Annotated in this window: 415 protein-coding genes, 6 tRNA genes, 3 rRNA genes, 1 other RNA gene and 7 pseudogenes (2 of these 432 running past the window's edge); 209 read left to right on the forward strand and 223 right to left on the reverse strand. The window is 61.0% G+C overall.

The window, feature by feature from the left end; all coding sequences use genetic code 11:
* The 7 genes from ACL0K2_RS06870 to ACL0K2_RS06900 all read left to right on the forward strand — a co-directional run.
* On the forward strand, positions 1 to 750 hold the 3' portion of the coding sequence (locus ACL0K2_RS06870; RefSeq protein ID WP_045163116.1) for a helix-turn-helix domain-containing protein. Its footprint begins 225 nt before the window's first position; only the last 750 of its 975 coding nucleotides appear in the window; its start codon lies beyond the left edge, outside the window; its stop codon occupies positions 748 to 750.
* 100 nt (positions 751 to 850) lie between these two features.
* Positions 851 to 1,759, forward strand: coding sequence for a transporter (locus ACL0K2_RS06875; protein ID WP_413044447.1), 909 nt, complete (start codon positions 851 to 853; stop codon positions 1,757 to 1,759).
* Between the two features lie 11 nt (positions 1,760 to 1,770).
* The gene (locus ACL0K2_RS06880; RefSeq protein WP_045163118.1) at positions 1,771 to 2,988 is read left to right on the forward strand and encodes an MFS transporter; all 1,218 of its coding nucleotides are present in this window, start codon (positions 1,771 to 1,773) and stop codon (positions 2,986 to 2,988) included.
* Positions 2,989 to 3,036: 48 nt separating this feature from the next.
* Positions 3,037 to 4,476, forward strand: a complete 1,440-nt coding sequence (locus tag ACL0K2_RS06885) for an amidase (protein ID WP_045163119.1) — start codon at positions 3,037 to 3,039, stop codon at positions 4,474 to 4,476.
* Positions 4,477 to 4,665: 189 nt separating this feature from the next.
* Positions 4,666 to 5,484: a molybdenum cofactor biosynthesis F family protein gene (locus ACL0K2_RS06890; protein ID WP_413044082.1), complete on the forward strand. Its 819-nt coding sequence runs from the start codon at positions 4,666 to 4,668 to the stop codon at positions 5,482 to 5,484.
* Entirely contained in the window at positions 5,481 to 6,275 is a 795-nt protein-coding gene (locus tag ACL0K2_RS06895; protein WP_413044083.1) for an SDR family NAD(P)-dependent oxidoreductase, read from the forward strand. The genes ACL0K2_RS06890 and ACL0K2_RS06895 overlap by 4 nt, the downstream gene beginning before the upstream one ends.
* A complete protein-coding gene (locus tag ACL0K2_RS06900; protein ID WP_045163122.1) occupies positions 6,272 to 7,039 on the forward strand; it encodes an SDR family oxidoreductase in 768 nt (255 codons plus the stop codon). The genes ACL0K2_RS06895 and ACL0K2_RS06900 overlap by 4 nt, the downstream gene beginning before the upstream one ends.
* Positions 7,040 to 7,265: 226 nt before the next feature.
* Here ACL0K2_RS06900 and ACL0K2_RS06905 read toward each other — a convergent pair whose 3' ends face one another.
* The 9 genes from ACL0K2_RS06905 to ACL0K2_RS06945 form a co-directional block, all read right to left on the reverse strand.
* On the reverse strand, positions 7,266 to 7,409 hold the full coding sequence (locus tag ACL0K2_RS06905; protein WP_155397659.1) for a hypothetical protein: 144 nt from the start codon (positions 7,407 to 7,409) through the stop codon (positions 7,266 to 7,268).
* 251 nt (positions 7,410 to 7,660) lie between these two features.
* The gene (locus ACL0K2_RS06910) at positions 7,661 to 9,004 is read right to left on the reverse strand and encodes a hypothetical protein (protein ID WP_413044084.1); all 1,344 of its coding nucleotides are present in this window, start codon (positions 9,002 to 9,004) and stop codon (positions 7,661 to 7,663) included.
* A gap of 250 nt (positions 9,005 to 9,254) precedes the next feature.
* Positions 9,255 to 9,710, reverse strand: a complete 456-nt coding sequence (locus tag ACL0K2_RS06915; RefSeq protein ID WP_413044085.1) for a DUF4440 domain-containing protein — start codon at positions 9,708 to 9,710, stop codon at positions 9,255 to 9,257.
* Positions 9,707 to 10,096 carry a c-type cytochrome gene (locus ACL0K2_RS06920; protein ID WP_413044086.1) on the reverse strand — a complete coding sequence of 130 codons (390 nt, stop codon included), beginning with the start codon at positions 10,094 to 10,096 and terminating at the stop codon, positions 9,707 to 9,709. The genes ACL0K2_RS06915 and ACL0K2_RS06920 overlap by 4 nt, the downstream gene beginning before the upstream one ends.
* A complete protein-coding gene (locus ACL0K2_RS06925) occupies positions 10,093 to 11,559 on the reverse strand; it encodes an FAD-dependent oxidoreductase (protein WP_413044087.1) in 1,467 nt (488 codons plus the stop codon). Before ACL0K2_RS06925 ends, ACL0K2_RS06920 begins: the two co-directional genes overlap by 4 nt.
* Positions 11,560 to 11,692: 133 nt before the next feature.
* Entirely contained in the window at positions 11,693 to 12,448 is a 756-nt protein-coding gene (locus ACL0K2_RS06930) for a helix-turn-helix domain-containing protein (protein ID WP_413044088.1), read from the reverse strand.
* 636 nt (positions 12,449 to 13,084) lie between these two features.
* A complete protein-coding gene (gene guaA / locus ACL0K2_RS06935; RefSeq protein WP_413044089.1) occupies positions 13,085 to 14,665 on the reverse strand; it encodes a glutamine-hydrolyzing GMP synthase in 1,581 nt (526 codons plus the stop codon).
* A gap of 100 nt (positions 14,666 to 14,765) precedes the next feature.
* Positions 14,766 to 16,235, reverse strand: a complete 1,470-nt coding sequence (guaB, locus tag ACL0K2_RS06940) for an IMP dehydrogenase (RefSeq protein ID WP_102847621.1) — start codon at positions 16,233 to 16,235, stop codon at positions 14,766 to 14,768.
* Between the two features lie 121 nt (positions 16,236 to 16,356).
* The gene (locus ACL0K2_RS06945) at positions 16,357 to 16,914 is read right to left on the reverse strand and encodes a sugar ABC transporter ATPase (protein ID WP_413044090.1); all 558 of its coding nucleotides are present in this window, start codon (positions 16,912 to 16,914) and stop codon (positions 16,357 to 16,359) included.
* 148 nt (positions 16,915 to 17,062) lie between these two features.
* On the opposite strand from ACL0K2_RS06945, the gene xseA reads away from it, so the two are divergent.
* The 4 genes from xseA (at position 17,063) to ACL0K2_RS06965 (ending at position 21,229) form a co-directional block, all read left to right on the forward strand.
* Positions 17,063 to 18,442, forward strand: coding sequence for an exodeoxyribonuclease VII large subunit (gene xseA / locus ACL0K2_RS06950; RefSeq protein ID WP_413044091.1), 1,380 nt, complete (start codon positions 17,063 to 17,065; stop codon positions 18,440 to 18,442).
* Positions 18,443 to 18,478: 36 nt separating this feature from the next.
* Positions 18,479 to 19,297: a peptidoglycan DD-metalloendopeptidase family protein gene (locus ACL0K2_RS06955; RefSeq protein WP_413044092.1), complete on the forward strand. Its 819-nt coding sequence runs from the start codon at positions 18,479 to 18,481 to the stop codon at positions 19,295 to 19,297.
* Between the two features lie 22 nt (positions 19,298 to 19,319).
* Positions 19,320 to 19,862 (forward strand): hydrolase, encoded by a 543-nt coding sequence (locus ACL0K2_RS06960; RefSeq protein WP_239611719.1) that lies wholly within the window; start codon positions 19,320 to 19,322, stop codon positions 19,860 to 19,862.
* 62 nt (positions 19,863 to 19,924) lie between these two features.
* On the forward strand, positions 19,925 to 21,229 hold the full coding sequence (locus tag ACL0K2_RS06965) for a mechanosensitive ion channel family protein (RefSeq protein ID WP_413044093.1): 1,305 nt from the start codon (positions 19,925 to 19,927) through the stop codon (positions 21,227 to 21,229).
* Between the two features lie 48 nt (positions 21,230 to 21,277).
* Here the strand turns inward: ACL0K2_RS06965 and ACL0K2_RS06970 are convergent, their stop codons facing one another.
* Both ACL0K2_RS06970 and ACL0K2_RS06975 read right to left on the reverse strand, forming a co-directional pair.
* Entirely contained in the window at positions 21,278 to 23,410 is a 2,133-nt protein-coding gene (locus ACL0K2_RS06970) for a TonB-dependent copper receptor (protein ID WP_413044094.1), read from the reverse strand.
* A 53-nt stretch (positions 23,411 to 23,463) separates the two neighbouring features.
* Positions 23,464 to 23,847: a DUF2946 domain-containing protein gene (locus tag ACL0K2_RS06975; RefSeq protein ID WP_413044095.1), complete on the reverse strand. Its 384-nt coding sequence runs from the start codon at positions 23,845 to 23,847 to the stop codon at positions 23,464 to 23,466.
* 303 nt (positions 23,848 to 24,150) lie between these two features.
* Between ACL0K2_RS06975 and leuA the strand changes: the two genes are divergently transcribed.
* The 6 genes from leuA (at position 24,151) to ACL0K2_RS07005 (ending at position 30,000) form a co-directional block, all read left to right on the forward strand.
* Complete coding sequence (gene leuA / locus ACL0K2_RS06980) at positions 24,151 to 25,821, forward strand: 2-isopropylmalate synthase (protein WP_413044096.1); 1,671 nt, start codon at positions 24,151 to 24,153, stop codon at positions 25,819 to 25,821.
* 221 nt (positions 25,822 to 26,042) lie between these two features.
* On the forward strand, positions 26,043 to 27,101 hold the full coding sequence (locus tag ACL0K2_RS06985; protein ID WP_413044097.1) for an NAD(P)-dependent alcohol dehydrogenase: 1,059 nt from the start codon (positions 26,043 to 26,045) through the stop codon (positions 27,099 to 27,101).
* A gap of 117 nt (positions 27,102 to 27,218) precedes the next feature.
* Entirely contained in the window at positions 27,219 to 28,076 is an 858-nt protein-coding gene (locus ACL0K2_RS06990) for a carboxylate/amino acid/amine transporter (protein ID WP_413044098.1), read from the forward strand.
* A 98-nt stretch (positions 28,077 to 28,174) separates the two neighbouring features.
* The gene (locus ACL0K2_RS06995) at positions 28,175 to 28,957 is read left to right on the forward strand and encodes an endonuclease (RefSeq protein WP_413044099.1); all 783 of its coding nucleotides are present in this window, start codon (positions 28,175 to 28,177) and stop codon (positions 28,955 to 28,957) included.
* Positions 28,958 to 28,987: 30 nt separating this feature from the next.
* A complete protein-coding gene (locus tag ACL0K2_RS07000) occupies positions 28,988 to 29,614 on the forward strand; it encodes a DUF2238 domain-containing protein (RefSeq protein ID WP_413044101.1) in 627 nt (208 codons plus the stop codon).
* 5 nt (positions 29,615 to 29,619) lie between these two features.
* Entirely contained in the window at positions 29,620 to 30,000 is a 381-nt protein-coding gene (locus tag ACL0K2_RS07005; protein WP_413044102.1) for a DUF2784 domain-containing protein, read from the forward strand.
* A gap of 16 nt (positions 30,001 to 30,016) precedes the next feature.
* Here ACL0K2_RS07005 and ACL0K2_RS07010 read toward each other — a convergent pair whose 3' ends face one another.
* From ACL0K2_RS07010 to trmJ, 21 genes are all read right to left on the reverse strand, one after another.
* Positions 30,017 to 30,811, reverse strand: a complete 795-nt coding sequence (locus ACL0K2_RS07010; protein ID WP_413044103.1) for an amidohydrolase — start codon at positions 30,809 to 30,811, stop codon at positions 30,017 to 30,019.
* Complete coding sequence (locus tag ACL0K2_RS07015; protein WP_413044104.1) at positions 30,799 to 31,947, reverse strand: pyridoxal phosphate-dependent aminotransferase; 1,149 nt, start codon at positions 31,945 to 31,947, stop codon at positions 30,799 to 30,801. Before ACL0K2_RS07015 ends, ACL0K2_RS07010 begins: the two co-directional genes overlap by 13 nt.
* 77 nt (positions 31,948 to 32,024) lie before the next feature.
* The gene (der, locus tag ACL0K2_RS07020; protein WP_413044105.1) at positions 32,025 to 33,509 is read right to left on the reverse strand and encodes a ribosome biogenesis GTPase Der; all 1,485 of its coding nucleotides are present in this window, start codon (positions 33,507 to 33,509) and stop codon (positions 32,025 to 32,027) included.
* A gap of 107 nt (positions 33,510 to 33,616) precedes the next feature.
* Entirely contained in the window at positions 33,617 to 34,765 is a 1,149-nt protein-coding gene (gene bamB / locus ACL0K2_RS07025; protein ID WP_413044106.1) for an outer membrane protein assembly factor BamB, read from the reverse strand.
* Positions 34,766 to 34,769: 4 nt separating this feature from the next.
* On the reverse strand, positions 34,770 to 35,411 hold the full coding sequence (locus tag ACL0K2_RS07030; protein ID WP_413044107.1) for a YfgM family protein: 642 nt from the start codon (positions 35,409 to 35,411) through the stop codon (positions 34,770 to 34,772).
* Positions 35,412 to 35,451: 40 nt separating this feature from the next.
* The gene (gene hisS / locus ACL0K2_RS07035) at positions 35,452 to 36,735 is read right to left on the reverse strand and encodes a histidine--tRNA ligase (protein WP_413044108.1); all 1,284 of its coding nucleotides are present in this window, start codon (positions 36,733 to 36,735) and stop codon (positions 35,452 to 35,454) included.
* Between the two features lie 13 nt (positions 36,736 to 36,748).
* Complete coding sequence (ispG, locus tag ACL0K2_RS07040) at positions 36,749 to 37,861, reverse strand: flavodoxin-dependent (E)-4-hydroxy-3-methylbut-2-enyl-diphosphate synthase (RefSeq protein WP_413044109.1); 1,113 nt, start codon at positions 37,859 to 37,861, stop codon at positions 36,749 to 36,751.
* Position 37,862: 1 nt separating this feature from the next.
* Entirely contained in the window at positions 37,863 to 38,852 is a 990-nt protein-coding gene (locus ACL0K2_RS07045; protein WP_413044110.1) for a RodZ domain-containing protein, read from the reverse strand.
* The gene (gene pilW, locus ACL0K2_RS07050; RefSeq protein ID WP_413044111.1) at positions 38,849 to 39,607 is read right to left on the reverse strand and encodes a type IV pilus biogenesis/stability protein PilW; all 759 of its coding nucleotides are present in this window, start codon (positions 39,605 to 39,607) and stop codon (positions 38,849 to 38,851) included. The genes ACL0K2_RS07045 and pilW overlap by 4 nt, the downstream gene beginning before the upstream one ends.
* An 11-nt stretch (positions 39,608 to 39,618) precedes the next feature.
* The gene (rlmN, locus tag ACL0K2_RS07055; protein ID WP_413044112.1) at positions 39,619 to 40,767 is read right to left on the reverse strand and encodes a 23S rRNA (adenine(2503)-C(2))-methyltransferase RlmN; all 1,149 of its coding nucleotides are present in this window, start codon (positions 40,765 to 40,767) and stop codon (positions 39,619 to 39,621) included.
* A 20-nt stretch (positions 40,768 to 40,787) separates the two neighbouring features.
* Positions 40,788 to 41,219, reverse strand: a complete 432-nt coding sequence (gene ndk / locus ACL0K2_RS07060; RefSeq protein ID WP_021209485.1) for a nucleoside-diphosphate kinase — start codon at positions 41,217 to 41,219, stop codon at positions 40,788 to 40,790.
* A 158-nt stretch (positions 41,220 to 41,377) separates the two neighbouring features.
* Positions 41,378 to 41,575, reverse strand: coding sequence for a Fe-S cluster assembly protein IscX (gene iscX, locus ACL0K2_RS07065; RefSeq protein WP_413044113.1), 198 nt, complete (start codon positions 41,573 to 41,575; stop codon positions 41,378 to 41,380).
* Between the two features lie 14 nt (positions 41,576 to 41,589).
* On the reverse strand, positions 41,590 to 41,928 hold the full coding sequence (gene fdx, locus ACL0K2_RS07070; protein ID WP_045163286.1) for an ISC system 2Fe-2S type ferredoxin: 339 nt from the start codon (positions 41,926 to 41,928) through the stop codon (positions 41,590 to 41,592).
* Positions 41,929 to 41,933: 5 nt separating this feature from the next.
* Complete coding sequence (gene hscA, locus ACL0K2_RS07075) at positions 41,934 to 43,796, reverse strand: Fe-S protein assembly chaperone HscA (protein ID WP_413044114.1); 1,863 nt, start codon at positions 43,794 to 43,796, stop codon at positions 41,934 to 41,936.
* A gap of 41 nt (positions 43,797 to 43,837) precedes the next feature.
* The gene (gene hscB / locus ACL0K2_RS07080) at positions 43,838 to 44,359 is read right to left on the reverse strand and encodes a co-chaperone HscB (RefSeq protein ID WP_045163148.1); all 522 of its coding nucleotides are present in this window, start codon (positions 44,357 to 44,359) and stop codon (positions 43,838 to 43,840) included.
* 7 nt (positions 44,360 to 44,366) lie between these two features.
* Positions 44,367 to 44,690 carry an iron-sulfur cluster assembly protein IscA gene (iscA, locus tag ACL0K2_RS07085; RefSeq protein WP_021209490.1) on the reverse strand — a complete coding sequence of 108 codons (324 nt, stop codon included), beginning with the start codon at positions 44,688 to 44,690 and terminating at the stop codon, positions 44,367 to 44,369.
* A 10-nt stretch (positions 44,691 to 44,700) separates the two neighbouring features.
* Positions 44,701 to 45,093: a Fe-S cluster assembly scaffold IscU gene (gene iscU, locus ACL0K2_RS07090; protein WP_045163149.1), complete on the reverse strand. Its 393-nt coding sequence runs from the start codon at positions 45,091 to 45,093 to the stop codon at positions 44,701 to 44,703.
* Positions 45,094 to 45,140: 47 nt separating this feature from the next.
* Positions 45,141 to 46,355, reverse strand: coding sequence for an IscS subfamily cysteine desulfurase (locus ACL0K2_RS07095; protein WP_045163150.1), 1,215 nt, complete (start codon positions 46,353 to 46,355; stop codon positions 45,141 to 45,143).
* A 30-nt stretch (positions 46,356 to 46,385) separates the two neighbouring features.
* Positions 46,386 to 46,877 (reverse strand): Fe-S cluster assembly transcriptional regulator IscR, encoded by a 492-nt coding sequence (iscR, locus tag ACL0K2_RS07100; protein ID WP_045163151.1) that lies wholly within the window; start codon positions 46,875 to 46,877, stop codon positions 46,386 to 46,388.
* 181 nt (positions 46,878 to 47,058) lie between these two features.
* The gene (cysE, locus tag ACL0K2_RS07105; RefSeq protein WP_239611697.1) at positions 47,059 to 47,835 is read right to left on the reverse strand and encodes a serine O-acetyltransferase; all 777 of its coding nucleotides are present in this window, start codon (positions 47,833 to 47,835) and stop codon (positions 47,059 to 47,061) included.
* Positions 47,835 to 48,611 carry a tRNA (cytosine(32)/uridine(32)-2'-O)-methyltransferase TrmJ gene (gene trmJ, locus ACL0K2_RS07110; protein ID WP_045163153.1) on the reverse strand — a complete coding sequence of 259 codons (777 nt, stop codon included), beginning with the start codon at positions 48,609 to 48,611 and terminating at the stop codon, positions 47,835 to 47,837. Before trmJ ends, cysE begins: the two co-directional genes overlap by 1 nt.
* Before the next feature lie 150 nt (positions 48,612 to 48,761).
* Between trmJ and suhB the strand changes: the two genes are divergently transcribed.
* A complete protein-coding gene (gene suhB, locus ACL0K2_RS07115; protein ID WP_025242617.1) occupies positions 48,762 to 49,577 on the forward strand; it encodes an inositol-phosphate phosphatase in 816 nt (271 codons plus the stop codon).
* A gap of 53 nt (positions 49,578 to 49,630) precedes the next feature.
* Here suhB and ACL0K2_RS07120 read toward each other — a convergent pair whose 3' ends face one another.
* The 6 genes from ACL0K2_RS07120 to queA form a co-directional block, all read right to left on the reverse strand.
* On the reverse strand, positions 49,631 to 50,164 hold the full coding sequence (locus ACL0K2_RS07120) for a glycine zipper 2TM domain-containing protein (protein ID WP_045163154.1): 534 nt from the start codon (positions 50,162 to 50,164) through the stop codon (positions 49,631 to 49,633).
* Positions 50,165 to 50,243: 79 nt separating this feature from the next.
* Positions 50,244 to 51,152 (reverse strand): protein translocase subunit SecF, encoded by a 909-nt coding sequence (gene secF / locus ACL0K2_RS07125; RefSeq protein ID WP_239611695.1) that lies wholly within the window; start codon positions 51,150 to 51,152, stop codon positions 50,244 to 50,246.
* Positions 51,153 to 51,164: 12 nt separating this feature from the next.
* Positions 51,165 to 53,033, reverse strand: a complete 1,869-nt coding sequence (secD, locus tag ACL0K2_RS07130) for a protein translocase subunit SecD (protein WP_045163156.1) — start codon at positions 53,031 to 53,033, stop codon at positions 51,165 to 51,167.
* A 67-nt stretch (positions 53,034 to 53,100) separates the two neighbouring features.
* Entirely contained in the window at positions 53,101 to 53,430 is a 330-nt protein-coding gene (yajC, locus tag ACL0K2_RS07135) for a preprotein translocase subunit YajC (protein WP_021209500.1), read from the reverse strand.
* Between the two features lie 41 nt (positions 53,431 to 53,471).
* A complete protein-coding gene (gene tgt, locus ACL0K2_RS07140) occupies positions 53,472 to 54,587 on the reverse strand; it encodes a tRNA guanosine(34) transglycosylase Tgt (RefSeq protein ID WP_196298686.1) in 1,116 nt (371 codons plus the stop codon).
* Between the two features lie 14 nt (positions 54,588 to 54,601).
* Positions 54,602 to 55,651: a tRNA preQ1(34) S-adenosylmethionine ribosyltransferase-isomerase QueA gene (gene queA, locus ACL0K2_RS07145; protein ID WP_413044115.1), complete on the reverse strand. Its 1,050-nt coding sequence runs from the start codon at positions 55,649 to 55,651 to the stop codon at positions 54,602 to 54,604.
* A 116-nt stretch (positions 55,652 to 55,767) separates the two neighbouring features.
* Between queA and ACL0K2_RS07150 the strand changes: the two genes are divergently transcribed.
* From ACL0K2_RS07150 to ACL0K2_RS07160, 3 genes are all read left to right on the forward strand, one after another.
* Positions 55,768 to 55,854, forward strand: a tRNA-Leu gene (locus tag ACL0K2_RS07150).
* Positions 55,855 to 56,294: 440 nt separating this feature from the next.
* Positions 56,295 to 56,507: a cold-shock protein gene (locus ACL0K2_RS07155; RefSeq protein WP_003284681.1), complete on the forward strand. Its 213-nt coding sequence runs from the start codon at positions 56,295 to 56,297 to the stop codon at positions 56,505 to 56,507.
* Positions 56,508 to 56,603: 96 nt separating this feature from the next.
* Positions 56,604 to 57,101 (forward strand): RDD family protein, encoded by a 498-nt coding sequence (locus ACL0K2_RS07160; RefSeq protein WP_045163158.1) that lies wholly within the window; start codon positions 56,604 to 56,606, stop codon positions 57,099 to 57,101.
* 143 nt (positions 57,102 to 57,244) lie between these two features.
* Here the strand turns inward: ACL0K2_RS07160 and lptG are convergent, their stop codons facing one another.
* Both lptG and lptF read right to left on the reverse strand, forming a co-directional pair.
* Positions 57,245 to 58,306 carry an LPS export ABC transporter permease LptG gene (gene lptG / locus ACL0K2_RS07165; RefSeq protein WP_045163159.1) on the reverse strand — a complete coding sequence of 354 codons (1,062 nt, stop codon included), beginning with the start codon at positions 58,304 to 58,306 and terminating at the stop codon, positions 57,245 to 57,247.
* Positions 58,299 to 59,420, reverse strand: a complete 1,122-nt coding sequence (gene lptF / locus ACL0K2_RS07170) for an LPS export ABC transporter permease LptF (protein WP_413044116.1) — start codon at positions 59,418 to 59,420, stop codon at positions 58,299 to 58,301. Before lptF ends, lptG begins: the two co-directional genes overlap by 8 nt.
* 186 nt (positions 59,421 to 59,606) lie before the next feature.
* On the opposite strand from lptF, the gene ACL0K2_RS07175 reads away from it, so the two are divergent.
* The 8 genes from ACL0K2_RS07175 to rlmF all read left to right on the forward strand — a co-directional run bounded on the left by ACL0K2_RS07175 (position 59,607) and on the right by rlmF (position 69,594).
* Positions 59,607 to 61,100 (forward strand): leucyl aminopeptidase, encoded by a 1,494-nt coding sequence (locus ACL0K2_RS07175; protein WP_239611536.1) that lies wholly within the window; start codon positions 59,607 to 59,609, stop codon positions 61,098 to 61,100.
* Between the two features lie 22 nt (positions 61,101 to 61,122).
* Entirely contained in the window at positions 61,123 to 61,542 is a 420-nt protein-coding gene (locus tag ACL0K2_RS07180; RefSeq protein ID WP_045163162.1) for a DNA polymerase III subunit chi, read from the forward strand.
* Positions 61,543 to 61,664: 122 nt separating this feature from the next.
* Positions 61,665 to 62,033, forward strand: coding sequence for a hypothetical protein (locus tag ACL0K2_RS07185; protein WP_045163163.1), 369 nt, complete (start codon positions 61,665 to 61,667; stop codon positions 62,031 to 62,033).
* 169 nt (positions 62,034 to 62,202) lie between these two features.
* Entirely contained in the window at positions 62,203 to 65,067 is a 2,865-nt protein-coding gene (locus ACL0K2_RS07190) for a valine--tRNA ligase (RefSeq protein WP_239611535.1), read from the forward strand.
* A 352-nt stretch (positions 65,068 to 65,419) separates the two neighbouring features.
* The gene (nhaD, locus tag ACL0K2_RS07195; protein WP_239611534.1) at positions 65,420 to 66,799 is read left to right on the forward strand and encodes a sodium:proton antiporter NhaD; all 1,380 of its coding nucleotides are present in this window, start codon (positions 65,420 to 65,422) and stop codon (positions 66,797 to 66,799) included.
* Positions 66,800 to 66,875: 76 nt separating this feature from the next.
* Complete coding sequence (locus ACL0K2_RS07200; protein WP_045163166.1) at positions 66,876 to 67,172, forward strand: winged helix-turn-helix domain-containing protein; 297 nt, start codon at positions 66,876 to 66,878, stop codon at positions 67,170 to 67,172.
* 201 nt (positions 67,173 to 67,373) lie between these two features.
* Positions 67,374 to 68,543 (forward strand): YbfB/YjiJ family MFS transporter, encoded by a 1,170-nt coding sequence (locus ACL0K2_RS07205; RefSeq protein ID WP_413044118.1) that lies wholly within the window; start codon positions 67,374 to 67,376, stop codon positions 68,541 to 68,543.
* Between the two features lie 46 nt (positions 68,544 to 68,589).
* Positions 68,590 to 69,594 carry a 23S rRNA (adenine(1618)-N(6))-methyltransferase RlmF gene (gene rlmF / locus ACL0K2_RS07210; RefSeq protein ID WP_413044119.1) on the forward strand — a complete coding sequence of 335 codons (1,005 nt, stop codon included), beginning with the start codon at positions 68,590 to 68,592 and terminating at the stop codon, positions 69,592 to 69,594.
* On the opposite strand, the gene ACL0K2_RS07215 is transcribed toward rlmF, so the two are convergent.
* From ACL0K2_RS07215 to ACL0K2_RS07230, 4 genes are all read right to left on the reverse strand, one after another.
* Positions 69,595 to 70,026, reverse strand: a complete 432-nt coding sequence (locus ACL0K2_RS07215; RefSeq protein ID WP_080890639.1) for a GNAT family N-acetyltransferase — start codon at positions 70,024 to 70,026, stop codon at positions 69,595 to 69,597.
* A 3-nt stretch (positions 70,027 to 70,029) separates the two neighbouring features.
* Positions 70,030 to 70,221: a hypothetical protein gene (locus tag ACL0K2_RS07220; RefSeq protein ID WP_045163170.1), complete on the reverse strand. Its 192-nt coding sequence runs from the start codon at positions 70,219 to 70,221 to the stop codon at positions 70,030 to 70,032.
* 146 nt (positions 70,222 to 70,367) lie between these two features.
* Positions 70,368 to 70,490: a hypothetical protein gene (locus ACL0K2_RS07225; RefSeq protein ID WP_268988828.1), complete on the reverse strand. Its 123-nt coding sequence runs from the start codon at positions 70,488 to 70,490 to the stop codon at positions 70,368 to 70,370.
* Positions 70,490 to 71,701 carry an MFS transporter gene (locus ACL0K2_RS07230; protein ID WP_413044120.1) on the reverse strand — a complete coding sequence of 404 codons (1,212 nt, stop codon included), beginning with the start codon at positions 71,699 to 71,701 and terminating at the stop codon, positions 70,490 to 70,492. Before ACL0K2_RS07230 ends, ACL0K2_RS07225 begins: the two co-directional genes overlap by 1 nt.
* 145 nt (positions 71,702 to 71,846) lie before the next feature.
* Between ACL0K2_RS07230 and yejK the strand changes: the two genes are divergently transcribed.
* Complete coding sequence (gene yejK, locus ACL0K2_RS07235) at positions 71,847 to 72,854, forward strand: nucleoid-associated protein YejK (protein ID WP_045163172.1); 1,008 nt, start codon at positions 71,847 to 71,849, stop codon at positions 72,852 to 72,854.
* Between the two features lie 184 nt (positions 72,855 to 73,038).
* Positions 73,039 to 73,836 carry an undecaprenyl-diphosphate phosphatase gene (locus ACL0K2_RS07240; RefSeq protein WP_045163173.1) on the forward strand — a complete coding sequence of 266 codons (798 nt, stop codon included), beginning with the start codon at positions 73,039 to 73,041 and terminating at the stop codon, positions 73,834 to 73,836.
* Positions 73,837 to 73,884: 48 nt separating this feature from the next.
* On the opposite strand, the gene ACL0K2_RS07245 is transcribed toward ACL0K2_RS07240, so the two are convergent.
* Complete coding sequence (locus ACL0K2_RS07245; RefSeq protein ID WP_413044121.1) at positions 73,885 to 74,823, reverse strand: glutathione S-transferase family protein; 939 nt, start codon at positions 74,821 to 74,823, stop codon at positions 73,885 to 73,887.
* 69 nt (positions 74,824 to 74,892) lie between these two features.
* A complete protein-coding gene (locus ACL0K2_RS07250; protein ID WP_045163175.1) occupies positions 74,893 to 75,192 on the reverse strand; it encodes a GIY-YIG nuclease family protein in 300 nt (99 codons plus the stop codon).
* Positions 75,193 to 75,479: 287 nt separating this feature from the next.
* Between ACL0K2_RS07250 and mltF the strand changes: the two genes are divergently transcribed.
* Positions 75,480 to 76,940 carry a membrane-bound lytic murein transglycosylase MltF gene (mltF, locus tag ACL0K2_RS07255; protein WP_045163176.1) on the forward strand — a complete coding sequence of 487 codons (1,461 nt, stop codon included), beginning with the start codon at positions 75,480 to 75,482 and terminating at the stop codon, positions 76,938 to 76,940.
* A 12-nt stretch (positions 76,941 to 76,952) separates the two neighbouring features.
* On the opposite strand, the gene ybaK is transcribed toward mltF, so the two are convergent.
* Both ybaK and metE read right to left on the reverse strand, forming a co-directional pair.
* Positions 76,953 to 77,423, reverse strand: coding sequence for a Cys-tRNA(Pro) deacylase (ybaK, locus tag ACL0K2_RS07260; protein WP_413044122.1), 471 nt, complete (start codon positions 77,421 to 77,423; stop codon positions 76,953 to 76,955).
* Between the two features lie 109 nt (positions 77,424 to 77,532).
* Complete coding sequence (metE, locus tag ACL0K2_RS07265) at positions 77,533 to 79,833, reverse strand: 5-methyltetrahydropteroyltriglutamate--homocysteine S-methyltransferase (protein WP_413044123.1); 2,301 nt, start codon at positions 79,831 to 79,833, stop codon at positions 77,533 to 77,535.
* 157 nt (positions 79,834 to 79,990) lie between these two features.
* Here metE and ACL0K2_RS07270 point away from each other — a divergent pair, with 157 nt between their 5' ends.
* Positions 79,991 to 80,581 (forward strand): exopolysaccharide biosynthesis protein, encoded by a 591-nt coding sequence (locus tag ACL0K2_RS07270; RefSeq protein WP_045163179.1) that lies wholly within the window; start codon positions 79,991 to 79,993, stop codon positions 80,579 to 80,581.
* 214 nt (positions 80,582 to 80,795) lie between these two features.
* A complete protein-coding gene (gene metR, locus ACL0K2_RS07275; protein WP_045163180.1) occupies positions 80,796 to 81,722 on the forward strand; it encodes a transcriptional regulator MetR in 927 nt (308 codons plus the stop codon).
* 8 nt (positions 81,723 to 81,730) lie between these two features.
* Here metR and ACL0K2_RS07280 read toward each other — a convergent pair whose 3' ends face one another.
* From ACL0K2_RS07280 to ACL0K2_RS07290, 3 genes are all read right to left on the reverse strand, one after another.
* Positions 81,731 to 82,858, reverse strand: a complete 1,128-nt coding sequence (locus ACL0K2_RS07280) for a GNAT family N-acetyltransferase (RefSeq protein WP_413044124.1) — start codon at positions 82,856 to 82,858, stop codon at positions 81,731 to 81,733.
* Between the two features lie 88 nt (positions 82,859 to 82,946).
* Positions 82,947 to 84,245: an OprO/OprP family phosphate-selective porin gene (locus ACL0K2_RS07285; protein ID WP_045163182.1), complete on the reverse strand. Its 1,299-nt coding sequence runs from the start codon at positions 84,243 to 84,245 to the stop codon at positions 82,947 to 82,949.
* A 259-nt stretch (positions 84,246 to 84,504) separates the two neighbouring features.
* The gene (locus ACL0K2_RS07290) at positions 84,505 to 85,626 is read right to left on the reverse strand and encodes a beta-ketoacyl-ACP synthase III (RefSeq protein ID WP_413044125.1); all 1,122 of its coding nucleotides are present in this window, start codon (positions 85,624 to 85,626) and stop codon (positions 84,505 to 84,507) included.
* A 319-nt stretch (positions 85,627 to 85,945) separates the two neighbouring features.
* Here ACL0K2_RS07290 and ACL0K2_RS07295 point away from each other — a divergent pair, with 319 nt between their 5' ends.
* Positions 85,946 to 86,476: a hypothetical protein gene (locus ACL0K2_RS07295; RefSeq protein WP_045163288.1), complete on the forward strand. Its 531-nt coding sequence runs from the start codon at positions 85,946 to 85,948 to the stop codon at positions 86,474 to 86,476.
* A gap of 43 nt (positions 86,477 to 86,519) precedes the next feature.
* Here the strand turns inward: ACL0K2_RS07295 and ACL0K2_RS07300 are convergent, their stop codons facing one another.
* Positions 86,520 to 86,732 carry a DUF3820 family protein gene (locus tag ACL0K2_RS07300; RefSeq protein WP_025242650.1) on the reverse strand — a complete coding sequence of 71 codons (213 nt, stop codon included), beginning with the start codon at positions 86,730 to 86,732 and terminating at the stop codon, positions 86,520 to 86,522.
* A 315-nt stretch (positions 86,733 to 87,047) separates the two neighbouring features.
* Between ACL0K2_RS07300 and ACL0K2_RS07305 the strand changes: the two genes are divergently transcribed.
* From ACL0K2_RS07305 to ACL0K2_RS07315, 3 genes are all read left to right on the forward strand, one after another.
* Entirely contained in the window at positions 87,048 to 88,406 is a 1,359-nt protein-coding gene (locus ACL0K2_RS07305; protein WP_413044448.1) for a cytochrome B6, read from the forward strand.
* A gap of 143 nt (positions 88,407 to 88,549) precedes the next feature.
* Positions 88,550 to 89,074, forward strand: a complete 525-nt coding sequence (locus tag ACL0K2_RS07310) for an ankyrin repeat domain-containing protein (protein WP_239611524.1) — start codon at positions 88,550 to 88,552, stop codon at positions 89,072 to 89,074.
* A 166-nt stretch (positions 89,075 to 89,240) separates the two neighbouring features.
* Positions 89,241 to 90,464, forward strand: coding sequence for an MFS transporter (locus ACL0K2_RS07315; protein WP_239611523.1), 1,224 nt, complete (start codon positions 89,241 to 89,243; stop codon positions 90,462 to 90,464).
* A gap of 63 nt (positions 90,465 to 90,527) precedes the next feature.
* Here ACL0K2_RS07315 and ACL0K2_RS07320 read toward each other — a convergent pair whose 3' ends face one another.
* Both ACL0K2_RS07320 and ACL0K2_RS07325 read right to left on the reverse strand, forming a co-directional pair.
* Positions 90,528 to 91,550, reverse strand: coding sequence for a MerR family transcriptional regulator (locus ACL0K2_RS07320; protein ID WP_239611522.1), 1,023 nt, complete (start codon positions 91,548 to 91,550; stop codon positions 90,528 to 90,530).
* 126 nt (positions 91,551 to 91,676) lie between these two features.
* The gene (locus ACL0K2_RS07325; RefSeq protein ID WP_239611521.1) at positions 91,677 to 92,402 is read right to left on the reverse strand and encodes an SIMPL domain-containing protein; all 726 of its coding nucleotides are present in this window, start codon (positions 92,400 to 92,402) and stop codon (positions 91,677 to 91,679) included.
* Between the two features lie 176 nt (positions 92,403 to 92,578).
* On the opposite strand from ACL0K2_RS07325, the gene ACL0K2_RS07330 reads away from it, so the two are divergent.
* The gene (locus ACL0K2_RS07330) at positions 92,579 to 93,526 is read left to right on the forward strand and encodes an alpha/beta hydrolase (protein WP_413044126.1); all 948 of its coding nucleotides are present in this window, start codon (positions 92,579 to 92,581) and stop codon (positions 93,524 to 93,526) included.
* Positions 93,527 to 93,590: 64 nt separating this feature from the next.
* On the opposite strand, the gene ACL0K2_RS07335 is transcribed toward ACL0K2_RS07330, so the two are convergent.
* Complete coding sequence (locus tag ACL0K2_RS07335; protein WP_045163190.1) at positions 93,591 to 94,493, reverse strand: alpha/beta fold hydrolase; 903 nt, start codon at positions 94,491 to 94,493, stop codon at positions 93,591 to 93,593.
* A gap of 280 nt (positions 94,494 to 94,773) precedes the next feature.
* Here ACL0K2_RS07335 and ACL0K2_RS07340 point away from each other — a divergent pair, with 280 nt between their 5' ends.
* Positions 94,774 to 96,633 (forward strand): SLC13 family permease, encoded by a 1,860-nt coding sequence (locus ACL0K2_RS07340; RefSeq protein ID WP_413044127.1) that lies wholly within the window; start codon positions 94,774 to 94,776, stop codon positions 96,631 to 96,633.
* Positions 96,634 to 96,651: 18 nt separating this feature from the next.
* Here ACL0K2_RS07340 and ACL0K2_RS07345 read toward each other — a convergent pair whose 3' ends face one another.
* The 3 genes from ACL0K2_RS07345 to ACL0K2_RS07355 form a co-directional block, all read right to left on the reverse strand.
* Positions 96,652 to 97,662: an alpha/beta fold hydrolase gene (locus tag ACL0K2_RS07345; RefSeq protein WP_413044128.1), complete on the reverse strand. Its 1,011-nt coding sequence runs from the start codon at positions 97,660 to 97,662 to the stop codon at positions 96,652 to 96,654.
* Between the two features lie 229 nt (positions 97,663 to 97,891).
* Positions 97,892 to 98,320: a hypothetical protein gene (locus ACL0K2_RS07350; RefSeq protein ID WP_045163193.1), complete on the reverse strand. Its 429-nt coding sequence runs from the start codon at positions 98,318 to 98,320 to the stop codon at positions 97,892 to 97,894.
* 354 nt (positions 98,321 to 98,674) lie between these two features.
* A complete protein-coding gene (locus ACL0K2_RS07355) occupies positions 98,675 to 98,824 on the reverse strand; it encodes a hypothetical protein (RefSeq protein ID WP_196298683.1) in 150 nt (49 codons plus the stop codon).
* 202 nt (positions 98,825 to 99,026) lie between these two features.
* Between ACL0K2_RS07355 and ACL0K2_RS07360 the strand changes: the two genes are divergently transcribed.
* Complete coding sequence (locus ACL0K2_RS07360) at positions 99,027 to 99,422, forward strand: hypothetical protein (RefSeq protein WP_045163195.1); 396 nt, start codon at positions 99,027 to 99,029, stop codon at positions 99,420 to 99,422.
* 143 nt (positions 99,423 to 99,565) lie between these two features.
* Positions 99,566 to 100,831, forward strand: a complete 1,266-nt coding sequence (locus ACL0K2_RS07365) for a DUF445 domain-containing protein (protein WP_045163196.1) — start codon at positions 99,566 to 99,568, stop codon at positions 100,829 to 100,831.
* A 36-nt stretch (positions 100,832 to 100,867) separates the two neighbouring features.
* Here the strand turns inward: ACL0K2_RS07365 and ACL0K2_RS07370 are convergent, their stop codons facing one another.
* From ACL0K2_RS07370 to ACL0K2_RS07385, 4 genes are all read right to left on the reverse strand, one after another.
* Positions 100,868 to 101,527: an ABC transporter ATP-binding protein gene (locus ACL0K2_RS07370; RefSeq protein WP_413044129.1), complete on the reverse strand. Its 660-nt coding sequence runs from the start codon at positions 101,525 to 101,527 to the stop codon at positions 100,868 to 100,870.
* Complete coding sequence (locus tag ACL0K2_RS07375; protein ID WP_239611514.1) at positions 101,520 to 102,281, reverse strand: ABC transporter permease; 762 nt, start codon at positions 102,279 to 102,281, stop codon at positions 101,520 to 101,522. The genes ACL0K2_RS07370 and ACL0K2_RS07375 overlap by 8 nt, the downstream gene beginning before the upstream one ends.
* Entirely contained in the window at positions 102,278 to 103,288 is a 1,011-nt protein-coding gene (locus ACL0K2_RS07380) for an ABC transporter substrate-binding protein (RefSeq protein WP_413044130.1), read from the reverse strand. The genes ACL0K2_RS07375 and ACL0K2_RS07380 overlap by 4 nt, the downstream gene beginning before the upstream one ends.
* Before the next feature lie 123 nt (positions 103,289 to 103,411).
* Complete coding sequence (locus ACL0K2_RS07385) at positions 103,412 to 103,858, reverse strand: HIT family protein (protein ID WP_239611512.1); 447 nt, start codon at positions 103,856 to 103,858, stop codon at positions 103,412 to 103,414.
* 192 nt (positions 103,859 to 104,050) lie between these two features.
* On the opposite strand from ACL0K2_RS07385, the gene ACL0K2_RS07390 reads away from it, so the two are divergent.
* Together ACL0K2_RS07390 and ACL0K2_RS07395 are read left to right on the forward strand one after the other, a co-directional pair.
* Positions 104,051 to 105,286, forward strand: coding sequence for a M20/M25/M40 family metallo-hydrolase (locus ACL0K2_RS07390; protein ID WP_413044131.1), 1,236 nt, complete (start codon positions 104,051 to 104,053; stop codon positions 105,284 to 105,286).
* A 122-nt stretch (positions 105,287 to 105,408) separates the two neighbouring features.
* Positions 105,409 to 106,113 (forward strand): glutathione S-transferase N-terminal domain-containing protein, encoded by a 705-nt coding sequence (locus ACL0K2_RS07395; protein WP_413044132.1) that lies wholly within the window; start codon positions 105,409 to 105,411, stop codon positions 106,111 to 106,113.
* A gap of 124 nt (positions 106,114 to 106,237) precedes the next feature.
* Here the strand turns inward: ACL0K2_RS07395 and ACL0K2_RS07400 are convergent.
* Positions 106,238 to 106,458, reverse strand: a pseudogene (locus tag ACL0K2_RS07400) (anti-sigma factor domain-containing protein); the annotation flags it as partial.
* Between the two features lie 150 nt (positions 106,459 to 106,608).
* Between ACL0K2_RS07400 and ACL0K2_RS07405 the strand changes: the two are divergent.
* The 3 genes from ACL0K2_RS07405 (at position 106,609) to ACL0K2_RS07415 (ending at position 108,870) form a co-directional block, all read left to right on the forward strand.
* On the forward strand, positions 106,609 to 107,028 hold the full coding sequence (locus tag ACL0K2_RS07405; protein WP_413044133.1) for a YciI family protein: 420 nt from the start codon (positions 106,609 to 106,611) through the stop codon (positions 107,026 to 107,028).
* Between the two features lie 19 nt (positions 107,029 to 107,047).
* The gene (locus ACL0K2_RS07410) at positions 107,048 to 107,470 is read left to right on the forward strand and encodes a VOC family protein (protein ID WP_045163203.1); all 423 of its coding nucleotides are present in this window, start codon (positions 107,048 to 107,050) and stop codon (positions 107,468 to 107,470) included.
* A 239-nt stretch (positions 107,471 to 107,709) separates the two neighbouring features.
* Positions 107,710 to 108,870, forward strand: coding sequence for a DUF1624 domain-containing protein (locus tag ACL0K2_RS07415; RefSeq protein WP_413044134.1), 1,161 nt, complete (start codon positions 107,710 to 107,712; stop codon positions 108,868 to 108,870).
* A 58-nt stretch (positions 108,871 to 108,928) separates the two neighbouring features.
* On the opposite strand, the gene ACL0K2_RS07420 is transcribed toward ACL0K2_RS07415, so the two are convergent.
* Positions 108,929 to 109,882, reverse strand: coding sequence for a GlxA family transcriptional regulator (locus ACL0K2_RS07420; RefSeq protein WP_413044135.1), 954 nt, complete (start codon positions 109,880 to 109,882; stop codon positions 108,929 to 108,931).
* 119 nt (positions 109,883 to 110,001) lie between these two features.
* Between ACL0K2_RS07420 and ACL0K2_RS07425 the strand changes: the two genes are divergently transcribed.
* Positions 110,002 to 110,625, forward strand: a complete 624-nt coding sequence (locus tag ACL0K2_RS07425; protein ID WP_045163206.1) for a cysteine hydrolase family protein — start codon at positions 110,002 to 110,004, stop codon at positions 110,623 to 110,625.
* Between the two features lie 35 nt (positions 110,626 to 110,660).
* Here ACL0K2_RS07425 and ACL0K2_RS07430 read toward each other — a convergent pair whose 3' ends face one another.
* Positions 110,661 to 111,401, reverse strand: coding sequence for a Mut7-C ubiquitin/RNAse domain-containing protein (locus tag ACL0K2_RS07430; protein ID WP_239611508.1), 741 nt, complete (start codon positions 111,399 to 111,401; stop codon positions 110,661 to 110,663).
* A 77-nt stretch (positions 111,402 to 111,478) separates the two neighbouring features.
* Positions 111,479 to 112,261, reverse strand: a complete 783-nt coding sequence (locus ACL0K2_RS07435) for a sulfite exporter TauE/SafE family protein (RefSeq protein ID WP_025242676.1) — start codon at positions 112,259 to 112,261, stop codon at positions 111,479 to 111,481.
* Positions 112,262 to 112,465: 204 nt separating this feature from the next.
* Between ACL0K2_RS07435 and ACL0K2_RS07440 the strand changes: the two genes are divergently transcribed.
* Entirely contained in the window at positions 112,466 to 113,494 is a 1,029-nt protein-coding gene (locus ACL0K2_RS07440; protein ID WP_413044136.1) for a ribonuclease Z, read from the forward strand.
* 26 nt (positions 113,495 to 113,520) lie between these two features.
* A pseudogene (locus tag ACL0K2_RS07445) lies at positions 113,521 to 114,080 on the forward strand (TonB-dependent receptor domain-containing protein); the annotation flags it as partial.
* 64 nt (positions 114,081 to 114,144) lie between these two features.
* Here the strand turns inward: ACL0K2_RS07445 and ACL0K2_RS07450 are convergent.
* Positions 114,145 to 115,050, reverse strand: coding sequence for a LysR family transcriptional regulator (locus ACL0K2_RS07450; RefSeq protein WP_413044137.1), 906 nt, complete (start codon positions 115,048 to 115,050; stop codon positions 114,145 to 114,147).
* A 105-nt stretch (positions 115,051 to 115,155) separates the two neighbouring features.
* Here ACL0K2_RS07450 and ACL0K2_RS07455 point away from each other — a divergent pair, with 105 nt between their 5' ends.
* Positions 115,156 to 116,079 carry an alpha/beta fold hydrolase gene (locus tag ACL0K2_RS07455; RefSeq protein ID WP_239611505.1) on the forward strand — a complete coding sequence of 308 codons (924 nt, stop codon included), beginning with the start codon at positions 115,156 to 115,158 and terminating at the stop codon, positions 116,077 to 116,079.
* A gap of 61 nt (positions 116,080 to 116,140) precedes the next feature.
* Here the strand turns inward: ACL0K2_RS07455 and ACL0K2_RS07460 are convergent, their stop codons facing one another.
* Positions 116,141 to 116,698 carry a TetR/AcrR family transcriptional regulator gene (locus ACL0K2_RS07460; protein ID WP_045163210.1) on the reverse strand — a complete coding sequence of 186 codons (558 nt, stop codon included), beginning with the start codon at positions 116,696 to 116,698 and terminating at the stop codon, positions 116,141 to 116,143.
* Between the two features lie 91 nt (positions 116,699 to 116,789).
* Between ACL0K2_RS07460 and ACL0K2_RS07465 the strand changes: the two genes are divergently transcribed.
* Together ACL0K2_RS07465 and ACL0K2_RS07470 are read left to right on the forward strand one after the other, a co-directional pair.
* Positions 116,790 to 117,521: an SDR family oxidoreductase gene (locus ACL0K2_RS07465; RefSeq protein WP_045163211.1), complete on the forward strand. Its 732-nt coding sequence runs from the start codon at positions 116,790 to 116,792 to the stop codon at positions 117,519 to 117,521.
* A gap of 26 nt (positions 117,522 to 117,547) precedes the next feature.
* A complete protein-coding gene (locus ACL0K2_RS07470) occupies positions 117,548 to 118,138 on the forward strand; it encodes a 2-hydroxychromene-2-carboxylate isomerase (RefSeq protein WP_413044138.1) in 591 nt (196 codons plus the stop codon).
* A gap of 35 nt (positions 118,139 to 118,173) precedes the next feature.
* Here ACL0K2_RS07470 and hrpA read toward each other — a convergent pair whose 3' ends face one another.
* The 6 genes and pseudogenes from hrpA to fadD2 form a co-directional block, all read right to left on the reverse strand.
* Positions 118,174 to 122,256: an ATP-dependent RNA helicase HrpA gene (hrpA, locus tag ACL0K2_RS07475; RefSeq protein ID WP_413044139.1), complete on the reverse strand. Its 4,083-nt coding sequence runs from the start codon at positions 122,254 to 122,256 to the stop codon at positions 118,174 to 118,176.
* 117 nt (positions 122,257 to 122,373) lie between these two features.
* Entirely contained in the window at positions 122,374 to 123,978 is a 1,605-nt protein-coding gene (locus ACL0K2_RS07480) for a M28 family metallopeptidase (protein ID WP_413044140.1), read from the reverse strand.
* Between the two features lie 374 nt (positions 123,979 to 124,352).
* The gene (locus ACL0K2_RS07485) at positions 124,353 to 125,108 is read right to left on the reverse strand and encodes a methyl-accepting chemotaxis protein (RefSeq protein WP_413044449.1); all 756 of its coding nucleotides are present in this window, start codon (positions 125,106 to 125,108) and stop codon (positions 124,353 to 124,355) included.
* 102 nt (positions 125,109 to 125,210) lie between these two features.
* Positions 125,211 to 126,038 (reverse strand): annotated as a pseudogene (locus ACL0K2_RS07490) (cache domain-containing protein); the annotation flags it as partial.
* Positions 126,039 to 126,299: 261 nt separating this feature from the next.
* Positions 126,300 to 127,988 carry a long-chain-fatty-acid--CoA ligase FadD1 gene (gene fadD1, locus ACL0K2_RS07495; RefSeq protein ID WP_413044141.1) on the reverse strand — a complete coding sequence of 563 codons (1,689 nt, stop codon included), beginning with the start codon at positions 127,986 to 127,988 and terminating at the stop codon, positions 126,300 to 126,302.
* Between the two features lie 218 nt (positions 127,989 to 128,206).
* Positions 128,207 to 129,895: a long-chain-fatty-acid--CoA ligase FadD2 gene (fadD2, locus tag ACL0K2_RS07500; RefSeq protein ID WP_239611501.1), complete on the reverse strand. Its 1,689-nt coding sequence runs from the start codon at positions 129,893 to 129,895 to the stop codon at positions 128,207 to 128,209.
* A gap of 276 nt (positions 129,896 to 130,171) precedes the next feature.
* On the opposite strand from fadD2, the gene ACL0K2_RS07505 reads away from it, so the two are divergent.
* Both ACL0K2_RS07505 and pulA read left to right on the forward strand, forming a co-directional pair.
* Positions 130,172 to 130,642 (forward strand): MaoC family dehydratase, encoded by a 471-nt coding sequence (locus tag ACL0K2_RS07505; protein ID WP_413044142.1) that lies wholly within the window; start codon positions 130,172 to 130,174, stop codon positions 130,640 to 130,642.
* A 382-nt stretch (positions 130,643 to 131,024) separates the two neighbouring features.
* Positions 131,025 to 134,144 (forward strand): pullulanase-type alpha-1,6-glucosidase, encoded by a 3,120-nt coding sequence (pulA, locus tag ACL0K2_RS07510; protein WP_413044143.1) that lies wholly within the window; start codon positions 131,025 to 131,027, stop codon positions 134,142 to 134,144.
* Between the two features lie 67 nt (positions 134,145 to 134,211).
* On the opposite strand, the gene ccoM is transcribed toward pulA, so the two are convergent.
* From ccoM to ACL0K2_RS07530, 4 genes are all read right to left on the reverse strand, one after another.
* Complete coding sequence (gene ccoM, locus ACL0K2_RS07515; protein ID WP_045163220.1) at positions 134,212 to 134,322, reverse strand: cytochrome c oxidase subunit CcoM; 111 nt, start codon at positions 134,320 to 134,322, stop codon at positions 134,212 to 134,214.
* Between the two features lie 224 nt (positions 134,323 to 134,546).
* Positions 134,547 to 134,708: a hypothetical protein gene (locus tag ACL0K2_RS07520; protein WP_196298684.1), complete on the reverse strand. Its 162-nt coding sequence runs from the start codon at positions 134,706 to 134,708 to the stop codon at positions 134,547 to 134,549.
* Positions 134,705 to 135,292: an alpha-ketoglutarate-dependent dioxygenase AlkB family protein gene (locus ACL0K2_RS07525; RefSeq protein ID WP_413044144.1), complete on the reverse strand. Its 588-nt coding sequence runs from the start codon at positions 135,290 to 135,292 to the stop codon at positions 134,705 to 134,707. Before ACL0K2_RS07525 ends, ACL0K2_RS07520 begins: the two co-directional genes overlap by 4 nt.
* A 31-nt stretch (positions 135,293 to 135,323) precedes the next feature.
* Positions 135,324 to 135,623 carry a hypothetical protein gene (locus tag ACL0K2_RS07530; RefSeq protein WP_045163222.1) on the reverse strand — a complete coding sequence of 100 codons (300 nt, stop codon included), beginning with the start codon at positions 135,621 to 135,623 and terminating at the stop codon, positions 135,324 to 135,326.
* Between the two features lie 186 nt (positions 135,624 to 135,809).
* Here ACL0K2_RS07530 and rapA point away from each other — a divergent pair, with 186 nt between their 5' ends.
* A complete protein-coding gene (rapA, locus tag ACL0K2_RS07535; protein WP_413044145.1) occupies positions 135,810 to 138,659 on the forward strand; it encodes an RNA polymerase-associated protein RapA in 2,850 nt (949 codons plus the stop codon).
* Between the two features lie 71 nt (positions 138,660 to 138,730).
* On the opposite strand, the gene ACL0K2_RS07540 is transcribed toward rapA, so the two are convergent.
* Positions 138,731 to 143,125: a DEAD/DEAH box helicase gene (locus ACL0K2_RS07540; protein ID WP_413044146.1), complete on the reverse strand. Its 4,395-nt coding sequence runs from the start codon at positions 143,123 to 143,125 to the stop codon at positions 138,731 to 138,733.
* Positions 143,126 to 143,246: 121 nt separating this feature from the next.
* On the opposite strand from ACL0K2_RS07540, the gene ACL0K2_RS07545 reads away from it, so the two are divergent.
* The 6 genes from ACL0K2_RS07545 (at position 143,247) to ACL0K2_RS07570 (ending at position 151,218) form a co-directional block, all read left to right on the forward strand.
* On the forward strand, positions 143,247 to 143,558 hold the full coding sequence (locus tag ACL0K2_RS07545; protein WP_045163224.1) for a hypothetical protein: 312 nt from the start codon (positions 143,247 to 143,249) through the stop codon (positions 143,556 to 143,558).
* 30 nt (positions 143,559 to 143,588) lie between these two features.
* The gene (locus ACL0K2_RS07550) at positions 143,589 to 144,284 is read left to right on the forward strand and encodes an SDR family oxidoreductase (RefSeq protein WP_413044147.1); all 696 of its coding nucleotides are present in this window, start codon (positions 143,589 to 143,591) and stop codon (positions 144,282 to 144,284) included.
* Positions 144,285 to 144,531: 247 nt separating this feature from the next.
* Positions 144,532 to 145,827, forward strand: coding sequence for an ergothioneine biosynthesis protein EgtB (egtB, locus tag ACL0K2_RS07555; RefSeq protein WP_413044149.1), 1,296 nt, complete (start codon positions 144,532 to 144,534; stop codon positions 145,825 to 145,827).
* 3 nt (positions 145,828 to 145,830) lie between these two features.
* Positions 145,831 to 146,796, forward strand: coding sequence for an L-histidine N(alpha)-methyltransferase (egtD, locus tag ACL0K2_RS07560; RefSeq protein WP_413044150.1), 966 nt, complete (start codon positions 145,831 to 145,833; stop codon positions 146,794 to 146,796).
* Positions 146,793 to 148,550, forward strand: a complete 1,758-nt coding sequence (locus ACL0K2_RS07565) for a S8/S53 family peptidase (protein ID WP_413044151.1) — start codon at positions 146,793 to 146,795, stop codon at positions 148,548 to 148,550. Before egtD ends, ACL0K2_RS07565 begins: the two co-directional genes overlap by 4 nt.
* Before the next feature lie 577 nt (positions 148,551 to 149,127).
* The gene (locus ACL0K2_RS07570; RefSeq protein WP_413044152.1) at positions 149,128 to 151,218 is read left to right on the forward strand and encodes a glycoside hydrolase family 5 protein; all 2,091 of its coding nucleotides are present in this window, start codon (positions 149,128 to 149,130) and stop codon (positions 151,216 to 151,218) included.
* 48 nt (positions 151,219 to 151,266) lie between these two features.
* Here the strand turns inward: ACL0K2_RS07570 and ACL0K2_RS07575 are convergent, their stop codons facing one another.
* Positions 151,267 to 151,638 (reverse strand): transcriptional regulator, encoded by a 372-nt coding sequence (locus ACL0K2_RS07575; RefSeq protein ID WP_413044153.1) that lies wholly within the window; start codon positions 151,636 to 151,638, stop codon positions 151,267 to 151,269.
* Between the two features lie 154 nt (positions 151,639 to 151,792).
* Here ACL0K2_RS07575 and ACL0K2_RS07580 point away from each other — a divergent pair, with 154 nt between their 5' ends.
* A complete protein-coding gene (locus ACL0K2_RS07580; RefSeq protein WP_045163230.1) occupies positions 151,793 to 152,086 on the forward strand; it encodes a hypothetical protein in 294 nt (97 codons plus the stop codon).
* Between the two features lie 46 nt (positions 152,087 to 152,132).
* Here the strand turns inward: ACL0K2_RS07580 and ACL0K2_RS07585 are convergent, their stop codons facing one another.
* The gene (locus ACL0K2_RS07585) at positions 152,133 to 153,479 is read right to left on the reverse strand and encodes a DEAD/DEAH box helicase (RefSeq protein WP_413044154.1); all 1,347 of its coding nucleotides are present in this window, start codon (positions 153,477 to 153,479) and stop codon (positions 152,133 to 152,135) included.
* 190 nt (positions 153,480 to 153,669) lie between these two features.
* Positions 153,670 to 154,008: a hypothetical protein gene (locus ACL0K2_RS07590; RefSeq protein ID WP_045163231.1), complete on the reverse strand. Its 339-nt coding sequence runs from the start codon at positions 154,006 to 154,008 to the stop codon at positions 153,670 to 153,672.
* Between the two features lie 65 nt (positions 154,009 to 154,073).
* On the opposite strand from ACL0K2_RS07590, the gene ACL0K2_RS07595 reads away from it, so the two are divergent.
* The 3 genes from ACL0K2_RS07595 to ACL0K2_RS07605 all read left to right on the forward strand — a co-directional run bounded on the left by ACL0K2_RS07595 (position 154,074) and on the right by ACL0K2_RS07605 (position 156,052).
* Positions 154,074 to 155,018: a LysR family transcriptional regulator gene (locus ACL0K2_RS07595; protein ID WP_045163232.1), complete on the forward strand. Its 945-nt coding sequence runs from the start codon at positions 154,074 to 154,076 to the stop codon at positions 155,016 to 155,018.
* Positions 155,012 to 155,566: a peptidylprolyl isomerase gene (locus ACL0K2_RS07600; RefSeq protein WP_045163233.1), complete on the forward strand. Its 555-nt coding sequence runs from the start codon at positions 155,012 to 155,014 to the stop codon at positions 155,564 to 155,566. Before ACL0K2_RS07595 ends, ACL0K2_RS07600 begins: the two co-directional genes overlap by 7 nt.
* 72 nt (positions 155,567 to 155,638) lie before the next feature.
* Entirely contained in the window at positions 155,639 to 156,052 is a 414-nt protein-coding gene (locus ACL0K2_RS07605; protein ID WP_413044155.1) for a DUF6306 domain-containing protein, read from the forward strand.
* 23 nt (positions 156,053 to 156,075) lie between these two features.
* On the opposite strand, the gene ACL0K2_RS07610 is transcribed toward ACL0K2_RS07605, so the two are convergent.
* The 8 genes from ACL0K2_RS07610 to ACL0K2_RS07645 form a co-directional block, all read right to left on the reverse strand.
* Positions 156,076 to 156,972, reverse strand: coding sequence for a CHAD domain-containing protein (locus ACL0K2_RS07610; RefSeq protein ID WP_413044156.1), 897 nt, complete (start codon positions 156,970 to 156,972; stop codon positions 156,076 to 156,078).
* A gap of 53 nt (positions 156,973 to 157,025) precedes the next feature.
* Positions 157,026 to 158,291, reverse strand: coding sequence for an Hsp70 family protein (locus tag ACL0K2_RS07615; RefSeq protein ID WP_413044157.1), 1,266 nt, complete (start codon positions 158,289 to 158,291; stop codon positions 157,026 to 157,028).
* Positions 158,292 to 158,422: 131 nt separating this feature from the next.
* Positions 158,423 to 159,769: a spinster family MFS transporter gene (locus ACL0K2_RS07620; protein ID WP_045163237.1), complete on the reverse strand. Its 1,347-nt coding sequence runs from the start codon at positions 159,767 to 159,769 to the stop codon at positions 158,423 to 158,425.
* A gap of 121 nt (positions 159,770 to 159,890) precedes the next feature.
* On the reverse strand, positions 159,891 to 160,673 hold the full coding sequence (locus ACL0K2_RS07625; RefSeq protein WP_045163238.1) for a hydroxypyruvate isomerase family protein: 783 nt from the start codon (positions 160,671 to 160,673) through the stop codon (positions 159,891 to 159,893).
* Positions 160,670 to 161,560 (reverse strand): NAD(P)-dependent oxidoreductase, encoded by an 891-nt coding sequence (locus tag ACL0K2_RS07630; protein WP_413044158.1) that lies wholly within the window; start codon positions 161,558 to 161,560, stop codon positions 160,670 to 160,672. Before ACL0K2_RS07630 ends, ACL0K2_RS07625 begins: the two co-directional genes overlap by 4 nt.
* Positions 161,561 to 161,626: 66 nt before the next feature.
* Positions 161,627 to 161,950, reverse strand: a complete 324-nt coding sequence (locus ACL0K2_RS07635; RefSeq protein ID WP_045163240.1) for a protealysin inhibitor emfourin — start codon at positions 161,948 to 161,950, stop codon at positions 161,627 to 161,629.
* A 9-nt stretch (positions 161,951 to 161,959) separates the two neighbouring features.
* The gene (locus ACL0K2_RS07640) at positions 161,960 to 163,012 is read right to left on the reverse strand and encodes a M4 family metallopeptidase (protein ID WP_239611487.1); all 1,053 of its coding nucleotides are present in this window, start codon (positions 163,010 to 163,012) and stop codon (positions 161,960 to 161,962) included.
* Positions 163,013 to 163,197: 185 nt separating this feature from the next.
* Positions 163,198 to 163,461 (reverse strand): hypothetical protein, encoded by a 264-nt coding sequence (locus ACL0K2_RS07645; RefSeq protein WP_413044159.1) that lies wholly within the window; start codon positions 163,459 to 163,461, stop codon positions 163,198 to 163,200.
* Between the two features lie 322 nt (positions 163,462 to 163,783).
* Between ACL0K2_RS07645 and ACL0K2_RS07650 the strand changes: the two genes are divergently transcribed.
* The 4 genes from ACL0K2_RS07650 (at position 163,784) to phnE (ending at position 167,222) form a co-directional block, all read left to right on the forward strand.
* Entirely contained in the window at positions 163,784 to 164,635 is an 852-nt protein-coding gene (locus ACL0K2_RS07650) for a putative selenate ABC transporter substrate-binding protein (protein WP_413044160.1), read from the forward strand.
* A 162-nt stretch (positions 164,636 to 164,797) separates the two neighbouring features.
* Positions 164,798 to 165,631: a phosphonate ABC transporter ATP-binding protein gene (locus tag ACL0K2_RS07655; RefSeq protein ID WP_413044450.1), complete on the forward strand. Its 834-nt coding sequence runs from the start codon at positions 164,798 to 164,800 to the stop codon at positions 165,629 to 165,631.
* Positions 165,625 to 166,458 carry a PhnE/PtxC family ABC transporter permease gene (locus tag ACL0K2_RS07660; RefSeq protein WP_045163245.1) on the forward strand — a complete coding sequence of 278 codons (834 nt, stop codon included), beginning with the start codon at positions 165,625 to 165,627 and terminating at the stop codon, positions 166,456 to 166,458. Before ACL0K2_RS07655 ends, ACL0K2_RS07660 begins: the two co-directional genes overlap by 7 nt.
* Positions 166,455 to 167,222 carry a phosphonate ABC transporter, permease protein PhnE gene (gene phnE / locus ACL0K2_RS07665; RefSeq protein ID WP_413044161.1) on the forward strand — a complete coding sequence of 256 codons (768 nt, stop codon included), beginning with the start codon at positions 166,455 to 166,457 and terminating at the stop codon, positions 167,220 to 167,222. Before ACL0K2_RS07660 ends, phnE begins: the two co-directional genes overlap by 4 nt.
* A gap of 6 nt (positions 167,223 to 167,228) precedes the next feature.
* On the opposite strand, the gene ACL0K2_RS07670 is transcribed toward phnE, so the two are convergent.
* On the reverse strand, positions 167,229 to 167,546 hold the full coding sequence (locus ACL0K2_RS07670; RefSeq protein ID WP_413044162.1) for a DUF2288 domain-containing protein: 318 nt from the start codon (positions 167,544 to 167,546) through the stop codon (positions 167,229 to 167,231).
* Between the two features lie 200 nt (positions 167,547 to 167,746).
* Here ACL0K2_RS07670 and ACL0K2_RS07675 point away from each other — a divergent pair, with 200 nt between their 5' ends.
* From ACL0K2_RS07675 to guaD, 10 genes are all read left to right on the forward strand, one after another.
* Complete coding sequence (locus tag ACL0K2_RS07675) at positions 167,747 to 168,865, forward strand: branched-chain amino acid ABC transporter substrate-binding protein (RefSeq protein WP_045163248.1); 1,119 nt, start codon at positions 167,747 to 167,749, stop codon at positions 168,863 to 168,865.
* Positions 168,866 to 169,271: 406 nt separating this feature from the next.
* On the forward strand, positions 169,272 to 170,195 hold the full coding sequence (gene livH / locus ACL0K2_RS07680) for a high-affinity branched-chain amino acid ABC transporter permease LivH (protein ID WP_045163249.1): 924 nt from the start codon (positions 169,272 to 169,274) through the stop codon (positions 170,193 to 170,195).
* Entirely contained in the window at positions 170,192 to 171,448 is a 1,257-nt protein-coding gene (locus tag ACL0K2_RS07685; protein ID WP_045163250.1) for a high-affinity branched-chain amino acid ABC transporter permease LivM, read from the forward strand. The genes livH and ACL0K2_RS07685 overlap by 4 nt, the downstream gene beginning before the upstream one ends.
* Positions 171,445 to 172,212 carry a high-affinity branched-chain amino acid ABC transporter ATP-binding protein LivG gene (gene livG, locus ACL0K2_RS07690; RefSeq protein WP_045163251.1) on the forward strand — a complete coding sequence of 256 codons (768 nt, stop codon included), beginning with the start codon at positions 171,445 to 171,447 and terminating at the stop codon, positions 172,210 to 172,212. The genes ACL0K2_RS07685 and livG overlap by 4 nt, the downstream gene beginning before the upstream one ends.
* A 2-nt stretch (positions 172,213 to 172,214) precedes the next feature.
* Positions 172,215 to 172,916 carry an ABC transporter ATP-binding protein gene (locus ACL0K2_RS07695; RefSeq protein ID WP_045163252.1) on the forward strand — a complete coding sequence of 234 codons (702 nt, stop codon included), beginning with the start codon at positions 172,215 to 172,217 and terminating at the stop codon, positions 172,914 to 172,916.
* A gap of 211 nt (positions 172,917 to 173,127) precedes the next feature.
* Positions 173,128 to 174,483, forward strand: coding sequence for an 8-oxoguanine deaminase (locus ACL0K2_RS07700; protein WP_413044163.1), 1,356 nt, complete (start codon positions 173,128 to 173,130; stop codon positions 174,481 to 174,483).
* A 300-nt stretch (positions 174,484 to 174,783) separates the two neighbouring features.
* The gene (gene xdhA, locus ACL0K2_RS07705; RefSeq protein ID WP_045163254.1) at positions 174,784 to 176,223 is read left to right on the forward strand and encodes a xanthine dehydrogenase small subunit; all 1,440 of its coding nucleotides are present in this window, start codon (positions 174,784 to 174,786) and stop codon (positions 176,221 to 176,223) included.
* A complete protein-coding gene (xdhB, locus tag ACL0K2_RS07710) occupies positions 176,216 to 178,606 on the forward strand; it encodes a xanthine dehydrogenase molybdopterin binding subunit (protein WP_413044164.1) in 2,391 nt (796 codons plus the stop codon). Before xdhA ends, xdhB begins: the two co-directional genes overlap by 8 nt.
* Before the next feature lie 113 nt (positions 178,607 to 178,719).
* Positions 178,720 to 179,568 carry a xanthine dehydrogenase accessory protein XdhC gene (xdhC, locus tag ACL0K2_RS07715; protein ID WP_413044165.1) on the forward strand — a complete coding sequence of 283 codons (849 nt, stop codon included), beginning with the start codon at positions 178,720 to 178,722 and terminating at the stop codon, positions 179,566 to 179,568.
* Between the two features lie 123 nt (positions 179,569 to 179,691).
* The gene (gene guaD, locus ACL0K2_RS07720; protein WP_413044166.1) at positions 179,692 to 180,999 is read left to right on the forward strand and encodes a guanine deaminase; all 1,308 of its coding nucleotides are present in this window, start codon (positions 179,692 to 179,694) and stop codon (positions 180,997 to 180,999) included.
* A 408-nt stretch (positions 181,000 to 181,407) separates the two neighbouring features.
* Here guaD and ACL0K2_RS07725 read toward each other — a convergent pair whose 3' ends face one another.
* From ACL0K2_RS07725 to ACL0K2_RS07740, 4 genes are all read right to left on the reverse strand, one after another.
* Positions 181,408 to 182,280 (reverse strand): metal ABC transporter substrate-binding protein, encoded by an 873-nt coding sequence (locus tag ACL0K2_RS07725; protein WP_413044167.1) that lies wholly within the window; start codon positions 182,278 to 182,280, stop codon positions 181,408 to 181,410.
* A gap of 10 nt (positions 182,281 to 182,290) precedes the next feature.
* Positions 182,291 to 183,109 carry a metal ABC transporter permease gene (locus ACL0K2_RS07730; RefSeq protein ID WP_413044168.1) on the reverse strand — a complete coding sequence of 273 codons (819 nt, stop codon included), beginning with the start codon at positions 183,107 to 183,109 and terminating at the stop codon, positions 182,291 to 182,293.
* 41 nt (positions 183,110 to 183,150) lie between these two features.
* Complete coding sequence (locus tag ACL0K2_RS07735) at positions 183,151 to 183,822, reverse strand: metal ABC transporter ATP-binding protein (RefSeq protein WP_045163258.1); 672 nt, start codon at positions 183,820 to 183,822, stop codon at positions 183,151 to 183,153.
* Positions 183,823 to 184,324: 502 nt separating this feature from the next.
* Positions 184,325 to 185,080: a GntR family transcriptional regulator gene (locus ACL0K2_RS07740; RefSeq protein WP_045163259.1), complete on the reverse strand. Its 756-nt coding sequence runs from the start codon at positions 185,078 to 185,080 to the stop codon at positions 184,325 to 184,327.
* Between the two features lie 371 nt (positions 185,081 to 185,451).
* Here ACL0K2_RS07740 and ACL0K2_RS07745 point away from each other — a divergent pair, with 371 nt between their 5' ends.
* Entirely contained in the window at positions 185,452 to 186,798 is a 1,347-nt protein-coding gene (locus ACL0K2_RS07745; RefSeq protein ID WP_045163260.1) for an NCS2 family permease, read from the forward strand.
* Between the two features lie 160 nt (positions 186,799 to 186,958).
* Positions 186,959 to 187,585 (forward strand): LysE family translocator, encoded by a 627-nt coding sequence (locus ACL0K2_RS07750; RefSeq protein WP_045163261.1) that lies wholly within the window; start codon positions 186,959 to 186,961, stop codon positions 187,583 to 187,585.
* A 236-nt stretch (positions 187,586 to 187,821) separates the two neighbouring features.
* On the opposite strand, the gene uraH is transcribed toward ACL0K2_RS07750, so the two are convergent.
* Complete coding sequence (gene uraH / locus ACL0K2_RS07755; RefSeq protein ID WP_045163262.1) at positions 187,822 to 188,175, reverse strand: hydroxyisourate hydrolase; 354 nt, start codon at positions 188,173 to 188,175, stop codon at positions 187,822 to 187,824.
* Between the two features lie 354 nt (positions 188,176 to 188,529).
* On the opposite strand from uraH, the gene puuE reads away from it, so the two are divergent.
* The 9 genes and pseudogenes from puuE to ACL0K2_RS07800 all read left to right on the forward strand — a co-directional run bounded on the left by puuE (position 188,530) and on the right by ACL0K2_RS07800 (position 198,976).
* On the forward strand, positions 188,530 to 189,462 hold the full coding sequence (gene puuE, locus ACL0K2_RS07760) for an allantoinase PuuE (RefSeq protein ID WP_045163263.1): 933 nt from the start codon (positions 188,530 to 188,532) through the stop codon (positions 189,460 to 189,462).
* A complete protein-coding gene (uraD, locus tag ACL0K2_RS07765) occupies positions 189,459 to 189,974 on the forward strand; it encodes a 2-oxo-4-hydroxy-4-carboxy-5-ureidoimidazoline decarboxylase (protein ID WP_045163264.1) in 516 nt (171 codons plus the stop codon). The genes puuE and uraD overlap by 4 nt, the downstream gene beginning before the upstream one ends.
* A gap of 40 nt (positions 189,975 to 190,014) precedes the next feature.
* Positions 190,015 to 191,010: an allantoicase gene (gene alc / locus ACL0K2_RS07770; protein WP_045163265.1), complete on the forward strand. Its 996-nt coding sequence runs from the start codon at positions 190,015 to 190,017 to the stop codon at positions 191,008 to 191,010.
* 140 nt (positions 191,011 to 191,150) lie between these two features.
* A complete protein-coding gene (locus ACL0K2_RS07775) occupies positions 191,151 to 191,675 on the forward strand; it encodes an ureidoglycolate lyase (RefSeq protein WP_045163298.1) in 525 nt (174 codons plus the stop codon).
* A 140-nt stretch (positions 191,676 to 191,815) separates the two neighbouring features.
* Positions 191,816 to 193,066: a urate hydroxylase PuuD gene (locus tag ACL0K2_RS07780; protein ID WP_045163266.1), complete on the forward strand. Its 1,251-nt coding sequence runs from the start codon at positions 191,816 to 191,818 to the stop codon at positions 193,064 to 193,066.
* Between the two features lie 206 nt (positions 193,067 to 193,272).
* Positions 193,273 to 194,619 (forward strand): nucleobase:cation symporter-2 family protein, encoded by a 1,347-nt coding sequence (locus ACL0K2_RS07785; protein ID WP_045163299.1) that lies wholly within the window; start codon positions 193,273 to 193,275, stop codon positions 194,617 to 194,619.
* A gap of 167 nt (positions 194,620 to 194,786) precedes the next feature.
* The gene (locus ACL0K2_RS07790; protein WP_413044169.1) at positions 194,787 to 196,337 is read left to right on the forward strand and encodes a cation:proton antiporter; all 1,551 of its coding nucleotides are present in this window, start codon (positions 194,787 to 194,789) and stop codon (positions 196,335 to 196,337) included.
* Positions 196,338 to 196,559: 222 nt separating this feature from the next.
* Positions 196,560 to 198,073: pseudogene (locus ACL0K2_RS07795) on the forward strand (uracil-xanthine permease family protein).
* A gap of 78 nt (positions 198,074 to 198,151) precedes the next feature.
* Complete coding sequence (locus ACL0K2_RS07800; protein ID WP_413044170.1) at positions 198,152 to 198,976, forward strand: DUF5020 family protein; 825 nt, start codon at positions 198,152 to 198,154, stop codon at positions 198,974 to 198,976.
* A 275-nt stretch (positions 198,977 to 199,251) separates the two neighbouring features.
* On the opposite strand, the gene ACL0K2_RS07805 is transcribed toward ACL0K2_RS07800, so the two are convergent.
* Both ACL0K2_RS07805 and ACL0K2_RS07810 read right to left on the reverse strand, forming a co-directional pair.
* On the reverse strand, positions 199,252 to 201,183 hold the full coding sequence (locus tag ACL0K2_RS07805) for a methyl-accepting chemotaxis protein (RefSeq protein WP_413044171.1): 1,932 nt from the start codon (positions 201,181 to 201,183) through the stop codon (positions 199,252 to 199,254).
* 277 nt (positions 201,184 to 201,460) lie between these two features.
* Positions 201,461 to 202,279, reverse strand: a complete 819-nt coding sequence (locus ACL0K2_RS07810; protein WP_045163304.1) for a substrate-binding periplasmic protein — start codon at positions 202,277 to 202,279, stop codon at positions 201,461 to 201,463.
* A gap of 250 nt (positions 202,280 to 202,529) precedes the next feature.
* Between ACL0K2_RS07810 and ACL0K2_RS07815 the strand changes: the two genes are divergently transcribed.
* The 4 genes from ACL0K2_RS07815 (at position 202,530) to ACL0K2_RS07830 (ending at position 207,691) form a co-directional block, all read left to right on the forward strand.
* Positions 202,530 to 203,153 carry a TetR/AcrR family transcriptional regulator gene (locus ACL0K2_RS07815; protein WP_045163305.1) on the forward strand — a complete coding sequence of 208 codons (624 nt, stop codon included), beginning with the start codon at positions 202,530 to 202,532 and terminating at the stop codon, positions 203,151 to 203,153.
* 200 nt (positions 203,154 to 203,353) lie between these two features.
* Positions 203,354 to 205,414 (forward strand): putative bifunctional diguanylate cyclase/phosphodiesterase, encoded by a 2,061-nt coding sequence (locus tag ACL0K2_RS07820; RefSeq protein ID WP_045163306.1) that lies wholly within the window; start codon positions 203,354 to 203,356, stop codon positions 205,412 to 205,414.
* Between the two features lie 65 nt (positions 205,415 to 205,479).
* Positions 205,480 to 206,163, forward strand: coding sequence for a spermidine synthase (locus ACL0K2_RS07825; protein WP_045163307.1), 684 nt, complete (start codon positions 205,480 to 205,482; stop codon positions 206,161 to 206,163).
* 124 nt (positions 206,164 to 206,287) lie between these two features.
* Positions 206,288 to 207,691 (forward strand): diguanylate cyclase domain-containing protein, encoded by a 1,404-nt coding sequence (locus ACL0K2_RS07830; RefSeq protein ID WP_413044172.1) that lies wholly within the window; start codon positions 206,288 to 206,290, stop codon positions 207,689 to 207,691.
* A gap of 45 nt (positions 207,692 to 207,736) precedes the next feature.
* Here ACL0K2_RS07830 and ACL0K2_RS07835 read toward each other — a convergent pair whose 3' ends face one another.
* Both ACL0K2_RS07835 and ACL0K2_RS07840 read right to left on the reverse strand, forming a co-directional pair.
* The gene (locus tag ACL0K2_RS07835) at positions 207,737 to 208,609 is read right to left on the reverse strand and encodes a GIDE domain-containing protein (RefSeq protein WP_413044173.1); all 873 of its coding nucleotides are present in this window, start codon (positions 208,607 to 208,609) and stop codon (positions 207,737 to 207,739) included.
* A gap of 14 nt (positions 208,610 to 208,623) precedes the next feature.
* Positions 208,624 to 209,196: a LemA family protein gene (locus ACL0K2_RS07840; protein ID WP_045163309.1), complete on the reverse strand. Its 573-nt coding sequence runs from the start codon at positions 209,194 to 209,196 to the stop codon at positions 208,624 to 208,626.
* A 184-nt stretch (positions 209,197 to 209,380) separates the two neighbouring features.
* Here ACL0K2_RS07840 and ACL0K2_RS07845 point away from each other — a divergent pair, with 184 nt between their 5' ends.
* From ACL0K2_RS07845 to ACL0K2_RS07880, 8 genes and pseudogenes are all read left to right on the forward strand, one after another.
* The gene (locus ACL0K2_RS07845) at positions 209,381 to 210,724 is read left to right on the forward strand and encodes an imelysin family protein (RefSeq protein ID WP_413044174.1); all 1,344 of its coding nucleotides are present in this window, start codon (positions 209,381 to 209,383) and stop codon (positions 210,722 to 210,724) included.
* Between the two features lie 172 nt (positions 210,725 to 210,896).
* Positions 210,897 to 212,312: a di-heme oxidoredictase family protein gene (locus ACL0K2_RS07850; RefSeq protein ID WP_413044175.1), complete on the forward strand. Its 1,416-nt coding sequence runs from the start codon at positions 210,897 to 210,899 to the stop codon at positions 212,310 to 212,312.
* 42 nt (positions 212,313 to 212,354) lie between these two features.
* Positions 212,355 to 213,428 carry an imelysin family protein gene (locus ACL0K2_RS07855; RefSeq protein WP_239611466.1) on the forward strand — a complete coding sequence of 358 codons (1,074 nt, stop codon included), beginning with the start codon at positions 212,355 to 212,357 and terminating at the stop codon, positions 213,426 to 213,428.
* Between the two features lie 2 nt (positions 213,429 to 213,430).
* Complete coding sequence (locus ACL0K2_RS07860; protein WP_413044176.1) at positions 213,431 to 214,525, forward strand: DUF1513 domain-containing protein; 1,095 nt, start codon at positions 213,431 to 213,433, stop codon at positions 214,523 to 214,525.
* 704 nt (positions 214,526 to 215,229) lie between these two features.
* A pseudogene (locus tag ACL0K2_RS07865) lies at positions 215,230 to 215,340 on the forward strand (hypothetical protein); the annotation flags it as partial.
* A gap of 228 nt (positions 215,341 to 215,568) precedes the next feature.
* Complete coding sequence (locus ACL0K2_RS07870) at positions 215,569 to 216,273, forward strand: methyl-accepting chemotaxis protein (RefSeq protein WP_413044451.1); 705 nt, start codon at positions 215,569 to 215,571, stop codon at positions 216,271 to 216,273.
* A 302-nt stretch (positions 216,274 to 216,575) separates the two neighbouring features.
* The gene (locus ACL0K2_RS07875; protein ID WP_413044177.1) at positions 216,576 to 217,730 is read left to right on the forward strand and encodes an efflux RND transporter periplasmic adaptor subunit; all 1,155 of its coding nucleotides are present in this window, start codon (positions 216,576 to 216,578) and stop codon (positions 217,728 to 217,730) included.
* A 28-nt stretch (positions 217,731 to 217,758) separates the two neighbouring features.
* Complete coding sequence (locus tag ACL0K2_RS07880; RefSeq protein WP_413044178.1) at positions 217,759 to 220,809, forward strand: multidrug efflux RND transporter permease subunit; 3,051 nt, start codon at positions 217,759 to 217,761, stop codon at positions 220,807 to 220,809.
* A gap of 56 nt (positions 220,810 to 220,865) precedes the next feature.
* On the opposite strand, the gene ACL0K2_RS07885 is transcribed toward ACL0K2_RS07880, so the two are convergent.
* The 5 genes from ACL0K2_RS07885 to ACL0K2_RS07905 form a co-directional block, all read right to left on the reverse strand.
* Complete coding sequence (locus ACL0K2_RS07885) at positions 220,866 to 221,096, reverse strand: hypothetical protein (RefSeq protein WP_025242763.1); 231 nt, start codon at positions 221,094 to 221,096, stop codon at positions 220,866 to 220,868.
* Between the two features lie 234 nt (positions 221,097 to 221,330).
* A complete protein-coding gene (gene groL, locus ACL0K2_RS07890; RefSeq protein ID WP_045163317.1) occupies positions 221,331 to 222,983 on the reverse strand; it encodes a chaperonin GroEL in 1,653 nt (550 codons plus the stop codon).
* 57 nt (positions 222,984 to 223,040) lie between these two features.
* Positions 223,041 to 223,334 (reverse strand): co-chaperone GroES, encoded by a 294-nt coding sequence (locus ACL0K2_RS07895; RefSeq protein ID WP_003294630.1) that lies wholly within the window; start codon positions 223,332 to 223,334, stop codon positions 223,041 to 223,043.
* 250 nt (positions 223,335 to 223,584) lie between these two features.
* Positions 223,585 to 224,049 (reverse strand): FxsA family protein, encoded by a 465-nt coding sequence (locus ACL0K2_RS07900; RefSeq protein ID WP_045163318.1) that lies wholly within the window; start codon positions 224,047 to 224,049, stop codon positions 223,585 to 223,587.
* A 126-nt stretch (positions 224,050 to 224,175) separates the two neighbouring features.
* Positions 224,176 to 224,880 (reverse strand): HugZ family protein, encoded by a 705-nt coding sequence (locus ACL0K2_RS07905; protein ID WP_045163319.1) that lies wholly within the window; start codon positions 224,878 to 224,880, stop codon positions 224,176 to 224,178.
* Between the two features lie 99 nt (positions 224,881 to 224,979).
* Between ACL0K2_RS07905 and ACL0K2_RS07910 the strand changes: the two genes are divergently transcribed.
* Positions 224,980 to 225,738: an SDR family oxidoreductase gene (locus tag ACL0K2_RS07910; protein ID WP_045163320.1), complete on the forward strand. Its 759-nt coding sequence runs from the start codon at positions 224,980 to 224,982 to the stop codon at positions 225,736 to 225,738.
* 65 nt (positions 225,739 to 225,803) lie between these two features.
* Here the strand turns inward: ACL0K2_RS07910 and ACL0K2_RS07915 are convergent, their stop codons facing one another.
* Positions 225,804 to 226,808, reverse strand: coding sequence for a DUF481 domain-containing protein (locus tag ACL0K2_RS07915; RefSeq protein WP_045163321.1), 1,005 nt, complete (start codon positions 226,806 to 226,808; stop codon positions 225,804 to 225,806).
* A gap of 139 nt (positions 226,809 to 226,947) precedes the next feature.
* Between ACL0K2_RS07915 and ACL0K2_RS07920 the strand changes: the two genes are divergently transcribed.
* Together ACL0K2_RS07920 and ACL0K2_RS07925 are read left to right on the forward strand one after the other, a co-directional pair.
* Positions 226,948 to 227,307 carry an MGMT family protein gene (locus ACL0K2_RS07920; protein WP_045163322.1) on the forward strand — a complete coding sequence of 120 codons (360 nt, stop codon included), beginning with the start codon at positions 226,948 to 226,950 and terminating at the stop codon, positions 227,305 to 227,307.
* A gap of 34 nt (positions 227,308 to 227,341) precedes the next feature.
* A complete protein-coding gene (locus ACL0K2_RS07925; RefSeq protein ID WP_045163323.1) occupies positions 227,342 to 229,042 on the forward strand; it encodes an AmpG family muropeptide MFS transporter in 1,701 nt (566 codons plus the stop codon).
* A gap of 42 nt (positions 229,043 to 229,084) precedes the next feature.
* Here ACL0K2_RS07925 and ACL0K2_RS07930 read toward each other — a convergent pair whose 3' ends face one another.
* Complete coding sequence (locus ACL0K2_RS07930) at positions 229,085 to 229,909, reverse strand: mechanosensitive ion channel family protein (RefSeq protein ID WP_045163324.1); 825 nt, start codon at positions 229,907 to 229,909, stop codon at positions 229,085 to 229,087.
* Between the two features lie 84 nt (positions 229,910 to 229,993).
* Positions 229,994 to 230,473 (reverse strand): YajQ family cyclic di-GMP-binding protein, encoded by a 480-nt coding sequence (locus tag ACL0K2_RS07935; protein ID WP_239611462.1) that lies wholly within the window; start codon positions 230,471 to 230,473, stop codon positions 229,994 to 229,996.
* Positions 230,474 to 230,614: 141 nt separating this feature from the next.
* Here ACL0K2_RS07935 and ACL0K2_RS07940 point away from each other — a divergent pair, with 141 nt between their 5' ends.
* The 5 genes from ACL0K2_RS07940 to ACL0K2_RS07960 are packed head-to-tail and all read left to right on the forward strand — an operon-like array spanning position 230,615 to position 236,182.
* Positions 230,615 to 231,580 carry a response regulator gene (locus ACL0K2_RS07940; protein WP_045163326.1) on the forward strand — a complete coding sequence of 322 codons (966 nt, stop codon included), beginning with the start codon at positions 230,615 to 230,617 and terminating at the stop codon, positions 231,578 to 231,580.
* Complete coding sequence (locus ACL0K2_RS07945) at positions 231,580 to 232,497, forward strand: putative 2-dehydropantoate 2-reductase (protein WP_045163327.1); 918 nt, start codon at positions 231,580 to 231,582, stop codon at positions 232,495 to 232,497. Before ACL0K2_RS07940 ends, ACL0K2_RS07945 begins: the two co-directional genes overlap by 1 nt.
* Before the next feature lie 42 nt (positions 232,498 to 232,539).
* Positions 232,540 to 234,549, forward strand: coding sequence for an ATP-binding protein (locus tag ACL0K2_RS07950; RefSeq protein WP_045163328.1), 2,010 nt, complete (start codon positions 232,540 to 232,542; stop codon positions 234,547 to 234,549).
* A 21-nt stretch (positions 234,550 to 234,570) separates the two neighbouring features.
* On the forward strand, positions 234,571 to 235,161 hold the full coding sequence (locus tag ACL0K2_RS07955) for a cob(I)yrinic acid a,c-diamide adenosyltransferase (protein WP_045163329.1): 591 nt from the start codon (positions 234,571 to 234,573) through the stop codon (positions 235,159 to 235,161).
* Entirely contained in the window at positions 235,154 to 236,182 is a 1,029-nt protein-coding gene (locus tag ACL0K2_RS07960; protein WP_045163330.1) for an ion transporter, read from the forward strand. Before ACL0K2_RS07955 ends, ACL0K2_RS07960 begins: the two co-directional genes overlap by 8 nt.
* Before the next feature lie 43 nt (positions 236,183 to 236,225).
* Here ACL0K2_RS07960 and ACL0K2_RS07965 read toward each other — a convergent pair whose 3' ends face one another.
* The 7 genes from ACL0K2_RS07965 to secA all read right to left on the reverse strand — a co-directional run bounded on the left by ACL0K2_RS07965 (position 236,226) and on the right by secA (position 245,862).
* Positions 236,226 to 236,999, reverse strand: coding sequence for an alpha/beta hydrolase family protein (locus ACL0K2_RS07965; RefSeq protein ID WP_045163331.1), 774 nt, complete (start codon positions 236,997 to 236,999; stop codon positions 236,226 to 236,228).
* A complete protein-coding gene (locus ACL0K2_RS07970) occupies positions 236,983 to 238,110 on the reverse strand; it encodes a DUF3182 family protein (protein WP_045163332.1) in 1,128 nt (375 codons plus the stop codon). The genes ACL0K2_RS07965 and ACL0K2_RS07970 overlap by 17 nt, the downstream gene beginning before the upstream one ends.
* Positions 238,111 to 238,336: 226 nt before the next feature.
* Entirely contained in the window at positions 238,337 to 239,902 is a 1,566-nt protein-coding gene (ahpF, locus tag ACL0K2_RS07975; protein WP_413044179.1) for an alkyl hydroperoxide reductase subunit F, read from the reverse strand.
* Between the two features lie 135 nt (positions 239,903 to 240,037).
* Positions 240,038 to 240,601 carry an alkyl hydroperoxide reductase subunit C gene (gene ahpC / locus ACL0K2_RS07980; protein ID WP_021208079.1) on the reverse strand — a complete coding sequence of 188 codons (564 nt, stop codon included), beginning with the start codon at positions 240,599 to 240,601 and terminating at the stop codon, positions 240,038 to 240,040.
* Positions 240,602 to 240,753: 152 nt separating this feature from the next.
* Positions 240,754 to 241,704: a Nudix family hydrolase gene (locus ACL0K2_RS07985; RefSeq protein ID WP_413044180.1), complete on the reverse strand. Its 951-nt coding sequence runs from the start codon at positions 241,702 to 241,704 to the stop codon at positions 240,754 to 240,756.
* Positions 241,705 to 241,797: 93 nt separating this feature from the next.
* A complete protein-coding gene (gene argJ / locus ACL0K2_RS07990; protein WP_045163336.1) occupies positions 241,798 to 243,015 on the reverse strand; it encodes a bifunctional glutamate N-acetyltransferase/amino-acid acetyltransferase ArgJ in 1,218 nt (405 codons plus the stop codon).
* A 111-nt stretch (positions 243,016 to 243,126) separates the two neighbouring features.
* On the reverse strand, positions 243,127 to 245,862 hold the full coding sequence (gene secA, locus ACL0K2_RS07995) for a preprotein translocase subunit SecA (RefSeq protein ID WP_413044181.1): 2,736 nt from the start codon (positions 245,860 to 245,862) through the stop codon (positions 243,127 to 243,129).
* 323 nt (positions 245,863 to 246,185) lie between these two features.
* On the opposite strand from secA, the gene ACL0K2_RS08000 reads away from it, so the two are divergent.
* From ACL0K2_RS08000 to ACL0K2_RS08015, 4 genes are all read left to right on the forward strand, one after another.
* Positions 246,186 to 246,647: a DUF721 domain-containing protein gene (locus ACL0K2_RS08000; protein WP_413044182.1), complete on the forward strand. Its 462-nt coding sequence runs from the start codon at positions 246,186 to 246,188 to the stop codon at positions 246,645 to 246,647.
* Between the two features lie 132 nt (positions 246,648 to 246,779).
* Positions 246,780 to 247,244 (forward strand): hypothetical protein, encoded by a 465-nt coding sequence (locus ACL0K2_RS08005; RefSeq protein WP_045163339.1) that lies wholly within the window; start codon positions 246,780 to 246,782, stop codon positions 247,242 to 247,244.
* A gap of 95 nt (positions 247,245 to 247,339) precedes the next feature.
* On the forward strand, positions 247,340 to 247,603 hold the full coding sequence (locus ACL0K2_RS08010) for a YebG family protein (protein WP_413044183.1): 264 nt from the start codon (positions 247,340 to 247,342) through the stop codon (positions 247,601 to 247,603).
* A gap of 133 nt (positions 247,604 to 247,736) precedes the next feature.
* Positions 247,737 to 248,006 carry a DUF3509 domain-containing protein gene (locus ACL0K2_RS08015; RefSeq protein WP_045163341.1) on the forward strand — a complete coding sequence of 90 codons (270 nt, stop codon included), beginning with the start codon at positions 247,737 to 247,739 and terminating at the stop codon, positions 248,004 to 248,006.
* Positions 248,007 to 248,159: 153 nt separating this feature from the next.
* Here ACL0K2_RS08015 and ACL0K2_RS08020 read toward each other — a convergent pair whose 3' ends face one another.
* The 4 genes from ACL0K2_RS08020 to ACL0K2_RS08035 all read right to left on the reverse strand — a co-directional run bounded on the left by ACL0K2_RS08020 (position 248,160) and on the right by ACL0K2_RS08035 (position 255,568).
* Positions 248,160 to 250,781, reverse strand: coding sequence for a LuxR C-terminal-related transcriptional regulator (locus ACL0K2_RS08020; RefSeq protein ID WP_413044184.1), 2,622 nt, complete (start codon positions 250,779 to 250,781; stop codon positions 248,160 to 248,162).
* A 278-nt stretch (positions 250,782 to 251,059) separates the two neighbouring features.
* Positions 251,060 to 252,421, reverse strand: a complete 1,362-nt coding sequence (locus ACL0K2_RS08025; RefSeq protein WP_045163343.1) for a DUF1329 domain-containing protein — start codon at positions 252,419 to 252,421, stop codon at positions 251,060 to 251,062.
* Between the two features lie 107 nt (positions 252,422 to 252,528).
* A complete protein-coding gene (locus ACL0K2_RS08030) occupies positions 252,529 to 254,400 on the reverse strand; it encodes a DUF1302 domain-containing protein (protein WP_045163344.1) in 1,872 nt (623 codons plus the stop codon).
* Positions 254,401 to 255,010: 610 nt separating this feature from the next.
* Positions 255,011 to 255,568, reverse strand: a complete 558-nt coding sequence (locus tag ACL0K2_RS08035) for a hypoxanthine-guanine phosphoribosyltransferase (RefSeq protein ID WP_045163345.1) — start codon at positions 255,566 to 255,568, stop codon at positions 255,011 to 255,013.
* A 176-nt stretch (positions 255,569 to 255,744) separates the two neighbouring features.
* Between ACL0K2_RS08035 and upp the strand changes: the two genes are divergently transcribed.
* The 3 genes from upp to ACL0K2_RS08050 all read left to right on the forward strand — a co-directional run bounded on the left by upp (position 255,745) and on the right by ACL0K2_RS08050 (position 258,062).
* Positions 255,745 to 256,383 (forward strand): uracil phosphoribosyltransferase, encoded by a 639-nt coding sequence (upp, locus tag ACL0K2_RS08040; RefSeq protein WP_045163346.1) that lies wholly within the window; start codon positions 255,745 to 255,747, stop codon positions 256,381 to 256,383.
* A 2-nt stretch (positions 256,384 to 256,385) separates the two neighbouring features.
* Complete coding sequence (locus ACL0K2_RS08045) at positions 256,386 to 257,648, forward strand: uracil-xanthine permease family protein (RefSeq protein WP_413044185.1); 1,263 nt, start codon at positions 256,386 to 256,388, stop codon at positions 257,646 to 257,648.
* A gap of 96 nt (positions 257,649 to 257,744) precedes the next feature.
* Positions 257,745 to 258,062, forward strand: coding sequence for a YkgJ family cysteine cluster protein (locus ACL0K2_RS08050; RefSeq protein WP_045163348.1), 318 nt, complete (start codon positions 257,745 to 257,747; stop codon positions 258,060 to 258,062).
* 37 nt (positions 258,063 to 258,099) lie between these two features.
* On the opposite strand, the gene ACL0K2_RS08055 is transcribed toward ACL0K2_RS08050, so the two are convergent.
* The 6 genes from ACL0K2_RS08055 to hemA form a co-directional block, all read right to left on the reverse strand.
* On the reverse strand, positions 258,100 to 258,618 hold the full coding sequence (locus tag ACL0K2_RS08055; protein WP_045163349.1) for an acyloxyacyl hydrolase: 519 nt from the start codon (positions 258,616 to 258,618) through the stop codon (positions 258,100 to 258,102).
* A gap of 87 nt (positions 258,619 to 258,705) precedes the next feature.
* The gene (gene murI, locus ACL0K2_RS08060; protein ID WP_413044186.1) at positions 258,706 to 259,497 is read right to left on the reverse strand and encodes a glutamate racemase; all 792 of its coding nucleotides are present in this window, start codon (positions 259,495 to 259,497) and stop codon (positions 258,706 to 258,708) included.
* Positions 259,490 to 260,245, reverse strand: a complete 756-nt coding sequence (locus ACL0K2_RS08065) for a molybdopterin-synthase adenylyltransferase MoeB (RefSeq protein WP_413044452.1) — start codon at positions 260,243 to 260,245, stop codon at positions 259,490 to 259,492. Before ACL0K2_RS08065 ends, murI begins: the two co-directional genes overlap by 8 nt.
* A 20-nt stretch (positions 260,246 to 260,265) precedes the next feature.
* Positions 260,266 to 261,093, reverse strand: coding sequence for a peptide chain release factor N(5)-glutamine methyltransferase (prmC, locus tag ACL0K2_RS08070; RefSeq protein ID WP_413044187.1), 828 nt, complete (start codon positions 261,091 to 261,093; stop codon positions 260,266 to 260,268).
* 74 nt (positions 261,094 to 261,167) lie between these two features.
* A complete protein-coding gene (gene prfA / locus ACL0K2_RS08075) occupies positions 261,168 to 262,250 on the reverse strand; it encodes a peptide chain release factor 1 (RefSeq protein WP_045163353.1) in 1,083 nt (360 codons plus the stop codon).
* A complete protein-coding gene (gene hemA / locus ACL0K2_RS08080) occupies positions 262,247 to 263,515 on the reverse strand; it encodes a glutamyl-tRNA reductase (protein WP_045163354.1) in 1,269 nt (422 codons plus the stop codon). Before hemA ends, prfA begins: the two co-directional genes overlap by 4 nt.
* 183 nt (positions 263,516 to 263,698) lie before the next feature.
* Here hemA and ACL0K2_RS08085 point away from each other — a divergent pair, with 183 nt between their 5' ends.
* From ACL0K2_RS08085 to ychF, 9 genes are all read left to right on the forward strand, one after another.
* The gene (locus ACL0K2_RS08085; protein WP_239611437.1) at positions 263,699 to 265,426 is read left to right on the forward strand and encodes a tetratricopeptide repeat protein; all 1,728 of its coding nucleotides are present in this window, start codon (positions 263,699 to 263,701) and stop codon (positions 265,424 to 265,426) included.
* 3 nt (positions 265,427 to 265,429) lie between these two features.
* A complete protein-coding gene (lolB, locus tag ACL0K2_RS08090; protein ID WP_045163356.1) occupies positions 265,430 to 266,050 on the forward strand; it encodes a lipoprotein insertase outer membrane protein LolB in 621 nt (206 codons plus the stop codon).
* On the forward strand, positions 266,051 to 266,911 hold the full coding sequence (gene ispE / locus ACL0K2_RS08095) for a 4-(cytidine 5'-diphospho)-2-C-methyl-D-erythritol kinase (protein ID WP_239611435.1): 861 nt from the start codon (positions 266,051 to 266,053) through the stop codon (positions 266,909 to 266,911).
* Between the two features lie 14 nt (positions 266,912 to 266,925).
* Positions 266,926 to 267,000 (forward strand) — tRNA-Gln (locus tag ACL0K2_RS08100).
* A gap of 52 nt (positions 267,001 to 267,052) precedes the next feature.
* Positions 267,053 to 267,127: transfer RNA gene (locus ACL0K2_RS08105), tRNA-Gln, on the forward strand.
* Between the two features lie 83 nt (positions 267,128 to 267,210).
* Positions 267,211 to 268,152: a ribose-phosphate pyrophosphokinase gene (locus ACL0K2_RS08110; protein WP_025242805.1), complete on the forward strand. Its 942-nt coding sequence runs from the start codon at positions 267,211 to 267,213 to the stop codon at positions 268,150 to 268,152.
* Positions 268,153 to 268,276: 124 nt separating this feature from the next.
* Positions 268,277 to 268,894: a 50S ribosomal protein L25/general stress protein Ctc gene (locus ACL0K2_RS08115; protein WP_045163358.1), complete on the forward strand. Its 618-nt coding sequence runs from the start codon at positions 268,277 to 268,279 to the stop codon at positions 268,892 to 268,894.
* Between the two features lie 34 nt (positions 268,895 to 268,928).
* Complete coding sequence (gene pth, locus ACL0K2_RS08120) at positions 268,929 to 269,513, forward strand: aminoacyl-tRNA hydrolase (protein ID WP_413044188.1); 585 nt, start codon at positions 268,929 to 268,931, stop codon at positions 269,511 to 269,513.
* Positions 269,514 to 269,652: 139 nt separating this feature from the next.
* Entirely contained in the window at positions 269,653 to 270,753 is a 1,101-nt protein-coding gene (gene ychF, locus ACL0K2_RS08125; RefSeq protein ID WP_239611433.1) for a redox-regulated ATPase YchF, read from the forward strand.
* A gap of 1 nt (position 270,754) precedes the next feature.
* Here ychF and ACL0K2_RS08130 read toward each other — a convergent pair whose 3' ends face one another.
* The gene (locus tag ACL0K2_RS08130; RefSeq protein ID WP_413044189.1) at positions 270,755 to 270,928 is read right to left on the reverse strand and encodes a hypothetical protein; all 174 of its coding nucleotides are present in this window, start codon (positions 270,926 to 270,928) and stop codon (positions 270,755 to 270,757) included.
* Between the two features lie 322 nt (positions 270,929 to 271,250).
* Between ACL0K2_RS08130 and oscA the strand changes: the two genes are divergently transcribed.
* The 7 genes from oscA to ACL0K2_RS08165 all read left to right on the forward strand — a co-directional run bounded on the left by oscA (position 271,251) and on the right by ACL0K2_RS08165 (position 277,955).
* Positions 271,251 to 271,430: a sulfur starvation response protein OscA gene (oscA, locus tag ACL0K2_RS08135; protein WP_239611432.1), complete on the forward strand. Its 180-nt coding sequence runs from the start codon at positions 271,251 to 271,253 to the stop codon at positions 271,428 to 271,430.
* 184 nt (positions 271,431 to 271,614) lie between these two features.
* Complete coding sequence (locus tag ACL0K2_RS08140; protein ID WP_413044190.1) at positions 271,615 to 272,613, forward strand: sulfate ABC transporter substrate-binding protein; 999 nt, start codon at positions 271,615 to 271,617, stop codon at positions 272,611 to 272,613.
* A 218-nt stretch (positions 272,614 to 272,831) separates the two neighbouring features.
* Positions 272,832 to 273,650, forward strand: coding sequence for a sulfate ABC transporter permease subunit CysT (gene cysT / locus ACL0K2_RS08145; protein WP_413044191.1), 819 nt, complete (start codon positions 272,832 to 272,834; stop codon positions 273,648 to 273,650).
* Between the two features lie 13 nt (positions 273,651 to 273,663).
* Positions 273,664 to 274,539: a sulfate ABC transporter permease subunit CysW gene (cysW, locus tag ACL0K2_RS08150; protein WP_413044192.1), complete on the forward strand. Its 876-nt coding sequence runs from the start codon at positions 273,664 to 273,666 to the stop codon at positions 274,537 to 274,539.
* Between the two features lie 2 nt (positions 274,540 to 274,541).
* Positions 274,542 to 275,549: a sulfate/molybdate ABC transporter ATP-binding protein gene (locus ACL0K2_RS08155; RefSeq protein WP_413044193.1), complete on the forward strand. Its 1,008-nt coding sequence runs from the start codon at positions 274,542 to 274,544 to the stop codon at positions 275,547 to 275,549.
* Between the two features lie 222 nt (positions 275,550 to 275,771).
* Positions 275,772 to 277,010 (forward strand): hypothetical protein, encoded by a 1,239-nt coding sequence (locus tag ACL0K2_RS08160; protein ID WP_413044194.1) that lies wholly within the window; start codon positions 275,772 to 275,774, stop codon positions 277,008 to 277,010.
* 246 nt (positions 277,011 to 277,256) lie between these two features.
* Positions 277,257 to 277,955, forward strand: a complete 699-nt coding sequence (locus ACL0K2_RS08165) for a DNA-3-methyladenine glycosylase (RefSeq protein WP_045163367.1) — start codon at positions 277,257 to 277,259, stop codon at positions 277,953 to 277,955.
* 170 nt (positions 277,956 to 278,125) lie between these two features.
* On the opposite strand, the gene ACL0K2_RS08170 is transcribed toward ACL0K2_RS08165, so the two are convergent.
* From ACL0K2_RS08170 to ACL0K2_RS08180, 3 genes are all read right to left on the reverse strand, one after another.
* Positions 278,126 to 279,613 carry a TolC family protein gene (locus ACL0K2_RS08170; RefSeq protein WP_045163368.1) on the reverse strand — a complete coding sequence of 496 codons (1,488 nt, stop codon included), beginning with the start codon at positions 279,611 to 279,613 and terminating at the stop codon, positions 278,126 to 278,128.
* Between the two features lie 47 nt (positions 279,614 to 279,660).
* A complete protein-coding gene (locus ACL0K2_RS08175) occupies positions 279,661 to 287,100 on the reverse strand; it encodes a DUF4347 domain-containing protein (protein ID WP_413044195.1) in 7,440 nt (2,479 codons plus the stop codon).
* Positions 287,101 to 287,255: 155 nt separating this feature from the next.
* Positions 287,256 to 288,092 carry a sulfotransferase family protein gene (locus ACL0K2_RS08180; protein ID WP_045163370.1) on the reverse strand — a complete coding sequence of 279 codons (837 nt, stop codon included), beginning with the start codon at positions 288,090 to 288,092 and terminating at the stop codon, positions 287,256 to 287,258.
* 157 nt (positions 288,093 to 288,249) lie between these two features.
* Here ACL0K2_RS08180 and cysC point away from each other — a divergent pair, with 157 nt between their 5' ends.
* The 3 genes from cysC (at position 288,250) to ACL0K2_RS08195 (ending at position 290,217) form a co-directional block, all read left to right on the forward strand.
* Entirely contained in the window at positions 288,250 to 288,903 is a 654-nt protein-coding gene (cysC, locus tag ACL0K2_RS08185) for an adenylyl-sulfate kinase (protein WP_413044196.1), read from the forward strand.
* A gap of 214 nt (positions 288,904 to 289,117) precedes the next feature.
* Positions 289,118 to 289,666 carry a phage tail protein gene (locus ACL0K2_RS08190; protein ID WP_045163371.1) on the forward strand — a complete coding sequence of 183 codons (549 nt, stop codon included), beginning with the start codon at positions 289,118 to 289,120 and terminating at the stop codon, positions 289,664 to 289,666.
* A 230-nt stretch (positions 289,667 to 289,896) separates the two neighbouring features.
* The gene (locus tag ACL0K2_RS08195) at positions 289,897 to 290,217 is read left to right on the forward strand and encodes a DUF6916 family protein (protein ID WP_045163372.1); all 321 of its coding nucleotides are present in this window, start codon (positions 289,897 to 289,899) and stop codon (positions 290,215 to 290,217) included.
* Here the strand turns inward: ACL0K2_RS08195 and ACL0K2_RS08200 are convergent.
* The 9 genes from ACL0K2_RS08200 to ACL0K2_RS08240 all read right to left on the reverse strand — a co-directional run bounded on the left by ACL0K2_RS08200 (position 290,210) and on the right by ACL0K2_RS08240 (position 299,645).
* The gene (locus tag ACL0K2_RS08200) at positions 290,210 to 290,713 is read right to left on the reverse strand and encodes a GNAT family N-acetyltransferase (protein ID WP_045163373.1); all 504 of its coding nucleotides are present in this window, start codon (positions 290,711 to 290,713) and stop codon (positions 290,210 to 290,212) included. The genes ACL0K2_RS08195 and ACL0K2_RS08200 overlap by 8 nt on opposite strands.
* A 22-nt stretch (positions 290,714 to 290,735) precedes the next feature.
* Positions 290,736 to 291,734: an aspartyl beta-hydroxylase gene (locus ACL0K2_RS08205; RefSeq protein ID WP_045163374.1), complete on the reverse strand. Its 999-nt coding sequence runs from the start codon at positions 291,732 to 291,734 to the stop codon at positions 290,736 to 290,738.
* On the reverse strand, positions 291,722 to 292,522 hold the full coding sequence (locus ACL0K2_RS08210; RefSeq protein ID WP_045163375.1) for an aspartyl/asparaginyl beta-hydroxylase domain-containing protein: 801 nt from the start codon (positions 292,520 to 292,522) through the stop codon (positions 291,722 to 291,724). The genes ACL0K2_RS08205 and ACL0K2_RS08210 overlap by 13 nt, the downstream gene beginning before the upstream one ends.
* Before the next feature lie 53 nt (positions 292,523 to 292,575).
* The gene (locus ACL0K2_RS08215) at positions 292,576 to 294,675 is read right to left on the reverse strand and encodes a biotin/lipoyl-binding protein (protein WP_413044197.1); all 2,100 of its coding nucleotides are present in this window, start codon (positions 294,673 to 294,675) and stop codon (positions 292,576 to 292,578) included.
* Complete coding sequence (locus tag ACL0K2_RS08220; protein WP_045163377.1) at positions 294,676 to 295,995, reverse strand: efflux RND transporter periplasmic adaptor subunit; 1,320 nt, start codon at positions 295,993 to 295,995, stop codon at positions 294,676 to 294,678.
* Positions 295,992 to 296,744 (reverse strand): efflux RND transporter periplasmic adaptor subunit, encoded by a 753-nt coding sequence (locus tag ACL0K2_RS08225; protein WP_413044453.1) that lies wholly within the window; start codon positions 296,742 to 296,744, stop codon positions 295,992 to 295,994. The genes ACL0K2_RS08220 and ACL0K2_RS08225 overlap by 4 nt, the downstream gene beginning before the upstream one ends.
* 260 nt (positions 296,745 to 297,004) lie before the next feature.
* Positions 297,005 to 298,120 carry a metallophosphoesterase gene (locus ACL0K2_RS08230; RefSeq protein WP_045163379.1) on the reverse strand — a complete coding sequence of 372 codons (1,116 nt, stop codon included), beginning with the start codon at positions 298,118 to 298,120 and terminating at the stop codon, positions 297,005 to 297,007.
* Positions 298,121 to 298,478: 358 nt separating this feature from the next.
* Positions 298,479 to 298,673 (reverse strand): hypothetical protein, encoded by a 195-nt coding sequence (locus ACL0K2_RS08235; RefSeq protein WP_052679340.1) that lies wholly within the window; start codon positions 298,671 to 298,673, stop codon positions 298,479 to 298,481.
* A gap of 69 nt (positions 298,674 to 298,742) precedes the next feature.
* Positions 298,743 to 299,645 (reverse strand): LysR substrate-binding domain-containing protein, encoded by a 903-nt coding sequence (locus tag ACL0K2_RS08240; protein ID WP_045163381.1) that lies wholly within the window; start codon positions 299,643 to 299,645, stop codon positions 298,743 to 298,745.
* A 101-nt stretch (positions 299,646 to 299,746) separates the two neighbouring features.
* Between ACL0K2_RS08240 and ACL0K2_RS08245 the strand changes: the two genes are divergently transcribed.
* The 4 genes from ACL0K2_RS08245 (at position 299,747) to ACL0K2_RS08260 (ending at position 302,302) form a co-directional block, all read left to right on the forward strand.
* On the forward strand, positions 299,747 to 300,970 hold the full coding sequence (locus ACL0K2_RS08245) for an MFS transporter (RefSeq protein ID WP_413044198.1): 1,224 nt from the start codon (positions 299,747 to 299,749) through the stop codon (positions 300,968 to 300,970).
* A 31-nt stretch (positions 300,971 to 301,001) separates the two neighbouring features.
* A complete protein-coding gene (gene dkgB / locus ACL0K2_RS08250; protein WP_413044199.1) occupies positions 301,002 to 301,802 on the forward strand; it encodes a 2,5-didehydrogluconate reductase DkgB in 801 nt (266 codons plus the stop codon).
* Positions 301,803 to 301,919: 117 nt separating this feature from the next.
* Positions 301,920 to 301,996 (forward strand) — tRNA-Met (locus ACL0K2_RS08255).
* Positions 301,997 to 302,071: 75 nt separating this feature from the next.
* Positions 302,072 to 302,302, forward strand: a complete 231-nt coding sequence (locus ACL0K2_RS08260) for a hypothetical protein (RefSeq protein WP_413044200.1) — start codon at positions 302,072 to 302,074, stop codon at positions 302,300 to 302,302.
* Between the two features lie 153 nt (positions 302,303 to 302,455).
* Here ACL0K2_RS08260 and ACL0K2_RS08265 read toward each other — a convergent pair whose 3' ends face one another.
* On the reverse strand, positions 302,456 to 304,387 hold the full coding sequence (locus ACL0K2_RS08265) for a sigma-54-dependent Fis family transcriptional regulator (protein WP_413044201.1): 1,932 nt from the start codon (positions 304,385 to 304,387) through the stop codon (positions 302,456 to 302,458).
* A gap of 397 nt (positions 304,388 to 304,784) precedes the next feature.
* Between ACL0K2_RS08265 and ACL0K2_RS08270 the strand changes: the two genes are divergently transcribed.
* The 10 genes from ACL0K2_RS08270 (at position 304,785) to ACL0K2_RS08315 (ending at position 315,915) form a co-directional block, all read left to right on the forward strand.
* Entirely contained in the window at positions 304,785 to 305,288 is a 504-nt protein-coding gene (locus ACL0K2_RS08270) for a gluconate 2-dehydrogenase subunit 3 family protein (RefSeq protein ID WP_413044202.1), read from the forward strand.
* Positions 305,289 to 305,334: 46 nt separating this feature from the next.
* Positions 305,335 to 306,912 (forward strand): GMC family oxidoreductase, encoded by a 1,578-nt coding sequence (locus tag ACL0K2_RS08275; RefSeq protein ID WP_413044203.1) that lies wholly within the window; start codon positions 305,335 to 305,337, stop codon positions 306,910 to 306,912.
* A 24-nt stretch (positions 306,913 to 306,936) separates the two neighbouring features.
* The gene (locus tag ACL0K2_RS08280; protein WP_413044204.1) at positions 306,937 to 307,926 is read left to right on the forward strand and encodes a thiamine pyrophosphate-dependent dehydrogenase E1 component subunit alpha; all 990 of its coding nucleotides are present in this window, start codon (positions 306,937 to 306,939) and stop codon (positions 307,924 to 307,926) included.
* 220 nt (positions 307,927 to 308,146) lie between these two features.
* Positions 308,147 to 309,217 carry a 2,3-butanediol dehydrogenase gene (locus ACL0K2_RS08285; protein WP_413044454.1) on the forward strand — a complete coding sequence of 357 codons (1,071 nt, stop codon included), beginning with the start codon at positions 308,147 to 308,149 and terminating at the stop codon, positions 309,215 to 309,217.
* Positions 309,218 to 309,230: 13 nt separating this feature from the next.
* A complete protein-coding gene (locus ACL0K2_RS08290) occupies positions 309,231 to 310,253 on the forward strand; it encodes an alpha-ketoacid dehydrogenase subunit beta (protein ID WP_413044205.1) in 1,023 nt (340 codons plus the stop codon).
* 4 nt (positions 310,254 to 310,257) lie between these two features.
* Positions 310,258 to 310,497 carry a lipoyl domain-containing protein gene (locus ACL0K2_RS08295; RefSeq protein ID WP_413044206.1) on the forward strand — a complete coding sequence of 80 codons (240 nt, stop codon included), beginning with the start codon at positions 310,258 to 310,260 and terminating at the stop codon, positions 310,495 to 310,497.
* Between the two features lie 2 nt (positions 310,498 to 310,499).
* Positions 310,500 to 311,204: a 2-oxo acid dehydrogenase subunit E2 gene (locus tag ACL0K2_RS08300; RefSeq protein ID WP_413044207.1), complete on the forward strand. Its 705-nt coding sequence runs from the start codon at positions 310,500 to 310,502 to the stop codon at positions 311,202 to 311,204.
* Positions 311,201 to 311,968: a biotin/lipoate A/B protein ligase family protein gene (locus tag ACL0K2_RS08305; RefSeq protein WP_413044208.1), complete on the forward strand. Its 768-nt coding sequence runs from the start codon at positions 311,201 to 311,203 to the stop codon at positions 311,966 to 311,968. The genes ACL0K2_RS08300 and ACL0K2_RS08305 overlap by 4 nt, the downstream gene beginning before the upstream one ends.
* Positions 311,969 to 312,345: 377 nt before the next feature.
* Positions 312,346 to 314,478, forward strand: coding sequence for a PQQ-dependent dehydrogenase, methanol/ethanol family (locus ACL0K2_RS08310; protein ID WP_045163394.1), 2,133 nt, complete (start codon positions 312,346 to 312,348; stop codon positions 314,476 to 314,478).
* Between the two features lie 168 nt (positions 314,479 to 314,646).
* Positions 314,647 to 315,915: a carbohydrate porin gene (locus tag ACL0K2_RS08315; protein WP_413044209.1), complete on the forward strand. Its 1,269-nt coding sequence runs from the start codon at positions 314,647 to 314,649 to the stop codon at positions 315,913 to 315,915.
* Between the two features lie 237 nt (positions 315,916 to 316,152).
* Here the strand turns inward: ACL0K2_RS08315 and ACL0K2_RS08320 are convergent, their stop codons facing one another.
* Positions 316,153 to 316,557: a VOC family protein gene (locus ACL0K2_RS08320; protein ID WP_045163396.1), complete on the reverse strand. Its 405-nt coding sequence runs from the start codon at positions 316,555 to 316,557 to the stop codon at positions 316,153 to 316,155.
* A gap of 57 nt (positions 316,558 to 316,614) precedes the next feature.
* Between ACL0K2_RS08320 and ACL0K2_RS08325 the strand changes: the two genes are divergently transcribed.
* From ACL0K2_RS08325 to ACL0K2_RS08335, 3 genes are all read left to right on the forward strand, one after another.
* On the forward strand, positions 316,615 to 316,917 hold the full coding sequence (locus tag ACL0K2_RS08325) for a putative quinol monooxygenase (RefSeq protein ID WP_045163397.1): 303 nt from the start codon (positions 316,615 to 316,617) through the stop codon (positions 316,915 to 316,917).
* 153 nt (positions 316,918 to 317,070) lie between these two features.
* Positions 317,071 to 318,312, forward strand: coding sequence for an OprD family porin (locus ACL0K2_RS08330; RefSeq protein ID WP_413044210.1), 1,242 nt, complete (start codon positions 317,071 to 317,073; stop codon positions 318,310 to 318,312).
* Between the two features lie 59 nt (positions 318,313 to 318,371).
* The gene (locus ACL0K2_RS08335) at positions 318,372 to 319,967 is read left to right on the forward strand and encodes an argininosuccinate lyase (RefSeq protein WP_413044211.1); all 1,596 of its coding nucleotides are present in this window, start codon (positions 318,372 to 318,374) and stop codon (positions 319,965 to 319,967) included.
* Between the two features lie 14 nt (positions 319,968 to 319,981).
* Here ACL0K2_RS08335 and ACL0K2_RS08340 read toward each other — a convergent pair whose 3' ends face one another.
* Positions 319,982 to 321,229 (reverse strand): cation:dicarboxylate symporter family transporter, encoded by a 1,248-nt coding sequence (locus tag ACL0K2_RS08340; RefSeq protein ID WP_413044212.1) that lies wholly within the window; start codon positions 321,227 to 321,229, stop codon positions 319,982 to 319,984.
* A 202-nt stretch (positions 321,230 to 321,431) separates the two neighbouring features.
* Here ACL0K2_RS08340 and ACL0K2_RS08345 point away from each other — a divergent pair, with 202 nt between their 5' ends.
* Positions 321,432 to 322,358 (forward strand): LysR family transcriptional regulator, encoded by a 927-nt coding sequence (locus ACL0K2_RS08345; RefSeq protein WP_413044213.1) that lies wholly within the window; start codon positions 321,432 to 321,434, stop codon positions 322,356 to 322,358.
* A gap of 106 nt (positions 322,359 to 322,464) precedes the next feature.
* Positions 322,465 to 322,656 (forward strand): hypothetical protein, encoded by a 192-nt coding sequence (locus tag ACL0K2_RS08350; protein WP_045163401.1) that lies wholly within the window; start codon positions 322,465 to 322,467, stop codon positions 322,654 to 322,656.
* A gap of 39 nt (positions 322,657 to 322,695) precedes the next feature.
* Here ACL0K2_RS08350 and ACL0K2_RS08355 read toward each other — a convergent pair whose 3' ends face one another.
* From ACL0K2_RS08355 to otsB, 4 genes are all read right to left on the reverse strand, one after another.
* Positions 322,696 to 323,607 (reverse strand): DMT family transporter, encoded by a 912-nt coding sequence (locus ACL0K2_RS08355; RefSeq protein ID WP_413044214.1) that lies wholly within the window; start codon positions 323,605 to 323,607, stop codon positions 322,696 to 322,698.
* Positions 323,607 to 324,254: a carbonate dehydratase gene (can, locus tag ACL0K2_RS08360; RefSeq protein ID WP_413044215.1), complete on the reverse strand. Its 648-nt coding sequence runs from the start codon at positions 324,252 to 324,254 to the stop codon at positions 323,607 to 323,609. Before can ends, ACL0K2_RS08355 begins: the two co-directional genes overlap by 1 nt.
* Positions 324,255 to 324,329: 75 nt before the next feature.
* A complete protein-coding gene (gene otsA / locus ACL0K2_RS08365; protein WP_045163405.1) occupies positions 324,330 to 325,739 on the reverse strand; it encodes an alpha,alpha-trehalose-phosphate synthase (UDP-forming) in 1,410 nt (469 codons plus the stop codon).
* A 25-nt stretch (positions 325,740 to 325,764) separates the two neighbouring features.
* Positions 325,765 to 326,529, reverse strand: coding sequence for a trehalose-phosphatase (gene otsB / locus ACL0K2_RS08370; protein WP_413044216.1), 765 nt, complete (start codon positions 326,527 to 326,529; stop codon positions 325,765 to 325,767).
* 186 nt (positions 326,530 to 326,715) lie between these two features.
* Here otsB and ACL0K2_RS08375 point away from each other — a divergent pair, with 186 nt between their 5' ends.
* Entirely contained in the window at positions 326,716 to 327,258 is a 543-nt protein-coding gene (locus ACL0K2_RS08375; protein WP_413044217.1) for a hypothetical protein, read from the forward strand.
* Between the two features lie 99 nt (positions 327,259 to 327,357).
* Here the strand turns inward: ACL0K2_RS08375 and rimI are convergent, their stop codons facing one another.
* Genes rimI through ACL0K2_RS08390 form a run of 3 tightly spaced genes read right to left on the reverse strand, consistent with a single transcriptional unit; the run spans position 327,358 to position 330,192 of the window.
* Positions 327,358 to 327,810, reverse strand: coding sequence for a ribosomal protein S18-alanine N-acetyltransferase (rimI, locus tag ACL0K2_RS08380; RefSeq protein ID WP_045163408.1), 453 nt, complete (start codon positions 327,808 to 327,810; stop codon positions 327,358 to 327,360).
* A 10-nt stretch (positions 327,811 to 327,820) separates the two neighbouring features.
* Positions 327,821 to 328,648 carry an energy transducer TonB gene (locus ACL0K2_RS08385; protein WP_413044218.1) on the reverse strand — a complete coding sequence of 276 codons (828 nt, stop codon included), beginning with the start codon at positions 328,646 to 328,648 and terminating at the stop codon, positions 327,821 to 327,823.
* On the reverse strand, positions 328,645 to 330,192 hold the full coding sequence (locus tag ACL0K2_RS08390; RefSeq protein WP_413044219.1) for a 2-isopropylmalate synthase: 1,548 nt from the start codon (positions 330,190 to 330,192) through the stop codon (positions 328,645 to 328,647). The genes ACL0K2_RS08385 and ACL0K2_RS08390 overlap by 4 nt, the downstream gene beginning before the upstream one ends.
* A gap of 189 nt (positions 330,193 to 330,381) precedes the next feature.
* Here ACL0K2_RS08390 and mksB point away from each other — a divergent pair, with 189 nt between their 5' ends.
* The 3 genes from mksB to mksF all read left to right on the forward strand — a co-directional run bounded on the left by mksB (position 330,382) and on the right by mksF (position 335,254).
* Complete coding sequence (gene mksB, locus ACL0K2_RS08395) at positions 330,382 to 331,623, forward strand: Mks condensin complex protein MksB (RefSeq protein WP_413044220.1); 1,242 nt, start codon at positions 330,382 to 330,384, stop codon at positions 331,621 to 331,623.
* Positions 331,624 to 331,721: 98 nt separating this feature from the next.
* On the forward strand, positions 331,722 to 332,408 hold the full coding sequence (gene mksE / locus ACL0K2_RS08400) for an Mks condensin complex protein MksE (protein WP_239611402.1): 687 nt from the start codon (positions 331,722 to 331,724) through the stop codon (positions 332,406 to 332,408).
* The gene (gene mksF / locus ACL0K2_RS08405; RefSeq protein ID WP_413044221.1) at positions 332,405 to 335,254 is read left to right on the forward strand and encodes an Mks condensin complex protein MksF; all 2,850 of its coding nucleotides are present in this window, start codon (positions 332,405 to 332,407) and stop codon (positions 335,252 to 335,254) included. Before mksE ends, mksF begins: the two co-directional genes overlap by 4 nt.
* Before the next feature lie 435 nt (positions 335,255 to 335,689).
* Here the strand turns inward: mksF and rrf are convergent.
* The 11 genes from rrf to ACL0K2_RS08460 form a co-directional block, all read right to left on the reverse strand.
* Positions 335,690 to 335,805: ribosomal RNA gene (gene rrf, locus ACL0K2_RS08410) — 5S ribosomal RNA — on the reverse strand.
* A 154-nt stretch (positions 335,806 to 335,959) separates the two neighbouring features.
* Positions 335,960 to 338,850, reverse strand: a 23S ribosomal RNA gene (locus ACL0K2_RS08415).
* A gap of 253 nt (positions 338,851 to 339,103) precedes the next feature.
* Positions 339,104 to 339,179 (reverse strand) — tRNA-Ala (locus tag ACL0K2_RS08420).
* 30 nt (positions 339,180 to 339,209) lie between these two features.
* Positions 339,210 to 339,286 (reverse strand) — tRNA-Ile (locus ACL0K2_RS08425).
* A 91-nt stretch (positions 339,287 to 339,377) separates the two neighbouring features.
* Positions 339,378 to 340,914 (reverse strand): 16S ribosomal RNA (locus tag ACL0K2_RS08430).
* Together the 16S, 23S and 5S rRNA genes with 2 tRNA genes alongside form the textbook arrangement of a ribosomal RNA operon.
* A 574-nt stretch (positions 340,915 to 341,488) precedes the next feature.
* Complete coding sequence (gene msrQ, locus ACL0K2_RS08435; RefSeq protein ID WP_045163420.1) at positions 341,489 to 342,106, reverse strand: protein-methionine-sulfoxide reductase heme-binding subunit MsrQ; 618 nt, start codon at positions 342,104 to 342,106, stop codon at positions 341,489 to 341,491.
* Positions 342,106 to 343,116: a protein-methionine-sulfoxide reductase catalytic subunit MsrP gene (gene msrP / locus ACL0K2_RS08440; protein WP_413044222.1), complete on the reverse strand. Its 1,011-nt coding sequence runs from the start codon at positions 343,114 to 343,116 to the stop codon at positions 342,106 to 342,108. The genes msrQ and msrP overlap by 1 nt, the downstream gene beginning before the upstream one ends.
* 58 nt (positions 343,117 to 343,174) lie before the next feature.
* On the reverse strand, positions 343,175 to 344,008 hold the full coding sequence (pssA, locus tag ACL0K2_RS08445; RefSeq protein WP_239610549.1) for a CDP-diacylglycerol--serine O-phosphatidyltransferase: 834 nt from the start codon (positions 344,006 to 344,008) through the stop codon (positions 343,175 to 343,177).
* A 153-nt stretch (positions 344,009 to 344,161) separates the two neighbouring features.
* A complete protein-coding gene (gene ilvC, locus ACL0K2_RS08450) occupies positions 344,162 to 345,178 on the reverse strand; it encodes a ketol-acid reductoisomerase (protein WP_413044223.1) in 1,017 nt (338 codons plus the stop codon).
* 45 nt (positions 345,179 to 345,223) lie between these two features.
* Positions 345,224 to 345,715 (reverse strand): acetolactate synthase small subunit, encoded by a 492-nt coding sequence (gene ilvN, locus ACL0K2_RS08455; RefSeq protein ID WP_045163424.1) that lies wholly within the window; start codon positions 345,713 to 345,715, stop codon positions 345,224 to 345,226.
* Between the two features lie 2 nt (positions 345,716 to 345,717).
* Positions 345,718 to 347,442 carry an acetolactate synthase 3 large subunit gene (locus tag ACL0K2_RS08460; RefSeq protein WP_413044224.1) on the reverse strand — a complete coding sequence of 575 codons (1,725 nt, stop codon included), beginning with the start codon at positions 347,440 to 347,442 and terminating at the stop codon, positions 345,718 to 345,720.
* 401 nt (positions 347,443 to 347,843) lie between these two features.
* Between ACL0K2_RS08460 and ACL0K2_RS08465 the strand changes: the two genes are divergently transcribed.
* Positions 347,844 to 348,284, forward strand: coding sequence for a DUF4124 domain-containing protein (locus tag ACL0K2_RS08465; RefSeq protein ID WP_045163426.1), 441 nt, complete (start codon positions 347,844 to 347,846; stop codon positions 348,282 to 348,284).
* Positions 348,285 to 348,322: 38 nt separating this feature from the next.
* Here the strand turns inward: ACL0K2_RS08465 and ACL0K2_RS08470 are convergent, their stop codons facing one another.
* From ACL0K2_RS08470 to mrcB, 3 genes are read right to left on the reverse strand one after another with little or no spacing between them, the layout of a single operon-like run.
* Complete coding sequence (locus ACL0K2_RS08470) at positions 348,323 to 348,655, reverse strand: YqcC family protein (protein WP_045163427.1); 333 nt, start codon at positions 348,653 to 348,655, stop codon at positions 348,323 to 348,325.
* A complete protein-coding gene (locus ACL0K2_RS08475) occupies positions 348,655 to 349,353 on the reverse strand; it encodes a tetratricopeptide repeat protein (RefSeq protein ID WP_045163428.1) in 699 nt (232 codons plus the stop codon). The genes ACL0K2_RS08470 and ACL0K2_RS08475 overlap by 1 nt, the downstream gene beginning before the upstream one ends.
* Before the next feature lie 53 nt (positions 349,354 to 349,406).
* Positions 349,407 to 351,719: a penicillin-binding protein 1B gene (mrcB, locus tag ACL0K2_RS08480; protein WP_045163429.1), complete on the reverse strand. Its 2,313-nt coding sequence runs from the start codon at positions 351,717 to 351,719 to the stop codon at positions 349,407 to 349,409.
* Between the two features lie 154 nt (positions 351,720 to 351,873).
* Between mrcB and ACL0K2_RS08485 the strand changes: the two genes are divergently transcribed.
* From ACL0K2_RS08485 to ACL0K2_RS08500, 4 genes are all read left to right on the forward strand, one after another.
* Positions 351,874 to 353,436 (forward strand): AAA family ATPase, encoded by a 1,563-nt coding sequence (locus ACL0K2_RS08485; protein ID WP_045163430.1) that lies wholly within the window; start codon positions 351,874 to 351,876, stop codon positions 353,434 to 353,436.
* A gap of 155 nt (positions 353,437 to 353,591) precedes the next feature.
* The gene (locus ACL0K2_RS08490) at positions 353,592 to 354,344 is read left to right on the forward strand and encodes a class I SAM-dependent methyltransferase (RefSeq protein ID WP_413044225.1); all 753 of its coding nucleotides are present in this window, start codon (positions 353,592 to 353,594) and stop codon (positions 354,342 to 354,344) included.
* A gap of 8 nt (positions 354,345 to 354,352) precedes the next feature.
* Positions 354,353 to 354,625: a TfoX/Sxy family protein gene (locus ACL0K2_RS08495; protein ID WP_045163432.1), complete on the forward strand. Its 273-nt coding sequence runs from the start codon at positions 354,353 to 354,355 to the stop codon at positions 354,623 to 354,625.
* 105 nt (positions 354,626 to 354,730) lie between these two features.
* Complete coding sequence (locus tag ACL0K2_RS08500; RefSeq protein WP_413044226.1) at positions 354,731 to 355,528, forward strand: cyclic nucleotide-binding domain-containing protein; 798 nt, start codon at positions 354,731 to 354,733, stop codon at positions 355,526 to 355,528.
* A gap of 291 nt (positions 355,529 to 355,819) precedes the next feature.
* Here the strand turns inward: ACL0K2_RS08500 and ACL0K2_RS08505 are convergent, their stop codons facing one another.
* The 3 genes from ACL0K2_RS08505 to ACL0K2_RS08515 are packed head-to-tail and all read right to left on the reverse strand — an operon-like array spanning position 355,820 to position 358,519.
* Positions 355,820 to 356,704: a ChaN family lipoprotein gene (locus ACL0K2_RS08505; RefSeq protein ID WP_413044227.1), complete on the reverse strand. Its 885-nt coding sequence runs from the start codon at positions 356,702 to 356,704 to the stop codon at positions 355,820 to 355,822.
* Positions 356,705 to 356,714: 10 nt separating this feature from the next.
* Complete coding sequence (locus ACL0K2_RS08510) at positions 356,715 to 357,482, reverse strand: heme ABC transporter ATP-binding protein (protein WP_239610542.1); 768 nt, start codon at positions 357,480 to 357,482, stop codon at positions 356,715 to 356,717.
* Entirely contained in the window at positions 357,482 to 358,519 is a 1,038-nt protein-coding gene (locus ACL0K2_RS08515) for a FecCD family ABC transporter permease (protein WP_045163436.1), read from the reverse strand. The genes ACL0K2_RS08510 and ACL0K2_RS08515 overlap by 1 nt, the downstream gene beginning before the upstream one ends.
* 129 nt (positions 358,520 to 358,648) lie before the next feature.
* On the opposite strand from ACL0K2_RS08515, the gene ACL0K2_RS08520 reads away from it, so the two are divergent.
* The 12 genes from ACL0K2_RS08520 (at position 358,649) to ACL0K2_RS08575 (ending at position 373,364) form a co-directional block, all read left to right on the forward strand.
* Positions 358,649 to 358,972 carry a Rieske (2Fe-2S) protein gene (locus ACL0K2_RS08520; protein WP_045163437.1) on the forward strand — a complete coding sequence of 108 codons (324 nt, stop codon included), beginning with the start codon at positions 358,649 to 358,651 and terminating at the stop codon, positions 358,970 to 358,972.
* A 71-nt stretch (positions 358,973 to 359,043) separates the two neighbouring features.
* The gene (locus tag ACL0K2_RS08525; protein WP_413044228.1) at positions 359,044 to 360,825 is read left to right on the forward strand and encodes a protein-disulfide reductase DsbD; all 1,782 of its coding nucleotides are present in this window, start codon (positions 359,044 to 359,046) and stop codon (positions 360,823 to 360,825) included.
* 155 nt (positions 360,826 to 360,980) lie between these two features.
* The gene (gene aroQ / locus ACL0K2_RS08530; RefSeq protein ID WP_045163438.1) at positions 360,981 to 361,424 is read left to right on the forward strand and encodes a type II 3-dehydroquinate dehydratase; all 444 of its coding nucleotides are present in this window, start codon (positions 360,981 to 360,983) and stop codon (positions 361,422 to 361,424) included.
* A 79-nt stretch (positions 361,425 to 361,503) separates the two neighbouring features.
* On the forward strand, positions 361,504 to 361,965 hold the full coding sequence (accB, locus tag ACL0K2_RS08535) for an acetyl-CoA carboxylase biotin carboxyl carrier protein (protein WP_045163439.1): 462 nt from the start codon (positions 361,504 to 361,506) through the stop codon (positions 361,963 to 361,965).
* Between the two features lie 17 nt (positions 361,966 to 361,982).
* Positions 361,983 to 363,332 (forward strand): acetyl-CoA carboxylase biotin carboxylase subunit, encoded by a 1,350-nt coding sequence (gene accC / locus ACL0K2_RS08540; RefSeq protein ID WP_045163440.1) that lies wholly within the window; start codon positions 361,983 to 361,985, stop codon positions 363,330 to 363,332.
* A gap of 147 nt (positions 363,333 to 363,479) precedes the next feature.
* Positions 363,480 to 364,361 carry a 50S ribosomal protein L11 methyltransferase gene (gene prmA, locus ACL0K2_RS08545; RefSeq protein WP_045163441.1) on the forward strand — a complete coding sequence of 294 codons (882 nt, stop codon included), beginning with the start codon at positions 363,480 to 363,482 and terminating at the stop codon, positions 364,359 to 364,361.
* A gap of 116 nt (positions 364,362 to 364,477) precedes the next feature.
* Positions 364,478 to 365,749, forward strand: a complete 1,272-nt coding sequence (locus tag ACL0K2_RS08550) for a DUF3426 domain-containing protein (protein WP_413044229.1) — start codon at positions 364,478 to 364,480, stop codon at positions 365,747 to 365,749.
* Between the two features lie 198 nt (positions 365,750 to 365,947).
* On the forward strand, positions 365,948 to 366,961 hold the full coding sequence (gene dusB / locus ACL0K2_RS08555; RefSeq protein ID WP_045163443.1) for a tRNA dihydrouridine synthase DusB: 1,014 nt from the start codon (positions 365,948 to 365,950) through the stop codon (positions 366,959 to 366,961).
* Positions 366,958 to 367,278, forward strand: a complete 321-nt coding sequence (fis, locus tag ACL0K2_RS08560) for a DNA-binding transcriptional regulator Fis (protein WP_045163444.1) — start codon at positions 366,958 to 366,960, stop codon at positions 367,276 to 367,278. The genes dusB and fis overlap by 4 nt, the downstream gene beginning before the upstream one ends.
* Before the next feature lie 84 nt (positions 367,279 to 367,362).
* Positions 367,363 to 368,967: a bifunctional phosphoribosylaminoimidazolecarboxamide formyltransferase/IMP cyclohydrolase gene (gene purH / locus ACL0K2_RS08565; RefSeq protein ID WP_413044230.1), complete on the forward strand. Its 1,605-nt coding sequence runs from the start codon at positions 367,363 to 367,365 to the stop codon at positions 368,965 to 368,967.
* Positions 368,968 to 369,166: 199 nt separating this feature from the next.
* Positions 369,167 to 370,456, forward strand: a complete 1,290-nt coding sequence (gene purD / locus ACL0K2_RS08570) for a phosphoribosylamine--glycine ligase (RefSeq protein ID WP_413044231.1) — start codon at positions 369,167 to 369,169, stop codon at positions 370,454 to 370,456.
* 73 nt (positions 370,457 to 370,529) lie between these two features.
* Entirely contained in the window at positions 370,530 to 373,364 is a 2,835-nt protein-coding gene (locus tag ACL0K2_RS08575; protein ID WP_413044232.1) for a response regulator, read from the forward strand.
* A 44-nt stretch (positions 373,365 to 373,408) separates the two neighbouring features.
* On the opposite strand, the gene ACL0K2_RS08580 is transcribed toward ACL0K2_RS08575, so the two are convergent.
* The gene (locus ACL0K2_RS08580) at positions 373,409 to 374,665 is read right to left on the reverse strand and encodes a cytochrome P450 (protein ID WP_413044233.1); all 1,257 of its coding nucleotides are present in this window, start codon (positions 374,663 to 374,665) and stop codon (positions 373,409 to 373,411) included.
* Positions 374,666 to 374,868: 203 nt separating this feature from the next.
* On the opposite strand from ACL0K2_RS08580, the gene ACL0K2_RS08585 reads away from it, so the two are divergent.
* Complete coding sequence (locus tag ACL0K2_RS08585) at positions 374,869 to 375,819, forward strand: lysylphosphatidylglycerol synthase transmembrane domain-containing protein (RefSeq protein WP_413044234.1); 951 nt, start codon at positions 374,869 to 374,871, stop codon at positions 375,817 to 375,819.
* Positions 375,820 to 375,907: 88 nt separating this feature from the next.
* A complete protein-coding gene (locus ACL0K2_RS08590) occupies positions 375,908 to 376,663 on the forward strand; it encodes a VC0807 family protein (protein WP_045163450.1) in 756 nt (251 codons plus the stop codon).
* A gap of 4 nt (positions 376,664 to 376,667) precedes the next feature.
* Here the strand turns inward: ACL0K2_RS08590 and ACL0K2_RS08595 are convergent, their stop codons facing one another.
* Entirely contained in the window at positions 376,668 to 377,567 is a 900-nt protein-coding gene (locus ACL0K2_RS08595; protein ID WP_045163451.1) for an AEC family transporter, read from the reverse strand.
* 138 nt (positions 377,568 to 377,705) lie between these two features.
* A complete protein-coding gene (gene rfbD / locus ACL0K2_RS08600) occupies positions 377,706 to 378,632 on the reverse strand; it encodes a dTDP-4-dehydrorhamnose reductase (RefSeq protein WP_045163452.1) in 927 nt (308 codons plus the stop codon).
* 327 nt (positions 378,633 to 378,959) lie between these two features.
* Between rfbD and ACL0K2_RS08605 the strand changes: the two genes are divergently transcribed.
* From ACL0K2_RS08605 to ACL0K2_RS08615, 3 genes are all read left to right on the forward strand, one after another.
* Positions 378,960 to 379,358, forward strand: coding sequence for a Rho termination factor N-terminal domain-containing protein (locus ACL0K2_RS08605; protein WP_239610560.1), 399 nt, complete (start codon positions 378,960 to 378,962; stop codon positions 379,356 to 379,358).
* Positions 379,359 to 379,368: 10 nt separating this feature from the next.
* The gene (locus ACL0K2_RS08610; RefSeq protein ID WP_268988830.1) at positions 379,369 to 379,503 is read left to right on the forward strand and encodes a hypothetical protein; all 135 of its coding nucleotides are present in this window, start codon (positions 379,369 to 379,371) and stop codon (positions 379,501 to 379,503) included.
* A 113-nt stretch (positions 379,504 to 379,616) separates the two neighbouring features.
* Positions 379,617 to 380,150: a ferritin-like domain-containing protein gene (locus tag ACL0K2_RS08615; protein ID WP_045163454.1), complete on the forward strand. Its 534-nt coding sequence runs from the start codon at positions 379,617 to 379,619 to the stop codon at positions 380,148 to 380,150.
* Positions 380,151 to 380,238: 88 nt separating this feature from the next.
* Here the strand turns inward: ACL0K2_RS08615 and lpxC are convergent, their stop codons facing one another.
* From lpxC to rsmI, 18 genes are all read right to left on the reverse strand, one after another.
* Positions 380,239 to 381,150 (reverse strand): UDP-3-O-acyl-N-acetylglucosamine deacetylase, encoded by a 912-nt coding sequence (lpxC, locus tag ACL0K2_RS08620; protein WP_045163455.1) that lies wholly within the window; start codon positions 381,148 to 381,150, stop codon positions 380,239 to 380,241.
* Positions 381,151 to 381,261: 111 nt separating this feature from the next.
* A complete protein-coding gene (gene ftsZ, locus ACL0K2_RS08625) occupies positions 381,262 to 382,449 on the reverse strand; it encodes a cell division protein FtsZ (protein ID WP_045163456.1) in 1,188 nt (395 codons plus the stop codon).
* A 47-nt stretch (positions 382,450 to 382,496) separates the two neighbouring features.
* A complete protein-coding gene (gene ftsA, locus ACL0K2_RS08630) occupies positions 382,497 to 383,744 on the reverse strand; it encodes a cell division protein FtsA (protein ID WP_045163457.1) in 1,248 nt (415 codons plus the stop codon).
* A gap of 12 nt (positions 383,745 to 383,756) precedes the next feature.
* Positions 383,757 to 384,614: a cell division protein FtsQ/DivIB gene (locus ACL0K2_RS08635; RefSeq protein ID WP_045163458.1), complete on the reverse strand. Its 858-nt coding sequence runs from the start codon at positions 384,612 to 384,614 to the stop codon at positions 383,757 to 383,759.
* A gap of 3 nt (positions 384,615 to 384,617) precedes the next feature.
* Complete coding sequence (locus ACL0K2_RS08640) at positions 384,618 to 385,562, reverse strand: D-alanine--D-alanine ligase (protein WP_045163459.1); 945 nt, start codon at positions 385,560 to 385,562, stop codon at positions 384,618 to 384,620.
* Positions 385,559 to 387,019, reverse strand: coding sequence for a UDP-N-acetylmuramate--L-alanine ligase (murC, locus tag ACL0K2_RS08645; protein ID WP_045163460.1), 1,461 nt, complete (start codon positions 387,017 to 387,019; stop codon positions 385,559 to 385,561). The genes ACL0K2_RS08640 and murC overlap by 4 nt, the downstream gene beginning before the upstream one ends.
* Entirely contained in the window at positions 387,012 to 388,082 is a 1,071-nt protein-coding gene (murG, locus tag ACL0K2_RS08650) for an undecaprenyldiphospho-muramoylpentapeptide beta-N-acetylglucosaminyltransferase (protein ID WP_045163461.1), read from the reverse strand. Before murG ends, murC begins: the two co-directional genes overlap by 8 nt.
* Positions 388,072 to 389,304, reverse strand: coding sequence for a putative lipid II flippase FtsW (gene ftsW / locus ACL0K2_RS08655; RefSeq protein ID WP_045163462.1), 1,233 nt, complete (start codon positions 389,302 to 389,304; stop codon positions 388,072 to 388,074). The genes murG and ftsW overlap by 11 nt, the downstream gene beginning before the upstream one ends.
* Positions 389,304 to 390,647 carry a UDP-N-acetylmuramoyl-L-alanine--D-glutamate ligase gene (gene murD, locus ACL0K2_RS08660; RefSeq protein WP_413044235.1) on the reverse strand — a complete coding sequence of 448 codons (1,344 nt, stop codon included), beginning with the start codon at positions 390,645 to 390,647 and terminating at the stop codon, positions 389,304 to 389,306. Before murD ends, ftsW begins: the two co-directional genes overlap by 1 nt.
* A gap of 6 nt (positions 390,648 to 390,653) precedes the next feature.
* Positions 390,654 to 391,736 (reverse strand): phospho-N-acetylmuramoyl-pentapeptide-transferase, encoded by a 1,083-nt coding sequence (gene mraY, locus ACL0K2_RS08665; RefSeq protein ID WP_045163464.1) that lies wholly within the window; start codon positions 391,734 to 391,736, stop codon positions 390,654 to 390,656.
* Positions 391,736 to 393,112, reverse strand: a complete 1,377-nt coding sequence (locus ACL0K2_RS08670; protein WP_413044236.1) for a UDP-N-acetylmuramoyl-tripeptide--D-alanyl-D-alanine ligase — start codon at positions 393,110 to 393,112, stop codon at positions 391,736 to 391,738. The genes mraY and ACL0K2_RS08670 overlap by 1 nt, the downstream gene beginning before the upstream one ends.
* Positions 393,105 to 394,568, reverse strand: a complete 1,464-nt coding sequence (locus ACL0K2_RS08675; RefSeq protein ID WP_413044237.1) for a UDP-N-acetylmuramoyl-L-alanyl-D-glutamate--2,6-diaminopimelate ligase — start codon at positions 394,566 to 394,568, stop codon at positions 393,105 to 393,107. Before ACL0K2_RS08675 ends, ACL0K2_RS08670 begins: the two co-directional genes overlap by 8 nt.
* The gene (locus ACL0K2_RS08680; protein WP_413044238.1) at positions 394,568 to 396,304 is read right to left on the reverse strand and encodes a peptidoglycan D,D-transpeptidase FtsI family protein; all 1,737 of its coding nucleotides are present in this window, start codon (positions 396,302 to 396,304) and stop codon (positions 394,568 to 394,570) included. The genes ACL0K2_RS08675 and ACL0K2_RS08680 overlap by 1 nt, the downstream gene beginning before the upstream one ends.
* Positions 396,301 to 396,570, reverse strand: coding sequence for a cell division protein FtsL (ftsL, locus tag ACL0K2_RS08685; RefSeq protein WP_275589464.1), 270 nt, complete (start codon positions 396,568 to 396,570; stop codon positions 396,301 to 396,303). The genes ACL0K2_RS08680 and ftsL overlap by 4 nt, the downstream gene beginning before the upstream one ends.
* Positions 396,571 to 396,587: 17 nt before the next feature.
* The gene (gene rsmH / locus ACL0K2_RS08690; protein WP_045163469.1) at positions 396,588 to 397,535 is read right to left on the reverse strand and encodes a 16S rRNA (cytosine(1402)-N(4))-methyltransferase RsmH; all 948 of its coding nucleotides are present in this window, start codon (positions 397,533 to 397,535) and stop codon (positions 396,588 to 396,590) included.
* Positions 397,532 to 397,987, reverse strand: coding sequence for a division/cell wall cluster transcriptional repressor MraZ (gene mraZ, locus ACL0K2_RS08695; protein ID WP_045163470.1), 456 nt, complete (start codon positions 397,985 to 397,987; stop codon positions 397,532 to 397,534). The genes rsmH and mraZ overlap by 4 nt, the downstream gene beginning before the upstream one ends.
* 290 nt (positions 397,988 to 398,277) lie before the next feature.
* Positions 398,278 to 398,636, reverse strand: an RNA gene (gene rnpB / locus ACL0K2_RS08700) — RNase P RNA component class A.
* Positions 398,637 to 398,703: 67 nt separating this feature from the next.
* Complete coding sequence (rsmI, locus tag ACL0K2_RS08705) at positions 398,704 to 399,591, reverse strand: 16S rRNA (cytidine(1402)-2'-O)-methyltransferase (RefSeq protein ID WP_045163471.1); 888 nt, start codon at positions 399,589 to 399,591, stop codon at positions 398,704 to 398,706.
* A 122-nt stretch (positions 399,592 to 399,713) separates the two neighbouring features.
* On the opposite strand from rsmI, the gene ACL0K2_RS08710 reads away from it, so the two are divergent.
* From ACL0K2_RS08710 to ACL0K2_RS08725, 4 genes are all read left to right on the forward strand, one after another.
* Entirely contained in the window at positions 399,714 to 401,477 is a 1,764-nt protein-coding gene (locus tag ACL0K2_RS08710; RefSeq protein WP_413044239.1) for a penicillin-binding protein activator, read from the forward strand.
* Positions 401,423 to 401,842 (forward strand): YraN family protein, encoded by a 420-nt coding sequence (locus ACL0K2_RS08715; protein WP_080890653.1) that lies wholly within the window; start codon positions 401,423 to 401,425, stop codon positions 401,840 to 401,842. Before ACL0K2_RS08710 ends, ACL0K2_RS08715 begins: the two co-directional genes overlap by 55 nt.
* Positions 401,843 to 401,943: 101 nt before the next feature.
* On the forward strand, positions 401,944 to 402,537 hold the full coding sequence (locus ACL0K2_RS08720; RefSeq protein WP_025242888.1) for a phosphoheptose isomerase: 594 nt from the start codon (positions 401,944 to 401,946) through the stop codon (positions 402,535 to 402,537).
* Positions 402,534 to 403,112 (forward strand): BON domain-containing protein, encoded by a 579-nt coding sequence (locus tag ACL0K2_RS08725; protein ID WP_045163473.1) that lies wholly within the window; start codon positions 402,534 to 402,536, stop codon positions 403,110 to 403,112. The genes ACL0K2_RS08720 and ACL0K2_RS08725 overlap by 4 nt, the downstream gene beginning before the upstream one ends.
* Before the next feature lie 74 nt (positions 403,113 to 403,186).
* Here the strand turns inward: ACL0K2_RS08725 and ACL0K2_RS08730 are convergent, their stop codons facing one another.
* The 7 genes from ACL0K2_RS08730 to rplM all read right to left on the reverse strand — a co-directional run bounded on the left by ACL0K2_RS08730 (position 403,187) and on the right by rplM (position 408,022).
* A complete protein-coding gene (locus tag ACL0K2_RS08730; protein ID WP_413044240.1) occupies positions 403,187 to 403,603 on the reverse strand; it encodes a ClpXP protease specificity-enhancing factor in 417 nt (138 codons plus the stop codon).
* Positions 403,604 to 403,615: 12 nt separating this feature from the next.
* Positions 403,616 to 404,233 (reverse strand): glutathione S-transferase N-terminal domain-containing protein, encoded by a 618-nt coding sequence (locus ACL0K2_RS08735; RefSeq protein WP_045163475.1) that lies wholly within the window; start codon positions 404,231 to 404,233, stop codon positions 403,616 to 403,618.
* 88 nt (positions 404,234 to 404,321) lie between these two features.
* Positions 404,322 to 405,131, reverse strand: a complete 810-nt coding sequence (locus tag ACL0K2_RS08740) for a cytochrome c1 (RefSeq protein ID WP_045163476.1) — start codon at positions 405,129 to 405,131, stop codon at positions 404,322 to 404,324.
* The gene (locus ACL0K2_RS08745) at positions 405,131 to 406,342 is read right to left on the reverse strand and encodes a cytochrome b (protein WP_045163477.1); all 1,212 of its coding nucleotides are present in this window, start codon (positions 406,340 to 406,342) and stop codon (positions 405,131 to 405,133) included. Before ACL0K2_RS08745 ends, ACL0K2_RS08740 begins: the two co-directional genes overlap by 1 nt.
* A complete protein-coding gene (gene petA, locus ACL0K2_RS08750; protein WP_045163478.1) occupies positions 406,342 to 406,935 on the reverse strand; it encodes a ubiquinol-cytochrome c reductase iron-sulfur subunit in 594 nt (197 codons plus the stop codon). The genes ACL0K2_RS08745 and petA overlap by 1 nt, the downstream gene beginning before the upstream one ends.
* A 251-nt stretch (positions 406,936 to 407,186) precedes the next feature.
* Positions 407,187 to 407,579 carry a 30S ribosomal protein S9 gene (rpsI, locus tag ACL0K2_RS08755; RefSeq protein ID WP_021209313.1) on the reverse strand — a complete coding sequence of 131 codons (393 nt, stop codon included), beginning with the start codon at positions 407,577 to 407,579 and terminating at the stop codon, positions 407,187 to 407,189.
* A 14-nt stretch (positions 407,580 to 407,593) separates the two neighbouring features.
* Positions 407,594 to 408,022, reverse strand: coding sequence for a 50S ribosomal protein L13 (gene rplM, locus ACL0K2_RS08760; RefSeq protein WP_019342644.1), 429 nt, complete (start codon positions 408,020 to 408,022; stop codon positions 407,594 to 407,596).
* A gap of 384 nt (positions 408,023 to 408,406) precedes the next feature.
* Between rplM and ACL0K2_RS08765 the strand changes: the two genes are divergently transcribed.
* Both ACL0K2_RS08765 and ACL0K2_RS08770 read left to right on the forward strand, forming a co-directional pair.
* A complete protein-coding gene (locus tag ACL0K2_RS08765) occupies positions 408,407 to 409,444 on the forward strand; it encodes an NADP(H)-dependent aldo-keto reductase (protein WP_045163479.1) in 1,038 nt (345 codons plus the stop codon).
* A 106-nt stretch (positions 409,445 to 409,550) separates the two neighbouring features.
* The gene (locus ACL0K2_RS08770) at positions 409,551 to 410,243 is read left to right on the forward strand and encodes an energy-coupling factor ABC transporter permease (protein ID WP_045163480.1); all 693 of its coding nucleotides are present in this window, start codon (positions 409,551 to 409,553) and stop codon (positions 410,241 to 410,243) included.
* A 56-nt stretch (positions 410,244 to 410,299) separates the two neighbouring features.
* Here the strand turns inward: ACL0K2_RS08770 and yacG are convergent, their stop codons facing one another.
* The 5 genes from yacG to pilB all read right to left on the reverse strand — a co-directional run bounded on the left by yacG (position 410,300) and on the right by pilB (position 415,270).
* Complete coding sequence (gene yacG, locus ACL0K2_RS08775) at positions 410,300 to 410,497, reverse strand: DNA gyrase inhibitor YacG (RefSeq protein WP_045163481.1); 198 nt, start codon at positions 410,495 to 410,497, stop codon at positions 410,300 to 410,302.
* Positions 410,494 to 411,102 carry a dephospho-CoA kinase gene (coaE, locus tag ACL0K2_RS08780; protein ID WP_045163482.1) on the reverse strand — a complete coding sequence of 203 codons (609 nt, stop codon included), beginning with the start codon at positions 411,100 to 411,102 and terminating at the stop codon, positions 410,494 to 410,496. Before coaE ends, yacG begins: the two co-directional genes overlap by 4 nt.
* A gap of 376 nt (positions 411,103 to 411,478) precedes the next feature.
* A complete protein-coding gene (locus ACL0K2_RS08785; protein ID WP_413044241.1) occupies positions 411,479 to 412,345 on the reverse strand; it encodes a prepilin peptidase in 867 nt (288 codons plus the stop codon).
* Between the two features lie 2 nt (positions 412,346 to 412,347).
* Positions 412,348 to 413,565, reverse strand: coding sequence for a type II secretion system F family protein (locus ACL0K2_RS08790; protein ID WP_413044242.1), 1,218 nt, complete (start codon positions 413,563 to 413,565; stop codon positions 412,348 to 412,350).
* A 1-nt stretch (position 413,566) separates the two neighbouring features.
* The gene (gene pilB / locus ACL0K2_RS08795; protein ID WP_413044243.1) at positions 413,567 to 415,270 is read right to left on the reverse strand and encodes a type IV-A pilus assembly ATPase PilB; all 1,704 of its coding nucleotides are present in this window, start codon (positions 415,268 to 415,270) and stop codon (positions 413,567 to 413,569) included.
* A 226-nt stretch (positions 415,271 to 415,496) separates the two neighbouring features.
* Here pilB and ACL0K2_RS08800 point away from each other — a divergent pair, with 226 nt between their 5' ends.
* The 5 genes from ACL0K2_RS08800 (at position 415,497) to ACL0K2_RS08820 (ending at position 418,990) form a co-directional block, all read left to right on the forward strand.
* The gene (locus ACL0K2_RS08800) at positions 415,497 to 415,916 is read left to right on the forward strand and encodes a pilin (RefSeq protein ID WP_255983138.1); all 420 of its coding nucleotides are present in this window, start codon (positions 415,497 to 415,499) and stop codon (positions 415,914 to 415,916) included.
* 68 nt (positions 415,917 to 415,984) lie between these two features.
* Entirely contained in the window at positions 415,985 to 416,410 is a 426-nt protein-coding gene (locus tag ACL0K2_RS08805) for a pilin (RefSeq protein WP_413044244.1), read from the forward strand.
* A 25-nt stretch (positions 416,411 to 416,435) separates the two neighbouring features.
* Positions 416,436 to 417,827 (forward strand): O-antigen ligase family protein, encoded by a 1,392-nt coding sequence (locus tag ACL0K2_RS08810; RefSeq protein WP_413044245.1) that lies wholly within the window; start codon positions 416,436 to 416,438, stop codon positions 417,825 to 417,827.
* Positions 417,828 to 417,835: 8 nt separating this feature from the next.
* On the forward strand, positions 417,836 to 418,570 hold the full coding sequence (gene tfpZ, locus ACL0K2_RS08815; RefSeq protein WP_413044246.1) for a TfpX/TfpZ family type IV pilin accessory protein: 735 nt from the start codon (positions 417,836 to 417,838) through the stop codon (positions 418,568 to 418,570).
* A 282-nt stretch (positions 418,571 to 418,852) separates the two neighbouring features.
* The gene (locus ACL0K2_RS08820; RefSeq protein WP_413044247.1) at positions 418,853 to 418,990 is read left to right on the forward strand and encodes a YtoQ family protein; all 138 of its coding nucleotides are present in this window, start codon (positions 418,853 to 418,855) and stop codon (positions 418,988 to 418,990) included.
* Here ACL0K2_RS08820 and ACL0K2_RS08825 read toward each other — a convergent pair.
* A pseudogene (locus ACL0K2_RS08825) lies at positions 418,975 to 419,244 on the reverse strand (TonB-dependent receptor plug domain-containing protein); the annotation flags it as partial. The gene ACL0K2_RS08820 and the pseudogene ACL0K2_RS08825 overlap by 16 nt on opposite strands.
* A gap of 1 nt (position 419,245) precedes the next feature.
* On the opposite strand from ACL0K2_RS08825, the pseudogene ACL0K2_RS08830 reads away from it, so the two are divergent.
* A pseudogene (locus tag ACL0K2_RS08830) lies at positions 419,246 to 419,581 on the forward strand (YtoQ family protein); the annotation flags it as partial.
* A 119-nt stretch (positions 419,582 to 419,700) separates the two neighbouring features.
* On the opposite strand, the gene cysN reads toward ACL0K2_RS08830, so the two are convergent.
* The 4 genes from cysN to ACL0K2_RS08850 all read right to left on the reverse strand — a co-directional run bounded on the left by cysN (position 419,701) and on the right by ACL0K2_RS08850 (position 423,927).
* Positions 419,701 to 421,599 carry a sulfate adenylyltransferase subunit CysN gene (gene cysN, locus ACL0K2_RS08835; RefSeq protein ID WP_239610521.1) on the reverse strand — a complete coding sequence of 633 codons (1,899 nt, stop codon included), beginning with the start codon at positions 421,597 to 421,599 and terminating at the stop codon, positions 419,701 to 419,703.
* A 75-nt stretch (positions 421,600 to 421,674) separates the two neighbouring features.
* A complete protein-coding gene (locus ACL0K2_RS08840) occupies positions 421,675 to 422,019 on the reverse strand; it encodes a four helix bundle protein (protein WP_413044248.1) in 345 nt (114 codons plus the stop codon).
* Between the two features lie 56 nt (positions 422,020 to 422,075).
* A complete protein-coding gene (gene cysD, locus ACL0K2_RS08845; protein WP_239610520.1) occupies positions 422,076 to 422,993 on the reverse strand; it encodes a sulfate adenylyltransferase subunit CysD in 918 nt (305 codons plus the stop codon).
* A gap of 175 nt (positions 422,994 to 423,168) precedes the next feature.
* Positions 423,169 to 423,927, reverse strand: a complete 759-nt coding sequence (locus ACL0K2_RS08850; RefSeq protein ID WP_239610519.1) for a Nif3-like dinuclear metal center hexameric protein — start codon at positions 423,925 to 423,927, stop codon at positions 423,169 to 423,171.
* A gap of 218 nt (positions 423,928 to 424,145) precedes the next feature.
* Here ACL0K2_RS08850 and algW point away from each other — a divergent pair, with 218 nt between their 5' ends.
* A complete protein-coding gene (gene algW / locus ACL0K2_RS08855; protein ID WP_413044249.1) occupies positions 424,146 to 425,303 on the forward strand; it encodes a Do family serine endopeptidase AlgW in 1,158 nt (385 codons plus the stop codon).
* Positions 425,304 to 425,340: 37 nt separating this feature from the next.
* Here the strand turns inward: algW and hisC are convergent, their stop codons facing one another.
* The 11 genes from hisC to ACL0K2_RS08910 all read right to left on the reverse strand — a co-directional run bounded on the left by hisC (position 425,341) and on the right by ACL0K2_RS08910 (position 433,983).
* A complete protein-coding gene (hisC, locus tag ACL0K2_RS08860) occupies positions 425,341 to 426,396 on the reverse strand; it encodes a histidinol-phosphate transaminase (RefSeq protein ID WP_413044250.1) in 1,056 nt (351 codons plus the stop codon).
* Between the two features lie 165 nt (positions 426,397 to 426,561).
* The gene (gene hisD, locus ACL0K2_RS08865; RefSeq protein WP_045163496.1) at positions 426,562 to 427,872 is read right to left on the reverse strand and encodes a histidinol dehydrogenase; all 1,311 of its coding nucleotides are present in this window, start codon (positions 427,870 to 427,872) and stop codon (positions 426,562 to 426,564) included.
* 131 nt (positions 427,873 to 428,003) lie between these two features.
* Positions 428,004 to 428,633, reverse strand: coding sequence for an ATP phosphoribosyltransferase (hisG, locus tag ACL0K2_RS08870; protein WP_045163497.1), 630 nt, complete (start codon positions 428,631 to 428,633; stop codon positions 428,004 to 428,006).
* A 118-nt stretch (positions 428,634 to 428,751) separates the two neighbouring features.
* The gene (gene murA, locus ACL0K2_RS08875; RefSeq protein WP_045163498.1) at positions 428,752 to 430,017 is read right to left on the reverse strand and encodes a UDP-N-acetylglucosamine 1-carboxyvinyltransferase; all 1,266 of its coding nucleotides are present in this window, start codon (positions 430,015 to 430,017) and stop codon (positions 428,752 to 428,754) included.
* Between the two features lie 102 nt (positions 430,018 to 430,119).
* Positions 430,120 to 430,359 carry a BolA family protein gene (locus ACL0K2_RS08880; RefSeq protein ID WP_045163499.1) on the reverse strand — a complete coding sequence of 80 codons (240 nt, stop codon included), beginning with the start codon at positions 430,357 to 430,359 and terminating at the stop codon, positions 430,120 to 430,122.
* A gap of 97 nt (positions 430,360 to 430,456) precedes the next feature.
* Positions 430,457 to 430,939: a phosphate-starvation-inducible protein PsiE gene (locus tag ACL0K2_RS08885; RefSeq protein WP_045163500.1), complete on the reverse strand. Its 483-nt coding sequence runs from the start codon at positions 430,937 to 430,939 to the stop codon at positions 430,457 to 430,459.
* Positions 430,939 to 431,265 (reverse strand): lipid asymmetry maintenance protein MlaB, encoded by a 327-nt coding sequence (locus tag ACL0K2_RS08890; RefSeq protein WP_413044251.1) that lies wholly within the window; start codon positions 431,263 to 431,265, stop codon positions 430,939 to 430,941. The genes ACL0K2_RS08885 and ACL0K2_RS08890 overlap by 1 nt, the downstream gene beginning before the upstream one ends.
* A complete protein-coding gene (locus ACL0K2_RS08895) occupies positions 431,258 to 431,908 on the reverse strand; it encodes a phospholipid-binding protein MlaC (protein WP_045163502.1) in 651 nt (216 codons plus the stop codon). The genes ACL0K2_RS08890 and ACL0K2_RS08895 overlap by 8 nt, the downstream gene beginning before the upstream one ends.
* 11 nt (positions 431,909 to 431,919) lie before the next feature.
* Positions 431,920 to 432,378: an outer membrane lipid asymmetry maintenance protein MlaD gene (mlaD, locus tag ACL0K2_RS08900; RefSeq protein WP_045163503.1), complete on the reverse strand. Its 459-nt coding sequence runs from the start codon at positions 432,376 to 432,378 to the stop codon at positions 431,920 to 431,922.
* On the reverse strand, positions 432,378 to 433,175 hold the full coding sequence (mlaE, locus tag ACL0K2_RS08905) for a lipid asymmetry maintenance ABC transporter permease subunit MlaE (RefSeq protein WP_045163504.1): 798 nt from the start codon (positions 433,173 to 433,175) through the stop codon (positions 432,378 to 432,380). The genes mlaD and mlaE overlap by 1 nt, the downstream gene beginning before the upstream one ends.
* Complete coding sequence (locus ACL0K2_RS08910) at positions 433,168 to 433,983, reverse strand: ATP-binding cassette domain-containing protein (RefSeq protein ID WP_045163505.1); 816 nt, start codon at positions 433,981 to 433,983, stop codon at positions 433,168 to 433,170. Before ACL0K2_RS08910 ends, mlaE begins: the two co-directional genes overlap by 8 nt.
* Before the next feature lie 263 nt (positions 433,984 to 434,246).
* Between ACL0K2_RS08910 and ACL0K2_RS08915 the strand changes: the two genes are divergently transcribed.
* The 10 genes from ACL0K2_RS08915 to ACL0K2_RS08960 all read left to right on the forward strand — a co-directional run bounded on the left by ACL0K2_RS08915 (position 434,247) and on the right by ACL0K2_RS08960 (position 441,362).
* Entirely contained in the window at positions 434,247 to 435,221 is a 975-nt protein-coding gene (locus ACL0K2_RS08915) for a KpsF/GutQ family sugar-phosphate isomerase (RefSeq protein WP_413044252.1), read from the forward strand.
* On the forward strand, positions 435,222 to 435,743 hold the full coding sequence (locus tag ACL0K2_RS08920; RefSeq protein WP_045163506.1) for a KdsC family phosphatase: 522 nt from the start codon (positions 435,222 to 435,224) through the stop codon (positions 435,741 to 435,743).
* An 8-nt stretch (positions 435,744 to 435,751) separates the two neighbouring features.
* Positions 435,752 to 436,324, forward strand: coding sequence for an LPS export ABC transporter periplasmic protein LptC (lptC, locus tag ACL0K2_RS08925; protein WP_045163507.1), 573 nt, complete (start codon positions 435,752 to 435,754; stop codon positions 436,322 to 436,324).
* Entirely contained in the window at positions 436,311 to 436,859 is a 549-nt protein-coding gene (gene lptA / locus ACL0K2_RS08930; RefSeq protein WP_045163508.1) for a lipopolysaccharide transport periplasmic protein LptA, read from the forward strand. The genes lptC and lptA overlap by 14 nt, the downstream gene beginning before the upstream one ends.
* A complete protein-coding gene (gene lptB, locus ACL0K2_RS08935) occupies positions 436,859 to 437,584 on the forward strand; it encodes an LPS export ABC transporter ATP-binding protein (RefSeq protein WP_045163509.1) in 726 nt (241 codons plus the stop codon). The genes lptA and lptB overlap by 1 nt, the downstream gene beginning before the upstream one ends.
* Before the next feature lie 147 nt (positions 437,585 to 437,731).
* Positions 437,732 to 439,240, forward strand: a complete 1,509-nt coding sequence (locus tag ACL0K2_RS08940) for an RNA polymerase factor sigma-54 (RefSeq protein WP_045163510.1) — start codon at positions 437,732 to 437,734, stop codon at positions 439,238 to 439,240.
* Between the two features lie 80 nt (positions 439,241 to 439,320).
* Positions 439,321 to 439,629, forward strand: a complete 309-nt coding sequence (gene hpf, locus ACL0K2_RS08945; protein ID WP_045163511.1) for a ribosome hibernation-promoting factor, HPF/YfiA family — start codon at positions 439,321 to 439,323, stop codon at positions 439,627 to 439,629.
* Between the two features lie 6 nt (positions 439,630 to 439,635).
* Entirely contained in the window at positions 439,636 to 440,100 is a 465-nt protein-coding gene (gene ptsN / locus ACL0K2_RS08950) for a PTS IIA-like nitrogen regulatory protein PtsN (protein ID WP_045163512.1), read from the forward strand.
* Positions 440,101 to 440,223: 123 nt separating this feature from the next.
* Positions 440,224 to 441,081 (forward strand): RNase adapter RapZ, encoded by an 858-nt coding sequence (gene rapZ / locus ACL0K2_RS08955; protein ID WP_045163513.1) that lies wholly within the window; start codon positions 440,224 to 440,226, stop codon positions 441,079 to 441,081.
* Positions 441,082 to 441,089: 8 nt separating this feature from the next.
* A complete protein-coding gene (locus tag ACL0K2_RS08960; RefSeq protein ID WP_045163514.1) occupies positions 441,090 to 441,362 on the forward strand; it encodes an HPr family phosphocarrier protein in 273 nt (90 codons plus the stop codon).
* Between the two features lie 31 nt (positions 441,363 to 441,393).
* On the opposite strand, the gene pmbA is transcribed toward ACL0K2_RS08960, so the two are convergent.
* The gene (gene pmbA, locus ACL0K2_RS08965; protein WP_045163515.1) at positions 441,394 to 442,740 is read right to left on the reverse strand and encodes a metalloprotease PmbA; all 1,347 of its coding nucleotides are present in this window, start codon (positions 442,738 to 442,740) and stop codon (positions 441,394 to 441,396) included.
* A gap of 105 nt (positions 442,741 to 442,845) precedes the next feature.
* On the opposite strand from pmbA, the gene yjgA reads away from it, so the two are divergent.
* Positions 442,846 to 443,367: a ribosome biogenesis factor YjgA gene (gene yjgA / locus ACL0K2_RS08970; RefSeq protein ID WP_045163516.1), complete on the forward strand. Its 522-nt coding sequence runs from the start codon at positions 442,846 to 442,848 to the stop codon at positions 443,365 to 443,367.
* A 32-nt stretch (positions 443,368 to 443,399) separates the two neighbouring features.
* Here yjgA and tldD read toward each other — a convergent pair whose 3' ends face one another.
* The 8 genes from tldD to mreB form a co-directional block, all read right to left on the reverse strand.
* A complete protein-coding gene (gene tldD, locus ACL0K2_RS08975; RefSeq protein ID WP_045163517.1) occupies positions 443,400 to 444,842 on the reverse strand; it encodes a metalloprotease TldD in 1,443 nt (480 codons plus the stop codon).
* Positions 444,843 to 444,844: 2 nt separating this feature from the next.
* The gene (locus ACL0K2_RS08980; RefSeq protein WP_413044253.1) at positions 444,845 to 445,690 is read right to left on the reverse strand and encodes a carbon-nitrogen hydrolase family protein; all 846 of its coding nucleotides are present in this window, start codon (positions 445,688 to 445,690) and stop codon (positions 444,845 to 444,847) included.
* Between the two features lie 46 nt (positions 445,691 to 445,736).
* Complete coding sequence (locus tag ACL0K2_RS08985; protein ID WP_413044254.1) at positions 445,737 to 449,540, reverse strand: YhdP family protein; 3,804 nt, start codon at positions 449,538 to 449,540, stop codon at positions 445,737 to 445,739.
* Between the two features lie 49 nt (positions 449,541 to 449,589).
* The gene (gene rng / locus ACL0K2_RS08990) at positions 449,590 to 451,047 is read right to left on the reverse strand and encodes a ribonuclease G (protein ID WP_045163520.1); all 1,458 of its coding nucleotides are present in this window, start codon (positions 451,045 to 451,047) and stop codon (positions 449,590 to 449,592) included.
* 247 nt (positions 451,048 to 451,294) lie between these two features.
* Positions 451,295 to 451,885: a Maf family protein gene (locus ACL0K2_RS08995; protein ID WP_239610509.1), complete on the reverse strand. Its 591-nt coding sequence runs from the start codon at positions 451,883 to 451,885 to the stop codon at positions 451,295 to 451,297.
* 84 nt (positions 451,886 to 451,969) lie between these two features.
* Entirely contained in the window at positions 451,970 to 452,458 is a 489-nt protein-coding gene (mreD, locus tag ACL0K2_RS09000; RefSeq protein ID WP_045163522.1) for a rod shape-determining protein MreD, read from the reverse strand.
* Positions 452,455 to 453,363 (reverse strand): rod shape-determining protein MreC, encoded by a 909-nt coding sequence (gene mreC, locus ACL0K2_RS09005; protein WP_413044455.1) that lies wholly within the window; start codon positions 453,361 to 453,363, stop codon positions 452,455 to 452,457. The genes mreD and mreC overlap by 4 nt, the downstream gene beginning before the upstream one ends.
* A 292-nt stretch (positions 453,364 to 453,655) precedes the next feature.
* A complete protein-coding gene (gene mreB / locus ACL0K2_RS09010; RefSeq protein ID WP_025242938.1) occupies positions 453,656 to 454,693 on the reverse strand; it encodes a rod shape-determining protein MreB in 1,038 nt (345 codons plus the stop codon).
* A 314-nt stretch (positions 454,694 to 455,007) separates the two neighbouring features.
* Between mreB and gatC the strand changes: the two genes are divergently transcribed.
* The 3 genes in view from gatC to gatB are tightly spaced (at most 14 nt apart) and all read left to right on the forward strand, a layout consistent with a single transcriptional unit that may run on beyond the window.
* Positions 455,008 to 455,295 (forward strand): Asp-tRNA(Asn)/Glu-tRNA(Gln) amidotransferase subunit GatC, encoded by a 288-nt coding sequence (gene gatC / locus ACL0K2_RS09015; RefSeq protein WP_045163524.1) that lies wholly within the window; start codon positions 455,008 to 455,010, stop codon positions 455,293 to 455,295.
* A 14-nt stretch (positions 455,296 to 455,309) separates the two neighbouring features.
* Positions 455,310 to 456,761, forward strand: coding sequence for an Asp-tRNA(Asn)/Glu-tRNA(Gln) amidotransferase subunit GatA (gene gatA, locus ACL0K2_RS09020; RefSeq protein ID WP_413044255.1), 1,452 nt, complete (start codon positions 455,310 to 455,312; stop codon positions 456,759 to 456,761).
* 11 nt (positions 456,762 to 456,772) lie between these two features.
* A protein-coding gene (gatB, locus tag ACL0K2_RS09025) for an Asp-tRNA(Asn)/Glu-tRNA(Gln) amidotransferase subunit GatB (protein ID WP_045163525.1) crosses the window boundary here: on the forward strand, positions 456,773 to 457,694 show its 5' portion. 524 nt of this gene lie beyond the right edge of the window; only the first 922 of its 1,446 coding nucleotides appear in the window; the start codon lies at positions 456,773 to 456,775; its stop codon lies beyond the right edge, outside the window.

Here is a 457,694-nt window from a genome sequence, read left to right on the forward strand (position 1 = left end):
AAAGGTGCCATCAGCTTCAGTTTGCCGCTGCACGTACCAAACAGCAGTTTCCATTGCCTTGGCCATTCGGTCATTGGCCGAAATCTGCTGGTCACACGAGGCGAAGACTTGCCCGAGCTGCGAACGCCAGCCGATCTAGATCTGCTCTGCATCGCCGTTGACGAGTCGCTGCTTCGCGACAGGCTGGAAAGGAACCTCCAGTTGACCAGCCTGCCATCGATGCCTCACTGGTATCGCATGGTGGACGCAGAGAGTCATACCGCGCTGGTCGAGCTGTGTAGCAGTCTGCTCGATGCGCATGCCAACAAAACCAACGACCTACTCGGATACGCCGCTATACGCGCCGGTATTCGTGATGCCGTGGTCATGCACCTGCTGGATCTGATCGACGATCAGGAGGTGAATCTGCTGGAACCCAACGCACGTAAGCGCCTGGTCGACCGTGCGCGCGAATACGCGTTGGCGAACCGCGACGCCCCACCCACGATCTTGGAACTCTGCGACAAGGTCGGCGCCTCGCGTCGCAAGCTTCAGTACTGTTTCCAGGAGACGCTGGGGATCAATCCGGTGGCGTACCTGCGGGCGTTGCGACTGAATGCTGCGCATCGCGCGCTGATCACAAGTGACGGCACGCTATCGGTGCAGACAGTGGCGGCCAGCTGGGGATTCTGGCACCTCAGCCGCTTCGCCAGCGACTATCGCCAACTGTTTGGTGAATTGCCTTCGGACACGCTTCGCCGTGCTCGATGAAACTGTGCTGATTTCGGATAACCCCCTTCGCTGACCTGTCCATAGGCTTCCCCTACCCATAACAACAAAACAGGGGAACAGCATGAAAGGACATCGCACGATGGCCGCCAAGGGATTGCTTTGCGTATCGATCCTGGCCACATCCGGCATTGCGCTGGCTACCGAAGGCGGCGCGCCCACGACTCCCAATGGCGTGTACGACTTCGGCGCCGGTTTCACACCGCCAGCGACGCCTACCGGCACCGTCGGTCTGCGCACGGCGTTCTACTCGGCCAACCGGCTGATGGACGCCAGCGGAGACAAAACCCCGGTGGACTTCTCGATCGATGTCCTGTCCATCGGACTGGCGTATATCCGCATGACCGACCAGCAGTTCCTCGGCGCGCGATACGGCTTCGGAGCGGTGCTGCCCTTCTTCAAGATGAATGCATCGCTCGATGTCGACACCCCGTTCGGTCCGATATCCCGAGACGCGGAAATGTTTCGCCAGGCAGACGCACAGATCCTCCCACTCATACTGCAGTGGTCGCCTTCACGCAATCTGGGGATCAATACCCAGTTTCAGATCCAGCTACCGACCGGTGACTACGACGAAGATCGCTTGGTTTCGCCCGGGCTCAACCACTGGACCTTCTCGCCAATTCTCAACGCCACCTACATCACCGATGGCGGTTTCGAGATGTCGTCGAGCTTCCAGGTTGACGTCAACACTCGCAACCACGCAACCGACTACAAGAACGGCGTCGAGTACCGCCACGAGTTCGCCGTCGGACAGCACGTCGGCCCCTGGACGCTAGGCCTGGGTGGCTATTACTACCGTCAACTGAGCGATGATGACAGCCCCGACCTCACCAGCGGCAACCGTGGCCGAGTCGCCGCCATCGGGCCCGCTATCAGCTATTTCAAGCCGGGTCTGCCGCCCGTCTGGCTCCACGCTTACAAGGAATTCGGCGCACGCAACAAACCCGAGGGCTACACCGTCGCCCTGCGCTTCTCGCACAGTTTCTGAGGAGACCGAACATGAGCCGGAATCTGTCACCGATACGCCAAGCCAGGACCGGACGCGAAGGCGCCGTACTGATGCTCGGCAGCAGTCTCACTATCATGGGCTCGGTCATGGTCGCGCCGATCTTGCCGAAGCTCTTCGCTGAGTTCGGCCCGGTCGAACCGAAAGCCGACCTGCTCGTTCCGCTGGCCATCACAGGCCCCGCGTTGACCATTGCACTCTTCGCACCGCTGGCTGGATGGCTGGCCGACCGCGTGGGCCGCAAGGCATTGCTGGTGGCTGCCACCATCCTGTACGCCCTCTTGGGCACGTTACCGGCGCTACTGGACAGCTTGCCCGCCATTGTCGGTTCGCGGCTGCTGTTCGGCTGTACCGAAGCGGCAATCATGACCTGCTGCGCCGCCTTGATTGCAGACTACTGGCAGGGAGAGCAACGGTTGCGGCTGGTCAACCTGCAAGTCGTGACGATCGGGCTGATCGGCGCGCTGTTCTTCGTGATTGGCGGCGCGTTGGGTGAGCAGGCATGGCGAGCGCCGTTCTATCTGTATTTGTTGCCCTTGCTGCTGGTGCCATTCATGGCTCGCGTGCTCTGGGAACCGGCAACCATCCGCCAGCAACAGTTGGAAGATGGCGAGGACCAAATTTCCGTCCTGACGCTGGTGATCGGCTATCTGCTGATCTTCGCCGGCATGCTGCTCAACTTCATCGTCCCGGTACAGGCGCCCGCGCTGCTGGTCAGCATCGGCATCACCTCCAGCACGCTGATCGGCGCCTCTGCCGGCCTTGGCCTGCTGGCCTCGCTGGCAGGCGCGCTGCTTTGGCCGGTGTTGCGCCGGACGCTGGGCATCTCCGGATGCAACGCTCTGCTGCTTGGGTTGCTGGCGCTGGGTCTGTGGCTACTGAGCCAAGCCCAGACCTATAACGAGGTGTTGGTGGCGGTATCGCTCCATGGCATCGGTGCCGGTTTGCTGGTCCCCAACGCCATGGCACCGGTGATGAACGCGCTGAGCGCCAACACCCGAGGGCGTGGTCTGGGCGCGTTCACCGCATTCCTCTACCTCGGCCAATTCGCGAGCCCCCTGCTGATCGCGATGCTCGGCGGCTTCAATTACGACCTTCGTGGCGCCATCCAACTGCTGGCCATGCTCAGCCTGACGGGCGGCATCGTCTGGGTCGTCGCGGCCATCCTCAAGCCACATCGTGCTGCAGAAGCCATCGGCCCGCACGCCTGATTCAACTGCCGACGCGCGAGCGTCGGCCTTCACACCTCCGAGGCTTATATGCAAGACATCCAATCACTCATGGACCGCGAGGACGCGACAGGACTCGCCAATTTGGTCAAAGCACGCGAGGTCAGCCACAGCGAGTTGCTGGAAGCTGCGATTGCTCGACTGGAACTCGTAGAGCCGCAGCTCAACGCGGTCGCCGAAAAGCTCTATGACACCGCACGCAAGGCGCCGACGTTCGATGGCCCGTTCGCCGGCGTACCAACGCTGATCAAAGACCTGTTTTCACCGTTGACCGAAGCACGCATGACCAGCGGCTCGATTGCGCTGGGTGAGGCCAGGCCCGGGCTCGACGATGCAGTGGTGAGCCGCCTTCGCACCGCGGGTTGTCAGTTCATCGGCACCAGCACGTCGCCTGAATTCGGCACCTCCTATACCACCGAGTCGACCCGCTTCGGTGCGACCCGCAACCCCTGGGATACAACGCGCAGCGCCGGTGGCTCCAGCGGCGGCGCCGCAGCCTTGGTAGCGGCTCGTGTCGTCCCCTTTGCGCATGGCAATGATGGCGGCGGCTCGCTACGCGTGCCGGCGTCCTGTTGTGGCGTCTTCGGGCTCAAACCCAGCCGCGGTCGCATGCCCAGTGGCCCACTCGTCGGTGAAGGCTGGGCCGGTATGGGTACGCCCCACGCCATCACCCTGTCAGTGCGCGACAGCGCCGCCCTGCTCGATGTGACCGCTGGTGCGGATCTTGGCGCGCCCTACGCCGCCCCTCACCAGAGCATCCCATTCGTTGACTGCCTGACTCGCCGGCCCACCCGGCTGCGCATTGCGGTGATCGAGCATCTGGCTCCCTGGACCAGCAGTGCGGAAGCGCTGGCCGCCGTGCGCCACACCGCGCAGCTGTGCCAGGAGCTGGGTCACCAGGTAAAGCAGACCACACTCCCGGTCAATCCGCTGCCGGTGCTCGACGCGATGTTCGACATCATCGGCGCCAGCACCCGCAGCTACGTCGATATGCTCGGCAAGCTACGGAATCAGCCGGTCGCCGATGAGGAACTGGAGCCCCGAACCCGGATCATTCTGCGCGAGCGAGGCGCCGTCAGCGGGGCACGCTACGCCGATGGCGTCGCCAGCCTCCACGCACTGGGACGCGACCTGGCACGCTTCCTCTGCGACTACGACCTGATACTGACCCCGACGCTGACCCGCGAGCCTCCACGCATCGGGACTCTGGATGCGTTCGATGACCGCCTCGACCTGGCCACGCTGATCGAACACTTCCACAGCTACTCGCCGTTCACCTCGCTGTTCAATGCCAGCGGCCAGCCCGCCATGTCGGTTCCGCTTTACTGGAGCCCGAAGGGTTTGCCGATCGGCTCCCATTTTGCCGCTCGTTTCGGTGAGGAAGGCACCCTGCTCGCCCTCGCCGCGCAGCTTGAAGAAGCCCAGCCATGGAGGGGCCGAGTGCCGGTGGTAAACGCGCTGCAACGCTGAAATGCATAGGCGGGAACGTCTGGACTCCCAACCGGCCAGTCCCGCCGTCCCGTTTCGAGGCTTATCGCAGCAATGTGCGCGCCTAGCCCCGCCTCGAGTTTTCCCGGTGCGGACCTAAACCTTCTGGTTGATATTCGCGCCCGGGCATCGCGGCCAGGATAGACGCACCCATACCGAGGAGTACTACTCATGTCCGCTACATCAGAATGGATCACTGTCGGCGCCCTGGCCGACGGCTTCATGCCCGAAGCCTTCCTGCTACCGCACGTCAACGACTTTGCTGGCAAGACCCATACGCTGCATTTCGCCAAGGGCGGCGCCATCGAGCATCGCTTCGAGGCTGATCGCCTGCATTGGCACGCGGACGATGGCCACTCGACCGGCAGTGCCCCGTACCGGGCTACAGCGCTGCGTCCCGGCATTTACCTGGTGGATTTCGTCAAACAGGAACAGGGCCGCCATTGGTCCATCAGCCTGGTGCTCGACGTCAGCGCTGGCGTTTTTACCGCAGTCATCGGTGCGCTGCCCAGCGAAGCCGACACGCAGCGTGGGCTCTATGGACGTGCGCTCGCCGGCGAGCCTCTGACAGGCGTGGAGGTGCAAATCCTGCACGGCAGCCTCAACGACGCCAGCCGTGCCAGCCAGTGCCATCACCAACCAACCGATCAACTGGTGGGCCTGCGCAACCGTTACCGCTACAGCCCCACCGAGGTCTATGACCATATCTACCTCAACGAGCAGTTCTACACCTGGATGTGCCTGAAGGGCGTTGAGAAAGGTCTGTGCGACACCGACCGCTGCCATTACATCGCGATTGCACCGGAGCTGTTCCTGTTCGTATGGCGCGAAAAGATCGTACCGACCCTGGGGCTGGTGCTGATTGACCTGAAAGCCCATCGCAGCGACGGCAAAATCTTCGGTTATGCCGGGGAAGACTTCACCCAGGTGTCCAACTTCCCTGTCGCGTCCCACTGCCAGGTGGTCAGCCGCCTGGAGGCGTCTGAATGAGCCAGCGCACCCTCCTGATTACCGGGGCCGGCACCGGCATTGGCGAAGCCTGCGCGCGGCTGTTCGCGCAGGATGGCGCTAATGTGGTGCTGGTCGGCCGTCGGCGCGAACCGCTGGAACGGCTTGCAGCGGAAATCGGCGGCCTGGTCCTGGCCGGCGATGCCGCCAGCAGCCAGGGCTGGCAAGCGTTCATAGCGCAGATCCGTGAGCGCTTCGGTGGCCTGGACGGTGTCGTCGCCTGCGCCGGCGGGCTCGGCCCGGGCAGCGCCACCCAGACCAGCGACGAGGTCTGGCAGATGGCCATGCGCAGCAACCTGGACAGCGCCTTCCAGACCGCACGGGCCTGCATACCCTTGCTGGCAGAGCGACGCGGCAGCCTGGTGCTGCTTGGCTCCATCGCTTCCTTGGCGGCCGGCCCGGAAGTGTGCGGCTACACCACGGCCAAGCACGCCCTGCTGGGGCTGAACCGTTCGCTGGCCCGCGACTTCGGTCCGCAGGGCGTGCGGGTCAACTGCGTCTGCCCGGGCTGGGTGCGCACGCCGATGGCGGACGAGGAAATGCAGCCGCTGATGGACCACTACGGTGAGGATCTCGACGCCGCCTATGCCCGCGTCACAGCGGACGTGCCGCTGCGCAGGCCAGCGACCTCGGAGGAGATCGCCCGGGTCTGCCGCTTCTTGCTCGGCGAGGACGCCTCGATCATTACCGGTGCCACGCTGGTGGCCGATGGCGGCTCCACCATCGTCGACGTGCCCACTCTCGCTTACGACCGCATGGGGATTGCGCAATGACCGGGAATCAGACCTTCGCCAACCGCATCGTCTTGGTCACCGGCGGCGCACAGGGGATCGGCCGTGGCATCGTCGAAGCCTTCGCGCGCCGCGGTGCCGAGGTGGTGATCGCCGACCGCCAGGCCGACGCCGCCGAGGCGCTGGCCGAGACGCTACGTCAGGAAGGGTTGGCGGTCCGCGCGCATGCCGTCGATCTGGCCGATCTCGCCGCCATCGATGCCCTGTTCAAGGTGCTCGACGGGCTGGATGTGCTGGTGCACAACGCTGCGTACTTCCCATTGGTCAACTTCACCGACATCACCCCAGAGGTGCTGCAACGAACCCTGGATGTGAATCTGGCCGCGCCCTTCTGGCTGACGCAACGCGCGCTGCCGCTGATGCAAGCGCGTGGCGGCGGCAGCGTACTGATGACCTCCTCGGTGACCGGACCGCGCATGGCCTATCCGGGGCTCGCGCACTACGCGGCCTCCAAGGCAGGCGTCAACGGCTTCATCCGCGCCGCGGCGCTGGAGCTGGCGCCCTACAACGTGCGGGTCAACGGCGTCGAGCCGGGCATGATCCAGACGCCAGCGATGGACAACCTCGGCGACACGGCGCTGGCCGAGCACATCGCCGCTGGCGTGCCGCTGGGCCGTCTCGGCCGCCCAGCCGATATTGCCGAGGCGATGGTATTCCTCGCATCCGAGGGCGCCGGCTACATCACCGGCCAGACCATCGTGGTCGATGGCGGCGCCACGCTGCCGGAGGTACGGCCGGCGGGCTGAGCGTCCGGCTGGAGACCTCAGACAAGCGGGAGCAGCAGGTCGCATTGCCCCGTACCTAGCTTTCGAAGTACGAGGTGATGATTTCCCGGCGCCCGCCTGGCGGTCCCAGGCCCGCAGACCGAAGATCGAGCCTGCCGCCCTTCCCATCGCAGTCCTGCGTGTACTGCCCCGCATCTCCGGGAACGGTGGCGCATCGCATCAATCGTCAGGGCGGGTTCCAGCCCCTTCAGCGCACGCCCAAAATCTGCGGGCGGACGCTGTAACCGTGGGCTCCGTAATGCGAGTAGTGGAACAGCCGCTGCATCTCGTTCGGCACCAGCCAGCCCACATCGCCCGGCGCATAGAACAACCGCCCCACTGCCGAACGCATATCTCACGGCCACCGTTGCCTTGGGCTGGAAGGCACCGTGCGTGCCGATGGACTTGAGCAATGCGACGGGTCATTGATTCAGATCGAAACGGCGGCGGATTACCACGGCAAGGCCCCTGATGTAACTTTGCGCCAGCCAAAGAAAAAGGCGCTGGCTAACCAGCCAGCGCCTTTTGGGGTCCGTCAAGCGGTGTTCAGCCGCATCGGGACGACGTGGCGATGCCTTCGCGCCACACCTGGTGACTCGCCGATCAGAACATGGTCACGACCAGCAACTGTCCATACAGGTTGGTGTCGTCATTGCCGATCTGGCTGCCGCCGTTGGCCAGGCTTTCGTTCGGCTTGTAGAAGCCCACCACAGGAATGATGAACAGATTGTCCCTGGCTGCCCACTCGGCATACAGGTCGATTTCCTTGCCGCCCAGGTCGGCGAACGCACCGGCATTCGAATCGATCGTTTCGAAGCGGTACATCAAGGCGCCAACCGTCAGGTTTTCCGCAGGGGCGGCCTTCAAGCCGATGTGGTGCACGCGCGTGTTGCTATTGAACGGGCCGGCATAGTTGGAGGCGACTTCGCCTTGGAACCAGGTGCCCAGTGCACGGCCGTTGCCGTAGAACAGCGGGTCATAGGCGTTGGAGAAGCGGCTGTAGCGGTAGTTGACGCTCGGTGACCAGGCGATGTCCGAGAAGGTCCAGCCTGCTTCGAGGTACCAGGCATTTTCGTTGCCGTCGTTCTTGTCCTGGTGGGCGTATTCGCCGGAGAGGAACAGATTCTCCACACCGGCATTGCCTTGGGCGCGCAGGCTATAGGTGCGAATGCCCTTGCGGTCGACGAAATCGAATTCCTCATCGGTATCCAGCACGTCGAGGTAGGTAAGGCCCACGGTGCCCTTATCGGTGACATTTTCCAGCGTGGCCACCGCCATTTCAGGCCGCCCTTGAGAGCGATTGTCGGACTTGAGCCACATCAGATCGCCGCGCAGGCCCTGCTCTCCTCCCAGCCGCAGCACTGCCGTCTTGTCGAAGGCTTTACGCGGGGTGATGTAATAAGCACCGCCTCGGTCGAGCATCCCGTCCGCCACTTCCCGGCCGAAATTGAGCGCATCACCGGAAACCAGAAAGCCGTCACCGATCACAATGTTCTGCCGCCCGAAGGAGACATCCACGCCGTTTTCGCCCAGGGCCGCGAATCGATTGCCCGAGCGCCAACCGAGATAGGCGTCTTCGACCTTGGTGGTGCGCTCGCTGCCGTTGGACCAGCCCGCCGCATCGCCGTCACCGAAGGTACCGGAGCTGACCCAATTGAGCGCGCCGTATGCCTGGTCCCCGGAACCGCTCAGCCCCTGCGAGAAGCTGAAGCCGTACTTGAGATAGGCCTCCTGCCAAGAGGAAGAGCCTTCTGCCAAGGTGCCGGATTGGCCATAGTTCTCGCCGCTGTGGAACAGCCCGACCATGGCTTCCAGGTCAGCGTTGATTTGCGTGTCGCCCTGATTGTACAGCTCGTAAGCCCAACCCTGGCCGCTGGCGCAAACCAGCAGCGCTGCACTGCCCGCGCGAATGGACTGGGCAAGCTTGGTACGCGATAGCCTATGCATTCGAAGAATCCTTGTTGTTGTGTTGTTCAGTTCCGAGGGCAATGGCGATGCCGCTCGATGCCACGGCTCGAACGCTCCTGTTGGCCATACAACGACCGGAGCTTGAAGCGAGTGTAGGGAGGGGGCGTAGGCAATTATTTCTTGTGGCTGCCAGATCCTTGATTGCCGATGCCACTGCGAATGCCGTCGCACAAGGCAGCACAAGAGGATTGAACGGCGCTCCGTCAGAGCGCCGCTCAATCGATCAGGTTTACTTCAGGACAGAGCCAGAGGCATACATATCCGCAACGATCCGCCAGCCCTGCGGCATGCGCTTCCAGACGAACAGGCTTTTCATCTGGAAGGGCTCGCCCGCGTTGGGCTGGACATCCCAGGTCACCCACGTATAAGCGCTGTCCGCACCCAGCGGCGTGACGCGATCCAGCCGGATAGTGGCGGTGGTGCTGTCGGCGACCAGCGACTCGACCAACGAGGTCAGTGCTTCGGTACCAGTGAACAGCGGTTCGGTCTGCTCTCCGGTGATCTCCGTTTCAGGCACATAGGCCTCGGCAACGATGCCCTTGGCATCGTTCTGCTCCCAGCGAGCCTCAACCACGTCTAGACGCTCACGCAGCGCCTGCTTGAGCGTGTCTGCATCTGCCGCCAAGGTAGGCATTGCTGCTGCCGTGAACAAAAGGCCTGCGATGGTCAATCGAGCATTTTTCATGGTTTTTTTCCTTGCAGGGATTGGAGATAAAGAATGAGCGACTTGCGGTCGTCCGCCTTCTTCAGGCCGGAGAACGGCATGGCAGTACCGGGCAGGTGGGTAGCCGGAGACACGAGAAATGCATCCAGCTCAGCGGGTGTCCACAACGCCTTGCTTTGCGCCATGGCCGCCGAGTAAAGAAACCCGTCGGCCGTGCCGATCGGACGGCCGACCACATCGTGCAGATTCGGCCCGACGGCATGCCCTGCCGCGGCATCACTGTTGTGGCAAACCGAGCACTTGGTCTGGAACAACGTCTGGCCGTGCTCGACGCTGGGTTCAGCATGCACGGTCGGAATCCAGGTAAACGTAGCGGCGGCCAGGAGGAAGAAGCGCAATCCGGTCATGACCGCTTTCCCTTGTTCAGGTATTCATGGACCGCATGCGAGGACTCCACGCCGCTCTGGATTGCACCGTCGATGAACCCACGCCAACCGGTTGCACTGTCAGCACTGGCGAAGAAAATGGAGCCTTCGGGTGCGCGCAACGCTTCAAGCGACTCGCTGAACATCTCGGGCCGATACCAGCACCAGGTCCCCTTCGAGTAGGGATCCAACGCCCATTCGTAGCCCATCACCGCCACTACGTCTGCACCCGGAATCAGCTGACGCACCGCCTGTTGCACCTGCTCCTCGTCGTTCTGATCCAGCCCACCGGGCGGTCCGAAACACACCAGCAGCGTGCCGTCGTCGCGCTCCTGCTCGGTCCAGATCTGGGTAATCGGGTTCGGATACGGCGCCATGCCGATCCATTTGCCGACCTTCTGCTTGATATGGACGTAGCACTTGACGCCGATGCCGGTGTGCCCCGCTTCGGCAGCGCGCATCTTCTGCTGCGAAAGACCCGGTGTGAATTTGATCGACGACAGCACGTTTTGCGGCACGGCGCAGATGACCGCATCGGCGGTGTAGTGATCACCGCGCGTAGTGGTCAGTACGTTTCGCCCACCTTCAGAACTTACCGACGCAACAGGGGTGGAGAGCAGCAACTGGGCGTCACCGTCGCCGATGATGGCGTGGGCCAGTGCACTGGTGCCTTCGTAGATTTTGAAGCGGGCAATCTTGTCGAACATCAACGCCATATCGGAGTCGCCGAGGACCCACCAGCGAAGCATGTCGATAAAGGCGCCTTTGCGGGGATCGTTATGACAATTGATCGTGAATTGGATGTTCAGCAGATCACGCATCTCGGGCGTCAGCTTCAACTGACCCATCCGCTCGGTCAGTGAAAGCCGATCCCACTGACGGACCTTTTCGCGCTCCAGGAACGGCTCGTAGGGCCGCGGAAAGACCAAGCGCCCGCCCCACTCGTCCACGTTGCAGTACTCGGCCATCGCCTCGCCAATCTTCGGCCACAGCTCCATGGAAGGCGCCGATTTCAGCTTGCCGCCAGTGATCCAGGCCGAGGTATCAGCCATGGCGCCCGGCGTCTCGGAAATGGACAGGCCATAGCGGGTGACCTCATTCCAGACGAAGCCCTGGCTCCAGTGAATCCAGGTGCCGCCCAGCTCCACCCGCTTCCCACCGTATTCGCTGGTGAACGTCCGTCCACCGATCCGGTTTCGCGCTTCAAGCACCAGCGTCTTCATGCCTCTGAGGGCGCAATCGCGTGCTGCGGTGAGCCCCGCCATGCCGCCGCCGATGACGATCACATCGAAGTGATCGCCAGCCTTCGGTGGCGTCGTGCCTGATTGTTCTACGCGGGTCTGGCCGGCAGCGATCGCCTTGGCCCCGACGGCGCTGGTGGCCACGAGCACACCAGCCGCCTTGAGAAAATTGCGCCGGGAAGCGGCAGCCTTGTCCTCGATCATTATTGTTCTCCTTCGACAGTCCCGGCCGTTCAAACCGGTGTTCGCAAAGCATGCGTAACGAGTCGAAGGATTTTTTGCCTGGTTAGGTCATCTTTTTGGCTGGGCCTGACAACCGCTCCGGGTCGGTCTCACTTCAGCCATGCAGGCCCCGGTAGGCCCGTGGCGACACACCGAAGCGGCGCTTGAACGTCCGTGAAAAGTGACTGATGTCGCCGAAACCCGCCAAATCAGCGATCAGCGCTATCGGCATGCCTTGCTGACGCACCAGGCTCTGGGCGGATCGCTCCAGACGCCGCTCTAGTACGTAGCTGCCGAAGGTGTGGCCAAGCCGAGCGAACGCGCGATGAAGGGTGCGCTCGGAGACGCATAGCTCGCGGGACACCTCGCCGGCCGTCAGCCGTCCTTGGTCAAGGTTCGCCTCGATGAACCGAAGCGCTTTTCGGATCAGCTCAGAAGGCTGCTCGCCGAAAGCGCCCCATTTCTGAGTCGCCACAGGCTTGAGCAGCGTGGCCAGCGACTCCAGTACCGTCTCTTCATCGAGGTCCTCCAGTGGCGGGCCAAATGCACCGTCGACAAAGTGCCGGACCAGTGCGGCGAGCCGCGATTCACCGGAGATCTTCACCCCGGTCTGAATCGGCTGACCACGAACCACATCATTCATCAGCCGGCGTGGAAGAATGATCGAAAGCTGACGCGAGACGCCGGGATGTCGAAAATCGCTTGGCTTACTCACATCGAGCAGGGTCAGATCGCCTGGCTTTAGCTGGACGATTTGATCGGCTTGCTCGATCCGCGCGTTGCCCTGCTGTTGCAGCACAAGGTAGAAAAAGTCTTGGCCGTCAACACGGATATCCTGCAGCCGGCGATACACCTGAGGACAATTGGTCACCACCTCCGCACTTGCGTGGCCTGCCTGGGGTGCAACTGGCCGTACCTCGCCCAGAAATGTCTGACGATCGAAGCTGCGCGGAAGGTTTGGGTGGAAAGTCCCACATGAACTTTCCAACTCATCTGCCCACCGCTCAAGACGCTGATGTGATGTTTGACGAGGCTGTTGTATTTGTTCGTACATGCTCGCTCCTTGTGACCAAGGCCCGGCGCGATGCCGTTCGCCTACGCTTGCTGGGCGCAAACACGTTAATACATTAACTATCATCAATTTGTCACGTACATTCCATCGTGGTTGGACGGCTTATTGGACTGAGACTTGGGCTGAGTTTGCACCGTGCGGTGCCAGCAAGTGTTGAGTGCTTCTCCTGTTCATGACGGCTTATACCGTCAAGGATCAGGAGAACGACTGATGCCGGGAAAGCCGCATGGAGCAACTTTCCGGAGAGAGATTTACCGTCAAAGACCGCTTTGGTCTCGATAGTAAACGGAGCGTATGAACATAATGTTCGGTTCCACCGCTAAGCGTTCCGCTTAGCGGCGTTACCACCGATAGATACCGTGACGTATTTCCTTAAGAGTCGATACGTTACGGCGATCTATCGATAGGTACCGATAGTCCTCGAAGGGCCTGATTTCACTCCCACTCGATCGTCGCTGGTGGCTTGCTCGATACGTCGTAGGTGACGCGGGAGATGCCTTCGATCTCGTTAATGATGCGGTTGGAGACCTTCTCCAGCAGCTCATAGGGCAGATGCGCCCAGCGTGCGGTCATGAAGTCGATGGTTTCCACCGCACGCAGTGCGACGACCCAGGCGTAGCGGCGGCCATCGCCGACGACACCCACCGACTTGACCGGCTGGAACACCACGAACGCCTGGCTGGTCTTGTGGTACCAGTCGAAGTTGCGCAGTTCCTGGATGAAGATGTGGTCAGCGCGACGCAGCAGGTCGGCGTATTCCTTCTTCACTTCGCCGAGGATGCGCACGCCCAGACCCGGGCCCGGGAATGGGTGGCGGTAGACCATGTCGTACGGCAGGCCCAGTTCCAGGCCGATCTTGCGGACCTCGTCCTTGAACAGTTCACGCAGCGGTTCGACCAGCTTGAGGTTCATTTCCTCCGGCAGGCCACCGACGTTGTGGTGCGACTTGATCACATGAGCCTTGCCGCTCTTGGCACCGGCGGACTCGATGACGTCCGGGTAGATGGTGCCCTGGGCGAGGTACTGGATGTTGTCGAGCTTGCTGGCCTGGGCATCGAACACGTCGATGAAGGTACGGCCGATGATCTTGCGCTTCTTTTCCGGATCGGCTTCGCCAGCGAGGTTCTCGAGGAACTGCGCTTCGGCGTCGGCACGGATCACCTTGACGCCCATGTTCTCGGCGAACATGGCCATCACCTGATCGCCTTCATGCAGGCGCAGCAGGCCGTTGTCGACGAACACGCAGGTCAGTTGATCGCCGATGGCCTTGTGCAGCAGCGCCGCAACCACCGAGGAATCGACACCGCCGGACAGGCCCAGCAGTACGTTGGCCGAACCGACCTGATTGCGCACCTGCTCGACCAGATCGTCGACGATATTGGACGGTGTCCACAGCGCTTCGCAGCCGCAGATTTCCAGCAGGAAGCGCGACAGGATGCGCCCGCCCTGGCGGGTGTGGGTCACTTCCGGGTGGAATTGCACGCCGTAGTAGCGACGATCGTCATCACCCATCGCGGCGATCGCGCAGCTCGGGGTACTGGCGAGGATATGGAAGCCAGCCGGCAGATCGGTGACCTTGTCGCCGTGGCTCATCCAGACGTCGAGGCCGAACACGCCGTCGTCGTCCATATGGTCTTCGATGCCGTCGAACAGCTTGGACTTGCCGACCAGGTCGACCCGCGCATAGCCGAACTCGCGCTCATCGGAACCCTGCACCTTGCCGCCGAGCTGCTCGGACATGGTCTGCATGCCATAGCAGATACCGAACAACGGTACGCCCAGATCGAACACCGCTTGTGGCGCACGCGGGCTGCCTTCGGCATGCACCGACTCCGGGCCACCGGCGAGGATGATGCCGCGCGGATTGAAGGCGCGGATATCCTCGTCGCTCATGTCGAACGGGTGCAGCTCGCAGTAGACGCCGATTTCACGGACGCGACGGGCGATCAGCTGGGTGTACTGCGAGCCGAAGTCCAGAATCAGGATGCGGTGAGCGTGAATGTCTTGATGGGCCATTTTTTTCCCCTGGGAAAACGGCTGAAGGCTGAACGCAAGCGGCTGAACGAGGCATATGCTCATCCAGCCGCTTGGCGATCAGCCTCCAGCGACAGAAATATCAACCAACCCGGTAGTTGGGCGCTTCCTTGGTGATCTGCACGTCATGCACGTGGGACTCGGCCATGCCGGCGCCGGTGATACGCACGAACTGCGGGTGGGTCCGCATATGGTCGATGGTCGCGCTGCCGGTATAGCCCATGGAGGCACGCAGGCCGCCCATCAGCTGGTGGATGATCGCGGCCAGCGAGCCCTTGTATGGCACACGCCCTTCGATGCCCTCGGGCACCAGCTTTTCGGCACCAGCGGAGGAATCCTGGAAGTAACGATCGGAAGAGCCCTGGGCCTGGGACATGGCACCCAGCGAGCCCATGCCGCGGTAGGCCTTGTAGGAACGGCCCTGGAAGAGTTCGATCTCGCCTGGGGCTTCTTCGGTGCCGGCGAACATCGAGCCCATCATCACGGCATTGGCGCCGGCGACGATGGCCTTGGACAGGTCACCGGAGAAGCGGATGCCGCCGTCGGCGATCATCGGCACGCCGGTGCCTTCCAGCGCTGCCGAGACGTTGGCGATGGCGGAAATCTGCGGCACGCCGACACCGGCGACGATACGGGTGGTGCAGATCGAGCCCGGGCCGATACCGACCTTGACCGCATCGGCGCCGGCCTTGACCAGATCCAGCGCGGCTTCGGCAGTGGCGATGTTGCCGCCGATCACCTGCACCTGCGGGAAGTTGTCCTTCACCCAGCGCACGCGATCCAGCACGCCACGGGAATGGCCGTGCGCGGTGTCGACTACGATCACGTCGACGCCGGCTGCTGCCAATGCTTCGACGCGCTCGGCCGTATCAGCGCCAGTACCCACGGCGGCGCCGACACGCAGACGACCCTGGTCATCCTTGGACGCCAGCGGATAGGTCTTGGCTTTTTCGATATCGCGGAAGGTAACCAGGCCGCGCAGGTGGAAATTGCTGTCGACGACCAGCATCTTCTCGATGCGGTGCTCGTAGAGTTTGGTCTTGATTTCTTCGAGGCCGGTGCCTTCTTGAACGGTGATCAGCTTTTCCTTGGGGGTCATGATCGCGGCGACGGAATCACCGACGTTCGGCGTGAAGCGCAGGTCGCGCCCGGTGACGATACCCACCAGTTCTTTGCCCGATACCACGGGGAAGCCAGAGAAACCCAGCTCGCGCGCCTTGCGCAGCAGTTCGCTGATCTTGGTTTCGGGCGTCACGGTGGCCGGATCGTGAACGATCGCCGTTTCGTGGCGCTTGACCTTGCGCACTTCGGCAGCCTGCTGCTCGACGTTCATGTTCTTGTGAATGATGCCGATGCCGCCTTCCTGCGCCATGGCGATGGCCAGGCGAGCTTCGGTGACGGTGTCCATTGCCGCTGAAACGAGGGGAATGTTCAGCTCGATTTCGCGGGTCAGGCGGGTCTTGAGGCTGACATCCTTCGGCAAGACCTCGGAATAACCCGGGATCAGGAGAACATCATCGAAAGTCAGGGCTTCTTGGCTGATACGCAGCATGGCGGGGGCTCCCAGGCGGGAAAAAGGAAGCGCGGCATTATACCGAGCACGGGCGCATGGCTCAATCAAACAATGCGCCGCCGCAGCACGAATGAACAGCCTCGCGACACGTCGCGCGGCGCTAGTAGCCGACTTCCACCAGCGCCAGCGGATAGCCGAGGCGCTCGGTGAACTCCTCGATGAAGGAACGGCGGAAATGCCGGCCCGGCCAGTTGTTGAAGATAAACCCTAGATCCGAGAAGCCGCAGGGCTGGCTGAAGGGGAAGCCGTTGATGTCATCCTCGTGCCCGCACTCCGGGCAGGTGAAATTCTCCGTTTCGGCCGGCATCCACTCTTCCAGATGCTCCAGCAGCGCCTCGCCGATCTCCTTGCGGCACTCCGGGCAGCGCGCTCGCCCTTCGAAGCCACGCTCGGGTGTATAGATGCAGCGGTCGGTGATGATCTCCAGGCCGTTGCGCGCCCGCTCATAGGGCAGCAAGGCGACGCCGCCAGGCTCCAGTATCTCGGCGGCCCGCGGACCGATGCCGTAGGCCAGGCGGCCCGGTGCCGAACCGCACGCGGACAGCTGTGGGGCGATGATGCCGCGCTCCACCAGCCAGCGCTGGATTACCCGCGCGCGTGACTGGGCGCCTGGGTAGCTGGAAATCTTCGGCACGATGATGAACTGCTGATCGCTCATGGGCGCTACGTCTGAAGGAAAGCGCGCAGCTTAATCGGCCATCGCCGCAGGTCAAGCCGAAGCCATGCTGGTCGCGACATTCGCGAACGATGGAACAAGGCGTCCCGTGCGGATGAAGCGACCCGCGTCTTGCCGTATCATCGCCGCCATGCTCAAAGACCCTTTTCAACGCCTGAACCTCGACCGCGAAGTGCTGACCGTCAGTCAGCTCAACGGGCGTGCGCGGCTGCTGCTCGAAGACGTGTTCGCCCAGGTCTGGGTGGAGGGCGAGATTTCCAACCTGGCCAAGCCCGCTTCCGGCCACATCTATTTCACCCTGAAGGACAAGAACGCCCAGGTCCGCTGCGCGCTGTTCCGGCAGAACGCTTTACGCGTGCGCCAGGCCTTGCGCGATGGCCTGGCGGTGAAGGTGCGCGGGCGGGTGTCGTTGTTCGAGGGTCGCGGCGACTATCAGCTGATCCTCGACAACGTCGAGCCTGCGGGCGATGGCTCGCTGCGCCTGGCTTTCGAGGCATTGAAAGACAAGCTCAGTGCCGAAGGCTTGTTCGACGCCGCCGGCAAGCGCGCCCTGCCCGCCCATCCGCAGCGCATCGGCATTGTCAGCTCGCCTACCGGCGCTGTGATCCGCGACATCATTTCGGTGTTTCGCCGGCGCGCGCCGCACGTCGCCCTGACCCTGGTGCCGACGCCGGTACAGGGTCGTGAGGCGACCGCGCAGATCGTCCGTGCGCTGGAGCTGGCCGACCGTGGAGGCTTCGACGCGCTGATCCTCGCCCGCGGCGGCGGCTCGCTGGAAGACCTCTGGTGCTTCAACGAAGAAGTGGTCGCACGGGCCGTGGCGGCTTGCGTGACGCCCATCGTCTGTGCCGTCGGGCACGAAACCGATGTTTCCATCGCCGACTTCGTGGCCGACGTCCGCGCGCCGACGCCCTCCGCCGCAGCCGAACTGCTGGCACCGAGCAGCGAAGACCTGCGGCTGCGGCTGCAGAGTCTGCGTCAACGCCTATTGCTGCGGATGCGTGATCGCCTGCATCGCAACAGCTCGCAACTGGAAGGTCTGACCCGACGCCTGCGCCATCCAGGCGAGCGCCTGCAACAACAGGCCCAGCGGATCGACGATTTAGAGCAGCGGCTTTTGCGCGGTATCGATCGACGGCTCTGCGCGGGCCAGGAACGCTTCGCGCGGCTGGAGACGCGCCTCGCTGCGCAGCATCCCGGACGAGCCCTGCATCTGTTGCGTCAGCGCCTTGAGCACCTGACCGGACGCATGCCACGTGCCATGCAGGAAGCGTTGAAAAGTCGCCGACAGCATTTACAAGGGCTGGCCCAGACCCTGAATGTGGTGAGTCCGCTGGCGACCCTGTCCCGCGGTTACAGCATTCTGCTCGACGAACGAGGGCAGGCGATTCGTCGCGCCGACCAGACTCAACCCGGCCAGCGCCTGAAGGCTCGCCTGGGAGAAGGCGAACTGGATGTTCGTGTCGAGGACAATCATCAGACGCCAGTGACGTTGTCGCTGCTGGACTAGCGCACTGGCCGCAACCCGCTCATCACAGGAATCACCATGCGTTTTGCCTTAGCCCTGCTGCTGTGTTTCGCCCTTCCCGTCCACGCCGAAGGTTTCCTGACCCGTCTGCTGAACAAGCCGGTGCCGGGCGGCGTGGCGGTGATCGGCCTGGGGGATGGCACCGAGGCGCCCAACGTGCGTTATGAAGGTAAACCGGTCCTGGTGGTACGCGAAGAAGGCCAACGCTGGATCGCCATCGTCGGGCTCCCGCTGACGGTAAAGCCCGGCCAGCAGCAGCTGGAAGTGAACGGCACCGCCCGAACCTTCTCTGTCGGCGCTCGCGAATACCGCGCGCAGCACATCACGCTGAAAAACAAGCGTCAGGTCAATCCCAACCCCGCCGATCTCGAACGCATCCAGCGCGAGCTGGACGAACAGACCCAGGCCTACCAGCAGCTCAGCGCCCGACAGCCGAGCAACCTGTTGTTCGACAAGCCGGTCGACGGCGCCCTCTCGTCGCCGTTCGGGCTGCGCCGCTTTTTCAACGGTGAGGAGCGCAACCCGCATTCCGGCCTGGATTTCGCCGTCCCGGCCGGCACCCCGATCAAGTCACCCGCCGCTGGCAAGGTGATCCTCACGGGCAGCTATTTCTTCAACGGCAACACGGTGTTCGTCGACCACGGTCAGGGACTGATCAGCATGTTCTGCCACCTGTCGAAGATCGACGTAAAGGTCGGCGACGAACTGGCCCGCGGCGCGGTGCTGGGCAAGGTTGGCTCCACCGGCCGGGCCACGGGGCCGCATCTGCACTGGAACGTCAGCCTCAACGATGCGCGGATCGACCCATCGATTTTCATCGGTGCATTCAAACTCTGAATCCACTTTCAAGGACAACGACATGCTTATCCATGCGCAGGACTCCACGCTGCTCGTCATCGATATCCAGGAACGGCTGTTTCCCATCATCGAAGACAACACGGCGCTGGCCGAGCACAGCACCTGGCTGATCCAGATCGCCCAACGCGTCGGGGTGCCGGTCCTGCTCACCGAGCAATACAGCAAGGGCCTGGGGCCGACCATCGCGGCGCTACGAGACGGCATCGACGCGGACTCGATCATCGAAAAACTGCACTTCTCCGCAGCGCGCGACGGTGAGCTGTTCAAACGCCCAGGAGGCGAACGCCGGCAGTTCATCGTGTGTGGTGCTGAGACGCACATCTGCGTCCTGCAGACGGTGCTCGACCTGCTCGCGCGCGGCCATCAGGTATTCGTAGTGGAGGAAGCTGTCGGCTCGCGCCGCGCCCGCGACAAGGCCCTGGGGCTGGCGCGGATGCAACAGACTGGCGCCAGCATCGTTTCGCGGGAGATGGTCGCCTTCGAGTGGATGGAGCAGGCCGGCACCGACCTCTTTCGCAGCATCAGCCGCGAATTCATCCGCTAAGCAACGCCCCCGCAAGGGCAACGCTGCGACAGTCACATTCGATCGGACGGAGAAATGATCCCATGCAGGAAGACCTGAACGTCTGGCTGGAATGGCTGAGCGAGCATGCCGAGTTGCAGACCCTGGTAGCCAGCAGTGCGCTGATATTTGCCGCCTGGCTCGCCAACTGGCTAGTCAAGAGGATTCTGGTGCGCGGTCTGTACAAAGTGCTGCGCCGCGCTCGCGAAACCGAACTGCAGGACTTCGGCATCATCCGCCGTTTATCGAATATCGTACCGGCGCTGGTACTGTCGATCGGCGTGAACACCGTACCGGGCCTGCCGGAAGCCGTCGTCACGGTGGTACGCAATGTCTGCGGTGGTTTCATCGTGCTGACCATCGCACTCGCCATGGGCGCGCTGCTGGACATCATCAATCTCCTCTACCAGCGGCGCGCCGATGCGCATGTGCATCCGATCAAGGGCTACCTGCAGGTGGTCAAGATCATCCTCTACGCCGTCGCCACCATCCTCATCATCGCCACGCTGATCGACCGCTCACCGCTGATCCTGCTGTCCGGACTCGGCGCGATGGCAGCGGTGTTGATGTTGATCTTTCAGGACACCATCCTCTCGCTGGTGGCCAGCGTACAGATCTCGTCGAACGACATCATTCGGGTCGGCGACTGGGTCGAGATGCCGCAACTCAACGCCGACGGCGAGGTCGTCGACATCGCCCTGCACACGGTGAAGGTGCAGAACTGGGATAAAACCATCACCAACATCCCGACCAAGCGCTTCATCAGCGATTCGTTCAAGAACTGGCGGGGCATGCAGCAAAGCGGCGGTCGAAGGATCATGCGCAGCCTTTACCTGGATCAGCAGAGCGTGCATTTTCTCGACCCCGAAGAATGCGAGCACCTGCACCGTTTCAACCTGCTGGATGACTATCTGACCGACAAGCGTCGCGAGATAGACGAGTGGAATGCCAAGCTCGAGAAACGCGGCAAGGAGCCGGTCAATACCCGGCGCATCACCAACATCGGCAGCTTCCGGGCTTACGTCGAGCACTACCTGCGCAGTCACCGCGATATCCACCAGCAGATGACGCTAATGGTGCGACAGCTCAGCCCGACGGCGGACGGTTTGCCCATGGAGGTCTACTGCTTCACCAATACGGTGCAGTGGGCGAAATACGAAAGCATCCAGTCAGACATTTTCGACCATCTGCTGGCGATTCTTCCCGAATTCGGCTTGCGTGTATTCCAACACCCGAGCGGCGCCGATATGCGTGAGGGCTACGGTTCGGTCAGCCAGTTGCTCAGCCGACCGCTGCCCGGCCAGCACCAGCCCGACAAACACGGCGAAGGCCAACGGCTGGAAGGTTGAGGGAGTCGGGAGCGCCGTGTCGCATGCCCTCCCGAGTTCCCGACGGCGTCAGAAGCTCATGTCCACCCGCGCCCAGTAGGTTCGGCCGGGTTCGTTGATGCGGGTATCCGCGGCATAGCCGAAGCCGGCGCTTCCCGCCTGGTTAAGGTGCTCGCTATACGACTTGTCGAGCAGATTGTCGATGCCGGTACTGAGCCTGTAACGCGTATTCACGCGATAGGCGCCATTGAGCGAAAACACGCCGAACCCGGCGCTGTCACCAAAGTCCTTGCTGGTGACGTTGCCCTGCCCTTCGGCGATCCGGGTCTGCCTGGCAACCAGACGCCATAAGCCCGCCGCACTCCAGTCGCCCTGCTCGTAAGTCAGCCCCAGTCGCCCTTCCAGGGGCGGAATCTGCGGCATGGGGCGATCATCCGAACGATTCTTGCCCCAGGCATAAGCTAGGCTGGCATCGGTCTTCCAGTTCGCTGACAGCCGGTAGCTGGCACCAAGCTCACCGCCCATGATGCGCGCATCGATGTTGTCGACCGAGGTGCTGGTCATCATGCCCGTCGGCACATAGTTGAACAGGATGTAATCGCGCACCTGCCCGACATACCCCGACGCCCACGCGGCCAACGGACCCTCCTCGTACTGAATGCCGACGTCCAGCTGAGTGGTCTTTTCCGGCTTGACCGTTTCGAATGCCTGGCTACTGCCAACGGGCCCGGTGCTGGCGGAAAACAGCTCCCAGTAATCGGGGAAACGTTGGGCATGACCGAGCCCGATGTAGGCGGTGGCGGGAATATCGTTCAGGTCATGTTCATAGCGCAGGAACGCACTGGGCAAGGTATCGTTGCGCTCGTGATCGGCACTCGGGTTCACCCAACTGCCACCCATGGTCGTGGTGAACCGCTGCCGATAATCCTTGGCAGAGGCTCGGTCGAGACGCGCACCCGCGATGACCCGGTCATCCGCGGCGGCATTCCAGGTCAACTCCGCGAAAGTCCCGTAGTTGTGGAAATCGGCGTCCTTGCTCCAGCTCGCCCGTTCATGACTGGTGTAGCCGGTCATCATGCTGAATGTCGAGGAGCGTTTGCGATGTTCATTGGTCTGGGCGTCAACCCCCGCGACCAATTCGTAGGCGTCCCATACCCAGGTGCCGGCCACTCGGCCGCCCAGCGTTCGACGATCGACATTGCTCGCCATGGGGTTGCCCATCATTCCGGTGCCTGACGGCCTACGCAGGCTGAAATTGTCCATTACATGGTCGGCGTAGTTGTAGTAGAGGCGCGCCTCGATCTTTTGTAGCACCTGGCCCAGATTCTCGCGCTCGAAACGCAGCCCCAGGCTCTCCCGCTCGAATTGGCTACCGTCCATTCCGCGTCCCGCATAAGCGGCTTCGCCGTCACCGACGCCGGCGGTCAGCTCCAGCAGCGTGTCGGCATCGGGCGTCCAGCCGATCACCAGGTCGCTGCTCCACTTATCCCACTGCGAATGGATCCGGTCACCATTGCCGTCGCTGTAATCATCGGAATCCGAGCGGTTCGCCAGGAGTCGGACATAGCCCTGATCATTGCCCGCCGCCGCATCGACGCTGCGATCGAAACGACCATCGGAACCGATCAGCAGGCTTGCATCGATGCGGCCGCCGAGCTCGCTGAAGCGTTCAGGCTCACGCTCGAAGAGAATGGTCGCCGCAGAACCACCCGGCCCCCACAGCACGGTTTGCGGGCCCTTGATCACGGTGAGCCGGTCATAGCTCTGCGGGGTGATGTAGGAACTGGGGGAATCCATGCGACTCGGACACGCACCGAGCATCACCCCGCCGTTGGTGAGCATGTTCAGTCTGGAACCGAACATGCCGCGAAACACCGGGTCACTGTTGGAACCGCCGCCGCGCACCGCGGAGAAGCCTGGAATCGTCTGCAGGTAATCGCCTGCATCGCTCGCCGGCACGGGCTGACGAGGGATTTTCGGATCCGTGACCACGGTCAGCGGTGATTGCTGCGCCACACCAGTGATGACCATCGGCGTGAGTTCGATCGATTGATGTTGATGTGCTTCGGTTGCCATGGCATTGCTGGCAAGACTACCCAGCAGGGCCAGGTGGGCCAGTCGCCAATGCAGACGCGACGGTTGCAGGGCAAAGGTGGCGGACAGGCGCGGACGCGCCAAGCAGACAAGCGTGTTCTTGGACATAGGGAGACTTCCACATCTGGATATTCGGACGCCGCGGGCTGGCGGCTCGGAGATCAGTTATGGAGGGTCGGCGGTGCCCGAGGATGACCGGCGCCACGGCGCGGCGCTGGCGGTAGCGGCCGTTGTGGACGCAGCCGGGCGTATGACGGCGCGTAGTAGGGCATCGCCATCTGGACGGTGAGCACCAGCGCCGGGCTCAAGGTCAGCAGCTCGCAGTAGCCGCACAGATCGAGCGCCGACAACCAGGACGGCTCAGTGGCGTCGGCCCATTGGGGTTGGTGCCCGGCTTGGGCGTGCGCGTGATGCGCAGATTGGGCGATCGGTGCGGCAATCGACGGCTTCAGTCGCAAGGCCGAGTAAAGCGGACCGACATGAATCATCAGCATGGCGAAAAGGCAAAGCCAGAGACCCAATGTGAGGTGCGCTTTACGAATCACGGAAATCCTTGCCTGTGGGCATCCGCCCTGTCCGCTCGATCGGGGCGGATGATGGCACGGCTCGCCACCCAGGTTGAGTGCGACCGGGCGCCGCAACCTCTTAGCAATCCAATGCATGCTTCTGCGGCGCGAAAAGAACCAAATATCCGTTTAGCGCACTTTTTTGAAATAAAACATCAATTTTCTGCCAGCTGTTGCACTGAACCGTCGCCAGCTACTAAATTCGAACCATCAATCCGTATCGATCCACTCTGTCTTGCTTCCCGACCCACTAGGTTCGGAGAGCCGCTCAAGGAAAACGCCATGACCATGCTCAAAGATCCTTCGAAAAAATATCGGGCTTTTCCGGTCATCAACCTGCCCGACCGCACCTGGCCATCGCAAACCATCACCCGCGCACCGATCTGGCTGAGCTCCGATCTGCGCGACGGCAACCAGTCGTTGATCGAGCCAATGGACGCCGGCAAGAAGATGCGCTTCTTCAAGACGCTGGTGCAGGTCGGCGTAAAGGAAATCGAAGTGGGCTTCCCCTCCGCCTCGCAAACCGACTTCGACTTCGTTCGTGAATTGATCGAAGGCGGCCACATCCCCGATGACGTGACCATTCAGGTGCTCACCCAGGCCCGGGAAGATCTGATCACCCGCACTTTTGAGTCGCTCAAGGGTGCCAGGCAAGCCATCGTTCACTACTACAACGCGACCGCGCCGAGCTTCCGCCGCATCGTCTTCAACCAGGACAAAGCCGGCGTGGTGGGAATCGCGGTCAACGCCGCGCAGGTCGTCAAACGTCTGGCCGACGCCGCGCCGGAGACGGATTGGCGTTTCGAGTACTCACCGGAAGTCTTCAGCTCCACCGAGACCGATTTCGCTGTCGAGGTATGCAACGCGGTTATCGAAGTCTTCCAACCGACGCCGGCGAAGAAACTGATCCTCAACCTGCCGGCCACCATCGAAGCGGCTACCCCGAACATCTACGCCGACCAGATCGAACACTTCGGTCGCCAGATCAATAAGCGCGACAGCGTGCTGATCAGCCTGCATACCCACAACGATCGCGGCACCGGCGTGGCTGCTACCGAACTGGGCCTGATGGCCGGCGCCGATCGCGTCGAGGGCTGCTTGTTCGGCAACGGTGAGCGCACCGGCAACGTCGATCTGGTGACCGTGGCGCTGAACATGTATAGCCAGGGCGTCGACCCACAGCTGGACTTCTCGGATATCGACGCGGTGCGCAAGGTCGTCGAGGAATGCAACCAACTGCCGGTGCACCCACGGCATCCCTATGTGGGCGATCTGGTCCATACCGCCTTCTCCGGTTCGCACCAGGACGCGATCCGCAAAGGTTTCAGTCAGCAGGATCCTGATGGCGTCTGGGAAGTGCCCTACCTGCCGATCGACCCGGCCGATATCGGCCGCAGCTATGAAGCGGTCATCCGCGTCAACAGCCAGTCCGGCAAGGGCGGCATCACCTATCTGCTGGAACAGGAATACGGCATCAGCCTGCCACGGCGCATGCAGATCGAATTCAGCCAGGTCGTGCAGAGAGAAACCGATCGCCTTGGCCTGGAAATGAGCGCCAAGCAGATCTACGCATTGTTGGAAAGCGAATACCTGCAGGCCACTGCCCCTTACACCTTGAAGAGCCATCGTTTGCAGGAAGAAAACGGCACCAGCGCGGTGGACGTGGAGGTCACCAGCGACGGCGAGATCATGCACTGGCGCGGCATCGGCAAGGGCCCGCTGGAAGCGTTGGTCGCCGGCCTGCCGGTCAAGCTGGAGATCATGGACTATCACGAGCACTCGATCGGTGCCGGCAGTAATGCACGCGCGGCGGCCTACATCGAAGTGCGCCTGGACGGCGAACGCCCGCTGCATGGCATCGGCATCGACGAGAACATCACCACCGCCAGCATTCGCGCGCTGTTCAGCGCCTTGAACCGGGCACTGCGCGAAGCGACCTCGAAAGCCGCCTGAGGTTGGACGGCGAGCCCCAGATGGGCTCGCCTCCAACGTCTGCGCTCGTATGCGGGCGCAGCGGCCCACAAGCTCTGTCGCCATGAGCTGGTCGTATCCATCGCCGCGCTACCCCGTTCCAGCAGGAACGCATCATTCACCAGCAGAATCGTGCAACCGCTCCGCAGTCATCGGCACTAGGATTGGTTTTTCCGTCCAGACCATCAGTCCAAGGAGCCGCCATGAGCAATGCCATCGGTTATGCCGCCCACGATTCGAGCACACCTCTCGTTCCTTATTCATTCTCACGCCGCGCCGTGGGGCCGAACGACGTGCAGATCGACATTCTCTACTGCGGCGTCTGTCATTCGGACCTGCATACCGCCCGCAACGAATGGAACAACACCCGCTACCCCGCCGTGCCCGGCCATGAAATCGTCGGTCATGTAACGGCGGTGGGTGAGTCCGTAAAACACTTCAAGGTCGGCGATATCGCTGGCGTCGGCTGCCTGGTGGACAGCTGCCAAAATTGCCCATCCTGCGGCGAAGGCCTCGAGCAGTACTGCGAGAACGGCTTTGTCGGCACCTATAACGGCCCGGCGTTCGGCGGCGGCGAGAACACCTACGGCGGTTACTCGGACAATATCGTGGTGGATCAGAAGTTCGTTCTGCGCATTTCCCATAGCGAAGACAAACTTGCCGCCGTCGCGCCGCTGCTGTGTGCCGGCATTACCACCTATTCGCCGCTGCGTCAGTGGAAGGTTGGTCCCGGCCAGAAAGTCGGCGTGGTCGGCCTCGGTGGCCTCGGCCACATGGCGGTGAAGATCGCCAATGCCATGGGTGCGCGGGTGGTCCTGTTCACCACCTCGCCGGACAAGAAGGAAGACGCCCTGCGACTCGGTGCCAGCGAGGTGGTGGTCTCGAAGAACAAGACGGAAATGGCTGCACATCTGAACAGCTTCGACTTCATTCTCAACACCGTTGCGGCCCCGCACGATCTCGACGCTTTCCTGTCGTTGCTCAAGCGTGACGCGACCATGACGCTGGTGGGCGCGCCGGCCTCTCCTCACCCATCGCCCAACGTTTTCGGGCTGATCTTCAAGCGCCGCCGCCTGGCCGGCTCGTTGATCGGCGGGATTGCCGAGACCCAGGAAATGCTCGACTTCTGTGCCGAGCACGGCATCGTTTCGGACATCGAGATGATCAATATCCAGAACATCAACGAGGCCTATGAGCGCATGCTCAAGAGCGATGTGAAGTACCGTTTCGTCATCGACATGGCCTCGCTCAAATCCGCTTGAGGTACCTCGCTGGCGCGCCTCATCGGGCGCGCCAGTCACCGCCACCCGGATTCAAGTCCGCGCTTCCCTCTTTGCCTCCGAGCCGCTAAGGTCGCCGGCTTCTGCTAAGGAGCCGGCATGCGTTACCTGATCTTCGTCACCTTACTCTGGGCATACTCCTTCAACCTGATCGGTGCTTATCTGGCCGGCCAGGTGGACAGCTATTTTGCGGTACTCACCCGCGTGATCCTCGCAGGCCTGGTGTTTCTTCCGCTGACTCGCTGGCGCGGCGTCGAGCCGCGCTTCATCGCTGGCGTGACGTTGGTTGGCGCGCTGCAGTTCGGCGTGACTTATCTGTGTCTGTATCTGAGCTTCAACGTCCTGACCGTGGCCGAAGTGTTGCTGTTTACTGTGCTCACGCCGCTGCACGTGACACTGATCGACGATGCGCTCAATCGCCGCTTCAACCCCTGGGCGCTGGTGGCGTCAGCCGTTGCCGTACTTGGCGCCGGTCTGATCCGCTATGACGGGATTTCCAGCGATTTTCTCGGTGGGTTCCTGCTGATGCAGCTGGCCAACTTCACCTTCGCCGCCGGGCAGGTGGGCTACAAGCATCTGGCGCAGCGGTACCCGTCCGATATCCCGCTTCATCGGCGCTTCGGCTATTTCTTCCTCGGTGCATTGGTGATCGTGCTGCCAGCCTGGCTGCTGTTCGGTCACGTCGACAGGTTGCCGACCACCGCGAGCCAATGGGGCGTGCTGGTGTGGATGGGCGTGCTGGCGACCGCGCTCGGTCAGTTCTGCTGGAACAAAGGCGCAACCTTGGTCGATGCCGGCACCCTGGCGGTGATGAACAACATGGCGGTGCCGGTCGGCCTGGTGCTCAATCTGCTGTTCTGGGGCACGGAAACCAACCTGCTACTGCTCGCCATCGGAGGACTGATTATTCTCGCCTCGCTGTGGATCAATCGCCTGGGCCGTAAGCAGGCCCAATGACACTATGTAACTTACTGTTATATATAGATTTTTTTGATTAGTCATTAAGCTAGCGCGCCCCGCATGGATGCGATTCTCAGTCAGTCGTCGAGATCCCCATGCGCCGTTACAGCCTGCTTCTGCTCGTCCTGTTTTTCTCATCAGCCGTGTATGCCGATGCGCCACGCACCTTTCGCGAAGCGAAGAAAGTGGCCTGGCACATCTACGCCGAACGGCCGGTGGACTTCTATTGTGGCTGCGCCTTCAAAGGCAAGCGCATCGATCTCGCCAGTTGCGGTTACGTCCCACGCAAACAGCCCAAGCGTGCCGCCCGCGTGGAGTGGGAACACATCGTGCCCGCCTGGGTGATCGGCCACCAACGCCAATGCTGGCAACAGGGCGGGCGCAAACACTGTACTTCGAGTGACCCGGTGTTCAGCAAAGCCGAGGCCGATCTGCACAATCTCGTTCCGGTGGTCGGTGAGGTCAATGGCGATCGCAGCAACTACGGCTTCGGCATGCTCAGCGAGAAGCCAAGCCAGTACGGCGCATGCCCCTTCGTGGTGAACTTCAAGCAGCGCACCGCCATGCCGCCGGCGTACAGCCGTGGCGCTATTGCCCGCACTTACTTGTATATGAGCCAGCGCTACGGGCTGCGTCTGTCGAAGCAGGACCGCCGCCTCTATGACATCTGGAATCGCCAGCATCCAGTTACCGAGTGGGAACGGTGGCGCAACCGCAGCGTCGCCTGCGTACAGGGCAATGCCAACCGCTATGTGGGCGCAGTGGATCTGAATCGCTGCGGCAAATCGATTTCGTTTGCCGGCGACTCGCGCCGGGCGGGTCTGAGCGGTCATCGCCCCTCGGATATTGCGTGTCGTCGCGCATGCACTGCATGCTGACGGCTTCTCCGGCCACCCTGGCGACGCCCGATGCAGGACAAGACGCTCTACGCAACCCTGGCTCTAGCGGTTCTGCTGGCACTGATCGCCTCAGGCATCGCTCCCTACGACCGCGCGACCTGGCTGTTGGAAGTCGCGCCGGTGCTGATCGCGATCCCTGTCCTGCTATTCAGCTACCGGCATTTCCCGCTTAGCCGTCTGCTCTACGTTGTGATCGCTATCCATGCGCTGATATTGATCCTGGGCGGCGCCTACACATATGCCCGGGTGCCACCAGGGTTCTGGGTACAGGAGTGGTTCGATCTCAGCCGAAACCCCTACGACAAGCTCGGCCATTTCATACAAGGCGTGACGCCTGCGCTGCTCGCACGGGAGATCCTGCTGCGCCTCCGCATGCTTGCGCCCGGAAAAATGCTGGGGTTTCTCGCCCTCTGCGTTGCGCTAGCATTCAGCGCCTTTTATGAACTGATCGAGTGGTGGGTAGCGCTGATCGCCGGACAAGGCGCGGAAGACTTCCTCGGCACCCAGGGCGACCCTTGGGATACCCAGTCGGACATGTTCATGGCGCTGCTCGGTGCGCTGCTGTCGGTCTCCTGGCTCGCGCATACTCAGGATCGACAGATCGCCGGACAAGCGCTAGCAAGCGCGCGGGCATAGCCGTCATGCTCCATCGCCTCGCTGCCGATGCGGTGCTTATACTGCACCTCGGCTTTATCGTTTTCGTCTTGCTGGGCGGCTTGCTGGTGGCCTGGAAGCCCCGTCTGCTGTGGCTGCATCTGCCGGCGGTAGCCTGGGGCGTTTTCGTCGAGTTGAGCGGGCGTCTGTGCCCGCTCACGCACTGGGAAAACTCGCTGCGGCAGCTGGCCGGTGGCGCCGGATACCAGACCAGCTTCGTCGAGCAATATCTGTTGCCGCTGATCTACCCAGCCTGGCTGAGCGTGCCGGTGCAATACCTGCTCGCGGCCGTGGTGGTGCTCGCCAATCTGGTGATCTATGGCTGGCTGGCCGCGCGCTGGCGACGCAAGACCGCGCCGCCAAGCTGACAACCTCGGCGCTCGGCTAGACCTTCAGTTCGAATGCATCGCCGTCGTGATACGCCGGGAACTTGTTGCGGAACGCGGCCAAATCCCGGGCACGCAACGTGGCTCGGAACACGCCGTCAGCCGCACCCGCTTCCAGCAACGGATCCCCCAGATAATCCAGGACCTGGCTATCGCCACTGTAGGGATAACCCTTGCCGTCTTCGCCGATTCGATTCACCGCTGCGACATAACAGAGGTTCTCGATCGCGCGTGCGGGCAGCAGACGGTTCCAGGCATCACGCCGAGCAGCCGGCCAGTTGGCGGTGTAGAGCAGCAGGTCGGTGTCGTGCGGATCGCGACTCCATACCGGGAAGCGCAAGTCGTAGCAGATTAAAGGCCGCACATGCCAGCCGTTGAGCTCGAACAAAGCCTGCTGCTCGCCTGCCGTGTAGTGCTTGTGCTCACCCGCCATGCGGAACAGATGACGTTTGTCGTAGTGCGAAATCTCGCCGCTGGGCCGCGCCCAAAGCAGGCGGTTGCGATGACTGCCGTCTGCGGCCTCGATGATCACACTGCCGGTGATCACCGCGTCCATACGCGCCGCCTGCTCACGCAACCAGGCATAGGTCGGCCCTTCCTCGGGCTCGGCCAGCTCCGATGAGTTCATCGAGAAGGCTGTGGTGAACATTTCCGGCAAAACGATCAGGTCGGCCCCACGCGCCTGCTCGAGCAGATCGACGAATCGCTCACGGTTGGCAGCTGCTTCCTGCCAGACGAGGTGGGTCTGGATCAGGGCCAGCTCGAGGTCAGGCAACTCGTTCAGATCGCGCATAGCCGTTCCGCTGCCCGGCGCAGCGTCTCCTCTCGTTTGGCGAAGCAGAAGCGAACCAGTCGCGACTCTGCAGGAGGCTTTTGGTAAAAGACCGAAATCGGGATGCTGGCCACGCCGTGCTCACGAGTCAGCCATTCGGACATGGCGACATCGTCGAGATCGGGGCGAATCGCCGAGTAGTCGGCCAACTGGAAATAGGTGCCCGCCGCGCGGCGGAAGCTGAAACGCGAGCCGGCCAGCAGATCGCAAAACAGGTCCCGCTTGGCCTGATAGAACCCTGGCAATTCGCTCAGATGTTCCGGATGCTCGGCCATGAAATCGGCCAATGCCCACTGCAAGGGCGTGACGCCCGCAAAGCTGACGTACTGATGGACCTTGCGCAGCTCATTGCTGATTGCGGCTGGGGCAACGACATAGCCGGTCTTCCAGCCGGTGACATGGTAGGTCTTGCCGAAGGAACTGATGACGAAGGCGCGCCGATACAGCTCCTCGTGACGCAACACGCTGGCATGCTCGCGACCATCGAACACCAGATGCTCGTAGACTTCATCGCTGAGCAGATAGATATCCCGGTCGCGAATCAGCTCGGCCAGACGGTCCAGATCCGCCGCCTCGATCAAGGTCCCACTGGGATTGTGCGGCGTGTTCAGCACGATCATGCGCGTGCGCGGTGTAAGCGCATCGGCGAGTTTCTGCCAGTCGATGCTGAAATCCGGCAGGCTCAGCGCCTGGTGGATGCAGACCCCACCGGCAAGTTCCACCGCCGGCTCGTAGCTGTCATAGCAGGGATCGAAAACGATCACCTCATCGCCTGGGCGAATGACCGCGTGGATCGCACAGAAAATGGCCTGGGTGGCACCGGGGGTAATGGTGACCTCGGTATCGGCGCTGACCTGACGGCCGTAGAGCGATGCCACCTTGATCGCAACCTGCTCGCGCAGCGCCGGCAGGCCGGTCATGGGCGCGTACTGGTTGTGCCCGGCCATGACATGACGGGCGACGGCTTCACGCAGAGCGTCAGGCCCGTCGAAGTCCGGAAAGCCCTGAGACAGGTTCAGTGCGCCGGTCTGAGCCGCCAGCTGCGACATGGTGGTGAAAATGGTGGTGCCTACGTTAGGCAGTTTGCTGGTGATCATGAATTCGCTCGGAGCTGAAAGCTGGAAACAACGAGCCGGAACCAAGACACTTTCAGCTCATGGCTTCCAACTTGAGGCTATCGTTTGTCGCGGCGCTTCTTCTCGGCCTTCTTGTGGTGCGACATGAGGCGGCGCTTCTTGTTTACCTGGCGGTCGGTGAGGGTGTTTTTCTTGCCCTCGTAGGGGTTTTCGCCGCCCTTGTACTCGATGCGGATAGGCGTACCGACCAGCTTCAGCACACGCCGGTAGGTGTTCTCCAGGTAACGGGTATAAGACTTGGGAATCGAGTCGACCTGGTTGCCGTGAATCACGATCAATGGCGGGTTGGCGCCTCCCAGGTGCGCGTAGCGCAGCTTGATCCGGCGACTGGCGACCATCGGCGGCGCATGTTCGCGCACGGCGTCCTCGAGAATCTGCGTCAGGCGGCTGGTGGGCCAGCGGGTAACGGCCGAGGTGAACGAGGCCTGCACCGACTTGTACAGGCTGCCCACACCGGTGCCGTGCTTGGCGGAAATGAAGTGGATATCGGCGAACTCGACGAAGAACAGCCGGCGCTCCAGCTCGGTCTTGACGTAGTCACGCTCGCTCGGCTCCATGCCGTCCCACTTGTTCAACGCAATCACCAGCGCCCGACCGCTCTCGAGGACGAAACCGAGCAGGTTGAGGTCGTGTTCGACCACACCTTCACGCGCATCCATGACGAAGATCACCACGTTGGAGTCCTGGATGGCCTGCAACGTCTTGACCACGGAGAACTTTTCCACCGCCTCGAAGATTTTGCCGCGACGACGGACGCCGGCGGTGTCGATCAGGGTGTATTTCTCATCGTCGCGTTCGAACGGGATGTAGATGCTGTCGCGCGTGGTGCCGGCCTGATCATAGACAATGACCCGCTCCTCACCGAGCATCCGGTTGACCAGTGTCGACTTGCCGACGTTGGGGCGGCCAATGATGGCGATCTTGATGCCATCCTTTTCGCTCGGACCGGGGATGCGCTTGAGCTCCTGCCCCTCCGCAACGACCTCGCCCTCCTCCGCCTCGCCTTCTGCTTCGGTTGTCTCGGCGTTGTCCTTGGGAAAGACACCGAGCGCCTGCTCCAGCATATGGCTGATACCGCGACCATGGGCGGCAGCGATCGGCAGGGCATCGCCAAGCCCGAGCGGGCTGAACTCCGCTCGGGCAATGTCCGGATCGATGCTGTCGACCTTGTTCGCCACCAGGAAGTGGCGCTTGTTCATCTTGCGCAGGTGTTCAGCGATCATCTGATCGCCAGGGGTCATGCCGGCACGCGCATCGACCATGAACATCACCGCATCGGCTTCCTGCATCGCTTGCAGCGACTGCTCCGCCATCTTGGCGTCGATGCCTTCTTCGTCTCCGGTCAGACCACCGGTATCAATGACGATGTAAGTGCGGCCCTGCCATTTGGCCTCGCCGTACTGGCGGTCACGGGTCAGACCGGCGTACTCCGCAACAATGGCGTCGCGACTCTTGGTCAGACGGTTAAAGAGCGTGGACTTACCCACGTTCGGGCGGCCCACCAGGGCAATTACGGGAACCATTCGGCTCTCCACTGCGATATTTCAGAAAACACGAAGGCCGCTGCAAGGCAGCGGCCGAATATTAGTGCCCCGCCCAGGCGGAACAGCAGACAGATGAAATGAAGCCGTCAGTCCGCCTGGCGAATGGTCAACGCGACAAGCTTGCCGTCGTTGCCGTAAGCATAAAGCCAGTCACCCTCGACGACCGGGCGGGCACGTACGCCGTCGCTGTCGATACGGGTCCGGGCAACGAAACGGCCGTCGACCTGACTCAGAAAGTGTAGATAGCCCTCCTTGTCACCGACCACCACGTAACTGGAAAACACCGCCGGAGCAGAAAGCTGGCGGCGCAGCAGCGAGTCGTTGTTCCACAGCACTGAAGTGGACCGCTCGTCGATGCCCATGACAGTGCCATCGGCCTGACTCACATAAACACTTCCGTAGCCCAACGCAACACCGGCCGCCGTAGAGGCATCACGCTGCCAGAGGATCCGACCGCTTTCCATATCCAGCGCCGCAGCACGACCTTGGAAGGAGGCGACATACAAGGTGCCGCCGGAGAGCAGCAGCCCGCCATCGATATCGACGACGCGCTCGAGTTCGGAACGGCCTTGCGGAACGGCAACGCGCTGCTCCCAGATAGGCAGACCACGGCTGGTGTCCAGCGCCACGACCTTACCGCTGGAAAGTCCGGCGATCGCCAGCTGATTGGTCAGCAGAGGTGCGCCAGTACCCCGCAGAGTAAGCACTGCCGGGGAGCTTTCATAGCTCCAACGCTGCTTGCCGGTGTCGATTTCCAACGCGATCACGCGGTCGTCCTGGGTTTGAACCACCACCACGTCGCCATTCACTGCGGGCGCGGCAAGGACCTCGCTGCTAACCTGGCTGCGCCAGCGCTCTTCTCCGGAGGAGACATCCAGCGCCAGCACTTCACCACGCAGGGTGCCGACCAGCACCAAACCATAGCCTGCCCCAACAGCGCCGGAGATCGGTACGTCGAGATCGTTTTTCCAGTTGACCTTGCCGGTCGTGCGATCCATCGCAACCACCAGGCCTTCAACATCAGCGGCGAATATTTCGTTGCCGTAAACGACAGGTGCCAGGAGGTTATAGGTCTCGCCCTGGCCGTCGCCAATCGAGCGACTCCACTCCTTGTTCAGCTGTATCTCGGCGTCGAACTTGACCAGTTCGGCGGGTTCGGGTTCTTTCTTGTCGTTGCTGCTGCAACCAGCAGCCAGGACGGCCAGGGTCAGCAGTGCGGCAGTTTTCCAACGCATCAATTCACGCCTCTCCACGAGCCAGATCGTCCAGTTTCAGTTGCAGGCCACCGATCGCGGCATCCTGCGAAAGCAGTTCTTTTGCCTTGGAATAGGCGCCATGAGCCTCATCAGGACGGCCCAACTTGACCAGGAGATCACCACGCAACTCTTCACGACTGGCGCCGAACGCTTCGACTGCCTCGCCTTTGAGTAGTGCGAGCCCCTCTTCGGCCTTGTCCTGCGCCGCCAGAACGCGCGCGAGGCGCTGGCGTGCTAGCTCTTCGAGCGTCTTGTCGGCAGGTTTGTCCAGCACACGCTGCAGCTCTGCCGCAGCCTCGTCGAGACGACCGGTCTCCACCGCCACCTTGGCCACGAACAGGCTGCCGTACTGGGCGTAGGGCGAGCCGGAAAATTCCTTCTGCAGCAGATTGCCCAGACGCGAAACTTCCGCCGTATCCACTCCACTCTCTACGAGCGCGGCATTGAGCAGCTGCTGATAGATGGTCGAGGCATTTTGCGCCTGATTGAGCTGGTGCTTCTGCCAGAACTGCCAACCAAACACCAACACCAGAGCGAGTGCGCCCCCGAGCAGCAAAGGCTTGCCGTTACGCTGCCACCACTCCTTGATTTGCGCCAGCTGTTCTTCTTCGGTACCCGAGGTCACACTGTTACTCCTTTCATTCGCTGAATTCAGACCCGTCCGATCACGCCAGACAGGCAGCCAGACGCTCGGGTAGAGCATCCCAGGCAATACTTTGCTGTTCGCTATCGTCGCGCAGCGGCTTGCAACCTACCACGCGCCCGGCCAGTTCGTCGTCACCCAGAATCAACGCGAAACGGGCACCACTCTTATCAGCCTTCTTGAACTGACTCTTGAAACTGCCGCCACCGGCATTGACCAGCAGGCGAAGGCCAGGCAAGGCATCGCGAAGGCGCTCGGCCAACGCTAGGGCGGCCAACTCCGCCGATTCGCCAAATGCACAGATGAATGCGTGTGCCGGCTGGTTGAGCTCTTCTGGAACGAGCTCCAGGGTTTCCAGCAGCAGCACCAGGCGCTCGATACCCATGGCGAAGCCCACACCCGGCGTCGGCTTGCCGCCGAACTGGCTGATCAGACCGTCATAGCGACCGCCCGCGCACACAGTACCTTGCGAACCCAGCTTGTCGGTGACCCACTCGAACACGGTGCGACCGTAGTAGTCCAGCCCGCGCACCAGCTTCGGATTGATTTCATAGGCGATTCCCGCCGCGTCGAGACGGGCCTTGAGGCCTTCGAAATGGGCGCGCGATTCGTCGTCCAGATAGTCATGCAGGGTTGGCGCATCGGCCAGCAGCGCCTGAGTCTGGGCATTCTTGCTGTCCAGGATGCGCAGAGGGTTGCTCGTCAGGCGTCGCTGACTGTCCTCGTCGAGCTGCTCGAAATGCTGTTGCAAATAAGCAACCAGGGCGTCCCGGTAGATAGCGCGTGCTTCGCTGGAACCCAGACTGTTCAGTTGCAGCGTAACCGCATCGGCCAGGCCGAGCTTCTTCCATAACCGGGCCGTCAGCACAATCAACTCAGCATCTACATCCGGTCCTGGCTGGTTGAACACCTCGACTCCAATCTGATGGAACTGACGGTAGCGACCTTTCTGCGGTTTCTCGTAGCGGAACATAGGGCCGGCATACCAGAGCTTTTGCACCTGACCGCCCCCGGTCATGCCGTGCTCGAGCACGGCACGGACGCAACCCGCCGTACCCTCGGGGCGTAGCGTCAGCGATTCCTCGTTACGGTCGAGGAAGGTATACATCTCCTTGTCGACCACGTCGGTGCCCTCGCCGATGCCGCGGGCGAAAAGATCAGTAAATTCAAGGATCGGCAGACGGATCTCGCTGTAGCCATAGCTGTCGAGCAACTGCGCGAAGGTCGTTTCAAGGTAGCGCCAAACCGGCGTCTGTGCCGGCAGAATATCGTTCATGCCACGAATGGCTTGCAGGGACTTGCTCAATTCGGTTCCTTAATCAGCTACGCACGATCAGCGCGGCATCGGTCTCGACCTTCTCGGCGGCCTTGCGGCGAATCAGCTGCTCCAGCTCGTCGACCAGATTCTCGTTGTTCAGCTTCTGCGCCGGCTTGCCGTCGATATAGATGAGGTTGTTGGGCGTGCCGCCAGTCAGGCCGATATGCGCTTCCTTGGCCTCTCCCGGGCCGTTGACGACGCAGCCGATGACCGCAACGTCCATCGGTACCAACAGATCGTCGAGCCGCCCTTCGAGTTCGTTCATGGTCTTGACCACGTCGAAGTTCTGCCGCGAGCAGCTGGGGCAGGCGATGAAGTTGATGCCGCGCGACCGCAGGCGCAGCGATTTGAGGATATCGAAACCGACCTTGATCTCCTCCACCGGATCGGCGGCCAGAGAGATGCGGATAGTGTCGCCGATGCCTTCGGCCAGCAACATACCCAGCCCCACCGAGGATTTCACTGTCCCCGAGCGCAAGCCGCCAGCCTCGGTAATCCCCAGGTGCAAGGGTTGCTCGATTTTGTCCGCCAATAATCGATACGCAGCCACCGCCATGAACACATCGGACGCTTTAACGCTGACCTTGAAGTCGGGGAAGTTCAGCCGGTCGAGATGCTCGACGTGGCGCAGCGCCGACTCAACCAGCGCCTCGGGTGTCGGTTCACCGTACTTTTTCTGCAGATCCTTTTCCAGCGAGCCGGCATTGACGCCGATGCGGATTGGAATACCTCGATCACGCGCTGCTTCGACTACAGCCCGCACGCGATCCTCTCGCCCAATATTGCCCGGGTTGATGCGCAGGCAATCGACACCAAGCTCGGCGACACGCAAAGCGATCTGATAGTCAAAATGAATGTCGGCTACCAGAGGGAGGTCGACGCGTTGCTTGATCTTACCGAACGCCTCGGCCGCCTCCATCGACGGCACCGACACACGAACGATATCGGCTCCGGCATTCTGCAGCCGCTGGATCTGCGCAACAGTTGCGTCGACGTCGCAGGTTTCGGTATTGGTCATGCTTTGTACGGCGATAGGCGCATCGCCACCGACCGGTACGTTTCCTACCCATATCTTTCGGGTATGACGACGTTTGATGGGGGACTCACTATGCATATTACTGTCCGAGCTTGAAGCGCGCAGTTTCGCCACGCGTTTTGCCTGAAAGACTGACGGCTTCGCCGTTGAAGCTGACTTGCACACCGGAAGCGAAGCCCAGATGAACGTCCAATGGGGTTTTGCCGACCAGGGCGCGACTGGTGCCGGCTTTCCCCAAACCGCTGTAGAGCACTTTACCCTCAGCATCGGTTACCCGGGTCCAGCAGTCCGCCGTGTAATCCAGCGTGATGCGGCCTTCTCCAGTTGCGACAGTCTCGGCATCGGTCACCGGTGTCGTTTGGGTATCGGCCTGTGGAGCAATGACCGGTGCTTCGCTCGCGGCTGGCGTTTCGCCCGGTTCCCCGGGCGCATCGGTAGGAGCTTCGGCTTCCGGCTGCTCATCCGGCGGTAAGGTTAGGTCGCCAGAATCCTGCGTTTCTTCACCCGCCGTTGGCGGCGTCGAATCGATCGGTTCGTCGGCGGCAAGCTCAGCGGGCTCGTCGGCGCGATCAAGCAGATGAATCTCGGTAGTACCGTCTGCCGCCTCGACTTCGATTCGCTCCAGCGGCGCGACCGAGCGGCTCGCCTCGTTGCGCGTAGTACGATCCTGCCACCATAGAAAAGCGCCGACGGCAATCGCCAGTGTCAGAATCAATGTAAAAAAGCGCACCATGCTTCGCGAAAGGCGCACGGGCTCGTCGATGTGTCCGAGGCTGTTAACGCTGCTGCCAGTTGCATCCGTACCAGTATGCTGGTCGAACTGCTGCACTAGACGGTTCTGATCCAACTCCAGCAGTTTGGCGTAGGCACGCACGTAACCACGGGCAAAGGTATGACCAGGTAGCTGACTGAAGTCACCGGCCTCGATCTGGCTGAGCGAGCGCTCCGACAGATTGAGCTGTTTAGCCACCGAGGAAAGCGTCCAGTTCTTGTTCTCGCGCGCGGTGCGAAGCGTTTCGCCTGGATTGGGCGAGGTCGACGCAGCGGCTTCAGAATGTGGCGCTATCATCGTTGCTCCGAAAGAAACTGTTGATATTCAGACGTACCCGGATACAGGCGTTTGAGCTGCAGACCAAGGCTTGCCGCCTGATCTCGGTCCTGATGGATTTTCGCCAGACGAATACCCAGAAGGAGACTACGGGCATTCTGCTCGGAAAGACTGCTGAAGCTATCGTAGTAACGCTTTGCCGGGACATACTGCTTGTCCTCGTACGCCATGATTGCCAGCTCAAGCAAAGCACGCGGCTGTCGGCTGTCGAGACGCAAAGCACGGGTGAAATAAGTTTCGGCCTGCTCGCGCTGCCCGAGCTTCAAGGCAGTCATGCCCATGTTCTGAAATACGTGCGAGCGTCCAGAATAGAGATTGTCCTCCGCTGCCTTTGCGAAGCGCTCCATGGCTTCCTGATAGCGCTTCTGCTCGAAGAGAAAACTACCGTAGTTGTTCAAAATGCGCGCATCGTTGCGGCTGGATAACGCCTTGCGGTAGTGCTCGTCAGCCAGCTGGTTTTCCATCTCGTTCTGAAACACCAGAGCGAGCGCCGCGTGCGCATCCGCGCTGTTCGGGTCCAACTCGAGCGCCTTGCGTAGCGGCGTCTTGGCGCGGGACGCCTCGCCTTGCTGCAAATAGCCGATACCCAGCTGAATGTAGGCGTCTCGCGCTTCGTCGCGTCCTTCCGAGGTCCGCATGGGATTGCCCGATCCGGAAGACACACAGCCAGCCATAAGGCCGGCAAGCAGAAACAGCAGCGCAACGCGCAAGGTCATCAGCATCCCCCTCAGGAACGGTTCGTAACAACAGGCGCCGTCACTGGCTCGGATTGCAGCTCGCGCACCGCAATGTAGCGCTCGCTTCGGCGGGTTCGATCCATTACCTGCCCGACCAACTGACCACAGGCGGCATCAATGTCCTCACCCCGCGTGGTACGCACCGTCACATTGTGCCCGGCTTTATGCAGGATGTCCTGAAAACGACGGATCGCATTGTTGCTCGGCCGCTCATATCCGGAATGCGGGAAGGGATTGAATGGGATCAGATTGATCTTGCAAGGAATTTTTGCCAGCAGTGCGATCATTTGCTCCGCATGCTCGGGCTGATCGTTGATGCCCTGCAAAAGCGTGTATTCGATGGTGAGGACGCGTTTTTCACCCAGATTGGAGATGTAGCGCTGACAGGCGGCCAGCAGCATTTCCAATGGATATTTCTTGTTGATTGGTACCAATTGATCACGCAATGCATCGTTCGGTGCGTGCAGCGACAGCGCCAGCGACACATCGATTACCTTGGAGAGCTCCTCGATCATCGGCACTACGCCAGATGTCGAAAGCGTCACCTTGCGTTTGGAAATACCGTAGCCCAGGTCGTCCATCATGATCTGCATGGCGGCCACGACATTGTCGAAGTTCAGAAGCGGCTCACCCATACCCATCATCACCACGTTGGTGATGGCACGATCGACCTTCGCCGGTATGGTGCCGAACGATTTATTGGCAATCCACACCTGACCGATCACCTCGGCGGCGGTGAGGTTGCTGTTGAAGCCTTGTTTGCCGGTCGAGCAGAAACTGCAATCCAAAGCACAACCAGCCTGGGAGGAAACGCAGAGAGTGCCGCGTCCACCCTGGGGAATATAGACGGTTTCCACGCAGCTCCCCGAAGCCACACGGACTACCCATTTACGGGTGCCGTCGGTAGAGATGTCTTCGCTAACGATCTCGGGGCCGCGGATCTCGGCAGAGGCCTTGAGCTTCTCGCGCAGGGCCTTGCCGATGTTGCTCATGGCGTCGAAATCATCGACGCCAAAATGGTGAATCCATTTCATGACCTGGCCGGCACGAAAACGCTTCTCCCCTATTGAATCGAAGAAGCTTTCCAGCTGAGGCTGGGTCAGCCCCAGCAGGTTTACTTTACCGGTCGTAACAGTCATCTGGATTCACCTTCGCCAGATCAGCGAATGCGGGCACACACTTCGGTGGCGGAGAAGAAATAGGCGATTTCGCGGGCAGCAGACGCCTCAGAGTCGGACCCGTGAACGGCGTTTTCATCGATGGAAACGGCGAAATCGGCACGAATGGTGCCCGGAGCGGCTTCTTTCGGATTGGTGGCGCCCATCAGCTCACGGTTCTTGGCAATGGCGTCTTCGCCTTCCAGCACCTGAACGATGACCGGGCCGGACACCATGAAAGCCACCAGATCCTTGAAGAACCCACGCTCGCTGTGCTCGGCATAGAAACCGCCCGCTTCACGCTCGGACAATTGGACCATCTTCGAAGCGACGACGCGCAGACCGGCCTTCTCGAAACGGGAAGTGATCTCGCCGATTACGTTCTTGGCGACGGCATCAGGCTTGATGATGGAGAAAGTGCGTTGCAGGGCCATTTGAAACTCCAGAAAAGGATTGGGTTAAAGCAAACGAGTAAACCCGCGAATTATACGCGGGTCCCGATTGAAATTATAAGAGCGGCTGTGAGCCGCTTAGCGCAGAGTCGCAGGGCAGGACAACCATCACGCCCATGTCGCAATGTCGAAACCGGCCTCTATTCTTCTTCTATCCAGGCGGCCTGGATGGCTTCGAGAACTTTCTCGCCGCCGCGTTGCGGGTCGTCGGCAAAATCAGGCAACTCGACGACCCAGCGATGCAGTTCGACGAAGTTCACGTAACGAGGATCCACATCCGGCTTACGCTCAGCCAGTTCAATGGCAATATCCAGCACATCACCCCATTTAAGCGCCATGCTTCACCTCGTCCTCAATGACCTTCGGAGACCTGGTTGATGGTGTATTTCGGAATCTCGACCACCAGATCTACATCCGCGACGGCTGCCTGACAGGACAACCGAGAGCTGGGCTCGAGGCCCCATGCCTTATCCAGCATGTCATCTTCCAGCTCGTCAGAAGCTTCCAGCGACGCAAAACCCTCACGGATCACCACGTGACAGGTCGTGCAAGCACAGGATTTTTCACAGGCATGCTCGATATCGATACCGTTTCGCAACGCGGCATCGAGCACCGTCTCGCCAGGCTGCGCCTCCACTACAGCCCCTTCAGGGCAGTGGTCGGCATGGGGCAGGAAAACAATCTGCGGCATCTAAGTCATTCCTCGATATCGTTAAGCCGCCGCCCGGCCAATGCAGCCTTGACGGTGGAATCCAGCCTGCGTGCGGCAAAGGCATCGGTAATCTGGCTCAGGCGCTTGACTTGGCGCTCGATCGCCACACCGTCCTGGCTATCGAGCAGCTCCCGCAGAACCTGCATCTGCGACTCGATCGACACACGTTCCTCCTCGCTGAGCAAACGCTCGCCGTCCACCGCCAGAGCGCCCTCGACCGCTTCAATCAACCGTTGCGCATCGACTAGCTGTTCGCGCAGCGCACGGGCCGTTTTGTCTTCGCTGGCCTTGTGAAAGGAGTCTTCCAGCATGCGAGCGATCTCACCGTCAGTCAGCCCGTAGGAAGGCTTCACCTGAATGCTCGACTCAATGCCGGACGCCAGCTCACGGGCAGACACGCTGAGCAATCCGTCGGCGTCAACCTGAAAGGTGACACGAATCTTAGCCGCACCCGCCACCATTGGGGGAATGCCTCGCAGCTCGAAGCGGGCCAGCGATCGACAGTCGGCGATGAGTTCTCGCTCGCCCTGCAATACGTGGATCATCATGGCCGACTGGCCATCCTTGTAGGTGGTGAAATCCTGTGCGCGAGCGACTGGGATGGTGGTGTTGCGAGGGATGATCTTTTCCATCAACCCCCCCATGGTCTCCAGCCCCAGCGACAGCGGTATTACGTCGAGTAGCAGGAGCTCTTCGCCATCCCGGTTGTTGCCCGCCAGGGTCTCGGCCTGGATCGCTGCACCGATGGCAACCACCTGATCAGGGTCAATGTCGGTCAGCGGGTCGCGAGCGAACATTTCGCCGACCCGCTCACGGACGCGTGGCACGCGGGTGGAACCGCCCACCATGACCACCGCATGAACGTCTTCGAGCTCGACAGACGAATCGCGCAATGCGCGCCGACACGACTTGAGGCTACGAGAAATCATTGGGTCGACGAGTTCGTTGAAGGTGGCACGAGTCAGAAGACCCTGCCAACCGGCATAGCGCACCTCTACGGATTCGGCATCGCTGAGCTGCTCTTTGGCGTCACAGGCAACTTTCAATACATCTCGCTGCGCCCCTGGATCGAGATCGTCGGACACACCCGCCTGGGCGAGTATCCAGCCAGCGATGGCATGATCGAAGTCGTCACCACCAAGCGCGGTATCGCCACCGGTAGCCAGCACCTCGAAAACACCCTTGGTCAGGCGCAGGATGGAAATGTCGAAGGTTCCGCCACCTAGGTCATAGATCGCTACGACACCCTCAGCCTCACGGTCCAAACCATAGGCGACTGCAGCGGCGGTAGGCTCGTTGAGCAGACGCAACACGTTGAGATTGGCCAGTCGTGCGGCATCCTTGGTCGCTTGCCGCTGCGCCTCGTCGAAGTATGCAGGCACCGTGATCACCGCGCCGACCAGCTCCCCCCCGAGAACCGCTTCTGCCCGCTCTCGCAGTTCGCGAAGGATTTCAGCCGAAACCTCCACCGGGCTCTTGGCGCCCTGTACCGTCTCGATGAAAGGCATTTGCGATTGCCCTTCGCTGAAGCGATAAGGCAGCTGTCCACCCAATTGCTTCACATCACCGACACCGCGTCCCATCAGGCGCTTGACCGAGAGGATGGTGTTCAACGGATCGCTGGCGGCAGCGCGCTTTGCAGCCCGCCCCACCTCGACGCGATCGGCGCAATAACGTACCGCGGAAGGCAGAATGGCCTCGCCGTCGGCATCGGCCAGCGGCGCCGTGACACCACTGCGCAACGCGGCCACAAGTGAGTTGGTGGTGCCCAGATCGATACCAACCGCCAGACGACGCTGGTGAGGTTGCGGGCTTTGTCCGGGTTCAGCTATCTGAAGTAAGGCCATTTCTGTCTGATATCGGGCGCAGCGTCTGGGGCTACGCGTGGTTAGTCGTCGAGGCGCTCTTCTAACTGGCGCACTTCCTGGGAGAGCTTATCGAGGAACTGCATCCGACGCACAAGCCGCTCCGCCTCGGCGCGCTGTGATTCATCCTGCCATATGCGCGCAAACGAATCGTTGAGGTCGAGCTGAGCAGCCTTGAGGCGAACCTTGAAAGACGCGACACCGGCCATATCCGCTTCGTCATGCAGCTCTTCGAGCTCTTCTCGCCACTGCATCTGCTGCATGAGGAAAGCAGGATCCTGAACGGTAGCCTCCAGCGGCATCTCCCGCCCCTGCAGCGTCAGCAGATAGCGGGCCCGTCGCGACGGGCTTTTCAAGGTCTGATAGGCCTCGTTCAGATTTGCCGAACGCTCGATGGCATGGCGCTGTTCGGTTTCACCAGCATCAGCAAACCGATCAGGATGGACTTTGCGTGCGAGCTCGCGGTAACGAGACGAGAGCATGTCCAGGTCTATATCGAAGGCAGGCTGCAACTCGAACAGCGCGTAATGACAGGGAGTTCCCACAGCGTCCTCAGATATTGAAGCTCTCGCCGCAGCCGCATTCGCCACGCACGTTGGGATTATTGAACTTGAAGCCCTCGTTCAGCCCTTCCCGGACGAAATCGAGCTCCGTTCCGTCAAGGTAAACCAGGCTTTTGGGATCGATGATGACCTTCACGCCGTGGCTGTCGAATACCGAATCTTCTGCGGCCGCTTCGTCAACGAACTCGAGCACATAGGCCAGACCTGAGCAACCGGTTGTACGAACACCCAACCGGACCCCAAGCCCCTTGCCGCGCCCTTCCAGCGAGCGGCGTACGTGATTGGCGGCGGCGGTCGTCATGCTGATAGCCATCGATACCTCCTTACGCCTGTGGTAACCCTTTCTTCTCACGATAATCGCGAACGGCCGCCTTGATGGCGTCTTCGGCCAACACCGAGCAGTGAATCTTCACTGGCGGCAATGCCAACTCTTCAGCCAGCTGGGTGTTCTTGATGGTTTCCGCCTCTTCCAGCGTCTTACCCTTCATCCACTCGGTCGCGAGGGAGCTGGAGGCGATGGCCGAGCCACAACCATAGGTCTTGAACTTGGCATCTTCGATAATGCCTTGTTCGTTGACCTTGATCTGCAAGCGCATTACATCGCCGCAAGCCGGGGCGCCGACCATGCCGGTGCCGATGGTGGGATCCTCAGCGTCGAACTTACCGACGTTGCGGGGATTTTCGTAATGGTCAATGACCTTATCGCTGTATGCCATGGTGCAATCCTCTTTGAATCAGGCTATGCGGAGCTCGACGGATCGGGTCAGTGGGCAGCCCACTCGACCTGCGAGATGTCGACGCCATCCTTGAACATGTCCCATAAGGGTGAAAGCTCACGCAACTTGGTAACCGCCTCGCTTACTTTCTGCGCGGCGTAGTCGACTTCTTCTTCGGTGGTGAAGCGGCCAAAGGTAAAACGGATCGAGCTGTGAGCGAGTTCGTCGTTGCGGCCCAGCGCGCGGAGCACATAGGAAGGCTCCAGCGACGCAGAAGTACAGGCCGAACCGGAAGACACCGCGAGGTCCTTGAGCGCCATGATCAGCGACTCGCCTTCAACATAGTTGAAGCTCAGGTTCAGATTGTGCGGCACCCGCGAGGTCATGCTGCCGTTCACATACAACTCTTCCAAGTGCTCGACTCGCTTGAAGAAACGGTCGCGCAGCTTGGTGATGCGCTCGCTCTCAGCAGCCATTTCTTCCTTGGCAATGCGAAACGCCTCCCCCATACCCACCGACTGGTGCGGCGCAAGGGTACCCGAGCGCATGCCGCGCTCATGACCACCGCCGTGCATCTGCGCTTCCAGGCGTACGCGCGGCTTGCGGCGTACATACAGCGCGCCGACGCCCTTGGGCCCGTAGGTCTTGTGAGCGGAGAAAGACATCAGGTCGACCTTCATGCTTTCCAGATCGATCTCGACCTTGCCGGTGGACTGCGCAGCATCGACATGGAACAACACGCCGCGCGAACGGGTAAGCTCACCAATGGCGGCGATATCGTTGATCGTCCCGATTTCGTTGTTCACGTGCATGATGGAAACCAGCACGGTGTCGTCGCGCAGCGCGGCCTCGACCATTGCCGGCGTGATCACGCCATCTTCACCCGGCTCGATGTAAGTCACTTCGAAACCCTCCCGCTCGAGCTGGCGGGTCGTATCCAAAACGGCCTTGTGCTCGATCTTGCTGGTCACGATGTGCTTGCCCTTAGAGGCATAGAAGTGCGCGACACCCTTGATCGCCAGGTTGTCCGACTCGGTCGCACCGGACGTCCAGACGATTTCGCGAGGGTCCGCATTGACCAGCTCGGCGACTTGCCGTCGGGCATTCTCGACAGCCTCTTCGGCTTTCCAACCAAAAGCGTGGGAGCGCGATGCCGGGTTGCCGAAATTGCCTTCGGCAGTCAGGCATTCGACCATTTTCTCGGCAACGCGAGGGTCGACCGGTGTGGTAGCGGAGTAATCCAGGTAAATCGGCAACTTCATCAGGTATCTCCTATCAGGCAGGCGCCCTGCTCACTCGACGGCGGACGCTTCGATCTTATCCAGGTGTGCATTCTGACCATTGGCTCGTCGCATATCCTGGCGCAGAGCTACTTCCTGAACCTCACGACGCATCACCAGGTCGGCCAGACTGATACCGCTTAGAAATTCATGGATCTGTTGGCTCAGATCGCACCACAAATGATGGGTCAAACAGGTGTCGCCCGAGTGGCAATCGCCCAGCCCCTGGCAACGGGTGGCATCAACCGACTCATTGACCGCATCGATGACTTGCGCGACTTGAATGCCAGCCATCTCGCGGGAAAGCTGATAACCACCACCCGGCCCACGAACGCTGGTAACCAAGCTCCCACGGCGCAACTTGGCGAATAGCTGTTCTAGGTAGGAAAGCGAGATGCCTTGCCGCTCGGAAATGTCCGCAAGGGACACCGGCCCGTGTTGCGCATGCAGCGCGAGATCGAGCATCGCAGTGACGGCGTAACGGCCTTTGGTAGTCAATCGCATCGGTTCGCACCAAGCATCATGGTTTGGGGCAAGTATGCAATACCCGACTATTTAGATCAACTATAAGACTGATTAAATCACTCGGACTTTAGCCGTACAAGTAACGCAGCTGGTCGGCGAGGCTCTGTCACCCCGCCAGCGAGAGGCGCCTATGATAGCAGCCCACCCCGTCCATCGCACTTCAAGGACGAGGCTCGTCACCCACGTCTTTGACTTCGGCGAAGTCCTCTTCACGCAACTCAGGCATTTGCTTTGCACAGTAATCGCTGCCAAGAGCAGTCAACGCTTGGCACATGCCCTCCATGCGCTCTTCGACAGCCTGAACGTGATCGAGCAACTGGCCGATGGCACGCGCCACTGGATCGGGCATGTCTTCCGTCACCCCATAGGCGTCGAAACCGATCTTCTCGGCGATCGCCTTGCGCTTGGCTTCCTGCTCGTCATTCGACTTGACGATCACGCGCCCAGGGATACCGACCGCGGTCGCACCGGCCGGAACCGCCCGCGTGACCACCGCATTGGAGCCGACCTTGGCGCCCGTCCCCACAGTGAACGGACCAAGAATCTTCGCGCCCGCCCCGACGATCACACCGTCCTCGAGCGTGGGATGCCGCTTGCCCTTGTTCCAGCTTGTACCACCGAGAGTGACCCCATGATAAAGGGTCACGTCGTCACCGATTTGGGCAGTCTCACCGATGACGATACCCATACCGTGATCGATAAAAAAACGCCGTCCAATCTGCGCGCCTGGATGAATTTCGATCCCCGTCAGCCAGCGCGCCAGGTTCGAATTCATACGCGCCAGCCACTTGCAGTCGTTCAGCCACAACCAATGGGAAACCCGATGAAACCAGACAGCATGCAATCCCGGATAGCAGGTAATGACCTCGAATGCGTTACGCGCTGCCGGATCGCGGTGAAAAACGCTCTGGATATCTTCGCGCATGCGTTCGAACATCAATCAGATCTCCGCTTATGGGGTTCGCCGCGGACGGCTTTCTGGGTTTCGGTAAGAATTCCGCGCAGGATATTCATTTCCAACTTGCTGATACCGCTGCGACCGTAGAGCCTGCGCAGGCGAGGCATGAGATGACGAGGCTTCTGAGGATCGAGAAAACCGATCTCAATCAAGGTCTGCTCGAGATGTCCGTAGTAATGCTCGAGTTCGTCTGCGGTGACTGGCTGCACATCGAGCATCGAGGTGGTTTCGAGTTTCTCCTGCTTGCTTGGCTGATTGTTCGCAGCCAGCCATGCCATACGTACCTCATAGGCAATCACCTGCACGGCAGCGGCAAGGTTCAATGAGCTGAACTCGGGATCTGACGGAATATGGACATGGTATTGGCAACGCTGCAGCTCTTCATTGGTAAGCCCTGCATATTCGCGCCCGAATACCAACGCAACCTCCCCGCCCCTCTGAACCTGCTCCACGCAGGCTGACCCGGTTTCGCGCGGATCCAGCAACGGCCAAGGTATGCGCCGATCACGAGCACTGGTACCGAACACCAGACTGCAGCCCACCAAAGCCTCTTCAAGGGTCTCGACCACCTGCGCTGAGTCCAGCACATCAGTCGCACCCGATGCCCGCGCAACGGCATTCGGGCTCGGAAAGTCCTGGGGGTCCACCAGTACCAGGCGAGACAAGCCCATATTTTTCATCGCCCTGGCCGCCCCGCCAATATTGCCGGCGTGACTGGTATTGACCAGCACTACACGAATGTTCTGAAGCGACACTGTTGTTCTCGACAGGAAAGCAAACCGAAAGCTTACAGGAACGCCCGAGGCCTCCGCTATTGCTGTCCCAATGCGCTCCAACCACGTAACACCCGACCAAGCTTTCTGATAGAATTGCCGGCTTTCTTTAAACGACCAGGTATTTGATCGATGCAGCCCATGCTGAATATCGCGCTGCGCGCCGCCCGTAGCGCCGGCGAAATGATTGTTCGTTCCACCGAGCGCCTGGACGTGATCTCGGTTAGCGAAAAGGACGCGCGCGATTACGTCTCGGAAATCGACCGCACCGCAGAGCAGCTCATCGTTGCGGCGCTGCGCAAAGCCTATCCGAACCACGGCATTCTTGGCGAGGAAGGCGGTTTGCTGGAGGGCAGCGGCGATGGCGCGGATTACCTCTGGGTAATCGATCCGCTGGATGGCACGACCAACTTTCTGCGCGGCGTCCCGCATTACGCCGTCAGCATCGCTTGCAAATACCGTGGTCGCCTCGAGCATGCCGTGGTCCTCGACCCGGTGCGCCAGGAAGAATTCACTGCCAGCCGCGGTCGAGGCGCCGCACTCAACGGTCGCCGCCTGCGAGTTAGCACACGCAAGAGCCTGGAAGGCGCACTCCTCGGAACAGGCTTCCCGTTCCGCGACGGCCAGATGGACAACATGGACAGCTACCTGAACATGTTCCGCAGCCTGGTTGGACAGACCGCAGGCCTGCGCCGCGCTGGCGCCGCCAGCCTCGATCTCGCCTATGTTGCGGCCGGCCGCTACGACGCGTTCTGGGAATTCGGTCTTTCCGAATGGGACATGGCGGCAGGCGCGCTACTGATTCAGGAAGCTGGTGGCTTGGTCAGCGACTTCAGCGGCAGCCACGATTTCCTTGAGAAAGGCCAGATCGTCGCCGGCAACACTAAGTGTTTCAAGGCCGTACTGACGGCGATCCAGCCACACCTGACACCCTCGCTGAAGCGCTAGAAAACGGCTCAAAAAAAACGCCCAGACGGGCGTTTTTTTCTTTTACAGTCAGCTCACTGCTGCGTCAGCACCAATTGGCCGTCGCGAAACGGAATTTTGCTGCCCGGATCCCGATCCATACGAATCTGACCGATCTCTCCGCCGAGATCATATTTGACGTCGTAACCAACGATCTTGTCATGGCTGTCGGTTACCGTATTGCAGCGGGTTTCAGTAGTGGTGTAGGTGTCATTCGCCTGCATACGGCCCTGTACCTGATTACCGGCATAGCCGCCCCCTACCGCACCGACAACGGTGGCAATCTTCTTCCCATTACCTCCGCCGACCTGATTGCCCAGCAAGCCACCGACGACCGCTCCCACCGCCGTCCCGGCAATTCGATTGCTATCCTGGATGGGCTTCTGCCGCGTGACGGATACCTCTCGGCAAACCTCACGCGGCGTCTTAATAGTTTCCTTGACAGGCTCAACGGCCAACACTTCGGCGAACTTCGGCCCTCGATCAACCAGTGAATAGGTGGCGAATGCCCCGCCAGCAGTGACGACTACAGCACCCAGAACACTACCTACCAGCATCGACTTGTTCATTTAACTTCCCTTCTTCTGACGGGCCAGGCCCGCTGCGCCCGTTAGTCAGCGCAGCGGGACAGAAGTTCAAAAAATCAAGTCAGGGCAGCTCGTCCACCTCTTCAACGACAGGGGGAATCAGATCGTCACGAGTAAGCTTCAGCCACACCAGCAACATCCCCGCGACATACACCGACGAGTAGGTCCCCGCCCCGACACCTATCAGCAACGCCAACGAGAAGCCCCAAAGATTTTCCCCACCGAAGAACATCAGCGCACCAACCGCCAGCAAGGTAGACACCGAGGTGGCCAGCGTACGCAGCAGGGTCTGCGTGGTTGAAATATTGATATTCTCCAAGAGCTCCGCCTTCCGAAGAACGCGGAAATTCTCACGAATCCGGTCGAAGATCACGATGGTGTCGTTAAGCGAGTAGCCGATTACCGCAAGCACCGCCGCCAAAACAGTCAGATCAAAAGTGATCTGGAACAACGAGAAGACCCCGAGCACCAGTACCACGTCGTGAAACAGCGAAAGCACCGCGCCCAGCCCGAACTTCCACTGAAACCGGAAGGCGACATAGACGAGGATGCCACCGAGGGCGAGCAGCATGCCCAACCCACCCTGGTCGCGAAGCTCCTCGCCAACCGCCGGCCCGACGAACTCGACACGCTTGACGGTGACGGCACTGGCGCCTTCACCACCACGCAATGCATCAGCAATGCGCTCGCTCATCATCGGATCGTCGCCCGGCATCCTTACCAACACGTCGGTCGTGGCACCAAAGCTCTGCACCACGGCGCCGTCGAAGCCAGACCGGGAGAGCTGCGTCCGCACCTGATCCAAGGGCACCGGCTGCTCATAGGACAGCTCGATCAACGTGCCGCCGGTAAAGTCCAGGCCGAAATTCAAACCTTTCACCGCCAAGCTACCGAGCGAGACAAGCGTGAGCAGTACGGTCAGGGCAAACGCCACATGACGCACGCCCATGAAATTGATTACGCGTTTCATCGTGCTAGCCCCTTAAATCCACAACTTCTTGAGATCGCGGCCACCGTAGATCAGGTTGACCATGGCGCGGGTCACGATGATGGCGGTGAACATGGAGGTCATGATCCCGAGCGAGAGGGTGACGGCGAAGCCCTTGATCGGCCCCGTGCCCATGGCGAACAGGATGCCGCCGACCAGCAGCGTGGTCAGGTTGCCGTCTACGATCGCGGAAAACGCCCGATCAAAGCCTTCATGGATCGCGCGCTGGATGGACATGCCATTGGCGATTTCCTCCCGGATACGCGAGAAGATCAGCACGTTGGCGTCGACCGCCATGCCCATCGTCAGCACGATACCGGCGATACCAGGCAGCGTCAGCGTGGCGCCCAGCATCGACATCAGCGCTGTCAGCACCACCATGTTGAACAACAGGGCAATCGTCGCCAGGACGCCGAAGAACTTGTAGATCAGCACCATGAAAACCGCGACGAAGAGAAAGCCCCACAGCGCAGCCTCGATGCCGAGCTTGATGTTCTCTGCACCCAAGCTCGGGCCGATGGTGCGCTCCTCGGCGAAGTACATTGGTGCCGCGAGCCCGCCAGCACGCAGCAATAGCGCCAATTCGGATGATTCACCCTGACCATCCAGTCCGGTGATACGGAACTGACTACCCAGTGGCGACTGGATTGTCGCCAGACTGATGATGCTTTTCTCTTCCTGGAAGGTCTCGACGCGCGATTCCTGCTCGACGCCGTCGACCATCTTCTTGACATAACGCGTGACCGGACGCTGCTCGATGAAGATCACCGCCATGCTGCGGCCAACGTTGTTGCGGGTGGCGCGGTTCATCAGATCGCCGCCATGCCCATCCAGACGAATGTTCACCTGCGGACGGCCATTCTCGTCATAGCTGGCCTGAGCGTCGGTGACCTGGTCACCTGTGATGATCAGGCTGCGCTCGAGCTGTACGGGAGGGCGACCTTCCTCGCGGAATCCGAAGGTCTCAGTTGTCGCGCGTGATGCGTCGGCCTCGGCGGCCAGACGAAACTCTAGATTGGCGGTCTTGCCCAGAATGCGCTTGGCCTCGGCGGTATCTTGCACACCTGGCAGCTCGACGACGATGCGATTGGCACCTTGGCGCTGAACCAACGGCTCGGAAACTCCCAGCTCATTGACCCGATTGCGCACGGTCGTAAGGTTCTGCTTGATCGAATACTCGCGAATCTCCGCCAGCTTGGCCTCAGTAATTGCCAGGCGCAATACATGCTGTCCATTGCGCTCGCTGGAGGTCAGCTCGAAATCGTTGAAGCTCTTGCGGATCAGTGATTGAGCTGCCGAGAGCGCAGCTTCGTCGGCAAACCCGAGCTGCACAGCGTTGTCCGCCTGGGGGAGACTGCGGTAACGAACACGCTCCTTACGCAGCAGGCTCTTGACCTCGCCTTCATAGACGTTCAGACGAGTCTCGATCGCCTTGTCCATATCGACTTCAAGCAGGAAGTGCACGCCCCCCGACAGGTCCAGACCCAACTTCATCGGGCTGGCACCCAAGTTGCGTAGCCACTCGGGCGTGGTGGGCGCAAGATTGAGCGCAACCACATAAGCATCACCCAGCGCGCGTCGCACGACATCCTTGGCTGGCAACTGGTCGTCCTGGTTGGCCAGCCGTAACAAGCCGCCACGACCCTGCTCGTCCAGGCTCGCCGCTTTGACCTCGATACCGGCCTCCGCAAGCGCCTTGCTGGCACGATCGAGATCGGCGTCGGTGACGTTCAGCGAGGTTGTAGCACCAGTGACCTGAACGGCCGGATCGTCCGGATACAGATTGGGAGCGGAATAGATGAAGGCAATGCCTAGCACTACTACGATCAGCAGGTATTTCCAGAGAGGGAATCTATTGAGCATGACGCAGCCCGTCTAATGACGCGGGGCGCCTTGCGCGCCCCGTCGTTGGTGTTGAGTAGTAGTCAGCTCAGATGGCTTTCAGCGTGCCTTTGGGCAGCGTTGCGGCAATCGCCACCTTCTGGAACTTCAGCTCCACCGAATCGGAAACTTCGATCACGACGAAGTCATCGGAAACCTTGGTGACCTTGCCCGCGATACCACCGGAGGTAACCACTTCGTCACCCTTCTGCAGGCCGCCGATGAGGTTCTTATGTTCTTTGGCGCGCTTGGCCTGAGGGCGCCAGATCATCAGATAAAAGATAACCAGAAAACCAACCAGGAACAGCCACTCGAAGCCACTACCAGCGGGACCAGCGGCAGCCTCTTGAGCGTAGGCGGCGGGAATCAGAAAGCTCATGTAGCACTCCTGTTGCAGAGATCAGTTTAGTTATGGGTTCGTCACGCAAGCGGCGGCGTTGGCAGGCCGCGCTTGGCATAGAAGGCGTCGACAAAGGCCGCCAATGTACCCTGTTGGATAGCATCGCGTAAACCAGCCATCAGAAGCTGGTAATGACGCAAGTTGTGGATTGTATTCAACATGCTGCCCAACATTTCGCCACATTTGTCGAGATGATGCAGATAAGCGCGGGAGAAGTGTTTGCAGGTGTAACAATCGCAACCGGCATCCAATGGCGAGTCGTCGTGTCGGTGTACGGCGTTGCGAATCTTGATCACCCCACTATCAGTGAACAGGTGGCCATTACGCGCATTGCGGGTCGGCATCACGCAATCGAACATATCCACGCCACGGCGCACGCCCTCGACCAGGTCTTCCGGCTTGCCCACCCCCATCAGATAGCGCGGTTTGTCAGCTGGCATCTGCGGTGGAAGGAAATCCAGCACGCGAATCATTTCTTCCTTGGGCTCACCAACCGAGAGCCCACCGATGGCCAAGCCATCGAAGCCAATCTCACACAAGCCCTCCAGCGAGCGCATGCGCAGCGACTCGTGCATGCCTCCCTGAACGATGCCGAACAACGCCGCAGGACTGTCGCCATGCGCGTCCTTGGAGCGGCGCGCCCAGCGCAACGATAGCTCCATCGAGCGCCGCGCCACCTCCTCATCGGCCGGATAAGGCGTGCATTCGTCGAAGATCATCACGATGTCGGAGCCCAGATCTCGCTGCACCTGCATCGACTCTTCCGGCCCCATGAACACCTTGGCGCCATCGACAGGCGAGGCAAAGTAGACACCCTCCTCCTTGATCTTGCGCATCGCCCCAAGGCTGAACACCTGAAAACCGCCGGAGTCGGTCAGAATTGGTCCGTGCCACTGCATGAAATCATGCAGATCGCCATGCGCCTTGATCACCTCGGTACCCGGCCGCAACCAGAGATGGAAGGTATTGCCGAGGATGATCTGCGCACCGATGCCCTCTACGTCACGTGGCAACATACCTTTCACCGTGCCATAGGTGCCCACCGGCATGAATGCTGGGGTTTCTACCGTGCCGCGCGGGAAGGTCAATCGCCCACGGCGTGCCCTCCCTTCGGTGGCGAGCAGTTCGAAAGACATGTGGCAGGTGCGACTCATTGTGAATCCTCGGGGCTACGGGGGGCCGGATTGCGAGTGATGAACATGGCATCACCGTAACTGAAAAAGCGGTAACCCCTGGCGATGGCCTCAGCGTAAGCAGCCATGGTTTCCGGATAGCCCGCGAACGCCGAGACCAGCATCAGCAGCGTTGACTCGGGCAGATGGAAATTGGTGACCAGCGCATCGACCACATGGAAGGGTTTGCCTGGGTAAAGAAAAATGTCGGTGTCGCCGCTGAACGCCTTGAGTATGCCGTTACGCGCAGCGCTTTCCAGCGAGCGCACGCTGGTGGTCCCGACTGCAATCACCCTGCCGCCGCGAGCACGGCACGCCGCAACCGCATCGACCACACCCTGATCGACCTCCAGCCACTCGCGGTGCATATGGTGCTCTTCTATGCGCTCGACTCGCACCGGCTGAAAGGTCCCAGCCCCCACGTGCAGCGTGACGAACGCGCTCTCGACGCCTTTTTCCTTCAGCGCCGCCAATAGTTGCGCATCGAAATGCAGACCTGCTGTTGGCGCGGCGACCGCGCCCGCCCGCTGCGCATAAACCGTCTGATAGCGTTCACGGTCAGCAGCTTCGTCCGGCCGATCTATATAAGGGGGCAACGGCATATGCCCGACGCGCTCGAGCAGGGGCAGTACAGCTTCATCGAACTCCAGCTCGAACAGAGCGTCATGGCGCGCCAGCATCAGCGCCTCCCCACCGCCGTCGATATGAACTTTCGCACCGGATTTGGGCGATTTGCTGGAACGGATATGAGCCAGCACGCGGCGATCATCGAGCACGCGCTCCACAAGCACCTCAACTTTTCCGCCGGTTTCCTTCTGCCCGAAGAGGCGCGCCGGAATGACCCGCGTATTGTTGAAAACCATCAGATCGCCGGGACGCAGATAATCGAGCAGCTCGGGGAAACCACGGTGCTCCAGCCCACCGGTCGGCCCGTCGAGCACCAGCAAACGGCTGGCACGACGCTCGGCCAGCGGGTGGCGGGCAATCAGCGAATCGGGAAGTTGAAAGGAAAAATCGGAAACTTGCATTTGAAAAAGATCAGCGCGGGGCATCGGGGGCGCAAAGCTTAGCGGAAACACCTCAATCTGACCACGCCGGACGATTGACCGACTCGCCTCGCATCCCTATACTGCGCCGCCACTGTGCCTCGATGGCGGAATCGGTAGACGCAGCGGATTCAAAATCCGCCGTTGGTAACAACGTGAGAGTTCGAGTCTCTCTCGAGGCACCATAATCAGACACCACAGGCAGCCGACAGCCTTTGGTACGGGAACCGCACAGCAGTAGCGGCATCACCCACAGCCCATGCTTCATGTATTGGGCAACGGCAACAGGCTCATCGAGCCCAGCTCAGCAAGGCGCCTGCTCCAGTCGTATTGAACGGTTGTGGCGTCGGCGAATCGCCAGAGCGCCCGCAACACCTGAAGAACGTGCCGATAACGGCGGCGCTTGCAGTGGACCACTCCATGACTCCGAGGGCTTGGCATCGCCCGGCGAGTTATCGTAGAGTGTGCCCACTGTGTTTGCATGGGTCGCCGTTGAATCGTGACCTGGTGCAGTAGATCTTCAGATCCGCTACATCCCGTTCGACTCTTTACTCCTTGCAACCAGTCTCCGCCTCCTGCCCGATGCAGGGGCGCTTCTACTATTGAGTTTCAAGGATACAAAGCTATGTCGAATCGTCAGAACGGTACCGTCAAGTGGTTTAACGACGAGAAAGGTTTTGGTTTCATCACTCCCGAGAGCGGTCCGGATCTGTTCGTGCATTTCCGCGCGATCGAAGGCAACGGCTTCAAGAGCCTGAAAGAAGGTCAGAAAGTCAGCTTTGTCGCCGTACAAGGTCAAAAAGGCATGCAGGCTGACCAGGTTCAAATCCAGGAATAAGCCGCTGCTTCGAAGAGCCCCTGATTGCAATATCAGGGGCTTTTTTATGCGCACGATTCCGTAGAATGCGCAGCTGCCTTTTCCATCGAGACGTCTATGCGCAACCATCCGCTTCGCCCGCAGGGGCAGTTTCCTCCGGCCGGCCTGATTCGCCGACTCGCCGCCCTGTTTTACGACTCGTTTCTCTCGATCGCGCTGATGATGGTCGTCACCCTGCTCTACCAGCAGGTAATTCTGCGCTTCTTCTACGGCAGCGAAGGGCTCAAAGCACTGGCGGAATCTGGAGGCCTGGATATCGATCCCGTACTTTCAACGCTCTTGCTATTCACCGTGTTCGCCTTTTTCGCCAAGTTCTGGACACACAACGGCCAGACGCTTGGCATGCAGGTCTGGGGCGTGCGGATACAGAATGTCGACGGAACCGCGATCGATCTCTGGCAGGCACTGCTTCGCTTTCTGATCGCAATTATGTCGTGGCTCGCCCTGGGACTGGGCTACTGGTGGATGCTATGGGACAAACAGCATCGCACCTGGCACGACATGTATTCGGAGAGCCAGGTCGTTCAATTGCCGAAGAACATCCATAAGAAATAAGCTAGAAGCGAAACAAGCAGCGCTGGGTTGACCACCAAGTCGCCCGGCGCCGTCTCCCGACGCCCCTTCGTCGTCCCGCCTTACCGCTCCTACGACCTATTTGGCTTCCTTGCCTCTGGTCCAGCACCCGTAGCGCCTTCCGGCTATCCCGCACGTCGCAGCAACCAGACACCTGCCAACGCACAAATACTGGCCGGCACCGCCACTGCCAACAAAGGCGAGAAACCGAACACTTGACTGGCCGGACCCAGCAGATCCTGCAGAATGCGGAACACGAAACCGACGATCACACCGGTAAAGATGCGCTGCCCGAGCGTCACCGAACGCAGCGGCCCGAAGATGAACGAGATCGCGAGCAGCACCAAGGCCACCGTTACCGCTGGCTGCAGCACCTTGGTCCAGAATGCCAGCCAGTAGCGAGCGTTGTTCAAGCCCTGGTCATCGAGGTAATGGATATAGCGCCACAGACCAGTGACGGACAAGGCCTCCGGCTCCATGATCACCGTACTGACCAGCTGCGGCGTCAGCTGTACGTCCCAATGCTCTTCGGCGGCTTTGGCAATCTCGGTATGGTCACCACGGAAATGCGTCGTGGCGACATCACTGAGCAGCCACTCGTCACCGTCGTAGCGTGCCCGACGGGCAAAGCTTGCCGATAACAGCTGCCGCTGCTCGTCGAAACGATAGCGGGTAACGCCGAGCAACAGACCGCCCGGCTGAACCGCGTTGATGTGCACGAACTCATCGCCCTGACGATGCCAGAGCCCATGCTTGCTACTTTGCGCTTCACCTGAACCCTGTGCCGAGGAGCGACTGGCCTGGGCGACATTTTCGCTCCAGGGCGCCACGTACTCACCAATCAGCACGCCGATCAGCATCAGCAGCAGCATCGGCTTCATCACCGCCAGCACGATGCGCCCGAGCGACACTCCGGCGGCCCGCATGACGGTCAGCTCGCTACTACTGGCAAGCGTGCCAAGACCGATGAGGCATCCGATCAGCGCCGCCATCGGCAGCATTTCGTAGGCCCGCTTGGGCGTCGTCAGCAGCACGTAAACAGCCGCATCCAACGTGCCGTAGCTACCTTTCACATCACCCAACTCATCGATGAAGGCGAACAGCAACGCCAGACCGACGATGACGCCGAGCACGGTCAGAATGGCCAGCAGCACATGACTACCGATGTAGCGGTCAAGCTTACGCATGAGCAGCTCCCGCCATGGCGCGACGCTTGTCGATCGCGAGTCGCAACGGTTCCCAGTAGAGCATCAGCATCCCTATAACAAAAAAGACTCCATGCACCCACCAGAGCCCCAGCGCCGGAGGGATACGCCCCTTGTCCAGCGAACCACGGGCAGCAATCAGCAAGGTCAGGTAAGCCATGTACAGGAGAATGGCAGGCAGCAACTTGAGGAAACGCCCCTGGCGCGGATTAACCTTCGACAACGGCACCGCCAGCAGCGTGACGATGAATACCAGTAACGGCAACGACAGCCGCCATTGCAGCTCGGACTGCAGCCGAATGTTGTCGCTGCCGAGCAATTCGCGGGTAGGCATCGCCTCGCGCTCGCTCACTTCAACGCTGATTTCCGGCTTGGGCAAAAGCACACCGTAAGTGTCGTACTGGATCGCCCGGTAGTCGGCCTGCCCGGGAGTGCCATCATAGCGATAGCCGTTTTCCAGAATCAGGTAACGGCTTCCATCGGGCTGAATTTCCTGGCGACCGCTCTCCGCGACCAACACAGACAGTCCACGCTGCTTGCCCGTCGCGCTGGAACGGTTGGTTTCGGAGATGAAAACGCCGGCCAACTCGGTTCGATCGGCGGTCAATTCACGGGTATAGGTCACGCGAGTGCCGTCGCGCAGGGTCTGAAAGCGCCCCGGAACCAGCGTATCGAACTCGGTCAACGAGTCCTGCTCATTGAGGATGCGATCCACCTCGGCCACACCCTGCGGTGCTAACCCGAGGCTGAGCCAGCCGACCAGGCCAGCAACCAGCGCCGCCGGTGCCAGACTGTAGGCCAGCAGGCGACGCTGACTCATGCCCGTAGCGGAAAGAACGGTCATCTCGCTATCGAGATAGAGCCGACCGTAGGCCAACAGGATGCCGAGAAACAGCCCCAACGGCAGGATCAATTGAAGAAACCCTGGCAGGCGGAACCCCATGATCATCAGCAGCACCCCCGGATCGAGGAGCCCCTGCGCCGCTTGCGCCAGGTATTTGATGAAGCGACCACTCATGATGATCACCAGCAGCACGGCGCTAACCGCGCTCAGGGTGACCAGCAGCTCACGGGACAGGTAACGAAAGACGATCAAACCGGACACTCCAGGGTTGTCAGGCTCCGGCGGCTACGCTCAAACTAGCCGCCAAGCAGCCGGTCCGCCCGCAACAGGACGTTGGACATCACGCAATACGTACCAACGCCCCGGTGAACGAACCACCGGAAAATAAGCCCGGCATTATCCTGCAAACCCGACTCTTTGTCTTGGGGACTCGACGCCATGGAATTTGTTGTAAAAAACACCAAAGCAGCTGCGGCAAAAACAGCCACCCTGGTCTTGCCAGTCGGTGAAAATCTACAGCTCGGCTCAACCGCGCAAAGCGTGGATCAGGTCAGCGGCGGCGCCATCAGCGCCTTGCTCAAGCGCGGCGACCTGCAGGGCAAGCCGGGTCAGACCCTCTTGCTGCACAGCCTGCCGAACCTGAAAGCCGATCGCGTACTACTGGTCGGCACTGGCAAAGAGGGCGAACTCGACGCTCGCCAATGGCGCAAGATCGCCGGCGCCGCGCTTGGCGTTCTCAAAGGGCTCGGCGGCAAAGATGCAACCTTTGCGCTCCAAGATGTACAGGTCAAAGAGCGCGATACCTATGCGTGCATCCGGATGCTGGTCGAAGTGTTGGCCGATGGTCAGTACGTATTCGAGCAGTTCAAGAGCAAGAAGAACGATGCCCCGGCGCTCGGCAAGATCACCATCCTGAGCGACAAGGCGAACCAGACGCAGGTTGAGCAGGCCACTCGCCACGCCGCAGCGATCACCGCCGGCATGAGTTTCGCCCGAGACCTGGGCAATCTGCCGCCGAATGTCTGCCATCCCAGCTATATGGCCGAGCAGGCCAAGCAGCTCGGCAAAACATTCAAAGGCCTGAAAGTCGACATTCTGGACGAAAAGAAACTGCGCGAACTCGGTGCCGGCTCGTTTCTTGCCGTTTCCCAGGGCAGTGAGCAGCCCGGGTGCATCATCGTCATGCAATACAACGGCGGCCAGAAAGGCGAGCAGCCCTACGCGCTGGTCGGCAAGGGCATCACCTTCGATACCGGCGGTATCAGCCTCAAGCCAGGCCAGGGCATGGATGAAATGAAGTACGACATGTGCGGTGCCGCCAGCGTACTCGGCACTTTCCGCGCCGCACTGGAATTACAACTACCGATCAACCTCGTCGGCCTGCTGGCCTGCGCGGAAAACATGCCCAGCGGCAATGCCACGCGTCCGGGCGACATCGTCACCACCATGAGCGGCCAGACCGTCGAGATTCTCAATACCGACGCCGAAGGCCGTCTGGTGTTGTGCGATACCCTGACCTATGCCGAGCGCTTCAAGCCGCGCGCCGTGATCGATATCGCCACGCTCACTGGCGCCTGCATCGTTGCGCTGGGTAGCCATACATCGGGCCTGCTGGGCAACAACGACGAACTGCTGCAACAGGTGCTGGGGGCCGGCCAGAAAGCCGATGATCGGGCCTGGCAACTGCCGCTGTTCGACGAATACCAGGAGCAGTTGGACAGCCCCTTCGCCGACATCGCCAATATCGGCGGGCCCAAGGCTGGCACCATCACCGCGGCCTGTTTCCTTTCGCGCTTCACCAAGGCCTACCCATGGGCGCACCTGGATGTCGCCGGCACCGCCTGGGTCAGTGGCGGAAAGGAAAAGGGCGCCACGGGTCGTCCGGTACCCTTGCTGACGCAATACCTGCTGGATCGAGCCGGGCAGGCATGAGCCAGGCGAGCGGAAACCGGGCATGACACGCATCGAGTTCTACGTACTGCCCGATAGCGAACCGGCAGGCCGAGCCAGAGCCGCCTGCCTGTTGGCAAGCAAAGGCTGGCAGCACGGCATGCCGGTATTCATACGCTGCCAGGACAGCCAGCAGTGCAGCGAACTGGATGAGCTGCTGTGGAGCTTTCGCGCCGAGCGCTTCATTCCGCATGAGCTCCACGACGACGATCCTCAAGCGCCCGTGGTGATCGGTACGGAGCAGCCGCCTACCGCCACCCAGGGCCTGCTGATCAATCTGTCACCCACCCTGTCGCCGCATACCGACCAGTTCAGCCGAGTGATCGAGATCGTCAACCAGCAACCGGAGCTATTGACCGTTTGCCGGGACAATTTTCGTCTCTATCGACAGCGCGGCTATGATCCAAAGAGAGTCGAATTGTAGCGAGCCTTCGGACGGCACGAACTCACCGACTCCGCAGCCGTTCGACGGCCTTGGCTATAGGGCCAATGCCCTTTCAGGAGCGCCACATCGCCTGGACGCTTAATCTCCGGAAACCACCGTACATGACGCAAACACCTCCCAATAAAGCCGCTCACCTGCTTGACGACCTGGAATCCATTCGCGCTCTGCTTGGGGATGAGGACCCTCCCATGCTCAGCGAGACACTTGACCCAGACAGCATCCCCCTGCTCTCTGAGGTCGTCGAGCGCGCGCCCACAGCGGCAGCTCAGCAAGAAATCGAGCCACGCGAGCCAGCCGTACGGACTGCTTTCCGCACCCTTGCCGAGCGCCACCTCGATCATGAGTTGCGCACCGCCGCGCAGCTGATTCTGCAAGATGTGATCGACGATTTCGTGCCGCAGATCGAAGCTGAACTGCGCAGTCGCCTGGAGGCGCGCGCCGAACAGCTGATCAAATCCCACCGTTCCTGAACGATCCGCCATGATTGCACCGGGGCGTCTCCGGTGACGTCCCCTCCCCACACATCGGACGGTTCATTCAGCAGTGCCGGATAAATGCCGCATCGCGGTTCTGCCCCTCGCGCACTTTGCCTTTATACTTGCCCGCTTTTCCGATCAGCCGTTCTAAGGGTCCCGCCGCATGGACAAGACCTACCAGCCGCACGCCATCGAAACTTCCTGGTATCAAACCTGGGAGTCGAACAACTATTTCGCCCCCCAGGGTTCAGGCGAGCCTTACACCATCATGATCCCGCCGCCGAACGTCACCGGCAGCCTGCATATGGGGCACGGGTTCAACAACGCGATCATGGATGCGCTGATCCGTTTCCGCCGCATGCAAGGTCGCAACACGCTGTGGCAGCCAGGCACCGATCACGCCGGCATCGCCACGCAGATGGTGGTCGAGCGGCAGTTGAGCGCGCAAGGCGTGAGTCGTCATGACCTGGGCCGCGAAAAGTTTCTCGACAAGGTCTGGGAATGGAAGGAGGAATCCGGCGGCAACATCACGCGTCAGATCCGCCGCTTGGGCTCTTCGGTGGATTGGTCGCGCGAACGCTTCACCATGGACGCCGGCCTGTCCAATGCCGTGAAGGAAGCCTTTGTACGCCTGCATGAAGATGGTCTGATCTACCGCGGCAAGCGCCTGGTCAACTGGGACACCAAGCTACACACCGCCATCTCCGATCTGGAGGTCGAAAACCACGACGAGAAGGGTCATCTCTGGCATCTGCGCTACCCACTGGCCGACGGCTGCAAAACGGCCGACGGCAAGGACTACCTGATCGTCGCCACGACCCGTCCGGAGACCATGCTGGGCGATGCGGCCGTCGCGGTGCACCCCGAGGACGAACGCTACAGGAACTTGATCGGCCGGCACATCATGCTGCCACTGGTGAATCGTCTGATCCCGATCATTGCCGACGATTATGTCGACCTCGAGTTCGGTACCGGCTGCGTAAAGATCACCCCGGCGCACGACTTCAATGACTATGAAGTAGGCAAGCGCCATCGCCTGCCCCTGATCAACATCTTCGACCGCAACGCCGCGATCCTGGCGCGCGCGCAGGTGTTCAACATCGACGGCACGCCGAACGACAAAGTCGACGCCAGCCTGCCCGATGGCTATGCACATATGGATCGCTTCGACGCGCGCAAGGCCATCGTCGCCGAATTCGAAGCCATGAGTCTGCTGGAAAAGATCGACGATCACGCGCTCAAGGTCCCGCGCGGCGACCGGTCCGGCACCATCATCGAGCCCTGGCTGACCGACCAGTGGTACGTCTCGACCAAGCCATTGGCCGAGAAAGCGATCAAGGCCGTCGAGAGCGGCGAAATCCAATTCGTGCCTAAACAGTACGAGAATATGTACTTTAGCTGGATGCGCGATATCCAGGACTGGTGCATCAGCCGCCAGCTCTGGTGGGGGCACCGCATCCCAGCCTGGTACGACGAAGCCGGCAACGTCTACGTCGGCCGGGACGAGGCGGAGGTTCGCAGTAAGTACAACCTTTGCAACAACGTCGAGTTGCGTCAGGACGAAGACGTGCTGGACACCTGGTTCAGCTCCGGCCTGTGGACCTTCTCCACCCTCGGCTGGCCCGAGCAGACCGAATATCTCAAGACGTTCCACCCGACCGACGTACTGGTTACCGGCTTCGACATCATCTTCTTCTGGGTCGCCCGCATGATCATGCTGTCGACTCACCTGACCGGGCAGATCCCGTTCAAGACCGTCTATGTGCACGGTCTGGTCCGCGATGGACAAGGGCAGAAGATGTCCAAATCCAAGGGTAACGTGCTCGACCCGCTGGACATCGTCGACGGGATCGAGCTGGACGCGCTGCTGCAAAAGCGCACCAGCGGCATGATGCAGCCCAAGCTTGCCGAGAAGATCGCCAAGCAGACCCGCGCTGAGTTCCCTGAAGGCATCGCCAGCTACGGCACCGACGCCCTACGCTTCACCTTCTGCTCGCTCGCTTCGACCGGCCGCGACGTGAAGTTCGACATGGGGCGCGTCGAGGGTTACCGCAACTTCTGCAACAAGATCTGGAACGCCGCCAACTTCGTCTTCGAGAACACCGAAGGCCAGGATACCGGCGTCAATGGCGAACCGGCGACCGGCGCTCCGGCGGCCGACGCTTCGGTGGAGCTGTCGTCAGTGGATCGCTGGGTCATTTCCGCACTGCAGCGCACCGAAGCCGAAGTTACTCGTCAGCTCGAGGCCTTCCGCTTCGATCTGGCCGCCCAAGCGCTCTACGAGTTCATCTGGGACGAGTACTGCGCCTGGTACCTGGAGCTGGTCAAGCCCGTGCTCTGGGACGAAAACGCCAGCCTGGAACGTCAGCGAGGCACACGCCGCACGCTGGTGCGCGTGCTGGAGACCGCCCTGCGCCTGGCCCATCCGTTCATGCCTTTCATCACGGAAGAAATCTGGCAGCGGGTCGCACCGCTGGCAGGCAAATCCGGTCCAACCCTGATGCTGCAACCCTGGCCGCAATTCAACCCGGAGCGTCTCGACGAGGCGGCTGAAGGCGATATCGAGTGGGTCAAGGCGTTCATGCTCGGCATTCGCCAGATCCGTGGCGAAATGAACATCTCCATGGCCAAGCGGATCGACGTCGTGCTTGGCAACGCTTCCGATACGGACCGGCGTCGTCTGGCGGACAACGAGCCGCTGCTGAAGAAGCTGGCCAAGCTCGAAAGCGTCCGCATCCTCGGTGTCGGCGAAGAGCCGCCGCTGAGCGCCACGGCACTGGTCGGCGACATGCAGGTGCTGGTGCCGATGGCCGGGCTGATCGACAAGGACGCTGAACTCGCCCGCCTCGACAAGGAAATCGGCAAGCTCGAGGGTGAGGTCAAGCGCGTTGGCGGCAAGCTCGGTAATGCCGGTTTCGTCGACAAGGCGCCAGCCGAGGTGATCGACAAGGAGCGCGCCAAGCTGGCCGAGGCCGAACAGGCAAAAGCCCAACTTCTGGAACAGCGCGAGCGTATCGCCAGCCTGTAACCAAACAGAAGGCCAGCGCGTGATGTGCTGGCCTTTTTTGTTTAGGCCTTTGCACTTGATTGATGACAAGTAAAAACCGATGTGGCCGATACACTATCCGCACACGGACATTAACAATTAACAATTTATAGTTGGCAGGCCTAACTCGCAGAGCGCTCCACGACATGAAATATGCACGAGTCGTCACGCCGTGACGGAGGGACCGTGCAACCGTTCACACGCTGGCGCCAGCCTTTCGTTTTGCGGTTTCGCTTCATGCTTCGCATAGCCGTTTGCCCATCTTGAGCCTGCCACTGCCGAATCGTCGGCACTGCCGACGAGCCGGTTTGGTTTCTCAATATGGAGCCCTCCGATGTACGTACTCATGGCTGTCGTGTTTTTTATCGGCTATCTCTGCATAGCCTTAGAACACCCGTTGAAGATAGACAAGGCAGCGCTGGCGATTCTCACCGCCGTGATTTGCTGGACACTTCTCGTGCTGGGTGCCGATTCGATCATCCCGCACATACAAGGCGGGCACGAAACGGCTAGTCCGGCCGAGACGGTCGTCGAGTCATTGCGGCACCATCTCGGTGAGATCTCGGAGATCCTGTTTTTTCTGCTCGGCGCCATGACCATCGTCGAACTGATCGATTCCCACGAAGGGTTCAAGGTGATCACCGATCGCATCCAGACCCGCAAGCGCGTGCATCTGTTGTGGATCATCGGCTTCCTGACCTTCTTCCTCTCCGCCGCGCTGGACAACCTGACCACCACCATCGTGATGGTCTCGCTACTGCGCAAGCTGATTCGTGGCCGACCGGAACGTTGGCTGTTCGTAGGCGTCGTGGTTATCGCAGCCAACGCCGGTGGTGCCTGGTCGCCGATTGGCGACGTCACCACCACCATGCTCTGGATTGGTAACCAGATCACCGCGTCCGGCGTCATCGTCGGGTTGTTTTTGCCGAGTCTGGTATGCCTGGTGGTGCCGCTGTTGATCCTCAGCTTTCGTTTGCGTGGTGAAGTGCCCCGTCCTGGCGCCCGCGCGCATTTGGCTGAAAGCAATCCGCCAGCCACGACGGCGTTCGAGCGCAATCTGGTACTGGCACTTGGCCTCGGAGCGCTGGTGTTCGTCCCCATTTTCAAAACGGTCACGCATCTGCCGCCGTACATGGGCATCCTGTTCGGGCTTGGAATCCTCTGGATTACCACCGAGTTCCTGCACCGTCACAAGGAGGACGATCACAAGCATCCGCTGTCGGTCGTCGGTGTGCTGCGCAAGGTGGACACGCCAAGCGTACTGTTCTTTTTGGGTATCCTGCTGGCGGTCGCAGCATTAGCCACGGCCGGTCACCTGACCCAGGTCGCTACGATATTGCGCGAGTCCCTTGGCCATATTTATCCGATCAATTACACCATTGGCCTGCTCTCGGCAGTGGTGGACAACGTGCCACTGGTAGCCGGCGCGATGAAGATGTACCCGCTGGTCAACCCCGTGACGCTGGCTGCCGCCACGCCGGAAGAGTCGACCTGGCTGTCTCAGTTCGTGGTCGACGGGAATTTCTGGGAAATGCTCGCCTACTGCGCCGGTACCGGCGGCAGCACGCTGATCATCGGTTCGGCGGCAGGCGTAGCGGCCATGGGCATGGAAAAGATCAGCTTCACCTGGTACGTCAAACGAGTCAGCCTGCTGGCCTTCCTCGGATACACGGCCGGAGCCGTCACCTATATCGGTCTGCTCGCATTGCGCTGAACGGCACACTACTATCCTGGCCCGCCGCCACGACGCGGTATTGAGCGGGCCGGACTTTCATAGCAATGGAATCGAGATGACCGTCAGCAAGACCAAAAGTAGTTTCTATCGCCGCCTCTATGTCGCATGGTTGATCGACACTGGAGCGGCCACCAACGTGCCAGCGCTGGTCGCCGCAACCGGCATGCCAAGGCGCACCGCACAAGACACCCTGGCCGCGCTATCCGACCTCGATATCGACTGCCGCTTCATCCAAGAGGACGGCGAACGCCACAACGCCGGCTGCTATCGCATCCATGACTGGGGCGCGGTCGATAGGCAGTGGATCGAGCGCAACCTGTCCCGAATCAAAACCGTACTCGACTATCCTTGAAAGCAGCGCAATCCGGGCCGATCCCGTCTGCTCGGTGGGTGTCACTCACCAACGTTCACGCTAAGGATGGAGTATGTGGGATACCGGGAGTCGTCTTCGCCAGGTGGATCTGCTGGCTGGTCGCCCCGCCATAGGTAGCGTGGTCGTTTGCCTCAGCAGCCGCTAAGCTGTGATCCCTTTTCGCTGATAGTCCACATCTCGATGTCTCGACGCCCCGCCCTGTTTCCGGTCCTGCTGGCCGGCGCCATCTTGCTGCTGGTCGTTCACGGGCTGGGCCGTTTCGTCTACACCCCGCTACTTCCGTGGCTGGTGGAGGACGGCCTGCTGACGGTACGAGAAGGCGCCAGTATCGCCACTTGGAATTATCTGGGCTATCTCATCGGCGCATTATTGGCGTTACGCTGGCACCGCGTCGCGCAAATCCGCCGCAGTCTGCCTTGGGCCCTGGTGGTGCATGTACTCAGTACGCTGGCGCAAACCCAGGCCGATTCGGCCGATGCGCTTTCGGCGCTTCGTCTACTCAATGGAATCAGCAACGGGCTGGTCTTCGTTCAGGCACCTTCGCTGATTCTCGAGTGGCTGGCGCGCCAGCAGCGTGTGTCATCCAGCGGGCTGGTGTACCTGGGTGCCTGTGTTGGGCTGATTCTCTCCAGTCTGCTGGTCAGCCTTAGCAATGGCGTGCTGACAGGTGCGGACCGCTGGTGGCCGGCGGCGCTGCTGTCCTTACCCTTGGCATGGTGGGGCTGGCGGCAGCTAGCTCGCCTGGACATGCCGGAAACGCCGCTCGCCGACGGATCGGAACACGTGCCGAGCGGGCGCCTGCTGGACCGCGCCAGTACACCGCTGTTTCTGTCCTACGCCGGGGCCGGCATGGGCTACATCCTGCCGATGACGTTTCTGCCGATGGTCGCGCGTCTGCAGGTCGAGCCCGGCGACCTGCTCATCGAGAGCAGCTGGCTGGTGGTTGCACTCGCAACGCTGCCCTCCCCCTGGTTGTGGAACCGCCTCGGTGCTCTGCTGGGCGATGTGCTGGCCTTGCGCTTGAGCTATGTCGCTCAACTACTCGGCGTGCTGGCAGCACTGTTGCTGCCGGGTGCGTCAGGCATTCTGCTTTGCGCCGTACTGGTCGGCGGTACCTTTCTCGGCACGGTCCTGCTGACCCAGCGCTTGGCACGCGCACTGCACCCGCACCAGGGCCCGCGGCTATCGGCGGCACTGATTGCGCTCTACAGCCTGACTCAGTTGGCCGGCCCTTGGCTTACGGGTATCTGGCTTTCCATGGGGGGCTCGCTGCACAGCGCATTCTGGCTCGGTGCCGGCGCGCTGCTCTGGGGCCTGGGCTGGATGCTGCAGGTTCCACGTCGCGCCTGAAAGCTGTGGGACAATGCCGGTTTTCACCGTTACCAGCAGCCGAAAAATGACCGTCCGCAAATCCGTCAACCCGCCAGCACGGGCCGCCAAATCAGCTGAAGGCAAGGCCACCCTGCATCCGCGTAACCGCCATAGCGGACGCTACGACTTTCCCGCACTGATCGCTGGCAGCCCAGAGCTGGCCGAGTTCGTGATCATCAACCCCTACGGCAAGCAGAGCATCGATTTCGCCAACCCGGATGCCGTACGCGTGTTCAACCGCGCCTTGCTCAAGCAATTCTACGGGATCGCGCATTGGGACATTCCGCCAGGCTATCTATGCCCGCCGATCCCTGGGCGGGCCGACTACCTGCATGGTCTGGCCGACCTGCTGGCGGACGAAAACGCTGGTGAAATCCCTCGCGGCACGCGCATTCATGCGCTGGACATCGGTACCGGTGCCAACTGCATTTACCCACTGATCGGTGTGCGCGAGTACGGCTGGCGCTTTACCGGCACGGACATCGACGTGATAGCCCTGGCTTCGGCGCGTACCATCGTCGCGGCGAACAAGCTGGGCAAAAGCATCGCGTTGCGCCAGCAGAGCGATCCAGGGCATATCTTCGAACACTTAATACAGCGTGACGATCGCTTCGACATCACGCTCTGCAATCCTCCCTTTCATGCATCACAAGCCGAGGCGAGCAGTGGCAGCCAACGCAAATGGCGCAACCTCGGCAAACTCGACCCCAAGCGCAAATTGCCGACCCTCAACTTCGGCGGCCAGGCGGCGGAGCTGTGGTGCGAAGGGGGCGAGGCGGCATTCATTGCCCGGCTGGCGGACGAAAGCCGCGGCGTGGCGCAACAGGTCTGCTGGTTCAGCACGCTGGTGTCCAAGGGTGGCAATGTGCAGCCGTTGCAGGCGCGCCTGAAAAAGCTCGGAGCCCAGCAGATACGCCTATCGGACATGGCGCAAGGGCAGAAGCGCAGTCGCTTCGTCGCCTGGACCTTTCTGGCCGAAGAACAACAGCGCGAGTGGCGCGCGACGCGTTGGATGCGCCAGCCGACCTGATCAGCTCAGCGGGCGACGGAAGTACCTGGGCGCATCCTCGTAGCCCAGTCGCGCATAGAAGCGATGAGCCCCTTCGCGACGAACATCGCAATGAAGCTCCATGCGATCGCAACCGCGGGCTCGGGCGCGCTGCTCGGCAGCCTGCACCAGCCGTTCACCGGTCCCCTGGCTGCGCGCCGTCGAGTCGACACACAGATAGCTGATTCGGCAGAAGTCGCCTTCGAGCGCCAACTGGACGATGAAGTGCAGGGAAATGAAGCCGAGCAGTTGCCCCTCACCTCCTTCGGCTACCAGCAGGCAGGCATCGGCATGATTCAGGTGCTGCTGAAGGCGACGCTCGATGACGTCATCGTTTGCCGGGTAGCCAAGCTCGCCGAGCAGGCGGGCTATTGCTGATGCATCAGTACGGCGCGCGTCGCGCACATGGGGCATTGCTCAGACCGCCACGTCCCAGAGCTGCTTGTTCTTCAGCGCCATGGTCTGGATGTAACGTGGCTCACCGTTGATCTCTTCCAGTTCGGTCATGCCGGCGAGTTCGCCGACCACGCGGTAGCGCTTGCCGACGCGCTTGTCCTGCAGTGGATAGAGCTGAGCGATTTGTTGGGCGAGTTCGGTAAGAGTGGACATGGTTCGGTGGCTCCAGATAACTGCATGCCGCAGCTTTTTACAGGCATTAGATGACGGTTACGCGACAGTTTCATTCGTCTCGCTTGTTGGAGCCATCTTTGGCTGATTGATTCCTTAGCCAGCGCAAAAACTGCCCAAACGATCGATCAGCAAATACCGACACCCAACTGGAGCAGCGCCAACCCGCCCTGCCGCCAACCCCAAAAGATCGCCGCCATGAGCAGCGCCAACAGCATGACGCCGCCGGTCCAGAGCCACCCGCCACGCATCAGGCCATCTCCGCAGCCAGGCGCACCCGCTCGACCGGTTGCTCGCGAATCGGCCAGTTCAGCGCGGCGGCCATCAGGCTGAGCGCGATGGAAATTTGCCAGACCAGGTCGTAGCTGCCGGTCTGGTCGTATACCCAGCCGCCCAGCCAGCCGCCAAAGAACGAGCCGATCTGATGGAACAGGAAGACGATGCCACCGAGCATCGACAGGTTGCGCACGCCGAAGAGCGTCGCCACCGTGCCGTTGGTCAGCGGGACCGTGGAGAGCCACAGTAAGCCCATCGCGATACCAAAGGCATACGCGGTCCACAGCGTCAGCGGAGCGAAGAAGAACGCGCTGATCACCACCGCTCGGAGCAGGTAGAGCGCGGTCAGCAGCTTGGGTTTCGAATAACAGCCGCCGAGCCATCCGGCGGTATAGGTCCCCACCACATTGAATAGCCCGACCAGCGCCAGCACGGTTGTGCCCGCCATGGCCGGTAGATGCTGATCCACCAAATACGCTGGCAGATGCACGCCGATGAACACCACCTGAAAACCGCAAACGAAGAACCCCAGCGCCAGCAGGCGGAACCCGGAATGACTGACCGCCTCGCTCAGCGCCTCGACCAGCGACTGTTGCGGTCCGGTCACCGGTGCCGGCGGTCCGCTACGCAACATCAGCGCCAGCGGCATGATCAATGCGACCAGCAGGCCCAACGCCAGTAGGGCCGACGACCAGCCCAGCCAGCTGATCAGGCCGAGTGTGCCGGGGAGCATGGCGAATTGACCGAACGAACCGGCGGCGCTGGCGATACCCATGGCCATGCTGCGCTTCTCGGCCGGCACGGCGCGGCCGACCGCGCCAAGGATCACGGAGAACGAGGTGCCGGACAGCCCCAGACCGATCAGCAGACCTGCGCTCAACGACAACGAGATCGGTGAATCCGCGCCAGCCATGAACAGCAGACCAACCGCGTAGAGCACGCCGCCGATCAATACCGTGCGAGCGACGCCGAAGCGATCCGCCAGTGCGCCGGTAACCGGCTGCGCCATACCCCAGATCAAGTTCTGCAAGGCGATTGCAAAGGCAAAGACCTCACGCCCCCAGCCGAACTCCGCGCTCATGGGTGGCAGAAACAGGCCGAAGCCGTGCCGCGTTCCCAGGGAAACGGCCAGGATCAGAGAACCACCCAACAGAATCCAGGTACTGTTGCGCCATATCGCATTCATAGCCGACACACTTAGCAAAAACGAAGGGGGGATCCATCTTACTCGCATACCCCTACCCGTTCGCATCCACTTTTTTTTGCCCTGCGACGGGAACGGCCGCTCGGGTAAACTGCCGCTTGTCTGCCTCACCCGACGCGAGTAACCCATGCCGATTCGCCACTGCATTGTTCATCTGATCGAGAAAAAGCCGGACGGGACGCCCGCCGTGCTTCATGCCCGTGACTCGGAGCTGGGCGATTCCCAGGCTATCGAGAATCTTCTGGCCGATCTCAACGAAAGCTACAACGCCAAGCAGGGCAAGGCTTGGGGCTTCTTTCACGAGGAGTCCGGCGCCTACCCGTTCAGCGGCTGGCTGAGCCAGTACATGGAGGGCAACCAGGATTTCACGGCATTCAGTCGGCAAGCGGTGGAGCATCTGCAAAAGCTGATGGAAGAATCCAACCTCTCCACCGGCGGCCATGTGCTGTTTGCTCATTATCAACAGGGCATGACCGATTACCTGGCGATCGCTCTGCTGCACCACAGCAACGGCGTGACCGTCACCGACTCGCTGGATGTCGCCGAAGCCCGGCACCTGGATTTAGGTCAGTTGCATCTCGCCACTCGGATCAACCTCTCCGAGTGGAAGAACAACCAGCAGTCCAAGCAGTACATCTCGTTCATCAAGGGCAAGAATGGCAAGAAAGTCTCGGAGTATTTCCGCGACTTCATCGGCTGCCAGGAAGGCGTCGATGGACCCGGCGAGACACGAACCCTGCTCAAGGCATTCAGCGATTACGTCGAGAGCGAGGACCTGCCGGATGAAAAAGCGCGGGAGAAAACCAGTGCGCTGGTCGGCTACGCCAGCAGCCAGGCCAAGATCGGCGAGCCGATGTCGTTGGAGGAACTGTCCAGCGTGATCGACGAGGAGCGCCCGCGCGCCTTCTACGAGCACATCCGCAACAAGGATTACGGCCTTTCGCCGGAGATCCCGGCAGACAAGCGCACCCTCAACCAATTCCAGCGTTTCACCGGCCGCGCCGAGGGGCTGTCGATCAGCTTCGAATCCCACCTGCTGGGCTCGAAGATCGAATACGACGAAGCTCGTAACATGCTGATCATCCGACAGTTGCCCACCCAACTGACCGATCAGCTCAAACGCCGCAAGGACTGACCCACCACTGTGCAATACAGCCGGCAACGGCAAAGAGCACTCGCGCGCGTTCAGCTCGCCCGCCTTGCTGCGGGACGAGCGGAACGAAATTCGACCGCCGTCGAATGAAATGCCGGTTTGTCAGTCACATGGCTGCTCAATTGGAGCTGCCACCCCGCACGACCCGTTCTGGTAAGGATTCACAATGGATTGGCTTCACCTGATTATTCTGTCCCTGGTGCAGGGCATCACCGAATTCCTCCCGATCTCCTCCTCCGCTCACCTGATCCTTCCGTCCCAGGTATTTGGCTGGCCCGACCAAGGCCAGGCATTCGACGTCGCGGTGCACGTCGGCACGCTGTTAGCGGTGCTGATCTGCTTCCGTCATGAAGTGATCGCCACCAGCCGCGGCTGGCTGGCTCACGTATTCAGGCAGCAGGTCAGCGCCGAGAGCCGGCTGGGTTGGGCGATCATCATCGGCACGCTGCCGGCGGCCATTCTCGGGTTGTTGCTGGAGGACTACATCGAGCAGTACACCCGCTCGATGCTGTTCATCGCTGCCACCACCATCATTTTTGGCTTGCTGCTGTGGTATGCGGACGTAAAGGGCCGTCGAGTCGCCGAGATGGATCAATTGACCTGGAAGAGCGCGTTGATCATCGGTTTCGCCCAGGCCCTGGCGCTGATCCCCGGCACGTCCCGCTCGGGCATCACCATGACTGCCGCGCTACTGCTCGGTTTTACTCGGCAGACAGCTGCGCGCTTCTCGTTTCTGCTGTCGATACCGCTGATTCTCGCAGCGGGTGGGCTGAAGGCCGTCGAGCTGGTTCAGTCCGGGGAAGACGCGCAATGGAACGACATTTTCATCGGTGCGGCCCTGTCTTTCGTCGCCGCCTTCCTCTGCATCAAACTGTTTCTCAAGGCCCTGGATGCACTGGGCATGCTGCCTTTCGTGATCTATCGGCTGCTGCTGGGCGTCACGTTGCTGTTCATCGCCCTGTAAGCCGTGCAGAGCGCCCGCGGCCCAACCGCGGTCCGCGGGTGCATCGCATCAAGAGGCCTCGATGCGATAGCCGATACGCGGAAAATGCACGTGCACGACGCCAGCGCGCTCGTCTTCACGTCGCAGGATCAGCTCTTCTACACCAGCGAACACCAGTTCACCCGTCACCGGATCGGTCCCGTAATCCACGGCGGCAATCGTCACCTGCTGGCCTGCCTGGAAGCCGTTGGGTTCGAAGAACGCCTCGTCTGGCAATGGAGCCGGCGTGGCCTCGCGCGAACACGTCAGCGCCGCTTCGGCGGACAGCTCGCTATGCGAGCCATGTCCGACGCCCAGAATCTTGCTCAGCCAGGCGGCGACCTCCGGATAGTCCTCGACCAGCGGCGCGGTGACCGGCGTGGCCTTGAGGAACCAAAGACAATGCGCAACGGCAAAATCCGCGATGCAAGGCGCGCTTCCCAACAGGAACTCACCGGTCCCGCGCGCCAGTTGCTGCTGCAGTCGAGCCATCAACACCGGCCAGTGACTCTTGGCCTGCTCCAGCGGAATGCGTGACACCGTCCCCCCACTGAACAACTGGGCGCGATCCTCGCTGAACACCTGCACGAACTCCTTGGGTACCTGAGCGAAACGCACGGCCATGGACTCCGGCTGGAACACCAGACTCACCGCGTGCAGAAACAGCACGGAGTCGGCCCATTGTGCCAAGGTCGCCGCGACGAACTCCTGGCCCTCCGGGAACAACGCGGGCGTGCTTTTTTCAGCCTCGAGGCGGCGGGCCATCAGCGCGGTATCGCAATACACGTCAGCACCGATCTGCAACACCGGAGTCCGCCGATAGCCACCGGTCAGGGCAGTGAGATCGGGCTTGGGCATGACGGGAGGAATCGCCACCGAACGCCAGGAGAGCTGCTTGAAACCCAGTATCAGGCGCGCCTTTTCAGCGAAGGGAGAGGTGGGATAGTGGTGCAGAATGATTTCGTGCATTGCAGGCTCCGCCAGTCTTGTTCAGGTAGAACGGCAGCTTACTCGCGACCAAGCAAGTGGCCTACCCGTTCAGCTGATTGCCTCGTCATTCACCGGGACACAGCCACCCTGCGCAGAAACCAGAGCCTCCTTGGCCGCTTTTTTAAGCTGCTTGATGGCACGTTCCCGGCGTAGTGCATCGCCTTTGTTGTCGCAGGCTTCGACATACACCAATGCCACCGCCGGGCTGGAATGAAAGAAACGCGCCCCTTGTCCACGCTGATGGGCGGCGAAACGGCGATGTGCATCGTCGCTTATCCCGCAGTACAGCGAACCGTTGGCGGCTCGCACCAGATAGACGAACCAGGGCTTTGCAGAAGCGACGCTCATGCGATGGGATCTCTCGATGGGTGATATGCCACGCGACGCGCCGAGTCGCCCGGCGATGGGTGCTGGATTCTCCCGATCCATCTCACCTGGAGCAAGCTAGCTGGGATCCACGATCAGTATTTGTCCGCGCATTCGACGGGTGATCATCCGATATATGGCAGCCGTCGGCGGTTGGTAAAAGGAGCCCATGCCAGCCCTGGGTTTTCGACCCATTGCCGCTTCGCTTAGCAAAGTCCGTCGATCCTGTCGAGATATGGTGGCGGTTCGCCTTTGCGTATACTGCGCCGATGTTTGCCCAAACCGCGTTCCGCAAGCGCTGCACCTCCTGGTTGCTGGCGACCGGACTCTTCCTGATGCTCAGTAGCTGCGCTGAACCGCCCAGCGCCCTCGAGCGTATTAAGGAGGAAGGTGTACTGCGCGTGATCACTCGCAACAGTCCGTCGACCTATTTCCAGGATCGCAACGGCGAAGCCGGCTTCGAATACGAGCTGGTCAAACGCTTCGCCAGCCATCTCGGCGTCAAGCTCCAAATCGAAACCGCCGACAGCATCGAGGACATTTTCACCCGCCTGAACCGCCCGGGCGGCCCAGCCCTCGCCGCTGCCGGCCTGGTGGCCAGCGAAGGACGCAAGGATCTCGCACGTTTCACCAAACCCTACCTGGACGTCACGACTCAAGTGGTTTATCGCCGGGGGCAACGCCGGCCGACCCAACCCGAAGACCTCGTAGGCAAGCGCATCCTGGTTCTCAAGGGCAGCAGTCAGGCGGAAAAACTCAAGGCGCTGCAGGCCGAACTGCCGGAGCTGCGCTACGAGGAATCCGACGCGGTAGAGGTGGTGGATCTGCTGCGCATGGTCGATGAGGGTCAAGTCGACCTGACGCTGGTCGAATCGAATGAGCTGGCTCTCAATCAGGTCTATTTCACCAACGCACGGGCGGCATTCGAGTTGGGTGAACAGAACAGCCTGTCCTGGATCATCGGCAAGGGTGAAGACGACAGCGTGCTCGAGGCGGCCAACCAGTTCCTCGACCAGGCGCGGGAGAACGGCACGCTGCAGCGTCTGCGCGAACGGTACTACGGCCACGTCGACGTACTCGGTTATGTCGGTGCCTACGCCTTCGCCAAACACTTGCAGCAACGTTTGCCGCGGTATGAAAAGGTTTTCCGCGAGACGGCCAAAGAGCATGGGGTGGACTGGCGCCTGCTTGCCGCAATTGGCTACCAGGAATCTCATTGGCAACCGGACGCCACCTCAAAAACCGGTGTGCGCGGTCTGATGATGCTGACGCTGAACACGGCCAAGGCCATGGGTGTGAACAATCGCCTCGATCCGGCACAGAGTATTCAGGGCGGCGGAAAGTACATTGCCCGAATCCACGACAACCTGCCTGAAAGCATCAAAGAGCCCGATCGCACCTGGTTCGCCCTGGCCGCCTACAACATCGGCGGTGGTCATCTGGAAGATGCGCGCATACTGGCCGAGAGCGAAGGCCTGGACCCGAACAAGTGGTTGGACGTCAAGCAGATGCTGCCCCGCCTGGCGCAGAAACAGTGGTACACCAAGACGCGCTACGGTTATGCCCGCGGCGGTGAGCCGGTGCACTTCGTCGCCAACATTCGCCGTTACTACGACATCCTGACCTGGGTGACCCAGCCACAGATGGAAGGCCAGCAACTGGTGCATAACGAGTTTCACATCCCCGGCGTCAATGCCACCGACCTCGGCGAAATCCTGCCGCCTCTGTAAGCCCTTCCAAATTCATGGCCGGCCGATCGGCGCGAAGCTGCCGGCGGTATGCTCGGCCAATATCTCGGCGCCCAGCTCGACCTCCAGCCCCCGCCGCCCTGCACTGACATAGATGCTCGGCTGCGCCTGCGCCGAGCTGTCGATAAAGGTACGCAGCCGCTTTTTCTGACCCAGCGGACTGATCCCACCCACCAGGTAACCTGTCGCCCGTTGCGCGGCCATCGGATCGGCCATCTCGACCTTCTTCACTTTGGCCGCCTGAGCCAGCGACTTCAGATCAAGCGTACCGGCGACCGGCACCACGGCGACCAGCAGCTCATTCTTCTCGCTGCAGGCCAGCAGCGTCTTGAATACCCGCGCAGGTTCGAGACCGAGCTTTTCGGCGGCCTCGAGGCCATAGGAAGCGGACTTCGGATCGTGCTCATAACTGTGAATGCGGTGCTCGGCTTTAGCCTTCTTCAGGAGATCGATGGCGGGCGTCATGGCGAAAGGATCATTAGATGGAGGTCGCTACATTAGCCAAAAACACAATGGCCCGCACGCTGTGCGGGCCGCTGATGTCACGACATGCCAGCGGCCTGCCGACTCCGGCTCAGGCCACCTTGGACCGCTGCGTCGCACGCAGCTGCCGTGCCGCCGCCACCATGTTGACCAGTGCCGCCTCGGTTTCCGGCCAGCCGCGGGTCTTCAGGCCGCAGTCGGGATTGACCCAGAGCCGCTCAGCGGGGATGCGCTCGCTGGCTTTTTCCAGCAACTGCACCATTTCCTGCGTATCCGGTATCCGCGGCGAATGGATGTCGTAGACGCCCGGGCCGATGTCGTTGGGATAATCGAAGGCACGGAAGGCCTCGAGCAGTTCCATTTGCGAACGCGAGGTTTCGATGGTGATGACATCGGCGTCCATTGCGGCGATCGATTCGATGACATCGTTGAACTCGCTGTAGCACATGTGCGTATGGATCTGCGTCTCGTCACGCACGCCACTGGCGCACAGGCGGAACGCCTCGACTGCCCAGTCGAGATAGCCCTGCCACTGCGCGCGACGCAGCGGCAATCCTTCGCGGAACGCAGCTTCGTCGATCTGCACGATTTTGATGCCGGCCGCTTCCAGATCGCACACCTCGTCACGGATCGCCAGTGCCAGCTGCCGGGCCTGCTGCTCGCGACTGAGATCCTCGCGGGTGAAGGACCACATCAGCATCGTCACCGGGCCGGTGAGCATGCCCTTCATGACTTTGCCGGTCTGCTGCTGTGCATAGCGGATCCACCCCACCGTCATGGGCGCTGGACGACTCAGATCGCCGTAGATGACCGCCGGTTTGACGCAACGAGAGCCGTAACTCTGCACCCAGCCGAAACGGGTGAAGGCGTAGCCGTCCAACTGCTCAGCGAAGTATTCGACCATGTCGTTGCGCTCAGCCTCACCGTGCACCAGCACATCCAGGCCCAGTTGTTCCTGCACGGCTATCGCATGACGGATCTCCGCCTGCATCGCCTCGGTGTACTCGGTCAACCCCAGCTTGCCCTGCTTGAAGGCCTGGCGTGCCAGACGGATCGCCGACGTCTGCGGAAAGGAGCCGATGGTCGTGGTCGGGAATGCCGGCAGTCCCAGCCGCGCACGCTGCTTGTCGATCCGCTCGGCGAAAGGCGACTGACGCTGGCTATCAAGCGGGTCGATAGCGGCCAGGCGCGCCTGCACTTCGGGCTTATGGATACGCGGCGATTGCGTCCGATTGGTCTGAACATCCCGGCTGTGCTGCAATGCGGCCTGTACCCGGGCGTCTTCGGGGGTGTCCAGCGCACGTGCCAGGACCGCGACTTCAGCGCATTTCTGCACGGCAAACGCGAGCCAGTTTCTGAGCTCAGCGTCCAGTTGATCTTCGCGAGCCAGATCCACGGGGGTATGCAGCAACGAACAGGAAGGGGCAACCCATAACCGATCGCCGAGACGCTCGCGTGCATGCCGCAGCACATCCAGCGCCTTGTCCAGATCGCAGCGCCAGACGTTGCGACCGTTGACCAGACCAAGGGAGAGAACCTTGTAGGTCGGCAGCCGATCGAGAATGACCGGGTACTGCTCCGGTGCACGCACCAGATCGATGTGCAGACCATCCACAGGCAATGCGGCCGCCAGTCCCAGATTATCTTCCAGGCCGCCAAAATAGGTCGCGACCAGCTTCTTCAGCGGCGCTCTTTGCAGCAGATGATAGGCCCGCTCGAAGGCATTCCTCCAATCCTGCGGCAGGTCCAATACCAAAATTGGTTCATCGATCTGTACCCAATCCACGCCTTGCGCAGCTAAGCGCTCGAGCACCTCGCCGTAAATCGGCAGCAAGCGTTCGAGCAGCTCCAGCTTGTCGAACGCTTCCCCCTTGGCCTTGCCCTGCCAGAGATAGGTCAGCGGGCCGATCAGTACCGGCTTCACCGCATGCCCCCGCGCCTTGGCCTCCTCGACCTCCTCGAACAATTGGGTCCAGCACAGGCTGAAGGATTGATCCGCAGTGAATTCGGGCACCAGATAGTGGTAATTGGTATCGAACCATTTGGTCATTTCCTGTGCCTGTCCGCTGCCGCAGCAGCTCTTGCTGACGCCGCGCGCCATGGCGAACAGAGTGTCCAATGTCGGTGCGCCATCGGCCGGACGAAACCGCTCGGGGATCACGCCAAACATCAGCGAGTGCGTCAGGACTTGGTCGTACCAAGCGAAATCACCAACGGGCAACAGCTCGATCCCCGCGTCGGCCTGCAATTGCCAATGCGCAGCACGCAGTTCACGGCCCACTTGGCGTAGTGCTTCCTCGGTCAGGTCGCCCTTCCAGTACGCCTCCAGCGCCTTCTTCAACTCCCGATCGGCGCCGATGCGCGGGAAACCCAGGGAATGAGCAACAGCCATAACAACCTCCAATTCATTTCGCTTCGATGGAGGAGATTGTGGGCGTAGCCAGAGAATGAAACAAACTAATGCATTTTGTTTTGAATAGTAAAAAATTTCATATTGTCGTTTTTTCGCTTTTGTTCTCTAACACTCCAAAGGCATAAGAAGAACTGAAATGATTGGCAGACAACAACCGGAGAATCTTGAAGGTCTGCTGGAGCGCCTCAGCCAGGCTGGCGAACCCAGCGAGCCGGTTACCATCCAGGGCATGCTCGAAGCGACCGGCCACCGCAGCTTCGGAGCCTTGTTGCTGGTGCCGGGTTTATTGGTGTTTTCGCCCCTGTCGGGTATCCCCGGACTGCCAAGCTTGTTTGCCGTCATGGTGGGGCTGATCGCACTCCAAATTTTGATCGGGCGCAAACACTTCTGGCTGCCCCGGTGGTTGCTTCAGCGTCGGGCATCGCGGGGTAAATACGATCGGGCCATCGCCTTTCTGCAGCGTCCCGCGCGCTGGGTCGATCGGCTGTTGCGGCATCGCCTGACCTTTCTCACCGAAGGCCTCGCAGTACGCCTCAATGCGCTGGTATGCCTGCTGATCGCCGCCACCATGCCGCCACTCGAGCTGATCCCGTTCGGCAATTCTGCGGCGGGCGCCGCGCTGAGTTTCCTCGGGCTGGGCATGATGGCGCGCGACGGCGCCCTGGTAATCGTCGCCCTCCTGTTTCTCGGCGTGCTGGTCTATCTGGTCAGCCGCATCTGGATGTGACCCGCCTCATCACCTCTGCATCCCGCGTCTCGGCGAAGACAACCTTTTGCGAGACGCGGGTGAGTTCAGTCGCCATTCTGCCTGCTCGACAATAGCCATCGCGCTGGAACACACTTCGCCAACACAATGAGTGATGCTCAAGTCATCGTAGTTTCCCCGATCGAGTATTTCCTCGGATCCTGGCCCCGATACCGTCACAGCAGGAAGCCGCAGCATGCTGGAAATCCGCCACCTGAAAACCCTTCATGCTTTGCGCGAAACCGACAGCCTCGTCGAAGCGGCCGAGCGCCTGCATCTGACCCAGTCGGCGCTGTCGCACCAATTCAAGGAACTGGAGGAACGTCTGGGCCTGCAGCTGTTCGTGCGCAAGACCCGCCCCGTGCGCTTCACCAGTGCCGGCTTGCGCCTGCTGCAACTGGCGGACAGCCTGTTACCGCAACTGCGCAGCGCCGAGCGTGACCTGGCGAGGCTGGCCGGTGGCACGGCGGGCCGCCTGCACATGGCCATCGAATGCCACAGCTGCTTCCAGTGGCTGATGCCCACGATCGACCAGTTCCGCGATGCCTGGCCGGAAGTCGAACTCGATCTCGCCTCGGGCTTCTCGTTCGCGCCGCTGCCGGCTTTGGCTCGCGGCGATCTGGATCTGGTCGTGACCTCCGATCCGATCGAGCTGCCCGGCATCACCTATGTCCCGTTGTTTACCTATGAGGCCCTGCTGGCGGTCGCCAACCAGCATCCCTTGGCCAATCGGCCCTACGTGCGCGCCGAAGACCTGGCCAGCGAAACCCTGATTACCTATCCGGTGGAGCGCGACCGGTTGGATATCTTCACCCGGTTTCTCGAGCCGGCGGATGTCGAGCCGGCGCAGGTCCGTACCTCTGAGCTGACGGTGATGATGATGCAGTTGGTGGCCTCGGGCCGCGGTGTCTGTTGCGTACCGAACTGGGCGCTGCACGAATACAGCACCCGCGGTTATGTCACCGCCAAGCGCCTGGGCGAAAAAGGACTGTTTGCTACGCTGTTCGCCGGCATTCGCGCCGACATGCTGGATTCGCCATTCATGCGCGACTTCCTGCTGACCGCCAAGGACACTTCCTTCTCGACCCTGGAAGGCGTCAGCGCGGCGCAGAAAGCGAAATAGAGCGTCCTTCAGTCCTGCCGATAGGGCAGCGCATTGCGCGCTGCCTCGGCGTAACGCCGCACTCCGACGCGTTCCTGTTCGAGAAATTCGCTCACCGCGGCGCGCAGCCCGGGGTGTCGCAGGTAATGCCAGGAACGGGTAATCACCGGCTCGAAGCCACGAATGAGCTTGTGTTCGCCCTGGGCCCCGGCATCGAAGCGAGACAGCCCGGCCGCGATGGCCTGGTCGATACCCTGATAGAAGCAGGTCTCGAAGTGCAGCCGATCGAACTCGGCAAGACAGCCCCAGTAACGTCCGTAGAGCCCATGTGCATCGACCAGACTGAAGGCCATGGCCACCATCCGGCCGCCCTGCCGGGCTAGCACGACGCGGATCGCCTCCGGCATCCGCTCGGCCAGCAGGCTGAAGAAGCTTCGCGTCAGGTAGGGTGCCTGCCCGCGTACGTAGTAGGTATTGGCATAACAGGCGTAGACGAAATCCCACTCGGCCTCGCCAAGCTGATGGCCCTCACGCCAGTCGAATTCGATCCCCTGCCCCGCCACCTGTTCGCGCTCCTTGCGCAGTTGCTTGCGTTTGCGTGAGGTGAGCGCGTCGAGAAAGTCCTGGAAATCACGGTAGCCGCGGTTGTGCCAATGAAATTGGCAACCGATGCGCTCCAGCCAGCCATCGCGCCCTTGGAAAACCGCATCGGCGGCCGCTTCGGTGAAATTCACATGCAGGCTGGAATGCCCGTTCTCGGCGAGCCCTTCGGTGAGCTGATCGAGCAGCTCGCCGGCCGCCTCGCAATCACCCAACAGGCGCGCGCCGCACACGGGTGAAAATGGCACCGCGCAAAGGAGCTTCGGGTAGTACTCGATGCCGGCCCGATGGCAGGCATCCGCCCAGGCCCAGTCGAACACGTACTCACCGCTGGAATGGGTCTTGCGATACAGCGGCAGCGCGGCGATGGCTGCACCCTGCGCATCGCTGAGCAGCTGATGCTGCGGACGCCAGCCACTTCGCCTTCCGACGCTGCCGCTGTCCTCCAGCGAGGCGAGGAACGCGTGGCGAAGAAAGGGCTGAGGATGGTCACCGAGCAGAGCATCCCAACGAGCGGGCGCGATGTCGGCAAGGCAGGAAAGAGTCTGAATAGGCATAGGCGCCAGTCTGGCGGCTAATCGGAACGAAAAAAAGCCCCATGTGTATGGGGCTTTAAAGGAGCATCACGAAGGAAACTGTGTTGCGTTAGAACACGTACTGCGCGCGGAACACCAGGCCATCGCCGTCGTCGTCGCCGTTGGCGTTCTCGGCGTTGTCGACCTTGGCTTTGACGTAGTAGCCGCTGAGCTTGACGTTCTCGTTGGCGTACCAGTTCACACCCAGGTTGTGCACCTTGCCTTCGACGTCGTTGGTCGCAACGAGGCCGACCGAGTCATCCTCAGCTTCGATATGGTCGTAGCGGTAGAAGACTTCCCAGGCACCGATCTGCTTGTTTTCCGGCTTGAGCTGGTCGAAGCGGCCGAGCTTGTAGCCACGTGCTTCGCCGGTGAGGGTGTAGGCGACCTGGGCGTAGTAACCCTTGGCCTCGACATCTTCGTAGGCAGCGGAATCGGAATCCATCTCGCGGGTGATGTATTCACCCTGAACGGACAGCGGACCCATCGCCCAGGCAGCTTCCAGACCGAACGCGGTGTCGTCGCCGTAAGAACCCGCCGGTGCGTTGTTCGCGCCACCGAGCAACAGGCGGTTGCCGTTGGTGCCGGCATCGTTACCACCGGCAGTGCTCACGCCGCGCATGCCCAGGCGGCTGCGGATGCGGCCGTCGGTGGCCGTGTCGTCCAGGTTGCGCTGGGCGAAGTTGATACCGAAGTGCAGGACGTTGCCGGCCTCGTGCATCGGCGCGAAGACCGCACGGGCGTTGACCTGCTTGACGCTTTCACCGTCGACGTCGTTCTGATCCTTGGCATGCAGGCCCAGCGAGCCGTACAGGGAGTCGCCAGCCGTGCCGTTGACCTGGATGCCCAGCCCGTTCTGGTGGCCGTTGGCCCAATCGACCAGATCGTAGGCAGCGTTACGCTCCTGGGCGGTCACCCATTTGGAGCTGGTGGCTTTTTCCAGACCGAAATCGGGATCGAAGCGACCCATCTTGATGTTCACTGGGCTGAAGCCGGAATACTGGATGGATGCTTCATCCCAGTAGCCGTCTTCGCTGCTGCCGGCGTTATGCGCGAAATCGTAGTTGAACTGGTATTTCCAGTCCTGGTAGGCCACGCCGCCGATTTCCAGGAATGCGCGACGGAAGTAGGCGGCGTCGGCGTTGTCGCCATTCTGGGTGTAGAAGCCGTCGAAGGTGCTGTAGTCGGCTTGCAGACGCCCGCCGATCTTGAAGCTGAACTGCTTGTCCGTCGTGGCGACTTCCAGGCCACCCTTGGTCTTGACTACGATGTCAGCGCCGTCAGTGGTGACGGTGCCGGCGAAAGCCTGGGCGGAAACGGCCAGAGCGAGGGCGCTGGCGGCGAAACCGGCGAAGTGCTTACGGATCATCGAAAATTCCCCTTTTGGTTTAGCGTTGGAAAACACACAGGTATGGCTCTTTGTGCTGCCGGCATCTTGGCCAGGCTATGTGTCAGCCAGGTGGCTGTTCCATAAAGCTTTTATGACAAGGGGAACTTAAAAGATCAGTGTTTATCGCAATAGCTGTTGGATGAGTGACACAACCCAAGAGGCCTTGCGCGTTTCGGCCAACGCGCAGGAAAAAAGGGCGGATCAAGATCCGCCCTGGTTGTCGCAAGCTGCGCGGCGATCAGCGCTTGCGCAAAATCACGCTGCCGATCGAGTAGCCAGCACCAAACGAGCTGAGCACGCCAAGGCTGCCAGCCGAAAGGTCGTCCTGATGCTTGTGGAAGGCGATCACCGAACCGGCCGAACTGGTGTTGGCGTAGGTGTCGAGAATGACCGGCGCCTCTTCCGGGCTGGCGTCGCGACCCAAGAGTTTGCGCACAATCAGATGGTTCATGTTCAGGTTGGCCTGGTGCAGCCAGAAGCGCTTGGCGGCGCTGACCTCGATTTCGTTCTCCTTTAGATGTTCGCCGATCAGCTCGGCCACCATCGGGCAGACTTCCTTGAACACCTTGCGACCTTCCTGGACGAACAGCTTGTCCGGGTTGGTCATGTATTCCTCGGCGGTGCGGTTCAGAAAGCCGAAGTTGTTGCGGATGTTGTTGGAGAACTCGGTCGCCAGCTTGGTGCTGACCACGTCCCATTGGTATGGCGAAGTGGCCAGGTCGGCGCGCTCGATGATCACCGCCGTGCAGGCGTCGCCGAAAATGAAATGGCTGTCGCGGTCGCGGAAGTTCATGTGCCCGGTGCAGATCTCCGGGTTGACCATCAGCACGGCACGCGCCTGACCCAATTGCACCGAGTTCGCCGCGTTCTGGATGCCAAAGGTGGCCGAGGAGCAGGCCACGTTCATGTCGAAGCCGAAACCCTTGATGCCCAGCGCCGCCTGCACTTCGATGGCGATCGCCGGGTAGGCGCGCTGCAGGTTGGAGCAGGCGACGATCACGCCGTCGATATCGGCGGCAGTCTTGCCTGCGCGCGCCAGTGCCTGCTCGGCCGCCTTGACCGACATCTCGCAGAGGATCGACCACTGTTCGTTGCTGCGCTCGGGAATACGCGGGACCATGCGGTCCGGGTCGAGAATGCCGGCCTTGTCTGTGACGAAGCGACTCTTGATGCCCGACGCCTTCTCGATAAAGGCCGAGCTGGATTCCGGTACCGGCTGCACGTCACCCGCCTCGATGGCGGCGGCGTGTTCGGCGTTGAAGCGACGGGCGTAGGTGTTGAACGACTCGACCAGTTCGTCGTTGGAAATGCTGTGGGCAGGGGTATAAAGGCCGGTACCGCTGATGACGACGTTATGCACAGTCGTTCCTCTTGAATATTGGCTGATCGTTGTCTGGCGCCGCAACGGAGCGAGGCCGGCCAGCGCCGTTCGCCATCGTTCATGCCGCGTCTGTTTATATGGCGGCTATTGTGCACGAAAACCTGGCAGATGCCGCAGCTTGGCGTTCAAATGCAGACAAAACAGATCACAAGCCTGCAACGTCACCCGCGTTGACGCGTCAGGGAAGCGGGTGTCGAGAGGGGAACGCCATCCCGACATGCCGGCTGCGTTCCAAAGGCGCCCGTCGGCAATGATCGCTTTCGGCTATTCTTGCGATCCCAACCCACAGGACCATCCGATGAAAGACCCACTCGCCGAGCTGATCCGTCTGATCAGCTCGGGCTGCATGAGCGAAGACGAGATCAACCGCCTCGCTGACGAAGCGGCTCAAGCCTATGCCGATCCCGGTGCCTTTCTGCAGGCCAACCCGGACATCATCTACGACGATGACTTCCCCATTCCGCTAGGCGAATGGATGATCGTCGGCAGCCTGCCGGACACCGTGCTGTTCCAGGCCGACGATTACCAGACGCTGTTCGAGCAGATCGTCGGCTCGTTCGGCCCGGACGTGAATTTCGTCCTCAAACCCAAGCAGTTGGCGAAAACCGAGCCGCTGAAGGCGCTCAACCGCATCCAGACGCAACTAAGCAGTCTCTACCCGGAAAAAGGCGGCTACGTGCTGGTGGACTTCAGCGAGCCATTGGATGACGAACTGCAAGCGGTGCTCGTATACACCAGCGATATCGAGCGGGTAATGACCCTGGCGGTGGAAGTGGGCATCTATGCCGCCCCGGCGCTGGCGGCGTTACAAGCTGAAAGCGAAGGCTGAGCCAGCTCCGCTGCCGTTTCGTTCGCCCCGAGCGGCAACGGGCCTAGCGTCGGCGCAGCGGCTCCAATAGCCCTGACAGACCGTTATGGTCGATTTCCTGCATCAGCGCCAGCAACTGGCCAATTTCCCCGGGCGGGAAGCCAACCCGCGCGAACCAGTTCAGGTAGTTGCCCGGAAGATCTGCGATCAACCGCCCCTTGTACTTGCCGTACGGCATCGTCTGGGTCACCAGGCGTTCGAGGTCTTCGGGTTTCATGGCAGCGCTTCGGTCGACGGAGCGCAGATACTGCCACAGCCGGTCTGAAACGGCAGCTTGGGTAAGCTGAACCCTTTCGTCATAACGCTGCGCGCCAAGCAAGCGCACAGCTATAAGGCACATCGCCATGATCCCTCCAGCCTGCGCCACCGCTGACGACAGCGAATAGCCGGGGTTCGCTAGAGGTTCTCTATCACGACCATAGGCCTTGCCTATTTAGCAAGCGAAGCCATTTGCTTCTAGGCCTTCTGTACGACCTCGTCGATACAGGAAAACAACAACATGAATGCCGTCCTAGCCCGCTCGTGCCTGGCCATGGCGCTTGGCACCATGCCTATCGTACCGATGGCCTACGCCGCCGAAGACGATAAGCCGACCAGCTACAACCCCGTGGTCATCAGCGAGAATTTCGATGCGATCATGCAGCGCATGTCAGCGGACAAGCCTGCCATCCTCGAGAGGCACATGGAGCTGCTGAGACAGCGCTACGACCTCAGCGACACGCCAGCCGAAGGCGTCACCATGGCGCGCGGCAAGCCGATACAAGCCGGCGTGCGGGTCAAGCTCGCGGGTGGCAGCTGGGAGGAATTGGCGCAACTGAGCCCCGAGCAGATCCGCCAACAGAAGCGCTTCCCCGCCGGGTTCATGCCGCTACCACACCCGAACCATCCCGAAGGCGGAATGGTGTTTCCGCAGTTTCATATCGATGAGGTCAACAAGATCGAGGGCCGCGACCTGACCCGCTTCGACCTGGATTTCCATCTACCGGACCACTTCCTTCCGGAATTCCCGGCGCCGATCTATCTCACCACGCGGCCGGATCTCGGCGATGTATCCCAGGGCAAGCTGGTGAACATCCGCAACTACTTCGAGCTGTTCAACGGCATCCTCAACCCCAAGCAGCTCGAAGGGCTGCGCCTGCTGGTGACGACTTTTCCGCAACAGCAATTCAATGCGACCGATGACCGGCGCAGCGAGCATCCACATACCGGAGTCGCCTGCCTGGATTGCCACGCCAACGGTCATACCAATGCCGCCACGCACCTGGCCGGTGACGTGCGGCCGCAGAAATTCCGCCACCGCATCGACACGCCCACCCTGCGCGGCGTGAACGTGCAACAGATCTTCGGCTCCCAGCGCGCGCTGAAGACGGTCGAAGATTTCACCGAATTCGAGCAGCGCGCCGCCTATTTCGATGGCGACATCGTGCTGGCGGCGAAAAAAGGCGTGAATGTGCTCGAGCGCGGCAGCCAGGTGCATTTCATGGGCGAGTTCCAGGCACTGCTGGACTTCCCGCCGGCCCCCAAGCTCAACGTCGAGGGCCGACTCGACCCGGCCAAGGCCAGCGAACAGGAATTGCGCGGCGAGCAGGTTTTCCACGGCAAAGGCGCCTGCGCAAGCTGCCACATACCGCCCTACTACACCGACCACCTGATGCATAACCTGCAGACCGAACGCTTCTACGAACCCCAGGAGTACAACGGCGTCATGGCCGTCGGCGACGGGCCGATCAAGACCTTCCCGCTGCGCGGCATCAAGGACTCGCCTCCGTACCTGCACGACGGTCGCCTGCTGACGCTCGAGGACACCGTCGAGTTCTTCAACCTGGTATTGCAGCGCGGCCTGAGCCAGGAGGAGAAAGCCGATCTGGTGGCGTTTTTGCGCACCCTGTGACGCCGCTGCGCCAGGGTTGAGGTCCTAATACGGACGGCCTATTGCAGGCATGGCCTTTGTCATGGCGCCTTTTGCCCTGTCGCTTGTCACAATGCTGCACGCGCCGGCAAACGTCGGCGCATCGCCTCATCGAGGAGCGCTCCATGACCGAACCAGCCCAACCCAAGCCCGAACTGGACGACGCCGCGCTGGCCTTTGCCGAGCAGATATTCGACAGCGCCCGTAAAGGCGATGCTGTGCGCCTCGCCGACCTGCTCGGCCGCGGCCTGCCGGCTAACATACGCAACCACAACGGCGACAGCCTGTTGATGCTCGCCACCTACCATGGTCATCTCGATGCGTCACGCGTGCTGCTGGAGAGCGGCGCCGATCCGCAGCTGCGCAACGACAAAGGCCAGACACCGCTGGCGGGTGCGGCGTTCAAGGGGGATCTGGCGATGATCAGGCTGCTGCTCGAACAGGGCGCCGATGTAGAGGGCGCATCGCCTGATGGCAAAACCGCGCTGATGGTGGCCGCCATGTTCAACCGCACCGAGATCGTCCAATACCTGATCGCCCAGGGTGCCAACCCGCACGCTGCCGACCGCAACGGTGCCACGCCACTCACCGCCGCCGCGATGATGGGCGCCGCCGACACCCATGCGCTGCTGAGCAAGTTCGCCGACTGACCGGCACCGCCCTACCAATCGCGGCGCTCGACGCCCGTGCCGCGTCGTTGAACCATCGCGTCCTCTTCCGATCTCTGTGTACTGAGCCGAAAGCAGCCAGCGCTCCCCTTCCGGCGCGCTGCACGGGATAATCCCGCATTTTTCTCCGCCACCTCCGAGGACGACCATGACGGCGTACACCGCCCCGCCGACGCCGCGCTTTTCTCCGCGCGCGATCCTGTTGATAGAGCTGGCGCTAGCCATGGGCGGTTTCGCTATCGGCACAGGCGAGTTCACCATCATGGGACTGATGCCCAACGTGGCGCAGGGATTGGGCATCAGCGAGCCGCAGGTCGGCCATGTGATCAGCACCTACGCTTTGGGTGTGGTGGTCGGGGCGCCGCTGCTGGCGATCCTCGGCTCGCGGTTGTTCCGCCGACATTTGCTGTTGCTGCTGATGAGTTTCTTCGCGCTGGGCAACTTCGCCAGCGCCATGGCCCCGGATTACCACTCGCTGATGCTGTTCCGCTTCATCGCCGGACTGCCCCACGGCGCCTATTTCGGCGTGGCCATGCTGGTCGCTGCCTCGATGGTGCCGGCGGATCAACGCGCCAAGGCGGTCAGCCGGGTGCTGGCCGGACTGACCATCGCCATGCTGATCGGCAACCCCATCGCGACTTGGCTGGGGCAGTGGCTGAGCTGGCGTTGGGCGTTCGGCCTGGTGGGGCTAATCGCGCTGCTGACGGTGCTGCTGGTGGCAATCTTCCTGCCACTGGACCGTAGCGAGCCACGTAATAATCCGATGCGCGAACTACGCGATTTCAATCGCAAACCGGTGTGGCTGGCGCTGGCCATCAGCTCGATCGGCTTTGCTGGCATGTTCTGCGTGTTCAGCTACCTGGCGCCGACCCTGCTGGAGGTTACCCGCGTCAGCGAAAGCTGGATTCCGGTGGGCCTGGCGGCCTTCGGTCTGGGCGGTATCGTCGGCAATATCTTCGGTGGCTGGCTATTCGATAAGCTGCGCTTCAAAGCCATCGCCTGGCTATTGCTCTGGAGCATTTTCGTCCTGCTGGTATTTCCCTTTGCCACCCATTCACTATGGACCATCCTGCCGGCGGCCTTCGCAGTGGGTACCATGGTCTCGCTGTCGCCTGCACTGCAGACGCACCTGATGGACGTAGCCGCCGATGCGCAGACGCTGGCCGCGGCGTCCAACCATTCGGCATTCAACGTCGCCAACGCGCTCGGCCCATGGCTTGGCGGACTGGCCATCAGCGCTGGCCTGGGTTGGACCTCCACCGGCTACATCGGCGCTGCAACCGGTGCGGTCGGTTTGTTGGTGTTCTGGTGGGCCTGGACATCACGCGACGACGGTCAAGCGTCCCCCGAAACGGCCATCGCCTGCGATTGAATACCCGAATTAACGTGGGAGGGGTTGAGTTCGCAGTATCCATCCCACGCACAACTCATAGCGTCAGGTGCAGAGCGCATCGACCGCCTGGCCGAGGTAGCGCAACAGGCCTTCATCAACCCAGGTGCCCTCCATCAGGCTGGGCTCGCGCTGGTTGGCCTGGCGAATCGTCTGCTGGATCCGCGGATCGTCACCGGCATAGGCGCGAAACAGTGCCAGCCAACGTCGGGCCAGCTGCTGCACCTGCTCGGAGTCGGGCGCCAGGCCATCCCGTTGCGCCTTACGCAACGCAGCGATCAGGCCAGGCCATTCACGCATGCTGTCCAGATAGTGCCGACGCATGAACGCCATGCTGTCGGGATCGAGGTAGCGCTCGTACACGGCCAGCTTGGTCTCGGCAAAGGCTCGTAGCACATAGTCACTGACCTCACGGGAGATGCCGGTCTGTTGCTGCAGTACCGGTTCTTCCAAGTGCATGGCGTCGAGTTTCGCCAGCAGGCCAGGATCGGCCGCGGTGTCCCGCTCCAGTTGCTGCATCCAGCGTCGCGCCAGCGCTTTCGCCCGTTCGTCCTGCGGGTCGACTTCTTCGTGTAGCAGCCGTGCGCCCTCCTCGGCCAGTTCGGCCCAGCGGGCATCGCTCACGGCGTTGCGGTTGTAGAACGGCAGTTGCCGCAGTTCGTCTTCGGAAAAATACTTCTCGTACATGCTCATCAACTCCAGTGCTTCCAGCCAGTCGGCAAGCGCCGGCTCGTCGCCCGAGACGCACTGCTGATGCAGCTGCGCCAGCCGTTCGCGCAGCCGTATCTGGCGTGCGATCTGCTGGTCGAGCAGGCTCAACTGCTGCTCGATCACGGCGGACACCGACCGCCCTTGCCGGTCGAGAATCGCTCCGACTTCGGCCAGCGAAACACCCAGGCTTCGTAGCGCCTGGATCTGCTGCAACCGTGCAACATCGTCACGGTTGTACAGCCGATAGCCCGCGTCGGAGCGCGCGGATGGGCGTAGCAATCCGATGTCGTCGTAGTGGTGCAAGGTCCTGACGGTCAAACCACAACGCCGGGCCAATTCACCTACTTTCAACTGCATCGCAAAGCGCTCCTCGTCCGTGCGAAAGTGATGGTCGGGCCTCACGCAACGTGAGGGTCAATGGCATCAAGGAAGTTTTTCGACAGCGACCGTCCCGGATACGAGCGGATCGTTGCGACGTGATGTTTACTGAAGGGCGTATTCGAAGGTACTGACTACCCGCAGACGCTTGCCCGGCGTGCGACCGGTATCCATGTCGCTGCCATCGTCGTCGAGCACGCGGATCACCCCCTGATTGGCGTTTTTCAGCTCGCCCAGACGCGCACCAGCATCCTCGGCGAATTTGGCCGCCTGCTCGCGCGCGTTGCGTGTAGCGTCTTCCAGCAAGGCCGGCTTGAGATCATTGAAGCCGCGCAGCTGATAACGTGGCCCGCTGAAACCGTTCTGCTCGGTATCGAGCTGGATACCGGCCTGGATCAGCGGATCGACACCGTTGGCGGCCTTGCCGACCGCCTCGACACGCGTCGACTTGACCAGCACCTGGCCGCTGCCGTTGAAGCGCAGGGCGATCTCCTGCGGCGCCCATTCACGCGCCAGCAGGTCCTGAACCTGCAACGGGCGCACCTCGATCTCGTCATCAGCGAAGCCCTGCTCGCGCAGGAACGCCACCACCCGGCTGCGATCGTCCGACAAGCCCTGCTGGACGCCGGCGAAATCGTTGCCGGCGCGACGGAAGCCGAGCGTCCAGACGGCAAAATCGCTTTGCACGTCGCGTTCTGCCAGCCCTTTGACCGTCACCGAGCGGTCGGCCATACGAAAACGTTCCACCCCCTGCCCCACCGACCAGCCGGCGAAGGCGAGCGCGGCGGCAATCAACAGGGCGGGCAGCAAACCGATGCGTGTTGTGATCACGATGAAACTCCTGAAAACGACGGGAGCCAGGATGCTAACCCGCGCTGAAGGCCAATGGTGCGAAGCGGACATCGCTACGCTGCAATCTGTAGTAAAGACTTGTCGTCGCGAGCCGCTTGCATGCGCCCGCCAGCTAATCGCTCAATGGCGCTTCACTAGGAGATGCCCCAGCCGCCATGTCGACCTTGCCGCTCTTTCGCAAAAAAGCCCGCTCCAATTTCTTGCTGTTCATTGCCGCGGCGCTCGCCGTCCTGCCGATCGGCTGCTCGCTGCTGGAGCACAAAGAGCGTGAGCTGGTGTTCCGAATCGAGCCTGGTACAGCCAGTTGGTATCGCGGGCTGCCCAGCGGCGTGGAAGAACGCGAATTAAGCGCGCCAGCGTTCGGCGACAGCCAGAACATTCACGCTTGGTGGTGGCCAGCCGAACAGGTAAACGCGCCGGCAATCCTTTATTTGCATGGGTCGCGTTGGAATCTCACAGGGCACTTGTTCCGGCTGGAGCAAATCCGTTCGCTGGGCTTTTCAGTGCTGGCGATCGATTACCGCGGCTTCGGTCAGAGCTTGGGCGAGCTGCCGTCCGAATCCAGCGTTTACGAGGACGCGCGGATTGCCTGGGATCATCTCAAGACGCTGCAGCCCGATGCCGACAAGCGTTTGATCTATGGCCATTCGCTGGGCGGTGCGGTGGCGGTGGATCTAGCGGCCGAGCTGGGTCTCGAAGCCGAACGTCGCGGCGAAGCGCCGCCCGCACGCGCGCTGATCGTCGAGTCCAGCTTCACCAACCTGGCCGATATCGCGACGGAAGTGGCCGACACCCCCTGGCCGATCCGCTGGCTGGTGTCGCAGAAATTCGATTCGATCGACAAGATCGATCAGATCGGCATGCCGCTGCTGCTGGTTCACGGTACGGATGATCAATACGTACCGGCCCGCTTCAGCGAAGAACTATACGCCGCCGCCAAGCACCCCAAGCAGCTTCTGCTGATCGAAGGCGGCACCCATAACAACGCAATGCGTGTGGGTCGCCGAGCCTATTCCGACGCCATCCGGGAATTGCTGGCTGCGCCAAGGGAGCACGCTGCGGATAGCGGATCGCCCGGAGACGTGCATACCAACCGCGGCTAGACACCGTTTGGGCCTGAAAGCACGGCTTCGCTACGCCGGTAACGCTGGATCCCGCAGTGCGTACTCAACAGGCCTCGCAGGCGACGGGCTGGGGCGCGTCCGACCAAGGATTGCGGCCCTCGCCGATCCACGCCAGGCTCGCCAGCCAGAAGCCGTCACGGTGGCGTTCATGGAACAGATCGAAATGCCCGACGCGCGCCAGACCCAACTCGGCGGGGCTGAGCCGCACATGGTCCCGCTGGCTGTTGCGGTAGTAGCTCAATCCCCGCTCGATGGCCGGCGAGGTGCCGTACTCATCATCGCAGACGCTGACCGCCAGAATCGGGGCGTAGACGGCGGCGAATCGCGCCAACATCTGTTCGCGCTCATGCGCTGGGTAGCTGTGCTCCATTCGCGCCCGGCGAAACGCCCACTCCAGCGCCACGCCGGCCGGCAGGTCTTCCAGCCAGCCCAGCCGTCGTCCCGGAAAATAGCCGTAGACCGCCGTCACGGCCGGCATGAACAGATGCCACTTGGCAAACATCCGCCAACGTTGGGCGGCGGCGTAATCGCGCCAATAGGCATATTGCGCACCGACGCTGAGAAAGCGGTCCACTTGGCTGGCGGCCTCGGCGAACCCCGGCAGAAAGCCACCGATGCTGTGCCCGACCGTGACCAATAGGCCGTCCGGGTCGCGCTCACGCATCCAGCGCACTGCCGCATCGAAATCGTAGTCGCCCCAGTCGCGCCAACGAATGTCGACCCCGCGCAGGTTCTTTGGCCGCGAGCCACCGATACCGCGGTAATCGTAGGTCAGCACCGCATATCCATGCTCGCGCAGAAACGCGGCGTAGCGGGCGTAGTAGCGTGCCAGCACGCCGGTTGCGCTATTGATGATCACCGAGCCGCGCGCCTCGCCATTGGGCAGCCAGAGCTGCGCGGCAAGCGAATAGTCATCGCGGCATTGCAGAAACATATGCTTGGGCATGGGCGGCCGTCGCTTCGTGGGGTCTCGTGCAACATTGCCCGCTGCAGCCATTTTTGGCCAGCCCATTGGTGGAGCCGGCCGATACGCATCACGACTAGGCGGCGGCGCTGCGATGCAATCACAATGGTCGCCGGTTCCCTACCGTGAGACCGTCAACGAACGCAGCACTGGTCCAGCGGTCCATCATCGGGCTGACGCGGCGCCGCCGCGGCGTCTGCTTTCATCCAACCGCTCTGCTCTCCGCCTTTGACTGCGGTACAGCGGCCTTTCGGAGTTCTCCATGCAAAGCGATCAGCTGATCGTATTCGCCGTGCTGGCCGCAACACTGGGGCTGTTCGTGTGGAATCGCTGGCGTTACGACATCGTTGCGCTCGGCGCCCTGCTGGTCGTCACCCTGACCGGTATCGTGCCGCCAGAGAACACCTTCATGGGCCTTGGGCATCCGGCGGTGATCACTGTCGCTGCCGTACTGGTGCTCAGCCGCGGCCTGCTCAACAGCGGCGTGGTCGATTCACTGGCGCGCCATCTGACCCGGGTTGGCGACCAGCCCTGGATTCAGGTGCTGACGCTCACCGGTATCGTCGCGCTGTGCTCGGGCTTCATGAACAACGTCGGCGCGCTGGCGCTGTTCATGCCGGTCGCCGTATGGATGTCACGCCAGAGTGGCCGCTCGCCCTCCTATCTGCTGATGCCGCTGGCGTTCGGCTCATTGCTCGGCGGTACCCTGACGCTGATCGGTACGCCACCCAACATCATTATCGCCGGCTATCGGCGTGAAGTCGGCGAGACGCCGTTCCGCATGTTCGAGTTTCTTCCCGTAGGTCTGGCGATCACGGTCGCCGGCGTTCTGCTCATCACCCTGTTGTGGCGCCTGACCCCACGTCGCGAGAACCAGAGCGGTGATCAGGAGCTGTTCGAGATCAGCGCCTATATGACAGAACTGCAGATTCCGCAGGGCAGCAAATATGCCGGTCGCACCTTGCGCGATCTGCTGGTCGCAGGCGGTGAAGAAGCCGATGTCATGGTCATCGCCCTGGTACGCGCCGGGCGGCATCAGCGCATGCCCTCGACCTACGAAGTGCTGCACGAGGAAGACGTTCTGCTGGTCGAAGCCGATTCGGACAGTCTCAAGAGCTTTCTCGACGTGACGCACCTGCAGCTGGCCGCCGAGGCGGACAGCAAGGCGGAAGCGCGTGAGAAAGCCGAGCAGGAAAAGCGGGCCGAAACTAATGGCGACAAGAGCCAGCAGCCAGATGACCCGGACGCCGATCGCACGCCTCGCGGGGAGCGCGCCCTGGCAGAGGCGATCATTACCGCCGGCTCGTCCCTGGTCGGCACGACCGCAACCGGCCTGGCGCTGCGTGAGCGCCACGGGGTCAACATCCTTGCCGTGGCGCGCCAAGGGCAGCGACTGCAGCAACGACTGGGCAAGATCCGCTTCGCCGCGGGCGACATTCTGCTGCTGCAGGCACGCGAGGATCAGCTGCAATCGACATTGAGCAACCTCGGTTGCCTGCCGCTGGCATCGCGCGGTCTGCGTATCACCGCGCCTCGCAAGGTGTTGTTGGCCAGTAGCATTTTTGCCGGCGCGCTGGCGCTGATCGCGTTCGGCGTGGTGCCCGCGGCGATCGCATTGGTCGGCGCGGCATTGGCGATGGTGCTCGTGGGGCTGGTCCCCACCGGCGACATCTACAAGAGCATCGACATGTCGGTCATCGTCCTGATCGCCGCGATGCTGCCGATTGGCGAGGCACTGGAAACCACCGGCGGCTCGCGCCTGATCGCCAACGCCCTGCTGGATATCAGCCAGGCGGCGCCACCGGCCGCCACGGTGGCGACCCTGATGATTGGCGTGATGCTGTTATCCAACGTGGTCAACAACGCCGCTGCCGCGGTGCTTGCCGCCCCCGTGGCGATCGCCCTCGCGCGCGGTATGGACGCCTCTGCCGATCCGCTGTTGATGGCGGTCGCCATCAGTGCTTCCTGCGCCTTTCTAACGCCCATCGGACACCAGTCGAATACGCTGGTCATGGCCCCCGGCGGCTACCGTTTCGGTGACTACTGGCGGCTCGGGCTGCCGCTGTCGATCTTGGTGGTGCTGGTGGCCGTACCCGTCATCCTCTGGGTTTGGCCTCTATAGCGGCGTCCGCGGCGTGGTTCAACGCGTCTTGAGTCCATTGAGCAACGCCTCATGGAACACATCCGGCGCCTCGACCTGCGGTGAGTGGCCCAGCTCAGGGAAAGGCACCAGGGTCGCGTTGGGAATCATCGCCGCGGCCTGCCGGCCAAGTTCGGGATAATCGCCCAGGCGTTGCGCGACGTCTTCCGGCGCTCGATTGGCTCCCGGTGCGGTGCGGTCCTTACCACCGATCAGCAACAAGGTTGGCACACTCAGCGTGTCGAATTCGTGGATCACCGGCTGGGTGAAAACCATGTCAGACGTCAGCGCCTGGTTCCAGGCAACGATCTCTTTGCCGTCACCGGCGTACATCCCGGCCAGCATGCTCACCCAGCTGTCATAGCGCGGTTTCCAGCTGCCGTTGTAGTAGAACTTCTGCTGGTAGGCTTTGATCTTTTCGAAGTCGGTCTTCAACTCGCTCTGATACAGTTCTTCGATTGACGCGTAGGGCACGCCTTTTTCTTGCCAATCCTCGAGCCCGATGGGGTTGACCAGTACCAGCTGCTCGACCATCTGCGGATAATTGAGCGCGAACCGTGACGCCAGCATGCCACCCATGGAATGACCGATCACGGTGACCTTCTCCAGATCCAGCGACTCCAGCAGCGCGCGGGTGTTGTGTGCCAGCTGCGCAAAGCTGAACTGGTAAGCCTCAGGCTTGCTGGAACTGCAAAAACCGATCTGATCGGGTGCAATCACTCGATAACCGTTCTGCGAGAGCGCCGCGATGCTCTCCTTCCAAGTCGCCGCACAGAAGTTCTTGCCGTGCATCAGCACGACCGTTCGCCCATTGCCTTTGCCCGCTGGGGGCACGTCCATGTACGCCATGGTCAAAGGCTGGCGCTGAGACGAAAACTCGAAGCGCTTGATTGGGTGGGGATACTCAAACCCTTCAAGGTGCGGCCCGTAGGTCGGCTGTTGTTCAGCGTGCAGCACGGGGACGACAGTCAGCCCGGCGGCGAACATCAAGGAGGATATGGCTCGTTTCACGCATCAACTCCTGGCAGGCGACCATTCGGCCGCGATGACGTATGGGTCGTTGTGCGGAGCGGGCTGTCTTCAGAATCCAGACAGGCACCGAAGGCTCAAGCACAACGGTTTGCCTATCTGGGAGCACGAAACCGAAGTGAGGGTTCGGCGAGGACGGTGCAAGAATGTTTCTTTGTGATACCGCCTCGTACCGGGATCAAACAGACACCCGATGCGAGCGACAGCGACGCTACTGGGCGTCGACCTGCTGGATATCGAAGCCGATACGGTTGTCGGCGCTGATGCGAAAGTGCAGCGTCTCGCCAGTCTCAACTCGCGCGGCCCGCTCGCGTAGCAGATTGCCCATGCCGCACAGGGTGTCGTCTTCGGGATCGGACTCGATGCTGACGATGCGCATACCCTCCGGCACCTGCAACCGCACCTGTTCGCCGACGTGGATGCGTGCGGCGAGCTTGCGATCGACCATCACCGCCACATAGCAACCACCGCCGCGCACGCCGAAGTCGCGGGTCACCACCAGCTCGCCGCCGTTGGTGATGGGCGTCTGATAGCCGCGCAGACGTTCCTGCGGCACCGGCTTGATGTCCTCCGGGTCAGCCTGCCAGGACGAGCAGCCGGCCAGTGCCAGTAGGGAAGCAAATGCGAGGGGCAAGCGCATGCGGGACTCTCCGATCAGATAAGCGAAGCGCTGATGGTATGACAGGTTTACGCTCGCCATGCGGGAAATACGGCAGCTGATCTAACGGGTCGACACCGGGTGGCTGCTCCCGGGATAGGGCCGCTCTTCTTCTAGCCCGCCGTCGCGCCGGTAGACCTCGACCGAAGCGGTCTTGCCCGCCATGAATCTATCCAGCTCGGTGAACATCTCGTCCTTGGTCACCGTCCCGCAGCACGGTTTCGCGGGATTGCGGGTCGGTCAGCTCCCAGCCCATCGGGGTTGGATTCACGTGGTATTTGTCCATGGGTACTCCTGATGGCGGGCGCAGGTTCGATCGCGTCCTGGGCTGGCGGGCTATCGGTCGTCGACACCGTCCTCGATCTCGCTTTCGTCGAAGTCCGGATCCTCGCCGGGCTCTTTCTCACCGCTATCGGTCATGGTGACGTCCGGCGATTCGTCAGCGGGATGGTCATGTTCGGATTGATCCTGATGGTGCTGGCTCATGGCGATCTCGCTGTATGACGCAATGGGGTCTATCGCATTGGAGCCGCCTCAGTCCGACGGCGTTCGCTTCACCAGGTGCCGGCGGTCCGATCGCCATCGGTTGCCGGCAGGAGAATCCGCCGCGCCGGCCAACTTGCGATTGCAGCCGCACCAGGACTCCACCACACTGCCGTCAATCCCACCTGTGACCGGAGCTGCCCCCATGCCTGCCAACAACCATCCCCCGCGCGACAGCATTCTGGCCGACCCGAATGCGCTCAGCTGCACCATCTACCGTGCCCACGAAACCGATCCGGACGGCGAAGAAAAGGACATGGGCGACGCCCGTGTGATCATCACCGGACAGTTCGAACCGCCGCAGGAATGGGACGCCAAGGCGCGCGCCGATTACTTCGACGGCATGCCGGAAGACGCCTTCTTCACGGCTGTATTCGCCAGCGAAGCCGGCACCGACTCCAAGGGCTATTTCACCGTCGAGGCCGATGATTACGCCGCCGTGACCGAGCAGGACGGCACCATCTCGATGTTCTATGTCTGCGAGCGCCTGGACGACGGCACCTACGTGCTGCTGCGCGAAGAAGACGACGGCGAGGAATAAGCCGCCGGTACCGCCCGCCGCACTAACGCAACAAACGGGTAATCGAACCCGCTCCCACCCAACCGGGTCTGCTCTTCATGGGCAGCCCGTCGGTCGTCCGGCCGAACCGCCTGCATCATCCGTCGCCATCAAAGAGGAATCGCATGAGCCCTCTGCAACATCGCTGGCAGTCGCCGGTTTTACGTATGAAGCTGGTCGCCGGCCTTCTGCTGCTGCTCGCGGCCCTGCTCTATGTCGTGGCGACCGCCTTGGAACCACGGCACCCGGCTTGGGGTTATCTCGCTTCTTTCGCCGAAGCGGCCATGGTTGGCGCCATTGCCGACTGGTTCGCCGTCACCGCCCTGTTCCGCCACCCGCTAGGCCTGCCCATTCCGCACACAGCAATCATTCCGCGCAGCAAGGCCCGGATCGGGCAGAACCTGTCGGTCTTCATCACCACCCACTTCCTTTCCACCCCATTGGTACTGGCCAAGCTGGAGGCTCTGGATATCGGCGGACGCCTGGCCAACTGGCTGCGCCATCCGGCCAATGCCGACGCCGTCGGCCGGCAGCTCACCGGCATGGCACGTTTCGGCGCCGAGTCGCTGCATGACGAGCGGGTGCAGGCCTTCGTCCAGGCCAAACTGATCAACCGCGTGCGCAAGATCGATCTTGCGCCGGTCTGTGGTCAGGTGCTGGAAATGCTCACCCGCCAGGGCAAGCATCAGGCGATGCTCGATGAAGCGCTGATCAAGCTCGACACCCTGCTGCAGGACGACGACACCCGGGCATTGGTAGCCGACGCCATCACCGCCGAAGTACGTACCCTGCGCTACCTGGGCCTGGGCAGGGCCGTCGGCGGCTGGTCGGCGAACAAGTTCGTCGACGGCGTTTCGGCGGTGATCGCCGAAGTCGCCGAAGATCCCGAGCACCCGCTGCGCGAACGCTTCGACGAGCATGTCGGCGAATATATCGAGCGGCTCAAGCATGACCCGGCCTATCGGCTGGAGGTCGAGCGCCTCGTCGCTCAGTTGCTTGAGCATCCAGCCACCACCGACTACCTGCAAACGCTCTGGCGCGAGCTGGCCGACTGGCTGGAAGCCGATCTGGACAGCCCGGACTCGCGCATCGGCAAACGGATCGTGCGCCTGACCCAGGGCCTGGGCGACTCGCTGGCCGCCGACACCGCGATGCGCACCTGGATCAACGAGCAATTGATGGCTGCCGCACCCACGATGCTCGAGCGCTACCGCGGGCAGATCGGTAAATACATCGCCCAGCGCGTGGAGAACTGGGAGAGCCGTGAGTTGGTCGAGCAGATGGAGCAGAGCGTCGGCAAGGACCTGCAGTACATCCGAATCAACGGCACCCTGGTCGGTGGGCTCGTCGGCCTGGTGTTGCATGCGCTCACGCAGCTGGCCGTTGGGTAGGCGGCCGCGAGGGAGATCGGCAATGCCCCGCTACATTCAGGCGCTGAGCAGACGCAATGTTTCGCTGATATGGCTGGCGCTCGCATCGCCGGTCAATAGCCGATCCCAACGTAGGGTCGCCGGGTGCCCGGCGAGGTACCACAAGCGATTGGCCAGTTGATCGGCATCGCGCGCGTCGTGGGTCACGCAGATCATCGCCATCTGCGGCTGCGCGTCGAGCAGGCGGACGATGAGCGCGCGCAGTTCCGTCGCGCGGTCGGGATCCAGCGAAGCGAAGGGTTCGTCGAGCAACAGCAAGTCCGGGCGGATCGCCAGGCTGCGCGCCAGCGCCGCACGACGCGCCATGCCCAGCGACAACTGATCGGGCAGCCGATCCGCGGCATCGCCCAGCCCCACCTCGCTCAGCAGCCGCTCTATGTCTGCCGCCGAGGCGCCGACCAGTGCCAGATTCTGGCGCACGGTGCGCCAGGGTAGCAGGCGATGCTCCTGAAACAGGTAGCCGACCCGCGGAGGCTTTCCCGCGCGGAGCGTCGGCACCAGCCGTGGATCGAGCCCGGCGATGGCGTTGAGCAGGGTCGTCTTGCCGATACCCGAGGGGCCAAGCAGGCAGATGCGGTCGCCGGCAGATACCTGCAAATCGATCGCCCCCAACACCGGATGGGCGGCCGCGGCACCATCGACGCGCAGCTTAAGCATGCTGCACGCCCGCCTCGCGCCAGGCCGACGCCCGTCGTTCGAGGGGTTGCAACGCAGCCAGTTCGATCAGCTGCACCACCGCAATGAAGGTCAGGCTGTAGGCCAGGATGCTCGCCACGTCGAAGACCTGAAAGGCCATGTGCAGCTGGAAACCGACGCCGTCCGAGCGCCCGAGCAGCTCGACCACCAGCACGATTTTCCAGATCAGCGCCAGGCCACCTCGGGTCGCCGCCATCAGGTAGGGAAACAGCTGCGGCAGCCACACATCCAGTACCCGCTGGCGACAGCTGAAAGCGTATACCTGGGCCATCTGCTCGAGCTTCGGATCCAGGCTGCGCGCGCCTTCGCGCAGCGTGACCGCGACATTGGGCACCTTGTTGATCACCACCGCCAGCACGGCCGCCGCTTCCACCAGGCCGAACCAGACGTAGAGCAGGATGATGGTCACCAGCGCCGGCAGGTTGAGAAACAGCACCAGCAGCGGATCGAGCACGGCGTTGGCCGTGCGCGAACGGCCCATCCACACGCCGAGCAGCGCGCCCAGGGCCATCGCCAGAATGAAACTGATCAGCACCCGACGCAGGGTTACCACCAGGTGATGCGGCAGCTCGCCATTGTGCAGCGCGCGCCAGAAGGTCTCCAGCACCGCTGCCGGCGAGGGCAGCAAAGGGGTGTGCATCAGCCATGCGATCAGCGCCCAGAATGCCACCAGCAGGGGCAGCGCGAGCCAGCAGGCCCAGCGCGTATCGTTCATGGTTCGCTCTGGAACAACGCGGCCGGCATCAGGGCCGCCGGGGCGGTGCCGGTCAGCGTCAGCAAGCGCTGCAAGGTCGCGATGCGCGCCGCGTCCAGCGGTTGCGGAATGCCCTCGACAAAGCTGTTGCGCAAGGCGGCGAACACCGCCTCGTCATCGGCCCGCATCAGGGGACGAATCGCCTGCCACGGCTCTGAGCTGCTCGCCAACGCACGCTTGGTCTGGCGCAGGGCCCTGCTGAAATGCCGCAGCAGCGCCTCGTGCGACGCGGCCCAATCCTCGGCGAACAGGTAGCCGAGCACCGGCAGATCGGGGGCGAGGTCCAGCGTGCGGACCAGATCAGCCAGACGAAATGCACTGCGCACGCCGCCTTCGCCACGCAAGCGCGCCGAGAAATGCCAGAAGGTCAGCAGCGCGTCGATCTGGCCGCGGCGCAGCGCCTGCCCCAATAACGGCGGCGCGGCGTACTGCACGGTCGCGTCGCGCGCCAAGTCGATGCCCTGCCGCGCCGCCACGCGCTGCAACAATTGCCAGCCGAGGCCGTCCGGCCCGCCTGCGACACCGATGCGCTTGCCGCGCAGGTCGGCCAGTCCGTGGATGTCGCTGCCCTCGCTGACCAACACTTCGCCGATCTGCGAGGAAAACGGCACGTAGCGGTAGGCGGTGCCAGCGGTATAGCGCGCCTGGGCCCAGAGCAGGTCGCTCACCGCCCCGTCGACGCTGCCGCCGGTCAGCGCCAACCGCGATGCTGGCAGGTCGGCCACCAGGAGCACCTGCAAGTCGAACCCGTTAGCGTGATCCAGCCCGTGACGCTTGAGGTGGTCGAGTTCCCAGTGCGGCGTCCCGAACTGCAACACGCTGAGAGTCAGCACCGGCAACGCTCGCTCCTCGCTCTGCGCGGACGCCAGTAGCGGGACCAAGGCCACCAGAACTGCAGGCAGGCATCGACGCGCCGCTCGGAAGGCGCGGACGGAGAACCGGGCGAGGAACCACGAAGCAGGCATCATGCCCGCAGGGTACGAAGACGCCAGCCCGTCACGAATAGTACTTTGGTGCTCGTTGGCTGCTGCGATGGTCGTGGCTGCGGCGGTGCAGCAGCCACGATCTCACGCGGCCTGTGATCGAAGATCCTAAGCGCTCTGCTGCTTCAGCCGCTGCACCAGCCGTGCCTGCAGTTTCTCCAGTTCTGCCGGCTCCGCCTTGCCCGCCGCATGGATGCCCAGCCCTTCGCCGGCAAAACGCGGGACGATGTGCACATGGATGTGAAAAACCGTCTGCCCCGCCGGGGCACCGTTGAACTGCGCGACCTGCACGCCGTCGGGCTGCAACTCGTCGACGATCACGCGGGTCAGCTTCTGCACCACCGCCATGACCTTGCACAGCGCCTCGGTATCCACATCGAGGATGTTGCACGCCGCGGAGCGCTTCGGAATCACCAGCGCATGGCCGTAGGACTGGGGGAACAGGTCGAGGAAGGCAAGCACGTCGTCGTCCTCGTAGAGCTTGTAGCAAGGCGCATCGCCCCGAATGATCTGGGCGAAAATGTTTTGTGGGTCATAGGGAGTGGTCAGCGACACGTGCAGCGCTCCATGAAGTGGGGTGAGCGCCAACCATAGCGGGAGCCGACCACGCAGAGCCAGCGGTACGTTGATGGCGTTGCGCAAGCCTCGAGCAGCACTGACACATGCATTCGAACGCATATGCACCGGAACGATGCAACGTCGCGAGCGCTCTCAATCTCACCACCCACCCGAACCGAGGTCTTCACAATGCGCGTCCGTCCCTCCCCGCTCGCCGCTGCCGTTGCCCTGTGCTTCTTTTCCCTGACCAGCTTTGCGGCCGACCTCAAGCCCGACGAGCTACTCAAACAGGCCGAAGCCGAGCAGAAGCCGTATCTGGAAACGGTGAAGGCGCTGGTCGCCGTCGATACCGGCACCGGGCTGGAAAAGGGCCTGGCGACCGTCAGCCAGATGCTGGTCAAGCGTCTCGAAGCCTTGGGGGCAAGTGTCACGACCACGCCCGCAACGCCCTCGGCAGGCGACAACATCGTCGGCACGCTGAAAGGCTCGGGCAGCAAGAATTTCATGCTGATGGTTCACTACGACACCGTGTTCGGCGAAGGCACGGCCGCCAAGCGTCCGTTCCGCATGGACGAGCAGCGTGCCTACGGGCCCGGCGTCGCGGACGCCAAAGGCGGCGTGGCGATGATTCTTCACGCGTTGGAATTGCTCAAACGCGAGGGCTTCGACGACTACGGCAGCATCACCGTGCTGTTCAACCCGGACGAGGAAATGGGCTCGTCGGGCTCGAAGCAAATCATTGCCGAGCTGGCGCGCAAGCATGATTACGTCTTCTCCTACGAGCCGCCGGACAAGGATGCGGTGACCACCGCCACCAACGGCATCAACGCGGTGATACTCGAGGTGAAGGGCAAATCGTCCCATGCGGGCTCGGCGCCAGAAGAGGGTCGTAATGCCGTGATGGAACTGGCCCACCAACTGGTGCAGCTGCGGGACCTGGGCGATCCGAGCAAGGGCACCACCGTCAACTGGACCATGATCGAGGGCGGCGAGAAGCGCAACATTATCCCCTCCAGCGCGAAAGCGGAGGCGGACATGCGCTACTCGGACCTCAGCGAGTACGACCGGGTGCTCGCGGATGCCAAACGGATCATCACAAAGCAGCTGATCGACGAGACCACGGTCGAGGTGCACATCGACAAGGGCCGCCCGCCGCTGGCGAAGAATGCCGGCTCCGAAGCCTTGGCCAAAACGGCGCAGGAACTCTATGGCGAGATCGGTAAGGATATTGAGCCCATTGCCATGCGCTTCGGCACCGACGCCGGTTACGCCTACGTCCCGGACAGCGATACGCCTGCGGTGCTGGAAACCATGGGGGTCGTCGGTGCAGGCCTGCATTCGGACGAGGAATACCTGGAGCTCGCCAGCATCGCGCCGCGCCTGTACCTGACGGTGGCGATGATCAAAACGCTTTCCACGCAGTGATTGTTCAGCCCTTGAGCAGAACGCGGCGCGGGGGCGCATTGACGGCCCGCGCCGGAAAATGACCGCGTCACCTCGCAGCCGCTATCCTCACCTACCGAATCCTGTCTTGCGGAGAGCGCACCATGCATGACCTGTCTTCCTTCCCCATCACCCAGAAATGGCCCGCCAGCTACCCTGATCGCCTGCAGCTGTATTCGCTGCCCACGCCCAACGGGGTGAAGGCGTCGATCATGCTGGAGGAGACCGGTCTGCCCTACGAGGCGCATCTGGTCAATTTCGAGAGCAACGATCAGCTCTCGGAGGAATTTCTCTCACTGAACCCGAACAACAAGATCCCGGCGATCCTCGATCCCAACGGACCGAATGGCGAGCCGCTGGCCCTGTTCGAGTCCGGTGCGATTCTGCTGTATCTGGCGGAGAAGACCGGTCAGTTCATGCCGGAGGATGCCGCGGCTCGCTACGAGACGATCCAATGGCTGATGTTCCAGATGGGCGGCATCGGCCCGATGTTCGGCCAGTTGGGCTTCTTCCACAAATTTGCCGGCAAGGACTACGAGGACAAGCGCCCACGCGATCGCTACGTCGCTGAAAGCCAACGCCTGCTGGGCGTGCTGGACAAGCGCCTGGAAGGCCGCGATTGGCTCATGGGCGGCCGCTACAGCATCGCCGACATCGCCACCTTCCCATGGGTGCGCAACCTGGTGGGCTTCTACGAAGCGCGCGAACTGGTGGAATTCGAGCGCTTCGTTAACGTGCAACGCGTGCTGGACGCCTTCGTCGCGCGGCCGGCGGTGGCCAAAGGTCTGAACATCCCGCCACGTGGGTGAAGGCCCAAAAAATACTGATAACAGCCACAAGTCGTAACCGGCTTATCAGGCGCGGGCCGGGCATCTGATGAAATGCAGTCAGCGCTGATCCGATCTGTCCGAGGCGCGGCGAACCGCGCCCACCTCAGATCACCTTCGCCGCACGGCCGATGAACTGAATCGGCCCGGTCGGCGACCCGGTGGGCTGCTCCAGCGTCAGCTCGAAGAGTTGGTTTGGTTGCAACGGCGGAAGGTCGTCCAGGCGAATTTTGACGACTCACCCGGCTTGACCAGGCCAAGGGAGACCGGTGCCTGCCAGCGGCCCGCCTTGGTCCAGAGCCGCAAGGCCTTGCCAAACGGCATCTCTTTTTCATCCACACGCAGCGGTGGCTGGAGTTGTCAGAAAAAATCGCACATCCGTGTCGATTCCTTTGGCCGTGAATCGACCAATGAACAGAGCCAGCGGATTGAGCAGCACCGACTAGGCTGTTCTTCAACTGACAAAGGAGCCGCACGATGCGATTCATGGTGATGATCAAGGCCAACCAAGACACCGAAGCGGGCGTGATGCCCAGCGAGGAGGTGCTCGCGGCGATGGGCCAGTACAACGAGGAACTGGTGAACGCCGGCGTCATGCTGGGCGGCGAAGGCCTGCACCCCAGCCGCCGGGGCGCGCGCGTGCGCTTCAGCGAGGGGCAACCATCGGTGGTGGATGGCCCGTTCATCGAAACCCGCGAGCTGATTGCCGGCTACTGGCTGTTCCAGACCGGCTCGCTGCAAGAAGCCATCGACTGGGTAAAGCGTTGCCCAGCATCCGCCATCGGCGATTCGGAAATCGAGATTCGCCAGATTTTCGAAGCCGAAGACTTCGGCGCCGAGCTCACCCCCGAGTTGCGCGAGCAGGAAGACCGGTTGCGCGCACGGATCAGCCAATAACCCGAATAGGAGAACACCTATGAAAATCACCCCTTATCTCACCTTCGACGGCCAGGCGCGCGATGCCTTCACGCTCTACCAGAAGGTGCTGGGCGGCACACTGGAGATGATGACCTTCGCCCAGGCGCCAGAATCCGAGCATTTCCCGGCCGAACATCGGGAGCGGATCATGCATGTCTGCCTGAACCTGGGCGATTACCAGTTGATGGCGTCCGACACCATGCCCGGCGATGCCTGTGGTGGCGGCCCGTACGAAGGCATCAAGGGCTGCTCGATATCCCTGCATCCGAAAAGCGTTGCCGAGGGCGAGCGCGTATTCAACGGGCTGGCCGAAGGTGGCCAGGTCGTGATGCCACTGGAAAAAACCTTCTGGGCCGAGCGTTTCGGCATGTTCGTCGACCGCTTCGGCGTGTCCTGGATGGTCAACTGCGAGCAGGCCTAACGGCAGCTGTCGCCTAAGCACTGCCACCGATGCGAAGACGCCTGACTCCGCGCTGAGCCAAGCGTCTTCCACCCTACCGCCCCGACACCCGACGCGACTCGTGGAGCGAGCTGCCATGGCTCGCCATACGCGCCATGCGATTTTGGATTTTGCGCTCCGTCTATTTTGTTATAACGTATCGCAAGCTGTACGAGCAATCGCTGATTGCCGCCTCCAAATCCCCCGTCGTGAGCCGTTCCATGCCCTCCACCGCTGCCTCGCCAAATCCGGCGCGTCTACTTTCCATCGACGCGCTGCGCGGTCTGGTGATCCTGTTCATGCTGCTTGACCATGTTCGCGAAACCTTTCTGCTGCACATGCAGGTCTCCGACCCCATGGATGTGACAGTCACCGAGCCGGCCCTGTTTTTCAGCCGCACCTTGGCGCATCTGTGCGCGCCGGTGTTCATTTTTCTTACCGGCCTGTCCGCGTTTCTATTCGGCGAGAAGTACCAGGGACGCGCCGCCGTATCGAGCTTCCTGCTCAAGCGCGGTTTGTTTCTGGTGATTTTGGAATTCACCTTGGTCAATTTCGCCTGGACCTTCCAGTTCCCGCCGAGCGTGATTTACCTTCAGGTGATCTGGGCCATCGGGCTAAGCATGCTCGCCCTGTCGGCGCTGCTCTGGTTACCGCGCACGTTGCTTGCGGCGCTGGGGCTGGTGATCATTGCCGGACATAACCTGCTGGACCCGTTGCAGTTCGCCAGCGATTCGCTGATGCATGTGCCCTGGGCAGTCCTGCATGACCGTGGCTGGATCGAGGTATCGGAAAGCCTTCGCCTGCGCACGTCCTACCCACTGCTGCCCTGGATCGGTGTAATCGCCCTGGGTTACGCCGCGGGGCCGTTGTACGCACGGCCCGCCGATGCGGCATGGCGTCGGCGCCGCTTGCTGGGCTGGGGCCTTGGTTCGTTACTGGTATTCGCGCTGCTGCGGCTGCTCAACGGCTACGGCGAACAACCCTGGAGTGCGGGTGCCAACGCCGTGCAAACCCTGATGAGCCTGCTGAATATCACCAAGTATCCGCCGTCGCTGTTATTCCTCTGCCTGACATTGGGCATTGGGCTGCTGTTGCTGCTCTGTTTCGAACGCAACCAGGAGCGCGGCTGGCTGCGGCCATTGACGGTGTTCGGCGCCGCGCCGATGTTCTTCTACCTGCTGCACCTATACGTGCTGAAGTTGCTCTATCTCGCCGCTGTGGCGATATGGGGCCTCAATCGCGGCAGCCACTTCGGCTTCGACGCGGTTTGGCCGCTGTGGCTGGGCACGCTGGTCCTGGCGGTCGCACTGTACCCAGCGGTACGCAGATTCGCTGAGCTGAAAGCACGGCGACGGGATATCGCCTGGCTCAAATATCTTTGACGCAAGCCTCTCGTTCGCTACGCATCAGAGGCAGCGGCCCGAAGCGGGTGATATCTCTTCAGCCACGGCCGCGAAACGCTTGCCGATAATGGCTGGGCGATATGCCGAGTGCCTTGCTGAAGTGCTGCCGTAGCGAAACCGGCGAGCCGAATCCTGCCAACGCGGCGATCGCATCGATGGGCTGATTGGTGCCTTCCAGCAGACGCTGGCTCAACGCGATACGTTCGGCCAACAGCCAGCCGCCAACGGTGGTGCCGGTGTGCTGCCGGAAATGCCGGCTGAAGGTGCGACGGCTCATCAGCGCTTTTTCCGCCAGGCTATCCAGCGTATGCGGCAGGTGCAGGCTCGCCCGCGCCCAGTCCAGCAATTCGCCGAGACGGCTGTCCCGGCGGCTGGTCGGTAGGGGTTGCTCGATGAACTGCGCCTGACCGCCCTGCCGGTGAGGCGACATGACCAGGTGCCGCGCCACCTTGTTCGCCACCTCAGCCCCCCAGTGCTTGCGCACCAGATACAGACAGCAGTCCAGCGCCGCCGCCGTTCCAGCCGACGTCAGCAAATTAGCGTCATCCAGATAGAGCACATCGCTGTCCACCTGAATCCGTGGATGCTGCGCCTTGAAATGCTCGACCCACGCCCAGTGCGTAGTCGCGCGACGGCCTTCGAGCAGCCCGGTTGCGGCCAGCACGTAAGCGCCCAGGCAGAGCCCGACCAATGTCGCTCCCCGTTGATGAGCTGCTATCAGTGCTGCGAGCAGCGCGGCCGGTGGTGCCTCGTCGCCATCGCGCCAACTCGGAACGATCACCGTATCGGCCTGCTCCAGCGCTTCCAGCCCGTGCGCCACATTCAATTCGAAGCCCGCGGTGGTACGCAGCGGTCCGGCTTCGGCAGCGCAGACATCGACGGCATAACGGTGCGTGCGTGACATGGCATCGCCGAACACCATGCACGGAACGGAAAGATGAAAGGGACTTATCTGGTCGAAGGCGACCACGGCGATTCGGTGCAGTTGCATGGCGAGATGTCGGCTGGAGTTGGCCCGATCTTATCGCAAGTTGTCATTCGGGCCACTCACTCTCTCGGGTCGAGCGACGAAACAATGCGGTCGCCCCCAACTTCGAATGAGGACACACCATGAGCCAGCCAAAACGCGCGCTGATCGTCATCGACGTGCAGAACGAATACGTCACCGGCAACTTACGCATCGAATATCCCGATGTGCAACTATCACTGTCGAACATCGCCAGAGCCATGGACGCGGCCCGTGCGGCGGGCATCCCGGTAGTGGCCGTGCAGCACATCGCGCCGGAAACATCGCCGCTGTTCGCCCGCGGCAGCCAGCAGGCCGAGCTGCATCACACGGTCGCGGCGCGATCACATGACCTGCACGTGGAGAAGTCGCTGGCTAGCGCATTGGTCAACACCAACCTGGGCGCCTGGCTGCGTGACCGGCAGATCGACACCCTGACGGTGGTCGGTTACATGACCCATAACTGCGACAACTCCACAGTGGTGCAGGCGCACCATGAAGGCTGGAAGGTCGAGCTGCTGCACGACGCCACCGGCTCGCTGCCCTACCAAAACTCGGCCGGTGCAGCCAGTGCCGAGGAGATTCATCGAGCCTTCACGGTGGTGATGCACACCGGTTTCGCAGCCGTGGCGAGCACCGATCAGTGGCTCGAAGCGGTGAACACCGGGCAACCGCTGTCGCCGGACAATATTTACCTGTCCAACCAACGGGCGATTCAGGCACGCTGATCACCCAACTGAGCGTGACGCATACCCCATTGCGTTCAGTCCGCCGTCATCGACCCCAGCAAGGCTCGCATGTCCTGCCAGTGCGAGCCCTCCCAGAAAATCCTGCCGCAGCAATCGCAGCCTACGAATCGCTCATGGCGTTCCAGCACGCGCGGCGGCACACGGTCGCGCGCAGTCTGCTTGTCGATCTCTGAGAGTGGCCGGTTGCAACGCATGCATAGGCTGAAGGGGCGAGCATGGATGGCCAGGTCCAGGCGCTCATACAACTCACGCAACTGCTCCGCCGGCTTGAGCGCGTGCACGTAGCAGCCATGCTTGACCACCCGGTGCATGAGCAACGCGCGGTCACGGGTTAGCAGTACTCGATCCTCACGATTGGCCAGCGCGGTCATCGCCGCATCTTCGTAGCGGTTGTCGAAGAGCGTATCGAAGCCGGCCATGCGCAATAGCCGGGCGAGGCCGCCCAGATGGGCATCGGCGACGAACCGCGGCGGGCCGCTCGGGAGCGGCTGCATGGATGTCAGTCCAGTAATATCCAGTCGTTCGAATTTCGGGTAGACGGCAATTCGATCACCGTCATTGATAGCCCAGTCGAGCCCGGCCGGGGTTCCATTGGCCAACACCAGCGCCACCTCGGTATGCGGCACGCCGAGGGCTTCGATCATGTGCTTCGTGGTCGCCGCCTGCGCGCATGAACAACTGAAAGCCTGTCCGCGGCGCTCGACCGGAAGGAAAGCGTTGAGCCTGGCGTAGAAGCGGAATGTCGCTGTCGTCATGCATGTTCAGCGACGCCAGCCGCGATGATGTCCATAACGGAACGCGCGGTGCGTCGCGCCTCCGAAAAAGGATGCGGTCAGATCAGCTTATAGCCGATGGCCGCCAACATTACCGCCATGCAGGGTCGCAAAAAGGAGTCCGGAACACGGCCGGACAGGTTGCTGCCCAGGTAAATGCCCGGCAACGAACCCATCAGCAGATAGGCCAGAATGGTCCAATCCATGTTGCCCATGCCAGCGTGCCCAAGGCCGGCGACCAGCGTCAGCGGCACCGCATGGGCGATTTCCGTTCCGACCAGACGGCGCGTGCTCAGCAATGGATAGAGAAAGAACAAGGCCACGGTACCCAGTGCGCCGGCACCGATGGAGGTCAGCGTCACCACTGCGCCGAGCACCATGCCGACCACAACGGTCAGCACGTCCAGGCCACGAGGCGATAGCCGCGGGGTGGGTCCGGACAGGCGAGAGGCGAGTACCAACAGACGCTTCTTGAACAGCACGGCCAGCGCGGTGAGCACCAGAACGATGCCCAGCGATTGTTTGATCACCGCGTTGAGCGTGTCCTGATCGCTATGTAACCCCTTCAATATCCAGAGCATCGCCGCTGCGGCCGGCACGCTACCCAGCGCCAGCCAACCGGTAATGCGCCAATCGATGTTGCGATTCTTCTGATGGACCCAGACGCCACCCGCTTTGGTGATCGCCGCGTAGAGCAGATCGGTGCCGACAGCGGCTGCGGGGTTGACGCCGAACCACAACAGGATCGGCGTCATCAACGAACCACCACCAACCCCGGTCATGCCGACGATGAACCCGACCAGCAGGCCGGCTATCACAAAGCCAAGAACACCAAACTCCATCGTTCAACCCCAAAGTGGGCCCAGCAGGCCTTATCAGATGGCCGCCAGCATAACCGCGCGAGTTAGCAATTCTTAATATAAGTTTGTGCTTTCTTAGTAGCTAAAAAGAATATGCATCGAAACCCCGACGGTGCGAGGCAAAGGCGAACTTCTGCGCGACGATTGGAGTCGCCATACTGACGGCACGAACCAGGGAGCCCTCGTGTGGACCTTCTATTTCTCGGCACCTCATCCGGTACCCCGACCAGGGCACGCAACGTCAGCGGACTGGCACTGTTGGAAGACAGCGGCAAGGGCTGGTACCTGATCGATTGCGGTGAAGGCATCCAGCATCAATTGCTGCGCACGCCACTGACCTTGCATGGCCTGCGCGCGATCTTCGTTACGCATGTCCATGGCGATCACTGCTACGGATTGCCCGGTCTGATTGCCAGCGCCGGCATGGCGCGGCGGCAGGAACCGCTGGATATCATCGCCCCGGCCGCAATCGAAGGATGGGTGCGTGCCACGCTGGAAATGAGCCAGAGCTGGCTGCCTTACGAGTTACGCTTCCATGCCACCGAAACGTTCCAGGGCTGGCGCAATCTACAGGTACGTGTCGAAGCCACCGCCCTCTCCCACCGCGTGCCGAGCTGGGGCTACACCTTCAGCGAAACCCGGCCCGACCCGCGCCTGAACATCGACAAGCTCAACCACGACGGCATACCTCGCGGGCCGCTCTGGGGCGAGCTGATACGCGGCCACGATGTCGAATATGCAGGCCGCACCCTACGTAGCGAAGACTACCTGCTGCTCGGCCGTTCGCCCCGACGTATTGTCATCGGCGGGGACAACGACCGCCCCGAACTGCTCCGCGACGCCTGCCAGGGCGCGCATGTGCTCGTCCACGAAGCCACCTACACCCTGGCCATCGCCGAAGCCGGCAAAGCCGATTTCGGTCACAGCACGGCCGCCCGGGTCGCCACCTTCGCCCAGGCCGTAGGCGTTTCGAATCTAGTGCTGACGCACTTCAGCGCGCGTTATCAGAGCGCCCCGAACCAGGGTTTATCGATCGAAGACATTCGAGCGGAAGCGGCCGAACGCTACAGCGGGCAGCTCACGCTAGCCGAGGACCTGTTGCGATTGCGATTGGACAACAAGGGACAAATGCAACGGGTTGAACGCCTTGCTCGAAAGCACAACGAGGCGGGGGACACAGCCCAGCGAAATGATGGAACCGCAGACGATCCTTGATCTGACCGGCGACACTCGCACAAATATTCAACCAGACCGAACTCAAGCAGAACGCCATGATTGCCGGCAGAACCATCAACGGCTGTATGGCGTGGGGTTCGGCTGTCAGGAGAAGGACCAGCAGTTCTACAACCAGGACGATGTGGCGCGCGTACCGGTTTACGGCACTGCAACCTGTTCCGTTCCAGGCCAATAGAAAGACCGGCGATGGCCTGAACACGCAAGAGACGCTCGGATTCTACGTCCAGGACATGATCGAACTGTCGCCACATTGGAAAGCGCTGTTGAGCGTGCGCTATGACGAATTCGACCAGACATTCCGTGACGACTTCAACGGCAAGGCGGAACTGGAGCGCACCGACTACACGCTCAGTCCCCGTGCGGGCCTGGTGTGGCAGCCGGATGACGTGCAGTCCTACTACCTCTCGGTCAGCCGCTCCTATCAGCCTTCCGGCGAGATGTTCCAGGTCAGCGCGTCTAACGTCGAATTCGACCCGGAGAAACCACCAACTACGAGCTCGGCGCCAACTGGAACCTGCTGCAGGAGCAGCTCACGTTGACTGCTGCGGTGTTCCGCCTGGAACGCAACGCGCAGGCGCCTCGTCACGCAGCCGTGCGCTTCAGGCAACCGAAACCCGCGTGTTTTACACCTATGAGCGCACGGCGTCTGCCCACTCTTGAATATGTTTCCAGAGACGCATGGCGACAGGCCCATGTGGACGGTCGCGTCGACGGCTGGCTACCAGCTCTTCCGTCACGCCGGGAAAGTGCCGTCCGGCAATGGAAATAAGACGTCCGTTTCGCAATTCTTCTTCGATCATGAAAAGCGGCAAGTGCCCCCAGGCCATGCCCTGCAGGACGACCTCGGCCTTCATCGAGTGGTCGGCCACGGTGCACTGGGGCGATCCGTCGATGACGAAATGGCTGACATCACCAGGATCATGCGCGGTGTCCCGAAGGATGCATTGCGTGAGTCCGCGCATCTGCTCGGGGGTGATCGCGTCGGTCTGAGGAAAGGGCAGAAAGCCGGGCGCTACTACCGGAACCAATGAGATGACTCCCAGATCCACCCACTCCAATTGAGGATTGGTTTTATCGATGCGGTGCAGAATCAAATCCGCCTCGTCATTGAACAACCGTTCCCAGGGGCCAGTGACCGCTTCGAAGTGAAGCTGCAGCCGCGTGCCTGGGCATTGTGCGAAGAAGCTGCTCAACATCCCCAGCACCTGCGGACGGGGACATAGGTCGCCAATAACCACCCGCAACCCCGTTTCTTCCCCCATCGCCAATTGCTGAGCATGAAGGGAAAAGGCTTCCGCCTCTTGCAATAGGTGCTGCGCCCTATCGTAGAGGGCCAGCCCTGCCTGAGTGGGGCACACACGGTAGCCGGCGCGATCAAGCAGAGCCACGCCGAACTGCCGCTCCAACTTGCGCAGGGCTGCAAAGACCGCAGTATGAGAGCGGTGCAAAGCCGCCGCAGCAGCCTGGAAACTGCCTTCTCGTACCACGGCCTCGAAGCAGAGCAGGTCCTGCAGAGTGAACTTGTGCATGTTCATAAAAACTGTCGATGATCGTTCAATCTTTGTAATTTCTTCCTAATAAACTCGCAACTAGCATTCCGGCTGAATTCACCTCAAGGCACCACGCCGAAGGAGCTCCGAATGCTGCGCACGCTTACCTCCCTGCTCACCAGTTTCGTATTGCTTGCCCCAGCATTTCCGAGGGCGGTACAAGCGAACGACACACCCAATCCCGCCGAGGCACACCCCGCACAGGCGAGTGCGCAGGCTCAGGCGGCCCTGTCTTTCTTTACGACTGGAGATGGTACCCGTATCGCTTATCGCCTCGATGGCTCGGCAGACAAGCCGGTGTTGGTGCTATCCAACTCCATCGGAACGAATCTGCACATGTGGGATACCCAGATTCCCGTTCTGGCCAGGCACTTCCGCGTGCTGCGTTATGACATGCGAGGGCACGGCGCATCCGATGTGCCACCCGGCGCGTACTCAATCGGTAGGTTCGGTGGAGACGTGATAGAGCTGCTGGATGCCCTGGATATCGAGCGCGCCCATTTCCTGGGGCTCTCGCTCGGTGGGTTCGTCGGTCAATGGCTTGGTATCCACCGCCCCGAACGCATCGATCGCCTGATTCTCAGCAACACCGCAGCCTATCTAGGGCCGACCGAGCAATGGGATCCGGCGATCGCCGCCGTGCTCGAAGCGCGAGACATGCAGAGCACCGCCGAAGCCTTCCTGCGTAACTGGTTTCCTGCGCGAATGCTGGCAGTAGAAAGTCCCGTCGTGGCGCAATTCCGGACCATGCTGCTGGAAACCGATCGGCAAGGCATCGCGGGCTCTTGGGCGCTGGTACGGGATACCGATATGCGGCGCACCATCGCCCTTATCCCCAATCAAACCTTGATCATTGCCGGGAAGCACGACGCGGTAACTACCGCTGCGCACAGTGAAGCCATGGCCGCTGCTATTCCCAATGCTCGATTGCTGGTTCTGCCGGCAGCCCATTTGACGAATATCGAGTATCCAACTGAATTCATGCATGCGGTGCTGGCCTTCCTCCGCAGCTGACGCGCCTGGCTCGAATCTGCGCATCAGCCCAAAGGCAGGCTAATCGGCCGCTGTCGGTCGCTCAGTTCTTGGCGATAGCCGCATGCAAATGGCCACGACTCGCCTCTAGCACCTCACGTTGAGTGTCTTCACTGGCCAGCATGCGCGCCACGACCAATGCACCGACGCATTGGGCAATCAGCGCCCAGGCCAGCTGGGCATCCTCCAGCGCGGCGGCCCAAGCCTGTTGCAGGGCACAGAGCCAATGTTCAGCCTCCTCGCGCACGGGCACATCGGCACGGGCAATCTCCGCGCCCAACGCCGGGATGGCGCAGCCGGCCTCCGGGTTGTGCAGGTGGGCCAGGCTCAGGTAACCGTCGAGGCAGCGCTCAAGCCTGGTCCGATCCAGAACACCGTCGCGCGCAAGAATCGGGCTTTGCGACAACTCGCGCCGCACCACCTCGGTAAACAGGTCGCTCTTGGATGGAAAATGACTGTAGAACGCGCCCCCCGTCAGGCCGATGGCTTTCATCAGTCCATCGACACCGGTGGTGGCGAAGCCGCCGCGCTTGGCGATGGCGCCGCTGCTTTCGACAAGACGCTGTCGGGTTTCCTGCTTGTGGCTGGCGGAGTAACGCATACAGCACAACCTCTTTGAGTCACTTGACGATAGGCCGAGCGTAACATAACGTTCGTTTACCTAACGATCGTTTAGCAAGAGAGCGCACCCCATGGATAACAACAATCGTGTCGCCATGATCATCGGCGCCGGGGATTCTACCGGCGGTGCCATTGCGCGGCGCTTTGCCCGTGAGGGCTACGTGGCTTGCGTCACCCGGCGTAGCGCCGACAAGCTGCAGCCGCTGGTCGACAGCATCATTGCCGAGGGCGGTCGTGCCCATGGCTTCGCCTCCGATGCGCGCAAGGAAGATCAGGTAGCCGAACTGGTCGAGACCATCGAGCGCGATATCGGCCCAATCGAGGTGATGGTGTTCAACATCGGCGCCAACGTGCCGTGCAGTATCCTCGAGGAAACTGCGCGCAAATACTTCAAGATCTGGGAAATGGCTTGTTTCTCTGGCTTCCTTACCAGCCAGGCGGTGGCCAGACGCATGGTGACCCGCGGGCGCGGCACCATTCTCTTCACCGGTGCCACGGCCGGTTTGCGTGGGGCTGCCGGCTTCGCTGCCTTCGCCGGGGCCAAGCACGGCATCCGCGCGCTGGCGCAGAGCATGGCGCGCGAGCTAGGCCCGATGAACATTCACGTGGCCCACGTAGTGGTCGATGGCGCCATCGACACCGACTTCATTCGCGACAGTTTTCCCGAGCGCTACGCCCTCAAGGACCAGGACGGCGTGCTCAATCCCGAGCACATCGCCGACAACTACTGGCACTTGCACAGTCAGCCACGCGACGCCTGGACCTTCGAACTCGACCTGCGCCCCTGGATCGAGCGCTGGTAATCCCCCCTTCCCTTTGGAGTTGCGACATGGACAAGACCGTGGAGTTTTTCTTCGACCTCGGCAGCCCGGCGGCGTATCTCGCCTGGACCCAATTGCCCGCGCTGTGCGAACGCGCCGGCGCAGAGCTGCGTTATCGGCCCATGCTGCTCGGGGGCGTCTTCCAAGCCACCGGCAATAGCTCGCCGGCGACCGTTCCGGCGAAAGGCCGTTACATGACGACGGACCTGTTGCGCCATGCACGCCGCTACGATGTGCCGTTCGACTTCAACCCGCACTTTCCGATCAATACGCTGGCGCTGATGCGAGGCGCAGTCGGCTACCAACTGCAGCAACCCAAGGATTTTCCGCGTTATCTGGACGCCCTGTTCAAAGCTCTCTGGGTCGATCAGCGCAACCTCGGCGACGAGCGGATACTAGCGGCGGTCCTGGCGGAAGCCGGCCTCGAGCCCGAGCAGTTCCACGCCTTGGTCACCGATGAGCACGTCAAGAACGCTCTCAAGGCAAACACCGAAGAAGCCGTGCTGCGCGGCGTGTTCGGTGCGCCGACGTTCTTCGTGGGCAGCGAAATGTTCTTTGGACAGGACCGGTTGTGCTTCGTCGAAGAAGCCTTGAGCTAGCGCCCAGACCGTATGCCCGGCCTGGCGATGCGCCGTCAGGCCTCGACCTGTCCCCACTGCTTGTTCAGTCGCTTGTCCGATACCGCGACTTTCGTCCCCAACTGCTGGGCCCAGAGCGATACGCGGTATTCCTCAAGCATCCAGCGGTACAATGCCAGTTCCGGATCGCGCTTGCCTTCTTGCTGATGCTTCTTCAGGCGTGCCTGGTACTGCTCCCAATAGCCGGCCAATTCGCCGGACCAGACGCGATCACGCTGTAACTGCGCGCCGATCTTTTCGAAGCGCTGCTCGATGGCCTTGAGATAGCGCGGGTATTCCTTGAGCCATTCAGCCGACGTTTCTCGCACGAAGCCGGGATAGACCAGATTGCCGAGCTGCGCCTTGATGTCGTTGAGCGTCACGGCTTGGGCCAGATCGATCTTGCCTTTGAAGCGCTTTTGCAACCCATGCCAGAGCTTGAGGATTTCCAGTACCTGCCGCGCGAGGCGTTCGGCATGCGACGTCCAGTCGCCACGCTTTCGCTCCGCGAGCGCAGCCAACGCCGCGCCGTCGCGGGGTAGCGAGGCTTCCCCATCGAGGATGCAACTGTCGAGGCTGGCCAGCAGGATGTCCTCGAGCAACGCATCCACCTTGCCCATCTCGCGGTAAAGCAGCGCCAGGTCGGTAAGGCCCGGCAGTTTGCTGCGTAGGAATTTCGCCGGTTCGCTGAGTTGCTGCAACAACAGTCGCTGCAGAGCGCGGCGGTGCTGATATTCGGCCTCCGCCTGGGTCGGGAAGCGGCCTTCCTTGACCACGCCACCCTCTTCCACCAAGGCGGGATAGACCGTCATCGACAATCCGGCCATCTTCGCCTGAGCCGTTTGTGCCACCTCAGCGAAGGCCTTGGCTTCGACTGGTTTCTGCTCCGCCTTTTGCTGCGGTGGCGCCAGCGCGGCCTGGCTGGCCTCGGAGAAGCGCGCAGTGAGCTCAGCCAGATCGCGTCCTTCACCCAGGTACTTGCCGCGACCATCGACCACTTCGATGTTCATTTTCAGATGGCTGTCGAGCTGGTTCGCTGCCTCGTCCCATGCCTCTTCAGACACGCGGGCGCCCGTCATGCGCAGCAGTTCGCGGCCCAACGCCTCGGCCAACGAGCCCTCACCGAAGCTGACCTTCGAAAGCGCAGCCCTGACGAAATCCGGCACCGGCACGAAGTTTTTGCGGATGGCCTTGGGCAGGCCGCGCACCAACGCTACGGCCTTGGTTTCGAGAAGCCCGGGCACCAACCATTCGAGCCTTTCGCTGCGCAGTTGCGGCAGCAGCGGTGCCGGCACGCGCAGCGTCACGCCATCGCGCGGATGGTTGGGTTCGAAGTGATACTCGAGCGGCAATTGCAGTTCGCCGATGTGCAGCTGATCCGGGTACTGCGCGCTAGTGACCTCACTGGCATCACGGGCGAGCACATCCTCGTCCCGCATCATCAGCAACTGCGGGTCTTTCGCACTTTCGCGCTTGTACCAGCTCTCGAAGCTGGCGGTCTGATAGATGTCCTGCGGCAGACGCGCGTCGTAGTAAGCGAACAAGGTGTCCTCGTCGGCAATGATGTCGCGCCGGCGGGCCTTGGCTTCCAGTTCGTCGAACAGCTCCAGCAGCTCACGGTTGGCCGTTAGCGCCTTGGCGCGGCTGTGCATTTCGCCGCGTACCAGCCCTTCACGGATGAACAGCTCACGTGCCGCAGGCGGATCGATCGGACCAAAATGCACCGGCCGGCGCGCGACGATGATCATGCCGTATAAGGTCACCTGTTCGAATGCCACCACTTGACCGCGCTTCTTTTCCCAATGTGGTTCGAAGTGGTTGGTCTTGGTCAGATGCTTGGCGAGGGGCTCGATCCAGTCCGGCTCGATCTTCGCCACCATGCGCGCAAACAGCTTGGTGGTCTCCACCAGTTCGGCCGCCATGATCCAGTTGGGCTTCTTGCGCCCGATGACGCTCGACGGATGCACCCAGAAGCGTCGCTGCCGCGCGCCGAGGAAGTCGCCCTCCTCGGTCTTGTGCCCAACCTGGCTGAGCAAGCCGGAGAGGATTGCCTTGTGCACGGCGGCATAACTCTTGGCGCGCTGTGCAGCCTCGCTGGCTTCGGCTTGCTGGGCGAGTTTGACGTTGACCTTTTTATCGGTGGTGAGCGCGGGCTGCTCGATGGAAGAGGCCCCGTCGTCTTCCACCTTACGGGAGTCGGCCTTTTTGGCGGATGGCTGACCGGGACCAGCCGTTTCCTTGCGCTTGCCCAGATTCAGCTCACGTGCGATCAGGGTCAGCTGCCGATGCGCATCGCGCCATTCGCGCAGCCGCAGATAGTTGAGGAAGTGCTTCCGACACCAGGTACGCAGCGGATTGGAGCCGAGCGCCTGGCGCTGTTCTTCGAAACCGCGCCAGAGGTTGATCAGCGCAGCGAAATCCGAGTCCGGGTCCTTCCACTGGGCATGGGCCTGGTCGGCCTGCTGCTGACGATCGGCCGGGCGCTCGCGCACGTCCTGCACCGACAGCGCACTGGCGACGATCAACACCTCGGCGAGGCTGCCTAGGCCGGTCGCTTCCAGCAGCATTCGACCCAGACGTGGATCGATCGGTAGACGCGCCAGCTGCCGCCCGAGCGGCGTCAGCTGATTCTCGCGGTTGACCGCCGAAAGCTCCTGCAACAGGTTGAAGCCATCGCTGATGGCCTTGCCGTCCGGCGGCTCGATGAACGGAAAGTCCTCGATCTGACCGAGGCGCAAGTGCAGCATCTGCAGGATCACCGCCGCCAGGTTGGTGCGCAGGATCTCCGGATCGGTGAATTCCGGTCGAGAGAGAAAATCCTCTTCGCTGTACAGACGAATGCAGATGCCCGGCTCGACCCGCCCGCAACGGCCCTTGCGCTGATTGGCACTGGCCTGAGACACGGCCTCGATCGGCAGTCGCTGGACCTTGGCGCGGTAGCTGTAGCGGCTGATACGCGCAGTGCCGGAGTCGATCACGTAGCGAATGCCGGGCACGGTCAGCGAAGTTTCCGCGACGTTGGTCGCCAACACGATCTTGCGGCCGGCAGCGGGTCGGAAAATCTTCTGCTGCTCGGCCGGCGTCAACCGCGCATACAGCGGCAGCACCTCGGTAAAGCGCAGATTGGCCTTGCGCAGCACCTCGGCGGCGTCGCGGATCTCGCGCTCGCCGGGCAGGAACACCAGCACATCGCCGGGGCGCTTGCCAATGCTCTTCTCATGGGCGTCGATCTCGTCCAACGCGGCAAGGATGCCCTGATCGACGGTGAGGTCGTCCTCGACCCGGTTGCCATCCTCATCGGTTTCTGCCGCCAGCGGCCGGTACCAGGTTTCGACCGGATACGTACGCCCCGACACTTCGACGATGGGCGCATTACCGAAGTGTTCGGAAAAGCGTTCCAGATCGATGGTCGCCGAAGTGATGATCACCTTCAGATCGGGCCGACGCGGCAGTAGGGTTTTCAGGTAGCCGAGCAGGAAGTCGATGTTGAGGCTACGTTCGTGCGCCTCGTCAACGATGATGGTGTCGTATTTCTCCAGGAAGCGGTCGTGCTGGGTCTCGGCCAGTAGGATACCGTCGGTCATCAGCTTGATCAGCGAGCTGTCCTTGCTCTGATCCTCGAAGCGCACCTGATAGCCCACCAGCTCGCCCAGCGGCGTGCCGATTTCTTCGGCCACTCGGGTCGCCACGCTTCGCGCCGCCAGCCGGCGCGGTTGGGTATGGCCGATCAACCCGTGCACGCCGCGGCCGATTTCCAGGCAGATCTTCGGCAGCTGAGTGGTCTTACCCGAGCCCGTCTCGCCCGCAATAACCAGCACCTGATGCTTGCGCAGCGCCTCCTTGATCTCCTCACGCTTGGCAGCGATCGGCAGGCTGTCGTCGTAGCGCATGGCTGGCACGCTCTGCCGGCGCGCCTCGACCTTGGCCACCGAGGCCTGGAAACGCTCGAGCCACTGGGAAAGGTGCTCGTCTTCGAGCGGCGCATCGCCGGCCTTCTTGCGCAGGTCATGCAATTGACGACGCAAGCGATGACGGTCGGCAAACATGGCCTGATCGAGGTTTTTCAGGAGTTGTGCAAAAGCGGGCGTTGCGTCGGTCATGGACAGCCGTAAGCGATTTCGTGAAGGACGCGATTGTCGCAGATTTAGGCGGCTGGCCGTAGGGAAAGGGACTGATGGAAAAGACCGCGCCGGCTAGCCGGCGCGGCGCTCACGCGGTCAACGGATCCAGTGACCCCAACGCGACTTCTCCTGCGCCTTCTGCATGCGCAGGGTGCCGATGCCCTGCTCGGCCGCTGCGTCGATCTCGTCGTCGACCATCTTGGTCGACAGCGACAACCAGCTGGTGGCGAAGGCCAGGGCGTCACCATGCAGTTCCAGCGCGTCGGTGGAGATGTTGCCGAGGTTGTCACACTCGCTGTGGTAGCACGGATCGTACGCCTGCCCGGCCGCACCGCCATAGAGCTGCGCCTGCTCTACGCTCTTGATGTCTTCAGCACCGGTGAACAGGCCACCAAAGGCGATGCCGTCATCGAAGAACTGCGCGTAATCGGAGCGGAAGTCGATCTCGGTCCCCTCCGAGGGTGCGTTGCGCAACTGGAAGTAGGAGCGGAACAGGCGCTCGATCGCACCGGAGCCGGGCGGGCCCTGCAGGCCGAAATCGGAGCCATCGCCGTCATAGATGAAGTTGGCGTAGTTCGGCGAACCGATCATATCGACGTTGAGGTACGCCTTGATCTGCTGTTTCTCCTCCTCCGGTAGCTGAGTGACGTAGTAGGTCGACCCGACCAGCCCGGACTCCTCCGCGCCCCACCAGGCGAAGCGCACCTTGTTCAGCGGGTGCGCCTTGCTCATCAGCGTGGCCATTTCCAGCAAGGCGGCGCTACCGGAGCCGTTGTCATTGATGCCAGGTCCTTCGAAGACCGAATCCAGATGCGCACCGACCATCACCACGTTGTCCGGATTGCCGCGACGGGTCTCGGCCAGCACGTTATAGGTCTCCGACTGCTCACGGATCACGTCGACGTTCATGCTCAGCTGAAGCCCCTCGGTCTGCGACCAGCTCACACCATTGTCATAGGTCGAGAACATCACCGGGATGCCGCCCTGATAGTCCTCGCCCAAGGTCGCGACCAGCAGATCCTTGCGGTCCTCGGTATCGCCCTGGTTGAAGATGATCGCTCCGGCTGCGCCAGCGGCGGCCGCATTGGTGGCCTTCTCGCCGAACGGACAAGTGCCGCGTTGCATCAGCGCAATGGCGCCCGCCGGGAAACCAGCGAAATCAGACGGCTCGCAGCCGCTGGTCGAGGTGTTGCCCAGGCCGAGCGCCAGGTCCACCGGCACCACGGGCGCTGTGACATTGCCAGGATCGGTCTGGTCGGCGTAGGTGAAATCCTCCTCCCAGATGTACTGCACCGGCTGCGGCGTCACTGCCGCTAGCGCGCCCGGGCCTGCGGGATAGAACGCCAGGAACGGAAATGCCTGCACCCTGACCCGATAGCCGGCGCGCTCGAGAGTGCTGCGCACGTAATCCACCGAGGCTTGATAGCCAGACTGTCCGGAGGCGCGATTGCCGCGGTTCATTGACGCGATGTCCTGCAAATTCTCCAGGTGCTTCATCACGTTACCGGCCTGCATACAGCGCGGCAGACCGAGCGGCGTTCCCACCAGCAATGGTGATCGACAGATCCGAGAGTCGGGCTTGCCGGGCGACCAATAGTCATCGAACGCAGCGATCTCGGCGGAGGGTGCTGCCAAGGCTGCGGTGGAAGCGAATAAAGCGAAAGAAGCAACTACCCGACGTGCATTGTTTTTCTTCTGCATGGGTAACTCATCCTTGCAACGAGATTGATGGGCAGGCCGCAAAATGGCATGCGCCATCGTCCCCTACGGCACAGACGGCCGTTGAAAACGGAGCGAGCGACAGATATGGAGGCCAAGCCGGCTGCGTCGCGCACCGGCGCGCTGCAGTTGCTTACATCAGACGGCTTCAGCACGGCATAGGGAGGCGCGCTGGCATTCAACAGCCGCTAGAGCGGACGCGGCCATAGGGTCCTAGACCTGGGTTGTCTCGCTTCGGTTCGCGCCGTCGCGCCAGACGGCAGCACCGCCGGTCGGCTTGATGGAACCCGACGGAATTCTGCCGGCAGTTCTCGACAGACCAAGGCGGGCATTACACCCGCCTCATCGATGATGGCTCAGATACGAAACTGGCCGACCAGACGCTGCAGACTCTCGGCCAGGCTATTGAGTTCGCGGGAGGTCTGGGCGCCTTCGGCGGCCTCCTGCGCCACGCCATCAACCGCATCGGCGATGTGATGAACGCTGCGATTGATCTCCTCGGCGACCGCAGTCTGCTCCTCGGCGGCGCTGGCGATCTGAGCGTTCATGGAGCTGATGGTGCCTATCAGCGCGGCAATCGCATCCAGCGACTCGCCCGCCTGGTTCGACTGGGCCCGGGTGCTTTCGCCCTGCTGCCCGGCGCGACCCATGCCGGTAACAGTCATTGCCGTGGTGTTCTGCAGACGGTCGACCATGCCCTGAATTTCGACCGTGCTCTGCTGGGTACGGCTGGCGAGCGCTCGCACTTCGTCGGCGACCACTGCGAATCCGCGGCCGGCCTCGCCGGCGCGTGCCGCTTCGATGGCGGCATTGAGCGCCAGCAGGTTGGTCTGCTCGGCGACCGCCCGGATCACGTCGAGAACGCCTACGATGCCTTCCACATCCTTCTGCAAACCGCCAAGCGATTCGCCGCTGTCACGCAGCTCGCCGACCAGAGCGTGGATCTGCTGAATGCTGCTGTCCACGGTTCGCTTGGCGCCCTGGCCCTGCTGATCCGCTTCCTGCGCCGCTTCGGCGGCGCGCTGTGCGCTCATTGCCACTTCCTGTGCAGCAGCCGACATCTCGTTGATCGCAGTCGCCACCTGATCGGTTTCATGGCGCTGTGCGGCCATCGCCTGCTCGGAACGTTGCGCCTGGCTGGCAACGCTGGCAACCAGCGTCGTCAGCTGGCCGGTGGTTTTCGAAACCTGCTGAACCAGGCCATGGATCTTTTCGACGAAGCGATTGAACGAGGAAGCCAGATCGCCCAGTTCGTCCTGGCTGGTAACTGGCAGGCGGTGGGTCAGATCGCCCTCACCGGACGCCATGTCATCGAGCTTGCCCTTTATCAGCATGAGAGGCCGTAGCAGCGTGCGGCTCGTGGCAGTTACTAGCACGGCGATCAGCACCAGCAGCGCGACGGCGGAGCCTAGCATGACGAACAGCAGTTCGTTGATGTCGTCCTGGAACGCTTTCCGAGCCGCCTGTACATCGCGCTCTACTCCGTCCAGATTGAGCGATGTGCCAAAGACCATGTTCCACTTCGGCAGATGCTCTGCATAGCCGATCTTCGGGACGAGCGTCGTGCTGTTGCCCAGCACAAAGCTGTAATCGACGTAACGGCTTCCATCCATACCGGCCCGGACGAGCTCACGGATGGCGTACTTGCCGCTGGGGTCACGATAGTCATAGAAGCTTTGCCCAATCTTGTCCTTGGTGTTGCCCTGGAGAATCCGCACGCTTTGTTCGTCGTAGCCCCAGAAATAGCCGTCCTTGCCGTAGGAGAGCGTTTCCAGAATGGCCACGGCGCGGTCTCGTGCTTCCTGGTCATCCGAGGCGGAGCTATCGTAGATGGGGGCGATCATCTTCCGGGCAAGCTGCACGTAGTTTTCCAGTTCCGCGCGGCGATCCCGAACGAGATTTTCACGCGTCTCTGCTTCCTGCTTGGCCGCCAGTTCTTGCAGCGTGACCACGGATATGCCGCTGAGGAGTATCGCCAACAAGAGGATTGGACCTAATGCGAGGATGAGAAGCTTCGTTTGCAGACGTAATCTGGAGAGCATGAGCTGGACCTTGAGCAGAACTTAAAGGCGGCGAAAGCGCCTGTTTTTCGGCGCCAAATTTATCGCACCATCGAGGCTATCGGCTAGCTAGCGGCGTAATTGAGTCAACCAAGCAAATCTTCCCTCGAAGATGACGTAGGTCTTAACGCGCGCGAGACAGATCGCTCAAGCCAGAACAGACGGTAGGCGAGCCGGCCTCGAACGAGCGCACTGCTCCAAAAAAAAGCCCCGCCGAAGCGGGGCTCTCACTAGCCTGAGTCGTTACTTCTGGCCGAGTTTGCGCAACTCTTCGTCACGCAGTTCACGTCGCAGAATCTTACCGACGTTGGTGGTGGGCAGGCTGTCGCGGAACTCGACGGTCTTGGGACGCTTGTAACCGGTGACGTTGTCGTGCATGTGCTGCATGACCTGCTCTTTGGTCAGGCTCTCGCCCGGCCTGACCACCACGAAGAGCTTGATCGCCTCGCCAGACTTGTCGTCCGGTACGCCAATCGCGGCACACTGCAACACGCCAGGCAGCGTGGCGAGCACGTCTTCCAGTTCGTTGGGATATACGTTGAAACCGGATACCAGAATCATGTCCTTCTTGCGATCGACGATGCGCATGTAACCGTCGTCCTGGATGATTCCGATGTCGCCCGTCTTCAGCCAACCCTGCTCGTCGAGCACTTCGGCCGTGGCTTCCGGACGCTGCCAGTAGCCCTTCATCACCTGCGGGCCCTTCACGCATAGTTCGCCAGTAGCGCCTATCGGCAGTTCGTTGCCATCCTCGTCGATGACCTTGCACTGGGTCGAGGGCATCGGGATGCCAATGGTGCCAATTTGAATGCCACCGAACGGATTGACCGACACCACCGGACTGGTTTCGGTCATGCCGAAGCCTTCGCAGATCGAGCAGCCAGTCACCTGCTGCCAACGCTCCGCCGCCGCCAGCTGCAATGCCATACCGCCGGAAAAGGTGGCCTTGAGCGCGGAAAAGTCCAGCTTACGGAAGCTCTCGTTGTTGCACAGCGCCACGAACAGCGTGTTGAGGCCGACGAAGCCGGTGAACCGATACTTACTCAGATCTTTGACGAAAGCCGGCAGGTCGCGCGGGTTGGTGATCAACACGTTGTGCGCGCCGATCAACATCATTGTCATGCAGTGAAAGGTGAACGCGTAGATGTGATAAAGCGGCAGCGGCGCGACCATGGTCTCGCAGCCACTGCCCAGCTCGGTGCCCATTAACCCACGACACTGCAGCATGTTGGCGACCAGATTGCGATGGGTCAGCATGGCGCCCTTGGCGACTCCGGTGGTGCCACCGGTGTACTGCAGCACGGCGATATCGTCACCGCTCGGGTTGGTTTCGCTCGGCACCTTGCCACGCCCAAGGGCCATGGCCTCGTTGTATTTGACCGCCTTGGGCAGATGGTAAGCAGGCACCATCTTCTTCACGTGCTTGACCACCGCATTGACCAGCAGCCGCTTGATGGTCGGCAGCATGTCGCCGACCTCGGTAATGACCACATGGCGAATGCCAGTCTTCGGCAACACGTCTTCGGCCAGGTGGGCCATGTTGGCCAGGCACACCAGCGCCTTGGCGCCGGAGTCGTTGAACTGATGCTCCATCTCCCGCGCGGTGTACAGCGGGTTGGTGTTGACCACGATCAGGCCGGCGCGCATGGCACCGAATACCACGATGGGATACTGGATCAGGTTGGGCAGCTGCACCGCGATCCGGTCGCCCGGTTGTAGATCGGTGTGCTGCTGGAGATAGGCGGCAAATTCGCCGGACAGCGTGTACAGCTCGCCGTAGGTCAGGGTTCTGCCGAGATTGCTGAAGGCCGGCTTGTCCGCGAACAGCTCGCAGGATTGTTTGAGCACAGCCTGGATGTTCCGGTATTCATCGGTATCGATCTCGCTTTCGACCCCGACAGGATATTTATCCTTCCAGAAGTTATCGGTCATGAAACCCCACTCCTAAGCGACAGCTTTACTGCATATGGCAGCTGTTTTGTTGTGTTTTGTTAACTTTTGTACGGCAGTTCCGCGCAAAAGGCGGGGCGAGGTTAGCAGTTTTGCAACAGCCCGAACAGTGGCTCCGAGTGATGCGAGCACACACAAAGTGACTGACAGGACAAATCCAGTCACTCAGTGCGAGCTTAGAGAGCCGCGTCTTGGCGGACTCAGGCCTGATCGCGCAGCTCCCTGCGCAGAATCTTGCCAACCGGGGACATTGGCAAGGAGTCACGGAACACGAAGTGCCGCGGCACCTTGTAACCTGTGAAATTCTCCCGGCAATAGGCTTGCAGCTCTTCGAGGGTCAGGCTGGGATCGCTACGGACCACAAACAGCTTCACCGCCTCTCCTGACTTCTCGTCCGGCACGCCGATCGTGGCACAAGCAGCGACCTTCGGATGAGCCATGACCACGTCTTCGATCTCGTTGGGATAGACGTTGAAACCAGAGACGATGATCAAATCCTTCTTGCGGTCGACGATGCGCACGAAGCCGTCCGGATCGATCACCGCGATGTCGCCGGTCTTCAACCAGCCTTCACTATCGAGTACTTCGGCGGTGGCTTCAGGCCGCTGCCAGTACCCCTTCATCACCTGCGGACCCTTGACGCAGAGTTCGCCGCGCTCGCCCAACGGCAACTCGTTGCCCTCGTCGTCGATCACTTTGAGCGTCGTACCCGGTACCGGTAGGCCAACGGTGCCCAGACGCGACTGGTCGCCGTGCGGGTTGGCGCAGACCACCGGCGAACTCTCGGTCAGCCCGTAGCCTTCGGTCACGGTGACACCGGTCAAACTCTTCCAGCGCTCGGCCACCGAGGAGACCAGCGCGGTGCCACCCGAGTTGGTGCCCTTGAGCGCCGAAAAATCGATTTTCTTGAAGTCTCGATGCGACATGAGCGCAACGAACAACGTGTTCAGCCCGAGAAAGGCGGTAAAGCGCCACTTCTGCAGTTCTTTGACGAAGCCGTCGATGTCGCGAGGATTGGTGATCAACACGTTATGGTTGCCGGTCACCATCATGCACATGCAATTAACCGTGAAGGCGTAGATGTGATACAGCGGCAACGGCGCGATCATCACCTCTTGCCCATCCTTGATGAGCGGATGGCCGTCAGCGCCCAGTTGCTGCATGTTGGCATGGACCTGGCGCATGTTGGCCACCAAATTTCCGTGCGTAAGCATCGCGCCCTTGGCCACGCCGGTGGTGCCGCCGGTGTATTGCAGCACCGCGACGTCGTCGAGCGTCAACGGAACCGGCTTGAGGCTATGGCGTCCCCCCTCGGCGAGCACATGTTTGAACGAAACGGCCTGGGGCAGACTGTAGGCCGGGACCATCTTTTTCACATGCTTGACCACGGCATTGACCAGCAGCCCCTTGACCGGCGGCAGCATGTCGCCAATGTGCGCCTCGATAAGCACTTCGATGCTGGTATCGGGCAGCACTTCCTGCACCAGCTTGCCGAACGTATTCAGGTACACCAGCGCCCGTGCGCCGGAATCCTTGAACTGATGGCGCATCTCACGCGCGGTGTACAGCGGATTGGTATTGACCACGATCAGCCCGGCACGCAAGGCGCCGAAAACCGCGATCGGGTACTGCAACAGGTTGGGCATCTGCACCGCGATGCGATCTCCCGGTTGCAGATCAGTATGGTTCTGCAGCCAGGCCGCAAATGCGGCCGAGTAGCGTTCCAGGTCGGCGTAGCTGAACGTCACCCCCATGTTGCTGTAAGCAGGGCGGTTCGCATGGGTTTTGCAGGAGCGCTCGAACACCTCCACCACCGAGCGGAAGCCCCCCATATCCACATCGTCGGGCACACCGGCGGGACGCTTGTCGTTCCAGAAGTCAGGTTGCATTGTTATTGGCCTCGTTACCTGAGAGTGTCTGGCCCACTCGTCGCGGGCTGTGGCGAACTTAACAGCTCCGCATTGCAGAGCAATAGGTCGACCGTGTAAATCAGCGACGTGAATCTCGGCCCACGGCGGCAAAGCCAAAGCGAACCGGGACAACCGGCCTGCCGCCCTCTAGAATGCAGCCACCCAAGCGCCCTCCACGGCGTGCCCGTCATGGCCGTGCGGCAACCCCTGCCGCGACGGGGTTTTCCGTTTGTTATCGCATTCAGAGGTTTACGCATGAGTACGCTAAGCAACACACCCTACGCCGATCTGGAAGTCGGCCAGAAGGCCACCTACAGCAAGACGGTGGAAGAGCGCGACATTCAGCTGTTCGCCGCGATGTCTGGCGACCACAACCCGGTCCACCTGGACGCCGAATTCGCTGCCTCGACGATCTTCCGCGAGCGCATCGCCCATGGCATGTTCAGTGGTGCGCTGATCAGTGCCGCAGTGGCCTGCGAATTGCCGGGGCCGGGCACCATCTATCTGGGACAAACGATGCGCTTCGCCCTGCCGGTCAAGCTCGGCGACACCTTGACCGTGCGCCTGGCGATTCTAGAGAAACTGCCGAAGTTTCGCGTCCGCATCGCCACCCAGGTGTTCAACCAGCGCGACGAAATGGTCGTCGATGGCGAGGCCGAAATCCTCGCACCGCGCAAAGCGCAAACCGTCGAGATCAAAGCCCTGCCACCGGTCAGCATCGGCTGATACAGGGGACGCGCGCTCACTAGCGTCAGTTTTGGCCGACAAGCCCAGCGCTTGACGGCGACAGCCAATAGGCGCCTCCGCGGCGCCTTCCTTCTGCGCTCAGCCAGTAGAATCTCCGCGACGCAAGGTCTGCTCGCAACGCCTTCCCGCAGGCGTTGCATCCGCCGCATACCGTTCATGAACGGTCGATAGCTCGGTTTGTAGCAGTTGCGGCAGACAGTCGAGCGAACCAGCGAAAAACTAAGCCGGACGAATACCAGCAGAACGCTATTACGGCCCTCGGCTACGCCCCGAAAGCATCTTCCATGGAGGATGCGCACAGTCGGCCACGCACCGACCATCCCGCAAGCGGTACAACAAGAACAACACCGGGACCTCATCCATGCTCATACGCTCGATTGCTTATCGGCGCCTGGCGGCGCTCGTCCTCGGCGGCTTTTCGCTAGCCATCCAAGCGGCTTCGGCCGTGCCGCTCGACCCTGGCCCCGACGAGGCTCTGCTGTACTACCAACGGGCCGATGGCAACTATGCCGGCTGGGGTCCACATCTGTGGAACACGGCGAGCTGCGCCGGCAGCCTGAACGAGACGAGTTGGGATCAGCCATTGCCCGCCGCCGGTATCGACCCGGACCATGGCGCCTACTACCGCATCGCCCTCACCGCCGACGCCGGTTGCCTGAATCTGATCATGCACAAGGGCGACGAAAAGGATCTGGGTGGTGATGACCTGGTTTGGCGCTTCGACGAAATCGGTCGCCGCGCCTTTACCCTCAGCGGTAACGCACAGCTCTCCGGCACCCCCGTGAGCGGGCCCGCCGTGGCGATAAAGGGCGCCCGAGCCCACTGGCTCGACCCGTTCACCCTGGCACTCGTCGATGGCGCCCCCGACGCCAGCCGAATCGAACTGCGCTACTCCACCAGCGCCGACATTCGCATCGACAGTGAAACACGTACGGTCCGTGGCGGCACCGCGCTCGCACTGCAACCGGCGACCTTGCGCGAAGGCCTCAAACGCCAGCATCCACACCTGGCCGAGGCACCGGCGTTCCATCTCTCCGCCCATGCCCGCGACCTGCGGCGCGCCGTAATGAGCCAGCTGGTGGTGGTCACCTATGACGACGATGACAAGGTGCTCGACGCCACTGAAGTGCAAACGGCCGGGATTCTCGACCTGCTGTTCGCCTATAACGGCGAACTCGGTGCACGCGTCGATGCACGTGGCGTGTCCTTCACGCTCTGGGCACCCACCGCGCAGCGGGTGCGCCTGCATGTGTTCGACGAGGCCAAGCGCCTGTTGCCCGGTTATCCGAAGATCATGCGAGAACGTCTCGGCGTGTGGAGCCTTGACGGCCCGCGCTCCTTGGATCGGCAGTATTACCAGTACGAGGTCACGGCTTACCGGCCCAGTACCGGCAAGATCGAGACGACGCTGGTCAGCGATCCCTACGCCCTGAGCCTGTCGCGCAACAGCCAGTACGCTCAGGTCGTCGACCTAGACGCCGACGATCTCAAGCCCTCCGGCTGGGATGCGCTGCGCCCACCGCACCCGGCACGCCCCGAAGCGAGCGTGATCTATGAAACCCATCTGCGCGACTTCAGTGCCAGCGACGCCAGCCTGCCTGCCGAACTACGCGGGACCTACGGCGCCTTCACCCACCCGGACAGCAACGGTATGCGGCATCTGCGCGACCTGAAAAATGCCGGGCTGACCCACGTGCAGCTGCTGCCGGTATTCGATATCGCCACCATCGATGAAGACCCGACCCGCCGCGTCGACCTCGACGACCCGTTCGCCAAGCTTTGCGATCTGTCTACCCAGGCCCGTGAAAACTGGTCGCAATACTGCAGCGCCGCGAGCATCCGCCTGGTGCTGCAAGGATTCGATCCGGCCAGCGGCCAGGCGCAAGCGCTGTATAACGACCTGCGCGCCCTGGACAACTTCAACTGGGGCTACGACCCCTTCCATTTCAGCGCACCTGAAGGCAGCTACGCCAGCGATGCCGAGGGCGCGCAGCGCATCATCGAATTCCGCCAGATGGTCCAGGCGCTCGCCAACGACGGCCTCGCCACGGTGATGGACGTGGTCTACAACCACACCAACGCATCAGGACTGACGGACAAGTCGGTGCTGGACAAGATCGTGCCCGGTTACTACCACCGCCGTAACCCATCCACCGGTGCCGTCGAAACCTCGACCTGCTGCGAAAACACCGCCAGCGAACACCGCATGATGGCCAAGCTGATGACCGATTCGCTGGAGGTCTGGGCACGCGACTACAAGATCGCCGGATTCCGCTTCGATCTGATGGGCCATCACCTACGCAAGAATCTGGTCGATGCGTACCGCGCGGTGCGCAAGATCGACCGAGACACCTATTTCTACGGCGAGGGCTGGGATTTCGGCGAAGTCGCCGGCAATGCCCGGGGCATTAATGCCACCCAGCTGAACATGGCCGGTACCGGCATCGGCACCTTCAACGATCGGCAGCGCGACGCGGTTCGCGGCGGCAGTCCCTTCGACAGCGGCGAAAGCATCCGGCGCAATCAGGGCTTCGCCAATGGCCTTTATGTGCTGCCGAACGAGCTGACCGGCGCCGGCGCACAGGAAAAGGCGCAGCTGCTGCATGCCGCCGACCTGATCCGCGTTGGCATCGCCGGCGGACTGCGCGACTACCAGTTCGTCACCGCCGACGGCAGCACGCGCAGTGGTAGTCAGATCGACTACAACGGGCAGCCCGCCGGCTATACGCTCGACCCGCAGGAGACCATCAACTATGTCTCCAAGCACGACAACCAGACGCTATGGGACAACAACCAGTACAAGCTGCCGGTGGGTCTGCCCGTCGCCGACCGTGTCCGTCTGCAACTGCTGGCGTTGTCCGTGCCGCTGTTCAGTCAAGGCGTGCCCTTCATTCACCTCGGCTCGGATATCCTCCGTTCCAAATCCATGCAACGCGACAGCTACGACTCGGGCGACTGGTTCAATGCGGTGGATTTCAGCTACCAGGACAACAATTGGAACAAGGGCCTGCCGCGGGCCGATAAGGATGCTGACAACTGGCCGCTGGTCCGCCAAGTCATCGCCAACCCCCATACCAAGCCGAGCGCCGTGAACATAGTCGCGGCCAAGCGGCGCTTTCTGGAACTGCTGAAGATCCGGAGCGACAGCCCGCTGTTTCAGCTCGACAGCGCGCGCGAGGTGCAGCGCCGTTTGCGTTTTCACAACACAGGTCCAACGCAGCAGCCGGGTGTGATCGCCTTCAGCCTGGCCGATGGCCCTGGCGACGGCCGCGATCTCGACCGGCGCTACCAGGCGCTGATGGTGGTGTTCAACGCCTCTGCAGAGCGGGTTCGCCTACCTGGCGCTGACGGCTACCAGCCGCATCCGGTACAGCGGGATTCAAGCGACCCGATCAGCCGTCAAGCCAGGGTCGTCGCTGGCGAGTTCGAGGTACCGCCGTTCACCAGCGCCGTATTCCTGCAACCCCAACGCCGTCGTTGATTCACAGGCAAAAAAAAGGGCGACCTAAGTCGCCCAAATGCCTTGCGTGCTCTGTCTATCTGCGGAATCACTGCTTTTTGTGTGCATCCCGCCAGATGAAATATCCGAAACCGCCGAGGAAGGCGACCATCAGGCCGACCGTGACCACCCCTGCGAGCACCACATTATCGACGAACATGATTCCTGCCTCCCAAGCCGTTGTGCTGTCTGATGGCTGCATAGTCGTCCTCTCCCGCCAATAAAAAATTGACCGACGTCAATAGGCCCCAAGCCGACGGCAAAAGGCATCGCGGAAGCTGATCTGAGTCAAAAAAACGGAGGGGATCGGAGGGAGCTACGGAGGGCGCGACAGCAGCGAACCGTCGCGGTGAGGCTTGGAGCGGCGCCTGGTTATGAGGCCTGTCAGCGCTTCTTCGGCTTGGTCTTGGACTTCTTCTTCGGCTTGGCTAGCGGCAGCGCCTGCTCGAACGCCTCACGCATCTCGGCAAGGCGCTTCTCCTTGATGTCGTGGATACGCTTTTCACGTTCGGTGCTGAGGTCGATCAGCTTTACTTCATGGCTCATACGGCTGGCTCGCAAGTGATCTGACGGAATGTCAGGTTGAGGCGCGGTTCGGTTACCTTGCGCGTCCTGGCGATCTGATGTTGCCAATAATGCTGCGTCGGTCCGCCCATGACCAGTAGCGATCCATGCTCGAGAGCGATTGAGTGCTGGATACGGCTGGCACCCTTGCGACGGAAATCGAAGCGCCGCGTCGCGCCCAGATTGAGCGAGACCACCAGCGGTTCCGAACCCAGTTCCGGCTCGTCGTCGCTGTGCCAGCCTATCGCGTCCTGGCCGTTGCGATAAAGATTGAGCAGCACGCCATTCATGTCCCGGTCAACCTCTCGCTGCACCTGCTGGCGAATCTCGGCCAGCAAAGGCGTCCAGGATAATGGATCGTGGATCAGACCCGAGTAACGCAGGCGCGCGCCAGGGTCGCCGTACCAGGCGACCAGCCGGGGCATGGCGAAGCGACGGCCATATAGCTTGAGCTCGGGTTGCGACCAGGGCGTTTGTACCAGCAGCTCTTCCAGCCACTGATCGGCGGTTTCTGCACTGATCCATTGTGGCAGGTAGCGCAGATCGGCCTGCGGCAGGTCGTTCATTGGATCGCCGTTGTGCTCAGCAGGCGGCTCGTCATACCTCGACATCAACCCACAGACCTTGGCGTGGCAGCTCCTCGAGTGCGTCCTGATCCTCTTCGGCAGTCTCGCCTTCGGCCAGTTCCTGCGGGCTGTAACCACGCCGACGTTGCCGCCTACGCTGTTCGTCGCGCAGCATCTGTTCGGCTTCTTGCGGGTGTCGCCGATCGAGCCCCACCGAACTTTCATTGGCGCTTGGCTGCACCGGAGCCACCGGGGCCACCTCCGGCCGCGGTTTGACCACATCCTGTTGGGCGGTAACCTGAACGGTGCCCGGTGGAATGATTGGCAGCATCTGTGCTCTCCCATGAGCAGCCCCGAGTTCGGTCGGTGTCTTTATGCGGGCTTGCACCAGTTGATCGGCTGAATTGCGGTCGACTTTAACAGCAACGCTACACTGCCTATCGAATCGGCATCTGTCGTCGCTCTATCGGCAGGGTTCCGTTACCATAGCGCGCTTTTTTCACAGGCGGGAGGCAGCATGGCGCAGCAGTATCTACCGGGGCAACGCTGGATCAGCGACAGCGAAGCGGAACTCGGTCTGGGAACCATCCTCATGCAGGATGGGCGGATGCTCACCGTGCTCTACCCGGCGACCGGCGAAACCCGCCAATACGCCGCACGCAGTGCCCCGCTGACCCGCGTGCGCTTCGTTCCCGGTGATGAAATCACCCATTTCGAAGGCTGGAAGATGACCGTGCGCGAAGTCGACGACGTCGACGGGCTGCTGGTCTATCACGGTCTGACCGCGCAGAACGAAGCCCGTACTCTGCCGGAAACCCAGTTGTCGAACTTCATCCAGTTCCGCCTCGCCAGCGACCGCCTGTTCGCTGGCCAGATAGACCCGCTGAATTGGTTCAAGCTGCGTTACCACACACTGGAAAATCAGAGTAAACAGCTGACCTCTTCACTTTGGGGCCTGGGCGGTGTGCGCGCGCAACCCATCGCGCACCAGTTGCACATCGCCCGCGAAGTCGCCGACCGCATCGCCCCGCGCGTGCTGCTGGCCGACGAAGTGGGTCTGGGCAAAACCATCGAAGCCGGCCTGGTGATCCATCGCCAACTGCTGTCGGGGCGCGCCAACCGCGTGCTGATCCTGGTTCCGGAGAACCTGCAGCATCAGTGGCTGGTGGAAATGCGTCGCCGCTTCAACCTGCAGGTCGCGCTATTCGACGACGAGCGCTTCATCGAGAGCGATGCCAGCAACCCGTTCGAAGACACTCAGCTGGCTCTGGTCTCGCTGGAATGGCTGAAGGACGACGAACGTGCCCAGGACGCCGCCTTCGCTGCCGGCTGGGATCTGCTGGTGGTGGACGAAGCGCACCACCTGGTCTGGCATCCGGAAGATGCCAGCGCCGAATACAAGCTGGTCGAACAGCTGGCCGAAGTGATTCCCGGCGTCTTGCTGCTGACCGCGACGCCCGAGCAACTGGGCCAGGAAAGCCACTTCGCCCGCCTGCGCCTGCTCGACCCCAACCGTTTCCACGATCTCGAAGCCTTCCGTGCCGAAAGCGCCAGCTACCAGCCGGTCGCCCAGGCGGTACAGGAGCTGCTCGACGAGGGCCGCCTGTCACAGGAAGCGCACCAGACCATCCACGATTTCCTCGGAGCCGAAGGCGAAGCGCTGCTCGCTGCGGCCACCGATGGCGACATCGAAGCCAGCAGCCGATTGATCCGCGAACTGCTCGACCGCCACGGCACCGGCCGCCTCTTGTTCCGCAACACCCGCGCCGCCGTACGCGGCTTCCCCGAGCGCCAGCTGCATCCTTATCCGCTGCCCTGCCCGGCCGAATATCTGGAGCTGCCACTGGGCGAGCATGCAGAGCTGTATCCGGAAGTCAGCTTCCAGACCCAGCAGGAAGTACCCGATGTGCAGAATCGCTGGTGGACGTTCGACCCGCGTGTCGAATGGCTGATCGACACCCTGAAGATGCTGAAGAAATTCAAAGTGCTGGTTATCTGCGCCCACGCCGAGACCGCGCTGGATCTCGAAGACGCTCTGCGCGTGCGCTCAGGCATCCCCGCTACCGTGTTCCATGAAGGGATGAGCATCCTCGAGCGCGACCGCGCCGCCGCCTACTTCGCCGACGAGGAGTTCGGCGCGCAGGTGCTGATCTGCTCCGAGATCGGCAGCGAAGGCCGTAACTTCCAGTTCGCCCATCACCTGGTGCTGTTCGATCTGCCGTCTCACCCCGACCTGCTGGAACAGCGCATCGGTCGTCTCGACCGGATCGGTCAGGCGCACATCATCCAGCTGCACGTGCCCTATCTGGAAACCAGCCCGCAGGAACGCCTGTTCAAGTGGTATCACGAAGCGCTGAACGCCTTCCTCAACACCTGCCCCACCGGCAACGCCCTGCAGCATCAGTTCGGCCCGCGCCTCCTGAACCAGTTGGAGGAAGGTGACGACGACGAATTCCAGAAGCTCATCGACGAAGCCCGCGCCGAGCGCGAGCGGCTGGAAGCCGAGTTGCACGCCGGCCGTGACCGTCTGCTGGAGCTCAATTCCGGCGGTGGCGAACAGGGCAAGGCGCTGGTCGAAGCCATCGAGGAGCAGGACGACCAGTTCGCCCTGCCGATCTACATGGAAGAACTGTTCGACGCCTTCGGCATCGACAGCGAAGACCATTCCGAGAACGCGCTGATTCTGCGTCCCAGCGAAAAGATGCTCGACGCCAGCTTCCCGCTGGGCGACGACGAAGCCGTGACCATCACCTACGACCGCGAGCAGGCACTGGCGCGCGAAGACATGCAGTTCCTCACTTGGGAACATCCCATGGTGCAGGGCGGCATGGACCTGGTGCTGTCCGGCTCCATGGGCAACACCGCGGTGGCGCTGATCAAGAACAAGGCACTCAAGCCCGGCACCGTCCTGCTGGAACTCTTGTTCGTCAGTGAAGTGGTGGCGCCGCGTGCGCTGCAGCTCAATCGCTTCCTGCCGCCGCTGGCGTTGCGTTGCCTGCTGGACTCGAACGGCAACGACCTGGCACCCAAAGTCGCGTTCGAGACGCTGACCGATCAGCTGGAAAGCGTCCCGCGGGCCAGCGCCAACAAATTCATCCAGGCCCAGCGCGATGTATTGGCGGTGCAGATTTCCGATGCCGAAGCCAAGATCGCCCCGCGTCATAGTGAGCGTGTCGCCGAAGCGCAGCGCAAGCTCAAGGCCAGTCTCGACGAAGAGTTGGCGCGCCTGACCGCGTTGCAGGCGGTCAATCCGAGCGTGCGCGACAGCGAGATCGAAGCTCTGCGCAAGCAGCGTGAAGAAGGCCTGACGATGCTGGAAAAAGCCGCACTGCGCCTGGAGGCAATTCGGGTGCTGGTCGCCGGCTGATTCAGGCCTGGAGGGTCCGGAAGGCCGGTTGCGAGCGCTCGCAGCCGGCCTTTTCATTGGCAGCCTCGCACCTAACGGCGCGTCACCGCGAGCAGTTGCCGCGCCTTGCGCTGATCGTCTTCGTCGAGTTCCGCCAGCAGCTCCGGTTTGCCGGCGATCAACCAACCCAGCGGGACACCGTCGCGATAGAGAATTCGATTGCCCGCCACCGCTGGCACGCGATCACCCGGCAGTAAGGTCCCGACCTGATTCAGCGGGTCGACCGCTGAGACCGCGATCATTTCCCCTGACGTTGGCCGCTTGCGGATTTCGCGCAGCAGACCGACGGCCTCCGGCAACGCGAACTGTTCGCCAGGCAGGCCGGTAACGAAGCGACCGCCCCGAATTTCGCCACGCGCCTCGAGCCGGTGGTAAACGCGCAGCAGGTCACGCCACGGCGGCAACCAGTCCGCTTCGCGATCCAGCAATCGCCAGAACACCACGCCGTAACGGCGCAGCAGCACCATGGCGATGTGTTCCAAGGCGTCAGGATCGAATGATCGGCGTAGCGGCGTGGGATCGACCATCGGAGCGGGTCCCTTGCGTACCAGCGCCCAGCGCCCCGCATCGGCCATACCGCCGATGAACGCGCCGCCGCGGCTCTGTCGCGTAGCGCGCGGACGCTTGGCCGCCGGCGCCAACAACGCGCGCAGGCCCGCGAAGCTGTCGGCATTGACCAATCCCACGGCGACCAGCTCGCCGAGCGCATCCTCCAACTCGCTACGTAGCAGATGCGCCTCGTGTTGCAGCTCGTCGAAGAACAGTGCGCCCTGCGCCTGCAATGTCTCGAACACCCGCTGCGCGCGTGACGACAGTTCTGGCTGCGGTGCTTCGCTGGCCAGCGCATGCCAGGCGGGCAGATGCCGGCGCGGCAGCAAGACGATCGGTGTACCGCGCACAGGACCGCTGCTGGCCTTGATACGTCCGGCCAGACGGGTCCAGACGATACGCCCGGCACGACAGAGTTCGTCCAGCCAGGTGCCGCCGTAGTCGTGCAACCGTGCAGGCAATAGTTCGCTTTCCCAGGCCCCGGCGGCGGCCTGGAAGCCTTCAAGCTGCTCGACCACGGGGCCGAGCGCGTCACGCCCCTGCATTCGTGTCGCGTCGGAAAGATGCTGCCAGTCGAATAGAAACCGCATGAAATCGGCGCGCTCCACCGGCTCGATCTCGCGGCGCAGGCGCTTGACCGTGTAGCGGTGGATGCGCGCCAGCAAGTGCCGCTCGCACCATTCTTCCTCGCTTGCCCCTGGCGTGAAGCGACCGCGCAGCACATAACCTTCGGATTCCAGTCGAGTCAGCGCCAGCGCTACGGCCGACGCCGGCAAGGCCAGCGGCCTGGCGATCAGCGGGACCGGCAAGGGGCCGAAGCCGGTCAGTCGCGCACGGATCAGCTCGACCAATGCGTCTTCTTCGCTCGACAGCTGGTCGAAGCCTGGCAATGGCGTCAGGGCCGGCTCGCAACGAGCGCCGGGGTAGATCGACTGCAACAGCGCCAGGCGCTCGATGGGCAGCCAGAGCGCGCGATCCTGCGCGACCTGCATGCGGGTCGCGCGTCCGCCACGGGCCAGTTCGCTCAACCAGGCAGGCCACTGCGAATCGGCCTGCGTATCGGCTTCGGCCAGGCAACCCAGCCCCATCAGCGCTTCGTGCAATTCGTCCAGATGGCGCGCCTGTGGCCAGGCCTCCTCACGTACCGCGTCGATGGCTGCGGCGTCCAGTGCACCGAGGTCGGCGCTGGACTCAGGATCGGTCCAGCGCCGATTGAGCACCGCCTGGGTGCGGCGCTCTTCCAGCGGTGCATCATCGAGGAAGGCATAAGGGCGCGCGCCGAGCACTTCCATTGCCAACGGTGATGGCGTCGGCAGGTCGCGCGCCAAGATTTCGATCTCGCCGTTTTCGATGCGCCGCAGCAGAGCCAGCCAGCCCTTACTGTCCATGGCGTCATGCAGGCAGTCATCCAGCGTCTGCGCCACTAGCGGATGCTCGGGAATCTCGCGCTCGCCGACGATGTTTTCCAGGCAGGCCACCTGATCGGGAAAGACCGCGGCGAGCAGGTCTTCACTTTTCATCCGCTGCAGCTGCGGCGCCACCTTGTGTCCTCCCGCCATCCGGGGCAACGCCAACGCGGTGGTGGCGTTCCAGCGCCAGCGCACGCCGAACAGCGGTGCATCGAGCAGTGCCTGGATCAGCACGCCTTCGGCGCTATTGGAGTGCAGGTACCGCCACACCTCCTCAAGCGGAAAGCTGTGACTGGTGGACAACGAGAGGATAATCGCGTCCTCGGTCGCGGCGGCTTGCAGTTCGAAGTTGAAGGTGCGACAGAATCGCTTGCGCAACGCCAAGCCCCAGGCGCGGTTGATCCGGCTGCCAAACGGCGAATGGATGACCAATTGGGTTCCGCCGGACTCGTCGAAGAAGCGCTCCATGATCAGCCGCTGCTGAGTCGGCAGCGCGCCCAGCGCGGAACGCGAGCGCGCCAGGTATTCGACGATCTGCCGAGCGGCGGCGTCCGGCAGGTCGAGGGAGTCGGTGAGCCAGTCGATGGCGGGCTGAAGCCGTCCGCCAGTTTCTACAGGCGTCAGCTCGCCGGCCAACGCCGAGGCCGACTCATACTCGTGAGCCTGCTCGCGCCTGCAGGCTTCGGCGGCGCCCAGACGCGCATCGATCTCGCCGCGCAGCCTCGCCACCGCCAACGACAGCTCATCGCTGCGCCCTGGCGCCTCACCCAGCCAGAACGGGATGTTCGGCGGCTGGCCTTGGGCGTCCTCGACCCGGACCCGCCCGGGCTCGATCCTGATGATGCGATAGGCGGTATTGCCCAGCTGAAACACGTCGCCGGCCAGGCTCTCCACGGCGAAATCCTCGTTCACCGTGCCGATGTTGAAGCCCTGCGGCTCGAGCAGCACCGCGTAATCGGCGTTGTCGGCGATGGTTCCGCCGGAGGTCAGCGCCGTCAGCCGGCTGCCGCGCCGGCCACGCAAGCTATGGTTGACCACATCACGATGCAAATAGGCGCCTCGCGCACCATGGCGGGTGGTGTAACCCTCGGCGAGCATAGTCAGCAAAGCCTGATAGCGCGCCTCGCCGAGGGTCGCGTAGGGCATCGAACGTCGGATCAGCGCCAGTAGTTCATCCTCGGTCCATTCACGGCAGGACACCTCGGCGATGATCTGCTGCGCCAGTACGTCCAGCGGCGCGTCTGGGACCACCAGCCTATCCAGTTCACCGCGACGCACGCTGTCGAGCAAGGCGGCGCATTCGATTAGGTCGTCGCGCGAGCTGGGGAACAATCGCCCTTTGGAGACGCCAGCGACCTGGTGTCCAGCCCGACCGACACGTTGCAGAAAGGCGGCGATCGAGCGCGGCGAACCCAACTGGCAGACCAGCTCGACATCGCCGATATCGATGCCCAGCTCCAGCGAGGCGGTGGCGATCAACACCCGCAATTCGCCGCGTTTGAGACGCTGTTCGGCGTCCAATCGCTGTTCGCGCGCCAGGCTGCCATGGTGCGCAGCCACCACCGCGTTGCCGAGGCGCTCGCTGAGATGCCGCGCGGCGCGCTCGGCCATGCGGCGCGTGTTGACGAAGACCAAGGTGGTGCGATGCCCGCCAGCCAACGCCGCCAGCCGGTCGTAAACCAGCGCCCATACGTCGTTGCTCATCACCGCTTCCAGCGGCACCGGCGGCACCTCCAGCGCCAGGTCGCGCGCGCGACCATGACCGATATCGACGATTTCGCAGCGGCGCCCGACACCAACGAGAAAATCGGCCACCGCTTCAATGGGCTTCTGTGTCGCCGACAGACCGACCCGCACCAGCGGGCGCCCGCAGAGCGCTTCGAGCCGCTCCAGTGACAAGGCGAGGTGACTGCCACGCTTGTTGCCAGCAATCGCATGAATCTCGTCGACGATCACGCTGCGCACACCCGCCAGCATCTGCCGGCCGGATTCGGAGCCTAGCAGCACATAGAAGGATTCCGGGGTGGTCACCAGGATATGCGGGACCCGCTTGCGCATGGCTGCGCGCTCGGCTTGCGGGGTATCGCCTGTGCGCACGGCCGTCCGGATTTGCAGCGTCGGCAGGCCGAGTCGCTCCAGCTCGGCGGATATTCCTGACAGCGGCTGCTCGAGATTCAGATGGATATCGTTGGACAGCGCCTTGAGCGGCGACACGTAGAGCACCGCCGTTTCGTCCGGCAGGCCACCCTCGTCCAGGCTCTGTTTGACCAGCTGATCCAAGGCCGCGAGAAAGGCCGTCAGGGTCTTGCCCGAGCCGGTTGGCGCCGCAACCAGAGTCGACTGGCCGGAACGGATCAGCGGCCATGCACGCGTCTGGGCCGGGGTCGGAGCAGCGAAGCTGCGGTTGAACCAGCCGGCAACCGCCGGGTGGAAAGCGGCCAGCGGGTCGTAGTCAGAGATCGGTTTCATGCTCCGAATATGCTGCCGCCGCGGCTCGGCTACAAGAGCGAGCAAGCGCAGCCCGTCGCCTGCCGGAAACGGCGGCTCGCCGCGGCGGTCCACTTCAGACAGTCAGACGACGGAGAACGCCATGAGAACCCCACCACTGAATCTCGACGATGCGATGCAACTGGTCAGCGAAGCCTTCCTTCCATGCGGCTGCGTGACCAGTGCCAACCCGGACGAAGACAGTTTCGGCTTTACCGTCATGTCCGGCAGCGGCATCGAAGTGCTGCGGGTGCCCAGCGTGTCCAGGGAGCAATACAGCAACCCGCAACATCTGGGCAGCGTCATCGAGCAGGCGCGACTGGAGGTTGAGGACAAGGATCATCGACTCGAACCCTGGACCATGCCGGTGCTCGCTGATGACACCGGCATTCCGGAAACGCCACCGAACTACTGAAGCCTTTAGCAGCCACCGAGCGAGGATGACATGAGCGACTCCGTTCTTCTGATTACCGGCGCGTCCTCCGGGATCGGCGCGGCCACGGCCCGACTGGCCGCCGAGGCGGGTTATCGCGTGGCGCTGGCGGCGCGCTCCGAACAGAAGCTCGCGCAATTGGTGAGCGATCTCGGCGGGCCGGCGCGCGCGCTGGCGATCCGCTGCGACGTCAAGGAATACGGAGACCAGGAAGCCATGGTGCAGCAGGTGCTGGACCATTTCGGACAGCTCGATGCGGTCTACGCCAACGCCGGCATCCCGGGCAGCGAGGGTGGCTTCAGCGGTGCCGACCCTGAAGTGTGGCGTGAGATGTTACTGACCAACGTCTATGGCGTCAGCCTGACCCTACGCTGCAGTCTCGAGGCGCTCAAGGCCAGCCGTGGTCACCTGCTCCTGACCGGCTCCGCCGCCGGGCGTTTCGTCATTCCCGGCTCGATGTACAGCGCCAGCAAGTGGGCGATCACCGGGATGGGGCTGAGCGTGCGCGAAGAATTACGCGGCACCGGCGTGCGGGTCACGCTGATCGAGCCGGGCATGGTCGACACACCGTTGTTCGACAAGCCGCCCGCCTATGCCCTGCAGCCCGAGGACATCGGCCGGGCAGTGGTTTACGCGATCTCGCAGCCAGCACATGTGGATGTCAACGAGATGCTGATCCGGCCTACCCCGCCGATCGAAAACCGGTAGCCGACGGAGCGTAGAGGCCCAACGGGCGTGCCAAGGCGTCTCGTCTGTTCGTTCGGCGTGTTTTTTAGCAAATGGTCGTCAGCACCTTTCGCAATCGGATGCGTGCTGCTGTCATCAAAGGCGGCGTTAACCCATGCAAGGCTCTCGCAGTAGCAGAAACTTTTGCGCCTCGCTTCGGGTCGCTATAGCAGAGCCTCCCGGCCGTTCCAGGCGTTGAACATTCGGGTATCGAACAAGGGGGAAGCCCATGGGCAACCTGGCCGAACAGCCAAAACAGCAACCGGCGCTCGCCGAGCTGGACTATCTGCTGCAGCGCTACCGACAAGTGCGTGCCACCAGCGAGGCGATCTGCGCACCCTTGCAGACCGAAGACTACGTGATCCAGAGCATGCCCGACGTCAGCCCGCCGAAATGGCATCTGGCGCACGTCAGCTGGTTCTTCGAGGCCTTCCTGCTCAAGCCCTATCTTGCGCGCTACAAGCCGCTCGACACGACCTATGACCATCTGTTCAATTCCTACTACGAAACGCACAGCACGCCCTTCCCCCGAGCCCAACGCGGTCTGATCTCACGGCCCGGTGTGGACGAGGTGTATCGCTTCCGCCAGCATGTAGACCGTGCCATGGACGAACTGCTGGCCAATCCTCCACAGCAGCATGCCGCCGAGATCCTGCGCCGGGTGGAACTGGGCTTGCAACACGAACAGCAGCATCAGGAACTGCTGCTGATGGACATCAAACACATCCTGGCGCAGAACCCCTTGCACCCGGTTTACCGGAGCGACCTGAAGTCGGCGCCGACACTGCACAACGACCGTCTCCGCTGGCACGACTATGCCGGTGGCGTGCGCCACATCGGCCACGCCGAAAGCGGCTTCGCCTTCGATTGCGAGACACCGCGGCATCGGCAGTTCCTTGAGGATTTCCAGTTGGCCGATCGGCCGATCAGCAACCGAGAGTATCTGTCGTTCATCGCCGATGGCGGTTATGCCCGCAGCGAGCTCTGGTTGTCTGATGGCTGGGCGCAAATCCAGCAGTGCGGCTGGCACGCGCCGCTGTACTGGCAGCGCCTGGACGATGCCTGGCATGAGATGACCCTGGGCGGCCTACGACCACTGGATCTGGAGGCGCCGGTCTGCCACGTCAGCTTCTACGAGGCCGATGCTTACGCACGCTGGGCCGGCGCCCGGCTTCCCAGCGAGGCCGAGTGGGAAGTCGCGGCGACGGACCAGCCACTGCGCGGCAATTTTCTCGAGAGCGACCATCTACAGCCAGTCGCGGCGAACACGCCCCATGAAGGGCCGGCGAAACTGTTCGGTGATGTCTGGGAATGGACTGCCAGTGCCTACCGCCCCTACCCCGGTTTCCATCCTTTGGAAGGCAGCCTGGGCGAATACAACGGCAAATTCATGTCCGGCCAGATGGTCCTGCGCGGCGGCTGCTGCGCTACGCCGGAAGCCCATATCCGCGCCACCTACCGCAACTTTTTCCAACCGGCCATGCGCTGGCAATTCGCCGGGCTGCGCCTGGCCAGGGAGCTATGACCAATGGCATTAGCCGTTCATTTCCATGACCAGACACAACCGGCACACGATACGTCCTTGCGTGACGAAGCGCTGGCGGGGTTCGCCGCGGCGCCCAAGCGAATCTCGCCGAAGTTCTTCTATGACCGGCGCGGCTCCGAGCTTTTCGAGCAGATCTGTCTGCAGCCGGAGTACTACGTGACCCGCACCGAGGAAAAGATTCTTGCAAACGCAGCGAACGACATCCTCGAGATCGCCGGGCCACAGACCGACCTGATCGAACTGGGCAGCGGCGCCAGCCGCAAAGTGCGCCTGCTGCTCGAAGGCCTGCGACCGGTCAGCTATCTGGGCATCGACATCTCCGAAGACTTTCTGCTCACCAGCACCCAGCGTCTGGCGGCGGACTACCCCTGGCTGGAGGTGCATGCGGCGTGCGCTGATTTCTCTGACGAGCTGAAGCTGCCGGACGATTTCACGCTTCACCATCCGCTGGTGTTTTTCCCCGGTTCAAGCATCGGCAATTTCACTCCACTGGAGGCTCGCAAGCTGCTCGGCCACCTGCACGAAATCCTTCCGCCCGGTGGTGGCGTGTTGATCGGCGTCGACCTGGTCAAGGACAGAGATGTGCTTGAGGCGGCCTATAACGACCGTGCTCACGTGACGGCGGCCTTCAACCTCAACGTGCTGCAGCGCATCCGCCAAGAGCTGGATAGCGATATCGACCCCTCACGCTTTACCCACCGGGCTTTCTTCAATGAACAGGATTCGCGCATCGAGATGCACCTGGTCAGCCGCGAGGCACAGGACGTGACCATCGAAGGCCAGCGCTTTCATTTCGATGCCGGCGAAAGCCTGCACACCGAGAACTCCTACAAGTACACCTTGGGATCTTTCGCCGACCTGGCCAATAGCGCTGGCTTCGACTGCAGTGGTCAATGGACCGATTCCCGCGACCTGTTCAGCGTGCACTATCTGCAATGTCGGCAATGAGGACAGCACGGCTTTTCCTGTCGATCGGTCTTGTGCTCGGAGCGTTGAATCCGAGCCCGGCAATGGCCGAGCCCGCTCCGTTACGCATCAAGGAGGTACAACGCTGCGGTGACCTCTTCGCCACCGATCTGCTGACCTTCTGCCTGCGCGGTACCGGGCTCGGCGACGGCGAGACCAGGTTGATGCTCGGCGGAAAACCGGTCGAAAGCTCGCCGACCGGCGAAGGCAACCTGCGCCTGTCGCTGCGTAAGGCTGAGCACCAGAGCGGACCGCTCTGGCTCGAACAGGGCGAACGCCGGAGCAACCCGGTGTGGCTGTCACTGAACGGCAGCCATGTGCTGGCGGCGGGCCCTGACGAGGTGGCGAAGAACATGGACGGGCTGAATACCTATCTGAACCTGATCAGCCTGATCATCGAAGAAAACCACGACGGCCTGGACGAAGCGCGCCGCCTGGCCAGCAAATATGGCGCCGAAGTGGTCGGCGCCATCGCACCGCTCAATACCTATCAGTTGCGCCTGCCGGTGAAAGACCTGACCGAGCGAGACGCCATGGTGCTGCGTCTGGGTAGTGAGGTGAGCGTGGATGCGGTGGTCGTCGAAGAATCCGGCCCTGAGGAGCCGATGGAACAGGACCGTGGCAAGAAGCCCCGGAACAGTGAATGGGTCGCCAATCGGTTCCTCGACGCCGTGGATTATTACCGGCATCGCCTGCCGGCCCAACAGAGCTCGGCCAAGATGCATCCGGTGCGCATCGGCGTCATCGAACGCAATCTCGACTTCGACTCGCCCGAATTCGCCCAATACATCGGTGATTGCGAACCGCAGGCGCCGCGCACCTGCGTCTACGCCAGGGATGCTGAAGACCCCACCGAGCACGGCACCACGGTAACCGGCATTCTCGCCGCGCGCAGTGAGGAACCCGGCGACAGCGGCTTTCTGAGCGCACTGGAACCGGCCAGCGCCGGCTTCGAGGTCATCGTCGAGCGCAACTCCGATGCTGGCATCACCGCCAACGTCGCCGCCTCGGTCAATCTGGTCGAGGACGGTGTGCGAGTACTGAACTGGAGTTGGGGCATCCACCGCGTTGGCGCGCGGGACGTCGAGGGCGAAGAGGTCGATTCGCTGATTCGCTCCGGCATTGCCATGAGCGGCTACGAGGAATTGCTCGAGGAGTTCTTTCTCTGGCTGCGCCGCGAGCATCCCGATGTGCTGGTGGTGAACTCTGCGGGCAATGGCTCGGCCCATTCCGGCCAGGACGACTACCGGCTGCCCTCCTCGTTCATCACCGAGCAATTGCTGGTCGTCGGGGGCCACCAGCGCAACGGCAAGCGTGACGTTCCGGTCACGCATCCCGAATACGTCACCAAACGGCCTTCGTCGAATGTCGACATGCGTGTCGACATCACCGCCTCGGCCTGCACCCGCGCTGCAACGCTGGAACCCGGCAAACGCGGCGACGTGCATTGCGGTACTTCATACGCCACGCCGATGGTGACCGGGGTCGTTGCGGCGATGCTCTCGATCAATCCGCAGCTTGCACCTGATCAGCTGCGTGAGCTGCTGCGCCGCAGCGCACTGACCATCGGCCGCGACCATGATTTCGAAGCGGCAGAGGCCGACGACCTGACCGCACCGATCCTGCCATCGGAGCGCAGCTATCAGCTGAACAATCAGGACATCGGCCGCTCGGCTCGGCTGGACATGCGCAAGGCGCTGGAGCTGACTTTCGACAGTCTGAATCAGGCGCGTTAACCGCCTCGGTCAACTGGGCCATTCAGCCTCCCGGCTGCTGCGTTTGCATGCCGAAGCACACTCCCAGAAGTGCCGTTCTTTCATCTAACGCGTTTTATTGCAGCGCCTACAAGTGCGTCGTTAACGCTTCGCTTGTTCTCTTATCTTGCTCCTCGCGAAACATCCTGTAATAAACAATCATCGCTACCTCCGCCTAACAGAACTAACAAACGAAACGGCACTTGTCAGCGCGAAATAATCGCACTTCCAGCAACTACAATTAAAAACACTTATAGATCAGCCATTTATGTACACATATAACTAATAGCTGATTGCTATCAAATAATGTCACTATGCAATTAAATAATAAAAGATATGGTTATTGGCGATTTACCGGCGCCAAAATAATTTTACTATCCGTTGTTCGATCTATATAACGCCTATCCATACAAAGCGAGTCGCCGGCTCCGTCGTTTCGCTGCGTTGTGTATTAGGTGGCGTCGTCGGCAGTGCTTCGTTTGTTACATCACTCCGGGAATGCTTCCGATTTTTTTAAAAGGCACTCGTGCCTTTTGTCGTATTAAGTCCGGAGATATCAATGTCCCTCAGAGCAGTTTCGAACGTGCCAAGGGCGGTACTGGGTGCCGTCGTGCTGGCCGCCATGTTCGGGGTCGCGACGCCGATCCAGCAGGCATACGCAGCCACGTCAACAACGAACACCCTTCAGACCGTCGCCACCGCTCAGGTCAATGACTTCACCAGCCCCCAGTGGAACAAGGGCATCTGGCGCCAGTCCGCCGGGTTCTCCATTCCAGCGACGTCAGCCAGCAAAGCAGCTTTCAAGAAAGGTGCGCAGGTGAGGCTGGCGAATGGCCAGATTCGCACCGTGAAGGTCGTCTATTTTTCCGGCGCCCACATGAGCGTGATGCTGTCGGGTGCGACGCTCGACGCTGCGGCCGCCGGCTATCCACGCACCGTTGCAGCGCTGGACTCGGCGCCGGTTTCCAGCACGCCGCCGGCGACATCCGCACCGACGCCGAGCACGACGACCCACAGCAGCGCCATCAACAACTACACCAACAGCGACTGGCTGAACGGGGTGTGGCGTAAGTCGGCGGGCTTCTCGATTCCCCTGAACACCACCAACCGCTCTGTATTCAAACCCGGCGCCTCGGTGAAAATCGCAAACGGCCAGATCCGCACCATTACCGCCGTGTACACTTCCGGCAGCAACATGAGCGTGATGCTCTCGGGCAGCACCCTCAGCGGTACGCTCGGCTACCCGAACAAATTGTTCTCGACTACCAGCACGGCGGCACCAACCCCGGCCCCGTCCGCGCCGAGTCAACCCTCTACGCCCGTGGTCACGCCGCCTGCGAACCAGACGCCAGCTCAAGTCGTGGCACTGAACGCCTTCAACGGCGGCGACTTCGTCAATGGCATCTACAACACCAGCAAGTTCAACGGCGTATCGGTCAAGGCGACGGCTGAGAACAAGGCCGCATTCCATAAAGGCGCGAAGATCCGATTCGCCGATGGCCAGATTCGCACCATCAAGCTGATCTACCAATCTGGCGGTAACATGACCGTCATGGTCGATGGCGGCACCCTCAACGGTAAGGCCGTGGGCTATCCGCGCACCGTCTCGGTCAGCAACACGGGATTCAACACGCAGACCCCGAACGCCGGCAGCCAGACACCCGCTACCGGCGGCGCGCCGGCAAACCCGATCAATCTGGTGGGCATCAACCTGGCGGGTGCCGAATTCGGCGCCGACGTCGCGCTACCCGGCACCTATCTGAAGCAGTACATTTACCCCGGCGAAGCGGACTTCAAACGCTACGCCGAACGCAACCTGAAGCTGGTACGCCTGCCGTTTCGCTGGGAGCGCATCCAACCGCGGCTTAACGGCGAATTGAACCGCGCCGAGCTGGGACGTCTTCTGGCGACGCTCAACCATGCCAGGAAATACGACATGCAGGTCATCCTCGACATGCATAACTACTATCGCTACTACGGAAAGATGATTGGCTCCAATGAAGTACCGGTGAGCGCCTTCGCCGATACCTGGAAGCGCATCGCGCAGCAGGTCGCCAATCACCCGGCGGTCTATGGCTACGGTTTGATGAACGAGCCGCACACCACCAACGGCAAGTGGCCCGTCGCCGCCCTTGCGGCCGCGAAAAGCATTCGCAGCGTCGATCCGCGACGCTGGGTGATCATCGCAGGAGATCGCTGGTCGAGCGCGTTCCACTGGCCGTCCTATAACACCAAGCTGGTCAGCGACCCCTGGATGCGCGATGCGAAAAACAACCTGATGTTCGAAGCCCACCTGTATTTCGACAAGGACTACTCCGGCTACTACACGAACAGGAACGAGGTTTATGACCCGATGATCGGCGTGGTCAGAGCCAAGCCTTTCGTCGAATGGCTTGGCAAGTACCGCCTGCGAGGCTTTATCGGCGAACACGGCGCACCGGACTTCTCACCCTCGGCCGTCGCCGCGACGGACAACCTGCTCCGCTATCTGGGCCAGCATTGCATTCCGAGCACCTACTGGGCAGCCGGGCCCTGGTGGAACGACTATCCGTTGTCGCTGGACGTCAAAAACGGTAAGCCGCGTCCGCAGCTGCCGGTATTGCAAAAGCACGCCGCCAACAAGACGTGCGGAGCGGTCGGCCCGCTGTAATCGGCCATCGTGGTCGGCTGCGTCCCGTTCGATGACGCACAGCCGACCTCACCCTGTCGCCAGGGTATCGAAGACTTCCGGGGTGAGCGCCGCTTCCCCCTTCTCTTCCAGCCGTTGACGGTGGCTGCCATCGCCACCTTCGAGCATGCGCAGCAACCGCGTGCCGCGCTCGGTCAACACGAAGTTCTCGCCGTTGCCGCCCTCTTCTTCCGGCCGCGTCACCATGAAGCCGCCCTCGAACAGCAGGCTTTCGTAATTCTGCGCCTCGGCCTTCAACGAATCCATGTTGGGTAACGGCTGACCGGCGTCCTCCATGGCCATCGCGTGTTCGTCGGCGTACTGGCGCGGGGCGAAAGCCTCGTTGCCGGGCTTCTGCGCTTCTCGCAGCAGGCGCAGCATCAGATCCCAGTCGTAAGTCATGTCCTTTCTCCTGTTGCACCGCTTCAGCAGGGCGGCTCTTGCTAATACGGACCCTGCCGATGGCGGCATGGTTCGATCACCGGTGCGGCCGCAGAGGCTGAACTAAAGCGCGTCGACGGCGATCCACCGAACAAGTCGTTAGAAGGAGCGCACCATGAAATACCTGATGATTCCCCTCGCCGCCGCCCTGCTCGCCAGCCAGCCGGTATTCGCCGAATGCACCACCGATCAGATTGATGCGAAGGCCAAGGAGCTTGCCCAACGGGTGAATCAGCTGACCGAAAGCGACCCCGAGCGCGCGGCCGAGATCAACGAGGAACTGCGAGAGATGGAGGTCAAGCAGACTGCCGAGCAGCTTGGCGATGAATGTCAGGCCTATGACAAGCGGCTGCAGCACGTGGAAGAAGCGGAGAAGAAAGCCGATATCGCACCGGCTGAGAAGCGCTGAGAGGCGCTTAAGCCGGGGCAGTGAGGCCGCCCCGGCTCTGAGCCGATTATTCGGCGGCGGGCTTTTTGCGACGCAGCGGCGCCATGCCGTCCTGGCTCACGATCTGTGATGGCGGCGTCTCACGCTTGGCGTTCTTCGGCCGCTTGGCGGTCGGTTTGCCAGTCGGCTTGGCCTTCTTGTCGATGGCCTTCTTCTTGTCGTCCTTTTTCTTCTTGGTGCCCGCCGCCTTGCCTGACGCCTTGAGGTTCTTCGGGCCCATGTAGCTGCCCTTCAGCCCCTTGATGACGCGTCGCTCGAAGCGCTGCTTGAGATAGCGTTCAATGCTCGACATCAGGTTCCAGTCGTTGTGGCAGATCAGCGAGATCGCCAGCCCTTCGGCACCGGCGCGACCAGTCCGGCCGATCCGATGCACGTACTCGTCGCCGGAACGCGGCATGTCGAAGTTGATCACCAGGTCCAGGCCTTCGATATCCAGCCCTCGCGCCGCCACATCGGTGGCCACCAGAACCTTGACCCCACCTTCCTTGACCCGGTCGATGGCCAGCTTGCGGTCCTTCTGGTCCTTGTCGCCGTGCAGCACGAACGCCTTCACACCCTCGGCCACCAGACGGCCATACAAGCGATCGGCCTGCACGCGGGTGTTGGTGAAGATCACCGCCTTCTTGTAGGTCTCGTTGGCCAGCAGCCAATGCACCAGTTTTTCCTTATGCTCGGTGTTTTCGGCGGTGATGATCTGCTGGCGGGTGCCTTCGTTCAGTTCGCTGACGCGGTTGAGCTGCAGATGCAGCGGATCGCGCAGCACGCTGGCTGACATCTCGCGTAGCGCGGCGCCACCGCTGGTGGCGGAGAACAGCAGGGTCTGCTGGCGCTTGGCGCATTCGCCGACCAGGCGCTGCACGTCGTCAGCGAAGCCCATGTCGAGCATGCGATCGGCTTCATCGAGGATGAGCAGCTCAACGTCCTTGAGGACCAGCGTGCCGGCGTTCAGATGCTCAATCATGCGTCCCGGGGTGCCGATGAGGATATCCGGCACCTTGCGCAGGATCGCGGCCTGGACCTTGAAATCCTCACCGCCGGTGATCATCGCCGACTTGATGAAGGTGAATTGCGCGAAGCGCTCGACTTCCTTGAGGGTCTGCTGGGCCAGTTCGCGGGTCGGCAACAGAATCAGCGCACGCACATCGGTGCGGACCACCGCATCGCCGATCAAACGGTTGAGCATAGGCAGCACGAAAGCCGCGGTCTTGCCGCTGCCGGTCTGCGCCGTTACCCGCAGGTCACGCCCTTCAAGCGCCGGAGGTATGGCCGCCACCTGCACCGGCGTCGGCTCGACGAATTTGAGTTCGGCGATCGCCTTGAGCAGGCGTTCGTGCAGGGCGAATTGGTCAAACAAGGGTGACACCTCGGGTAGGTCGAAAAAACGTCGCATAGATTAACGCGTCCAGCCGCCGCGGAGGCGCCTTTATGCGGCCTGAGCTGCTCAACCGGCCCGGCGAGCATCGTGCGGATCGTGCGGGCGCGACCGGTGCCTGGCGATGCGGTCGCAGCCAAGCCGAGCCCGCGGACGCGGCGTTAGCGGCCCGTCAGGAAGACGTTTGCGGCTCACAGGTCAGCTTGATGCGCAGGCGGATCACATCACGCTTGAACTTGGCGACCATGGGTTTACGCTCGCCCGCCTTCAGGACGGTGTGGCGGGTTCGCGGCGCCTCCGGCCCATTGCGGAACACCGCGGTGCAGTCGACCGGGTGTTCACTGAAGTTCTGCAGTATCAGGCCGGCCATGTCTCGGTCGATGGTTTCAGTGGTGGCCAGCACGTCGGCACCGTTAAGTTCCTGCTCTACTTCCACTGGGTAGCTGACGGCCAGGGCGCTCAGTGGGATGATGGCGAGCGAAGCGAGCGCGGCGAAGCAGATGCTTTTCATTTTTGTAAGGGCTCCTTGTCAAGGCTTGCCAGCGTACCAGACAGACGCCACAGGAAAACCATGGAATGAAAGTGCCACGCGTGACCCTCGATCAATGGCGAACTCTGCAGGCGGTGATCGACCACGGCGGCTTCGCCCAGGCCGCCGAGATGCTGCACCGCTCGCAGTCATCGGTCAGCTACACCGTAGCGCGCATGCAGGAGCAGCTGGGCGTACCACTGCTGCGTATCGACGGCCGCAAGGCGGTGCTCACCGACGCCGGCGAAGTATTGTTGCGCCGCTCCCGGCAACTGCTCGTCCAGGCCGGACAGCTCGAAGAACTGGCTCATCACATGGAGCAGGGTTGGGAAGCCGAGGTCCGCCTGGTGGTGGACGCCGCCTACCCCAACGCCAAACTGATCCGTGCGTTGACCGAGTTCATGCCCAAAAGCCGCGGTTGCCGGGTTCGGCTACGCGAAGAGGTACTGTCCGGCGTCGAGGACGTACTCAAGGACGGCACCGCCGATCTCGCCATCAGCGCCTTGGATATCACCGGCTACCTCGGCGCGGAGCTGAGCCACGTGGAATTCATCGCCGTCGCCCACGCCGACCATTCGCTGCACCAGTTGCAACGCAAGCTCAGCGTGCAGGACCTGCAGAGCCAGATGCAGGTGGTGGTGCGCGATTCCGGCCAGCGACAACCACGCGACAGCGGCTGGCTGGGCGCCGAACAGCGCTGGACCGTGGGCAGCCTGGCCACCTCGGTGGGCTTCGTCAGCAGCGGGCTCGGCTTCGCCTGGCTGCCGCGCCACATGATCGGACGCGAGCTGGCCGAAGGCGTGCTCAAACCGTTGCCATTGGTCCAAGGCAGTATTCGTCGCCCGTTGTTCTATCTCTACACTAACCCGAACAAGCCGCTCGGCCCGGCAACCCAGATTCTCATCGACCTGATCAAGACGTACGATGCGCAATCGCAGCCTGCCAACGGTGGGCTCACCCAGGCTTCCTCCCTCACCAGGACTACATCATGAAACGACTCCTACTCGCCGCCTGCTCATTGCTGCTCGCTGGAAACCTGCTGGCGGCGGAAAACCCGCGCGTGCTGCTGAACACCAGCATGGGCGAAATCGAAATCGAGCTGGAGGCCGAGAAAGCGCCGATCAGCGTGAAGAACTTCCTCAGCTACGTCGAAAGCGGCTTTTACGACGGCACCGTATTCCACCGCGTGATCCCCGGCTTCATGGTGCAGGGCGGCGGCTTCAATGAAGGCCTGAACCAGAAGAAGACCGGAGAACCGATCAAGAACGAAGCCGATAACGGCCTGCACAACGTCCGCGGAACGCTGGCGATGGCCCGCACGCAGAACGTCAACTCAGCCACCAGTCAGTTCTTCATCAACCACCGCGATAACGCGTTTCTCGACCATGGCAGCCGGGATTTCGGCTATGCCGTATTCGGCAAGGTGGTGCGCGGCATGGACGTGGTCGACCAGATTGCCCAGGTACCGACCGGCAACCGCAGCATGATGCAGAACGTGCCATTGACGCCGGTGAAGATCGTGACCGCGAAGAAGCTGTAACCCCCGACGCAGTCATCCTGACGCACGCCGCTCGCAGCCGTGCGTCATTGCCACCAGTACAGGAGATCCCGCATGAATGATCAGCATCCCCTGAATACGGCGCAAGGCGAAGCCCAAATGCTGCAGGATCTGCTGAGTGCCGAACGCGCGGGCGCCAAGGTCGCGGGTGAAAGCCTGCAGCATTGCAAAGATCCGGCGCAGCGAAACCTGCTGGAGCAGATTCGTCAGGGCGAGGTCGACAGCTGCAGGCTGGTGCTCAACTGCCTCAATCACCTGGGTATCGAGCCTAACCGCGAAACCGGTGCGTTCTATGACAAGGCCATGGCTATCGAGTCGCTGGACGAGCGCCTGCCCTTCGTTGATCGGGGGCAGCAGTGGGTGATCCGCAAGCTGCGCGAATACCTACCGGGTTGTGAGGACGCCTTCATCCGTACCGAACTGGAAAAGATGCTGGCTATCCACGAGATCAACAGCCGGGCCGCCTGAGCAAATCGACCGCCATGCGATGCTCAGCGCTGTGCGTCGTTCCAATAGCGCCGCCAGCGCGCAACCAACTGCTCTGGAGCTTCGACATAGAGTTCGCTGCCGATCTTCAGCGCACCGCTCTGCAGCTCGCTGCGACGCTCGGCAATCATTACGTCTAGCCGCTCATGCTGGCTCGGCTCACCAAACAGCTCGGGTTGCCGTTGTTTCAGCTGCTGCATCATCGCCAGGTCGTGATCGTCGCCGAGCATGTCGGCCAGGCGCTTGAGCGTATCGCTACGCAGTTGCATCAGCGTCGGCCAGCTCGGCGCGAGCAGTCGCGTCTGGTACCAGTGATCCTTGACCCGCTTGCGCCACTGGTGAAGCTGCTCATCGCTCAGATCAAGACGGGCTTTGGCCAGCTCCGCACAGCCATCCGCGTAAGTGCGGTGCACGCCAGCGGCGAACAAATCAAAGTCGTTCGTCGCCAGCTTCCACTTCTCGACCCGCTCGCGTAGCGACTGAAGCTCGGCTTTCGCCTCAACAATTCGTTGATCGATGCCGCTGGTCTCGGTCTCACCACGTCGTGCCCGATCCCGTAGCCGCCGCCGCGTTTTTTTCAGCCCCTCTTGCGCAAAAGAATCAGGAAATCGCTCCGCCAGCAGATCCCAACTTTCAAGCATCGCAGCGGCATCGCGGGACTCGGCCAAGGCACGCCCAAGGTCGCGCAAGCGTTGGTTCTCACGTTTGAACTCGCCGCCCAAGGGCTCGCGTACCAAGCGCAACAGCGCGCGTAGCTCCTTGAAGCGCTTGCGCGCCTGGTGAATCCCTTCGGCACGTTCCGCGACCGGCGCGCCCAGCGCTTCCATGGCTTTGTCGATACCCTGACGCGCCACCTTGCGTACTTCGGCAGCAGGATCGTGCGGACGCAGCTTATACCCCATGAGGACTCCTATCAGGCCCGCCGCGGTGCGACTTCGCCGGCGTTAACGGGTAATCAACCGTAGCGCTTACGCGCCTCGATCGCCAGACCGCTGCCGATACTGCCGAAGCGATTCCCTTCGACGTGACGCGCCCGTGGCAGCAATCTGGCGACACTGTCGCGCAGTGCCGGAATCGCGCTGGAACCGCCGGTAAAGAACACCGTGTCGATTTCCTCATGCTTGAGCCCAGCACTGGCCAGCAATTGACTGACGGTGCTACGGATTCGTTCGAGCAACGGGTCGATTGCGCCCTCAAAGCCGTCACGGGTCAGATTCGCCTGAAGCCCCGCCTCGATCCGCGCGAAGTCGATCAGATAGCGGTCCTGCTCGGTCAGCTCGATCTTGCCCTGCTCCACCTGCATCGCCAGCCAGTGCCCGGCACGCTGCTCGATCAGGCTGAACAGGCGATCGATCCCCGTCGGGTCGACGATGTCGTAGCGCATGCTCTGCAACGCGCGCAGCGAGGCCGGCGCATACACCGCATTGATGGTGTGCCAGGTCGCGAGATTGAGGTGCGTGCTAGTGGGCATTGGCGCATCGCTTTTCATCCGACTGCCATAGCCGAACAGCGGCATCACGCCCTGCAGGCTGAGCTGCTTGTCGAAATCAGTCCCGCCGATGTGCACGCCCGAGGTAGCGAGTATGTCGCTCTGCCGATCATCGATGGCACGCCGCTCCGGTGACAGCCGCACCAGCGAGAAGTCGGAAGTACCGCCGCCAATGTCGACGATCAGCACACGCTCTTCCTGCTCGATGCGCGACTCGTAGTCGAAGGCTGCGGCAATGGGTTCGTATTGGAACGACACATCTTTGAAGCCGATCTTGTTCGCCGCCGCAGCCAGGGTCTGCGCCGCTTCCCGATCGGCTTGCGGATCGTCGTCGACGAAGAACACCGGGCGACCCAGCACCACCTCGTCGAACGAACGCTCGGCCTCGATCTCGGCGCGTTGCTTGAGTGTTCCGAGGAACAGCCCGAGGATTTCCTTGAACGGCATGGCGCTGCCCAGCACCGTCGTTTCGCTCTTCAGCAGCTTCGAGCCCAGGAGACTCTTGAGCGAGCGCATCAGCCGCCCTTCGTAGCCTTCCAAGTATTCGGACAGAGCAAGACGTCCATAGACAGGACGACGCTCCTCGGCATTGAAGAACACCACCGATGGCAGCGTGTGTTGATCGTCTTCGAGCACGATCAGCGGCTCGCTGGCGGGACGCCACCAGCCGACAGTGGAGTTGGAGGTGCCGAAGTCGATGCCGCAGGCGCGGGCGGGTGACGAATTGTGCATGTGCGTTCCGGACTGCCAAAAACGGCCGCGCAGTTTATGCGAGCCAGCAGCCAAATGTCGGCCAATCGTCGTTTTGATAGGGCAAGGCTGCGCCTGGTGCTGCGGTTGTTCACCACAGCACCAGGGAAGGATCAGGCCAGCGCCGCCTCGACAGCCGCGGCGGAGTCGGTCATGCCATCCGTCATGCGCTTGGAGTCATGACAGAAAGTACGCGAGGCCTGGAACAGAAATACCATGGTCAGTAACAGCGAGCCCGGAATCAGATACATGGCGCCGTGCAGGCCCTCCGCACGGAACACTTCGCTCATCTCGCTGGCGCCCGCGGCGAGCATTGCCGCTTCGGCGAAATGATCCGACAGCAGCCCCACCACCACCGTGCCCATGCCGCCGCCGAGCAGGTACAGCCCGGCGAAGAACAGCGCCATGGCGGTGGCGCGCAGACGCGGCTCGACCACGTCCTGAATGGCGGTATAGACGCATGTGTAGAAGTTGTAGGAGAACAGCCAGCCAATGCTGAACACCGCGACGAACACGCCAACCTCTATGCGCCCCGCCAGCAGTGCGTAACCGGTGGCGAACGTGGCGATGAGCATGCTCACGGCGGCGAAGATCAGCCGGCCACGGGCGAAACGCTGATGAATCTTGTCGGCGACCCAGCCGCCCAAAGTCAGCCCGATAAGACCGGTCAATCCGACGATCACGCCGGTGGCAATCGATGCTTCGACCAATGGCACGGCGTGATAGCGCATCAGCAACGGCACCATGAAGGCGTTGCAGGCGTAGGTCGCGAAGTTGAACGCCAGCCCTGCCAGCACCAGCCACCAGAACGTGCGAATCGCCAGCACTTTGCGTACCGGCTGCTGTACGCGTTCCTGGGAAACTTTCACCGTCTCGGCGGCACCGCGTTGAGGTTCTTTGACGAAGAAAATGAACAACGCCAGCACCAGCCCGGGTACGGCGGCGATAAAGAAGGGTGCGCGCCAGCTGCCGAAGTACTCAACCATCGAACCAATGGTGAAGAAGGCCAGCAGCAGCCCAAGCGGCAGGCCGAGCATGAAGATGCCCATCGCCCGTGCGCGCTTGTGTGCCGGAAACAGGTCGCCGATCAGTGAGTTGGCGGCCGGCGCATAACTGGCTTCGCCGATGCCGATGCCCATGCGCACCAGCAGGAACGTCCAGAAATTCCACGCCAGCCCATTTACAGCCGTTAGCCCGCTCCAGGCCGTCAGGCCCCAGCCCATGATCTTGCGACGCGATCCAACGTCGGCCATGCGCCCCAAGGGCACACCGGCTATCGCGTAGATGATGGTGAACGCGGTACCGATCAGCCCCAACTGGAAGTCGTTGAGGTTCCACTCCAGACGGATCGGTTCGGCAATGATGGCGGGAATGGTCCGGTCGAAGAAATTGAACAGATTGGCCAGAAACAGCAGGAACAGGACGCGCCAGGCGTTCGCGGCTTGGGTAGATGGCTGCATGACGTCGCTCTCGATTTATTGTTATACGCCGGTCGTCTGACCGACTCGACGCCGACTCTAGAGCGCCGGCGCTCGCCTGTCTGTCACCATCATCTTCGCTTATGCCGGGCAATGCGACCGTTCAGTGTTTTCGCCACGTTTCCAGCCAGCCCAGGCCGGCAGCGGTATCTGTGCCTTCGGGTCGATATTCGGCCGACAACCAGCCGTCATAGCCCACCGCCTGCAACGCATCGAGCAACGGTTCGAACGCCAGCGAACCGGTGCCGGGCGCGCCGCGGCCGGGGCAGTCGGCGAACTGCACGTGGCCAATGCGCGACCCCAACAGGCCAATACCGGCAGCCACGTCCAGCTGCTGCCGAGCCATGTGATAAAGGTCCAGCTGCGCCTGGCAGTTGGGGTGATCGACCCGCTGCAACAACGCGTGCAGATCGTCCGGCGTGTTGATCAGAAAGCCCGGCATATCCAACGGGTTGATCGCCTCGCAAACCACCCGAATGCCCAGCAACGCGAAGGCCTCGGCGCTCTTGCGCAGGTTGCCCGCCAGGGTTTCGAGCGCCTGATCGCGAGTCACGCCTTCGGCCAGCCGGCCCGGCAGTACGTTGACGCACACCGGCCGTACCATGGCCGCGTAAGTCAGCGCCTCCTGCAACGCAGCATCGAAGTCGGCCTGACGCGCCGGTACCGCAGCCAGGCCAGGACCGCCGTGCATGAAATCGCCGGCTGGTAGGTTGATCAGCACCAAAGGCAAATCTGCACGTTCGAGCAGTTCCTTGAGATGGATCGCTGGCAGTTCATAGGGAAACTGGATCTCGACACCATCGAACCCGGCAACGCGGGCCGCCATGACGCGTTCAGCAAGCGGCAGCTCACTGAACAGCATGGACAGGTTGGCGGCGATCTTCATGGGTTCTGCTCCCGATACATGTTCACCAGCGTGGATGGATCGTTTTCAAGGTTTCCCTGGCTGCCATGCAGTCGCATCAGCTGCGCCGCCAGCCCGGTCATTGGAGTGGCGCTGCCTTCTTCGCGGGACAGTTGCACGGCCGTGTCGAGGTCCTTGAGCAGGGTCCGCACGTGCCATTTCACCGGATCGAACTCGCTGCTAGCCATCTGCGGGGCGAGAATTTGCAATGGTTTGGAATCGGCGAAGCCTCCGGCCAGTGCGGGTGCGACCAGGCTGGCGTCGACGCCGGAGCGCTCGGCCAACGCCATCATCTCGGCAATGACCAGCGCATTGCAGGCCACGATCATCTGGTTGCAGGCCTTGGTCACCTGGCCGGCACCGATATCGCCCATATGCGTCAGCCGCTGGCCCAGGTGCGCCAATACGGGTCGCACCCGCTCGACGTCTTCGCCGCGCCCGCCGGCCATGATCGCCAACCTCCCCGCCTCGGCGCCGGCCGTACCGCCTGACACCGGGGCGTCGACCCAGCGCATACCGCTTCGTGATTCCAGTTCGGCTGCCATAGCGCGCGTGGCGGCCGGTTCCAGACTGGAATGATCGACCAGCAACTGCCCCGCCCGCGCGCCCTCGACGATGCCACCAGCGCCGAACACCACCTCGCGCACCACTGCTGTATCGGCCAGACACAGCAGCACCACATCGGCCTCGGCGCAGAGTTCGGCGGGACTGTTCGCCAGCCGCGCGCCGGCATCGACAAGGGGCGTGCATTTTTCAGGCGAGCGGTTCCAGACACTCAGTGGAAAACCGGCAGCGAGCAGCCGACGGCACATGCGCAGCCCCATCAGGCCGATGCCGGCAAAGGCAATGGATGGCAGTTCAGACATCAATGAAATCCCTTGAGCAAAGATGGCGGCGATTCTAGCGCCGCAATGACCGCTGCGAACAAGCGCCCCTCAGGACACCTCGCCTTTGTCCCAAAGCCGCACCAGTTCACCGGGTGCCCGCTCCTCCGGGATCTGGAGAACAAGTTCGTCGTCACGCTCATTTTCTCGGTAGCGCAGCTCGATCTGGTAATAACGGCGGTCACCCTGCCCGCTGGTACTGGTGGCCAGCGGCAGGCAGCCTTCCAATACCGAGCAGATCTGCCCGCGTTGCTGCTCGTCGCAACGGGCGAAATCAATCTCACGCGGGCGGCTAAGCGCCTGCATCGTGGCAATGCCACCCTGCCTTGACAGGCGGACAGTCGCGTCACTGCCCAATGCCGGTAACTGTTTCATGGAGCCTCCTCAGTTCACCATCACACCGACGCCCGCCCAAGACTGTTCCACTGCCTGCGCCTCGCTGTCACCGAAGCGAACGGTCGCGTTGTCCACGGTCAGTCGGGCAAACGCGACGAAATCCGCATCATTGGCCAGACGAGGATCGCACAGGGTGTCGTACCAGATGCGCCCGGCCTTCTCCCAAGCGTGGCCGCCCATCGCCGTGGCGGCCAGGTAGAACGCGCGGTTGGGAATGCCGGAGTTCAGGTGCACACCACCATTGTCATCGCGCGTTTCTATGAAGTCGCGCATGTGCCCGGGCTGCGGATCCTTGCCCAGCACGGGGTCGTCATAGGCGCTGCCGGGGTTGGCCATCGAACGCAGCGCCGATCCCTGCACGTTGTCGGTCAGCAGCTCGGCACCGATCAGCCAGTCGGCCTGGTCCGCCGTCTGTTTGAGGCTGAACTGCCGGACCAGCACACCGAATACGTCGGAAACCGACTCGTTCAAGGCACCGGACTGATTGAAGTACACCAGCCCGGCCTCGCTTTCGGTGACGCCATGGGCCAACTCGTGAGCCACAACATCCAGCGAAAGGGTGAAGCGATTGAAAATTTCGCCGTCGCCATCACCGAACACCATCTGCGCGCCGTTCCAGAAGGCGTTCTCGTAACCGACACCGTAGTGCACCGTCCCGACCAACGGGAAGCCGTGGTTATCGATCGAATCTCGACCGAACGCTTGCCAGAAGAATTCATGCGTGATGCCGAGCGCGTCATAGGCCTCATCGACCGCCGCGTCGGCGACCGGCGGCTGGCCTTCGATCCGCGCCAGCACGCCCGGCAGCACCATCTGCTGCTGGGCATCGTGAATGCTGCGCCGCGGCTCGCCTGGTTGGCCGCGTTCGGGCAACACGCTGACCCTTGGCTGGCGATTGGGCGGCCCTGGATTAGGCAACAGCTCACGCACGTGGCCCAGCGTTCCCAGCGCACGTTCACGCTGCCATTCCGAGCCGTTATCGATGATGTGCCGCAGGATGTAGGGCGGGATGAAGCCGTGGCACGAAGTCCGATCGAGCATGAAGAGCCCCCTTCAAATCACATGGCTGCGGTGTGCACCCATACCTCTCTGATCAGGTCCTGCCCGTTGCGTTGCTTCGTCCGGACATTTATTTGTCAGCGGCAACAACGCAACCGGAACACGACACGCGCCATCGGTAACCATCAGCGGCGCGAAGAACAGCCTGTGCAGACCTGAGGGCCAGTCTAGCTGTCGTTCGCCGAATGCCCCAGGCGCGCGGGAGCAGACTTGTCTTCCAGGGCGCGGATCGCTTCGTCCAATTGCTGGATGCAAAGATCGATCGCCATCTGCCGCAGGGCGTCCGGCCATTCATGGTCGGAAATCGGTTCGACCAGATCGAGCAACGCGGAGTAGCCGACGAGCATCCCATGCCTGATCTTCAGCGTCTGGCCGTCGCGCAACAGCGTCACCGGATCCCGCGAGACGATCGTCGCGCCGGCAGCGAGCATTTCGTCGACGTGTTTTCGAAGGGCGTGGAGCGTGCGTTTGTCTTGTTGCTCTTCCATAGCAATTAGCCATCTTCCATGAAGGCGGCGATTCTAGATTAACCGTGAACTGAATCACAAAACATTTTCCACGGCTTGTTTAACGCTTCAGGACGTCTCGCCTGACCGCCCTCACGCTGAAGCCCCTCACAGGGCGAAAGGCTCACAAGAGAATGCAGCCCAACAACCCGCTCAAACCTTCACCGATGCCATGCGACTTGCACCGTCGCACCTCTGTACCTCTATAATCCGCGCGCTTTTTCCGCTATTGAACCGGAGAACCACAATGTTGAAGCGAACCCTGGCAGCCCTTGCCGGCCTTGCCGTATCCCTGTCTTTTGTTACCGCTCATGCAGCCGAACCCCTCCGGGTATCGGCCATCCCCGACGAAGCACCGACCGAACTGATCCGCAAGTTCGAACCGCTCGGCAAATATCTCGAAAAACAACTGGGCATGCCGGTGAAGTTCACCCCGGTTTCCGACTACGCCGCAGTGGTCGAATCCCTGGCTGCCGACCGTCTCGACCTCGCCTGGCTCGGTGGCTTCACCTTTGTCCAGACCCGCCTGAAGACTGGCGACGCGATCCCGCTGGTGCAACGTGAGCAGGACGAGAAATTCACCAGCAAATTCATCACGGCCAATCCGGACGTGAAAACGCTGCAGGACCTCAAGGGCAAGACCTTCGCCTTTGGCTCCGTGTCGTCGACGTCCGGCAGCCTGATGCCACGCTATTTCATGATCCGGGACGGCATCGATCCCGAGCAGTTTTTCAAGCGCATCGCCTATTCGGGCGCGCATGACGCCACCGCTGCCTGGGTCGAAGCCGGCAAGGCAGATGGCGGCGTGCTCAACGCCTCGGTATGGGACAAGCTGGTCGCCGCCGGCAAGGTCGATACCGACAAGGTCCGAGTGATCTCCACTACACCGCCCTACTACGACTACAACTGGACGGTGCGCGGCAATCTCGATCCTGCTCTGGTAGCCAAGATCAAAGCCGCTTTCCTCGCGCTGGATCCAGAGAATCCGGAACACAAGAAGATTCTCGATTTGCAAGCTGCCAGCCGCTTCATCGAGACCCGCCCGGAAAATTATGAAGGTATCGAGGAAGCTGCCCGCGCCGCAGGCCTGTTGAAGTAATTTCCCGCCCTCGACCGCCCCGGTCGAGGTGCCGCCAGAAGTGGACGGCTCGGCTTTTCGCCCGACCGCCCCGCGCCAATGCCCTCATGGCGATGCACCGGCGGATCCGCCTGATGCAGCGCCTAGGTAGCCAAGATGAGCCGTTCGACAACAGTTTCACCTATGCCGGATCGCCACACGGCCGTTCCCGCGCCACTCCTGCGATTGACCGGCCTGACGCATCGTCATGCGAACGGGCATGTGGCGCTGCAGGACATCGAGCTTGCTATCGCAAAAGGTGAGCGCATCGCGATCATCGGCCCTTCCGGAGCCGGCAAGACCACTCTGTTGCGCCTTTTGGCCAGCCACATCCAACCGAGCGACGGAAATCTCGAGTTGTTCAGCTGCTTCCCTTGGTCGCTGTCCGCCAGCGGACGGCAAAAATTGCGCAAGCGCATCGGGCTGATTCATCAGGCGCCACCGCTACCTCCTCGCCAGCGTGTCATTACGGCGGTGCTGGCAGGGCGCCTGGGCGCCTGGTCGCTGGGGCGTAGCCTGGTCAGCCTGGTCTACCCGCTGGACAGGCAGGGTGCGGCCGAAGCCCTCAGCCGATTGGATCTGGCCGACAAGCTCTACGAGCGTTGCGATCAACTGTCCGGCGGGCAGCTGCAACGCGTTGGCATCGCCCGCGTGCTTTATCAGCAGCCCGAGCTGATCCTCGCCGACGAACCGGTGTCAGCGATGGATCCGGTGCTCGCGGCCTATTCGCTGAACGTGCTCAACCGCGAGAGCCTTCGCCGCCAAGCGACTTTGCTGGCCAGCCTGCACGCCGTCGAGCTCGCACTCGAGCATTTCCCGCGAGTCATTGGGGTTCGTGCCGGCCGCGTCCTGTTCGATAAGCGTTCGACAGAGGTGACAGCAGCCGAACTGGAGGCGCTGTACGCCAACGAGCAGTTGGACACTGCGCAGACCTCACTGCCCTTGCCCCACCAGCCTTTGCACGTTCCGCGATGCTGAACCCCGTCGTCGGCCACCGCGACCCGGCCGCCGGCCCGCGCCTGGCGGTGACCCTGCTGGCCCTGGTCTTGCTGTGGCCAGGCCTGTCGTTGAGCGAGCTCGATCTCGGTGTGCTGTTCGATGGCAGCAATGCCGAAACCATGGGGGCGTTCCTCGCCGGTTTCTGGCCGCCCGCACACGACGAAGCCTTTATTCGGCTGCTGGGGCGCGCCACGTTGGAAACCTTGGCGATCGCCACTGCCGGTATGGCACTAGCGCTGGTCGTGGCGCTGCCCTGCGCCTTGCTGGCCACGCGAGCGCTATCGATCTCGGCACTCAGCCGCGCCGGTCGCCCGCGACCCTGGGCGCAAGCGGTGCGCTGGCCGGTGCGCGGACTGCTGATCCTGCTACGCAGCGTGCCGGAGATCGTCTGGGCCTTGCTGTTCGTCCGCGCGGTCGGCCTCGGCCCCACGGCGGGGGTGATGGCCATCGCCATCACTTATGCCGGCATGCTCGGCAAGGTCTATGCGGAAATCTTCGAGTCGGTCGATCCGCTGCCGACACGGGCCCTGGTCGGTGCCGGTAGTTCACGGTTACAGGCGTTCGCCTACGGTGTGCTGCCGCAAGCGACAGGCGAAATGCTGTCCTATACCGTTTATCGCTGGGAGTGCGCTGTGCGCGCCTCGGTAGTCATGGGCTTCGTCGGCGCCGGTGGGCTGGGCCAGCAGATGGATCTGTCGATGCGCATGTTCGCCGGTGGCGAGGTCGCGAGCATGCTGCTCACTTTTCTGGGACTGGTGCTGGTGGCGGATCTGATCAGCCAGCTGCTGCGCCGGAGATTCGTGTGAGATCGCTTTCGCGCTATGCGCTGCCGTTGTTGTTGATCGCAGCGGTGATCGGCTCGTTCGCCTTTCTGCAATTCGAGGCCAGCGCAATGTTCAGCCGTGACGGCCTGGGACAGATGGCCCGTTACGCCTCGGGCTTTCTCAACCCCGATCTGTCACCTGATCATCTGCGGGCGATCGGCTACGGCGCGCTGGAAACCCTGGCCATGTCGGCAGTGGGCACGCTGCTGGCCGCCCTGTTCGGATTATTGCTGGCGCTACCGGCGTCAGGCCGCTTCGGTCTGGTTGCCAAGGGCTTCTCGCGCCTGCTGCTCAACGCACTGCGCGCCGTTCCGGAGCTGGTCTGGGCGGCGCTGATGGTGCTGGCGGCGGGCCTGGGCCCGAATGCCGGGACCCTTGCACTGGCATTACACACTGCCGGTGTACTGGGGCGACTATTTGCCGAAGCCCTGGAAAATACGCCGAACGCCCCGGCCGAGGCATTGCGCCTTGCCGGCAGCAATCGCCTCGCCGCATTCTGTTACGGCACCCTGCCTACGCTGTGGCCACAACTGATGGCCTACACCCTGTATCGCTGGGAAAACAATATCCGCATGGCCGCCGTGCTCGGTTTCGTCGGTGCCGGCGGCCTGGGGAAGATGCTCTACATGAGCCTCAGCCTGTTTCAGGAAGCCCAGGCCTCGACGGTCATCCTGGCCATGCTGCTAATGGTGCTGGCGGTCGACGCACTGAGCGGCTGGGCGCGCATGCGATGGGTGCGTGGCTGAGTTGAATCAGTGCAAGCTCGGTTTCGCTGCCCTTTCCTGTACCAGCACCCAGGGCGCCACCACCACTGCCCATAATTCGGGATCGCGCGCCAACCAATCCTGCGCCTGTTCGGCCTCGAGCTTGCACATATAGCCTTTAGCCAGCCATGCGGCTACTGTATCTCGATCATCCTGGGCCACGGCCTGCGCAGCCTCGATCAGATCGAAGTCGCTGGCGACGCGCAACAGCGCGCCGCGGGCGAAGAAGGGTTGCAATTCCTGCCAGGTGATCGGCGCGGTTTCGCCCAGCAGCTTGGCATAGAGAGTGCTTGGATCTTCGCTCATGGGTTTCACTCGTTATCCAAAAGGGCGTAATGATAGCGCCCGAGCGAATCCCATCAAATGGATCGAATCCTGACTGGGCAAACAGGTGCTGACGCTTCTACACTGTGCCGGTACAGTTGCCGTACCGTTTGGGGACGTTTGCCCCTTAACGACACTGCAGCCAGCAGGATTCAAACAATAATGATGCAAGTGGAGCGCATATGAAGACCAAGCAACGTCTGTCCAAACTTTTCATGGCTATCGCTTTGACCGGAGCAGCGAGCTATACGCTTGCCGCCGACACTATCAAGATCGGTTTGGCCGGTCCTGTCACCGGGGCCGTTGCGCAGTACGGGGACATGCAGTTCATCGGGGCCCAGATGGCCATCGAGCAGATCAACAAGAAGGGCGGCGTCAGCGGGCAGCAACTGGAAGGCGTCGTGTATGACGACGCGTGCGACCCCAAGCAGGCGGTTGCGGTCGCCAACAAGATCGTCAATGACGAAATCAGCTTCGTGGTCGGCCACCTGTGCTCCAGCTCCACCCAGCCGGCGTCGGATATTTACGAAGACGAAGGCATTCTGATGATTACCGCGGCGTCGACCAGCCCGGACATCACCTCGCGCGGCTATGAGCTGATCTTCCGCACCATCGGCCTGGACAGTCTGCAAGGCCCGACCGCCGGCAACTTCATTGCCGACCATGTCAAGCCGAAGAACGTCGCCGTCATCCATGACAAGCAGCAGTACGGCGAAGGTATCGCCACGGCAGTGAAGCAGACCCTGGAAAGTAAAGGCGTCAAGGTCGGCCTGTTCGAAGGCATCAATGCCGGCGACAAGGACTTCTCCTCGATGATTTCCAAGCTCAAGCAGGCAGGCGTCGACTTCGTGTACTACGGCGGCTATCACCCGGAACTCGGCCTGTTGCTACGCCAGGCCAAGGAGCGCGGTCTGAACGTGCGCTTCATGGGACCAGAGGGCGTCGGCAACAAGGAAATTTCGGCCATCGCCGGCCCGGCCTCCGAAGGCCTGTACGTGACCCTGCCGAAATCCTTCGATCAGGACCCGCGCAACCAGGAACTGGTCGACGCGTTCAAAGCGAAGAATCAGGACCCGAGCGGCCCGTTCGTATTCCCGGCCTACGCCGCGGTCCAGGTCATTGCCGAGGGTATCGAGAAAGCCGGCAGCACCGACACCGCCAAGGTCGCCGAAGCGCTGCGCAGCAACACCTTCGATACACCGACCGGCAGCCTCGCCTTCGACGAGAAGGGTGACCTGAAAGACTTCAACTTCGTGGTTTACGAATGGCATCAGGACGGCACCAAGACCGAAGCCAAGTGATCCGTTAACCAACCCAACCGAAGCCCACGGCATCCGCTGTGGGCTTTGTTTTAGCTGATCGGGGCTGACCCGGCCACAAGCAATTGGGCCGCCCCCCGCAACACCTTCATCCAAGCGAGTGCCTGCATAGCGCTGGCCCGCCTCGAAGTCGGCAATGTGCGTGATCCGCACGGAGCCCTTGGCGCTGCATTTCTCCGTGCCGCGTGTTCGAAGCAGGTCCGCATTGGCGGTCGAGCAGTCGCTGAAAAACGTAGGCGAGGCAGGCAATACAAGGCAGAAACAGGCTCAGAGACGCAGTTTAGGTTCCCTAAATGAGCAGCTGAGACCGTTTTTAACGATGTATAGCCGACCCAGACAGTTTTTCAGCCGCCTGCCAGCACGGGCTGCGGGTGTTCAGGAGAATGTAATGCCTGAGCTCTACCACTACTTCCAACAGCTGATAAACGGCCTCACGGTCGGCAGCACCTACGCCTTGATAGCCATCGGTTACACCATGGTTTACGGCATCATCGGCATGATCAACTTCGCCCATGGCGAGGTGTACATGATCGGCTCCTATGTCACCTTCATCGCCATTGTCGGCCTGACCATGATGGGGCTCGATTCATTGCCCATCCTCATGATCGGTGCGTTCGCAGCTGCCATGATCGTCACTAGCGCCTATGGCTATAGCATCGAACGCGTCGCCTACCGACCTCTGCGCGGCAGCAATCGACTGATTCCGCTGATTTCGGCGATCGGGATGTCGATTTTCCTGCAGAACGTCGTCCTGCTCTCGCAAGACTCCAAGGACAAGGCGATTCCCAACCTGATGCCGGGTAACTTCATTTTGGGTGAAAGCGCGATGAACGGCGTCGTCATTTCTTACATGCAGGTGCTGATCTTCGTGGTCACCATCCTGGCCATGTTGGGCCTGACCCTGTTCATCTCCCGCTCACGCCTGGGTCGCGCCTGCCGCGCCTGCGCCGAAGACCTGAAGATGGCCAACCTGCTGGGCATCAACACCAACAGCATCATCGCCCTGACCTTCGTCATCGGCGCTGCCCTGGCGGCAATCGCGGCTGTGCTGATCAGCATGCAATACGGGGTGATCAACCCGCATATCGGCTTCCTGGCCGGTATCAAGGCCTTTACCGCTGCAGTACTCGGCGGCATCGGCAGTATCCCCGGCGCGATGCTTGGTGGCCTGGTGCTCGGCGTGGCCGAAGCCTTCGGTGCCGACATCTTCGGCGATCAATACAAGGACGTTGTGGCGTTCAGCCTGCTGGTACTGGTGCTGCTGTTCCGCCCGACCGGCATTCTTGGTCGTCCGGAGGTTGAAAAGGTATGACCCGCAATCTTCGTACTGCCTTTTTCAGCGCGCTGCTGGTCGTTGCCGTCGCGGTGCCGGTGTTCGGCCTGAAGCTCACTACCGTCGGCATTAGCCTGGAAGTTCACGGAAGCGACGCCAAGACTTTCTGGATCATCGCCGCCTGCGCCGTGGTCATGTTCTTCTGGCAGCTGTTCCGTCATCACGCCGCAGCCGGGTGGGCCGCCAGCCCCAGGCTGCCGACGATACCAGCCGGTGCAGGCAACTTCCTGACACTACCGTCGACCCAGCGCTATATCATCATTGCTCTGATCCTGGTCGCCCTCGCCTGGCCGTTCTTCGGCTCACGCGGTGCGGTGGACATCGCCACGCTGATCCTGATCTACGTAATGCTCGGCCTGGGCCTGAACATCGTGGTGGGTCTGGCTGGCCTGCTCGATCTGGGCTACGTCGGGTTCTACGCCGTCGGTGCCTATACCTACGCCCTGCTCTCGCATTACTACGGGATCGGCTTCTGGGTAGCGCTACCGATTGCCGGGCTGATGGCTGCGTTGTTCGGTTTTCTCCTGGGCTTCCCGGTGCTGCGCCTGCGCGGGGATTATCTGGCCATCGTGACCCTGGGCTTCGGTGAGATCATCCGCTTGCTGCTGCGCAACATGACCGACCTGACAGGAGGCCCGAACGGTATCAGCGGCATCGACAAACCCACCCTGTTCGGCCTGTCGTTCGACCGCCGCGCAGCCGAGGGCATGCAAACCTTCCATGAGTTCTTCGGCGTGGACTATAGCTCCATCAACAAGGTGATCTTTCTCTACCTGATCGCCGTGCTGCTGGTGCTGCTGACCCTGTTCGTCATCAACCGTCTGCTGCGCATGCCGATCGGCCGGGCCTGGGAAGCGTTGCGCGAAGACGAAATCGCCTGCCGCGCGCTGGGCATGAACCCGACGGTGATCAAGCTCACGGCGTTCACCCTGGGTGCAAGCTTCGCCGGTTTCGCCGGCAGCTTCTTCGCTGCACGTCAGGGCCTGGTGTCGCCGGAATCGTTCACCTTCATCGAATCGGCCATCATCCTCGCCATCGTGGTACTCGGCGGCATGGGCTCGCAATTGGGGGTGATACTCGCCGCCATCGTGATGATCCTGCTGCCCGAGCTGATGCGTGAGTTCAGCGAGTACCGCATGCTGATGTTTGGCGCCCTGATGGTGCTGATGATGATCTGGCGTCCGCAGGGCTTGCTGCCCATGCAACGTCCCCACCTGGAGCTGAAGCGATGAGCCGCCCGATTCTCGAAGTAAGCGGCCTGACCATGCGTTTCGGTGGCCTGCTGGCCGTCAACGGGGTGGGGCTGACCGTCCATGACAAACAAGTGGTTTCCATGATCGGCCCCAACGGCGCCGGCAAGACCACCGTGTTCAACTGCCTGACCGGTTTCTATCAACCGACCTCGGGCGAAATCCTCCTCGATGGCGAGGCGATCCATGGCCTCCCCGGGCACAAGATCGCGCGCAAGGGCGTGGTGCGTACTTTTCAGAACGTTCGCCTGTTCAAGGACATGACGGCGGTGGAGAATCTGCTGGTCGCGCAGCATAGGCATCTCAACACCAACTTCCTCTCCGGACTGCTGAAGACCAAGGCCTTCCGCAAGAGCGAGCACGAAGCGATGGATTTCGCCGCGCACTGGCTCGAGCAGGTCAACCTGACCGATATCGCCAACCGTCCGGCGGGCACCCTCGCCTATGGTCAGCAACGTCGCCTGGAAATTGCCCGCTGCATGATGACGCGCCCGCGCATTCTCATGCTCGACGAGCCCGCGGCCGGCCTCAACCCGAAAGAAACCGAGGACCTCAAGGCGCTGATTGGGATGTTGCGCGATGAGCACAACGTGACGGTTCTGCTGATCGAGCATGACATGAAGCTGGTCATGAGCATTTCCGACCACATCGTCGTGATCAACCAGGGCTGCCCACTTGCGGACGGCACACCGGAGCAGATCCGCGATAATCCGGATGTGATCAAAGCCTATCTGGGAGAGGCGTAACCATGCTGTATTTCGAAAACGTCTCCACCTTTTACGGCAAGATCCAGGCGCTGCATAACGTCGACGTCGAGGTCCGCAAGGGCGAGATCGTCACCCTTATCGGCGCTAACGGGGCCGGGAAATCGACCTTGTTGATGACCCTTTGCGGCACGCCCATGGCTTCCGAAGGCAGCATCCGCTTCGAAGGCGAGGAGCTAGTCGGCAAGCAGACTTGCGACATCATGCGCAAGGACATTGCCGTGGTACCTGAAGGCCGGCGCATCTTTGCTCGCCTGACCGTCGAGGAAAACCTCGCCATGGGCGGCTTCTTCACCAACAAGGCGGATTTCCAGGAGCAACTCGACAAAGTCCTGCTGCTATTCCCTCGCTTGAAAGAGCGCTTCCAGCAGCGCGGCGGCACCATGTCCGGCGGCGAGCAGCAGATGCTCGCTATTGCCCGCGCCTTGATGAGCAAGCCCAAGCTGTTGTTGCTGGACGAGCCATCGCTGGGCCTGGCGCCGATCATCATCCAGCAGATTTTCGACATCATCGAACAGCTGCGCAAAGACGGCGTGACCATCTTCCTGGTCGAGCAGAACGCCAACCAGGCGCTGAAGCTGGCCGATCGTGGCTACGTGCTGGAAAACGGTCGCATCGTCATGCAGGACACTGGCGAAGCACTGCTGAGCAACCCCAAGGTTCGCGACGCCTACCTCGGCGGCTAGAACCAGGGCACCGACAAAGCCGGGCACCTGCCCGGCTTTTTCATGCGCGCGTTCGGGGATGACAAGTGAAGTCGAAGCCTTTATCGTGCCTCTCGCGTCGTGTCTTCCTTGACGTCCGACTGGGCGTCCCAGCTAAGTCGCGCGCCCCTGGATCAGCAGACAGGGCATAACTGAGCTGGCAATTCTGAACTCAACTCAGGAGAAGCCGGCCATGACTGCCAGCCGTATCTGGATCAAGAATCCCCTCACCATCTTTACCGCCAACGACCAGGACGCCTCCGGCGGGCTGGTGATCGCCAATGGCGTCATCGTCGAACTGCTTGCCGCCGGGCAATCACCCTCTTCTCCTGTCGACAGTACCTTCGACGCCCGCGAGCACGCCGTGCTGCCTGGCTTGATCAATACCCATCACCACTTCTATCAGACCCTGACCCGCGCCTGGGCGCCGGTGGTCAACCAACCGCTGTTTCCCTGGCTGAAGACACTCTATCCGGTCTGGGCACGCCTGACTCCGGACCGGCTGGCGCTGGCCAGCAAGGTGGCACTGGCCGAGCTGCTGCTTTCGGGTTGCACCTCCGCGGCCGATCACCATTACCTGTTTCCCGGCGGCCTGGAGAACGCCATCGACGTGCAGATCGAGGCCGTACGCGAACTCGGCATGCGCGCCATGCTGACCCGCGGCTCCATGAGTCTGGGCGAAGCAGACGGCGGCTTGCCACCGCAACACACGGTGCAAACCGCAGAGGCGATTCTGGCCGACAGCGAGCGGCTGATCAGTACCTATCACGAGCGTGGCGCGGGTGCGCAAATTCAGATCGGCCTGGCGCCCTGCTCGCCCTTTTCCGTTACCCCGGAAATCATGCGCGCCAGCGCCGCGCTGGCCGAATACCACGATGTGCGCCTGCATACGCACCTGGCGGAAACCCTCGACGAAGAAGCGTTCTGCGAGCAACGCTTCGGCCTGCGCACCGTGGACTATCTGGACAGCGTCGGCTGGTTGTCCGACCGTACCTGGCTGGCCCACGGCATTCACTTCAATGACCACGAGATCGCCCGGCTTGGCGAAGCGGGTACCGGTATTTGCCATTGCCCGAGTTCGAACATGCGCCTGGCTTCGGGCATCTGCCCGACCGTCGCGCTGGAGGCAGCCGGCGCACCCATCGGCCTGGGCGTGGACGGTTCGGCCTCGAACGACGCGTCCAACATGATTCTCGAGGCGCGCCAGGCGCTGTACATCCAGCGCTTGCGCTATGGCGCCGAGCAGATCACGCCGGAGCGTGTGCTGGGCTGGGCCACGCGGGGCTCGGCACGCCTGCTGGGGCGCGACGATGTAGGCGCGCTGAGTGTCGGCAAGCAGGCCGACCTGGCACTGTTCAAGCTCGACGAGCTGCGCTTCTCCGGCAGCCACGATCCGATTTCGGCGTTGCTGTTGTGCGGCGCCGATCGTGCCGACCGGGTAATGATCGGCGGAAAGTGGCGCGTGATGGATGGCCAGATCGAAGGCCTCGATGTCGCCGGCCTGATCGCCGACCACAGCCAGGCCGCTCGTGCGCTGATAGCGGGTTAACCCGCCGCGCATCCTGAGCGGTACCTACGAGCGGGATGCCTCGCGCCGTAACAGTCATTCCAGTTACGGCGCGAGCATCGCTGCTCCGACGCACTACACCTATCGAGGCGAACGGCAATCTCCGCCCACCTGGGCCACACTCAAAGCATGAACTGAGAAGCCGAAGCGGCATGCACATTGCTGCGGAAAGCTCGCTTGTCGGCTCTACTGACTTTTGAGTCAGGAATTAGTTGACCGAAAAGTCAGATAAGGCTAATTTCCCCACCAGAGCCCAGAACAAAAACTCCCCGGAGGCCCGCCTTGATCCAGTTTCTTCTCAATCGAGAACTGCGCCGTGAGCAGACACTCGATCCGAATACCACCGTGCTGGAATACCTGCGCGAATATCGTGGCAAATCAGGCACCAAAGAAGGCTGCGCCTCCGGCGACTGCGGTGCCTGCACCGTCGTGGTCGGCGAGCTGGACGGTGATCGCCTGCGCTACCGCACGCTCAATTCCTGCCTGACCTTCGTCTCCGCCTTGCATGGCAAACAGCTGATCACCGTGGAAGACCTCAAACATCAGGGCCAATTGCACAGCGTTCAGCAAGCCATGGTTGATTGCCACGGCTCGCAATGCGGCTTCTGCACGCCAGGCTTCGTCATGAGCCTGTTCGCCCTGCAGAAATCAGCGGATGGTTTCGACAAGGCCGACACCCACGAAGCGCTGGCCGGCAACCTCTGCCGTTGCACAGGCTACCGTCCGATCCTGGAAGCCGCCGAGCAGGCCTGCTGCGGCCAGCAGCCGGATCAGTTCGATGCGCGCGAAGCCGAAACCATCGCCCAGCTGAAAGCCATCGAGCCACGCGAAACCGCCGAGCTGAACAGTGGCGACAAGCGCTGCCTATCGCCGTTGACCGTGGGCGACTTGGCGGAGATCTACGGCGCGAACCCGGACGCACGCCTGCTGGCCGGCGGCACGGACCTCGCCCTGGAAGTCACCCAATTCCACCGTGAACTGCCGGTGATGATCTACGTCGGCCATATTGCGGAGATGAAGAAGATCGAGGTCACCGACACGGGTATCGAGATCGGCGCAGCCACGCCGCTCACCGATTGCTACGAAGTGTTGGCCAACGAATACCCGGACTTTGGCGAACTGTTGCACCGCTTCGCTTCGCTGCAGATCCGCAACCAGGGCACGCTTGGCGGCAACATCGGTAACGCTTCGCCTATCGGCGACTCACCACCACTCTTGATCGCACTGGGCGCTCAGGTGGTGTTGCGCAAGGGCAGCAACAGCCGGACCCTGCTGTTGCAGGACTACTTCATCGACTACAAGGTCACCGCCCGGGAACAAGGCGAGTTCATCGAGAAGATTATCGTCCCGCGCGCGCAGGCGAACCGGGTATTCCGCGCCTACAAGGTGTCCAAGCGCCTCGACGATGATATCTCCGCCGTCTGTGCGGCCTTCGACCTGAAGCTCGAAGATGGGGTTATCGATGATGCCCGCGTCGCCTTCGGCGGCATGGCAGCCATTCCGAAGCGCGCGGTTGCCTGCGAACGAGCCCTGATCGGCGCGCCGTTCAATGCCGACACCATCGAACAGGCCTGCGAAGCACTGGAAAAAGACTTCACGCCGCTCACCGACTTCCGTGCCAGCCGCGAATACCGCCTGCTGGTCGCACAGAACCTGCTGCGCAAATGCTTCCACGAACAACAAGCGCCGGCGTACGAGACGAGGGTCACTTGCTATGCATAAGCCAACCAAATCTCAAGAGGAACTGGCCGCCCTGTTCACGCAGGACCTGGTCACCGGCGTCGGCCGCAGCGTCAAGCACGACAGCGCGCCCAAGCACGTCACCGGCGAGGCGGTCTATGTCGATGACCGCCTGGAATTTCCCAACCAGCTGCACGTGTATGCCCGCATGAGCGACCGCGCCCATGCCCGGATCGTCAGCATCGATACCAGCCCCTGCTACAAGGTGCCGGGCGTCGCCATCGCCATTACATCGAAGGACGTACCAGGTCAGCTGGATATCGGCGCGGTCATGCCCGGCGATCCGTTGCTGGCCGATGGCAAGGTCGAGTACGTCGGCCAGCCGGTGATCGCCGTCGCCGCCGACAGCCTGGAAACCGCCCGTAAGGCGGCCATGGCCGCGATCATCGAATACGAAGATCTGGAGCCGGTGATCGATGTGGTCGACGCACTGCGCAAGAAGCATTTCGTGCTCGACAGTCATACTCACAAGCGCGGGGATTCGGCCGGCGCACTGGCCACCGCGCCGCGCCGCCTGCAGGGCAGCCTGCATATCGGCGGCCAAGAACATTTCTATCTGGAAACCCAGGTCTCCTCGGTGATGCCGACCGAGGACGGCGGCATGATCGTCTACACCTCTACGCAGAACCCTACCGAGGTGCAAAAGCTGGTCGCTGAAGTGCTCGGCGTCTCGATGAACAAGATCGTCATCGACATGCGTCGCATGGGCGGCGGCTTCGGCGGCAAGGAAACCCAGGCAGCAGGTCCCGCCTGCATGTGCGCCGTGATTGCGCACCTGACCGGCCGCCCGACCAAGATGCGCCTGCCACGCATGGAAGACATGACCATGACCGGCAAGCGGCACCCCTTCTACGTCGAGTATGACGTCGGCTTCGATGATGACGGCCTGCTGCACGGTATCGAGATCGACCTGGCCGGTAACTGCGGCTACTCACCGGACCTTTCCGGCTCCATCGTCGACCGCGCCATGTTCCACTCCGACAACGCCTATTACCTGGACGACGCTACGATCAATGGCCATCGCTGCAAGACCAACCTGGCTTCGAACACTGCCTACCGCGGCTTCGGCGGCCCGCAAGGCATGGTTGCCATCGAGGAGATCATGGACGCAGTAGCGCGGCAGCTGGGCAAGGACCCGCTGGACGTGCGCAAGCGCAACTACTACGGCAAGACCGAGCGCAACGTCACGCCGTACTACCAGACCGTCGAGCACAACATGCTCGAAGAGATGACCGCCGAGCTCGAAGCCAGCAGCGAGTATGCGAAGCGCCGCGAGGAGATCCGCGCGTTCAACGCCAAGAGCCCGATCCTCAAGAAGGGCCTGTCGCTGACCCCAGTGAAGTTCGGCATCAGCTTTACCGCCAGCTTCCTCAACCAGGCCGGCGCGCTGGTGCACGTCTACACCGACGGCAGCATCCACCTGAACCACGGCGGCACTGAGATGGGTCAGGGCCTGAACACCAAGGTCGCGCAGGTGGTGGCCGAGGTGTTCCAGGTCGGTATCGACCGCATCCAGATCACCGCGACCAACACCGACAAGGTGCCCAACACCTCGCCGACAGCGGCCTCCTCCGGCGCCGACCTCAACGGCAAGGCCGCGCAAAACGCGGCGCAGACCATCAAGCAACGCCTGATCGAATTCGCCGCGCGGCATTACCAGGTCACCGAAGAGGACGTGGAATTCAAGAACGGCCAGGTCCGCATTCGCGACCAGTACGTCTCCTTTGACGAGCTGATCCAGCAGGCCTATTTCGGCCAGGTTTCGCTGTCGTCCACCGGCTTCTACCGCACGCCGAAGATCTACTACGACCGCAGCCAGGCACGCGGCCGGCCGTTCTACTACTTCGCCTATGGCGCGGCCTGCTCGGAAGTGATCGTCGACACTCTGACCGGCGAGTACAAGATGCTGCGCAGCGACATCCTGCATGACGTCGGCGCTTCGCTGAACCCGGCCATCGACATCGGCCAGGTGGAAGGCGGCTTCGTCCAGGGTATGGGCTGGCTGACCATGGAAGAGCTGGTGTGGAATGACAAGGGCAAGCTGATGACCAACGGCCCGGCCAGCTACAAGATCCCGGCGGTGGCGGACATGCCGCTGGACTTGCGGGTCAAGCTGGTGGAAAACCGCAAGAACCCGGAGGACACGGTGTTCCACTCCAAGGCCGTGGGCGAGCCGCCGTTCATGCTTGGGATTTCGGTCTGGTGTGCGATCAAGGATGCGGTCGCCAGCCTGGCGGACTACAAGGCCCAGCCGAAGATCGACGCGCCCGCGACACCCGAGCGGGTGCTCTGGGGTGTTGAGCAGATGCGCAAGTTGAAGCGGACGGCCGTCGCGGTCGAGGCAACGGAAACTACACCAGCCTGACGTAAGGTGGACAACGCTTTGCTTGTCCACCTTCAACGCAACATGATGTTTTCGGTGGAAGACGTTTCTCGGTCTTCCACGGGGCGGCCACCCGCACTACGAAGGACATATACATGAGCAATACCGCCTGGATCGACGCCCTCGCCGAACTGCAACACACAGGCGAACCCTGCGTGCTGGTGACCATCATCGAGGAGCGTGGCTCGACGCCGCGCAATGCCGGTTCGAAGATGGTGGTGAGCCGCGATCGACTGTACGACACCATCGGCGGCGGCCATCTGGAATACAAGGCACAGGCGATTGCGCGGGAGATGCTTGAAAACCGGGTGCGTGATACGCGGCTGGAACGCTTTTCCCTGGGCGCGAGCCTCGGCCAGTGCTGCGGCGGCGCTACCGTGCTGCTGTTCGAGCCCATGGGCCAACCGCAGGCGCATATTGCGGTGTTCGGTGCCGGCCACGTCGGCCGCGCATTGGTGCCCCTGCTCGCCAGCCTGCCGTGCAAGGTGCGTTGGATCGATTCTCGTGAAAGCGAGTTCCCTGTGCATATCCCGGCGGGTGTCGAAAAGGTGGTCAACGACGAGGTGGTCGATGAAGTGGCAGAGATGCCTGCGGGCAGCTACTTCATCGTCATGACCCACAATCACCAGCTCGACCTCGAACTGACCGCAGCCATCCTTGAACGTAACGATTTCACCTATTACGGGCTGATCGGTTCGAAGAGCAAGCGCGCCAAGTTCGAACACCGTCTGCGCGACCGCGGCTTCCAACCGGAAACGGTGCAACGCATGCGCTGCCCGATGGGCATCGCTGAGGTGAAGGGCAAGCTGCCAATCGAAATTGCCGTGTCCATAGCCGGTGAAGTGATCGCCACCTACAACGCCAACTTCGGTGAAAAGACCGTCGACGGTGAAAAGCCAGTGCCCATGCTTGTCCCTGCATCGCGCCGCTCTCAGACGGGCTGAACACGCGCCTCGCTCTCTTTCTGGGAGGCCCGTCACGCGGCGAACCGGCCATAGACTGGCCAGGCCGACAGCAGGCCTCCTACACAAACGTCTTACCTCTATACAACGATTCCGAGACTCACCATGCCCCAATCAAAAGCCTACCGTGCCGCCCTGCTCCACTGCCTTGCCGACCCGCGCGAGGTGGGCATCGAGCAATCCCACGAATATTTCGAAGACGGCCTGCTGGTTGTAGAGGATGGAAAGGTCGTCCAGATCGGCAATTCTGCTGACCTGCTTCCAACCCTGAAAGCCGGCACCGATGTGGTCGAGTACCCCGACGCGCTGATCACCCCCGGCTTCATCGATACCCACATCCACTACCCGCAGGTTGGGGTGATCGGCTCCTACGGCACACAGCTGCTGGATTGGCTGGAAACCTATACCTTCCCCAATGAAGGCCGCTTTAGCGACATGGCCCATGCCCGCGAGCAAGCCGACCTGTTCCTCGGCGAGTTGCTGCGCAACGGCACCACCACGGCTCTGGTGTTCGGCACAGTACACAAGCAATCGGTGGACGCCTTCTTCGAAGCGGCGGAAAAGCTCAACCTACGCATGATCGCCGGCAAGGTGCTGATGGACCGCAACGCCCCGGATTTCCTCACCGACACGGCCGAGTCCGGCTACGCCGACAGCCGCGAGCTGATCGAGCGCTGGCACGGCAAGGGCCGTCTGCATTACGCCGTCACCCCGCGTTTCGCCCCGACCAGCACGCCGGAGCAGCTCACCCTGGCCGGCAAGCTGTTCGCCGAATTCCCCGACCTGTACATGCACACCCACATCTCCGAGAACAAGCAGGAGGTCGAGTGGGTCAAGGAGCTGTTCCCCGAGCGCAAGGGCTATCTGGACGTCTACGACCACCACGGCCTGATTGGCCCGCGCTCGGTGTTCGCCCACGGCATCCACCTGTGCGACGACGAGTGCAAACGCCTCGGTGAGACCGGCTCGGCGGTGTCGTTCTGTCCGACCTCCAACCTGTTCCTCGGCAGCGGCCTGTTCGATCTGGCCAAGGTGGAAGGCTTCGGTGTGCGCGTCGGCCTGGGCACCGATGTCGGCGGCGGCACCAGCTTCTCGCAGCTCTCCAGCCTCAACGAGGCGTACAAGGTGCTGCAGCTGCAGGGCCAGAAGCTCGACGCGTTCAAGGCACTCTATCTTGCCACCCTTGGCGGCGCGCGGGCGCTCTATCTGGACGACCGGATCGGCAACCTGCAGCCGGGCAAGGAGGCCGACTTCGTGGTGCTCGACTACAAGGCGACGCCGCTGATCGAGTACCGCCTGAGCCAGGCCACAACCCTGCAGGAAAAACTCTTCGCGCTGATGATTCTGGGTGATGACCGTGCGGTGAAAGAAACCTATGCCGCCGGGGTTTCGGTGCATCGAAAGACATCGTGAACAGCGGTACCAGGACTTGCTGATTGACCGTCTCGCCAGCGACGCAAGCTACAGGCGTGGCCGCGTGGATCGATAAAGCGTGATCCACCCGGCTCGGAGTCACAGCCGTACGTAGGGTGGATGTCGCTTTTTACATACACCATCGGGTCGCTCAGAGGCTCGACGGACGCGTGGATTTGATAAAGCGTGATCCACCCGGCTCGGAGTCACAGCCGTGCGTAGGGTGGATGTCGCTTTTTACATCCACCATCGGGTCGCTCGGAGGCTCGACGGACGCGTGGATCGATAAAGCGTGATCCACCCGGCTCGGAGTCACAGCCGTGCGTAGGGTGAATGTCGCTTTTTTACATCCACCATCGGGTCGCTCAGGGCTCGACGAACGCGTGGATCGATAAGGCGTGATCCACGCTACGGCTTGAGCGCTGCCATCAGCGTGTCGAGGTTGTGTTCGAACATGCCCAGGTAGGTACTGGCCGGTCCGTCGCTGGCCAGCGCATCGGAATACAGGGTACCGCCAACGGTGGCGCCGGCCTCGTCGGCGATCTGCTCGATCAGCCGGGGATCGCGAATGTTCTCCACAAACACTGCCCGTACGCCTTCGCTGCGCACCTGGCGAATCAAGGCCGCCACCTCGGCGGCCGATGGTTCGGCATGGGTAGACAGCCCCTGTGGCGCGATGAATTTCAATTGCCAGGCTTGCCCCAAATAGCCGAAGGCATCATGGCTGGTTACCACCTTGCGCTGGCTGGCCGGCAGGCGGGCGATGCGGGCATCGGCACGCTTGAGCAACGCATGCAGACGGCTCAGATAGTCATCGCGACGCGCTTCGTATTCTTCCCGGTGGCTGGGGTCGAGCTGCACGAGCGCCTTGGTGATGTTGCGCACGTAGATCTCGGCATTGTTCAGGCTCTGCCAGGCGTGCGGATCCGGCACCCGTTCGCCTTCTTCCTCAAGCATCAACGGAACGACACCGGCGCTGGCGTCGATGCGCTTGCCAGTCGGTTCGCTGCTGGCCAGCAGGCGCTCCAGCCAAGGCTCGAAACCCAGGCCGTTGGCGACGATAAGATCGGCACGCAACAGTGCCTTGGCATCGTCCGGGCTGGGCTCGTAGACGTGGGCATCGGCGTCGGCATCGACCAGATTAGACAGTTCGATACGCTCGCCGCCGACTTCACGGGTCAGGTCTTCAAGGATGCTGAAGCTGGTGACCACCTTGAGCCGCTCGGCCGCGTGCAGTGAAAAAGGCAGCCACAGGGCCAGCACGATGAGCAGGTAACGCATGATGAACACCTCAGACGGTCATGGGTAAAGAAGTCGAGCGCAGCAGGCCTTGGACCGGCCCCGCCATCACCGAGAACAGATAGAACGTGCCTGCGAGCAGCACGATGCAAGGCCCGCTGGGTAGGCTGACGTAGAACGACAGCAGCAGTCCCAGCCACACGCAGATCGCGCCGAACAGTGCGGCCAGCGGCAATAACACAATGAGACGTCGACTCCAGAAGCGCGCCGCAGCGGCAGGCAGCATCATCAGCCCGACCACCATCAGCGCTCCGATGGCCTGAAAGCCAATCACCAGGTTGAGCACCACCAGCGTCAGGAAGGCCGCATGCGCCAACGGCCCGAAGCGACTGATGCTGCGCAGGAACAGTGGATCGAGACTGTCCAGCGCCAGGGCGCGATAGCTCAGCGCAAGCACCACCAGGCTGAACACTGCGGTGCCAAGCATGCCGTACAGGGTTGTGGTATCGACCGCCAACGCCGAGCCGAACAGGAGATGCAGCAGGTCCAGCTTGCGTCCCGCCAACCCGAGCAGCAGCACGCCGCCGGCCAGCGAAATGGGGTAGAGCGCGGCGAGACTGGCGTCCTCGCGCAGCCCGGTACGCCGGCTGACCCAGGCTGCGGCACCGGCCATGCCAAGGCCAGCCACCAGCCCACCGGCCGTCAGCGCCGGCAGGCTCAAGCCGAATAGCCAGAACGCCAGCGCCGCACCTGGCAGGATGCCGTGCGCGATGGCATCACCGATCAGGCTCATCCGCCGCAGAATCAGAAACACACCCAGGGGCCCGGCGCTGCAGGCCAGCACCACCCCACCGATCAGAGCGCGACGCATGAACGCGAACTCACCGAAGGGCGCCCACAATATTTCCGGCGTCACGCGACCTGCCCGAACCGTTGCCGGTCGGCGATGAACTGCCCGATCGGCGCAAAGATGCAACCACCGCGGGCAATCATCAGCGCCTCGCAGTGCTTCTGGCTCAGCCCGGCGAGGTTGTGGCTGACCCACATTAGCGTCCGTCCCTGCCGCTGCCAGTGCTCGATATGCTGCCAGAGCAACCGTACCCCTACTTCGTCCAGCGCCGCCTCGGGTTCGTCGAGCAGCAGCAGCTGCGCATCGGTCAAGCTCAGACGAGCCAGCAAGGCACGCTGCAATTCGCCACCGGACAGGGCATGGAGTCCTTGCGTTTGCAGATCGAGCAACCCCCAATCCGCCAAAGCCTGGCGCAAGCGCATCCGCTGTTCGCTACGACCGATACGGCTGCGCCAGAGACCGGCACTGACTAGCTCGGCCAGACGAATCGGAAATTGCCGATCCACCTGCTGCTGTTGCGGCAGATAGGAAACGCCCCCCAGAAGCGGAACGCCCACCTCGATTCGCCCCGCCAGTGGTCGATCCAACCCGGCGATTACCTTGAGCAAGCTGCTTTTACCCGAGCCGTTGCCGCCGATAACGGCCGTCAGGCTCCCGGCTGGCAGCTTCAAGTCGAGGGGCGGCGTGAGCGCAGTTCCACCGGCGCCCCATTGCAAAGCATGGCATTCGATCATCGTCACCTCGCAGATTCGGGGTCCGTCCAGGCGCTCCACAGTCGGGACCGGCTTCAGCGTTGCAGCGGAAGCCGGCGGCGGGTGGTCAGGCACTGGAGCGCCATGAATGTATTAGTTATAACATAACATTATGCGCATTGACCCGAACGCTTGCAACGAGGCGATCAGGCGAGATGGTGCTTTGAAATGGTCAATCGGAGGGGCAACACTTGGAACGACGTGAATGACTGGCAGGTATCGCCAATTAGGCGTGCTACGACCTGAACATAAACGGTTAACGATCGACGCTGACACATCCCTCTCACGACGGAACGCTGGAATCGCCAAGCAACCTCCCCCGAGGCTGGGGGCCAAAGCAGGAGGTACGTCAAAACAGGGCAAGTGCGCCCTCACAGACGCAGCGGTACAGAACCAACTTTTGGCGGCAAATGCAGGGGCGCTCAGCCCGCAACGCCCTTAAGAGCTCCAAACCGTAACCGCCTCGAGCCAAAGCAGTGATGGCCTAGCGGGCCGTACGAGGTTTTTTCTTTGCCAATGCCAAGTGCGAGAAGACCGCGTGCAGATCATCCGAAGCGCTGTCTTCGTCGAGGTTGAGCTTGCTGTCGATATGATCCATGTGATGCATCATCAGGCTTACGGCCTTGTCGCTGTCTCGCGCAGCGATGGCATCGATCAGTTGGTTGTGTTCATCGAAGGAACAATGCGAGCGGTTGCCGCTCTCGTACTGGGCAATGATCAGCGATGTCTGGGAAACCAGGCTGCGCTGGAAACTCACCAACGGCGCATTCTTGGCCGCCTCGGCCAACTTGAGATGAAACTCGCCGGACAGACGGATGCCGGCGCCTCGATCACCCCGAGCGAAGCAATCCTGCTCGTCCGCCACCATCTTGCGCAGCTCCGCCAGTTGCTCGCTGCTGGCGTGCTGAACGGCCAGTTCGGTGATGGCGCGTTCTACCATTCGGCGGGCGAAAAAAATCTGTCTCGCCTCTTCGACACTGGGACTCGCGACGACAGCGCCCCGATTCGGTCGCAACAGCACCACGCCTTCATGGGCCAGCCGCGACAATGCGCGACGGATGATGGTCCGGCTCACGCCGAAGATCTCACCCAGGGCCTCTTCGCTGAGCTTGGTACCTGGCGCTAGGCGTTGCTCAAGAATGGCGTCGAAAATATGGGCGTAAACGATGTCGTCCTGTGTCCCCGTCCGGGCCTTGCCGCTTCGTGTCGGCTTTTTTAGAGGCTGCAACTGTTCGTTCATGGTGACTCGCGTCGGAAATGTCGGCAGAACCGAACTTTACTGCCTTTCGGCATCCGGCTGGCAGTAGCCAGCGGCGAAATACGGAAAAAATTCAATATTTATTGTGCACAATCAAGTGTTTCAGATTCTTCTTCATGCCCTGCTAGACAACCCCAATAATTTGGCAAGGAGTTTTCGCTCTGTGCGTCGAGAGCCGCTGAATCAGCGAGCATTCAGAAATCCCTGTTGCATTTCTTGTATACAAAAGCATAATCGCGTCAAGCCTTCCTGACTCTTCGGTCAAAAACCCGAACAGAAAGAGCTCTCACCATCACCTGACCTCGAGAGCACCGCTCTGGGTGATAGACAACAAGAACGATGAGGAACACCTTGTGGAAACCACAAAGCAGGAACAGCACACCCTCGCGCTGCAAGCGAAGAATCTTGGCTGGCTCGACCGATTCTTCAAGCTCAGCGCGCATCGCACCAGCATCAAAACCGAACTGCTTGCCGGCCTGACGACGTTCGTCACCATGGCCTACATCATCTTCGTCAACCCGAACATCATGGCCGATGCGGGCGTCGACCATGGCGCGGCGTTCGTCGCAACCTGTATCGGTGCGGCGCTGGGCTGCTTCCTCATGGGCCTGTATGCCAACTGGCCGGTGGGTCTGGCGCCGGGCATGGGCCTCAACGCGTTCTTCACCTACACAGTGGTCGGCGAGATGGGCTACAGCTGGCAGATTGCACTCGGCGCGGTGTTCATTTCTGGTGTGCTGTTCATGATCATGAGCCTGTCACGTATCCGCGAATGGCTGCTCAACAGCATCCCGATGAGCCTGCGCTTCGCGATGGGTGCTGGCGTCGGGCTGTTCTTAGGGCTGATCGGCCTGAAGACCGCCGGTATCGTCGTCGACAGCCCCGCGACGCTGCTGACCATGGGTTCGTTCGGCGAACCCACCGCGCTGCTGGCCGCGATCTGCTTCCTGATGATCGCGGTACTGAGTCATCGCAATGTATTCGGTGCGATCCTGCTCAGTATGCTAGCCGTCACGGGCATCGGCTGGGGCCTGGGGCTCGTGGAGTACAACGGTATCGTCTCGATGCCGCCGAGCCTGGCACCGACCTGGCTGGCAATGGACATCGCCGGCGCGCTGAATGTAGCGATGGTCAGCGTGATCCTGGCGTTCCTCTTCGTGAACATGTTCGACACGGCCGGCACGCTCATGGGCGTCGCGCACCGGGCGCACCTGGTGGACGATGATGGCAAGATCCAGAACCTGTCACGTGCGCTGAAGGCCGATAGTACCTCCAGCGTCGTCGGCGCCTTCGTCGGCTGCCCGCCGGTGACCAGCTATGTCGAAAGCGCCTCGGGTGTCGCCGCCGGTGGTCGCACCGGCCTGACCGCTGTCACCGTTGGCGCACTGTTCCTGGTCGCCATGTTCTTCGCGCCGCTGGCGGGCATGATCCCAGCGTATGCGACCGCGGGCGCGCTGATTTATGTCGCCATGCTGATGATGAGCGGATTGGCGCATATCGACTGGAAGGACCATACCGACACCATTCCGGCTATCGTTACCGTAGTGATGATGCCGCTGACCTTCTCCATCGCCAACGGTATCGCGCTGGGCTTCCTGACCTACGCGACGCTCAAGCTGCTGACGGGTCAGCGCGACAAGGTGTCGATCAGCCTCTATGTGCTGTGTGTGATCTTCATCGCCAAGTTCGCTTTCCTTTAAGGAGAGCGAACGATCAGGCCCCATCGCTTTTTGCGGTGGGGCCTGTTGTATTTCCAGCATGGGCGCCCTGGGCTATCCATAGCGCGGCGGCCCGCGACATCACCATCGAAAAACAGCTGAACGAAACACCTGAAACGCAACATTGCCGAGGAGCACTGAGATGAGTCTGGAAACCTGGTTGTTATTCGCGAGCGCGGCGCTGGTGGTGATTCTGATCCCTGGCCCGCTGTCGCTGCTGATGATCAGCAACAGCCTCAACTACGGCCTGCGTCGCTCCTGGCCGGCGTTCGTTGGCGGTGTCAGCGCATCGATATGCCTGCTCAGCGCCTCCGCTCTTGGGCTCGGTGCGCTTCTGCTGGCCTCGGAGCAGGTATTCAGCCTGTTGAAGATCGTGGGTGCGTTCTACCTGTTCTATCTCGCCTGGCAGAGCTGGCAGGAATCACGCCGCCCCGCCAGCGGGCCCAGCGTGGCGACTTCCGAGGTCAGTCCCCGCTTCCGCCAATTATTCTGGCGCGCCTTTGGCCTGGGCGCGAGCAATCCCAAAGACATTCTGTTTTTTGCGGCCTTTCTGCCGCAGTTTCTCAGTGCTGATCGACCGTTCGTGCCGCAGCTGCTGGTGATGATCTTCACCTGGGCGGTGCTGGACCTGTGCTGCAAGCTCGCTTACGGTCTTGGCGCTCATGGCGCGGCGCGTTATCTGCGCACTGGCAAGGGGCAGGTCTGGTTCAACCGCACCAGCGCGGCGCTGTTTGGGGGCGCGGGAGCGGCTTCGTTGATGAGTCGGTGAAGTTGATAGTGCTTTTGTAGGCGCACAGGGGACACCCAATCCTTGCTCGCGAATCCAAAACCCAAGCGCTTGGCAAGCAAAACCCGCCCGCTCGCGAAAGCCCCTCACTACCGGGTCAAAAAAAACCCGCCATCAGGGGCGGGTCGTAGGCTCAGGGAGCCAAAGTTTCACGCATGGGAGAGGTACCTGCCGCGTCGCTGCGCGGCAGATGGCATCAGCTACCGCGGTAGATGGCATCAGCTACCGCGGTAGGTGGAGTAGCTGTACGGCGAAATCAATAACGGCACATGGTAATGATCCTGCTCGGCGCTGATGCCGAAACGCAGCACCACCACATCCAGAAAGGCCGGCTCAGGCAGCTGCACGCCACGACCTCGGTAATAGTCCCCAGCAGAGAACTGCAGCTGGTAAACACCGGAGCGGTAGTCGTCGCCCTCGAGCAGCGGCGAGTCGCAACGGCCATCGGCGTTGGTCTGGCGCGTGGCGATCAGTTCGAGGCGCTCGCCATCGACACGATAGAGTTCGATACGGATGTCGCTGCCAGGGCAGCCGTGAGCTGCATCCAGCACATGAGTAGTTAAACGTCCCATAGATTCCGGCATCGTAGCTTGGCTGCCGATGCCTGCCTCCTCTTGTGATTGGTGTGGACTGGATTCGAGCATAGCATGCACGCGAGAAAACTAAAGACAGTTTTCACAAAAACTGTACACAATTTTCAACATCTCATTCTGGCCCTAATTCTGCTCTAGATCTCTCGCTCGTGCGACAGAAGAACGCGGTTAACGCTCAAGCGCGAGCACCGCGAGCCAGCCGTTGGATCAACCGATGGGAGAAATCAGCGAATTGTGATTTACAAAGCGCAAAACCTTTTGTATACAATTGGACCATGACGGTCGCCGACACTTCACAGTCGCGACCCGCGGATCAAATAAGGAATAACAACAGTGAGCGCAGACTACCCTCGCGACCTCATCGGCTACGCCGAGAATCCACCCCATCCGCAATGGCCGGGCAACGCCCGTATCGCCCTGTCCTTCGTACTCAATTACGAAGAGGGCGGCGAGCGTTGCGTACTGCATGGCGACAAGGAGTCCGAAGCCTTCCTGTCCGAGATGGTTTCAGCCCAGCCGCTGCAGGGTGTGCGCAACATGAGCATGGAATCGCTCTACGAGTACGGTAGCCGCGCCGGTGTCTGGCGTTTGTTGAAGCTGTTTCGCCGGCACGACATACCACTGACCATCTTCGCGGTCGCCATGGCCGCGCAGCGTCATCCGGACGTGATCAAAGCCATGGTCGCCGACGGCCACGAAATCTGCAGCCATGGCTATCGCTGGATCGACTATCAGTACATGGACGAAGCGCAAGAGCGCGAGCACATGCTCGAGGCCATCCGCATCCTCACTGACATCACCGGTGAGCGTCCGCTGGGCTGGTACACCGGCCGTACCGGACCAAACACACGCCGGCTGGTACGTGAGGAAGGCGGTTTCCTCTACGACTCCGACACCTACGACGACGACCTGCCCTATTGGGATCCGGAATCGACGCCAGACAAGCCGCACCTGGTTATTCCCTACACACTGGACACCAACGACATGCGTTTCACCCAGGTGCAGGGCTTCAACAAGGGTGACGACTTCTTCGAATACCTGAAGGACGCGTTCGACGTGCTTTACGCCGAAGGCACCGAGGGTGCGCCCAAGATGCTGTCCATTGGCATGCACTGCCGTCTGCTTGGCCGCCCCGCACGTATGGCCGCGCTGCAGCGCTTCATCGAGTACGCCAAGGGTCATGAGCAGGTGTGGTTCGCCCGCCGTGTCGACATCGCCCGCCACTGGCACTCGACTCACCCCTTCACCCAGGAGCGCAGCCAATGACGCCGTTCAAAACCATCAAGCCGTCCACCCTCGATCGCGAGGCCTTCATCGCCACCTTCGCCGATGTCTACGAGCATTCCCCCTGGGTCGCCGACACCGTCTATCAGGCAGGTGTGGACGAGACACTGGATTTCGTCGAGGTGATGCACACCCGCATGTCGCAGGCGATGCTGTCGGCCCCTCACGACACCCAGCTGGCGCTGATCAATGCTCACCCGGACCTCGCCGGCAAGGCCGCCGTGCGCGGTGAGCTGACCGCCTCAAGCACCGCCGAGCAGGCCGGTGCAGGGATTCATGAATGCACGCCCGAAGAGTTCACCCGCTTTACCGAGCTGAACGACGCCTATAAAGCCAAGTTCGGCTTCATCTTCATCATGGCCGTCAAGGGCAGTAACCGGCATCAGATCCTGGCGGCTTTCGAAGAGCGCATGCACAACTCGCAGGACCAGGAGTTCGCCCGCGCCCTGGCCGAAATCAACAAAATCGCCCTGTTCCGTCTGCAGGCGATGTAAGCAAGAGACCCATCAGACGACACGAAGAGAAGAACAACGTATGAAGAGCTACGCCGTACCTTTCGAAAAATACGTCAACCTGGCCGACGCCCGTCTGGGCACCAAAGCCATTTCCGTCACTGACGATTGGTTTGCCGACGTCAACCGGCTGTTCCAGCCGACGCCGGCCGTATGGAAGGAGGGCGTTTTCGATGACAACGGCAAGTGGATGGACGGCTGGGAGTCGCGCCGCAAGCGCTTCGAAGGCTATGACCATGCGGTCATTCGCCTCGGCGTGCCCGGCTCGATCAAGGGCGTCGACATCGACACCAGCTTCTTCACCGGCAACTTCCCGCCGTCCGCGTCACTGGAAGCCTGCTTCCTCGCCGAAGGCGACCCGGACGACAACACCGTATGGACTGAAATCCTTCCCGCGGTAGAGCTGCAAGGCAACAGCCATCACTACCATGAGATCGCGTTCGACAAGCCGGTCAGTCACCTGCGCTTCAATATCTACCCGGACGGGGGTGTCGCCCGTCTGCGCGTGCATGGCATTCCGTACCGCGACTGGAGCAGCGTTGGCGACAACGAGCAGCTCGACTTGGCGTCGGCGCTCAACGGCGGCCGCGCGCTGGCCTGTTCCGACGAGCATTTCGGTCGCATGAGCAACATCCTCAACCCGGGCCGCGGCATCAATATGGGCGATGGTTGGGAAACCGCACGCCGTCGCACGCCGGGCAACGACTGGGTCATCGTCGCGCTGGGCGCCCCCGGCGAGATCGAGCGCATCGTCGTCGACACCCTGCACTTCAAGGGCAACTACCCGGACAGCTGCAACATCCAGGCGGCTTACGTCAAAGGCGGCACCGACAGCCAGATTGAAACCCAGAGCCTGTTCTGGCGCGAGCTGCTGCCGAGCCAGAAGCTGGAAATGCACGCCGAGCACGAGTTCAGCGAGCAGATCGCCAAGCTCGGCCCGATCACCCACGTGCGCCTGAACATTTTCCCGGACGGTGGCGTTAGCCGTCTGCGGTTGTTCGGCAAGGCGGTGAAGTAAAGAGCAATCCTGGGAGTGAGCAAGGATTGACGTCCCCTCGCTCCTAGGGCTCATTGCCGGCTCAGGCCGGCTGCGGTGGGCTGAAGCGGAACGCCGCCAAGCTCACCTTACAAATCAGCAATACAGATAACGAGCACAGCATGCGCACACTCAAGATCGAACCGTTGACCAAGGAAGCCTTCGCCCCATTCGGTGATGTGATCGAAACCGAAGGCAGCGAGTACTTCATGATCAATAACGGTTCCACCCGCCGCTATCACAAGCTGGCGACGGTTGAGACCACGCAGCCGGACGATCAGGCCATCATCAGCATCTTCGCCGCCGACGCGCTGGACATGCCGCTGGTCATTCGCATGCTCGAACGACATCCGCAGGGCAGCCAGGCTTTCATTCCGCTGCTCGGCAACCCCTTTCTGGTCGTGGTCGCGCCACTTGGCGATGCACCTGTACCGGGTAACGTCCGCGCCTTCCGCAGCAACGGCAGGCAGGGCGTCAATTACCACCGCGGCGTCTGGCACCACCCGGTGCTGACGATCGAAAAGCGGGATGAATTCCTGGTGGTCGATCGCAGCGGTTCTGGCAACAACTGCGACGAGCATTTTTTTACCGAGGACGAGCTGGTTCTCCTCGACCCCCACCGGGACTCCGAACAAGCGATCAATTGATCACCGAGGGGCCATTACCGGAACGGCTGGAAAACACAACCGATACCGGCATGCGTGCTTCGGAACAAGCGGGACACTTGCGACGAGTCGAATAAGAAGAAACAGCGGTTGGTACGCCAGCCGTGCAAGAGGTAATTATCGTGGAAGCACATCTGACCGAATGGCTGAACCTTACTATTCGCTGGATTCACATGATCGTCGGCATCGCCTGGATCGGTGCGTCGTTCTACTTCGTCTGGCTGGAAAACAACCTTAACCGCGCCAACCCCCGCGATGGCCTCTCGGGTGATCTCTGGGCGATTCACGGTGGCGGTATCTACCACCTGGAAAAATACAAGCTGGCCCCGCCGCAGATGCCGGACAACCTGCACTGGTTCAAGTGGGAGGCCTACACCACCTGGCTGTCAGGCGTCGCCCTGCTGATGGTGGTCTACTACCTCAACCCTTCGCTGTATCTGATTGCGCCGGGCAGCGACATGGCGCCAGCGATGGCAATCGCCATCGGCTTCGGCTCGCTGATCGTTGGCTGGTTCGTCTATGACCTGCTCTGCGACTCGCCATTGGGCAAGAAGCCCGCGCTGCTGGGTCTTGTGCTGTTCGTCCTGGTGATTTTCGCCGCCTGGGCCTATTCGCAGGTGTTCAGCGGTCGCGCCGCCTACATTCATACCGGCGCGCTGATCGGCACCATCATGGTCGGCAACGTGTTCCGCATCATCATGCCGGCGCAGCGCGCACTGGTCGCGGCGATCGAGCAGAACCGCACGCCCGATCCGGTATTGCCAGCCAAAGGCCTGTTGCGTTCGCGCCACAACAACTATTTCACCCTGCCGGTGCTGTTCATCATGATCAGCAACCACTTCCCGAGCACCTATGGCAGCCAGTACAACTGGCTGATCCTGGGCGGTATCTCGGTACTGGCGGTCCTGGTACGCCATTACTTCAACACGCGCCATGACAGCAACCGCTTCGCCTGGGCGCTGCCCGCTGCGGCAGTCGGCATGATTTGCCTGGCGTTCGTCACCGCACCTAACCGTCAGCCGGCAGCACCCAACCTGGCTCCAACCTCCCCGGAGCAGGCCAGCAGGAGCGCACAACAGACCGGCACCGCGGCAGAGCCGGAGGCCAGCAATAGCGAGTTCGCCAAAGTTCGCAGCGTGATTGATGAGCGCTGCACGGTTTGCCACGCCGCTCAGCCGAGCAGCCCGCTGTTCAGCGCAGCGCCAGCAGGCGTGATGTTCGATACGCCGGAGCAGATCCGCCAGCAGGCCGCGAAGATTCATGCGCAAGCCGTGGCCAGTCAGATCATGCCGCTGGGCAACATGACCAACATGACCCAGGACGAGCGCGACCTGCTCGGTGCCTGGATCGACAAGGGCGCGCCGATCGATTGATCGCCGCCCGTCAGCCGCGCTCCCGGGCGCGGCTTTTTTTCATCCAGCAGCCAGTAACCCCACCCACGCAGCGCCAAGCGAGGATTACGTACAGTCCGATAACCATCAGCGGGTCTGACGACGGCCCCGTGCACCCTATATCCGGCCCCGCACGTTCAGCGGGGTCACCGCGACCATCCAATAACAAAAGCGTCCGAGGTGTTTGCATGAACGAAGTGACCGAGCGGGAAACCGCCCCAGCGGAGAAGCGACTGCCTTTGCTGCAGATGCTGTTGGTGAGTTTCCAGCACGTGCTGCTGATGTATGGCGGCGCGGTAGCCGTCCCACTGATCGTGGGCCAGGCAGCCGGGCTGTCTCGTGAGGAAATCGCCTTCCTGATTAACGCCGATTTACTGGTGGCAGGTATCGCCACGGTCGTGCAGTCGATGGGCATCGGGCCGGTGGGCATCCGCATGCCGGTGATGATGGGCGCCAGCTTCGCCGCGGTCAGCAGCATGGTGGTGATGGCCGGCATGCCCGGCGTCGGCATGCCCGGGATTTTCGGCGCGACCATCGCTGCAGGTTTCTTCGGCCTGTTGATCGCGCCCTTCGTGTGCAAGATCGTGCGGCTGTTTCCACCGTTGGTGACCGGCACGGTGATCACTGCGATCGGCCTGTCGCTGTTCCCGGTCGCGGTGAACTGGGCGGGCGGCGGCAGCGGCACCGGCCAGTTCGGCGCCCTACCCTACCTCGGCGTGGCAGCAGCGGTACTGGCGGTGATTCTGCTGATCAACCAGTTCATGCGTGGTTTCTGGGTCAATGTCTCGGTGCTGATCGGCATGGCCCTGGGTTATGTACTGGCGGGCAGCCTGGGCATGGTCGACCTGTCCGGCATCAATACGGCACCGGCGTTCCAGGTCGTCACTCCCAATCACTTTGGCACACCGCAGTTCCTGCTCGCACCGATTCTGTCCATGTGCCTGGTGGTGGTGATCATCTTCGTCGAGTCCGCCGGCATGTTTCTCGCTTTGGGCAAGATCACCGGCCAGGATGTCGATCCGAAGCAGCTGCGCCGTGGCCTGCTGTGTGACGCGGGCGCTACCTTTCTGGCCGGTTTCATGAATACCTTCACCCATTCCTCGTTCGCGCAGAACATTGGGCTGGTGCAGATGACCGGCGTGCGCAGCCGCTATGTCACCGCGATTGCAGGACTGTTCCTGATCAGTCTGAGCCTGCTGCCGAAAGCGGCGTTCATGGTCGCCTCGATTCCTGCCGCCGTGCTGGGCGGCGCCGGCATCGCCATGTTCGGCATGGTCGCCGCCACCGGCATCAAGATTCTGCAGGAAGCCGACATCGGTGACCGGCGCAACCAGCTGTTGGTCGCGGTGAGCATTGGTCTGGGCATGGTGCCGGTGGTGCGTCCGGAGTTCTTTGCGCACCTACCGCACTGGATGGAGCCGATCACCCATAGCGGGATTGCGGTAGCAACACTCAGCGCGGTGACCTTGAACCTCCTGTTCAACGTGCTCGGCGGACCGGAGCGCAACGCGCTGACCGGCGCGGTTCAGCATTGAGCGTGCTAAACAGGTCGCGCTGAAGCCGGCGAGGATTTGCCGGTCATCCGCGACACCTCGCAACGAAACCCGCCCGTGTGCGGGTTTCGTCGTATTCAGCAGGCGGGACCTCGACAAGCCGTTCGCCCTCGCTAAAATGCAGTCCCGCCCGCCCCGAGCACCTAGAGATGATTGAAGCCAGCTGGATTGCGTTCGCCTTCGTCCTGGGTCTCGCCGCACGCTCTGTGGGCCTGCCGCCGCTGATCGGTTACCTGGGGGCCGGCTTCACCCTGGCGGGCTTCGGCGACCATTTCGGTGTCGGCCCGCAGGACAGCGAAATTCTTGCCCACCTCGCCCATCTAGGGGTGTTGCTGCTGCTGTTCACCGTCGGCCTCAAGCTCAAGCTGAGCAACCTGTTGCGTCGCGAGGTCATCGGCGGCGGCTTGCTGCATTTCGCCATTTCCAGTCTCCTGGTCATGCCTGCCATTGTGCTGTTTCTCGATACGGGCTGGCGCGAGAGTCTGCTGCTGGCTATCGCGCTGTCGTTCTCCAGCACGGTATTGGCCGCCAAGGTGCTGGAGGGCAAGCGCGAGCTGCGCGCCTTCCATGGCCGGGTCGCGATCGGCGTACTAATCATCCAGGACCTGATCGCCCTGGTGGTGATGAGCATCGCCAGCGGCAAGGTTCCGTCGGCCTGGGCATTACTGGTGTTCGGCATCCCGCTGTTGCGTCCGTTGCTGTTCCGCCTGCTCGATTACAGCGGTCACGAGGAGCTGATGGTATTGCTGGGCCTCACCCTGGCGCTTGTAGTCGGCGGGCTCGGATTCGAGCATGTCGGGCTCAGCTCGGAGCTGGGCGCGTTGGCCTTCGGCGTCATGCTGGCCAAGCACAAGCGTGCCACCGAACTGTCGAACTCGTTGTGGGCGATCAAGGAAGTCTTCCTTGTCGGTTTTTTTCTGCAGATTGGCATCGGCGGGCTGCCGGATACGAGCGCCATGCTCTTCGCAGCGGCGCTGGCTGTGCTGTTGCCACTCAAGGGTGCGCTGTTCTTCTTTCTTTTCCTGCTCTTTCGCCTGCGCGCGCGCAGCGCCTTTCTCAGCGCCTCGAGCCTGACCAACTACAGTGAGTTCGGCTTGATCGTCGCCAGCGTGGTGTTGCCCCAGTGGCTGACACCGCTGGCCATCACCGTGGCGCTGTCGTTCGTCATTTCCGCTCAGCTCAATCGCATCTCCCACCCGCTCTACGATCGGCTGGCCAAGCGCCTGATTCCATTCGAACGCAACACCCGGCACCCCGACGAGCAACCGGTATCACTGGGTGACGCACAAATACTGATCATGGGCATGGGCCGCACCGGCCGCGCCGCCTACGATCATCTGCGCGAAAAGGGCTGGCGCCTGATCAGCCTCGATTCCGACCCGGTTACCATCGAAAAAAGCAGCGAAAGTGGCCGCCATGTTCTATTCGCCGATGCCGAAGACCAGATGTTCTGGGCGTGTCTGGAAATGAACAAGGTGGAGGCGGTGATCCTGGCGATGAACGATGCGGAGGCCAAGATCATTTCTACCCGCAAGCTGCGTAGCAAAGGCTTCGACGGATTGATCGTCTCCCATGCGATGTACGAAGACATCGCCCAACAGATCGAGGAAGCCGGCGCCGACCGCACCTACCTCACCATGACCGAAGCCGGTGCAGGGCTCGCCGAAAACGTGGCCCTGGAGTTGCTGGCCAAGCGCTGAGCCGGCTGCCTCGCCCTACATCCGCTATCAGCATCGCCCATCACCCATCATTCACCTGCCGATTGCGCCCATCTGAATTGTGCACAATTTTTAAATTAATTGTTTAAAGGTGTGTTCACAGGTTGCTATAGTCGGGCACATCCTGACCGATCGAACAGCTTTTCCGACGATCAGCGTATGGGGGTCCGTGCAGCCCCGAAGCCCATGACCGAACAATAACTAATGGCAGGCTTGACCATGACCGCAACCGAATCCAGGAGCGGTGACGCTCCCAACCAGGACCTGATCTATCAGCTCGAGGATCGCCCGGGTCCGCTCCCCGCTACCTTTGCCGCGATACAGCATGTGCTGGCCAGCTTCGTCGGTGTCATTACCCCTACCCTGATCATCGGCAGCGTGCTTGGCCTGGGCGACTACGTGCCCTATCTGGTCAGCATGGCCTTGTTCGTCTCAGGTCTCGGCACTTCATCCAGGCCAAACGGGTCGGCCCTATCGGCGCCGGCATGCTCTGCCTGCAGGGCACCAGTTTCGGCTTTCTCAGCGTGATCCTGGCGGCGGGCTTTATCGTCAAGGGGCGCGGTGGCAGTCCGGAAGAAATCCTGTCCACCCTGTTCGGCGTCAGCTTCTGCGCCGCTTTCGTCGAGATTGCCGTCAGCCGTTGCATCGATCGACTGCGCAGGATCATCACACCGGTGGTCACCGGCACCATCATCTGTCTGATGGGTCTGTCGTTGATCAAGGTTTCGATGACCGATATCGCCGGCGGCTACGGGGTCGAGAACCCCGGTGCGCTGCCCAACCTCGCATTGGCGGGTCTGGTGCTGGGTACCATCATCGTGCTCAACCGCTTCGGGATTCCGCTGCTGCGATTATCAGCGGTGATCGTCGCACTGATGGTCGGCTACTTTGCGGCCTGGATGATGGGCATGGTGGATTTTTCCAGCCTCGCCACCCTCCCGGCAATCAGTGTGCCGCAGCCGTTCAAGTTCGGCTTCGCCTTCGACTGGATGGCGTTCATTCCGATTGCGGTGATCTTCCTGATCACCCCGCTGGAAACCGCAGGCGATCTGACCGCCAACTCGATGATCTCGCGCCAGCCGGTGAAGGGTCCGCTGTACATGAAGCGGATCAAGGGCGGCATTCTCGGCGACGGTTGCAGCTCGCTGCTGGCCGCCACCTTCAACAGCCTGCCGATGACGACCTTCAGCCAGAACAACGGCGTGATCCAACTGACCGGCGTGGCCAGCCGCCACGTAGGGTTGTACATCGCTGGCATTCTGATTCTCTTGGCGCTGTTTCCCGTGGTCGGCGGTGTTCTGCAACTGATGCCCAAACCGGTACTCGGTGGCGCCACGCTGATCATGTTCGGCACCGTCGCCATCGCCGGTATCAAGATCCTCGCCGAAGCGGGGCTGAACCGCCGCAACATGCTGATCGTGGCCATCTCGCTGGGCCTGGGCCTGGGGGTCGCGGCCGTGCCGGAAGTGCTGACCAACCTGCCCGAGGTACTGAAGAACATCTTCGGCTCACCGATCACCATCGGTGCCTTCAGCGCGATCCTGCTCAACTTCTTCCTGCCACGCGAACCAGGTGAGCTGGACGACTACGACCCCGACAATCTGATCGAGGATTCGGTGGGTACCAACACCCTGGCAGTCAACATCCCGAACTACGCCGAGCCTGCCTCGAAGGCGACCAGCGACGACACCAGAGAGCACCTCACCCCAACCGGCTGACCCGCCTCGCGCCTGGCCGCTGCGGCGCCAGGCGCAACACCCGCATCCATCACAACAACAAAACCAAAGGGTATACACATGAACTTCAGACTCTCTCCCCTTTCGCTGGCGCTGGCCGGCAGCATGCTCGCCGCACCGGCCTTCGCCGACGGCATGCTGCATTGGCAGAACAACAGCCTTACCTATCTATATGGCAAGAATTTCAAGGTCGATGCGGGCGAGATTCAACAGACCGTGACCTTCGAACACGCCAGCGGCTGGAGCTGGGGCGACATGTTTTTGTTCGTCGATAGCAAGTGGTACAACGGCCTGTCCGGCAACGACGGCCATACCTACTACGGCGAGTTCAGCCCGCGCCTGTCGCTGAGCAAAGTCAGCGGCCAGGACATGAGTTTCGGCCCGATCAAGGATGTGTTGCTCGCGGCCACCTACGAGCGCGGTGAAAGCACCAATGGCGTGCCGAACCAAAACTATCTGCTCGGCCCCGCCGTGGATCTCGACGTACCCGGCTTCGATCGCCTGGCCATCAACGTCTACTACCGCAAGCCCGACGGCACCACCGGCAAGCCTGGCGGCCAATGGCAGGTGACACCGACCTGGGCCATGACCTTCCCGGTCGGCAAGTCCGACATCCTCTTCGATGGCTTCATCGATTGGGTGGTCAACGATGCCGGCTCCGAGCGCCGCGGCGACTTCGTCTCGAAGAACCTGCACATCAACCCACAGATCAAGTACGACCTCGGCAAAGCGCTGGACGGTGAGCCGGGCAAGCTTTACGTGGGCATCGAGTACGACTACTGGTCCGACAAATACGGTATCGAGGACGGCGGTTTCGTCAGCCGCAACTTCGTCGGCTCGACGAATCAGAACACCGCCAGCCTGCTGGTCAAAGCGCACTTCTGACCGAGTGCAGACGAACGAAAGGCAGCCCTGGGGCTGCCTTTTTTGTCTCTGCCTCATTCCTTCTTCGGACGACGTTTCATGCGTGGGTCGCCTTGGACGGTCCCGTACTCGGCAAACCTGAGCAGAGATCGGTCCGCCATCGAATCCGGAAGCCCCGATACAACCATCTGATGGTGACTAGCCTCGCTCGCTCCAGAACAGGTGAGCCCGCCTCGCTCCCGGCGGATCTTGCACCTGCCTTTGAGATCAATCGCCTCGTTTACCCGCGCCCTTCATCACAACTTGAAGCTGCCCATCTGCCGGCTCAGATCGTCCGCCAGGCGGCTCAGTGCCTGACAGTCCTCGCGGCAGCCCTGCACGTCGCTGGCGGTCGCCTGGGCGAGATCGGCGATGCCCTGGACGTTGTGGGTGATTTCTTCGGTGACGCTGCTCTGCTCTTCGGTCGCCGCGGCGACCTGAGCATTCATGCCGCTGATCGCTTCGACCTGCTCCGTGATGGCATTCAGCGACTGGCCGGTACGCTGGCTGGCCTGAACACCGGTACCAGTGGCAGCCTGTCCTGCGTGCATCGAATTGACCGCGGTCTCCGCGCCGCTCTTGAGCCCCAGAATCATCTGCTGGATCTCGTCGGTCGACGCCTGGGTACGGCTAGCCAGGGTTCTCACCTCATCGGCGACCACCGCGAAGCCCCGACCCATCTCTCCGGCACGTGCGGCCTCGATGGCGGCATTGAGGGCGAGCAGATTGGTCTGTTCGGAAATGCTGCGGATCACCGCGAGCACCTTGTCGATAGACGCGACCTGCTGCGCGAGGTCGGTCACCGATTCGGCGGCGTGACCGATCTCTCCGGACATTTTCTCGATGTGTGCGATGGAGTCCCCCACCACCTGGCCCGCCTGCACCGCTTCGTCACGCGCGTCCTTGGAGGCCTGCGCGGCGCTGCTGGCGTTGCGGGCGATCTCCTGGACCGTCAAGCCCATCTCATGCACCGCAGTTGCCACCATATCCGTCATCTCGTGCTGGCGCCCGGCGCGGGTGGCGGTGTTATCGACCACTTCCGCCACCTGCCCGACCGCAACGCGCAACTGTTGGCTGGTATTCAGTACGTCACCGATGAGGCCCCGCAGGCTGCCGATGAAGCGATTGAAACCGCGCGCCAGATCACCCAGCTCGTCAGCCCGGCTCTCGTCGAGGCGGCGAGTCAGGTCGCCGCCGCCACCGCCGATTTCCACCAGCGCCGAGGTCACCTGGCGGATCGGTCGAACCAGCCCACGGGCCAGCAACACCACGAGCCCCAGGAAGAACAACGCGATACAGGCCGCGATCAGGCTGATGGTCCACAAGGTGCGTCGTGCTTCAGCGAAGATTTCGGCTTCCGGCACCGTGCTGACCAGGATCCAGTTCAGGCTGTCCAGCGGTTGCGCCAGTGCCAGAAAAGCTTCGCCCTCATGCTCGAATCTCACCGTCGTTTGCTCGCCCGCCAGCAGGCGACGCGCCGCATCATCGCCGGTCAGCGCCTTCAGTTCGGTGCGATCGTTATGCTCGGTACGGGGATGAACCTTGACCCGTCCGCTCGCATCGATCAGGTACACCTCGCCTCGCTCACCGAAGCGAAAGTTGCTGATCAGCTCGGACATGCTTTTCAGGCTGTAGCCCAGCCCGGCAACGCCCAGGGTCTTGCCGCCGGCCGTGATGCGCTGGTTGATGAACAGCGTGGGTAGCCGCGAGGTCTTGTCGATGTCGATCTCGAAGCGGCGGTTTATGTCGCTGTCGAGCAGGCTGTAGAACCAGCCATCGCCCGGCGCACTGCGTTGCAAGGTGCGTGAAAGACCGGTCTCGGAATAATAGTTGCCGCTTTCCAGCACCGCGATGGAGGCCGTCAACGCTTGCTCCTGGGTTTTCACCCCCTGCAGGTAGCGCCCCATCGCCGCCGCCTGATCCGGGCTCTCGCCATCGCGAAGCCACTCCTGCACCAGGCTGTTACCCGCGATCCCGGCGGTGGCGGTTATCGGCGCCATCAACGTGCGCTCGATATCGTTGCGAATCGCGGTGATGTTGGCAGGCAGGGCCTGGCCAACCAGATAGCGTTCGGCCAAACCATTCAGTGCGGATGAATAAATCAGGATGACGATCAGGAGGCTGGTGAGTAACGCAGCCCCCATGCTGACAATCAACTGCCACTGGATACTGCGTTTCATGAAAGACATGTGACGACCTCTGGCGGGAACTACGTATACATTTATTCGTCTTTTCGTATACGCCATTTATGCATGGCGTCATTCGTCTATCGGTACGGCCATGACAAACTTGATAACCGTTCGGCGGCGGCGTTGATTGGCCGGTAGCACCGCGCCTGGCGGTCGACATCGCTATCCCGTTCGCTATCGCGCCTCATGGCGTGATGGCTCGCCAACCTTGCGTAGCCCCAGCAACCACAGGCTAATGCATACGCGCGACCTGCCTACGGCTGCCGACGAACCTCTATCAATCACCGCTCGCGTGCTTGAGCTTCTGCCGCTCGAGAAAATCGACTTTCCATTGCTCCATACCGATGTATTCCGAAGACAGGTTCGCCTCGACCTGATGCCGTGTCTTGAGCGCGGCGACGGCAGACGACTGATCAGCGAGGTAGCGGTCGAAGCGCTCGACCAGTTCAGGATGATCGAGCGTGGAGAGATTGAAGGTGCTGCGGGTATGCGGTAGCGCGGGTTCGAATACCAGAGCGCCCGGCTTCGCACGCACATTGTTCAGGTAGTGCGCCGCGACCACCACATTGTAGTAGGCGCCGTCGCTGTCCTTGAGCAGGGCCTGGCGCACCATGCGCGGCAGATCCGGGCTGCTGACCAGGAGGATCTGCCCGGCCGCGACCCGATCTTCGTAGCCCCAGGGTGTCCAACCGTCGACCACCGCCAGCCGCTTGAGCTCGTCGACCCCAAGCCCTGCGCGTCGAGGAGCCACCATCACCCCATCGATATACTTGACCACTGCCTGGCTGTAATGCAGCCGGTAGCCGCGCTTGGCGGCTGCGGACCAGTTGGGGTTATCCGGATACTTGGCATCGATGCGACCAGCGAGCAGCGCGGGTAGTAATTCCTCGACCGGTAGAACCTTGTAGACCAGTCGCACTCCGCTGTGCGCGGCAAAGCTGTCCAGAAGCTCGCGAGCGAAGCCCCGATAATTGCCGTGCGCATCGCCGTCATAGTGCGGCATGAAAGCCGCCTGCTCGACACCGACTACATAAGTCTGCTCGGCGAGCACGGGTGCCGACAGCGCCAGCAAGGCGATCGCAAGAATCGTTTTCATGGGAGCTCCTTGTTGAGTTGGACGACCCGCTCGGCAGCCGGCAGCTGTCCTGTAATCGATTAAACGCAGGACATGACGAGTCGAACTGATGGCACGACAGTATCAGAAGCCTTTGATATATGTATACAAAACATCATGAAATTTGTTCACATAAAATCCCGCCAGCGCAGCGACTTGAGGCCATTCGGAAGCCAGTGCTAGCATGCCGCGGCAGGCCACCAGGCTGGTGGTTGTGAATCGAACAGGTCTTATGTCCAGTATCCGCGAGCGCAACAAAGAACTGATCCTGCGCGCTGCCAGCGAAGAGTTTGCCGAAAAGGGCTTCGCCGCCAGTAAAACCAGTGACATCGCCAACCGCGCCGGGCTACCCAAGCCCAACGTTTACTACTATTTCAAAAGCAAGGAAAACCTCTATCGAGAGGTGCTCGACAGCATCGTCGAGCCTCTGCTGCAGGCGTCCGCTCCGTTCAATCAGCCCGGCGAACCGGCCGACGTACTGCGCGCCTACATTCGCACCAAGATCCGCATTTCACGTGAGCATGCCTGCGCCTCCAAGGTGTTCGCCAGCGAGATCATGCATGGCGCACCGCATCTCCCGGCCGAGCGGGCCGCACAATTGAACGCCCAGGCCAGCCACAACGTCGCCTGCATTCAGGGCTGGATCGATCAGGGTTTGATGGCTGCGGTCGACCCCAATCATCTGATGTTCAGCATCTGGGCAGCGACCCAGACCTACGCCGATTTCGACTGGCAGATCACCACCGTGACAGGCAAGGCGAAGCTCGACGATGCGGACTATGAAGCCGCCGCCGAAACGATCATTCGTATGGTCATCAAAGGCTGCGAGGTAAAGGAAGCAGCCACCGTCAGCTGAAGTCGCTTTTTAGCGTTCAGAGTGTCTAGCATCATGGTTCTAGACCTGCAAATGGTCGCAACGGCACGGTCGACGGAAGGTTCTGCAGGACGCCGGCCGTTCTGATAACGTTCTGCCTTATAAGCACTTCCTACCTTTGACGCTTCATCTATGACGACTAATACTTGCGCTGGGCACCGGCTTGGAACAAGGAAATCCTTTTGACCGCATTGCGCAACAGCCTGTCGAGGAAACTGCTCCGTATCGTTCTGCTGTCAGCGCTTGCCGTTGGGCTGGTATTGAGCTGCGCGCAAATCGTCTTCGATGCTTACAAGACCCGCCATCTGATCAATACGGAGGCGCAGCGAATCCTACGCATGACGCGCGACCCCTCCACCCAGGCGATCTACAGCCTGGATCGGGAAATGGGTGCGCAGGTCATGGAGGGACTGTTCCAGCACGAGTCGATTCACGAGGCGTCAATCGGCCATCCGGGAGAAAAGCCTCTGGCTTACAAATCCCGCCCGCTCATGTCATCGCCTTCACGCTGGCTGACCGATCCGATACTCGGCCGAGACCAGGAGTTCACCATCCCACTGATCGGCCGCCCGCCCTACAACGAGTACTATGGCGATCTACGCATCACGCTCGATACTGCCCCTTATGGCGAGGATTTCGTCAGCAACTCGGGAGTGATTTTTGTCGTAGGTATTCTTCGGGCACTGGTCTTGGGCCTACTGCTCTATCTGATCTATGAATGGCTGCTGACACGACCGCTGACCAAGCTCATCGAGCACCTGTCGCATATCAACCCGAACCGCCCGGGCGAACGCTCGCTGCCGATGCCGAAGGGGCACGAGCGTAATGAGCTAGGGCTTTGGGTCGAGACCGCCAATGGCCTGCTCGCCGCCATCGAACACAACATGCAGTTGCGCCACGCGGCAGAAAGCAGCCTGCAACGCATGACCCAGTATGACTCGCTGACCGGCCTGCCCAATCGCCAACAACTGCAACAGCAGCTCGACAATATCCTTGGCGAGGCCGCGCGGTTGCAGCGCCGCGTAGCCGTACTCTGCCTCGGACTGGACGACTTCAAGGGTGTGAACGAGCAGTTCAGCTATCAGCACGGGGACCGCATGCTGGTCGCGCTGGCCGAACGTCTACGCAGCTTGAGCGGGCGTGTCGGTGCTCTCGCACGCCTGGGTGGCGATCAGTTCGTCCTGGTACTGTTCGGCTTCGAGCAACCCTACGAAGCGGCGGAACTGGCGCAAAAAATACTTGATGATCTGGAACGCCCCGTCATCCTCGATCAGCAGAACATACGGTTACGCGCGACCATCGGGATCACCCTGTATCCCGAAGACGGCGACAGTACGGAAAAGCTCCTGCAGAAAGCCGAGCAGACCATGACTCTGGCCAAGAACCGCTCGCGCAACCGCTACCAGTTTTATGTCGCGAGCATCGATAGCCAGATGCGAGCGCGCCGGGAATTGCAGAACGACCTGGCAGAAGCCCTTCAGCGCGGCGAGTTCCACCTGGTCTACCAGCCGCAGATCGACTATCGCCTGAAACGCATCACCGGGGTCGAGGCATTGCTGCGCTGGTCACACCCGAGCGGCAAGATGATTCCGCCGGACATTTTCATTCCCCTCGCCGAACAGAACGGCAGCATCATCGGCATTGGCGAATGGGTGCTGGATCAGGCCTGTCGGCAATTGAGCGAATGGCATCAGCAGGGTTTCAGCGACCTGCGCATGGCGGTCAATCTATCCACGGTGCAATTGCACCATGCCGAACTGCCGGACATGATCAGCAAGCTGCTCGAGACCCACCAGCTGCCACCCGAGACGCTGGAGCTCGAGGTTACCGAAACGGGATTGATGGAAGACATCGCCGCCGCCACCCGCAATCTGCATAGCCTGCGCCGCTCCGGTGCGCTGATTGCGATCGACGACTTCGGCACTGGCTATTCCTCGCTCAGCTACCTGAAAAGCCTGCCGCTGGACAAGATCAAGATAGACAAGAGTTTCGTCCGCGACATGTCCGCCGACCAAGGCGACACGACCATCGTCCGGGCCATCATTCAGTTGGGTAAGAGCCTCGGCATGCTGGTGATCGCCGAAGGTGTGGAAACCGCCGAGCAGGAACGCTACCTCATCGACGAAGGCTGCAACGAAGGCCAGGGTTATTACTACAGCAAGCCGCTGCCGGCATCCGAGCTGGCCATACTGTTGCGCCAATCCCTGCGTTTCGAACACAGGTTCAACTCGGAACCGCTGTAACGCCATCTGTCCGCCGTGCTCGTAGCACGGCCCTCTCCTCTTCTGCCTACCCATGAGCGACGCGCATGAAGCGTTTTGAATTGATCGACACCGCAGACATCCCTGACGACCTTGGTGCACTTTGCCTGTTTAGCTACGGTGATGATTTTGTCATCAAGATCCAGGGCGGCAACGGCAATCAACTGATGAACACCCGCATGCACGGCTCCGAAGATGCCTTGGCGGAGATTCCCTGCAAAAGAATCGCCCAGCGCACCCAACCTCGCGTGCTGATCGGCGGGCTGGGCATGGGCTTTACCCTGGCATCGGCGCTCAAGCATCTAGGCAACGACGCCGAGGTTCATGTCGCTGAACTGGTACCCGGAGTGATCGAATGGAATCGCGGCCCTCTGGGCGAAAAGTCTGGCATGCCGATCAACGACCCACGAACCCGCATACGCTTGGGCGATGTCGCCGCCATCCTACGGGACGAGCCGCAGGGCTTCGACGCGATCATGCTCGATGTGGACAACGGACCTGAAGGGCTGACCCGCAAGGGCAACAGCTGGCTGTATTCATCAGCCGGACTCGAAACCTGCGCCCGGGCACTGCGCTCCAAGGGCGTGCTCGCCGTATGGTCGGCCAGCGCCGACCGCGCGTTTTCTCAGCGCCTGGCCCAGTCGGGGTTCAAGGCCGAGGAGGTCCAAGTGTTTGCCCACGGTAACCGTGGCACCCGCCACACCATTTGGATCGCCGACAAACGAAGCTGATATCGGACGGGCAACGATTGATAGCCTATAGCCATCAAACTTGTGAGCAGCTGTGGATCGCCTCCGCTACACTCAGACCCGACTGACCCGCTCCATCGTGGTCGGCAGATTAGCAGTACGCGCGATGACGACAGAGAATCCCCCCTCCCTGGCTACCGTTCTTGATCTTATGCTCGACGCCGTCTGCGTCGTTGATGCCACTGGGCACTTCGTCTACGTCAGCGCTGCGTGCGAACGCATCTTCGGGTATACGCAGGACGAAATGATCGGTCGCGCGATGATAGACATGGTGGCCCCCGAAGACCGTGAGCGCACTCTGGAAGCGGCCAAGCAAGTGATGTCAGGCCAGCTCAGCCTGCATTTCGAGAACCGCTATATCCGCAAGGATGGTCAGCGGGTGGATATCATGTGGTCGGCCCGCTGGTCCGAGGACGACCAGCTGCGCGTCGGCGTTGCGCGTGACATTACCCAGCGCAAGCATTTCGAATCGCTGCAAGCGGCGGTGTACGCCATATCCGAGGCGGCCCACAACACCGCCGATCTCGCCGCCCTGTTCGAGCAGATTCATCTGATCATCGGAAGTCTCATCCCGGCACCCAATTTTTTCGTAGCCTTGAACACATTGGGCACAGGCTCGCCGATTTTTCCTTATCACAAAACCAATGGCGATCCGACGCAGCTCCCTTTCGAGTCGGCCGCGGCGCTCTGCACGGAGGTAACACGTACCGGACAGGCCCTGCTGCTGACCGCCCAGAATGACCAGGTTTGTAGCAATCTCAAGACGGCCGCCGACACGAACCGGTTCTGCTGGCTGGCTGCGCCGTTATCGACGCGCCAGGGCAGTCTCGGCGCCCTCTTGCTCAGCGATGCGGCGCAGAACGCGACGTATCGCGAGCAGGACCGGGAGCTGTTGCAATTCGTCGCCAATCAGGTCGCCACGGCCATCGAACGTAAACAGCTGCATGCCCGCCTGGAGAGGATGGCTCAGTACGATGAGCTCACCGGTTTACCCAATCGCGCCTTCCTGTTCGACCGGCTGAAAACCGCACTGGCACGTGCACGTCGCAACGGTCAGCCGTTTTCGCTGCTTTATCTGGATCTGAACCGGTTCAAGCAGGTCAACGACCATCACGGTCACAGCGTCGGCGATCTACTTTTGCAAGCCTTCGCCAGGCGGCTAGCGCAGCACACCCGGGAAGTGGATACGGTTGCGCGGATGGGCGGTGACGAGTTCGTCGTACTGCTGGAGAACAGCCCATCAAGAGCCGATGCGATGGTGGTCGTCGACAACATCCGGAGCGCCATGCAAGCACCTGTGGAGCTTGCGGGCCTGAGCCTGGTGGCTCAACCAAGTATCGGCGTGGCCTATTTCCCGGAGGACGGCGCCGATGAAGCCTCGTTGCTCAAGCATGCCGACGAGGCCATGTATCAGGAGAAGCTAGGCCCGACGATACACGACAAGACCCCGCAGCCTGCAAAGCAAGACGATGCATCGATCGATCCGACTGTCAGGAAGAAAGACGCGTAAGACGTCTTTCTCCAGGCCTGGGGGCATCCGTTGCGCTTCAACGGCTCATCCGCCCAACCGGGACGCCAGCATCACCGCACCCAAAAGGCATAACGCAGCGCCGCCCGCGGCATGCCAGCGATAGCGCCGCGCGAGAACCTCCTCACCGTGGCTCGATAACACGAACGGCAAAGGCTCATTGGGGCGCACGAGGCGGTGCTGAGCCCGCTGCGTGCTGGCAAGACGATGACGTCGTTCTGCTTCGAGGCCCGCCGCGAGACGCACACGGCCCCACTCAGCCTGATCGAGTTGGCCGTCACGATTGTTATCGAAGCGCTGCAGCAGCCCGGCATAGTTTTCTTTCCATTCCCGCACTACTTGCCCTTGGGCGGTATGAAGGTCGAGCCCTTGCCGGCCGCCGCCTTCGGTGCGGAAATCGCCGATCGCATAAAGCGGCTCATCGGCGTGGAGTCGCTCCTCGGTGTAGCGATATTGGCGGCTACCGGTCAGCCAATCGAGCACACCGCGAATCGGCAGTCCCCTGGGATGACGCCGATCACCAGTCCATCTATCGCGTCGTGCCGGCAGCACTTCGGCGCCGCGCGGATCAATCAAGCAGTCCCCGGTCGTATCGCACAAACGCAACAGGCTCTCGCTGCTGCCCTGCTCGACGATCCGCCAACTGCTGCGCTTGCCACTGGCGCGATATTCCTCGATACGGTAGCGCCACCAGAGACAGGGTTTGGCCGTTAGTGGCGCCTGCAAGGACGGCACGTCAGGCAAGTCTCGCAGCACCCCGGTAAGTTCGACGTAGCCCTGCGCTGCCGAGCGAATCTTCGAGGTAGGTGTGTCCAGCAGATGGCGCAGCTTCGACCAGCGACTGACCCATAGCCAGCCACCCATCAGGCACATGCCGATTGCCACACCAATGAACAGCATCGGCCCGACCCCGCTCAGCCGAACAGGGGTTTGAGGTCGACATCGGCCTTCTCCGCCTCGCTGAACTGCAGCAATTCGGCCTCTCGGAAGCCGAAGGCGCGCGCCAGCAACACATCGGGAAACTGCTCGATGCGTACGTTGTTCAGGTTGACCGATTCGTTATACAGCTCTCGGCGATCGGCGATGCCGCTCTCCAATCCACTGATGCGCTGCTGCAGATGCCGAAAGCTCTCGCTGGCACGCAGCTCGGGATAATTCTCGGCCAATGCGAACAGCCGCCCCAGACCGGCGCGCAGCCCGGTTTCAGCCTGTCCTAAGGCACCGACATCACCCTGTTCGCGCGCATTGGCCACGGCATTGCGCGCAGTGACGACCTGCTCCAAGGTAATGCGCTCGTGCTGCATGTATTGCTTGCAGGTCTCGACCAGTTTCGGCAGTTCCTCGTGGCGCTGGCGAAGCAGTACGTCGATGTTAGACCAGGCCTTGCTGACGCCGTGCTTGAGGCGCACCAGACCGTTGTAGAGAACCACCGCATAGGCAGCGACAAGAAACAGCACAACCAATGCAACCACAGCGCTCAGGCTCATCGGGCTTCTCCAGAATCCAACTATCGGGATGGCATTCTAACGGCACCGCATTCAGCGAAGCGCGATCTGTTCCACGCAATTCCTTTGCACAAAATGCAAATCTTTCGCATTATGACCCGCATCGGATCGTCTGGTACTCGCTATCGACATTCGCAAATACCCTCTGCAAGCAAAGGAACCCGCCATGCTACGCACCCCCGTCTGGGCCACCGCCAGCCTGTTGGCTGTCGCTATTTCACTCGCTGGTTGCGGCGAAGACAAGGCGCCCGCCGAACAGCCTGCCGCTCCGCAGGCCACTCAAAGTGAACCGGCCACGAGCGCACCAGCAAAAGAGACCCTGAACGACGAGGCTGCGCAGGCAGTAGTCAAGCATTACGCAGATATCGCGCATGCCGTCTTCAGCGATGCACATAGCACTGCCGTGAAATTGCAGGATGCGGTAAACGCCCTGCTCGCCAATCCGACCGAGGAAACCCTGCAGGCTGCCAAGGACGCCTGGCTGGCGGCCCGCGTGCCGTACATGCAGAGCGAAGTGTTCCGCTTCGGCAATCCGGTAGTGGATGAGTGGGAAGGCCAGCTCAACGCGTGGCCGCTGGACGAAGGCATGATCGACTACGTCCAAGGCGACTATCAACACGCCCTTGGCAATCCGGGCGCTACCGCCAACATCATCGCCAACAAGGAACTGCAAGTTGGTGAAGACAAGATCGACGTCAGCGAAATCACTGGCGAGAAGCTTGCCAGCCTGAACGAACTGGCCGGGGCCGAAGCCAACGTCGCTACGGGCTACCACGCCATTGAATTTCTGCTCTGGGGCCAAGATCTGAATGGCACCGGGGCCGGCGCGGGTCAACGCCCCGTCAGCGATTTCATCGAGGGTGACGGCTGCACCGGTGGTAACTGCGATCGCCGCCGCGCCTACCTCAAAGCCGTAACCCAACTGGTAGTCAGCGATCTCGAAGAGATGGTCGGCGAGTGGCGAGCCGGCGTCGCTGACAACTACCGCGCCAGTCTGGAAAGCGAGTCCGCGGAAAATGGTCTGCGCAAGATGTTCTTCGGCATGGGCAGCCTGTCGCTCGGCGAACTGGCCGGCGAACGCATGAAGGTCGCGCTGGAAGCCAACTCGCCGGAAGACGAGCACGATTGCTTCAGCGACAACACGCATAACTCGCACTTTTATAACGCCAAGGGCATCCGTAACGTCTACCTCGGTGAATATAAGCGCGTGGACGGCACCACACTCAGCGGTGCGAGCCTGGCATCGCTGGTCGAAGGCGTCGATCCGCAGACCGACACTACGCTGAAGTCCGATCTGGAAACCACTGAAGCCAAACTGCAAGTGCTGGTCACCAGCGCCGAAGGCGGCGAAGCCTTCGATCAACTGATCGCGCCCGACAATAAAGAAGGCCAGGAAAAGGTACGGGCCGCGATCGCTGCGCTGGTGCAACAGACCGCATCCATCGAGAAAGCCGCTGCCGCACTGGGCATCAGCGACCTCAACCCGGACACGGCTGATCATCAGTTCTGATCCGGCGCTCGTGAAATATAGAGGGCGGCGCGCTGTCGCCCTCTTCCCTGCTTCCGGCGAACGCGACCAGCGTTCATTTGGCCACACGAGAAACCGGCAAATGCAAATTGCTCTTATTCAGGCTCTATTAGCCTGCTAAGATTGCTGCCCTGTCACAACCCTGGTATCACCGATGCACCCGCTTTTTCGTGCTGCCGTCGCATTGCTGCTGGCCTTTGGCCTGATCGGTTGCGAAGAGCAGACACCGCGTTTTACACAAGCAGAGCCTGGGGAGGCTCTTTCCGCGGGTAGCGCCACGGTGATGAAGTTCGATCAGAACGCTTTTTCGCTGCCCTCGGCCAATCTGAGCCCGCTACGCCGCCTGGATTTCAGCGTCGGCAACAGCTTTTTCCGCAATCCCTGGGTAATCGCCCCGTCATCAACCACCGCTCGCGACGGGCTCGGCCCGTTGATGAACACCAACGCCTGCCAGAACTGCCATATCAAGGATGGCCGCGGCCGCCCGGCAGAAACCGAGCGCGGCAATGCCGTGTCGATGCTGGTACGGCTGTCGATTCCTGCCAGCGCTGAACACACCGAAGTCGTCGCGCAACGGGGCATCGCACCAGAACCCACCTATGGTGGTCAGCTGCAGGACATGGCAATCCCCGGTGTGGCGCCCGAAGGCAAGGTCCGGCTGAGCTATGACACCCGGTATGAACGTTTCTCCGACGGTTTCGAGGTCGAGCTGAGAATCCCACAGCTGGAAATCGTCGAGCTGGGTTACGGCCCGATGCATCCCCACACTCAATTCTCCGTCCGTGTGGCACCGGCCATGATCGGTCTCGGATTGCTGGAAGCCATTCCCGAGTCCGCGCTGCTGGCCCACGCCGATCCGGACGACCGCGATGGCGATGGTATCTCCGGTCGGCCCAACCGGGTCTTCGACCAGGTCACGCGCAAGACGGTGATGGGCCGCTTCGGCTGGAAGGCCGGACAACCGAACCTGAATCAGCAGAACGCCGACGCTTTCTTCAATGACATGGGCCTGACGACCAGTCTCTTCACGGGCAGCAGCTGCACCGATAGGCAGCTGGACTGTCTGGCGATGCCCGATGGCGGCGAGCTCGAAGTCAGCGATCACATTCTCGGATTGGTCTTGTTCTACACTCGCAATCTCGGCGTACCAGCGCGGCGCAACGTCGACGATCCCCAGGTACTGGCAGGCAAGACGCTGTTCCACCGAGCCGGTTGCCAGAGTTGCCATGTTCCGCAGTTCACCACCGGCGATGCCGCCGAGCCCGAGCTAGCGAACCAAACGATCCGCCCCTACACCGATCTGCTGCTGCATGACATGGGCGAAGGGCTTGCCGACCACCGTCCCGAGTTCGAAGCCGGCGGCAGCGAATGGCGAACGCCGCCGCTGTGGGGCATCGGTCTGACCGAAACGATTAGCGGGCACACCCAGTTCCTACATGACGGACGCGCCCGCAATCTGCTCGAAGCCGTACTCTGGCACGGCGGCGAAGCAGAACAGGCCAAGCAGTCGGTGCTCGACTTCGACGAAGACGAGCGCAGCGCCCTGCTGGCTTTTCTCGAATCACTCTAGCGTCGGACCAGCCAGAGCTGTCCGGCCTTGCCGAGGAGCAACATGTACGCCAACCGTTATCTTTCAGGGTTCACCGCCACCGCACTGGGCCTGCTGCTCAGTGCCTGCGCGCCATCCGATCCATTTGCCGAGACCAGCAAAACCCTGGCCGCGGACGTTTTGCTTCCTAGCTACACCCAGTGGGCCGAAACCAACCGGCGCATGGCCGCCAGTAGCATCGCCTTCTGCGCCGGTAACGAGGAATTGGAGAGTGCGCGCGAAGCCTTCCTGAAGGCCCAGTTCGCCTGGGCAGGTCTGCAACCGATGCTGATCGGGCCAATGGGCGAAGGTAACCGCGCCTGGCAGGTGCAGTTCTGGCCCGACAAGAAGAACCTGGTTGGGCGGCAGATCACCGCCCTGCTGAAAAACAAACCCGAGCTGACGCAGGCCGACCTGGAGAACGGCAGTGTCGTCCTGCAGGGCCTTTCGGCATACGAATACGTGCTCTACGACAAGGCGGTCGACCTGAACGACAGCCAGACCAAAACGCGTTACTGCCGATTGCTGGAAGCGATTGGCGAGCACCAGCAGCAACTCGCCGCCGACACCCTCCAGGAGTGGGAAGGCGAAAACGGCATGGCCGCTCAACTAAGCGAGTTTCCCAACGAGCGCTACAGCGAATCGCAGGAAGCGATCGCCGATCTGCTGCGCGTGCAGGTCACGGCGCTGGATGGCTTGAAGAAGAAGTTGGGCGCGCCGCTGGGCCGTCAGAGCAAGGGCTTCCCACAACCTTTCCAGGCCGAGGCCTGGCGCAGCGATGCCACGCTCGGAAGTATCGATGCGGCCCTCGCCGGCGCGCAACGACTATGGCAAGGCGGCGACGATAATGGCCTTAAGCATCTGGTCCCAGCCGAACAAGCGGATCTGATCAAGCGTATAGACGTCGCCTACGCCACAACCCGTAAGCAACTGGCCGACATCATGCTGCCGTTCAGCGAGCTGGTTGCCGACGACGCCGGACGCGAGCGACTGAACGAGTTGTACCAGGACATCGACACCCTGCATCGCCTGCACCAGAACGAACTGGCCCGAGCGCTTGGCGTACAGATCGGCTTCAACGCCCACGACGGAGACTGACCATGAGACGCCGCGCCTTCCTCGGTCTGGGCAGCGCCCTGGTTGCAGCCTCCGCTGTCGGCGGTTGGACACTCACACAGTACACCGAGCAACCGCTGCTGCTCTCCGCGCGCGACGATGCCGACGGCCGCCACTATGCAGTCGGCTATCGGCTCGACGGCACTCGAGCGTTCGTCACCCCGGTCAACGAGCGCTGCCATGACGTCTACGCCCACCCGCACCTGCCTCTGGCGGTATTCGTCGGGCGCCGGCCCAGCCGTGAGAGCTATCTGATCGACAGCCGTGACGGGACGCTGCTGCAGGTGCTGGCCTCGCCTTCCGATCGACATTTCTACGGCCACGGTGTGTTCCATTCCAGCGGCGATTGGTTCTATACCACTGAGAACGACACGACCGACGCCGGCCGCGGCGTGCTCGGCATTTATCGTGTAGAAGAACGCCGGCTGGTTCGCACCGGCGAGCATACGACCCATGGCATAGGCCCGCATCAGTTGCTCTGGATGCCGGACGGCGAGACGCTGGTAATCGCCAACGGCGGCATACGCACCGAAGCCGACAGTCGCAAGATGATGAACCTCGAAGCGATGGAACCGAGCCTGGTACTGCTGCGTCGCGATGGCACGCTGATCAGCAAGGAGCAACTGCCTGAGCAGATGAACAGTGTGCGCCATCTGGCGGTTGCGGCCGATGGCACGGTGGTTTCCGGGCAGCAGTACGAAGGCGACCCCATGGATTCGGTCCCACTGCTGGCGATCAAACGCCCCGGCCAAGCCTTCCAGGCCTTCCCGCTGGGAGAAGCGCAGCGCCAGACGATGAACCAATACACCGCCAGTCTGGCAATTCACGACGACCTGCGTCTGCTGGCCGTAACGGCACCGCGCGGCAACAAGGTGTTCTTTTGGGACCTGGACAGCGCCGCACTGCGCGAGGAAATCCACCTGCCGGATTGCGCCGGGGTCGCGGCCGTCGCGCAAGGATTCGTGGTGAGCTCCGGGCAAGGCCGTTGCCGGTTGGTCGACTGCAGCGCAAAGCGCTTCGTCAGCACCGCGCTGCAACTGCCCGCGGGGTTATGGGATAACCACCTGCGCCTGGTCTGAAAGCATTCAAGTATCGAAGCGGCGCGCCGAAAGATTGGCCGACCCGAGCGGTTACTCCGATAGCCGCCCGACGCCCCTTGCGCTCGTCGCAAGTGCTTTCCATACGATGCGAGACGCTCACGATGCTCCTGAAAAACTCCCTGCGTGCTCAGCTGCTGGCGCTGATTGGCGGCAGCTTGTTGATGACCTTGGTCATCGCTCTGGCCAGCTTTTCGTTCCTCTCCGAGGATATCTCTGCCTTCCAAAGGTTGCTCAAAGGTCCGATCGAAACCTCGCGCCTTATCAATGAAGCCAACCTTGAATTCAAGATCCAAGTCCAGGAATGGAAGAACGTGCTGCTGCGCGGCAAGTCACCCGAGCACCTGAGCAAGTACTGGCAGAGCTTCGAAGAACAGGAACGCAAGGTCCAAACGCTGCTCGATACACTCATGCAGGCGAGCCAGCATGACCAAACGCTGGCGAGCCAGATCCAGGGATTGCGCGATGAACATCGAAAGCTGGGCGCAGCCTATCGCAGCGGCCGCGAAGCGTTCCTGGCCGCGGACGCCGACCCAATCGCTGGTGACGCCGCGGTCAAAGGTATCGACCGCGCCACCAGTGAACAGCTCAGCGAACTGGTCGCTCATCTGCGTGACGCTGCGCAGCGCAGCTCGGAAGAAATCAGCCGTGACGCCGAACGAGCGATCATCACCGGCTCGCTGATCATGCTTGCCGCTGGTGCGCTGATCAGTCTGCTCAGCCTGTGGCTGGTCAATCGCAACCTGATCGCCCCTATTCGCCATCTGATCGACCATATCGCCAAGCTCAGCCAGGGTAACTTCGGCGAGCGCGTCGATGCGTCCCGTACCGACGAACTAGGGCGTCTGGCCGTCGCGGCGAACGTGCTCCGCGACTTCCTCGCCGATACCTTTACCCGCCTGCAACGCAGCACCTCGGACCTGGATAATGCAAGTGGCGAGTTGAACGCCATCGCCACGCTGATGGGCCAAGGCACACGCGAGCAATTCTCGCGCACGGACCAGGTGGCCACCGCCATGCACGAAATGTCGGCTACCGCACAGGAGGTTGCACGCCACGCAGCCGAGGCCGCACACGCAGCGGATGCAGCCGATCATTCGGCGCAGCAGGGCGAGAACATGATGCGTTCGACCATCCAGACAATCGCCCACATGCGCGGCGAGATCGTTAACACCGCCGAAGTCATCCGACGCCTCGAGGCCGACAGCGGGCGCATTGGCAAGGTACTGGACGTCATTCGAGGCATCGCGGATCAAACCAACCTGCTAGCCCTGAACGCAGCCATCGAGGCCGCCCGTGCTGGCGATGCTGGCCGCGGGTTCGCCGTGGTTGCCGATGAGGTTCGCACGCTGGCCAGACGCACCGCTGATTCGACTGCCGAAATTCATCAGATTATCGACACGGTGCAAACCGGTGCAGTGGACGCGGTGCGTGCGATCGAAAGCGGTCAGAACCGCAGCGACGAAGGCGTCGAACAGGTGACGGAAGCCGGTTCGATGCTCCAGCGCATCACTCGTGAAGTCGAAGCGATCCGCGACATGAACCGACAGATCGCCACCGCCGCCGAGGAACAAACCTCCGTGGCGGAGGACATTTCGCGGAACCTGACCGAGATAACGGCCATCGCCACGACCAACCAGGACAATGTCGAGCGCACCGAAAAGGCCAGCCAGAACCTGCACAGCCTATCGGCCCAGCTCAGCGAAGTGACGCACCGCCTCGCGGGCTGACGCAGCTCGCAATCGACGCAACGGCTTCTTAGGCAGGGGTCGTTGCATGATTCTCGCCCTTGTCCTTCAGGGGCTCTACCTCGCCAATTCCACACCTTGTTACAGCGTGCTGCGGACTTCACTACCTATCCCTTTACACGCGTCTTATTCGAGGCTACTTTCGCTGTTTCCCGGCGCATTGCCGGAACTACCTTAGATCGATACCCCGGTCAGGCCGGCAATCGGTCACTTGTGTGTACTCGAACGGCTGCCTCATTAATTGGCAGTAGTCAGCCGGCTCATCTCTCCAAGGAATATGGAAAATGTTGCGCCGCATGCTGCTCATGCTTGGCGCGGTGATCGTCGTCGTACTGATCCTCGCTGCCCTGAAGTTCAATTCGATCTACTCGCAAATCCAGCAATTCAATGCACCGAAGCCGCCAATCGATGTCGAGGTCGTCGAGTCCAGCCGTCAGCCCTGGCAGAGCCGGATCCCGGCGATCGGTACACTCACCGCATCTCAGGGCATTGATCTGTCGGTAGAGATTGCCGGCACCATCAGTGACGTACAGTTCCGCTCAGGTGAAAAGGTGAGCAAGGGCCAACCGATCGTTCTGCTCGACAGTGAAATCGAGCAGGCAAGCCTGGCTGCCGCCGAAGCCGACCTGCATCTAGCGAAAGTGGAATTTCAGCGCGCACGCAGTTTGATTGATCGCCAGGCCATCTCACGCAGCGAGTTCGACCGGCTGAATGCCGAGTCGCAGAAGGCAGCGGCCACCGTTGCACAGTTGAAGGCCAGCCTGGCGAAAAAACGCATTCTTGCGCCCTTCTCCGGAACGATCGGGATCCGTCAGGTGGATGTCGGTGACTTCGTTGCTGCCGGCACACCGATCGCCACGCTGCAGGATCTGTCGACTCTATTCGTCGACTTCTACCTGGCCGAACAGCAGGTTCCCTTGCTTGCCATCGGCCAATCCGTGCGGGTTCAGGTAGCCGCGTTTCCCGGTGAGCGTTTCGAGGGCAAGATCGTCGCTCTGAATCCCAAGGTGGAAACCACCACCCGCAACGTGCAGGTCCGCGCGGAGTTGGCCAACCCCGGCGAGCGTCTGCTGCCCGGCATGTTCGCCGATCTGCAGGTGCTATTGCCCAGCGAAGAACCCCAAGTCGTCGTGCCGGAAACCGCGATCACCTACACGCTATATGGCAACTCGGTGTTGGTGGTGAAGGAAGGTCAGGCGCCCGAGCCCGAGGAAGGCACCGAAGCGCCCGAGCGCAGCGAACCCTATCTGGTGGTGGAACGGCGCTTTGTCGAGACCGGGGAGCGTCGCGACGGCCGTGTGGTGATCCTCGAAGGGCTCGAGGCTGGTGAGCAGGTGGTTGTCGCCGGCCAGCTCAAACTGGATACCGGTGCCCACGTCGCGATCGCCAAGAAGCGCACGCTCGAACTCAAGCCGAACAGCGGGTCCGACGCTCACTGAGGCGTCGACTACAGGGACATAGATCGTCATGGCTTTTACCGATCCATTCATTCGCCGTCCGGTGCTGGCCAGCGTGATCAGCCTGTTGATCGTGCTGCTCGGCTTTCAGGCGTTCAACAGCCTGGTGATTCGCCAGTATCCGCAGATGGAGAGCGCGCTGATCACGGTGACCACCGCCTACCCCGGGGCCAACGCCGAAACCATCCAGGGCTATATCACCCAGCCCCTGCAACAGAGTCTGGCCAGCGCCGAAGGCGTGGATTACATGACTTCGGTGAGCCAGCAGAACCTCTCGGTCATCTCGGTTTACGCGCGGATCGGAGCCGATACCGACCGGCTCTACACCGAGCTGTTGAGCCAGGCCAACTCGGTGAAGAACCAGTTGCCGCAAGATGCCGAGGACCCGGTTCTGAACAAGCAGGCCGCCGATTCCACGGCGCTCATGTACATCAGCTTCTATAGCGAACAGCTGACCAATCCGCAGATCACCGATTACCTGTCTCGGGTCATCCAGCCGAAGTTGGCTACCCTGCCCGGGATGGCTGAAGCGGAGATCCTTGGTAATCAGGTGTTCGCCATGCGCCTCTGGCTGGATCCGGTGAAACTCGCCGCCTACGGCCTCTCCGCAAGCGATGTGAACGAGGCGGTGCGCAAGTACAACTTTCTAGCTGCCGCCGGTGAGGTGAAGGGGCAATACGTTGTCACCAGCATCAACGCTGACACGGAACTGAAAACGCCTGAGGCCTTCGCCGCCATACCGTTGAAGACCCAGGGCGATAGCCGCGTGCTGCTCGGCGACGTGGCGCGGGTGGAGATGGGCGCCGAAAGTTACAACGCAATCAGCTCTTTCGATGGCATTCCCTCGGTCTACATCGGTGTCAAGGGGACCCCCAGCGCAAACCCGCTGGACGTCATCAGGGAAGTGCGCGCGATCATGCCGGAGATCGAATCGCAACTGCCGCCAAGCTTGAAAGTCACCATCGCCTATGATGCGACACGCTTCATCCAGGCCTCCATTGACGAAGTAGTGAAAACGCTCGCCGAAGCAGTGGTCATCGTGATCGCTGTGGTGTTCCTGTTTCTGGGATCGCTGCGCTCGGTGCTGATTCCGGTGGTCACCATTCCGCTTTCAATGATCGGCGTAATGTTCTTCATGCAAGCCATGGGCTACTCGATCAATCTGCTGACGCTGCTGGCCATGGTGCTGGCAATCGGGCTGGTGGTGGACGATGCGATCGTGGTGGTGGAAAACATCCATCGACACATCGAGGAAGGCAAAACGCCGTTCCAGGCGGCCATTGATGGAGCACGTGAGATCGCCATGCCAGTGGTCACGATGACCATTACCCTGGCAGCCGTCTACGCGCCGATCGGCTTTCTGCAGGGTCTGACCGGTGCGCTATTCCAAGAATTCGCGCTGACATTGGCCGGTGCAGTGTTGATATCCGGCGTGGTCGCACTGACGCTGTCGCCGATGATGTGCTCGCGCTTGCTACGTCATGAAGAAAACCCGACGGGCCTGGCACACCGCCTGGATCTGGTCTTCGATCGATTGAAAGTGCGCTACCAGCGCGCGCTGCATGGCACGCTGAACACGCGTCCGGTGGTGCTGGTTTTCGCCCTGATCGTGCTCGGGCTGATTCCGGTACTGCTCAAGTTCACCGAAAGCGAACTGGCACCTGAAGAAGACCAGGGCATCATCTTCATGATGGCCAGCTCGCCGCAAACGGCCAACCTCAATTACCTGAACACCTATACCGATCAGTTCCTGGAGATTTTCAAGTCGTTCCCAGAGTACTACTCCTGGTTCCAGATCAACGGCTTCAACGGCGTGCAGAGCGGCATTGGCGGGTTCCTGATGACGCCTTGGGACGAACGGGAACGAACCCAGATGGAAGTACTTCCGCTGGTCCAGGCAAAGATCGATCAGATCCCCGGGCTGCAAGTCTTCGGCTTCAACCTGCCCTCCCTGCCTGGCACCGGCGAGGGGCTGCCGTTCCAATTCGTGATCAACACGGCTAACGACTACGAATCCCTGCTGCAGGTCGCCGAGCGTATCAAGGAAAAAGCCGAGGCGTCCGGCAAGTTCGCTTTTCTCGATATCGATCTGGCGTTCGACAAGCCAGAGATCGTCGTCGATATCGACCGTGAAAAAGCTGCACAGATGGGCGTGACGATGGAAGACCTCGGCATGACCCTGGCCACCCTGCTCGGCGAAAGCGAGATCAATCGTTTCACCATCGAGGGCCGCAGCTACAAGGTGATCGCCCAGGTCGAACAGGCCTATAGGGATAACCCGGGCTGGTTGAGCAATTACTACGTGAAAAACGACCGGGACGAGATGTTACCGCTGTCCACCCTGATCACGGTTCACGACCGCGCACGGCCGACCCAGTTGGCACAGTTCCAACAACTCAACGCGGCGACGATTCAGGGCTTCCCGATCGTCAGCATGGGCGAAGCCATCGACACGCTGCGCAGCATCGCTCAAGAAGAAGCACCACAGGGCTTCACGTTCGACTATGCCGGCGCATCGCGCCAGTACATCCAAGAAGGTACCGCCCTGTACACGACCTTCGCCCTCGCCCTGGCTGTCATCTTCCTGGTGCTGGCGGCGCAGTTCGAGAGCTTCCGCGATCCGCTGGTGATTCTTGTCACCGTACCGCTGTCCATCTGTGGCGCGCTGGTGCCATTGTTCCTGGGCCTGTCGAGTATGAACATCTACACCCAGGTCGGGCTGGTGACGCTGATCGGTCTGATCAGCAAGCACGGCATCATGATCGTCGAGTTCGCCAACCAGCTGCGCCAGGAACGCGGATTGAGCCGTCGCGAGGCCGTGGAAGAAGCGGCGGCGATCCGCTTGCGCCCGGTATTGATGACGACGGCGGCGACGGTATTCGGCATGGTGCCATTGATTCTAGCCAGCGGTGCGGGCGCGGTCAGTCGCTTCGATATCGGAATGGTAATCGCAACCGGCATGACGGTCGGCACGGTGTTCACGCTGTTCGTCCTGCCTGCCGTTTATACGATGCTGGCAAGCCCCGAGCGCGCCACGACGGCAGCTCAAACAGCAGCCTGAGGCAAATCGGATATCCCATCCGCTCGCGCCGGGCGGATGGCTTGTATCAGGCGCGGCTAGCCTCGGCCCACCAAGCTTTGCGACATGCCGTACATGAATAACAATAGATCCTTATCGGGACGCGCTTCCCAAATCGAGGTTTGGGCCATGCGCGGAATCGGGCAGTGATCACTGACTTCGCTACGCGCCACTACCCTGGCGTCCGGTTCGCTCCATGCGGCGGCACACAGGGAGGCGACACCCAGTGAGCCGGCTAGAAACAATCCTCGTGCAAATTCAAGCTTCATCGCGCAAGCCTTTGTTATTAGGTGATTCGAATGCTCACCATAGTCCACAATCGAGCTGTGCGTTGAAGAAAATGATAAATGGTCAATTTTTGAGCAGAGCGCTCCGCTAACGCCGTATCAATTGGCGAGCCAGGACGCTCACAGGCAGTAACCGCTAGAACCTTCTGCGCGGAAAACGACGCATAAAAAAGCCCCGCACTAGGCGGGGCTCTTCATGTAGCGGGACCGGCTGGCTTACATCATGCCGCCCATGCCGCCCATACCACCCATGCCGCCCATGTCCGGCATACCACCGCCAGCAGCCTTGTCTTCGACCACTTCAGCGATCATCGCTTCGGTGGTGATCATCAGGCTGGCGATGGAAGCCGCGGCCTGCAGAGCAGAGCGGGTAACCTTGGCCGGGTCGAGAATACCCATCTCGATCATGTCGCCGTACTCGTCAGTCGCAGCGTTGAAGCCGTAGTTGCCCGAACCCTGCTTGACTTTGTCGACCACAACGCTCGGCTCGCCACCGGCGTTGGATACGATCTGGCGCAGCGGAGCTTCGACCGCACGACGCAGCAAGGTGATACCTACGTTCTGGTCTTCGTTGTCGCCCTTGAGCTCGGAGATGGCCTGCAGAGCGCGCACCAGGGCAACGCCACCGCCGGGAACCACGCCTTCTTCGACGGCTGCACGAGTAGCATGCAGGGCGTCTTCAACGCGGGCCTTCTTCTCTTTCATCTCGACTTCGGTACCGGCGCCAACCTTGATTACGGCAACACCGCCAGCCAGCTTGGCCAGACGCTCTTGCAGCTTCTCTTTGTCGTAGTCGGAAGTGGTGTCTTCGACCTGCTTGCGAATCTGCGCAACGCGGGCTTCGATGTCGCCTTGCTGACCAGCACCGTCGATGATGGTGGTGTTTTCCTTGTTCAGCACGACGCGCTTGGCGTTACCCAGGTGCTCCAGGGTAGCGGTTTCCAGGCTCAGGCCGACTTCTTCGGAAATCACGGTACCGCCAGTCAGGATGGCGATATCCTGCAGCATGGCCTTACGACGATCGCCAAAGCCAGGCGCCTTGACGGCAGCAACCTTGACGATGCCACGCATGTTGTTGACGACGAGGGTAGCCAGGGCTTCGCCTTCAACGTCTTCAGCAACGATCAGCAGCGGACGACCGGCCTTGGCAACACCTTCCAGCACCGGCAGCAGTTCGCGGATGTTGGAGATCTTCTTGTCGACCAGCAGCAGCATCGGGCTGTCGAGCTCGGCCACCATGGTGTCCGGCTTGTTGATGAAGTAAGGGGACAGGTAACCACGGTCGAACTGCATGCCTTCCACGACGGACAGTTCGTTTTCCAGGCCCGAGCCTTCTTCAACGGTGATCACGCCTTCTTTACCAACTTTTTCCATGGCTTCGGCGATGATGGCGCCGATGGAGCTGTCGGAGTTGGCGGAAATGGTGCCGACCTGAGCGATGGCCTTGAAATCGGCACATGGCTTGGACTGATTCTTCAGCTCAGCGACGATGGCGATGGTCGCCTTGTCGATGCCGCGCTTCAGATCCATCGGGTTCATGCCAGCAGCGACGGCCTTCAGGCCTTCGTTGACGATCGACTGAGCCAGAACGGTGGCAGTGGTGGTGCCGTCGCCCGCGTCATCGTTGGCACGGGAAGCAACGTCCTTGACCAGCTGCGCACCCATGTTCTCGAAACGGTCCTTCAGCTCGATTTCCTTGGCAACGGAAACGCCATCCTTGGTGATGGTCGGAGCGCCGAAGCTTTTCTCGATGACGACGTTACGGCCTTTCGGGCCGAGGGTCGCTTTCACCGCGTCAGCCAGGACGTTAACGCCTACCAGCATTTTCTTGCGAGCGGAGTCGCCGAACTTAACTTCTTTAGCAGCCATGTTGATTCTTCCTCAAATTCTGTTGATGGAACGCAGTTCGCTTAAAGCGAGCGCTGATCAGGCTTCGACGACGGCGAGAATCTCGTTCTCGCTCATCACCAGCAGGTCTTCACCGTCGACCTTGACGGTGTTGCTGCCGGAGTAAGGGCCGAAGACGACCTTGTCACCGACCTTGACGGCCAGGGCGCGTACTTCGCCGTTGTCCAGAACGCGGCCAGTGCCGACGGCGACGACTTCGCCACGGTTCGGCTTCTCGGCAGCGGAGCCCGGCAGAACGATACCGCCTGCGGTTTTGGTTTCTTCTTCGCTGCGGCGAATCACGACGCGGTCATGCAGAGGACGAAGCTTCATTGTCGATCTCTCCTAGTACAGTGGTTTCCATGCCGATGCATACTCATCGGCGGGTTGGGCAAATCCGGCGGTGCCGGTTGCGGCCCGCAATGCGAGCCGCAGAAGACGGACTGTCGAACACGACAGCGACCTTGCGGTGACCGCTACATGCGGGCGCGGAAAAATGATTTCAAGGGCGCATGGCTGATTTTTTTTGAATTGAGAAATGAAAAAGGCATGCCTGTGCATGCCTTTTCTCGAACGGTCAGCATCACTTGTCGCGACGCTCCCACTCGCCCTCGATCACATTCGGTCGCTGGGGTCCGGCGTGACGCTCCTGTTGCTGACGCAGATCATCGGCAAAAGCACGACGGCGTTGGGCCTGAGCCTCGACACGACGGCCGACGAAACGGAGAAACAGCTTGCGCGACGGCGGAAACAGTACCAGCAGCGCGACGATGTCGCTGAGAAAGCCCGGCAGGAACAACAAGCCGCCAGCGACGGCCATCATCAGTCCCTGAAGCATCTCCTGCTCCGGCAGCTCGCCACGAGCCAACCGCTCACGTGCACGCCAGGCGGTGGCAAAGCCTGCCAGACGCAAAAGCAGGATGCCGGCCATGCCGCTGATAATCAGCAACAGTATGGTCGGCAATACGCCAATCGAGCTGCCGACCTTGATCAACAACGCCAACTCAGCCAGCGGAAACAGAAGAAACAGCAGTAAGAAAATACGCATCGATAGTCCTTGACGGAAGAACGGCTTCCGATTTCGTGTAGATGACGGCAGCCTGAACCGAATTCAACCCATCGAGAGAACAGGCTGTAACCGGATTATTCACCCCTGCGCTTACGCCAGGCTGAATCAGCGCCGCGCCATCGCGACTAACGCCTGCCGCACCGCGCCCGCGTTGTGGCACGGATCTGGAAATGCCAGCCAGTGTATGGCCTGACCGATGCGCAGGTGAAAGCCTTCGCTGTCGATACCGACCATGCTGGCTTCAGGCGCTGATGGCAGGCCTGCCCGTACGACGTAATGGGCTATCGCCGCGGCATGGTCGCTGTTCATGTGATCGAGCATCTCGCCCTCGCCACCGTCCGTCTGCGCAAATGGATTGGCCTGCGCCACGTCGTCCAACCAGTGAATCGCGCCGAAGCCCCCGATGTAGCGCCAGCGCACCGGTTGCAGCACCCAGAAGTCGAAATCATGCGCGCGATGGTAGTCACGCGACTCCGGGAAATAGCGGTAGTAGCGCTGCGCCGCAGCGTCTACGGCCTGTGCCCCGGTGAGCACCCTAGCCTCCGCCAGTACGGTAAGACGACCGTTGGCCTGCACATCTTCTACACCGCGCTCGGCGATCAACAACGAGCAGCGCGGGTCAGCCTGGAGGTTCTTGGTGTGCTGAGCGATTCGACTGATCAGGATCAGCGGCCAGCCTTGCTCGCTCAGGCAGTAGGGGACTGCGGAGCCGAAAGGAAATCCGGGCATGCTCTTGGAGTGCGTCGAGAGCACGCCGCGGTATTCCTTGAGCAGGAGTTGTCGGGCATGCTTGGCGGCTTCAGCGCTCACGGTGTTCCTCGAAGGCTTATCTGATTCAACGGGCCACCAGCATAACGGTTTCGTCGGCGGGCGTCGTTTACCGGCATCCTCATCAAGAAGGAAAGGTCCATGCAGTTAAAAGACAAGATCATCATCATCACGGGCGGCGGTCAGGGGCTGGGACGTGCGATGGGTGAATACCTCGCCGGCAAGGGCGCCCGCCTTGCGCTGGTGGACCTCAACCAGGAGCGTCTGGATGAGGCCGTGGCAGCGTGCAAGAGCGCCGGCGGCGATGCGCGGGCCTATCTATGCAACGTCGCCAACGAAGAACAGGTCAGCCATATGGTTGCCCAAGTCAGCGAAGATTTCGGCGGACTGGATGGCTTGGTCAACAATGCCGGCATCCTGCGCGACGCCCTGACCATCAAACTCAAGGATGGCGAACTGTCGAAGATGAGCCTGGCACAGTGGCAGGCGGTAATCGACGTCAACCTGACCGGCGTGTTCCTCTGCACCCGCGAAGTGGCCGCGAAAATGATCGAACTGAAGCGCCAAGGTGCGATCGTCAACATCTCTTCGATCTCACGCGCCGGCAACATGGGCCAGGCGAACTATTCGGCCGCCAAGGCTGGCGTTGCAGCGGATACGGTTGTCTGGGCCAAGGAACTGGCGCGCTATGGCATACGGGTGGCTGGCGTCGCACCCGGATTCATCGAGACTGAGATGGTCGCCAGTATGAAGCCCGAAGCACTCGAAAAGATGACTGCCGGTATTCCGCTCAAGCGACTCGGCAAACCGATGGAGATCGCTCATTCGGTCGCCTACATCTTCGAGAACGACTATTACACCGGACGCATTCTCGAGCTGGACGGCGGCTTGCGGATGTAACGCGGGACACCAGGCCAAGCTGCACGTCGAAGCGCTCGTCGCTCTTCTTGCAGCTTGTAGCTGATTTACCAGCCCACCCCAAAGCCGATGCTGTAACGCGTTTCATCCATGTCGCTTTCAGCACCGCTGACGATATCCTTTTCGGCTTTCATGTTCAACGAGGCCCAGTCGGTGACCTTGTAACGCAATCCCACCTCTGCATCGAGTTCGTAATCGGCGACGTTTTCCAGCGGTTTGCCAATCTCTCCGTTGCTGAACAGCTCAAACGTCTTACCCACCAGATAACGGTTGTACTTCCACTTCATTGCCAGCGAGTAGAAATTTTCCGTGCCACCATCGGCGAATTCATAATCACTGCGGTTGATCAGCGAGGCCAGGGAGAAGGCGCCCAGATCGTTATCCCAGAATTGATAACCCGGGCCGGTACCCAGTGTGCGCTGGCGACGGACGTCTTCCACCTTGTCGCGCTTGTACTCCAGACGCCCCTGCCAGAACCAGTGCTCATCGAGGAATCGATCGAGCGCATATTCGGCGTCCCAATTGTCCGTCGCAGTAACGCCGTCGCGATATTCGCGGTTGTAATTGGCCGTCGCGTTGTGCCGCCAGAGGCCATGGCGTGCGGAAGTATCGAAGGAGACGTCGTAGTCGTCGGTATCGGTTTCGGCGCGCTTGTAATCCATCGCCACATCGATGTTGCCCTTCCAGGTCAGATCCTGGATCAGCGGTTTCGGATGAATGATCTGGGTGATGCTGGAAAGCGGCACCGTACGCGGTACCCCACCGTTGCTAAGTGTGACCTTGCCATCGTCGGCGGCCTGGAGCGACTTGGCTAGTTCCCCGGTCACATCGTCCTGTTTGACCAGCAGTTGCTGGTTGCTTTCCAACGTCGCGACCTGGCTCCATTTCACCGGAATCGAGCCGCCATAGTCGGTTTCGATCAGCAATTTTCCACCATCGAGCACGCTGATCTTGCCGGTCAGGCGATCGCCATTCTTAAGCCAGACGGTATCGGCGAGCGATGGCAAGGAGAAGAGCGAAAGTGATACGCAAAGCAAGGTTCTGGAAAACATAGAAGGCTGAATTTCTGGACAGATGGGGATAGAAAGGCTGGCATTATCCTTATGCGTTGAATCACAGCAAGCACTGACCGCCGAATAGCAACCGAGTTCAGCCAAGAGAGCTCCAAGCCCCATACGCACAGGACATTCCATGATCGAACAACCCCCTCTGCTACCGCCTGCGGCCGACGCCGAATCGCGCCGCGCGGCTGTTTATCTGGTCATGGCGCAAATCCCTGAGGGCAAAGTGGTGAGCTATGGCGAACTGGCCAGCATGGCCGGGCTGGGTCGCGCGGCGCGTTGGGTTGGTCGGCTGATGTCGCAATTGCCCGAGGGCACCCGCCTACCTTGGCATAGGGTAATCGCAGCCGGCGGACGACTCAGCCTACCCGCGGGAAGCGCCGCCGGACATGAGCAGCGCATGCGCCTGCGTGCCGAGGGGATAACCATCGTCAATGACCGCGTGGACATACGTCGACATGGCTGGCATTCGGCGGAGCACAGCGGGTAGAGTGCGCGCTTCATGTTTATAACCGTCTTGTCATATGTCCCGTGAAACCTGGCGTGCCGCCCTCGCCGCCTATGCCAGCCCCGCCTCGCTGACGCTGCTGGTGCTCGGCTTCGCCGCAGGCCTACCCGCTATTCTGGTGTTTTCCACACTTTCGGTATGGCTCCGCGAAGCGGGCGTCTCGCGCGAAACGATTGGCTTCGCCAGCTGGATCAGCCTGGCTTATGCCTTTAAATGGGTCTGGTCGCCAATGCTCGACCAATGGCGTCTGCCGTGGATAGGCGCGCTGGGCCGGCGCCGTTCCTGGTTGGTGCTGTCGCAGTCGGTGATTGCCATTGGTTTGGTTGGCATGGCGCTGTGCAACCCGCAATACAACTTGACCATGCTGATTGCACTCGCCGTCGCGGTGGCCTTCGCCTCGGCGACCCAGGACATCGCCATCGACGCCTATCGCTTGGAGATTGCCGAGGACAAACTGCAGGCCACGCTGGCGGCTAGCTATATGACGGGCTACCGGATCGCCATGCTGTTGGCGAGCGCCGGCGCGCTGTTTCTTGCCGAATGGCTGGGCTCCACCAATGTCGAGTACAGCCAGAGCGCATGGGCTACCACCTACGTTGCCTTTGCGCTGCTGATTCTGCCGGGTCTGGTCACTAGCCTGCTGATCCCTGAGCCAGAGGGTGCCGCGCCGCTTCCCAACGAGCCCTCGAAGTACAGTTTCAATCATCAGTTGGCGGGTGTCGGCTTGCTGCTGGTGCTGCTGGTATCCCTGCCGGCGATGATCAACGCGCTGATCGCACAGGCCTGGCCACGGGCGATCTTGTATCTCTTGTTCATCATCGGTTCGCTGTCGCCCTGGGGGCGCGCGCTGCTGGTGCCGGTTCGCCAGATGCTGCACCAGGCCGGCCAGCGCCAGCGTCCGGCACGGTTCGATTTCGTCCACCAGGCGGTCTCGGTGATCGTGCTGATCATCCTGATGGTGTCGACCACCGGCATGTTCCAGTCCTACTGGGGCGGTTACTGGCCGCGTGGCACCATGTATCTGTTGATCTGCTGGGGTTGTCTCTCCGGCCCCGGACGGATACTGATGGGACCGGTCCTGACACCCATCACCGATTTCATCCTGCGCTATCGCTGGCAGGCGCTGTTGCTGCTGGGGCTAATCGCCACGTACCGGATGTCCGACACCGTAATGGGCGTCATGGCGAATGTCTTCTACATCGACCAGGGTTTCAGCAAGGACCAGATTGCAAGTGTCAGCAAGCTGTTCGGGCTGATCATGACCCTGCTCGGGGCTGCTTTCGGTGGCCTCTTGATCGTGCGCTTCAGCATCTTGCCGATCCTGTTCATCGGCGGCCTTGCATCCGCCGCGACCAATCTCTTGTTCATGCTGTTGGTGGAAATGGGCGCCAATCTGAACATGCTGATCGTCACCATTTCCTGCGACAATTTCAGCGGAGGCCTGGCTTCCACCGCCTTCGTTGCCTACTTGTCGAGCCTCACCAACCTGAAATTCTCCGCCACACAGTACGCGCTGCTGAGCTCGTTGATGCTGCTGCTGCCGCGGCTACTGGGCGGCTACTCCGGTGTCATGGTCGAACATCTCGGTTACAGCGATTTCTTCCTGGCCACCGCACTGCTCGGTGTACCGACCCTGGTACTGATCGCCTGGCAGTGGTCACGCAGCCGCAGGCAACCGGAGCCGGCCGATCCGTTGGCCAGCACTGAGCGGAGCTAAAAAAAGCCGGCAATCGCCGGCTTTCCTTTTCCATGCTGAACCTCAGCTCTGAACCAGATGCACCACACGCTGGGGAAACGGAATGCCGATGCCCGCCTCGTCGAAGCGCTCTTTCAACCGCTCGGTGAAATCGAAGGTCACCGGCCAGAAATCACCGGTCGCCACCCAAACCCGCAACGACAGATTGACCGAACTATCGCCCAGTCCTGTCACGAAGACCACCGGCTCGGGATCACGTAGTACCCGCTCATCCTGCGCGATTTCCAGCAGAATCTGGCGCGCCAACTTGATATCCGCACCGTAGTCGATGCCAACGTTGATGTCGGCGCGACGACGCGGCTCGCGCGAATAGTTGGTGATATGCCCGTTGGACAAGCTTCCGTTGGGCACGACGATGGTCTTGTTATCGGCAGACTTGAGCACCGTGTGGAAAATCTGAATCGCATGCACGGTACCGGCAACACCCTGTGCCTCGATCCACTCGCCAACGCGAATCGGTCGGAACAGCAGGATCAAGACGCCGCCGGCAAAATTGGCCAGACTGCCCTGCAACGCCAGGCCAATGGCCAGACCGGCAGCACCGATCACAGCGATGAACGATGTCGTTTCCACCCCGATCATCGACGCCACGCTGACCAGCAACAGCACCTTCAGGATGACGCTCGACAGGCTTTCGATGAAACCGTGCAGCGAAGGATCCACTTGACGGCGCTGCAGCAAACCGCCGATTTTGCTGACGAGCTTGTTGATCAGCCACCAGCCAACCAGGAAGGTTGCCAACGCCAGTAGCACCTGGGCGCCGTACTGCAGAACGATCGGCAACCATGCCTCGGATAGATCAACCAGATAATCGACACTGAAATCCATCAGTAAAAGTCTCCTTGGGGTGCGGAGCGAGTCGGCCGACAGGCCGCTCGGCAGTGAAAAGGGCGCGCCTGCGCGCCCAGCGGATCAATCGCGGAAGTTATTGAACTGTAACGGCATACCGAAATCCTTGGCCCGCAGTAAAGCAATGGCTTCCTGCAGATCATCGCGCTTCTTGCCAGTCACCCGAACCTGCTCGCCCTGGATCGCCGCCTGCACCTTGAGTTTGGCGTCCTTGATATGGGCAACGATTTTCTTGGCCAGCTCTTTGTCGATGCCTTCGCGCAGCACGACTTCCTGCTTGACCGATTTGCCCGATGGGTAGGGATCTTTGAATTCCAGGCATTGGATGTCGATCTTGCGCTTGACCAGGCTCAGCTTCAAAATTTCAAGCATCTGTTCCAGCTGGAAATCGGCATCTGCGGTCAAGTGGACCGTCAGGTCCTTCAGCTCAAAAGTGCCTTTACCGCGCAAATCGTAACGCCGGTCCAGCTCTTTGAGGGCATTGTCGATGGCGTTGGTAACTTCGTGCTTGTCCAATTCGGACACCACGTCGAACGAGGGCATGGGCTTCCTCCTTTAAGAACGGCGCAAGGGTGTGACCCAGCGCGCTTAGCTTGACGGTTCAAATGGGCCATCATTATAACTGTTCAGGCCAATGGCCCCGCTACCGGTGTTACGGCACTTCCCCTTTCTCCGAGCCCATGCATGCCCAACCCTCAACTCAGCATCCTGGTGGTGGACGACGCCAAATTCTCCAGCGTGATGATCGGTCGTGTCCTGTCCAAGGCCGGTTACGAAGACGTTCGCTTCGCCAATAGCGCCAGCGCTGCACTGGAATTGATCGAGCAGCGCCCTGCGAACGTTCTGCTAGCCGACTGGCTGATGCCAGAAATGGACGGGCTGGAGCTGACCGCACAGGTGCGTCAGCAGGATGAAATGTCCGATCATTACACCTACATCATCCTGCTGACCGGGCGCGACGGTCAGGACGTGCTGAGCAAGGCCTTCGATCACGGTGTGGATGATTTCATCGGCAAATCGGCTATGAACGATCAACTGGTACCTCGGGTATACGCCGCCGATCGCCTCTGTGGCTCGCTGCAACGCCTGATACGGGAAAACCGTTTGCTGACCGAAAATATCGCCAGGCTGGAACAGCGCAACCTGATCGATCCAGTTACCGGCCTTGGGAATGCCCGCTACCTTCATCAGCGGCTCGGCGACAGCCTGCGCCAGATCGAAAGCCGCGGCGGCGCGCTGTGTTATCTGGTAATCGGCCTGCCGGAGATTCATAGCCAACGGGAACGCTACGGCGAGCATTTTCATCAGGAGCTGCTTCGAGGTGTGGCCAGGCGCTTACAGCAATTGGTACGCCCACTGGATGTGCTCAGCTGCCTGGATGAGGGACATTTCGGCCTGCTCACTCTGGTCGACGATCTGCGCGGCTGCTCACCGAGCAGTTTCAAACGATTGCACGATGGTCTTAACCTCAAGGCGTTCAAGACCAGCGAGGGCTTTATTTCCATCAGGGCCGGCATCGGTCTGGTCAGCCTTGATGCGAGCACGCTGCCCGCCGAGCCCCAGACGATCACCTCGCGCGCCGAGGCCCTGTTACCCAACGCATACGCCACGGGACGTATCGTGCCCCTGCGTTATACGCAGCCTGCCTGATGAGCAGCTCCTGGCATGTGCTTGGTGCCGGCAGCCTCGGGGGGCTCTGGGCAACGCGCCTGTTTCGCGCGGGCATACCACTGCGGATTATCCTGCGCTCGCCGGAACGACTCGCCGACTACCAAGCCGCGGGTGGCTTGGGTCTGATCGAAGATGAGAGTCTGCATGTCTATCCCGTGCCGGCGGAACTGCCTGATGCGAGCGCACCGATAGGCCGACTGCTGGTCGCCTGCAAGGCCTACGATGCCGAAGCCGCCATCGCCGCAGTGGCGCCGCGACTGATCAAGGGCGCGGAGATCCTCCTGCTACAGAATGGCCTGGGAAGCCAGCAAGCCATTGCCGAGCGCTGGCCGGAAAGCCGCTGCGTATTCGTCTCCAGCACCGAAGGGGCTTATCGACAGGCTGATTTCCGCATCGTCTATGCCGGCCACGGCCAGAACTGGCTGGGCGAACCTGACCCTTGCTCCCCTCCGTCATGGCTGGCCGATCTGGACGCTGCCGGCATCCCCTATGCCTGGGCCGACGATATTCTGGGCAAGCTATGGCGCAAGCTGGCGATCAACTGCGCGATCAACCCGCTGACCGTGCTGCATGATTGTCGCAACGGCGAGTTGCTGACCCACCGCATACCGCTGCATGGACTCTGCACCGAGCTCGGTGAATTGCTTCGGACGTGCAACCAGCCTGACGCCGCCGATGGGCTCGAAGACGACGTGCTGCGCGTCATAGAAGCGACAGCCAACAACTTCTCATCGATGCAGCAGGACGTACGAAGCGGACGCCGGACCGAAGTCAGCTTCTTGCTCGGTCACGCCTGCCACACCGCGCAGCAGCACGGTTTGAAGACGCCAGAGCTGTGCACGTTGCTCGAGCGGCTCCAGACCTTCCTACGTCATCACGGATTGCCCGCGGACTGAGGCACCGCTACCCTGCTGAAACACCCTTCAGCTGTCCTTACCATGACCCTGCGCCAGCGCCTTGAAAATCTCCCGGTCGGCCGCAAGTTGCTGGTCGCCCTGCTCGTACTGCTTGCCGCAGTGCTGCTGGTGTCCAACCTGGCGTTCATCAGTGCGGCCTATTGGATTTCCCGCCAGAGCGTCGCGCCTCAGGCGATGCACACGCTTGGCGCGCTGCTCGCGACACCCGAATTGAGCGATCGCGCGCTGGAATCCGCAACGGCTGCCGACGAGTTACTGCAGAAGCTGAACGACTACGCCCCGCTACGTGCAGCAGTGGTCTACGACAGCGCTGGTCGGCGCCTGGCACAGTTGTATCGCGGCGATCCGCTCGACCTGCCGCAGCAGATCAGCGAACTGCCGACCTGGCAAAAGACCGAGATGCGGGCCAACCTGCTGGTGGAGCTGCCGCAAACCGCAGGGCCTCCGGGTTATCTGCTGATCATTGCCAGCAGCGAACTGCCCGGAGCCTTCTATACCGGCACCCTGACTGCCAGTCTCGTCATTCTGCTGGCCAGTCTGCTGCTCTGGGCGTTGGTGGCCCGGCAGATCCGCCAGGCGATTACCCGTCCGATCCGCGACCTCGAGGCGCTATCCCGCCAGGTCACGCGCGAAGAAAACTATTCCCTGCGGGCGACGGCGAAAAACCAGGATGAAATTGGCCATCTGGCCGACGCCTTCAATACGATGCTGTCGCGCATGGAAGCACGCGAACAGCAGCTCAAGCGTGCCCGCGACGATGCCCAGGACGCATTCGACCACGCCCAGGGCCTAGCGGAGGAAACCCGTCATTCCAACCGCAAGCTAGAGCTGGAAGTTCAGGTTCGCAGCAAGATCGAGAAAAAGCTCACCGGCTTTCAGAACTACCTGAACAGCATCATCGATTCGATGCCCTCGGTGCTCATTGCACTGGACGAACAACTTTATGTGACCCAGTGGAATCAGCAGGCCAGCGCGCTTTCCGGTACCTCTATCGATGACGCACTGAATCAGCCGGTATTCATCGCCTTCGAGCCGCTGAAACCCTTCCTGACCCAGATCCGCCGAACTTCCGAACGTCACCAGGTGGAAAAGATCGAGCGAGTCACCTGGATGTTCAACGACGAGCCCCGCCACTACGCGCTGACGTTTTATCCATTGATGGGCGGCGGTGGTCGCGGGGTGGTAATTCGTATCGACGACATCACCGAGCGCATCAACATGGAGGAAATCATGGTGCAATCGGAAAAGATGCTGTCGGTGGGCGGCCTCGCCGCAGGCATGGCGCATGAAATCAACAATCCCCTGGGCGCCATTCTGCATAACGCGCAAAACATTCGCCGACGCCTGTCGCCAGATCTGGAACGCAATCGTGAGGCTGCCGCCGAAACCGGCGTACTGCTGGAGGCGGTGAATCAGTACCTGCAGCGGCGGGAAATCCCGCAACTGCTCGACGGGATACAGCAGGCAGGCTCCCGGGCAGCCAAGATCGTCAGCCATATGCTGAGCTTCAGTCGCCTGAGCAACCGGCAGCTGGCCGATTGCCAGCTGACCGTGCTGATCGATCAGGCGCTGGAGATCGCGGGCGGTGACTTCGCGCTGCTGGACGGCTTCGATTTCCGTTCCATCGAGATCATTCGCGATTTCGATCCGCAAGTAGACCGTGTGCCCTGCATTGGCAACGAACTCGAACAGGTGTTACTGAACCTGCTGAAAAACGCCGCGCAAGCCATCCATCAGAAACCAGACCGACGCCGCGGGCAGATCACGCTGCGCACACGCCTGAATCCGCCGTGGGCCGAGATCCAGGTGGAAGACAACGGTGTCGGCATTCCCGAGCATATTCGCAAACGAATCTTCGAGCCTTTTTTCACCACCAAAGAGGTGGGCCAGGGAACCGGGCTGGGTCTTTCCGTTTCGTATTTCATCATCACCAACAATCACAAGGGTCAGATGGAAGTGCAGAGCAGGCCGGATCAGGGCACCGTTTTCACCCTGCGCCTGCCACTGACATCGCCCTCAGATACCAACTGAAGCTGAACCTGGGACTTACCGATGGGCAACCGACTCTCCAAGATCTACACCCGTACCGGCGATGCCGGGGAAACCGGCCTGGCCGATGGTCGCCGGGTCCCCAAGAATCATCCGCGAATCGAAGCCATGGGTGAGATCGATACACTCAATAGCCAGTTGGGCCTGCTGCTCGCCGAACTGGCCGAAGCCCAGGCACGCTGGCCGGATCTGGCTGAACTGATCGAAGTCCTGAGCCCCTGTCAGCACCGCCTGTTCGACCTGGGCGGTGAGTTGGCGATGCCGGATTATCAAGCGTTGAACGACGCAGAGGTGGCTCGCCTCGAGGCCGCAATCGATCACTGGAACGTCGAACTCGGGCCGCTCGAGGATTTCATCATGCCGGGTGGCACACGATTGATCGCGCTCGCTCACCTGTGCCGCAGCATGGCGCGAACGAGCGAACGGCGCTGTCAGCAGCTCAACGCTCTCGAGCCGCTGCGCCCAGTCGGCCTGGCCTATCTCAATCGCCTCTCGGACCTGTTCTTCGTCGTTGCTCGGCTGATCGCGCGTCGCCAAGGCTGCGCCGAAATCCTCTGGCATGCCGCCAGCGCACCCGCCAACGCCGATGCCTGAGCAAAGCGCAGACCGACACGAACGCTTCCGTAACGGGCTGCACGCAGCCTGGGAAGCATTCATCGTTCTGCTGGTATGCATCAACCTCGGGTTGATCCTGTTCGACAGCCTGTTCACCGTAGCACCGCTCAATCAGGCATTCGCCGAATGGTTGCCTACGCTGCATCAGCGTTACGACGCGTTGATTCACCGCAACTTCCAACTGATCGATCTCGGTTTCGTCGCCATATTCGTTCTCGACGTGCTCCTCGGTTGGACCGTTGCGTTGTTCGAACGACGGTACGCACGCTGGTACTACTACCCCTTCGCCCACTGGTACGACGTGCTCGGCTGTATCCCGCTGAGCGGTTTCCGCTGGCTACGCGTGCTGCGAGTCGGCAGCCTGCTACTTCGACTGCAACGCCTGGGCCTGATCGATGTCCGCCAATGGGCGATTTTCGGCCTGGTCTATCGCTACTATTCACTTCTGCTCGAAGAGCTGTCCGATCGCGTCATGGTCCGGCTGTTCAGCCGCATGCAACAAGAAATAGGCGCCAGCGACGACCTATCCCGAAGGCTGCTGGAGGAAGTGGTGAAGCCGCGCAAAGAGCGGCTGCTCGATGACCTGTCGCGACGCCTGCACAGCATGTTGGAGAGCGGCTATCGAGACAACCGTGGCGCCATCGAAGGCTACGTCGGCGGCCTGATCCACCAGGCGCTGGCAAATAATCCCGAGGTGAGCCGCCTGCGCCGCCTACCGTTGGGTGACCGAGTCGCCGAGACGCTGGACGAAGCCCTCACCGACATCGCCGCACGGTTGCTACAAGGCGCGGTCGACGGTCTGCAGGGCGCTCAGTTTCAACGTTTGGCCCGCAACCTGGCTGACGAATGTTTCGAGGCCTGGGTTTACCAGGACGAGAACACGGATCTCGCCCTGGAAGAACTGCTGGTCGATGTCATAGAAGTGCTCAAGCAGCAGGTGCTCGACCGGCGCTGGAGCCGCTTTGTCGGACCTATCGAGCCGCCAACCCCACCGAGCTAGGGCCTGTTACCGGCTGCGAGTCGCAGCGAAACATCAACGCGGCCTAATATGATCTCGCGGCGGCGGCGCCGTGCTGTTGATCGATACGCGAACCGACGACCATCTCGGTGGCCCAGTTGACCAAAATATCCGTGTAGGCCTTTTGGCAGCTCTCATTGGCCAGAGCATGATCGGCACCGAGAATGATGCGGTGCGTCAGCGAGTGCGTCTGCTGAAAGGCCGCGCGATAACTCATGATCGTGCTGTGCGGAACCAGATGATCGTGTTCCGACTCGACAATCAGCACATCGCCGCGAAACTCGGCGCAAGCGGCCAGTGCCCGATTTTCCTCTGGAGCAACCCGGCGGCCACGCAGCTGATTGAGCGTATCGCGATCCAGCTGTCGCTTGGGCATGGCCCAGTCATCATCACCGTATAGGGCCGGCACACGCATCGCCAGCCACCTGACCGGCCGCAAGGATGTGAGCAAGGCGGCCAGGTAGCCGCCATAACTGGTACCCACCACAGCGATCGCGGCAGGATCGATGTTCGGGTGCTGCGCCAGCAAATCGTAAGCCGCCAGCAGGTCGCGCAGATTCTGCTCGCGCGTAACGGTCTGCTGTTGAGCCAAGGTCAGGGCATGCCCCCGCAAATCGAACGACAGGCATATGCAGCCTAGCCCAGCGATACCGCGCGCGCGTGTCAAATCGCGTTCCTGACTGCCGCCCCAGCCATGCACGAAAAGCACGCCCGGTAATTTTGTCGGCGGCGACAGGAAAGTGCCGGCAATGTGTTCGTCATCCACAAGGATATCCACGCATTCACTCTGGGTTGCCATAGTCCTCCACCAATGCGTATTTGGTTATGAATCCGACTTCGGCGTCGTCACCACGAAACAGCACGGTCGCACCTTCAGGCACGGTCGATTCGCCGTACAGCTCGACCGATGAGGCATGAACGACCTTGCCGCCCCGGCCCTGCGCGAATGCCTCCAGCGCCGCGACCTCCGCACTGCTGGCACCGCCGATTCGCCAGGACTGCTCCAGCACACCGGAACAGGCCCGCCCTCGGTCATCGATGCCCTGGGCGATATCGTAGTTGCGTCGAGAGGCATAGAAGTTACGAAAGCAATCCGACGCGGCCGCGTCATAGACCTGAGCCTGAGAGATGGCAAGACGAGTCCTTTCCGGCAGATCCAAGTCCAATAACGTATCGAAGTCGCCATCGACGACCAGCAGATCCGAGCCGCCATACACGGTGTCACCCGCGTTGTCGGGAGTCAGGCGCTGGGTCCCGTAATAGCTCAGAATTCGTCCCGCAACGCGTATCTGCCCCACGCTGAACGTGGTCACGTGCTCCAGATTCGCCTCAAGAACCAGCCCGAATTGGGCCAATTCGGCTTCATCCACGTTTTCCAGGGCGTGATCGAGTGCCTGAACAGTGCTCACCCGTTCCTGTCCTCGGCCACCGGTGGCCCGTACTGGCTTGATTCTCAACGCCCCTTCGTTCAGCAGACGCCGCCCAGCCTCACGCGCATCGTGCAGGGAAAACACACTGTAGCCGGGCAAAACGCCGCCCGTGACACGACGGGAGAACTCTCGCGACCAGCCAAGGGGGGAGTCGGCATCCGGGCGTACCAGAGGATGGGTGATCGCCTTGGTCTCGATAAAGGCATGCGGTACGACACCACCAAACAGATCCCGCTCGCCCTCCAGTCCCAGTTTGCGCGCCAGATCCGTACCGACCACAGTGGAAGAAGGCACGAAATAGAGCGGACACGGATAGCTGGCCTCTGCGTCGTACTCACCGAGAAAGGCAAGCCCTTGCAGCGCTGCCAGGCGCTTGGCGAGCTGCTCGTGCACGACCTTTTCGTGCTCGGGTTCGTTGGGTCGATTGGTCAGGGTTACGACAGCCCCTCGAGTGTCTTGCGGGGTATCCGCACTCTTCATAGGTGGATTCGCTCCATGGACTACAGGTACATGCGCGACGAAGCGACCGATCGCCGCTTCCTTCGCTCGTTTCCACCCGACCAAAGCGGATCCGGTGTATCGAGTAGACCCCTGTTTTACGCTATCTATCCTGCAGCCCAGCCAGCCGCGACCGGCCTCCAGTCCGCAAAAATAAAAAAGGGGAAGTAGACGGACGTCTGCTTCCCCTTTTTCGTTAGCGCTGTGCTCAGTCGTCGACGGAGCTGCGGATCAGGTGGTCGAAGGCACTCAGCGAGGCCTTGGCGCCTTCGCCGACGGCGATGACGATCTGCTTGTACGGCACGGTGGTGACGTCGCCGGCGGCAAAGATGCCCGGCAAGGAGGTCTCGCCACGCGCATCGACGATGATCTCGCCACGTGAAGTCAGCTCCACGGTGCCTTTCAGCCAGTCGGAGTTGGGCAACAGGCCGATCTGTACGAAGATGCCTTCCAGCTCCAGCTCATGAAACTCGCTGGAGTTGCGGTCCTTGTAGATCAACCCGTTGACCTTCTGGCCGTCGCCGGTGACTTCGCTGGTCAGCGCGCTGGTGATCACGCTGACGTTCGGCAGGCTGTAGAGCTTCTTCTGCAGCACGGCATCGGCGCGCAGTTGGCTGTCGAACTCGAGCAGGGTCACCTGAGCGACGATGCCGGCCAGGTCGATGGCCGCTTCGACACCCGAGTTGCCGCCACCGATTACCGCCACGCGCTTGCCCTTGAACAGCGGGCCGTCGCAGTGCGGACAGTAGGCGACACCGCGCCCACGGTATTCCTGTTCACCGGGCACGTTCATCTCGCGCCACCGCGCACCGGTGGCCAGGATCAGGGTCTTGGCCTTCAGCGAGCCGCCATTCTCCAGTTTGATCTCATGCAGGCCGCCTTGGTTCGAGGCCGGGATCAGCTGGGCTGCGCGCTGCAGGTTCATGATGTCGACGTCGTATTCGCGCACATGGTTTTCCAGCGCACGGGCCAGTTTCGGGCCTTCGGTCTCGTTCACCGAGATGAAGTTCTCGATGGCCATGGTATCGAGCACCTGACCACCGAAACGCTCGGCGGCGACACCGGTACGGATGCCCTTGCGCGCGGCATAGATGGCCGCTGCGGCGCCGGCTGGTCCACCACCAACGATGAGTACGTCGAACGGTTCCTTGGCGCTGAGCTTCTCGGCATCACGCGCCGAAGCGCCGGTGTCGAGCTTGGCGAGGATTTCTTCCTCACCCATGCGCCCCTGGCCGAACAGCTCACCGTTGAGGTAGATGCTCGGCACGGACATGACCTGGCGCACCGTGACCTCTTCCTGGAACAGTGCACCATCAATGGCGACATGGTGGATGTTGGGGTTGAGCACCGCCATCAGGTTCAGCGCCTGGACCACGTCCGGGCAGTTCTGGCAGGACAGCGAGAAGTAGGTTTCGAAACGGTACTCGCCGTCGAGGTTCTTGATCTGTTCGATGATCTCCGGCGCAGTCTTGGACGGATGACCGCCGACTTGCAGCAGGGCGAGGACCAAGGAGGTGAATTCATGTCCCATCGGGATGCCAGCGAAGCGCAGGCTGATATTGCCGCCGATACGGTTGAGCGCGAACGAGGGGCGACGCACGTCATCGCCGTCAGTACGCAGGGTGATCTTGTCGCTCAGGCTGGTGATCTCTTCCAGCAGCTCGAGCATTTCCTGGGACTTCTCGCCGTCACCGAGGGACGCGACGATCTCGAACGGCTGGGTGACCTTTTCCAGATAGGTCTTCAACTGGGTTTTGAGATTGGAGTCCAACATGAGCAGCGATCCCCTTTAAGAATGTCAGGTAATAAAACGCCCAGGCGGTTCGCGCCCAGGCGTTTGGTGTCTCGGACCGATAATCGGTCCGCAATGGCTCTGAGCCTGCGGCTAAGCGCAGCGCTCGCCGGCCATTTAGATCTTGCCGACCAGATCCAGCGACGGAGCCAGAGTCTTCTCGCCTTCTTTCCACTTCGCCGGGCAAACTTCACCCGGATGGGCAGCGGTGTACTGGGCAGCTTTCAGCTTGCGCAGAGTTTCACCGACGTCACGCGCGATTTCGTTGGAGTGGATTTCCAGCGTCTTGATCTGGCCTTCCGGGTTGATGATGAAGGTGCCACGCAGAGCCAGGCCTTCTTCGGCGATGTGTACGCCGAAAGCATTGGTCAGCTGGTGGGTCGGGTCGCCGATCAGCGGGAACTGGGCCTTGCCGACCGCTGGCGAGGTTTCGTGCCAGACCTTGTGCGAGAAGTGGGTGTCGGTGGTGACGATGTACACCTCGGCACCAGCCTTCTGGAACTCGGCGTAGTTGTTGGCTGCGTCTTCGATCTCGGTCGGGCAGTTGAAGGTGAAGGCGGCTGGCATGAAGATCAGTACCGACCACTTGCCCTTGAGGGATTCCTCGGTGACTTCAATGAACTTGCCGTTGTGGAAAGCGTTGACCTTGAACGGCTGGACTTGGGTGTTGATCAGAGACATCTGCTAACTCCTTCAGGGGGTTCAGAAATTTAACGGGGGCTACGATAACGCAGCTGGTCACATACGGTTAATTGATTAAGGGAATAGGGAAAATTAGTTTTCTCTATCGAAGCTCAAGTAACGAGCAACCCTGTGCCATCGACCGGCAATCATCATGCAGGTTCAGCGGGCCATAGCGCCCTTATCGCCGCCACGCCCTGCGCGCCCGCCTGGCTTGCCGCGGGCAGATGCGCCAGAGACATTCCGCCGAGCACGAAGGCAGGCTGGTTGAAGCCCTGCAGCAGTTCCGATACCCGGGACCACCCCAGCGGAGATGCGTCGGGGTGCGTCGGGGTCGGCAGGACCGGTGACAACGTGACGAAATCTACTCCCAACTCCGTTGCCATGGCCAGCTCTTCAGCATCGTGACAGGACGCCGCCAGCCATCGCCCAGCCGGGATCGGTCGGCCCTGCCCTGCATGCCGCCGCAACTGCTCGGCCGTCAGGTGCCAGCCGGCGGCCGGAAACCCGTCCGCCCAATCCAGCGGGCCCTTGAGCATGAGGTTCGCCCGCCCAGCGCACAAGGCCAAAGCGTCGGCCGCCAGCGCCTGGTAGTGCGCTGCCGACAATGACGGTGCGCGCAGCTGGACCAGGCGGACACCGGCATCCAGCGCACGCGCCAAGCCGTCCAACAGTTGTTGTGGGGCGGCACCGTCAGGTGTGATCAGGTAGCGATCCGGCAAGCGCGCAGCGGCGATGATCGGCCGGTTCGCCGCCGGGAAGGCGTAGTCCAGCAGCTGCTCCGGTACGACCCAGACAAGCGGCTGGCCTTCGGCACCGTGGGGCTCGCCGGAGAATGCCGACACTTCCCAGACATCCAGCAAAATCTGTTTGTCCGGATAGTCGTGGCGCACCTGAATCAGCGGCCTCGCCGCCGTCACACCGATACCCAGCTCCTCCGCCAGCTCCCGAGCAAGTGCAGCCTCGGCGGTCTCGCCCTCCTCGACCTTGCCTCCGGGAAACTCCCACAGCCCGCCTTGGTGCTTGTCGAGAGGACGTCGGGCGATCAGCACCCGGCCGTCACTGCAGCGGATTACCCCTGCAGCCACGTGGAGTCGTTTCATGCTTCTACTCCCGAGCGACACACTACAAACCCCGGCAGAACCCTGTGTATGAACCACACCTTTGGCCTGCAGCCTGTGGCTTGCCCCTGCGCCTCAGGTCCGGTATTCGGCATTGATTCGCACGTACTCGTGGGACAGGTCGGTGGTCCAGATGGTCTCGCTGCATGTACCACGGCCCAGCTCGATGCGGATTTCGATCTCTTCCTCCGCCATCACCGCAGCGCCCTGCTCTTCCGTATAGCTCGGCGATCGGCCGCCCTGGCTGGCGATACACACGGCCCCCAGATAGACGTCGATCTTGCTCACGTCCAGCTCAGGCACGCCAGCACGACCGACCGCCGCGAGAATACGGCCCCAGTTGGGATCAGAGGCGAACAGTGCGGTCTTGATCAGCGGCGAATGCGCGACGGCATAGCCGACATCGAGACATTCCTGATGGTTCTCGCCGCCGTTGACGATGACCGTGACGAATTTGGTTGCGCCTTCGCCGTCACGGACGATGGATTGCGCCACCTCCATGCTCACCTCGAAGACAGCTTGCTTGAGCTTTTCAAACAGCTCGCCGCTGGCCTCGGTGACTTCCGGAAGCGCCGCCTTGCCGGTCGCTATCAGCATGCAGCAGTCGTTAGTCGACGTATCACCATCGATGGTGATGCGGTTGAAAGATTTGTTCGCCGCGTCACGCACCAGATCCTGCAGCACCGCCTGGCTGACCTTGGCATCGGTGGCGATATAGCCAAGCATGGTTGCCATGTTCGGGCGGATCATACCGGCACCCTTCGAAATACCGGTCACGGTGACGGTAACGCCTTGGTGCTCGAATTGCCGGCTGGCGCCCTTTGGCAGGGTATCGGTCGTCATGATACCGGTCGCCGCTTCGGCCCAATGGTTTTCGTCCAGATCAGCCAGAGCCGCCGGCAGCGCCGCCTCGATCTTCTCCACCGGCAGCGGCTCCCCGATCACACCAGTGGAAAACGGCAGAACGGCCTGCGCGTCGACGCCCGTCAGGCTGGCGAGGCTGGCACAACTGCGAATCGCCGCCTGCATGCCTGGCTCACCAGTGCCGGCGTTAGCATTGCCGGTGTTGGTCAGCAAATAACGAACCGTCCCCTGCGCACGCTGTTTGGCCAGAATCACGGGCGCCGCACAGAAGGCATTCAGAGTGAACACGCCGGCCACTGTCGATCCTTCGGCACAGCGCATCACCACGACATCCTTGCGTCCAGGCCGCTTGATGCCGGCCGAAGCGATGCCGAGCTCGAAACCGGGGACCGGATGCAGGATCGGTAAGGGACCAAGACCAACAGCCATTGATGCACTCCTTAATGGACGATTGATGGCCATCGGCCACCGGAAAACGGGGAGAAAAACGCCGCGAGCGGCTAGGCCGGTCGCGGCGTGGGTCATACCGAACGGATCCGCTTATTGAACCTGTCCGTGGCAGTGTTTGTATTTCTTGCCGGAGCCACAGGGGCAAGGCTCGTTGCGCCCGATCTTCTGCTCGGTGCGCACAGGTGCTGCGGCTGTGGCCACGCCGCCCTCGGCTTCGGGCTCCTCGGGCTGTTCCAGCGCCGACACTTCGGCATGTTGGAACTGCATACGTCGCGCCAGTTCCTCGGCTTCGCGGCGCAGACGCTGCTCTTCTTCGACCGGATCTTCGCGGCGGACCTGAACATGGGAAAGAACGCGGATGCTGTCACGCTTGATCGATTCGAGCAGGTCCTGAAACAGCGCGAAGGACTCACGCTTGTATTCCTGCTTGGGATTCTTTTGCGCATAACCGCGAAGATGGATGCCGTGACGCAGATGGTCCATCGTCGACAAATGGTCTTTCCACAAATCGTCAAGCACGCGCAGTACGATTTGTTTCTCGAAGGTGCGCAGCGCCTCGGCGCCAGCCAATTCTTCCTTCTCGTTGTAGGCGGCGATCAATGCCTCGAGGATGCGCTCTCGCAGGGTCTCCTCGTACAGTTTCTCGTCTTCGTCGAGCCACTGCTGGACTGGCAGGCGCGTGCCGAAATCGCTGTACAGCACCGATTCCAGACCGGCGATGTCCCACTGTTCCGGCAGCGACTGCGGCGGGATGTGCTGGTTGATCGCATAATCCAGCGCCTCGCGGCGGAACTCGCTGATCGTCTCGCCAATTTCATCGGCCGCCAGCAGGCTGTTACGCATGTGATAAATGACTTTGCGCTGCTCGTTGGCGACATCGTCGTACTCGAGCAGCTGTTTACGCATGTCGAAGTTGCGCCCTTCGACCTTGCGCTGCGCCTTTTCGATGGCATTGGTGACCATCCGATGCTCGATGGCCTCGCCGGACTCCATGCCCAGCGCCTTCATGAAATTCTTCACCCGGTCCGAGGCGAAGATGCGCATCAGACTGTCTTCCAGCGACAGGTAAAAACGGCTCGAACCGGCGTCGCCCTGACGACCGGCGCGGCCACGCAACTGGTTATCGATCCGACGCGATTCGTGACGTTCAGACGCGATCACATGCAGGCCGCCAGCCTCGAGCACCGCCTGGTGGCGTTTCTGCCAATCGGCCTTGATCTGCGCGACTTGCTCGTCGGATGGGTTTTCGAGCGCCGCGACTTCGACTTCCCAGTTCCCGCCAAGAAGAATATCGGTACCGCGGCCGGCCATGTTGGTGGCAATGGTTACCGCACCGGGGCGCCCGGCCTGGGCAATGATTTCGGCTTCCTTGTCGTGGTGTTTGGCGTTGAGCACCTTGTGCTCGATGCCTTCTTTCTGCAGCAGCTGCGACACATACTCCGAACTTTCGATCGTTGCAGTGCCGACCAGCACCGGACGACCGTTGTTCTGGCAGTCCTTGATGTCGGCGATGATCGCGGCGAACTTTTCTTCCTGGGTCAGATAGACCAGGTCGTTGTAATCCTTGCGCGCCAGCGGCTTGTTGGTCGGAATGACCATGACCGGCAGGTTGTATATCTGCATGAACTCGAACGCTTCGGTATCGGCGGTGCCGGTCATACCGGAAAGCTTCTTGTACAGACGGAAGTAGTTTTGGAAGGTAGTCGACGCCAGGGTCTGGCTTTCCGGCTGGATCGGCAGGCCTTCCTTTGCTTCGATGGCCTGGTGCAAGCCCTCGGAAAGGCGTCGACCCGGCATGGTGCGACCGGTATGTTCATCGATCAGCAGAACCTGGTTGTTCTGCACGATGTACTCGACGTTGCGATGGAACAGCTTGTGCGCGCGCAGGCTGGAGTACACGTGGGTCAACAGGCCGAGGTTGTGCGCCGAGTAAAGACTTTCACCCTCCGCCAGCAACCCGGCCTTGGTCAGCATTTCCTCGACGAACTGGTGACCGGCCTCGTTCAGCTCGACCTGACGGGTCTTCTCGTCGATGGTGAAATGCCCTTCCTGGGTGACGACACCCTCTTCTTCCTCGATATGTTGCTTGAGTAATGGAATCAGCTGATTGATCTGCTGATAGAGCTTGGAGCTGTCTTCGGCCTGACCGGAAATGATTAGCGGCGTACGGGCTTCGTCGATAAGGATAGAATCCACCTCATCGATCACCGCGAAATTGAGCTCGCGCTGGTTCTTCTCACCGAGACTGAACGCCATGTTGTCGCGCAGGTAATCGAAGCCGAACTCGTTGTTGGTTCCGTAGGTGATGTCGGCGGCATAGGCGGCGCGCTTCTCTTCCGGCGGCTGGAACGGCGTGACGATACCCACCGTAAGACCGAGGAATTCATACAGCGGACGCATCCAGTTGGCGTCTCGGCGCGCCAGATAGTCGTTCACCGTCACCACATGAACGCCCTTTTCCGCGAGAGCGTTGAGATAAACCGCCAGGGTCGCCACCAGGGTCTTGCCTTCGCCGGTTCGCATCTCGGCGATCTTGCCCTCGTGCAGCGTCATACCGCCGATCAGCTGTACGTCGAAGTGCCGCATACCCATTACACGCTTGCCGGCCTCGCGGCAGACAGCGAAGGCTTCGGGGAGAATCTGGTCGAGGGTCTCGCCTTGGCCGAGGCGGGCCTTGAACTCTTCAGTCTTGCTCCGCAACTGTTCGTCGGAGAGAGACAGCATCTGCTCTTCGAGCGCATTGACGGCCTGTACCGCCTTGAGCATGCGCTTGACCTCGCGGTCATTCTTGCTACCAAAGAGCTTCTTCATTAAAGGCGCAAACATATCGACAAAGACTTCCATGCTGGGGATGGAGGCACGGCCGCAGGGCCACTACGGCTGCGTGCAAAGGGGGCATTCTACTCGGAAAAGCCATGGAGGAAAGGTGCCTGCTACGCAGCTATGACAGCCAGCGGCGTCAAAAACCTGCCGACCCGGCGGTCACACGCGAGACCGACACGGGCCATCTGCCAGTATCGATCGACATAATCGTAAATTCCCAGCTACCGCTCGGTTGCCTACCAGGTATAGCGGGAGAATCGCCAGATCAGGGCCACTCCTGGCTTCTGCTAACATGACCGTTCCTTTTTCAGCCCAGGGTTACTGCCATGTCGTTGCGCCCCCTGCCAGCCAAAGCACCCGCTTCGCTGTTGCGCGAGGCAAAACCGCTGAAAGCCCTGTTCGGCGAGGCACGACGGCTCGATAAACTGCAGCAGCTAGTCGAAAGCCAACTGCAGCCGGCGGCCCGCGAGTATTGCCGCGTCGCCTCATGGCGCGATGGCACTCTGCTGCTCATCGTCACGGATGGCCATTGGGCGACACGTCTGCGCTATCAGCAACGACGTTTACAGCGGCAATTGCAAGGCATGGAAGAATTCAGAGCCCTGAGCCGAATTCAGTTCAAGGTCCAGCCTCCTGAGACGCCCCGGCACAAGCCCGGCCCAGCGCCTGAGCTGTCGGCCCGCGCAGCGGACAACATCCAGGAAACCGCTCGCGGCATCACGGACCCTAAACTCAAAGCCGCGCTCGAGCGGCTCGCTAGCCACGCCCGCCCGGTCGCGGAAGAGTGACCAGCCAAGAGCGGGTGCGGCAGCGGCGTGGATGGTCGGAAGTCACCATTCGCCTGAACCAACGTTAGGATCTTTTGCAGCCCACCGAGATAGAGGTGTATCGATGCCTACCCATTCGCACGGCCACTCACCATGCTGATCGGCGCCCTCTTGATCGCCACCTGGGTGATATTGCTGATTCGCTATCCCCTTCGAGCGGTTCCGATTTCTCTGGGCGCTTTGCTCGGCCTGGGTTTGGTTGCCGCGTGGGTGGTCTGGCAAGAACGACGTGAAGAGCACCTGCTCGCTCAGCTCGAATTGCGACTGACATACGATCCCGCCGCTTGTCCGCCCGGGCAGCCGTTGCGTGTCACCCTCGACAATCACAGCTCGAGCCCGCTGCAAAGCCTGCGCTGGGAAGTCGCCGCCTATTCGCCTGGCTCCAGTCTGAACCTGGTGACTTCGGACTACGATGCGCCGCGGTACCGTGGTCCAGGTGACCTGCAGCCCAATCAGCGCTGGGAATCCTGCGCTCCCGTCCCCCCGCTACGTGCGGGTTACCGCAGCAGTGCACTTGAGTTTCAAGCCGAGCGGCTACAAGGCAGCTTTGCCGACTGAGATGGCCATCTGACATGCGGTTGCTTTCCATTCTGCGCCAGGCAGCTTATGCTGTACAAACAACCAGTATTCATTCAATTGAGCCGAGGTGGTAGATGGCCGTCGAAGTGGTGTACCGCAGCAGCCGGGACCTGGAGCGTTTGTTCATGGATAAAGCCGAAGCCGATCGTCACGACAAGATGCTGGAATTGGCCGAAGCCTTGGCGGCAGCGCTGCATAAGGCATCACCGTCGCTAAGCGAACAGCAAGCCGATGACATTGGCATATTCATGGCCAGGCATCGGGATCTGTTTGCCAAGGCATTCAAAAACAACCCCGACGCCTTGACAGAGCTACCGGCGTCGGGCGACGCGCCTTGATGAGGCGGCTACCGTTCTGTGAAAGCCCGACTGGGTCCTGCTTCGTTTTGCCGCAGGGAACATGCCCAGCGGGCGAAACTAGTTAATCCATACTCGGTCCACTGGGTGCAGTCATCCAATCAGGTAACCGGCAATGGACAGTCCTTTCAAGAAAATCAGCGATGTATTCCAGCCAGAGTACAACGTCAATTTCAGCATCGAAAAGCCTGATGGCAGCATTCTGCTGACGTTGACCGACGCAGCAGGTGTGGCGGTCAAACGCTTCATCAGCTCCAGTCAATGGAGAGACCAGCAACAGCTGGAGCGGCTGATCACCAGCCTGCAGTTCAGTCTCGCAATCGAGCGCGGCGAACAAGCCAGCACCTATCGACTGACCAAGCATTCGCATTCTGCCGTTCAGTAATTAATCAGTCTGATTGCTTGCAGGCTGCTGCAACCCAGCGTGACCCTTCCTGACGAAAACAAGAATATCTATCCTCCACGCCGCCTGTGCAGTGTGTCCTGCACCTTGCGCGGCCTCGCAGCGACGATCCGTTTGGCTGACCAGTAGAGCGGCTCAGAGCCAGGCCAGTGCCTTGGCCCGAGCCACTGCTTGCGTACGCCGGGCGACGCCCAGCTTGGTATTGATACGCCGTGCATGGGTTTTGACTGTATGCAGCGAGATGAAGAGCTGCTCGGCGATTTCCTGGTTCGAGCAACCCTGAGCGATCAGCCGCAGCACCGTAAGTTCGCGATTGCTCAGGATCACCTCGTCGCCCGGGGCGATTGCCTCTTCAGGCTCGCGCTCGAATTGCTGCAGTCGATCACGCAGAGTTTCGCCCTTGCCGGCAGGCAGTATTTTGGCAAGCCACTGGGGCTGACGATGCTGCAATTCATACAGAGGCTTGATCAGATGCTGCCTTGCCGCCTCACCAAGCGCCTTGCGTAATTCCAGCTCAGCTTCGTCATGCCGACCGTCCAACTGCAGTGCTTCTGCCAGCGTGAATCGGCACTCACAGGCCAATCCCAGGCGCTGAACACGAAGATTCTGTTCGATTAATTCCTGCAGCGTATCGATCGCCAACGAAAAGCGTCCCGAGAGCAGATCGATTACAGCCAGGTAGCGCTGAACCCTCGGCAGCAACTCGTAGAACCCGGAAGGCGCGATATACGTATGTCCCCCGTAGAGCTCCAATACCTGAATGAATACGGACCGGGCCTTTTTCAGCTGGCCCTGATGCAGCCAGGTCAGCCCTGTTATCAGAGGTAAGATGCCGCGGAAACGCGCCTCTGGCACATGCCGCCATTGGGTCAATCGCTCAGCTTCACGCAACCAGTGATAAGCCGTTGGGAATTCCTGATTACGGGCAGCGAGTTCCGCCAGTCCGGCGTAACCGAAGAACACATAGGAATCGCCACAGGTCTCCGTCTCGATTCGCCCCTGCTGATACGCCTCGCGGGCCAGGTCATCGAGTCCCTGATAAGCCAGCAGATGACCCTGTAACAGTTTCAACCGGCCGATGATCGGGCTATGCCTGACACTGTCGCGCAATACCATCAGCGACTCTTCGAGAACCCCAACAGCCCGCTCGAACTCACCGGTAAGCTCTAGCAGCTGGATTCGATCGACGTTCAGCATCGCCTCGTAAAGCACACTGCCCTTGAGCCGCGCCAGTTTCATGCCTTCGCTGTTGTACTGCTGCGCCAATTCGAGCTGGCCCTCGGCCATGGCCTGCTGGGACAACGCCTGATAACACAGCACTCGCTGTGCCCATGCATGATCGGACAGGACTTCCAGCGCTTGGAGGCAATAGTTTCTGGCCTCCGGCTCGCCACGCAATCTTGCGAGAAACCCACGCAAGGCCTGCCACTGAGCCAGCAGCTGCGCCTGGCGTCGGGCGTCAGGCTGGGGGAAGAACTTCGCCAGATCGGCCAGGCAATCATCCACTTCATCGAGTCGGGCAGAAATGATCAGCGCCCAGCCGTGCAGCACGATCAACCGAGTCGTGCTGTTGAATAAATCCTGTGGCAGCTCGCTACGCCACTTCATGAAATGCGAGACGTTATCGCCGATGAGTAATTGTTCTTGCCCGTAGCGTTGCAGGAAGTTGGCGGCGACCTCCGGCTGCCCTGCCCATAACGCATGCTCCACCGCTTCGCGCATTTCGCCGCGGTTGGCAAACCACTGGCAGGCGCGCAGATGGGTTTGCGTTGGCGATATCGCTTCGGGCATTCGCTGCAACATCAGCGCTAATGGCTTCCACAAACGGAACCATTCGCCGCAATTGTCGATTTGGCGAATGAATAACTGAAATGTTTTCAGCACATCGAGTAAGTCGTTTCCAATACCGTCGAGCACGTGCTCGCATAGCTGCGGGGAAAAACGCGGCATGCGCGCCAGCGCGAACAGCGCGCGGCGAACATCCTCACTTTGCCCTTCAAGCACCTCTCGCTGGACGTAATCACGCAGCAATGGCGTACCCGCTACCAACCGTTCACGCACCGCCTGTTCATTGGCATTGAGCAGCACCAGGCTGACGCCGGCCAGCCATCCCTCACTGCCGGCCAAAAGCTGCTTGAAGGTGTCCTCCGCCAAATCGAGTCGGTGTGCTTTTAGTAGCTGCCTAAGCTCACCGGCAGTCAAAGCCAACGCCTCGGCCTCTACCTCGATCAGGTCGCCTTGAAGCAACAGCCTGGGCAACTTCCATGCAGGTTGCCGGCGGCTGCTTACCCACCAGCTGACAGACTCCGGGCCTCTTTCGAGAAGCTGGTCGAGGCAGGCATCGAACTGCGCAGTTGCCTCTCGTGGATAGTCATCCAGCATGATCCATAGCGGCTGCTGAAAGTTATCCAGCAGATCGACGAGATCCTGCTGCACGTCCCCACTCGCCACAGTCGAGCTATTCAACACACGACTGAGCTGAGCGTAGAGCGCTTGGGCAGAACACGGGCGGCCGCCGAGATCGAGCCAGACAAGATGGGTATCAGCAGGCACCAGCCGAGCGCACTCGTTCATCAGTACGCTTTTGCCGAAGCCAGCCGGCGCGCATATCAAACGCAGACGACAACGGGCGTCGAGCAGCGTCTCGGTCAGCCTCGGCCTGGGAATGTGTAAAGGAGGAAGACGTGGAATGGTCGCAACTTGAACCTGCGCGGCGGCTTCTGTGCTGAGTGCACCAGGGTTGAAGCGTACGGACATAGCGAGGTTTCTCTTTTTCGTATCAGTCCATTGAGGAACGCGATGAGCGCGGCCAACAGGTCCTGCTCCGGGACCCGCCTAACTTGAACCGTATCGGTGCGCTTATGCGGTCACAACCTGCACGATTACGCCGCTTTTGTCGACTCGCGTAAACGCTCAGCTGCTCGCCCCCCGATACTCCCGGCCCTGCTAATGGCTAAAAAGTATCATCCTCCGCCTCGAGAGAAAAAAAAAGGCGGCCAACTGGCCGCCTTATTCATCGACTGGATGCTATGTAATCAGCGCACCCCGGCATTACGCAGCGCGGCGGGAGTGAAATCCCGAGCCGACGCCTTGTAGCCGAACTCATGCGCTTTTTCTTCGTTGCTCATGCCAATCGCAATATAGCGACCGGAGATTACGTCGTAGAGCGCTTCGAAGGCGTAGGCCGGAACCTTGTGCTGGTAGTACTGCAACAGGTGCGCCTCGCCAACGCGCCAAAGCTGCCCGCGACCATCGTAAAGCTCGGACTCCGCGATCTGCCAGGTGTCCTCGTCCACGAAGAAACGGCGCTTGGCGTAAATGTTACGTTCACCATCCTTGAGGTTGGCTTCGATTTCCCATACACGGTGCAGCTCGTAACGGGCCAGGTCCTGGTTGACGTGACCAGCCTTGAGGATGTCGCTGTATTTCACGTCACTGGAGTTGATGTCGAAGCTGTTGTACGGGATGTACAGCTCTTTCTTGCCGACCAGTTTCCAGTCGTAACGGTCCGGGGCACCGCTGAACATATCGAAGTTATCGGTAGTCCGCATACCGTCGGCGGCGGTACCTGGACCGTCATAGGCGACCTGCGGAGCACGACGTACACGACGCTGACCGGCGTTGTAAATCCAGGCCTGGCGTGGGTCTTTCACCTGATCCAGCGAATCATGCACCAGCAGAACGTTACCCGCGAGGCGCGATGGAGCGGTTACCCGCTGCTTGAAGAACAGCAACGCGTTCTTGGCGCGTTCAGGATCCAGGTCCGTCATATCGCTCGGGAACGCCACTTCATCCTCGAAGTGCACCAGGGTGTAGCTGCCATTGGTTTGCGGAGTAGCCTGCACGATATTGCGGCGTACGTTTCCGCCACGATAACGGGTGATGTGGTTCCAGACGACCTCTAGACCATTTTTCGGAATCGGGAACGCGTAATAGCGACTGTCGGCGAAATTGTCGACGCCGTTACCGCCACCGACCAGTTCGGTATTCAATGCGCTTTTCTTCGCGGCCTCGTAGATCCGATCCGGCACGGCAGCGCTGCGATGGGTCGGGAATACGCGCATCTTGTAGGTTTCTGGGTAACGCTTGAACATGGCCTGCTGGCCGGCAGTCAGCTTGTCCTTGTACTGGTCGGCGTTCTGCGCGGTGATGACGAACTCAGGCTTTTCGCTCTTGAAGGGATTGGTCAGATGGCCGTTGTCCAGCGGTGCGGCATCTGTAGCCAGACCACCGGTCCACTCCGGAATGGTTCCGTCGGCATTGCCCGCTTTCTCAGCACCGAGCGGGGTCAATGACGTGCCGAGCTTTGCGGCTTCCTCTGGGGATACGGCGGCCATCACGCTGCTGGCGAGCAGCGAGAGAGCCAAGACACTGAATAGTTTTCTTGTTGTTTTCATACGATTCCAGTTCCTCTTGATCTTGTTTTGGCCGGAGGCCTTGCTCGAAGCTTGCCGCGACGGACGCCTACCAAACGCTCCGTGCGGCAACAATTGAAGCGGCCTCCTTAGAAGTTCACGCCTACGCTCAGTGCGAGGAAGTCACGATCGACCAGGGTGTTGTAATCGCCCCCGAAGAAGTCGGTATACGACAAGCTGGCGGTGTAGCTGTTCTGATAGACGGCGTCGACGCCAACGCTTACAGCCTTGGAGCCCTCGTTGAACAAGCCGTTCGGGCCGTAACCATGAACGTCGTGGGAGAAGGAGACGTTCGGGGTAAGGTTCACGCCCGCGAACACGTTGCTGTAATCAGCCAGGGCGCGGAGGCGATAGCCCCAGGAGTCGGAAGTTACGAAACCATCGTTGCCATATTCCGGCGTATCGAGGCCGTAGATGGAATCACGCCCATAGCGAAGCTCGCTTTTGCTCTCCAGGCCACCAACGTGAGCGTAACCAATTTCCCCTACGACAGTGACACGGCCAGCACCAAGCACCTGATCGAAGAAATGCGTAAAGGTCGTCTGAATTTGAGTGACTTCCTTACGGTTATAGCCACGGTGTTCGGCGCCCGCCTGGCCAATTGCCCCGGCAACATCCCCAGCTCCAATGGATGCGCCAATGCCGGTAGCAAGCAGCCCGGTGGTATAAGTGGAGTTGAGGGCAACCGGAAGATTTGGACGATAGCTGATCTCGCCCGCCCAGGCGGTACCGGTAGGTAGAGTCGAAGCGAAGCTCGCACCGTACAGCCGAATATCTTCGGGATACTCAAGGAAGTACTCGCCATTACTTAGCAGAGCGGGAGAGGCCAGCGCACTAAACGCGGCGCCGGATGGTAATGGGCCGCCTGGCGACGGAGTGCCCAGCAATCCCAACAGCGCTCCAATCTCGGCGGCAGACGCGTTCTTGTACCCCACTGTTGGGGTGCGGCTGTGGTAGTTCATAAAATACAAACCATACTCGGCCGCATCGGCCAGCCAGCGAAAGGCCAAACCGTACTGACCCGAGTCGCGAGCATCCCTGTCTCCGCCGCGCGGGACAGTAACGCCCTCTGGACCGATGTTGATGCCTAGATCGTCCAGGCCAGCGTAATAATCCGCACCAATCAGCGCGTTTAGTTGCTCAATTGTAGCGCCAGCTCCGAGAATCCCGTCACGCTGAGCGGCTGAAAGTACGGTGTAATTATCATCGCAGCCATCGGCTGCTACGTCGTTGCTGGCGAAAAACGTACCGCAGTTATCGATGATGGTCTGGTCCCACTCCAGCTGATAGAACGCCTCCATGCTGAGCCGGTCACTCAGACTTTGGGATACGTAGAGCATGTTTACCGGAATCAGCCCTTCCTTGATTTCAGCACCAGGACGACGGAACGCTGCCGCATCGAGCGGGTTGATCGAATTGATCGAATTGCCGATAAAAGTGCTTTCACCCCAGCTGACAACTTGCTTACCAAGCCGGACAGTACCGGGCAGGTCGCCTAAATAATAATTGTGATAAAAAAAGGCATCGAGAATTTGGGCGCCAGAGGATTGCGCAGCCTCCTTACGATTGCTGTCGCTAATATCCTTGAACAGACGATTTTCGTCTTTCAACTCGAAGTCATACCAGTATTTTCCACGAATAAAAAAGCCGCTATCGCGATAACGCAGCTCCAAGTCGTGAATGCCTTTGAATATTTTGGAAAAGGTCTCGCCTTTTTTGAAGTTAAGACGTCCATCATCGCCGGTCTGCGTATAGCCGGTTCCACCGTTGCCATTGCCCACCAGATCCATATCTCGATCAGTCGTTGACCAGCTGGCGCCGATCGACATGGACGAGTCGAACTGGCCTTCGATTTCCCCAATATTGAAATTGACAGCATAAGCCGGTGAGGCGATACCCAACGCGACCGCGAGGGCCAGAGTTTTGGGCTGGAAGATTCCTTGCCTTGTTGTTTTTGTCATGAGGCGCTCCTGGTTGGTTCGAAGTACGCTCACCCTAACCACACGGCCGCATAGGGTTAAGCGCACTAAGGTTTGATTTGTTTTGTAATCCTTAAGTATGAATAGCCTTCCCGCTATTGGCTTGCAACGGTGCCTTGCGCTATTGGAAACGCCACTCGCAGCGAAGCTATCCGAGAGCTTAGCCGCAAGCGGAATTGGCGCAACCCTCGAAATAGAGCAGCTGCGACGCCAATTACGATAAAACCGGCGGAACCGTGCCGAATAGGCCACTGACTTACCGAGCCAACGCGTCGCGCATGGTTTCCAGCCGTCTCCGGCCGCGACGACAGGTAAAACTTGCCGATGCACCGGAGCGTTACCGAAGCGCAGCGTTGAGACGAAACGAAACAGTAGAGAGGAGCAGGCTGAAGCCGGGCATCAGGTGAGACCTGCCAAACAACAGCACGACAAACGAAGGAAAGAGCGGGATGAGAGCCGCCGCCTCGCTGGGAGACATCTCAATCGAGCCAGGAGCGCTGCGGCGCGATAGCCACCCGCCGGCCGTCGCGCTCAGGGCCGAACGACGTGCGCCCCATTAAGACCCATTAAGGATAGATGCTGGGGCTCCGCCTTACAGGCCTTTAACGGCGTAGATACCGGGGGCGTTGCGCCAGTAACCCTTGTAATCCATGCCGTAACCGAACACGTAGCGATCGACACAGCTGAGCCCGACGTAGTCGGCCTTCAGGTCTGGGCGAGCCTTACGCTGGTGATCTTTGTCGACCAATACCGCCGTATGCACGGCAGCAGCTCCGGCATGGCGGCAGAAATCGATGATGGCACCGAGCGTATGCCCTTCATCCAGAATGTCATCGATGATCAACACGTCGCGGTCAATGAAGGAAACCTCCGGCTTGGCCTTCCAGAACAATTCTCCACCGCTCGTCTCGTTGCGATAACGCGTCGCATGCAGATAGGACAGTTCCAGCGGGAAGTTCAGTTTGGGAACCAGTTTGCCGGAGAAGATCAGCCCGCCATTCATCACGCAGAACACCACGGGATTGCGCTCGGCCAGCTCACTATTGATCGTTGCGGCCATCGCATCGATCGCCGCTTCAACCTCGGCTTCAGGATATAGACAATCGGCTTCGGCCATGATCTGGCGGATGTGTGCAAGATCGACGGACATGACGATGCTCCAAGACAGTTTGGGAAGGAAGCAGCTCGGTCAGCCGCCCAACAAAATAAAGGGCGCGACGATACCGATGCCGCCATGGACAGGGCAAGTCCCGCTTGACTCATTAATAGCCGCTTACACCCCGATGCATTAATCTACGCCGGTTTATTCGACCGCCGGAGCCGCCCATGACCATTCGAGAGATCCGCCATCCGCTCATTCGCCACAAACTTGGATTGATGCGCCGCGCAGATATCAGCACCAAGAACTTCCGCGAACTGGCGCAAGAGGTCGGCTCGATCCTTACGTACGAAGCGACTCGCGATCTACCGCTGGAGAATTACAGCATCGACGGCTGGTGTGGCCCGGTCCAGGTCGAAAAGATTTCCGGCAAGAAGATCACCGTCGTACCGATCCTGCGTGCAGGTATCGGCATGCTCGATGGGGTGCTCAGCTTGATTCCCGGAGCGAAGGTCAGCGCGGTAGGCATCGCACGCAACGAGGAGACCTTACAGGCCCATACCTATCTGGAACGCCTGGTGGACGATCTTGATCAGCGACTGGCGATGATCATTGATCCGATGCTGGCAACGGGCGGATCCATGGTCGCCGCGATCGATATGCTGAAAAAGGCCGGGTGCAAGGAAATTCGCGCACTGGTACTGGTCGCGGCCCCCGAAGGTATCGCGGCTGTCGAGAAAGCACACCCGGATGTCATCATTTATACCGCATCGATTGATGATCGCCTGGACGAAAACGGCTACATCATGCCCGGCCTGGGCGACGCGGGAGACAAGATCTTCGGCACCAAGCAGAAGGACATCTGAGCATGCCGCAACCCATGGAAGAGTCGCTCGGACGCCAGGTGCTGGCCGGTGCGCAGATGCTGTTCGTGGCCTTCGGCGCCCTGGTGCTGATGCCGCTGATCACCGGCATGGATCCCAACGTCGCCTTGTTTACGGCCGGTATCGGCACCCTCCTGTTCCAACTGGTCACCAAGCGTCAGGTACCGGTTTTCCTCGCTTCGAGTTTCGCCTTCATCGCCCCGATCATCGCCGCCAAGGGCGACTTCGGTCTGCCTGCGGTGCTCGGCGGCGTGGTAGCGGCGGGTGTCGTCTACATGGTGCTCGGCTTCGCGGTCCGTCTCAAGGGGCCCGGGTTCATCGACCGGCTGCTGCCACCGGTTGTAATTGCACCGGTGATCATTTCTATCGGCCTCGCCCTGTCGCCTGTCGCGGTGAACATGGCGATGGGTAAGGCCGGCGACGGCAGCGCCCAACTGGTGCCGTACGAAACGGCGATGATGATCTCGATGCCCGCCTTGCTGACCACGCTGCTCGTGGCCGTCCTCGGCAAAGGATTGTTCCGGCTGGTGCCGATCCTGGCAGGCGTCGCGGTGGGTTATGGGCTGTCGTTCGCCTTCGGCGTGGTGGATACAGCCGGTATCGCCTCGGCGCCCTGGTTGGCCGTACCGAACTTCGTCACACCGGAGTTTCACTGGGGTGCGATCCTGTTCATGGTACCGGTCGCGTTGGCCCCGGCGATCGAGCATATCGGCGGCGTCGTGGCAATCGGTGGCGTCACCGGCAGCAACTTCATCAAGAAGCCCGGCCTGCATCGCACCCTGCTGGGCGATGGTCTGGCAACGTCGGCTGCGGGCCTCTTCGGCGGTCCGCCCAACACTACCTACGCCGAGGTGACCGGCGCGGTCATGCTGACCAAGAACTACAACCCGAAAATCATGACCTGGGCAGCGATCTTTGCCATCGTGCTGGCGTTCATCGGCAAATTCGGCGCGGGACTGTTGAGCATCCCGGTGCCGGTGATGGGTGGCATTCTCTGCCTGCTGTTCGGCTCGATCGCCGTGGTCGGCCTAAGCACGTTGATCCGCCATCAAGTAGACCTGGCAGAAGCACGCAACCTCATCATCGTGTCGGTGACGTTGGTGTTCGGCATCGGCGGCATGGCCTTCGGGTATGGGGAATTCACCCTGTCCGGCATCTCCCTGTGCGCGATCATCGCGCTGATTCTCAACCTGGTGCTTCCAGGCGGTGAAGGCTGGAAGAATAAGCAGCTCGAAGAAAACAGCTGACGTGCCGTCCGCCAGCGCAGTTTGTGCTGGCGTTTTTCTCTGGAGGTAGATGAGCCCTTTGGAGCCAACGCGGAGCAAGGCGCGTAGACTGCCGCGATGACCTCCGCCATCCCCCACCGCCAATTGCCAGACGACAGCATCAGTTGCTCGACCTGCGCCGCCTGCTGCTGCCGGCTCGAAGTTCTGCTGTTAACCGACACCGGCGTTCCCGAACGCTTCATCGATGAGGACGACTGGGGTGGGCAAGTCATGCGCCGCCTGGATGACGGCTGGTGTGCAGCACTCGATCGGGACAGCATGCGCTGCACCATCTATACCCAACGCCCATTGATCTGTCGGGAGTTCGAGCTAGGCTCGGACGATTGCCTGGAAGAGCGCAAGGGTTCTGCGGCGGCCTATATGGACAATGACTGACGGCGGACCGCGCCGTCAGCCGTCACTTGTCACGGGTTCAGAACGATGCCCGGTAATGCAACGAGTAGCTCTCGATGCCATCGTTGGGGTTTTTGAGCCCAGCGTTGGAATAGTGGATCGCCCGCAGGCCGATTTCGTGGCCACCGGCGAAACGCAACCCCGCACCAAAGCGATCCTCAAACTGGAATGACGAGCCCAGGTCGTTCTTCTCGATCTCGGTGTTTTCGAAGGCCGCGATGCCGACGCCCGCTTCCAGATAAGGCTTCACCGAGTCACCCGCGAACTCATAGACGAAGACCGGCGCCAGCGACAGGCTATGATTGCTGGTCGTTTCGTCACCTTCCCAGTAGGTGTAACCAGCGTCCCAATAGCCTGTGAGCCGACCGACGCTCGTCTGGAACCAGCTGCGATTGAAATCAAACTGCGCGCCAAGACGATAGGTCATGGTCGACTCACCGGTTTGCCCCACGGCAGCGGTTAAATCCAACGCATGGGCGGCAGCCACCTGACCCAGTGAAACAGCCGCAACTGCAGCGAGAGAGATCAGTTTTTTCATTCGGAATTTCCTTATCGAAAAGTTGGCATCGCGTGTTGTTTTTCGAGTATTAACCCAAATACAGAAAGCAGACGCAGCGGGGAGTTCCTAGTCAGGATAGTACGCAACCGCCCCGCTTTCGCCCCAAAGTACCGGTAGTACACTGGCCAATCGGCGAGGATCACCGCTGCTCCAGAAACGCACCGCCGCACCGCCGGCACCCAATTGGTCACGCACCGTCAGTATCGTTTCCAAATGTCGCGCCACCGCCGCCCCGGTATCCACCAAGGTGACCGTCGGCGGAAGCAGCTCGACCAACAGCGGCTTGATGAACGGATAGTGGGTACAACCGAGAATCAGGGTGTCACACCCCTGCTCGATCAGGGGCTGGACGAACCCCAGCAGCAACGAGCGTGTCGCCTCGGCATCGAGCTCTCCGGCTTCAATGCGCTCCACCAGACCAGGACAGGGTTGGGTAATCACGCGCACATCACTGGCAAAGCGGTCCAGCAACGCTGCGAATTTAGCGCTTTTCAATGTACCTGTGGTGGCCAGCACCCCGACAACACCGCTACGGGTGGCCTGCGCGGCCGGTTTGACCGCAGGCTCCATGCCCACCAGCGGCACATCCGGGTACAGCTGGCGAAGTTCGGCGACGCCTGCAGCGGTGGCCGTATTGCAGGCCAACACCAACGCCTTGGCACCCTGTTCCAGAAAGAAGGCCGCGATTGACCGGCAACGTTCGCGAATGAACTCCGGACTTTTTTCGCCATAGGGCACATGACCGCTGTCGGCCAGATAGAGCAACGACTCCAGGGGCAGACGTGCGCGAATCTCGCGCAGCACAGACAGGCCACCGACCCCTGAGTCGAAAACGCCGATCGGCGCGTTGTCAGCCACGGCCGTTACCGCAAACCGCGCAGGCTGGGTCACGCTTGACCTTAAGCTCGCGGAAGCGACTGGTCAGCGCATCGACCAGCAATAGCCGGCCCACCAGCGGCTCACCGAAGCCTGCCAGCAGCTTCAGCGCTTCGAGGGCCTGCAGACTTCCCACCATACCGACCACCGGCCCCAACACGCCCGCCTCGCTACAGGTCAGCTCGGCCTCACTGCCGTGCCCGTAGAGGCAGTGGTAGCAGGGGCTGGTCACGATCCGCGGATCGAAGACCGAGAGCTGCCCCTCGAGACGAATCGCAGCGCCGCTCACCAAGGGTTTCTTCGCCAAGACGCAGGCGGCATTGACGGCCTCCCGCACGGTGAAGTTATCGGTGCAATCGAGCACCAGATCCACTGCCGCTACCGCAACGCCGAGGGTATCGGCGTCCATCGCGGCGCGATGCGATACCAGCTTCGCCAAGGGATTAAGCGCCGATAGCCGCGCGATGACCGAATCCACCTTAAGCATGCCAACCGATGGAGTGTCATGAACGATCTGCCGTTGCAGATTGGTCAGATCGACACTGTCGAAATCCGCCAGGTGCAATTCCCCGACGCCGGCGGCAGCCAGATAAAGCGCCACGGGCGAACCCAGCCCGCCCAGCCCGACGATCAGTACACGACTCTGCTTGAGCTTCAGCTGGCCACCAATGTCGACCTGTTTCAGCAAGATCTGCCGGCTATAGCGCAGCAGTTCGTCATCGCTCAGCATGTCGCTCTCCTCGATGATAGTCATGGCCGTTGACCCAGACTGATGCGCTCGTGGCCGCCAAGATCCTTGCGACTCTGGATATCGACGAATCCACTTTCGGCGAACAGCCCACGCACTGCCGACGCCTGATCGTAGCCGTGCTCCAACAGCAGCCAACCCTGACAGAGCAGATGGCTCGGCGCGCTCGCGATGATCTGCCGAATATCGTCCAGACCGTCATCTCCAGCCACCAAGGCGCTGCTCGGCTCGAAGCGCAGGTCCCCCCTCTGAAGATGCGGATCATGCGCCGGGATATAGGGCGGGTTACTGACAATGAGTGCAAAACGCTGCCCAGCAAGGGCGGAAAACCACCGACTCTCACGGAACTCGGCGTTATCGAGGCGCAAACGCTGGGCATTGCGCGCCGCCAGGTCGACCGCTTCGGTGACGCGATCGACCCCGGTCACCTGCCAAGCTGGTCGTTCATGAGCCAGCGCCAGGGCGATCGCCCCAGTCCCGGTACCTAGATCCAGTATGTCGGCCGGGGTCGGCGGCAATAGCTGCAATGCGGTTTCGACCAGCAGTTCGGTGTCCGGCCTGGGGATCAAGGTATGGGGAGCGACCTCGAGCTCTAGGCTCCAGAAGCCCTGGCGCTCCAGAATGTAGGCCACAGGTTCACCGCGACGACGACGCGCCAGATCAGCGACGAAACGCGCTTCGCTTTCGGCCGGCACTTCTCGCTCGGGCCAGGTACGCAGATAGCTGGCTGGCTTGCCCAGCGCCGCAGCCAGCAGCCATTCGGCATCAAGCTTGCCGGATGGTGAATCCGGCAGAACTGCAGCAAGAAGCAGTGATTCGATGGTGGCCATGATGGCGCTTCCGTAGGAGCCGGATGGCCGATGCGGCATGCCGGGTTCAAGTCAGTATCGTCAGCGGGTTGCGATCAATCACCCAGCGCCGCCAGCTGGTCCGCCTGGTATTCCTGCAACAACGGCTCGATCACTTGCTCAACCGCGCCGCCAATGACTTCATTGAGCGAATACAGCGTCAGGTTGATGCGGTGATCGGTCACCCGCCCCTGCGGAAAGTTGTAGGTACGGATACGTTCGGAGCGATCGCCCGAGCCGACCAGCAGCTTGCGCGTATCGGAGATTTCCTTGTGCGCGGCACTGTCTTGCACATCCTGCAGTTTGGCTGCCAGCCACGCCATGGCGCGGGCGCGATTCTTGTGCTGCGAACGCTCTTCCTGGCATTCAACCACGATGCCGCTGGGCATGTGCGTAATGCGCACCGCCGAATCGGTCTTGTTGATGTGCTGACCACCGGCGCCGGATGCTCGGTAGGTATCGACGCGCAGATCGGCCGGATTGATCTCGATGGCGATCTGCTCGTCCGGCTCCGGCAGTACCGCAACGGTGCAGGCCGAGGTGTGAATGCGCCCCTGGGATTCGGTTTCCGGGACGCGCTGTACGCGATGCGCGCCGGATTCGAATTTGAGCTTGGCGAACACATTGTCGCCTTCGATGCGCGAGATGACTTCTTTATAGCCGCCGTGCTCGCCAGGGCTTTCGGACAGGATCTCGACACGCCATCCCTGCCGTTCGGCATAGCGCGAATACATCCGGAACAGGTCACCGGAGAAAATCGCCGCCTCGTCGCCGCCGGTACCGGCGCGGATCTCCAGAAAGACGTTGCGGCCGTCCTTCGGATCTTTCGGCAGCAGCATGCGCTGCAACCGGGCTTCGATCTCTTCGAGCTTTGCGCGGGCTTCAGTAACCTCTTCCTCGGCCATTTCACGAACGTCCGGGTCGTTGTCCTTGAGCAAGGCCTGCGCGCCTTCGAGATCGGATTGCATCTTGAGGAATTCGCGGTAGGTGGCGATGACCGGTTCAACCTCGGCGTATTCGCGCGAGTAGGCGCGAAAGCGCGTTTGATCGCTGATCACTTCCGCGTCGCCAAGCAACGCCGTCAGCTCTTCGAAGCGGTCCTGCAGAATGTCGAGTTTGTTGAGCAGCGACGCTTTCATGATTTGTCCGTGCTGTCCTGCAAGGCGAAGAGCTCCTGCACGATGTTCAGAGCCTCTCCACGCCCTTCGGCGGAAAGTTTTTTCAGCTGAACGCTGGGCGCGTGCAGCAGCTTGTTGGTCAGCCCACGAGCCAGTTGAGCCAGCGCATCCTCGGGCGTGACGCCATTGGCCAGCAACCGCTGAGCCTTGAGCATCTCTTCGTCGCGAATGCGTTCGGCGTGCTGTCGGTAGGCCTTGAGCACATCCACGGCCGCCAACTCACGCAGCCGCGCCATGAAGTCATCGGTACCGGCCGCGACCAGCTCCTCGGCGGCCTGGGCCGCACCCTGGCGGCTCTTGAGGTTTTCCGCAACCACCTCGTGTAGATCGTCGACCGTATAGAGGTAGACATCGTCCAGTTCACCGACCTGCGCTTCTATGTCGCGGGGAACCGCAATATCAACCATGAACATCGGCTTGTGCTTGCGCTTCTTCAGCGCCTGTTCCACGGCGCCTTTGCCGAGGATCGGCAACTGACTGGCGGTGGAGCTGATGACGATGTCGCTGTTGTAAAGCTCATGGGGGATATCGGCAAGAAGGATCGCATGGGCGCCGAATTGCTCGGCCAGAATACTGGCACGTTCGAGTGTGCGGTTGGCGACCACGATGCGCTTGACGCCCTGCTCGTGCAGGTGGCGAGCGACCAACGTGATGGTTTCACCTGCGCCGATCAGCAATGCCTGACTGCGATGCAGGTTGGCAAAGATCTGCTTCGCCAGGCTGACGGCCGCAAAGGCTACCGAGACGGGGTTTTCGCCGATGGCGGTATCGGTCCGCACGGTCTTGGCGGTGCTGAAGGTCGCCTGAAACAGACGTCCCAGTAGCGGGCCGACGCTACCGGCTTCGCGCGCAACTGCGTAGGCGGACTTCATCTGTCCGAGAATCTGCGGTTCACCGAGCACCATCGAATCCAGCCCGGAGGCGACACGCATCATGTGCCGCACAGCCTGATCGCCGGTATGAACGTAGGCACAGGCTTTGAGGTCCTCGAGACTCAGGCGGTGATAATTAGCCAGCCACGCCAGCACCGCCTCGGCTTCGATCTGGTCCTGCTCGAGATACAGCTCACTACGATTGCAGGTCGACAGAATGGCCGCCTCGCGCGTTGGCGTGACACGGCACAACTGCTGCAACGCCTCGACCATCTGTTCGGGCGTGAACGCAACACGCTCGCGCACATCCACCGATGCGGTCTTGTGATTGATGCCAAGGGCGATGAAAGCCATGCAGGGTCGCTGATTCGAAAAACGGAGCGCGCGATTCTCCTACTTCGCCTGCTTCAGAACAACCGTTGCCCATCATTGTCTCTACCAGATCGAGCCGCCCGATTCGCCCGACGAGCCAGCCCATGTGCTTGCCTGGCGGCTTGTGTCATCATGCCGCGACCGCAGACCAGCCTTATATTCCCTATGAAAAAACTCCTCGCCATCAGCGCCGTCCTGCTTCTCGGTGGCTGTCAAAGCTTCACGCAGAGCACTTCCGACAGCGGCCCGCCGATCGAGGAGACCACGCCGCAAGCAACAGAAACCAGCCCGAGTGAATACGGTTCGTTCAGCAGCGACACGCTGTACGCATTGCTGGTCGCTGAACTCGCCGGGCAGCGCAATCGCTTCGATATCGCACTGGGCAACTATGTCCAGCAGGCCAACGCGACCCAGGACCCCGGGGTAGCCGAGCGCGGTTTCCGTATCGCCGAATACCTCGGCGCCGATCAGGCGGCGTTGGACACGGCGATGATCTGGGCGACCAACGCACCGGATAATCTCGACGCCCAGCGTGCCGCAGCGGTGCAGCTGGCCCGTGCTGGGCGCTACGAGGAATCGCTGAAGTTCATGGAGAAAGTGCTGCAGGGCCAAGGCGATACGCACTTCGACTTCCTTGCCCTGTCAGCCGCCGAAACCGACCCGGATACCCGCACCGGCCTGCTCAAGAGCTTCGACCAGTTACTGGCCAAACACCCTGATAATCCCCAACTGAAATTCGGCAAGGCCGTGCTACTGCAACAGGACGGGCGCCCTGAAGAAGCACTCGCATTGCTCGAAGAGCAACCGGCCAGGGAACAGGAGATCCCTTCGATCCTGCTCCAGGCTCGACTGCTGCAGATGCTTGAACGTGGCAAGGAAGCACTGCCGCTGCTGGAGAAAGGCCTTCGTCAGCACCCCGAAGACAAGCGCCTGCGCCTGACCTATGCACGCCTGCTGGTCGAGCAGGACCGCCTTGACGAAGCCATGGGCGAATTCGCCACGCTGGTCCAACAAAATCCCGGCGACGACGATCTGCGTTTCTCGATGGCTCTGGTGTGCCTCGAAGCGCAAGCCTGGCGCGAGGCGATCGTTTACCTGGAAGAGCTGATCGAGCGCGGCAGCCACCTCGATGCAGCCAATTTCAACCTCGGACGAGCCTATCAGGAGCTGGACAAACCGGAGCAGGCGCTGAACGCGTTCGCCAAGGTCGGGCCCGGTAATGAGTACTTGCCGGCGAAACTCATGCAGGCGGAGCTACTGTTTACCCTCGGCCGTAATCAGGAGGCATCACGTCTGCTGGCCAGCGCCCGGGAAGAGCAGCCCGACTACGCGATTCAACTTTACCTGATCGAAATAGAAGCGCTTTCCGGACAACAGCAAGTCAAAGAAGCCTGGGAGCTGGTCGAACAGGCGCTGGAGCAGTTTCCCGACGACCTCAACCTGCTCTACACCCGAGCCATGATCGCCGAGAAGCGTGGCGACCTGGCCCAGCTGGAGCGAGATTTGCGCTACATCATCGAGCGCGAACCTGACAACGCCATGGCCATCAACGCACTGGGCTATACGCTCGCCGATCGCACCGATCGATACGACGAAGCCCTTGCGCTCATCGAGCAGGCGCACCGGATCAATCCGGATGACGCCGCCATTCTCGACAGTCTCGGCTGGGTCAATTATCGCCTGGGTAATCTCGACGAAGCCGAAACCCAGTTGCGCAAGGCGCATAAGCGCATGCCGGACCATGAAGTCGCCGCCCACCTCGGCGAGGTGCTCTGGGCGTCCGGCGAGCAGCGGGAGGCCAGGGCGATCTGGGCCGAAGCACTGAAGCAGCAACCGGACAGTCAGGTGCTGCGCGAAACCATCAAACGTCTGACAGGCTCGGAGAAACTCTGACACATGAAGTCGATGCGCAACCTGCTGATTCCTGCATTGATGCTGCTGCTTGCTGGCTGCGCCGGTCTCGGCCCGCAGGAATCCGTTGAGGGCCCTGGCAGTGCCGATGACTGGAAGGCCCACAAAGCTCAGATCAGCGAAATCGATGGCTGGCAGATCAACGGCAAGATTGGCATTCGAGCACCCCAGGACTCGGGCAGCGGCACGCTGTTCTGGCTACAGCGCCAGGATTATTTCGACATCCGGCTGTCCGGTCCACTGGGCCGCGGCGCCACTCGTCTAACCGGTCGCCCTGACGCCGTCGCGCTGGAAGTTGCAGGCCAGGGCCGCTTCGAAGCCGAGTCGCCAGAAGCGCTGGTGGAAAGTCAGCTCGGCTGGCAGCTGCCGGTGTCGAACCTGCTCTGGTGGGTGCGCGGCCTTCCCGCCCCGGACAGCCGCAGCCGGGTCGCGCTGGACGCCAATGGGCGTCTCGCCAATCTGCAACAGGACGGCTGGGATGTGCAGTATCTCGGCTACAGCGAGCAAAGCGGCTTCAGCCTGCCGTCACGTATCAAGCTGGCCGGTCGCGACCTGCAGATTACGCTCGTGATCAAGGACTGGCAGCCGCGCCGGCTCGGCCACTGAATGCGCAGGCTGATCTTGCCGGCACCGGCCAAACTCAACCTGATGCTGCACATACTCGGCCGTCGCGACGACGGCTATCACGACCTGCAGACGCTCTTCCAGTTTCTAGACTACGGCGACGAGCTGAGCTTTACGCCTCGGACTGATGGCCAGATCCGCCTGCATCCCGAGCTACCGGGCGTGGCGCATGACGACAACCTGATCGTACGCGCGGCTCGCCTGTTGCAGACCCACAGCGGGTGCAGCCAGGGAGCCGACATCGAACTGATCAAGCGTCTGCCCATGGGTGGCGGCATCGGGGGCGGCAGTTCCGATGCGGCCACCGCCCTGCTCGGCCTCGATCACCTCTGGCGGACCCATCTTGGCGAAGAACGCCTGGCCGAGATCGGCTTGTCGCTTGGAGCCGATGTGCCGGTCTTCGTCAGGGGCCGAGCGGCCTTCGCCGAAGGGATTGGCGAGCGCCTGCAACCGGTCGAATTGAGCGAACCCTGGTTCCTCGTGATCGCCCCGCAAGTCTCTGTTAGTACAGCGGAAATATTTTCCGACCCAGAGTTGACACGCAATACCCCGGCCATTACAGTTCGCAGCCTTCTTGCAGGGGGCGGTCATAACGACTGTCAGCCGGTGGTCGAGAGGCGTTACCCAGAGGTTCGTAACGCTTTGAGCTTGTTGAACAAATTTGTTCCAGCAAGGATGACCGGCACTGGAGCTTGTGTGTTTGGGAGCTTCCCAAACAAAGGTGAGGCTGATAGAGTTTGCCGCCAACTTCCAGCCGATTTACCAGCTTTCGTAGCACAAGGCCGCAACATTTCGATGCTGCACCGAAGGCTTGCGCAGCTGACGCAGGAAGTGAGTGATTAGAGGTTGTACGCTGTAGGGGCGTCGCCAAGCGGTAAGGCACCAGGTTTTGATCCTGGCATGCGTTGGTTCGAATCCAGCCGCCCCTGCCATAACCTTTCGAGGTTGCTACAGCCAGACGATCGCTTTCAGGGTTACATCTACAGGGGCGTCGCCAAGCGGTAAGGCACCAGGTTTTGATCCTGGCATGCGTTGGTTCGAATCCAGCCGCCCCTGCCAAACATCACGAGAGCTGTTCAAAACGCCTGGCCTTTTGAACAGCTTTTTGTTTCATCGGATCCACCCTCAGGCAGGTACTGCGCGTGTCCAAGATGATGGTCTTCACGGGGAACGCCAACCCCGACCTGGCCCGGCGTGTTGTACGTCAGCTGCACATCCCTCTCGGTGACGCCTACGTCGGTAAATTCTCCGACGGCGAAATCAGTGTCGAGATCAATGAGAACGTTCGTGGTAAGGACGTCTTCCTGATTCAGCCGACCTGTGCCCCCACCAATGACAACCTGATGGAACTGGTCGTGATGGCTGATGCCTTCCGCCGCTCCTCCGCCACCCGCATTACCGCTGTCATTCCCTACTTTGGTTACGCCCGTCAGGATCGCCGTCCGCGCTCCGCACGTGTGCCGATCAGCGCCAAGGTCGTGGCCGACATGCTCGATGTGGTGGGCGTCAACCGCGTCCTCACCGTTGACCTGCATGCCGATCAGATCCAGGGTTTCTTCGATTTGCCCGTGGACAACATCTACGGTTCGCCGGTCCTGGTCGATGACATCCAGGCCCAGCGCTTCGAGAACTTGATGATCGTTTCCCCCGACATTGGTGGTGTAGTGCGTGCTCGCGCCGTCGCCAAGTCGCTGGGTGTGGATCTGGCTATCATCGACAAGCGTCGCCCGAAGGCCAACCAGTCCGAAGTGATGCACATCATCGGTGATATCGAAGGTCGTACCTGCATCCTCGTCGATGACATGGTCGATACCGCTGGCACCCTGTGCCACGCCGCAACTGCCCTGAAAGATCATGGCGCTGCCAAGGTCTTCGCGTATTGCACTCACCCGATTCTGTCCGGTCGCGCCATCGAGAATATCGAAGGCTCTGTCCTCGACGAACTGGTGGTGACCAATACCATTCCGCTGTCCGCAGCGGCGCAAGCTTGTACCCGTATTCGCCAATTGGACATCGCGCCAATGGTGGCTGAAGCGGTTCGCCGTATCAGCAATGCTGAATCGATCAGCGCGATGTTCCGCTAAGCCGAAAGCTTAGCCCTTCGCGCAGAACGAAAATGTGCCCCGCCCCGTGCGGGGCTTTTTGCCCAACCGCCCGGTAGTGCTGGTCGCAAGCACTTCGGGCGTGTTGTTATCCTGGAGAAACACAATGACTGATTTCACTCTGAATGCCCAAGTGCGTTCCGACCTGGGGAAAGGTGCGAGCCGCCGCCTGCGTCGTAATGCCAACCTCGTTCCGGCCGTCATCTACGGTGGCGACAAAGCCCCGCAGTCCATCAGCCTGCTGCTGAAAGACGTAACCAAGCTGCTCGAAACCGAAGCTTCTTTCAGCCACGTGCTGACCCTGAACGTCGATGGCCAGAACGAGTCTGTTCTGATCAAGGCGCTGCAGCGTCATCCGGCCAAAGGCTTCGTTCTGCACGCTGACTTCGTCCGCGTTGTTGCTGGTCACAAGCTGACCGCTACCGTTCCGCTACACTTCATCAACCAGGAATCCTCGGTTGGCGTGAAGCAGCAGGGCGGCGAAATCCTGCACAACATCAACGAAGTGGAAGTTTCCTGCCTGCCGCAGGATCTGCCGGAGTTCATCGAGGTCGACATGGCCAAGGTTGAAGTCGGTCAGGTACTGCACATGACCGACCTCAAGCTGCCGAAAGGCGTTGAGCTGGTCGCCCTGGCACACGGCAGCGACCTGCCGGTTGCCAACGTTCACGCTCCGCGCGTGAGCAAGGAAGACACTCCGAAAGAAGAAGGCGCTGCCGAGTAATCCGCTCGCTAGCATCTGAGGAAGGGCCTCTGTCGTGACTGCCGTCAAACTGATCGTCGGCCTGGGTAATCCAGGCCCTGAATACGACCAGACCCGGCATAACGCAGGGGCCCTTTTCGTTGAGCGTCTGGCCGCCCACAAAGGTGCCAACCTCAGCGTGGATCGCAAGTATTTCGGCCTGGTCGGCAAGTTTCGCCACCAGGACGAAGATGTCCGCCTGTTGATTCCCACCACCTTCATGAACCGCAGCGGCCAGGCGGTGGCGGCACTGGCCGGATTTTTCCGAATTCCTCCCGAGTCTATCCTGGTCGCCCATGATGAACTCGACATGCCCCCAGGCATCGCCAAGCTCAAGCAGGGCGGCGGCCATGGCGGGCACAACGGGCTGCGCGACATCATCGCCAAGCTCGGCAATCAGAACAATTTCTACCGCCTGCGTCTGGGCATCGGTCATCCCGGCCACAGCAGCCTGGTGACCGGCTATGTGCTGGGCCGAGCGCCCCAGGCCGAGCGCGAAAAGCTGGACGCCAGCCTCGATTTCGCGCTCGACGTGCTGCCCGAAATTCTGGCGGGTGATTGGACGCGAGCGATGCAGCGCCTGCACAGCCAGAAGGCCTGATCGAACTCGACGCAGGGGTGCAAGACAAAGGCAACGGCGGCGCGGAAGGCCTGCATTACAGCGCATCACGAAGCCGTTTAACGCAGTTTGGCAACGCCGGTAGCGCATCCGCTGCCAGCCAATACCGAGGCAAAACACCATGGGATTCAATTGCGGCATCGTCGGTCTGCCCAACGTCGGCAAGTCCACCCTGTTCAACGCGCTGACCAAATCCGGTATCGCTGCGGAAAACTTCCCCTTCTGCACCATCGAGCCGAACAGCGGCATCGTACCGATGCCCGATCCGCGTCTGCAGGCCCTGGCTGACATCGTCAAACCCGAGCGCATCCTGCCGACCACCATGGAATTCGTCGACATCGCCGGCCTCGTCGAAGGCGCTTCGAAAGGTGAAGGTCTGGGCAACAAGTTCCTTGCCAATATTCGCGAGACCGATGCCATCGCTCACGTAGTGCGCTGCTTCGAGGACGAAAACGTGATTCACGTCTCCAACTCGGTCGATCCCAAGCGTGACATCGAGATCATCGAGCTCGAACTGATCTTCGCTGACCTCGACAGCTGCGAAAAGCAGCTGCAGCGCGTCACCCGCAACGCCAAGGGCGGCGACAAGGAAGCCGTGGCGCAAAAGGCGTTGCTAGAGAAGCTGATCCCCCACTTCACCGAAGGCAAGCCGGCCCGCACCTTGTTGAAGAAGCTCGGCGACGATGAGATTCAACTGGCCAAGGGCTTCCACCTGCTGACCAGCAAGCCGGTCATGTACATCGCCAACGTTGCCGAGGATGGCTTCGAAAACAACCCGCACCTGGACGTGGTCAATGCCATCGCCGCCGAAGAGGGTGCCGTCGTGGTACCGGTGTGCAACAAGATCGAAGCGGAAATTGCCGAACTGGACGATGGCGAGGAAAAGGACATGTTCCTCGAATCCCTCGGCCTGGAAGAGCCCGGTTTGAATCGTGTGATTCGCGCAGGGTACGAGCTGCTCAACCTGCAAACCTACTTCACTGCTGGCGTGAAGGAAGTGCGTGCCTGGACCGTCAAGGTTGGCGCCACGGCTCCCCAAGGCGCCGGCGTGATCCATACGGACTTCGAGAAAGGCTTCATCCGCGCCGAAGTGATCGCCTACAACGACTTCATCCAATACAAGGGCGAAGCCGGCGCCAAGGAAGCCGGCAAATGGCGCCTGGAAGGCAAGGAATACATCATCAAGGACGGCGACGTGATGCACTTCCGCTTCAACGTCTGATTTAGATCCTGGCGGATCTTGATGAACCCAAACGCTTGAGGAACGCCGTTGGCCGAGCCAAACCAGCCGGCTCGGCGGCTCGGCGCTGCGCCGTGAGCCCCGCGGCGTAACCGAAGAGTTCCGCATCGGCGGCCGCAATGCTTATCGCACAGCAACTGACCGCCACGCCTCCCACCCCGCTCGCTTTCTGATGAATACAGCGAGCCAGTAGATCCTTGCCGGTACCGATTCGCCACGGATCAGCAGCGCAATCGGCGGCCTTGCCAGATCAACATTATCACGATGCTGCCACGATCCGGGATCGATAGACGCCTTGGTTCGATGCCCAGCGGGCTGTGCTCTTCCTTGGCGAAGGCCAGCACATTGTTATTCCTTAACGATCTATAAATGTTCTTAAACAATATTTTTAAGAATATCTCAGCACCCTCTACTATCCGTTCCACGCCTCGCTGGCTACGGCCGTTCGGCCGTCACGAAAGGCTTCACGGAGAACAGAAATGACCGCGACCATTCCCAACATCGAGGGGCAGGACGAAGCCAGCATCCTGCGCGAGATCCACAGCGCCCTGCACGGCCTCAAGTTCGGCTCGGTGGAAATCACTGTGCACAACGGCGAGGTCGTGCAGATCGAGCGCAAGGAGAAATTCCGCCTGCAGCCGAACAACAAGACCACCTGACCATTTCATAACCCCGATTCATCAGCCCGACTGGACCACCGGAGGGCGTGACCATGACGAGCCAAGACCATGAACACGCACCGGTACTGCAGCTATCACCCGCCGCGAATGCGGAGCTGAAAGCCCCGAAACCGAATTCAGTAACAGCCAAAAGCACATTCGATCTGTTTTCAGGAGCTGCACCATGTCCATTCGACGTTTCGCTCTCGCCGCCCTGGCGAGCGTGCTGATTGGCGGCCACGCGCTGGCCGCCGATACCTTGCTCAACGTGTCTTACGACCCGACACGCGAGCTCTATGTGGAATTCAACAAAGCCTTCAACAAGCACTGGCAGGCCCAGGGCCACGAGCCGATCAAGGTTCAGCAGTCCCATGGCGGCTCGGGCAAGCAGGCCCGCGCCGTCATCGATGGATTGCGAGCCGACGTGGTGACCCTCGCACTGGCTGGCGATATTGATGAGTTGCATCGCCTCGGCAAGCTGATCCCCGCGGATTGGCAGTCCCGCCTGCCGGACGCTAGCACGCCCTACACCTCGACCATTGTGTTTCTTGTGCGCAAGGGCAATCCGAAAGCCATCAAGGACTGGGATGACCTGGTCAAGCCGGGCGTCGAGGTGATTACGCCGAACCCGAAAACCTCGGGCGGTGCGCGCTGGAATTTCCTCGCCGCTTGGGCCTATGCGCAGCAGAAATACGGCACTGAGAAAAAGGCGCAGGAATTCGTCGGCACGCTGTACCGGAACGTGCCGGTACTGGACACCGGCGCCCGCGGCTCGACCGTCACCTTCGTCAACAACGGCATCGGCGACGTGCTGCTGGCGTGGGAGAACGAGGCCTTCCTCGCATTGAAGGAACAGGGCGGGGAGAACTTCGAAATCATCGCGCCATCTCTGTCGATCCTCGCTGAACCGCCAGTGGCAGTGGTCGACAAGAACGTCGAGCGCAAGGGCACGCGGGAAGTAGCCGAGGCCTACCTGAACTACCTGTACAGCGAGGAAGGCCAGCGTATCGCGGCGAAGAACTTCTACCGGCCGCGCAATGAGAACGTCGCGGCCGAGTTCAAGGATCAGTTCCCGGCGCTGAAGCTGGTCACCATCGACGAGGACTTCGGCGGCTGGAAAATCGCACAGCCGAAGTTCTTCAATGATGGTGGGATCTTCGACCAGATCTATCAGGCGCACTGAAGCTGCTGCGCTTGCTCATACTGCGTTGAAGACCGGCTCGGGCCTGCTCATTTGCAGCTCGTAAACTCCGCGGCCCAGGCCTGTCTTCGCCTTGTCTGAGCTGCGCTCGCGACGCTTCAGCCGAAACGTTGCTCCCCGTGAGGCGTCGACGGTGGAAGTAAAAAGCGACTTCCACCCTACGCGGCTCAGCAGAATTCCTCGACAGAACAAGGCCGACCATGCCCCGTCCGACTCCCCCCGTCATACCCGGCTTCGGGCTGACGCTGGGCTACACCCTCGTGTACCTCAGTCTGTTGGTGCTGATTCCCCTGGGTGCGCTGTTTCTCAAGACCACCGAACTCAGCTGGGCACAGTTCATCGCCATCATCAGCGCCCCGCGCGTGCTGGCGGCGCTCAAGCTCAGCTTCGTCACCGCCTTCGCCGCCGCCGTGCTCAACGGCATTATCGGCACGCTGCTGGCCTGGGTGCTGGTGCGCTATCGATTTCCCGGACGCAAGATCATCGAGGCGATGATCGACCTGCCGTTCGCCCTGCCCACCGCGGTGGCCGGCATCGCATTGACCGCGCTGTATGCGCCGAACGGGCCGATCGGTCAGTTCGCCACGCAGCTGGGCTTCAAGATTGCCTACGCCCCGTTGGGCATCACCTTGGCGCTGACTTTCGTCACCCTGCCCTTCGTGGTGCGCACAGTCCAGCCGGTGCTAGCCGACATTCCCCGTGAAGTGGAAGAAGCTGCGGCCTGCCTCGGCGCCAAGCCGCTGCAGGTGGTTCGCCATGTGCTGCTGCCGGCGCTGCTGCCCGCCTGGCTGACCGGCTTCGCCCTAGCGTTTGCCCGCGGCGTTGGCGAGTACGGTTCGGTGATCTTCATCGCCGGCAATATGCCGATGAAGACCGAAATCCTGCCGCTGCTGATCATGGTCAAGCTGGACCAGTACGACTACGCCGGCGCCACCGCCATTGGCGTGCTGATGCTGGTGGTGTCGTTCGTCCTGCTGCTGCTCATCAACCTGTTGCAGCGCCGCATTGCGCGTTCGTGAAGAGGCCACCGACATGACTTCCGCTTCCCTAACGGTGACTGCAAATAACACCGCCAATGCAACGCGCCGCGGCAGCGCTCTCGGCCGGCGGCTGCTGATCTTTGCCGCCTGGCTGGTCTTCGCGCTCTTCCTCTTGCTGCCCTTGCTGGTCGTCGTCAGCGAGGCGTTGAAGCAAGGCTTCGGCACCTTCTTCAGTGCGATATTCGAGCCCGACGCCCTCGCCGCACTCAAGCTGACCTTGCTCGCCGTAGGCATCTCGGTGCCGCTGAACCTGCTGTTCGGCGTCGCCGCCGCCTGGTGCGTGAGCAAATACGAGTTTCGCGGCAAGAGCCTGCTGGTCACCCTGATCGACCTACCGTTCTCGGTCTCCCCGGTGATTGCCGGCCTGATCTACGTGCTCCTATTCGGCGCCCAAGGCTACTTCGGCGAATGGCTGAGTGATCGCGACATCCAGATCATCTTCGCCGTGCCCGGCATCGTCCTGGCGACGCTGTTCGTTACCGTGCCTTTCATTGCCCGCGAGTTGATTCCGCTGATGCAGGAGCAGGGCAGCACCGAAGAGGAAGCCGCGCGGCTGCTCGGCGCCAGCGGCTGGCAGATGTTCTGGCACATCACCCTGCCGAACATCAAATGGGGCCTGATCTACGGCGTGGTGCTCTGTACCGCACGGGCGATGGGCGAGTTCGGCGCGGTGTCGGTGGTCTCCGGGCACATCCGCGGACTGACCAACACGCTGCCGCTGCACGTCGAGATTCTCTACAACGAATACAACCATGTCGCAGCGTTCAGCGTGGCCAGCCTGCTGCTGGGCCTGGCGCTGGTGATCCTGCTGCTCAAGCAGTGGAGCGAGTCGCGCATCGCCCGCCTGCACGCCAACGCCGAGGAATGACCATGTCGATCGAAATCAGCAACATCAACAAGCGCTTCGGCCAGTTCCAGGCATTGAACGCCATCAACCTGCACATCCAGAGCGGCGAGCTGGTCGCCCTGCTCGGCCCGTCCGGCTGCGGCAAGACCACCCTGCTGCGCATCATCGCGGGGCTGGAGACGCCGGACAGCGGCAGCATCGTGTTCCACGGCGAGGATGTCTCCAGCCGTGACGTGCGCGACCGCAACGTCGGTTTCGTCTTCCAGCACTACGCGCTGTTCCGCCACATGACGGTATTCGACAACGTCGCCTTCGGCCTGCGCATGAAGCCAAAGAAGCAGCGTCCAAGCGACGCGGTGATCGCCGAGAAGGTGCACGAACTGCTCGGTCTGGTGCAGCTCGACTGGCTGGCCGACCGTTACCCCGAGCAGCTCTCCGGTGGCCAGCGCCAGCGCATCGCCCTGGCCCGTGCGCTTGCGGTCGAGCCGAAAGTGCTGCTGCTCGACGAGCCGTTCGGCGCGCTGGACGCCAAGGTGCGCAAGGAGCTGCGCCGCTGGCTGGCCCGCCTGCACGAGGACGTGCACCTCACCTCGGTGTTCGTGACCCACGATCAGGAGGAGGCGATGGAGGTCGCCGACCGCATCGTGGTGATGAACAAAGGCGTGATCGAGCAGATCGGCACGCCGGCGGAGGTCTATGCCAATCCGGCCAGCGATTTCGTCTATCACTTTCTCGGCGACGCCAATCGCCTGCAGCTGGACGATCAGCGCAGCGTGCTGTTCCGCCCGCACGAGATTTACCTGAGTTCGTCCGCAGGAGAGGGTTATTACGCAGGCGAGGTTCGGGACGTGCGTCCGCTTGGTGCGCTCACACGAGTAACGCTCAGGGTCGCCAACCAGACCGAGCCGGTCGAGGCCGAAGTGGGTAGAGACCACGCCAGCCTTGTCGACCTGCGCCGTGGCGAAACGCTGTACTTCAAGCCGAGCCGGAACTCATTCGATAGGGCAGCCCTCATGGAAGGAAATGCGTAGGCGGCGATGTCAGCTACGCTAAGTACGCGCATGATCAATCTTCGTGATCGTTCTAAGCGCAACGGTGCGGCAGTGCCTTAACGCCGGATCAAGCAGCTCGGGCGGGGCCATAAAAGGTCGACCAGGTGTGGGGGAGCATACGGCCTGGTTCGTCACGGCCCGACGGGCAGCACAGCTTTGAATAATCCCGTAAGCAGGAACAGACCTCATCGGAGATACATCATGCGCACGATCCTGAAGCCGCTTGCCCTTGCCGTTATCGCTGCGATGTCCTCACCGATGTTCGCGGCGCAAAACTCCACCGAAGTTGAACAGTCAGGTATCTCGCTGAAAGCCACCGCCACACAGACCGGCGGTGTCGACAACACAACCCTGATAACCCAAAGCGGCGTAGCCAACGAAGCGGTTACCTTCCAGCTAGGTGGTTCAGGCGACTCGATCAGCCAGTATCAGCAAGGCAGCTCTAACTACAGTGAAGCACGTCAGCTGGGCAACACCGGGGCGAGCCCCGTCTCCGGCAACTTGATCCTGCAATACCAGGCAGTTGGTTCTGAGAATGTGGCGAACGCCATTCAGACTAATTCCACCGAGAGCGTTATTTCCCAAGACCAACATGGCAGCTCCAATACCGCGCAAGGCGCCCAGTCGGATTCCATCGGTACAGGGCTCTACCAACTTCAAGTAGGCGACAGGAACTCTGCGACCGCTAACCAAACGTTCGCCCAGTCGACATCCACCAGCAAGCAGTACGGTTACGACAATGTCAGCAGTACCCGCCAAGACAACACGCTAGATGACACGGCTTATGTCTGGCAGGAGGGCACTGCGAACAATGCGACCGTGAGGCAGGATTACGGCAGCGTCTCCAATGTCGAGATTTATTCCTTTGGAGTCGGTAATTCGGTAACTGTGGAGCAGTACGAGGCCATCGCTTCGAATGCCGAGGTTGAAAGTAATGGCAACTACAACACGGCGATGGTCACCCAATCCGACATCTTGATGAAGTTGTCGAGCGAGCAGAATGGCGATCGCAACCAGCTCATAGCGACTCAAGGTGGCCGGCAGAACACTGTTGTTTCTGTTCAAACCGGCAATGACAACGTCATCGGCCTTGCGCAAGCTGGCAGAGACAGCAGTGTTGCCATAGAGCAGTCCGGCAATCGCAACACGGCCAGCGTCTCGCAGACCGCCCCTGGCAACGAATTGCGCGCAGTGACCACCGGAAACGACAACAGCATCGTGACCGTTCAGGTTGGCGTGGTTGAGGTAAACGCACTGGATCTTGAGCAGAACGGCGACAGCAACATCATCCAGGCCTCGCAATACAACGAGGGCAACTACGCGCTTGTCAGCCAAACCGGTACTGCAAACTTTGCGGACATTTCGCAACATGGCGCCAGCGATAATCTGAGCGTCCTTCAGAGTGGCACTTCAAATTCGGCGAGCGTAGTGCAGCACTAGGCTTATCGGCCCGCAGTCGCCATGCTGACGGGCCGCCACTGGCTACATGCGGAGCGCAAAATGGCGATGCCTACCCGCCCTCAAGCAGAGGCATTCAGAGGATCAAAGTCGCCACTTTGAAGACCTACTTGTTAGGCCGACCTCAACCATTTGTCTGACGACCGGCACGAGATCCTTCATCGGCTGGGGAATATTCGCCCCGTTTATGGGGTCGGAACAGGCAGACTTGCCGAAGCCGGAGTAGCAATGAACAGCCTCACCGAACCACCAATACAACATCTCGACGATACTTTTTTCGACCGGGACGCACAGATCGTCGCCCAAGATCTGTTGGGAACCGTGATTCGGCATTGCGTCGATGGGCTCTGGTTGTCGGCACGCATCATCGAGACCGAGGCGTATTACGTCGACGAGAAAGCCAGTCATTCGTCGCTGGGTTACAGCCCATCACGACGGGCGATGTTCATGCCGGCCGGCCATCTGTATCTCTATTATTCGCGCGGCGGGGATTCGCTGAACTTCAGCGTGCAGGGCGACGGCAATGCGGTGTGCATCAAGGCCGGCTACCCCTGGCTCGATTCACTGTCCTGCGAGGAGTCCATCGAGCGCATGCGCAGCAACAGCCCGGCCGCCACCGGAGGCCCCCGCCCGCTCACCCGTCTCTGCTCCGGCCAGACGCTGCTATGCAAGGCGCTGGGCCTGACAGTGACGCAATGGAATGCTCAACGCATGGACCCCGCTCGCCTGCGGGTGGACGATATAGGTGCCCGTCCGGACATTGTCCAGACCACGCGCCTCGGCATCCCAACCGGCCGCGACGAGCATCTGCCGTACCGTTTCGTCGATGCCGGTTTCGCCGCGCACTGCACGCGCAATCCGCTGCGCCGTGGGCAGCTGGAAGGACAGGACTATCATGTGCTGCGCCGCGAACTGCTCGCCAGTTGAGACACCGCTGCACCCTGTCGGAACTTGTCGTGCAACGCCAAGGCGAATTCGCCTGCTCGCAGGTTGCGTAGCGGTACTCGCCTGGCGCCAGTGACGTGCCTGATGCCGACCAGCCTGAAGGTCGACATCAGCAGGCCACGATAGTGGCCTTTTGGGCCTATCCAGACGGCTTAAAGCGTACCGGCCTGCCACTCCGCTTCGCGATTAGCCAAGGCCTGAGCGATGGCATCGACATCGTGGGACTCCAGCGCATCCGGCAGCGGATCCAAGCCTACGCTGGCGAACACCTGGCCATAGGCATTGCGTAGATCGGCATACGCCAGATCGCGGCGCAAGTTCGCTTGCAACAAATTCAATTCGCCCTGAATCAATTCCAGCTCGCCGATCCCTTGAGCTTTGTGGCGATTGCGTAGCTGCTCGGCTATCTGCTGATCCAGTGCCGCCAGTTGCTGGCTCGTGGTGAATTCACGCTGGGCCTCCTGGAAGTTTGCATTGGCCACATAAAGCTGCGCCAGGATAGCCATCGACATCGCCTGTCGGCGCATCGTCACCACGTCCTCGCTGGCCTTGGCCACGTCGATAGCAGCGGGCGCCGAGAGCACATTGAACAGGTTCCAGGTGACTTTCACACCGTAATCGGCCCAGCTCTGATTAACCAGAAACGAGTTGCTGTCATAGTGCCCACCCAGCGAGAACTCCAGGCCAGGCAACATGCGCAGCATCGCCTTGCGCGTTTCTGCCGCACCAATGCGCGCCTGGTAGTCCTGCTCACGCAGCTCAGGCCGGTTGACCAGCGCCTCCTGCTCGAGCACCGTCATGTCCGTCGCCAGCTTCGGCATGGGGTAATCGGCGGCCGCTGGCGCTAGCTCGAACTGCGCCCCCATGGGTAGATTGATCAGCGCAGCCAGTTCCGTCTTGGCCAGAGATAAGGCTCGCCGCTGCTGTTCCAACTGACGAGTCGCTTCGATCAGGGAACGCTGGTAGCCGAGTGACTGGACCGGATCGCCAATACGCTGCTCGCTCATGCGCGCACTGTCCTGCCTGGCTTGATCGACGCGTGCCATTTGCTGGTCGATTTGAGCCAGAAGGCGATCGGCGGCCATGGCGCGCCAATATGCCGAACGCACGTCCTGGATGATGGTATGCAGCACTTTTCGCCGACGCTCCTGGACGATCAGACGTTGATCGCCCTGCTGTTTGGCACTGACGTAGCTGACGCCGAAGTCGAGCACGTTCCAGACCATCGTAAGGTCGCCGACCTCACGGTCGCGGTCCTGAGAGGTCGAGGGTTCCAGCGACTGGGTACCGGTGCGAATACTGCGGCTGCTGGATGCGCTGACGTTGTTGCGCCCGGCATAGCCGGCGTTCAGCGCCATGCGTGGCAGCATGTCGAGACGAGACAAGTCGACCTGGCGTTCAGCCATGGCCTCTTCCATGACTTTCAGGCGCGCTTCCAGGTTGTACTTGACCGCGCGAGCCATGGCTTGGTGCAACGTCAAAGGCGCGGTCAGTGGTTCCTGCCCACTGAACATGCTGGCCAGATCAGCCTGGGCACGCTGCTCGCTGGCAGCACGCTCGATCGGCTGACTGGTCACGGCGCATCCCCCCATGGCCGCAGCAAGCACACACACCGCCAGTACCTTGTATTCTTTTTTCATCCGTGGGCCGCCCCCAATCGCGGCTTGTGTTCTTGTAGTCGGTTGATTCAGGCCGCGGGAGCCTTGTCAGCCCATTCACCAAGGGCCTTGGCCAGTTGATCGATGCGCTGCCGCTCGTTGTCATGCAAGGTTTCGAGTTGCTGCCCCAGACTTGGAGCTCCCAGAAAGCCTTTCTCCTCTATCTCTACCCCATCTCTGCCAAAGAGGTCCCCCTCCCCTTGCCGAGGGACCAGGTTGCCGAACGCAGATGACAATGTGCTGTTACCGAACACGCCGCCATCTCCGCCGCCGAACCCCAGGAAGCCGACCCCGGTCCCATCGCTGAATGCCGAGGAACTGAATATCTGTGCCAGATAGCTAGGCGCCAGCGCCTGGTTCTGCAGGAATATGTTACCGATTGGCGGAATTCCCCCGCCCAGACTTGGCGCTTCGAATAACGAAGGCGGTACCAGCGGCGGCATCAGCGCCGGTGGTGGCGGCACCGAGAGGGGTGGCGGCGACGAAACCGACGGGGTGATGACCGGAGCGGACGGCGTCGCGACGCGGAATTCCGGGTCGCCCGCATCCAAACCCGCCCTGATCTGCACGCCAGCCGTGCTGGGGATGCCGGCCAGGGCCAAGTTGGCATCGTTGCCGAGCGTATCGCTGAGGCTGCCGCCGTTGCTTTGAATGGTCGTCGCTACCGCGATGCCGGTCAGGTCGACCTGTCCCGGAGCAACGGTGTAGCTGAAAATCAGGGTATTGCCGCCGGAGCCCGACACATACTCGGCGAATACTGTCCCGCCGGTATCCAGCGTAATGGCGATACGCGGCGTACCACCATTGGCACCAACCACCACCGCGTCGTCGAAGGTAACGGCGAACTCAAGCGTCTGCCCCGCCAGATAGGTCCCATTACTTGGCACCCTTACTGCAGCGACCGCCGGGCCGGTATTATCCAGCGCGTAGGTTTCCCCGCTGAGGCCGGAGGTCAGGTTGTTGCCCGCCTGATCCGTGATGCCGGTCCCTGAGCTATTCAAGTCGAGCCGCAAGGTGCCGTCTCCGGTAATCGACCCGACGGTCACCTCATAGGTCTGCGCATCGATCCGTACGACGGACTGGACGGCCCCCGCGACCGTACCGGTACCGACCAGCGTAAAGTCGGCCGCGTCGACACCGGTCACCGCTTCGTTGAAGTGCAGCGTATAGCGGACGGAGTTGGCGGAGGTTGGCGTCGTATCGACCCGTATCAAACCCGAAGGGGTCGGCGCCGTGGTATCCACCAACACACCGCTGGTTGCGCCTACCGAATTCAAGGTGAGATCGAGGCCATTGCCGGCTGCGTCTCGGGTCGTTCCGCCGTTGAGGTCCAGAGCACTCACGGCGATGCCATCGCCGTCGGTATCGCCCGCCTGCACGCTGTACTGGAAGACCAGCGCGGTGCTGCCGGAGCCGGACACGTACGTCGCGTAACGGGTCACGCCGCCGATATCCAACGCCAGTCGCGGAGTACCGCCGCCAGTATCGACCAGCACGGCCTCGCTGGCATTGACGGTGAAGCTCAACACATCGCCAGCGTTGTAGGCGCCACTGGCCGGAACCGATACCGACGCCACGGTCGGCGCGACCGCATCGACCAATACCCCACTGGTCGAACCGACGCCGTTGAGCGTAGTGCTGGCCCCGTTTCCTACCGCATCGCGCAGCGTGCCACCGTTGGTATCGAGCGTGCCGCCCACGGATATGCCGTTGCTATCCAGCTGGCCGCTCTGCACCGTGTAGCGGAACACCAGTGCGCTGGTGCCCGAACCGGAGAGATAACTGGCGTAGACGGTGCCGCCGGTATCCAGGGTAATGGCCAGACGCGGCGTACCGCCGCTGGCATCGACTAAAACCGCCTCACTGTAGTTGATGATGAAGTCCAGGTTCTGCCCGGCTACGTAAGTGCCGTTGGCCGGAACGGATACACTGCCAACCGACGGCACGTCGCGGTCAACGCTGTAAGCCTCGCCAGCCAAACCGCCGCCGATTGCGTTATCGGCAGTGTCAACGATCCCGGTACCGCTGTTATTGAGGTCGAGCCCAATGCTGCCGGTACCGCTCACGCCACTGACCAGCACGGCATATGTCCGGCCATCAATCTGTGTAACGGAGGTGATGCTGCCGCCGGCCGAGCCGCCAAGCACCAAGCTGAAGTCAGAGGCATCCACACCGGAGACATCTTCATCGAAGGTCACTTTGAAATTGAGTGAGCCCGCATTGCTTGGATTGGCGTCGATGCGCACGATACCGCTGGCGATCGGCGCCGTGGTATCCACCAACACACCGCTGGTTGCGCCTACCGAATTCAAGGTGAGATCGAGGCCATTGCCGGCTGCGTCTCGGGTCGTTCCGCCGTTGAGGTCCAGAGCACTCACGGCGATGCCATCGCCGTCGGTATCGCCCGCCTGCACGCTGTACTGGAAGACCAGCGCGGTGCTGCCGGAGCCGGACACGTACGTCGCGTAACGGGTCACGCCGCCGATATCCAACGCCAGTCGCGGAGTACCGCCGCCAGTATCGACCAGCACGGCCTCGCTGGCATTGACGGTGAAGCTCAACACATCGCCAGCGTTGTAGGCGCCACTGGCCGGAACCGATACCGACGCCACGGTCGGCGCGACCGCATCGACCAATACCCCACTGGTCGAACCGACGCCGTTGAGCGTAGTGCTGGCCCCGTTTCCTACCGCATCGCGCAGCGTGCCACCGTTCGTATCGAGCGTGCCGCTCACGGATATGCCGTTGCTGTCCAACTGGCCGCTCTGCACCGTGTAGCGGAACACCAAGGCGCTGGTGCCCGAACCGGAGAGATAACTGGCGTAGACGGTGCCGCCGGTATCCAGCGTAATGGCCAGACGCGGCGTACCGCCGCTGGTATCGACTAAAACCGCCTCGCTGTAGTTGATGATGAAGTCCAGGTTCTGCCCGGCTACGTAAGTGCCGTTGGCCGGTACACTGACGAAGCCGGCGGTAGGTGCCACGCCATCGACGATAATATCGTGCTGACCTGCAATCGAACTGGCCCCGCCAGTGGCTGGCAAGGTCAAGACCGCATCGTCGTTGGTCGCACTGCGGATGGTCGCGCCGTTCAGCGACAGCGCGCCAGTCGATTGATAGTCGAGGTCGGCGGTCAAGTCCTCGGCCTGCACGGTATAGCTGAAGCTCAGCGTGTTGCTGCCGGAACCGGAAACATAGGTCGCCTGACGATCAGTAGCCCCGGTCTCCAGCAAGAGCGTCGGAGAGCCACCGGCGGTAATCACCGTAACCGCCTGGTCGAAGGTCATGGTCACGGTGATGACATCACCGATTTTGTAGCCACCATCTGGGTTGCTGACGTTCACCGAGGTGACGACCGGATTCAGGCTGTTCACGCTGATCGCGATGGTGTCGGTATCCGTCTGGTTGCCACCCGAGCCGGACAACCCTAGATCATTAGTGGCTATCTGCAGTGAAGCCGGGCCGTTGTATCCGCCAGTGGGGCTGAACACCATGCCATTCATCGCCAGGTTGATATCGGCCACGCTCCCTTCGAAAGTCATGACGCTATTGGCAGTACCACTACCCGTGATGAAACTCAGCCCGGCAGTGCCCGACAAGGTGATCAGGCCATTGCTAGCGGTGAGCATCACCCGAACGATGCCACCGCCGGCGTCCACATCGCTGATGGATACCTGGTTGCCATTACCGCTGGAGAAGACCAATACGCTGTCTTGGTCCGTCGATTGGGCTGCGGGAATACTGTTGACCGGTGCATCGTTCACCGCGGTGACCGTCAGCGTGACCGTGGTGGAATCGCTCTGGGCCCCGCCGCTGCCAGTATTGCCACCGTCGTTGATGCCCACCGTGAGTACCACGTTGCTGGTGGCGTTGAGTGCGGTCTGGAAGCTCACCCCGCTGGCAGCAATGAACGCATTGATATCGGCGACGGTACCCGTCAGGGTCAGGCTGCCCGAGCCCGATCCCGCCACCGTCACACCCGATCCGCTGCTGGCCGATAGGGTACCGGAGGCCACCGAGAAGGTCGCAACGACAATGCTATTGCCGGCATCGACGTCAGCGAAGCTGATGCCGGTGAGGGCGGCGCTGACATCCTCCGCCACACCGATGGAAACCGGCGCAGTAACGGCCGGCGCATCGTTGACCGCCGCGACCTGCAACGTGACGGTGTCGCTGTCGGTCTGGGCTCCGCCGCTGCCCGTGTTGCCGCCATCGTCGATTGCCACGGTCAGGATCACGTTGGCCGTAGCATTGGCCGCCGTGGTGAAGGCCAGGTTGTTACCCGCGATGAAGGCATTGATGTTGGCAACCGTGCCGGTCAAGGTCAGCGCACTGCTGGTGCCACCGACAGTCACACCGCCGCCGCTGGTTGCGCTGAGCGTGCCGCTGGCCACCGAGAAGGTGGCGGTGACGCTGCCACCGCCAGCATCGGCATCGCTGAAGCTGATGCCGGTCAACGCACTGGCCGCCTCCTCGGTCACGAGGATATTCGCCGGCATACTGGCCACAGGTGCATCGTTGATGGCGGTAACGCTGACCTGCTTAGTCGCCGTATTGCTGTCGTCGCTGCCGTCATTGACCTTGAAGCTGATGGTGCGGTTGGCGGTGTTGGGCGCATCCGAGCTGTTGCTGTAGGTGACGCTGCGCAGCGCGGCCTGCCATTGAGCAAGCGTGGCGGTGCCGCCGGCTGAGGTCAGCGTCAGTACGCCGGTGCCGGCGTTATAGCTGGCGCTGATGTTGCCCATGGTATTGCCGTCGTTGACGAAAGCGAGCACGTCTTGGCCGGTGGCGAAGTTGCCGGTGATAGAGACCGTGGCACTGGCAAAGGTGGTGCTGTCGATATCGCTTAACGTCAGGCCGCTGTCGATCACCGTGGCGCTTCCATCCTCCGTGAAGGCATCGGTGCCGCCGGTTGTCGTGACCACGGGCGCATCGTTTACCGGAGTGACGGTGACGTTGATGGTGCCATCGGCCGGGCCAGTGCCGGCGGCGTCACGAATGCGGGTGGTGACGGTGAAGTTCTGATCGTTGTTAGCCGAAGGGGCCAGCGCCACGGCAGCTAGCGCCGCGTTCACATCAGCCACCGAGCCAGTGACCGTCCATACGCCGGCGCCGGCGTTGTAGGAGGAAATCGCCGAGCCGAAGACGCCCGTGGTGAGCACGCCGGCCGCCGGATCGGACAACGTGAGCGTCGCGGTGATGGTGTCGCCGGTGTCCACGTCGGTCACCACGATATCGTCCAGCGCTACCACACTGCCGCCTTCGGTCGCGGCCTTGCTCTGGGTGAGATTGGTGGCGGTCGGCGCGTCGTTCACCGGCGTGACATCCAGCGTAATGGTGCCATCGGCCGGGCCGGTATTGGCGGCGTCGCGAATGCGCGTGGCGATGGCGACATCCTGATCCCAGTTCGCCGCCGGGGTGAAAGCAACGGCGGCCAGCGCCGCGTTCACATCGGCCACCGAGCCGGTGACCGTCCACACGCCGGTGCCGGCGTTGTAGGAGGAGATGGCCGAGCCGAAGGTGCCGGTGGTCAAGGAGCCGGCCGATGTATTGTTTAGCGTCAACGTCGCGGTAATGGTGTCGCCCCCATCGGCATCGCTAACCACGATATCGCCGATCGCCACGCTGCCACCGGGATCCTCGGTATAGGTAACGGTCTGGGTCAGGTTGCTGGCAGTCGGTGCAGCGTTGGGGTTGTAGTTGAGGTCGGTGATACCGCCATTAGTGGTAGAAATGGTTGAAATTGCTGTTCCAGCAGGCCCGTTAGTGCCCCCGTTAACTGCAGCGCCACCAGCGCCGCCGGCGCCTACGTTGCCCGACATGTTGGCGAAGGTTGAGCTGTCCATCTGGACAGTACCTCCGGCATTCCAGATGGCACCAACACCCGCACCACCAGCACCGCCGTTGCCGGTGCGTCCATAGGCGGCCTGGTAGGCGGACACACCGCCACCGCCACCACCGCCCGCCCCGAGGTTGTTGCTGATCGTAGAGCTAATGATGGTTAGGACACCGGTGCTGGTGTTGTAGAGGCCGCCCGTGGCTGCCGCGCCGCTACCGCCCGCGGAGGAGGATCCCATACCGCCGCCGCCGCCGCCGATGCTGGTGCTGCCATTGGTTGCGGTGCCACCCGTACCACCCGCCGTGTAACCGTAATTGGTGCCCGTTCCGTAATAACTTCCGCCCGAACCGCCGCTGGCACTACCCCCTCTGCCACCCGCAAAGTTGGACCCGCCAGCCCCATGGCCGCCGGTGATACCCGAAGGTGGAATCGCTCCGAATAGGGTGCCTGGACTGGCACCACCTGTACCGCCCGAGGTCGAGCCAAAACCACCGCCGCCGCCGCCACCGCCAGCATAATTACCGCCAGCGTCACCACCACCGCCGCCACCACCCGAGGCCTTGTTGCCGCTGATCGTGCTATTGCTGATGGTCAGCACACCGCTGTTGTAGATGCCTGCACCCAAGCTATCAACGGCATTTGCGGTTTCATTAGCACCGTTACCGACGATCAATCCATTGGAAATCGTCAGGTTATCAATGGCCACAGCAGAGCCAGCGCCCGAGGTAGCGACACTCAGCACGCGTGCCAGATTGTTGCCGCTCAGGGTGAAGCCGCCGCCGACGATGCTCATGGTATGGCCGTCGGTAACGTTGATCGACAGGGTGTCAGCCGCTGAAGCGAAGGTGATATTGCCGGTAAGGGTGATCAGGTCATCAATGCCATCAGTGTTGCCCGTGGCGATCGCTGCCTTGAGCCCGGCGACGCTGTTAACGCTGGTAGTCACCAGTACGTGATCGTAGCTGTCGAGCTGGGAAAGGTTCAGCGCATAACTGGCCGCTACGTCACCGGTGGTGATTTCCAGGTCCCAATCTGCGCCTTTGGCGCTACCACCAGTTCCGTCATCGGACGCAGCGATATCGGCCCCCGTCATGCTGGCCAGCTGCGATAAAAAAGCCTGCCCTTCGCTGCCCGCACCCACTTCGCAACCGTAGAGCAGGATGTCGCCATCCGTGGTCAGGGCCTCGCCGATGCTCTGCAGTTCGCTGCTGTAATCGCCGAGATTGCCTTCGAACAGTGGCGCGTTACCCAACAACAGCACCCCGGCATCGCCGTGGGAAATGATATGGATGGCGTCGATACCGCTACGACCTGCCAAGGCATCGGCGATCTGCTGCACCCCATTCTGATCCGTGCTCAGCAACACCACTTCGGCATCCGGCGAAACGGACTGCAGCAGGGCCTGGTAATCCGGCACACGCGTGTCGACGAAGACCATTTCCTTACGGCCGCCATCCTGGGTATCCGGCACCAGGCCGGCATGAGAGCTGTCACTGGCATCCTGGCTCGTTACCGTGCTGGTGGCATCGCCATGACTGTTGTCCGCGGAGTCATCGGCGCTCGGAACATCGCTGGCCACGGTGGCGGCAATGGCTCCGTCAAACATCATGCGCGGTTCGAGTGCACTCATCAGCGGATGTGGGCGCGACAGCCGATGCGCATTCGACGACTCGGACGACTGAGAGCTCTTAGGTGCCTCGGCCTGCTTGGATTTACCCCACCACATGATTCTGTCCCTCGAAATAATGGTGTCCAGACCGAACCTTTAGCCGGTCAAGCTGCTTGCTATGGATGCTTTGCGCTTTCCGCGACCCTGATCACATTGGCTTCACTGCTACGCGGGTCCTTCCAGAAGTCGAGCCCGGCGTATTGTTCGAACAGGTCGGGCGGCAGAATGGTGCGGCGCGCCTCCGCTTCCACCTTGGGCCGCACCTTGTGCAGCCCTGTCAAACCGAGGGCTTGGTCGAATTCGGGCGCGTCGTACTCGAGATGCTCGAAGTCATGCTCGAACCAGGGCTCTCCGAGGAAATCGTAGACCAGGCGCAACACCTTCTCGGGCGTCGCCGCCAGCAGGTCGTACTCCACCAGCAGCAACGACTTGGCATGCTCGCCGTAATAGGCATCCTTCAACGCCGCCCAGGCGAACCCGACCAGGCGGTTGCGCTGGGCCAGGGTATCGACGCGGCTATAGACGGTGTTGCGCTCGACATCGTCGCCGAACAGCTTGGTATGTTCGTAGGGATTGGCGCGATAGAGCCGCTCGATGCTGTCCATCACCCAGGCGACATTACGCACGCATGCGATCACCTTGGCCTGAGGGAACAGATCCATCAACGCGGGGAGCTTGGCGCACCATTGGCGGTTGGTGTCGAAGACGATACCCCTATCAGCCTGCTCTGCGTAGTAATTGCTGAACAACCCTGTCAGCAAACGCTTGCGCTGCGCCTGGGTGATAACGGGACCGAATTCGCTGCCGGCGCTGAACTGATTGAGCATCCCTGAAAACAGCGCTCCGACGGGGCTGGTCATGCCGGCATGAAAGCGCGGATTCTGCCTCAACAGCGCGGCCAGCAGCGTAGAGCCTGACCGGGGTAAACCCGAGATGAAATGAAACGTCGGCACTACCTGCTCTCTTTCTTATTCCATTAATCGCCTAATCGTAGCCGCGGTATTTGATACTTACCAGCGCATAGAGATAAGTTCCGTCTCGGAAAAAAATAAATCGACTGCCCGGCCTTCAGGTAAGTCCGCCATCTCCGCCAGCACGAGACCTTTTGCTATGTCATTGGATGGACCGTCCAACGCTCCCGACCGTCAGCAACGCGAAGCACGTCACGGTCATCGCGGGACCGCCATCTTGCTGACCGGGTTGCCCGCTGCCGGTAAATCGACGCTGGCCCATGCCTTGGAAGCACGGCTTTTCGCGCATGGCGGGCAGTGTCTGGTTCTCGATGGCGACCAACTGCGCGCCGGGCTCAGTCGCGACCTGGGTTTCAGCGAAAACGAGCGTGAAGAGAACCTGCGCCGCGCCGCAGAAGTAGCCGCCCTGCTGGTAAATGCGGGGATGATCGTGGTTATGGCCATGATCGCCCCATTGGCGAGGCATCGGCAGCTCTTGGCCGAGCGCCTGGGCGCCGATTACCGCGAGGTCTGGTGCTGCGCCTCGCTGCGCAACTGTGAGCACCGCGACCTCAAGGGCCACTACGCCCTGGCCAGAGCCGGGAAACTCCCCAGTTTTACCGGCATCTCTGCCCCGTATGAAGCACCGCAAGCCCCGGCACTGACACTCGATTGCGACAAGTGCAGCGTGGCGGACAATGTCGAGCGGCTGCTGCAGTGGCTGAGCAGCGAAGGACTACTCGGCTCGCTCATGCAGCCCCGCGATGACGCCGGTTTTGACAGGGACGGTGCGAAGCGCATCTGCGAAGGCTAGCCGAACAGCGCAATAGCGAAGCCCTACGAAGATCCCGCACGGCCCGCGCAACCCCAGCACGCTTCGCCGTAACAAGCACTGGGCTTTAGCCGAACGTTTACTTCTTCGACATTTCAACTAAAACTCTCCGAGCGTCGCTTCAGTGTGCCACTACGATGGCCGCGGGAGATGTCGCCCTTCATGCAGGTGACCATCCAGAACCAGGAGTAGATTCATGGAAGTATTTATCGGCACCATCCAACCCTTCGCCTTCAACTTCGCACCACGCGGCTGGGCATTGTGTAACGGCCAGACCATGTCGATTGCCCAAAATACCGCGATGTTCTCGCTGCTGGGGACCATCTATGGTGGCAACGGGCAAACCACCTTCAACCTGCCCGACCTGCAAGGGCGTATGCCCATCGGCATGGGCCAGGGGCCAGGCTTACCGCTCCATAACATCGGTGAAGCCTCGGGCTCGCCCTCGACGGTGCTGACAAGCGGTCAACTGCCTACGCACACCCACGCCGTGCAGGTACAAGTGGGCGGCGCGGCGTCCAATCCCGCCCTCGCCCCCAGCGCAACCAATCAATTTCTCGGCGCCTCTATCGGCGGTTCCCCGGCTGCTGCAGCCATCTGGTCGGATACGCTCTCTTCGCCGGTCACCATGGGTGGCGCACAGGCCGGTCTGGCCGGCAACAGCCAGCCGGTGGATATCATGAACCCCTACCTGGCATTGAACTTCAGCATCGCCATTCTGGGAATATTCCCTTCGCGCAATTAAGCAGGCGGTCAAAAATCGACCTGCGCGGCCCTTCTTAAAGCGAGAGGCGTTAGGACAGGCTCCTGTGCGAGCAGGTCGCTGCTTAGCCCACTGTTGCGGGGCCGCTCTGTCATCTCGGCTCACGGCCACGCCCTTCGGCGAACTGCCAAGCCGGCCGAGCTGACTCGCTTGAATGGACTGACGCGGCGTCTTGCGCCGCCCACCACCACCGAACGTCTGAAGGAAAAAAGATGCTGAACCTCATCAGCGCGGAGCATTTTCTCCAACTGCAAGGCCAGGTCTGCGAGTTCGCCGCGGATACGGGTGAAACACTGTTGCTCCGGGTAGACTCGGTCAATCTGAAACCCAACGCCCGCATGCCCAGTGCCTCGGCGGAAACGCGCGTGCCGTTCTCGGTCGGGCTGACCGCCATGCAGCCAACTAGATTCATGGACGGCAGCTGCACGGTAGAGCTGCCGCAACTGGGCCGAGTCTCGCAGTTGATGGTGTTGCGCGAAGCGGCGCTGGATCGTGACCCCACGCAGCACTATTTCCAGATTCTGTTCAACTGAGCGCAACCGAGGGATACCAGACCAGGCGGTCGGCCACCGGCTGGGTCTCCTCGACCCGGAAGCCCAACTCCAGATATAGCCGCCTGGCCTCCATATTGTTGCGCCACACCACGACCGCAACCGGGCTGGCGACTTGTTGCGCCGCACGCTGTACGCCCCGCAGGACGATCTTCCCGTAACCCCGCCCGCGCACGGCGGGAATCAGCGCGAGGTAGATCAGACGCACCTCGTTATGACCGAAATCGACCGTTACCGCGCCAATCGTCGAGCCGGCTTTTTCGATAATCAAATGCATGGCATTGGGGTAATGGGCGCCCATCCCCGCTTGCTGCACCTGATATTGGTTGGCGACCACGGTATCGATCAGTTCGGCTTCGCCATCGATCCATTGCAAATCCGCCCGGCTCGATTGATACAGGCGTTGTAGAAAAGGCTCATCGCTCGGCCTGGCCGGACGCATACCGATACCGTCCGCCAGGGATGAAAGATCGCTCATGCAACACTCCTTATTAGCGCGCTTAACCCAGCTGCCGCAGACGCAGCGCCTCGAGATCATGATAGGGCTCCGCAGCCCAGCGACTGACCGCCTCACGCAACGACGCACAAGCGCCGTCACGCTTACCCTGGCCATCCGCGACAAAGACCTGCTCCGGCCGTTTGGCGTTTTGCCCACTGCTCGCCAGGGCCGCCGCGACCTGAGCGGCATCGAGTCCGAACAGCGTGCGCAACCTGCCGTCCAACGCCATTGGCAGCTCGTTGTAATTGAGTAGCAGACCGCCATATTGACGATGCAGATCGACAGCGGTTTGCAGGAGCCGACCGAGGCGACGAGCAATGAAGGCCTCGCGCGGCGTCGATGGTTCGCCCGCCAGGTTCAGCGGCGACTCGCCAATCAAGCCAGGCACCATGTGCATACCCGGCTGATGCCAATGCGAGGCCGCGATTTCCAGCGGGTCGCGGTAGAGGAACAACCAGGGCGTATCGGGAAAGCAGCGACGGAGCAGCGGCAGCTCATAAAGATTCCAGGCATCCAGCTTGACCACCAGGTGTGACGCTTGAGCATTACGACGCTGGCCCAGCGCCGAGAGCATGGCGCGAACAGCCGCGCACTGCTCATGCTCAGCACCATGCAGCTCGCTGCCGTAATGCGCGCGCAGCAACTGATCCAGCGGCGGCGGTTCGGACAGCACGATGTGTGTATCGAGCCGCGCCAGCATCTGCGCCAGCAGGGTCGAGCCACAGCGCGACGCGTGAAAGACGAACGCAGTGGGCATCAGACCCGGGCTCGCCGCCTGCCAGTCGAGAAGCGCCGTCAATGGCGTATCGCGACGAAACGCCTGATTGAACGGCAATCGCAGCGCCAGATCCACCTCATCGCGATAGAACGGCTGGGTCAATTGCTGCTCGCCAAACCAGCACCAGTCGACACGCCATTCGCCGTCGCCTGGCCAGACCCTGATCGGCAACCAGCCGCGCATCTCGTCGACCGTCTGGGGAGCAACCGTCAGGCTCGCCATAACGCAGCCCACTCACTCCTGCCCTGACGCATCGCCGCACGAACGTCAGCCGCAGAAAACTCCAACCCCAATTCCGCTCCCACCTTAAGTGTCGCCTCGATGAATTCCCCATTGTCGGTCAGGGTACGTAGGCGCTGCGCCAGATCGGCATCGCTCGCGATGATTCGGCGCAAGCGTGCGAATGCCTGCATCGCCGCACTGGGTTGCAGCACGGGTGTGGTTGCCTGGCACTCGACGATTGCCCGCAACAGCCATGCCTGCGGTAAACAATCGAGCACCAGGTGAACGCGCGGCGAGCCGCTGGGGTTGGTCACACGATGCGGGCGGGACAGATCGAGAAACCAGCACTCACCTGGCCGCATCGGCACCTGCAGGCCGTCGAGCAGAAACTCGACCCCTGTTGGGCTGAGCAGCGGGATATGCAGACGAAGATCGCTGCCGGGCAGGCCCAGATCGTGGTCACAATGTTCCTGGATAGCCGACCCTGGCCCCAGACGTAGCAGGCGCGCGCTGCGCAGCGAAGTTTGAAAGTGGCCGAGCACCTCGTGCCAAGCGGGTTCGTCCTGCCACCAGGCACTGCGACGTGGGGCGCCACGCCCAGGCGCGAGCGGCAGGAGCGCATCTTCGGGGCTGATCAACGCCACCCCGCTCCAGTCGCCCTGGTAGTAAGTGCTGTTGAAATGCGCTTGCCAGGCATCAACCGGTATCCGCTGCAACGCTTCGAGCAGCGGCGGCATCTCGCAGCGAAGGGACAAGCGCGAACAGAGCGGTAGCGGGCTGTCAGCCATACCAGCTTCCTTGATTGAGTGGTATCGGCAGCAGCGCCGCCGACCGATCCGATCTAGAACCCACTTTCCCTCACCCCCAGCGCCGCCATCCGACGCCAAATGGCGCCCAGGATGGATTCTCCCCTTCCCTCCAGCACCACCACGCCCAACAGCGATTGCCGTGGCGCCGCCCGCTCGTCCCGCGGCACCAGGCGTACGCCATATTGCGCCTGCTGCGGCTCGGGCCGTTGCTGGGCATCGCGGCGCACCGCAATGGGACCGCCCTGATCCGAAGCCAAGGCTGGCTGATCCAGATAAGCGGAGCCGGTCACATCCACCTCGGTCAAACGCACCGGCACGCCAGGTAACCAGGGGTCGGCACTGGCGATGAACCGCCCCTGCGCGCCAGCCTCGATGCGCCATAGCGACTCCTCGGCCAGGTAGCCTCGCAAGCGCGCTCGCTCCTCGACCACCCGCACCAGCGTTTGCTGCGGCGACAACCAGCGACCCGCCGCCAAGTCCGCCGGCAGGTCTCGCACCACGCCGTCGTGCGAGGCGCGCAGCTGCAAACGCTCACGCTGCGCAGCCAAGCCACGGTATTCGGCCACCGCTTCGGCCAGATGCTGCTCGAGGATGGCGCTGTCGGCCACCGTCTCGCTACGTCCAGCCTGACGCCGTAACTGCAATTGCAAAATGTCGATCTCGCTGCGCACGATCTGCTGACGCGAATCGAGGTCCGGCGACTCCAGCTCCAACAGCAGGTCGCCGCTGCGCACCGTCTGGCCGTCGTGTACATGGAGCTGCTTCAGCCGCGCAGGGACCGGCGCGTGCAGCGCGCTGACCCGGCTCGCCTCGAGCATCGCAGGGATTTCCACGGTGCTCCGCCAGGGCACCAGCAACACCACCAACACGCCCAGCAGCGCAGCCCCGACGAGCAGCGCGCGTGCCGGTTGCGCCTGCGCGCGTCGCCGCCACCACTCCTGCAGCTCGCGCCAGATCGGCAGGCCGATGAACCAGGTCAGCTCTACCAGCATGAGGAACACGCCCAATAGTTTGAAGAACATGTGGTACACGGCCAGGGCGATCCCCAGGAACAAAGCCGCCCGCCATAACCAAGCGCCATAGCCCCAAATCAGTAGCTTGCGCCGCAGCGCGGGCGGCCAGGGTTCCGGCGCCGGCTCGCCGTAGCCGAAAAAGGCTTCGCGCAGCCGCCAGCGGCACAGGGCAAACGCACGTGCCTGCAAGTTCTCCACATCCCAGAGATCGCTGAGCAGGAAATAACCATCGAAACGCATAAAAGGGTTGAGGTTGACCGCCACCGTGGTGATCCAGGTGGCGCTGGCGAGCATGAACACAGCGCTACGCAGCGCTCCGTCCGGCAACAGCGACCAGGCGAGCAACGCGACACAGGCCAACAGCAGCTCGGCCAGCACGCCGCCGGCACCGATGAGCAACCTGGAACGGCGATCGTTGACCCGCCAGGCATCGCTGACATCGGTGTAGAACAGCGGGAACATCACCATGAACGCCAGGCCCATGCTCTGCACGCGACATCCGGCGCGCTTGGCCATATAGGCATGGCCGAACTCGTGGCAGAGTTTGGCGAACACCAGCGCTACGCCGAAGGCCAACGCGCCGCCCAGGCTGAACAGATGCGGAAAGGTGGCGATGAATCGCTGCCAGTCGCGCGCAACCAGGAACACCCCGAAGGCCAGCAACATGGGAAGACCATAGCGCAACAGACCTGGGCCGTAACGCCTGAGCCAGGGCCAGGTCCGGTCGAGAAAGGCATCCGGTCGCCACAGCGGAATACGAAAGAACAGGTACTGGTGCAGCAGGCTTTTCCAGAAACCCTGACGCTGCGACGCCGCCTTCGACGCAAAGCTGCCGCGTTGCTCGGCATCCTGGGCGACGATCAGGTCATGGCCACGCAGGAAGCGCAGCATTTCCTCCAAGTCCGACGCGTCCAGGTGTTCGCCAGCATCGAGGTTGGCGGCACGCAATACTTCCCCCGCGTCGCCCAGCGTCCAATGGCGCAACAGCCGCATCGCACTAGCGCCCAGTTTGAAGTAACGCCCGCGTAGCAGGTCGGCCAGAGTCCATTGCGGCGCACCATCACGCGCCGGAGCGGCCGTGGACAATTGCAGATCGGGACGCAGCGCCGGTAACTGCATCTACAGCCCCACTGTCTGACGCAACGCCGCCAATGGCCGGCGCAGCAGATAGAGGGCCAGCGGGCCCCGCTCTCCATACAACTTCGCCGTGCCGCGCAGGCCGATGCGCGGCGGTGCCCGCTCGAATTCGGCGTCCAGACGATAGGCCAGGTGGCCGCCGGCAACGGCCTGCGGCTCATAGGCCAGGCGCTGCAGCCGGGCGCTATGCCGGTGCAGGGGATCGCTGTCGAGAAACAAGGCAACCTCACCGCCCGGCTCGAAGGCCAGCACATCCGCCACGGCCAGATCGATACGAAGCTCGGCCTGCTTTGGATCGGCCACCACCATCAGCCGTTCGCCGGTCTGCACCGGCAAACCGGTCCAACGCTGGGCATCGGCGAACACCGCGATGCCGTCGCGCTCGGCCTTGACCTCGGTGCGTGCCAGCAGCTCGCGGGCATAGTCGCGCTCGGCGCGTTTCTGCGCCACGCGGGCGGTGAACAGATCGATGCGCGCACCCGACTCGGCGTCGCTGAAGGCACGCTGCGCATTGGCACGCAATTCTGCCTCGGCGACCTGCAAGCTGCGCTCGGCGACGTCCGCCTGCGCCTTGATGCTGGTGGCATCGAAACGCACCAGTACGTCGCCCTGCTTCACAGCCTGATTGGGTTTGACCAGAAACTCGGCGATCACGCCATCGAGCGGCGCGGCGACCACCTGACCGTCAAGGGGCACCACCTCGGCCGGCGCCAGTACGGACTGGCGCACCGGCAGCAGCAACAGCGCCAGAACCGCCGCCACCGCAATCGCGACCTTGCGCCGCGGCCAGCGCAGCCGCCAGGGCTTGCGTGGTTGCAGCGCTTGCCAGGCATGGCTGTAACAATCGCCGAGCTGCACCAGCAGCGCCTGTTCCGCGCCGCTCCAGGACAGCTCGCGGGCAATCCACAAGCCGCCGTAGGGCTTTTGCTGATGGTCGACCAGGGGCAACCAAAACACCGCCTCCGCCGACAGGCTTCGCCAGTCGGACTGAACCTGCGCATTCAACGTATCGGCGGTTACCACTTGCGGTTTGTCCAGGCGCCCCTGGGCGAGCAATTGGCCGGTGGCGTTCTCGACAAAGGCGACGAAGGGCGCATGAGGCTCGACCACGCTGACCGCCGTCAGCGCCCGTACTCGCCCGGCGATCAGCAATGCCGCATGGCGGTAGCCGAACAACGCCTGGGCGTCGTTGACCAGGGCGTAGGCCAGGCCATCGATATCACGCGCCGCACGGGCCTGGCGCTCAAGGCTGAGAAATTCGGCGAATAGCCGCTCGGTCGGGTGTTGCTGAGCAGCGGTCATGGCGCCCCCTCGAACTGCGCGCTACCGCTCATTCCCGCCAACAGACCGCTGGCATCCGCAGGCAACGCCGCGATCAGCAGCAATGTCTGGCTGCCCTCATCGATGCGTGCCCCCAGGCGCTTGACCTCGGCCTGCAACGGCTTCCCGGTCTCATCCGGGACGAAGGTGAAACGCTGCCCGGGTTTAAGCGTGGCCAGCCAGCGCGACGGCACCAGCAGATGGATTTCCAGCGTGCGGTTATCCACGACTTCCAACATCGGCGTCCCGCTGGCCACGCTTTCGTGGGGCTGCACGCGACGCTGCACCACCTGGCCGTCGAACGGCGCCGCGACGCTGCAACGCTTGACCTGGACGCGATAGACCTGCGCCTCGGCCTCGGCCTGTGCTCGGCGCGCCTCGGCCAGACTGACCTCGAAGCGACCGACCGAATTCAGCGCCGCCAGTTGCTTCTTGTGCGCCAGCTCCTCGCTCGCCGCCCGCGCCGCGGCCTGCATGGCGTTGAGCTGCGCCTGGTAGGCGCTACAGTCGAAACGCACCAGCACGTCACCTTTGTGAAATGGCTGCCCCTCGGCAAAGGGCATCTCGATGATCCGCCCCGCCAATTCGCTGGCCAATACCGCCTGATCGCGCGCGCGCAAAACGCCACGCGCCTGGCGGTCGGCGGCGATAGCCGACCTATCAATATCGCTCGAAAGCAACGGATCTTCGGCCCGCAATGACGTGGCACAGGTCAGTACGAGCAATGTCATTAAGGAACGGCAATAACGCACTGACTCGCGCCGCATAGTGCACTCCTTGCGTGATGGTCGGAGCAGTCTAAGCCAGAAGCACGCCTGAAAGAATCGGCCAAAGCCGAGCAGGCGCGATCGTCCCATAGCATCGGGCACGAGCAGCAGCGAACCGCTCGGCGCGCGAGAAAGCTCGCACGCAATAAAGAAGCTGAGGCAACGACCCGCTATGGCGCGAGCCGCAGGCTAGGCGACCCCGGCTCCCAGGCGCAGGGAGATCGTTAGGTGGCCCTGACCAAACGAATCCGCGTGATCTCCGACGGTGCGCCGAAGCGCAGCGGCGGCCCCCAATAACCGGTGCCACGACTGATGTAGATCTGCATGTCGCCGACGCGCTGCAGCCCTGCCACCCACGGTTGCTGCCAGCGCACGAAATGCATCCAGGGCCAGAACTGGCCGCCGTGCGTATGCCCCGACAGCTGCAGGTCGCAGCCCACCTCCACTGCCGCCTTCGCTGAACGCGGCTGGTGCGCCAGCAGGATGCGGGGGGCATCGGTGGGCGCACCGGCGAACGCCGCAACCGGATCGCTTCGATGGCTGGGCCGGAACAGTTCGGCCGAATAGTCGGCGATGCCGGCCAAAACCAGGCGCGCGCCGCCGTGCTCGAGCTGAACATGACGATTGAGCAACACGCGCATCCCCAAGCGTTCGAACTCGGCGATCCAGCTGTCCGCACCGGAGTAGTACTCATGATTACCCGTGACCACATACACCCCGTGGCGTGCCTGCAGTTGCGCCATTGGCGCAATGTCGTCCGCCAGGTCTGCCACGCTGCCATCCACCAGATCACCGGTGATCGCAATCAGATCAGGTGAGAGCCCATTGACCCGCCGGACGATTGCATCGATATAGCCGTGCTTGATCGTCGGCCCGACGTGAATGTCACTGAGCTGGACGATGTTGAAGCCCTCCAGAGCCGCGGGGAGATTGCGTACCACGATGTCGCGCTCGACAACCCGAGCAGTGCGCCGTGCGTTGAGCAAGCCGAACAGCGTCACCGCCACGACAGCCGCAATCACGGCCAACGCGGAACCCCGTGCAAAGCCCTCCGGCGCCGAGCCCCAGAGCGAGGCCAGCGCCACCACGAAAGCACGCAGCAGCGAAAAAACCGCCAGGCTGGAAAAGATTCCCATCGCGAGCAGTCCGGACCACGCCAACAGCGCATTGCCCGCCCCTCGCACCAGCACCCCATAGCGCATCAGCACGGCCGAAAGCGCGAGATAGACCCACGCCAGCCCCGTGCCGAACAGCCCGAGCGAGAGATCTGAAACCAGCGTGACGCCAATGAATACATGCAGGCCAATCAGCAAAACACCAACCAATAACCGCCTGTTCATGCGTTACGTCTCTTGAGTGAGGAAGCGCGCCGTTTGCTTGAATAGTCGGCGTTTCGGTGTGCGAAAAGGTCAGTAGGGCTCGATCGATCTAGCGGTCGCTCCGCCGAGGCACGTCGGAGCTCGCCCTTCGCGCCCCGATGATGTCACGGAGCGCTGAGCCCTGCAGGTGGTTTTGGTAGCAGCGCGGTAAACGCAGGCGGCCGCCCCCGAACGGTCAACACGGGGCGTAGGCACGATCAGTCAGCGTGTTCCCGTAATTCGCGAACGGTGGCTCGCACGGAGTTGATCAGGCGCTCCCGCGTCAGGCCGCACCCGCCGCAGGCCATAGCGCGCAACTCGACGCAGCCAGGGTCAGGTGCTACATCACGCCGGGGTCGGGTATCGGATCCGGTGGCGGTGGCTCCTTCTCCAGATTCTCGAGCACCTCGTCGGGCAGCGTGTCGCCGTCGTCCAGTTCGGTATCACTTTCGGCGTCGTCCAGGTCGTTCAGTGGCGACTCGTCCGCCAGCCAAGGATAGAGCGGCGGATCGCTTGGGAGGGTAATGCTGAGCATGATGGTCTCCTCGCAGGTGTGCCTGCTGCGTTAGGCAGGCCCGGGCTGCCATGGTTCGACCCGGTCGTCCTAGCGTGTCCATTCCTGCTCGCCCAGGCACTCGCTCAGGTAGTCGAGAAAACAGGTGATGCGCGCGGCGAGCGCGGTATTGCGGTAGTACACCGCATGGATCGGCTGCAGCACCCTGGCGTTCGCCTCGGCCAGCACCTCGACCAACGCACCATCGGCACGATCGCGCGCGGTCATGAAGTCCGACAAACAGGCGATACCTTGGCCGGCCAGCGCCAGATGCCTCACCGTCTCGCCACTCGATGCCCAGAGGCTCGGCACGATGGGCCAAGTCTCGCCAAGGGGATGACGCAGCGGCCATTGATTGAGGCTCTCCGGCTGGGTGAAACCGATCAGGCTGTGCTTCGCCAGGTCCTCCACCTGCTGCGGCATGCCGTGGCGCGCCAGATAGCCCGGGCTGGCCACGGCACGAATTCGGCTGCGACCCAGCGGCCGCGCATGCAGGGTGGAGTCACGCAACGGACCGTGGCGCAGCGCCAGATCGGTGCGATGTTCGAGCAGATCGATGATCTGGTCGCTGCTGTGCAATTCCAGCTCGATGTCCGGATAGCGCTCGCGAAACCCGCCGACCAGCGACACCAGCACATGCAGCATGAAGGGTGCCGAAGCGTTGACCCGCAGCCGCCCCGCCGGACGCTGCAGGCGACGCGACATCTGCTCTTCGGCCTCTTCCACCGCTTCGAGAATCCGCCTGGCCTGAACCAGAAAGGCCGCGCCCTCCTCCGTCAGCTCTAGGCGCCGGGTTGTGCGCCGCAGCAGCGTGGTGGCGAGCTTGGCTTCCAGCCGACTCAGGGCTCGGCTGACCCCCGAAGCGGTCTGCCCCAACTGCATCGCCGCACTGGATATCGAGCCGGTATCGATGACCGCCGTAAACGCCTGCAACTCGTCGAGCGTGGTTTTCATCTGTGACTCGCAGTCAATTATGTTTGGCCTGAGACCCGGTTTTTCCGCATGAGTCTGCGGTAGACACTGCGCGCCATGCAATCCAACCGGAGTTTCATCCCATGCCCATCGCCCTGCTCGCGCTGACCCTCAGCGCATTCGCCATCGGCACGACGGAGTTCGTCATCGTCGGCCTGATCCCCACCATTGCCGGAGACCTCGGTGTCAGCCTGCCCTCAGCCGGGCTGCTGGTCAGCCTGTACGCCTTGGGCGTCGCGGTCGGCGCCCCGCTGCTCACAGCCTTGACCGGCAAGGTACCGCGCAAGTTGTTGCTGCTGTCGTTGATGGTACTGTTCACTGCCGGCAACCTGCTGGCCTGGCAGGCGCCGGGGTACGAATCGTTGATTCTGGCGCGCATCGTCACCGGCCTCGCCCACGGCGTGTTCTTCTCCATCGGCTCGACCATCGCCACCAGCTTGGTCTCGAAAGAGAAAGCCGCGAGCGCCATCGCCATCATGTTTACAGGGCTGACCGTCGCCCTGGTGACTGGCGTGCCGCTCGGCACCTTCATTGGCCAACAATTCGGCTGGCGGGAAACCTTTCTCTCCGTATCGCTGCTCGGTGTGATCGCCTTTGTCGGCAGCCTGCTCTTCGTGCCACGCAGCATTCAGCACAGCAAACCCGCCTCACTCGTCCAGCAGCTGGCCGTCCTGAAACAGCCGCGTCTGCTGCTGGTCTACGCCATGACCGCGGTCGGCTACGGCGGCACCTTTATCGCGTTCACCTTTCTTGCTCCGATCCTGCAGGAGATCAGCGGTTTTGGCGAAGGCGCGGTGAGTCTGGTCCTGCTGGTGTATGGCGTTTCGGTAGCGGTGGGGAATATCTGGGGCGGCAAACTGGCCGACCGCCGCGGGCCGATCAGCGCGCTGAAGCTCATCTTCAGCCTGCTGGCGATCGTCCTGTTGGCGCTTACCTTTACCGCCAGCAATCCTTGGCTGGCGCTGGCAACCGTACTGCTCTGGGGCGCCGTGGCCTTCGGCAACGTGCCCGGCCTGCAGGTCTACGTGGTGCGCCAGGCCGAACGCTACACACCGAACGCCGTGGACGTCGCCTCGGGCCTGAACATCGCCGCCTTCAACCTCGGCATTGCCGGCGGTGCATGGCTCGGCGGACATATCGTCGCCTCCGTGGGTCTCATCCATACCGCCTGGATCGGCTCACTGGTCGTGCTGGTTGCCCTGGCGCTCACCTACTGGAGCGGCCAACTGGATCGCCGATCCGCTGCGACGCCAGCGCACACGCCCAATACAGATACTCACGAGCCGGTGCTTACCGCCTCGCATTGAATTAACCAGAGAACCCACAGGAGAACGCTCAATGACCATTCCCGCATTCGGCCTCGGCACCTTTCGTCTCAAGGAGCAGCAAGTCATCGACTCGGTGAAGATGGGCCTCGAACTCGGCTATCGCCACATCGACACCGCGCAGATCTACGACAACGAAGCGGAAGTCGGCCTGGCCATTGCCGAGAGCGGCGTCCCGCGCGAAGAACTGTTCGTGACGACCAAAATCTGGACCAGCAACCTCGGCGCGGGCCGCCTGATCCCCAGCCTGGAGGAAAGCCTGAGCAAATTGCGCATGGAGCAGGTAGACCTCACCCTGGTGCACTGGCCATCGCCCAATGACGAGCTGGCGGTTGCCGACTACATGGCCCGGATGATGGACGCCAAGCAGCGCGGCCTGACTCGCGCCATCGGCATCTCCAACTTCACCATCAACCATATGCAACAGGCCATCGATGCCATCGGCGCTGAGAACATCGCCACCAACCAGGTCGAAGTGCATCCCTTCCTGCAGAATCGCAAGGTGGTCGATTTCGCCCGCAGCCAGGGCATCCACATCACCGCCTACATGCCGCTGGCCTACGGCAAGGTGATGCAGGACGACGTGTTGCAGCGCATCGCCGAAGCCCACAACACCAGCCCCGCCCAGGTCGCCCTGGCCTGGCTATTGCAACAGGGCTTCGCGGTGATCCCCTCCTCCACCAAGCGCGAAAACCTCGCCGCCAACCTGGAAGCGCAGACGCTGCGGCTGACCGAAGAGGAGATGCAGGAGATCGCCGCGCTGGACCGCAACGAGCGCCTGGCCAACCCCGGATTCGCGCCAAAATGGGATTGATCAACAGCGCACCGGCAACGGTCGGACCGGCGGCATAAGCATTTGAAAAAGCAGGTAGAAAAAGCGCACCCGGAGGGTTGACACACAACCGCGCGGCGCGAATAATGCGCGCCACTTGGCTACGTAGCTCAGTTGGTTAGAGCATAGCATTCATAATGCTGGGGTCCGGGGTTCAAGTCCCTGCGTAGCCACCAAATTCAAAAGGGTTCAGCGAAAGCTGAACCCTTTTTTTGTGCCCGCCGTTTAGCCAACCGCACCGAGAGCGCACCATGAGAGACGATTTCGACAACATCCGCGCCGAGCGCGAAACGCCCTACCGTACCGCTGCTCCTACCCCATCCAATCAATACGCAGGGCTCTGGAAACAGATCTCCATCGGCATCGTGGTCGGGCATCTGTCGCTGGGGTTGATGGGTGCGGTGATTTGGATGGTTGCGGCGCAGCTGCTTATTGGGGATATTCAAATCGTCATGCCGTGGGCGGGGGAGCAGCCGGGGTAATTATTAATAGAGTGAAACCTCTCCAGAACAGCTCCTGAAAGGCCGCATCGACAACCACCTCCCAATGCACGCCGAAGCCTCGCCCTCTCCCCTACCGCGATATCGCGGCTACAAACAAACGAAAGCTCGCCCGCGCCTCACCGCCGACGCCAATCACACCGGCGCTTCGATCCCCAGCACACGCATCCGTCGGTAAACGGTTGGCCGCGACACGCCAAGCTCCCGCGCCACCGCGCTGACGTTCCAGCGATGCCGGCGCAGTTGGTCGCGCAGTGCCGCCGCCGAGTCGGGTTCTGATGTCGGTGCCGACTGGCGGCAGCGCGCCAGGATGGGCGGCAGGCATTCGTCCGGGAGGTCCTGCACGGTGATTTCGTTGCCCTCGCAGGTCGCCAGTGCGTACTGCAGTGCGTTGCGCAGTTCGCGGATGTTGCCTGGCCAGGGATAGGCCAGCAGCGCACTCATGGCGTCGCCGCGCAGGTGCGGGTTGCCCGGGCGGCCCTCGGCGAGTTCGGCGAATACGCGCTCGATGAGAAAGCCTTTGTCGGCGCGCTCGCGCAGCGGTGGCAGCTTCAGCGATGCGCCGTTCAGGCGGTAGAACAGATCTTCACGAAACGCCCCGCTCTCGACCATCTGCCGCAGGTCGCGGTGGCTGGCGGCGACCACGCGGATATCCACCTTCACCGGTTTTTCGGCGCCCAGCGGCATCACTTCCTGCTCGGCCAGTACGCGCAACAGCCGGGTCTGCAGATGCAGCGGCATGTCGCCGATCTCGTCGAGAAACAGCGTGCCGCCGTCGGCCTGCTGAATCAGCCCGCGCATGCCCTTGCTACGTGCGCCGGTAAAGGTGCCGGGGGCGTAGCCGAACAACTCGCTCTCGATCAGCGACTCGGGCATCGCGCCGCAGTTGATCGCCACGAAAGGCTTGCTGCGCCGGCAACCGCTTTCATGCAGCGCCTTGGCCAGCCGTTCCTTGCCGGTACCGGTTTCGCCATTGAGCAGCACGTTCAGCGGTTCGCTGCATAGGCGCCTGGCGCGGGCGAGCATCTTGCGCATCACCGGGTCGTCGTCAGCCAGCGCATCGAGCGCGGAATGGCCGCCGGGTGTGCTGCGTTCGATTGGCTCCGCTACCTGGCGCCGTGGCTCCATCAAGGCGGCGAAGAACAGTTGGTGGCGATGGGTGCGAAAGGCGCGGACCTGGTCGTTACTGGCATAGGGAATGCTCAGCACGTCGCCCAGCTCGCAATCGAACAGCTGATCGATGCGCGCCTGCGCCGGGGTGCCAAAGGGGCCCGGCATCATCAGCCCGTGCTCGGCCAGCAGGCCACGGGCGGCAGTGTTGCCCGCGAGCAACTCGCCATCGTCACCCAGTGCCAGCAGGTAGCGGCGGTTGATCAGGACGAACTCGCGGGAGCCGTCGAAACAGAGGATTGGCCGCTCGCGGTAGACGCGCATGAAATAGGCATCCTCGATCATCCGCGCGTACTGCTTGACCAGCTGCAGGGCGAAGGTCTGGGAATCCTTGGTCGGTGGTGAATGCAGCGCGGAGATATCCAGCACTGCCAGCAGCTGGCCGTGTGGGTTGAACATCGGCACGGCTGTGCAGGTGAGGTTGGTGTGCCAGACGCTGAAGTGATCGTGCTGGTGACAGGTAAGCGCTTGCTGTTCCTTGATGCAGGTGCCGACGGCGCAAGTGCCGGCGTGGTCTTCGCCCCAGTCCGAACCGAGGAACAGGCCGGTCTTGCGATGCGCCTTTTCGTCTGCCGGGTCGCCGAGAAACTGCACGGCGATGCCGCGATTGTCGGTCAGCAGGATGACGTAGCCCAGCTCGGCGATCTGCCGGTAGAGCTGCTCGACACCAGCGCGAGCGACGTTGATCAGCTCGTCGGCCTGGTCCTGGTGTTCGCGCAGCACCTGCCGCGGCACGAAACGGGCTTCAGCCGGACGTGCAGGATCCAGGCCGTAGTCATGCACGCAACGACGCCAGGAGCGCGCGATGATCGGGTCCCGGTCACCAGGCAGATGCGGCGCATTGGCCAGGGAAAGCACGGCGTCGATATGGCTGACGGGGCTGGATAGCAGGTTCATGCCTCCTCCTCGAAGTGCTCGCGCAAGACCTGACGCGGGCGCCTCCTGCGAAACGCTTTTATTGTTCTGCAATAAACGAAGGATAAACCATTGAGCCGCCTAGACCAGCCTGAACTTTAGAAGCACTTTATCTATACATGTTTTTTGACGCCCACCTGTAAAACGCTTTACAGCGCTTTACAGGTGTAACGCGTAACCTGCTTTACACATTAAATACCGCAACACCTGGCAGCTATTTAAATTACTTACTAAACAATAACTTAAGTTAAATAAACGCTTCCATATAAAGTTGGCATGGCATCTGCTCCTACCGTTTTGCGGAACACACTCTTCGCATAACAAGATCGCCAGCAGTCCGATCATCTCGGAACTGCGGGTAATAAACAGGAGCTATGTCATGCACGATTCAGCTCGCCCGCACGGCACGCTAAACCGGCGACGCTTACTTACCCTTTCCGGCCAGTCATTGCTGGCATTCAGTCTGTCGCAGCTGATCCCGGTGAACCTGCTCGCCGAGGAACGTCTGCCGGACCTGCCCGATGGCCTGTTGCGCATGGGGCGCGACGTCTTTCCCCACACGTTCATCAGCGACCACCACTACGTGCAGCCCTTGCTCGGCCTGGTGGATGAGCAGCCAGCCCTGGTCGCGGGCGGCCTGGATGAACTGCAACGGCATGCGCGCGAGGTTCACGGTTCGCCGTTCGAGCAGCTCGACGAGGCCGAGCGGGTGGCCCTGCTGACCGAGATCGAAAACACCCCCTTCTTCAAGGCCGTGCGCAGCAGCCTGATGTTCGGCCTGTACGACAACAAGGCGCTGTTCCCGCTGTTCGGCTACGAGGGCTCGTCCTGGGAGTACGGCGGCTATGTCAACCGTGGCTTCAACGACCTGAACTGGCTCTGAACGCGCCGGTACGGGCTAACAACAAGAACAAGATGAGGAACACCCCATGGCAACTTTTGCCCAGGACGACGATGGCGTCGTGGTGATCATCGGCTCCGGTGCCGGCGGCGGGACGCTCGCCAACGCGCTGGCCAAACAGAAGATTCGCAGCGTGGTGCTGGAGGCTGGCAAGCGCTTCAGCCTGGAGGACATCGAGAACGACGAGTGGGCGATGTTCAAGAAGATCTCCTGGCTCGACAAACGCCAGGCCGCTGGCGGCTGGCACCTCGCAGAGAACAATCCGACCCTGCCCGCCTGGATCGTCAAGGCGGTGGGTGGCAGCACGGTGCACTGGGCCGGCATCGCCCTGCGTTTTCGTGATTTCGAATTCAAGATGCAGAGCATCAACGGCGACATCGCCGGAGCCAACCTGCTCGACTGGCCGGTGACGCTGGAGGAAATGGCGCCCTGGTACGAGAAGGCCGAGAAGCACATGGGCGTGACCGGGCCGAGCACCGGCATGGCCTATCACCCCTGGCACAACTCCTTCAAGGTGCTGGCCACCGGCGCCGAGCGGGTCGGCTACAAGGAGATCCTCTCCGGGCCGATGGCGATCAACACAGAGCCCTACGACGGCCGCGCCGCCTGCCAGCAGATCGGCTTTTGCATGCAGGGCTGCAAGATGGGCGCGAAGTGGTCGACGCTCTACACCGATATCCCCCGCGCCGAGGCCAGCGGTTACTGTGAAGTGCGGCCGCAGTCGATGGTGCTGCGCATCGAGCACGACGCCAAGGGCAAGGTCAACGCCGTGGTCTATGCCGATGCCCAGGGCGCCATCCAACGGCAGAAGGCCCGGGTGGTCTGCGTAGCGGGCAACTCCATCGAGTCGCCTCGGCTGTTGCTCAACTCCGCCTCGGCGATGTTCCCCGACGGGCTGGCCAACTCCTCCGGCCAGGTCGGGCGCAACTACATGACCCACACCACTGCCGGAATCTTCGCCGTGATGCCCAAGCCGGTGAACATGCACCGCGGCACCACCTGCGCCGGGGTGATCTCGGACGAGTCCTACAACGATCCGTCGCGCGGTTTCGTCGGCGGTTACCGACTGGAAATCCTTGCCCTCGGCCTGCCCTTCCTCTCCGCCTTCCTCGACCCCACGCCCAAGGGCTGGGGCAAGCAGTTCGCCTCACGGATGGAGAAATACAACCACATGTCCGGCGTCTGGCTGTGCGGCGAAGACCTGCCGCTGGAAAACAACCGCATCACCCTGCATGACAGCGAGAAGGACCAGTACGGCCTGCCGATCCCGGTGGTGACCAAGAGCGATCACCCGATGGATGCCGCCATGCGCAAGCACGGCGTTGCCGCCACCGCCAAGTGCTACGAGGCCGTGGGCGCCACCGACGTCATCGAGCTGCCGCCCTACCCGGCCAGCCACAACATGGGCACCAACCGCATGAGCGCCAAGGCCCGTGACGGCGTGGTGAACAAGTGGGGCCAGAGTCATGACATCCCCAACCTGTTCGTCTCCGACGGCAGCCAGTTCACCACCAGCGGCGGCCAGAACCCCACCCTCACCATCGTCGCGCTGGCCCTGCGCCAGGCCGAGCAGATCGGCCGTCTGCTCAACGAACGCGCAATCTGACCAGCCATTTCAAGGGAGCCCACCATGACCCAGCCCAACAACCCGCAGCGTCTGTGGATGTACGAGCAGATGCTGACCAGCCGCTACATGGAAGAGTGCATCGAGCGCATCTACATGGAAGGCAAGACCCCGGTGTTCAACATGGCCAAGGGGCCGATCCCCGGCGAGATGCACCTTTCCAATGGCCAGGAGCCCTGTGCGGTGGGCGTATGTGCGCACCTCGAGGCCGAGGACATCGTCACCGCCACGCACCGCCCTCACCACATCGCCGTGGCCAAGGGCGTAGACCTCAACGAGATGATGGCCGAAATCTTCGGAAAGGCCACTGGCCTGTCCGGCGGCCGCGGCGGCCACATGCACCTGTTCGATGGCCGGGTGAATTTCTCCTGCTCGGGGATCATCGCCGAAGGCATGGGCCCGGCCGTTGGCGCCGCGCTGTCGCGGCAGATGCAGGGCAAGCCCGGGGTGGCCGTGTCCTTCATCGGCGAGGGTGCGGCCAACCAGGGCGCCTTCCACGAAACGCTGAACCTCGCCGCGCTGTGGAAGCTGCCGGTGGTGTTCGTCATCGAGGACAACGCCTGGGGCATTTCGGTAGCCAAGGCCAGCGCGACCTGCATCAAGCAGCACCATGTGCGCGCCGCGGCCTACGGCATGCCGGGTGTGTTCGTCGAGAACAACGACCCGGACGGCGTATTCCACGCTGCCGGCGAGGCCATCGAGCGCGCCCGTGCCGGTGGCGGCCCGACCCTCATCGAGATCGAGACCTACCGCCTGGCCGGCCACTTCATGGGCGACGGCGAAACCTACCGCCCCGAGGGTGAGAAGGACGGCCTGATGAAAAAGGACCCGATTCCCGGCTACCGCCAACGCCTGATCGACGAAGGCGTGATGAGCGAGGCGCAAGCCGAGGAAATCGAGGCCCGAGCACGCGGCCGCATCGACGAAGCCGTGCAATTCGCCCGCGAAAGCCCCTATCCGCGCCCGGAAGAGGCGCTGGAGAAGGTCTTCGCGTAGCGGCTTTGGCGAGTTGCTCACGTCCTACGGTCCTGCTCAAAGCGTCAAAAAGCTCGCGCCGAGGGCGGCCCTCCCACAGAAGCCAAGGCCAGCACCAACCGCTTCTGTAGGAGGCGCGCCCTCGCGGCGATGCAGGCCGCGGGCCTGCCCAACGCTCCGGAGCGAGCTCATGTCCCAGCCAGAACAACAAGAGGAACACCCGATGAACAGCCAAGCCACCATGACCGCCGCCGTCTGGCACGGCCGCAAGGACATCCGCCTGGAACAGGTGCCGCTGCCCGGCGCGCCGCAACCGGGCTGGGTACAGATCCGCGTGCACTGGTGCGGCATCTGCGGGTCCGACCTGCACGAGTACCTCGCCGGCCCGGTGTTCATTCCGGTGGACGCGCCGCACCCGCTCACCGGCATCAAGGGCCAGTGCATCCTCGGCCACGAGTTCTGTGGCGAGATCGTTGCCCTGGGTGAAGGTGTCGAGGGCTATGCGCCGGGCGACAAGGTTGCCGCCGACGCCTGCCAGCACTGCGGCCAGTGTCGCTTCTGCAAGACCGGCCAGTACAACCTCTGCGAGCAGCTGGCTTTCACCGGGCTGATGAACAACGGCGCTTTCGCTGAATTCGTCAACGTACCCGCCGAGCTGCTCTACCGCCTGCCCGAGGGCTTTCCGCTGGAGGCCGGTGCGTTGATCGAACCGCTGGCGGTCGGCATGCACGCGGTGAAGAAGGCCGGCAGCCTGCTCGGCGAAACCGTGGTGGTCGTCGGGGCCGGCACCATCGGCCTGTGCACCATCATGTGCGCCAAGGCCGCCGGCGCCGGGCAGGTCATCGCGCTGGAAATGTCCGCCGCGCGCAAGGCCAAGGCGCTGGAAGTCGGCGCCACGCGCGTCATCGACCCCAGCGAGTGCGACGCCATCGCCGAGATCAAGGCGCTCACTGGCGGCTACGGCGCCGACACCTCCTTCGAGTGCATCGGCCACAAGGCCACCGCCAAGCTCGCCCTCGACGTGATCCGCAAGGCCGGTCGCTGCGTGATGGTGGGCATCTTCGAGGAGCCCTCGGAATTCAACTTCTTCGAGATCGTCGCCACCGAGAAACAGGTGATCGGCTCGCTCGCCTATGCCGGCGAATTCGCCGACGTCATCGCCCTGATCGCTGACGAGCGCATGGACGTCACCCCGCTGATCACCGGCCGCATCGGGCTGGACAGCATCCTCGAACGGGGCTTCGAGGAACTCGCCAACCACAAGGACCGCAACGTCAAGATCATCGTCAGCCCCGCCGTACTGGCCGGCTGAATAGGAGAACCCCATGACCACAGCAGTAAAGGAAAGAAAACTCACCGTCGCCCGCGCCATGGCCGAAGCAGTGGCGCAGGAAATGCGCCTGGACCCGAAGGTGTTCGTGATGGGCGAGGACATCGGCCAGCTTGGCGGCGTGTTCGGCAACACCCGTGGCCTTTACGAGGAATTCGGCAAGGAGCGCATCCGCGACACGCCGATCTCCGAAACGGCCTTCATCGGCGCCGCGGTGGGCGCTGCCTCCGACGGCATGCGGCCGATCGTGGAGCTGATGTTCGTCGACTTCTTCGGTGTCTGCATGGACGCCATCTACAACCTGATGGCCAAGAACACCTACTTCTCCGGCGGCAAGGTGCCGGTGCCGATGGTGTTGATGGCCTCCACCGGTGCCGGCTATTCGGACGCCGGCCAGCATTCGCAGTGCCTGTACGGCACCTTCGCCCACCTGCCAGGCATGAAAGTGGTCGTGCCGAGCAACGCCTATGACGCCAAGGGCCTGATGACCGCGGCGATCCGCGACGACAACCCGGTGGTTTACCTCTTCCACAAGGCACTGCAGGGCATGGGCTGGCTGGGCACGGAGAAAGGCGCCACGGTGCCGGTACCGGACGAGCCCTATATCGTCGAGATAGGCAAGGCGAAGACCGTGCGCGAGGGCCGCGACGTCAGCCTGGTCAGCCTCGGCGCTGGTGTGCACCACGCCCTGCGCGCCGCGGCGCAGCTGGAAAAGGAAGGCGTCAGCGCCGAGGTCATCGACCTGCGCAGCCTGGTGCCGCTGGACCGCGAACACGTCATCGCCTCGGTACGCAAGACAGGCCGACTGATCGTGATCGACGAGGACTACCACAGCTTCGGCGTCAGCGGCGAAATCATCGCCAGCGTCGTCGAGCACGACATCGGCATGCTCAAGGCTCGCCCGCAGCGGGTGGCCTTCCCGGACATCCCAATCCCTTTCACCCCGGTCATGGAGCAATGGGCCCTGCCCAACGCGGACAAGATCGTGGCCGCCTATCACGCCCTGAACAAGGAATGAACCCATGAGTAACCCAACCCCAATCGTGATCGCAGACGACTTCTGGGAAGGCGACGCCGAAGCAGTGATCACCTCCTGGCTGGTGAGCGACGGTGCCGAAGTCGCCGCGGGCGACCTGGTCGCCGAAATCATGTCGGAAAAGGCCCAGTTCGAGATCGAGGCGCCCGTGGCTGGGGTGTTGAAGATCCTCGAAGACGAAGACGCGGTGATCGCCAAGGGCGCGGTCATCGCCCAGGTGCAATAGCCATGACCCAACTGCAGATTCCGCCAATCGAGCGCGCCCCTGAACGGGTGCCGCTCAAGGGCATGCGTAAGATGATCGCGGCGAAGATGCTGGAAAGCCTGCAGACCACCGCGCAGCTGACTCACCACGCCGAATGCCGACTGGATGCGCTCAAGGCCCGTCGCGCCGAACTCAAGGCGGCCGGCAGCGCGGTGTCGGTGCAGGATCTCGTGCTGCTCAAGGTGATCGAAACGCTCAAGGCCCATCCGGGCCTGAACGCCACGCTGGCCGACGAGCTGATCGAACGCCACGCTGCGGTGCATCTGGGCCTCGCCATCCCGCTGCCGGACGATCTACTGGTCGCCCCTGCGCTGTTCAATGCCGAGCAGCTGGACGGCGAAGGCCTGTGCCTGGCACGCAAGACGCTGGTAGACAAGGCCCAGGCCGGCAAACTGTCGGTCAAGGAGCTGACCGGCGCCACCTTCACCGTCTCCAACCTGGGGCTGTCCCGGGTGCACCACTTCACGCCGATCCTCAATCCGCCACAGGTGGCCATTCTGGGTGTCGGCGGCATTCAGCGGCGCCTGGAACTCGGGCCGAGTGGCGAGCTGATGGACGTCGAGTGGATGGGCCTGTCGCTGACCTTCGATCACCGCGCCGTCAACGGATCGCCCGCGGCCGAGTTTCTCGACGACCTGTGTCGGCGGATCGAGGAGCACGCGGCATGAATGGCATCGCCCGGTTCAGCGTAGGCGCCGGCCTGAATGCCGAGCGGGCCTTGATGCAGCGCGTCTGCGACGGGTTGTTCGACTGCCAACTGCTGCTCTGGCGCCCCACCGGTCAGGCACTGGTGATGCCCGGCAGCTTCGAACGCCGGCCCGGCTTCGCCCTGGCCAGCCAACGCTGCGCGGCGCAGGGCTGGCCGATCCTGCTGCGCGACACCGGCGGCGAGCCGGTGCCGCAATCATCGGCGGTGCTCAACATCGCGCTGGCCTTCGCCGTGCCGGCCAGCGACGAGACCGGCAATCGCATCGACGTCGCCTATGAACGGCTGCTCGAACCCTTGGCGCTGTGGCTCGCGGAAAACGGGCTCAAGGCCGGTGTGGGCGCGGTGCCGGGCGCGTTTTGCGATGGTCGCTTCAACCTGACCCTGGAGGGCCGCAAGCTGGCCGGCACCGCCCAGCGCTGGCGGCGTAGCCGCGATGGCCGCCCCGTGGTGCTGGCTCACGCCGCGCTGCTGATCGAGGACTGGCGCGAGGCCATGGCCGACGTGGTGAACCGCTTCTACCACGCCTGCGCCAGCGACCTGCGCTGCCAGGCCGAGAGCCATCTGGCGCTCGGCGAGCGGCTGGCCGACGCCTGGGCAACCGCCACATCCCTGCCCGAGTGCTACCAGCGCGTCCTCGCCTGGCAGGGCCTGGAACTCGGCGCCCGCGCCAGCACTTATCCGCCCGAAGGCCTCGCCGCCGGACGGCACTCCCCCTTGCTTTGAATAACAACAACACGGCAGGCCATCCGGCCCGGCCATGCATCGGAGGAAACACCATGAAGCATCCCCCTTCCCCGCTCCAAGGCGGCACCACCCAGCCAGCACGATGTACAGAAACTCTCTGCGGAGCCTTACCGCAGGGTCGCAACCGTCACTAACGCTGACAATTAAAGCGCAACCAAACCGGACCTGTAGTTATTGCAGTTTAAATAACAAACCTGAAAAGCAGTGATATACGCGCACGTCATGTTGCCCGCCATAAAGGAGGCAGCACTGAAGTCGTTTTACAAAAAAACAAATATCAGCAGAGCTTTACCCGCGAATGCTCGTTTGAGGCGTGCCTGAAGCGAGAAACAACCCTAAACAAGGAAATAATAAAAATGAACTTCAAACAGTCAAACCTAAGGGTTCAGATAATGATGGCGGCCTCGCTTCTTGCGATGACGTCACTGCACGCATCAGACAGAGTCATTACCGACAAGGAATTATCTGATGAATCCAACACTACTGATTGGCTGGCTTACGGGAGAACACACTCCGAACAACGATTCAGCCCCCTTAAAGACATCAATGTAGACAACGTCAGCCAGCTCAAGCCTGAATGGTACGCGCCGCTGCGGGATCGATCCGATATCGTCGGAACGCCTTTGGTTGTCGATGGCGTCATGTATTACGTTGGTGAAATGAACAGAACACGTGCGTTCGATGCCCGCACGGGCAAGATGCTTTGGGAATATGATCCAAAAGTTTCCAAAGAGATCCTCGACAACAACATGAAGAAGGTTTTCTGGAAGCATAACCGAGGCCTTTCGACATACGGCGACAAGTTGTTCATTGCCACCTGGGATGGCCGCTTGATTGCAATCAACAGAAAGGACGGCAAGGAAGTCTGGCAGACCCGTACATTCGATCACGACCAGCCGTTGAATATCACAGGCCACCCCAAGGCCTTCGACGGCAAGGTATTCGTCGGCAATGGCGGAACGGAACTTGGCCCGATGCGTGGGTATGTGACTGCCTATGATGCCGAAACCGGCAAACAGGTCTGGCGTTTCCATATCGTCCCTGGCAACCCCGCCGATGGGTTCGAGGACGCAGCGCAGGAAATGGCGGCCAAGACCTGGAGTGGCCGGTGGTGGGAGAACGGCGGTGGCGGTAATGCCTGGCATGGTTGGACATACGACGCCAAGTACAACCAGCTCATCTTCGGTACCGGTAACGGGGGGCCATGGAATATCAAGGTGCGTAGCCCAGAGGGTGGCGATAACCTGTTCCTGTGTTCTGTCGTAGCCGTAGACGCGGATACGGGCGAATACAAGTGGCATGTCCAAACGGCACCGGGCGACACCTGGGACTACAACTCGAACATGGACATCGTGCTGGCCGACCTGAAAATAGACGGCAAGGATGTTGACGCCGTATTGCATGCGCCAAAAAACGGTTTCTTCTATACGATCGACCGTTCGAACGGCAAGGTACTGTCCGCGGAGAAATTCGCCGATGCTAACTGGTCGACCAAGTATGACCTGAAGCAGCAGCGCCATATCGTGGCCGACGACGCCAGGTATCCCGATGGCGAGAAGAATATCTATCCATCGGCATTCGGTGCGCACTCATGGCATGCGATGTCCTATAACCCCGAGCTGAATCTCGCTTTTATTCCTACCAACCATCTAGGCAATACCTTCAAGGACGACGGTAAAAATACGAAGCCTGGCCATAAGATGGCGAGCCACAAACTCTATCTGGGGTTAACCGGTTGGGAATTGACCAAGGACCCGCACGAGTCGCGAGGCTCCTTGCAGGCCTGGGACCCGGTCAAGAACAAGCGAGTGTGGCAGGTAAACCAGAAGAGCCCATGGGGTGGCGGTACCTTGACCACGGCTGGCAATCTGGTTTTCCAAGGCCAGCCTGATGGCCTGTTCAAAGCATATGATGCTCGCACCGGTAAGGAACTTTGGTCTTATGACGTAGGCCTCGGTATTTCTGCGCCACCGATCACTTACAAGTTGGATGGCAAGCAAATGGTTTCCCTGCTGGTGGGCCCTGGCGGTGCATTGGCCTCCAACTTCGGCGGTTCCGGCGAGTTGGGTTTTGAAAGCCATGGCTGGAAGTACGGGGCGCACGAGCGCCGGATCATGACGTTCTCGCTTGATGGAAAAGCGGTCGTTCCGAAACAGCCTGCGCCGCAACTCGCCAAGCCGATTATCGATGAGCAGTTCAAGGTCGATACCGAAAAAGCTGAGGCGGGCGCGGGTGTTTTCGCTGAAAACCTGTGCGTCGGTTGCCACGGCGCTGGGGCTGTTGCGGGTATGAAGGCGCCCGATCTACGGGAGTCGCCGTTATTGCTCACAGGCAGTGAAAAGGCGTTCGAAAGCGTCGTGCGCGGTGGTGCGTTGCTCGTCAACGGCATGCCCAAGTTCCCGGATCTGACCGATGCAGAGCTGGAAAGCATCCGTCACTTCGTTCGCAGGCAAGCACACGACGGTGTGAAGTCTGGCGGCGGACATTGAGCCGGCAACCGTCGATCGCCAATCAAACACTGAATCGGTAACGCCTACCAGCCATGTAGTCAGGCGTTACCACTGAGCAGAAACGCACGCGAATACCGTTCATGCCACAGGCATTGCGGCCAACGGTATTCGCTGCATCCCGCACCGTTACATCCAAAGGATCAAACAATGACAATAAGCCTGCGCTGCGGCAGCGGCTTTCTCGCCGCCTGCCTGCTCACTTCTGTCCAAGCGGCCGAATATTCACCCGACCAGTTTCTCTTCGGCGACTGGAACGACACCCGCACCCGCCTGCACGAGGCCGGGGTCGACCTGCAAATCACCTATGTCCACGAACTGGCCCGCAACACCCAGGGTGGCGATGACCATACCAGCACCTACTCCGACCAGATCATGTTCGATGCGGCGCTGGACCTGGACAAACTGCTGGGCTGGTCCGGTGCCGGCCTTCGCTTCACGATGACCAACCGCAACGGCGAGAACCTCAACGCCGAAGCCGATCTGGGCGTGCTCCTGCAACCGCAGGAAATCTATGGCTACGGCAGCGCGACCCGCCTGGTGCAGCTCTACTACCAGCAGGCGCTGCTGGACGACCGCCTGCTGATCAAGCTCGGCCGCCTGCCCATGAGCGGGGAAATCTACCCCTTCGCCTGCCCGTTCCAGAACCTCGGCTTCTGCGGCACGGTGCCGGGCTACATCACGCCGAACTGGTACACCTGGCCGATCAGCCAGTGGGGCGCCACCGTGCGCTATCAGTTGGACGAGGAATGGTCGCTGCAAACCGCGATCTATCAGGTCAATCCGCGCTTCACCGAGCGTAGCCAGCGCCTGAATTTCGGCAGCCCGTCGGGTACCACCGGTTACCACGCGGTCGCCGAGCTGGGCTGGACGCCGACACTTGCCGGCCAGCCCGGCGCCTATCGGCTGGGTCTGTGGCGCAATACCGGCGACTTCGAGGACGTCTACCGTGACGCTGCCGGTCGACCGATGGCTCTATCCGGTGCGCCAGCCGCCGAACACGACAAGGCCACCGGCGGCTACCTGATGGCCGAGCAGCAGGTCTGGCAGAGCAGCACGGTAGGCGAGCGACGGTTGAAGCTGTTCGCCAACTTCATCCAGTCCGACCCGGACGTGACCTATATCGAGCGCATCTGGCAAGTTGGCGGCACGCTCTCCGCGCCATTCGCCTCGCGCCCGAACGACGAGCTGGGCCTGGGCCTCGGGCGCCTGGAAATCAACGACGACGCCCGCAAGCGCTTGAGCGAAGAGGGCCAACCGGTGCCGGACGTGGAATACCCGGCCGAGCTGTATTACCGCGTGGCGCTGACACCGGCGGTTTCGTTGACGCCGAACATCCAGTACTTCCACCGACCAGGCGGCTTCGACGATGACAAGGACGTGGTTGTATTCGGGCTAAAGACGCTGATCAGCTTCTGAAAACGCCTCCAAGCCACGCTTCCCCCGAACGCTGAGGATCGGCCGGCCGCCGCTCTGGCTGGCCGGCATTCGCTGCACCCGCACCGTCGCATCCAAGGTTCAGCTGCCGCCTCGTTAACGCACGGCAATTGCCTCCAAACGGTCCGGACCGGCTTCAGCTGTCGGATAAATATCTTTGGGTGTTCTTGAATCCACAGCCACCCGGCTAACGCCGCTACGAACCTTGCCCATCGCTCATCAACGCAAACGCTGCCCCGATATCGCCGGATGGTAAAGCGGCTGAACCGTGTTCCCCGCAGGATCGAGGACATGAAAGCTATGAGCGCCGTCGCTGTGAGCGAAGGGGCGGTCCAGCAGGGTCACGCCTTGGGTTTTCAGGTATTCGTACCAGGCGTGCAGTTCTTCCAGGCTGTCGACGATGAAACCGTAATGATCCATCGCCTGGACGCCGCTACTTTTTTCCCGGGCGCGGCCCAGGGAGAGGTTGTCGTTGCCACAGGTCAGGTAGACGAGATCCTTGCTGGCGCGGTTGAGGACTTCCATGCCCAGCACGTCGACGTAGAAACATTCGCATTCTTCAAGGTTTGGCACGGTAAGCGCCAGATGACGCAAGCCGTTCAGGCGACCGGGACGCTGCGGCATTTTTCTCTCCTTTTTGTATACAATCTAACTCCCACATTAAAACGAAATGGAGCGCACATGTACTGCCTTATCCTGAAAACCCAACTCGTGCCGGGCTCATTCGACAGGTTCATGGAGGCGATGCGCATCAACGCCGCCGCTTCAGTGCAGCACGAGCCGGATTGCCTGGTGTTCGATGTCATCCAGGATCTGGCGGATCCCGACCTCGTCTATCTCTACGAGCTGTACCGCGACGAAGCGGCGTTCGCGCACCACAAGACCACCGAGCACTATCTGCACAGCCGCCCGCTGGTGGGTGAGTTCATCGTTAAGCAGGAGGCCATGAAAGGCCATATGGTGTGCGGCAATAACAAGCGTTGATGAACGAGATGCTGCGCTTAAGATATTCAGAAAGTATCCACTGGAGATTATCTATATATTTTTAATCCCCTTATTCGCTGATTAGCATCACTGCAGACGCCCGGCCTCGCGCCAGCGGCGTCTACCTCCAATAAAAATAAACAGGAGACAGTGATGCTCAAGTCACCGAAGCCGCTTGCTGCGGCGATTGCGGTTGCTGCGCTGGGTGCGGGTTTGCCGGGTGTGGTCATGGCGGATTTTCTTGCGGACAGCAAGGCGACGCTGGAACTGCGCAACTTCTATTTCAACGCCGATTACCGGCAGGACGGCGCCAACCAGTCGAAGCGTGACGAGTGGGCGCAGGGGTTTCTGCTCAATTACGAATCAGGGTTCACCGAAGGGCCGGTGGGGTTCGGAGTCGATGCCATCGGGCTGCTCGGGGTGAAACTCGATTCCGGCCCGGAGCGGCAGAATTCGGGGTTGTTGCCGGTCGGTGATGACAAGGCGCCCGATGAATACAGCCAACTCGGCGCAGCGGCCAAGCTGCGTTACTCGAAAACAATCCTGCGTGCCGGCACCTTGCTGCCGAGGCTGCCGACCGTGTTGCCGAACGATTCCCGCCTGCTACCCCAAACCTTTCGGGGCGGGATGCTGACGTCGAAGGAGATTGATGGGCTCACGCTCAGTGCGGGGCGTCTGACGCAGAACAGCCTGCGCAACTCCGCCGCCAATGACGACATGCAGGTCTCCGGCAAGGGCATCAGGGGCGGACAGGACAGCGACAAATTCGATTTCGCCAGCGCCAGCTATCGCTGGACCAAGAACCTGACCACGGGCTACCACTACGGTCATCTGGACCAGAACTACAAGCAGCACATATTCAACCTGGCCCACGTCCTGCGGTTGGGCGACGACCAGGCAATCAATAGCGATCTGCGCTTCGCCCGTTCCACCGAAGCCGGCAATACCAACGTGGACAACGACGCCTTCGGCGCCAAGTTCACTTACGAACTCGGCGGTCATGCGTTCGGCGCGGCGTATCAGAAGATGAGCGGCGAAACCGGCTTCCCGCATATCAACGGTACCAATTCCTACCTGGTGAACTACGTGATGATTTCGGCGGACTTCGCCAGCCCCGGCGAGAAGTCCTGGCAGCTGCGCTACGACTATGACTTCGCTGCCATGGGGATTCCCGGCCTGAGCTTCATGACGCGCTATCTGCGCGGTGACGGCTTCGATGGCCCCGGTGGGCGCAACGGCCGCGAGTGGGAGCGCGATACCGATATCGGTTACGTGTTTCAGCAGGGCGCGCTGAAGAACTTCGGCGTGAAGCTGCGTAACGGCACCTACCGAAGCACGGGCAATGACATCGATCAGACCCGCTTCATCCTCAGCTACACCTTGCCGCTGCTGTAACGGCCGCCCGCCTTCCCGTCGCCCGTGCGGGTGACGGTGTCGCTTAACAGGAGATGAATATGATCATGCAAAAGACGCTGCTTTCCCTGGCCGTCGCGTTCGCGCTGAGCGCCAGCCACTTGACCGTACAGGCTGCGGACACCGCCGACCTGCCCTGCCGCACTACGGCCGAATGCGCGGCCGAGGCGGCGAAAATCGGCGCCACGGTCGATCGCTCCGGCGCTAAATCGGGCAAGCACGACGACCAGTTCACCTGGGTCAACCGGATCAACAAGGCGTCCATCGTGATGCTCACCGAAGAAGAGATCGTCAGCCGCAAACAAGGCCGTGAAATCGCCAGCGGCGTTCAGTATGTGATCGACCAGGCCAGCAAGCCCGACGGCAAGAAGCCCAGCGACGTGCTGCAGATCGAACGCATCATGATCGACAAGATCGGGCCGCAGGCCTCGCTGATCCACTCTGGTCGCAGCCGCCAGGACATGTACGCCACCTACCGCCTCGCCACCCTGCGCAGCCAGTTGCTCGACTACACCGACGCGATGAACGACACCCGGGCAAAACTGCTCGAGCTGGCGAAGAACAATGTCGACACGCTGATCCCGGCCTACACCAACGGTGTGCAGGCACAGCCAATCACCTATGCGCATTACCTGTTGGCCTATGAGGCGGCTTTCGAGCGCGATGCCCAGCGCATCCGCGAGCTGTACGACCGTCTGAACCGCAGCCCCATGGGCACGGCGGTGCTGGCCAATTCCGGCTGGCCGCTGAACCGTGAACGGCTATCCGAGCTGCTCGGCTTCGACGATGTACGCGACAACTCGCTGGATGCCGGGCAGGTGTCGACCTACGACATTCCCATCGAAGCGGCGGGCATCGCCTCGTCGTCGGCGATCCGTATCGGCGCGATGTTGGGCGACATCCATACGCAGTACCACCAGATCCGTCCGTGGATGCTGCTCGAGGAAGGCGCCACCTACACCAGCAGCGCGATGCCACAGAAGCGCAACCCCGGCTTGATCATGCGGGCGCGGGAATCGGCCTCGGACGTCGTCGGCCTGGCCCATACCGTCACCCTGCGTGCGCATAACGTGACCACCGGGATGACCGACTACAAGTTCGCCTTCGACGGCCTCGGGCTGTTCGATAGCGCCCATGAGATGTTCGTCCGCACGGGCAATGTGATGGACGCGCTGGTGATCAATCCGGAACGCGCGCTGGAAGAACTGGAAGCTGAATGGACCACCTCGATGGAATTGGCCGATACCCTGGAGCGCGAGCATAAGGTGCCCTTCCGTATCGGTCACAGCTTCGCTTCTGCGGTAGTCGGCCATGCGCGCAAGGAAGGCTTCGTGCCGGCAAACTTCCCCTACACCGAGGCGCAGCGCCTGTTCACCAAGGCGGCGGAAAAGTACCAGTGGAGAACGCGGGAGTTACCGCTGAGCGAGTCGGCGTTCCGCGCCACGCTGTCGCCGCAGAACATGGTCAAGACCCGTGTCGGCACCGGCGGACCGCAGCCAGCCGAGGTCAAGCGGATGCTCAAGGAGGCCAACCAGGCTTTGGCCGGCGACCAGCACTGGACGAAGGTGCGCCGTGATCGGGTGGCCAAGGCGGAAAGCGAGCTGGACAAAGCCTTCAATGCGCTGTTGAAGAACTAAGAGTCCGCAAGCCCTCAGCGTTTCCCGACCACCGCGCCGGGAAACGCTGCCTGCCGACGGGGCATCAGCGCCTCGCGCAACGCATTGCGGTCCAGCGCACCGCTCCAGGCCGAAATAACCACGCACGCCAGAGCGTTGCCGATCACATTGGTCAGCGAGCGACACTTCATCAGCCGCTCGACGCCGAGCAACAGACCGAGCGCTTCCAGCGGCACCAGATTCAGGCCAGCAACCGTGGCGGTCAGCGTCAGAAAAGCCGAGCCCGCCGCACTGGTCGAGCCCAGCGAGGTCAGCAGCGCCACCAGCAGCAAACTCACATGCGTGCTATCCAGGGCGACACCGGCGAGCTGCGCCAGGAACACCGCAGCGCAGGCCACGTAGATATTCGAACCGGCCAGATTGAAGGTGTAGCCGGTGCTGAGCACCAGCCGCACCACCCGCCGGGCGCATCCGGCGCGTTCGAGCTTGTCGATCAAGCCCGGCACAGCGGCCACCGAAGCACCCGTGAACGCGACCAGACAGAGCTCGTCCCTGATGTAGGCGATGAGTCGAAACAAACCGACGCCGGCCAACCTGGCGACAACGCCCAGGACAACAGCAAGGAACAAACCGCAGGCGAAGTAGACAGTGCCGACGAACTTGAGCAGCGGCCAGGCGGACGCCGGTCCGTATCGACCAACGGTGTAGGCCATCGCGCCGAATGCGGCCAAGGGTGCGAAGCGAAGCACCATGCGCAGCGCCTTGAGCAGCCATGCCACCCAGGTATCCAGCCGGCGCCGCAGCGGTTCGCCCGCATCGCCTGCCCAACCCAGCCCGAGGCCGAACAGCAAAGCGGCCAACAATACCGGAAGGATGAACGTATGCCCGATGACCTGCGCCAGGCTAGTCAGCACCGCGGTCGGCAGATCGCTCATGGGCCGCCCAGTTGTGGTGGTGAGCGGCACGGCATCGCCGCCGGGCGCAAGCAGTATTCCCACGGCCCCGCCGGTGATCAGCGACAGAACGGCCATCATCAGGAAATAAGCCACCACCCGGCCGGCGCAGCGGGTGTGCTGCCCGCGCTCACCGAACGCCGCTACCGCCGAGGCGACCAGCACGAACATCACCAGGGGCACCGCGTGGCCGATCACGCCGAGGAATGCATCGCTGAGCGGCTTCATTTGGACCGCCAGTTCTGGCCGCAGGATACCGAGCGACAGGCCCAGGGCAATCGCGATCAGGATGAGAGCGGTGTCGTTGCGGTACAGCTTGGCTAGAATCATGGGCCGCCGAGCGATGTTGTTGTTTTAGCAGGCCGTTGAAAAAACGTAGACGAGGCAGGCAAGACGAGGCAAAAGCAACGACGAATTGCCAACGTAGGCAGTTTTTCAACAGGCTGCTGGTCGCTTCAGAACCCGTATCCTACCCCATCGAGGCGCTCCGTCAGCCAAACGCGCTGGCGGGCGTTTAGCAGGACGCCGCCATATGGAACTTCGCCACCTCCGCTATTTCGTCATGGTCGCCGAGGAGAGGCATTTCACCCGTGCCGCTGCGCGCCTGAACATGCAGCAGCCGCCGTTGAGCCAGCAGATCCGCGCCTTGGAAGACGAGCTTGGCTTCGAGCTCTTCAAGCGCCATCCCAAGGGGGTGGACCTGACCACTGGCGGCGCGGTATTTCTCGACGAAGCCAAGGCGATCCTGGCGCGGGTGCAGGATGGCGCGCGCCGAGCCGCTCGCGTCGCCATGGGCGTAGAGGGCACGCTGAATATCGGCTTCACCTCGTCGGCGGCGGCGCATCCGCTGATCCCTCGGATCATCCGCGCCTACCGCGAGCAGTATCCAGCGGTAGCGATCACTTTGGACGAAGGCAATGCCGGCCGCCTGACCGAGCGTGCCAGTGCCGGCCAATTGGAGGTCGGGATCCTCCGTGCGCCCGTCAGTCGCCCCGCCGGTATCGAGTTCCATCGCCTGCTGCTGGAAGAGTTGCTGCTGGTAGTCCCGGTTGGTCATCCCGTGTTGGCTAACTATCCTGACGCCGTGGGTTTGCTGGCGATACGTGACGAGCCCTTCATCCTCGTTCGCCGCCCCGGTGCACCGGGCATGTACGCCAACCTGCTGCATGCCTGCCAGGCAGCCGGCTTCGAGCCGCGGATTGCCTTCGAGGTCGAACGGATGCTGACCAACGTGAGCCTGGTCGCGGCGGGCGAAGGGATCTCGGTGGTGCCGGCCTCCATGCGCGACATTCACCGGGAAAGCGTTGTCTACCGGCGCATTGTCGGCGCCCGCCCACGTCTGGTCGCGCCACTTACGTTGGTCTGCCGCGAATTCAATCAGTCGCCGGCGTTGCAGAACTTCATCGCGCTGGCTCGGCAGCTGGCCAAAAATTACCGGGCAAATATCAGTCGGGATTGACTCAGCGTGCGTCCGTCGGGATCGCTCGACAGCTGACCGCTGGTTAGAACATCGTCCTGCCCACCCTTTCAAAGGTTGTGAGTCCATCACAATGACGAGGTGCGGCATGGCCAAAGACGACAAGGCGACACCCCATGAGAAGAGCGACCATGAGCTGGCGAACACGGCCGATGAGGTCGAGATCGGAACCACCGCCCATACGACGCGCACGCAACCGGTCGGTCACAGCCTGGAGCCAACGCATACGCGGATGAATGGCAGTGACGAGGACGACCCGGACAATCACAAGCGCAAATAAGCAAAAGCCCCGCAAACGCGGGGCTTTTTCGTGGGCGCGCTAGCGAACTGCCATGCGCGTGGCCGGACGGGTCGCCAGCAGCAGTCCGGTGAAGATCAGGCCACCACCGACCCAGTGGAACACCTGCAAGCCCTCTCCCAACACCAGCCAGCCGAGGAATGCGGTGAAGACAGGCATCAGATAAGTCGCCATGGCCGCTTTCGCCGCGCCGACTGTCTTGACCCCGTGGTTCCATGAGAGATACGCCACCAGCGAGGCGAAGATGGCGGTGTAGGCGATGACTGCGAGGTTAATCGGGGTGGGCGTGAAACCGCCGACCTGACTCAGTTCGAACAGGTAAAACGGCATAATCATCGGCGTGCCGATCAGCATCAGCACACCCAGCAGCGTCAGCGGCGGTATCCGTAGAAAGCCGCCCCAGCGCCGCAGTAGCAGGGTATAAAGCGCCCAAACCACCACCGCCCCGAGCATGATCAGATCGCCGCTCTGAAATGACAGGCTGCTGAACGCCGCCCAGCTGCCGCGGCTGATCAGGTAGATCAAGCCGCCCGCCGCGATGGCCATGCCAAACCAGGCACGCCGTGCCGGCCATTCACCCAGCAACAGTCCGCCACCGATAAAGGTGAACAGCGGTAGGCAGGTATTCACCAGCGTCAGGTTGATGGCTTCGGTACTTTGCGCGGCGGAATACAACAGCGAGTTATAGCTGCTGACGCCCAGCGCCGCGATGATCGGCAAGCGCCAGCTGGCCGCTCGCAGGGCCGCACGGTGGGCCCAGATCGAACGCACGACAAACGGCAGCAGCAGACAGGTCGCCAGCACCCAACGCCAGAACGACAACGTCAGCGGCGGGATGGCTTCATGAAAAGCGCGCGCCACCAAGGCGTTTCCGCTCCAGCAGAGCACAGCGAGCAGCAGGCCGGCGAAGGCCCATCCGTGACGATTGGCCATCACACTGGCCGAACTGGGCGAAGGCGGTATTGCGGTGGCAACTGGTCCAGGCCGCTGATGGTAACGTTCAGGTTCTTCCAGATGCCGTCCTTGATGCCATAGATGCAACCATGCACGGACAGCGGCTGACCACGGTGCCAGGCGTTCTGGACGATGGTGGTATGACTGACGTTCGCGACCTGCTGGATGACGTTGAGCTCACACAGACGATCGACCTGCGCTTCCTCCGTGGGGAAGCCGGCGATATGGTCGCGGTGTTCGTAGTAGAGGTCGCGGATGGTGCGCAGCCAGCCGTCGATCAGGCCGAGCTGATCATCGCGCATCGAAGCACGTACCCCGCCGCAACCATAATGACCGGTGACCAGGATGTGCTTCACCTTGAGCACGTCGACCGCGTACTGGATGACCGACAGACAGTTGAGGTCGGTGTGCAACACCACGTTGGCAACGTTGCGGTGTACGAACAGATCGCCCGGCAACATGCCGACTATCTCGTTGGCGGGTACGCGGGCATCGGAACAGCCGATCCAGAGGTACTCCGGCACCTGCTGCTTGGCCAGTTTGGTGAAGAAGTCAGGGTCTTCCTCAATGATGGCTTCAGCCCAGCGCGCGTTGTTTTCGATTAACTGTTGAAGATCGTTGCTCATCGCCTACCCCATCCATCCGAAACGTTACGAACCGGTCGGCATTATGACAAGCATGCAGACCGGTGCGTCACAGCTTCAGACTGTAAACAGCGGGTTCGACGGGACTTCCGCACGTGGGCGGGAAGAGAACGCCCGTAGATCGCGCAGGAAATTGTCACGCCAGGCGTCGAGGTCGGCCGCGCGGATGGCGCGCATCATGTGCTCGTAACGATCCTTGCGTTCGGTGAGCGACATGCGCATGGCGCGGTCGAGGGCCTCGGCCATGCCGATGCAATCGTAAGGATTGATGATCAGCGCCGAGGTCAGCTCACGGGCGGCACCGGCGAAGCGCGACAACACCAGCACGCCAGGATCCTCCGGGTCTTGCGACGCGACGTATTCCTTGGCGACCAGGTTCATGCCGTCGCGCAGCGGTGTGACGAAGCCGATATCGGCGCTGCGGAACAGCCCCATCAGCACGCGTCGATCATGGCTTTTATTGAGATAGTGCAGCGGCGTCCAATCCAGATCCGACAGCCAGCCATTGATGTGGCCGGCGGCACTTTCGAGCTGCTGGCGGATGTGTTGATAGGTCTTCACGTCAGAGCGGGAGGTCGGTGCGATCTGTACGAACTCGACCGCGCGGCGGTGCTCCGGGTAGCGTTCGAGGAAGGCCTCGTAGGCCTTGAAGCGCTCCACCAGCCCCTTGGAATAATCCAACCGATCGACGCTGATGATCTTCTTGCGTGCCACGTCAGTGGTACGCCGCATAGGCTTGCGGCGGGTCTTGTAGGACTCGGCCAGGTCCTGGATTTCGTCTGGAACCACGCCAATCGGGTAGACCCCGGCGCGGAAGTTCTGTCCGTACGCCGTCAGGCTGCCATCGTTTTCGAGAATGCCGCGCACTTCACGGGTCATGTAGTCCTGGAAGGCCAGACGATCGGTTTCGGTCTGAAAGCCGATGAGGTCATAGAAACACAGCGTCTTGAGCAATTCGTTGTGCGGCGGGATGACGGTGAGGATTTCCGGCGGCGGAAACGGGATATGCAGGAAAAAGCCGATGCGGTTGCGAATACCCAGCTGACGGCAGGCCTCGGCGAAGGGAATCAGGTGATAGTCATGGATCCAGATGATGTCGTCGGGTTTGAGCAGCGGCCTGAGCTTCTCCGCCAGCATCGCATTAACCCGGCGGTACCCCTCATATTCCTGACGGTTGTAGCGGGCCAGATCGATGCGGTAGTGGAAGATCGGCCAGAGCGTGGCATTGGAGAATCCGCGGTAATACTGGTCGTAATCCTGCTTGGTCAGGCCCATCGTCACGTAGGTGATATTGCCGATGGTCTCGGTGTTGGTTTGCGGGGTGCTGCTTACGTCACCGCTCCAGCCAAACCAGATACCTCCGGCCTGGCGCAACGCGTCATAGACGCCAACTGCAAGCCCGCCAGCAGCGACCTTCCCCGCCTTGATCGGCGCTACTCGGTTGGAAACCACTACTAGTCGGCTCATGGGTCGTTCTCGCTCCAGTCTGGTTCTATTGGTTTTCCGGCTGTTCTGAGAGTGCATCGAGCAAGCGTTCGAGCCAGGCGCCAACGGCTTCTACCGAGTCCAGGCGTTGCTTGGCTTCGGTAGGGCCGGTACCGACCTTGATGCTCAGTCCTCCCAGTTCGTTGATGACCTTGAAGCCCGCCTCGTCGGTCAGATCGTCACCAACGAACACCGGCATCCTTCCTTTGAATGGAGCCTCCTGCATGAAGGTGCGAATCACCTCGCCCTTGCTCGCGCCGCGAGGTTTTAGCTCGAACACGCATTTTCCCGGTTGCAGCGTCAGGACGTCGCCGTAGCGCTCGACGAAGTCTTCAGCCAGCGCTCGGGCGGTGCCTTCCAACTCCGGGGCCAAACGAAAATGCAGGGCGAATGCGATGGTCTTGTTTTCCAGCGACAGGCCGGGGTGTTGACCGCAGGCGTGTGCTAGCTCTCGCTGGATGGCTTCGAACACGTCTTTGTCGAGCGCCAGATTGCGCATCTCGCCTTCCGCTGTGCGGCGCTCGGCACCGTGCACGCCGGCAGCCGGCAGCCGCAGTGGCGAGAGCAGATCATCGAGCTGGCTGAGCGGACGGCCGGAAATAACCGCCAAGGGAATTTCGCTGAGATGCAGGTGCTCCAGGGCAACCAGCGAGCGAGGTGGAATGGTCACGAGCTCAGGGCGAGGCTGTATTTCTGCCAGCGTGCCGTCGACGTCGAAAAAGAAAGCGCAGCGCCGGACCTCTAGCCCGGGTCGGTCATTTGGTTTGTTCATGAACCTTGAGACTCCGGATAGTCGACGGTGGTTCGCGCTTTTTGTGTCATCACAAGCGCTTAGGCGCTAAACAGGCGGCCCTTGCAGCTTGGTTCATAAAGCCCGAACCGGCCAGCGGCCAGCCTGAATCTTCGCATCGACGCCGGGTCACAACCTGCAAGACCGCAGCTCACACAGGAGGTTGTCATGAACGATCGCAAGCCCTATACACCCACAGAGATCGACGACACCGAGGACCGCATGGGCTCGATGGAGCAGCTCGATTTCGACCAGCATCGCGACGATCGCAAGGGCCGTATCGGTGACGAGGTGCCGGCCGAAGAAGTCGAGGACGAGTTCCCGCCGGAGCGAGTAGCCGAAGCGGGCATGACCACCGGAGAAGTGCCGGATGGCGACACCACCATGGACGACCTTGCGCCTGAGACGCTCATTCGCGAAGACGGCTCGCGCTCACCTAACGAACGCGGCCATGGCGGCCCGGCCGACCAGGACCTGAGCGAAGTCTCCGAACATCGCATCGGTGCCGACGTGGATCTCGACGAGGCAGAGAAGGGTCGCTATGACCCACTGGACGGCAAGCCTTGGGACGGACCGGCGATGGGCGACCCGGACACCGGGCTCGGCGGCGGCGATGCCGTGCTGCATGAAAATGACGACCTGATGGACGACAACGAACTCGAAGGCGACGCGCCACTGGACTCCGGGCGGGACAAGGCGCCAGGACGATAAGGTTGTTTACCGCTTCGTGTCGGGTCCGGGTGGCGGCCGCTTCAAGAAGGAAAAAGCCCGATCGTCTGGGTCGGGCTTCGTATGGCGGTCCCTGCCTGATCAATCGATCAATGTGCAGGCCATCACCAAGGCATCTTCGCGTCCGTCAGCGGAAGGGTAATACCCACGGCGCCGCCCTACTTCGTTGAAGCCGTAACGCTCGTAGAGCCGGTAGGCCGACGTATTGCTGGCGCGCACCTCGAGAAAGCATTCGCGCCCTCCGCGCTGGTGAGCCCGCTGCATCAGATGCTCAAGCAGCCGCAACCCCAGCCCACGCCCCTGGCTCTGGGGCTTGACGGTGATATTCAGCAGGTGCGCCTCGTCGAGAATGACATTGATCACGCCATGACCCACCTGCTGCTCGCCTTCGAGCATGACCCAGCATTCATAAGCGCTCAACGCGTCGGTGAAGATGCCGCGGGTCCAGGGATGACTGAAGGCGGCGTACTCGATTTTCAGGACTGTTTCGATATCCGCCGCCGTCATGGGGCGAAAACTGACTGCATCACTCATGAAGCACTGCTCATAAACCCATAACCCAACGCGGCATGCTGCGACGCATCGCCTTCCACAACTCGGCCTTGCTGCCAGGTTGCTCCATTAACTGCTCGAGCCCGGGCATGGCCAAAGCGTGGCCGATGCCATCGATATGCAGCTCGCGGTAGCAGGCGTCTGCCTCCACCTCACCGGCAAAGCGCAGCGCCGGCAAACCCACTAACCAGAGGCAGGCACAACCCATTTCCTCCAGCTCGGCAGCCACGACACCTTGCACATAATCCCGTGCTGCCTCGGCGCCCTGATCGAGACTGCCGCGGTGCAGCAATGGCCAACGAATCGGCTCACCGTCACCGACCTGCTGGGGCTTGTCTGGTAGCTTGGCGGCGCGCAGCAGATCCTTGAGCAGCAGGTAGGCGGGATCGCGGCTCTGGAAAGACTCACCGGTGGGCAATTCCACCAATAGCAGGCAATTACCGGCTCGTAGCAATTGCAAGGCAAAACGTGGTGGCGGTATGGCTGCCTTTTGCTCGGCGGCTGCCGGCTCGGCATCAGTGGGCCTCGCGGACGTCTTTTTCGGCTCGGGCATGGCGATGCGGGGCATGGCCGCACGCACCGCATCGGCGGCCGGGCTCGCCGTGGCCGCTGGCGCGTCTGTTACCGGCGCGGGCGACGAGGGGGCTGGCTGCGTGACGGGCTGCTCAAGCTCGACGACTGGCGCGGGCATGGCTTCGGGCTCGACGAACTGCAGCAGCTCCGGGCGCGACGGCGCGGCAAAGGGAAGCTCGACCCGTGGTAGCCAGGTGGTGACCTGCATCGCGTCGAGAAAGGCCCGACGCCGGCTTTCGGTGATCAAACCCCGACTACCTGCGGATGCGCCTTGGCGCCAACCTGCATCAGGTTCAGCGCATTCAGATAGGCCTTGGCGGACGCCACGACGATATCGGTATCGGCGCCGTTGCCATTGACGATGCGCCCTCCCTTCTCCAGCCGCACCGTGACCTCGCCTTGCGAGTCGGTGCCCTTGGTGATGGCGTTGACCGAATAGAGCTGCAGCGTGGCGCCGGAATTGGCGACCGATTCGATGGCCTTGAAGGTCGCATCGACCGGCCCGGAGCCTTGTGCCGAGGCGGGCAGCTCATTGCCGTCCACGCTCAGCACGAGCTTGGCGTCCGGCACCTCGCCGGTTTTGCTCGCCACCTCTAGCGTCACCAGCTTGAAATGTTCCTGCACGTCTTCGGCGAGGGTGTCAGAAACCAGCGCTTGCAGGTCCTCGTCGAAGATCTCGTGCTTCTTGTCGGCCAGCTCCTTGAAGCGCGCAAAGGCCGCGTTCAGCTCACCCTCGCCCGGCAGGACAATACCGAGCTCCTCGAGCCGCGAACGGAATGCGGCACGCCCGGAATGCTTGCCCATGACCATCTTGTTGGCGTTCCAGCCCACCGATTGCGCGGACATGATCTCGTAGGTTTCGCGGTGCTTGAGCACACCATCCTGGTGGATACCGGACTCATGGGCAAAGGCGTTGGCGCCGACGATGGCCTTGTTCGGCTGCACCGGAAAGCCGGTGATGCCGGAAACCAGGCGCGAGGCGCTGAGGATGTGCTCGGTTTCGATGCGAGTGTGCACGTTAAGCAAATCCTGGCGGGTCTTGATCGCCATGACAATCTCTTCCAGCGCGGCGTTACCGGCGCGTTCACCCAGCCCGTTGATGGTGCACTCGACCTGCCGCGCACCCGCAACGACCGCCGCCAGCGAGTTGGCCACCGCCAGGCCCAGGTCGTTGTGGCAATGCACGGAGAACACGGCCTTGTCGGCGTTGGGAATGCGTTCGAGCAGTTGGCGGATCATGTCGGCGTACTGATGGGGGATGGCGTAGCCGACGGTATCCGGAATGTTGATCGTGCGGGCGCCCGCATCGATGGCCGCTTCGATGATGCGACAGAGGAAGTCGATGTCCGAACGTCCTGCGTCTTCACAGGAAAACTCCACGTCGGCGCAGAGATTGCGGGCCTTCGTCACCGCGCGCACAGCCTGCTCGACCACCTGGTCCGGCTGCATGCGCAGCTTGTACTGCATGTGGATCGGGCTGGTGGCGATGAAGGTGTGGATGCGCCCGGAATTAGCACCGGCCAGCGCCTCGGCGGCGCGCTCGATATCGGCATCGACAGCACGCGCCAGACTGCAGACGGTGCTGTCCTTGATGTGATCGGCCACCGCTTTGACCGCGGCGAAATCCCCCGGACTGGCGATCGCGAAGCCGGCTTCGATCACGTCCACCTTCAGGCGCTCAAGGGCCTTGGCGATGCGCAGCTTTTCTTCGCCGGTCATGGAGGCGCCGGGGCTCTGTTCACCGTCTCGCAGGGTGGTGTCGAAGATGATGACGCGGTCGTTGCTGCTCATGTCGAACTCCTCTTGGCCAGCCTTGCGGACTCAGGCGGCGCCTCAAGTGTGAATTGTGGCCGGAAACCAGCAAAGCGGGAAGGCCGAGCGTCTCATTGCGTCATCCCAACGATCGGTTTGGGCTGATTTGCACCTGGGTCAGGCAGTACAATTGCCGACTATTTTTTGCAGCCGACAGAACCGATTCAGATGATCGAACCCAAGCGCGTACTGCGTGCCCTCGCCGAACACTGGACGTTGCTCGAGCCACTGTGCGAGCGCTTCGATGCCGGCACCCTGAGCCTGATCGAGCTGCGTCATCAGCTCGCCGCGCAACTGCCGGAAGGCACGCCCACCGATATCACCGCCCTGCTCGATCAGTGGATCCGCCTGGATATCCTGGTCCCGGTGGCGAAAAGCCCGAATCGCTTCGAGCTCAACGCGCAAATCCATGACTTCCTCGCCTACCTGCGCCGCGAACATCGGCTCGGCCTGTGCCTGGAGATCGAAGCCTACCTCCGCCATCTGGAACGCCTGGCCGGGCATATCCAGGACGCTTTCGAGATTCGCGACGGCCAGGACCTCGCCCGCCAGCTGCGTCTGCTCGACATGCGCGTGCGCGACGTGCTGAAGAAGCTAGCCAATGACGAGCAGGCCCTGATCGGTGTCGCCGACCGAGCAAAAACCAGCGATCGGCAGATTCCGCTGCGTCAACGTTACGCCGAGGTCCTCGCCACCTGGGATGAATACGTCGAACCGATGATCCAGCTGGTCGCGGCCGATGGTGCGTTCGAGCAGGGCGTGTACCGCGTCGAACAGGTGCTGATGAAGCTGCTCGGTGAGCAGCAGCGCCTCGGCCAGCTGGTCGACGACGACCTGCTGCTGCGCCCCCATGCGCGCATTCTCGAGATGCAGAGTACCGCCCAGTTGACCCTGCGCCACGCGCGCGAGCTGTTGCTGCCGTTGCGGGAAGAGGCGCGCCGCCATAACGCCGTGACCCGGGGTGCCGCGCTGGCGCTGTCGGCCATCCGCAAGAAGGGACTCGATGCCGTGCCGCAGGCCTCGTTGCCGCTGTTCACCCGCCCGCAGAGCACCTTTCTCGGCTCGGCCAGCCAGGTCGAGGCCTATGTCTATGCCCTGGCCCGCTTCGAGCCGAAACCGGCGCAATTCCCCAGGGCCGGCAGCAAGCGCAGGACCGGCGCACCGCGCTCGCCGTTGACGGCGCGAGAAATGCTCGACCGCTGCGAACAGGCGCTACCGCTGCCTGACCTGATGCAATGGCTGCTCGAGCAGGAACCGGAAGGCGCAACCGACGAGCTGCTCTACTGGTTCTCGCGCCTATCCCGCGATGCACGCTTCCAGCGCGACCGGCTGGAGCGCCGTGAATACCTGACGCGCGAGCATCAAGTCAGCCTCAGCTCTTTCGCCCTGCTGGCCAACGCCGATGCCTGAGCGCTTACGAGCTGGACTAGGTATTGCGCGCCCTGTCTCGAACCCATTTTGTGAAAAGCGCTTCGCGGTTTTCACCCGCCGATTGCCCTGAGTTGCCTATGAACATCGATCTGAAAGAAATGACCCAGTTGGCCCCAATCTTCCGCGAGTTGTTCAAGGGATATCACCTGTCCCGCAGCGAGCCGGAATGCTACGCCCAGCTGTCCAACATGCAGGACCAGTACCGCGCTCTGTTCAAGGCGCTCGGCTTCGAGCTGGTCTGCGACCCACGCGGCTTCTACTACTTCGTCCCCGAGCAGATGGGGGCGCAGGTCAACAAGACCGCACAGCGCCTGGCGTTGTTCACCTTCATCCTGGTCGAGCATCTGGCCGATCAGGGCCGCGATCCACTCGCGGTGCTCGACGGCGGTACCCTGGGCCGGGACGAACTGCCCGCGCTGCTGGACAAATACCGCGACCTGTTCCTGCAGGCCGAGGTGACCACCCAGGACGAGCTGGAAGAAAAGGTGATCCGCCGCCTGACGCAACTAGGCTTCGCCGAAGACAGCAACGGCATCTACCGTTTCCTGCCGCCGATGCACCGCTTCCTCGACGTCTGCCTATCCGTCCAGCAGGACCGCGACCTCGCGGCGAACCTGCACAGCAGCGATCTAGCACTGGCGGCACCTCAGCTCATGGCCGAGGAAGAAGAGGACGACATCATTCTTATCGATCGCGACCCTGACGATAGCGAAGAAGATGCCCTGGCACGCGCCATCGCCGAAGAAAAGGAGCTTGAAGCATGAGCCAGGAACGCTACGGCATCCGCCGCTTCGCCCTGCTGAACACCGCCGGCTATAGCCTCGGCATCTTTCCGCTGGAAACGCCGTTATCTGTTTACGGTGCGAACAACCTGGGCAAGTCCGCGTCGATCAATGCGCTGCAGTTTCCGATTCTGGCGCGCATGTCGGATATGAGTTTCGGCAAGTACAGCCTTGAGCAGTCGCGCAAGTTCTACTTCGCCAGCGACACCAGCTACATCCTCGTTGAAGTCGCCCTGCCCCATGGCCCTCACGTAATCGGCGTTGCTGGTCGCGGGCCGGGTGGTGGCTTCGGTCACCAGTTCTTCGTCTACCAGGGCTCGCTGGATCTCGATCACTACCAGCAGAACGGCACCTGCCTACGCCAACGCGAGCTGTTCGCCAATTTGGAGCGCGCCGGCATCAAGGCCTACGAGGCCAAGCCGGACGAACTACGCCGCCTGCTGGTCGGCGGCCACACCGCTATCCCGCTGGACATGACGCTGATCCCACTGCGTTCGACCAGCGAGCAGAGCCTGAAGACGTTCCGCGCACTTTTCATCAACCTGCTGCACATGCGCGAGATAACGGCGGCCAAGCTCAAGCAGCTGTTCCTCGATGCGTTCGAGCACAGCCTGCGCTCCGGCAGTGTCGATTACATTGCAGCTACCGAAGAGGCTTTCCGCGACGTGCGCCGCATGGAGCAGGACTATCAAGCGCTGGTTGCAGCCGGGCCGTTGGTTGAAGCTCTCGCTGCCGGCGTGGCGCAGCGAGAACTGCTGCGCGGCAAACTGCATCGCTTGTCGCCTTTGCTCGACTCGCTGCTCGGGACCTGGCAGGACTATGCTGGCGCGCGCAAGGAAGAGCTGGTCATCCAGGCCGAACACTATCGCCGCGAGCAGGACGGCCTGCAGAACGAACAACGTGGAAGCACCTCCGAACTGATGCGCCTGGAGCGTGAGATCAGTGAGATTCAACGCTGGCTGGGCGAGCTCTCCTCGCTGAAAAACCGCTTTGCGCTGGTCGATGATGCTCATGTGCTCGAGCAGCAGTTGCTCGCCGCCAAGGATGCCCATGACGAGTTGGCCGGCGCGCTATCGCAGTCGCGCCAGTTCTCCAGCGAGGACCTCGACGAGCGCCTGCGCGACCTTGAGAAGCGGCTCAAGTCGGTCCGGCAGCAACTGGACCACGCGGACAACAACAGCTACTCCCGTCTGCGTGAGGAGTTCTCGCAAGCGGACGTTGATCGCCTCATGCGGCTGTTCAATGGGCAGCTATTCAGCCTGCCGCTAGGGGACAAAGGCATCGCGCTGGATGATGGCGAGGCCTGGGTCAAGTCGCTCGAAGCGGTCCTGGACGGCTTCAAGGGCGAGCGCTTCGAGGCGCCCGGGTTATCTATCGACTTGTCCCATATTGAACCGCCGGCCCTGCAGGCGCTGGCTGATCGTGCCGCATTGCGTGACCAGAAGGATCGACTGGAGCGTGAACTGAAACAACTCAAGGCCCAGCATTCAGTGGCGGTCGACCGCGCCGCGAGCAAGGCGCAGGCCGAACAGCTCTACCAGCAGGTGCTAGACGCCCAAAAAGCCTTGGAGGACTTCCGCCGTTGCCAGACGCTCTCAGCCGAAGAGAACAGTAAGCTTGAGCAACTGGCCCAGGCCGAGGCGGCGCAGGACGAACTCAAGCGGACCAGCGATGCCTTCACCGAGCGAGTGCAACATCTATCGGCGAAGCTGCAACTGGTCGGCCGTCAGCTGGCGGATCTCGAGGCCAAGGAGCGCACGTTGGAGGACGCGCTACGTCGCCGTCAGCTGCTGCCTGCAGATCTACCATTCGGTACGCCCTTCATGGATCCGGTGGACGACTCGCTGGACAACCTCCAGCCGCTGCTCAACGACTATCAGGACAGCTGGCAGGCGCTGCAACGCGTCGACGGCCAGATCGAAGCGCTCTACGCGCAGGTGCGCCTCAAGGGCGTCGCCAAGTTTGATAGCGAAGAAGATCCCGAGCGGCGGTTGCAACTGCTGGTGAACGCTTACGCGCATCGCCAGGACGAAGCCCTGACGCTCGCCAAGGCACGTCGCGCGGCCGTCACCGATATCGCCCGGACCTTGCGCAACATCCGCAGCGACTACGACAGCCTCGAGCATCAGCTGGCGTTGTTCAACCGCGAGATCAACAAGCGCCAGGTTTCGAACCTCGAAAGCTTTCGCATCGTCCTGGCACCGAACAAGGATGCGCTCAAGCATATCGACCAGATCATCCACAGCGCCGGGCAATACGAGCAAGGCGAGACGCTGTCCGTATTCGACCTGCAGCAAAGCAGCGAACAGGACAGCAAAAACGAGGAGGCCAAGGAATACCTGGCACGCTTGGTTGCCGCTAACAACAATCAGTTGGGCCTGAAGGACCTGTTCGAGCTCGCGTTCGAAATCACCAAGGTGGGCGGCCAGCCGGTGATCCATACCGACATCGACGGCGCGGCGTCCAACGGTACGACGATGACCATCAAGGCACTGACCAACATGTACCTGTTGCTGCACCTGATGGACCGCGAACAGGCCGGTCGTATTCGCCTTCCCTATTACCTGGATGAGGCGGCCGACATCGATGAACGCAACCAGCAGGCACTCATCGAAACCAGCCTGCAACTCGGCTTCGTGCCGATTCTGGCCTCGGTGAAGCCGCAGGTGTCGGCACATGTGGCTATCGACCTGGAAGGCGGTAGCGGCCCGGCCGGAATCTATATCGACGAAGCGGATTGGAAATTCATTAAGCGCCGTGATCAGGCTGAGGCATCGATCGCCGCCTCTGATCCAAAAGCCGTGAAAGAGGTCGAGCCGGTTAGCTGAACGCGGTGGTCGAGAGCTGACCAGTCTGCTGCCGGTGGCGCAGGCTGGCGCCAGCCGAAACGGCCTTTTCTATCGCCTCTAGTCCAAAGCTATCTCATACGCAAGAGTGCGGTTTGCCCGTAGCCATGAGTCTCCTCCCAAACGGTGTGACGATCCGCATTGATCGTCGCTCCGCCACGCATCGATTGTCGTCGAGCGCGTCTATCTCAACAGCCGCTTCTTCTAGCCTGCCAGTTCCTCGGCATTGGTGATTCACAGAGCCAGATAGCTCGATGCATGAGCGGCTTGCTGCTATCGCAGCCAGCCTGCCCGGATCCAAAGCCGTAACTCTTCTCGCTAGGCCAATGCTACCGGAGCCCCAAAGCCCAGCGAGTTTTCCCGCGCCCAAAGACAAACCCCCGGTCATCTTTCGATGATCGGGGGTTTGGTGTAGAAGCTTGACGATGACCTACTCTCACATGGGGAGACCCCACACTACCATCGGCGATGCGTCGTTTCACTTCTGAGTTCGGGATGGGATCAGGTGGTTCCAACGCTCTATGGTCGTCAAGCAATTCGGTTGGGGAGTCGGTGTTCAGTCGCTTCCCCTAATTGGGTATGTGATGGTGTTGCTGTATTGGTTTCGCTTGCGAGCGATGCGTCTTTTCGGTTTGTTTGTCGACTTCAACCGTCTGACACGCAAACATCAAATTGTTTGGGTGTTATATGGTCAAGCCTCACGGGCAATTAGTATGGGTTAGCTCAACGCCTCACAGCGCTTACACACCCCACCTATCAACGTCGTAGTCTTCGACGGCCCTTCAGGGAGCTCAAGGCTCCAGTGAGATCTCATCTTGAGGCAAGTTTCCCGCTTAGATGCTTTCAGCGGTTATCTCTTCCGAACATAGCTACCCGGCAATGCCACTGGCGTGACAACCGGAACACCAGAGGTTCGTCCACTCCGGTCCTCTCGTACTAGGAGCAGCCCCTCTCAAATCTCAAACGTCCACGGCAGATAGGGACCGAACTGTCTCACGACGTTCTAAACCCAGCTCGCGTACCACTTTAAATGGCGAACAGCCATACCCTTGGGACCGGCTTCAGCCCCAGGATGTGATGAGCCGACATCGAGGTGCCAAACACCGCCGTCGATATGAACTCTTGGGCGGTATCAGCCTGTTATCCCCGGAGTACCTTTTATCCGTTGAGCGATGGCCCTTCCATACAGAACCACCGGATCACTAAGACCTACTTTCGTACCTGCTCGACGTGTCTGTCTCGCAGTCAAGCGCGCTTTTGCCTTTATACTCTACGACCGATTTCCGACCGGTCTGAGCGCACCTTCGTACTCCTCCGTTACTCTTTAGGAGGAGACCGCCCCAGTCAAACTACCCACCATACACTGTCCTCGATCCGGATAACGGACCAGAGTTAGAACCTCAAAGTTGCCAGGGTGGTATTTCAAGGTTGGCTCCACGCGAACTGGCGTCCACGCTTCAAAGCCTCCCACCTATCCTACACAAGCAAATTCAAAGTCCAGTGCAAAGCTATAGTAAAGGTTCACGGGGTCTTTCCGTCTAGCCGCGGATACACTGCATCTTCACAGCGATTTCAATTTCACTGAGTCTCGGGTGGAGACAGCGCCGCCATCGTTACGCCATTCGTGCAGGTCGGAACTTACCCGACAAGGAATTTCGCTACCTTAGGACCGTTATAGTTACGGCCGCCGTTTACCGGGGCTTCGATCAAGAGCTTCGCTTGCGCTAACCCCATCAATTAACCTTCCGGCACCGGGCAGGCGTCACACCCTATACGTCCACTTTCGTGTTTGCAGAGTGCTGTGTTTTTAATAAACAGTCGCAGCGGCCTGGTATCTTCGACCGGCATGAGCTTACGGGGTAAACCCTTCACCCTCACCGGCGCACCTTCTCCCGAAGTTACGGTGCCATTTTGCCTAGTTCCTTCACCCGAGTTCTCTCAAGCGCCTTGGTATTCTCTACCCAACCACCTGTGTCGGTTTGGGGTACGGTTCCTAGTTACCTGAAGCTTAGAGGCTTTTCCTGGAAGCATGGCATCAACCACTTCTCCTTCTAAAAGAAGGATCGTCATCAGTTCTCGGCATTAAGATCCCGGATTTACCTAAGACCTCTGCCTACCACCTTAAACTTGGACAACCAACGCCAAGCTGGCCTAGCCTTCTCCGTCCCCCCATCGCAGTAACTAGAAGTACGGGAATATTAACCCGTTTCCCATCGACTACGCTCTTCAGCCTCGCCTTAGGGACCGACTCACCCTGCGTCGATTAACGTTGCGCAGGAACCCTTGGTCTTTCGGCGTGCGAGTTTTTCACTCGCATTGTCGTTACTCATGTCAGCATTCGCACTTCTGATACCTCCAGCAAGCTTCTCAACTCACCTTCACAGGCTTACAGAACGCTCCTCTACCGCTCAACTTACGTTGAACCCGTAGCTTCGGTACCTGGTTTGAGCCCCGTTACATCTTCCGCGCAGGCCGACTCGACTAGTGAGCTATTACGCTTTCTTTAAAGGGTGGCTGCTTCTAAGCCAACCTCCTAGCTGTCTGAGCCTTCCCACATCGTTTCCCACTTAACCAGGATTTTGGGACCTTAGCTGACGGTCTGGGTTGTTTCCCTTTTCACGACGGACGTTAGCACCCGCCGTGTGTCTCCCGTGCTGACACTTGCTGGTATTCGGAGTTTGCATCGGTTTGGTAAGTCGGGATGACCCCCTAGCCGAAACAGTGCTCTACCCCCAGCAGTGATACACGAGGCGCTACCTAAATAGCTTTCGAGGAGAACCAGCTATCTCCGAGCTTGATTAGCCTTTCACTCCGATCCACAGGTCATCCGCTAACTTTTCAACGGTAGTCGGTTCGGTCCTCCAGTTAGTGTTACCCAACCTTCAACCTGCCCATGGATAGATCGCCCGGTTTCGGGTCTATTCCCAGCGACTAGACGCCCTATTAAGACTCGCTTTCGCTACGCCTCCCCTATTCGGTTAAGCTCGCCACTGAAAATAAGTCGCTGACCCATTATACAAAAGGTACGCAGTCACCTAACAAAGTAGGCTCCCACTGCTTGTACGCATACGGTTTCAGGATCTATTTCACTCCCCTCTCCGGGGTTCTTTTCGCCTTTCCCTCACGGTACTAGTTCACTATCGGTCAGTCAGTAGTATTTAGCCTTGGAGGATGGTCCCCCCATATTCAGACAAAGTTTCTCGTGCTCCGTCCTACTCGATTTCACTTCTAAGATCCTTTCGCGTACAGGGCTATCACCCACTATGGCCGCACTTTCCAGAGCGTTCCGCTAAAATCAAAGAAGCTTAAGGGCTAGTCCCCGTTCGCTCGCCACTACTAAGGGAATCTCGGTTGATTTCTTTTCCTCAGGGTACTTAGATGTTTCAGTTCCCCTGGTTCGCCTCACACACCTATGTATTCAGTGTGTGATAACCATCTTATGATGGCTGGGTTCCCCCATTCAGACATCTCCGGATCACAGTCTGTTTGCCGACTCCCCGAAGCTTTTCGCAGGCTACCACGTCTTTCATCGCCTCTGACTGCCAAGGCATCCACCGTATGCGCTTCTTCACTTGACCATATAACCCCAAGCAATCTGGTTACTGTCTATAACGTGAAGACGACATTCGCCGAAAATCCGCATTTTGCTCTCTCGAGCATCTCGCAAATTTTACCTTGACTTGAATAATCACCAGTGAAAGTAATTACCCAAATCTACTTCTATCACATACCCAAATTTTTAAAGAACAGTTACTGGCGCAAAGACCAGAAATCAATACACTCCTCTAAGGAATCTATTCATTTCTGTGCTTTCAAGCGATGTCGAGGTAATGGTGGAGCCAAGCGGGATCGAACCGCTGACCTCCTGCGTGCAAAGCAGGCGCTCTCCCAGCTGAGCTATGGCCCCATCTACAGATCGGCCACATCCCATGACAATTGGTGGGTCTGGGCAGATTCGAACTGCCGACCTCACCCTTATCAGGGGTGCGCTCTAACCAACTGAGCTACAGACCCAATCGTCTCTCTCGGGTCGAAACCCAATCGCTTTTCGCTAGTGAATCAAGCAATTCGTGTGGGAACTTATGAAGAAGCTGAAGTCTTCGATTAAGGAGGTGATCCAGCCGCAGGTTCCCCTACGGCTACCTTGTTACGACTTCACCCCAGTCATGAATCACTCCGTGGTAACCGTCCCCCCGAAGGTTAGACTAGCTACTTCTGGAGCAACCCACTCCCATGGTGTGACGGGCGGTGTGTACAAGGCCCGGGAACGTATTCACCGTGACATTCTGATTCACGATTACTAGCGATTCCGACTTCACGCAGTCGAGTTGCAGACTGCGATCCGGACTACGATCGGTTTTATGGGATTAGCTCCACCTCGCGGCTTGGCAACCCTTTGTACCGACCATTGTAGCACGTGTGTAGCCCAGGCCGTAAGGGCCATGATGACTTGACGTCATCCCCACCTTCCTCCGGTTTGTCACCGGCAGTCTCCTTAGAGTGCCCACCATTACGTGCTGGTAACTAAGGACAAGGGTTGCGCTCGTTACGGGACTTAACCCAACATCTCACGACACGAGCTGACGACAGCCATGCAGCACCTGTGTCAGAGTTCCCGAAGGCACCCCTCCATCTCTGGAAGGTTCTCTGCATGTCAAGGCCTGGTAAGGTTCTTCGCGTTGCTTCGAATTAAACCACATGCTCCACCGCTTGTGCGGGCCCCCGTCAATTCATTTGAGTTTTAACCTTGCGGCCGTACTCCCCAGGCGGTCGACTTAATGCGTTAGCTGCGCCACTAAGATCTCAAGGATCCCAACGGCTAGTCGACATCGTTTACGGCGTGGACTACCAGGGTATCTAATCCTGTTTGCTCCCCACGCTTTCGCACCTCAGTGTCAGTATTAGCCCAGGTGGTCGCCTTCGCCACTGGTGTTCCTTCCTATATCTACGCATTTCACCGCTACACAGGAAATTCCACCACCCTCTGCCATACTCTAGCTTGCCAGTTTTGGATGCAGTTCCCAGGTTGAGCCCGGGGCTTTCACATCCAACTTAACAAACCACCTACGCGCGCTTTACGCCCAGTAATTCCGATTAACGCTTGCACCCTTCGTATTACCGCGGCTGCTGGCACGAAGTTAGCCGGTGCTTATTCTGTCGGTAACGTCAAAACAGCAAGGTATTAGCTTACTGCCCTTCCTCCCAACTTAAAGTGCTTTACAATCCGAAGACCTTCTTCACACACGCGGCATGGCTGGATCAGGCTTTCGCCCATTGTCCAATATTCCCCACTGCTGCCTCCCGTAGGAGTCTGGACCGTGTCTCAGTTCCAGTGTGACTGATCATCCTCTCAGACCAGTTACGGATCGTCGCCTTGGTGAGCCATTACCTCACCAACTAGCTAATCCGACCTAGGCTCATCTGATAGCGCAAGGCCCGAAGGTCCCCTGCTTTCTCCCGTAGGACGTATGCGGTATTAGCGTTCCTTTCGAAACGTTGTCCCCCACTACCAGGCAGATTCCTAGGCATTACTCACCCGTCCGCCGCTGAATCAGGGAGCAAGCTCCCTTCATCCGCTCGACTTGCATGTGTTAGGCCTGCCGCCAGCGTTCAATCTGAGCCATGATCAAACTCTTCAGTTCAATACTGCTTGGGTTTTGAGAAAACCCTAAACCTGGCTCAGCAATCGCAAATCTCTTCTCCTAAAAGAAGAGCACTCAATGATTTCTCGTTGAGTACATTGTGATGCTGATAATCTTGCTGACCATCAGTCTTACCTCACAAGCACCCACACGAATTGCTTGATTCAGTTGTTAAAGAGCGTTTCGATCAAGTCTTTCGTCTCAACCGAGGCCGCGCATTCTACAGCAGCCTTGTTTCTCGTCAAGCTGTTTTTGAAGAAGTTTTTCTTTCTCAACCGCTTGCGCTTCCGATCAACCTAGCGTCTCTCGCCAGCGGGAGGCGAATCATACAGCGTCCAAAACCGCTGTCAACCACCTCTTTCAACCGCTTCCGATCAACCCGACCGAAGCTGCCAACAGGACTCAACCTCCACCCTGCCAGCCCGGCGCATTCTACTCGAAGCCGCCTTCCGTGCAAGCCTTTATTTTAGCTAACTTCTTGATTTACAAGACGTTTCGCCAAAGGCCTGCGCCGGAGAAGGTGCGCATTATAGGCACTCACAAAACCACGTCAACGGTTGTTTTCAGTTTTGTTTCAATCAATAGATCGCACTCGCTTCGCCCTGCCGCGGCCAGCGAGCTTTCTTTCTACCGATGGCAACCGTGCCAGCAGCAGAACAGCAGCAACCGTGGCGTAAAGCGCCCAGCGCCCAGCGTCAGCTCGCACGACCCATAACATGTGCAGCAGCACAATCAGGACAATCGGATAAACGATCCGATGCAGTTTCTTCCAGCGCTTGCCCAGCTTGCGCATGCTCCCACGGTTGGACGTAGCGGCGAGTGCCGACAACCCCAGCAGCGCAATCGCGCCCACGGCGATATAGGGCCGCTCGACGAGTTCAGCCGTGAAGCCGGTGAAGTCGAGCCCCAGCAAAAAATACAGATAGGCCGAGACGTGCAGCACTGCATAGGCAAACGACCACAGCCCCAGCTGGCGACGGAATGCGATCCATCCGGACCAGCCTGTGAGTCGCTGCAACGGCGTCATTGCGAGCGAGCACAGCAGCATCACCAGAGCGCCTTGCCCCAAGTTGTCCACCAGCACCTTGCCAGGGTCGGGCCCCAGTGCCGCGATAGCCCCCAAGTACAGCCAATAGCAAGGCACGCTCGCCGCGGCCAGGAACAACAGCAGCCGCCACCATGGGCAGCGCATCAATAGTCCTTGCTCAGATCCATTCCGGCGTACAGGCTCGAAACTTCATCGGCATATCCATTGAATGCAAGCGTTGCCCTGACGTTGGGACTGAACAAACTACCGGGCAGTCGTCGCTCCCTCGCCTGAGACCATCGAGGATGGGAGACGTCGGGATTTACGTTGGCATAGAAGCCATATTCCTGAGGCGCCATTGTCTGCCAAGTGGTTGCCGGCTGCTCCCGAACGAAGCTGATGCGCACAATGGACTTGATGCTCTTGAAACCATACTTCCATGGAACAATCAGGCGCAGGGGCGCGCCATTCTGGTTGGGCAGTACGCGACCATACATGCCGACCACCATCAAACTCAGCGGATGCATCGCTTCGTCCATCCTCAACCCCTCGACGTAGGGCCAGTCGATCAGCGAAAAACCCGTACGCATTCCTGGCATTTGCTCGGGCCTGGCCAGGGTCTCGAAACGCACGAACTTAGCGTTGGAGGTGGGCTCGAGGCTGCGGACCAGTTCAGCTAGCGGAAAGCCCAGCCACGGGATGACCATCGACCACGCCTCGACGCAACGCAAGCGATAGATACGCTCCTCGAGCCGGGGCGCCGCAAACAGGTCTTCGACGGAGTAGGCCCCCGGGTTCGCTACTTCACCATCGACCATGACCGTCCAGGGCTCGGTGACGAGCTTGGGCGCATGAGCTGCGGGATCGCCCTTGTCCGGGCCGAATTCATAGAAGTTGTTGTAGTGCGTCGCATCGCGATAGGGCGTGATGGCCTCGCCTTTGGCGACAACGGCTTCCCAACGCGCCTCACCGCGCTTGGCATCGAACCAAGCAGGCGCATCGTCCGCGTCGACACCTTCGTACCGCCCTTCCTGCGCGCAGGCCATCAGCGGCAAGCCCGCGCAGGCGACAGACAGCGCAGCCCCTTGCATGACCTGCCGGCGATTCAGATAAAGCGCTTCGGGGGTCACCTCGGATTCATGGCAATCGCTGCGACGAGGGATCTTGATAAGCATGATGTGCTCCGCTGCCTTAGGCCTGGGCCATTCAATAGACAGCGGATCACTCTGGAAATCAACTCTCGACGCGTTTGCGACGACGCATCAGGAATTGCACAGGCCCGGAAGCGGCATAGGCAAGGAAGATCAATAGCAGGATACGCGGCGGATCGCTGAACACTACGGCGAAGACCAGGACCACCACCAGGATCGCCACGAAGGGCACCCGCCCTTTGAGATCCAGGTCCTTGAAGCTGTAGTACTTGATGTTGCTGACCATCAACAGGCCGGCCAGGGCGACCAACAGAGCAAACAGCATCACCACGGCGATCGGCAGATCCGCGCCGCGGATGCCCGGCTCGTCCAGCGCCCACACCGCCCACACCGAGCCGGCAACTACACCGGCGGCCGCCGGGCTGGCCAGGCCGATGAACCAGCGCTTGTCGACTTTCCCGATCTGCGTGTTGAACCGTGCAAGACGCAGCGCCGCGCATGCCACATAAATGAACGCGACGGTAAGCCCGACATTGCCCAATCCCGACAACGCCCATTCATAAGCCAGTACGGCGGGTGCGAGACCGAAGGCGACCATGTCCGACAGCGAATCGTATTCGGCACCGAAAGCACTCTGGGTGTTGGTCAAGCGCGCCACCCGGCCATCCAGACTATCGAGCACCATCGCCACGAATACCGTGGCGGCAGCGACATAAAAGTTGCCGTTGATCGCCGTGATAATGCAGAAGAAACCGGCGAAGAGGTTGGCCGTGGTGAACAGGTTGGGGAGCAAGTAAATGCCGCGATGACGCACTTTGCGCCCTTCGGAATCCTGGATTTCTTCGACATGCTCGTCGATCGGCAGCAAGCTCTCCGGCTCGACTGGCTTGTTCGGCTCTTCGGGATGCTCACTCATGTAGTTTTTACCTTACAGCAGGTGTGAATGATTTCGACAGACCCCGGCACTGCGGGTTCAGCCAGGCGCCGGCAGCGGTTTTATACCAGAAGCCAGCAGATCCAATGAAAAAACGCGGCCGAGGCCGCGTTCTTTTTTCAAGCAGGATCGCTATCAGTTCTTGCTCTTGTCCACGATCTTGTTGGCAGCGATCCACGGCATCATGGAACGCAGCTTCTCACCAACCACTTCGATGCCGTGAGCGGCATTGTTGCGGCGGTAGGCAGTCATCGACGGATAGTTGGCAGCGCCTTCGGTGATGAACATCTTGGCGTATTCACCGTCCTGAATGCGCTTAAGTGCGTTGCGCATCGCGGCACGGGATTCGGCGTTAATGACCTCCGGGCCGGTCACGTACTCACCGTACTCGGCGTTGTTGGAGATCGAATAATTCATGTTGGCGATGCCACCTTCGAACATCAGGTCGACGATCAGCTTCAGCTCGTGCAAGCACTCGAAATAGGCCATTTCCGGCGCGTAGCCCGCTTCGACCAGTGTTTCGAAGCCGGCCTTGACCAGCTCGACACAACCACCGCAGAGAACGGCTTGCTCGCCGAACAGGTCGGTTTCGGTTTCGTCCTTGAAGGTCGTCTCGATGATGCCGGTACGGCCACCGCCAACACCCGAGGCGTAGGACAGCGCAACGTTCTTGGCATTACCGGAGGCATCCTGATAGATGGCGATCAGATCGGGGATGCCGCCGCCCTTGACGAACTCGGAACGCACGGTGTGGCCTGGAGCCTTCGGCGCGATCATGATCACGTCGAGGTCAGCACGCGGCACGACCTGGTTGTAATGGATCGAGAAGCCGTGAGCGAAGGCCAGGGTAGCGCCCCTCTTCAGGTTTGGCTCGATCTCGTCACGGTACAGGCGGCCCTGGAACTCGTCCGGGGTAAGGATCATCACCACATCGGCAGCGGCAACAGCAGCTGCAACATTGTCGACCTTCAGACCGTGAGCTTCGGCCTTGGCAACCGATGGCGAGCCCGCACGTAGACCTACAGTGACATCAACGCCTGAATCCTTCAGGTTGCAGGCATGCGCATGACCCTGGGAGCCGTAACCGATGATCGCAACCTTCTTGCCCTGGATGATGGAGAGGTCGCAATCTTTATCGTAGAAAACTTTCATGGAATTACCCCTGTTACTGGCCGGTCGGGCCATTCATTAAACTAATTAGATGCTCAGCACTTTGTCGCCACGGGAAATCCCGGTAACACCGCTGCGCACGACTTCCAGGATCGACGCGGTACCGACCGCCTGGATGAAACTGTCCAGCTTGTCGGTCGTACCGGCCAGCTGGATGGTGTACACATTGGCCGTCACATCGACGATCTGGCCGCGGAAGATGTCCGTGGTGCGCTTGACCTCAGCGCGTTGCGCGCCGGTGGCCTTCACTTTGATCAGCATCAGCTCACGCTCGATGTGAGCGCTTTCCGACAGATCCACCAACTTGACCACCTCGATCAGCTTGTTGAGGTTCTTGGTGATCTGCTCGATCACCTCTTCGTGACCAGCGGTGGTCAGCGTCAGGCGCGAAAGGGTTGGGTCTTCGGTCGGCGCGACGGTCAGGCTTTCGATGTTGTAGTTGCGCTGCGAGAACAGTCCAACCACACGGGACAATGCACCCGGTTCGTTTTCCATCAGCAGGGAAATGATGTGTCTCATGATCAGGTCCGCTCCGTCTTGCTGAGCCACATGTCGCGCATCGCGCCGTCTTTGATTTGCATCGGGTACACATGTTCACTGGTGTCGACGGCGATATCGAGGAAGACCAGGCGGTCCTTCATGGCGAAGGCCTCTTCCATCTTCGGCTTGAGATCTTTGAGGTCGGTAATGCGCATCCCCACGTGCCCATAGGCCTCGACCAGTTTGACGAAGTCCGGCAGGGATTCCATGTAGGAGTGCGAGTAGCGGCTGTTGTACTGCATGTCTTGCCATTGGCGAACCATGCCCAGCGCACCGTTGTTGAGATTGACGATCTTCACCGGCAGGTCGTATTGCAGGCAGGTCGACAGCTCCTGGATGTTCATCTGGATGCTGCCCTCGCCGGTCACGCAGGCGACGTCGGCTTCGGGGAAGTTGAGCTTGGCCCCCATAGCGGCGGGGAAGCCGAAGCCCATGGTGCCGAGACCACCGGAATTGAGCCAGCGGTTGGGCTTGTCGAACCGGTAGTATTGAGACGCGAACATCTGGTGCTGGCCGACATCGGAGGCGACATAGGCCTCGCCGCGGGTCACCTCGCACAGGGTTTCGATGACCGCTTGCGGCTTGATGATGGTGCCGTCGCCCTTGTCATAGGGGAACAGGCCGCGGTTGCCGCACCACTCCTCGATCTGCTTCCACCAGCTGGCAACGGTATCGGCGTTTGGCGTCTGGCCGATTTCCTTGACGATGGCGACCATTTCGGTAAGCACGCTGTCCACCGGGCCGACGATCGGGATGTCGGCCTTGATGGTCTTGGAGATGGAGGCCGGATCGATATCGATATGGATGATTTTGGCATTCGGGCAGAACTTGGTCGCGCCGTTGATCACGCGATCATCGAAGCGCGCGCCGACCGCCAGAATCACATCGGAATGATGCATCGCAAGGTTCGCGGTGTAGCTACCATGCATGCCGAGCATGCCGACGAACTGACGATCGCTACCCGGATAGCAGCCCAGGCCCATCAGAGTATTGGTTACCGGCAGATTGAGCATCTTCGCCAGCTCGGTGAGCTGTGATGATGCCCCGCCCATGATCACGCCACCGCCAGCGTAGATGATCGGCCGTTTGGCGGAGAGCAGCAGTTCCGCCGCCTTGCGAATCTGCCCGGAGTGGCCGCGTACCGCCGGGCTGTAGGAGCGCAGCTTGGCCTTTTTCGGATAGACGTACTCGAACTTCTCGGCGGGGTTGGTCATGTCCTTCGGAATGTCCACGACAACCGGGCCGGGACGTCCAGACTGAGCGAGATAGAACGCTTTCTTCATCACCTCGGGAATTTCCGAAGGATGCTTGATCATGAAGCTGTGTTTAACGATTGGCCGGGAAATACCGATCATGTCGGTTTCCTGGAACGCATCGGTGCCGACCATGTTGCTGGCAACCTGCCCCGAGATCACCACCATTGGAATCGAATCCATATAGGCAGTAGCGATGCCGGTGATGGCATTGGTAGCGCCTGGGCCGGAGGTCACCAGGACGACGCCCGCCTTGCCGGTCGCGCGCGCATAGCCGTCTGCCATGTGAGTAGCGGCTTGTTCATGGCGAACGAGGATGTGCGTGACTTCCTTTTCCTTGAACAGCGCATCGTAGATGTGCAGCAAGGCGCCGCCCGGATAACCGTAGATGTACTTAACGCCTTCGTCACGCAAGAAGCGGACGACCATTTCAGCGCCGGATAAAAGTTCCACGTTGTTCACCTCTAGAACGCCAGATAGCCGCCCCGCGTCGGACCGGCCAGAAATAGGTTTACTGCGAGACAGCGCATGAGCGACGGTGGTCGCCGACTACGTCAGCTGCTGACTAGCAAGTATTAGGAGAACCCCAAAGTGTTGCGGGGCGCTCCTCCCAGCGCGAGGTAACGCGTTGCGGGTGTTACAAGTCGGCGCGGGTGTGCACCTCATGATTGACTGAACGACCCGTTTAACCGGTCGATCAGAACAGCAAGCATGGAATTGTTCGGATTAGGCTCAGCCAAGTCAAGCCCACTGTTGGTCTTCGGGCTGTTTCAGCTGTGATCCAGCGCAGAATGGAGTCGCTCGGGTTTTGCGTATAGTAGCGGCTTGGTTCTGCATCCACAGAAGGGATTAGCATGCGTTTGACGATTCTCGCGGGCGGCCTGCTGCTTGCATTGAGCAGCAGTGTCATGGCTGGCCAGGTTTACAAGTGGGTGGATGCTCAAGGCGTCACCCATTTCGGCGCGCAGCCACCGCAGGGCCAATCCGCCGAAACACTCAACACAGCGACACCGCCCCCCAGACCTGCCGCGGCAGAGGCCGCTGCGCCTGTAGAATCCGAGCCGGCGGGCGAATCGGAACAGCGCAAGATCGATCGACAGGTGAAGCAGCAGGTAGCCGAACAGGAAGCGGAGCGGCAGCGCTACTGCACAACGTTGCGGACCAATCTAGCGCAATTGCAGAACAATCCGCGTGTACGCGTCGAAGAGAAAGGTGAAGTGCGCCGGCTAAATGAAGAGGAACGTCAGGCGCGCATCAGCGAGACCCGGCAAAAGATCACCGAGACCTGCAATTAAGGCAACGGATCGAACGCCAGCTCTTCGGCTGGCGTTCGTCATTTATCGCCGCGACTGATCAGCAAATCGAAGGTTTCCAGCGCCTGCAGCAGGCCGGCCATTTGCTGCGACCGGCCCCGATAGACCACCTCAGCCATCGCCAGAATCCCCGAAACCGTCGGTAGCCCCTCATCGCGTTCCAGGATCACTTTCATCCTGGGCAGAAAAATCCACTGCAACCACTGCTCGAACGACAAGGTATCGACGCAGAACGGCTCCTGGCTGGCGAGCGCCTGGGCATCCGGCGGCGACGAGGCCCATAAGTCATGCACGCGCAATTCACGTTCGATAAGCAGCAACTGATCGGCCAGCTCGGCAACGCGGCGATCCATCACATCGCCACCTTGGCCCGCTCGCGGGCCTGCGCGGCACCCGCTGTATTACCCTGGCGCTCACGGGCCTGGGCGATTAGCTCCCATAGACTCGCCTGCAACGCGGGCCGGCCGCTGGCATAGCTCAGTCCCCGTCGAGAAAGCTGTTCGGCTTGCACGGCGTCGCCTTGGGCCAGGCGTACCTGAGCCAGACGATAAAGCACCTGAGGCTCCCGCGGAGCAATCCGCTGAGCGCGCTCAAGACTGGAGGCGGCACCGTTCAGGTCACCCCCGCCTTGTTGCTGCTGAGCCGTCGTAAGCAATGCCAATACCGGCCCATCAAGCCGTTCGTCAGCCGACAGCGTTCCGCTATTCGAGGGGATGCCGCTGGGCATGGACTGGCTTGGTGCAGGTGTCGGGGCCGGTTGCGGCGCGGTCCACTGCCCAGGCGCACCAGGTACCGGCTCCGTGCTTCTGGAGAATGCAGCATCCGGCGCCGCGAAGACCTGCAACGGCTCCGAATTCTGCTGCGGCACCATGACCATGACGCTTGAATCTTGCGTAGGTTGCGCTGCGGAAACAGACGGACCAGGAGTGCGATAAGGCTGCCGTGCCGAGACCTCCTCCGACACCGGCGCACCCGAATCGACGACGGGTATCGCCCCTCGCTTAACCGTCGCGCACCCCTGCACCAGTACCGCGACCGCCACAACCATCATCCATTGCTTGCTCAATACTCGAACCTCTTGAAATTCCATTAAGCTGGGACCACTCAGGGCAACCAACCGCGAACCCAATCCATGACCGATTCAGCTGGGGCTCGAATACCGCAACCAGGCCCCGGCGCGGGCTCGCTGCCGCGGATATAGGGAATCTGTACGGCGTCAGGGCAATTTTCCAACGTACCCTGCCCGGTTTGCGCATCCACCCAGGCCAGCTCGACGTTCTCGGGCAACGGCATCTGCAGCGGTAATGGATCAGCCCGACGCATGAAATCCGCCCAGATCTGCAATGCCCCGGTTGCGCCGGTCAGCGAAGTCTTGCCGTTATCATCACGACCTAGCCAAACCACTGCCAAAAGGTCCTGACTGAACCCGGCAAACCAGCTATCACGTGAGTCGTTGGTGGTACCCGTCTTACCTGCCAGCGCCAACGACTTCGGCACGTAATTGTAGGCCGAGCGCCCCGTACCTTCGAGCATGACGCGTCGCATGGCGTATTGTGTCAGATAGATCGCACCGGCATCGAAACGCTGCTCGATCTTGAACGGATAGCGACTGAGCGGCTCACCGTCAGCCGCCACAACGCTGCGAATACCGCGCAGCGGCGTATTGAAGCCGCCATTGGCGAGCGTCTGGTACATGCCGGCGACCTCGATCGGTCGCAGACCACCGGCCCCCAGCAGCATCGACGGATAAGCCGGCCACTGCGGCGAAGCGCCCAATCGCTCAAGTGTTTTCAACACATGAGGGACTCCGAGATCGAGCCCCAAGCGCGCGGTGGACAGATTGTAGGAGTTGGCCAGCGCCTGGTAGAGATAAACCGTGCCGTGAGCGGTGCGCCCATAATTCTGAGGCTTCCAGACTTGGCCGTCGGCGCCCTTGACCGAGAACGGTTCGTCATCCAACAGAGTGGTCAGGGTGTACTGACTAGGCTTTTCCAGCGCCGCGAGATAGATAGCCGGTTTGATCAGCGATCCGATGGGTCGCGACGCATCCAGCGCCCGATTGAACCCGGCGAAGCCCGGCTGACGACTGCCCAGCATCGCCTGAAGTTCTCCGGTTTCCGGATTGGTCACCAGCATCGCTCCTTCGACGCCCTCTGCCGCTTTGCCAAGACGCTTCAATGTTTCCGTCATGGCCTGCTCGGCCTTGCGCTGGAGGATCGGATCGAAGCTGGTGAACACCCTCAATCCTTCCTCGGTCAAATCCTCGTCGCGGTAATCCTCGCGCAGCTGGCGTTTGACCAGATCGAGGAACGCCGGATAGGAGCTGTCGGCAAGGCTACCCCGCTGCGTGACGCCAAGTGGCGTCTGCCGAGCCGCTGCAGCTTCTTCTGGTGTCAAAACCTGCTGTTCTTCCAATAGGTCGAGCACAAGATTCCGACGCTCTAAGGCTCGCTCCGGATGACGTCGCGGGTTGTAGTAGGTCGGCCCCTTCACCATGCCGACCAGCAGCGCGATGTGCTGCACTTTCAATTCGGCGAGCGGACGACCGAAGAAATACTGGCTGGCCAATCCAAACCCATGAATGGACCGTCGGCCGTCCTGACCGAGAAACACCTCATTGAGGTAGGCCTCGAGAATCTCATTCTTGTCGTAATGCAGCTCCAGTAGCACTGCCATCATCGCCTCGGTGGCTTTGCGGCTGAGGCTGCGCTCGTTGGTCAAATAGAAATTTTTGACCAACTGCTGGGTCAGCGTACTGCCACCCTGGCGCACTTCGCCGGCAGTGAGATTGACCCAGACAGCCCGTGCGACGGCCTTAGGCGACACGCCGAAGTGATCAAAAAATTCTCTATCCTCGACGGCAACCAGCGTTTCAGCAAGGTAAGGCGGTGCCTGGTCGAGCCTGATGAGAATTCGGTCCTCGTTGTGCGCAGGATACAGCCCGCCGATGGTGACAGGCTCAAGCCGCGCCACCGGAAGCGCTCCCCCGTCGCTGCGTGTTAGTCCGGCCACGAAGTCGCCGGAAAAACGCACCCGAATACGCTGTGACTCTTCGGCCCCTTCGTAAAACCGGAATCCGCGGGTATGCATTTCCACCGCGTTGGCGGCCACCGACATGCTTCCAGGACCATTAACAGCCTTTTCGCGGCGATACCCCAACGCGTCGAGTTCGGTCAGGAAATCTTCCTTGGCGAGCTTCTGCCCAACGAAGAGCTCGAGAGGCCTTGCATAAACCGTAGCGGGAATGGTCCAGCGCTTGCCGGAAAACTTCTCCTGCACCACGGCATCGAGGTATACGGCCACGCCGGCTAATACCACCAGGCCCACGATGGAGAGCTTGATCATCCAGCCCAGCCAGGGACGGGCGCCACCGGAACGGCGTTTGGAACGGGAACGAGAGGAGCGTGCTTTAGTCATGGCGGCGCATTATACGCACTTTGATTTACTCGGCAGACGGCCTCTTGGCGGTTTGCAGGCACCGCGCGTAAAGACATAATGGACCGTTTTCCGAGTGTGTGATCCGCGTCGCGATTGCTCACACGCCCCGCCCAACAATCTGCAAGGAATGACCGTGAGCCAAGCATTGATCGCCGCGTTGCAAAATCCGGCCCTCTATCCCCACCCGGTCGACGGTTTCAGGATCATCGAAACCCACATCTCCTGGGTCATCCTCACCGGAGCCTATGCCTATAAGATGAAAAAGCCGGTGGATTTCGGCTTTCTCAACTTCACCAACCTGGCGGATCGCAAGCATTTCTGCGAAGAAGAACTGCGCCTGAACCAACGCATGGCACCGGACTTGTATCTGCGTGTCCTGCCCATTACCGGCAGCATCGACGCCCCGGTGATCGACGGGGACGGCGAGCCGATCGAGTACCTCCTGCAAATGCGGGAATTCCCACAGACACAGTTGATGGCCGAAGTGCAGGCTCGGGGCGAACTGACCGACGCGCATATAGACGCTCTCGCCGAACAAATCGCCCAGTTCCACCTGAGCATTCCGCAGGTGCCGGCCGAGCACCCTCTGAACAGTGCCGAGGCGATCGTGGCGCCAATGCGGCAGAACTTCGAGCAGATCCGTCCGTTGCTGACCGAGCAATCCGATCTGCAACAGCTCGACGCGCTGTTCGACTGGACCGAAACGAGTATCGCCCGTTTGCAGCCACTGCTGGCACAGCGCACCCAGCAGGGCTTTATCCGCGAATGCCACGGTGACCTGCATCTGGGCAACGCCACCCTCATCGATGATCGGGTGGTGTTGTTCGATTGCATTGAGTTCAACGAACCCTTCCGCCTGATCGACATCGCCTCCGACGCGGCCTTCCTGGCGATGGACCTGGAGGACCGCGGACTGAAATGCCAGGCGCGACGCTTCATTAACGGTTGGCTGGAACGTACCGGTGATTACGCCGCGCTCGAATTGCTCAACCTCTACAAAGCCTATCGGGCACTGGTCCGCGCGAAGGTCAACCTGTTCCGACTGCATCAGGAAGAAGATGCGGTACAGCGCCGGGTGATCCTGCGTCAGTACCGTGGCTACGCCAATCTGGCAGAGAGCTATAGCGCCATTCCGTCTCGCTTCCTCGCCATCACTCACGGCGTGTCGGCAGTAGGCAAGAGCCAGGTCGCGCTGCGCCTGGTCGAGGCGCTGGGGGCGATCAGGTTACGCTCGGATGTCGAACGCAAGCGATTGCATGGCGCGCAACCAGAAGCCCTCGCAGCCGAACTGGATGCTGGTATTTACAGCACGGAAGCTGGCGACGCTACCTATCATCGCCTGCATATGCTGGCCGAGACGGCCCTCAACGCAGGCTTTTCGGTGGTCATCGATGCGACCTACCTCAAGCAACAATATCGCCAGGCGGGCTGGCAGGTCGCTGAATCAACCGGCGTGCCTTTCATGATTCTGACCTGCGAGGCGCCGAATGCGGTTATCGAACAATGGCTCGCCCAACGGCAAGCCCAAGGCGGCGATCCCTCCGATGCGACCATGGCTGTGATCAAGGCGCAGCAGGCATCGCGCGACCCGCTGAGCGAAAGCGAGCAACTGCTCAACCGACAAATCGATACGCCCGAGGCCGGCAGTCTCGACGCGCTGGTCAGTGCGATTCGCCAACGGCTGCCAGGGCTCTAGCGCTTGGGTTGACGCAATCGCGTCGGACGTAACCAGCAGTGTCCAAGCACCGCCGAGGGCAGAACCCGGCGGTGGTTCTATACTTCGACAGGTCTGTCTATGGAAGTCGACCATGCCGCATCGCGTTCTGCCGCCTGTTTTGCCGGACCGCCACCATGAGTGACAGCGTCCGGCTTTTCTCGATTCGATCCGTCGATTACGCTCAATTCCGCCCGTCTTATCCGGAGAGCCTGTTCAGTTGGCTCGCCGAGCAGTGTCCGCGCACACGCTGTGCTCTCGACGTGGCCGCGGGTAGCGGTCAGGCGACGCTCCCTCTGTTAGGGCATTTCGACCGTGTTCTTAGCTGCGATGCCAGCCCCGATCAACTGAGCGGCAGCGCCGACTGGCAATCGGTGCAGCGCTTCGCCGCCCAGGCCGAGCGGCTGCCGCTGCGCGATGGACGAGTCGATCTGATGGTCGTCGCACAAGCGCTGCACTGGTTTGCAACCCCTGCATTTTTTGCCGAGGCGAAGCGAGTGCTCGACTCGAACGGCCTGTTCTGCGCGTGGTGCTACAGCCTACTTCGCATCGATCCCGCACTGGACGAGGTCATCAGTCGCCTGCATGGCGAAACGTTACAGGGTTACTGGCCACGAGGCCGTGAAAGCGTCGATGCGGGCTATCAGGACATCCGGGCTCCGTTCGAAACGATCGAGCCCCCGGAATTCGCCATCGAAGTCCATTGGAACCTGCCCCAGTTGCTTGGCTATCTGCGCACCTGGTCGGCCGTCAAACAATGGCAGCAAGCCTACGACATGGATCCGGTGGCTCAGTTGGAACCCGACCTTGCGCAGCGATGGGGCGACCCGGAGCGGCAACGCAGGATTCGCTGGCCGCTTCATTTTCTCGCCGGCTATCCGGGCCGATAGGAGCGAGCATGCACGACGAGTTGCTGACCCTGAGAAATCTCGGCAAGACATCCGCACAATGGCTGCACGCCTCCGGCATCCACACGGCCGAGGACCTGCGCCGACTCGGCGCGGTCAGCGCTTACCAGGCGGTCAAGTCGCGAGGGTTCAGCGCATCGCGCGTGCTGCTTTATGCCATTGAAGGTGCACTGCGGGACATCAACTGGAAGGAACTGCCAGATGCACTGAAGAGCGAGCTAAACCAGCACCTGGCAAGTTGCGATCACCGAGACAAGAGCTAGCTCACAACCTCTGCGCGGCATGATTTACTCTAGGCTGCTGCGATCTTATTGTGAGCACGCGCATCGCTCTACCTTTGTGAGCCCGCTTGTCCAAGGACTGCCGTCATGTATCTACTCGGGGAACAACCGGCTTACGCCGATCAGCTGATCAACCGTCTGCAGGGGATCCCCGCGCAACTGCTAGAAGGCCTGACACCTTCTGCTCCGCCTGTCGAGGTCAAAGGCTCCGATGATCTGACAGCCGCGCTACCCGAGCAGCAACTTTTCATCATCGAAAGCGGACTTCTACATGCGCTTGTGGATGAAAAACCACTGTTCTACATGCAGGAAGGGGATCTTCTCGGGCTGCGCCAGGGTATCGAACTGCCGGTCTGCCGCTATCGCAGCGACGAATCGATTCGCCTGATTCCCTATTTGCGCAGCGCTGTATTTCAACATATCCATGCCGATCAACGCCGTCAGGAGCTCTTTACCCAGTACCTCATTGGCCAGACGGCGCTGTTATCCGATGCGCTGGCGCGACTCAAACAACCCGAAATCCACCCCACCACCGGATTCCAGCATTTCGCCGCTGGCGAAGAACTGATTCGCCAAGGCGATGACGCGGACAACGTCTTCATCATCATCGAAGGGCATGCAGAAGCGATTGTCGACGGACAGAAAGTCGGCGACGTCCAGCGCGATGAAATTTTCGGCGCCATGGCGGTATTCACCCAGGAAAAGCGCAGCGCCACCGTTGTTGCTACCTCGGCCTGCACCGTCATGCTGATTCCCAAGGACCAGTTCCTCAGCCTGATGCAGAGCAATCCGAAAATTGCTCACAGCCTGATAGAAAGCATGGCCCGGCGTATCGACTTGCTCAACAAGGAAGTCACCCAGCTGCGCTTGCCGCTCACTGCATAACCCACGAAAGGGGCAGCACTGAGCGATGCGAATTTATTTCGCATCAGCTATTGACGACTGAATGAGAATTGTTATTATTAGCACCACTGGTCGCAAGATCAGCCGGTAAGCTGGAAGGCCAGGCAGTTGGACTTTCAGGTTATCTCCTCATCAGGCTAATCACGGTTTTGACCCGGCTCTTGCCGGGTCTTTTTTTGTCTCGCATAAAGCCTGGCGGATCAGATCTTGCGAAAGCGCAGAATGATCGAGCACAGCTGCTTCGCACGATTCGATATAGGCGCCGCTTGACCGTCATTCAGCCGTTCCGCGGAGCCCGGCACAATAATCTTGCTGCGGCTGAGCTGGAGTAAACCAGACGAAATCGGCCTGCTCTGCCTGTAGATCCTCGCCCACTTCCGCAAGGATCAACACACTGGTACTGCGGATATCGCCCTGATCTGCCAGATACAGGGGGATCCCCAAGTCACGCCGCACGTGAAAAGCACCAGCCATTAGTATCGCCGGCTTCGGCGCTGCATCCAGCCGCTCGGCCATTCGCCGGTCACGTTGCTGTTGCACGGCAAGCATTGCTGGCAGTTGTGCTTCGGGCAGTAGGTCGCAGTGGGAAATCCGAATTTGCGTCAACAACTCTTTGCGTACATGTTCAGTCGCCGCGGCACCGGTCACTGTCGGTGCGCGACGGTAAATGTCGCTGATCTCGGCGCGATCCAGATTCGCCGCAAGCACTGGATAGGGTTGTGCTAGCGCATACTCGACCAGCGGCCCGTACAGCTTCCAATCCCACCCTTGTTGCCAGTCAAGCGTAGCCGGCAGATCCGACGGCCATTGCCCCCGATCGATCGACGCCTGCACGCTGGCCACCTTTTGCTGCTGAACGGGGTCGAGCATCTCGAGGAGCAAGCTGCCCTGCTCTCGTCGCTGGGCCAGCGCCTCTAGAAGCCAGAGCTGCAGGGCATGATGGTCGGGATTGTCATGGCGCTCACCCACCAGTACGCGATCCGCGCCGGCCAGTTCCTGGATCAGCTGTCGAACCGAAATCCTCGTACCGTGACGGAGGTCGATGATCTGCCCTAGATCAGGATGTTTCAGACCCTCTGGGCTCTGCCATGGCGGTACGGGGGGCACCGCTTGACAGGCAGCGAGCAGGACCGCAGTGATAAATAGCAGACATCGCATCAGTAGTTCCTCAGCGGGCAATGACCAGCGGATGGCCCCGATCAGGGTGCTGCTGGATCAGCACGTCGAGACCGAACACGGACTTCAGCGGCTCGGCGCGTAACACCTGTGCTGGCGTGCCGGTCAGGCGGGCGCGTCCATCGGAGAGCAACAACAGGCGATCACAATAGCGTGCCGCAAGATTCAGATCATGAAGGATCACTAGCACCGCGCCGCCCTGCCCCGCGAACAGCCGAACCGCTTGCAAGATACCGTGCTGATGCAACGGGTCGAGCATCGCCGTGGGCTCGTCGAGCAATAGTACTTGCCCTGTGCTGCCCGGCCACAGCTGCGCAAGAACCCGAGCCAGATGCACGCGCTGCTGCTCGCCTCCAGACAGGGCTAAATAGCTGCGCGGGGCCAAATGCGCTACATCGGCAGCCTGCAGCGCAGCCGTGACGATCGCCGTGTCGTGCACATGACCGCTGGCGTGAGGAAGGCGGCCCAGGCTTACCACTTCATCGACTCGGAAACCAAAACTCAGCGTCGAATGCTGTGGCAGCACCGCTAGGCAACGCGCGCGCTCAGGGCCGCTCCAGTTGTGCAACGGCTTCTGATGTAGCAACACCGCTCCAGCGCTGACCGGCAGCTCGCCACTCAGTGCTCCTAGCAAAGTGCTCTTGCCCGCCCCGTTGGGGCCCAGCACCCCCAACACCTCGCCAGGCGCCAGCTGCAAATCGATCTCGGCGAGCACTGTCTTAGCACCACGGCGCACCGTAATCCCTTGGGCTCGCAACATCACCGGCGCCCTCGCTGCAGCAGGTAAAGAAAGAAAGGCGCGCCCAGCAGCGCAGTGACGATTCCGATAGGCAATTCCGCAGGTGCCAGCATGAGCCGCGCCAGCAAATCGGCCAGCAACAACAGGCTTCCTCCGGCCAGGGCCGAGGCAGGGAGCAGCAGGCGATGATCGGGCCCGACCAGCAGCCGCACCAGATGCGGGACCACCAATCCTACGAAACCGATCATGCCGGCCGCCGCCACCGCCACCCCCACCCCCAGCGCAGTGCAGAACACCAGCTCACGCTTGAGCCGTTCGACATCGAACCCCAGGTGCCGTGCTTCCGACTCGCCGAGCAGTAGCGCATTCAGCGCGCGAGCGCGGCGCGGCAACCAGAAACTGACCATTAAGGTCACCAGCAGCAGCGGCCAGAGCCGCGCATAGCTGGCGCCATTGAGGCTGCCGAGGTTCCAGAACGTCAGGGTGCGCAGCGTGCTGTCGTCGGCGATATAGGTAAAGAGTCCGATCGCGGCGCCCGCCAAGGCTGTCAGCGCGATACCGGCGAGCAGCATCGTGGCCACATGGGTGCGGCCATCGCGTCGGCCGAGGCGATAGACCAGAGCGGTAACGCCGAGACCGCCGACGAATGCGCTCAGCGACAACAGATAAGGCTCAAGCGATGAGGGGACGCCGCCCATCAGTTCGCTGCCAACAATTGTCACCGCCGCGCCCAGCGCGGCGCCGCTGGATACGCCGATCAAGCCAGGATCCGCCAGCGGATTGCGAAACAAGCCCTGCATGGCGGCCCCGGACAGAGCCAGCACCGCACCCACGCTCACTCCTAGCAACGCACGCGGTAAGCGTATCTGCCCCAGGATGAGTTCGGCTTGGCCGATGTCTTCGCCGCCCAACGGAACGCCAAGCAGGCGAAGCATGGCGTTCAACGTCTCGCCGAATGACAGACTGACCGGCCCCAGCGCCAGTGCCAGCCAGAACGCAATCAGCCATAACAGGCCCAGCGAAAGAAAAAGGGAGCGTGCAGATAGCACTGGGCTCATCGAAATGCCGCCAGTCGAGGTTCGACGCGAAGGATAAAAGCCAGCCAATCAGTCCGCCAGCTCTAATCGGCCCCAGCTCTACGCTAAACAGGACGCCTGGGCGATAATCCGAGCGTTCAAGGGGGGAATATGATTCGATTGTGCGCCACGGGCGACATTAAAGAAGGTCAGAGTAAGGGCTTCGAAATACAGGGCCAGCGCCTGCTCGCCGTGCGCAAGGATGGAGTCTTGCATCTCTACGAGAATCGTTGCCCACACCGCGGCATACCGCTGGAATGGCTTCCAGATCAATTTCTGGACAGCAGTGGCAGCCTGATCCAGTGCGCCACTCATGGCGCGCTGTTTCTCATCGATAGCGGCGAATGTGTGGCCGGCCCCTGCGCCGGGCAAGCCCTGCGCGCTCTGACAAGCGTTGAACGCGACGGCATTATCTGGTTGCAAAACGAGCACTAGTGCGACGTTGCGCCCGAGCGACGATCCGCCGCGTTGGGTATCATGGCGCCACTGCACCCTGTGAGATGACCATGCGCCGTTTGCTGAGTCTGCTGACCCTGTTGTTCGCCCTTCCTGCCGCTGCAGGCCTGTTCGATAGCCGCCCCAGCTCCACTCTGGGCGGACTGAACAACAGCGCGGATTTTCTTCCGGTCCGCGAGGCCTTTCGCCTGAGCCTAGTGGACGCGGCGCCCGAGCAGGTCAAGCTCCGATTCGTCGCCGCGGAGGGCTATTACCTCTACCGGCACCGATTTCAATTCAAAGCCAATGACCCCAGCATAACCATTGGAGAGGCGAAACTACCGGCCGGCAAGCAGAAGACCGACGACTACTTCGGTGAGGTCGAGGTCTATTACGGCGTGCTCGACGTCGAACTCCCGGTGCAGAACTCCGGGAGCCACCCTTTTACGCTGCAGATCACCTACCAGGGGTGCGCCGACAAAGGCCTGTGTTATCCGCCGGAAACGGAGTCACTGACGGTTGGCGACTCCCCAGCGCCTACTTCCGCACCACCCGCTTTCGATGGGGAAGCCGATGGCAACGCCCCATTGTCCTGGCGCTCGGTGGCATTGTTCTTCCTCGCCGGTCTGGGTCTGACTTTCACGCCTTGTGTGCTGCCGATGTTGCCAATCCTCTCTGGGGTGGTCCTTCGCGGGCAGATCGGCGGTACCCGTAGTTTCTTCCTGTCACTCGCCTACGTGCTGCCTATGGCCGCCGGCTTCGCCCTGCTGGGCGCGCTGATGGGCGTGTTCGGAGCGGAGCTGAATCTGCAGGCACGGCTGCAATCTCCCTGGATTCTGGTGCCCTTCGCACTGTTCTTCGTCGCTTTTGCCTTGGCAATGTTCGGTCTGTTCGAATTTCGTCTGCCCCAGGTCATGAGCTCGCGCCTGGAGCGCATTGCCAGCAGCGCCAAGGGCGGCTCCTTCATGGGCGCGGCGCTACTGGGCACCGTGTCCAGCCTGCTTGTCTCGCCATGCGTCTCGGCGCCTCTGGCGGGGGCACTGTTGTACATCAGCGCTAGCGGCGACGCCCTGGGCGGCGGCCTGAAGCTGTTCGCGCTCGGCCTCGGCATGGGCACGCCCCTGATCCTGTTCGCGGTCGGCGGTGGCGCTTTACTGCCCAAGAGCGGTCCCTGGATGGTTACCGTGCGCAACGTCTTCGGCGTCTTGCTGCTGGCGGTTGCAGTGTGGATGCTCGAGCGCGTCCTGCCTGGCTCTGCGGCCCTTGCACTGTGGGGCTTGCTGGCCGCCGGTACGGCGTTGTTTCTCGGCACGCTGGAGTTCACCCAGAAGGCGCCGCGGCAAAAACTTGCTCAGTTGCTTGGCCTGGCCTTGCTGGTCTATGCGCTGGCCGCCTGGATCGGCGCGTTGCAAGGAGGCTCCGATCCGCTGCGGCCGCTGCCACGCATGCCATCAATGGCCGATGACAGCATGACCCGCGCAACCGAAGGCTGGCACACGGTCTCCACACCTGCTGAGCTCGACGCCCAACTCGCCGCGGCTCGTGTAGCAGGGCAACCCTTGATGCTCGACTGGTATGCCGACTGGTGTATCAGCTGCAAAGTGATCGAGCGTGAGGTATTCGCCGATCCGCAGATCGCTCCCCGCCTGGCGAACTACCGCCTGATTCGCTTCGATATCACCGACAGCAATCCGGAACAGCGCGCGCTGCTCGACCGCTATTCTCTTTTCGGCCCTCCTGCGATTCTGTTCTTTGGTCGAAGCGGGCAGGAACTGGCCGACATAAGGGTCGTCGGCGAAATCGACGCGAGTCAGTTCGCTGAACGACTCAACCGCGCCGAGGCGTCGCTCTGACAAAGGATCATTGCGGCAATCTCCAGTCATAATGCCGGCATTTACGCCGATTGAGACATGACTGGACAGTCAGCCCTCGCTTCGTGCATAGTTTTTCCCTTCACCCATCTGCGGCCGTCGAGGACGCTGATCGGACAGAACAACAAGGAATACTCATGGCGACGCTTCTGGTCCTCCACGGCCCGAATCTGAATATGCTCGGCACCCGCGAACCCGGCGTCTATGGTGCAGTCACGCTGGCGCAGATCAACCAGGATCTGGAACAGCGGGCCCGCGATGCGGGGCATCACCTGTTGCACCTTCAATCCAATGCCGAGTACGAGCTTATCGAACGTATCCATGCCGCCCGCAGCGAAGGCGTGGATTTCATTCTGATCAATCCCGCCGCTTTTACGCATACCAGCGTTGCGTTACGTGACGCGTTGCTGGCGGTGAGCATCCCATTCATCGAAGTGCACCTCTCAAACGTGCACAAGCGTGAACCTTTCCGCCATCACTCCTACTTCTCGGACGTCGCGGTAGGAGTGATCTGCGGTCTTGGCGCCAGCGGCTACCGCCTGGCATTGGAGGCCGCCCTGGAACAACTCGCTGCTTCCTGACAGGACCACGCGCGTCACGCGCCCGGCCCCGAAGAGCGAGCAGCAATGCCCTTTGAACTTACTTGGGAGTCACCGCTTCATGGATATTCGCAAAGTCAAGAAACTGATCGAACTGCTGGAGGAGTCCGGGATCGACGAGCTGGAAATTCACGAGGGCGAGGAATCCGTCCGCATCAGCCGCCACAGCAAGCAAGTGGCGATGCAGCAGCCCTACTACGCTCAAGCACCGATGGCCGCTCCTGCTGCCGCTGCTCCGGCAGCTGCCCCCGCAGCCGCCGACGCCGCGCCGGCGCAACCTAAGCTCAACGGCACCGTGGTTCGCTCGCCGATGGTCGGCACCTTCTACCGCGCCTCCTCGCCGGAGTCGGCCAGCTTCGTTGAAGTCGGCCAGAGCGTTAAGAAGGGCGACATTCTCTGCATCGTCGAAGCCATGAAGATGATGAACCACATCGAGGCCGAAACCAGCGGCACCATCGAATCCATCCTGGTGGAGAATGGTCAGCCGGTCGAATACGACCAGCCGCTGTTCACCATCGTTTGAACCGCGGAGAGCCAGCGATGTTGGAAAAAGTACTAATCGCCAACCGCGGTGAAATCGCCCTGCGGATTTTGCGAGCCTGCAAAGAGCTGGGTATCAAGACCGTCGCGGTGCACTCCACCGCCGATCGCGAGCTGATGCACCTGGCCCTGGCGGATGAGTCCGTCTGCATCGGCCCGGCCATTGCGACCAACTCCTATCTGCACATTCCAGCGATCATTGCCGCGGCGGAAGTGACCGGCGCGACAGCGATTCATCCAGGCTATGGATTTCTCGCCGAGAACGCCGACTTCGCCGAGCAGGTGGAAAACTCTGGCTTTGCCTTCGTCGGGCCGAGAGCCGAAACCATTCGCCTGATGGGTGACAAGGTGTCAGCCAAGGACGCCATGATCAAAGCTGGCGTGCCCGTGGTGCCCGGCTCTGACGGGCCACTGCCAGAAGACGAGCAAAAGGCACTGGCGATTGCCCGTGAAGTGGGTTACCCGGTCATCATCAAGGCAGCCGGAGGCGGCGGTGGGCGCGGCATGCGCGTTGTCTACGAAGAAGAAGACCTGATCAAGTCGGCGAAGCTGACCCGCACCGAAGCGGGCGCGGCATTCGGCAACCCGATGGTCTATCTGGAGAAGTTCCTCGGCAATCCTCGTCACGTGGAAGTCCAGGTACTCTCCGATGGCCAGGGTAACGCCATTCATCTGGGCGACCGGGACTGTTCGCTGCAGCGCCGCCATCAGAAGGTCTTGGAAGAGGCGCCAGCCCCTTACATCGACGAAAAGGCACGCGCGGAAGTGCTCAAGCGGTGTACCGATGCGTGCGTCGAAATCGGCTACCGTGGAGCCGGCACCTTCGAGTTCCTCTATGAAGATGGCCGGTTTTACTTCATCGAAATGAACACCCGCGTGCAGGTCGAGCACCCGGTAACCGAAATGGTCACTGGAGTGGACATTGTCAAGGAAATGCTCAGCATCGCCGCCGGCAACAAACTGTCGATTCGCCAAGAAGACGTTGTCATTCGCGGCCATTCGCTGGAATGCCGAATCAATGCCGAAGATCCGTCGAACTTCCTGCCCAGCCCGGGTAAGGTCAAGCATTTCCATGCACCAGGCGGCAATGGCGTACGGGTCGACTCGCATCTGTACAGCGGCTATTCGGTACCACCGAACTACGACTCGCTGATCGGCAAGCTGATCACCTACGGGGCCACGCGGGACGAGGCCATGGCGAGAATGCGCAACGCATTGGACGAAATTGTGGTCGATGGCATCAAGACCAATATCCCGCTGCACCGGGATCTGGTTCGCGACCCTGGTTTCTGCAAGGGCGGCGTGAACATCCATTACCTGGAAAAGAAGCTGGGAATGGACAAGCACTGATTCGGTGCTGCGTCGACAAGGGCTGCCAATGGCAGCCCTTGTCGTTTCTGCCACGCTCAATATTGGATGCCGGCGCAGCTACGCAGTAAGCTCGCCCACTTTTTCGGGCCGCAGCGCAATGGCGGTCGCTACTCCATGAGGTCTTTCATGTCCTGGTTACAACTTCGTCTCGCCATCTCTCCGGAACAGGCGCAAGCTCTCGAAGACGCGCTGTTGGGCGTCGGCGCGGTCTCGGTCACCTTCATGGATGCTGAAGACCAGCCTATATTCGAGCCTGATCTCGGCACCACGCCGTTGTGGTCGCATACCCACCTGCTGGCGTTGTTTGAAGGCGATGTCGACGAAGTCAACCTACTCGCCCACCTTCAGCTATTGATCGAAGGCGAATTGCCCGCGCACCAGCTGGAGCGCATCGAAGACCAGGACTGGGAGCGCAGTTGGATGGACAACTTCCATCCGATGCGTTTTGGCCGCCGGCTGTGGATCGTACCCAGCTGGCACGCCGCGCCCGAGCCGGACGCGGTGAATCTGCTGCTCGACCCTGGGCTGGCCTTCGGCACCGGCACCCACCCCACCACCGCGCTTTGCCTGGAGTGGCTGGATGCACAGTCGCTGGAAGGCGCGCAGGTCCTGGATTTCGGTTGTGGTTCGGGGATTCTAGCCATCGCCGCTCTGCTGCTGGGCGCCAAGCAGGCGGTGGGCACCGACATCGACGTACAGGCCATCGAGGCTTCACGTGACAACGCCGGGCGCAACGCTATCGACCCGGCACGCTTCCCACTGTATCTACCCGAGCAGTTACCGGAGGGCCAGGCCGACGTGGTTGTCGCCAATATCCTCGCCGGCCCCCTGGTGGCGCTGGCACCACGGATCATCGAGCGGGTCAAACCCGGTGGCCGGCTGGCCTTGTCCGGAATTCTGGCCGAACAGGCCGAAGAAGTCCGTGCCGCCTACTCGGACCAGTTCGACCTCGACCCAACCGCGGAGAAGGACGGCTGGGTACGCATCACCGGTATCCGCCGCCCCTGAGACAAAGGAGGCATCGCGCTAGCATTACCGCGATGCCTCGATGTGCGACGCGTGTCGCCACTGCCGCTCATCGGTGCGCATGCGCTAGAATACCGGCATTTCCGCCGGACCAACGCATGACCAGCTTCGTCACCCAGTGCCCGCATTGTCGCACCAGCTTCCGCGTCAGCCGCGCCCAGCTCGCCGCCGCCCGTGGCGTGGTGCGTTGCGGAGCATGCATGGAGCTCTTCAATGCTGCTCGCCATCTACAGGGGGGCGATACGGCCAGTGACCTGAACTCAGGCTCAGCGGTCGCTGAGCATCAGCCCCTGCGAGCCCAAACGCCACTGACAAGTTCCACGGCAGACGAGAGCACGCTGTGGATCCACGATGATCTGGACTTGGACAGCCTGGATCTGGATGAGGAATTGGCAAAGCTCGAACGGCAGGAGCTGGAGCTGTCGCGCGAGTTCCTCGAGCTTCAGCCGCAAACCGGCAACGACCTGCGACGCCAAGGCCCATCAGCCGCCGACGACGAGGTCTGGGCTGAGCGGCTGTTGAGCGCGGAAACCGACACACCGACGGCGAACCACCGGACGCAGACGGAGCCGCCCTCCGTCAAGCCGAGCTCTTATGCAGCGGATTTGCGGTTCACTCCCGTTAGCGATGAGCGACCTGCTCCGCCAAGCCCGCTTGCGGCCCCTCGCGGCCCGCTAAACGAGCGACTCGATTCACAGGAACGCGTCGAGCCCGTCCTCGACGGTCTAATCGAGCCCGACGAGGAGACACTGAGCCCTACGTTAGCGAACCACGCCAAGGCTGAACACGAGTCCGAACCGAGACGCTCGTCAGATAAAGAGCGCGAAGAACCTTTATTCGAACTCGACGACGAGCCATTGCAGCTCGACTGGGAAGAGCATAAGCATCCCTGGGGACGCTGGCTGGGGTGGGGGCTCTTGAACCTGATCGCCCTGCTTGCGCTCGCGAGCCAGTACGTGGCCTACAACTTCGACGAGATAGCGCGGCAAAACGAATACCGCCCGTGGCTCGAGCGCCTCTGCCCTGCATTGGGTTGTGAATTGCCGCCCAGGGTCGATATCAGCCAGATAAAGAGCAGCAATCTGGTGGTGCGCAGCCATCCAGATTTCGCTGGAGCGCTGGTTGTCGATGCGATCATCTACAACCGCGCGTCTTTCACTCAACCATTCCCGCTGCTGGAAGTCCGCTTCGCCGATATCCAGGGGCAGACACTGGCACAGCGCACCTTCAAACCCGGCGAGTACCTCTCCGGCGAGCTCGCCGGCCAGCGAGAAATGCCCTCGCAGATTCCCATCCACATCGCGCTGGATATTCTCGATCCAGGTACCAAAGCGGTAAATTACAGCCTGAGTTTCCGCTCGCCTGACTAACCATCCCTTCCTCCGAAACGCCATGTCGCACGCTGCCACCGGTCGCATCGGCGCCTCTATCACGGCGGGTTATATGCCAGAGGCTGTTCAGAATTTGTTCAGAACAGCCTTTAACCCGTCATCCGGAGCGGGTATTATGCACACCCTTTTTTGCTGTCCCGATCGACCTAACAAGCAGGCTCCAAGCAGGGAATCTTCATGTCAGCGGTACGCATCGGCCCCTACACCCTTCCAAATCGGTTGATACTAGCGCCCATGGCTGGCGTGACCGATCAGCCGTTCCGCCAGTTGTGCCGACGCCTCGGTGCCGGCATGGTGGTTTCGGAAATGGTGACCAGTGATGTACGCCTGTGGAACAGTCGCAAGTCGCGTCTACGCTTGCTGCACGAGGGCGATCCTGAGCCGCGGTCGGTGCAGATCGCCGGGGGTGATCCTCAGATGCTGGCCGAGGCTGCCGTTCGTAACGTCGAGCTGGGTGCGCAGATCATCGACATCAACATGGGATGCCCAGCGAAGAAGGTCTGCAACAAGGCCGCTGGATCGGCGCTGATGAAAGATGAGCGACTGGTCCGCGAGATACTCGAGGCCGTGGTCGAAGCGGTTGATGTACCGGTGACGCTGAAGATCCGCACCGGGTGGGACAGGCAAAACAAGAATGGACTTACGGTGGCAAAGATTGCCGAGCAATGCGGAATCGCAGCGTTGGCGGTGCATGGCCGTACACGTGCCGATCTTTATACGGGCGACGCGGAATACGACACCATCGCGGCGATCAAACAGGCGGTATCGATTCCGGTGTTCGCCAATGGCGATATCGATACACCCTTTAAGGCAAGTCAGGTTCTTAAAGCCACAGGTGCCGACGCACTGCTGATTGGTCGTGCGGCCCAGGGGCGGCCCTGGATATTCCGCGAGATCAATCACTACCTCGCCACCGGAGAGCTGTTGGCTCCGCCGGATCTGGCCGAAGTCGAAAGCATCCTGCTGGAGCACCTGGGTGCGCTTCACACGTTCTACGGCGAGGTCATGGGCGTGCGGATCGCGCGCAAGCACGTCAGTTGGTACCTCGCAACACAACCCGGCGCGCGCGAATACCGTGGCCGGTTCAATGGTTTGGAAGACAGGGACGCGCAATGCGCCAGTGTTCGGGCATTTCTGGCCGAACGCCGAACAGGCCCTGATTCAGGGGATGGAAAAGGGGTGGCTGCATGACGCTGTTGAACGAAACACTGGTAACTGGAACATCATCCGTGAGCGACAACGTGAACCTCAAGCAACACCTCAACACACCGAGCGAAGCAGGCCAGACCCTGCGCGGTAGTGTGGAAAAGGCGTTGCACAACTATTTCGCCCACCTCGAAGGCGCAGACGTCACAGACGTTTACAACCTGGTGCTTTCCGAAGTAGAGGCGCCGCTGCTCGAAACCGTGATGAATTACGTAAAAGGCAACCAGACCAAAGCCTCCGAGCTGCTGGGCCTGAACCGCGGCACCCTGCGCAAGAAACTCAAGCAGTACGATCTTCTCTGACACAGCGGCAAGCTCCGAAGGAACGGTAGCAAGCCGTTCCACCTGGGGCTTCCCGCAGCAGCCTGTAGCTCCTAGGAAATGTCTATGACCGACCAAAGCACTCGCCTCCCCGTCCGCCGCGCGCTGATCAGCGTGTCCGACAAGACCGGCGTCGTTGAATTCGCCCGCGAGCTCGTCGCGCTCGGCGTCGAGATCCTGTCCACCGGCGGCACCTTCAAGCTGCTGCGTGAGAACGACATCGCTGCGGTAGAAGTCGCCGACTACACCGGCTTCCCGGAAATGATGGATGGCCGGGTGAAGACCCTGCACCCCAAAATCCACGGCGGAATTCTTGGCCGGCGCGATATGGACGGGGCGGTCATGGCCGAGCATGGCATCAACCCCATCGACCTGGTCGCAGTCAATCTCTACCCCTTCGCTGCTACCGTCGCCAAGCCTGGTTGCTCCCTGCCAGATGCCATCGAGAACATCGACATTGGCGGGCCGACCATGGTGCGCAGCGCCGCGAAGAACCACAAGGACGTCGCCATCGTGGTCAATGCCGATGACTACGCCAATGTCATCGAGAACCTGCAGAGCGGCGGCCTGACCTATGCCCAGCGCTTCGACCTGGCGCTCAAAGCCTTCGAGCACACCGCATCCTACGACGGCATGATTGCCAACTACCTGGGCACCGTCGACCAAAGCGCCGAAACGCTTTCCACCGAAGGCCGTAGTCTCCTGCCGCGCACTTTCACCACCCAGTTCGTCAAGGCGCAGGACATGCGCTATGGGGAGAATCCGCATCAAATCGCGGCGTTCTACGTCGAAACGGCCGATGAAGCCTGTGTCGCCACGGCCCGCCAGTTGCAGGGCAAGGAGCTGTCCTTCAACAACGTCGCCGACACCGACGCCGCCCTGGAATGCGTGAAGAGTTTCGTCAAGCCGGCCTGTGTCATCGTCAAGCACGCCAATCCCTGCGGCGTTGCCGTGGTACCGGACGACGAAGGCGGCATTCGCCAAGCTTACGAACTGGCCTACGCCACCGACAGCGAATCGGCTTTCGGCGGCATCATCGCGTTCAACCGAGAGCTGGACGGTGAAACAGCCAAGGCCATCGTCGAGCGTCAGTTCGTCGAGGTGATCATCGCACCGAGCATTTCTGCCGAGGCCCGCGACGTGGTCGCGAGCAAAGCGAATATACGTTTGCTTGCATGCGGTCAATGGCCAGCCGAGCGCGCGCCTGGCTGGGACTTCAAGCGCGTCAATGGTGGGCTGTTGGTACAGAGCCGAGACATCGGAATGATCAGCGAAGCCGACCTCAAGGTCGTGACCAAGCGCACACCCAGCGAGCAGGAAATTCATGATCTGATCTTCGCCTGGAAAGTAGCCAAGTTCGTCAAATCCAACGCTATCGTTTATGCCAAGAACCGTCAGACCGTAGGCGTTGGTGCTGGCCAGATGAGCCGTGTCAACTCCGCCCGTATTGCCGCGATCAAAGCTGAGCATGCCGGGCTGCCGGTTCCGGGCGCGGTGATGGCCAGCGATGCCTTTTTCCCCTTCCGCGATGGCATCGACAACGCTGCCAAGGCCGGCATCACCGCGGTGATCCAGCCCGGCGGTTCGATGCGCGACGCCGAAGTGATCGCCGCTGCAGACGAAGCCGGCATTGCCATGGTATTCACCGGCATGCGCCACTTTAGGCACTAAAATCGGCCGCACTCGGACAGGCATCTGCGGCGTTGCCCAATTCTTCCCCCATGCTCATTGCCAGAAGGCAACTCCGCTGGGTGAAGAATCGGGCGCCTTGCATCTACCAGCCCGATCGCGACCTCGGTATTCGTAGGGTGGATAACGCTTCGCTTATCCACCAAGCGGGCTACCGGCCCGCCTCCATTGGGAGAGAGAAATGAACGTACTGATCATCGGCAGCGGCGGCCGGGAGCATGCGCTGGCGTGGAAAGTTGCACAGGATCCACGCGTCGAGAAAGTTTTCGTTGCCCCGGGTAATGCCGGCACCGCAACCGAAGCGAAGTGCGAAAACGTCGCCATCGACGTGCTTGCCATCGAACAGCTGGCAGACTTCGCCGAGCAAAACGTACAACTGACGATCGTCGGCCCCGAAGCCCCGCTGGTCAAAGGCGTGGTCGACCTGTTCCGCGCACGCGGTCTCGACTGCTTCGGGCCGACCGCCGCTGCCGCGCAGCTGGAAGGTTCCAAGGCCTTCACCAAAGATTTTCTGGCCCGCCACAAGATTCCCACGGCGGACTACCAGAACTTCACCGAGATCGAACCGGCTCTCGCCTATCTCCAGGAGAAAGGCGCGCCGATCGTGATCAAGGCCGACGGCCTGGCGGCTGGCAAAGGTGTGATCGTCGCCATGACGCTGGCAGAAGCCGAGGACGCCGTGCGCGATATGCTCTCCGGCAATGCCTTTGGCGATGCGGGTGCACGGGTGGTAATCGAAGAATTCCTCGACGGCGAGGAAGCCAGCTTTATCGTCATGGTCGACGGCGCCAATGTGCTGCCAATGGCCACCAGCCAGGACCACAAACGCGTAGGGGACGGCGACACCGGCCCGAACACTGGCGGCATGGGCGCCTATTCTCCGGCCCCGGTGGTTACCGATGAGATTCATCAGCGCGTCATGGACGAGGTCATCTGGCCAACCGTCAAGGGCATGGCGGCAGAGGGCAATGTCTACACGGGCTTTCTCTATGCAGGCCTGATGATCGACCGCCATGGCGCGCCCAAGGTAATCGAGTTCAATTGCCGCTTCGGTGATCCTGAAACCCAGCCGATCATGTTGCGCCTGCAATCCAGCCTGGTGCTGCTGGTCGAAGCAGCGCTGGCCAAGGCGCTGGACAAGATTGAAGCGCAGTGGGATCCGCGCCCGAGCCTGGGCGTCGTACTTGCCGCAGGTGGCTATCCTGGTGACTACGGCAAAGGCGCAGCGATTCGCGGCCTTGAATCCGCCGCCCAGTTGCAAGGCAAGGTCTTCCATGCCGGTACGGCTCTGAAAGACGGAGCGGTCACCACCTCCGGCGGCCGCGTGCTCTGCGCAACGGCCATGGGCGACACCGTGTCAGCAGCCCAGCAGAATGCCTATGCGCTGGCCGCTCGCATTGAGTGGGACGGCCACTTCTATCGCCACGACATCGGATATCGTGCCATTGCGCGCGAACAAGGCGAGAGCTGAGCGAGAAGATCGCCGCAATGCGCGCAACGGTCGAGCTTATCTTTCGTTGCGCACATTACCGGGGGTCTTTGCGATGGCTATAATCCATCGTCACACAGATGAAGGGACTTCAATCGTGCGTCGACTCTGGGTCGCCATTGCTTTTACCTTCAGTCTATTACTGGCTGCGTTGAGCGCATCCGCCGCGATCACCGAGCCATCCTCGCCTTCGGCAGTCATTGACGCCACGCAGGGGACAGAGCCCAACTGGCGATTGCTCATCGACCAATCAAACCGGCTCACCCTTGCGGAAATCCTGGAACAACGCACTCTGTTCCAGCGAATCGACCAACGCTCGTACGCCGCTCCGGCGAGCGACAACGCCGTCTGGCTACAGGTGAGTTTGCCCGCCTTCGCCCAGCCGAACTGGCTGTGGATTTTTGCCCCACGCGTGCAATATCTCGATTTTTATCTACTACGTGACGGCCAGGTCGAGCGCCATGTGGAAACCGGCGAGTTGCGGCCGCTGGAATCCCGCCCCTTGCCTACCCGCGCGTACCTGTTTTCCCTGCCCAACGACAACGTGCCTCGCGAAGCCTATATCCGGTTGCAGTCGTCACACCCAATCATGGCCTGGTTCCACACGGTAGATGAGATTGGGCTGGTCAAGCAGACGCGCCCGGCCTACCTGTTCGGGGCGCTGTTCGGCGCCCTCGCCTTGCTGATGATCTACAACCTGCTGCGCTTCGCCTATACCTTCAATTACTGCCATGTGTGGCTCGCCCTGCTGCACGGGGCGCTGCTGACCTGTGCCGTGGCGAACCTCGGACTGCTGGCGGTGTGGTCGCCGAAACTGATCTACAGCCAACCCCTGATTGCCGACATCGCGGCATTGGCGACCAGTCTTTCGCTGCTGGCCTTCACGTTCGGCTTCTTTCATCATCGCAGGACACCCTGGATTACCTGGCTGCTCGCATTGCAAGCGGGTCTCGTCAGCGCGTTGGCGGCGACCATACTGCTTACCGGTCAGCTCTGGTTCAGCTGGCTGATCTACGCCATGGTGCTGGCCACCGCCGTCAGCGTCACCGCGGTGGCTATCCACCATTGGCGGCAGCGCTATGACCCAGCCCGCCTGCTCGTCGCCGGGATGCTGTTGTTCAATGGCGGCTTCGTCTTCGTTCTGCCGATCCTGCTGGGTTTCAATCAATTCGATCCGGATTGGCTGACCGGCATCATGTTCAGCGTGGCCACGTGCTCCGGATTGATTCTCAGCTTCGCACTGCTCGAGCGGCAGCGTCAGATCCAATCGGACAGCCGCAATCAGCACACTGCCGAAGCGGTCACCAGTGCCGAGCTACGGACCAAGGCGGATTTCCTGGCAAAGATCAGCCATGAAATTCGTACCCCGATGAACGGGGTACTCGGCATGAGCGAGCTATTGCTCAGCACCTCGCTGTCGGCCAAGCAGCGCGACTATGTGCAGACGATTCATAGCTCCGGCAACGAATTGCTCAACCTGATCAACGAGATTCTCGACATCTCTAAACTGGAGTCCGGGCAGATCGAACTGGACGACGTGCAATTCGACCTCAACGCATTGATCGAAGACTGCCTGAGCATCTTCCGCGCCAAGGCCGAGCAGCAGAAAGTCGAGCTGATCAGCTTCGTCCAGCCGCAGATGCCGCACGTCGTTGAAGGCGACCCAACCCGCTTGCGCCAGGCCCTGCTGAACCTGTTGGAAAATGCCTTCAAGCAGACCGAAGAAGGCGAGGTGCTGTTGATAGCGGCGGTGGATGGTCATGAGGAGGCGCCGCGGCTGCGTATCACCGTACAGGACAGCGGACGACCGCTGGAAACACAAGAACGCGATGCCCTGCTCAATGCCGCCCTAGATAGCCGCGACTTCCTTGCCGCGACCCGCCACGGTGGCCGCCTCGGCTTGATTATCGCCAGACAGCTTGTCCACCTGATGGATGGCGAGTTCGGCATCCAGACCGGTGGCATCGCCGGCAATACGTTATGGATCAGCCTGCCGTTGGGCGCAGACATTTCGGAGCAACCCGGCAGCGATCTGGACAATCAGCTGAAAGGCTCGCGGCTCTTGGTAGTCGATGACAACGATACCTGCCGAAAGGTGCTCAGTCAGCAGTGCAGCAGCTGGGGATTCGAAGTCAGTGCGGTGGCCTCGGGCAAGGAGGCGCTGGCGCTTCTGCGCACCAAGGCGCATCTGCGCGAATATTTCGACGTGGTCCTGCTCGATCAGGACATGCCCGGCATGACCGGCATGCAACTGGCGAGCAGAATCAAGGAAGACTTCAGCCTCAATCATGACATTCTACTGATCATGCTGACCGGCATGAGCAACGCGCCGAGCAAGATCATCGCGCGTAACGCCGGGATCAAGCGCATCCTGGCCAAACCCGTTGCCGGCTATACTCTGAAGACCACCCTGGCGGATGAGCTGGCTCGTCGCACCAGCGCCATCGCGCGATCCGCGACGACCCAAGCCAGCACGCCACTTTCCGTGCCGGACGACTTCCGCATCCTGGTCGCAGAGGACAACAGTATTTCCACCAAGGTCATTCGAGGCATGTTGAGCAAGCTCAACCTCAATCCGGATACGGCCAGCAATGGAGAAGAGGCACTCGCAGCGATCAAGGAGCAACCCTATGATCTGGTGCTGATGGATTGCGAAATGCCGATCATGGACGGCTTCGAGGCCACCGCGCGGCTACGTGCCTGGGAGGCGTCCGAGGGCCGGCCGCGAACGCCAGTGGTGGCTCTTACCGCCCATATTCTCAGCGAACACCGTGAGCGTGCCCGCGATGCAGGGATGGACGGTCACATGGCCAAACCTGTCGAGATGTCCCAGTTACGCGAGCTGATCGAGCACTGGGTCCGCATCAGGGAGGCGACAGCAGATCGATAGTCCGTACCAACGCTAACCACGCGCGCCGCTTCAGGATTGCAACCCTAGTTGCCCGACGGTATGGACCGGACGTCGCTGATGATCAGCAGGCTTTCCGGTTGCTCAGGCATTCGTGAGGCATCCAGGCGCAAGTCCTGAGCAGGTACCGCATAACTCATTCGACGGGTCAGCATGCGCAGCGCACTCGTCAGCAACGCGATTGCCAGAGGCTCCCCAGGGCAACGATGCCCGTTCGCGGCATCGCCGCCACCCTGAGTAATGAAATTGAATGCACCGCCATCCCAATTGGCGAAGCGCTCGGGTTGAAATGCCTCGGGTTGCGCCCAGAGTCGTGCGTCTCGATTGGTACCGTAGAGATCCAGCAACACCCGCGTGCCTTTCGGAAAATGGTAGCCCTTCCATTCGAAATCCCTCCGCACACGCGCCGCCGTGAAGGGGAAGAAGGCGTGAAGCCGCCGGACTTCCTGTGCAAAGAGCTCCAGCGCAGCGTTTTCTTGCTGAAGCCGTTGACGCCATTGAGGGTGTGCCAGTAGTTCCAGCGCCGCATAGATGACGAATCGTGTCACCGCCACGATCGGACGCAGGAGATTGAGCATTTCCACTGCAGCGACCCGCTCTTCCAGCGCCACCCCGTCAAGATCGAGGTACCGAGCGACCACTGCCAGCGGCCGGGTCTCATCAACCACCAGCGTTCCGGCGCGCACACGGCTGACCAGATCAATCATCCAGCTTTCGGCCTCCTTACGGGCCTTGCGCGCACGCCAATGACGCGCACCGACTCCACCGGCCCCATCTATCATTGCAGCCAGTTGATCACGACGATGCGTTAGCTCGCCTTGCGCAAGTGGCACCCCTGCCCAGTCGCACGCAGCATGCGTGAAAATCGCCTGCACCTCGGGCATGAGCACCACGCGATCACCCTGTTGCCAAGTCTCGATGGCTGCCTGCCAATTGGCCTCGCTCAGCCGCACCAGATCGGCCACCGCCCCCTCGGTCAGTAGCGAGAGGAAAAGCTGCTTGCGATGCCGATGAGCCTGGTCATCGAGCCCCTGCACGCCACCCTGGCCGAACAGCGTTTTCTGCAGCATGCGTGGCGCTGCGCGCTCACGTTGAAAAAGCTGCTCGTCATAGAACAGTTTCGCCGCCTCCTCGCCTCGCATACATATGGTGTTCTGCATCAGTAGACGAACCTGGAACAGGTCCGATCCGAGCCGCTGGCAGCGGCTGGAAATGAACGAGTAACCTTCGCCAAGCAACGACAGCGAACTTTCCGCCTGTGAGTCGCGCGGGATATCCGGCATAAGTACACCTCTATGGATTGGATTTGTCGGTGGACCTCATACCGTTGCCCAGGTGCCCTTGCGCCCCGCAATTGAAAGAGAATGAACAAATCGCGCGGTCCGCTGCCGATAAAAGACCGGCCGAATTATTCCGCGACGGGTGTTTCATCCAATTGTCCGAACCTTCGCTTCGAGGCAAATGCCGTCGCCAAGGAGCCCATGCAATGATGAAGAGGAGCGATGTCGCCTGGACTCTTGTCGGCATCATGGCGATACTGCTTTCCGGCTATTTGCTCTATCAGGAGATACGTAATCTTTCGCTGGCTGAACTCACCGACAGCCTTGAGGCCATCAGTCATCGCAACTGGCTGCTGGCAGGACTTGCGACACTTGGCGCCTACAGTGCATTAGCCTGGTACGACCGAATCGCCATCGCTCATCTCGGCAAGAGCATCTCATGGTGGTTCATCACGCTCTGCTCGTTCACCACCTACGCCCTGGCGCACAACGTAGGGGCATCGGTGTTTTCCGGTGCGGTCGTGCGCTACCGCGCGTACCGCAGTAAAGGGCTTACGCCCCACGAAATCGGCGTGCTGATCGTGTTCTGTTCGCTGACGTTTCTCCTCGGCATTCTGATTGCGGGCGGGATTGTATTGATCCTACAGCCGGATTTGCTGAACAGGCTCATCGAGGCCGATCCATGGCTATCGACCTCGATTGGCGCATCGCTGTTGTGCCTGGTTGGCCTTTATGTGATTGGCGCCTGGCGACACTTCGCGCCGATGCACATAGGCAAGTGGCGAATCACTTATCCGCGCCTGCCAATCGTCGGTCGCCAGTTGATCGCCGCACCGCTGGAGCTCGCCTGCGCTGCTGCCATAATCTACTTCGCCCTTCCCGAGGCGCAGAACCCCGGTTACCTGGTAGTGTTCGGGGTGTTTCTCGGTTCCTTCTCGCTCGCGTTGCTATCCCACGCACCTGGAGGGCTCGGCGTGCTCGAGGTGACGTTTCTCGCCGCCCTGCCGGAACTGCCCACCGCGGATGTACTGGCGGCGCTGATCGTATTCAGGGCGTTCTACTTGTTGGTGCCATTTGCCCTTGCGATTATGGTGGTAGCGATATTCGAAACGACGCAATGGTCGCAGCGACGGCGCAAAGCTACCGTCGGTCAATAACCTGCTGTCGCGAACACCACCATTGCACTATGGCTATGCGTGCGTTGCCGAGCGATCATTCGGCCTCTTCCGAAACGAAACCGAGCACATGACCGATACCCGTACCAACCCACCCGGCCCCGAGCAGCCGGCCGAGCACAAACCTCGGCCCTTGATCGACCTGGCTATAAGCATCGTCATTCCGTCATTGATTCTGATGAAACTGAGCGGCGAACATCGTCTCGGCGCAGACGGTGCTCTCTTGCTGGCGCTGGCCTTTCCGCTCGGCTGGGGGTTGTTCGAGCTGGCGAAATACCGCAAGTTCAACTGGATCGCGCTCCTGGGCCTGGTCAGCGTGCTGCTGACCGGAGGCATCGGCCTGCTACAGCTCGACCCTCAATGGCTGGCCATCAAGGAGGCGATGATTCCCGGCGTCATCGGCATCGTCGTGTTAGCGTCGACCCGAACTCGCTTTCCATTGATCCGCACGCTGCTTTACAACCCCAAGGTGCTCAACGTCGAGAAAGTTCACGAACAGCTCGAACGCAACGGGCAGACCGCTCACTTCGAAACACGGCTGCTGCGTGCCACCTACTTTCTTAGCGGCACTTTTTTCTTTTCGTCCTTCATGAACTACGTGCTGGCCAAATGGATCGTAAACAGCCCGGCCGGTAGCGAGGCGTTCAATGCCGAGCTCGGACGCATGACCTTGCTCAGCTATCCGATGATCGCGATCCCGAGTATGGCGATGATGATGGCCATCTTCTACTACCTCTGGCGTACCATCCATGGTCTGACCGGACTGCGCCTCGAGGACATCATCGCAGCCCATACGCATGCCGATCGGCCTGACAAAGATATCTGACCGCTCACCTCGACATCAGCAGCATCCACAATGGCAGGCTGATCGCCGCGAGCAGGGTCGAGAGAAACACGGTCGAGCTGACCGCGCGGGTATCTTCCTGATTGATCACGAAGGCCAATACATTGACCCCACTTGGGCAGGCCGCGAGCAGCACCAGCACGCTGCGCGCCTCGTGGTTCAGACCGGGCAACAGTCCTCCCAGATACCACACCAGTAACGGAAACAGGCCTAACTTGACCAGGGTGAGCGCCAATGCCGTACCGCTGGGGCGCAGGCGATAACGTGACAGACTGATGCCCAGCACGATCAATGCACAGGGCAAGGCCGCCTGGGCCAGCCAGTCAGCCACGCGCCACAACGGTTGCGGCAACTCGAGGCCCGAGACGCTCAGCAAGGCGCCCAATGAGAGGCCCACGATAAGCGGGTTGGCAAGATTTTTCAGCAGCGCAGCGCCATTGACTTTCTGACCTGAGCCGAAAGCGTTGTAGAAGCTTTGCAGTGAAAACAAAATCAGGCTATGGAACACCAAAATGGCAAACACGTACACCAGGCTTTCCGACCCGAGCAGCGTAGTCACCAGTGGGATCCCGACCAGCACGTTATTGGAGTAGGCTGCCGTCAGTCCAAGCGGTGATGCGCGCCCGAGCAGGCGGTGTGCAACTAGCCCTACGAGTACGAAGATGGCCAGCACTGGCCCGAAATATCCCAGCAACAGCATGGGCGACATCCCGTCGCTCAGCTGCGCCCGAGCGATACCGGAGAACAGGACCGCCGGCATGAAAAGTTTGAAGGTGATATTGGCAAGCCCGGTCGCCGCTTCGCCAGCGAGCCAGCGTCGCCAGCCCAGCAGATAGCCGAGCATGATCAAGCCAAAGATCGGCAGAATTGCCTGGAACACGACCACGCGGCTTCTCCAGCAACCGGCGCGACGTCATGCCGCCCCGAAAAAAGGCCGCAAAGAATACTCCGAGTCGCAATCCAGATCACCCAATAGCGCGCGACCATCGCGCCATAGGCCAATCGGCCTTAGGGCCTCTGCCAGTCAGGCTTGAGAATGCTGCACGGTGCCAGCGGCGGTACCTGTCTCTCCTGCCGCCAGTACATCGAGCACAACCGACAGATCGTCACGCCAATCGTGCGTATCGATACCGAAGGTAGCTTCGAACTTGCCGCAGTCGAGCACCGACCACGCGGGTCGGCGCGCGGGTGTCGGGTACTGTGCCGTCGTGATCGAGGACACCTGCGGCTGCTTGGCCAGCATGCCTTTGGCCTCAGCCTGACGAAAAATCTCCACCGCGAAATCGAACCACGTGCAAGGTGATCGGCCGCTGTAGTGATAAAGCCCCCAAGCAAGCGTGCCTTCCCGTGAATAACGTTGGGCCAGTTGCAGTAGTACATCCGCAATACCGCCGGCCTGTGTAGGACAACCAAACTGATCAGCGACGACCGAGAGCGAGTCGCGTTGGTGCGCCAGGCGCAGCATCGTTTTGACAAAGTTGTGGCCATGCGCGCCATATACCCAACTGGTCCGCAGGATCAAATGTTCATTCAACACAGCCTGGATGGCGGCTTCGCCTGCCAGCTTGCTGGCGCCGTAAACGCCTGTTGGTGAGACCTGATCTTCTTCGCGATAAGGCTCACGGGCTTCGCCGGAAAACACGTAATCGGTGGAAATATGCAGCAAGGGAATAGCGAGTCGCCGGGCGGCTTCAGCAAGCCTCGCGGCACCGTCACGGTTGACCGCGTAAGCCTGCTCGCTGTGTGTCTCGGCGTTGTCCACGTGGGTGTAGGCAGCCGCGTTGATGATCAACCCCGGCTTGAGCTGGTCGACAACGCCCGCAATCTGATCAGCATCGGTGATGTCCAGTTGCGCACGAGTCATGCCAAGCGCCTCGAGACCATACGCATGAGCACGGTCTACCAACTCGTGACCAACCTGGCCACCGGCTCCGCATACAAGGATTCGCATCTGGTTATCGCCTCATTCAAAGCTTATCGGTTACGGCAAGCATGGATTGTAAAACAGATTCAACACAGTGAATCGCGCCAGAACTACCGAGATAGCGCGGTCCATGCTTCGTTCAGGCCAGCATAAACGAATTTTGTTCCGCCAAAGTGAAACTAAGAATTATTGGCGGGCCGGACATCATCAGTGCCGATCAAAACGCGCAATGCTAGCACGGGTGAAACTCAGGGCCTGCTACGAGGACCAAACAGGACAGGCGTCGTCGCGCAGAACATCTCGGCGCGAGATCTTGCGGGCCCGCATCGTTCTACCGGCACGAGGAAAGCCATCATGCCCAGAGGTGAAAAATCCAAATACACCGACAAACAGCAACGCAAAGCCGAACATATCGAAGAGAGCTATGAGGAGCGTGGGGTATCGGAGAAAGAAGCCGAAGCCCGAGCCTGGGCCACGGTCAACAAGCAATCAGGCGGTGGCGAGCGCAAGGGAGGTTCTGGCCAAAAGAAAAGCGAGACAACCAAGCGGGCCGACCGCAAGGATTCGGCGCATCGGGCAGCTAAAGCTCGTTCCGGCGAGTCACCGAACAAAGGCTCGGCACGCAGTAACCGCTCAGGCAGCACTTCGCTCGCCGACCTCACCCGCGACGAGCTGATGCAAAAAGCGCGTGAGCGTGACGTTCACGGTCGTTCGAAAATGCGCAAGGACGAGCTAATCAAGGCGCTCAGCTGAAGGAATTCCTATGCAAGATCCTGATCCAGGGGATGACGGAACGCCAAGTCCCATTCCCGAACCCGAGCGCAAGGAACCTGGCGAGCCGGTTCCCATCGAAGAACCCGGCAAGCCGGAGCGCCCGGAGAAAAGCGAGGCTGGCTAAAACTCTCCACCTCCACTCCTATTGGATAGAGCTCTAGGTCCAGCGAGACGCCGCCAGGCGCAACGACCAGCGTGGCTGGACAATAACTACCTATATATTTTAAGGAGACCGTGATGAGCTACGTTCAACTGAGCGACAAACAGACTCTGCGTGAGCGCGCCCGCCAGCATGTCGAAAATGGTGCGGTGACTGAAAGCTACTCGGCTGATCGCGACACCGTGATCAATCTGCTCAACGAGGCACTGGCCACCGAGCTGGTCTGCTACCTGCGCTACAAACGCCACTACTATATGGCCACCGGCCTGAAATCAAGCGTTGCCGCCGATGAGTTTCTCGAGCACGCCAATGAAGAGCAGGAGCATGCCGACCGGCTCGCCGAACGCATCGTGCAGCTAGGCGGCGCACCGGACTTCAACCCGGACAGCCTATCCGAGCGCGCGCATGCCCAGTATGCCGAGGGCAACGGCCTACGCGACATGGTCTTTGAAAATCTGGTTTCCGAGCGCATCGCCATCGACAGCTATCGTGAAATCGTTCAATACCTTGGCGACAAGGATCCAACCACGCGACGGATCTTCGAAGATATCCTCGCCCAGGAAGAAGAGCACGCCGACGATATGGCCAGCCTGCTCGACGGCATGAACTGAGCGCTTCGACATGTTCACAAGCGCGGCGGACACTGGATAAAAAAAAAGGCCACCCTGGGGTGGCCTTAAAAAGGAAAGAGAGTACTGCTCAGCCGGCAGCTGCCGGGCGCATGTAGGAGATCGGTGCGGTCTGGGAGTCAGTGAACGTGACCATTTCCCACGCGTCCTTCTGTTCCATCAAGGCGCGTAGCAAACGATTGTTCAATGCATGTCCGGATTTAAAGCCGCGGAATTCGCCGATCAAGCTGGTACCCAACAAGTAGAGATCACCGATTGCATCGAGAATCTTGTGCTTCACGAATTCGTCCTCATACCGCAGACCGTCTTCGTTAAGCACATGGTCTTCATCGACCACGATCGCATTTTCGACACTGCCACCCAAGGCCAGGTTGTGCGAGCGGAGGAATTCGATGTCGCGCATGAAGCCGAAGGTTCGCGCACGGCTGACTTCCTTGACGAAGGAAGTACTGGAGAAGTCCACACTGGCGGTCTGGGTGCGACCACGGAATACCGGATGGTCGAAATCGATCTCGAAACTCACCTTGAAACCTTCGAACGGCAGGAACGTAGCGCGCTTGTCGCCATCCTCCACCGAGACTTCGCGAATGATACGGATGAACTTCTTGGGGGCGTCCTGCTCCTGCAGGCCGGCCGATTGAATCAAGAATACGAAGGGGCCAGCGCTACCGTCCATGATCGGCACTTCCGACGCTGAAAGCTCGACATAAGCATTGTCAATGCCAAGTCCAGCCATCGCCGACAGCAAATGCTCCACCGTGTCGACCTTGACCTCGCCGCTGACCAGCGTTGTCGACATGGTCGTTTCGCCAACGTTCTCGGCCCGGGCGGCGATTTGTACCGGCGGGTTGAGATCGGTGCGACAGAACACGATTCCGGTGTCCACGGGTGCCGGCTTCAGGGTCAGGTATACCTTCTCCCCCGAATGCAGGCCGACGCCAGTGGCGCGAATGATGTTCTTTAAGGTGCGTTGTCTGATCATGGCTTGGTTTCGCTATTGCGCTGTTGCGAATGGTTTCCAACAAAGGTGGCGATCATAGCAGAACCCCTGTTTGCTGAATACCAATCACCCCAATACTGCTGATGCATTCAATCAATCAGCCTGACGACGCAGGAAAGCCGGAATATCGAGATAGTCCAGGTCCTCCTGTGGGTTCATTTTCGCCGCCGTGGCCGCTGCATGAGCCTGATTGCGCATGACGGTCGGGCGATCCAGATCACGGTAGTTCACCGCTGCTTGATCCTGACGCGGCGCGGGCGCGGCCTGAGGGGCTACGGCAGCGGTCTGCAACGTGTTGTCGACGACCTTGACCGGCTTTTCGTTGCGCGGACCAAGGCCAGTCGCGACCACGGTAACGTGCAACTCGTCGAGCATATCAGGATCGATAACGGCACCGACCTTGACGGTCGCCTCGTCGGACGCGAAGGCTTCGATGATCTCGCCCACCGCAGCGTACTCACCGAGGGACAAATCCAGACCGGCGGTAATATTGACGAGGATGCCGCGGGCGCCCTGAAGGTTGACGTCTTCCAGCAGCGGGTTGCGAATCGCCGCCTCGGTCGCTTCGCGAGCGCGATTGGGTCCGGTTGCGCAGCCGGTGCCCATCATGGCCATGCCCATCTCGCCCATAACGGTCTTCACGTCGGCAAAATCGACGTTCATCAGGCCGGGGCGCTGCATGATGTCGGAGATGCCGCGTACAGCACCGGTGAGCACGTCGTCCGCCTTGGCGAAGGCGGCCAGCAGGCTCGCGTCCTTGCCCAGGATGGTCAGTAGCTTCTCGTTGGGGATAGTGATCAGCGAGTCGACGCACTCCGACAGCTGGCGGATGCCTTCGTCGGCGACCTGCATGCGACGACGGCCTTCGAACGGGAACGGACGGGTCACGACTGCAACGGTGAGAATGCCCATTTCCTTGGCAACCGAAGCGATGACCGGCGCGGCGCCGGTGCCGGTGCCGCCACCCATGCCAGTGGTGATGAACACCATATCGGCGCCCTGCAGCACCTCGGCGATGCGCTCGCGGTCATCCATCGCGGCCTGACGACCGATGTCGGGATTGGTGCCTGCACCCAAACCCTTGGTAATGGCGGAACCCAACTGCAGCACGGTTCGTGCTTCGATTTTCTTCAGCGCCTGGGCATCGGTGTTGGCGCAGATGAATTCCACGCCTTCAACGTTGTTGCGCACCATGTGATTGACGGCATTGCCGCCGCCTCCGCCTACGCCAATGACCTTGATCACTGCACTTTGCGGGGTATGATCTACGAGTTCGAACATTTCCCTCTCTCCTTCCAGCTTTCTAGTTTTAGGTACAGCCGCACTGCTCAGAAATTGCCCTGGATCCAGCTCTTGAGCCGGTCCACGACAGATGTTTTGGGTTCTTCGGCGAAATGGCCGAGACCGGACATGGAGACGCCATCGGTCTGCTTACGCATCCCGTACAGCAACAGGCCCACGCCCGTTGAATAGATGGGGTTGCGGACTACATCGGTGAGTCCATTGACGCTGTGCGGTACGCCCAGGCGCACCGGCATGTGAAAGATTTCCTCGGCCAGCTCGACGGCACCTTCCATCTTCGCTGTGCCGCCGGTGAGAACGATCCCTGCCGGGACCAGATCCTCGTAACCGCTGCGACGCAGTTCAGCCTGGATCAGTGTGAAGAGCTCGTCGTAACGCGGTTCCACGACTTCGGCTAGTGCCTGGCGCGAGAGTTCCCGAGGCGGACGATCACCGACGCTCGGTACCTTGATGGTTTCGCCTGGCCCGGCCAGCTTCGCCAGTGCGCAGGCATAACGGATCTTGATTTCCTCGGCGTACTGCGTCGGCGTACGCAGCGCCATGGCGATGTCATTGGTGACCTGGTCACCGGCGATTGGGATGACCGCGGTATGCCGGATCGCGCCTTCGGTGAAGATGCAGATGTCGGTGGTGCCGCCGCCGATATCCACCAGGCAGACGCCCAGCTCCTTCTCGTCGTCGGTCAGCACGGCATGCGCCGAGGCCAATTGCTCGAGGATGATGTCATCCACTTCGAGCCCACAGCGACGCACGCATTTCTCGATGTTCTGTGCCGCATTGACGGCGCAGGTCACCACATGAACCTTGGCTTCCAAACGCACGCCGGACATGCCCAGCGGCTCGCGAACGCCTTCCTGGTTATCGATCACATAATCCTGCGGCAGAGTGTGTAGCACCCGTTGGTCCGCCGGGATGGCCACGGCTTGCGCGGCGTCCAGCACGCGTTCGAGGTCGGCGCTGCTGACTTCGCGGTCGCGGATGGCAACGATTCCGTGAGAATTGAGGCTGCGTATGTGATTGCCAGCCAGACCGACGAACGCGGAATGGATACGACAGCCTGCCATCAGCTGGGCTTCCTCGACAGCGCGCTGGATCGACTGAACGGTCGATTCGATATTGACCACCACGCCTTTCTTCAACCCGCGCGATGGATGGGTGCCGATCCCGACGATCTCGAGCTCGCCGTCCGGCGTCACTTCGCCCACCAGCGCCACCACCTTGGAGGTGCCGATATCGAGACCGACGATCATCTTGCCGCTTTGCACGCTAGACATGTGTTTCATTCCTCAATTCTTCGCAACGACGGGTTCATCCGTCGTGGTCGGACTCGGCTCGCGCCATGCCACAGCCAGGCCGTTGGCGTAGCGGAGGTCGATCCGCGCAATTCTGTCGCTCTCCTGCGCCAGCTCTTGCTGGTAAATGGCAGTGAAGCGCCGCATTTTTTCGATTATCTGGTCTCTTCCCAGCAACAGCTCGACGCCCTGCTTGGTCGTCACGAACCAGCTGCCCCGTGCTCGCAACTCCAGGCGAGCGATGGAAAAACCGAGCGGCCGCAGCATCTGGCTGAGCATCTGGTACTGCTGCATGACCCGCTGCTGGGCCCGCTTCGGACCATGCAATTGCGGCAAGTGTTCATATTGAGTCAGATCATTGGGTGCAAAGGCCTGGCCATTGTTGTTCAACAATGACTCATCGCCCCAGCGAGCGACCGGTAGCTGTTCGTCGAGACGCACCAGGACCTCATCCGGCCAAATCCGACGCACCTCGACATGGGCAATCCACGGCATCTGCTCAAGGTCGTGACGCAATGCGTCGAGATCAACCTTGAAGAAACTGGCCTCGACGAACGGTGCCATGCGCGCCTGCACAGCCTGCTGATCGACATAGGTCAGTTCGCCCCGAACACTGACCTTGGCGATCGGCCGATCAGCATAGGGCGCGAGACGCTGACCCAGCTCGTAAAGCCCCACGACCAGGGTCACCAGCAATACCGGCCACAGGACACGCTTGAAGGAACTCAGGCTGGGCCGTGGCAAGCGCGCCGAAAGCGGCTCACGTTGCACCAGGCGGCTCGCGCCCCGCTGCGCCGGCTTGCGTGACGCACGGCCGGTGGTGGGTTGCGAGTGACGCAGCGTGGTGATCATGGCTCAGTTCCCTACCGTCAGGCTGGCATCAAGAATGGCCAGCACCAGCTGCTGGAAATCCAGCCCCGCAGCACGCGCCGCCATCGGCACCAGGCTGTGATCGGTCATCCCCGGCACGGTGTTCACTTCCAGCAGCCAGAAAGCGCCGGCACTGTCCTGCATGACATCGACACGGGCCCAGCCCTGGACCCCTACGGCTTCGCAGGCACGCGCGGAGAGATCTTTGAGTTCCTGCTCTTTGACCACGTCCAAACCGCAGGGAATGCGGTACTGGGTATCGTTGGCCACGTACTTGGCGTCGTAGTCGTAGAAGGTGTGAGGGGTGCCCAGACCAATCGGTGGAAGTACTGCGCCGCGCAGCGTGGCGATGGTAAATTCAGGCCCCTGGATCCATTGCTCGACCAGCACCTGAGCATCGTAGGCACTCGCTGCGCGCCAGGCAGCGATCAGCTCAGCGATGCCGCCAACCTTCGCCATACCGATGCTGGAGCCTTCATGCGCCGGCTTTACGATCAATGGAAAGCCCAGCGTTTCTGCTGCGGCTTGGCAATCAGCCTCGCTCGCCAGCACGGCATGCCGCGGCGTGGGCAGGCCGAGGCTCTGCCAAACCTGCTTGGTACGCAGTTTGTCCATGGCCAGCGCCGAGGCGAGGATGCCGCTACCGGTATAGGGAATCCCGGCGCATTCGAGCAGGCCCTGCATGCTGCCGTCCTCACCGCCGCGCCCGTGCAGTACGATGAATGCACGGTCGATGTGCTCACTGCTCAGGCGCGTCAGCAGGTCTTCACCGACATCGATGCCGAACGCATCGACGCCCGCAGCCTGCAACGCAGCTAGCACCGCGGCGCCAGATTTCAAGGACACCTCGCGCTCGGCGCTCTTGCCGCCGAAGAGCACGGCAACCCGGCCGAATGCCTGGGGATCACGAGTCGATTGCAGGGCAGTCATTCGCTTTTCCTCGTGGCGCTTGTATCGCCAGCAAACAGGGGGCTTTTGATGAGTTGGGGGGCCAATCCGCCGATATCGCCAGCGCCCTGGCAAAGCAGGATGTCGCCCGGGCGCAACAGCGGTTTGACCAACGGGGCGAGCTCGATACCCCGCTCGATATAGATCGGGTCGAGTTGCCCGCGCTGACGGATGCTGTGCGCCAGATGACGACTGTCGGCTCCCGGAATGGGCTCTTCGCCGGCAGGATAAACCTCCATCAGCAGCAGCACGTTGGCGTCGTTCAGCACTTGCACGAAGTCGTCGTACAGATCGCGGGTCCGGCTAAAGCGATGGGGTTGATAGACCATGACCAGTCGGCGCTCGGGCCAACCGCCACGAACCGCCTGGATCACGGCAGCCACTTCACGCGGGTGATGGCCATAGTCATCGACCAGCATCACGCTGCCGCCGTCCACCGGCAGCTCGCCATAAACCTGGAAGCGCCGGCCGACGCCACCAAACTGCGACAACCCTTGAACGATGGCCTCGTCGTCGATGCCTTCATCGGTTGCGATGGCGATGGTGGCAAGGGCATTGAGCACGTTGTGGTTGCCTGGCATGTTGACCGAGACATCGAGCGCATCGAAACCATCGCGCAGTACGGTGAAGTAGGTGCGCATCCCTTCCTGGCGGATATTGATGGCCCGTACGTCAGCATCTTCACGGGTACCGTAGGTGGTGATGGGTCGACCCACCTGAGGAATGATCTCGCGCACCACCGGATCATCCACGCAAAGCACAGCCAGTCCGTAGAACGGTAAGTTGTGCAGGAATTCGACAAAGGTCCGCTTCAGCTTGCCGAAGTCACCGCCGTAGGTGCTCATGTGGTCGGCATCGATGTTGGTCACGACCGCGACCATCGGCTGTAGATGCAAGAAGCTGGCGTCGCTCTCATCGGCTTCGGCAATCAGGTAGCGGCTGGTGCCAAGCTGGGCATTGGTACCCGCTGCGGTCAGACGACCGCCAATGACGAACGTCGGATCCAGCCCGCCGGCGGCGAACACCGAAGCCAGCAGGCTGGTGGTCGTGGTTTTGCCGTGGGTGCCGGCGACAGCGATGCCGTGACGATAGCGCATCAATTCGGCGAGCATCTCGGCGCGAGGCACCACAGGAACCCGCTGCTCAAGGGCGAACGCTACCTCGGGATTGGCCGCGTTTACCGCACTGGAGACCACCAGTACATCAGCCCCGGCTACGTTGCCGGCCTGATGGCCGATAAAGATCTGCGCACCGAAATTCTGCAGGCGCTCAGTGCTCGCGGAGGCTTTCAGATCAGAACCTGAGACATCGTATCCAAGGTTGAGCAGCACTTCGGCGATACCGCACATGCCGACGCCGCCAACCCCGACGAAATGAATCCGGCGAATACGGCGCATGCGCCGGACTTCAGCCTTGACCGCTGCTGGGGACTTAGCCATGCGCCACCTCCAGGCAGATATCGACGACAGTGCGGGTGGCATCCGGTCGAGCCAGGCGACGTGCCGTGGCTCCCATGGCTTTGAGTTTTTCCGGCTGCATCATTACCTCGGTCAGCTGCGCGGCCAGCACGGCAGCATCGGTTTTTGCTTGGGGGAGAAGAACGGCTGCGCCCTCCTTCGCCAGGTACTCGGCGTTGCGGGTCTGGTGATCGTCGATCGCATGCGGCAGCGGCACCAGAAAAGCCGGCAATCCGGCCGCCGCCAGTTCACATACGGTCAGGGCGCCAGCGCGGCAGATCACCAGATCGGCCCAGGCGTAGGCACGTGCCATGTCCTTGATGAAGGGGGCAACTTCGGCCTCGATCCCCGCAGCGACATAGCGCTCCCGTGTGAGATCGGCGTGCTGCTTGCCGGCCTGATGGAACACTTCGGGACGCAACTCCTCTGGCATCTGGCCGAGCGCTTCCGGCAGTAGCTTGTTCAAGGGTTCGGCACCCAGGCTGCCCCCCAGCACCAACAGCCGAGGCCTACGGCCGAGCAGCGTCTGCCTGGGCGTTTCGAGAAACAGCTCGTGACGCACCGGATTGCCGGTCGTACGCCGCTTGGCGCTCTCGCTGAAGGTATTCGGGAAAGCCTCGCAGACCCGCTGCGCAAAAGGCACCAGGCTACGGTTGGCGGTTCCAGCGACGGCGTTCTGCTCATGGATGATCAGCGGCACCCCGGCAAGCTTCGCTGCCAGGCCACCGGGACCGGTCACGTAACCACCGAGCCCCAGCACGCAGACCGGCTTGATGTCGCGCATGATGCGCCGTGCCTGACCGAGCGAACGCAGCAGCTGGAACGGCGCCTTGAGTAGAGAAACCAAGCCTTTGCCGCGCAGACCACTCACTTGAATCAGATGCAACGGCAAACCTGCTGCGGGAACCACTTCGTTTTCGATGCCGCGAGGCGTTCCCAGCCAGTGCACGCTGTAGCCGCGACTTTGGAATTCGTGGGCGCAGGCCAGAGCCGGGAACACGTGTCCACCAGTCCCGCCAGCCATGATCAGCACGTTAGCGCCCATGGATGGCCTCCTTGCCCTTCAGCACAGGCACTTCGGCAAAATCATCTTCGCTGAACTCAGCATCTTCGCTGCCCAGTACGGTGCGGCTCTCCCACTCGATGCGCAGCAGCAACGCCACGCTGGCGCAGGTGACAACCAGCGAGCTGCCGCCATAGCTGAGGAACGGCAAGGTGAGCCCCTTGGTCGGCAACAAACCGATGTTCACACCGACATTGATCAGAAACTGTCCGAGCCAGAGGAACGCCACACCCCAGGCGATATAAGCCGCGAAGAACTGCCGTGCTCGCTCGGCCGCCAGCCCGATGTACAAGGCGCGCACACCCACAAAGGCGAACAGCAGAACGGTCAGGAGCGCCCCAACCATACCCAGCTCCTCGGCCAGGACGGAAAAGACGAAATCGGTATGGGCTTCGGGCAGATAGAACTGCTTCTGGACGCTGTTGCCCAGCCCGACGCCTAGCCATTCGCCACGGCCGAACGCGATCAGGGCCTGGGTCAATTGATAGCCGGAGCCGTACTGGTCGGCCCAGGGATCGGTGAAGGTAATCAGCCGCTGCAGGCGGTATTCCTGAGTCTGCACCAGAATGAATACCGCGCCGACAGCCAGCAGGACCAACAGGCTGAACCGGATCAAACCGACCCCGCCGAGAAAGAGCATCGCCACCGCCGCGCCCATCATCACAACGGTCGCACCGAAATCTGGCTCGAGCAGAAGCAGCATTGCCATCGGCAGCAACACCAGAAACGGCTTGAGGAAGCCCCACATACTCTCGCGCACTTCCTGTTGTCGGCGCACAAGGTAGCCGGCGAGGTAAACCACGACGAAGAGCTTGGCCAGCTCGGAAGGCTGCACGTTGAAGGCGCCGAAGCCGATCCAGCGCATGGAGCCGTTGACCTCGCGGCCGATGCCCGGAATCAATACAAGGATCAGTAGCGCGAAAGCGCCCAGCAGTAGCATCCAATCCAGCCGTTGCCAGGCTGACAGCGGCACCAGCAGCACAGCAGCGGCTGCGACCAGGCCAAGCAGCAGATACACCAGATGACGGACCATGTGATACATCGAGTTGCCGGTATTTACCGCGGCGACTTCGGAAGATGCCGAGGTGATCATGACCAGGCCCAAGCCCAGAAGCGCCAAGCAGCCGGCGAGCATCGGAAAATCAAGATCCACACCTCGACGGCCGAACAGCGGCGATGGTGCGTTGCGCAGGAACGAGAGCATCAGCTGAGCGCCCCCACCGCAGCGGCGAACTGGCGTCCGCGATCTTCGAAGTTTTCGAACATGTCAAAGCTGGCGCAGGCCGGCGAAAGCAGCACCGCATCACCGTGTTGTGCCAGCTTGGATGCCAGTTGCACGGCTTGCTGAAGGGTCTGGACACGATGAATCGGCGCAGCCCCGTCAAGTGCCGCTGCGAGCTGATCGGCATCGCGTCCCAGCAGCACGACTTCCCGACAATGACGCGCGACCGCGCTGTGTAATGCCGAAAAATCGGCGCCTTTGCCGTCGCCTCCAGCGATCAGGACCAACTCGCCGCCGATATCGCTACCCAAGCCATCAATGGCGGCGAGCGCAGCACCGACGTTGGTCGCCTTGGAGTCGTCGTAATAACTGACGCCCTTGCGTTCACCGACCCACTGGCAGCGATGGGCGAGCCCGGCGAAATTACGGAGAGTAGCGAGCATCGGCTCGAACGGCAGCCCCACCGCGTGCCCCAAAGCCAAGGCCGCCAGGGCGTTGGACTGATTGTGGGCGCCGCGAATCTTCAACTGATTAACTGGCATTAACGCGTCGAACTGGAAGGCGAGGTATTTTTCGCCGTTCTCCTCGAACAACCCGAAGCCCTTGAAGTCGGGCTTGCCTAGGCCGAACGACCATGCTGGGACATCATCAGCAATCAGAGGACGGCTGAGGCGATCGTCGCGGTTGATCACAACCTGCCGCGCACCGCGGAAAATTCGGTGCTTGGCCTGGTGATAGGCCGGCAATCCGTCATAGCGATCCATGTGATCTTCGCTGACGTTCAGGCAGGTTGCGACTTCAGCATTCAAGCGGTCGGTCGTTTCCAGCTGGAAGCTAGAAAGCTCGAGCACGTAAAGTTCGACGTCATCATCGAGCAGATCCAATGCCGGCGTGCCCAGATTGCCCCCCACGGCCACCTTGCGACCGGCAGCTGCTGCCATTTCACCAACAAGGCTGGTCACCGTACTTTTCGCGTTCGAACCAGTGATCGCGATGATCGGCGCCTTGGCTTCGCGGGCGAACAACTCGATATCACCGGCCAGCTTCACGCCTTTCGATGCGGCGACCTGCAGAGCCGGTGTGCTGATCGGCAACCCGGGACTGACCAACAGTTCGCTGGCCCGGCAAAGAAACTGCGGATCGAGCTCGCCGCAACGAACTTCAACGGTCGGGTATTGCGCCTGCAGAGTGGCCAGCTCCGGCGGGTTCGCGCGCGTATCGGCAACGGCAAACGGTACCCCACGGCTCGCCAGGTAGCGAACCAGGGACATACCGCTCTTGCCGAGACCTACGACGATGCGGAACTGATCGGAAGCGATGAGCACTCTGTATTACCTCAATTTCAGCGTAGCGAGACCGACCAGCACCAGGATCACCGTAATGATCCAGAAGCGCACGATTACCCGAGGTTCGGGCCAGCCTTTGAGTTCGAAATGGTGATGGATCGGCGCCATGCGGAAGACCCGCTTACCGGTCAGTTTGAAAGAGGCCACCTGGATGATCACTGACAGGGTTTCCATCACGAATACGCCACCCATGATGAACAGCACGACTTCCTGTCGAACTACCACCGCAATGGTTCCCAGCGCGGCACCGAGCGCCAAAGCGCCGACATCGCCCATGAATACTTGCGCCGGGTAGGTGTTGAACCAAAGAAAGCCGAGTCCGGCACCGATCAGCGCCCCACAGAACACGATCAGCTCACCCGCGCCGGGGATGTAGGGAATCAGCAGATAGTCGGCGAAGTTCACGTTGCCGGACAGATAGCAGAAGATGCCGAGCGCGCCTCCGACCATCACCGTCGGCATGATCGCCAGGCCGTCGAGCCCATCGGTGAGATTGACCGCGTTGCTGGAGCCGACTATGACGAAGTAGGTCAGCACCACGAAGCCGATTCCCAACGGAATCTCAATGTTTTTCAGCAGCGGCAGGATCAAAGTTGTCTCGACCGGCGTCTGCGCTGTCAGATAAAGGAAGATTGCGGCGCCGAGACCGAATACCGATTGCCAGAAGTACTTCCAGCGGCTCGGCAGACCACGCGAGTTCTTCTCGATCACCTTGCGGTAGTCATCAACCCAACCGATCGCGCCGAACAGCAGCGTGACGGCAAGTACCACCCATACATAGCGGTTAGCCAGATCGGCCCAGAGCAAAGTGCTGATGGCAATGGCGCTGAGGATCAGAGCACCGCCCATGGTCGGCGTTCCGGATTTCGACAGGTGCGTTTGCGGACCGTCAGTCCTTACGGCCTGGCCGATCTGGCGCAACTGCAGCGTGCGGATCAGCCACGGTCCCATCCACAGCGAGAGGACCAGCGCCGTCAGTACGCCGAGAATTCCACGCAGCGACAGGTACTGGAAGACCGCGAAGCCCGTGTGGAATCGTTGCAGATACTCGGCGAGTAGCAGCAGCATCAGTGTTTCTCCATGCCGGACGCGGAAAGCGCTGCGACGACCTTGTCCATCGCGGCGCTCCGTGATCCCTTGATCAAAATGGTGGTGGCGTTGCCCTGCTCCAGCCGCAGCGCTTCGATCAGGCTTTGCTGATCGGCGAAGTGACGGCCTCCGGCTCCAAAGGCACTGACGGCGTGCGTCATCAACGGCCCAACCGCAAACAAGGCGCTGACCTTGCCGACGGCATAACTGCCCACTTCGCGATGCCCCTGTTCAGCCCAATCACCCAGCTCGCCCATGTCGCCCAGCGCCAGCACGGTGCGTCCGGCAAAGCCGGCCAGCACGTCGATGGCCGCGCAAATGGAGGCCGGATTGGCGTTATAGGTGTCATCGATGAGGCGTACGCCATTGCCGAGCATCTGCGCGACGCCTCGGCCTTTGACTGGCTGCAGATTTTCGAGTCCTTCCACTATGTGCTCGCGCGTGACCCCCAGCGCATGCGCCGCGGCTGCAGCGGCAAGCGCATTGGCCACACTGTGGCGGCCGAGCAAGTTGAGCTGGATACGCACGGACCCGGATGGGCCGGTCAGGACGAAGTTCGGGCAACCACGCTGATCATAGGCAATCGAAGCGGGATGGAAATCAGCCAGCGGACTCTGTATCGCGAAACTCACCACACGCTTGCCCGCCGCCCTCCGCTCCCAGGTCGGATAGGCGCGATCGTCGCGATTGAGCACCGCGACGCCATTGACGTCGAGCCCGTCGAGTATCTCGCCCTTGGCCTCGATGATTTTCTCAGGCCCGCCGAACTCGCCCACATGCGCAGTGCCGGCATTGGTAATCAAGCTGACATCCGGCTGCGTCAGGCTGACGGTATAGGCGATCTCTCCAACACGCGACGCACCCAGTTCGATAACCGCAGCCTTGTGCTGGGGAGCCAGTTCCAGCAGCGTCAGCGGAGCGCCAAGATCGTTGTTGAGATTGCCGCGGGTGGCCAATACCGCATCGGCACCAAAGGCCGCGCGCAGAATGCTGGCGAGCAGCTCCTTGACGCTGGTCTTGCCACTGGAACCGGTGATCGCGGCGACCGGGCCAGCAAACCCGGCACGGTTCAGTGCGCCTAATTGGCCCAACGCTATGCGGCTATCCGCGACGACCAACTGGGGCAATGCAACACTCTCCACATGCCGCTCGACCAAGGCGGCAACGGCCCCTTTGGCCGCGACTTCGGCCAGGTAGGCATGACCGTCGAAACGAGGACCGGTCAAGGCCACGAACAACTGTCCCGGCTCAATGGCGCGGCTGTCGGTGCTAACCGAACTGAACGCCACATTGGCATCGATCAATTTGGCCGATAGCGGCTCGATCAGGTCACTCAGGCGCATGGCTTCAAGCATCGGACCCCCTCCAGGCAGCCAAGGCAATCGAGGCCTGGTCGAGATCGGAGAACGGGAGGCGCTCACCCTTGATCTCCTGATAATCCTCATGCCCCTTGCCGGCCAGCAGCACGACGTCGTCCATTGCACTGTGAGCAATGCACTTGGCAATCGCTTCGGCGCGACCGGGAATAAAGGTGGCGCGTTCGGGATCGCTGAAGCCGGCACGAATCTCGTCGAGGATCTGCAATGGATCTTCGTTGCGCGGATTGTCATCGGTCACCACGATGCGATCAGCCAACCGTTCGGCCACATCGGCCATCAGTGCTCGCTTGCCGCGGTCACGATCGCCGCCACAGCCAAACAGGCATAGCAATTTGCCCCGGGCATGCGGACGCAGGGCATCGAGTACTTTTTCCAAAGCATCGGGCGTATGGGCGTAATCAACCACCACCAAGGGGCGGTCGCCGCCACCAAGACATTGCATACGACCGACGGGCCCGTGAATTTCCGGCAGCACGGCGAGAATCTCATCCAGCGGGTAGTTCATTCCCAGCAGAGCGCCCACCGCTGCGAGCAGGTTGCTCACGTTGAAGCGACCCAGCAACGGGCTACGCAGAGAGCGTTCACCTTGAGGGGTAACCAGACGGGCACGAATGCCGTTATCGTCCAGCTGCGCTTCCGGGCAATAAAGGTAGGCGGAGGCGTCGTCCAGGCTGTAGGTGATGAGCCGCGACTCCGAACGCTCTGCCGCAAGAGCACGCCCGACGGAATCATCCAGGTTGACCACTCGGCAGCTGAGCCCAGGCATCTTGAACAACTGAGCCTTGACCGTCGCGTAGGCTTCCATGGAGCCGTGATAATCCAGGTGGTCGCGAGACAGATTGGTGAAGACAGCCACATCGAACGCCAAGGCGGCAACCCGCCCCTGCGCCAAGCCATGGGACGAGACCTCCATCGCTACGGCTCGCGCGCCCTGCTTGCGCAGGTTGGCCAGGTTCGCCTGTACGCCGATGGCGTCGGGAGTGGTGTGCTGGCCAAGCACCAGCTCGCCATAGAAGCCAGTGCCAAGGGTGCCAATGATGCCGCAACGCTCGCCCAGACGATCCAGGGCCTGGGCTATCAGGTAGGTCACACTGGTCTTGCCGTTGGTGCCGGTGACACCCACCAGATGCAGGCTGCGGCTTGGCTCTCCATAGAATCGTCCAGCAATGGCGGAGAGCTGCTCCGCCAAGTGACGGACCGGCACCAGCACGGCGCTCGCCGCGCTCATTTCAGTAGCGCCTTCGGCTTCGTAGGCGATCGCCGCCGCGCCACGGGAAATCGCATCAGCAATGTGCACGCGGCCGTCTTGCTGGTGACCGGGCACAGCCAGAAAAAGATCGCCCGGGCGCACCTTGCGACTGTCCAAGGTCAACTCGCGAATGAGAGTACCGCTCGCAGCCTGGGGGAGTAGCTGATTCAGGGGCATAGGCATCAGATCCGCCCTCCCTTCGTCTTGGCCGTCTCGGCCGTCTGGATTTCTTCCGGAGGAGGCAGGTTGTCAGGCGCGATGTTCATCAAACGCAGCGCGCCGGACATCACACGGCTGAACACCGGAGCAGATACCAGACCGCCGTAATAACCGCTCTTGCTTGGCTCATCGATGACCACCGCAACAGCAATGCGTGGATCTTTCATAGGCCCGAAACCGGCGAACATCGAACGATAGGCATTTTCCTGATAGCCCCGACTGCTGGCAGAGGCCTTACGCGCGGTGCCGCTCTTGCCGGCCACGTGATAACCCGGCACTTGGGCGCGAAAGACGCCACGCGGAGCCTCGATGACTTCCTGAAGCATGCCTTGGATGGTTTCGGCCACCTTAGGCGAGATCACTTCGGCGCCTTCGGGCTGCCGATCCACGCGCGTGAGCGACATTGGCACCAGGCGGCCATCGTTGGCCAGCGTGCTGTAAGCGTGCGCCAGCTGCACGGCAGTTACCGAGAGGCCATAACCATAGGAAAGCGTGGCGGTCTCCGCCTGACGCCATTCCCGGTAGCTGGGTAGGTTGCCGACTCGTTCACCGGGAAAACCCAGGCCAGTGTCCTGGCCAAAGCCGACCTTGCGCATGACTTCATGAATCGCCGTACCGCCAATATCGAAGGCAACTTTGCTCATGCCGACGTTGGAAGAATTGATCAGGATGCCGGTCAGGCTCAGCTCGCGACCTTCGGTTCGGGAGACGTCGCGAATGGTATAGCGCCCGATGCGCAACGATCCTGGCCAGACCTCGACGACATCGCTGGGCTTCCAGCGGCCCGTTTCGAGGGCCGCGCTCATGGAAATAGGTTTCATGGTCGAACCCGGCTCGAACAAGTCAGTCATTGCCCGATTTCGCATGGCGTCCGGCTGAAGGTTCCGGCGATTGTTCGGGTTGTAGGTCGGCTGGTTGACCATGGCCAGCACTTCCCCCGTCTTTACGTCGAGCATGACCAAGCTGCCCGCCTTGGCGCCGAACTCCAGCAACGCATTGCGTAGCTCTCGGTGCGCCAGGTACTGCAGACGCAGGTCGATGGACAGCGCCAGAGCCTTGCCGGCCTTGGCATTTTTGACTACCTGTACGTCCTTGATCAGCCGCCCGCGGCGGTCCTTGAGGACTTGGCGCTTGCCAGGGACACCCGCCAGCCACTCGTCATACGCCAGTTCCAGCCCTTCACGACCACGGTCATCGATGTCAGTGAATCCAACCACCTGAGCCGCAACCTCTCCAGCCGGGTAGAAACGGCGAAACTCTTCTTGTGAATAGACACCAGGTATTTTCAGATCCAACACACGCTGGCCCTGCTCTGGCGTCAACCCTCGCACCAGATAGATGAACTCGCGCTCGGCTTGGTCCTTGAGACGCTGCTGAAGAGATGCCGGCTCCTGCCCAAGGGCCTCAGCCAGCTCTGCCCAGCGCCCTTGAGCGGCCTGGAGCTCGCGCGGATTAGCCCAGAGCGTGGTTACCGGCGTACTCACAGCCAGGGGCTCACCATGACGATCGGTAATCAGCCCGCGATGCGCTGGAATGGGAATATGCCGCACACTGCGGGCGTCGCCTTGGGTTTTCAAGAAACCATGGTCGACTACCTGCAGATCGACGATTCGCCACGCGATGACACCAACCATCAGCGTCAACAAGGCGAGAACGATACGAAAACGCCAAGGATAGAGCGCCCCTTCAAGCCTCATCATGGCGCCACCAACCTGACTTCAGCCGCTGCCGGGATTTGCATCTTCAACTGATCGGCGGCCAATGTCTCGATGCGGCTGTGAGCCGTCCAAGTGCTCTGCTCCAGAATCAGACGGCCCCATTCAGCCTGCGCCTTGTCGCGCACGCTGAGTTCGCCATACAACTCATTGAGCAGCTGGCGATTCCAGTGCGCACTATAGGAGACAGCTATCGCCGACAGCAGAACGGCAATAAACAGCACCAGCATCAGCAGGCTGCCGTTGGGCATGGCGCGCCGGAGCTGGTTCACCGCAACTTCTCCGCGACGCGCATCACGGCACTGCGTGAGCGTGGATTGGCCTTGACCTCTTCGGGTGACGCATATTGCGGCTTGCCCAGCAACTTCAGGCGTGGCACGAATTTCTCGGGAATGATCGGCAAATCACGCGGCAGGCTATCGGCCTCACCCTTGGCATGACGACGCATGAATTGCTTAACGATGCGGTCTTCGAGCGAATGAAAGCTAATCACGACCAGCCGACCGCCAACTTCGAGTGCCTCGAGCGCAGCCTCAAGCCCCGCCTCCAGATCGCCCAGCTCGTTGTTGATGAAAATGCGCAGACCCTGGAATGCACGAGTCGCCGGGTTCTTGCCTTTTTCCCAGGCAGGATTGGCGACGGTGAGCACCTGAGCGAGATCGGCCGTGCGCTCGAAGGGCCGTTCGACACGACGCTGTACCACAGCACGCGCCATGCGTTTGGCGAAACGCTCCTCGCCGTACTCCTTGAGTACCCGGGCGATATCGTCCTCGCTGGCCGTGGCGATCCACTCGGCGGCGCTAATCCCGCGACTGGGATCCATGCGCATGTCCAAAGGACCATCATTGAGAAAACTGAAGCCGCGCTCGGGATCATCTAGTTGCGGTGAAGACACACCGAGATCCAGCAGTACACCGCTGATGGTGCCGGTCCAGCCACGCTGTGCAACCTCGGCGCCGAGCTCGGCGAAACTTCTTTGCACAACGACAAAGCGGCCATCCTCGGCCGCCAGTGCTTGCCCCGTAGCGATTGCTAGCGGGTCCTTGTCAAAGCCCAGCAAACAACCATCAGGCCCAAGCTGCCGCAATAACAGGCGGCTATGCCCTCCACGCCCGAAGGTACCGTCCAGATAGCGGCCATTCGCGCGCACAGCGAGCGCCGCAACGGCCTCGTCGAGCAACACGGTCACATGGTTATAGCTGCTGGTCTGGTTCACAGGATTAAGTCGCGCAATTCTTCCGGCAAGCCGCCGGGTTGTTTAATGGCCGCCAGGTCCGCATCTGCTTGCGCGTTCCAGTCGTCCTCGTTCCACAGGCTGAACTTGTTCAGCTGACCAACCAACATGGCCCGTTTGTCCAAGCCCGCGTATTCCCGCAAACGCGGCGGCACCAACACCCGGCCGCTGCCATCCATTTCCAGATCCACCGCGTTACCGATCAGCAAACGCTGCAACCGCCGACTTTCCTCTCGCAGCGAAGGAAGTTCGCGGAGTTTGGCTTCGATCTGCTCCCATTCTGGAAGTGGATATATACAGAGGCAGCGATCAACGGCGTCGATGGTGATGATCAGCTGGCCTTCGCAGCGCGAAACGAGCTCGTCACGATACCGGCTGGGCATAGCTAGCCGCCCTTTGGTATCGAGACTGATGGCGTTTGCTCCGCGAAACACGGCTGCGCTCCCCTTGACTAGCTATTCATATCCATAATTACCCACTTCATTCCACTTTCCGCCACTTCTGCGCACTATAGAAACGCAGCAGCCCCACCGTCAAGGTGAGCCTGACGGGAAAAACCCTTATGGGACGGTAATTTAGCGAGCAAATAGGAGATAAACGGCAACGCGGAGCGCAGACAGAGAAGACATATTCAAGCGAGCCAAAAGGCTGCATCACAAAGTTAAAGTACTTTGTTAAGAGCAAGAATATTTTGGACTAAAAAGACGGGGGCATTGCGGAAGGGTCGGAGAGTCGATCTGTAAGCCGGGTTCTGTCGAGGACAGTCATTCCTCTACGACAGCCATCACTGACTGCCTCTAGCAACCTACCCGGATCCAGCGCGGGCCACGCCAATGGATCCCTATTTGGTCTTGCTCCAAGTGGGGTTTACCTAGCCACGGACTGTTGCCAGCCGTGCGGTGCGCTCTTACCGCACCTTTTCACCCTTACCGGCGCCGAAGCGCTTAGGCGGTTATTTTCTGTGGCACTTTCCGTAGGCTCACGCCTCCCAGGCGTTACCTGGCACTTCGCCCTATGGAGCCCGGACTTTCCTCCCTCCCTTTTCGTTGAACAAAAAGAGACAGCGACTGTCCGATCGACTCTCCGACCGCCAGGGTACTTTGCCGCGCCCACGCCTGCAAGCTGATAGCTACCCAAGGCCTGCTTGCCGTCACGGCAACTTCGTTTCATTCGCGCTCTTGTCTTGCAATGCAAGCTGGTACAGCAGGTTCTTTCTGACTCCCGTTATCTCCGCAGCAACAGCCGCCGCTCGCTTGACGGGCAGCTCTGCCAGCAACAAATGCAACACTCTGCGCGCGTTTGCGTCGATAGCATCGTCGCCCTGTGGCGCCTGCCACCCTCCAACCACGAGTACGCATTCACCGCGCTGCTGATTGCTGTCGGACTCCACCCAATTACGCAACTCACCCAGCGGCAGCCCCTTCAAGGTCTCGAATGTCTTGGTCAACTCCCGCCCCAACACAGCGGGACGGTCCGGCCCGAATACCGTCGCCAAGTCGCCCAGCGTGTCAAGGATACGATGCGGCGCTTCGTAGAAGATCAACGTGCGCGACTCCTCGCGCAAATGCTCCAGGCGCGCCTGACGCGCGGCCTGCTTGGCAGGCAGAAACCCCTCGAAGATGAAGCGATCGGAAGGCAAACCTGCAGCGCAGAGCGCAGTAATAAGCGCACAGGCCCCAGGTAGCGGAACGACTCTTATGCCTGCCGAGCGTGCCTGTCTGACCAGGTGGTAGCCCGGATCGGATATCAACGGCGTGCCAGCATCGGAAATAAGCGCCACGTCCTCCCCTGCTAGAAGCCGCCTAATGAAGCGGCCGCCTTCGTCCCGCTCATTGTGCTCATGACATGCTGCCAGCGGAGTAGTGATACCGAAGTGCTGCAATAGCCGGGCCGAGTGACGGGTGTCTTCTGCTGCGATCAGCCCCACCTCGCCGAGCACGCGCAGCGCCCGTGCACTGACATCCTCAAGATTGCCGATTGGCGTGGCGACGACATAGAGCGTGCCTGCAGCGGAATTCACATCACCTGGCGCAGTCACAGGGCATACCTCAATTTATGAAAACGCGCATTGTAGCCCGTTTAGCCGCCATGACATCGCAGCCCCGACGGTGCTTGGGTACAATCCACGAACACTCGCCCAGCGCCTCTAGGATCTATTACATGATGGCTCGCTTTCGCCCGCTTCTGTTCTTATGCATTGCCGCCTTACTCTCAGCCTGTGCCAGCTCACCGTCTTCGACGCTGGGCGAGCTGCCTCGGACCCCGCAGGCATCAACGCAACAAATGCTGGAAGAGGCCGATGCCGGCGACCCAGCCAAGGCCGCCTTATTGCGATTGTCAGCTGCCGACCAGAGCATGCGACAGGGCAACCAGGCACAGGCTCGGCAGATACTCGAGCAGGTCGCTATCGAGCAATTGAAGCCGGCCCAGCAGATGTTCGCCAAAACCCTGGAAGCAGAACTGGCACTGGCCGGCAACGAACCACAGCGCGCCCTCCAAGCCTTGCAACACCCAGCCTTCGAGCGCCTCGCAGAACTGCCTGTGGAACAGCAATTGCGCACCCAGCTGGCGCGCGCGCAAGCACTCGAAGCCAATGACCAGCCCCTCGATGCAGCACGCGAGCGCAGCTTCATCGCACCACTACTGAGCGGCGAAGCAGCCGAGCGGAATCATGAAGCGATCTGGTCGCTCGTATCGAGCCTGCCAGACGATGAATTACAGCCAACCGCGGACACTGATCTTTCCGGCTGGTTATCGTTGGCAGCAACGGTGAAGCAGGCCGGCACCCTTGGCCAGCAACAACGCGCGATCGACGCCTGGATACAGCAAAACCCCAACCACCCAGCCGCGCGACGCTTGCCGGAATCATTGGTAAAGCTTCGAGAACTGGCAGACAAACCCCTTTCGCACGTGGCACTGCTACTGCCCATGGACGGTCCTCTGGCCAGCGTAGCGCGCGCGTTACGTGACGGATTTCTTGCCGCTCACCTCGCGGCACGGCACGACCTGAAAATCGAGCTGTTCGACAGCACCCGCCTTTCCTCACTGGATGATTTCTACCAACAGGCGGCGGCCTCTGGCGTCGAGCTGGTCATCGGCCCACTGGAAAAGGATATGGTCCGTCAGTTGGCCAACCGCGAACAGCTACCGATAACCACCCTCGCCCTCAACTACAGCGATGCAGACCAAAAGACCCCACCTCAGCTGTTCCAGTTCGGCCTGGCTGCGGAAGACGAAGCGCGCGAAGTGGCACGTCGAGCCTGGGCCGATGGGCACCGTCGCGCGGTAGCCCTGACGCCTCGCGGCGATTGGGGCAATAGAGTGCTCCAAGCCTTTCGCCAAGAATGGCAGGACCTGGGTGGAACAGTCGTCGCCGCAGAGTCTCTCGCTGAGCCGATCGAATTGGCTAATCAGATAGCCGACCTACTGCAAGTTCGCAGCAGAGAGGGCAACGAGTCGCAGCCATCACGTAGTCAGGACATTGACTTCCTGTTCCTCGCTGCAACGCCGCAGCAAGCACAGCAGGTCAGGCCCACGTTAATATTCCAATACGCTGGCGACCTACCCGTCTATGCGACTTCGCACCTGCACGCGGCCACCGACAACCGCACCCAATATCTCGATCTCGAAGGCATTCGATTCACCGAAACGCCCTGGCTGCTCAACCCTCAACTTCCTCTTCGCCAGGAAATCGAGCGCAAATGGCCGCAAGCCCGCGGCAGCCTAGGCAGGCTGTACGCCATGGGAGCCGACGCCTATCTGCTGGCGCCGAGCCTGAACCAGCTCCTGGTATTGCCTGAGACGCAACTCGACGGACTGTCCGGCACGCTCAGCATCACTCCCGAGCAGCGAATCGAGCGACGCCTTCCATGGGCCGAATTCCACGACGGCCAGGTCCAACGGCTAGCGGACACGCCCGATTGAGGACCAGCAAACAGATCAGCGGACAGCTCGCCGAGGATCTCGCGCAGCGTCATCTACAAACTCATGGACTGCGCCTGCTGCATAGAAACTGGACATGCCGTAGCGGCGAGCTTGATCTGGTCATGCTCGATGGCGATACAGTAGTATTCGTCGAGGTTCGCTACCGACGCCATGCCGCATGGGGCGGTGCGCTGCAAAGCGTTGACCTGCGCAAACAGCAGAAGCTGATCAAGGCAGCTCAGCTATTCCTGCTAAAGGAGAGCCACTGGGCGAGACACCCCTGTCGTTTTGACGTAGTCGCCATAGAGGCGACCACCGGCACCGCAGAACAGCCCAACTGGATCCGAAATGCGTTCGATAGCTAGACCAGGATCACTTTCGCAGCGCTCGGCGACCTTCCTCTGTCCTCAAGATTTTCTACGGCGCGGCCCAGCAGCCCAGCCCGTTACCTGAAGGTTAAACACCGATGGATATGCAATCCCGTATACGTCAGCTTTTCCAGGCCAGCATCGAGACCAAGCAGAACGCCATGGAGGTGCTGGCGCCCAGCATCGAGCAGGCCGGACAAGTCATGGTCAATACGCTGCTCAGCGAAGGCAAGATCCTAACCTGCGGCAACGGCGGGTCGGCCGGCGACGCTCAGCATTTTTCTTCGGAGTTGCTCAACCGTTTCGAGCGGGAGCGCCCAAGCCTACCCGCGATCGCGCTGACGACAGACAGCTCAACGCTGACCTCAATCGCCAATGACTATAGCTACAACGAAGTCTTTTCCAAGCAGATCCGGGCGCTGGGTCAGCCTGGCGATGTGCTGCTGGCGATCTCCACCAGTGGCAACTCCGCCAACGTGATCCAAGCCATACAGGCCGCTCATGACCGTGAGATGGTTGTGGTCGCACTCACCGGCCGTGACGGCGGCGGCATGGCCTCACTGCTACTGCCTGAAGACGTCGAGATACGCGTCCCGGCGAAAGTGACCGCACGCATACAGGAAGTCCACCTACTGACCATCCATTGCCTATGCGATCTGATAGACAATCAACTGTTCGGGAGCGAAGAATGATTCCGGTTCACCTGCACGCGCTCACGCTTGCACTATGCCTGGCCGCCACTGGCTGCAGCTCGGTACTCACGGCCACCCGCGATGACCCCATCAACGACAACCGGGGAACCCGCACCATAGGCAGCACCATCGATGATTCCCTCATCGAAACGAAAGCATCCGTTAATATCGCCAAGGCCCATCCGGATCTGGGCCAGGCGTCGCATATCATAGTCGCCAGCTATAACGGGGTCGTGCTGTTGGCCGGTCAGACGCCGCGTCAGGAGCTGAAGCAACTGGCCGAACAGGCCGCCAGCTCAGTGCAGCGCGTTAAACGTGTACACAACGAGCTTCAGGTGCTCAAGCCCTCATCTGCCCTGGCTCGCAGCAATGATTCTTGGCTGACCACCAAAATCAAAACGCAGATGCTCGCCGACGCAAGCGTCCCCGGCTCACGCATCAAAGTCATTACCGAGAACGGTATCGTCTATCTGCTGGGTCTCGTCACCCGCCAGGAAGGCAATCGCGCCACGAGCGTGGTGCAAGGCGTTTCCGGCGTGCAACGCATTGTTAAGCTGTTTGAATACATCGATTAAGAGGCAGCCTCAAGGCCTCAATCCAGCCAGAGCGGAACCAACGAACCGCCTGCCGGCTGAATTGAGGCTCGCCGCTACTTCACGACTTTCAGGCTTGGACGTCCTGCCGAAGCAGGACGCGGCGATGCCTCACTTGAAGCAGCGGGCGAGTCGTCAGCGGGCGTACCGTCGTCAGGCGGAGTGGGCTCGATCTCAAACACCATTCCCTGCCCGTTTTCCCGCGCATAGATCGCCATGACAGCCGCAGATGGAACATGCAGGCTGTGGGGAACCCCACCGAAGCGACCTTCGAAACTGATCGATTGGTTGTCCATCTGCAGATGACGGACCGCGCTTGGCGCTACGTTCAGCACAATCTGACCATCACTGGCAAAACCATCGGGCACCCTAACGCTCGGATGCTCGACATTGACCAACAAATGCGGCGTGCAGTCATTGTCGACGATCCACTCATACAGCGCCCGAACCAGATAAGGACGGCTTGAAGTCATATACAGCCCCTCTTAGCGCATGCCGCGCTCAACGGCGGATAGACTGACCTGGAAGGCCTCGCGAGCAAAATTGGTCTCCATGTAATCGAGCAGCGGTTTCGCCGGCCGCGGCAGCTCTATTCCGAGTTTGGGCAAACGCCAAAGAATAGGCAACAGACAGCAATCTACCAAACTGATCTCATCACTCATGAAGAACGCCTTTTCGGCGAAGACAGGCGATACACCTGTAAGACTCTCGCGCAACTCCTTACGCGCCTGGATCCGCGCCGCATCGGGAGTACGTCGATCAGCGATCCGATCAACCAGCGCACACCAGTCCCGCTGAACCCTATGCACCAGCAGCCGGGTATTAGCCCTGGCCACCGGATACACTGGAAGCAACGGAGGGTGCGGATAACGCTCCTCCAAATACTCGGTGATCACGCTTGGCTCATACAGAGCCAGGTCACGATCCACCAGCGTCGGCACGCTGGCGTAGGGATTTACCTCGGTCAATCTGACCGGACAACGCGCCGGGTCGACATCGATTATCTCGACGCTGACGCCCTTCTCGGCCAGGACATAGCGCACACGGTGCGAATAATGGTCGGCGGGATCGGAATAACAGGCCAACCGATTGGTAGCGGCCATTGGGTCCCTCCTCATTGGAATTATGACGCTGCAGAAAAAAGCACGCGCCCATAAGGGCGCGCGCAGGGTACCGCAAAACGGCGTGGGATCAGTGAACGTCTTTCCAGTATTCACGCTTCAGCAGGTAGGCGAATACGAAGAAGAACGCCAGGAACAGCAGCACATAGGTACCGATGCGCTGGCTTTCCAGCTTGACCGGATTGGCCGAGTAGGCCAGGAAGGTCACCAGGTTCTTGATCTTCTCGTCGTACTCCGCCTCGGTCAGCTCACCAGTGCCTGGCACTATCGTCATCGCATGACAATCTTCATGCGTGATCGGCGTCCCGGTCAGCGGATCGAATTGCTTGCGTCCATCTTCGACGACCTGAACCTGCTTACATGCTACCGACTCACCTTCCGGCAGCTTGCTCGGCAGCACTTGACGGCCCTGCAGCGGCGCCAGCACATGCGGCATGCCTACGTTAGGGAACACGGTGTTGTTCACTCCATAAGGACGTGTAGGATCCTCATAGAAGCTGCGCAGGTATGTGTACAACCAGTCGTTTCCACGCACGCGCGCCACCAGGGTCAGATCTGGAGGGGCCGCCCCGAACCAGGTCTTGGCATCTTCCGGCTTCATGCCGATCTTCATGTGATCGCCGATCTTGGCATCACTGAAAACGATGTTATCGAGCATGACTTCTTCTGGAATACCCAAGTCCGTCGCCACACGCTCATAACGCTGGTACTGGGCGCTGTGACAACCCATGCAATAGTTGGCGAACGTTTTCAGGCCATCTTGCAGGGCCACCTTGTCGGTCAGGTCGATGTCGACCTTATCCAGGTGTACGCCACCACCAGCGGCGAACCCGAACGCTGGCACCAGCGCAAGAATTAATGCAGCAAATTGCTTTTTCATCAGCCATCCACCCTTTGCGGAACTACTTTGGTCTTCTCGAGCTTGGTGTAGAACGGCATCAGGATGAAGTAACCGAAGTAGATAGCAGTACAGATCCGAGATACCAACGTGCGCTCAGGCGTAGGAGAAAGCACACCTAGCACGCCAAGGATGACGAAGGAAATACAGAACAACACTAGCGCGATCTTGCTCATCCAGCCCTTGTAGCGCATGGACTTGACCGGGCTACGGTCCAACCAAGGCAGCACGAACAGAACAGCGATTGCAGCACCCATGGCGATAACGCCAAGTAGCTTGTCCGGCACCGCCCGAAGGATTGCGTAGTAAGGCGTGAAGTACCAAACCGGCGCAATGTGCTCAGGAGTCTTAAACGCGTTCGCCACTTCGAAGTTCGGCTTCTCAAGGAAATAGCCGCCCATCTCCGGGAAAAAGAACACGATGGCGCAGAAGACGAAGAGGAACACCACTACACCCACGATGTCCTTCACCGTGTAGTACGGATGGAAGGGGATACCATCAAGCGGTACGCCAGCCTCGTCCTTTGACTTCTTGATGTCGACACCCATCGGGTTGTTCGAACCCACTTCGTGCAAAGCCAGGATATGCAGAACGACCAAACCGAGAATGACGATCGGCAGAGCGATGACGTGCAGCGCGAAGAAGCGGTTCAACGTGATACCTGAAATCAGGTAATCACCGCGAATCCACTGGGTTAGATCACCACCGATGACCGGTATCGCACCGAACAAGGAGATGATCACCTGAGCGCCCCAGTACGACATCTGCCCCCATGGCAGTAAGTAGCCCATAAAGGCTTCAGCCATCAACGCCAGATAGATCATCATGCCGAAGATCCACACCAGCTCACGAGGTTTCTGATATGAGCCGTACAGAATGCCGCGGAACATATGCAGATATACGACGACGAAGAACGCAGAAGCGCCAGTGGAGTGCAGATAGCGGATTATCCAGCCGTACTCGACGTCCCGCATGATGTATTCGACAGAAGCGAATGCCCCCTCAGCGGAGGGCTCGAAACTCATTGTCAGCCAGATACCGGTAAGGATCTGATTGACTAGCACCAACAAGGCCAGCGAGCCAAAGAAGTACAGAACGTTGAAGTTCTTCGGTGCGTAGTACTTGCTCAGATGGTCTTCCCACATCTTGGTCGCGGGGAAGCGCGCATCGACCCATTCCATGAACTTGCTCATCACGCGTTCTCCTGATCCACGCCGATGACCACCAAAGAGTCGGTCTCGTACGAATGAGGGGGAACCGGCAGGTTCAAGGGAGCAGGTTGCCCCTTGTAGACGCGGCCAGCCATGTCATATTTCGAACCATGGCAAGGGCAGAAGTAGCCCCCAAGCCAATCTGCACCCAAATCGGGCGCCGCTACTTCAGGACGGAAGGACGGAGAGCAACCAAGATGCGTGCACAATCCAACCAGAATTAGCACCTCCGGCTTGATCGAGCGCACCACCGGATCCACGTACGCCGGCTGCTCGGATGCTTCGGACTTCGGATCAGCGACCGTATCGGTGAGCTTGTCCAGATTGGCCAGGGCCTCCTCGGTACGACGCACAATGAACACCGGCTGACCACGCCACTCGGCAACCATCTGCTGGCCTGGCTCGATCTTGCTGATATTTACCTTAACCGGTGCACCGGCTGCCTTGGCCTTGGCACTCGGGAACCACGATCCCACGAACGGGACCGCGGCACCCACCGCTCCTGCAGCTCCTACTACCGAAGTAGCGGCTACGAGGAAGCGACGCCGGCCAGCATTCACGCCGTCATTGCTCATTCAGTCGTCTCCCATCAGTTTCTTATGGCCTACCGAAAGCAGGCGTCTACTACGTAAAACAGCCGCGAAAAAATTCGCCAAATGGTAAAGAAAAGCCCCTCGCATGACAAGGTAATAACCGGATACACCCCAGCGCTAAGCCCCGAAAACAGGGGCTTCCTAAACGCGACACGCTGTCGCACGGATAAAAACCAGCCCATAAAAAAACGCCCAGCTTCGAATAAAGCTGGGCGTTTTTTTGTGAAGCGGGATTAGCGCTTCGAGTACTGCGGACGCTTACGCGCCTTACGCAGACCAACCTTCTTACGTTCAACTTCGCGAGCATCGCGAGTAACGAAGCCAGCCTTGCGCAGAGCAGGACGTAGTGTCTCGTCATATTCCATCAGGGCACGAGTGATACCGTGACGGATCGCACCCGCCTGACCGCTCACTCCACCACCGAGAACAGTGACATAGATATCGAACTTCTCGACAGTCTCGGTCAGTTCCAGAGGCTGACGAACCACCATGCGAGCGGTTTCACGCCCGAAGAAGTTATCCAGCTCGCGGTTGTTGATGGAAATTTTGCCAGTACCCGGGCGCAGGAATACGCGCGCGGTTGCAGTCTTGCGACGGCCAGTGCCGTAGTTTTGAGTCGCCGACATAATGAACTATTCCGTTAAATCTTCAGTTCTTGGGGCTGCTGAGCGGTATGCGGGTGATTGGCACCCTTGTACACCTTCAGCTTACGATACATGTCGCGACCCAGCGGGTTCTTAGGCAGCATGCCCTTGACCGCGGTCTCGATCACACGCTCTGGCGCCTTGGCGATCAGCTTCTCGAAGTTGATCGACTTGATGCCACCCGGGAAACCGGAGTGAGAGTAGTACATCTTGTCGGTGGTCTTCGCACCGGTAACACGCACTTGCTCGGCGTTGATAACGACGATGTAATCACCGGTATCGACGTGAGGGGTGTATTCCGCCTTGTGCTTGCCACGCAGGCGGCTAGCGATTTCGGTTGCCAGACGACCCAGGGTCTGGCCGGCAGCGTCGACGACGAACCAGTCGCGCTTGACGGTTTCCGGTTTAGCAGTAAAAGTCTTCATTCGTTATAGCCTCAGGGGCCGCCCTGAAAATAAGACGGCGAATCTTACTGAATGGTGCTCGCCCTGGCAAGGCCAGGACAGCCGGAAACAGACGCTATCGGGGGCTCGGGTCAGCGCGTCCGCTACGGCAGTGTTCGGTAGGCTAGGCATCCCCTACCTTGGTTTTGCGTCAGCGGGCTAGGCATCCCCGGCGACAGGCTGCGGAATTATCCGGATTACCAGCGAAATAGCAAGCACGATGAACGATGAATCGTCCAAGGATTTCGCCTCCACTGCCGCGAGGGCATAATCGAGCGCCACGCTCGGCTCTAGGCATGGCCGAAACGAAACTTCTCGACCTGTCTCACAATCCGATCCTCAACCCCAACTTACGAAGGATATTGCATGGAACGGCGCCAACTCGGCCGCACTGAATTGAAAGTCAGCTCGCTGTGCCTGGGCAGCATGACCTGGGGCGAGCAAAATAATCAGGATCAGGCGTTCGCGCAGCTTGATCGCGCCAAGGCCGCAGGCATCAACTTCATCGATACCGCCGAAATGTATCCGGTGCCACCGCGCGCGGAGACCTACGCCACTACAGAGCGCTACATCGGCAACTACTTTAAGGCCCGTGGAAACCGTGCGGACTGGATACTGGCCAGCAAAATTGCCGGGCCTGGCAACGGTATCAGCCACATCCGTGACGGCCAGTTGAAAATGAACCGCAAGCATATTGTCGCAGCGCTGGACGCGAGCCTGCAGCGCCTGCAGACGGACTGGATCGACCTATATCAATTGCATTGGCCGGAACGCACCACCAACTTCTTCGGCCAGCTCGGCTACCGTCACCAAGAGCAGGATTTTACGCCGTTCGAGGAAACCCTTGAGGCGCTCGATGAGCAGGTAAAGGCTGGAAAAATCCGCCACATCGGGCTCTCGAACGAAACCCCATGGGGCACCATGAAGTTTTTGCAGCTTGCAGAATCCAGAGGCTGGCCGCGCGCCGTTTCCATCCAGAATCCTTATAACCTTCTCAACCGATCCTTCGAGGTCGGCCTGGCCGAAATCGCCATTCGCGAGCAGTGTGGTCTGCTGGCGTATTCACCGCTAGCCTTCGGCATGCTCAGTGGCAAATACGAGCAAGGAGCGCGGCCGGCCGGCGCGCGAATCACGCTGTTCAGCCGCTTTGCACGCTACCTAAATCCCCAGGCGCAAACGGCCTGCTCTCGCTATGTAGCGCTGGCACGGCAACATAACCTGGATCCGGCCCAGATGGCCTTGGCATACGTGACCCAGCAGCCCTTCGTTACCAGTAATATCATTGGCGCCACTTCACTCGAACAACTGGATAGCAACATCGCCAGCATCGAGCTGCGACTGCCAGTCGAGATACTCGAAGCCATAGAAGCTATTCACACCGAGCAACCCAACCCCGCCCCTTGAGTAACCCCGGAGCAACCGTTCGCATGTAGTGCGGAGGTCGAATTAGCGCCCGCAGCGGCGCCACCATGACCGCCAGAAGTCAACCCCGCCGCGAGGAGACTTGAAAATGATCGCCGCAGAACTGCTCGCCTCCTCCAGCTTACTGCTAGGCTGGTTGCTCTATGGAGCCGGATTGGCCCTGGCCTGCTTGCGGGCACCCTGGGTGGAGCTGTTCAGCGACAGCCGTCGTCAGCATCTGTTGTTCGGCGCGATATTGGCGATCTTCCTGCTTTGGCTGGTTCGCCGGGACTTCGACTCCGGGCTGTCCTTCCATTTCATCGGATTGACGGCTGTTACGCTGCTACTAGACTGGCCACTGGCGATTCTGGCCGCTTTTGTCGCCCAGCTTGGCCTGACCATAACCGGCCACCAACAGCTCGAAGCCCTCGGCCTGAACGGCGTACTGCTCGTGCTGATACCGGTTACGGTGACAGAGCTCTGTGCGATTGCAGTCGAACGCACTCAGCCGCGCAACCTCTTCGTCTACATCTTCTTTTCCGGATTCTTTGCAGCCGGCCTCGCGGCGCTTCTCTGCATACTGGCCGGACTGGGGGTTCTGCTGGCTGACGGTCGCTATCCGATGCCACCCTGGTTGGACGACTTCGCAGGCTATATCTGGCTGGTGATGTTTCCCGAGGCGTTCATCAACGGAACCGTCGTTAGCGCACTGGTCGTGTTCTATCCAGATTGGATGGAAACGTTCAATCGCAGCCGCTATTTGCAGGCGCCCTGGAAGGACGACAACAACAAACAGGCTTGAGCTGACCAGATACTGCAACCAGCCAGAATGGCAACCCGCCCTGCCAGGCGCCTCGCTCAGTGTTGGCGCGGCGGCTTATCCTCGGAAAACAAATCATCTTCAAGGTCATTGCCTGGAATCGCATGCTCTTCCGAAGCCCAGGCGCCGAGATCGATCAATTTGCAGCGCTCCGAACAGAACGGCCGACTCGGGCTTTTCACGCTCCACTCAACCGGCGCGCCACAAGTCGGGCATTCGACAACCGTACTACTCATTCCTGACCTCCTCGTAGCGTCAGATAGAAATTATGCAGACGCTCCACCTCGTTTCTTAACCACGCCATATCGCGATCGTTGACCAGCACATCGTCGGCGTGCTGCAAGCGCTCTTCGCGACTGGCTTGGACCTTGAGAATGGCCCGAATCTGCGCCTCGCTGGACTGATCACGCCGGACAGCACGCTCCAACTGCAATGCTTCAGGCACGTCGACCAGCAGCACGCGATCGACCTGGCGATACTGACCGGACTCCACCAGTAGCGGAGAGACCATGATGGCGTAAGGAGAGGTGGCCCGCGCGAGATGCTCAGCGACTTCCTGACGAATCAGCGGATGCAGTAGCGCCTCAAGCCACTTGCGTTGTTCCGGCTCGCGGAACACCAGCTCGCGCAGCACTGCCCGGTCCAGACTGCCATCAGCGGCCAGAACGGTCTCGCCAAAACGTCCGGCGATCTCCCTCAGCGCAGGTCTGCCGGGCTCAACGACCCAGCGCGCAGCCTGATCGGCATCGACCCAATGCACGCCGAGCCTGCCGAACTCGTCCACCACAGCGCTCTTGCCGCTGCCAATGCCCCCCGTTAAACCAAGCACCCAAGGCTTCATCACGTACCGCCCAAACCCGGAAAACGACGCGCAGTAGTAACGCCTGAAAAGCGAGGATGCAAGCGCAAGGGTCACACACGCCCGATTCAGCGACCAACATCGGCCCACCTCGGGGCGATGCTTCTGGCTTTGTGGGGAACTTGCCCCGGAGCGAAGCTCTTTGGCTTTCTGGTGGGGGCCCGCCCTCGGGGAGAAGCTCTTGGCTTCCTTGTTAGAGGCCCGCCCCGGGGCGAAGCCTTTGGCTTTATTGTGGGAGGCCCGACCCGGAGCGAAGCTCTGAACTGCGCACCGGCAGAAAACCCGCGCGCCGCGGGACGCGCCTCCCGCGAAAAGCAGTGGGCGCGGGACTTGATTTCGTTTTGTAGGATATCCCCTTTCAGAGCCTGGCGAACTGCAGATAACTCGAGGTGATCTGATCCCCCCAAAGCAAGGCGATCCAGCCGGCGATCGCCAGGTAGGGCCCAAAAGGAATGGCCGTACCACTATCCGCCTTTTGCATGCGCAGCATGATGGTACCCAGCACTGCGCCCACTACAGATGACAGTAGGATGGTCAGCGGCAAAACCTGCCAGCCGCCCCACGCTCCCAGCATCGCCAGTAGCTTGAAATCGCCGTAGCCCATGCCCTCCTTGCCAGTCACCAGTTTGAACAGCCAGTACACCGACCAAAGACTGAGATATCCGGCAATCGCCCCCCAAAGCGCGTCAGGCAACGTAGCGAACAGCCCGAACTGATTGACGATCAACCCCATCCAAAGCAGCGGCAGCACGATGGAATCAGGCAGCAGCTGGTGATCGACGTCGATCATGCTCATCGCCAGCAACCCCCAGGTCAACAGCAACATCGCACCAGCCTGCCAGGAAAAACCGAAGTGCCAGGCGACATAGGCGGACAACAGCCCACAGAGCAGTTCGATAAGCGGGTAGCGACTACTGATTGGTGCCCTACACGAGGAGCATTTGCCGCGCAGCGCCAGCCAACTCACCAACGGGATGTTCTCCCACGGACGAATCTCGTGATCGCAATGGGGGCAATGGGAATTTGGAAGGATCAGATTAAACGTCGTGACTGACTCGGCAGGTAAATCAAGAAACTCTCGAGCCTGAGCGCGCCAATCCCGCTGCATCATGATCGGCAGGCGGTGTATGACGACGTTGAGGAAACTGCCGACCAATAGGCCGAGTACCAGTGCACATAAAACAAAGGCCAGCGGGTTGCTGGCCAGGAATTCAACGACATTCATTCTTAAACTACAGAGCCCAACTGGAAGATTGGCAGGTACATCGCGATGATCAAACCACCTACTAGCACACCCAAAACCGCCATGATCATCGGCTCCATTAGAGCTGTTAGCCCATCAACCATATTGTCGACTTCGTCTTCGTAAAATGTTGCCACCTTGGCCAGCATTTCATCCAGCGAGCCAGACTCTTCGCCAATAGCCGTCATCTGGATGGCCATACTTGGAAACGTACCGGTCGTACGCATCGAGAAGTTAAGCTGCATACCGCTGGAAACATCGCTCTTGACCTTCATCGTGGCGTTGCGGAAAACCACGTTACCGGTTGCACCCGCGACCGAATCCAGTGCATCGACCAACGGCACACCGGCGGCAAAGGTTGTTGCCAACGTACGAGCGAAGCGCGCTACCGCCGACTTGTACAGGATATCGCCGACTACCGGGACCTTCAGTAAAACTCGATCGAACCAGTTTCGGAACCGCTCAGATTTACTGTGCGCCGCCTTGAAGGCATAGGCAGCACCAAACAAGCCAAATAGCAGAAAATACCACCACTCTTGCAGCATCTCTGACAGCCCAATGACCATCAAGGTAAACGCTGGCAGCTCCGCACCGAAGTTTGCGAACACATCTTGAAATTGCGGGACAACCTTGATCAAGAGGATCGCCGAAACAATGATAGCCACCAGCACGACCGCAACGGGGTAGTTCATGGCCTTCTTAATCTTTGCTTTCAGCGCCTCGGTTTTTTCCTTGTAGGTCGCGACCCGGTCCAAAAGAGTATCCAATGAGCCTGACTGTTCGCCCGAATCGACCAGGTTGCAATAGAGATCATCGAAGTACTGGGGCTTCTTACGCAGTGCCGTGGCAAAGCTGTTACCCGCGGCGACTTCCTGCTTGAGATCGTCCACGAGCTTACGCATGTTCGGGTTATCAAAACCCTCCCCGATGATGTCGAACGATTGCAACAGCGGAACACCGGCTTTCATCATTGTCGCCATTTGACGCGTGAACAAGGCGATGTCCATCGGCTTGATTTTTTTGCCAGCGCTGAAGAACGACACCGACTTCTTACGCACCTTCTGAGGATTGACACCCTGCTTGCGCAGTTGCGCTTTGACCAAGGCGGGGCTCACGCCGCTCAGCTCCCCCTTGATCTTCGCTCCCTGTTTGTTGGTGCCTTCCCAGACGAATACACTGGTTTTTATCGCTTTCTGCGCCATGTTAATCCTTGGTCACCCGGTTGACTTCTTCCAGGCTGGTCACGCCCTGCATGGCCTTGACCAAGGCCGAGGTTCGCAGATCGTTGAAGCCGTCTTTGCGCATCTGGGTGGAAATGTCGATGGAGTTGCCGTCCTCCATGATAATCCTGGCCAAGGCAGGCGTGTTTTTAACCACTTCATAAATACCGACACGACCTTTGTATCCTCCCTTGCAGTTTTCGCAACCCACCGGCCCGTAAACTTTGAAGGTGCCGATCTTATCGGCAGGGAAGCCCTCCTCCATTAATGCCTCGCGCGGCAACTCGACTTCTTTCTTGCAGCTGTTACAGAGCTTGCGCGCAAGGCGCTGGGCGATAATCAGGTTTACCGAGGTGGCGATATTGAAAGCCGCAACGCCCATGTTGCGTAGCCGCGTCAGCGTTTCCGCTGCGCTGTTGGTGTGCAGCGTCGACATCACCATATGCCCGGTCTGCGCGGCTTTGATGGCAATTTCGGCGGTTTCCAAGTCCCGGATCTCCCCCACCATGATGATGTCAGGGTCCTGGCGCAGAAATGCACGCAGCGCCTGCGAGAAGTCCATGCCCTGACGGGGATTGACGTTGACCTGATTGATCCCCTCAAGGTTGATCTCCACAGGGTCTTCCGCCGTGGAGATATTCACGTCTACCGTGTTAAGAATATTCAAGCCGGTGTAAAGCGAAACGGTCTTTCCCGATCCGGTCGGCCCGGTTACCAGAATCATGCCCTGTGGTTGCTTGAGCGCATTCATATACAGCTCTTTCTGATCCTCCTCATAACCCAGCGCATCGATGCCCATTTGTGCACTAGACGGATCGAGAATCCGCATGACTATCTTCTCACCCCAGAGGGTCGGCAATGTGTTGACGCGGAAGTCGATGGCCTTGGTCTTGGACAGCTTCATCTTGATCCGGCCGTCCTGCGGTTTACGCCGCTCGGATATATCGAGGCCAGCCATGACCTTCAAGCGCGCCGATATACGCGGCGCCAGCTGAATCGGAGGGCGGGCCACTTCGTGAAGAATGCCATCCGTACGGAGCCGTACCCGAAAAGCCTTTTCATAAGGCTCGAAGTGCAGGTCGGATGAGCCGCCTCGAATAGCGTCGAGCAGCATCTTGTTGACGAAGCGCACGACGGGCGCATCATCGGCAGCCTCGATCGTATCGTCGTTTGCGCCATCATCCGATACGGTCTGGACGTCAACGCCGTCCAGATCTACATCTCCCAGATCCTCTAGCCCGGAAGTCGAGCTCTCGAAAAATTTGTCGATGGCCTGCCCAAGCTTGTCATCCTCGACCAAGATTGCCTCGGCCGTAAGCCCGGTACTGAACTGAATATCCGTTACAGCCTGCTGGTTAGTCGGATCCGATACAGCCACGAACAGCTTGTGCCCACGCTTTAGCAGCGGCAATACGCGATGTTGGCGCGCCAGCTTTTCAGAAACCACGTCTTTTAGCTGGCTTTCCTTATCCAGCGCGTTGAGATCCATATATGCGACACCAAACTGTTCAGCTGCCAGTTCAGCTACCGCCCGGCCATTGGCGAGTTTGTTCTGCACGACATAGGTCACCAGCGACAGCTTGCTGCGTGCCGCTTGCTGTTGCGCTTGTTGCGCAGTCTTGTTGTCGAGCAGGCCGGTTAGCACCATCTGCTTCGCCAGGCCGGAAAGGGCAACGTTGTCGGTCATGGGCATGGTTCTTCTGGATTAATGCCCGCCTTATAACGCAGATAGCCAGGCGTGCCAAACGGCGTCGTCACAGGTGACGAAATTTGTCAGAAGCGCGCGAATCCAGGCAGCGTGCATGGTTCACATCGCGTCGCAGAGCCACGCAAGCCGTGGGCTGACAAAGTTGGCACGCCGGCTGCAGAAGGGATAGCAGGCTCAACTGCCTGACCATTTCAAGGAGATACACATGAAAGCTCAGATGCAAAAAGGTTTTACTCTGATTGAATTGATGATCGTTGTGGCGATCATCGGCATTCTGGCTGCAATTGCGCTGCCGGCCTATCAGGACTACACCGTACGCTCCAACGCCGCCGCTGCCCTGGCCGAAATCACCCCCGGCAAGATCGGCTTTGAGCAGGCGATCAACGAGGGTAAAACTCCGTCGCTTACTTCTACTGACGAAGGCTACATTGGTATCACCAGCTCGACTTCTTACTGTACCGTAGCGCTGGATACTGCTGCGGATGGTCACATCCAGTGTACTGCCAAAGGCGGCAATGCTGGCAAGTTTGATACCAAAACAATTACGCTTAATCGTACCGCTGACGGCGAGTGGAGCTGCGCCAGTACCCTTGACGCCAAATACAAGCCAGGCAAGTGTTCCTAATCGAGCCTAAGAAAAAAGAGCGGCTTTGACCGCTCTTTTTTTTCGTCTGCTTTTTACTTGGAGAAAATATGAGGTTTGTGAAAATGTCGTGCCGCGGCTTTTCTCTGATTGAGTTGATGATCGTGATAGCTATTATCGGAATTCTTGCGGCCATCGCGTTTCCCGCCTATCAGAACCACACCGTGCGTTCGACAGCCGCTGCCGCCCTGGCCGAAATCACTCCAGCAAAGGCCGCCTTCGAGCAGGCCATCAGCGAAGGCCATACCCCTTCACTTGTTTCCAGTCTGCCGGGCTTTATCGGCATCGGCGCGAGCACCAGCTACTGCACAGTAACTCTCATTGCCGCGGCACCGGGATCAATCACCTGCACCACCCAGAACGGCATGCCAGGGCGGTTCAACGGAAAAATTATCTCCCTCACCCGCACGGCGGAGGGCTTGTGGGGCTGCACCAGCGACCTGGACAGCCAGTATAAGCCAGGGAAATGCCTCTAAACCCTCTGCTAATGAGCTTCACCAGATGTTCTTCTTGAAAGATAAAGAAATGCTTATCACGGCATTTTTTCTATTTGTTTTTTCAAGCACCAGCGTCAGTTATTGGCTGCTTGATTACAGCTGGCTTGAGCAGCAACGAATCACTCAACTACTGCTCGTGACCGCCGCCTCAGCGGCACTTCTGCTGGGTTACATACGCTACCCTGGCGTCTTTCCTGCACCCAGCAATATCGTTTTGTTAGCGTTTATCTTGGGTTTGAATTCCGCACTCTTATCTCAATACCCGCAATGGGCATTTAAGGAGTGGGCAAAATATGCAGCCAGCCTGGCATTGATGATTTATCTCGGCCATGTTCTTCGCCAAATGGCCGCTCAGCAAGTGGTGCTATTCCTCCTGCTAACCACGTCAGTACTGTTGGCAGTTCAATTTTTTGCTTTTTACCTGGCCTCTTTTTTTACCGGAACACGCGACGTTAACCCCTATTTGATGTATCCAGGCTTTGATAATCCGCGCTTCTACGGCCAGTTCCAAATAATGCTTATTCCTATTCTGCACGGTCTGTCATTCCAGCAGGGCTGGCACAAGAAGCTGTTCAACCAGAACATCATCTATCTAGCTCTTTTATTGCAGTGGTGTATTGTCTGGGCCCTGGCTGGGCGGGGCGTGGTACTCGGTCTCTGCACTGCGTGTGCGATCACGTTACTGGCTACCGGAGCTCGCTACAAGGCCTTGCTGCTGCAGGTTCTGGTATTCACCGTGGCCGGTGCAGCACTTTATTTTGTGCTTTTTTTCTGCATTCCCGAGTGGGCGGGGCTGGCCAGAGACGTGCCTTCCGGGTTGAGGTTTGGTCTTTCTAAGCGAGATGTTCTATGGCAGGGCGCATGGGAAATGATACAGACCCACCCGTTGTTAGGTGTCGGGCCGTTGCACTACTCGGCTGTGTGGAACCACATCGGCGCACATCCACATCAGGCGACCTTGCAGTTTCTTGCTGAATGGGGCATTCCTGCAACGTTACTATTCATGTTCAGCATAATGGCCGGCATGTTGCGAGGGATGAATAGGATTCGTAACAACACAAATTTACTTGATGCCGCGTTATGGATGGCTCTGCTGGCTTCATTAACGCTTGCTCAGGTTGATGGTGTATTTGCCATGCCCTATTCAGAAGGCTGGCTGGCGATTCTTGTCGGGCTGGCCCTGGCACGCTGGGGAAGCCCTGCAAGTACTACCGCCATAGCCTGCTCGATACGACGTGGAATTTTCTCCATACTTTTGCTGCTGTCCATAGCCGTCATTGTGCGCATCTTAATTGTGGATGCTCCGCTGTTGCATGAAACATCCATAAAGTTTTATGAAGAACACAATATAGGCAGCCCGCCTAGGTTCTGGGACCAGGGCTGGATTCCGATGTGAGGCTCTGTATGTCTAATCCACGTTTCAAGGCTTTTTCTATTCACTTGCTGCTCTCTGCCTGCTTAGCACTGGCGGTTCTTTGCCTGGTGTTCTTTATCTGGTACCCCAGCCCGCTACACACTGCGATGGGCGTGACCAAGATATTTGTTATGCTGATAGGCATTGATATGGTTCTTGGCCCTTGCCTAACTCTTCTGGTGTACAAACAGGGCAAGAAAACCTTGGTCATGGATCTCTCGATAATTTGTGTGCTGCAATTTGGCGCGCTGTTGTACGGGCTACATGCTGTGGCCGATGGTCGACCTGCATGGCTGGTTTTCGCTGACGATCGCTTCCATCTCGTGCGCGCCAATGAAATTGACGAGCGCAAATTGGATAAGGCAAAAATGGAATACCGAAACCCTTCTTGGGTGGGACCGAAGTGGGTCTCGGTGCTGGAACCCGAAAGGGCCGAGGAAAGAAGCGATTTGCTATTTGAGTCTGTTTTGGCAGGTGTCGATATTTCACAGCGCCCCAATCTTTACCATTCGCTGAGCATTGTCAAACCCGCTGTGCAGAAAGCAGGAAAACCTTTGACGTTACTTGAGAAATACAATTCCCCAGAGGCTGTCGAGGTCATTATCGAAAACTACCCTAAGGCAAGCGCCTGGCTGCCCTTAAAGACCAACCAACAAGACATGGTGGTATTGGTTAAAAATAGTGGCGAAGTTATCGCTATTGTCAACGCTCAACCATGGAATTAGGCGGCGGGTTGCCCCCACCCTAAGCCTTGCGTAATGCTTATTTGGGCACGCTCGCTACATGACAGATATTCCGCCCATTCTTGGCTTTACGTTCTTTAAAAGCGGCCGATGAGCCAGCGCACGGGTAGTAAACAAACCACCAAAGGAGCACCGCAATTTGATCGGAGCGGATATCAAGACCGTTCAGTGCGGAGGACCTATCGGAATGCCATATTTCGAACCAAGAAAGTCAGAAATGCTTGCGCCTGACTTGTTAACCTCCAGGCAGCGAAAGTATTGGACATGAATAAGCGGAGGAACTCTGAGTTTTACGTTTACCTATTCGGCGAAATCCACACCGACTGGCGTGACGAGATCAAGCGTGGCGCTGCTGCCGGCGAGCTAGACGTGGTCTTCACGTCCGCCGGCATGTTGGGATAGCCGCGGTTGATGGCAAAGCCATTGCGGTAGAACTCTTGGGAGTTGAAGCCTCGCACTAGAAACTCGGTCAGCCCCTGGCCGCCGAAGTTGTTGCCCCGCTCGACACCACCCGCATAGTCCAGCGCATCCTCGAGCCACGTCGCGCCGATATCTTGCACCATCTGTGCAGGCAAAACACTAATCGACTGCGGAATTTAATGGATGGGCGTGTCGGTCCGCGTGGCACTGACCGAGCGGGTGGCGCGATAGCCCTCCGTAACCGATCATGAGGCAAGCGATGCGGCCGGGGACAGCCTCGGTGCCGAGCCCAATGGCTTCTGGCGCGACCATAAGTCGTCCAAGGTCAATGCGATCAAGACGCTGATCCACCAAGCCGATCTGTTGGTGGTGCGCTTCGGCGACAAGTACAAGCAATGGAACGCCGCATTCGACGCCGGTTACTGCGCAGCTCCGGGCAAGCCTTATGTGGCGCTCCATGGCGACGACATCGTGCATCCACTGAAGGAAGTCGACGCAGCCGCCATGGCTTGGGCTACTACCACGGAGCAAGTGGTGGAGATTTTACGTACGTGGGTCGCGACTGATAGCTAGCGATATCGGCAAGGTTGATTGCCTGCATTCGCCGCGAGGGCGCGCCTCCTACACAAGCAAAGCAACCGTTATAAACAAAACGCCCTGCATCCGCAGGGCGTTTTTGTTACCGCGACGTCTTAGATCGCGCCGCGCTTACGCAGCAGATCGATGACCTGCTTGGCACCCTCTTCCACCGTCAACGACTCGGTATCGATCACCAGGTCCGCATTGCCCGGCACGTCGTACGGGAAGGATTCACCCGGAATGTTATCCCCACCGGCCGCGTACAGTCCCTGCGGATCGCGCTGCTGGCAGGCTTGCGGGGAGGCTTGCATGTAGACGGTAATGGTTCGATCGGCTCCGATCAGCCCCTTGGCCTGCTCGCGCCCTTCTGCATCCGGTGCGACAAAAGCTGCCAATGTAATCAGGCCCGCCTCGTTGAACTGGCGCGCTACATGCGCGGCCCGACGCCAGTTTTCGGTACGGCCCGCACGATCCTGCGGCAGACCTTTGTTCAGGTCATGGCGCAGGTTCTGGCCGTCAAGAACATAGACCGCTCGGCCCATATCGAACAGCTTGCGCTCCACCGCGTAGGCCAGTGTGCTCTTACCCGCGCCTGAAAGGCCGGTGAACAGCACGGTCGCAGGCTGCTGACCAAAGCGACTCGCACGCTCTTCAGTGGAGACATGCGCCAGTGCACCGTGGTGTCCTGATGAGCCTTGAACAACCGGATCGGCAATGATCATGCCCGCACCCACGGTGCCGTTGGTGAGGCGATCGATGACGATGAACGAGCCGGTGGTGCGGTTCTGCGCATAACCATCCAAGGCAATCGGGGCGTCCAGGCTGACCTTGACCCGGCCAATCTCGTTGAGCTGCAAACTGCTGGCCGCGCCATGCTCCAAGGTATTCACGTCAACCCGATGGGTAATGCTGGCAATCGAACCCGGCACGTAGCTGGTAGCACGTTTGATGTCGTACTTCTTGCCCGGCAGCATCGGCTCATCGGCCATCCATACCAACATGGCGTCGAAGCTATCGACGATGCGGGGCTGATTGTCAGCATGGACCAGCATGTCGCCACGCGACACGTCAATTTCGTCTTCCAAGGTCAGAGTAATGGCCTCGCCCGGCGTGGCCTGTGCCAGCTCACCATCGAAGGTGACGATGGATTTGACCTTGCTGCGCTTGCCGGATGGCAGAACCACCACCTCGTCGCCCTTGCGCACGACACCGCTGGCGAGTGTGCCGGCGAAGCCGCGGAAGTTGAGGTTGGGCCGGTTGACGTACTGCACCGGGAAGCGCAGATCGTCGAAGTTGCGATCGCCGGCGATCTCAACGCTCTCGAGAATTTCCATCAGCGACTGGCCTTCGTACCAGGGCGCACGCTCGGAGCGATTGACCACGTTATCGCCCTTGAGCGCCGACATCGGCACGAAGTGCAAGGACGTCGGTTGCAGCTCGATGCGTTCGGCAAAGGCCAGGTAGTCGGCCTTGATGCGCTCGAAAACGGACTGATCGAAGTCCATCAGGTCCATCTTGTTGATGGCCACGACGATGTGCTTGATGCCCAGCAGTGAAGTGATAAAGCTGTGGCGCTTGGTCTGGGTCTGCACGCCATAGCGGGCGTCGACCAGGATGATCGCCAGGTCGCAGGTAGAGGCGCCGGTCGCCATGTTGCGCGTGTACTGCTCATGGCCGGGGGTGTCGGCGATGATGAACTTGCGCTTGGCGGTGGAGAAGTAACGGTAGGCGACATCGATGGTGATGCCCTGCTCGCGCTCGGCTTGCAGGCCGTCGACCAGCAGTGCCAGGTCGACGTCATCGCCCGTGGTGCCGGATTTTTTCGAATCACGGGTAATCGCTTCGAGGTGATCTTCATAGATCATCTTCGAGTCGTGCAGCAGCCGCCCGATCAGGGTGCTCTTGCCGTCGTCGACGTTGCCGCAAGTGAGGAAGCGCAGCAGCTCTTTGCGTTCGTGCTGGGCCAGGTACGCGAGGATGTCGGCGGAAATCAAGTCGGATTGGTGGCTCATTGCATTCTCCGAGCTGGAAGCTGGAAGCTGGAAGCTGGAAGTAACAGCCCCTCACACCAGCAGCGTGCTCTGCTATCAGTCGTTACGAATGGTTTGAATTAAGCTGGACAGCATGGCGGCGATTTCTCGGGTCTCCTGAATGCTCGGCTTCGCAAACTCTTCGGATACGAAGCCTGCCTCCCGACCAATATAAAGTTGCGTTCGAAGCTCCGCACAGGAGCCTTTGGCGATCAGCAGAAAGCGCACCTTTTCTCTCATACCTTCCCGGCTCATGCCTTCGGCGATGTTGCTTGGGATGGATAAGCCCGAACGCGTAACTTGGTCTTTGAACCCGCGCTCGCGAGAGTCGGTTAGCTGTCGATACAGATTGACGGACAGCCTTGCCGATCTCTTCCACACGTCCAGATTCTCAAAATTCATGCAGCGCTCCTTGCTGCTCTCGCTTCAAGCTTCCGGCTTCAAGCTTTCAGCTGCGTTTAGAAATAGCCCTGACGTTTCTTTTCTTCCATCGAACCTGCGCCATCGTGATCGATGACGCGGCCCTGACGTTCGGAAGTACGCGTCAGGAGCATTTCCTGGATGATCTCCGGCAATGTCGAGGCCGTGGACTCCACCGCGCCGGTCAGCGGGTAGCAACCGAGGGTACGGAAGCGAACCATGCGCTTTTCGATACGCGCCTTTTCCTCGTCGGTGAGGTGTTCGAGGATCCGCTCGTCGTCGATCATGATCAGGGTGCCGTTTTTCTCGATGACCTCGCGTTCGGCAGCGAAGTACAGCGGCACGATCGGAATCTGTTCCAGGTAGATGTACTGCCAGATGTCCAGCTCGGTCCAGTTCGACAGCGGGAAGACCCGAATGGATTCGCCCTTCTTCACCTTGCCGTTGTAGACGTTCCACAACTCGGGGCGCTGGTTCTTCGGATCCCAACGATGCTTGCTGTCGCGGAAGGAGTACACACGCTCCTTGGCACGGGATTTCTCTTCGTCACGCCGGGCGCCGCCGAAGGCTGCATCGAAGCCATGTTTGTCGAGCGCCTGTTTCAGGCCCTCGGTTTTCATGATGTCGGTGTGCTTGGCGCTGCCATGAGTGAACGGATTTATATTCTGCGCGACACCGTCTGGGTTGATGTGCGTGATCAGATCCAGATCCATCTCGGTGACCATCTTCTCGCGGAAGCGGTACATTTCTTGAAATTTCCAGCGAGTGTCGACATGCATCACCGGGAACGGCAACCGGCCAGGGAAAAACGCCTTGCGTGCCAGATGCAGCATCACGGCCGAATCCTTGCCGATGGAATAGAGCATCACCGGGTTGTCGAATTCGGCGGCCACCTCACGGATGATGTGGATGCTTTCCGCCTCCAGCTGTTTCAGATGCGTCAGTTTGTCGACCATGGCTACTCACGAATTTGCAGGTGGACGGCCGGCACGGCCGGAACGAGGGCGCAACTTTAACACGGCACAAACTTCTAATCAGGTCGTCTGTTAGATCTAAATGATCTAGGTTTATGCCGGCGAATCCGCGCCCCATTCCTCATGGAACGCGGTCCAGGACAATCGGCATCGCCGGTCAGGCCGGGTTTGGGCAATCGATGAATAGATGCTCGATGGCAAATCGTTTCGCCAGATACTCGCCAAGCGCCTGGACCCCGTAGCGCTCCGTGGCGTGGTGGCCGGCGGCGAAAAAGCTCAGTCCGTTTTCCCGCGCGATGTGCACCGTGGGCTCTGAAACCTCTCCCGTTAGATAGGCATCGACACCAGCCGTCACGGCTTGATCGATATAACCCTGGGCACCGCCTGTACACCAGGCAATCCGCCTGATCGGTTCTGCCCCTTCGATCATCAGCGGTTCGCGCCCGAGCGCCGATTCTACCCGACGCATGAAGTCGGCAGGGGCGAGCGGCGAATCGAGGGAGCCGACAAGGCCAACCGAGCGGGGGTTGTCAGGCTCCAGAGGCCCCTCCACGGTCAGCCCGAGCATCTTCGCCAACTGCACGTTATTGCCGACCTCTGGATGCACATCGAGAGGCAGATGGTAGGCAAGTAGGCTGATGTCGTGGCTGAGTAGCGTCTTCAGTCGGCGCTGCTTGATGCCCACGACGCGTGGGTCCTCGTTCTTCCAGAAATAGCCGTGGTGCACCAGCACCACGTCGGCCTGCGCCTCAACCGCCGCATCGAGCAACGCCTGGCTGGCGGTTACGCCGCTGACGATGCGGCGCACCTGCGGCCGCCCTTCCACTTGCAGGCCGTTGGGGCAATAGTCGGAGATCTTGGCGGCGCTCAGGTAGCGATCAGCCTCTTCGACCAGCGTAATTAGCGCAACGGCCATGCGGAAAGTCCTCGTAAAGAAAATTGATTAATCAACGCTGGCTATCGAAGGCGAAAGACCGTACAGGTGCCCATCTGCAAAACGACATGGCTAACCGCTTCGCCAATCCGCACAGATTCACTATCGGCAAGGCTGCAATTCGCCGCCAGCTTCGTATAATGCCGCCACCTTAAGGGGGCGCTATAGCCCTCCGCAACCTGTCCGGATTTTCAATCGCGATGATCAATGCCCTGCGTTTTTTTGGCTGGCCGTTGCTGGTAGGCCTGCTAGTGGCCCTGCTGATCATTCAGCGCTACCCGCATCTGGTGGGCCTTAGCGACGAGCCGGAATATAAGCTGCAGCAAACGCCGCTGGTGGGCATACCGCAGCAAGGCCCCTACTCTTATGCCAACGCGGTCAGCAGTGCAGCGCCGGCGGTCGCCAATCTCTACACCACTAAGGTGATCGACAGCTCCAGCCAGCCACCGATGCTCAAGGACGATCCACTGTTCCGGAGATTTTACGGCGATAACCTGCCGCGGCAGCGCCGCATGGAGTCGAGCCTGGGCTCAGCGGTGATCATGAGCCCAGAGGGCTATCTGCTGACCAACAACCACGTCACGGCCAACGCCGAGCAGATCGTCGTGGCCTTGCGAGATGGTCGGGAAACGCTTGCGCGGGTGATCGGCAGCGACCCCGAGACGGATCTTGCGGTGCTGAAGATCGATCTGGCGGATCTTCCGGCGATTACCATCGGCCGCTCCGACGGTATCCGCATTGGCGACGTGACGCTGGCGATCGGCAATCCGTTCGGGGTAGGTCAAACCGTGACCATGGGCATCATCAGCGCCACAGGGCGCAACCAGCTGGGCCTTAATACCTACGAGGACTTCATCCAGACCGACGCAGCCATCAACCGGGGCAATTCAGGTGGCGCGCTGGTCGACACCGCGGGGCACCTGATCGGCATCAACACGGCGATCATCTCCGAATCCGGCGGCTCGCAGGGCATCGGTTTCGCGATTCCGGTGAAGCTTGCGATGGAAGTGATGAAATCCATTGTCGAGCATGGCCAGGTGATTCGCGGTTGGCTCGGCGTGGAGGTGCAATCCCTTACCCCTGAATTGGCGGAGTCGTTCGGCCAGGCCGGACGGCCGGGAATCGTCGTAGCAGGGGTTTATCGCGATGGTCCAGCAGAACGCGCCGGGCTGCTGCCAGGAGACCTGATTCTCAGCATCGATGGACAGCAAGCTGTCGACGGCCGCAGTTCGATGAACCAGGTCGCCCGCGCGCGCCCTGGCGACGACATCGACATCGATATCCTGCGCAACGGCAAGCCAATGACGCTGACCGCCGAGGTCGGGATGCGGCCGTTGGTAGAAAAGAGTCCTCAATAGATCGCAAGCAATCTTACGTTGCTTGCGATCGGGACGATCAGACGATGCCTTTCAACGCCTCGAGCAAGGCCTGATTCTGCTCCGGTGCGCCAATGGTGATCCGCAGGAACTGCTCGATGCGCGGCTGCTTGAAATGCCGCACGATCACGCTCTGCTCGCGGAGCGCCGCAGCGAGCTGGGCAGCATCGCGTTGCGGATGCCGGGCGAAGATGAAGTTGGCCGCGGACGGCAGCACCTCGAAGCCTAAGTCCTGCATCGCGGCGATCACGGCCTCGCGGCTGGCGATCACTCGCTGACAGCTGTGCTCGAAGTACTCGCGATCATCAAACGCAGCCGCGGCGCCAGCGATGGCGATGCGGTCCAGGGGATAAGAGTTGAAGCTGTTCTTGATGCGCTCCAATGCCTCGATCAGATCCGGATGCCCAACAGCCAAGCCGACCCGCAGGCCTGCCAGCGAGCGCGACTTTGACAGCGTCTGGGTGACCAACAGGTTCGGGTAGCGGTCCACCAACGCAATGGCCGAGGTACCGCCGAAATCGATGTAGGCCTCATCCACCAGCACGACGGAATCCGGATTGGCCTGCAGCAGCCGCTCGATCGCATCGAGTGCCAGCAGGCAGCCAGTCGGCGCATTGGGATTCGGAAATATGATCCCGCCGTTTGGCCGGACATAATCGTCGACGTCGATCTGGAACTGCCCATCCAACGCAACGGCCTCGAAATCGATGCCATACAAACCGCAATAGACCGGATAGAAGCTGTATGTCACGTCGGGAAACAGCAGCGGCTTGCCGTGCTGAAAGAGGCCGTGGAACGCATGGGCGAGTACTTCGTCCGATCCGTTGCCGACAAAGACCTGCCCTGGTTGCACATTGTAATAATCGGCAACCGCATGCTTGAGGCGATCGCCGTTCGGGTCAGGGTACAACCGCAGACTGTCACTGACTTCGGCCTGCATCGCCTTGATCGCCTTTGGCGATGGGCCGTACGGGTTCTCATTGGTATTGAGCTTGACCAGGTTGGGCAGCTTCGGCTGCTCACCCGGCACGTAGGGCACCAGTTCCTTGACGAAGGAACTCCAGAATTTACTCACTGCCCTTTATCTCCTTCGCTATCAATCAATGGATCGCAGGAGTTGAACGACGAAGGTGTTGCGTGACGCCTCGGTGAATGTGAAAGCGACACCCACCCAAGATGTTTCGCTACACCGAGCCGTCTCCTTCGCTCAAGTCCTAGCAGTTCAACGCCGCTATCGGTCTTACTGCTTTATCCGGTATTCGGCACTGCGCGCGTGTGCAGTCAGCGACTCGCCGCGAGCCAGCACCGAGGCGATCTTACCCAGCTCAGAAGCGCCCGCAGCCGAGCAATTGATGATCGACGAGCGCTTCTGGAAATCGTAAACCCCCAGCGGCGAGGAAAATCGCGCTGTGCCCGAGGTCGGCAAGACGTGATTCGGCCCGGCACAGTAGTCGCCCAAGGCTTCGGCGGTGTAGCGCCCCATGAAGATCGCACCGGCGTGGCGGATCTCAGGCAGCCATTGTTCGGGATTCGCGACGGAGAGTTCAAGGTGCTCGGGCGCGATGCGGTTGGCGACTTCGATCGCTTGTTGCATATCGGCAACCTGGATCAGTGCTCCTCGCCCCTGTAGCGACGCCCGGGCAATCTCGTTACGTTCCAGGGTCGGCAACAGACGCGCAATGCTCTCGGCGACGCGATCAAGGAATGCCGCATCCGGGCTGACCAGAATCGATTGGGCATCCTCGTCGTGCTCGGCCTGGGAAAACAGGTCCATGGCGATCCAGTCAGGCTCGGTCTGGCCGTCGCAGACCACCAGGATTTCGGAGGGACCGGCGATCATGTCGATGCCGACCTTGCCGAACACGTGGCGCTTGGCAGTGGCGACATAAATGTTGCCCGGGCCGACGATCTTGTCCACAGGCGGCACGCTCTCGGTGCCATAGGCCAGCGCAGCCACGGCCTGGGCTCCGCCGATGGTGAAGACCCGATCGACGCCGGCGATGCAGGCGGCCGCCAGCACCAACTCGTTGAGTTCGCCACGCGGTGTGGGCACGACCATGACCACTTCCGGCACACCGGCGACCTTCGCCGGAATGGCGTTCATCAGCACGGACGAGGGATATGACGCCTTGCCGCCGGGCACGTAGAGCCCCGCGCGATCGAGCGGCGTGACCTTCTGGCCGAGCACGGTGCCATCGGCTTCGGTGTAGGTCCAGGAGTCCTGTTTCTGCTTTTCGTGATAACGGCGGACCCGCTCCGCCGCGGCCTCCAGGGCCTGGCGCTGGGCTGGACTGATACGCTCGAGCGCCAGTTCAAGGCGTTCGCGCGGCAGGATCAGGTCGGCCATCGAGGCCACCTCGAGGCCGTCGAAACGCTGGGTCAACTCAACCAGGGCAGCATCGCCGCGCTCACGTACTGCCTGAATGATTTCCAACACACGCTGATTGACGCCGTCATCGGACACGCTTTCCCAGCTCAGCAGGTGATCCAGGTGTCGCGAGAAATCAGGATCGGCAGCGTTGAGTCGGCGGATGTCGATGGGAGCGGTCATAACAGGCCTCATGAGAATGCTTACAAGCGGGTTTTCAGGCGCCTCTAGATTAACAAGCCAGCCGTGCGGGCACCTGAGAATTTAGGCTATGACACGGATAGGCGAGCCGGCTATCAGCCGCCGCAGAGGAATCAGCGTTGATACGTTATCGCGTGCTGCAACGCATCGATCAATGCCTGGATCCGCGTGTGCTGCATTTTCATCGATGCCTTGTTGACCACCAGGCGCGAACTGATCATGGCGATCAGTTCCTGCGGTTCCAGCCCGTTGGCTCGCAACGTATTGCCGGTATCGACGACGTCGATGATCTTATCCGCCAGCCCTACCAGCGGTGCGAGCTCCATCGAGCCGTAGAGCTTGATGATGTCGACCTGGCGACCCTGCTCGGCATAGTAGCGTTTGGCGACATTGACGAACTTGGTCGCCACCCGCAGCCGCCCCTTTGGCTCCGCTGCACCCACCTTACCGGCCGTCATCAGCTTGCAGTTGGCGATCTTCAAGTCGAGCGGCTCATACAGGCCCTGCCCACCGTATTCCAGCAATACGTCCTTGCCCGCTACGCCGAGATCCGCCGCGCCGTGCTCGACATAGGTCGGCACGTCGGTGGCACGCACGATCAGCAGACGCACGTCATCTTGCGTGGTCGGGATGATCAGCTTGCGGCTTTTCTCCGGATTCTCGGTGGGAACGATACCCGCCGCGGCCAGCAAAGGCAGGGTGTCGTCGAGAATGCGGCCTTTGGAAAGGGCGATGGTAAGCATGGACGTTATTCCTTGGAGCCTGTTGATGGCGGCCTTGGCGCAGGCGGAAGCAGCGATTGCAAGTTTTGACCATGGCCGAGGCTCGACGGAGCACGCGGCTATGGCCTATTGCCAATCGCTAGCCCGGTACGCGGCGGATCTTGGCGCCCAGCAATTGCAGCTTTTCTTCGATGCACTCGTAACCACGGTCGATGTGGTAGATGCGATCGATCAGAGTATCGCCTTCGGCGACCAGACCGGCGATCACCAGGCTCGCCGAAGCGCGCAGATCGGTCGCCATGACAGGTGCGCCCTTGAGCTTCGGTACACCGGTCACGATCGCGGTATTGCCCTCGACGAGAATCTGCGAGCCCATGCGGTTCATTTCGTAGACGTGCATGAAGCGATTCTCGAACACCGTCTCGATAACCGTGCCAGTGCCTTCGGCGACCGCGTTCATGGCAATGAACTGCGCCTGCATGTCGGTGGGAAAGGCCGGGTAAGGTGCCGTACGGACGTTCACCGCTTTCGGCCGATTACCCTTCATATCAAGCTCGATCCAATTACTGCCGGTGTCGATGTGAGCACCAGCCTCCTCGAGCTTGTGTAGCACCGCCTCGAGCAGAGTGGCATCGGTGTCCTTGAGCTTTACTCGTCCACCGGTTGCGGCAGCGGCGACCAGGTAAGTGCCCGTCTCGATACGGTCCGGCATCACGCTGTAGCGACCACCACCCAGGCGCTTCACGCCGTCGATGGTGATGGTATCGGTACCCGCACCGGAAATCTGCGCGCCCATGGCGTTGAGGAAGTTGGCCAGGTCGACCACTTCCGGCTCACGGGCGGCGTTTTCCAGCACGCTGCGGCCATTGGCCAGCGCCGCCGCCATCATGATGTTCTCGGTGCCGGTCACGCTGACGATATCGAAGAAGAAATGCGCGCCACGCAAGCCGCCAGCCGGCGCCCGCGCCTTGATATAGCCGCCTTCGACATCGATCTGCGCGCCCATCGCTTCCAGGCCGCGGATGTGCAGGTCGACCGGGCGCGAACCGATGGCACAGCCACCCGGCAGGGCGACTTCCGCCTCGCCGAAGCGCGCCACCATGGGCCCGAGCACCAGGATCGAGGCGCGCATGGTCTTGACCAGCTCGTAAGGCGCGACCAGCGTCTGGATGCTGCTGGCGTCGACTTCAACGCTGAGCTTTTCATCGATGACCGGCTGCACACCCATGCGACCGAACAGTTCGATCATGGTGGTGATGTCATGCAGGTGCGGCAGGTTGCAGACGGTAACTGGCGTATCGGCCAGCAGCGTGGCGGCCAGAATTGGCAGGGCCGAGTTCTTGGCACCGGAGATGCGAATCTCGCCATTGAGGCGGGCACCGCCGGTAATGATCAATTTGTCCATGGATGTTCCCGTAACCCGCAGGCGCGAAGCGCTTGCGAAGAGGAGCCGTGCACGGCGTCACCGCCTGCGCACGGGCTGAAAGATATCTGTCGCGACCGGCGATCAGCTGCGTGCAAGCCAGTCGGCACGGCTGAAGAATTTCATCGTGACGGCGTGAATGCTGCCATCGGCGATCCATGGGTTCAGATGCGCGTAAATTTGCTGCTGACGCTTGACCGGCCCCAGACCAGCCAGCTCGTCACTGATCACGTTCAGCTGGAAGTTGCAGCCTTCGCCTTCGACTTCCACCTGAGCACCTGAAAGCTTCTGTTCCAGAAAATTCTTAACTTCTACGGCCTGCATGTTCAACCTCGATCGGCGCCGGACGCGCGCGGCCGGCCATCATACAAAAAAGCCCGAAGGCTGCGAACCCCGAAGCCGCCCTGCCTGACGAACTCGCTCAATCGAGGGTTTCGGCATCGTTGTCGCGCCGCAGCGGGTGCCGGCCAGGAGCCGAAACCGCCGGAAAACGAGAAGAAGCGAAGCGCACCACCAGAATGGCCATCGCCAGCAACAGAATCGCTCCGGAAATATAGACGACGCCCATGTCAGGAGCATGATGGTGCGAAACGTCAGAAATCAGCAGCCGGGTCAACGCGGTGATCGCCACGTAGATCAGGAATCGCACCGGCATATGGTTGGTCTTGAAATAAATGCCGACCATCGCGCCGAGTTCGAGATAGATGAATAGCAACAGAATGTCATCGACGCTGATACTGCCCTTGCCGAGCATGTCGAGAAAGGTCAGCAAGCCGGCCCATGCGGTGATGGCGCCAATGGCGAACAGCGACAGGTAGTGAAACGTCTCGACCAACAGGTTGCCCAGCGACTCCGCAAGCAGATGCACCTTGGCTCGCGTCGATTCGGCCCATCGCAGCAACATCAGACAGCTCCTCGTGCTTCGTCCGCCAAAGCGAAAACGTCCAGCAGGCCGGATACCCGAGCGATTTCTCGCATGTCTTCCGGCATGCCGACGATCAATACCTCACGACCCGCCGCCATGGCGTCGCGGGTAAAGGCAAGCAGCAATGAAAGCCCGACGCTGCTGGACTTCTCCACGGCAGTGCAATCGATCAGCACCCGCCTTGCCTTGCCCTTGCGGATCAGGTCTTGGCCGGTGCGCCGCAGGGTCGGCCCGGTCTGGTAGTCGAGCACGCCGGAAAGCCGTAGCTCACCATCGGCGCCACCTTCGACCAATGCCTCACTCATCGCCCGCCGCCTGCTGGCCGGCCTCGGTATCCTTGGCTCGTGCAACCACTTCAGCCCAGCCATCGATGGTCTTGTCCAAATTTCCGCCGTTCTTCTGCATCGCATCGGCGAATTGGTCACGGAACAGCTTGCCGATATTGATCCCGTTGATGATCACATTGCGGACACGCCATTCACCGCCCTGATTGACCATGGTGTAGGACACCGGATAGATCTCGCCCTGGCGGCCGGTCACTTCCATACCAACGCTGGTGCGTTCGGCATCCTGCTTGCCACTGGACGGCAACACGCGGATCTGCTGATTGTTGTATTCCAGCAAGGCGTTACCATAGAACTGCATCAGGCTGCGCTTGAAGTTTTCCTGAAAGCGAGTCATCTGCTCCGGACTGGCGTTACGCGAGTACTTCACCGTCATGATGCTGCGGGAAATCCCTTCCGCATCGACCACCGGACCGAGAATGTCGTTGAGCGACTCGTAGAACGCATTCGGGTCCTGACGGTACTGATCCTTGTTGGCCTTGAGATCGGCGAGCAGCTCATCGGTGGTTTTCTGGATCACTTCGTGAGCGCTAGGGGCCGCCAGAGCCAACATGGGCAGGGTGGCCAATAACACCAGCAAGCCGCGACGCAGGGCATTCATCATGTGGATACTCCTCACTCTCTATTGACCGAATTAAGCAAAAACTTGCCGATCAGCTCTTCCAGAACCAAGGACGACTGGGTATCACGAATCGTATCGCCGTCCGCCAAAGTTTCCTCTTCGCCACCGACGCTGATACCGATATATTTCTCGCCCAGCAAGCCGGCGGTCAGAATCGACGCCGTAGAGTCGACCGGAAGAATGTCGATGTCCTTCTGGATATCCAGCGTGACACGGCCGGTATAGCTTTCACGGTCCAAATCAATCGCGGTCACCTTGCCAATGGTCACACCAGCCATGGTGACCTTGGATCGGACACTGAGACCGGCAATATTGTCGAAATAAGCGTACAGCTTGTAGGTGTCTGCACTGTCGACGTTCAGCCCACTGACCCGCAGTGAAAGCAACAGGAGCGCCAGAACGCCCGCCAGCAGGAACAGGCCAACACCGATTTCCAGGGTGCGGATACGCATCAAAAATCTCCAAACATCAAGGCGGTCAGAATAAAGTCGAGGCCAAGTACTGCCAGCGAGGCGTAAACCACGGTTCGAGTGGTGGCGCGGCTGATGCCCTCGGAGGTCGGTTCGCAGTCATAGCCCTGAAACACCGCGATCCAGGTGACCACCACGGCGAACACCATGCTCTTGATAACGCCGTTGAGCACGTCAGAGGTAAAGGTGACGCTGTTTTGCATGTTGGCCCAGAACGAGCCTTCATAAACGCCGAGCCAGTCCACGGCCACCATCGCCCCGCCCCAGATGCCGACCACGTTGAAAATCACAGTCAGCAACGGCAGAGAGATGAAGCCGGCCCATAACCGCGGCGCGATGATGTATTTCAGCGGATCGACGCCGATCATTTCAAGGCTGGACAACTGCTCGGTGGACTTCATGTTGCCGATTTCCGCAGCCAGCGCAGACCCGGCGCGCCCGGCAAACAGCAAGGCGGTGACCACCGGTCCCAGTTCACGCAGCAACGTCAGCGCCACCATCTGCCCCACCGCCTGCTCGGAGCCGTAGCTGCTGAGAATGCTGTAGCCCTGCAGCGCCAACACCATGCCGATGAAGATACCGGACACCACCACGATGGCCAGCGAGAGCACGCCGACCGAGTAAAGCTGCCGAACCAGCAACGAGAAGCGATTGCTCAACCCACTGGGCCCGAACAACGCATGGAACAGGAACAAAGTCGCCCGCCCCTGCGCCGCGACCACGTTCAGCCCGCCCTCACCAAACATCCGGATTCGCTCGATCAATGAACGCTTACGCATCGGAGCCTCGCAGCAGATCCTCGGCATAGGCCGGTGCCGGAAAATGGAAAGGCACCGGCCCGTCCGCAGCCCCTTTCATGAACTGTTGAATTCGCGGGCTGGTCGATTCGCGCAGCTCGGCGGGCGTTCCCTGCCCCAGCACCTGACCGTCACCCACCACATAGATGTAATCGGCGATGCTCGCGGTTTCAGCCAGATCATGGGAAACCACGATACTGGTAATGCCCAGGGCGTCGTTCAGCATTCTAATCAACTGCACCAGAACTCCCATGGCAATCGGGTCCTGACCGGCAAAAGGTTCGTCATACATCAGGATCTGGGGGTCCAGTGCGATCGCGCGCGCCAGCGCCACACGACGCTTCATGCCTCCGGACAGTTCGTCGGGCATCAACTCGACCGCGCCGCGCAGCCCCACTGCCTGAAGCTTCATCAGTACGATGTCGCGGATCATCTCTTCCGGCAGCTTGGTATGCACGCGCAGCGGGAAGGCCACGTTCTCGAACACGTCGAGGTCCGTGAACAGGGCTCCGCTCTGGAACAGCACGCCCATCTGCTTGCGCATGTCGAACAATTCCCGGCGCGACAGGGTCGGCAGGTTGGTGCCGGCCACCCACACCTCTCCGCGCGCGGGCCTGAGCTGGGCGGCGATCAGCCGCAACAGCGTGGTCTTGCCACAGCCGGACGGGCCCATGATGGCCGTCACCTTGCCTCGCGGTATGGCGATATCGACGTTGTTGAATATGCTCCGCTCCCCGCGCATGAAGGTCACACCCTTCAGCTCGACGGCGTTAGCGTTGGCGGCGCTCATCGGATCTCCTTGGATACAGCCTGCGAATCAGACGCCCTCCGATCTTGGGGAGATACTTCGCAGAGCCGTTTTGGCGGCGCGAACTATAGCACCGCCCTCGGGACGTCCCAAGCAAAGGCCTGTATCGGCGCATGAACGAGCGCACATTCGTTCAGCTTCGGTTCAGCTCCAACGACCACGATCGGCTCGAAAGCTTTTCGGTGAGCGGCGCTGGGTTTTACCGTTATAATCCCGCGTTTCCATTTTCAGGCGACGACGTGAACATGAGTCAGAGCAGCCAGCTGATCGAGACGGCACAGCGCACCATCCGCATGGAACTAGAGGCCGTCGAGCAACTCACGACACGGGTTGATGCGCCGTTCGTCAAGGCATGCGAGCTCATTCTCCAGTGTAAAGGCCGCGTCGTCGTGGTCGGCATGGGCAAGTCGGGACATATCGGCAACAAGATTGCCGCCACGCTCGCCAGCACCGGCACCGCCGCATTCTTCGTTCATCCGGCCGAAGCCAGTCATGGCGACATGGGCATGATCACCCGTGATGATGTCGTGCTGGCGCTTTCCAACTCGGGCACCACCAGCGAAATCGTGACGCTGCTGCCATTGATCAAGCGCCTCGGCATCACCCTGATCAGCATGACCGGCAACCCCGAGTCGGTGCTGGCCAAGGCGGCATCAGTCAACCTCGACGCGAGCGTTGCCATCGAGGCATGCCCACTGAACCTTGCGCCCACTTCGTCGACCACGGTCAGTCTGGTACTTGGAGACGCGCTGGCGATTGCCCTACTCGAAGCCCGCGGCTTCACCGCGGAGGATTTCGCCTTTTCGCATCCGGGCGGTGCACTGGGCAGGCGTCTGCTATTGAAAGTCGAACATGTCATGCATTCCGGTGATCGCCTGCCGCTGGTCAACCGCGGCACAACGCTGCGCGATGCACTGCTGGAAATGACCCAGAAAGGACTGGGCATGACAGCGGTGCTGGAAGCAGACGGCCGCCTGGCCGGAATCTTCACCGACGGCGATCTGCGCCGCACACTGGACAAAGGTATCGATGTGCGTCAGGCCAGTATCGACCAGGTCATGACGATTCACGGCAAGACCGCCCATGCCGACATGCTGGCCGCCGAAGCACTGAAGATCATGGAAGACAACAAGATCAACGCGCTGGTAGTGGTCGATGAGAGCGACCGACCGGTCGGCGCGCTGAACATGCACGATCTGCTGCGTGCGGGAGTGATGTAAGTGAACGATCTACTGCGGCGCGCCCGCGATATTCGCCTGGCCATTTTCGACGTCGATGGCGTGCTCACGGACGGCAAGTTGTACTTTCTAGTCGACGGTAGCGAATTCAAGACGTTCAACACCCTTGATGGTCACGGGATCAAGATGCTGATCAATTCGGGTGTGCGTACCGCTATCATCAGCGGCCGCAAGACGCCGGTCGTCGAGCGCCGAGCGCAGAACCTCGGTATCCAGCACCTGTATCAGGGCCGCGAAGACAAACTGGTGGTCCTCGATGAGTTACTCACCGAGCTCGGACTCGACTACGCTGAGGTCGCCTACCTGGGCGACGATCTGCCCGATCTGCCGGTAATCCGCCGTGTCGGCCTGGGCATGGCGGTGGCCAGCGCCGATGCCTTCGTCCGCCAGCATGCGCACGGGGTCACCGCCGCCCGCGGTGGCGAGGGCGCGGCACGAGAGTTCTGCGAACTGATCATGCGCGCCCAGGGCAGTCTCGATGCAGCCCAGGCCGCCTACCTCTAGAGGTTTCAATGCTGAGCAGAATCCGTCTTCCTGTCATCCTGTTGCTGATCGCCCTGCTGCTGATCGCAGTCGGCTACTGGAACATCCGCCCCGAGAGCTTCATGCAGGAAGCTCCCGTGAGCCAGGGCGGCGAAACGCCGATCGATTTCTATGTCGTCAACTCTCGGACCATTCAGTATCAGCCAGACGGCAAGCGCAATTACGAGCTGTCCGCCGAGAAGGTGGAGCACATCAAGGCCAGTGACGTCAGCCTGCTGACTCGCCCCGACCTTCATTCCTACAGGGGCTCCGATCTGCCGTGGCATGTGACCAGTGAGCGCGGTGAAGTCGGCCCACAGGGCGAGGAAGTCGAGTTGATCGACAACGTCAGGGTCGAGCGGAACGACGCCAAGGGACGCCCTACGATTATCACTTCCAGTCGAATGACGGTGTTTCCCGAGAAGGATTACGCCGAGACCCGCCAACCCGTTAGAATCGTCGCCGCAAACGGCGTAACGACCGCGACGGGTATGAAAGCGTACCTGAACGAAGGCAGGATGCTCCTGCTATCCAATGTAAGAGGCCAGCATGAGCTGCGTTAAGACCCTTCCTTTCCTGCTCGGTGTGAGCATTTTCCTGCTCGGCGCGAACGCCCATGCGCTCCCCGAGGACCGCAATCAGCCGATCCGCGTGCAGGCCGATACAGCGGAACTGGACGATCGACAGGGCGTTGCCGTGTATCGCGGCGACGTGGTCATCACCCAAGGCACCATGAAGATCACTGGCAATACGGTAACCATCACTCAGAACAAGAACGGTGATGTCGAGGTCTTCACCTCCATCGGCAAGCCCGCGTACTACGAGCAGAAGCCGGCAGCGGACAAGGAAATCGTCAAGGCGTATGGCCTGACCATCCAGTATTTCGCCGCCAACGAACGCATCGTGCTGATCGACCAGGCGAAAGTCGTGCAGGAAGGCAATACCTTCGAAGGCGAGAAAATCGTCTATGACACACAGCGGCAGATCGTCAATGCCGGCCGCGCCACCGATACCGATGTCACTACGCCGCGCCCTCGCGTGGACATGGTCATTCAGCCGCGCAAGAAGGACCAACAGGCCGCGGAGCAGACCGAGTAATGGCGATTCTCAAGGCCCAGCATCTGGCGAAAAGCTACAAAAGCCGACAGGTCGTGCGCGATGTAAGCCTGTCCATCGAAAGCGGGCAGATCGTCGGCCTGCTCGGACCGAACGGCGCCGGCAAGACCACCTGTTTCTACATGATCGTTGGCCTTGTCAAGGCCGACCAGGGACGAGTGCTGATCGACGACCAGGATGTGACCTACCTGCCTATGCATGGCCGTGCCCGGGCCGGCATCGGCTATCTGCCGCAGGAAGCCTCGATCTTTCGCAAGCTGTCGGTGACCGACAACATCATGGCGATCCTGGAAACCCGCAAGGATCTGGATCGCAGCGGTCGCCAACAGGCTCTGGAAGGGCTGCTGCAGGAATTCCACATCCACCACATCCGCGACAGCCTGGGTATGAGCCTGTCCGGCGGTGAGCGGCGCCGCGTCGAGATCGCTCGAGCATTGGCTACCGCACCCAAATTCATCCTCCTGGACGAACCTTTCGCCGGCGTCGATCCGATTTCGGTCGGGGACATCAAGCAGATCATCCACCATCTCAAAGCGAAGGGCATCGGCGTGCTCATCACCGACCACAACGTGCGCGAGACGTTGGATATCTGCGAAACCGCCTACATTGTCAACGACGGCCAACTGATTGCCGAGGGCAACGCGGAAACGATCCTGGCCAATCAGTTGGTCAAGGAAGTCTACCTCGGACACGAATTCCGACTCTGATGCCAATTTTTCCATCGAGGCGAACATCTAGGGCTAGGCAAAGGCTTCGTTAGCAGGCATATAATTTGCTTACATTGGCGCCCGCGGCGTCAGCGAAATCGGAACAGGCGCGGTTGCGCCGGCAAACAAGGTTCGAAGTCCTCTGCCATGAAACCATCGCTAGTCCTGAAGATGGGCCAGCAGCTGACGATGACACCGCAGCTGCAACAAGCCATACGACTGCTCCAATTGTCCACGCTCGATCTCCAGCAGGAGATTCAGGAAGCACTGGACTCGAATCCCATGCTCGAGCGTGAAGAGGACGGAGACGACTTCGACAACTCCGATCCGATGGCCGAGTCCATCGAAAAGAAGCCGGAAAGCACTTCGAGCGAACAGAGCGAGCCGGATAACCATTACGAAGAGCCCATCAACACGGTGGAGAACCTCGAGGAAGGCGACTGGGGCGATCGCATCCCTGAAGAGCTTCCGGTAGACACCGCCTGGGAAGATATCTATCAGACCAGCGCCAGCAGCCTTCCCAGCAGTGATGACGACGAATGGGATTTCACCACCCGCACCTCCTCCGGAGAGAGCCTGCAAAGCCATCTGCTTTGGCAACTCAATCTCGCCCCGATGAGCGACACCGATCGCCTCATTGCAGCCACCCTGATCGACTGCATTAACCCCCAGGGCTATCTCGACGAAACCCTCGAGGAAGTCCTTGAGTCTTTCGATCCTGAACTCGAAATCGAGCTCGACGAAATCGAAGTGGTACTACGCCGCATCCAGCAATTCGAACCTGCCGGGATCGGTGCGCGTGATTTGCGCGAATGCCTGCTGCTGCAACTGCGCCAGCTCCCCGAGCGGACCCCTTGGCTGGGCGAGGCGATGCGGCTGGTGAGTGACCATCTGGACACCCTCGGTGGACGCGACTACAGCCTGCTGATGCGCCGAATGAAGCTCAAGGAAGACGAGCTGCGTCAGGTCATCGACCTCATTCAAACACTCAATCCACGGCCCGGCTCGCAGATCGAAGCAGGCGAGCCCGAGTATGTCGTGCCCGACGTGATCGTGCGCAAGCACAATGGCCGCTGGCTGGTCGAACTGAACCAAGAGGCGATGCCGCGCCTGCGGGTAAATCCGCAGTATGCCGGCTTCGTCAAGCGTGCCGACTCCAGCGCCGACAACACGTTCATGCGCAACCAGCTGCAGGAAGCGCGCTGGTTCATCAAGAGCCTCCTCAGTCGCAACGAGACGCTGATGAAGGTCGCCACGCAGATCGTCGAGCATCAGCGTGGCTTCTTCGAGCATGGCGATGAAGCCATGAAGCCGCTGGTATTGCATGACATCGCCGAGGCGGTAGGCATGCATGAGTCGACGATCTCGCGGGTCACGACCCAGAAATATATGCACACGCCTCGCGGCATCTACGAGCTGAAATATTTCTTCTCCAGCCACGTCAGTACGGCCGAAGGTGGCGAGTGCTCTTCTACCGCCATACGCGCGATCCTCAAGAAGCTGGTCGCCGCGGAAAACCCGAAAAAGCCATTGAGCGACAGCAAGATCGCTGGTTTACTGGAGGCACAGGGTATTCAAGTTGCACGCCGCACCGTCGCCAAGTACCGCGAATCACTCGGTATTGCGCCGTCCAGCGAGCGTAAGCGGTTGATGTAAATGCCAGGCGACCTGGTCGATTTCTTCCGGTGGCGGGTGCTCAGCTCGCCAATTCGCACGTGGCAAAAAGGAGATGCAGTATGCAAGTCAACATCACTGGCCTTCACCTGGAAATCACAGAAGCCCTGCGTGACTACGTCGAGGAAAAATTCGACAGACTGGAACGGCACTTCGACCGCATCATTGCCGTCCAGGTGATTCTCCAGGTCGAAAAGCTCAAGCAGAAGGCCGAAGCCACGCTGCACGTAGCCGGGCGCGAAGTCGTCGCCAACGCCGAACACGCAGATATGTACGCCGCCATAGACCTGCTTGCCGACAAGCTCGACCGGCAGCTTATCAAGCACAAAGAAAAACAGCTCGACCATAACCAGGGCGTCCTAGCTCGCTGACCCATCATGATCCGAATCGAAAACATTCTGACCCCCGGTCGTTCCTTGGTGAACGTACCGGGCGGCAGCAAGAAACGCGTCCTGGAACAGATCGCCAAGGTGCTCGGCCAAGACCTTCCAGACCTGGACTCCCAAGCCATCTTCGAGAGCTTCATCGCCCGCGAAAAACTTGGCTCCACCGGCTTCGGCAACGGAATTGCCATCCCCCATTGCCGCATGCCCGGCTGTACATCACCGCTCAGCGCGGTGCTGCGGCTCGATGCGCCAGTGGACTTCGATGCCATCGACGGCGCGCCGGTCGATCTGCTATTCGTGCTGTTGGTGCCGGAAGCGGCGACCGACGAACACCTCGAACTGCTTCGTCAGATCGCCAGCATGCTGGACCGCGAGGACGTTCGTGAACGTTTACGCCAGGCCCCAACGGGACAGCATCTGTATCAGGCTATCGTCGATATTCAGAGCGGTCGCTAGCGCAACGGCATTGCCTACGCTGAGTGAGGAAAGAGACGTGCCTTCTATCTGCCCACACCCAACCCGCCTGCGCTACGTACTGCAAGGCGTTCGAGCCCCCGCTCTGCCGGACCTCTTGCTGCGATGCGCCTGATCATCGTCAGTGGTCGGTCCGGGTCGGGCAAAAGCACGGCGCTCGACGTGCTCGAGGATAACGGCTTCTACTGCATCGACAACCTTCCCGCGGGCCTGCTGCCGGAGTTGGCGGAACGTGCATTGCTGCATACGGAGCTGCTGCAGCCGCAGGTCGCGGTATCTATCGACGCGCGTAATCTGCCGAGCCAGCTGAAGCGCTTTCCGGAACTACTCGAAGATGTCCGCGCCCGCTATATCCAGTGCGACGTGCTGTATCTCGATGCGGCGGACGAGACGCTGCTCAAGCGCTTCTCGGAAACGCGACGGCGACATCCACTGACCAATCAGAATCGCTCCCTGGCCGAAGCCATTCTTGACGAAGAGCTGCTACTGGCGCCCATCATCGACCACGCCGATCTGAAGATCGACACAACGCACCTGAACCTCTATCAGCTACGTGACACGCTGAAACTGCGCCTGCTGAACAAACCTGAGCCGGGCACGGCGTTTCTCTTCGAGTCTTTTGGTTTCAAACGAGGCATGCCAGTGGACGCCGACCTGGTGTTCGACGTGCGCTGCCTGCCCAATCCTTACTGGAAAGCCGACCTGCGTGAATTTTCCGGACTGGATCAGCCCGTTGTCGATTACCTCGCGACACAAGCGGACGTCGAAGAGATGTTCCAGGACATTCTGGCCTACCTGAGTAAATGGCTTCCGCGTTTCGCCGCCAGCAACCGCGCCTATGTCACGGTCGCCATCGGTTGCACCGGTGGGCATCACCGCTCGGTCTATCTCGCTGAGCGGCTCGGTCAGGCGCTACGCGAACCACTGAAGAACGTCCAGGTCCGCCACCGCGATCTGGCTTAGGAATACACATGCCCTCGTGCGAGATCACCATCATCAACAAGCTGGGGCTGCACGCCCGCGCGGCGGCCAAGTTCGTCGGTGTTGCCAACCAGTTCCCCTGTGACATCCGAGTCGGACGCTGTCCGGCCAGCCTCATCGACGGCAAGAGCATCATGGCCGTGATGATGCTCGCCGCCAGCAAAGGCACCATCCTGCACCTGCACGCCGAAGGTGAGCGGGAGCAGGAGGCACTCGAGGCGTTGATCGCGCTGATCGAAAACTATTTCGAAGAAGGCGAATAAAGCCACGTCAAGAAACGCGTTGCCGTTCTAGCTAGCTGCCCGCCACTTTCATCCGTTCGATCAGCACCGAGCCGGTATGAATGCTACTGCGCGTCTCGACGTCACAGCCCACCGCGACGATCTGACGGAACATATCGCGCAGGTTGCCGGCGATGGTGACTTCCTGGACCGGAAACTGGATCTCGCCGTTCTCCACCCAAAAACCTCCGGCGCCGCGTGAGTAGTCGCCGGTCACCAGATTCAAGCCCTGCCCCATCAGTTCGGTGACCAGCAAACCACGCCCCATACGACGGATCAGTGCGGTCTGATCTTCATCACCATGGGTAACGAAAAGGTTGTGTACACCGCCCGCGTTGGCGGTGCTGGGCATGCCCAACTTGCGTCCGGAGTAGGTTCCCAACACATAGGAAAGCAGCCTGCCCTTCTCGACGAATGGCTTGGCATAGGTCGCCAGACCATCACCGTCATAGGACGAACTGGCCAGACCACGGAGCAAATGCGGGCGCTCGTCGAGACTCAACCACTCGGGAAACAGCGTCTGCCCCAACGCATCTTCCAGATAGGAGGACTTGCGATAGAGGTTGCCACCCGAAATCGCGGCGAGGAAGTGCCCGAACAGCCCCGTCGCCAGTTCCGAGGAGAACAGCACCGGGACGTCACAGGTCGGTACGGGACGAGCGCCCAAACGGCGGACGGCGCGTTCGGCGGCACGCCGGCCAATCGACTCGGCGGACGCCAGGTCACCCGCGACACGACTGACGTCGTAGTGGTAGTCACGCTGCATCTGCCCATCGGCTTCGGCGATCATCACACTGCTGAGGCTGTGACGAGTGCTGCAGTAGGTACCGATAAAACCGTTGCTGTTGCCATAGCCGCGGCAGCCCAGATGGGTGCTAAGGCTGGTGCCGTCAGCATTTAGAATGCGTTTGTCGGTGTCGAACGCAGCTGCCTCGCAGCTAAGCGCCAGTTCGACGGCCTGGTCCGGGGAAATGTCCCACGGATGATAGAGATCGAGATCAGGCACGTCCTTGGCCATCAGCGTCGGATCGGCAAGCCCGGCGAACTCGTCTTCCGAGGCATGCTTGGCGATCGCCAGCGCGGCTGCCACGGTTTCGCGAATCGCTTCATCGCCGCTACCGGTGGTACTTGCCGAGCCTTTGCGCTGACCAACGTACAGCGTGATGCCGAAACCCTGATCCCGATTGAACTCGACCGTCTCCACTTCTCGCTGACGAACCGTGGTCGACAGGCCCTGCTCCATCGAGACGGACACCTCGCAGGCGCTGGCACCCTGCCGGCTGGCCTCCTCTATGATCCGCGCGACCTTTTCACGCAATCCGGGCAACGCATGCGGGCCGATCCCCTCAATCTCGCTCATAAACACTCCAACAACTGATTCGATCCAATCGCAACCACCGCGCTCGGCTGAGCTCCACGGCAAGGCTGCTGTTATCATGGCGGCATTCCCTACTGGACCAACCCCATGTCTGATATTTCCGATCTCGACGGTTTCGAGGAAAAAAGCAAAACCCAGGTCAAGCGTGAACTGCATGCCCTGCAGGAGCTGGGTGAACGCCTCACGACCCTCAAGCCCGACGTCCTGGACCGCCTACCGCTCACCGATGCCCTGCGCAAGGCCCTGGGCGATGCGCCGAAGCACACCGCGCACATCGCACGCAAACGCCACCTGCAGTACATCGGCAAACTGATGCGTGATCAGGATGTCGACGCCATCCTGGCCCTGGTTGACCAGCTCGACGCCTCCACTCGGCAATACAACGAACGCTTCCATGCGCTGGAACGCTGGCGTGACCGCCTCATTGCCGGTAACGACGAAACCCTCGAAGCCTTCATTACCGAGTATCCCGAGACCGACCGCCAGCATCTACGTGGCCTGATCCGTCACGCTCAGCACGAAGCGGCACGAAACAAGCCGCCTGCAGCCAGCCGCAAGATCTTCAAGTACATCCGCGGGCTGGACGAGACCCTGCGCGGCTTGCGCTAGGTACTGGCACATCGTCATGACCCGACGCTGCGTCAAGCCCCTGTACCACCAACCGTGATGCCATCGATCTTCAGGGTCGGCTGACCCACACCGACCGGTACCGACTGGCCGTCTTTGCCACAAGTGCCAACGCCGCTATCCAGCGCCAGGTCGGTACCGACCATCGAGACCTTGTTCATTACCTCCGGTCCATTGCCGATCAAGGTGGCGCCCTTCACCGGCGCGGTAATCTTGCCATCCTCGATCAAGTAAGCCTCGCTGGTCGAGAACACGAACTTGCCGCTGGTGATGTCCACCTGCCCGCCGCCGAGGCTCGCACAGTAGATGCCCTTTTTCACCGAGCGAATGATTTCCTCCGGATCGCTCTCGCCGGCCAGCATGTAGGTGTTGGTCATCCGCGGCATCGGCAGGTGAGCATAGGACTCGCGTCGGCCGTTGCCGGTAGGTGCGACGCCCATCAAGCGCGCGTTGAGCTTGTCCTGAATGTAACCCTTGAGTATGCCGTTCTCGATCAGCGTGGTGCACTGAGTAGGCGTGCCCTCGTCGTCTACGCTGAGCGACCCGCGGCGGTTGGCCAGCGTGCCGTCGTCAACGATGGTGCACAGTTTGGACGCCACCTGCTGACCGATCCGACCGCTGTAGGCCGAACTGCCCTTGCGATTGAAGTCACCTTCCAGGCCATGACCTACCGCCTCATGCAGCAATACCCCGGACCAGCCTGGCCCGAGCACCACCGGCAGCGTGCCGGCCGGTGCCGCCACGGCCTCAAGGTTGACCAGCGCCTGTCGCAGCGCCTCGCGCGCATAGCCCATAGCCCGGTCTTCGCTGAGGAAGTAATCGTATCCGGTACGCCCGCCGCCACCCTGGCCGCCACGCTCACGACGGCCGTTCTGCTCGACGATGACGCTGACGTTGAAGCGCACCAGCGGGCGAATATCCGCTGCCATGCCGCCGTCAAGGCCGGCCACCAGAATGTGCTCCCATACGCCCGCCAGGCTGACCGTGACCTGCTTGATACGCGGATCCAGGGCCCGCGTCGCGACGTCGATCCGCTTGAGCAGCTCGACTTTCTCTGCTCGACCGAGCCCGTCCAGCGGGTTGTCTCGGCCATACAGCGGCGCGAAGTCGGCCTTCGACAGCACCTGCACACGGCCTTGCTGGCCGCCGCGGGCAATCGAGCGCGCGGCCTCGGCGGCCTGGCGCAGCGCATCAGCGGTGATCGCGTTGCTGTAGGCGAAACCGGTCTTTTCACCGGACAGCGCGCGCACGCCCACACCTTGCTCCAGGTGGAAGCCGCCTTCCTTGACGATGCCGTCTTCCAGCACCCAGGACTCGGTCACCTGGTCCTGGAAATACAGATCCGCGGCATCGATGCCGGGGCCGGCCAACTCGCCGAGCAAACCCGGCAGGTCATCGAGTTCCAACCCACCCGGTGTCAGCAGGCGCTCGGTGACAGGTAACAACAGTTCACTCATATCTACTCCAAGGTGCCCGAGACAATGCGGGGCGCAGTGAATCGGCGATGGTCCAGCACGGGCATGCGCTGACGCGTCGCAGCCTGATCGGCCGCATCTCGGTCGGCTACCAGTGCCGCTTCGCCCGTCGATTGCTCGCCCAACACACGCCCCCAGTAATCCACGATAGACGAATGACCATGGGTCAACCGTCCGCCAGGGTGTTCGCCCCCCTGTGCTGCGGCCAGCATATAGCATTGCGTCTCGATGGCCCGCGTGCGTATCAACATCTCCCAATGCGCCTGGCCGGTGACGGTGGTAAAAGCCGACGGGACGCTGATCAACTCGGCGCCGGCCAACCGCAGGGCCGCATACAGCTCGGCGAAACGCAGGTCATAGCAGACCGTCATGCCCAGTCGTCCCACCGGCGTATCGACGACCACCACCCGCTCGCCCGCCGCGTAGTCGTCCGACTCCCGATAACGGCCACGCGCGTCACTGATCTGGGCGTCGAACAAATGCAGTTTGTCGTACCGCGCAATCCGCTCGCCTTGGTCATCGACCAGCAACGAACAGGCTCTGACCTTCGCCTGCGGCTGATCATCCGGCGGCAACGGCAGCGTGCCGGCGACTATCCATAACCTGAGGTCGCGGGCCGTCTGTTTCAACCATGGCAGGATCGGTCCGGTGCCCTCGGCTTCGGCTCGGCCCACCGCCGGCAGGTCGGTCCGCCCCATGGCGGCGAAGTTTTCCGGCAGGACCGCGAGCCGCGCACCGCCCTCGACGGCCTGTTCCAACAGCCGCCTGGCATTGGCGAGATTGGCCTGAATGTCGGCCTGACTGACCATCTGAATGACGGCGAGGCTCATGCTTGACTACCCCCTGCGGCGCTCAGCCGCTCGCTGCAAATGGCACTCAGTTGGGCTTCTCGAAGGGTTTGTCGAAGGTGATCCTGGGCGCCTGCCATGGCCCCTCGACGTTGTATTGAACGGTGGCGAAGCGGGCGACCTTATCGCCCAGCAGCTTGTCGACGACGAACAGAGCACCACCGATGGCCGGAGCACCGACGATCAGCGCTGCCAATGGCAGGTTGTTGCTGACAGGAAGCGTCACCAGCAACTTGGCATCGATCTGATCCCTGACCAGATCCAATTGGCCATTCAACTCCAGATTGCTGGACGGCCCGGCCACCGTGAGCGGCTGCGATGTCACGTAAACCCCATGGGTCGCAACCAGCTCGGTCTGAATACGATCGTAGCTCAGACCTTTGCTGAACAGATCCGAGAAATCCAGCCGCAGACGCCGGCCGATCGAGTCGAAGTTGAGCAGACCGAAAACCCGCAGCGCCTGCGCGCCACCATCCACCTCGCGCAGCTGGCCCTTGCGCAGCCGAGCGTCGAGCCTGCCGGACAACCGGTTCAGGGCGAAGTATGCCGGCGAGCCGGGCCAGCTGCCGTCCACATCCAGACGAAAATCCCTGCTGGTGGTCGAAGGCGCGAACCCCCAGGCCAGCAATACATCGGCCACGTTTTCGCCTTCTAGCCGGCCCTTGTACCAGGTCCGTGTGGCATTCCAACCGCCGGCGCCGCCCAATTTCAGACCTTTCAGATCCAGGGCGAGATTCGAGAACGCCACGCCATCCGAGCTCGGCCGCATCTTCAATGATCCAGACCCCATCAACTCTTCGCCCCGCAGCACCTGGGCCACGCTGATATCCATCGCGGGCAAGCGCTTCGGATCGACGGCTGCCAGCGCATCGCCAGGCGGCACCTGGGGGTTGCTCGGCTCGGCAGCAGGAAGTCGCACGCGCGACAGCTCCAGTGCGATGGGCTCGCCGTCGGTATCTGACAAGCGGACGGTTCCGGCCACCGTCTCGCTGTCCAGCCCAAGCAGCCATCCGGAGGAGTAGCGCCGCAACTCGACGGCGAGGTTGTCGATATGTGTACCAAAGCCATCAAAGGCACCAATGTCGAGGTTGGCCTGTCGCAGCATCGAGGCGCCGGTCTGATCCGCCGAAGATTGGCCATAAGTTTCCAACAACGCCTGCCATGCACCCAGCTCGAGCTGCGACAGCTCGCCTCGCACATAGAGGCCCTGATCGGTGCGCAGATTCGCCGCTCCACCGCCCAAGACCAGCTCGCCGCCACCTTCGGTCCAGTCACCGTTTGGCACGACGAATGCCAGTGCTGCCAGCGTCCCATGTCGCAGCGTGTAGCGCTGTCGATCGCCACCAAAGGTCATACGCAACGTGGTGTCGCGCCGCTGTTCGGCCGGCTTGCCGAACGGCACCGGTAGCGCCAGAGCGGTACCCAGCAGGGACGAATCGACTTGTAGCTGGTTGTCGGCGCCACTCAGGTTCAGGCTCAGCCTGAACGGCAGCTCTCCAGAGAGGGGCAGCGGCTGTTCGATCTTGCGCCACGCCAGAAGTCGCTGCAGAGCTACCGTGCCCGACGCTTCGATCCGTGTGGACGGGTCGCCCGGCGCCCCGGTGGCGGTGGCCTTGCCCTGTATCGGACTGCCCAGCGTCCGGCCGCGAAACGCCTTAGCGCTGAAGCCCCGTTCGCTGTCATAACGAAACTCGCCACTCAATGCGTCGAGCTGGAGGTCCGCCTGCCTGATGAACAGCGCGGCATCGGTACTGGAAAAGTCGGCAATCACCTGAGGTTGCTCGCCCTTGGCCAGCGGGATGTTCAGCTGGAGCGTGCCGCTCAATGGCCCCTCGCCGTGCCAACCTGCGAACAGCTCGCCCGTGCCGATCGGCGCCACCTGCATCAGCGTCAGTGCATCGCGCAGACGGCCGTCCACACGTCCCTCGATGCCCAGGCGCAGTGTCTGATCGCCCGCAACGTGAGGTATTTCAGCTGTGGCGTCATGTAACCGGCTGTCGAGCATCCGCCCATCGGCAAGACGGATCCGCACGCCGCTGTCCTCGATCAACACCTCACCCCTGCCTTCGCGCAGTATTGGCCAGCCGGGCTGGAATGCGAGCTCGGCATCCTTCACCTTGAAATACAGACTCAAGCTGCGTGCGGCATCGTCGGCGTTCTTGTTTATCGAGCCCTGGTACTCGAAATAGCCCTGTTCGACAGTGCCGCTGCGAATCGCCGTGTTCAGCCACTCGCTTAGCGCCGGACTCAGCGCCGGAGAGCGCGTCGGCAGATACTTCTCCGTAAAGCGGGCATCGCCGTCACGAATACCGACGCGCAGATCCATATAGTCCTCAGCCGCCGGATCGCGCATCAGACGGATCAGAAAGTCGCCGGCGATCTGCCCCTCCTCGCCCTCGACCTGCAAATAGGGCGAGGCAAGCGTGACGGCCTGATCGTCGAGCGCCCAACGCAAGCGACCGCGAGCACGATAATAGTCCCAGGGCCGCGGGAACAACTGAGCCAGATGCAGACTGAAATCCCGGTTATCGAAGCGCAGCTCCCCGCCGGCGAGATTGCCCTGTACCGCACCGCTGACGTTGTGCACGGCGGGCACCCAATCGTGCGCGGCGATGCTGACCGCATCGAGGTTGGCAGTGAATGCCAGACGTTCGTCGCGGGGTGCCGTCGGCCGGTAGTCGAGCTGAAGATTGCGCAGCGTTCCACTCGGAGCCAACCCGAGCAGGTATTCGTTTGCCAGTTCAGGTAATGGCACCACGGCATGAACCAGTGCCGCTATCGGTCCGACGGCGGTGTGATCGGACTGCAGGCGCCAGCGATCCTCAGCGATGTTCTGTTGGACCAGCACTGCCGTGTCCCGCCAACGGTTTCCTGCGAACGTGAACGCCAGGCCATCGAGCTGCAGCCGGTAGCCTTCGACCCCTCGGTCGAGATAAGCATTCACCGCCAGATCTTCGATCCGAACCGGCTCCCGCTGCGATCGACCCACACGCAGTATCGGTACGTTCAGTCGAGCCACCGCGCGGGCCAACTCATGCTCACGCCAGTCAAGCCACACCTCGCCGCCGACCTGGAGCTGATCCAAGGCCCAGCTACCGGTCAGGCTCGCCGGCAACCAGGCCGCCCAGTCGCTCTGCGGCAGGCTGAGGTAGAGCTCGGCCTCACTGGCACGCCAGTCATCGGCCTGCACCCGCACCTGAGCATGCGTGCTCAGCGGCTGCCCGTCAGGCAGCAACACGCGCCCGTCGAGGCGCAAATGCTTGCCGGCAGTGTGCAGTTCGAGATTGGCATAGGTCAGGGTGACTGGCGCTTCGGTGTGCGCCTCAAGCGTGATCTGGCTATCCAGCAATCGCAGATATTGAATCCGCTGCAACTCACCCAAGAGCTTCGGCAGGTCAATCGGCCCCTGATCGTCGCGCTCGGGCAGACCGCCGACGCGCCATCTACCATCGGCACCCTGGACCAGGCTCAGATGGGCACCGACGAACTCCACCGTCCTCAATTGCAGCTGACGAGACAGAAGACTGGCAGCGATATCCGGTACCAGCGCAAGTTGGTCCAGCCGCATCGCCATGTCGCCTTCGCCGAGGATCACATCGTGGGCCAGCAACCTCGGCGAGAAACCCTCCCAGCGGCCTTCCAAGTTGCCGAGTTCGATCGGCACGTTCAACAGTTCGCGCGCCTTGTTCTGGACTTCGAGGCGATACTCGGCGACCAGCGGCACCAGTTGCCGACCGAGGCTCACATAGAGCGCCAGCAGCATCAGGCCGATCGCACCCAGCCAGAGACTGCGGCGCAGGAAGACGAGAACAAGGGCCAGCAGCCGACTCATTTGGGTACGCTCCGCACACCCGAGCCCGGATGGCCAGGTTTGCATCTAGTCAGAGCAGCACCACGTCGTACTGTTCCTGGGAATACATGGTCTCCACCTGGAACTTGATCGAGCGCCCAATGAAACTCTCGAGATCGGCGACACTGCCGGACTCTTCGTCGAGCAACCGGTCGATGACTTTCTGGTTCGCCAGCACGCGATAGCCTTCGGGCTGATAGGCGCGAGCCTCGCGAAGAATTTCGCGAAAGATCTCGTAGCAGACGGTTTCCGGGGTTTTCAGCTTGCCGCGTCCCTGGCAGCACAGACAGGGCTCGCACAGTACTTGCTCGAGGCTCTCGCGCGTGCGCTTGCGGGTCATCTGCACCAGTCCCAGCTCGGTGATGCCGATGATGTTGGTCTTGGCGTGATCCCGCTCCAGCTGCTTTTCCAGGGTGCGCAGGACCTGCCGCCGGTGCTCTTCGTCCTCCATGTCGATGAAATCGATGATGATGATGCCGCCGATATTGCGCAGCCGCAGCTGACGGGCGATGGCGGTAGCCGACTCGAGATTGGTCTTGAAAATGGTTTCTTCAAGGGTGCGGTGGCCAACGAAGGCCCCCGTGTTCACATCGATGGTGGTCATCGCTTCGGCCGGATCGATGATCAGATAGCCGCCTGACTTGAGCATGACCTTGCGCTCGAGGGCTTTCTGGATTTCGTCCTCGACACTGTAGAGATCGAAGATCGGCCGCTCGCCAGGGTAATGTTCGAGGTGCTCACTCAGCTCGGGCATCAGCTCACCGACGAACTGGCTGACCTTCTGAAAATTTTCACGTGAGTCGATGCGGATCTTCTCGATACGCGGATTGACCAGATCACGCAGGGTGCGCATGGCCAGCGACAGGTCTTCATAGATCAGTGAGGGCGCGCCGGCGGTCGTCATCTGACCGTCGATCTGTTCCCACAGGCGACGCAGATAGCGGATATCCATGAGTATTTCATCGCTGCCGGCGCCTTCGGCGGCGGTGCGCAGGATGAAGCCGCCGGTTTCCTTGATGCCTTCAGCCTCGATGCATTCGGCGACCACCTGTTTGAGACGATCGCGCTCAGCCTCGTCTTCGATGCGCAGGGAGATGCCGACATGGCAGGTCTTGGGCATGTACACCAGATAACGCGAAGGTATCGAGAGCTGCGTGGTCAGTCGGGCGCCCTTGGTGCCGATCGGGTCCTTGGTAACCTGCACGACCAACGCCTGCCCGTCATGAACCAGCGCACTGATGGGTTCGACGGCGTTACCTTCACGGCTGGAGATCTCCGAAGCATGGATGAAAGCCGCGCGCTCCAGGCCGATGTCGACGAAGGCCGCCTGCATACCGGGAAGCACCCGCACTACCTTGCCCTTGTAGATATTGCCGACGATGCCGCGGCGTTGGGTACGCTCGACGTGCACCTCCTGCAGGACGCCGTTTTCCACCACCGCCACCCGGGACTCCATGGGGGTGATGTTCATCAGGATTTCTTCGCTCATTATTGTTCTCGGCTGATGGCGGTGGGGTATGCCAGGCTGCTGAAAAACTATCTGCGTTGGCAGTGCGTCGTCAAAACAGTCCGGATCACCAGCCCAATCAAATGCCCATTTAGAGCACCTGAACAGCGCTCCTTCGGCTGTTCTGCTTCGTCTTTCCTGCCTCGCCTACGTTTTTCAATGGCCTGATAGCAGCCGAAGCTGACAAGTTGGCTCGATTCTAACGGCATACGCCGCCAAGCCCCAGGCTCTATACCAAGCTTTTACACCAGTACCGGAGCCCATAGGCGTCGAGCAGCTGGGCCGTCTCACATAGCGGCAGGCCGACCACAGCCGAATAACTACCCTCCAGCTCGCTGACGAAGACCGCCCCCCAGCCCTGAATGGCGTAGCTGCCGGCCTTGTCCTGCGGTTCGCCGCTGGCCCAGTAGGCCTCGGCTTCGTCGACCCCGATCGGCCGAAAGCGCACCCGGCTGGTGACCAGACGCGTCACGCAGCCCGACGTGCTGGCCAACGCGACGGCGGTCATCACCTCATGCTGGCGATCGGACAATGCCTGCAGCATCGCCAGCGCATCCGCCTTGCCAGCCGGTTTGCCAAGGATGCGCTGATCCAGCACCACCGTGGTATCAGCGCCCAGCACGCACGCCGAGTCACGGTCGACCAGTGACAGACCGGCCAGGGCTTTCTCGCGAGCCAAGCGCTGAACGTAGATGTCAGGTGATTCCGTCGCTGCCGGCGTTTCGTCGACGGACACCGAAATCAGGGAAAACGGAACGCCGATCTGCGTCAGCAGTTCACGACGTCGCGGGGACGCAGAGGCGAGAAACAATTCGGACATGCCAGCTCCTTGGGTGCAACGAGCGGAGCAGATTCGCACATCCAGGCGAGCCCCGGAAGCAACCCAGCAGCAATCGGCAACGGCTTAGTAGACGTTGAAGCGCCGCCGCGCCCATTGCAAGGCGACGAACACCCACGGCCATAGCAATGCACTGACCGGCACGGGGACGAGGAACAACAGCGTCGGTGGGCGATTACCGGTCAGCGTGTTGAGCCACAACTGCACCAGCTGGCCGAGCCCAAGAATTACCAGCAACACCAGACTCTGCTGCAGCAGCGGAAACATCCGCAGTCGCTGCTGCAGACTCAATACGAGAAAGGTGATCAGAATCAGCGGCAGGCCGTTCTGCCCGAGCAAGGTGCCAGACAGCACATCAAGCATCAGCCCGAAGAAGAATGCCGCCGCCATGCCGCCGCGATGAGGCAAGGTGATCGCCCAATAAGCGATGAACATGCCGAGCCAGAGCGGGCGCGCCAAACCAAGACTGGCGGGCATGGGAGCGACACTGAGCAGCAGGGCCAGCACCATCGATAACCAGATGACCCAACCGTTATTCAGCCGCCCATGGATCATGGCCGCTCCTCGTTGCTCGGTGGTGCCGCGTCTGGAGCCGCTGTATCTGTGGGGTCAGTTGTCGCCTGCGCTGCCTCGCGGTCGGCCGATTCCTGAGCCTTCGCGGCCGCAGTGGCGCGCTCTTCCGGCGTCCGCGCATCACTGAAGACCAGCAACAGGTAGCGGCTACGATTGAGCATGGCGGTGGGGATGGCGCGGACGATCAGGAAAGGCTGCCCGGAACCGCGCACCACCTCGGTGACCTGCGCAACCGGATAACCGCTAGGAAAGCGCTGTCCGAGCCCAGAGCTCACCAGCAAATCGCCCTCTTTGATGTCGGCTGTCTCGGCGACATGGCGCAGCTCGAGATAGTCGGGGCTGCCGGTGCCTACCGCGATCGCGCGCAGACCGTTGCGATTGACCTGTACCGGGATGCTATGGGTCACGTCCGTCAGCAGCAGCACCCGGGCAGCGTAGGGCATGACCTCGACGACCTGCCCCATCAATCCGCTGGCGTCGAGTACCGGCTGACCGAGAAACACGCCGTCGCGCTCGCCCTTGTCGATCAAGATGCGATGAGTGAAGGGGTTGGGATCCAGTCCGATCAGCTCGCTGACGATCACCTTGTCGTCGACCAGGGCGGCGGAATTGAGCAGCTCGCGTAGGCGCACATTCTGCTCGGTGAGCATCGCCAGCTTCTGCAGGCGCCGCTGCATCAACAGCGCCTCCGCCTTGAGCTTCTCGTTCTCGGCCACCAGGCTGGTGCTGCTGCTGATCTGCTCGGTGGCCCGCTGCCAGGTCCGCACCGGCAGGTCAGCCAGCCAGTAGAACGGGGTCAGCACAAGTCCCATCTGGCTGCGCAAGGGCTTCAGGGTCTCGAAGCGAGCATCCACTACCATCAACGCGACACAGAGCACGGAGAGCACCAGCAGGCGAACTCCAAGCAAGGGTCCTTTGGCGAACAGTGGTTTGATGGGCGGGTCCTCGCAGCTGCAGGCTTCAAACTAAACGCGACAAGCCGAGAGCAGAGCGGCCCCTGCTATCGGCTTGCGCTTGGAGCTTATCAGGCCGTTGAAAAACGTAGGCGAGGCAGGCAAGACGAGGCGGAAACAGCCGAAGAAGCGCAGTTTAGGTTTCTAAATGAGCATTCTGAGGCTGTTTTCAACGAAGTATTTGCCAACGCAGCTAGTTTTTAAACGGCCTGCTAGCGCTTGTCACTCACTCCGTGGACAACAGATCCATGGCATGACGGTCCATCATTTCCAGCGCTCGACCGCCACCACGTGCCACACAGGTCAGCGGCTCTTCGGCCACGATGACTGGCAGGCCGGTTTCCTGCGCCAACAGCTTGTCGAGATCACGCAACAATGCGCCGCCACCGGTCAGTACCAAGCCGCGCTCGGCGATATCCGAAGCCAGTTCGGGGGGGGATTGCTCCAGCGCGCTCTTGACCGCCTGGACGATAGTCGCCAGCGACTCCTGCAGCGCTTCGAGGACCTCGTTGGAGTTGAGCGTGAAGCTGCGCGGCACACCTTCGGCTAGGTTACGGCCACGAACGTCGACTTCACGCACATCACTGCTCGGAAACGCGGTGCCGATTTCCTGCTTGATCCGTTCGGCGGTGGATTCACCGATCAGGCTGCCATAGTTGCGGCGTACATAGGTGACGATGGATTCATCGAAGCGGTCGCCGCCTACACGCACGGACTCGGCATAGACCACGCCGTTGAGGGAAATCAGCGCGATCTCGGTGGTACCGCCACCGATATCGACAACCATTGAACCGCGCGCTTCGTCGACCGGCAGTCCAGCGCCGATGGCCGCGGCCATCGGCTCTTCGATCAGGAACACCTCACGTGCGCCAGCACCGAGTGCCGATTCCCGAATCGCGCGGCGCTCGACCTGGGTCGATTTGCAGGGCACGCAGATCAGAACACGCGGGCTGGGCTGCAGGAAACTGTTTTCATGAACCTTGTTGATGAAGTACTGCAGCATCTTTTCGCACACGCTGAAATCGGCGATCACGCCGTCTTTCATCGGGCGGATGGCGTTGATGTTGCCAGGGGTCCGGCCGAGCATGCGTTTGGCGTCGGTGCCCACCGCGACAACACTTTTCTGGTTGCCGTGGGAGCGAATGGCAACCACTGACGGCTCGTTCAGGACGATGCCACGGTCGCGCACATAAATGAGGGTATTGGCAGTGCCCAGGTCGATCGACAAATCGCTGGAAAACATGCCACGCAGTTTTTTGAACATGGGGAAAGGGCCCTGGGGCAAACGCGTGGGGAAAAAAGTGCCGCAAACTCTAACAATGGTGCGAACTTAGGGCAAGGCGCTCGTAGACGCGCGTCTGGCCATACGTGAGCCACTGCCCAAAATATAACCAACCGCAAAAACCCGCCGGATGAGCGGCAAGCCGCAGCCGCGCTACCGGCAAGCGCCGCAGACATGTAAGATTGACGGCTTTTCCGGGCTCGAATGCCCGCTGCTGCGGCTCGCACCCTGCTGCTCTTGCGTCGGCCTTTGCCGACGGAAGGCGTACCCGATTCGCTTCCCGCTGGAGAATCCCGATGGCGCTTGAACGCTCCGAGGTGGAAAAGATCGCTCATCTGGCCCGTCTAGGCCTGAATGAAGCCGACCTGCCCCGCACCACCGAGACCCTGAACAACATCCTGGGCCTGGTCGATCGCATGCAAGCGGTCGACACCACCGGCATCGAGCCGCTCGCTCATCCGCTGGAAACGCATCAGCGCCTGCGCGCCGACGCCGTCACCGAACGCAATCAGCGCGACGCCTACCAGGCCATTGCCCCGGCCGTGGAAGACGGCCTGTATCTGGTTCCGCGGGTGATCGAGTAATGAAGGACGCCGACATGCATCAATTGACCCTCGCCGAAATCGCTCGCGCTTTGGCCGACAAGCGCTTCTCGGCCGAAGAGCTGACCCGTGCGCTGCTCACGCGCATCCAGACGCTCGACCCGCAACTGAACAGCTTCATCACCGTGACCGAAGAGCAGGCCCTGGCTCAGGCCCGAGCAGCCGATGCACGCCGCGCCAATGGTGAAAGCGGCTCGCTGCTGGGCGCACCGATCGGTCACAAGGATCTGTTCTGCACCGAGGGCGTACGCACCAGCTGTGGTTCGAAGATCCTCGACAGTTTCAAATCGCCCTACGATGCCACGGTCGTCGAGCGACTCGCTGCAGCCGGCTCCGTCTCGCTGGGCAAACTGAACATGGACGAGTTCGCCATGGGCTCGGCCAACGAGTCGAGTTTCTACGGCGCGGTGAAGAATCCCTGGGACCTGACCCGAGTGCCCGGTGGTTCTTCCGGCGGATCGGCCGCGGCAGTGGCGGCGCGCCTGTTGCCCGCCGCAACCGGCAGCGACACCGGCGGCTCGATCCGCCAACCCGCGGCACTGACCAACCTCACCGGCCTCAAACCGACCTACGGACGCGTTTCACGCTGGGGCATGATCGCCTATGCCTCGAGCCTCGATCAGGGCGGCCCGCTGGCCCGCACAGCCGAAGATTGTGCACTGATGCTCGGCACCATGGCCGGCTTCGATCCGAAGGACTCCACCAGCGTCGATCAACCGCTGGATGATTACCTCGCCGCCCTCGACAAGCCGCTGACCGGCCTGCGCATCGGCCTGCCAAAGGAATACTTCGGCGCCGGCCTGGACGCGAAGATCGCCGATGCGGTGATGGCTGCGGTCGATGCGCTGAAGAAGCTCGGCGCAACGGTGAAAGAAATCAGCCTGCCGAACATGCAGCACGCCATCCCTTCCTATTATGTGATCGCGCCAGCCGAAGCCAGCTCCAACCTATCGCGCTTCGATGGCGTGCGTTTCGGCTATCGCTGCGAAGATCCGACCGACCTGACCGATCTCTATAAGCGTTCGCGCGCCGAAGGCTTCGGTGACGAGGTCAAGCGGCGGATCATGGTCGGTACCTATGCGCTGTCCGCGGGCTACTACGACGCCTACTACCTCAAAGCGCAGAAGATCCGCCGGCTGATCAAGAACGACTTCGTCAGTGCGTTCGACGAAGTGGACGTAATTCTCGGCCCGACCACGCCCAACCTGGCCTGGAAGCTCGGCGAGAAGAACGCTGACCCGGTCTCGGCCTATCTGGAGGACATCTACACCATCACCGCCAACCTGGCCGGCATCCCCGGGCTCTCGATGCCGGCGGGGTTCATCGATGGCCTGCCGGTCGGTGTGCAGCTACTGGCGCCCTATTTCCAGGAGGCGCGTCTGCTCAACGTGGCGCACCAGTACCAGCAGGTCACTGATTGGCACAAACAAGCACCGAGCGGATTCTGAGGAGATAGAAGATGCAATGGGAAACCGTCATCGGGCTGGAAATCCACGCACAGCTCGCAACCCAGTCGAAGATTTTCTCCGGCAGTGCCACCACTTTTGGTGCCGAACCCAACACCCAGGCCAGCCTGGTTGACCTGGGCATGCCTGGCACGCTGCCGGTGCTCAACGCCGAAGCCGTGCGCATGGCCTGCAAGTTCGGTCTGGCAATCGATGCCGAGATCGCCGGGAAGAACGTCTTCGCCCGCAAGAATTATTTCTACCCGGACCTACCCAAGGGTTACCAGACCAGCCAGATGGATCACCCCATTGTCGGCAAGGGATTCCTCGACATCGCCCTGGAAGATGGCTCGCAGAAACGCATCGGCATCACCCGCGCGCATCTGGAAGAAGACGCCGGCAAGAGTTTGCATGAAGACTTCCACGGCATGAGCGGAATCGACCTCAACCGCGCCGGCACGCCGTTGCTGGAAATCGTCTCAGAGCCGGACATTCGCAGCGCCAAGGAAGCGGTGGCCTACGTCAAGGCCATCCATGCGTTGGTGCGCTACCTGGGGATTTGTGACGGCAACATGGCTGAAGGCTCGCTGCGTTGCGACTGCAACGTTTCGGTACGCCCCAAAGGCCAGGCCGAGTTCGGCACCCGCGCCGAGATCAAGAACGTCAACTCCTTCCGTTTCATCGAAAAGGCGATCAACCACGAGGTACAGCGCCAGATCGAGCTGATCGAGGACGGCGGCAAGGTGGTGCAGGAAACCCGCCTGTACGACCCGAACAAGGACGAGACGCGCTCGATGCGCAGCAAGGAAGAAGCCAACGACTACCGCTACTTCCCCTGCCCGGACCTGCTGCCGGTGGTAATCGAACAGAGCTTCCTCGACGAGGTGCGCGCCAGCCTGCCGGAACTGCCCGTAGAGAAGCGCGAGCGTTTCCAGC

This window comes from Pseudomonas sp. YJ42 (genome assembly GCF_047225135.1).
Lineage (GTDB): Bacteria > Pseudomonadota > Gammaproteobacteria > Pseudomonadales > Pseudomonadaceae > Stutzerimonas > Stutzerimonas stutzeri_E.

Bases quoted from the DNA above. Each gene is read 5' to 3' on its own strand.
- ACL0K2_RS06875 (WP_413044447.1), top strand. From the start codon at position 851: ATGGCCGCCAAGGGATTGCTTTGCGTATCGATCCTGGCCACATCCGGC.
- ACL0K2_RS06880 (WP_045163118.1), top strand. From the start codon at position 1,771: ATGAGCCGGAATCTGTCACCGATACGCCAAGCCAGGACCGGACGCGAA.
- ACL0K2_RS06885 (WP_045163119.1), top strand. From the start codon at position 3,037: ATGCAAGACATCCAATCACTCATGGACCGCGAGGACGCGACAGGACTC.
- ACL0K2_RS06890 (WP_413044082.1), top strand. From the start codon at position 4,666: ATGTCCGCTACATCAGAATGGATCACTGTCGGCGCCCTGGCCGACGGC.
- ACL0K2_RS06895 (WP_413044083.1), top strand. From the start codon at position 5,481: ATGAGCCAGCGCACCCTCCTGATTACCGGGGCCGGCACCGGCATTGGC.
- ACL0K2_RS06900 (WP_045163122.1), top strand. From the start codon at position 6,272: ATGACCGGGAATCAGACCTTCGCCAACCGCATCGTCTTGGTCACCGGC.
- ACL0K2_RS06905 (WP_155397659.1), bottom strand. From the start codon at position 7,409: ATGCGTTCGGCAGTGGGGCGGTTGTTCTATGCGCCGGGCGATGTGGGC.
- ACL0K2_RS06910 (WP_413044084.1), bottom strand. From the start codon at position 9,004: ATGCATAGGCTATCGCGTACCAAGCTTGCCCAGTCCATTCGCGCGGGC.
- ACL0K2_RS06915 (WP_413044085.1), bottom strand. From the start codon at position 9,710: ATGAAAAATGCTCGATTGACCATCGCAGGCCTTTTGTTCACGGCAGCA.
- ACL0K2_RS06920 (WP_413044086.1), bottom strand. From the start codon at position 10,096: ATGACCGGATTGCGCTTCTTCCTCCTGGCCGCCGCTACGTTTACCTGG.
- ACL0K2_RS06925 (WP_413044087.1), bottom strand. From the start codon at position 11,559: ATGATCGAGGACAAGGCTGCCGCTTCCCGGCGCAATTTTCTCAAGGCG.
- guaA (WP_413044089.1), bottom strand. From the start codon at position 14,665: ATGGCCCATCAAGACATTCACGCTCACCGCATCCTGATTCTGGACTTC.
- guaB (WP_102847621.1), bottom strand. From the start codon at position 16,235: ATGCTGCGTATCAGCCAAGAAGCCCTGACTTTCGATGATGTTCTCCTG.
- ACL0K2_RS06945 (WP_413044090.1), bottom strand. From the start codon at position 16,914: ATGAGCGATCAGCAGTTCATCATCGTGCCGAAGATTTCCAGCTACCCA.
- xseA (WP_413044091.1), top strand. From the start codon at position 17,063: ATGCTCAAAGACCCTTTTCAACGCCTGAACCTCGACCGCGAAGTGCTG.
- ACL0K2_RS06955 (WP_413044092.1), top strand. From the start codon at position 18,479: ATGCGTTTTGCCTTAGCCCTGCTGCTGTGTTTCGCCCTTCCCGTCCAC.
- ACL0K2_RS06960 (WP_239611719.1), top strand. From the start codon at position 19,320: ATGCTTATCCATGCGCAGGACTCCACGCTGCTCGTCATCGATATCCAG.
- ACL0K2_RS06965 (WP_413044093.1), top strand. From the start codon at position 19,925: ATGCAGGAAGACCTGAACGTCTGGCTGGAATGGCTGAGCGAGCATGCC.
- ACL0K2_RS06970 (WP_413044094.1), bottom strand. From the start codon at position 23,410: ATGTCCAAGAACACGCTTGTCTGCTTGGCGCGTCCGCGCCTGTCCGCC.
- leuA (WP_413044096.1), top strand. From the start codon at position 24,151: ATGACCATGCTCAAAGATCCTTCGAAAAAATATCGGGCTTTTCCGGTC.
- ACL0K2_RS06985 (WP_413044097.1), top strand. From the start codon at position 26,043: ATGAGCAATGCCATCGGTTATGCCGCCCACGATTCGAGCACACCTCTC.
- ACL0K2_RS06990 (WP_413044098.1), top strand. From the start codon at position 27,219: ATGCGTTACCTGATCTTCGTCACCTTACTCTGGGCATACTCCTTCAAC.
- ACL0K2_RS06995 (WP_413044099.1), top strand. From the start codon at position 28,175: ATGCGCCGTTACAGCCTGCTTCTGCTCGTCCTGTTTTTCTCATCAGCC.
- ACL0K2_RS07000 (WP_413044101.1), top strand. From the start codon at position 28,988: ATGCAGGACAAGACGCTCTACGCAACCCTGGCTCTAGCGGTTCTGCTG.
- ACL0K2_RS07005 (WP_413044102.1), top strand. From the start codon at position 29,620: ATGCTCCATCGCCTCGCTGCCGATGCGGTGCTTATACTGCACCTCGGC.
- ACL0K2_RS07010 (WP_413044103.1), bottom strand. From the start codon at position 30,811: ATGCGCGATCTGAACGAGTTGCCTGACCTCGAGCTGGCCCTGATCCAG.
- ACL0K2_RS07015 (WP_413044104.1), bottom strand. From the start codon at position 31,947: ATGATCACCAGCAAACTGCCTAACGTAGGCACCACCATTTTCACCACC.
- der (WP_413044105.1), bottom strand. From the start codon at position 33,509: ATGGTTCCCGTAATTGCCCTGGTGGGCCGCCCGAACGTGGGTAAGTCC.
- bamB (WP_413044106.1), bottom strand. From the start codon at position 34,765: ATGCGTTGGAAAACTGCCGCACTGCTGACCCTGGCCGTCCTGGCTGCT.
- ispG (WP_413044109.1), bottom strand. From the start codon at position 37,861: ATGCATAGTGAGTCCCCCATCAAACGTCGTCATACCCGAAAGATATGG.
- ACL0K2_RS07045 (WP_413044110.1), bottom strand. From the start codon at position 38,852: ATGATAGCGCCACATTCTGAAGCCGCTGCGTCGACCTCGCCCAATCCA.
- pilW (WP_413044111.1), bottom strand. From the start codon at position 39,607: ATGACCTTGCGCGTTGCGCTGCTGTTTCTGCTTGCCGGCCTTATGGCT.
- rlmN (WP_413044112.1), bottom strand. From the start codon at position 40,767: ATGACTGTTACGACCGGTAAAGTAAACCTGCTGGGGCTGACCCAGCCT.
- ndk (WP_021209485.1), bottom strand. From the start codon at position 41,219: ATGGCCCTGCAACGCACTTTCTCCATCATCAAGCCTGATGCCGTCGCC.
- iscX (WP_413044113.1), bottom strand. From the start codon at position 41,575: ATGGCGCTTAAATGGGGTGATGTGCTGGATATTGCCATTGAACTGGCT.
- fdx (WP_045163286.1), bottom strand. From the start codon at position 41,928: ATGCCGCAGATTGTTTTCCTGCCCCATGCCGACCACTGCCCTGAAGGG.
- hscA (WP_413044114.1), bottom strand. From the start codon at position 43,796: ATGGCCTTACTTCAGATAGCTGAACCCGGACAAAGCCCGCAACCTCAC.
- iscA (WP_021209490.1), bottom strand. From the start codon at position 44,690: ATGGCTATCAGCATGACGACCGCCGCCGCCAATCACGTACGCCGCTCG.
- iscU (WP_045163149.1), bottom strand. From the start codon at position 45,093: ATGGCATACAGCGATAAGGTCATTGACCATTACGAAAATCCCCGCAAC.
- ACL0K2_RS07095 (WP_045163150.1), bottom strand. From the start codon at position 46,355: ATGAAGTTGCCGATTTACCTGGATTACTCCGCTACCACACCGGTCGAC.
- iscR (WP_045163151.1), bottom strand. From the start codon at position 46,877: ATGCGATTGACTACCAAAGGCCGTTACGCCGTCACTGCGATGCTCGAT.
- cysE (WP_239611697.1), bottom strand. From the start codon at position 47,835: ATGTTCGAACGCATGCGCGAAGATATCCAGAGCGTTTTTCACCGCGAT.
- suhB (WP_025242617.1), top strand. From the start codon at position 48,762: ATGCAGCCCATGCTGAATATCGCGCTGCGCGCCGCCCGTAGCGCCGGC.
- ACL0K2_RS07120 (WP_045163154.1), bottom strand. From the start codon at position 50,164: ATGAACAAGTCGATGCTGGTAGGTAGTGTTCTGGGTGCTGTAGTCGTC.
- secF (WP_239611695.1), bottom strand. From the start codon at position 51,152: ATGAAACGCGTAATCAATTTCATGGGCGTGCGTCATGTGGCGTTTGCC.
- secD (WP_045163156.1), bottom strand. From the start codon at position 53,033: ATGCTCAATAGATTCCCTCTCTGGAAATACCTGCTGATCGTAGTAGTG.
- yajC (WP_021209500.1), bottom strand. From the start codon at position 53,430: ATGAGCTTTCTGATTCCCGCCGCCTACGCTCAAGAGGCTGCCGCTGGT.
- tgt (WP_196298686.1), bottom strand. From the start codon at position 54,587: ATGTCTTTCGAACTGCTCGCCACCGAAGGGAGGGCACGCCGTGGGCGA.
- queA (WP_413044115.1), bottom strand. From the start codon at position 55,651: ATGCAAGTTTCCGATTTTTCCTTTCAACTTCCCGATTCGCTGATTGCC.
- ACL0K2_RS07155 (WP_003284681.1), top strand. From the start codon at position 56,295: ATGTCGAATCGTCAGAACGGTACCGTCAAGTGGTTTAACGACGAGAAA.
- ACL0K2_RS07160 (WP_045163158.1), top strand. From the start codon at position 56,604: ATGCGCAACCATCCGCTTCGCCCGCAGGGGCAGTTTCCTCCGGCCGGC.
- lptG (WP_045163159.1), bottom strand. From the start codon at position 58,306: ATGCGTAAGCTTGACCGCTACATCGGTAGTCATGTGCTGCTGGCCATT.
- ACL0K2_RS07175 (WP_239611536.1), top strand. From the start codon at position 59,607: ATGGAATTTGTTGTAAAAAACACCAAAGCAGCTGCGGCAAAAACAGCC.
- ACL0K2_RS07180 (WP_045163162.1), top strand. From the start codon at position 61,123: ATGACACGCATCGAGTTCTACGTACTGCCCGATAGCGAACCGGCAGGC.
- ACL0K2_RS07185 (WP_045163163.1), top strand. From the start codon at position 61,665: ATGACGCAAACACCTCCCAATAAAGCCGCTCACCTGCTTGACGACCTG.
- ACL0K2_RS07190 (WP_239611535.1), top strand. From the start codon at position 62,203: ATGGACAAGACCTACCAGCCGCACGCCATCGAAACTTCCTGGTATCAA.
- nhaD (WP_239611534.1), top strand. From the start codon at position 65,420: ATGTACGTACTCATGGCTGTCGTGTTTTTTATCGGCTATCTCTGCATA.
- ACL0K2_RS07200 (WP_045163166.1), top strand. From the start codon at position 66,876: ATGACCGTCAGCAAGACCAAAAGTAGTTTCTATCGCCGCCTCTATGTC.
- ACL0K2_RS07205 (WP_413044118.1), top strand. From the start codon at position 67,374: ATGTCTCGACGCCCCGCCCTGTTTCCGGTCCTGCTGGCCGGCGCCATC.
- rlmF (WP_413044119.1), top strand. From the start codon at position 68,590: ATGACCGTCCGCAAATCCGTCAACCCGCCAGCACGGGCCGCCAAATCA.
- ACL0K2_RS07215 (WP_080890639.1), bottom strand. From the start codon at position 70,026: ATGCCCCATGTGCGCGACGCGCGCCGTACTGATGCATCAGCAATAGCC.
- ACL0K2_RS07220 (WP_045163170.1), bottom strand. From the start codon at position 70,221: ATGTCCACTCTTACCGAACTCGCCCAACAAATCGCTCAGCTCTATCCA.
- ACL0K2_RS07225 (WP_268988828.1), bottom strand. From the start codon at position 70,490: ATGCGTGGCGGGTGGCTCTGGACCGGCGGCGTCATGCTGTTGGCGCTG.
- ACL0K2_RS07230 (WP_413044120.1), bottom strand. From the start codon at position 71,701: ATGAATGCGATATGGCGCAACAGTACCTGGATTCTGTTGGGTGGTTCT.
- yejK (WP_045163172.1), top strand. From the start codon at position 71,847: ATGCCGATTCGCCACTGCATTGTTCATCTGATCGAGAAAAAGCCGGAC.
- ACL0K2_RS07240 (WP_045163173.1), top strand. From the start codon at position 73,039: ATGGATTGGCTTCACCTGATTATTCTGTCCCTGGTGCAGGGCATCACC.
- ACL0K2_RS07245 (WP_413044121.1), bottom strand. From the start codon at position 74,823: ATGCACGAAATCATTCTGCACCACTATCCCACCTCTCCCTTCGCTGAA.
- ACL0K2_RS07250 (WP_045163175.1), bottom strand. From the start codon at position 75,192: ATGAGCGTCGCTTCTGCAAAGCCCTGGTTCGTCTATCTGGTGCGAGCC.
- mltF (WP_045163176.1), top strand. From the start codon at position 75,480: ATGTTTGCCCAAACCGCGTTCCGCAAGCGCTGCACCTCCTGGTTGCTG.
- ybaK (WP_413044122.1), bottom strand. From the start codon at position 77,423: ATGACGCCCGCCATCGATCTCCTGAAGAAGGCTAAAGCCGAGCACCGC.
- metE (WP_413044123.1), bottom strand. From the start codon at position 79,833: ATGGCTGTTGCTCATTCCCTGGGTTTCCCGCGCATCGGCGCCGATCGG.
- ACL0K2_RS07270 (WP_045163179.1), top strand. From the start codon at position 79,991: ATGATTGGCAGACAACAACCGGAGAATCTTGAAGGTCTGCTGGAGCGC.
- metR (WP_045163180.1), top strand. From the start codon at position 80,796: ATGCTGGAAATCCGCCACCTGAAAACCCTTCATGCTTTGCGCGAAACC.
- ACL0K2_RS07280 (WP_413044124.1), bottom strand. From the start codon at position 82,858: ATGCCTATTCAGACTCTTTCCTGCCTTGCCGACATCGCGCCCGCTCGT.
- ACL0K2_RS07285 (WP_045163182.1), bottom strand. From the start codon at position 84,245: ATGATCCGTAAGCACTTCGCCGGTTTCGCCGCCAGCGCCCTCGCTCTG.
- ACL0K2_RS07295 (WP_045163288.1), top strand. From the start codon at position 85,946: ATGAAAGACCCACTCGCCGAGCTGATCCGTCTGATCAGCTCGGGCTGC.
- ACL0K2_RS07300 (WP_025242650.1), bottom strand. From the start codon at position 86,732: ATGAAACCCGAAGACCTCGAACGCCTGGTGACCCAGACGATGCCGTAC.
- ACL0K2_RS07305 (WP_413044448.1), top strand. From the start codon at position 87,048: ATGGCGCTTGGCACCATGCCTATCGTACCGATGGCCTACGCCGCCGAA.
- ACL0K2_RS07310 (WP_239611524.1), top strand. From the start codon at position 88,550: ATGACCGAACCAGCCCAACCCAAGCCCGAACTGGACGACGCCGCGCTG.
- ACL0K2_RS07315 (WP_239611523.1), top strand. From the start codon at position 89,241: ATGACGGCGTACACCGCCCCGCCGACGCCGCGCTTTTCTCCGCGCGCG.
- ACL0K2_RS07320 (WP_239611522.1), bottom strand. From the start codon at position 91,550: ATGCAGTTGAAAGTAGGTGAATTGGCCCGGCGTTGTGGTTTGACCGTC.
- ACL0K2_RS07330 (WP_413044126.1), top strand. From the start codon at position 92,579: ATGTCGACCTTGCCGCTCTTTCGCAAAAAAGCCCGCTCCAATTTCTTG.
- ACL0K2_RS07335 (WP_045163190.1), bottom strand. From the start codon at position 94,493: ATGCCCAAGCATATGTTTCTGCAATGCCGCGATGACTATTCGCTTGCC.
- ACL0K2_RS07340 (WP_413044127.1), top strand. From the start codon at position 94,774: ATGCAAAGCGATCAGCTGATCGTATTCGCCGTGCTGGCCGCAACACTG.
- ACL0K2_RS07350 (WP_045163193.1), bottom strand. From the start codon at position 98,320: ATGCGCTTGCCCCTCGCATTTGCTTCCCTACTGGCACTGGCCGGCTGC.
- ACL0K2_RS07355 (WP_196298683.1), bottom strand. From the start codon at position 98,824: ATGAGCCAGCACCATCAGGATCAATCCGAACATGACCATCCCGCTGAC.
- ACL0K2_RS07360 (WP_045163195.1), top strand. From the start codon at position 99,027: ATGCCTGCCAACAACCATCCCCCGCGCGACAGCATTCTGGCCGACCCG.
- ACL0K2_RS07365 (WP_045163196.1), top strand. From the start codon at position 99,566: ATGAGCCCTCTGCAACATCGCTGGCAGTCGCCGGTTTTACGTATGAAG.
- ACL0K2_RS07370 (WP_413044129.1), bottom strand. From the start codon at position 101,527: ATGCTTAAGCTGCGCGTCGATGGTGCCGCGGCCGCCCATCCGGTGTTG.
- ACL0K2_RS07375 (WP_239611514.1), bottom strand. From the start codon at position 102,281: ATGAACGATACGCGCTGGGCCTGCTGGCTCGCGCTGCCCCTGCTGGTG.
- ACL0K2_RS07380 (WP_413044130.1), bottom strand. From the start codon at position 103,288: ATGATGCCTGCTTCGTGGTTCCTCGCCCGGTTCTCCGTCCGCGCCTTC.
- ACL0K2_RS07390 (WP_413044131.1), top strand. From the start codon at position 104,051: ATGCGCGTCCGTCCCTCCCCGCTCGCCGCTGCCGTTGCCCTGTGCTTC.
- ACL0K2_RS07395 (WP_413044132.1), top strand. From the start codon at position 105,409: ATGCATGACCTGTCTTCCTTCCCCATCACCCAGAAATGGCCCGCCAGC.
- ACL0K2_RS07405 (WP_413044133.1), top strand. From the start codon at position 106,609: ATGCGATTCATGGTGATGATCAAGGCCAACCAAGACACCGAAGCGGGC.
- ACL0K2_RS07410 (WP_045163203.1), top strand. From the start codon at position 107,048: ATGAAAATCACCCCTTATCTCACCTTCGACGGCCAGGCGCGCGATGCC.
- ACL0K2_RS07415 (WP_413044134.1), top strand. From the start codon at position 107,710: ATGCCCTCCACCGCTGCCTCGCCAAATCCGGCGCGTCTACTTTCCATC.
- ACL0K2_RS07420 (WP_413044135.1), bottom strand. From the start codon at position 109,882: ATGCAACTGCACCGAATCGCCGTGGTCGCCTTCGACCAGATAAGTCCC.
- ACL0K2_RS07425 (WP_045163206.1), top strand. From the start codon at position 110,002: ATGAGCCAGCCAAAACGCGCGCTGATCGTCATCGACGTGCAGAACGAA.
- ACL0K2_RS07430 (WP_239611508.1), bottom strand. From the start codon at position 111,401: ATGACGACAGCGACATTCCGCTTCTACGCCAGGCTCAACGCTTTCCTT.
- ACL0K2_RS07435 (WP_025242676.1), bottom strand. From the start codon at position 112,261: ATGGAGTTTGGTGTTCTTGGCTTTGTGATAGCCGGCCTGCTGGTCGGG.
- ACL0K2_RS07450 (WP_413044137.1), bottom strand. From the start codon at position 115,050: ATGAACATGCACAAGTTCACTCTGCAGGACCTGCTCTGCTTCGAGGCC.
- ACL0K2_RS07455 (WP_239611505.1), top strand. From the start codon at position 115,156: ATGCTGCGCACGCTTACCTCCCTGCTCACCAGTTTCGTATTGCTTGCC.
- ACL0K2_RS07460 (WP_045163210.1), bottom strand. From the start codon at position 116,698: ATGCGTTACTCCGCCAGCCACAAGCAGGAAACCCGACAGCGTCTTGTC.
- ACL0K2_RS07465 (WP_045163211.1), top strand. From the start codon at position 116,790: ATGGATAACAACAATCGTGTCGCCATGATCATCGGCGCCGGGGATTCT.
- ACL0K2_RS07470 (WP_413044138.1), top strand. From the start codon at position 117,548: ATGGACAAGACCGTGGAGTTTTTCTTCGACCTCGGCAGCCCGGCGGCG.
- hrpA (WP_413044139.1), bottom strand. From the start codon at position 122,256: ATGACCGACGCAACGCCCGCTTTTGCACAACTCCTGAAAAACCTCGAT.
- ACL0K2_RS07480 (WP_413044140.1), bottom strand. From the start codon at position 123,978: ATGCAGAAGAAAAACAATGCACGTCGGGTAGTTGCTTCTTTCGCTTTA.
- ACL0K2_RS07485 (WP_413044449.1), bottom strand. From the start codon at position 125,108: ATGGCCGCACAGCGCCATGAAACCGATCAGGTGGCGACTGCGATCAAC.
- fadD1 (WP_413044141.1), bottom strand. From the start codon at position 127,988: ATGACCGATAACTTCTGGAAGGATAAATATCCTGTCGGGGTCGAAAGC.
- fadD2 (WP_239611501.1), bottom strand. From the start codon at position 129,895: ATGCAACCTGACTTCTGGAACGACAAGCGTCCCGCCGGTGTGCCCGAC.
- ACL0K2_RS07505 (WP_413044142.1), top strand. From the start codon at position 130,172: ATGAGTACGCTAAGCAACACACCCTACGCCGATCTGGAAGTCGGCCAG.
- pulA (WP_413044143.1), top strand. From the start codon at position 131,025: ATGCTCATACGCTCGATTGCTTATCGGCGCCTGGCGGCGCTCGTCCTC.
- ccoM (WP_045163220.1), bottom strand. From the start codon at position 134,322: ATGTTCGTCGATAATGTGGTGCTCGCAGGGGTGGTCACGGTCGGCCTG.
- ACL0K2_RS07520 (WP_196298684.1), bottom strand. From the start codon at position 134,708: ATGAGCCATGAAGTAAAGCTGATCGACCTCAGCACCGAACGTGAAAAG.
- ACL0K2_RS07525 (WP_413044144.1), bottom strand. From the start codon at position 135,292: ATGAACGACCTGCCGCAGGCCGATCTGCGCTACCTGCCACAATGGATC.
- ACL0K2_RS07530 (WP_045163222.1), bottom strand. From the start codon at position 135,623: ATGCTGCCAATCATTCCACCGGGCACCGTTCAGGTTACCGCCCAACAG.
- rapA (WP_413044145.1), top strand. From the start codon at position 135,810: ATGGCGCAGCAGTATCTACCGGGGCAACGCTGGATCAGCGACAGCGAA.
- ACL0K2_RS07540 (WP_413044146.1), bottom strand. From the start codon at position 143,125: ATGAAACCGATCTCTGACTACGACCCGCTGGCCGCTTTCCACCCGGCG.
- ACL0K2_RS07545 (WP_045163224.1), top strand. From the start codon at position 143,247: ATGAGAACCCCACCACTGAATCTCGACGATGCGATGCAACTGGTCAGC.
- ACL0K2_RS07550 (WP_413044147.1), top strand. From the start codon at position 143,589: ATGAGCGACTCCGTTCTTCTGATTACCGGCGCGTCCTCCGGGATCGGC.
- egtB (WP_413044149.1), top strand. From the start codon at position 144,532: ATGGGCAACCTGGCCGAACAGCCAAAACAGCAACCGGCGCTCGCCGAG.
- egtD (WP_413044150.1), top strand. From the start codon at position 145,831: ATGGCATTAGCCGTTCATTTCCATGACCAGACACAACCGGCACACGAT.
- ACL0K2_RS07565 (WP_413044151.1), top strand. From the start codon at position 146,793: ATGAGGACAGCACGGCTTTTCCTGTCGATCGGTCTTGTGCTCGGAGCG.
- ACL0K2_RS07570 (WP_413044152.1), top strand. From the start codon at position 149,128: ATGTCCCTCAGAGCAGTTTCGAACGTGCCAAGGGCGGTACTGGGTGCC.
- ACL0K2_RS07575 (WP_413044153.1), bottom strand. From the start codon at position 151,638: ATGACTTACGACTGGGATCTGATGCTGCGCCTGCTGCGAGAAGCGCAG.
- ACL0K2_RS07580 (WP_045163230.1), top strand. From the start codon at position 151,793: ATGAAATACCTGATGATTCCCCTCGCCGCCGCCCTGCTCGCCAGCCAG.
- ACL0K2_RS07590 (WP_045163231.1), bottom strand. From the start codon at position 154,008: ATGAAAAGCATCTGCTTCGCCGCGCTCGCTTCGCTCGCCATCATCCCA.
- ACL0K2_RS07595 (WP_045163232.1), top strand. From the start codon at position 154,074: ATGAAAGTGCCACGCGTGACCCTCGATCAATGGCGAACTCTGCAGGCG.
- ACL0K2_RS07605 (WP_413044155.1), top strand. From the start codon at position 155,639: ATGAATGATCAGCATCCCCTGAATACGGCGCAAGGCGAAGCCCAAATG.
- ACL0K2_RS07610 (WP_413044156.1), bottom strand. From the start codon at position 156,972: ATGGGGTATAAGCTGCGTCCGCACGATCCTGCTGCCGAAGTACGCAAG.
- ACL0K2_RS07615 (WP_413044157.1), bottom strand. From the start codon at position 158,291: ATGCACAATTCGTCACCCGCCCGCGCCTGCGGCATCGACTTCGGCACC.
- ACL0K2_RS07620 (WP_045163237.1), bottom strand. From the start codon at position 159,769: ATGCAGCCATCTACCCAAGCCGCGAACGCCTGGCGCGTCCTGTTCCTG.
- ACL0K2_RS07625 (WP_045163238.1), bottom strand. From the start codon at position 160,673: ATGAAGATCGCCGCCAACCTGTCCATGCTGTTCAGTGAGCTGCCGCTT.
- ACL0K2_RS07635 (WP_045163240.1), bottom strand. From the start codon at position 161,950: ATGAAACAGTTACCGGCATTGGGCAGTGACGCGACTGTCCGCCTGTCA.
- ACL0K2_RS07640 (WP_239611487.1), bottom strand. From the start codon at position 163,012: ATGCTCGATCGGACTTCGTGCCACGGCTTCATCCCGCCCTACATCCTG.
- ACL0K2_RS07645 (WP_413044159.1), bottom strand. From the start codon at position 163,461: ATGCTCGCTGCCGGCGCGACGATCGTCTCGCGGGATCCGGTGACGCTG.
- ACL0K2_RS07650 (WP_413044160.1), top strand. From the start codon at position 163,784: ATGTTGAAGCGAACCCTGGCAGCCCTTGCCGGCCTTGCCGTATCCCTG.
- ACL0K2_RS07655 (WP_413044450.1), top strand. From the start codon at position 164,798: ATGCCGGATCGCCACACGGCCGTTCCCGCGCCACTCCTGCGATTGACC.
- ACL0K2_RS07660 (WP_045163245.1), top strand. From the start codon at position 165,625: ATGCTGAACCCCGTCGTCGGCCACCGCGACCCGGCCGCCGGCCCGCGC.
- ACL0K2_RS07670 (WP_413044162.1), bottom strand. From the start codon at position 167,546: ATGAGCGAAGATCCAAGCACTCTCTATGCCAAGCTGCTGGGCGAAACC.
- ACL0K2_RS07675 (WP_045163248.1), top strand. From the start codon at position 167,747: ATGAAGACCAAGCAACGTCTGTCCAAACTTTTCATGGCTATCGCTTTG.
- livH (WP_045163249.1), top strand. From the start codon at position 169,272: ATGCCTGAGCTCTACCACTACTTCCAACAGCTGATAAACGGCCTCACG.
- ACL0K2_RS07685 (WP_045163250.1), top strand. From the start codon at position 170,192: ATGACCCGCAATCTTCGTACTGCCTTTTTCAGCGCGCTGCTGGTCGTT.
- livG (WP_045163251.1), top strand. From the start codon at position 171,445: ATGAGCCGCCCGATTCTCGAAGTAAGCGGCCTGACCATGCGTTTCGGT.
- ACL0K2_RS07695 (WP_045163252.1), top strand. From the start codon at position 172,215: ATGCTGTATTTCGAAAACGTCTCCACCTTTTACGGCAAGATCCAGGCG.
- ACL0K2_RS07700 (WP_413044163.1), top strand. From the start codon at position 173,128: ATGACTGCCAGCCGTATCTGGATCAAGAATCCCCTCACCATCTTTACC.
- xdhB (WP_413044164.1), top strand. From the start codon at position 176,216: ATGCATAAGCCAACCAAATCTCAAGAGGAACTGGCCGCCCTGTTCACG.
- xdhC (WP_413044165.1), top strand. From the start codon at position 178,720: ATGAGCAATACCGCCTGGATCGACGCCCTCGCCGAACTGCAACACACA.
- guaD (WP_413044166.1), top strand. From the start codon at position 179,692: ATGCCCCAATCAAAAGCCTACCGTGCCGCCCTGCTCCACTGCCTTGCC.
- ACL0K2_RS07725 (WP_413044167.1), bottom strand. From the start codon at position 182,280: ATGCGTTACCTGCTCATCGTGCTGGCCCTGTGGCTGCCTTTTTCACTG.
- ACL0K2_RS07730 (WP_413044168.1), bottom strand. From the start codon at position 183,109: ATGCGTCGCGCTCTGATCGGTGGGGTGGTGCTGGCCTGCAGCGCCGGG.
- ACL0K2_RS07735 (WP_045163258.1), bottom strand. From the start codon at position 183,822: ATGATCGAATGCCATGCTTTGCAATGGGGCGCCGGTGGAACTGCGCTC.
- ACL0K2_RS07740 (WP_045163259.1), bottom strand. From the start codon at position 185,080: ATGAACGAACAGTTGCAGCCTCTAAAAAAGCCGACACGAAGCGGCAAG.
- ACL0K2_RS07750 (WP_045163261.1), top strand. From the start codon at position 186,959: ATGAGTCTGGAAACCTGGTTGTTATTCGCGAGCGCGGCGCTGGTGGTG.
- uraH (WP_045163262.1), bottom strand. From the start codon at position 188,175: ATGGGACGTTTAACTACTCATGTGCTGGATGCAGCTCACGGCTGCCCT.
- uraD (WP_045163264.1), top strand. From the start codon at position 189,459: ATGACGCCGTTCAAAACCATCAAGCCGTCCACCCTCGATCGCGAGGCC.
- alc (WP_045163265.1), top strand. From the start codon at position 190,015: ATGAAGAGCTACGCCGTACCTTTCGAAAAATACGTCAACCTGGCCGAC.
- ACL0K2_RS07775 (WP_045163298.1), top strand. From the start codon at position 191,151: ATGCGCACACTCAAGATCGAACCGTTGACCAAGGAAGCCTTCGCCCCA.
- ACL0K2_RS07785 (WP_045163299.1), top strand. From the start codon at position 193,273: ATGAACGAAGTGACCGAGCGGGAAACCGCCCCAGCGGAGAAGCGACTG.
- ACL0K2_RS07790 (WP_413044169.1), top strand. From the start codon at position 194,787: ATGATTGAAGCCAGCTGGATTGCGTTCGCCTTCGTCCTGGGTCTCGCC.
- ACL0K2_RS07800 (WP_413044170.1), top strand. From the start codon at position 198,152: ATGAACTTCAGACTCTCTCCCCTTTCGCTGGCGCTGGCCGGCAGCATG.
- ACL0K2_RS07805 (WP_413044171.1), bottom strand. From the start codon at position 201,183: ATGTCTTTCATGAAACGCAGTATCCAGTGGCAGTTGATTGTCAGCATG.
- ACL0K2_RS07810 (WP_045163304.1), bottom strand. From the start codon at position 202,279: ATGAAAACGATTCTTGCGATCGCCTTGCTGGCGCTGTCGGCACCCGTG.
- ACL0K2_RS07815 (WP_045163305.1), top strand. From the start codon at position 202,530: ATGTCCAGTATCCGCGAGCGCAACAAAGAACTGATCCTGCGCGCTGCC.
- ACL0K2_RS07825 (WP_045163307.1), top strand. From the start codon at position 205,480: ATGAAGCGTTTTGAATTGATCGACACCGCAGACATCCCTGACGACCTT.
- ACL0K2_RS07830 (WP_413044172.1), top strand. From the start codon at position 206,288: ATGACGACAGAGAATCCCCCCTCCCTGGCTACCGTTCTTGATCTTATG.
- ACL0K2_RS07835 (WP_413044173.1), bottom strand. From the start codon at position 208,609: ATGCTGTTCATTGGTGTGGCAATCGGCATGTGCCTGATGGGTGGCTGG.
- ACL0K2_RS07840 (WP_045163309.1), bottom strand. From the start codon at position 209,196: ATGAGCCTGAGCGCTGTGGTTGCATTGGTTGTGCTGTTTCTTGTCGCT.
- ACL0K2_RS07845 (WP_413044174.1), top strand. From the start codon at position 209,381: ATGCTACGCACCCCCGTCTGGGCCACCGCCAGCCTGTTGGCTGTCGCT.
- ACL0K2_RS07850 (WP_413044175.1), top strand. From the start codon at position 210,897: ATGCACCCGCTTTTTCGTGCTGCCGTCGCATTGCTGCTGGCCTTTGGC.
- ACL0K2_RS07855 (WP_239611466.1), top strand. From the start codon at position 212,355: ATGTACGCCAACCGTTATCTTTCAGGGTTCACCGCCACCGCACTGGGC.
- ACL0K2_RS07860 (WP_413044176.1), top strand. From the start codon at position 213,431: ATGAGACGCCGCGCCTTCCTCGGTCTGGGCAGCGCCCTGGTTGCAGCC.
- ACL0K2_RS07870 (WP_413044451.1), top strand. From the start codon at position 215,569: ATGTCGGCTACCGCACAGGAGGTTGCACGCCACGCAGCCGAGGCCGCA.
- ACL0K2_RS07875 (WP_413044177.1), top strand. From the start codon at position 216,576: ATGTTGCGCCGCATGCTGCTCATGCTTGGCGCGGTGATCGTCGTCGTA.
- ACL0K2_RS07880 (WP_413044178.1), top strand. From the start codon at position 217,759: ATGGCTTTTACCGATCCATTCATTCGCCGTCCGGTGCTGGCCAGCGTG.
- ACL0K2_RS07885 (WP_025242763.1), bottom strand. From the start codon at position 221,096: ATGAAGCTTGAATTTGCACGAGGATTGTTTCTAGCCGGCTCACTGGGT.
- groL (WP_045163317.1), bottom strand. From the start codon at position 222,983: ATGGCTGCTAAAGAAGTTAAGTTCGGCGACTCCGCTCGCAAGAAAATG.
- ACL0K2_RS07895 (WP_003294630.1), bottom strand. From the start codon at position 223,334: ATGAAGCTTCGTCCTCTGCATGACCGCGTCGTGATTCGCCGCAGCGAA.
- ACL0K2_RS07900 (WP_045163318.1), bottom strand. From the start codon at position 224,049: ATGCGTATTTTCTTACTGCTGTTTCTTCTGTTTCCGCTGGCTGAGTTG.
- ACL0K2_RS07910 (WP_045163320.1), top strand. From the start codon at position 224,980: ATGCAGTTAAAAGACAAGATCATCATCATCACGGGCGGCGGTCAGGGG.
- ACL0K2_RS07915 (WP_045163321.1), bottom strand. From the start codon at position 226,808: ATGTTTTCCAGAACCTTGCTTTGCGTATCACTTTCGCTCTTCTCCTTG.
- ACL0K2_RS07920 (WP_045163322.1), top strand. From the start codon at position 226,948: ATGATCGAACAACCCCCTCTGCTACCGCCTGCGGCCGACGCCGAATCG.
- ACL0K2_RS07925 (WP_045163323.1), top strand. From the start codon at position 227,342: ATGTCCCGTGAAACCTGGCGTGCCGCCCTCGCCGCCTATGCCAGCCCC.
- ACL0K2_RS07930 (WP_045163324.1), bottom strand. From the start codon at position 229,909: ATGGATTTCAGTGTCGATTATCTGGTTGATCTATCCGAGGCATGGTTG.
- ACL0K2_RS07935 (WP_239611462.1), bottom strand. From the start codon at position 230,473: ATGCCCTCGTTCGACGTGGTGTCCGAATTGGACAAGCACGAAGTTACC.
- ACL0K2_RS07940 (WP_045163326.1), top strand. From the start codon at position 230,615: ATGCCCAACCCTCAACTCAGCATCCTGGTGGTGGACGACGCCAAATTC.
- ACL0K2_RS07945 (WP_045163327.1), top strand. From the start codon at position 231,580: ATGAGCAGCTCCTGGCATGTGCTTGGTGCCGGCAGCCTCGGGGGGCTC.
- ACL0K2_RS07950 (WP_045163328.1), top strand. From the start codon at position 232,540: ATGACCCTGCGCCAGCGCCTTGAAAATCTCCCGGTCGGCCGCAAGTTG.
- ACL0K2_RS07955 (WP_045163329.1), top strand. From the start codon at position 234,571: ATGGGCAACCGACTCTCCAAGATCTACACCCGTACCGGCGATGCCGGG.
- ACL0K2_RS07960 (WP_045163330.1), top strand. From the start codon at position 235,154: ATGCCTGAGCAAAGCGCAGACCGACACGAACGCTTCCGTAACGGGCTG.
- ACL0K2_RS07965 (WP_045163331.1), bottom strand. From the start codon at position 236,999: ATGGCAACCCAGAGTGAATGCGTGGATATCCTTGTGGATGACGAACAC.
- ACL0K2_RS07970 (WP_045163332.1), bottom strand. From the start codon at position 238,110: ATGAAGAGTGCGGATACCCCGCAAGACACTCGAGGGGCTGTCGTAACC.
- ahpF (WP_413044179.1), bottom strand. From the start codon at position 239,902: ATGTTGGACTCCAATCTCAAAACCCAGTTGAAGACCTATCTGGAAAAG.
- ahpC (WP_021208079.1), bottom strand. From the start codon at position 240,601: ATGTCTCTGATCAACACCCAAGTCCAGCCGTTCAAGGTCAACGCTTTC.
- ACL0K2_RS07985 (WP_413044180.1), bottom strand. From the start codon at position 241,704: ATGAAACGACTCCACGTGGCTGCAGGGGTAATCCGCTGCAGTGACGGC.
- argJ (WP_045163336.1), bottom strand. From the start codon at position 243,015: ATGGCTGTTGGTCTTGGTCCCTTACCGATCCTGCATCCGGTCCCCGGT.
- secA (WP_413044181.1), bottom strand. From the start codon at position 245,862: ATGTTTGCGCCTTTAATGAAGAAGCTCTTTGGTAGCAAGAATGACCGC.
- ACL0K2_RS08000 (WP_413044182.1), top strand. From the start codon at position 246,186: ATGTCGTTGCGCCCCCTGCCAGCCAAAGCACCCGCTTCGCTGTTGCGC.
- ACL0K2_RS08005 (WP_045163339.1), top strand. From the start codon at position 246,780: ATGCTGATCGGCGCCCTCTTGATCGCCACCTGGGTGATATTGCTGATT.
- ACL0K2_RS08010 (WP_413044183.1), top strand. From the start codon at position 247,340: ATGGCCGTCGAAGTGGTGTACCGCAGCAGCCGGGACCTGGAGCGTTTG.
- ACL0K2_RS08015 (WP_045163341.1), top strand. From the start codon at position 247,737: ATGGACAGTCCTTTCAAGAAAATCAGCGATGTATTCCAGCCAGAGTAC.
- ACL0K2_RS08020 (WP_413044184.1), bottom strand. From the start codon at position 250,781: ATGTCCGTACGCTTCAACCCTGGTGCACTCAGCACAGAAGCCGCCGCG.
- ACL0K2_RS08025 (WP_045163343.1), bottom strand. From the start codon at position 252,421: ATGAAAACAACAAGAAAACTATTCAGTGTCTTGGCTCTCTCGCTGCTC.
- ACL0K2_RS08030 (WP_045163344.1), bottom strand. From the start codon at position 254,400: ATGACAAAAACAACAAGGCAAGGAATCTTCCAGCCCAAAACTCTGGCC.
- ACL0K2_RS08035 (WP_045163345.1), bottom strand. From the start codon at position 255,568: ATGTCCGTCGATCTTGCACACATCCGCCAGATCATGGCCGAAGCCGAT.
- upp (WP_045163346.1), top strand. From the start codon at position 255,745: ATGACCATTCGAGAGATCCGCCATCCGCTCATTCGCCACAAACTTGGA.
- ACL0K2_RS08045 (WP_413044185.1), top strand. From the start codon at position 256,386: ATGCCGCAACCCATGGAAGAGTCGCTCGGACGCCAGGTGCTGGCCGGT.
- ACL0K2_RS08050 (WP_045163348.1), top strand. From the start codon at position 257,745: ATGACCTCCGCCATCCCCCACCGCCAATTGCCAGACGACAGCATCAGT.
- ACL0K2_RS08055 (WP_045163349.1), bottom strand. From the start codon at position 258,618: ATGAAAAAACTGATCTCTCTCGCTGCAGTTGCGGCTGTTTCACTGGGT.
- ACL0K2_RS08065 (WP_413044452.1), bottom strand. From the start codon at position 260,245: ATGCTGAGCGATGACGAACTGCTGCGCTATAGCCGGCAGATCTTGCTG.
- prmC (WP_413044187.1), bottom strand. From the start codon at position 261,093: ATGGCCACCATCGAATCACTGCTTCTTGCTGCAGTTCTGCCGGATTCA.
- prfA (WP_045163353.1), bottom strand. From the start codon at position 262,250: ATGAAAGCGTCGCTGCTCAACAAACTCGACATTCTGCAGGACCGCTTC.
- hemA (WP_045163354.1), bottom strand. From the start codon at position 263,515: ATGGCTTTCATCGCCCTTGGCATCAATCACAAGACCGCATCGGTGGAT.
- ACL0K2_RS08085 (WP_239611437.1), top strand. From the start codon at position 263,699: ATGAAAAAACTCCTCGCCATCAGCGCCGTCCTGCTTCTCGGTGGCTGT.
- lolB (WP_045163356.1), top strand. From the start codon at position 265,430: ATGAAGTCGATGCGCAACCTGCTGATTCCTGCATTGATGCTGCTGCTT.
- ispE (WP_239611435.1), top strand. From the start codon at position 266,051: ATGCGCAGGCTGATCTTGCCGGCACCGGCCAAACTCAACCTGATGCTG.
- ACL0K2_RS08115 (WP_045163358.1), top strand. From the start codon at position 268,277: ATGACTGATTTCACTCTGAATGCCCAAGTGCGTTCCGACCTGGGGAAA.
- ychF (WP_239611433.1), top strand. From the start codon at position 269,653: ATGGGATTCAATTGCGGCATCGTCGGTCTGCCCAACGTCGGCAAGTCC.
- oscA (WP_239611432.1), top strand. From the start codon at position 271,251: ATGACCGCGACCATTCCCAACATCGAGGGGCAGGACGAAGCCAGCATC.
- ACL0K2_RS08140 (WP_413044190.1), top strand. From the start codon at position 271,615: ATGTCCATTCGACGTTTCGCTCTCGCCGCCCTGGCGAGCGTGCTGATT.
- cysT (WP_413044191.1), top strand. From the start codon at position 272,832: ATGCCCCGTCCGACTCCCCCCGTCATACCCGGCTTCGGGCTGACGCTG.
- cysW (WP_413044192.1), top strand. From the start codon at position 273,664: ATGACTTCCGCTTCCCTAACGGTGACTGCAAATAACACCGCCAATGCA.
- ACL0K2_RS08155 (WP_413044193.1), top strand. From the start codon at position 274,542: ATGTCGATCGAAATCAGCAACATCAACAAGCGCTTCGGCCAGTTCCAG.
- ACL0K2_RS08160 (WP_413044194.1), top strand. From the start codon at position 275,772: ATGCGCACGATCCTGAAGCCGCTTGCCCTTGCCGTTATCGCTGCGATG.
- ACL0K2_RS08165 (WP_045163367.1), top strand. From the start codon at position 277,257: ATGAACAGCCTCACCGAACCACCAATACAACATCTCGACGATACTTTT.
- ACL0K2_RS08170 (WP_045163368.1), bottom strand. From the start codon at position 279,613: ATGAAAAAAGAATACAAGGTACTGGCGGTGTGTGTGCTTGCTGCGGCC.
- ACL0K2_RS08175 (WP_413044195.1), bottom strand. From the start codon at position 287,100: ATGAGTGCACTCGAACCGCGCATGATGTTTGACGGAGCCATTGCCGCC.
- cysC (WP_413044196.1), top strand. From the start codon at position 288,250: ATGTCATTGGATGGACCGTCCAACGCTCCCGACCGTCAGCAACGCGAA.
- ACL0K2_RS08190 (WP_045163371.1), top strand. From the start codon at position 289,118: ATGGAAGTATTTATCGGCACCATCCAACCCTTCGCCTTCAACTTCGCA.
- ACL0K2_RS08195 (WP_045163372.1), top strand. From the start codon at position 289,897: ATGCTGAACCTCATCAGCGCGGAGCATTTTCTCCAACTGCAAGGCCAG.
- ACL0K2_RS08200 (WP_045163373.1), bottom strand. From the start codon at position 290,713: ATGAGCGATCTTTCATCCCTGGCGGACGGTATCGGTATGCGTCCGGCC.
- ACL0K2_RS08205 (WP_045163374.1), bottom strand. From the start codon at position 291,734: ATGGCGAGCCTGACGGTTGCTCCCCAGACGGTCGACGAGATGCGCGGC.
- ACL0K2_RS08210 (WP_045163375.1), bottom strand. From the start codon at position 292,522: ATGGCTGACAGCCCGCTACCGCTCTGTTCGCGCTTGTCCCTTCGCTGC.
- ACL0K2_RS08215 (WP_413044197.1), bottom strand. From the start codon at position 294,675: ATGCAGTTACCGGCGCTGCGTCCCGATCTGCAATTGTCCACGGCCGCT.
- ACL0K2_RS08220 (WP_045163377.1), bottom strand. From the start codon at position 295,995: ATGACCGCTGCTCAGCAACACCCGACCGAGCGGCTATTCGCCGAATTT.
- ACL0K2_RS08225 (WP_413044453.1), bottom strand. From the start codon at position 296,744: ATGACATTGCTCGTACTGACCTGTGCCACGTCATTGCGGGCCGAAGAT.
- ACL0K2_RS08230 (WP_045163379.1), bottom strand. From the start codon at position 298,120: ATGAACAGGCGGTTATTGGTTGGTGTTTTGCTGATTGGCCTGCATGTA.
- ACL0K2_RS08235 (WP_052679340.1), bottom strand. From the start codon at position 298,673: ATGCTCAGCATTACCCTCCCAAGCGATCCGCCGCTCTATCCTTGGCTG.
- ACL0K2_RS08240 (WP_045163381.1), bottom strand. From the start codon at position 299,645: ATGAAAACCACGCTCGACGAGTTGCAGGCGTTTACGGCGGTCATCGAT.
- ACL0K2_RS08245 (WP_413044198.1), top strand. From the start codon at position 299,747: ATGCCCATCGCCCTGCTCGCGCTGACCCTCAGCGCATTCGCCATCGGC.
- dkgB (WP_413044199.1), top strand. From the start codon at position 301,002: ATGACCATTCCCGCATTCGGCCTCGGCACCTTTCGTCTCAAGGAGCAG.
- ACL0K2_RS08260 (WP_413044200.1), top strand. From the start codon at position 302,072: ATGAGAGACGATTTCGACAACATCCGCGCCGAGCGCGAAACGCCCTAC.
- ACL0K2_RS08265 (WP_413044201.1), bottom strand. From the start codon at position 304,387: ATGAACCTGCTATCCAGCCCCGTCAGCCATATCGACGCCGTGCTTTCC.
- ACL0K2_RS08270 (WP_413044202.1), top strand. From the start codon at position 304,785: ATGCACGATTCAGCTCGCCCGCACGGCACGCTAAACCGGCGACGCTTA.
- ACL0K2_RS08275 (WP_413044203.1), top strand. From the start codon at position 305,335: ATGGCAACTTTTGCCCAGGACGACGATGGCGTCGTGGTGATCATCGGC.
- ACL0K2_RS08280 (WP_413044204.1), top strand. From the start codon at position 306,937: ATGACCCAGCCCAACAACCCGCAGCGTCTGTGGATGTACGAGCAGATG.
- ACL0K2_RS08285 (WP_413044454.1), top strand. From the start codon at position 308,147: ATGACCGCCGCCGTCTGGCACGGCCGCAAGGACATCCGCCTGGAACAG.
- ACL0K2_RS08290 (WP_413044205.1), top strand. From the start codon at position 309,231: ATGACCACAGCAGTAAAGGAAAGAAAACTCACCGTCGCCCGCGCCATG.
- ACL0K2_RS08295 (WP_413044206.1), top strand. From the start codon at position 310,258: ATGAGTAACCCAACCCCAATCGTGATCGCAGACGACTTCTGGGAAGGC.
- ACL0K2_RS08300 (WP_413044207.1), top strand. From the start codon at position 310,500: ATGACCCAACTGCAGATTCCGCCAATCGAGCGCGCCCCTGAACGGGTG.
- ACL0K2_RS08305 (WP_413044208.1), top strand. From the start codon at position 311,201: ATGAATGGCATCGCCCGGTTCAGCGTAGGCGCCGGCCTGAATGCCGAG.
- ACL0K2_RS08310 (WP_045163394.1), top strand. From the start codon at position 312,346: ATGAACTTCAAACAGTCAAACCTAAGGGTTCAGATAATGATGGCGGCC.
- ACL0K2_RS08315 (WP_413044209.1), top strand. From the start codon at position 314,647: ATGACAATAAGCCTGCGCTGCGGCAGCGGCTTTCTCGCCGCCTGCCTG.
- ACL0K2_RS08320 (WP_045163396.1), bottom strand. From the start codon at position 316,557: ATGCCGCAGCGTCCCGGTCGCCTGAACGGCTTGCGTCATCTGGCGCTT.
- ACL0K2_RS08325 (WP_045163397.1), top strand. From the start codon at position 316,615: ATGTACTGCCTTATCCTGAAAACCCAACTCGTGCCGGGCTCATTCGAC.
- ACL0K2_RS08330 (WP_413044210.1), top strand. From the start codon at position 317,071: ATGCTCAAGTCACCGAAGCCGCTTGCTGCGGCGATTGCGGTTGCTGCG.
- ACL0K2_RS08335 (WP_413044211.1), top strand. From the start codon at position 318,372: ATGATCATGCAAAAGACGCTGCTTTCCCTGGCCGTCGCGTTCGCGCTG.
- ACL0K2_RS08340 (WP_413044212.1), bottom strand. From the start codon at position 321,229: ATGATTCTAGCCAAGCTGTACCGCAACGACACCGCTCTCATCCTGATC.
- ACL0K2_RS08345 (WP_413044213.1), top strand. From the start codon at position 321,432: ATGGAACTTCGCCACCTCCGCTATTTCGTCATGGTCGCCGAGGAGAGG.
- ACL0K2_RS08350 (WP_045163401.1), top strand. From the start codon at position 322,465: ATGGCCAAAGACGACAAGGCGACACCCCATGAGAAGAGCGACCATGAG.
- ACL0K2_RS08355 (WP_413044214.1), bottom strand. From the start codon at position 323,607: ATGGCCAATCGTCACGGATGGGCCTTCGCCGGCCTGCTGCTCGCTGTG.
- can (WP_413044215.1), bottom strand. From the start codon at position 324,254: ATGAGCAACGATCTTCAACAGTTAATCGAAAACAACGCGCGCTGGGCT.
- otsA (WP_045163405.1), bottom strand. From the start codon at position 325,739: ATGAGCCGACTAGTAGTGGTTTCCAACCGAGTAGCGCCGATCAAGGCG.
- otsB (WP_413044216.1), bottom strand. From the start codon at position 326,529: ATGAACAAACCAAATGACCGACCCGGGCTAGAGGTCCGGCGCTGCGCT.
- ACL0K2_RS08375 (WP_413044217.1), top strand. From the start codon at position 326,716: ATGAACGATCGCAAGCCCTATACACCCACAGAGATCGACGACACCGAG.
- rimI (WP_045163408.1), bottom strand. From the start codon at position 327,810: ATGAGTGATGCAGTCAGTTTTCGCCCCATGACGGCGGCGGATATCGAA.
- ACL0K2_RS08390 (WP_413044219.1), bottom strand. From the start codon at position 330,192: ATGAGCAGCAACGACCGCGTCATCATCTTCGACACCACCCTGCGAGAC.
- mksB (WP_413044220.1), top strand. From the start codon at position 330,382: ATGATCGAACCCAAGCGCGTACTGCGTGCCCTCGCCGAACACTGGACG.
- mksE (WP_239611402.1), top strand. From the start codon at position 331,722: ATGAACATCGATCTGAAAGAAATGACCCAGTTGGCCCCAATCTTCCGC.
- mksF (WP_413044221.1), top strand. From the start codon at position 332,405: ATGAGCCAGGAACGCTACGGCATCCGCCGCTTCGCCCTGCTGAACACC.
- msrQ (WP_045163420.1), bottom strand. From the start codon at position 342,106: ATGCGCTGCCCATGGTGGCGGCTGCTGTTGTTCCTGGCCGCGGCGAGC.
- msrP (WP_413044222.1), bottom strand. From the start codon at position 343,116: ATGCTTATCAAGATCCCTCGTCGCAGCGATTGCCATGAATCCGAGGTG.
- pssA (WP_239610549.1), bottom strand. From the start codon at position 344,008: ATGAGTGAGCATCCCGAAGAGCCGAACAAGCCAGTCGAGCCGGAGAGC.
- ilvC (WP_413044223.1), bottom strand. From the start codon at position 345,178: ATGAAAGTTTTCTACGATAAAGATTGCGACCTCTCCATCATCCAGGGC.
- ilvN (WP_045163424.1), bottom strand. From the start codon at position 345,715: ATGAGACACATCATTTCCCTGCTGATGGAAAACGAACCGGGTGCATTG.
- ACL0K2_RS08465 (WP_045163426.1), top strand. From the start codon at position 347,844: ATGCGTTTGACGATTCTCGCGGGCGGCCTGCTGCTTGCATTGAGCAGC.
- ACL0K2_RS08470 (WP_045163427.1), bottom strand. From the start codon at position 348,655: ATGGATCGCCGCGTTGCCGAGCTGGCCGATCAGTTGCTGCTTATCGAA.
- ACL0K2_RS08475 (WP_045163428.1), bottom strand. From the start codon at position 349,353: ATGATGGTTGTGGCGGTCGCGGTACTGGTGCAGGGGTGCGCGACGGTT.
- mrcB (WP_045163429.1), bottom strand. From the start codon at position 351,719: ATGACTAAAGCACGCTCCTCTCGTTCCCGTTCCAAACGCCGTTCCGGT.
- ACL0K2_RS08490 (WP_413044225.1), top strand. From the start codon at position 353,592: ATGAGTGACAGCGTCCGGCTTTTCTCGATTCGATCCGTCGATTACGCT.
- ACL0K2_RS08495 (WP_045163432.1), top strand. From the start codon at position 354,353: ATGCACGACGAGTTGCTGACCCTGAGAAATCTCGGCAAGACATCCGCA.
- ACL0K2_RS08500 (WP_413044226.1), top strand. From the start codon at position 354,731: ATGTATCTACTCGGGGAACAACCGGCTTACGCCGATCAGCTGATCAAC.
- ACL0K2_RS08505 (WP_413044227.1), bottom strand. From the start codon at position 356,704: ATGCGATGTCTGCTATTTATCACTGCGGTCCTGCTCGCTGCCTGTCAA.
- ACL0K2_RS08510 (WP_239610542.1), bottom strand. From the start codon at position 357,482: ATGTTGCGAGCCCAAGGGATTACGGTGCGCCGTGGTGCTAAGACAGTG.
- ACL0K2_RS08515 (WP_045163436.1), bottom strand. From the start codon at position 358,519: ATGAGCCCAGTGCTATCTGCACGCTCCCTTTTTCTTTCGCTGGGCCTG.
- ACL0K2_RS08520 (WP_045163437.1), top strand. From the start codon at position 358,649: ATGATTCGATTGTGCGCCACGGGCGACATTAAAGAAGGTCAGAGTAAG.
- ACL0K2_RS08525 (WP_413044228.1), top strand. From the start codon at position 359,044: ATGCGCCGTTTGCTGAGTCTGCTGACCCTGTTGTTCGCCCTTCCTGCC.
- aroQ (WP_045163438.1), top strand. From the start codon at position 360,981: ATGGCGACGCTTCTGGTCCTCCACGGCCCGAATCTGAATATGCTCGGC.
- accB (WP_045163439.1), top strand. From the start codon at position 361,504: ATGGATATTCGCAAAGTCAAGAAACTGATCGAACTGCTGGAGGAGTCC.
- accC (WP_045163440.1), top strand. From the start codon at position 361,983: ATGTTGGAAAAAGTACTAATCGCCAACCGCGGTGAAATCGCCCTGCGG.
- prmA (WP_045163441.1), top strand. From the start codon at position 363,480: ATGTCCTGGTTACAACTTCGTCTCGCCATCTCTCCGGAACAGGCGCAA.
- ACL0K2_RS08550 (WP_413044229.1), top strand. From the start codon at position 364,478: ATGACCAGCTTCGTCACCCAGTGCCCGCATTGTCGCACCAGCTTCCGC.
- dusB (WP_045163443.1), top strand. From the start codon at position 365,948: ATGTCAGCGGTACGCATCGGCCCCTACACCCTTCCAAATCGGTTGATA.
- fis (WP_045163444.1), top strand. From the start codon at position 366,958: ATGACGCTGTTGAACGAAACACTGGTAACTGGAACATCATCCGTGAGC.
- purH (WP_413044230.1), top strand. From the start codon at position 367,363: ATGACCGACCAAAGCACTCGCCTCCCCGTCCGCCGCGCGCTGATCAGC.
- purD (WP_413044231.1), top strand. From the start codon at position 369,167: ATGAACGTACTGATCATCGGCAGCGGCGGCCGGGAGCATGCGCTGGCG.
- ACL0K2_RS08575 (WP_413044232.1), top strand. From the start codon at position 370,530: ATGGCTATAATCCATCGTCACACAGATGAAGGGACTTCAATCGTGCGT.
- ACL0K2_RS08580 (WP_413044233.1), bottom strand. From the start codon at position 374,665: ATGCCGGATATCCCGCGCGACTCACAGGCGGAAAGTTCGCTGTCGTTG.
- ACL0K2_RS08585 (WP_413044234.1), top strand. From the start codon at position 374,869: ATGATGAAGAGGAGCGATGTCGCCTGGACTCTTGTCGGCATCATGGCG.
- ACL0K2_RS08590 (WP_045163450.1), top strand. From the start codon at position 375,908: ATGACCGATACCCGTACCAACCCACCCGGCCCCGAGCAGCCGGCCGAG.
- rfbD (WP_045163452.1), bottom strand. From the start codon at position 378,632: ATGCGAATCCTTGTATGCGGAGCCGGTGGCCAGGTTGGTCACGAGTTG.
- ACL0K2_RS08605 (WP_239610560.1), top strand. From the start codon at position 378,960: ATGCCCAGAGGTGAAAAATCCAAATACACCGACAAACAGCAACGCAAA.
- ACL0K2_RS08610 (WP_268988830.1), top strand. From the start codon at position 379,369: ATGCAAGATCCTGATCCAGGGGATGACGGAACGCCAAGTCCCATTCCC.
- ACL0K2_RS08615 (WP_045163454.1), top strand. From the start codon at position 379,617: ATGAGCTACGTTCAACTGAGCGACAAACAGACTCTGCGTGAGCGCGCC.
- lpxC (WP_045163455.1), bottom strand. From the start codon at position 381,150: ATGATCAGACAACGCACCTTAAAGAACATCATTCGCGCCACTGGCGTC.
- ftsZ (WP_045163456.1), bottom strand. From the start codon at position 382,449: ATGTTCGAACTCGTAGATCATACCCCGCAAAGTGCAGTGATCAAGGTC.
- ftsA (WP_045163457.1), bottom strand. From the start codon at position 383,744: ATGTCTAGCGTGCAAAGCGGCAAGATGATCGTCGGTCTCGATATCGGC.
- ACL0K2_RS08635 (WP_045163458.1), bottom strand. From the start codon at position 384,614: ATGATCACCACGCTGCGTCACTCGCAACCCACCACCGGCCGTGCGTCA.
- ACL0K2_RS08640 (WP_045163459.1), bottom strand. From the start codon at position 385,562: ATGACTGCCCTGCAATCGACTCGTGATCCCCAGGCATTCGGCCGGGTT.
- murC (WP_045163460.1), bottom strand. From the start codon at position 387,019: ATGGCTAAGTCCCCAGCAGCGGTCAAGGCTGAAGTCCGGCGCATGCGC.
- murG (WP_045163461.1), bottom strand. From the start codon at position 388,082: ATGGGCGCTAACGTGCTGATCATGGCTGGCGGGACTGGTGGACACGTG.
- ftsW (WP_045163462.1), bottom strand. From the start codon at position 389,304: ATGCTCTCGTTCCTGCGCAACGCACCATCGCCGCTGTTCGGCCGTCGA.
- mraY (WP_045163464.1), bottom strand. From the start codon at position 391,736: ATGCTGCTGCTACTCGCCGAGTATCTGCAACGATTCCACACGGGCTTC.
- ACL0K2_RS08670 (WP_413044236.1), bottom strand. From the start codon at position 393,112: ATGCTTGAAGCCATGCGCCTGAGTGACCTGATCGAGCCGCTATCGGCC.
- ACL0K2_RS08675 (WP_413044237.1), bottom strand. From the start codon at position 394,568: ATGCCTATGCCCCTGAATCAGCTACTCCCCCAGGCTGCGAGCGGTACT.
- ACL0K2_RS08680 (WP_413044238.1), bottom strand. From the start codon at position 396,304: ATGATGAGGCTTGAAGGGGCGCTCTATCCTTGGCGTTTTCGTATCGTT.
- ftsL (WP_275589464.1), bottom strand. From the start codon at position 396,570: ATGCCCAACGGCAGCCTGCTGATGCTGGTGCTGTTTATTGCCGTTCTG.
- ACL0K2_RS08710 (WP_413044239.1), top strand. From the start codon at position 399,714: ATGATGGCTCGCTTTCGCCCGCTTCTGTTCTTATGCATTGCCGCCTTA.
- ACL0K2_RS08715 (WP_080890653.1), top strand. From the start codon at position 401,423: ATGGGCCGAATTCCACGACGGCCAGGTCCAACGGCTAGCGGACACGCC.
- ACL0K2_RS08720 (WP_025242888.1), top strand. From the start codon at position 401,944: ATGGATATGCAATCCCGTATACGTCAGCTTTTCCAGGCCAGCATCGAG.
- ACL0K2_RS08725 (WP_045163473.1), top strand. From the start codon at position 402,534: ATGATTCCGGTTCACCTGCACGCGCTCACGCTTGCACTATGCCTGGCC.
- ACL0K2_RS08730 (WP_413044240.1), bottom strand. From the start codon at position 403,603: ATGACTTCAAGCCGTCCTTATCTGGTTCGGGCGCTGTATGAGTGGATC.
- ACL0K2_RS08735 (WP_045163475.1), bottom strand. From the start codon at position 404,233: ATGGCCGCTACCAATCGGTTGGCCTGTTATTCCGATCCCGCCGACCAT.
- ACL0K2_RS08740 (WP_045163476.1), bottom strand. From the start codon at position 405,131: ATGAAAAAGCAATTTGCTGCATTAATTCTTGCGCTGGTGCCAGCGTTC.
- ACL0K2_RS08745 (WP_045163477.1), bottom strand. From the start codon at position 406,342: ATGAGCAAGTTCATGGAATGGGTCGATGCGCGCTTCCCCGCGACCAAG.
- petA (WP_045163478.1), bottom strand. From the start codon at position 406,935: ATGAGCAATGACGGCGTGAATGCTGGCCGGCGTCGCTTCCTCGTAGCC.
- rpsI (WP_021209313.1), bottom strand. From the start codon at position 407,579: ATGTCGGCGACTCAAAACTACGGCACTGGCCGTCGCAAGACTGCAACC.
- rplM (WP_019342644.1), bottom strand. From the start codon at position 408,022: ATGAAGACTTTTACTGCTAAACCGGAAACCGTCAAGCGCGACTGGTTC.
- ACL0K2_RS08765 (WP_045163479.1), top strand. From the start codon at position 408,407: ATGGAACGGCGCCAACTCGGCCGCACTGAATTGAAAGTCAGCTCGCTG.
- ACL0K2_RS08770 (WP_045163480.1), top strand. From the start codon at position 409,551: ATGATCGCCGCAGAACTGCTCGCCTCCTCCAGCTTACTGCTAGGCTGG.
- yacG (WP_045163481.1), bottom strand. From the start codon at position 410,497: ATGAGTAGTACGGTTGTCGAATGCCCGACTTGTGGCGCGCCGGTTGAG.
- coaE (WP_045163482.1), bottom strand. From the start codon at position 411,102: ATGAAGCCTTGGGTGCTTGGTTTAACGGGGGGCATTGGCAGCGGCAAG.
- ACL0K2_RS08785 (WP_413044241.1), bottom strand. From the start codon at position 412,345: ATGAATGTCGTTGAATTCCTGGCCAGCAACCCGCTGGCCTTTGTTTTA.
- ACL0K2_RS08790 (WP_413044242.1), bottom strand. From the start codon at position 413,565: ATGGCGCAGAAAGCGATAAAAACCAGTGTATTCGTCTGGGAAGGCACC.
- pilB (WP_413044243.1), bottom strand. From the start codon at position 415,270: ATGACCGACAACGTTGCCCTTTCCGGCCTGGCGAAGCAGATGGTGCTA.
- ACL0K2_RS08800 (WP_255983138.1), top strand. From the start codon at position 415,497: ATGAAAGCTCAGATGCAAAAAGGTTTTACTCTGATTGAATTGATGATC.
- ACL0K2_RS08805 (WP_413044244.1), top strand. From the start codon at position 415,985: ATGAGGTTTGTGAAAATGTCGTGCCGCGGCTTTTCTCTGATTGAGTTG.
- ACL0K2_RS08810 (WP_413044245.1), top strand. From the start codon at position 416,436: ATGTTCTTCTTGAAAGATAAAGAAATGCTTATCACGGCATTTTTTCTA.
- tfpZ (WP_413044246.1), top strand. From the start codon at position 417,836: ATGTCTAATCCACGTTTCAAGGCTTTTTCTATTCACTTGCTGCTCTCT.
- ACL0K2_RS08820 (WP_413044247.1), top strand. From the start codon at position 418,853: ATGAATAAGCGGAGGAACTCTGAGTTTTACGTTTACCTATTCGGCGAA.
- cysN (WP_239610521.1), bottom strand. From the start codon at position 421,599: ATGAGCCACCAATCCGACTTGATTTCCGCCGACATCCTCGCGTACCTG.
- ACL0K2_RS08840 (WP_413044248.1), bottom strand. From the start codon at position 422,019: ATGAATTTTGAGAATCTGGACGTGTGGAAGAGATCGGCAAGGCTGTCC.
- cysD (WP_239610520.1), bottom strand. From the start codon at position 422,993: ATGGTCGACAAACTGACGCATCTGAAACAGCTGGAGGCGGAAAGCATC.
- ACL0K2_RS08850 (WP_239610519.1), bottom strand. From the start codon at position 423,927: ATGGCCGTTGCGCTAATTACGCTGGTCGAAGAGGCTGATCGCTACCTG.
- algW (WP_413044249.1), top strand. From the start codon at position 424,146: ATGATCAATGCCCTGCGTTTTTTTGGCTGGCCGTTGCTGGTAGGCCTG.
- hisD (WP_045163496.1), bottom strand. From the start codon at position 427,872: ATGACCGCTCCCATCGACATCCGCCGACTCAACGCTGCCGATCCTGAT.
- hisG (WP_045163497.1), bottom strand. From the start codon at position 428,633: ATGCTTACCATCGCCCTTTCCAAAGGCCGCATTCTCGACGACACCCTG.
- murA (WP_045163498.1), bottom strand. From the start codon at position 430,017: ATGGACAAATTGATCATTACCGGCGGTGCCCGCCTCAATGGCGAGATT.
- ACL0K2_RS08880 (WP_045163499.1), bottom strand. From the start codon at position 430,359: ATGCAGGCCGTAGAAGTTAAGAATTTTCTGGAACAGAAGCTTTCAGGT.
- ACL0K2_RS08885 (WP_045163500.1), bottom strand. From the start codon at position 430,939: ATGTTGCTGCGATGGGCCGAATCGACGCGAGCCAAGGTGCATCTGCTT.
- ACL0K2_RS08890 (WP_413044251.1), bottom strand. From the start codon at position 431,265: ATGAGTGAGGCATTGGTCGAAGGTGGCGCCGATGGTGAGCTACGGCTT.
- ACL0K2_RS08895 (WP_045163502.1), bottom strand. From the start codon at position 431,908: ATGATGAATGCCCTGCGTCGCGGCTTGCTGGTGTTATTGGCCACCCTG.
- mlaD (WP_045163503.1), bottom strand. From the start codon at position 432,378: ATGCGTATCCGCACCCTGGAAATCGGTGTTGGCCTGTTCCTGCTGGCG.
- mlaE (WP_045163504.1), bottom strand. From the start codon at position 433,175: ATGCGTAAGCGTTCATTGATCGAGCGAATCCGGATGTTTGGTGAGGGC.
- ACL0K2_RS08910 (WP_045163505.1), bottom strand. From the start codon at position 433,983: ATGAGCGCCGCCAACGCTAACGCCGTCGAGCTGAAGGGTGTGACCTTC.
- ACL0K2_RS08915 (WP_413044252.1), top strand. From the start codon at position 434,247: ATGAGTCAGAGCAGCCAGCTGATCGAGACGGCACAGCGCACCATCCGC.
- lptC (WP_045163507.1), top strand. From the start codon at position 435,752: ATGCTGAGCAGAATCCGTCTTCCTGTCATCCTGTTGCTGATCGCCCTG.
- lptA (WP_045163508.1), top strand. From the start codon at position 436,311: ATGAGCTGCGTTAAGACCCTTCCTTTCCTGCTCGGTGTGAGCATTTTC.
- lptB (WP_045163509.1), top strand. From the start codon at position 436,859: ATGGCGATTCTCAAGGCCCAGCATCTGGCGAAAAGCTACAAAAGCCGA.
- ACL0K2_RS08940 (WP_045163510.1), top strand. From the start codon at position 437,732: ATGAAACCATCGCTAGTCCTGAAGATGGGCCAGCAGCTGACGATGACA.
- hpf (WP_045163511.1), top strand. From the start codon at position 439,321: ATGCAAGTCAACATCACTGGCCTTCACCTGGAAATCACAGAAGCCCTG.
- ptsN (WP_045163512.1), top strand. From the start codon at position 439,636: ATGATCCGAATCGAAAACATTCTGACCCCCGGTCGTTCCTTGGTGAAC.
- rapZ (WP_045163513.1), top strand. From the start codon at position 440,224: ATGCGCCTGATCATCGTCAGTGGTCGGTCCGGGTCGGGCAAAAGCACG.
- ACL0K2_RS08960 (WP_045163514.1), top strand. From the start codon at position 441,090: ATGCCCTCGTGCGAGATCACCATCATCAACAAGCTGGGGCTGCACGCC.
- pmbA (WP_045163515.1), bottom strand. From the start codon at position 442,740: ATGAGCGAGATTGAGGGGATCGGCCCGCATGCGTTGCCCGGATTGCGT.
- yjgA (WP_045163516.1), top strand. From the start codon at position 442,846: ATGTCTGATATTTCCGATCTCGACGGTTTCGAGGAAAAAAGCAAAACC.
- tldD (WP_045163517.1), bottom strand. From the start codon at position 444,842: ATGAGTGAACTGTTGTTACCTGTCACCGAGCGCCTGCTGACACCGGGT.
- ACL0K2_RS08980 (WP_413044253.1), bottom strand. From the start codon at position 445,690: ATGAGCCTCGCCGTCATTCAGATGGTCAGTCAGGCCGACATTCAGGCC.
- ACL0K2_RS08985 (WP_413044254.1), bottom strand. From the start codon at position 449,540: ATGAGTCGGCTGCTGGCCCTTGTTCTCGTCTTCCTGCGCCGCAGTCTC.
- rng (WP_045163520.1), bottom strand. From the start codon at position 451,047: ATGAGCGAAGAAATCCTGATGAACATCACCCCCATGGAGTCCCGGGTG.
- ACL0K2_RS08995 (WP_239610509.1), bottom strand. From the start codon at position 451,885: ATGTCCGAATTGTTTCTCGCCTCTGCGTCCCCGCGACGTCGTGAACTG.
- mreD (WP_045163522.1), bottom strand. From the start codon at position 452,458: ATGATCCATGGGCGGCTGAATAACGGTTGGGTCATCTGGTTATCGATG.
- mreB (WP_025242938.1), bottom strand. From the start codon at position 454,693: ATGTTCAAAAAACTGCGTGGCATGTTTTCCAGCGATTTGTCGATCGAC.
- gatC (WP_045163524.1), top strand. From the start codon at position 455,008: ATGGCGCTTGAACGCTCCGAGGTGGAAAAGATCGCTCATCTGGCCCGT.
- gatA (WP_413044255.1), top strand. From the start codon at position 455,310: ATGCATCAATTGACCCTCGCCGAAATCGCTCGCGCTTTGGCCGACAAG.